General features: G+C 71.2%; 427 protein-coding genes, 1 tRNA gene and 15 pseudogenes (1 of these 443 running past the window's edge). 225 read left to right on the top strand and 218 right to left on the bottom strand.

Annotated features, from left to right (window positions below):
* The 3 genes from F7R91_RS04660 to F7R91_RS04650 all read right to left on the bottom strand — a co-directional run.
* Nucleotides 1-202: the 5' end (the start) of a substrate-binding domain-containing protein gene (locus tag F7R91_RS04660; protein WP_150944707.1), read on the bottom strand. Its footprint begins 809 nt before the window's first position; 202 of the gene's 1011 nt are visible here — the first part of the coding sequence; the start codon lies at nt 200-202; the stop codon falls past the left edge of the window.
* A 193-nt stretch (nt 203-395) separates the two neighbouring features.
* On the bottom strand, nt 396-827 hold the full coding sequence (locus F7R91_RS04655; protein ID WP_150944705.1) for an SAM-dependent methyltransferase: 432 nt from the start codon (nt 825-827) through the stop codon (nt 396-398).
* A gap of 82 nt (nt 828-909) precedes the next feature.
* The gene (locus F7R91_RS04650) at nt 910-1860 is read right to left on the bottom strand and encodes a lytic polysaccharide monooxygenase auxiliary activity family 9 protein (RefSeq protein WP_150944703.1); all 951 of its coding nucleotides are present in this window, start codon (nt 1858-1860) and stop codon (nt 910-912) included.
* Between the two features lie 351 nt (nt 1861-2211).
* On the opposite strand from F7R91_RS04650, the gene F7R91_RS04645 reads away from it, so the two are divergent.
* A complete protein-coding gene (locus F7R91_RS04645; protein ID WP_150944701.1) occupies nt 2212-4023 on the top strand; it encodes a S8 family peptidase in 1812 nt (603 codons plus the stop codon).
* A gap of 99 nt (nt 4024-4122) precedes the next feature.
* On the opposite strand, the gene F7R91_RS04635 is transcribed toward F7R91_RS04645, so the two are convergent.
* Nucleotides 4123-4977 carry an NAD(P)H-binding protein gene (locus tag F7R91_RS04635; protein WP_150944699.1) on the bottom strand — a complete coding sequence of 285 codons (855 nt, stop codon included), beginning with the start codon at nt 4975-4977 and terminating at the stop codon, nt 4123-4125.
* Nucleotides 4978-4980: 3 nt separating this feature from the next.
* Nucleotides 4981-5628, bottom strand: a complete 648-nt coding sequence (locus F7R91_RS04630) for a ScbR family autoregulator-binding transcription factor (RefSeq protein WP_150944697.1) — start codon at nt 5626-5628, stop codon at nt 4981-4983.
* 133 nt (nt 5629-5761) lie between these two features.
* Here F7R91_RS04630 and F7R91_RS04625 point away from each other — a divergent pair, with 133 nt between their 5' ends.
* The 3 genes from F7R91_RS04625 to F7R91_RS04615 all read left to right on the top strand — a co-directional run bounded on the left by F7R91_RS04625 (nt 5762) and on the right by F7R91_RS04615 (nt 8675).
* Nucleotides 5762-6739 carry a ScbA/BarX family gamma-butyrolactone biosynthesis protein gene (locus F7R91_RS04625; protein ID WP_150944695.1) on the top strand — a complete coding sequence of 326 codons (978 nt, stop codon included), beginning with the start codon at nt 5762-5764 and terminating at the stop codon, nt 6737-6739.
* 93 nt (nt 6740-6832) lie between these two features.
* Nucleotides 6833-7480: a ScbR family autoregulator-binding transcription factor gene (locus tag F7R91_RS04620; RefSeq protein ID WP_150944693.1), complete on the top strand. Its 648-nt coding sequence runs from the start codon at nt 6833-6835 to the stop codon at nt 7478-7480.
* Nucleotides 7481-7502: 22 nt separating this feature from the next.
* A complete protein-coding gene (locus F7R91_RS04615; RefSeq protein ID WP_150944691.1) occupies nt 7503-8675 on the top strand; it encodes a damage-control phosphatase ARMT1 family protein in 1173 nt (390 codons plus the stop codon).
* Nucleotides 8676-8679: 4 nt separating this feature from the next.
* Here the strand turns inward: F7R91_RS04615 and F7R91_RS04610 are convergent, their stop codons facing one another.
* Together F7R91_RS04610 and F7R91_RS04605 are read right to left on the bottom strand one after the other, a co-directional pair.
* Nucleotides 8680-9969, bottom strand: coding sequence for a cytochrome P450 (locus F7R91_RS04610; protein ID WP_150944689.1), 1290 nt, complete (start codon nt 9967-9969; stop codon nt 8680-8682).
* Nucleotides 9970-10020: 51 nt separating this feature from the next.
* A complete protein-coding gene (locus tag F7R91_RS04605) occupies nt 10021-10755 on the bottom strand; it encodes a CTP synthase C-terminal region-related (seleno)protein (protein WP_150944687.1) in 735 nt (244 codons plus the stop codon).
* An 86-nt stretch (nt 10756-10841) separates the two neighbouring features.
* Between F7R91_RS04605 and F7R91_RS04600 the strand changes: the two genes are divergently transcribed.
* The 5 genes and pseudogenes from F7R91_RS04600 (at nt 10842) to F7R91_RS04585 (ending at nt 14403) form a co-directional block, all read left to right on the top strand.
* Nucleotides 10842-11705: a LysR family transcriptional regulator gene (locus tag F7R91_RS04600; protein ID WP_150944685.1), complete on the top strand. Its 864-nt coding sequence runs from the start codon at nt 10842-10844 to the stop codon at nt 11703-11705.
* A gap of 76 nt (nt 11706-11781) precedes the next feature.
* The gene (locus F7R91_RS04595) at nt 11782-12381 is read left to right on the top strand and encodes a PDZ domain-containing protein (protein WP_150944683.1); all 600 of its coding nucleotides are present in this window, start codon (nt 11782-11784) and stop codon (nt 12379-12381) included.
* A gap of 109 nt (nt 12382-12490) precedes the next feature.
* Nucleotides 12491-13114 (top strand): LysE family translocator, encoded by a 624-nt coding sequence (locus F7R91_RS04590; protein ID WP_150944682.1) that lies wholly within the window; start codon nt 12491-12493, stop codon nt 13112-13114.
* Between the two features lie 182 nt (nt 13115-13296).
* A pseudogene (locus F7R91_RS43990) lies at nt 13297-13386 on the top strand (M24 family metallopeptidase); the annotation flags it as partial.
* 66 nt (nt 13387-13452) lie between these two features.
* Nucleotides 13453-14403 (top strand): aminoglycoside phosphotransferase family protein, encoded by a 951-nt coding sequence (locus tag F7R91_RS04585; protein ID WP_150944679.1) that lies wholly within the window; start codon nt 13453-13455, stop codon nt 14401-14403.
* A 442-nt stretch (nt 14404-14845) separates the two neighbouring features.
* Here the strand turns inward: F7R91_RS04585 and treZ are convergent, their stop codons facing one another.
* Complete coding sequence (gene treZ, locus F7R91_RS04580; protein WP_150944677.1) at nt 14846-16591, bottom strand: malto-oligosyltrehalose trehalohydrolase; 1746 nt, start codon at nt 16589-16591, stop codon at nt 14846-14848.
* A gap of 173 nt (nt 16592-16764) precedes the next feature.
* On the opposite strand from treZ, the gene F7R91_RS04575 reads away from it, so the two are divergent.
* The 3 genes from F7R91_RS04575 to F7R91_RS04565 all read left to right on the top strand — a co-directional run bounded on the left by F7R91_RS04575 (nt 16765) and on the right by F7R91_RS04565 (nt 19260).
* The gene (locus F7R91_RS04575) at nt 16765-17316 is read left to right on the top strand and encodes a DUF1707 and FHA domain-containing protein (protein ID WP_150944675.1); all 552 of its coding nucleotides are present in this window, start codon (nt 16765-16767) and stop codon (nt 17314-17316) included.
* A 163-nt stretch (nt 17317-17479) separates the two neighbouring features.
* On the top strand, nt 17480-18844 hold the full coding sequence (locus F7R91_RS04570; RefSeq protein ID WP_150944673.1) for a M14 family zinc carboxypeptidase: 1365 nt from the start codon (nt 17480-17482) through the stop codon (nt 18842-18844).
* Nucleotides 18841-19260, top strand: a complete 420-nt coding sequence (locus F7R91_RS04565; RefSeq protein ID WP_150944672.1) for an SSI family serine proteinase inhibitor — start codon at nt 18841-18843, stop codon at nt 19258-19260. Before F7R91_RS04570 ends, F7R91_RS04565 begins: the two co-directional genes overlap by 4 nt.
* A 53-nt stretch (nt 19261-19313) precedes the next feature.
* Here the strand turns inward: F7R91_RS04565 and F7R91_RS04560 are convergent, their stop codons facing one another.
* The 3 genes from F7R91_RS04560 to glgX all read right to left on the bottom strand — a co-directional run bounded on the left by F7R91_RS04560 (nt 19314) and on the right by glgX (nt 25224).
* Entirely contained in the window at nt 19314-20564 is a 1251-nt protein-coding gene (locus tag F7R91_RS04560) for a M14 family zinc carboxypeptidase (RefSeq protein WP_150944670.1), read from the bottom strand.
* 101 nt (nt 20565-20665) lie between these two features.
* A complete protein-coding gene (gene treY / locus F7R91_RS04555) occupies nt 20666-23059 on the bottom strand; it encodes a malto-oligosyltrehalose synthase (protein ID WP_150944668.1) in 2394 nt (797 codons plus the stop codon).
* 47 nt (nt 23060-23106) lie between these two features.
* Complete coding sequence (gene glgX, locus F7R91_RS04550; protein WP_150944666.1) at nt 23107-25224, bottom strand: glycogen debranching protein GlgX; 2118 nt, start codon at nt 25222-25224, stop codon at nt 23107-23109.
* 196 nt (nt 25225-25420) lie between these two features.
* Between glgX and F7R91_RS04540 the strand changes: the two genes are divergently transcribed.
* The 4 genes from F7R91_RS04540 to F7R91_RS04525 all read left to right on the top strand — a co-directional run bounded on the left by F7R91_RS04540 (nt 25421) and on the right by F7R91_RS04525 (nt 29787).
* Complete coding sequence (locus F7R91_RS04540; RefSeq protein ID WP_150944664.1) at nt 25421-26233, top strand: Tat pathway signal sequence domain protein; 813 nt, start codon at nt 25421-25423, stop codon at nt 26231-26233.
* Nucleotides 26234-26291: 58 nt separating this feature from the next.
* Nucleotides 26292-27608 carry a copper amine oxidase gene (locus F7R91_RS04535; RefSeq protein WP_150944663.1) on the top strand — a complete coding sequence of 439 codons (1317 nt, stop codon included), beginning with the start codon at nt 26292-26294 and terminating at the stop codon, nt 27606-27608.
* 103 nt (nt 27609-27711) lie between these two features.
* Nucleotides 27712-28950 (top strand): SAV2148 family HEPN domain-containing protein, encoded by a 1239-nt coding sequence (locus F7R91_RS04530; RefSeq protein ID WP_150944864.1) that lies wholly within the window; start codon nt 27712-27714, stop codon nt 28948-28950.
* A gap of 114 nt (nt 28951-29064) precedes the next feature.
* Nucleotides 29065-29787 carry a 3'-5' exonuclease gene (locus F7R91_RS04525; RefSeq protein ID WP_150944661.1) on the top strand — a complete coding sequence of 241 codons (723 nt, stop codon included), beginning with the start codon at nt 29065-29067 and terminating at the stop codon, nt 29785-29787.
* 119 nt (nt 29788-29906) lie between these two features.
* Here F7R91_RS04525 and F7R91_RS04520 read toward each other — a convergent pair whose 3' ends face one another.
* Together F7R91_RS04520 and F7R91_RS04515 are read right to left on the bottom strand one after the other, a co-directional pair.
* Nucleotides 29907-30770, bottom strand: a complete 864-nt coding sequence (locus F7R91_RS04520) for a phosphotransferase enzyme family protein (protein WP_150944659.1) — start codon at nt 30768-30770, stop codon at nt 29907-29909.
* A 186-nt stretch (nt 30771-30956) separates the two neighbouring features.
* Nucleotides 30957-33218 carry an MMPL family transporter gene (locus tag F7R91_RS04515; RefSeq protein ID WP_150944657.1) on the bottom strand — a complete coding sequence of 754 codons (2262 nt, stop codon included), beginning with the start codon at nt 33216-33218 and terminating at the stop codon, nt 30957-30959.
* A gap of 269 nt (nt 33219-33487) precedes the next feature.
* On the opposite strand from F7R91_RS04515, the gene F7R91_RS04510 reads away from it, so the two are divergent.
* A complete protein-coding gene (locus F7R91_RS04510) occupies nt 33488-34036 on the top strand; it encodes a DUF1697 domain-containing protein (RefSeq protein ID WP_150944655.1) in 549 nt (182 codons plus the stop codon).
* An 85-nt stretch (nt 34037-34121) separates the two neighbouring features.
* Complete coding sequence (locus tag F7R91_RS04505) at nt 34122-34718, top strand: TIGR03086 family metal-binding protein (RefSeq protein ID WP_150944653.1); 597 nt, start codon at nt 34122-34124, stop codon at nt 34716-34718.
* A 34-nt stretch (nt 34719-34752) separates the two neighbouring features.
* Here F7R91_RS04505 and F7R91_RS04500 read toward each other — a convergent pair whose 3' ends face one another.
* From F7R91_RS04500 to F7R91_RS04430, 15 genes are all read right to left on the bottom strand, one after another.
* A complete protein-coding gene (locus F7R91_RS04500) occupies nt 34753-35493 on the bottom strand; it encodes a sirohydrochlorin chelatase (RefSeq protein ID WP_150944652.1) in 741 nt (246 codons plus the stop codon).
* 6 nt (nt 35494-35499) lie between these two features.
* Complete coding sequence (locus tag F7R91_RS04495; protein WP_150944650.1) at nt 35500-36411, bottom strand: ABC transporter permease; 912 nt, start codon at nt 36409-36411, stop codon at nt 35500-35502.
* Complete coding sequence (locus F7R91_RS04490; protein ID WP_150944648.1) at nt 36398-37186, bottom strand: ABC transporter ATP-binding protein; 789 nt, start codon at nt 37184-37186, stop codon at nt 36398-36400. The genes F7R91_RS04495 and F7R91_RS04490 overlap by 14 nt, the downstream gene beginning before the upstream one ends.
* 36 nt (nt 37187-37222) lie before the next feature.
* Nucleotides 37223-38344 carry an aliphatic sulfonate ABC transporter substrate-binding protein gene (locus F7R91_RS04485; protein WP_150944646.1) on the bottom strand — a complete coding sequence of 374 codons (1122 nt, stop codon included), beginning with the start codon at nt 38342-38344 and terminating at the stop codon, nt 37223-37225.
* Between the two features lie 223 nt (nt 38345-38567).
* The gene (locus F7R91_RS04475; protein ID WP_150944644.1) at nt 38568-39902 is read right to left on the bottom strand and encodes a sulfate adenylyltransferase subunit 1; all 1335 of its coding nucleotides are present in this window, start codon (nt 39900-39902) and stop codon (nt 38568-38570) included.
* A 2-nt stretch (nt 39903-39904) separates the two neighbouring features.
* The gene (gene cysD, locus F7R91_RS04470; RefSeq protein ID WP_150944642.1) at nt 39905-40846 is read right to left on the bottom strand and encodes a sulfate adenylyltransferase subunit CysD; all 942 of its coding nucleotides are present in this window, start codon (nt 40844-40846) and stop codon (nt 39905-39907) included.
* Entirely contained in the window at nt 40843-41427 is a 585-nt protein-coding gene (gene cysC, locus F7R91_RS04465) for an adenylyl-sulfate kinase (RefSeq protein ID WP_150944640.1), read from the bottom strand. The genes cysD and cysC overlap by 4 nt, the downstream gene beginning before the upstream one ends.
* A complete protein-coding gene (locus tag F7R91_RS04460) occupies nt 41424-42134 on the bottom strand; it encodes a phosphoadenylyl-sulfate reductase (protein WP_150944638.1) in 711 nt (236 codons plus the stop codon). The genes cysC and F7R91_RS04460 overlap by 4 nt, the downstream gene beginning before the upstream one ends.
* Nucleotides 42131-42310, bottom strand: a complete 180-nt coding sequence (locus tag F7R91_RS04455) for a hypothetical protein (RefSeq protein ID WP_150944636.1) — start codon at nt 42308-42310, stop codon at nt 42131-42133. The genes F7R91_RS04460 and F7R91_RS04455 overlap by 4 nt, the downstream gene beginning before the upstream one ends.
* Nucleotides 42307-44004 carry a nitrite/sulfite reductase gene (locus F7R91_RS04450; protein WP_150944633.1) on the bottom strand — a complete coding sequence of 566 codons (1698 nt, stop codon included), beginning with the start codon at nt 44002-44004 and terminating at the stop codon, nt 42307-42309. The genes F7R91_RS04455 and F7R91_RS04450 overlap by 4 nt, the downstream gene beginning before the upstream one ends.
* A 138-nt stretch (nt 44005-44142) precedes the next feature.
* The gene (locus F7R91_RS43985) at nt 44143-44226 is read right to left on the bottom strand and encodes a putative leader peptide (RefSeq protein ID WP_309486338.1); all 84 of its coding nucleotides are present in this window, start codon (nt 44224-44226) and stop codon (nt 44143-44145) included.
* 127 nt (nt 44227-44353) lie between these two features.
* A complete protein-coding gene (locus F7R91_RS04445; protein ID WP_150944631.1) occupies nt 44354-44926 on the bottom strand; it encodes a GNAT family N-acetyltransferase in 573 nt (190 codons plus the stop codon).
* Between the two features lie 54 nt (nt 44927-44980).
* Nucleotides 44981-46276, bottom strand: coding sequence for a hypothetical protein (locus F7R91_RS04440; protein ID WP_150944629.1), 1296 nt, complete (start codon nt 46274-46276; stop codon nt 44981-44983).
* Between the two features lie 151 nt (nt 46277-46427).
* Nucleotides 46428-47720: a GAF domain-containing protein gene (locus tag F7R91_RS04435; protein WP_150944627.1), complete on the bottom strand. Its 1293-nt coding sequence runs from the start codon at nt 47718-47720 to the stop codon at nt 46428-46430.
* 262 nt (nt 47721-47982) lie between these two features.
* Nucleotides 47983-49617, bottom strand: coding sequence for an acyl-CoA dehydrogenase family protein (locus F7R91_RS04430; protein ID WP_150944625.1), 1635 nt, complete (start codon nt 49615-49617; stop codon nt 47983-47985).
* A gap of 118 nt (nt 49618-49735) precedes the next feature.
* On the opposite strand from F7R91_RS04430, the gene F7R91_RS04425 reads away from it, so the two are divergent.
* Complete coding sequence (locus F7R91_RS04425; RefSeq protein ID WP_225320519.1) at nt 49736-51121, top strand: YhjD/YihY/BrkB family envelope integrity protein; 1386 nt, start codon at nt 49736-49738, stop codon at nt 51119-51121.
* Nucleotides 51122-51324: 203 nt separating this feature from the next.
* Here F7R91_RS04425 and F7R91_RS04420 read toward each other — a convergent pair whose 3' ends face one another.
* The gene (locus tag F7R91_RS04420) at nt 51325-52161 is read right to left on the bottom strand and encodes an NmrA family NAD(P)-binding protein (protein ID WP_150944623.1); all 837 of its coding nucleotides are present in this window, start codon (nt 52159-52161) and stop codon (nt 51325-51327) included.
* Between the two features lie 117 nt (nt 52162-52278).
* On the opposite strand from F7R91_RS04420, the gene F7R91_RS04415 reads away from it, so the two are divergent.
* Nucleotides 52279-53256, top strand: a complete 978-nt coding sequence (locus F7R91_RS04415) for an AraC family transcriptional regulator (RefSeq protein WP_191971351.1) — start codon at nt 52279-52281, stop codon at nt 53254-53256.
* Nucleotides 53257-53285: 29 nt separating this feature from the next.
* Nucleotides 53286-53972, top strand: a pseudogene (locus tag F7R91_RS04410) (helix-turn-helix domain-containing protein); the annotation flags it as partial.
* Here the strand turns inward: F7R91_RS04410 and F7R91_RS04405 are convergent.
* The 4 genes from F7R91_RS04405 to F7R91_RS04390 form a co-directional block, all read right to left on the bottom strand.
* Nucleotides 53958-54410: a VOC family protein gene (locus tag F7R91_RS04405; RefSeq protein ID WP_150944621.1), complete on the bottom strand. Its 453-nt coding sequence runs from the start codon at nt 54408-54410 to the stop codon at nt 53958-53960. The pseudogene F7R91_RS04410 and the gene F7R91_RS04405 sit on opposite strands and share 15 nt — an antisense overlap.
* 10 nt (nt 54411-54420) lie before the next feature.
* On the bottom strand, nt 54421-55053 hold the full coding sequence (locus tag F7R91_RS04400) for a VOC family protein (protein WP_150944619.1): 633 nt from the start codon (nt 55051-55053) through the stop codon (nt 54421-54423).
* A gap of 153 nt (nt 55054-55206) precedes the next feature.
* The gene (locus tag F7R91_RS04395; RefSeq protein ID WP_150944617.1) at nt 55207-56799 is read right to left on the bottom strand and encodes a GGDEF domain-containing protein; all 1593 of its coding nucleotides are present in this window, start codon (nt 56797-56799) and stop codon (nt 55207-55209) included.
* 33 nt (nt 56800-56832) lie between these two features.
* A complete protein-coding gene (locus F7R91_RS04390; protein WP_150944615.1) occupies nt 56833-59613 on the bottom strand; it encodes a hybrid sensor histidine kinase/response regulator in 2781 nt (926 codons plus the stop codon).
* A gap of 365 nt (nt 59614-59978) precedes the next feature.
* Between F7R91_RS04390 and F7R91_RS04385 the strand changes: the two genes are divergently transcribed.
* Entirely contained in the window at nt 59979-61592 is a 1614-nt protein-coding gene (locus F7R91_RS04385; protein ID WP_191971339.1) for a carboxylesterase/lipase family protein, read from the top strand.
* Nucleotides 61593-61631: 39 nt separating this feature from the next.
* Here the strand turns inward: F7R91_RS04385 and mmuM are convergent, their stop codons facing one another.
* From mmuM to F7R91_RS04360, 5 genes are all read right to left on the bottom strand, one after another.
* Nucleotides 61632-62552 (bottom strand): homocysteine S-methyltransferase, encoded by a 921-nt coding sequence (gene mmuM, locus F7R91_RS04380; protein ID WP_150944613.1) that lies wholly within the window; start codon nt 62550-62552, stop codon nt 61632-61634.
* Between the two features lie 37 nt (nt 62553-62589).
* Nucleotides 62590-64245 carry a caspase family protein gene (locus F7R91_RS04375; protein WP_150944611.1) on the bottom strand — a complete coding sequence of 552 codons (1656 nt, stop codon included), beginning with the start codon at nt 64243-64245 and terminating at the stop codon, nt 62590-62592.
* Between the two features lie 2 nt (nt 64246-64247).
* Nucleotides 64248-64658, bottom strand: coding sequence for an effector-associated constant component EACC1 (locus tag F7R91_RS04370; protein ID WP_150944608.1), 411 nt, complete (start codon nt 64656-64658; stop codon nt 64248-64250).
* 293 nt (nt 64659-64951) lie between these two features.
* Nucleotides 64952-65290 (bottom strand): VOC family protein, encoded by a 339-nt coding sequence (locus F7R91_RS04365; RefSeq protein ID WP_150944606.1) that lies wholly within the window; start codon nt 65288-65290, stop codon nt 64952-64954.
* A 167-nt stretch (nt 65291-65457) separates the two neighbouring features.
* The gene (locus F7R91_RS04360) at nt 65458-66354 is read right to left on the bottom strand and encodes a PIG-L deacetylase family protein (protein ID WP_150944604.1); all 897 of its coding nucleotides are present in this window, start codon (nt 66352-66354) and stop codon (nt 65458-65460) included.
* 321 nt (nt 66355-66675) lie between these two features.
* Between F7R91_RS04360 and F7R91_RS04355 the strand changes: the two genes are divergently transcribed.
* The 3 genes from F7R91_RS04355 (at nt 66676) to F7R91_RS04340 (ending at nt 70685) form a co-directional block, all read left to right on the top strand.
* Nucleotides 66676-69168 (top strand): ATP-binding protein, encoded by a 2493-nt coding sequence (locus tag F7R91_RS04355; protein ID WP_150944602.1) that lies wholly within the window; start codon nt 66676-66678, stop codon nt 69166-69168.
* A 158-nt stretch (nt 69169-69326) separates the two neighbouring features.
* Entirely contained in the window at nt 69327-69695 is a 369-nt protein-coding gene (locus F7R91_RS04345; protein ID WP_150944600.1) for a VOC family protein, read from the top strand.
* Between the two features lie 141 nt (nt 69696-69836).
* On the top strand, nt 69837-70685 hold the full coding sequence (locus tag F7R91_RS04340; RefSeq protein WP_150944598.1) for a DUF817 domain-containing protein: 849 nt from the start codon (nt 69837-69839) through the stop codon (nt 70683-70685).
* Here the strand turns inward: F7R91_RS04340 and F7R91_RS04335 are convergent.
* Nucleotides 70599-70850, bottom strand: coding sequence for a DUF397 domain-containing protein (locus tag F7R91_RS04335; RefSeq protein ID WP_150944596.1), 252 nt, complete (start codon nt 70848-70850; stop codon nt 70599-70601). The two genes, F7R91_RS04340 and F7R91_RS04335, sit on opposite strands and share 87 nt — an antisense overlap.
* Nucleotides 70847-71692, bottom strand: coding sequence for a helix-turn-helix domain-containing protein (locus F7R91_RS04330; RefSeq protein ID WP_191971338.1), 846 nt, complete (start codon nt 71690-71692; stop codon nt 70847-70849). Before F7R91_RS04330 ends, F7R91_RS04335 begins: the two co-directional genes overlap by 4 nt.
* 113 nt (nt 71693-71805) lie before the next feature.
* Between F7R91_RS04330 and F7R91_RS04325 the strand changes: the two genes are divergently transcribed.
* The 4 genes from F7R91_RS04325 to F7R91_RS04310 all read left to right on the top strand — a co-directional run bounded on the left by F7R91_RS04325 (nt 71806) and on the right by F7R91_RS04310 (nt 75674).
* Complete coding sequence (locus F7R91_RS04325; RefSeq protein ID WP_150944595.1) at nt 71806-72273, top strand: ATP-binding protein; 468 nt, start codon at nt 71806-71808, stop codon at nt 72271-72273.
* A gap of 214 nt (nt 72274-72487) precedes the next feature.
* A complete protein-coding gene (locus F7R91_RS04320) occupies nt 72488-74203 on the top strand; it encodes a PHP domain-containing protein (RefSeq protein WP_150944592.1) in 1716 nt (571 codons plus the stop codon).
* 93 nt (nt 74204-74296) lie between these two features.
* Nucleotides 74297-74473, top strand: a complete 177-nt coding sequence (locus tag F7R91_RS04315; RefSeq protein WP_408056003.1) for a hypothetical protein — start codon at nt 74297-74299, stop codon at nt 74471-74473.
* Nucleotides 74474-74561: 88 nt separating this feature from the next.
* Nucleotides 74562-75674: an FAD-dependent monooxygenase gene (locus tag F7R91_RS04310; RefSeq protein WP_191971337.1), complete on the top strand. Its 1113-nt coding sequence runs from the start codon at nt 74562-74564 to the stop codon at nt 75672-75674.
* A gap of 69 nt (nt 75675-75743) precedes the next feature.
* Here the strand turns inward: F7R91_RS04310 and F7R91_RS04305 are convergent, their stop codons facing one another.
* Together F7R91_RS04305 and F7R91_RS04300 are read right to left on the bottom strand one after the other, a co-directional pair.
* Nucleotides 75744-75929, bottom strand: a complete 186-nt coding sequence (locus F7R91_RS04305; RefSeq protein ID WP_150944589.1) for a hypothetical protein — start codon at nt 75927-75929, stop codon at nt 75744-75746.
* Nucleotides 75926-76219: a hypothetical protein gene (locus tag F7R91_RS04300; protein ID WP_150944587.1), complete on the bottom strand. Its 294-nt coding sequence runs from the start codon at nt 76217-76219 to the stop codon at nt 75926-75928. The genes F7R91_RS04305 and F7R91_RS04300 overlap by 4 nt, the downstream gene beginning before the upstream one ends.
* 231 nt (nt 76220-76450) lie before the next feature.
* On the opposite strand from F7R91_RS04300, the gene F7R91_RS04295 reads away from it, so the two are divergent.
* A complete protein-coding gene (locus tag F7R91_RS04295) occupies nt 76451-77302 on the top strand; it encodes a hypothetical protein (RefSeq protein WP_225320518.1) in 852 nt (283 codons plus the stop codon).
* 230 nt (nt 77303-77532) lie between these two features.
* Here F7R91_RS04295 and F7R91_RS41845 read toward each other — a convergent pair whose 3' ends face one another.
* Nucleotides 77533-78066 carry a sigma-70 family RNA polymerase sigma factor gene (locus F7R91_RS41845; protein WP_191971336.1) on the bottom strand — a complete coding sequence of 178 codons (534 nt, stop codon included), beginning with the start codon at nt 78064-78066 and terminating at the stop codon, nt 77533-77535.
* On the opposite strand from F7R91_RS41845, the gene F7R91_RS42500 reads away from it, so the two are divergent.
* Nucleotides 78025-78753, top strand: coding sequence for a hypothetical protein (locus F7R91_RS42500; protein ID WP_225320517.1), 729 nt, complete (start codon nt 78025-78027; stop codon nt 78751-78753). The two genes, F7R91_RS41845 and F7R91_RS42500, sit on opposite strands and share 42 nt — an antisense overlap.
* A complete protein-coding gene (locus F7R91_RS44205) occupies nt 78648-79427 on the top strand; it encodes a tetratricopeptide repeat protein (RefSeq protein WP_408056007.1) in 780 nt (259 codons plus the stop codon). The genes F7R91_RS42500 and F7R91_RS44205 overlap by 106 nt, the downstream gene beginning before the upstream one ends.
* A 106-nt stretch (nt 79428-79533) precedes the next feature.
* On the opposite strand, the gene F7R91_RS04275 is transcribed toward F7R91_RS44205, so the two are convergent.
* The 5 genes from F7R91_RS04275 to F7R91_RS04255 all read right to left on the bottom strand — a co-directional run bounded on the left by F7R91_RS04275 (nt 79534) and on the right by F7R91_RS04255 (nt 84813).
* On the bottom strand, nt 79534-80208 hold the full coding sequence (locus tag F7R91_RS04275) for a hypothetical protein (RefSeq protein ID WP_225320516.1): 675 nt from the start codon (nt 80206-80208) through the stop codon (nt 79534-79536).
* A gap of 222 nt (nt 80209-80430) precedes the next feature.
* Nucleotides 80431-81267, bottom strand: coding sequence for a carbohydrate ABC transporter permease (locus tag F7R91_RS04270; RefSeq protein WP_150944581.1), 837 nt, complete (start codon nt 81265-81267; stop codon nt 80431-80433).
* Nucleotides 81264-82256, bottom strand: a complete 993-nt coding sequence (locus F7R91_RS04265) for a carbohydrate ABC transporter permease (RefSeq protein WP_150944579.1) — start codon at nt 82254-82256, stop codon at nt 81264-81266. Before F7R91_RS04265 ends, F7R91_RS04270 begins: the two co-directional genes overlap by 4 nt.
* 2 nt (nt 82257-82258) lie before the next feature.
* A complete protein-coding gene (locus F7R91_RS04260; RefSeq protein ID WP_150944578.1) occupies nt 82259-83560 on the bottom strand; it encodes an ABC transporter substrate-binding protein in 1302 nt (433 codons plus the stop codon).
* Nucleotides 83561-83571: 11 nt separating this feature from the next.
* Nucleotides 83572-84813 (bottom strand): aminotransferase class V-fold PLP-dependent enzyme, encoded by a 1242-nt coding sequence (locus F7R91_RS04255; protein WP_150944576.1) that lies wholly within the window; start codon nt 84811-84813, stop codon nt 83572-83574.
* Between the two features lie 229 nt (nt 84814-85042).
* On the opposite strand from F7R91_RS04255, the gene F7R91_RS04250 reads away from it, so the two are divergent.
* On the top strand, nt 85043-85744 hold the full coding sequence (locus F7R91_RS04250) for a FadR/GntR family transcriptional regulator (RefSeq protein ID WP_150944574.1): 702 nt from the start codon (nt 85043-85045) through the stop codon (nt 85742-85744).
* A 66-nt stretch (nt 85745-85810) separates the two neighbouring features.
* On the opposite strand, the gene F7R91_RS04245 is transcribed toward F7R91_RS04250, so the two are convergent.
* Together F7R91_RS04245 and F7R91_RS04240 are read right to left on the bottom strand one after the other, a co-directional pair.
* Entirely contained in the window at nt 85811-86269 is a 459-nt protein-coding gene (locus tag F7R91_RS04245) for a Fur family transcriptional regulator (RefSeq protein WP_225320515.1), read from the bottom strand.
* Nucleotide 86270: 1 nt separating this feature from the next.
* Nucleotides 86271-86654, bottom strand: coding sequence for an ATP-binding protein (locus tag F7R91_RS04240; protein ID WP_150944572.1), 384 nt, complete (start codon nt 86652-86654; stop codon nt 86271-86273).
* Between the two features lie 384 nt (nt 86655-87038).
* Here F7R91_RS04240 and F7R91_RS04235 point away from each other — a divergent pair, with 384 nt between their 5' ends.
* Complete coding sequence (locus tag F7R91_RS04235; protein WP_150944570.1) at nt 87039-88358, top strand: radical SAM protein; 1320 nt, start codon at nt 87039-87041, stop codon at nt 88356-88358.
* Between the two features lie 279 nt (nt 88359-88637).
* On the top strand, nt 88638-90122 hold the full coding sequence (locus tag F7R91_RS04230; RefSeq protein WP_150944568.1) for a cellulose-binding domain-containing protein: 1485 nt from the start codon (nt 88638-88640) through the stop codon (nt 90120-90122).
* Between the two features lie 16 nt (nt 90123-90138).
* Here F7R91_RS04230 and F7R91_RS04225 read toward each other — a convergent pair whose 3' ends face one another.
* Nucleotides 90139-91047 (bottom strand): universal stress protein, encoded by a 909-nt coding sequence (locus tag F7R91_RS04225; RefSeq protein ID WP_150944565.1) that lies wholly within the window; start codon nt 91045-91047, stop codon nt 90139-90141.
* Nucleotides 91048-91196: 149 nt separating this feature from the next.
* On the bottom strand, nt 91197-93893 hold the full coding sequence (locus tag F7R91_RS04220; RefSeq protein WP_150944564.1) for a bifunctional acetate--CoA ligase family protein/GNAT family N-acetyltransferase: 2697 nt from the start codon (nt 93891-93893) through the stop codon (nt 91197-91199).
* 378 nt (nt 93894-94271) lie between these two features.
* Here F7R91_RS04220 and rsgA point away from each other — a divergent pair, with 378 nt between their 5' ends.
* From rsgA to F7R91_RS04205, 3 genes are all read left to right on the top strand, one after another.
* Entirely contained in the window at nt 94272-95363 is a 1092-nt protein-coding gene (gene rsgA, locus F7R91_RS04215; RefSeq protein ID WP_150944561.1) for a ribosome small subunit-dependent GTPase A, read from the top strand.
* Nucleotides 95364-95551: 188 nt separating this feature from the next.
* Entirely contained in the window at nt 95552-96955 is a 1404-nt protein-coding gene (locus F7R91_RS04210; RefSeq protein ID WP_150944560.1) for a bifunctional transcriptional activator/DNA repair enzyme AdaA, read from the top strand.
* A 95-nt stretch (nt 96956-97050) separates the two neighbouring features.
* Nucleotides 97051-97530, top strand: a complete 480-nt coding sequence (locus F7R91_RS04205; RefSeq protein ID WP_191971350.1) for a methylated-DNA--[protein]-cysteine S-methyltransferase — start codon at nt 97051-97053, stop codon at nt 97528-97530.
* Here the strand turns inward: F7R91_RS04205 and F7R91_RS04200 are convergent.
* On the bottom strand, nt 97527-97913 hold the full coding sequence (locus F7R91_RS04200; RefSeq protein ID WP_150944556.1) for a PPOX class F420-dependent oxidoreductase: 387 nt from the start codon (nt 97911-97913) through the stop codon (nt 97527-97529). The genes F7R91_RS04205 and F7R91_RS04200 overlap by 4 nt on opposite strands.
* Nucleotides 97914-97975: 62 nt before the next feature.
* Nucleotides 97976-98467 (bottom strand): DUF456 domain-containing protein, encoded by a 492-nt coding sequence (locus F7R91_RS04195; RefSeq protein ID WP_150944554.1) that lies wholly within the window; start codon nt 98465-98467, stop codon nt 97976-97978.
* Between the two features lie 190 nt (nt 98468-98657).
* Between F7R91_RS04195 and F7R91_RS04190 the strand changes: the two genes are divergently transcribed.
* The 3 genes from F7R91_RS04190 to F7R91_RS04180 all read left to right on the top strand — a co-directional run bounded on the left by F7R91_RS04190 (nt 98658) and on the right by F7R91_RS04180 (nt 102764).
* The gene (locus F7R91_RS04190; RefSeq protein ID WP_150944552.1) at nt 98658-100211 is read left to right on the top strand and encodes a protein phosphatase 2C domain-containing protein; all 1554 of its coding nucleotides are present in this window, start codon (nt 98658-98660) and stop codon (nt 100209-100211) included.
* A gap of 62 nt (nt 100212-100273) precedes the next feature.
* Nucleotides 100274-102016: a pyruvate dehydrogenase gene (locus tag F7R91_RS04185; RefSeq protein WP_150944550.1), complete on the top strand. Its 1743-nt coding sequence runs from the start codon at nt 100274-100276 to the stop codon at nt 102014-102016.
* Nucleotides 102017-102365: 349 nt separating this feature from the next.
* A complete protein-coding gene (locus F7R91_RS04180) occupies nt 102366-102764 on the top strand; it encodes an ATP-binding protein (RefSeq protein ID WP_408056006.1) in 399 nt (132 codons plus the stop codon).
* A gap of 74 nt (nt 102765-102838) precedes the next feature.
* Here the strand turns inward: F7R91_RS04180 and F7R91_RS04175 are convergent, their stop codons facing one another.
* Complete coding sequence (locus F7R91_RS04175) at nt 102839-103882, bottom strand: DUF2637 domain-containing protein (protein WP_150944548.1); 1044 nt, start codon at nt 103880-103882, stop codon at nt 102839-102841.
* 560 nt (nt 103883-104442) lie between these two features.
* Between F7R91_RS04175 and F7R91_RS04170 the strand changes: the two genes are divergently transcribed.
* Nucleotides 104443-105150, top strand: coding sequence for a GntR family transcriptional regulator (locus F7R91_RS04170; RefSeq protein WP_150944546.1), 708 nt, complete (start codon nt 104443-104445; stop codon nt 105148-105150).
* A 377-nt stretch (nt 105151-105527) separates the two neighbouring features.
* Here the strand turns inward: F7R91_RS04170 and F7R91_RS04165 are convergent, their stop codons facing one another.
* Complete coding sequence (locus tag F7R91_RS04165) at nt 105528-106298, bottom strand: hypothetical protein (RefSeq protein WP_150944543.1); 771 nt, start codon at nt 106296-106298, stop codon at nt 105528-105530.
* Nucleotides 106299-106452: 154 nt separating this feature from the next.
* The gene (locus tag F7R91_RS04160; protein WP_150944849.1) at nt 106453-108126 is read right to left on the bottom strand and encodes a PucR family transcriptional regulator; all 1674 of its coding nucleotides are present in this window, start codon (nt 108124-108126) and stop codon (nt 106453-106455) included.
* Nucleotides 108127-108448: 322 nt separating this feature from the next.
* On the opposite strand from F7R91_RS04160, the gene F7R91_RS04150 reads away from it, so the two are divergent.
* The 5 genes from F7R91_RS04150 (at nt 108449) to F7R91_RS04130 (ending at nt 115300) form a co-directional block, all read left to right on the top strand.
* Nucleotides 108449-109339, top strand: a complete 891-nt coding sequence (locus tag F7R91_RS04150) for an FAD binding domain-containing protein (RefSeq protein ID WP_150944540.1) — start codon at nt 108449-108451, stop codon at nt 109337-109339.
* Complete coding sequence (locus tag F7R91_RS04145; protein WP_150944538.1) at nt 109339-109929, top strand: (2Fe-2S)-binding protein; 591 nt, start codon at nt 109339-109341, stop codon at nt 109927-109929. Before F7R91_RS04150 ends, F7R91_RS04145 begins: the two co-directional genes overlap by 1 nt.
* Before the next feature lie 2 nt (nt 109930-109931).
* Nucleotides 109932-112328, top strand: coding sequence for a xanthine dehydrogenase family protein molybdopterin-binding subunit (locus F7R91_RS04140; protein WP_150944536.1), 2397 nt, complete (start codon nt 109932-109934; stop codon nt 112326-112328).
* A 177-nt stretch (nt 112329-112505) separates the two neighbouring features.
* The gene (locus F7R91_RS04135) at nt 112506-113963 is read left to right on the top strand and encodes an NCS2 family permease (protein WP_150944534.1); all 1458 of its coding nucleotides are present in this window, start codon (nt 112506-112508) and stop codon (nt 113961-113963) included.
* A 185-nt stretch (nt 113964-114148) separates the two neighbouring features.
* A complete protein-coding gene (locus tag F7R91_RS04130; RefSeq protein WP_150944532.1) occupies nt 114149-115300 on the top strand; it encodes an XdhC family protein in 1152 nt (383 codons plus the stop codon).
* Here the strand turns inward: F7R91_RS04130 and F7R91_RS04125 are convergent.
* The 3 genes from F7R91_RS04125 to F7R91_RS04115 all read right to left on the bottom strand — a co-directional run bounded on the left by F7R91_RS04125 (nt 115297) and on the right by F7R91_RS04115 (nt 117720).
* Nucleotides 115297-116040: a hypothetical protein gene (locus F7R91_RS04125; RefSeq protein WP_150944529.1), complete on the bottom strand. Its 744-nt coding sequence runs from the start codon at nt 116038-116040 to the stop codon at nt 115297-115299. The genes F7R91_RS04130 and F7R91_RS04125 overlap by 4 nt on opposite strands.
* A gap of 486 nt (nt 116041-116526) precedes the next feature.
* Nucleotides 116527-116970, bottom strand: a complete 444-nt coding sequence (locus F7R91_RS04120; RefSeq protein ID WP_150944527.1) for an SRPBCC family protein — start codon at nt 116968-116970, stop codon at nt 116527-116529.
* Nucleotides 116971-117147: 177 nt separating this feature from the next.
* Nucleotides 117148-117720 (bottom strand): histidine phosphatase family protein, encoded by a 573-nt coding sequence (locus F7R91_RS04115; protein ID WP_150944525.1) that lies wholly within the window; start codon nt 117718-117720, stop codon nt 117148-117150.
* A 292-nt stretch (nt 117721-118012) separates the two neighbouring features.
* Between F7R91_RS04115 and F7R91_RS04110 the strand changes: the two genes are divergently transcribed.
* The 5 genes from F7R91_RS04110 (at nt 118013) to F7R91_RS04090 (ending at nt 126037) form a co-directional block, all read left to right on the top strand.
* Complete coding sequence (locus F7R91_RS04110) at nt 118013-118234, top strand: CbtB domain-containing protein (RefSeq protein ID WP_150944524.1); 222 nt, start codon at nt 118013-118015, stop codon at nt 118232-118234.
* 22 nt (nt 118235-118256) lie between these two features.
* Nucleotides 118257-119024, top strand: coding sequence for a CbtA family protein (locus F7R91_RS04105; RefSeq protein ID WP_150944521.1), 768 nt, complete (start codon nt 118257-118259; stop codon nt 119022-119024).
* Nucleotides 119025-119189: 165 nt separating this feature from the next.
* Nucleotides 119190-121304 (top strand): GAF domain-containing SpoIIE family protein phosphatase, encoded by a 2115-nt coding sequence (locus F7R91_RS04100; protein ID WP_150944519.1) that lies wholly within the window; start codon nt 119190-119192, stop codon nt 121302-121304.
* A 162-nt stretch (nt 121305-121466) separates the two neighbouring features.
* Complete coding sequence (locus F7R91_RS04095) at nt 121467-123590, top strand: SpoIIE family protein phosphatase (protein ID WP_150944517.1); 2124 nt, start codon at nt 121467-121469, stop codon at nt 123588-123590.
* A 2-nt stretch (nt 123591-123592) separates the two neighbouring features.
* Nucleotides 123593-126037, top strand: coding sequence for a SpoIIE family protein phosphatase (locus F7R91_RS04090; RefSeq protein ID WP_150944515.1), 2445 nt, complete (start codon nt 123593-123595; stop codon nt 126035-126037).
* Between the two features lie 2 nt (nt 126038-126039).
* Here F7R91_RS04090 and F7R91_RS04085 read toward each other — a convergent pair whose 3' ends face one another.
* The 4 genes and pseudogenes from F7R91_RS04085 to F7R91_RS42490 all read right to left on the bottom strand — a co-directional run.
* On the bottom strand, nt 126040-127335 hold the full coding sequence (locus tag F7R91_RS04085; protein WP_150944847.1) for a chloride channel protein: 1296 nt from the start codon (nt 127333-127335) through the stop codon (nt 126040-126042).
* A gap of 197 nt (nt 127336-127532) precedes the next feature.
* On the bottom strand, nt 127533-128531 hold the full coding sequence (locus F7R91_RS04080) for an asparaginase (RefSeq protein ID WP_150944513.1): 999 nt from the start codon (nt 128529-128531) through the stop codon (nt 127533-127535).
* 216 nt (nt 128532-128747) lie between these two features.
* Complete coding sequence (locus F7R91_RS04075) at nt 128748-129110, bottom strand: VOC family protein (RefSeq protein ID WP_225320514.1); 363 nt, start codon at nt 129108-129110, stop codon at nt 128748-128750.
* A 33-nt stretch (nt 129111-129143) separates the two neighbouring features.
* A pseudogene (locus tag F7R91_RS42490) lies at nt 129144-129365 on the bottom strand (hypothetical protein); the annotation flags it as partial.
* A gap of 246 nt (nt 129366-129611) precedes the next feature.
* Between F7R91_RS42490 and F7R91_RS04065 the strand changes: the two are divergent.
* Nucleotides 129612-130985, top strand: a complete 1374-nt coding sequence (locus tag F7R91_RS04065) for a TrkH family potassium uptake protein (RefSeq protein WP_150944511.1) — start codon at nt 129612-129614, stop codon at nt 130983-130985.
* Nucleotides 130978-131703: a potassium channel family protein gene (locus F7R91_RS04060; protein WP_191971334.1), complete on the top strand. Its 726-nt coding sequence runs from the start codon at nt 130978-130980 to the stop codon at nt 131701-131703. The genes F7R91_RS04065 and F7R91_RS04060 overlap by 8 nt, the downstream gene beginning before the upstream one ends.
* Before the next feature lie 603 nt (nt 131704-132306).
* Here F7R91_RS04060 and F7R91_RS04050 read toward each other — a convergent pair.
* Both F7R91_RS04050 and kdpF (F7R91_RS04045) read right to left on the bottom strand, forming a co-directional pair.
* Nucleotides 132307-134871 (bottom strand): sensor histidine kinase, encoded by a 2565-nt coding sequence (locus tag F7R91_RS04050; RefSeq protein ID WP_150944510.1) that lies wholly within the window; start codon nt 134869-134871, stop codon nt 132307-132309.
* Nucleotides 134872-135111: 240 nt separating this feature from the next.
* A complete protein-coding gene (gene kdpF / locus F7R91_RS04045) occupies nt 135112-135201 on the bottom strand; it encodes a K(+)-transporting ATPase subunit F (RefSeq protein WP_150944508.1) in 90 nt (29 codons plus the stop codon).
* A 430-nt stretch (nt 135202-135631) separates the two neighbouring features.
* Between kdpF (F7R91_RS04045) and F7R91_RS04040 the strand changes: the two are divergent.
* The 6 genes and pseudogenes from F7R91_RS04040 to F7R91_RS04020 form a co-directional block, all read left to right on the top strand.
* Nucleotides 135632-135924, top strand: a pseudogene (locus F7R91_RS04040) (site-2 protease family protein); the annotation flags it as partial.
* Nucleotides 135898-136086, top strand: coding sequence for a hypothetical protein (locus tag F7R91_RS41840; protein ID WP_191971355.1), 189 nt, complete (start codon nt 135898-135900; stop codon nt 136084-136086). The pseudogene F7R91_RS04040 and the gene F7R91_RS41840, both read left to right, overlap by 27 nt.
* 119 nt (nt 136087-136205) lie before the next feature.
* Nucleotides 136206-136721 carry a hypothetical protein gene (locus F7R91_RS04035; RefSeq protein WP_150944506.1) on the top strand — a complete coding sequence of 172 codons (516 nt, stop codon included), beginning with the start codon at nt 136206-136208 and terminating at the stop codon, nt 136719-136721.
* Between the two features lie 105 nt (nt 136722-136826).
* The gene (locus F7R91_RS04030; RefSeq protein ID WP_150944504.1) at nt 136827-138260 is read left to right on the top strand and encodes a flotillin family protein; all 1434 of its coding nucleotides are present in this window, start codon (nt 136827-136829) and stop codon (nt 138258-138260) included.
* Nucleotides 138261-138353: 93 nt separating this feature from the next.
* Nucleotides 138354-138713, top strand: coding sequence for a hypothetical protein (locus tag F7R91_RS04025; RefSeq protein ID WP_150944502.1), 360 nt, complete (start codon nt 138354-138356; stop codon nt 138711-138713).
* 76 nt (nt 138714-138789) lie between these two features.
* A complete protein-coding gene (locus tag F7R91_RS04020; RefSeq protein WP_150944500.1) occupies nt 138790-140106 on the top strand; it encodes a hypothetical protein in 1317 nt (438 codons plus the stop codon).
* Nucleotides 140107-140171: 65 nt separating this feature from the next.
* On the opposite strand, the gene F7R91_RS04015 is transcribed toward F7R91_RS04020, so the two are convergent.
* The 6 genes from F7R91_RS04015 to kdpF (F7R91_RS03990) form a co-directional block, all read right to left on the bottom strand.
* A complete protein-coding gene (locus F7R91_RS04015; protein WP_225320513.1) occupies nt 140172-140504 on the bottom strand; it encodes a hypothetical protein in 333 nt (110 codons plus the stop codon).
* 68 nt (nt 140505-140572) lie between these two features.
* A complete protein-coding gene (locus F7R91_RS04010; protein WP_150944497.1) occupies nt 140573-141256 on the bottom strand; it encodes a response regulator in 684 nt (227 codons plus the stop codon).
* Between the two features lie 118 nt (nt 141257-141374).
* A complete protein-coding gene (gene kdpC, locus F7R91_RS04005; RefSeq protein WP_150944495.1) occupies nt 141375-141986 on the bottom strand; it encodes a potassium-transporting ATPase subunit KdpC in 612 nt (203 codons plus the stop codon).
* Between the two features lie 6 nt (nt 141987-141992).
* Nucleotides 141993-144131, bottom strand: coding sequence for a potassium-transporting ATPase subunit KdpB (gene kdpB / locus F7R91_RS04000; RefSeq protein WP_150944494.1), 2139 nt, complete (start codon nt 144129-144131; stop codon nt 141993-141995).
* Entirely contained in the window at nt 144128-145792 is a 1665-nt protein-coding gene (gene kdpA, locus F7R91_RS03995; protein ID WP_150944492.1) for a potassium-transporting ATPase subunit KdpA, read from the bottom strand. Before kdpA ends, kdpB begins: the two co-directional genes overlap by 4 nt.
* Nucleotides 145793-145800: 8 nt before the next feature.
* On the bottom strand, nt 145801-145890 hold the full coding sequence (gene kdpF / locus F7R91_RS03990) for a K(+)-transporting ATPase subunit F (RefSeq protein ID WP_150944489.1): 90 nt from the start codon (nt 145888-145890) through the stop codon (nt 145801-145803).
* Nucleotides 145891-146362: 472 nt separating this feature from the next.
* On the opposite strand from kdpF (F7R91_RS03990), the pseudogene F7R91_RS03980 reads away from it, so the two are divergent.
* Both F7R91_RS03980 and F7R91_RS03975 read left to right on the top strand, forming a co-directional pair.
* A pseudogene (locus F7R91_RS03980) lies at nt 146363-146761 on the top strand (DNA-binding protein); the annotation flags it as partial.
* Nucleotides 146762-146937: 176 nt separating this feature from the next.
* Nucleotides 146938-147414: a CBS domain-containing protein gene (locus tag F7R91_RS03975; protein ID WP_150944485.1), complete on the top strand. Its 477-nt coding sequence runs from the start codon at nt 146938-146940 to the stop codon at nt 147412-147414.
* A gap of 27 nt (nt 147415-147441) precedes the next feature.
* Here the strand turns inward: F7R91_RS03975 and F7R91_RS03970 are convergent, their stop codons facing one another.
* The 5 genes and pseudogenes from F7R91_RS03970 to F7R91_RS03950 all read right to left on the bottom strand — a co-directional run bounded on the left by F7R91_RS03970 (nt 147442) and on the right by F7R91_RS03950 (nt 149840).
* On the bottom strand, nt 147442-147999 hold the full coding sequence (locus F7R91_RS03970; RefSeq protein WP_225320512.1) for a hypothetical protein: 558 nt from the start codon (nt 147997-147999) through the stop codon (nt 147442-147444).
* A 232-nt stretch (nt 148000-148231) separates the two neighbouring features.
* Nucleotides 148232-148555: a hypothetical protein gene (locus tag F7R91_RS03965; protein ID WP_150944484.1), complete on the bottom strand. Its 324-nt coding sequence runs from the start codon at nt 148553-148555 to the stop codon at nt 148232-148234.
* A 31-nt stretch (nt 148556-148586) separates the two neighbouring features.
* Nucleotides 148587-148748: a hypothetical protein gene (locus tag F7R91_RS41835; RefSeq protein ID WP_191971333.1), complete on the bottom strand. Its 162-nt coding sequence runs from the start codon at nt 148746-148748 to the stop codon at nt 148587-148589.
* A 69-nt stretch (nt 148749-148817) separates the two neighbouring features.
* Nucleotides 148818-149106 (bottom strand): annotated as a pseudogene (locus F7R91_RS42475) (AAA family ATPase); the annotation flags it as partial.
* 302 nt (nt 149107-149408) lie between these two features.
* The gene (locus tag F7R91_RS03950; RefSeq protein ID WP_150944480.1) at nt 149409-149840 is read right to left on the bottom strand and encodes a hypothetical protein; all 432 of its coding nucleotides are present in this window, start codon (nt 149838-149840) and stop codon (nt 149409-149411) included.
* A gap of 493 nt (nt 149841-150333) precedes the next feature.
* Between F7R91_RS03950 and F7R91_RS03945 the strand changes: the two genes are divergently transcribed.
* The 3 genes from F7R91_RS03945 to F7R91_RS03935 all read left to right on the top strand — a co-directional run bounded on the left by F7R91_RS03945 (nt 150334) and on the right by F7R91_RS03935 (nt 154170).
* Entirely contained in the window at nt 150334-152223 is a 1890-nt protein-coding gene (locus F7R91_RS03945) for an NAD-binding protein (protein WP_191971349.1), read from the top strand.
* Nucleotides 152224-152592: 369 nt separating this feature from the next.
* The gene (locus tag F7R91_RS03940; protein ID WP_150944477.1) at nt 152593-153030 is read left to right on the top strand and encodes an NfeD family protein; all 438 of its coding nucleotides are present in this window, start codon (nt 152593-152595) and stop codon (nt 153028-153030) included.
* Between the two features lie 30 nt (nt 153031-153060).
* Nucleotides 153061-154170: an SPFH domain-containing protein gene (locus tag F7R91_RS03935; RefSeq protein WP_150944475.1), complete on the top strand. Its 1110-nt coding sequence runs from the start codon at nt 153061-153063 to the stop codon at nt 154168-154170.
* Nucleotides 154171-154357: 187 nt separating this feature from the next.
* Here F7R91_RS03935 and F7R91_RS03930 read toward each other — a convergent pair whose 3' ends face one another.
* Nucleotides 154358-155011 carry a hypothetical protein gene (locus tag F7R91_RS03930; RefSeq protein WP_150944473.1) on the bottom strand — a complete coding sequence of 218 codons (654 nt, stop codon included), beginning with the start codon at nt 155009-155011 and terminating at the stop codon, nt 154358-154360.
* Nucleotides 155012-155604: 593 nt separating this feature from the next.
* Between F7R91_RS03930 and F7R91_RS03925 the strand changes: the two genes are divergently transcribed.
* A complete protein-coding gene (locus F7R91_RS03925) occupies nt 155605-157119 on the top strand; it encodes a potassium/proton antiporter (protein WP_150944470.1) in 1515 nt (504 codons plus the stop codon).
* Between the two features lie 376 nt (nt 157120-157495).
* Complete coding sequence (locus F7R91_RS03920) at nt 157496-158557, top strand: PucR family transcriptional regulator (RefSeq protein ID WP_225320511.1); 1062 nt, start codon at nt 157496-157498, stop codon at nt 158555-158557.
* A gap of 366 nt (nt 158558-158923) precedes the next feature.
* On the opposite strand, the gene F7R91_RS44200 is transcribed toward F7R91_RS03920, so the two are convergent.
* Genes F7R91_RS44200 through F7R91_RS03895 form a run of 5 tightly spaced genes read right to left on the bottom strand, consistent with a single transcriptional unit; the run spans nt 158924 to nt 162906 of the window.
* Complete coding sequence (locus F7R91_RS44200) at nt 158924-159514, bottom strand: GNAT family N-acetyltransferase (protein WP_191971332.1); 591 nt, start codon at nt 159512-159514, stop codon at nt 158924-158926.
* Between the two features lie 51 nt (nt 159515-159565).
* Nucleotides 159566-159865: a hypothetical protein gene (locus F7R91_RS03910; protein WP_150944468.1), complete on the bottom strand. Its 300-nt coding sequence runs from the start codon at nt 159863-159865 to the stop codon at nt 159566-159568.
* A gap of 59 nt (nt 159866-159924) precedes the next feature.
* Nucleotides 159925-161223, bottom strand: coding sequence for an ArsB/NhaD family transporter (locus F7R91_RS03905; RefSeq protein ID WP_150944466.1), 1299 nt, complete (start codon nt 161221-161223; stop codon nt 159925-159927).
* Nucleotides 161220-161678 carry a CBS domain-containing protein gene (locus F7R91_RS03900; protein WP_150944463.1) on the bottom strand — a complete coding sequence of 153 codons (459 nt, stop codon included), beginning with the start codon at nt 161676-161678 and terminating at the stop codon, nt 161220-161222. The genes F7R91_RS03905 and F7R91_RS03900 overlap by 4 nt, the downstream gene beginning before the upstream one ends.
* Complete coding sequence (locus F7R91_RS03895) at nt 161665-162906, bottom strand: cation:proton antiporter (RefSeq protein WP_150944461.1); 1242 nt, start codon at nt 162904-162906, stop codon at nt 161665-161667. Before F7R91_RS03895 ends, F7R91_RS03900 begins: the two co-directional genes overlap by 14 nt.
* A gap of 324 nt (nt 162907-163230) precedes the next feature.
* On the opposite strand from F7R91_RS03895, the gene F7R91_RS03890 reads away from it, so the two are divergent.
* On the top strand, nt 163231-163566 hold the full coding sequence (locus F7R91_RS03890; RefSeq protein ID WP_150944459.1) for a hypothetical protein: 336 nt from the start codon (nt 163231-163233) through the stop codon (nt 163564-163566).
* A gap of 76 nt (nt 163567-163642) precedes the next feature.
* On the opposite strand, the gene F7R91_RS03885 is transcribed toward F7R91_RS03890, so the two are convergent.
* Nucleotides 163643-163822 (bottom strand): hypothetical protein, encoded by a 180-nt coding sequence (locus F7R91_RS03885; RefSeq protein WP_150944458.1) that lies wholly within the window; start codon nt 163820-163822, stop codon nt 163643-163645.
* A 435-nt stretch (nt 163823-164257) separates the two neighbouring features.
* Here F7R91_RS03885 and F7R91_RS03880 point away from each other — a divergent pair, with 435 nt between their 5' ends.
* A complete protein-coding gene (locus tag F7R91_RS03880; protein WP_225320510.1) occupies nt 164258-164626 on the top strand; it encodes a hypothetical protein in 369 nt (122 codons plus the stop codon).
* Nucleotides 164627-164926: 300 nt separating this feature from the next.
* On the opposite strand, the gene F7R91_RS03875 is transcribed toward F7R91_RS03880, so the two are convergent.
* The gene (locus tag F7R91_RS03875) at nt 164927-166084 is read right to left on the bottom strand and encodes a magnesium and cobalt transport protein CorA (protein WP_150944456.1); all 1158 of its coding nucleotides are present in this window, start codon (nt 166082-166084) and stop codon (nt 164927-164929) included.
* A 103-nt stretch (nt 166085-166187) separates the two neighbouring features.
* Nucleotides 166188-167387, bottom strand: a complete 1200-nt coding sequence (locus tag F7R91_RS03870; RefSeq protein WP_150944454.1) for a serine/threonine-protein kinase — start codon at nt 167385-167387, stop codon at nt 166188-166190.
* 225 nt (nt 167388-167612) lie between these two features.
* Between F7R91_RS03870 and F7R91_RS03865 the strand changes: the two genes are divergently transcribed.
* Nucleotides 167613-168725, top strand: a complete 1113-nt coding sequence (locus F7R91_RS03865) for a winged helix DNA-binding domain-containing protein (protein ID WP_150944452.1) — start codon at nt 167613-167615, stop codon at nt 168723-168725.
* Nucleotides 168726-168840: 115 nt separating this feature from the next.
* Here F7R91_RS03865 and F7R91_RS03860 read toward each other — a convergent pair whose 3' ends face one another.
* The 3 genes from F7R91_RS03860 to F7R91_RS03850 all read right to left on the bottom strand — a co-directional run bounded on the left by F7R91_RS03860 (nt 168841) and on the right by F7R91_RS03850 (nt 173668).
* Nucleotides 168841-169632, bottom strand: a complete 792-nt coding sequence (locus F7R91_RS03860) for a S1 family peptidase (protein WP_150944451.1) — start codon at nt 169630-169632, stop codon at nt 168841-168843.
* A gap of 200 nt (nt 169633-169832) precedes the next feature.
* Nucleotides 169833-172652, bottom strand: coding sequence for an AAA family ATPase (locus F7R91_RS03855; RefSeq protein ID WP_150944449.1), 2820 nt, complete (start codon nt 172650-172652; stop codon nt 169833-169835).
* Nucleotides 172653-172837: 185 nt separating this feature from the next.
* Nucleotides 172838-173668 carry a response regulator transcription factor gene (locus F7R91_RS03850; protein ID WP_150944835.1) on the bottom strand — a complete coding sequence of 277 codons (831 nt, stop codon included), beginning with the start codon at nt 173666-173668 and terminating at the stop codon, nt 172838-172840.
* 181 nt (nt 173669-173849) lie between these two features.
* Here F7R91_RS03850 and F7R91_RS03845 point away from each other — a divergent pair, with 181 nt between their 5' ends.
* The gene (locus F7R91_RS03845) at nt 173850-175520 is read left to right on the top strand and encodes an AMP-binding protein (RefSeq protein ID WP_150944446.1); all 1671 of its coding nucleotides are present in this window, start codon (nt 173850-173852) and stop codon (nt 175518-175520) included.
* Nucleotides 175517-177127 carry an AMP-binding protein gene (locus F7R91_RS03840; protein ID WP_150944444.1) on the top strand — a complete coding sequence of 537 codons (1611 nt, stop codon included), beginning with the start codon at nt 175517-175519 and terminating at the stop codon, nt 177125-177127. The genes F7R91_RS03845 and F7R91_RS03840 overlap by 4 nt, the downstream gene beginning before the upstream one ends.
* A gap of 17 nt (nt 177128-177144) precedes the next feature.
* Here F7R91_RS03840 and F7R91_RS03835 read toward each other — a convergent pair whose 3' ends face one another.
* Nucleotides 177145-177864: a hypothetical protein gene (locus tag F7R91_RS03835; protein WP_150944442.1), complete on the bottom strand. Its 720-nt coding sequence runs from the start codon at nt 177862-177864 to the stop codon at nt 177145-177147.
* A 201-nt stretch (nt 177865-178065) separates the two neighbouring features.
* Between F7R91_RS03835 and gcl the strand changes: the two genes are divergently transcribed.
* On the top strand, nt 178066-179850 hold the full coding sequence (gene gcl / locus F7R91_RS03830) for a glyoxylate carboligase (protein ID WP_150944440.1): 1785 nt from the start codon (nt 178066-178068) through the stop codon (nt 179848-179850).
* Between the two features lie 81 nt (nt 179851-179931).
* Here gcl and F7R91_RS03825 read toward each other — a convergent pair whose 3' ends face one another.
* The 15 genes from F7R91_RS03825 to F7R91_RS03755 form a co-directional block, all read right to left on the bottom strand.
* Nucleotides 179932-180168: a hypothetical protein gene (locus F7R91_RS03825; protein WP_150944438.1), complete on the bottom strand. Its 237-nt coding sequence runs from the start codon at nt 180166-180168 to the stop codon at nt 179932-179934.
* Nucleotides 180169-180479: 311 nt separating this feature from the next.
* On the bottom strand, nt 180480-181421 hold the full coding sequence (locus F7R91_RS03820) for a 2-hydroxy-3-oxopropionate reductase (protein WP_150944436.1): 942 nt from the start codon (nt 181419-181421) through the stop codon (nt 180480-180482).
* 25 nt (nt 181422-181446) lie between these two features.
* Nucleotides 181447-182286, bottom strand: a complete 840-nt coding sequence (locus tag F7R91_RS03815; protein WP_150944434.1) for a TIM barrel protein — start codon at nt 182284-182286, stop codon at nt 181447-181449.
* Between the two features lie 164 nt (nt 182287-182450).
* The gene (locus tag F7R91_RS03810; RefSeq protein ID WP_150944432.1) at nt 182451-183185 is read right to left on the bottom strand and encodes a hypothetical protein; all 735 of its coding nucleotides are present in this window, start codon (nt 183183-183185) and stop codon (nt 182451-182453) included.
* Nucleotides 183186-183212: 27 nt separating this feature from the next.
* The gene (locus F7R91_RS03805) at nt 183213-183704 is read right to left on the bottom strand and encodes a hypothetical protein (RefSeq protein WP_150944833.1); all 492 of its coding nucleotides are present in this window, start codon (nt 183702-183704) and stop codon (nt 183213-183215) included.
* A complete protein-coding gene (locus F7R91_RS03800; protein WP_150944430.1) occupies nt 183701-184978 on the bottom strand; it encodes an MCE family protein in 1278 nt (425 codons plus the stop codon). Before F7R91_RS03800 ends, F7R91_RS03805 begins: the two co-directional genes overlap by 4 nt.
* Nucleotides 184975-186246 (bottom strand): MCE family protein, encoded by a 1272-nt coding sequence (locus F7R91_RS03795; protein WP_150944428.1) that lies wholly within the window; start codon nt 186244-186246, stop codon nt 184975-184977. Before F7R91_RS03795 ends, F7R91_RS03800 begins: the two co-directional genes overlap by 4 nt.
* Nucleotides 186243-187367 carry an MCE family protein gene (locus F7R91_RS03790; RefSeq protein WP_225320509.1) on the bottom strand — a complete coding sequence of 375 codons (1125 nt, stop codon included), beginning with the start codon at nt 187365-187367 and terminating at the stop codon, nt 186243-186245. Before F7R91_RS03790 ends, F7R91_RS03795 begins: the two co-directional genes overlap by 4 nt.
* Nucleotides 187364-188431 carry an MCE family protein gene (locus F7R91_RS03785; protein WP_191971330.1) on the bottom strand — a complete coding sequence of 356 codons (1068 nt, stop codon included), beginning with the start codon at nt 188429-188431 and terminating at the stop codon, nt 187364-187366. Before F7R91_RS03785 ends, F7R91_RS03790 begins: the two co-directional genes overlap by 4 nt.
* Nucleotides 188428-189450 (bottom strand): MCE family protein, encoded by a 1023-nt coding sequence (locus tag F7R91_RS03780; protein WP_150944426.1) that lies wholly within the window; start codon nt 189448-189450, stop codon nt 188428-188430. Before F7R91_RS03780 ends, F7R91_RS03785 begins: the two co-directional genes overlap by 4 nt.
* Nucleotides 189447-190682 (bottom strand): MCE family protein, encoded by a 1236-nt coding sequence (locus F7R91_RS03775; RefSeq protein WP_150944424.1) that lies wholly within the window; start codon nt 190680-190682, stop codon nt 189447-189449. Before F7R91_RS03775 ends, F7R91_RS03780 begins: the two co-directional genes overlap by 4 nt.
* 5 nt (nt 190683-190687) lie before the next feature.
* Nucleotides 190688-191491, bottom strand: coding sequence for an MlaE family ABC transporter permease (locus tag F7R91_RS03770; protein WP_150944423.1), 804 nt, complete (start codon nt 191489-191491; stop codon nt 190688-190690).
* 3 nt (nt 191492-191494) lie between these two features.
* Nucleotides 191495-192265 carry an MlaE family ABC transporter permease gene (locus F7R91_RS03765; protein WP_150944421.1) on the bottom strand — a complete coding sequence of 257 codons (771 nt, stop codon included), beginning with the start codon at nt 192263-192265 and terminating at the stop codon, nt 191495-191497.
* The gene (locus F7R91_RS03760; protein ID WP_150944419.1) at nt 192262-193191 is read right to left on the bottom strand and encodes an ABC transporter ATP-binding protein; all 930 of its coding nucleotides are present in this window, start codon (nt 193189-193191) and stop codon (nt 192262-192264) included. The genes F7R91_RS03765 and F7R91_RS03760 overlap by 4 nt, the downstream gene beginning before the upstream one ends.
* A 107-nt stretch (nt 193192-193298) precedes the next feature.
* The gene (locus F7R91_RS03755) at nt 193299-194375 is read right to left on the bottom strand and encodes a sigma-70 family RNA polymerase sigma factor (protein ID WP_150944417.1); all 1077 of its coding nucleotides are present in this window, start codon (nt 194373-194375) and stop codon (nt 193299-193301) included.
* 413 nt (nt 194376-194788) lie between these two features.
* Between F7R91_RS03755 and F7R91_RS03750 the strand changes: the two genes are divergently transcribed.
* The 6 genes from F7R91_RS03750 (at nt 194789) to F7R91_RS03725 (ending at nt 198774) form a co-directional block, all read left to right on the top strand.
* Complete coding sequence (locus F7R91_RS03750) at nt 194789-195040, top strand: hypothetical protein (protein ID WP_150944415.1); 252 nt, start codon at nt 194789-194791, stop codon at nt 195038-195040.
* Nucleotides 195037-195405, top strand: a complete 369-nt coding sequence (locus tag F7R91_RS03745; protein WP_150944413.1) for a helix-turn-helix domain-containing protein — start codon at nt 195037-195039, stop codon at nt 195403-195405. The genes F7R91_RS03750 and F7R91_RS03745 overlap by 4 nt, the downstream gene beginning before the upstream one ends.
* 132 nt (nt 195406-195537) lie before the next feature.
* Nucleotides 195538-196056, top strand: coding sequence for a 2-oxo-4-hydroxy-4-carboxy-5-ureidoimidazoline decarboxylase (gene uraD / locus F7R91_RS03740; RefSeq protein ID WP_150944410.1), 519 nt, complete (start codon nt 195538-195540; stop codon nt 196054-196056).
* The gene (uraH, locus tag F7R91_RS03735) at nt 196053-196457 is read left to right on the top strand and encodes a hydroxyisourate hydrolase (protein WP_150944408.1); all 405 of its coding nucleotides are present in this window, start codon (nt 196053-196055) and stop codon (nt 196455-196457) included. The genes uraD and uraH overlap by 4 nt, the downstream gene beginning before the upstream one ends.
* Before the next feature lie 5 nt (nt 196458-196462).
* A complete protein-coding gene (pucL, locus tag F7R91_RS03730) occupies nt 196463-197365 on the top strand; it encodes a factor-independent urate hydroxylase (RefSeq protein ID WP_150944406.1) in 903 nt (300 codons plus the stop codon).
* Nucleotides 197366-197403: 38 nt separating this feature from the next.
* Nucleotides 197404-198774: an 8-oxoguanine deaminase gene (locus tag F7R91_RS03725; protein WP_150944404.1), complete on the top strand. Its 1371-nt coding sequence runs from the start codon at nt 197404-197406 to the stop codon at nt 198772-198774.
* Nucleotides 198775-199040: 266 nt separating this feature from the next.
* Here F7R91_RS03725 and F7R91_RS03720 read toward each other — a convergent pair whose 3' ends face one another.
* On the bottom strand, nt 199041-199838 hold the full coding sequence (locus F7R91_RS03720; RefSeq protein ID WP_150944402.1) for an AraC family transcriptional regulator: 798 nt from the start codon (nt 199836-199838) through the stop codon (nt 199041-199043).
* Between the two features lie 96 nt (nt 199839-199934).
* Between F7R91_RS03720 and F7R91_RS03715 the strand changes: the two genes are divergently transcribed.
* On the top strand, nt 199935-200783 hold the full coding sequence (locus F7R91_RS03715; protein WP_150944400.1) for an NAD(P)H-binding protein: 849 nt from the start codon (nt 199935-199937) through the stop codon (nt 200781-200783).
* Nucleotides 200784-200860: 77 nt separating this feature from the next.
* Here F7R91_RS03715 and F7R91_RS03710 read toward each other — a convergent pair whose 3' ends face one another.
* From F7R91_RS03710 to F7R91_RS03700, 3 genes are all read right to left on the bottom strand, one after another.
* Nucleotides 200861-201283 carry an acyl-CoA thioesterase gene (locus F7R91_RS03710; protein WP_150944399.1) on the bottom strand — a complete coding sequence of 141 codons (423 nt, stop codon included), beginning with the start codon at nt 201281-201283 and terminating at the stop codon, nt 200861-200863.
* Between the two features lie 65 nt (nt 201284-201348).
* On the bottom strand, nt 201349-201978 hold the full coding sequence (locus F7R91_RS03705) for a hypothetical protein (protein WP_150944397.1): 630 nt from the start codon (nt 201976-201978) through the stop codon (nt 201349-201351).
* A gap of 506 nt (nt 201979-202484) precedes the next feature.
* The gene (locus tag F7R91_RS03700) at nt 202485-203084 is read right to left on the bottom strand and encodes a histidine phosphatase family protein (RefSeq protein ID WP_150944395.1); all 600 of its coding nucleotides are present in this window, start codon (nt 203082-203084) and stop codon (nt 202485-202487) included.
* A gap of 368 nt (nt 203085-203452) precedes the next feature.
* Between F7R91_RS03700 and F7R91_RS03695 the strand changes: the two genes are divergently transcribed.
* A complete protein-coding gene (locus F7R91_RS03695) occupies nt 203453-203767 on the top strand; it encodes a hypothetical protein (protein ID WP_150944393.1) in 315 nt (104 codons plus the stop codon).
* Here the strand turns inward: F7R91_RS03695 and F7R91_RS03690 are convergent.
* Entirely contained in the window at nt 203755-204963 is a 1209-nt protein-coding gene (locus tag F7R91_RS03690) for a pyridoxal phosphate-dependent aminotransferase (protein ID WP_150944391.1), read from the bottom strand. The two genes, F7R91_RS03695 and F7R91_RS03690, sit on opposite strands and share 13 nt — an antisense overlap.
* Before the next feature lie 87 nt (nt 204964-205050).
* On the opposite strand from F7R91_RS03690, the gene F7R91_RS03685 reads away from it, so the two are divergent.
* The gene (locus tag F7R91_RS03685) at nt 205051-205677 is read left to right on the top strand and encodes a winged helix-turn-helix transcriptional regulator (protein WP_150944389.1); all 627 of its coding nucleotides are present in this window, start codon (nt 205051-205053) and stop codon (nt 205675-205677) included.
* A gap of 61 nt (nt 205678-205738) precedes the next feature.
* Here the strand turns inward: F7R91_RS03685 and F7R91_RS03680 are convergent, their stop codons facing one another.
* The 3 genes from F7R91_RS03680 to F7R91_RS03670 are packed head-to-tail and all read right to left on the bottom strand — an operon-like array spanning nt 205739 to nt 209379.
* Entirely contained in the window at nt 205739-206545 is an 807-nt protein-coding gene (locus F7R91_RS03680; protein WP_150944387.1) for a hypothetical protein, read from the bottom strand.
* The gene (locus F7R91_RS03675) at nt 206545-207810 is read right to left on the bottom strand and encodes a VWA domain-containing protein (RefSeq protein ID WP_150944385.1); all 1266 of its coding nucleotides are present in this window, start codon (nt 207808-207810) and stop codon (nt 206545-206547) included. Before F7R91_RS03675 ends, F7R91_RS03680 begins: the two co-directional genes overlap by 1 nt.
* Before the next feature lie 57 nt (nt 207811-207867).
* Nucleotides 207868-209379, bottom strand: coding sequence for an IucA/IucC family protein (locus tag F7R91_RS03670; RefSeq protein WP_150944383.1), 1512 nt, complete (start codon nt 209377-209379; stop codon nt 207868-207870).
* A gap of 92 nt (nt 209380-209471) precedes the next feature.
* On the opposite strand from F7R91_RS03670, the gene F7R91_RS03665 reads away from it, so the two are divergent.
* The 3 genes from F7R91_RS03665 to F7R91_RS03655 are packed head-to-tail and all read left to right on the top strand — an operon-like array spanning nt 209472 to nt 212221.
* Nucleotides 209472-210998, top strand: coding sequence for an IucA/IucC family protein (locus F7R91_RS03665; protein ID WP_150944381.1), 1527 nt, complete (start codon nt 209472-209474; stop codon nt 210996-210998).
* A 42-nt stretch (nt 210999-211040) separates the two neighbouring features.
* Nucleotides 211041-211949, top strand: coding sequence for a HipA family kinase (locus F7R91_RS03660; RefSeq protein WP_150944379.1), 909 nt, complete (start codon nt 211041-211043; stop codon nt 211947-211949).
* A complete protein-coding gene (locus tag F7R91_RS03655) occupies nt 211946-212221 on the top strand; it encodes a SelT/SelW/SelH family protein (RefSeq protein WP_150944377.1) in 276 nt (91 codons plus the stop codon). The genes F7R91_RS03660 and F7R91_RS03655 overlap by 4 nt, the downstream gene beginning before the upstream one ends.
* Nucleotides 212222-212228: 7 nt before the next feature.
* On the opposite strand, the gene aceB is transcribed toward F7R91_RS03655, so the two are convergent.
* Nucleotides 212229-213863: a malate synthase A gene (gene aceB / locus F7R91_RS03650; RefSeq protein WP_150944375.1), complete on the bottom strand. Its 1635-nt coding sequence runs from the start codon at nt 213861-213863 to the stop codon at nt 212229-212231.
* A 128-nt stretch (nt 213864-213991) separates the two neighbouring features.
* The gene (locus F7R91_RS03645; protein WP_150944373.1) at nt 213992-214591 is read right to left on the bottom strand and encodes a nucleotidyltransferase family protein; all 600 of its coding nucleotides are present in this window, start codon (nt 214589-214591) and stop codon (nt 213992-213994) included.
* 250 nt (nt 214592-214841) lie between these two features.
* Here F7R91_RS03645 and F7R91_RS03640 point away from each other — a divergent pair, with 250 nt between their 5' ends.
* On the top strand, nt 214842-215129 hold the full coding sequence (locus F7R91_RS03640; RefSeq protein WP_150944371.1) for a DUF5955 family protein: 288 nt from the start codon (nt 214842-214844) through the stop codon (nt 215127-215129).
* A gap of 20 nt (nt 215130-215149) precedes the next feature.
* Here F7R91_RS03640 and F7R91_RS03635 read toward each other — a convergent pair whose 3' ends face one another.
* Nucleotides 215150-215458 carry an antibiotic biosynthesis monooxygenase family protein gene (locus tag F7R91_RS03635; protein ID WP_150944369.1) on the bottom strand — a complete coding sequence of 103 codons (309 nt, stop codon included), beginning with the start codon at nt 215456-215458 and terminating at the stop codon, nt 215150-215152.
* 84 nt (nt 215459-215542) lie between these two features.
* Nucleotides 215543-216337, bottom strand: a complete 795-nt coding sequence (locus F7R91_RS03630; protein ID WP_150944367.1) for an IclR family transcriptional regulator — start codon at nt 216335-216337, stop codon at nt 215543-215545.
* A gap of 230 nt (nt 216338-216567) precedes the next feature.
* Between F7R91_RS03630 and allB the strand changes: the two genes are divergently transcribed.
* The 3 genes from allB to F7R91_RS03615 all read left to right on the top strand — a co-directional run bounded on the left by allB (nt 216568) and on the right by F7R91_RS03615 (nt 219810).
* A complete protein-coding gene (gene allB / locus F7R91_RS03625) occupies nt 216568-217905 on the top strand; it encodes an allantoinase AllB (RefSeq protein ID WP_150944365.1) in 1338 nt (445 codons plus the stop codon).
* Between the two features lie 52 nt (nt 217906-217957).
* Complete coding sequence (gene alc, locus F7R91_RS03620) at nt 217958-219073, top strand: allantoicase (RefSeq protein WP_150944363.1); 1116 nt, start codon at nt 217958-217960, stop codon at nt 219071-219073.
* Between the two features lie 110 nt (nt 219074-219183).
* Nucleotides 219184-219810, top strand: coding sequence for a dihydrofolate reductase family protein (locus F7R91_RS03615; RefSeq protein WP_150944361.1), 627 nt, complete (start codon nt 219184-219186; stop codon nt 219808-219810).
* A gap of 27 nt (nt 219811-219837) precedes the next feature.
* Here the strand turns inward: F7R91_RS03615 and F7R91_RS03610 are convergent, their stop codons facing one another.
* On the bottom strand, nt 219838-220278 hold the full coding sequence (locus tag F7R91_RS03610; RefSeq protein WP_331000528.1) for a CBS domain-containing protein: 441 nt from the start codon (nt 220276-220278) through the stop codon (nt 219838-219840).
* The gene (locus tag F7R91_RS43980; protein WP_331000527.1) at nt 220278-220505 is read right to left on the bottom strand and encodes a CBS domain-containing protein; all 228 of its coding nucleotides are present in this window, start codon (nt 220503-220505) and stop codon (nt 220278-220280) included. The genes F7R91_RS03610 and F7R91_RS43980 overlap by 1 nt, the downstream gene beginning before the upstream one ends.
* Between F7R91_RS43980 and F7R91_RS03605 the strand changes: the two are divergent.
* From F7R91_RS03605 to F7R91_RS03585, 6 genes and pseudogenes are all read left to right on the top strand, one after another.
* A pseudogene (locus F7R91_RS03605) lies at nt 220501-220842 on the top strand (sensor histidine kinase); the annotation flags it as partial. The gene F7R91_RS43980 and the pseudogene F7R91_RS03605 overlap by 5 nt on opposite strands.
* Nucleotides 220839-221397 (top strand): annotated as a pseudogene (locus F7R91_RS03600) (LuxR C-terminal-related transcriptional regulator). The pseudogenes F7R91_RS03605 and F7R91_RS03600, both read left to right, overlap by 4 nt.
* 70 nt (nt 221398-221467) lie before the next feature.
* A complete protein-coding gene (locus F7R91_RS03595; RefSeq protein WP_150944359.1) occupies nt 221468-221893 on the top strand; it encodes a hypothetical protein in 426 nt (141 codons plus the stop codon).
* Between the two features lie 163 nt (nt 221894-222056).
* Nucleotides 222057-222239, top strand: coding sequence for a hypothetical protein (locus tag F7R91_RS03590; RefSeq protein WP_150944357.1), 183 nt, complete (start codon nt 222057-222059; stop codon nt 222237-222239).
* A gap of 5 nt (nt 222240-222244) precedes the next feature.
* On the top strand, nt 222245-222394 hold the full coding sequence (locus tag F7R91_RS41825) for a hypothetical protein (protein WP_191971353.1): 150 nt from the start codon (nt 222245-222247) through the stop codon (nt 222392-222394).
* Nucleotides 222395-222450: 56 nt separating this feature from the next.
* Entirely contained in the window at nt 222451-222867 is a 417-nt protein-coding gene (locus F7R91_RS03585) for an ATP-binding protein (protein WP_191971328.1), read from the top strand.
* 107 nt (nt 222868-222974) lie between these two features.
* Here F7R91_RS03585 and F7R91_RS03580 read toward each other — a convergent pair whose 3' ends face one another.
* The 5 genes from F7R91_RS03580 to F7R91_RS03560 form a co-directional block, all read right to left on the bottom strand.
* Nucleotides 222975-223379 (bottom strand): DUF302 domain-containing protein, encoded by a 405-nt coding sequence (locus F7R91_RS03580; protein WP_150944825.1) that lies wholly within the window; start codon nt 223377-223379, stop codon nt 222975-222977.
* An 83-nt stretch (nt 223380-223462) separates the two neighbouring features.
* The gene (locus F7R91_RS03575) at nt 223463-223750 is read right to left on the bottom strand and encodes a metal-sensitive transcriptional regulator (protein ID WP_150944355.1); all 288 of its coding nucleotides are present in this window, start codon (nt 223748-223750) and stop codon (nt 223463-223465) included.
* A gap of 68 nt (nt 223751-223818) precedes the next feature.
* Nucleotides 223819-224190 (bottom strand): thioredoxin, encoded by a 372-nt coding sequence (trxA, locus tag F7R91_RS03570; protein WP_150944354.1) that lies wholly within the window; start codon nt 224188-224190, stop codon nt 223819-223821.
* Nucleotides 224191-224235: 45 nt separating this feature from the next.
* On the bottom strand, nt 224236-225930 hold the full coding sequence (locus tag F7R91_RS03565; protein ID WP_150944352.1) for an aminotransferase class V-fold PLP-dependent enzyme: 1695 nt from the start codon (nt 225928-225930) through the stop codon (nt 224236-224238).
* Nucleotides 225927-226379 (bottom strand): OsmC family protein, encoded by a 453-nt coding sequence (locus F7R91_RS03560; protein WP_150944350.1) that lies wholly within the window; start codon nt 226377-226379, stop codon nt 225927-225929. Before F7R91_RS03560 ends, F7R91_RS03565 begins: the two co-directional genes overlap by 4 nt.
* 276 nt (nt 226380-226655) lie before the next feature.
* Between F7R91_RS03560 and sqr the strand changes: the two genes are divergently transcribed.
* Genes sqr through F7R91_RS03545 form a run of 3 tightly spaced genes read left to right on the top strand, consistent with a single transcriptional unit; the run spans nt 226656 to nt 228736 of the window.
* Nucleotides 226656-227897, top strand: a complete 1242-nt coding sequence (gene sqr, locus F7R91_RS03555; protein ID WP_150944348.1) for a type III sulfide quinone reductase, selenoprotein subtype — start codon at nt 226656-226658, stop codon at nt 227895-227897.
* A gap of 33 nt (nt 227898-227930) precedes the next feature.
* Nucleotides 227931-228248, top strand: coding sequence for a TusE/DsrC/DsvC family sulfur relay protein (locus F7R91_RS03550; protein ID WP_150944346.1), 318 nt, complete (start codon nt 227931-227933; stop codon nt 228246-228248).
* Between the two features lie 14 nt (nt 228249-228262).
* Nucleotides 228263-228736, top strand: coding sequence for a DsrE/DsrF/DrsH-like family protein (locus F7R91_RS03545; protein ID WP_150944344.1), 474 nt, complete (start codon nt 228263-228265; stop codon nt 228734-228736).
* A gap of 46 nt (nt 228737-228782) precedes the next feature.
* Here the strand turns inward: F7R91_RS03545 and F7R91_RS03540 are convergent, their stop codons facing one another.
* From F7R91_RS03540 to F7R91_RS03510, 7 genes are all read right to left on the bottom strand, one after another.
* Nucleotides 228783-230267 carry a hydrogenase large subunit gene (locus tag F7R91_RS03540; protein WP_150944343.1) on the bottom strand — a complete coding sequence of 495 codons (1485 nt, stop codon included), beginning with the start codon at nt 230265-230267 and terminating at the stop codon, nt 228783-228785.
* A gap of 4 nt (nt 230268-230271) precedes the next feature.
* Nucleotides 230272-231840 (bottom strand): proton-conducting transporter transmembrane domain-containing protein, encoded by a 1569-nt coding sequence (locus tag F7R91_RS03535; RefSeq protein WP_150944341.1) that lies wholly within the window; start codon nt 231838-231840, stop codon nt 230272-230274.
* Complete coding sequence (locus F7R91_RS03530; RefSeq protein ID WP_150944339.1) at nt 231840-232559, bottom strand: hypothetical protein; 720 nt, start codon at nt 232557-232559, stop codon at nt 231840-231842. Before F7R91_RS03530 ends, F7R91_RS03535 begins: the two co-directional genes overlap by 1 nt.
* Entirely contained in the window at nt 232556-233512 is a 957-nt protein-coding gene (locus F7R91_RS03525) for a respiratory chain complex I subunit 1 family protein (protein WP_150944337.1), read from the bottom strand. The genes F7R91_RS03530 and F7R91_RS03525 overlap by 4 nt, the downstream gene beginning before the upstream one ends.
* A gap of 10 nt (nt 233513-233522) precedes the next feature.
* Nucleotides 233523-235556: a proton-conducting transporter transmembrane domain-containing protein gene (locus F7R91_RS03520; RefSeq protein ID WP_150944335.1), complete on the bottom strand. Its 2034-nt coding sequence runs from the start codon at nt 235554-235556 to the stop codon at nt 233523-233525.
* Nucleotides 235553-236035 carry an NADH-quinone oxidoreductase subunit B family protein gene (locus F7R91_RS03515; RefSeq protein WP_150944333.1) on the bottom strand — a complete coding sequence of 161 codons (483 nt, stop codon included), beginning with the start codon at nt 236033-236035 and terminating at the stop codon, nt 235553-235555. Before F7R91_RS03515 ends, F7R91_RS03520 begins: the two co-directional genes overlap by 4 nt.
* Before the next feature lie 186 nt (nt 236036-236221).
* The gene (locus tag F7R91_RS03510) at nt 236222-236572 is read right to left on the bottom strand and encodes an ArsR/SmtB family transcription factor (RefSeq protein ID WP_150944331.1); all 351 of its coding nucleotides are present in this window, start codon (nt 236570-236572) and stop codon (nt 236222-236224) included.
* 464 nt (nt 236573-237036) lie between these two features.
* On the opposite strand from F7R91_RS03510, the gene F7R91_RS03500 reads away from it, so the two are divergent.
* Nucleotides 237037-237831, top strand: a complete 795-nt coding sequence (locus F7R91_RS03500; RefSeq protein ID WP_150944327.1) for a 2-phosphosulfolactate phosphatase — start codon at nt 237037-237039, stop codon at nt 237829-237831.
* Between the two features lie 52 nt (nt 237832-237883).
* Here F7R91_RS03500 and F7R91_RS03495 read toward each other — a convergent pair whose 3' ends face one another.
* From F7R91_RS03495 to F7R91_RS03470, 6 genes and pseudogenes are all read right to left on the bottom strand, one after another.
* Nucleotides 237884-238279, bottom strand: a complete 396-nt coding sequence (locus tag F7R91_RS03495; protein ID WP_150944325.1) for an STAS domain-containing protein — start codon at nt 238277-238279, stop codon at nt 237884-237886.
* 36 nt (nt 238280-238315) lie between these two features.
* On the bottom strand, nt 238316-238732 hold the full coding sequence (locus tag F7R91_RS03490; protein WP_150944822.1) for an ATP-binding protein: 417 nt from the start codon (nt 238730-238732) through the stop codon (nt 238316-238318).
* A complete protein-coding gene (locus F7R91_RS03485) occupies nt 238732-239139 on the bottom strand; it encodes a pyridoxamine 5'-phosphate oxidase family protein (RefSeq protein WP_150944324.1) in 408 nt (135 codons plus the stop codon). Before F7R91_RS03485 ends, F7R91_RS03490 begins: the two co-directional genes overlap by 1 nt.
* 44 nt (nt 239140-239183) lie before the next feature.
* A pseudogene (locus tag F7R91_RS03480) lies at nt 239184-239474 on the bottom strand (sodium-independent anion transporter); the annotation flags it as partial.
* 289 nt (nt 239475-239763) lie between these two features.
* The gene (locus F7R91_RS03475) at nt 239764-241161 is read right to left on the bottom strand and encodes an FAD-binding oxidoreductase (protein WP_150944322.1); all 1398 of its coding nucleotides are present in this window, start codon (nt 241159-241161) and stop codon (nt 239764-239766) included.
* A gap of 225 nt (nt 241162-241386) precedes the next feature.
* Complete coding sequence (locus F7R91_RS03470; RefSeq protein ID WP_150944320.1) at nt 241387-241587, bottom strand: hypothetical protein; 201 nt, start codon at nt 241585-241587, stop codon at nt 241387-241389.
* Nucleotides 241588-241767: 180 nt separating this feature from the next.
* Here F7R91_RS03470 and F7R91_RS03465 point away from each other — a divergent pair, with 180 nt between their 5' ends.
* The 3 genes from F7R91_RS03465 to F7R91_RS03455 all read left to right on the top strand — a co-directional run bounded on the left by F7R91_RS03465 (nt 241768) and on the right by F7R91_RS03455 (nt 245192).
* On the top strand, nt 241768-243030 hold the full coding sequence (locus F7R91_RS03465; protein ID WP_225320508.1) for a sensor histidine kinase: 1263 nt from the start codon (nt 241768-241770) through the stop codon (nt 243028-243030).
* A gap of 59 nt (nt 243031-243089) precedes the next feature.
* Entirely contained in the window at nt 243090-243770 is a 681-nt protein-coding gene (locus tag F7R91_RS03460; protein ID WP_150944318.1) for a response regulator, read from the top strand.
* Nucleotides 243771-244007: 237 nt separating this feature from the next.
* Entirely contained in the window at nt 244008-245192 is a 1185-nt protein-coding gene (locus F7R91_RS03455) for a cytochrome P450 family protein (RefSeq protein ID WP_150944316.1), read from the top strand.
* Between the two features lie 58 nt (nt 245193-245250).
* On the opposite strand, the gene F7R91_RS03450 is transcribed toward F7R91_RS03455, so the two are convergent.
* Nucleotides 245251-246273, bottom strand: a complete 1023-nt coding sequence (locus F7R91_RS03450) for a Gfo/Idh/MocA family protein (RefSeq protein ID WP_150944314.1) — start codon at nt 246271-246273, stop codon at nt 245251-245253.
* A gap of 130 nt (nt 246274-246403) precedes the next feature.
* On the opposite strand from F7R91_RS03450, the gene F7R91_RS03445 reads away from it, so the two are divergent.
* The 11 genes and pseudogenes from F7R91_RS03445 (at nt 246404) to F7R91_RS03400 (ending at nt 258854) form a co-directional block, all read left to right on the top strand.
* Nucleotides 246404-247141, top strand: coding sequence for a GntR family transcriptional regulator (locus tag F7R91_RS03445; protein WP_150944818.1), 738 nt, complete (start codon nt 246404-246406; stop codon nt 247139-247141).
* 191 nt (nt 247142-247332) lie between these two features.
* The gene (locus F7R91_RS03440) at nt 247333-248481 is read left to right on the top strand and encodes an ROK family glucokinase (RefSeq protein WP_150944312.1); all 1149 of its coding nucleotides are present in this window, start codon (nt 247333-247335) and stop codon (nt 248479-248481) included.
* Nucleotides 248478-249059 carry a sugar kinase gene (locus tag F7R91_RS03435; protein ID WP_150944310.1) on the top strand — a complete coding sequence of 194 codons (582 nt, stop codon included), beginning with the start codon at nt 248478-248480 and terminating at the stop codon, nt 249057-249059. The genes F7R91_RS03440 and F7R91_RS03435 overlap by 4 nt, the downstream gene beginning before the upstream one ends.
* Nucleotides 249060-249184: 125 nt before the next feature.
* Nucleotides 249185-252034 (top strand): DEAD/DEAH box helicase, encoded by a 2850-nt coding sequence (locus F7R91_RS03430; protein WP_150944308.1) that lies wholly within the window; start codon nt 249185-249187, stop codon nt 252032-252034.
* A gap of 518 nt (nt 252035-252552) precedes the next feature.
* Nucleotides 252553-254436 carry an SWIM zinc finger family protein gene (locus tag F7R91_RS03425; RefSeq protein ID WP_408056002.1) on the top strand — a complete coding sequence of 628 codons (1884 nt, stop codon included), beginning with the start codon at nt 252553-252555 and terminating at the stop codon, nt 254434-254436.
* Between the two features lie 114 nt (nt 254437-254550).
* Entirely contained in the window at nt 254551-254673 is a 123-nt protein-coding gene (locus tag F7R91_RS43770; RefSeq protein WP_269144737.1) for a hypothetical protein, read from the top strand.
* A gap of 382 nt (nt 254674-255055) precedes the next feature.
* Nucleotides 255056-255544 carry a GNAT family N-acetyltransferase gene (locus F7R91_RS03420; protein WP_191971326.1) on the top strand — a complete coding sequence of 163 codons (489 nt, stop codon included), beginning with the start codon at nt 255056-255058 and terminating at the stop codon, nt 255542-255544.
* Between the two features lie 449 nt (nt 255545-255993).
* A complete protein-coding gene (locus F7R91_RS03415; RefSeq protein ID WP_006136369.1) occupies nt 255994-256197 on the top strand; it encodes a cold-shock protein in 204 nt (67 codons plus the stop codon).
* A gap of 343 nt (nt 256198-256540) precedes the next feature.
* The gene (locus F7R91_RS03410) at nt 256541-258034 is read left to right on the top strand and encodes a DEAD/DEAH box helicase (protein ID WP_150944304.1); all 1494 of its coding nucleotides are present in this window, start codon (nt 256541-256543) and stop codon (nt 258032-258034) included.
* 46 nt (nt 258035-258080) lie between these two features.
* Nucleotides 258081-258481: pseudogene (locus F7R91_RS43765) on the top strand (CBS domain-containing protein).
* A 49-nt stretch (nt 258482-258530) separates the two neighbouring features.
* Nucleotides 258531-258854, top strand: coding sequence for an SCO5918 family protein (locus F7R91_RS03400; RefSeq protein WP_150944302.1), 324 nt, complete (start codon nt 258531-258533; stop codon nt 258852-258854).
* Nucleotides 258855-258946: 92 nt separating this feature from the next.
* On the opposite strand, the pseudogene F7R91_RS42470 reads toward F7R91_RS03400, so the two are convergent.
* Nucleotides 258947-259270 (bottom strand): annotated as a pseudogene (locus F7R91_RS42470) (hypothetical protein).
* A 1013-nt stretch (nt 259271-260283) separates the two neighbouring features.
* Here F7R91_RS42470 and F7R91_RS03390 point away from each other — a divergent pair.
* Nucleotides 260284-260622: a helix-turn-helix domain-containing protein gene (locus tag F7R91_RS03390; RefSeq protein ID WP_150944300.1), complete on the top strand. Its 339-nt coding sequence runs from the start codon at nt 260284-260286 to the stop codon at nt 260620-260622.
* Nucleotides 260623-260866: 244 nt separating this feature from the next.
* Nucleotides 260867-261070: a cold-shock protein gene (locus F7R91_RS03385; protein WP_123545149.1), complete on the top strand. Its 204-nt coding sequence runs from the start codon at nt 260867-260869 to the stop codon at nt 261068-261070.
* 362 nt (nt 261071-261432) lie between these two features.
* Here F7R91_RS03385 and F7R91_RS03380 read toward each other — a convergent pair whose 3' ends face one another.
* Both F7R91_RS03380 and F7R91_RS03375 read right to left on the bottom strand, forming a co-directional pair.
* Nucleotides 261433-261906 carry a hypothetical protein gene (locus tag F7R91_RS03380; protein ID WP_225320507.1) on the bottom strand — a complete coding sequence of 158 codons (474 nt, stop codon included), beginning with the start codon at nt 261904-261906 and terminating at the stop codon, nt 261433-261435.
* Between the two features lie 617 nt (nt 261907-262523).
* On the bottom strand, nt 262524-264209 hold the full coding sequence (locus tag F7R91_RS03375; RefSeq protein WP_150944298.1) for a ribonuclease J: 1686 nt from the start codon (nt 264207-264209) through the stop codon (nt 262524-262526).
* Between the two features lie 364 nt (nt 264210-264573).
* On the opposite strand from F7R91_RS03375, the gene F7R91_RS42465 reads away from it, so the two are divergent.
* Genes F7R91_RS42465 through F7R91_RS03355 form a run of 4 tightly spaced genes read left to right on the top strand, consistent with a single transcriptional unit; the run spans nt 264574 to nt 267850 of the window.
* A complete protein-coding gene (locus F7R91_RS42465; protein WP_225320506.1) occupies nt 264574-265056 on the top strand; it encodes a tyrosine-type recombinase/integrase in 483 nt (160 codons plus the stop codon).
* Nucleotides 265035-266357, top strand: a complete 1323-nt coding sequence (pcaDC, locus tag F7R91_RS03365; RefSeq protein WP_150944296.1) for a bifunctional 3-oxoadipate enol-lactonase/4-carboxymuconolactone decarboxylase PcaDC — start codon at nt 265035-265037, stop codon at nt 266355-266357. Before F7R91_RS42465 ends, pcaDC begins: the two co-directional genes overlap by 22 nt.
* A 34-nt stretch (nt 266358-266391) precedes the next feature.
* The gene (locus F7R91_RS03360; RefSeq protein ID WP_150944294.1) at nt 266392-267027 is read left to right on the top strand and encodes an MBL fold metallo-hydrolase; all 636 of its coding nucleotides are present in this window, start codon (nt 266392-266394) and stop codon (nt 267025-267027) included.
* A gap of 43 nt (nt 267028-267070) precedes the next feature.
* Nucleotides 267071-267850 carry an exodeoxyribonuclease III gene (locus F7R91_RS03355; protein WP_150944292.1) on the top strand — a complete coding sequence of 260 codons (780 nt, stop codon included), beginning with the start codon at nt 267071-267073 and terminating at the stop codon, nt 267848-267850.
* Nucleotides 267851-267925: 75 nt separating this feature from the next.
* On the opposite strand, the gene F7R91_RS03350 is transcribed toward F7R91_RS03355, so the two are convergent.
* Entirely contained in the window at nt 267926-269803 is a 1878-nt protein-coding gene (locus tag F7R91_RS03350; RefSeq protein ID WP_408056001.1) for an SGNH/GDSL hydrolase family protein, read from the bottom strand.
* A 217-nt stretch (nt 269804-270020) separates the two neighbouring features.
* On the opposite strand from F7R91_RS03350, the gene F7R91_RS03345 reads away from it, so the two are divergent.
* Together F7R91_RS03345 and F7R91_RS03340 are read left to right on the top strand one after the other, a co-directional pair.
* Nucleotides 270021-270428 (top strand): DUF6278 family protein, encoded by a 408-nt coding sequence (locus tag F7R91_RS03345; RefSeq protein WP_150944290.1) that lies wholly within the window; start codon nt 270021-270023, stop codon nt 270426-270428.
* A 155-nt stretch (nt 270429-270583) separates the two neighbouring features.
* Nucleotides 270584-271327 (top strand): amino acid ABC transporter ATP-binding protein, encoded by a 744-nt coding sequence (locus F7R91_RS03340; RefSeq protein WP_150944288.1) that lies wholly within the window; start codon nt 270584-270586, stop codon nt 271325-271327.
* Nucleotides 271328-271474: 147 nt separating this feature from the next.
* Here F7R91_RS03340 and F7R91_RS03335 read toward each other — a convergent pair whose 3' ends face one another.
* On the bottom strand, nt 271475-273043 hold the full coding sequence (locus F7R91_RS03335; protein ID WP_150944286.1) for a CocE/NonD family hydrolase: 1569 nt from the start codon (nt 273041-273043) through the stop codon (nt 271475-271477).
* 116 nt (nt 273044-273159) lie between these two features.
* Nucleotides 273160-273918, bottom strand: a complete 759-nt coding sequence (locus F7R91_RS03330; RefSeq protein WP_191971325.1) for a hypothetical protein — start codon at nt 273916-273918, stop codon at nt 273160-273162.
* A gap of 139 nt (nt 273919-274057) precedes the next feature.
* Between F7R91_RS03330 and ggt the strand changes: the two genes are divergently transcribed.
* Complete coding sequence (ggt, locus tag F7R91_RS03325; RefSeq protein ID WP_191971324.1) at nt 274058-275857, top strand: gamma-glutamyltransferase; 1800 nt, start codon at nt 274058-274060, stop codon at nt 275855-275857.
* Here the strand turns inward: ggt and F7R91_RS03320 are convergent, their stop codons facing one another.
* Both F7R91_RS03320 and map read right to left on the bottom strand, forming a co-directional pair.
* Nucleotides 275858-278404 (bottom strand): ATP-dependent Clp protease ATP-binding subunit, encoded by a 2547-nt coding sequence (locus tag F7R91_RS03320; protein ID WP_150944284.1) that lies wholly within the window; start codon nt 278402-278404, stop codon nt 275858-275860.
* A gap of 445 nt (nt 278405-278849) precedes the next feature.
* Nucleotides 278850-279635: a type I methionyl aminopeptidase gene (gene map, locus F7R91_RS03315; RefSeq protein ID WP_150944282.1), complete on the bottom strand. Its 786-nt coding sequence runs from the start codon at nt 279633-279635 to the stop codon at nt 278850-278852.
* A 32-nt stretch (nt 279636-279667) separates the two neighbouring features.
* On the opposite strand from map, the gene F7R91_RS03310 reads away from it, so the two are divergent.
* From F7R91_RS03310 to F7R91_RS03270, 9 genes are all read left to right on the top strand, one after another.
* Nucleotides 279668-279919 (top strand): helix-turn-helix domain-containing protein, encoded by a 252-nt coding sequence (locus tag F7R91_RS03310; RefSeq protein ID WP_150944280.1) that lies wholly within the window; start codon nt 279668-279670, stop codon nt 279917-279919.
* 136 nt (nt 279920-280055) lie between these two features.
* On the top strand, nt 280056-282041 hold the full coding sequence (locus tag F7R91_RS03305; protein ID WP_150944279.1) for a hypothetical protein: 1986 nt from the start codon (nt 280056-280058) through the stop codon (nt 282039-282041).
* Between the two features lie 722 nt (nt 282042-282763).
* The gene (locus F7R91_RS03300) at nt 282764-283606 is read left to right on the top strand and encodes a nitrilase-related carbon-nitrogen hydrolase (RefSeq protein WP_150944277.1); all 843 of its coding nucleotides are present in this window, start codon (nt 282764-282766) and stop codon (nt 283604-283606) included.
* Complete coding sequence (locus F7R91_RS03295; protein WP_150944275.1) at nt 283603-284886, top strand: aspartate aminotransferase family protein; 1284 nt, start codon at nt 283603-283605, stop codon at nt 284884-284886. The genes F7R91_RS03300 and F7R91_RS03295 overlap by 4 nt, the downstream gene beginning before the upstream one ends.
* A 25-nt stretch (nt 284887-284911) precedes the next feature.
* On the top strand, nt 284912-286486 hold the full coding sequence (locus tag F7R91_RS03290) for a PucR family transcriptional regulator (protein WP_150944273.1): 1575 nt from the start codon (nt 284912-284914) through the stop codon (nt 286484-286486).
* A gap of 216 nt (nt 286487-286702) precedes the next feature.
* Nucleotides 286703-287545 carry a nitrilase-related carbon-nitrogen hydrolase gene (locus tag F7R91_RS03285; protein WP_150944271.1) on the top strand — a complete coding sequence of 281 codons (843 nt, stop codon included), beginning with the start codon at nt 286703-286705 and terminating at the stop codon, nt 287543-287545.
* 93 nt (nt 287546-287638) lie between these two features.
* Nucleotides 287639-289042 carry a dihydropyrimidinase gene (gene hydA / locus F7R91_RS03280; protein WP_150944269.1) on the top strand — a complete coding sequence of 468 codons (1404 nt, stop codon included), beginning with the start codon at nt 287639-287641 and terminating at the stop codon, nt 289040-289042.
* A gap of 11 nt (nt 289043-289053) precedes the next feature.
* On the top strand, nt 289054-290076 hold the full coding sequence (locus F7R91_RS03275) for a TIGR03842 family LLM class F420-dependent oxidoreductase (RefSeq protein WP_150944267.1): 1023 nt from the start codon (nt 289054-289056) through the stop codon (nt 290074-290076).
* Nucleotides 290077-290248: 172 nt separating this feature from the next.
* Entirely contained in the window at nt 290249-291772 is a 1524-nt protein-coding gene (locus tag F7R91_RS03270; RefSeq protein ID WP_191971323.1) for an NCS1 family nucleobase:cation symporter-1, read from the top strand.
* 22 nt (nt 291773-291794) lie between these two features.
* Here the strand turns inward: F7R91_RS03270 and F7R91_RS03265 are convergent, their stop codons facing one another.
* Nucleotides 291795-292463: a hypothetical protein gene (locus F7R91_RS03265; RefSeq protein WP_150944263.1), complete on the bottom strand. Its 669-nt coding sequence runs from the start codon at nt 292461-292463 to the stop codon at nt 291795-291797.
* Between the two features lie 559 nt (nt 292464-293022).
* Between F7R91_RS03265 and F7R91_RS03255 the strand changes: the two genes are divergently transcribed.
* The 3 genes from F7R91_RS03255 to F7R91_RS03245 all read left to right on the top strand — a co-directional run bounded on the left by F7R91_RS03255 (nt 293023) and on the right by F7R91_RS03245 (nt 297357).
* The gene (locus F7R91_RS03255; RefSeq protein ID WP_191971322.1) at nt 293023-294849 is read left to right on the top strand and encodes a gamma-glutamyltransferase family protein; all 1827 of its coding nucleotides are present in this window, start codon (nt 293023-293025) and stop codon (nt 294847-294849) included.
* 156 nt (nt 294850-295005) lie between these two features.
* Complete coding sequence (locus tag F7R91_RS03250; RefSeq protein WP_150944261.1) at nt 295006-295848, top strand: inositol monophosphatase family protein; 843 nt, start codon at nt 295006-295008, stop codon at nt 295846-295848.
* Between the two features lie 99 nt (nt 295849-295947).
* Nucleotides 295948-297357: a phytoene desaturase family protein gene (locus F7R91_RS03245; protein WP_150944259.1), complete on the top strand. Its 1410-nt coding sequence runs from the start codon at nt 295948-295950 to the stop codon at nt 297355-297357.
* An 88-nt stretch (nt 297358-297445) separates the two neighbouring features.
* On the opposite strand, the gene F7R91_RS03240 is transcribed toward F7R91_RS03245, so the two are convergent.
* A complete protein-coding gene (locus tag F7R91_RS03240; RefSeq protein ID WP_150944806.1) occupies nt 297446-298561 on the bottom strand; it encodes a serine hydrolase domain-containing protein in 1116 nt (371 codons plus the stop codon).
* 249 nt (nt 298562-298810) lie between these two features.
* On the opposite strand from F7R91_RS03240, the gene F7R91_RS03235 reads away from it, so the two are divergent.
* On the top strand, nt 298811-299320 hold the full coding sequence (locus F7R91_RS03235; protein WP_150944257.1) for an O-acetyl-ADP-ribose deacetylase: 510 nt from the start codon (nt 298811-298813) through the stop codon (nt 299318-299320).
* Between the two features lie 146 nt (nt 299321-299466).
* Complete coding sequence (locus tag F7R91_RS03230; protein WP_150944255.1) at nt 299467-300381, top strand: hypothetical protein; 915 nt, start codon at nt 299467-299469, stop codon at nt 300379-300381.
* A 46-nt stretch (nt 300382-300427) separates the two neighbouring features.
* Here F7R91_RS03230 and F7R91_RS03225 read toward each other — a convergent pair.
* A pseudogene (locus tag F7R91_RS03225) lies at nt 300428-300802 on the bottom strand (VOC family protein); the annotation flags it as partial.
* Nucleotides 300803-300974: 172 nt separating this feature from the next.
* Here F7R91_RS03225 and F7R91_RS03220 point away from each other — a divergent pair.
* The 4 genes from F7R91_RS03220 (at nt 300975) to F7R91_RS03205 (ending at nt 304949) form a co-directional block, all read left to right on the top strand.
* Nucleotides 300975-302315, top strand: a complete 1341-nt coding sequence (locus tag F7R91_RS03220; RefSeq protein ID WP_150944252.1) for a hypothetical protein — start codon at nt 300975-300977, stop codon at nt 302313-302315.
* A 103-nt stretch (nt 302316-302418) separates the two neighbouring features.
* Nucleotides 302419-303903: an AlkA N-terminal domain-containing protein gene (locus F7R91_RS03215; RefSeq protein ID WP_331000526.1), complete on the top strand. Its 1485-nt coding sequence runs from the start codon at nt 302419-302421 to the stop codon at nt 303901-303903.
* 9 nt (nt 303904-303912) lie between these two features.
* Nucleotides 303913-304407, top strand: a complete 495-nt coding sequence (locus F7R91_RS03210; RefSeq protein ID WP_150944250.1) for a methylated-DNA--[protein]-cysteine S-methyltransferase — start codon at nt 303913-303915, stop codon at nt 304405-304407.
* Between the two features lie 62 nt (nt 304408-304469).
* Entirely contained in the window at nt 304470-304949 is a 480-nt protein-coding gene (locus F7R91_RS03205) for a hypothetical protein (RefSeq protein ID WP_150944248.1), read from the top strand.
* Nucleotides 304950-304970: 21 nt separating this feature from the next.
* Here the strand turns inward: F7R91_RS03205 and F7R91_RS03200 are convergent, their stop codons facing one another.
* Nucleotides 304971-305705, bottom strand: coding sequence for an SIR2 family NAD-dependent protein deacylase (locus tag F7R91_RS03200; RefSeq protein ID WP_150944237.1), 735 nt, complete (start codon nt 305703-305705; stop codon nt 304971-304973).
* 106 nt (nt 305706-305811) lie between these two features.
* Here F7R91_RS03200 and F7R91_RS03195 point away from each other — a divergent pair, with 106 nt between their 5' ends.
* A complete protein-coding gene (locus F7R91_RS03195; RefSeq protein WP_150944236.1) occupies nt 305812-306189 on the top strand; it encodes a VOC family protein in 378 nt (125 codons plus the stop codon).
* An 11-nt stretch (nt 306190-306200) separates the two neighbouring features.
* On the opposite strand, the gene F7R91_RS03190 is transcribed toward F7R91_RS03195, so the two are convergent.
* The 3 genes from F7R91_RS03190 to F7R91_RS03175 form a co-directional block, all read right to left on the bottom strand.
* Nucleotides 306201-306821, bottom strand: coding sequence for a dihydrofolate reductase family protein (locus F7R91_RS03190; RefSeq protein ID WP_150944234.1), 621 nt, complete (start codon nt 306819-306821; stop codon nt 306201-306203).
* A gap of 50 nt (nt 306822-306871) precedes the next feature.
* The gene (locus tag F7R91_RS03185; protein ID WP_150944232.1) at nt 306872-307366 is read right to left on the bottom strand and encodes an NUDIX domain-containing protein; all 495 of its coding nucleotides are present in this window, start codon (nt 307364-307366) and stop codon (nt 306872-306874) included.
* A gap of 148 nt (nt 307367-307514) precedes the next feature.
* Entirely contained in the window at nt 307515-308594 is a 1080-nt protein-coding gene (locus F7R91_RS03175) for an ADP-ribosylglycohydrolase family protein (protein WP_150944230.1), read from the bottom strand.
* 235 nt (nt 308595-308829) lie between these two features.
* Here F7R91_RS03175 and F7R91_RS03170 point away from each other — a divergent pair, with 235 nt between their 5' ends.
* Nucleotides 308830-309948, top strand: coding sequence for a glycerate kinase (locus tag F7R91_RS03170; RefSeq protein WP_150944803.1), 1119 nt, complete (start codon nt 308830-308832; stop codon nt 309946-309948).
* A gap of 174 nt (nt 309949-310122) precedes the next feature.
* Here the strand turns inward: F7R91_RS03170 and pssA are convergent, their stop codons facing one another.
* The 9 genes from pssA to F7R91_RS03125 all read right to left on the bottom strand — a co-directional run bounded on the left by pssA (nt 310123) and on the right by F7R91_RS03125 (nt 321076).
* Complete coding sequence (gene pssA / locus F7R91_RS03165; protein WP_150944800.1) at nt 310123-310941, bottom strand: CDP-diacylglycerol--serine O-phosphatidyltransferase; 819 nt, start codon at nt 310939-310941, stop codon at nt 310123-310125.
* A 25-nt stretch (nt 310942-310966) separates the two neighbouring features.
* Nucleotides 310967-311623 carry a phosphatidylserine decarboxylase gene (locus F7R91_RS03160; protein ID WP_150944227.1) on the bottom strand — a complete coding sequence of 219 codons (657 nt, stop codon included), beginning with the start codon at nt 311621-311623 and terminating at the stop codon, nt 310967-310969.
* A 170-nt stretch (nt 311624-311793) separates the two neighbouring features.
* Nucleotides 311794-312999 (bottom strand): acyl-CoA dehydrogenase family protein, encoded by a 1206-nt coding sequence (locus F7R91_RS03155; protein WP_150944225.1) that lies wholly within the window; start codon nt 312997-312999, stop codon nt 311794-311796.
* Nucleotides 313000-313001: 2 nt separating this feature from the next.
* Complete coding sequence (locus F7R91_RS03150) at nt 313002-313526, bottom strand: MaoC family dehydratase (RefSeq protein WP_093719644.1); 525 nt, start codon at nt 313524-313526, stop codon at nt 313002-313004.
* A 15-nt stretch (nt 313527-313541) separates the two neighbouring features.
* Nucleotides 313542-314504: an HpcH/HpaI aldolase/citrate lyase family protein gene (locus F7R91_RS03145; RefSeq protein ID WP_150944223.1), complete on the bottom strand. Its 963-nt coding sequence runs from the start codon at nt 314502-314504 to the stop codon at nt 313542-313544.
* Nucleotides 314501-316549: a protein meaA gene (locus tag F7R91_RS03140; protein ID WP_150944221.1), complete on the bottom strand. Its 2049-nt coding sequence runs from the start codon at nt 316547-316549 to the stop codon at nt 314501-314503. Before F7R91_RS03140 ends, F7R91_RS03145 begins: the two co-directional genes overlap by 4 nt.
* A gap of 9 nt (nt 316550-316558) precedes the next feature.
* Nucleotides 316559-317896: a crotonyl-CoA carboxylase/reductase gene (gene ccrA, locus F7R91_RS03135; protein WP_191971348.1), complete on the bottom strand. Its 1338-nt coding sequence runs from the start codon at nt 317894-317896 to the stop codon at nt 316559-316561.
* Between the two features lie 428 nt (nt 317897-318324).
* Nucleotides 318325-319134 carry a TetR family transcriptional regulator gene (locus tag F7R91_RS03130; RefSeq protein ID WP_191971321.1) on the bottom strand — a complete coding sequence of 270 codons (810 nt, stop codon included), beginning with the start codon at nt 319132-319134 and terminating at the stop codon, nt 318325-318327.
* Nucleotides 319135-319270: 136 nt separating this feature from the next.
* Nucleotides 319271-321076, bottom strand: a complete 1806-nt coding sequence (locus F7R91_RS03125; protein WP_150944214.1) for a 3-hydroxyacyl-CoA dehydrogenase family protein — start codon at nt 321074-321076, stop codon at nt 319271-319273.
* A gap of 369 nt (nt 321077-321445) precedes the next feature.
* Between F7R91_RS03125 and F7R91_RS03120 the strand changes: the two genes are divergently transcribed.
* Nucleotides 321446-322021 (top strand): adenylosuccinate lyase, encoded by a 576-nt coding sequence (locus tag F7R91_RS03120; protein WP_150944212.1) that lies wholly within the window; start codon nt 321446-321448, stop codon nt 322019-322021.
* Between the two features lie 64 nt (nt 322022-322085).
* On the opposite strand, the gene F7R91_RS03115 is transcribed toward F7R91_RS03120, so the two are convergent.
* The 3 genes from F7R91_RS03115 to F7R91_RS03105 all read right to left on the bottom strand — a co-directional run bounded on the left by F7R91_RS03115 (nt 322086) and on the right by F7R91_RS03105 (nt 325303).
* Nucleotides 322086-322484, bottom strand: a complete 399-nt coding sequence (locus F7R91_RS03115; protein ID WP_150944210.1) for a RidA family protein — start codon at nt 322482-322484, stop codon at nt 322086-322088.
* Nucleotides 322485-322540: 56 nt separating this feature from the next.
* Nucleotides 322541-324118, bottom strand: a complete 1578-nt coding sequence (locus F7R91_RS03110; RefSeq protein ID WP_150944208.1) for an alpha/beta hydrolase — start codon at nt 324116-324118, stop codon at nt 322541-322543.
* A gap of 147 nt (nt 324119-324265) precedes the next feature.
* Nucleotides 324266-325303 (bottom strand): Rv2578c family radical SAM protein, encoded by a 1038-nt coding sequence (locus F7R91_RS03105; RefSeq protein WP_150944206.1) that lies wholly within the window; start codon nt 325301-325303, stop codon nt 324266-324268.
* 177 nt (nt 325304-325480) lie between these two features.
* Here F7R91_RS03105 and F7R91_RS03100 point away from each other — a divergent pair, with 177 nt between their 5' ends.
* The 10 genes from F7R91_RS03100 to F7R91_RS03055 all read left to right on the top strand — a co-directional run bounded on the left by F7R91_RS03100 (nt 325481) and on the right by F7R91_RS03055 (nt 338344).
* Nucleotides 325481-325924, top strand: a complete 444-nt coding sequence (locus F7R91_RS03100; protein WP_150944204.1) for an SRPBCC family protein — start codon at nt 325481-325483, stop codon at nt 325922-325924.
* A gap of 151 nt (nt 325925-326075) precedes the next feature.
* Nucleotides 326076-328466, top strand: coding sequence for an MFS transporter (locus tag F7R91_RS03095; RefSeq protein ID WP_150944203.1), 2391 nt, complete (start codon nt 326076-326078; stop codon nt 328464-328466).
* Nucleotides 328467-328612: 146 nt separating this feature from the next.
* A complete protein-coding gene (locus tag F7R91_RS03090; RefSeq protein ID WP_150944202.1) occupies nt 328613-331078 on the top strand; it encodes an ATP-binding SpoIIE family protein phosphatase in 2466 nt (821 codons plus the stop codon).
* A 152-nt stretch (nt 331079-331230) separates the two neighbouring features.
* Nucleotides 331231-331956 carry a class I SAM-dependent methyltransferase gene (locus tag F7R91_RS03085; protein WP_150944199.1) on the top strand — a complete coding sequence of 242 codons (726 nt, stop codon included), beginning with the start codon at nt 331231-331233 and terminating at the stop codon, nt 331954-331956.
* Between the two features lie 461 nt (nt 331957-332417).
* On the top strand, nt 332418-333251 hold the full coding sequence (locus F7R91_RS03080) for a M55 family metallopeptidase (RefSeq protein WP_150944197.1): 834 nt from the start codon (nt 332418-332420) through the stop codon (nt 333249-333251).
* Complete coding sequence (locus tag F7R91_RS03075) at nt 333244-334548, top strand: M20/M25/M40 family metallo-hydrolase (RefSeq protein ID WP_150944195.1); 1305 nt, start codon at nt 333244-333246, stop codon at nt 334546-334548. The genes F7R91_RS03080 and F7R91_RS03075 overlap by 8 nt, the downstream gene beginning before the upstream one ends.
* Nucleotides 334549-334564: 16 nt before the next feature.
* A complete protein-coding gene (locus F7R91_RS03070) occupies nt 334565-336517 on the top strand; it encodes a prolyl oligopeptidase family serine peptidase (RefSeq protein WP_150944192.1) in 1953 nt (650 codons plus the stop codon).
* Nucleotides 336514-337437, top strand: a complete 924-nt coding sequence (locus F7R91_RS03065; RefSeq protein WP_150944190.1) for a S66 peptidase family protein — start codon at nt 336514-336516, stop codon at nt 337435-337437. Before F7R91_RS03070 ends, F7R91_RS03065 begins: the two co-directional genes overlap by 4 nt.
* A gap of 81 nt (nt 337438-337518) precedes the next feature.
* A complete protein-coding gene (locus F7R91_RS03060; RefSeq protein WP_150944188.1) occupies nt 337519-337761 on the top strand; it encodes a lipopolysaccharide assembly protein LapA domain-containing protein in 243 nt (80 codons plus the stop codon).
* 19 nt (nt 337762-337780) lie between these two features.
* Entirely contained in the window at nt 337781-338344 is a 564-nt protein-coding gene (locus F7R91_RS03055) for a GNAT family N-acetyltransferase (RefSeq protein WP_150944186.1), read from the top strand.
* A gap of 17 nt (nt 338345-338361) precedes the next feature.
* Here F7R91_RS03055 and F7R91_RS03050 read toward each other — a convergent pair whose 3' ends face one another.
* Nucleotides 338362-338709, bottom strand: a complete 348-nt coding sequence (locus tag F7R91_RS03050; RefSeq protein ID WP_150944184.1) for a VOC family protein — start codon at nt 338707-338709, stop codon at nt 338362-338364.
* Between the two features lie 165 nt (nt 338710-338874).
* Here F7R91_RS03050 and F7R91_RS03045 point away from each other — a divergent pair, with 165 nt between their 5' ends.
* From F7R91_RS03045 to F7R91_RS02980, 14 genes are all read left to right on the top strand, one after another.
* Nucleotides 338875-339411: a phage holin family protein gene (locus F7R91_RS03045; protein WP_150944182.1), complete on the top strand. Its 537-nt coding sequence runs from the start codon at nt 338875-338877 to the stop codon at nt 339409-339411.
* A gap of 94 nt (nt 339412-339505) precedes the next feature.
* A complete protein-coding gene (locus F7R91_RS03040; RefSeq protein ID WP_150944179.1) occupies nt 339506-341281 on the top strand; it encodes an NAD(P)/FAD-dependent oxidoreductase in 1776 nt (591 codons plus the stop codon).
* Nucleotides 341278-343125, top strand: a complete 1848-nt coding sequence (locus F7R91_RS03035; protein WP_150944178.1) for a transketolase — start codon at nt 341278-341280, stop codon at nt 343123-343125. Before F7R91_RS03040 ends, F7R91_RS03035 begins: the two co-directional genes overlap by 4 nt.
* Nucleotides 343122-344045 carry a non-homologous end-joining DNA ligase gene (gene ligD / locus F7R91_RS03030; protein ID WP_225320505.1) on the top strand — a complete coding sequence of 308 codons (924 nt, stop codon included), beginning with the start codon at nt 343122-343124 and terminating at the stop codon, nt 344043-344045. The genes F7R91_RS03035 and ligD overlap by 4 nt, the downstream gene beginning before the upstream one ends.
* Nucleotides 344046-344107: 62 nt before the next feature.
* Nucleotides 344108-344470, top strand: coding sequence for a gas vesicle protein GvpO (locus tag F7R91_RS03025; protein WP_150944175.1), 363 nt, complete (start codon nt 344108-344110; stop codon nt 344468-344470).
* A gap of 58 nt (nt 344471-344528) precedes the next feature.
* Complete coding sequence (locus F7R91_RS03020; protein WP_150944173.1) at nt 344529-344966, top strand: gas vesicle structural protein GvpA; 438 nt, start codon at nt 344529-344531, stop codon at nt 344964-344966.
* On the top strand, nt 344963-345733 hold the full coding sequence (locus tag F7R91_RS03015) for a GvpL/GvpF family gas vesicle protein (protein ID WP_150944171.1): 771 nt from the start codon (nt 344963-344965) through the stop codon (nt 345731-345733). The genes F7R91_RS03020 and F7R91_RS03015 overlap by 4 nt, the downstream gene beginning before the upstream one ends.
* Before the next feature lie 4 nt (nt 345734-345737).
* Complete coding sequence (locus tag F7R91_RS03010) at nt 345738-346001, top strand: gas vesicle protein GvpG (RefSeq protein ID WP_150944169.1); 264 nt, start codon at nt 345738-345740, stop codon at nt 345999-346001.
* A complete protein-coding gene (locus tag F7R91_RS03005; RefSeq protein WP_150944167.1) occupies nt 345998-346678 on the top strand; it encodes a DNA primase in 681 nt (226 codons plus the stop codon). The genes F7R91_RS03010 and F7R91_RS03005 overlap by 4 nt, the downstream gene beginning before the upstream one ends.
* Nucleotides 346675-347769, top strand: coding sequence for an SRPBCC family protein (locus F7R91_RS03000; RefSeq protein WP_150944165.1), 1095 nt, complete (start codon nt 346675-346677; stop codon nt 347767-347769). Before F7R91_RS03005 ends, F7R91_RS03000 begins: the two co-directional genes overlap by 4 nt.
* Entirely contained in the window at nt 347766-348140 is a 375-nt protein-coding gene (locus F7R91_RS02995) for a gas vesicle protein (protein ID WP_150944163.1), read from the top strand. Before F7R91_RS03000 ends, F7R91_RS02995 begins: the two co-directional genes overlap by 4 nt.
* Nucleotides 348140-348913, top strand: a complete 774-nt coding sequence (locus tag F7R91_RS02990) for a GvpL/GvpF family gas vesicle protein (protein WP_150944161.1) — start codon at nt 348140-348142, stop codon at nt 348911-348913. The genes F7R91_RS02995 and F7R91_RS02990 overlap by 1 nt, the downstream gene beginning before the upstream one ends.
* Complete coding sequence (locus F7R91_RS02985) at nt 348910-349092, top strand: gas vesicle protein (RefSeq protein WP_150944159.1); 183 nt, start codon at nt 348910-348912, stop codon at nt 349090-349092. The genes F7R91_RS02990 and F7R91_RS02985 overlap by 4 nt, the downstream gene beginning before the upstream one ends.
* Before the next feature lies 1 nt (nt 349093).
* On the top strand, nt 349094-349378 hold the full coding sequence (locus F7R91_RS02980; protein WP_150944158.1) for a gas vesicle protein K: 285 nt from the start codon (nt 349094-349096) through the stop codon (nt 349376-349378).
* Between the two features lie 31 nt (nt 349379-349409).
* On the opposite strand, the gene F7R91_RS02975 is transcribed toward F7R91_RS02980, so the two are convergent.
* The 3 genes from F7R91_RS02975 to F7R91_RS02965 all read right to left on the bottom strand — a co-directional run bounded on the left by F7R91_RS02975 (nt 349410) and on the right by F7R91_RS02965 (nt 352103).
* Entirely contained in the window at nt 349410-349580 is a 171-nt protein-coding gene (locus F7R91_RS02975; protein ID WP_150944156.1) for a hydrophobic protein, read from the bottom strand.
* A 42-nt stretch (nt 349581-349622) separates the two neighbouring features.
* Nucleotides 349623-350444 carry a class I SAM-dependent methyltransferase gene (locus F7R91_RS02970; protein WP_150944154.1) on the bottom strand — a complete coding sequence of 274 codons (822 nt, stop codon included), beginning with the start codon at nt 350442-350444 and terminating at the stop codon, nt 349623-349625.
* A 165-nt stretch (nt 350445-350609) separates the two neighbouring features.
* Nucleotides 350610-352103 (bottom strand): bifunctional phosphatase PAP2/diacylglycerol kinase family protein, encoded by a 1494-nt coding sequence (locus tag F7R91_RS02965; RefSeq protein ID WP_150944152.1) that lies wholly within the window; start codon nt 352101-352103, stop codon nt 350610-350612.
* 119 nt (nt 352104-352222) lie between these two features.
* Here F7R91_RS02965 and F7R91_RS02960 point away from each other — a divergent pair, with 119 nt between their 5' ends.
* The gene (locus tag F7R91_RS02960; RefSeq protein ID WP_150944150.1) at nt 352223-353842 is read left to right on the top strand and encodes an ABC-F family ATP-binding cassette domain-containing protein; all 1620 of its coding nucleotides are present in this window, start codon (nt 352223-352225) and stop codon (nt 353840-353842) included.
* Between the two features lie 67 nt (nt 353843-353909).
* On the opposite strand, the gene F7R91_RS02955 is transcribed toward F7R91_RS02960, so the two are convergent.
* The gene (locus F7R91_RS02955) at nt 353910-355016 is read right to left on the bottom strand and encodes a baeRF2 domain-containing protein (RefSeq protein WP_150944147.1); all 1107 of its coding nucleotides are present in this window, start codon (nt 355014-355016) and stop codon (nt 353910-353912) included.
* Between the two features lie 57 nt (nt 355017-355073).
* Between F7R91_RS02955 and F7R91_RS02950 the strand changes: the two genes are divergently transcribed.
* Nucleotides 355074-355352 (top strand): DUF6158 family protein, encoded by a 279-nt coding sequence (locus tag F7R91_RS02950; protein ID WP_150944145.1) that lies wholly within the window; start codon nt 355074-355076, stop codon nt 355350-355352.
* A 30-nt stretch (nt 355353-355382) separates the two neighbouring features.
* Here the strand turns inward: F7R91_RS02950 and F7R91_RS02945 are convergent, their stop codons facing one another.
* The 3 genes from F7R91_RS02945 to F7R91_RS02935 are packed head-to-tail and all read right to left on the bottom strand — an operon-like array spanning nt 355383 to nt 356838.
* Nucleotides 355383-355955 carry a type 1 glutamine amidotransferase domain-containing protein gene (locus F7R91_RS02945; RefSeq protein WP_150944143.1) on the bottom strand — a complete coding sequence of 191 codons (573 nt, stop codon included), beginning with the start codon at nt 355953-355955 and terminating at the stop codon, nt 355383-355385.
* Nucleotides 355956-355984: 29 nt separating this feature from the next.
* Nucleotides 355985-356446, bottom strand: coding sequence for a CBS domain-containing protein (locus F7R91_RS02940; protein ID WP_191971320.1), 462 nt, complete (start codon nt 356444-356446; stop codon nt 355985-355987).
* Nucleotides 356443-356838, bottom strand: a complete 396-nt coding sequence (locus F7R91_RS02935; RefSeq protein WP_150944142.1) for a DUF2795 domain-containing protein — start codon at nt 356836-356838, stop codon at nt 356443-356445. Before F7R91_RS02935 ends, F7R91_RS02940 begins: the two co-directional genes overlap by 4 nt.
* A 127-nt stretch (nt 356839-356965) precedes the next feature.
* On the opposite strand from F7R91_RS02935, the gene F7R91_RS43760 reads away from it, so the two are divergent.
* From F7R91_RS43760 to F7R91_RS02920, 4 genes are all read left to right on the top strand, one after another.
* Complete coding sequence (locus F7R91_RS43760; protein WP_269144736.1) at nt 356966-357100, top strand: hypothetical protein; 135 nt, start codon at nt 356966-356968, stop codon at nt 357098-357100.
* Nucleotides 357101-357254: 154 nt separating this feature from the next.
* A complete protein-coding gene (locus tag F7R91_RS02930; RefSeq protein WP_150944140.1) occupies nt 357255-357938 on the top strand; it encodes a hypothetical protein in 684 nt (227 codons plus the stop codon).
* Nucleotides 357939-358047: 109 nt separating this feature from the next.
* The gene (locus F7R91_RS02925) at nt 358048-359295 is read left to right on the top strand and encodes an aminotransferase class I/II-fold pyridoxal phosphate-dependent enzyme (RefSeq protein WP_150944138.1); all 1248 of its coding nucleotides are present in this window, start codon (nt 358048-358050) and stop codon (nt 359293-359295) included.
* The gene (locus F7R91_RS02920) at nt 359292-360374 is read left to right on the top strand and encodes an MBL fold metallo-hydrolase (protein ID WP_150944136.1); all 1083 of its coding nucleotides are present in this window, start codon (nt 359292-359294) and stop codon (nt 360372-360374) included. The genes F7R91_RS02925 and F7R91_RS02920 overlap by 4 nt, the downstream gene beginning before the upstream one ends.
* 62 nt (nt 360375-360436) lie before the next feature.
* Here F7R91_RS02920 and F7R91_RS02915 read toward each other — a convergent pair whose 3' ends face one another.
* Both F7R91_RS02915 and F7R91_RS02910 read right to left on the bottom strand, forming a co-directional pair.
* Nucleotides 360437-361063, bottom strand: coding sequence for a DedA family protein (locus F7R91_RS02915; protein WP_150944134.1), 627 nt, complete (start codon nt 361061-361063; stop codon nt 360437-360439).
* Complete coding sequence (locus tag F7R91_RS02910; protein WP_191971319.1) at nt 361060-361833, bottom strand: MBL fold metallo-hydrolase; 774 nt, start codon at nt 361831-361833, stop codon at nt 361060-361062. Before F7R91_RS02910 ends, F7R91_RS02915 begins: the two co-directional genes overlap by 4 nt.
* An 83-nt stretch (nt 361834-361916) precedes the next feature.
* Here F7R91_RS02910 and F7R91_RS02905 point away from each other — a divergent pair, with 83 nt between their 5' ends.
* The 4 genes from F7R91_RS02905 to dnaK all read left to right on the top strand — a co-directional run bounded on the left by F7R91_RS02905 (nt 361917) and on the right by dnaK (nt 367134).
* Complete coding sequence (locus F7R91_RS02905) at nt 361917-362354, top strand: hypothetical protein (RefSeq protein WP_150944132.1); 438 nt, start codon at nt 361917-361919, stop codon at nt 362352-362354.
* 145 nt (nt 362355-362499) lie between these two features.
* Entirely contained in the window at nt 362500-364566 is a 2067-nt protein-coding gene (locus tag F7R91_RS02900) for a phage holin family protein (RefSeq protein WP_150944130.1), read from the top strand.
* A 107-nt stretch (nt 364567-364673) separates the two neighbouring features.
* Nucleotides 364674-365099, top strand: coding sequence for an OsmC family protein (locus tag F7R91_RS02895; protein WP_150944128.1), 426 nt, complete (start codon nt 364674-364676; stop codon nt 365097-365099).
* Nucleotides 365100-365253: 154 nt separating this feature from the next.
* Nucleotides 365254-367134 carry a molecular chaperone DnaK gene (dnaK, locus tag F7R91_RS02890; RefSeq protein WP_150944126.1) on the top strand — a complete coding sequence of 627 codons (1881 nt, stop codon included), beginning with the start codon at nt 365254-365256 and terminating at the stop codon, nt 367132-367134.
* Here dnaK and narJ (F7R91_RS02885) read toward each other — a convergent pair.
* From narJ (F7R91_RS02885) to F7R91_RS02875, 3 genes are all read right to left on the bottom strand, one after another.
* Entirely contained in the window at nt 367131-367637 is a 507-nt protein-coding gene (gene narJ, locus F7R91_RS02885; protein ID WP_150944124.1) for a nitrate reductase molybdenum cofactor assembly chaperone, read from the bottom strand. The two genes, dnaK and narJ (F7R91_RS02885), sit on opposite strands and share 4 nt — an antisense overlap.
* 101 nt (nt 367638-367738) lie before the next feature.
* Nucleotides 367739-368554 (bottom strand): SAM-dependent methyltransferase, encoded by an 816-nt coding sequence (locus F7R91_RS02880; RefSeq protein WP_150944122.1) that lies wholly within the window; start codon nt 368552-368554, stop codon nt 367739-367741.
* Nucleotides 368555-368615: 61 nt separating this feature from the next.
* Entirely contained in the window at nt 368616-369479 is an 864-nt protein-coding gene (locus F7R91_RS02875; protein ID WP_150944120.1) for a helix-turn-helix domain-containing protein, read from the bottom strand.
* 241 nt (nt 369480-369720) lie between these two features.
* Here F7R91_RS02875 and F7R91_RS02870 point away from each other — a divergent pair, with 241 nt between their 5' ends.
* Entirely contained in the window at nt 369721-370146 is a 426-nt protein-coding gene (locus F7R91_RS02870) for a hypothetical protein (RefSeq protein ID WP_150944118.1), read from the top strand.
* Here F7R91_RS02870 and F7R91_RS02865 read toward each other — a convergent pair.
* Complete coding sequence (locus F7R91_RS02865; RefSeq protein ID WP_150944116.1) at nt 370128-370964, bottom strand: helix-turn-helix domain-containing protein; 837 nt, start codon at nt 370962-370964, stop codon at nt 370128-370130. The two genes, F7R91_RS02870 and F7R91_RS02865, sit on opposite strands and share 19 nt — an antisense overlap.
* 220 nt (nt 370965-371184) lie before the next feature.
* Here F7R91_RS02865 and F7R91_RS02860 point away from each other — a divergent pair, with 220 nt between their 5' ends.
* Together F7R91_RS02860 and F7R91_RS02855 are read left to right on the top strand one after the other, a co-directional pair.
* Nucleotides 371185-371490 (top strand): 4a-hydroxytetrahydrobiopterin dehydratase, encoded by a 306-nt coding sequence (locus F7R91_RS02860; protein WP_150944114.1) that lies wholly within the window; start codon nt 371185-371187, stop codon nt 371488-371490.
* A 3-nt stretch (nt 371491-371493) separates the two neighbouring features.
* Nucleotides 371494-372243 carry a class I SAM-dependent methyltransferase gene (locus tag F7R91_RS02855; protein WP_150944112.1) on the top strand — a complete coding sequence of 250 codons (750 nt, stop codon included), beginning with the start codon at nt 371494-371496 and terminating at the stop codon, nt 372241-372243.
* A gap of 77 nt (nt 372244-372320) precedes the next feature.
* Here F7R91_RS02855 and F7R91_RS02850 read toward each other — a convergent pair whose 3' ends face one another.
* The gene (locus F7R91_RS02850) at nt 372321-372809 is read right to left on the bottom strand and encodes a hypothetical protein (RefSeq protein ID WP_150944110.1); all 489 of its coding nucleotides are present in this window, start codon (nt 372807-372809) and stop codon (nt 372321-372323) included.
* A gap of 39 nt (nt 372810-372848) precedes the next feature.
* On the opposite strand from F7R91_RS02850, the gene F7R91_RS02845 reads away from it, so the two are divergent.
* Together F7R91_RS02845 and F7R91_RS02840 are read left to right on the top strand one after the other, a co-directional pair.
* A complete protein-coding gene (locus F7R91_RS02845; RefSeq protein ID WP_150944109.1) occupies nt 372849-373808 on the top strand; it encodes a helix-turn-helix transcriptional regulator in 960 nt (319 codons plus the stop codon).
* 158 nt (nt 373809-373966) lie between these two features.
* Nucleotides 373967-374848 carry a class I SAM-dependent methyltransferase gene (locus F7R91_RS02840; RefSeq protein WP_150944793.1) on the top strand — a complete coding sequence of 294 codons (882 nt, stop codon included), beginning with the start codon at nt 373967-373969 and terminating at the stop codon, nt 374846-374848.
* 8 nt (nt 374849-374856) lie between these two features.
* On the opposite strand, the gene F7R91_RS02835 is transcribed toward F7R91_RS02840, so the two are convergent.
* Nucleotides 374857-375327 (bottom strand): hypothetical protein, encoded by a 471-nt coding sequence (locus tag F7R91_RS02835; protein WP_150944107.1) that lies wholly within the window; start codon nt 375325-375327, stop codon nt 374857-374859.
* 14 nt (nt 375328-375341) lie between these two features.
* On the opposite strand from F7R91_RS02835, the pseudogene F7R91_RS02830 reads away from it, so the two are divergent.
* Together F7R91_RS02830 and F7R91_RS02825 are read left to right on the top strand one after the other, a co-directional pair.
* Nucleotides 375342-375938, top strand: a pseudogene (locus tag F7R91_RS02830) (SDR family oxidoreductase); the annotation flags it as partial.
* 161 nt (nt 375939-376099) lie between these two features.
* On the top strand, nt 376100-376711 hold the full coding sequence (locus F7R91_RS02825; protein WP_150944103.1) for a hypothetical protein: 612 nt from the start codon (nt 376100-376102) through the stop codon (nt 376709-376711).
* A gap of 89 nt (nt 376712-376800) precedes the next feature.
* Here the strand turns inward: F7R91_RS02825 and F7R91_RS02820 are convergent, their stop codons facing one another.
* The 3 genes from F7R91_RS02820 to F7R91_RS02810 form a co-directional block, all read right to left on the bottom strand.
* Nucleotides 376801-377637 (bottom strand): aldo/keto reductase, encoded by an 837-nt coding sequence (locus F7R91_RS02820; protein ID WP_150944101.1) that lies wholly within the window; start codon nt 377635-377637, stop codon nt 376801-376803.
* Nucleotides 377638-377740: 103 nt separating this feature from the next.
* Nucleotides 377741-379567: an AMP-dependent synthetase/ligase gene (locus F7R91_RS02815; RefSeq protein ID WP_150944099.1), complete on the bottom strand. Its 1827-nt coding sequence runs from the start codon at nt 379565-379567 to the stop codon at nt 377741-377743.
* A gap of 247 nt (nt 379568-379814) precedes the next feature.
* Nucleotides 379815-380693 carry a LysR substrate-binding domain-containing protein gene (locus F7R91_RS02810; RefSeq protein WP_150944097.1) on the bottom strand — a complete coding sequence of 293 codons (879 nt, stop codon included), beginning with the start codon at nt 380691-380693 and terminating at the stop codon, nt 379815-379817.
* Between the two features lie 159 nt (nt 380694-380852).
* Here F7R91_RS02810 and F7R91_RS02805 point away from each other — a divergent pair, with 159 nt between their 5' ends.
* Nucleotides 380853-381866, top strand: coding sequence for a bile acid:sodium symporter family protein (locus F7R91_RS02805; protein WP_191971346.1), 1014 nt, complete (start codon nt 380853-380855; stop codon nt 381864-381866).
* On the opposite strand, the gene F7R91_RS02800 is transcribed toward F7R91_RS02805, so the two are convergent.
* Nucleotides 381802-383043: a DUF4185 domain-containing protein gene (locus tag F7R91_RS02800; RefSeq protein WP_150944093.1), complete on the bottom strand. Its 1242-nt coding sequence runs from the start codon at nt 383041-383043 to the stop codon at nt 381802-381804. The genes F7R91_RS02805 and F7R91_RS02800 overlap by 65 nt on opposite strands.
* A gap of 232 nt (nt 383044-383275) precedes the next feature.
* Here F7R91_RS02800 and F7R91_RS02795 point away from each other — a divergent pair, with 232 nt between their 5' ends.
* Nucleotides 383276-383821 (top strand): isochorismatase family protein, encoded by a 546-nt coding sequence (locus tag F7R91_RS02795; RefSeq protein WP_150944091.1) that lies wholly within the window; start codon nt 383276-383278, stop codon nt 383819-383821.
* Between the two features lie 52 nt (nt 383822-383873).
* Here F7R91_RS02795 and fdhD read toward each other — a convergent pair whose 3' ends face one another.
* Nucleotides 383874-384722: a formate dehydrogenase accessory sulfurtransferase FdhD gene (fdhD, locus tag F7R91_RS02790; RefSeq protein WP_150944089.1), complete on the bottom strand. Its 849-nt coding sequence runs from the start codon at nt 384720-384722 to the stop codon at nt 383874-383876.
* Nucleotides 384723-384742: 20 nt separating this feature from the next.
* A pseudogene (locus F7R91_RS44195) lies at nt 384743-384835 on the bottom strand (2Fe-2S iron-sulfur cluster-binding protein); the annotation flags it as partial.
* Between the two features lie 114 nt (nt 384836-384949).
* Between F7R91_RS44195 and F7R91_RS02780 the strand changes: the two are divergent.
* The 5 genes from F7R91_RS02780 to F7R91_RS02765 all read left to right on the top strand — a co-directional run bounded on the left by F7R91_RS02780 (nt 384950) and on the right by F7R91_RS02765 (nt 388884).
* Nucleotides 384950-385897 carry a beta-ketoacyl-ACP synthase III gene (locus F7R91_RS02780; RefSeq protein WP_150944085.1) on the top strand — a complete coding sequence of 316 codons (948 nt, stop codon included), beginning with the start codon at nt 384950-384952 and terminating at the stop codon, nt 385895-385897.
* A gap of 132 nt (nt 385898-386029) precedes the next feature.
* On the top strand, nt 386030-386707 hold the full coding sequence (locus F7R91_RS02775; RefSeq protein ID WP_150944082.1) for a GntR family transcriptional regulator: 678 nt from the start codon (nt 386030-386032) through the stop codon (nt 386705-386707).
* A gap of 156 nt (nt 386708-386863) precedes the next feature.
* Nucleotides 386864-388405, top strand: a complete 1542-nt coding sequence (locus F7R91_RS02770; RefSeq protein WP_150944080.1) for an aldehyde dehydrogenase family protein — start codon at nt 386864-386866, stop codon at nt 388403-388405.
* Nucleotides 388406-388491: 86 nt separating this feature from the next.
* A complete protein-coding gene (locus F7R91_RS41815; protein ID WP_191971318.1) occupies nt 388492-388659 on the top strand; it encodes a hypothetical protein in 168 nt (55 codons plus the stop codon).
* Between the two features lie 137 nt (nt 388660-388796).
* Nucleotides 388797-388884, top strand: a tRNA-Leu gene (locus F7R91_RS02765).
* Between the two features lie 94 nt (nt 388885-388978).
* On the opposite strand, the pseudogene F7R91_RS02760 reads toward F7R91_RS02765, so the two are convergent.
* From F7R91_RS02760 to F7R91_RS02700, 11 genes and pseudogenes are all read right to left on the bottom strand, one after another.
* Nucleotides 388979-389465: pseudogene (locus F7R91_RS02760) on the bottom strand (hypothetical protein).
* Between the two features lie 99 nt (nt 389466-389564).
* The gene (locus F7R91_RS02755) at nt 389565-389798 is read right to left on the bottom strand and encodes a DUF397 domain-containing protein (protein WP_150944078.1); all 234 of its coding nucleotides are present in this window, start codon (nt 389796-389798) and stop codon (nt 389565-389567) included.
* A 548-nt stretch (nt 389799-390346) separates the two neighbouring features.
* Nucleotides 390347-391177 carry a helix-turn-helix domain-containing protein gene (locus F7R91_RS02745; protein WP_150944073.1) on the bottom strand — a complete coding sequence of 277 codons (831 nt, stop codon included), beginning with the start codon at nt 391175-391177 and terminating at the stop codon, nt 390347-390349.
* Entirely contained in the window at nt 391174-391695 is a 522-nt protein-coding gene (locus F7R91_RS02740; RefSeq protein ID WP_150944071.1) for a DUF6879 family protein, read from the bottom strand. The genes F7R91_RS02745 and F7R91_RS02740 overlap by 4 nt, the downstream gene beginning before the upstream one ends.
* Nucleotides 391679-391888 carry a hypothetical protein gene (locus tag F7R91_RS02735; RefSeq protein ID WP_150944069.1) on the bottom strand — a complete coding sequence of 70 codons (210 nt, stop codon included), beginning with the start codon at nt 391886-391888 and terminating at the stop codon, nt 391679-391681. The genes F7R91_RS02740 and F7R91_RS02735 overlap by 17 nt, the downstream gene beginning before the upstream one ends.
* A gap of 295 nt (nt 391889-392183) precedes the next feature.
* On the bottom strand, nt 392184-393188 hold the full coding sequence (locus tag F7R91_RS02730; RefSeq protein WP_150944067.1) for a YVTN family beta-propeller repeat protein: 1005 nt from the start codon (nt 393186-393188) through the stop codon (nt 392184-392186).
* A 249-nt stretch (nt 393189-393437) separates the two neighbouring features.
* Nucleotides 393438-393629 carry a hypothetical protein gene (locus F7R91_RS02725; RefSeq protein ID WP_150944064.1) on the bottom strand — a complete coding sequence of 64 codons (192 nt, stop codon included), beginning with the start codon at nt 393627-393629 and terminating at the stop codon, nt 393438-393440.
* A 63-nt stretch (nt 393630-393692) separates the two neighbouring features.
* On the bottom strand, nt 393693-394829 hold the full coding sequence (locus F7R91_RS02720) for a sensor histidine kinase (RefSeq protein WP_150944062.1): 1137 nt from the start codon (nt 394827-394829) through the stop codon (nt 393693-393695).
* A complete protein-coding gene (locus F7R91_RS02715) occupies nt 394829-395545 on the bottom strand; it encodes a response regulator transcription factor (RefSeq protein WP_150944060.1) in 717 nt (238 codons plus the stop codon). Before F7R91_RS02715 ends, F7R91_RS02720 begins: the two co-directional genes overlap by 1 nt.
* A 337-nt stretch (nt 395546-395882) precedes the next feature.
* Complete coding sequence (locus F7R91_RS02705) at nt 395883-396530, bottom strand: TetR/AcrR family transcriptional regulator (protein WP_150944056.1); 648 nt, start codon at nt 396528-396530, stop codon at nt 395883-395885.
* A gap of 347 nt (nt 396531-396877) precedes the next feature.
* The gene (locus tag F7R91_RS02700) at nt 396878-397747 is read right to left on the bottom strand and encodes an ABC-2 family transporter permease (RefSeq protein ID WP_150944053.1); all 870 of its coding nucleotides are present in this window, start codon (nt 397745-397747) and stop codon (nt 396878-396880) included.
* 361 nt (nt 397748-398108) lie between these two features.
* Between F7R91_RS02700 and F7R91_RS02695 the strand changes: the two genes are divergently transcribed.
* The 6 genes from F7R91_RS02695 (at nt 398109) to F7R91_RS02670 (ending at nt 401924) form a co-directional block, all read left to right on the top strand.
* The gene (locus tag F7R91_RS02695) at nt 398109-398453 is read left to right on the top strand and encodes a hypothetical protein (protein ID WP_150944051.1); all 345 of its coding nucleotides are present in this window, start codon (nt 398109-398111) and stop codon (nt 398451-398453) included.
* A gap of 168 nt (nt 398454-398621) precedes the next feature.
* The gene (locus tag F7R91_RS02690; RefSeq protein ID WP_150944049.1) at nt 398622-399131 is read left to right on the top strand and encodes a hypothetical protein; all 510 of its coding nucleotides are present in this window, start codon (nt 398622-398624) and stop codon (nt 399129-399131) included.
* A gap of 95 nt (nt 399132-399226) precedes the next feature.
* Nucleotides 399227-400837 (top strand): multicopper oxidase family protein, encoded by a 1611-nt coding sequence (locus F7R91_RS02685; protein WP_150944047.1) that lies wholly within the window; start codon nt 399227-399229, stop codon nt 400835-400837.
* Nucleotides 400838-400987: 150 nt separating this feature from the next.
* Nucleotides 400988-401272 carry a hypothetical protein gene (locus F7R91_RS02680; RefSeq protein ID WP_150944045.1) on the top strand — a complete coding sequence of 95 codons (285 nt, stop codon included), beginning with the start codon at nt 400988-400990 and terminating at the stop codon, nt 401270-401272.
* 101 nt (nt 401273-401373) lie between these two features.
* Nucleotides 401374-401580, top strand: coding sequence for a hypothetical protein (locus tag F7R91_RS02675; protein ID WP_225320504.1), 207 nt, complete (start codon nt 401374-401376; stop codon nt 401578-401580).
* 5 nt (nt 401581-401585) lie between these two features.
* Nucleotides 401586-401924, top strand: coding sequence for an ArsR/SmtB family transcription factor (locus tag F7R91_RS02670; protein WP_150944043.1), 339 nt, complete (start codon nt 401586-401588; stop codon nt 401922-401924).
* Nucleotides 401925-402319: 395 nt separating this feature from the next.
* Here F7R91_RS02670 and F7R91_RS02665 read toward each other — a convergent pair whose 3' ends face one another.
* From F7R91_RS02665 to F7R91_RS02640, 6 genes are all read right to left on the bottom strand, one after another.
* The gene (locus F7R91_RS02665) at nt 402320-402733 is read right to left on the bottom strand and encodes an STAS domain-containing protein (protein ID WP_150944041.1); all 414 of its coding nucleotides are present in this window, start codon (nt 402731-402733) and stop codon (nt 402320-402322) included.
* Nucleotides 402734-402738: 5 nt separating this feature from the next.
* Nucleotides 402739-402924: a hypothetical protein gene (locus F7R91_RS02660; RefSeq protein WP_150944040.1), complete on the bottom strand. Its 186-nt coding sequence runs from the start codon at nt 402922-402924 to the stop codon at nt 402739-402741.
* The gene (locus F7R91_RS02655; RefSeq protein WP_150944038.1) at nt 402924-403331 is read right to left on the bottom strand and encodes a pyridoxamine 5'-phosphate oxidase family protein; all 408 of its coding nucleotides are present in this window, start codon (nt 403329-403331) and stop codon (nt 402924-402926) included. The genes F7R91_RS02660 and F7R91_RS02655 overlap by 1 nt, the downstream gene beginning before the upstream one ends.
* Complete coding sequence (locus F7R91_RS02650; protein WP_150944035.1) at nt 403328-405058, bottom strand: SulP family inorganic anion transporter; 1731 nt, start codon at nt 405056-405058, stop codon at nt 403328-403330. Before F7R91_RS02650 ends, F7R91_RS02655 begins: the two co-directional genes overlap by 4 nt.
* Entirely contained in the window at nt 405055-405396 is a 342-nt protein-coding gene (locus F7R91_RS02645; protein ID WP_150944033.1) for an ArsR/SmtB family transcription factor, read from the bottom strand. The genes F7R91_RS02650 and F7R91_RS02645 overlap by 4 nt, the downstream gene beginning before the upstream one ends.
* 178 nt (nt 405397-405574) lie before the next feature.
* Complete coding sequence (locus F7R91_RS02640) at nt 405575-405934, bottom strand: zinc ribbon domain-containing protein YjdM (RefSeq protein WP_150944031.1); 360 nt, start codon at nt 405932-405934, stop codon at nt 405575-405577.
* Nucleotides 405935-406040: 106 nt separating this feature from the next.
* Here F7R91_RS02640 and F7R91_RS02635 point away from each other — a divergent pair, with 106 nt between their 5' ends.
* Nucleotides 406041-406805, top strand: coding sequence for an ankyrin repeat domain-containing protein (locus tag F7R91_RS02635; RefSeq protein WP_456243063.1), 765 nt, complete (start codon nt 406041-406043; stop codon nt 406803-406805).
* 209 nt (nt 406806-407014) lie between these two features.
* Here the strand turns inward: F7R91_RS02635 and F7R91_RS02630 are convergent, their stop codons facing one another.
* From F7R91_RS02630 to F7R91_RS02610, 5 genes are all read right to left on the bottom strand, one after another.
* Nucleotides 407015-407389: a hypothetical protein gene (locus F7R91_RS02630; protein ID WP_150944029.1), complete on the bottom strand. Its 375-nt coding sequence runs from the start codon at nt 407387-407389 to the stop codon at nt 407015-407017.
* Between the two features lie 227 nt (nt 407390-407616).
* Entirely contained in the window at nt 407617-407826 is a 210-nt protein-coding gene (locus tag F7R91_RS02625) for a hypothetical protein (protein WP_150944026.1), read from the bottom strand.
* 56 nt (nt 407827-407882) lie between these two features.
* Complete coding sequence (locus tag F7R91_RS02620) at nt 407883-408512, bottom strand: CBS domain-containing protein (protein WP_150944024.1); 630 nt, start codon at nt 408510-408512, stop codon at nt 407883-407885.
* Between the two features lie 65 nt (nt 408513-408577).
* Nucleotides 408578-410200 carry an ABC transporter permease gene (locus tag F7R91_RS02615; protein ID WP_150944022.1) on the bottom strand — a complete coding sequence of 541 codons (1623 nt, stop codon included), beginning with the start codon at nt 410198-410200 and terminating at the stop codon, nt 408578-408580.
* The gene (locus F7R91_RS02610) at nt 410175-411128 is read right to left on the bottom strand and encodes an ABC transporter ATP-binding protein (protein ID WP_150944020.1); all 954 of its coding nucleotides are present in this window, start codon (nt 411126-411128) and stop codon (nt 410175-410177) included. Before F7R91_RS02610 ends, F7R91_RS02615 begins: the two co-directional genes overlap by 26 nt.
* Nucleotides 411129-411454: 326 nt before the next feature.
* On the opposite strand from F7R91_RS02610, the gene F7R91_RS02605 reads away from it, so the two are divergent.
* The 6 genes from F7R91_RS02605 (at nt 411455) to F7R91_RS02585 (ending at nt 418383) form a co-directional block, all read left to right on the top strand.
* The gene (locus F7R91_RS02605) at nt 411455-412879 is read left to right on the top strand and encodes an APC family permease (protein WP_230989782.1); all 1425 of its coding nucleotides are present in this window, start codon (nt 411455-411457) and stop codon (nt 412877-412879) included.
* Nucleotides 412880-413827: 948 nt separating this feature from the next.
* Nucleotides 413828-415042 carry an arginine deiminase gene (locus tag F7R91_RS02600; protein ID WP_150944016.1) on the top strand — a complete coding sequence of 405 codons (1215 nt, stop codon included), beginning with the start codon at nt 413828-413830 and terminating at the stop codon, nt 415040-415042.
* Nucleotides 415043-415063: 21 nt separating this feature from the next.
* Nucleotides 415064-416065, top strand: coding sequence for an ornithine carbamoyltransferase (gene argF / locus F7R91_RS41810; RefSeq protein WP_191971317.1), 1002 nt, complete (start codon nt 415064-415066; stop codon nt 416063-416065).
* Nucleotides 416066-416068: 3 nt separating this feature from the next.
* On the top strand, nt 416069-416992 hold the full coding sequence (locus F7R91_RS41805) for a carbamate kinase (protein ID WP_161069088.1): 924 nt from the start codon (nt 416069-416071) through the stop codon (nt 416990-416992).
* A gap of 133 nt (nt 416993-417125) precedes the next feature.
* Nucleotides 417126-417857: a CBS domain-containing protein gene (locus tag F7R91_RS02590; RefSeq protein ID WP_150944014.1), complete on the top strand. Its 732-nt coding sequence runs from the start codon at nt 417126-417128 to the stop codon at nt 417855-417857.
* 16 nt (nt 417858-417873) lie between these two features.
* Complete coding sequence (locus tag F7R91_RS02585; protein WP_150944012.1) at nt 417874-418383, top strand: flavodoxin domain-containing protein; 510 nt, start codon at nt 417874-417876, stop codon at nt 418381-418383.
* A gap of 59 nt (nt 418384-418442) precedes the next feature.
* On the opposite strand, the gene F7R91_RS02580 is transcribed toward F7R91_RS02585, so the two are convergent.
* Entirely contained in the window at nt 418443-419021 is a 579-nt protein-coding gene (locus F7R91_RS02580; RefSeq protein ID WP_150944010.1) for an Rv1733c family protein, read from the bottom strand.
* Between the two features lie 171 nt (nt 419022-419192).
* Between F7R91_RS02580 and F7R91_RS02575 the strand changes: the two genes are divergently transcribed.
* From F7R91_RS02575 to F7R91_RS02565, 3 genes are all read left to right on the top strand, one after another.
* Nucleotides 419193-420263 (top strand): zinc-dependent alcohol dehydrogenase family protein, encoded by a 1071-nt coding sequence (locus F7R91_RS02575; protein ID WP_150944789.1) that lies wholly within the window; start codon nt 419193-419195, stop codon nt 420261-420263.
* 70 nt (nt 420264-420333) lie between these two features.
* The gene (locus tag F7R91_RS02570; protein WP_150944007.1) at nt 420334-421017 is read left to right on the top strand and encodes a helix-turn-helix domain-containing protein; all 684 of its coding nucleotides are present in this window, start codon (nt 420334-420336) and stop codon (nt 421015-421017) included.
* Nucleotides 421018-421075: 58 nt separating this feature from the next.
* Nucleotides 421076-422065, top strand: coding sequence for an Acg family FMN-binding oxidoreductase (locus F7R91_RS02565; protein ID WP_150944005.1), 990 nt, complete (start codon nt 421076-421078; stop codon nt 422063-422065).
* Between the two features lie 281 nt (nt 422066-422346).
* On the opposite strand, the gene F7R91_RS02560 is transcribed toward F7R91_RS02565, so the two are convergent.
* Entirely contained in the window at nt 422347-423243 is an 897-nt protein-coding gene (locus tag F7R91_RS02560; protein WP_150944003.1) for a universal stress protein, read from the bottom strand.
* 201 nt (nt 423244-423444) lie between these two features.
* Between F7R91_RS02560 and F7R91_RS02555 the strand changes: the two genes are divergently transcribed.
* A complete protein-coding gene (locus F7R91_RS02555) occupies nt 423445-424434 on the top strand; it encodes an Acg family FMN-binding oxidoreductase (protein ID WP_150944002.1) in 990 nt (329 codons plus the stop codon).
* On the opposite strand, the gene F7R91_RS02550 is transcribed toward F7R91_RS02555, so the two are convergent.
* Entirely contained in the window at nt 424409-424831 is a 423-nt protein-coding gene (locus F7R91_RS02550; RefSeq protein WP_150944001.1) for a pyridoxamine 5'-phosphate oxidase family protein, read from the bottom strand. The genes F7R91_RS02555 and F7R91_RS02550 overlap by 26 nt on opposite strands.
* Before the next feature lie 123 nt (nt 424832-424954).
* On the opposite strand from F7R91_RS02550, the gene F7R91_RS02545 reads away from it, so the two are divergent.
* From F7R91_RS02545 to narI, 5 genes are all read left to right on the top strand, one after another.
* Nucleotides 424955-426184 carry an MFS transporter gene (locus tag F7R91_RS02545; protein ID WP_150944000.1) on the top strand — a complete coding sequence of 410 codons (1230 nt, stop codon included), beginning with the start codon at nt 424955-424957 and terminating at the stop codon, nt 426182-426184.
* 208 nt (nt 426185-426392) lie between these two features.
* Nucleotides 426393-430070 carry a nitrate reductase subunit alpha gene (locus tag F7R91_RS02540; protein WP_150944787.1) on the top strand — a complete coding sequence of 1226 codons (3678 nt, stop codon included), beginning with the start codon at nt 426393-426395 and terminating at the stop codon, nt 430068-430070.
* On the top strand, nt 430070-431767 hold the full coding sequence (narH, locus tag F7R91_RS02535; protein ID WP_150943999.1) for a nitrate reductase subunit beta: 1698 nt from the start codon (nt 430070-430072) through the stop codon (nt 431765-431767). Before F7R91_RS02540 ends, narH begins: the two co-directional genes overlap by 1 nt.
* Nucleotides 431764-432411 (top strand): nitrate reductase molybdenum cofactor assembly chaperone, encoded by a 648-nt coding sequence (gene narJ, locus F7R91_RS02530; protein ID WP_150943998.1) that lies wholly within the window; start codon nt 431764-431766, stop codon nt 432409-432411. The genes narH and narJ (F7R91_RS02530) overlap by 4 nt, the downstream gene beginning before the upstream one ends.
* Nucleotides 432408-433166, top strand: coding sequence for a respiratory nitrate reductase subunit gamma (gene narI, locus F7R91_RS02525; RefSeq protein WP_150943997.1), 759 nt, complete (start codon nt 432408-432410; stop codon nt 433164-433166). Before narJ (F7R91_RS02530) ends, narI begins: the two co-directional genes overlap by 4 nt.
* A 26-nt stretch (nt 433167-433192) precedes the next feature.
* Here the strand turns inward: narI and F7R91_RS02520 are convergent, their stop codons facing one another.
* The 3 genes from F7R91_RS02520 to ppdK are packed head-to-tail and all read right to left on the bottom strand — an operon-like array spanning nt 433193 to nt 436937.
* Nucleotides 433193-433573 carry a hypothetical protein gene (locus F7R91_RS02520; RefSeq protein WP_150943996.1) on the bottom strand — a complete coding sequence of 127 codons (381 nt, stop codon included), beginning with the start codon at nt 433571-433573 and terminating at the stop codon, nt 433193-433195.
* Nucleotides 433574-433576: 3 nt separating this feature from the next.
* Nucleotides 433577-434206, bottom strand: a complete 630-nt coding sequence (locus F7R91_RS02515; protein WP_225320502.1) for a CBS domain-containing protein — start codon at nt 434204-434206, stop codon at nt 433577-433579.
* Between the two features lie 34 nt (nt 434207-434240).
* Nucleotides 434241-436937, bottom strand: coding sequence for a pyruvate, phosphate dikinase (ppdK, locus tag F7R91_RS02510; RefSeq protein ID WP_150943995.1), 2697 nt, complete (start codon nt 436935-436937; stop codon nt 434241-434243).
* Between the two features lie 245 nt (nt 436938-437182).
* On the opposite strand from ppdK, the gene F7R91_RS02505 reads away from it, so the two are divergent.
* The 11 genes from F7R91_RS02505 (at nt 437183) to fusA (ending at nt 451020) form a co-directional block, all read left to right on the top strand.
* Nucleotides 437183-437875 carry a response regulator gene (locus tag F7R91_RS02505; RefSeq protein ID WP_150943994.1) on the top strand — a complete coding sequence of 231 codons (693 nt, stop codon included), beginning with the start codon at nt 437183-437185 and terminating at the stop codon, nt 437873-437875.
* A 131-nt stretch (nt 437876-438006) separates the two neighbouring features.
* Complete coding sequence (gap, locus tag F7R91_RS02500; protein ID WP_150943992.1) at nt 438007-439035, top strand: type I glyceraldehyde-3-phosphate dehydrogenase; 1029 nt, start codon at nt 438007-438009, stop codon at nt 439033-439035.
* 60 nt (nt 439036-439095) lie between these two features.
* Nucleotides 439096-440121: a zinc-dependent alcohol dehydrogenase gene (locus tag F7R91_RS02495; RefSeq protein WP_150943990.1), complete on the top strand. Its 1026-nt coding sequence runs from the start codon at nt 439096-439098 to the stop codon at nt 440119-440121.
* Between the two features lie 122 nt (nt 440122-440243).
* Entirely contained in the window at nt 440244-440753 is a 510-nt protein-coding gene (locus F7R91_RS02490; RefSeq protein ID WP_150943988.1) for a hypothetical protein, read from the top strand.
* A gap of 175 nt (nt 440754-440928) precedes the next feature.
* Nucleotides 440929-442623: an aa3-type cytochrome oxidase subunit I gene (gene ctaD, locus F7R91_RS02485; protein ID WP_150944784.1), complete on the top strand. Its 1695-nt coding sequence runs from the start codon at nt 440929-440931 to the stop codon at nt 442621-442623.
* 7 nt (nt 442624-442630) lie between these two features.
* A complete protein-coding gene (locus F7R91_RS02480; RefSeq protein ID WP_225320500.1) occupies nt 442631-443188 on the top strand; it encodes a hypothetical protein in 558 nt (185 codons plus the stop codon).
* 756 nt (nt 443189-443944) lie between these two features.
* A complete protein-coding gene (locus tag F7R91_RS02470) occupies nt 443945-444142 on the top strand; it encodes a hypothetical protein (protein WP_150943984.1) in 198 nt (65 codons plus the stop codon).
* Nucleotides 444143-444278: 136 nt separating this feature from the next.
* Complete coding sequence (locus tag F7R91_RS02465; RefSeq protein WP_150943982.1) at nt 444279-445154, top strand: universal stress protein; 876 nt, start codon at nt 444279-444281, stop codon at nt 445152-445154.
* Nucleotides 445155-445193: 39 nt separating this feature from the next.
* A complete protein-coding gene (locus F7R91_RS02460) occupies nt 445194-447563 on the top strand; it encodes a glycoside hydrolase family 65 protein (protein ID WP_150943980.1) in 2370 nt (789 codons plus the stop codon).
* A 124-nt stretch (nt 447564-447687) separates the two neighbouring features.
* A complete protein-coding gene (locus F7R91_RS02455) occupies nt 447688-448587 on the top strand; it encodes a universal stress protein (RefSeq protein ID WP_150943978.1) in 900 nt (299 codons plus the stop codon).
* 390 nt (nt 448588-448977) lie between these two features.
* Complete coding sequence (gene fusA / locus F7R91_RS02450; RefSeq protein WP_150943976.1) at nt 448978-451020, top strand: elongation factor G; 2043 nt, start codon at nt 448978-448980, stop codon at nt 451018-451020.
* A gap of 91 nt (nt 451021-451111) precedes the next feature.
* Here fusA and F7R91_RS02445 read toward each other — a convergent pair whose 3' ends face one another.
* The 3 genes from F7R91_RS02445 to F7R91_RS02435 form a co-directional block, all read right to left on the bottom strand.
* On the bottom strand, nt 451112-451468 hold the full coding sequence (locus tag F7R91_RS02445) for a PRC-barrel domain-containing protein (RefSeq protein ID WP_150943974.1): 357 nt from the start codon (nt 451466-451468) through the stop codon (nt 451112-451114).
* Between the two features lie 152 nt (nt 451469-451620).
* The gene (locus F7R91_RS02440; RefSeq protein WP_150943972.1) at nt 451621-452577 is read right to left on the bottom strand and encodes an ATP-binding protein; all 957 of its coding nucleotides are present in this window, start codon (nt 452575-452577) and stop codon (nt 451621-451623) included.
* A gap of 107 nt (nt 452578-452684) precedes the next feature.
* Nucleotides 452685-453467: a CDP-alcohol phosphatidyltransferase family protein gene (locus F7R91_RS02435; RefSeq protein WP_150944782.1), complete on the bottom strand. Its 783-nt coding sequence runs from the start codon at nt 453465-453467 to the stop codon at nt 452685-452687.
* A gap of 108 nt (nt 453468-453575) precedes the next feature.
* On the opposite strand from F7R91_RS02435, the gene F7R91_RS02430 reads away from it, so the two are divergent.
* On the top strand, nt 453576-454559 hold the full coding sequence (locus tag F7R91_RS02430; RefSeq protein ID WP_150943970.1) for a zinc-dependent alcohol dehydrogenase: 984 nt from the start codon (nt 453576-453578) through the stop codon (nt 454557-454559).
* Nucleotides 454560-454724: the final 165 nt, after the last annotated feature.

The following is a 454724-nucleotide window of genomic DNA, read 5'->3' as shown; positions in this document are numbered from 1 at the left end:
CCCAGAAGGCGTCCCCGCGTCCGCCGTGGGTGACCAGGGCGACTTTCAGCCGGTTGGCGCCCGCCTTGCCGCCGGAGTCGGTGCCCGAATCCGTCGACCCGGTGGAGAAGGAACAGCCGGTGATCAGCAGACACAGGGCGGCCGCGAGAGCCGCGATGCGGGCGAGGCCGGGGGAGGCGTGCGGCGGGGCAGGAGTGGTCATGACGGTGCGGCACCTCGCTGTGCGGCCGAGCCGGAGGAACGGGGAGAGCACGGCCGGACAGCACGAGGGGGTGCGAAGACCGGGCGACTCTCGCTGGCCCGGAGCCAATCGTGTGTGACCGCCGGTAGTCAAGTGAGCGGCCACCTGGAGTGAGTTGTCGCTGCCGCATTGTGATGATCTCCGTGGTCGCGGGTCAGCCGGGTGTGCGGGCCACCGCCCCGTACATGGCGATGTCCTCGTCCCGTATCTCCGTGCTGTCCGTGCCCTCCGGACGCCACCTGTGGACCTGCACGATGCCCGGCTCGACGAGTTCGAGGCCCTCGAAGAACTGCCCGGCCTCGGCGAGGGTGCGCAGCCGCATGGGCATGCCAGGGGAGGTCGGGATGCCCGTGCCGATGTCGAGGAACTGACGTGTCCCCGCCTCTTCGGCGAGGTGGCGCACCGCGCGGTTCATGAAGTCGCGGTTGGCCCGCATATGGACCGGCAGGGCGGGCCACGCGCGGACCATGGCGTCGCCCGCCTGCTGGTCGGCGGGGTAGTAGTCCTTTCCGCCGAGGATGTAGTCGTAGATGCGGGCGGAGTGGGCGCTCTCGATGTCGATCTCTCTGGCGGCGTCTGAGTCCATGCCCCACGCATGCCACCCTCAACTGGGTTCTAACCGTGGGTGGTTGAACGTCGTATGAGATGCAAGATGCCGGAGTTGAGCTCTAGCGCCGTCGCAGCCGCAGGGCCAGGGCGGTGCCGCCGGTCAGGAGCAGTACCGCTGCGGCGCCCCCCGCCAGCAGCGGGGCCGAGGCGCCGTCCGTGGACGGTTCGGCGTTCGCGGCGACCGGTGTGCTGCCGGACGCCTGGCCGGCCTGGGCGCCCGCGTCCGCCGGGGCTTCGGCCGGGCTCGCGGAAGCCTTGCGGCTTCCGGAAGCGTTCGGCGAAGGGTCGTCATCCGTACGGTCCTTGCCGCCGGCCGGCGCGGCGGAGGCGGCCGGAGCCGAGGAGGAGGCTTCGCCGGCACCGCTCGCCGCCCCCGGGAACACCACGTCGGAACACGAGTAGTAGGTGTCCGGCGTGCTGCTGTTCTGCCAGATCGTGTACAGCACATGCCGCCCGGTCCGGTCGGCGGGCAGTTTCGCCCGGATGCCGTAGGCGCCGTCCGTCAGTGCCGGGTCCTTCACCTCCGCGAACGGCTTCTCGGGCAGGTCGGACCACTTCAGCGGCTTGGCCGGGTCGTAGCCGGCCTTGGTGAGATAGAGCCGGAACGTGCCGGTGTGCGGGATCGTCGAGACATACCTCATCGTCAGCGTCCCGCCGGGAGTGAGACGAGTCGACGGCCAGTCCGCGCGGGCGAGGTCGAGGCCCTTGTAGGCGGGCAGGCCGCCACTGCACAGCTTGCCGTCGGGGATCGTCTGCCGGTCCCGGCCGTTCACGTCGGCGATCCGCAGATTGTCCCAGGCCGTGAAGGGCGCCCCGTTCGCGGCGACGGCCGCCCGGCACGCCGAGGAGCGGGACGGGCTCCCACCCTCGGGGGAGCAGCCGAAGACCCGGCTGACCGGGTCCGTCGGCGCGCCGTGCGCATGGACCGGCCCCGCCGCCCACACTGTGAGCAGGAGCGGGGTGAGGGCGGTGGCCGCCAGGGCGGTGCGGTGTGCGGTCATCCGGAGCATCCGGAACGTCTCCTCGGCCGGCGCGGGAACGGTCTGCTCCCCTGAGGTACGGGAAACCGGCCCGCCGCGTTCACTCCCGGACAGGGGGCCTCATAGGGGTCGATTGCCGGTCAACTGGCCGGTATCAAGGGGGTGTTTCCAGCCGGATCAAGGGTTTCCCCCGTATCCCCGTGGCCGACGCCTTGCCTATCGTTCGAGCTCAGCTGACCCACAGGTAACCCCGGACGGGTCGGCGTACGCGCCTGGCCGGCCGCAGCACCGCTTTTCGGTTCAGATCCCCCGCCGCTTCGAGGACGAAGCGATCGATCGCCACTCCGCCATGCCCGGAGTACGGCCACGAAAGGCAATCCCTTGCGTACCTCCCCTCCCTCTCCTTCCTCCAGACGGAAGCTGATATCCGCCGCCGCGGTCTCCGCGGCCCTGCTGACGGCCGGGACCGCCACGGTCGCCGCCGCCCAGGAACCTGCCGGCCAGGAGTCCGCCGTCCCCGCGGCGCTGACCGAGGCCGCGCCCGGTGCCCCCGCCGAGCGCCTCATCGTCGGCTACAAGTCCGGTGCCGCCGAGGCCACTTCGAACAAGGCCGCCGCGGCCGACGCCGCCGCCAAGGGCAAGGAGGCCGGCGAGGACGTCGACTTCCGGCGCCGCCTCGGCACCGGTGCCGCCCTCGTCGACCTGGGCGCCGAGCCCACCCGCGGCGCAGTCGCCGACGTCATCGCCGAGTTCACGGCGGACCCGCAGGTCGCCTATGTCGTACCGGACCGCCTCAACCAGCCGAAGGCCGACCCGAACGACACCGAGTACAGCAAGCAGTGGGACCTTTTCGAGGCCACCGGGGGCATGCGGGTCCCCGGCGCCTGGAACGTCTCCACCGGCTCGGGCGTCACCGTCGCCGTCATCGACACCGGCTATGTCGCCCACAGCGACCTCGCCGCGAACATCGTCGGCGGCTACGACTTCATCGCCGACACCGCCGTATCGGTGGACGGCAACGGCCGTGACAGCAACCCGGCCGACCCGGGCGACTGGTACAACGCCAACGAGTGCGGCTCGGGCATCCCGGCCAGCAGTTCCTCCTGGCACGGCACCCATGTGGCCGGAACCGTCGCCGCCGCGACCAACAACGGCAAGGGGGTCGCGGGCATCGCGTACGGCGCCAAGATCTCCCCCCTCCGTGTGCTCGGCAAGTGCGGCGGCTACGACTCCGACATCATCGACGCCATCACCTGGGCGTCCGGCGGCAGCGTCTCCGGCGTGCCCGCCAACACCAATGTCGCCAAGGTCATCAACATGAGCCTGGGCGGCGACGGGGCCTGCACCTCGGCGACCCAGAGCGCCATCAACGCTGCCGTGAACCGCGGTACGACCGTCGTGGTGGCCGCGGGCAACGAGAGCGACAACGTGGCGAACCACTCGCCGGGCAACTGCAACAACGTCATCTCGGTCGCCGCGACCAACCGCTCCGGCGCGAAGGCCTCGTACTCCAACTACGGCTCCCTGGTGGACATTTCGGCGCCCGGCGGCCAGACCAGCACCGGTACCGCCAACGGCATCCTGTCGACGCTGAACTCCGGCACCAAGACGCCGTCCACCGAGTCGTACGCCTACTACCAGGGCACCAGCATGGCCACCCCGCACATCGCGGGCCTGGTCGCGCTGATGAAGTCGGCGAGCCCCTCGCTGACCCCGGCCCAGATCGAGTCGGCGATCAAGTCCAACGCCCGTGCGCTGCCCGGCTCCTGCTCCGGCGGCTGCGGTGCGGGTCTGGCGGACGCGGCGAAGACGGTGCAGGCGGTGAGCGGCGGCGGCTCCACGGGGGGCACCACCTTCTCCAGCACGTCCGCGGTCTCCATCCCGGACAACAGCTCGGCGATCACCTCGTCCATCGCCGTCAGCGGCCTGAGCGGCAACGCGCCCTCGACCCTGAAGGTGGCCGTCGACATCACCCACACCTACCGTGGTGACCTGGTGATCGACCTGGTGGCGCCGGACGGCTCGACCTACCGTCTGAAGTCCTCCAGCGGCTCGGACTCCGCGGACAACGTCAACACCACCTACACGGTGGACGCTTCCAGCGAGGCCGCGAACGGCACCTGGAAGCTGAAGGTCCAGGACGTGGCCGCGCTGGACACGGGGACGCTCAACAGCTGGAAGCTGACGTTCTGAGCGAACGGTCCCCTTGAGCGGGCGGGCCCGCCGGGGGGGTTGGGGCCCCGGCCGGCCCCGCCGTCCGTACGACCGCCGCTTGCGTCCGCGCGCCCGGGTTCACGTCCGGAACACCGGCACATGGTCCCGCGCCCACTCCCGGTAGCCGCCCGCAGGACGGCCCAGCAGCTGCTCCATCGTGGGGTCCACCCGTGTCTTGGCACCTGCCCGCCCGCGCCGTGCGCTCTCCACGAGCGCGTCGGCCACCGGAGCGGGCAGACGGGCGAGCAGCCGGCGGCGGGCCTCGTCCTCGGTCAGTTCGACGAACCGCAGCGGGCGGTGCAGGACCTCACCGAGGATCTCCGTCTGCCGCACCGCGCTCACCGCCTCCGGGCCGGTGAGCGCGTGCGCCCGCCCCGCGTGCGTGTCGGGGTTCAGCAGCGCCCGCGCCGCCACCTCGGCGATGTCCCGCGGATCGACGGTCGCGTTGGCCGCCGTACCGTTCTGCGCCCGCACCACGCCCTCCTCCCTCACCGAGCGCGCCCAGCCGAGGGTGTTGGTCATGAAGGCCCGCGGGCGCAGCAGCGTCCACGACAGCCCCGAGCCGAGCAGAAGCTGTTCGTTGCCGCGCTGCCAGGTGGTGATCAGGTCTCTCGCCCCGGGATCGGTGACCGCAAGGGCCGACAGCTTCACCACATGCCGTACGCCCGCCGCCCGCGCGGCCGCCACGAAGTGCTCGTCATGGGCCTGCGTCAGCGGGTCGGCGGTGACGAGCAGGGCCGACCGTACGCCGGTCAGCGCCCGGTCCAGACTCGGGCGGTCCGCGAAGTCCCCGCCGACCACCTCGACCCGGGGGCCGGCCTGGCCGGCCGCGCGGCCGGGATCCCGGGTCAGCAGCCGGAGCGGTACCGCGCCCGCGAGGCGCCGGGTCACCAGCCGTCCGACCGTGCCGGTCGCTCCGGTCAGCAGGATCACGTCTCAGTACCCGGACAGTTCGATGTCGGCCAGGATCCGGGTGCCCCGGTCGGGCTTGCTGTCCAGGCCGAGGAGCAGACCCGGCACGGCGATGCTCGGCAGGATGTGGGACCACAGGACCGAGATCCGGTGCCCGAGGTCCTCGCGGCCGCTGAGCGCCCGTGACATCTGCTGAACGCCGGCGAACGCGCCGACCAGCAGTTCCACCGTGTCCCTGAGGACCACCGTGGGCAGCAACTCGCCCTGTTCCCTGGCCTGTTGCATGAGCGCGACCAGGAGCTCGGCCCACTGCCGGTACGGCCCCGTGTGATCGACGCCCGGCGGCGCGCACTGGTCCACGGTGAGCCGCACGCTTCCCTGCAGCAGGGAGTTGCCCACCAACCGCTGCCCGAAGACGAAGGTGATGTCGATGATCTCCTGCAGTTTGCACGGGTGCGGCGGCACGGTACCGAACGGCAGTTGCTCGTCCAGCACGGCCTGGGCGAGGGATTCCTTGGAGGGGAAGTGGAAGTACAGCGCGCCCTTGGTGACTTCGGCCCGCTCCAGGACCATCGCGATGGTGGTGGAGGCATAGCCGTGTTCGTCGAAGACCGCGCCCGCGGCCTCCAGGATCGCCTTGCGCGTCCTGATGGCGCGCTCTTGCCGTGCCATAAGAGCCCCTCCCCTGCGCCGAGTTGGGCATCATGAGTCTCATTGAAAACAAACCGTGCGCCTCGTACTCTAGCGCTCACCGGCACGGCCCCGTCGCCGTCCGTCATCGCTTTCGGGGGGCCGAGGGAGGGACATGCCTCAACTGCGGCAGCTTGCCGAGACCCCGAAGACAGACGAGACCCCGAACACGAACGAGGCCTCGACGACATACGAGACCCCGAAGGCACCCGACATCCTGAAGACCTTGACGGCCACCGTTCCCCGTCAGTTCGTGCACCGGGCGGCGGTCGCGGAGACCTTGCTCACCGGCTGGACCGGCACGGGACCCGAGCGTTTCACCGTCGTTGCCCAGTGGCCGCGGGCCCACCAGTTACACGTGTCGCCCGACCGGACGTCGTACGAACCGCTCCTGGTCGCGGAGACCGTCCGTCAGTGCGGTGCACTCCTTGCGCACACCGAGTACGACGTTCCCCTCGACCACCGGTTCGTGCTCCACGAGCTGCGGATCACCACGCGGCCCGAGCAGCTGGCCGTCGGCCCCATACCCGCCGAGCCGGTCGTCGGCATCACCGTCACCGAGGTCCGCCGGCGCGGCTCCCGCCCGGCCGCCATCCGCTACGAGGCGGACGTACGGCTCGGCGACGAGACCGTCGCGACCGGGCACATCGCCGTCTCCTGGACCAGCGAGAGCGTCTACCGGCGGCTGCGCGGCGGCCGCACCCCGGACACCGTCTCCGCACTTCCCGTCCCGCCCGGACTGCCCGCCGAGGCCGTGGACCGGGCCCTGCCCGCGGACGTCGTCCTGGCCCCGACCCGCCGCCGCGACCGCTGGCAGCTGCGCGTCGATACCACCCACCCCGTTTTCTTCGACCACCCCCTCGACCATGTGCCCGGCATGCTGCTTATGGAGGCCGCCCGCCAGGCGGTACGGGCCCGGGGCCTCGACTGCCGGCTTCCGGCGTCGTTCCACACCGTCTTCCACCAGTACGCCGAACTCGACCGTGCCACCTGGATCCAGGTCACGGACGAGGACGACGAGCACATACAAGTCGTGGGAAAACAGGGTGAGTCGATCCTGTTCAAGTGCCGCGTAGGGACCGGCGTACGGTGAGATATCGTGTACAGCGAGTAAGAAACAAACGGCATGACCCGTTCTTTTCGCTGCCAGGAGTGAGTCCGGTTCCGTCCCAGGAGTGTTCAGCCGATGGCGAGGCAGTTACGCGCCGAGCAGACCCGCGCGACGATCATCACGGCCGCCGCCGACCTGTTCGACCGGCGCGGCTACGAGTCGACAAGTCTGAGTGACATCGTCGACCACGCCCAAGTCACCAAGGGCGCCCTGTACTTCCACTTCGCGGCCAAGGAGGACCTGGCCCACGCCATCATGGAGCTCCAGGCCAGGGCCTCGCGCCGGCTGACGAGCGAGATGGACGCCAGGGACTGCTCCTCGCTCGAAGCCCTGATGCGCATCACCTTCGGCATAGCGCGGCTGTCCGTCGAGGGTCCCATCCCGCGGGCCGGACTCCGGCTGGCCACCGGCGGAGTCGAGGTGCGCCCGCCGCTCAGACACCCCTTCGCCGAATGGCTGGACATCGCCTACCGTCGGCTGCTCGGCGCGGTCAGGGAGTCCGACCTGCACCCGGACACCGACGTCGAGGCCGTCGCCCACTCCCTGGTCTGCTTCTTCGTCGGCACCCGTGTCGTGGGCCGCTCCGTCGAACCGGTCAGACGGCAACCGCGCAGACTGGCCGAGATGTGGCAGATCCTGATCCGCGGCATGGTCCCGGTGCCCCGCCGCGCCCGCTATCTGACGCTCGCCACCCAGCTGGAGCGGGAGATCAGAACCATGTGATGCCCGCGATACGGTGAGTCACATGCCCGACATCCCGTTCCCGCCCGTGATCCTCGGCAACGAACCCGGCTCGTTCCCGCACAGCGTCCTCGCCGAGCGGCATCCGGCCATCGTCCGGCAGGTGCGGGAGGCCTTCCCGTACGACCCCGGCCGGCACCGCGCGCTCGACGCACTGCTCGACAACTGCATCAAGGGCGTGATCGAGCCCCTTCCCGCCGATGCGCACGACCTCGGCCGCTGGGAGGGCTGGGGCATGCGCGAGTACACCGGCAGCTCCTGGTTCGACGTGCCCTGGCTGTGGTCCGAGAGCTACTTCTACCGGCAGCTCCTCGACACGGTCGGCTACTTCGGGCCCGGCCCCTGGCAGGGCATCGACCCCTTCCGGCCGTTCAAGCTCGCCGAACTCGACGCCCCGGAGACGGACGAGGAACTGACCGCGCTCGACACCCTCGCCGGCCGGCCCGCCGACGAGCAGGCGCGGGCCCTGCTGCACGGCTCGCTGTGGGGCAATCGCGCGGACCTCGGCTTCCGTCTCTCCACCGAGCACCCCGGCTCCCCGGCCGCCGCGCAGGGGTTGGTGGCCGACGACAGCGAGGACCTGTGGCCGCTGCTCAGCGGCGCGGGCACGCTGTGCCTGATCGCCGACAACGCCGGCCGTGAACTCATCCCGGACCTGCTCCTCATCGCCCACCTCCTCGAACACGGGTGCGTCGAGCGGGCCGTCCTGCACATCAAGCCGTACCCGTACTACGTCTCCGACGCCACGACCGCCGACGTGGTCGACGCGCTGCGCCGGCTGGCCGCGGCGCCGGGGGCGGCCGCCGCGTACGGGCAGCTCCTGTGGTCCGCGATGGCCGACGGCCGGCTCACGGTCCGGGCCCACCCCTTCTCCTGCGCCCCGCTGCCGTATGCGCGGATGCCCGCCGATCTCCGTGAGGAGTTCGCCGCGGCCGCGCTGACCGTCGTGAAGGGCGACCTCAACTACCGCCGCCTGGTGGGCGACCTACTGTGGCCCCCGACCACCCCCTTCACCGAGGCCGCCGCGTACTTCCCGGGCCCGGTCGCCGCCCTGCGCACCCTGAAGTCCGACGTCGTCACCGGCCTGGACGCCGGCACGGAGGCCGCGCTGGTCGCCGCGGAGGACCAGCGCTGGCGGACCGGGGGGACCCATGCGCTGATCCAGGTGTGCGCATAGTCGCTCAAGTCACCTGCAACGGCAGGGACTTGAGTCCATTGATGAAGTTGGACACCAGGCGTTCCGGGGGCCCGGCGGTCCGGGGCGCTGCGGGCAGCGCCCGTAGCGCCTCCCGGTGGAGCACCCGCAACTGCAGCCGGGCGAAGTGCGCGCCCAGACAGACGTGCGGCCCGCCGCCGAAGGACACGTGCGGGTTCGGCGTCCGAAACGGGTCCTGCTGGTCCGGGGCGTCGAAGACCCGCTCGTCGCGGTTGGCGGAGGCATGGAAGACGACCACCTTGTCGCCCGCGCGGATCCGTCGCCCCGCCAGCTCGGTGTCCTGGGCGGCGGTACGGCGGAAGGTCAGCACGGGCGGGTGTCTGCGCAGCAACTCCTCGACGGTCGCGGCGAGTTCGGCTCTGCCCGTGCGCAGCAGCTCGTACGTCCCCGGATGCTCGGCCAGGTCCAGCAGCCCGCCGGGGGCCGCGCTGCGCACGGTGTCGTTGCCCGCGACGGTGAGCAGGAAGAAGAACATCTCCAGCTCGGCGTCCGCGAGATCACCGTCGTGCGCGAGCGTCGTCATCACGTCGTCGGCCGGGTGGCGCCGCTTGTGCGCGGCCAGCTGTCCCGCGTAGGCGAACATGTCCCGCAGCATGGCCGGCGAGCGCGGATCGACCGGCTTTCCGGCGTTGTCCAGCACCGGCGGACCGGCCTCGTCCGGGTCCTGGTAGCCGATGACCCGCTGCGTCCACTGCAGCAGCAGCCCGCGGTCGGACTCCGGGACACCCAGCAGGTCGGTGAGGTTCAGCAGCGCGTAGTCGTCGGTCACGGCGGTGACGACATCGACCGTGCCGTCCGACTCCCGTGCTGTGCGAAGGGCCTGCCCGAACAGCGTCCGCGCCCGCTTCTCGGCGACCGCCGTGAAGCGCTCGATGCGCCCCGGAGTGAAGGCCCGGCTGACCAGCCGCCTCAACCGCCCGTGGCCCGGCGGATCCTGATTGAGCATCATGCGACGGATGAACGGCAGGTCGTCCGGATCCGGGTCCCGGATCTGTGTCGCGCCGAGGTGCGAGGAGTACGTGGCCGGGTCCTTGAGCACCCGCACCACGTCCGCGTGCCGGGTCACCGCCCAGAAACCGGGCCCCGCCGGCCAGCCCAGCACCTCCGGCTCCTCCTGCCAGGCCACCGGGTGGTGGTCGCGCAGGACGCGGTAGTCGGCGTACGGCACCCCGACGGCGTACCGGCGCGGATCGAAGACGTCGGGGACGTCGGGGCTCTCGCTCACCTCAGGGCTCTCGGTCACATCCCCAGACATACCCGGCCCGGCACCCGGACCCGACGTCACGCGAGGATCACACCGGACCCTTCACACGGACTGATGTGCGGTGCGTGACGCGTGCTCGACCGCCGCGCGCGCCAGCCCCCGGATCATCGGGTGGGGGCGCGAGCCGTCGCCGTACAGCTCCGGCTGGAAGAGCGAGGCCAGGAAGAAGGGGTGGCCCGTGAGTTCGGCCAGGCGCACCTGACCGTCGTCGTCGCGTCCCGAGAAGCGCAGGCCGTGCGCCTCAAGGGTCTCCAGATGGCGAGAGGGGCCGTAGTGGCAGGAGTAGCGCTCGACCGTCCGCTCCGAGCCGATCACGGAGTGGGCGAGCGAACCCGGCTCGACGTGGACCGTGTTCTCGTGGCCCGCCAGTGAGCAGGCCAGCGGCTCGATGAGGAAGTCGTCGGCGCCGGGGTCGTTCTCGGCGTGCGCCACATGCGTCAGCCCGCACGCGCCGCGGGCGAACTCCAGCAGCGCGTGCTGGAACCCGCCGCACGTGCCGAGGAAGGGGATGCCCTCCTCGCGCGCGGTGCGGATCGCGTTCAGGACACCCGCCTCACTGCGGTACGGGCTGCCGGGCACCACCCACACGGCGTCGAAGCCGCGCACCGCGTCCGCCGCCTCGGCGTCCTCGGACGGGATCCAGTAAGGGTCCAGGACGAGCCGGTCACGTTCGGCGAGGGCCTGGAGCAGGAGCGGGATGCGGGTGTGCGAGACGACGTTGGGGGAGCGGTCGCCGACCAGGGCGACCTCGGCGATATGGGCTGCGCTGTCCGTCATGGCTTCATCCTGGGCGCGGCGTCGGGTTCACGTCCAACGATGATTTCTGGATGCTCGATAAGCAGTACTGATGGAATCCTGGGCGCATGGATCCGCACCTGCTGCGCACGTACGTCACCGTGGCCCGCCTCGCCTCGTTCTCCGAGGCCGCGCGGGAGCTCGGGTACACCCAGTCCGCGGTGTCCCAGCAGATCGCGGCGCTCGAACAGGACCTCGGCGCGCCGCTGCTCACCCGTCGCCCCGTCGCCCCCACACAGGCCGGCGAGCGGCTCCTGGAGCACGCCGGGCCGCTGCTGCTGCGCCTGGACGCGGCCCGAGCGGACGTCGCCCGGATGGCGACGGCACCCGAACACGGCCTGACCCTCGTGAGCGCACCGACGGCGCTGGGACCGTACGTCCTCGCCGCGCTGCCGCCCACCGGCGTCACCCTGCGCGTCCTCGCCCGCGACGAGATCCCCGCCGCGGTCGCCACCGGCGCCGCAGAAGTGGGCCTGGTGGACGGCCTGGCCGCACCGAGCGACCCGCTCCGGCTCCCCGACGTGGCACCTCTGAGCACGTACGGCGTGGGCGAGGAACCGGTCTGCGCCCTGCTACCCGCCACGCACCCCCTCGCCCGCCGTGCCCGGCTGCGCCTCGGTGACCTGGCCGACGCCCGCTGGCTGGACGCCCCCGACACGGGCCTCCCCCTCGCCCAGCTCCGCGCCGCGAACGGCGGCCGGGGCTTCCGCCCGTCCCTGCGCTACGACGGCACGGACGTCCGCACGCTCACCGCCCTCGCCGCCGCGGGTCAGGGGCTGACCCTGCTGCCCCGGTCGGCAGCCACCGGAGTGCCGGGCGCGGTCGCCGTCCCGGTCACCGAACCACGTCTGGTCCATCGGACGGAACTGGTGTACGCGGGGTCGCTGTCAGGGGCGGCGGCGAGGCTGGCGGAGGCCGTGTCCCGTTCCTGACCGGGCTGTCAGTCTCACTCGTTCGTGGCTCGTGCCGGGCCGGTGCGCCGGGTAGGGCACCAGCCGGAGGCGAACCATGGAACAGACCGCGTTGCGTCCCAAGCCGATCCCCGGCCGCCAGGAGCGCGGAGGCGGCGGCTCCGGCAGGGGAACCGGCTCCGCTCCCGTCCGGCACCCGCACACCGCGCCCCGGCGCTGCAGCCGGCTCATGACCCTGCTGCTCGTTCTGCTCGCCGGGACCGTCCTGGTGCCGGCCGGGGTGGGGCTCGGGACGACGGGCGCCACGGTGATCGGCATCAGCGGGCTCGCCGAGGCGGAGCGGCAGGCGGTGGGACAGGGACCGTCCCCGGGGCGCCCCCCGGCCATACCGCACCCCGGCCCGTCGCCGTCGGCGCCCTCCCCCGCCTCCGCGCGCGTGACCCTCGGTGTGGAGGCCGTGGACGCAGCGAAGCCGGGAGCCCTGGTCGTCGGTGTCCATGTGCCCGGCTCCGGTCACACTGCGGGCCTGGTCAGGGGTGACGTACTGCTCGCCGTCGGCCGCACCCGTATCGACTCGGCCGCCGACCTCGCCCGTGCGGTCGCCGGCGCCCGATCCGGCGCCGAGATCACCCTGATGGTCCGTCATCGCAGCGGCGACTACGAGCAGTTGACGGCTGTCCCGGGCGTCAGTACCTAGCTGCCCGCCCGAGCGCCATCACCACGGCGCTGCCGGTACCGCGCTGCCGCTGGGCGTGCAAGGGGAAAACCCCTGGTCGGATCTGGCCGCTCGGGTCACGATGAGCCCCATGCTGAGCACCCTCATCGCCTTCCTCGGCGCCTGTACCCTCATTGCCGCCTCGCCCGGCCCGAGCACGGTGCTGATCATCAAGCGGTCCCTGCACAGCCGCCGGGCCGGCTTCCTGACCGTGCTCGGCAACGAGACCGGGGTCTTCGTCTGGGGCGTCGTCGCCGCGTTCGGTCTGACCGCGCTGCTGGCGGCCTCCGAGCCGGCGTACGACGTGATGCGGATCGTCGGCGCGGTCGTCCTCGTCGGCTTCGGCATCCAGGCGCTGCGGCAGGCACGCCGTGCCAAGGGGGAGTCGGAGGACGGCGGCCGGGAGGACACCGAGCCGAGCGGCTGGGCCTCCTACCGCGGGGGACTGCTGCTCAACCTCGCCAACCCCAAGGCGGCCGTCTTCGCCCTGTCCTTCCTGCCCCAGTTCGTACCCCGGGGCGCGCCCCATCTGCCGACCATGGTCGGGCTCGCCGCGCTGTGGGCGGTCTACGAGGTCGGCTACTACGGCCTGTACGTGTGGTTCGTCGACCGGCTGGGGACCGTGCTGTCCCGCTCCGGCGTGCGCCGACGTCTGGAGCAGATCTCCGGGGGCGTGCTGCTGCTCCTCGGCGTCCGGCTGGCTCTGGAGAGCTGAGCCATGGTGCAGTCCGGCTGCGCAAACCCGGCCGATCGGCTCGCGCGGCCCCCGCTGTCCGGGCAGGATGCTGCCCGTAGCCCTTTCACCGCCCGCAGCCCCCGCACCCGCCGCCCAGGGAGGCCCGGATGACCGGCAGCACGGCCGCGCCCTTCACCGTCGACGACTACCGGGCCCGCACGGAGCGCGCCGGGCGGGCGGCCCCCGACGCCGGATACGGCGAGTACTTCGTCCACCGCATCGGTCACGGCATCGGCGTCACCACGCACGAGCTGGTCATAGTGGACTGACCGAGCCCCCAGGAGCCCCTCCACCACCCGGACGACAACGGCGCGACCATGACCCAGGCACCGACACCCACCGCGGACACCGTCCGCCGACTGGTCCGTTCCCTGATCAAGGACGGTGCGGACACCGCCGGACCGGACGTCCGGCCCGTCACCCGGGGCGGCGAGCACTCCACCTGGTGGGTCGGCACCCGCCATGTGCTGCGGCTGGCCCCCGACCGCGAGGCCGCCGCCCGTCAGCGCCGCGAACTGCGTCTGCGCGACCTGATCCGCCCGCACCTTCCGGTCGCGGTGCCGACGAGCGTGGCGCACGGGGAGTGGGCGCCCGGGCTGACCTACACCCTGGACACCAAGGTGCCCGGCGGCTCGGGGGAGGACCACGACGTGTCCGCCGTCGGCGAGGCCGATCTCGCCGGGCTGCTCACGGGGCTGCGCGAGGTGCCCGCGCGGCAGGCCGAGTCGCTCGGACTCCCGCGCACCGCGCCCCGCTCCCTCGAGGCGCTGCGCCGCGCCGCCGGACGCGCCGCCGAACGCCTCGCCCGGGCCGACGAGTTCGATCCCGCCCGCCTCCAGCAGCTCACCTCACCGGCCGCGGTGCAGCTCGCCGCCCAGCCCGGCACCGCGGTCCTCGTCCACCACGGCCTCACGGGCGAGCACCTCGTGGTCAGCGCCGACGGCCGGGTGCGCGGCGTCCTGGACTGGACCGGGGCGTCCGTCGGCGACCCCGCCGAGGACATCGCCGGGCTCGCGCTCGCCGTCGGAGCCCCCGCCGCCGTCCGCGCCGCCACCCTCGCCGGCTACGGCGCCCGCCCCTGCCTTCGCGGTCTGTGGCTCGCCCGCTGCGACACCGTGCTCCGGCTCGCGGAACACCTCGACGGCCGCGACCCCGGCCCCCTGCCGCTCCTGCGCACCCGGCTACGACGCGCCTGGGAGGCGATCCTGCTGGAACGGGTGACGGAACTGAGGGACGAAGAGACGAGCGACGCGGGGGACGCGCTTTAGAGCGCCCCCCGGTGGGGCGCCGGCTGTCGGGGACGCACTCTCACCGGCTCGGTCGCGCGGAGGGTCTTCGGTGGGTGTCGGGTCGCTGAAGTGCCCGCATGGCTCGTCTCCCGCGCTCGGCGTCGCGTGCACGTGGGAGATGCGCTTTGGAGCGCGTACGCCCCCCTGGTGGGGCGCCGGGCTGTCGGGCGCGCACTCTCACCGGCTCGGTCGCGCGGAAGGCCTTCGGTGGGTGTCGGGTCGCTGAAGTGCCCGCATGGCTCGTCTCCCGCGCTCGGCGTCGGGACACGTGGGGGACTCCAGCGTGCGCGCTGCGGCGCCATGCCATCGCGCGCTCCCCGCGTCCGGCTGCGCCCCCGCGGGCAGACCCCGTGACGACGTGCGCCGGATCCGACCGGGTGGGTGACCCGTGTCTTCAGCGCGGCCCGCGGCAGCGGCGGGCTCATGCCTGGAGCAGTACCGCGCACGACTCGCCCGGTACGTGCAGGACGCCGTCCGCGGCCGGTGGGTCGACCGGCTCCCACGCGGCCAGGACCTGTGCCTCGCGTGGGCCCAGGGGGATCGCCGCCGGCCGTTCGGCGAGATTCACGACCACGCGTACGTCCCCGCGCCGGAAGGCGAGCCAGCGCTGCTCCTCGTCGTAGGCCACCTTGATGTCGGCGAGGTCGGGATCGGTCAGGTCCGGCTGCCCGTGCCGCAGGGCGACGAGCCGCCGGTACCAGGCCAGCACGCGCGCGTGGGGTTCGCGTTCCGGTTCGGACCAGTCGAGGCAGGAGCGCTCGCGGGTCGCCGGGTCCTGCGGGTCGGGCACGTCCTCCTCGGCCCATCCGTGCGCGGCGAACTCACGCCGTCTGCCTCGGCGTACGGCCTCGGCGAGCCGGGGATCGGTGTGGTCGGTGAAGAACTGCCAGGGCGTGCCCGCCGCCCACTCCTCGCCCATGAACAGCATCGGCGTGAAGGGCCCGGTCAGCGTCAGCGTGGCGGCACACGCCAGCAGTCCGGGGGAGAGCATGGCCGAAAGACGGTCGCCCTGGGCCCGGTTGCCGACCTGGTCGTGGGTCTGGCTGTAGCCGATCAGCCGGTGCGCGGCCACGGTCGCGCGGTCCAGGGGGCGTCCGTGGTGCCGGCCCCGGAAGCTCGAGTAGGTGCCGTCGTGGAAGTAGCCGCCGGTGAGCGTCTTGGCGACCGCGGCGAGCCCGGCGTGCGCGAAGTCGGCGTAATAGCCGTGGGACTCGCCGGTCAGCACCGTGTGCAGGGCGTGGTGGAAGTCGTCGTTCCACTGGGCGTGCAGCCCGAGACCGCCCTCCTGGCGGGGCGTGATGAGCCGCGGGTCGTTCAGGTCCGACTCGGCGATCAGGAAGAGCGGCCGGCCCAGCTCGGCGGCGAGCGTGTCCACGGCCGTCGACAGCTCCTCCAGGAAATGGCACGCGCGCGTGTCCGCCAGCGCGTGCACCGCGTCCAGCCGCAGCCCGTCGATCCGGTAGTCGCGCAGCCAGGCCAGCGCGCTGCCCAGGAGATACGCGCGCACCTCGTCCGAGCCGGGCGCGTCGAGGTTGACGGCCGACCCCCACGGGGTGTGGTGCGTGTCGGTGAAGTAGGGGCCGAACGCGGGCAGGTGGTTGCCGGACGGGCCCAGGTGGTTGTGCACCACGTCGAGGACCACACCGAGGCCGAACTCATGGGCCCGGTCGACGAAGCGTTTCAGCGCCTCGGGCCCGCCGTACGGCTCGTGCACGGCCCACAGCGAGACCCCCTCGTACCCCCAGCCGTGCCGCCCCGGGAAGGGGCACAGCGGCATCAACTGGACGTGCGTGACCCCGAGTTCGGCGAGATGCCCCAGCCGCCCGGCCGCCGCGTCCAGCGTGCCCTCGCGGGTGTACGTGCCCACGTGCAGCTCGTACAGCACCGCGCCCGGCAGCGGACGCCCCGCCCACTCGGCACGCCACGCGTAAAGCCCGTGGTCCACCACCGCGCTCAGCCCGTCCGGGCCGTCCGGCTGCCGGCGCGAACGCGGGTCGGGCAGCACCGGCCCGTCGTCCAGCGCGAAGCCGTACCGCGTGCCGTCCTGCGCCTCCGCTTCTCCTGTCCACCATCCGGCCCGTTCAGGATCGCGCTCCAACGCGCGCGTGACCCCCTCGCACTGGAGCGTTACACGGCCGGCCTGCGGTGCCCACACCTCGAACTGCACGGACGGTTCCCCTTCGTCTGCTCACCGTGATGTAGTCCGTCCATGGTGCGTCAAACGAGATCAATCTGCTTTTGAATCACCCCTTTTGCGGCGGGTGTCGCCGGATACGCGCGCGTGGCGGCCGTTTTCTCGTTTTCTGGACACGCGGGGTCCACTGACCGACAATCACGAGCGTGACGTCGTCCTTCGAGTTCAACACGTACCCCGCGCGGCTGTCCGACGCGGAGCGCGACAGGGCGCTGAAGGTGCTGCGGGACGGCGTCGCCATGGGCCGTCTGTCGCACGACACATTCGTCCGGCGGATGGAGCTGGCCCTCACCGCGCGCCGCTCGGACGAGCTCGCCGTGCTCACCGCCGACCTGCCGACCGAGAGCCGGATCTCCCGTCTGGTCTTCGGCACCGTGGAGGCGGTCTCCGGTTTCACCGTACGGCTGCGCAGGGCCTGGCAGGCCGAGCGGCTCCCCAAGCTGCTGCTGCCGCACCCCGGCAGCGGCCACGCGTTGCGCATCGGCCGCGACCCCGCCTGCGGGCTGCGGCTGAACCACGACACGGTCTCCCGGGTGCACGCCGAACTCAGCCGCCACGGCGGCATGTGGGTGCTGCGGGACCTCGGCTCGACCAACGGCACCACGGTGAACGGGCGACGGGTCACCGGTGCGGCCGTGGTCCGCGAGGGCGACCAGGTGGGCTTCGGCCGGATGTCGTTCCGGCTCTCGGCGAACTGAGGAGCACCGCTCGACGCCGCCTCTCACCTCTGGCCTGCGCTTTACTCCATGTCGCGGTAGCGGCCGGGCCAAGTCTCTTTCCGCTCGGCGGTGTTGACGTACCCGTCAAGTCGTGACTGACTGTGCCTACACCATGCACACCAGGTGAACCGACGGCACCACATTGTGGAGGTGTGCCCTGCCGCCCCTCCTCCGCTACCCGACCGTCGACGAACTCGGCGCCCGGGCGGCCGCGCTCGTCGCCCGTCACCCACGGGACGCCAGGCTGCGGCGTATCGGCACCTCCCGCGCGGGCACGCCCCTGTGGCTGCTGTCCGTGGGCCACGGCAGCCGTCAGGCCCTCGTCGTCGCCGGACCGCACGCCAACGAGCCCGTGGGCGGCGGCACCGTCCTGCGGCTGGCCGAACGGGCCCTCGCCGACCCCCGGCTCACCGTGGGCGCCGACGCCACCTGGAACCTGCTGCTCTGCCTGGACCCCGACGGCCTGCGCCGCAACGAGGGCTGGCTGCAGGGCCCGTACACCCTCGGCCGTTACTTCCGGAAATTCTTCCGTCCCGGCTTCCTCGAACAGCCCGAATGGCTGCCCGACGGCGCGGCCGCCGCCGTACTGCCGGAGACCCGGGCCCTGCTGGACCTCCAGGACGAACTGCGGCCCTTCTTCCAGTGCTCCCTGCACGGCGTCGACGTCGGCGGCGGCTTCGTCGAGCTCACCCGCGAGCTGCCCGGCCTCGCACAGCGCGTCGCCCACAGCGCGGCCCGCCTCGGCATCCCGCGCGAACTCGGCCCGTACGACACCCTGTACTGGCCCAGGCTCGGACCCGCGGTGTACCGGATCCCACCCCCGCGCGCGGGAGACCTGGCCGCGGCCATCACCGAGGCCGCCGTGGAGTCCACCTGGTTCCACCCGCACCGGTACGGCACGGTGACCGCGATCGTCGAGGCGCCCATGTGGGGCGTGGCCGCCGTGGAGGACGACTCGGCGTCCCCGGACCGGGCCGCCGTGCTGCGCACCGTCAGCCACACCCTCCGCCGTGACGCGGGCCGGCTGGAGCGGCTTCTCGCGCGGATCCGGCCCCGGCTGCTCGCCGCCCCGGACGCGGCACACCTGCTCGCACCGGTCGACGACTATTTACTGGTCTGCCCCGGACTCGCCGACGCATGGGACCCCGACGTCGCCGACGGCGCGCGCCCGCTCCCGCCGCTCGGCACCGCCCATCTGGCCGCCCTGCGCATCGCCGGGCGGCGGCTGGCTCTGAGGACGGCGGGGCTGCTGCACCAGCTCGTGACCCGCGTCGGCACCGACCCGGACGGCGCGCTGCCGGAGCTGGACGGTCTGGTCGACGAGTGGTGCGCCGACTACCACGACGGCTGCGGGGCGCGTTGGATCCCGGTCGCCCGACAAGTGGAGTACCAGTCGCGCGTGGTGCTCGCCGCCTTCGAACTCGCCGGACGGTACGCGCCCGCGTGCTCCCGTTCGGGTGAGTCGGGGTGGGGTTCCGAGGCCGCGGTGCCGATGCATCGGGAATGAAGCACACCACCACAGCGAAAGCGGTACGCGCCGGCCTGCTGGCCGCCGCCGCTCTCCTTCTCGCCGGTGCGACCCCGGCCCAGGCGACGCCCCGGGAGTCCGTCCCGGCCAACTGGCTCTATCTCACGGTCACCCAGGGCGAATCACGTTCCGCCGCCGGCCGCGGCACCCTGCTGCTGTGCCGCCCGCCGTCGGGCCACCCGCGCGCGGCGGAGGCCTGTGCGCAGGTCGACGCGGTCGACGGCGACCTCGGCGGTCTCCAGGCACGGACCGTCTTCTGCCCGATGATCTACGAGCCGGTGACGGTCCAGGCGCGCGGGAAGTGGAACGGACAGCGCGTCGCGTACACGGAGACCTTCTCCAACGCCTGCGAGATGGAGGCGCGGACCGGCGCGGTGTTCGCCCTGGACGGCTGACCGGAGCCGGCCGTGGGGGGAGCATGGTGCACGCGCGCGTGGGCGGCGGTGTCTCACACCGGCCGCACGCGCGCGTGCAGCGCCGCCGCGACGACCGTGCGGGACTGATGCTCGACCTGGTGCTCCAACGGCACCCAGCGGGCCTGGAAGCGCTCCGCGAAGGCCTCGCTCCAGGCCGCCACCAGCCGTTCCAGCCGCGGCGCGGCACGGTCGCCCGTCTCCAGCAGGACCCGCAGCAGCATCGCCGCCGCCCGCAGCGGCAGCCGGCGGGCGAACGCGTCCACGCTGCCGACATAGGCCCTCGTGTTGTCGGCCGGAGGGGTGTGGATCCAGTCCGAGGCCAGCCCCGGCACCAGCTCCAGACCCCACCGTGCGGCCCGCAGCAGCGGCCCGTCGACGCCCTCCAGACGCGGCAGCGCCTCCGCGAGCACCTGCTCCACCTGCAGCGCGTCCTCCAGCAGCCGGCCCGCCAGCCCCCGCATCGCCGCGGCCGGCGCCGGATGCGGTGCCGGGTCGTCCACCAGGTCGCTCGCCCACATCGGCACCTCGACGACCGCGGTCAGACCGCCGTAGCGGTGCACATGGTGCCAGGTGCTGTGCCGTGCGTCGTCCGGCATGCTCGGGTATGCCGCCCCCGCCCCCGGCGACGGCATCACATGCACCCCCGGCCCGGAGGCGGGCCAGCCCGCCGCGTCCGAGGCGGCCGTCTCCACCGGGATGTGCAGCGCGGCCGCGGACTTGGCGAACGACTCGGCGAGCCCGGGCACGTCCTTCGTCAACTGCACCCAGCTGCCACCCAGATCGGTCCCGTGCAGGGTGACCTGGAGGTAGGGCCGCAGCTCGTCGATGACCCCGGTCAGGGCCCGGGTCTCGGGCGGCAGCCGGTCGGGCGGCAGCACGGACGGTGACCACTCCGGCTGCTCGGGCCCCGCGGGACGGAAGAAACCGAGGTGGTAGTCGAACAGGCTGCGCGGTGCCGGGGTGACATGGAGGCTCGCGCCGTCCGGGTCCGCGCACAGCAGGAAGTGCCAGGAGGTGTCCGCCCGCAACGTCCGCTCGATCAGCACCCGTTCGGCGACCGCGAGCAGCGTCGGGCCTCCCGTCGGCTCGTTGGCGTGGGCGCCGGCGACCACCAGCACACTGCGCCGGGCGTGGCCGACGGACAGCAGATGGAGGGGTCTTCCCGCGCGTGAGACGCCCACCTGCCTCAGCATGCACTCGCCCGGCCGGTGAGCGGCCAGCGCCCGGGCGGAGGAGACGAGTTCGGTCACCGTGGGGTAGCGGAGCTCCGGCAGAAGACTCACCCCCGTCATGTCCGCCCGGCCTCGCAATCCGCAGTACCCCACGGTCTCCTTGAGGTGTCAAGCACACGTCGGGGGTGGCTCCGGGGGGCGCCCGGAGGCATTCACCGCGCACCCGTCTCCTGCTCTGCAAGCGCTTCCGGTCCGGCCTCGCCCACCCGCTCCAGCAGCACCACCGGCAGCCGCCCGAAAAGCTCCGCCACGCGCGCGTGCCCCGTGAACTCCCGCCCCGGAGCCAGGACGTCCGCCCACCGCCCCGGCGGCAGCGCAAGCCGCGTGTCCCGCCAGCCGCCCTCCTGAGCCAGCCGCAGCGACAGCCGTGTCACGGCGGTGACCACCTGCCCGGAGCGCGCGAACGCCACACAGTGGGCCGCCGCCGCACCCTCGGCGGTCAGCGGTGCGTAGGTCGCCGTGTCACCGAAGACCTCCGGCCGCCGCGCACGCAGCAGCAGCGCCGCGCGGGTGACCGCGTCCTTGTCGCCGGGATCCTCCGGGGGAAACCGCACGGGCCGCCGGTTGTCCGGGTCCACCAGCGCCAGATACTCGACCTCCGTGCCCTGGTAGACGTCCGGAACACCGGGCATCGTCAGCTGGACCAGGGCCGTCCCCAGGACGTTCGCCCGGATGTGGGGCTCCACCCTGCTTCTCAGGGCGGCCACGTGCTCACCCGGCGGTCCGCACGGCCCCTGGGTGACGAACGCCTCCACCGCGTCCTCGTACGCGGGTTCCTGCTCGGTCCAGCTGGTGTACATCCCGGCCTCGCGCACATGCTTCAGCAGCGCCGCCCGTACCCGGTCCGCATCCGCGGGACCGAGCCCGAACACGGTCTGCCAGGCCGCCCACGCCAGCTGGGCGTCCGGTACACCGTCGCCGGAGCGCGTCACCTCCGTCAGCACGTCCGCCCAGGGCTGCGGGCACTGGGTGAGCACGGTCAGCGCCGCCCGTACGTCGGCGCTGCGCTTGGTGTCGTGCGTGGTGACGGCGGTTCCGGTGGTGGGCCAGTCGCGCTGCACGCGCGCGCAGTAGGCGTGGAAGTCCTCCGGGGACACGGCCGGGCTGCCGGGGTTCCCGCCCACCTCCGTCGCCGACAGCAGCGCCACATAGCGGTAGAACGCCGTGTCCTCCACGGACTTGGCGCGCAGCGCCGACGCGGTCTGCGCGAACCGGGTCCGGAACTCCCTGTGCCCGGGTCCGTCACCCGCCCGCCCCAGCACCAGATCGCGTACGACGTCGACGACGCCGGCCTCCTCGGGCACCACGAAGGCGAGCCGGGCCTCGGCCGCCGACTCCTCGGTGACGACGGCGGCCGCGTCACCCGAGGCGTAGGGCCGGTAGACCTCCAGACGGACGAGGAGTTCCTGCAGCGCGGTGCGCAGCGCCCAGGGGGCGCGGTCGCGCAGCGCGGGTTCATGAGAGGTGGCGCACAGCCGGTCCGCCACCCGGGTCAGACGGTCGACCTCGGTGGGCAGCTCGTGGGTGAGCACCTTGTACGCCGCCCGCCGCACCGTGGCCGCCCAGTCGCCGCCCCGGTCCGTCTGCGGGGCCGCGAAGCGCCGGTACTGGCCGAGGAGTTCCCCGGCACCCGCGGGGTCCGTGAACAGCCCGTCGATGTGCCGGAGGGCGTCATAGCCCGTCGTGCCCGCGACCGGCCAGGAGGCCGGCAGGTGCTCCCCGTCCGCCAGGATCTTCTCCACGACCGTCCAGCACCCGCCGGTCGCCTCGTGCAGCCGCAGCAGATACCCGTCGGGGTCGGCGAGACCGTCGGGATGGTCGACCCGCAGTCCGGCGACGACCCCCTCGTGGAGCAGCGAGAGGATCTTGGCGTGGGTGGCCTCGAAGACCTCCGGGTCCTCGACCCGCACCCCGATGAGCTCGGAGATGCTGAAGAAGCGCCGGTAGTTCAGCTCGGTGCGGGCCAGCCGCCACCACACCGGCCGGTACCACTGTGCGTCCAGCAGCTGCGGCAGTGGCAGCTCCTCGGTGCCCTCGCGCAACGGGAACACATGGTCGTGGTAGCGCAGCACGTCCCCGTCCACCCGCAGATCGCCGATCACCGTGCCGAGCGGGTGCCCGAGCACCGGCAGCAGCACCTGGCCGCCCTGCGCCTCCCAGTCGATGTCGAACCAGCGGGCGTACGCCGACTTGGGGCCCTCCCGCAGCACCTCCCACAGGGCACGGTTGTGGCGCGGGGCCATCGCCATGTGGTTCGGCACGATGTCCACGACCAGGCCGAGACCGTGCTCGCGCGCGGTGCCCGCGAGCGCCCGCAGCCCACCCTCCCCGCCCAGCTCCTCGCGCACGCGCGCGTGGTCCACGACGTCGTAGCCGTGCGCCGAGCCCGGGACGGCCTCCAGGACGGGGGACAGGTGCAGATGCGAGACACCGAGCGAGGCCAGGTACGGCACGGCCGCGGCGGCGGCTCCGAACGGGAACTCGGGCTGCAGCTGGAGCCGGTAGGTGGCCGTGGGCGGAGCCGGACGCGGTCGCACAGGTGTCATGCAGACCTACGTACCCGCCCCGCCCTCCTTTGTGTCACCTTGCGCGGCTATACGGGCCGCTGTAGCACCGTCATGCACCGGTCCACCAGGGTCAGCCGGTCCCCGGCCTGCACCTTCGCGGCCGTGCCCGTAGGCACCCCGTCCGTGCGGGCGGTGTCGACGACGACCTCCCACTGCCGCCCGTGGTTGACCGGCACCACGAAATCCAGCGACTCGGGCGAGGCGTTGAACATCAGCAGGAAGGAGTCGTCGGCGATGCGCTCCCCGCGCGCACCGGGCTCCGAGATCGCGTTGCCGTTGAGGAACACCGACAGCGCGGACGCCTGCGCCGAGTCCCAGTCCCGCTGGGTCATCTCCTTGCCCTCAGGGGTGAACCAGGCGATGTCCGACAGCTCGTCGTGGGTGCCCTCCACGGGCCGCCCGTGGAAGAAGCGCCGGCGGCGGAAGACCGGATGGTCCCGGCGCAGCTTCACGATCGCGCGCATGAAGGCCAGCAGCTCACTGCCGGTCTCGTCGGCGTCGGGCCACCGCACCCAGGCCAGCTCGCTGTCCTGGCAGTAGGCGTTGTTGTTGCCGTGCTGCGTGCGCGCGACCTCGTCGCCGTGGCTGATCATCGGCACGCCCTGGGAGAGCATCAGCGTGGCGACGAAGTTGCGCATCTGGCGTGCCCGCAGCTCCAGCACGTCCGGGTCGTCGGTCTCACCCTCCACACCGCAGTTCCAGGACCGGTTGTGGCTCTCGCCGTCCCGGTTGTCCTCGCCGTTGGCCCGGTTGTGCTTCTGGTTGTACGACACCAGGTCGTGCAGGGTGAACCCGTCGTGACAGGTCACGAAGTTGATCGAGGCCAGGGGGCGCCGGCCGTCGTCCTGGTAGAGGTCGGAGGAGCCCGTCAGCCGGGACGCGAACTCCGCGAGCGCCCGTGGCTCGCCGCGCCACAGGTCCCGTACGGTGTCGCGGTACTTGCCGTTCCACTCGGTCCACAGCGGCGGGAAGTTGCCCACCTGGTAGCCGCCCTCGCCCACGTCCCACGGCTCGGCGATCAGCTTCACCTGGGAGACCACGGGGTCCTGCTGCACCAGGTCGAAGAACGACGACAGCCGGTCCACCTCGTGGAACTGTCTGGCCAGGGTGGCCGCGAGGTCGAAACGGAAGCCGTCGACGTGCATCTCGGTCACCCAGTACCGCAGCGAGTCCATGATCAGCTGCAGCACGTGCGGGGACCGCATGAGCAGGGAGTTTCCCGTCCCCGTGGTGTCCATGTAGTAGCGGGGATCGTCGCTGAGCCGGTAGTACTGCGGGTTGTCGATGCCCCGGAAGGACAGCGTGGGGCCCAGATGGTTGCCCTCGGCGGTGTGGTTGTAGACCACGTCGAGGATGACCTCGATCCCGGCCTCGTGCAGCGCCCGCACCGCCGACTTGAACTCCAGGACCTGCTGGCCGCGGTCGCCCCAGGAGGCGTAGGCGTTGTGCGGGGCGAAGAAACCGATCGTGTTGTAGCCCCAGTAATTGTTGAGGCCCATGTCCACCAGACGGTGATCGCTCACGAACTGGTGTACGGGCATCAGCTCCAGCGCCGTGACGCCCAGCTTGGTCAGGTGTTCGATGATCGCCGGGTGGGCGAGCGCCGCATAGGTGCCGCGCAGCTCCTCCGGCAGCCCCGGGTGGCGCATGGTGAGACCCTTCACATGGGCCTCGTAGATCACCGTGTGGTGGTACCCGGTGCGCGGCGGCCGGTCGTCGCCCCAGTCGAAGTAGGGGTTGACCACGACCGAGGTCATCGTGTGCGGCGCCGAGTCCAGGTCGTTGCGCTCGTCGGGCGCGTCGAAGTGGTAGCCGTACACCTCCTCGCCCCAGCGGACCGATCCGCTGATCGCCTTCGCGTACGGGTCGAGCAGCAGTTTCGCCGAGTTGCAGCGCAGCCCGCGCTCGGGGGCGTACGGGCCGTGCACCCGGAATCCGTACCGCTGTCCCGGCATGACGCCGGGCACGTACGCGTGCCGTACGAACGCGTCGCTCTCCCGCAGCTCCACCGCCGTCTCCGAGCCGTCGTCGTGCAGCAGACACAGCTCTACTCGGTCCGCGGCCTCGGTGAAGACCGCGAAGTTGGTGCCGGCGCCGTCGTACGTGGCACCGAGTGGATATGCCTCTCCAGGCCAGACCTGCATGGATACGACTCTTTCAGCTGTAGCGCGCGGCCGGGGTGCCTTGGTGCCGAGTCTCCCCGAAAGTGATGGAACCACCTATGACTTATGTCCCTCTTAGCGGGCGACCAGTGCATACGGCGGGCACCGCGTACGTCGTATGCCGAACCAATGGGGCAGACACGTACTCCCGGGGAGTTTGGGGGAGTAGGGGGAAGATGTGCGCAAGATAGTGCACCGCCATCTGGGCAAGGTGGTGGCCGGTGCGGCCATCGCGGTGGCCGGGACCGCCGTGATGGTCGGAGTCACCCTGCCGGGGACGGCCGGGGCCGACGAGGCGGGAGGCGCCGAGGCGGGCGGTCGGTCGGCACAGCAGGCAGGTCAGGGGCAGGACGGCGTCCGCCCGGGCGTGGTCGAGCAGGCCCCGGCCGAGGGGTCGACGGGCAAGGGCCGCGACCCGCTGACCGACGACGAGATCAAGCGCGTCGAGCAGATCGCCGTGAACCGGCAGCTGCTCGGCTCCAGCGAGGACGTCGAGGGCGAACGCGGCCCGCAGCGCCTGACCGTCGACCTCGCCGAGCCCGAGGACGGCGAGGCCGACGACCCGAACGCGCCCCGGCGCGCCGAGGTGTCCTTCTACGACTACAAGAACGACGCCCTGGTCACCAAGATCGTCGACCTGGCCACCGGGAAGGTCGTCCAGACCGGCAGCGAACATGGCGTCCAGCCGCCGATGAGCCGGGCCGAGAACGCCGAGGCCGCCGCGCTCCTGATCGCCGACCCGCTCGGCGCGGGCCTGAAGGCCGACTACAAGGACGCCACCGGCAAGGAGCTCACCTCCCCGGACCAGCTGCTGCTCAACGGCGCGGTGTACCGGGCAGCTCCGGGCGCCCAGCCCGCCGCACTCGACAAATGCGGCGAGCACCGCTGTGTGCGGCTGTTCCCGAAGGTCAAGAACGGGCCGTGGATCGACGCCAGGTCCCTCGTGATCGACCTGAGCGCCCGCAAGGTCGCCGAGCTCACCCGCGGCTGAGCAGCCGCCCTCCGTCCAGTTTTCGTACTTGCTCCTTACGCAAGGGAGTCACTTTTTCATGCGCGTGAACAGAATGAGCCGTGCCCGTCGGGGTGCGGCCGTGGGCCTTTCCCTGGCCGCGCTCGCCGCCGGCGCGACCACGGGCGCGGGACCGGCCGCCGCCCAGCCGAAGGCCGCCCCGGTCGCCGCCGACTGCAGCCCCGCCTACCGCATCGAGCAGAAGCTCGCCGGCGGCACCACCTGGCGGATGTGCTGGCGCTACGACAGCAAGGCCGGGCTCGTCCTGGAGGACATCTCCTACCAGCCCAAGGGCGAGGCCGCGCCGATCAAGGTCCTCAACAGCGGCCGGCTCGGCCAGATCCACGTCCCCTACGACGACGGAAGCGTCGAGTACGACGACCTGACGGGCTTCGGCTTCGCACAGGGGCTGATGAACCTGGCCTCGGGCGAGTGCCCCGGTGGCACCATCAAGAAGGTCAAGGTCCCGGACGCCGTCGACCCGGCGCACCCGGACGTCAACGGCCTGTGCACCACGACCCGCTCGCGCGGCCACGCCTACCGTATGCAGGGCAACAGCGCGAACAAGGTCTACCAGGCCCAGGGCAAGGACCTCCTCGTCTACACGGTCAACCAGGTCGGCTGGTACGAGTACATGACCGAGTGGCGCTTCCAGGACGACGGCACGATCACCATGAACGTCGGCGCCACCGGCAGCCTCAGCTACTACGACTACGACGCCGGTGACGGCCGCGGCTGGCCCATCGGCAAGGGCGCCCGGTCCTCCGCCACCAGCCACAGCCACAACGCCTTCTGGCGGCTCGACTTCGCCCTCGACGGCTCCACCAAGAACAAGATCGAGCAGTACGACTCGAAGGTCACGGCACAGGCCAGCGGCCAGCAGGCCCCGACCGCCAAGACCGCCCGTACCAAGGTCACCAAGGAACTGGCGGGCGACGCCAAGAGGTACCGCTGGTGGCGTGTGGTCAGCGCGACCGGCAAGAACAAGGACGGGCACGCGCGGTCCTACGAGATGGTCCCCGGGCCCACCACCAAGTACCCGGCGCGCAGCTTCACCAAGCACGACGTGTACTTCACGCAGTACAACAAGTGCGAGAAGTTCGCCAGCAACAACCCGGGCAACTGCGGTGCCGGAGCGGGCAAGTCCGTCGACAAGTGGGTCAACGGCCAGACGCTCACGCACCCGGTCGTGTGGATGAACATCGGCTTCCACCACATCGCCCGGGACGAGGACCAGCAGCCCATGCCGGTCCACTGGCAGGGATTCTCCATCGTCCCGCGCGACGTCACGGCTATGAATCCGCTCACTCCGGACGAGCTGGCGTGGCAGAACGGCAAGTGGGAACCGCGGAGTTGAGAAACGACCCTGTCCATCCGGCTGCACCGCCGACCGCTCCCGGAGTACCCTTCCTTGATCGTTGAGACGGGGAGTGCTCGGGGGAGCGGAAGGCGGTGCGCGGGTGGGCTCGGGAGGGCTGGAGTTGCCCCCTGGTGACGAGAGTCACGAGGGGAACTCCGCAGAGGTCCCGCCCGGCACGGTGTCCCTGGCGCGGCCGATGGACGCCGGCGCCATCGGGCCGGAGCTGGACTGGGACGCCGACGCCTGGCGCGAGGTGCGTACGCGCGCCCAGCGAGCCGGCCGGGCCTACATTTGGCTGAACCTCGTCGAACAGCGGCTGCGCGCCGTCGTGGCCGCCGTTCTGCGGCCCGTCTACGAACCCGTCCACGGCGACGACTGGGTCGTCGCCGCGGCCGGGCCGGCCGGCCAGGAATGGGTGCAGCGCGCGGTCGCCGTACGCGAAGTCAGCCGCCGCAAGGGCTACTTGCTCGACCCGGCCGACGACAACGTCCTCAGCTTCCTCACGCTGCCGCAGCTGCGCGAGCTGATGGTGCAGCACTGGCCGTGCTTCGAGCCCTACTTCGACGAACGCCGGGACGTCGAACTCGCCCTGGACGAGCTGGAAGTGACCCGTAACGTCGTCTCCCGCAACCGGGCGCTGTCCGAGGCCGTCCTCGGCCAGGCCGAGCGGGCCTCCGCCAGACTGCTGGAGATACTCGGCACGGGCGGTGACGTCCCCTCCGCGCGCCGGCTGCCCGTCGACGCGGTCGAGGACCTCGTCGGAGACCGGTACGCGGATGTGGTCGCCGTACACCCCGACCGGGTGCGGCTCATGCGCCAGTTCCCCGCCGAGGACCTCTTCGGCGGCGCCCGGCGGCTCGACGCCGTCGGCATCGGCCTCAACCTGCTCGTGCAGAACTTCTCCGGCCGGCGCCTGGTGCGCCTGGCCGAGTCGGGCTGCCGTGTACGGCTGCTGTTCCTGAACCCCGCCTCCAGCGCGGTCAAACGGCGCGAGCGCGAACTCGGCATCAGACGCGGCGAGTTGAGCCGGGCCGTCGAGATGAACATCCTGCACATGCGCCGGGTCCGCTCCAAGCTGCGCGACCCCGGCGCCTTCGAGATCCAGGTCTACGACGAGACACCCCGCTTCACGGCGTACCTCGTCGACGGCGACGGCTCGGACGGCATCGCCGTCGTGCAGTCCTATCTGCGGCGGTCGCGGGGCATGGAGGCGCCGGTGCTGGTTCTGCGCGGCGGGGGCAAGGTGGTCAAGCCGGGCGAAGTCGACGAGAGCGGTCTCTTCCCGACGTATCGCGAGGAGTTCGAGCTGACCTGGGCGGATTCGCGGCCGGTGTCCTGAACGGCGTGCGGCGCCACGGGAGCGACCAAGCGGAATGCGGTCCTCTGATTGTCAGTGGCGCATGGGAGGGTGGAGACCACTGGGGGAAAGCACCACCAAGAAGGGGGGCCGCCGATGGGCTGGCACCGGGAGCTGCTGATCGGCTTCGACCTGGAGACGACCGGGACCGATCCGCGTACGGCGCGTATCGTCACGGCCGCCGTCATCGAGGTCAGGGACGGGCAGCCCATAGGGCGCCGGGAGTGGCTGGCGGATCCGGGCGTGGAGATCCCGGCGGACGCGGTGGCGGTGCACGGCATCAGCAACGAACGCGCGGCCGCCGAGGGCCGGCCGGCCGACCAGGTGGCGGACGCCATCGCGGACGTCCTGGTGACGTACTGGAAGACGGGCGTTCCGGTGGTCGCCTACAACGCGGCCTTCGATCTGAGCCTGCTCTCCGCGGAACTGCGGAGGTACTCTCTGCCGTCCCTGCGCGACCGCCTCGGCGGAGTCGACCCCGCGCCCGTCATCGACCCGTACACCATCGACCGCTGGGCCGACCGGTACCGCCGAGGAAAGCGCAACCTCGAAGCGGTCTGCACGGAGTACGGCATCGCGCTCGACTCCGCCCACGACGCCTCGGCCGACGCCCTCGCCGCGGCCGGGCTGGCCCGCGCGATAGCCGCCCGCCACCCCAAGATCGCGGCCCTCGGCCCGGCGGAACTGCACCGCCGTCAGATCGAGTGGTACGCGCAGTGGGCGGCGGACTTCCAGAACTTCCTGCGCCGCAAGGGCGATCCGGAGGCGGTGGTCGACGGAACGTGGCCGCTGCGGGAGCTCGCCAACGAGCCGGCCTGAGAGCGAGCGGACCCGCGGGGGAGCGATGCACCATCCTCCCCCCGATCCGCAGGTCACGTGGCTCGACACGTGCGAACTCGAGGCGTTCGTCGCGAAGTAGGGGTCGTCGTACGGCATTCCTAGAACGGATACCACCGCACCGTCTCGTCCCCGTCCCGCAAGGACGCCACCCGCCGCTCGAACTCGGCCAGTGCCTTCGGGTTCCCCGGCGCATGCTGGGTCACCCAGGCGCAGCTCGCCGTCTCCCGGGCGCCGCGCAGCACCGAGCAGCCCTCCCACGCGCGGACGTCCCAGCCGTACGCCGAGGTGAACGCGTCGTACGCCTCGGCGGAGAGCCCGTAGCGGTCGCGGTCGAGAGCCATGACGACCAGGTCGTGCTCGCGCAGATCCGCGGAGAACGTCTCCAGATCGACCAGCACCGGCCCGTCCGGACCGACATGCACATTGCGGGGCAGCGCGTCCCCGTGGATCGGGCCCGGCGGCAGATGGGCCGTCAGTGCGGCCGCGGCCGCCGCGAAACCGTCGCGGCGCTCGCGCAGATACGCCGCGTCCCCGGGATCGATCGCCTCGCCCGCGAGCCGCAGCCAGCGCTCCACACCGCCCAGCAGGTCGCGGGAGGGCAGACCGAAGGAGGGGGAGGGCAGTGCGTGCACCCTCCGCAGCAGGACGGCCAGATCCCGCGGCTCCGCGGGCCGTACCGGATCGGGCATCCGGTGCCACACGGTCACCGGATGACCCTCGACCAGCAGTGCCTCGGGGGCCGCCGCCCGCACCGCCGGCACGCCCGCCTCCGCGAGCCACATCGCGACGTCCAGCTCACGGCGCGCCCGGTCCAGCAGTTCGGCGTCCCGGCCCACCTTCACGACCAGATCACCGGCGGCGAACACCGCGTTCTCGCCCAACGCCAGCAGCCGCGCCTCCCGCACCCGGCCGGGCAGCACCTCCGCCGCGGCCAGCACCTCCCGCGCCCGTGCCTCGTCCATCGGCCTCCTCCGCGCCCGGCCCGCCACCCACCGTTCCACGCGATCATCATCTCCGGTCACGGCCGGGGCTGCACGTACTCGGGAGCCACCTCGTCGAGCTGTCCAAGCACTGTCCAGAGGACAGACGAGAGCCCGTTGGTCCCCCCGGGAAACCAACGGGCCCTCTGTTGAAGGGGCGAATCCTCGTCAGACCCTCACCGGCTCACCCTCGTCGTCCCGCGCAGAAGGCCGCACGATCGCCTCCGACGACTCGTCGTGCGTCAGGTCCGGCATCCGGTGCAGCCACTTCGGCAGATACCAGTTGCGCTCGCCGAGCAGCGCCATCACGGCCGGGAGCAGCACGCCCCGGATGATCGTCGCGTCGATGAGCACCGCGGCCGCCAGGCCCACACCCATCTGCTTCATGGACTGCATGGACAGCGTGCCGAAGATCGCGAACACGGCGACCATGATGACCGCGGCGCTGGTGACGACACCGGCCGTGGTGACCACACCGTGCTGGATCGCGTCCTTCGTCGTACGGCCCCGCATCCGGGCCTCGCGGATCCGGGAGACCACGAACACGTGGTAGTCCATCGACAGGCCGAACAGGATCACGAAGAGGAACAGCGGCAGCCAGGTGATGATGGCGCCGACGCCCTCCGCGCCCACCACCGACGCGCCCCAGCCGTGCTGGAAGACGGCGACGAGGATGCCGTACGCCGCGCCCACCGACAGCAGGTTGAGCACGATCGAGGTGACCGCGATCGTCAGCGAGCGGAAGGACAGCAGCATCAGCAGGAAGGCGAAGACCACGACGAACGCGAACACCGGGACGACGGCTCCGGCCAACTGGTCGTTGAAGTCGTGCGAGCCGGCGACCTGTCCGGAGATCGGTGCCTGGACGCCGTCGACCTTGCCGAGCGTGGCCGGCCGTACGTCGTCGCGCAGCTTCTCCAGGCTCGCGCCCGCCTTGTCCAGGTCGGAGCCGCCGACCAGCGGGACGTAGACGAAGGCGATGTTCTGCGCGTCGTGCAGCTTGATCTCGACCGGGCCGCGCGAGGCACCCGAGCTGATCGCACGCTCCTTGAAGGCGGCGATGGCGTTCGTCACCTCGGGGGAGTTGATGTCCTTCGCCTTGACGACCACCTCGGCCGGCTCGGAGCCGCCCGGGAAGGCGTCGTTGACCCGGTTGTACGTCTGCACGATCGGCAGCGAGTCGCCGAACTCCTGGTCCAGCGTGAGGTTCTGGGTCTTCATGCCGATCGCGGGGGCCGCGATCGCCAGCAGCGCACCGGCCGCGACGAGCACGGAGACCAGGGGCCTCGCGAGCACCTGGCGCAGCACGGCGGTCCAGAAGCGGCTCTCCCCGTTGTTACGGGCGGCGCGGCGCTGCATGGCCTTGTGCAGGAACGGAATGCGGCCCTTCTCGACCCGCTCGCCCAGCAGGGACAGCAGCGCGGGCAGCACGGTCACCGATCCGACCATGGCGACCGCCACGACCATCAGCGAGGCCAGACCCATCGCCTCGAACTCGGCGAGCCCGGTGAACAGCATGCCCGCCATCGCCACGCACACCGTGACACCGGAGACGATGATCGCGCGGCCGCTGGTGGCGGCGGCGACCCTGAGGGCCGTCTGCGCGTCCCGTCCGGCCTCGCGCTCCTCGCGCTCGCGGCGCAGATAGAACAGGCAGTAGTCGACGCCGACCGCGAGGCCCACCAGGAGCATCACGGAGTTGGCGGTGTCGCTCATCGGCATCACATGGCTGACGACGCCCATCAGGCCCATCGTCGCCATGATCGCGGTGATCGCCAGCGCGACCGGGACGAGCGCCGCCACCAGCGCGCCGAAGGCGATGAGCAGAATGCCGAGGGCCACCGGCACCGCGGAGTACTCGGCCTTCTGGAAGTCGTCCCCGAACGCGTCGTCGAACGTCTTCATCATGCTGGCGCCGCCGATCTCCTCGATCCGCAGCGACTCGTGCTCCTTCTGCACCCCCTCGACGGCCTTCAGCACCGGCTCGACCCGCTCGCCCGCTGTGTCGGCCTCGCCCCGCATGTCGAACTGCACCAGCGCGCTGCGGCCGTCCTTCGAGATCGTCTGCGTGTCGTACGGCGACGTCACATCCGTGACCTTGCCGGTCCCCTCGACGGCGTCCATGACGGCGGTGACGGCGGCCTTGAACTCGGCGTCCGTCGCCCTGACCCCGGCGTCCTTCGCCTGGACCAGGACGGTCTCACCGGCCGGCTCGTCGATCCCGGCTTCCTCGATGATCTTGGCTGCGGTGTGCGTCTCGCCCTTGAGCTGGTCGCTCTCCTTGACATCGACCCGGCCCGCCGCTGAACCGAGCCCCATCGCCAGGACGACGAACAGCACCCAGATGCCGACCGCCGCCCAGCGATGCCGGGCGCTCCAGCCGCCGGCCCGGGCGGCGATGCCCCGCACCCGCGAATCTCCGTTCCCCATGACGGGCTTGCCCCCTCGTGATCGGTGACAGCCCCCTGCCGTCACCTCAGGATTCGAAGGTATGGGCGGGATAAAGCCATCTCGTCGTGCTGGCCGGTGAAGTGCTTCGGGCGCGACTCATCCCCTCGGAGGCGGCTCTCTCACCCCCGGGGAGGACAGTGGCCCCCTACATCTATCTCGGGACCTGGGGGTCGGTGATCAGGGGTGTCCGGCCCGTGGCCCCCCGCGCCCACCCTCTACAGCGGCGGCGGCCGCTCTAAGGTGAGCGGATGACGACGACGTATGCGGCCCTGCTGCGGGGGATCAACGTGGGCGGCGGCAGGAAGGTCCCGATGGCCGAGCTGCGCACGCTCATGGCGGGGCTCGGCCACGACGGCGTCCGCACCTATCTGCAGAGCGGCCAGGCCGTCTTCGCGAGCGACCACGGCGACGAGGAGTCCCTCGCCGACGAGCTCGGGCAGGCGATCGAGCAGCACTTCGGGTTCCCCGTCGACGTGATCGTGCGCGACCACGCCTATCTCAGGGCCGTCGCCGAGGACTGCCCCTTCCCGGCCGCCGATCTGGAGGCCAGGCAGCTCCACGTCACGTACTACTCCTCGCCGGTGGACGCCGAACGGTTCGCGGGGATCGACCAGGGGGCCCATCTCCCGGAGGAGTTCCGCCTGGGCGACCGTGCGCTGTACCTGTACGCGCCGAACGGCCTGGGCCGCTCCAAGCTCGCCGAACAGCTGTCCAGGCCCCGGGTCAACAAGGGCCTGATCGCCACCACCCGCAACTGGAACACGGTCCTCAAACTCGTGGAGCTGACCGCCCGCTGAAGGGCGCGCGGGTCTGTGCGAGGACGACGACGAGGCTGTCGCGTTTGTTCAAGAGTCCTCAGCGGCGTCTTCCTAGCGTGAGGACATGACCAAGGACGACCTGTACCCGTACATGACCGAATGTGCCGCCGAGGCGGCGCGCGTGGCGCGTGGCGTCACGGCGGCTCAGCTCGGCGATCCGACCCACTGCCCGGACTGGGACCTCCGCGCCCTCGTCAACCACTGGGTTCTCTACACCTCGTACGGCCTGGAGCACCGCGCCCTGCGCAAGCAGCTTCCCGAGGAGCTCACCGCGCGGGACTTCACCGCCGACCCGGACTGGGCCGCGGCGTACGCCGCCCAGCTGGACCGCGCGGTCGCGGCCTGGGCGGACCCCGCGGTGTGGGAGGGCGAGGTGGACCTCGGTACGGCGGCCCTTCCCGCCGCCGAACTCGCCTCGATGATCATCAAGGAGATGGCGGTGCACGGCTGGGACGTCGCCACGGCCACCGGCCAGGAGTACCACGTCTCGGCGGGCGCGGCCCGGCTCGTCCTCGACGTGGTCGAGACGCACGGCGACCTGTATCGCCAGTACGACGGCTTCGCCGACCCGGTCCCGGTGCCGGACGACGCGCCCGTGTTCGACCGAGCGCTGGCGTCGAGCGGCCGGAACCCGCGTCAGGGTGCCCGGGCGGGCCGCTGAGAACGATCCGTCGTCATGGGAGGCCGGGCTCCCCTCAGGCCCCCACGGCGGCGAGTGCCGGGACGCATGCCGTGTCGTACCGCTCCAGCAGCACCCGTGCCACCTCCGGTGCCGGGCCCAGCACGTCGGCGAGGACGTCCGCCCCGGCCGCGCCCCGGGCGATGCGGTCCGGGAGGAAGCCGGGGGCGAGCACATACGGGGCGACCGCGACCTTCGAGCAGCCCATGGCCCGGAGTTCGCGCACGGCGTCCTCCGTGCGGGGCAGAGCCGCGGAGGCGAACGCAGGTCGCACGGCGCACCAACCGGTGTGCCACCACTCCCGCGCGATATCGGCGATCACTGCGATCGCCTCCGGGTCCGTGGACCCCGCCGAGGCCAGCACGACCCCGGTCGAGGACTTGTCGGCGGGGGTGAGCCCCGCCTCGTACACACGCCGTTCCAGGGCGGTCAGCAGCAGCGGTGAGGGGCCGAGCACCTCCGCCTGCCGGATCCGCAGCCGCGGCGGCGCGTCCCGCAGGACCGCCGGGATGTCCGCCTTGGCATGGAACGCGCGCGTGAGCAGCAGCGGAAGGGCCACGACATCCCGCACACCCTCCGCCGCCAGCGACTCCAGCACCCCGTGCACGGACGGGATGTTGAAGTCCAGGAAGCCGGTCTCCACCCGCAGCCCCGGCCGCAGCGACCGTACCCGCCTCACCAGGGCGTCAACGGTCGCGGCATGCCGCGGATCGCGGCTGCCGTGGGCGACGACGAGAAGAACCGGCTTGTTGTGCAAGGAATCTCAGCCCTTCACCAGCAGACCGCGGCTGCGCAGCACCCACCGCTCCAGCGGACTGAAGATCAGCAGGTCGATGGCGATGCCGACGAACAGGATCAGGAAGATGGCCTCGAACACCATGGACATGGAGCTGGCGTTGCGGCCGTTCTCCAGCAGCGCGCCCAGGCCGATGCCCAGGTCCGGCGAGGAGGCGATGATCTCCGCGGCCATCAGCGAGCGCCAGGAGAAGGCCCAGCCCTGCTTCAGACCGGCCAGATAGCCGGGCAGGGCGGCCGGCATCACGATGTGCCAGGCGCCCTTCAGACCGGTCGCGCCCATCGTGCGGCCCGCCCGCAGGAACAGCGGCGGCACCTGGTCGATACCGGAGACCAGACCGTTGGCGATGGACGGGACCGCGCCGAGCAGGATCACCGCATACATCATCGAGTTGTTCAGACCCAGCCAGATCACGGCCGGCGGCACCCACGCCACCGACGGCAGCGACTGCAGTCCGGACAGGATCGGGCCGATCGCCGCACGCACGAACTTCACGCGGGCCACCAGCAGACCCAGCGGGGTGCCGATGGCGAGCGCGAACAGGAAGCCGAGCAGGCCGCGCGAGATGCTGGTCCAGATGTAGCCGAGGAGCGTGCCCTCCAGCCAGGCGTCCCTGAACTCGTTCCCCACGTCGGCCGGCGAGGGCAGCTTGGTCGGATCGTCGACGATCTTCAGCGAGATCAGCGCCTGCCAGACGACCAGCACCACGCCGACGGCGACGATCGGCGGCAGGATCTTGTTGACGAACGTCTGCCGGAACGGCGTACGGCTCGCGACCGAGGTCTCCAGCGCGTCGAGGCCCGCCTCCAGGCCGCCGGCGTCGCCGCGGTCCTTGACGGGCGCGTCCGCCGTCGGGTCGGTGGTCTCAGTGCTGGCCATGACGGCGGATCTCCCCACGCAGGACATCGGTGATCTCTAGGGACAGTTCGGCCACGGGCGCGTCCTCGATGCGGCGCGGCTGCGCCATGTCCACCCGCCACTCGCGCGCCACCCGGCCGGGCCGGGAGGACAGCAGCACCACACGCTGCGCCAGGCGCACGGCCTCGCGCACGTTGTGCGTGACGAACAGGACCGACACCCCCGTCTCCGCCCAGATCCGGGTCAGCTCGTCGTGCAGCACATCGCGGGTGATCGCGTCGAGCGCCGCGAACGGCTCGTCCATCAGCAGCAGCTGGCTGTCCTGCGCGAGCGCGCGGGCCATCGCCACGCGCTGGCGCATACCACCGGACAGTTCGTGCACCCGCTTGCCGTACGAGCCCTTCAGCCGGACCAGTTCGAGAAGCTGCTCGGCGCGGCCGCGCCGCTCGCTCTTGGGAACCCCCCTGAGCTTCAGGGCGAGTTCGATGTTCTTGCCCGCGGTCAGCCACGGGAACAGGGCGTGCTCCTGGAACATCAGGGCGGGGCGCCCGTCGGTCGTGATGGTGCCGGCGGTGGGCCTGTCGAGGCCCGCCACCAGGTTCAGCAGGGTGGACTTTCCGCAGCCCGAGGCCCCGAGGAGGGTGACGAACTCGCCCGGTGCGACATCCAGGGTGATGTCGTCGAGGACGAGCTGCTGCCCGGCGGGGCCGGGGAAGGACTTCGAGACATGCTCGATGCGCGCGGCGTGCTCCACCGCCGCGGTGCTCTCCGCGGCCTTGGCGAGGGCGGTTGCCATGGTCGTCACCTCCTGGGAACTCTCGGGATGTACGGGCTACTTGACGCCGAGCCCGGCGTCGTCGACTGTGTTCGCGCCCTCGTCCTTGAGGACCTTGTTCAGCAGCGTCAGGTCGTAGATGCCGGCCAGATCCGGGTTCTCGAGGAGACCCGCCTCGACCGCGTGCCCGGCCTCGGTGCCGAGCGTGGAGGCCAGCGGGTCGTCGGTGATCCGGATGGACTTCCACGCCGGGTCCAGCACCTCGGCCGGCAGCTCCTTGCCCGAGTCGGTCCCGAGCTGCCTGTTCGCCGCGGCCTTGGCCTCGTCCGGGTTGGCGTTGATCCACTTGTTGGTCTCCACCGAGGCCTTCAGGACCGCCTCGACGGCCTTGGGGTGCTCGGTGAGGAACTTCTGCGACACGATGATGTTCGTGATCACGAACTTCCTGTCCGGCCACAGGTCGGATTCGTCGAGGAGCACCTTGGCGCCCTCCGCGACCAGCTTGGACGCGGTCGGCTCGGGCACCCACGCGCCGTCGACGGAACCGGCCCGGTAGGCGTCCGGGGTGACCTTGTTGTCGGTGCGGACGACCGAGACGTCGCCCGTGCCGCTCTCCGCGTCGACCTTCCAGCCCTGCTCCGCGACCCAGTTGAGGAACGCCACGTCCTGCGTGTTGCCGAGCTGCGGGGTCGCGATCCGCTTGCCCTTGACGTCCTTCAGGGACTTGATCTTCTCCGGGTCGACGACGAGCTTCACGCCACCGGAGGCCGAACCGCCGATGATCCGCAGGTTCTTGCCCTCGGCCCGGGTGTAGCCGTTGATCGCCGGGGACGGGCCGATCCAGCCGATGTCGATCGAGCCGGAGTTCAACGCCTCGATCTCGGAGGGACCGGCGTTGAAGACCTGGTACCTGGCCGCCGTGGCGCCGAGCTCCTTCTGGAAGAAGCCCCTCTGGACACCGACGAGGGCGGTGGCGTGGGTCAGATTGCCGAAGTAGCCGATCTTCACGGAGTCGAGACCGTCGACCTTTTCCGCCCCGGCGGCGATCCTCTGTCCGGCCGGGACGTCGTCCGCCTTCGAGCCGTAGCCGCAGGCGGCGAGGGCCAGCAGCGGAAGAGCGGCGAGCACGGCGAGGCCGCGGCGGAGCAAGGTCGCACCGGCTGAGCGGTTGGCAGGCACGGGAGGTGTTCCTCTCGTTGGCCCGGCGGTCACGGTCTGTCAGGTCGCGGCCGGGAGGTCGGCAGGTCTTCGTCTACGGCGGTGGGGGGTGAGGGCGCGCCCGCAGTGCGCGTACGTCACCGCACACATCGCGCCACTCCGCCCTGCCCGCTGCCGAGGGCGCCGCTGCCGATGCGGCCGCCCTCCTTCGCGAACATCGAGTAGTAGTCGGTGCCGTTCATGCTCAGAAGTCCCACCCGTCGTCCTCGGCCTCGTCCTTGACGGGCTCCGGAGACGCGAACGACTCGCCGACCATGCCCGCGGTGAGCGTGGTGCCGTCGTTCGGGTCGATCAGGATGAACGAGCCGGTGCGACGGGAATCCGCGTAGGAGTCGACCGGCAGCGGCTCGGCGGTACGGATCTTCACCCGGCCGATGTCGTTGGCGACGAGCTGTCCCGGGTGCGGGTGCAGGGACAGGTCGTCGAGCGTGAGACGGGACGGGATGTCCTTCACGATCGCCTTGACGGTGCGGGTGCCGTGCCTGAGCAGCACCCGGTGGCCGACGGTCAGCGGCTGGTCGGCCACATGGCAGACGGTCGCCTCGATGTCCTGGGTGGTCGGCGGCGCGTCCTTGCTGGGCACGATCAGGTCGCCGCGCGAGATGTCGATGTCGTCCTCCAGCAGGAGGGTCACCGACTGGGTCGTCCAGGCGACGTCGACCGGCTCGCCGAGCAGGTCGATGCCGGAGATCTTCGTCGAGCGGCCGGAGGGCAGCACGGTGATCTGCTCGCCGACGCGGAAGGTGCCGGCGGCGATCTGGCCCGCGTAGCCCCGGTAGTCCGGGTGCTCGGCGGTCTGCGGCCGGATCACGTACTGCACGGGCAGACGCGCATGGCAGTGCGCCAGGTCGTGGCTGACCGGCACCGACTCCAGGTGCTCCAGGAAGGTCGGCCCGCCGTACCAGTCCATGGTCGCGGACGGCTCCACGACGTTGTCACCGGCGAGCGCCGAGATCGGGATCGCGGTGACCTCCGGGACTCCCAGCTCGGTCGCGTACGCCGTGAACTCCTCGGCGATCGCGGCGAACACGGACTCCTCGTAGCCGACGAGGTCCATCTTGTTGACGGCGAGGACGACGTGCGGGACGCGCAGCAGCGCCGCGATCGCGGCGTGCCGGCGGGTCTGCTCGACGACGCCGTTGCGGGCGTCGACCAGGATCACCGTGAGCTCTGCCGTGGAGGCACCGGTCACCATGTTCCGGGTGTACTGCACATGGCCCGGCGTGTCGGCGAGGATGAACCGGCGCCGCGCGGTGGCGAAGTAGCGGTAGGCGACATCGATGGTGATGCCCTGCTCGCGCTCGGCGCGCAGGCCGTCGGTGAGCAGCGCCAGGTCCGGGCCGTCCTGGCCGCGGCTCGCCGAGGCGCGCTCCACGGCCTCCAGCTGGTCGGTGAGGACCGACTTGGAGTCGTGCAGCAGCCGGCCCACGAGGGTGGACTTGCCGTCGTCGACGGACCCGGCGGTGGCGAACCGCAGCAGCGTGGTGGCCGAGAGTTCCTCGGTCGTGGTCGTGCTCATGGTTAGAAGTACCCCTCGCGCTTACGGTCTTCCATCGCGGCCTCGGAGAGCTTGTCGTCGGCGCGGGTGGCGCCGCGCTCGGTGAGCCGGGAGGCGGCGATCTCGGCGATCACGGCGTCCAGCGTGGTCGCGTCGGAGTCGACGGCTCCGGTGCACGACATGTCGCCCACGGTCCGGTAGCGGATGAGCCGCTTCTCGACCGTCTCGCCCTCCTTCGGCCCGCCCCACTCACCGGCGGTCAGCCACATGCCCGCCCGCCGGAACACCTCGCGCTCGTGCGCGAAGTAGATCTCGGGCAGTTCGATGCCCTCGCGGGCGATGTACTGCCAGACGTCGAGTTCGGTCCAGTTGGACAGGGGGAAGACGCGGACGTGTTCGCCGGGTGCGTGGCGGCCGTTGTAGAGGTTCCAGAGCTCGGGCCGCTGACGGCGGGGGTCCCACTGGGAGAACTCGTCGCGCAGGGAGAAGACCCGTTCCTTGGCCCGGGCCTTCTCCTCGTCGCGGCGTCCGCCGCCGAAGACGGCGTCGAACTTCTCGCCCTGGATCTTCTCGGTGAGCGGCACGGTCTGGAGGGGATTCCGTGTCCCGTCCGGGCGTTCGCGCAGCACACCGCGGTCGATGTAGTCCTGCACGGAGGCCACATGGAGGCGCAGCCCATGCTGTTCGACCGTGCGGTCGCGGTAGTCGATGACCTCGGGGAAGTTGTGCCCGGTGTCCACGTGCAGCAGGGAGAAGGGGATCGCGGCCGGGGCGAACGCCTTCAGCGCGAGGTGCAGCATGACGATGGAGTCCTTGCCGCCGGAGAACAGGATCACCGGCCGCTCGAACTCGCCCGCCACCTCACGGAAGATGTGCACCGCCTCGGACTCCAGCGCGTCCAGGTGGGAGAGGGCGTACGGGCTTCCTGTGCCCTCGCCCTCCTTGACCTTGGCGACGGTCGTCATGCCAGTCCCCTCTCGGTGAGCAGCGCGTGGACCGCGGCCGCGGACTCCTGGACGGTCTGGTGCTGCGACTCGATGCGCAGGTCGGGCGACTCGGGATCCTCGTACGGGTCGTCCACGCCCGTGAGCCCGGTCAGTTCGCCCGCCGCCTGCTTGGCGTACAGACCTTTCACATCGCGTACGGAGCACACCTCGACGGGGGTCGCGACATGCACCTCGATATACGCGGCCCCGCTCTTCTGGTGGCGCCCCCGCACGGCGTCACGGCTGTCCGTGTACGGCGCGATGACCGGAACGAGCGCCTTGACGCCGTTGCGGGCGAGCAGTTCGGCGACGAAGCCGATGCGCTGCACATTGGTGTGCCGGTCCTCGCGGCTGAAGCCGAGCCCGGCCGAGATGAACTCGCGGATCTCGTCGCCGTCGAGCACCTCGACGAGGTGGCCCTCCTCGCGCAGCCGGCCGGCCAGCTCGTACGCGATGGTGGTCTTGCCGGCACTCGGCAGACCCGTGAGCCAGACGGTGGCTCCGGTCGTCACGTGGTTCTCCTGGGTCTCGGTGTTCGCCTGAAAGGCACTCGCGGTCATCCGTGCAGCCCGCACTCGGTCTTGGCGCGGCCCGCCCAGCGGCCGGCGCGCGCGTCCTCGCCCTCCAGGACGCGGCGGGTGCAGGGCGCGCAGCCGACGGACGGGTAGCCGTCCATCAGCAGCGGGTTGGTGAGGACACCGTGTTCGGCGACGTACGCGTCCACGTCGTCCTGGGTCCAGCGGGCGATGGGGGAGACCTTGACCTTGCGGCGCTTCTCGTCCCAGCCGACGACCGGCGTGTTGGCCCGGGTCGGGGACTCGTCGCGGCGCAGACCGGTCGCCCAGGCCGCGTAGTCCTTGAGGCCCTCCTCCAGGGGCTGCACCTTGCGGAGCTTGCAGCACAGGTCGGGGTCGCGGTCATGCAACTTCGGGCCGTACTCGGCGTCCTGCTCGGCGACCGTCCGGCGCGGGGTGAGCGTGATGACGTTGACGTCCATCACGGCCTCGACCGCGTCCCGGGTGCCGATGGTCTCGGGGAAGTGGTAGCCGGTGTCGAGGAACACCACGTCCACGCCCTTCAGGACGCGGGACGCCAGGTGTGCGACCACCGCGTCCTCCATGGAGGAGGTCACGCAGAAACGCTTGCCGAAGGTGTCGACCGCCCACTGGAGGATCTCCAGGGCGGAGGCGTCCTCCAGGTCACGGCCCGCCTGCTCGGCGAGCGCCTTCAACTCCTCGTCCGTACGCTCTTCCTGAGCCGTCGTCATATCCGGTCCCCTCCGTTGTCCGTTCGCTGAACGCCCCGGGACAGCAGCCCGAGGAACTTCAGCTGGAATGCGCGGTTGCACGCCGCGCATTCCCAGGCGCCGTGACCTTGCTCGCTGGGACGCAGGTCCTCGTCACCGCAGTAGGGGCAGTAGAAGGGGGCGGCCCGCTCGCTCATGAAAGGGCCTCCTCGGAAGCGCGCGCGGCCCACGTCGCGAACCGTTCGCCGTCCTCGCGCTCCGCCTGGAAACGCTTCAGGACGCGCTCGACGTAGTCCGGCAGCTCCTCCGACGTCACCTTCAGGCCGCGCACCTTGCGGCCGAAGCCGGCCTCCAGACCGAGGGCGCCGCCCAGATGCACCTGGTAGCCCTCGACCTGCTCGCCCTGGTCGTTCAGGACCAGCTGGCCCTTGAGACCGATGTCCGCCACCTGGATACGGGCGCAGGCGTTCGGGCAGCCGTTGATGTTGATGGTGAGCGGCTCGTCGAAGTCCGGGATACGGCGCTCCAGTTCGTCGATCAGCGAGGCGCCGCGGGCCTTGGTCTCGACGATGGCGAGCTTGCAGTACTCGATGCCGGTGCAGGCCATGGTGCCGCGCCGGAACGGAGAGGGACTGGTCGTCAGGTCCAGTGCCTCCAGGGCCTCGACCAGCGACGCGACCTGCGCCTCCTCGACATCGAGCACGATCATCTTCTGCTCGACGGTGGTGCGGACCCGGCCCGAGCCGTGCGCCTCCGCCAGCTCGGCGATCTTCGTCAGGGTCGTGCCGTCCACCCGGCCCACACGCGGGGCGAACCCGACGTAGAAACGGCCGTCGTTCTGCGGGTGCACACCGACGTGGTCGCGCCAGCGCTGCACGGGCTGGGCGGGCGCGGGGCCGTCGGTGAGCTCGCGCTTGAGGTACTCGTCCTGAAGCACCTGACGGAACTTCTCCGCGCCCCAGTCGGCGACCAGGAACTTCAGACGGGCGCGCGTCCGCAGGCGCCGGTAGCCGTAGTCGCGGAAGATCGAGATGACGCCTTCGAAGACCTCGGGCACCTCGTCCAGCGGGACCCAGGCGCCGAGCCGGACGCCGATCTTCGGGTTGGTGGACAGCCCGCCGCCGACCCACAGGTCGAAACCGGGGCCGTGCTCGGGGTGGTTGACGCCGACGAAGGCGACGTCGTTGATCTCGTGCGCCACGTCGAGCAGCGGCGAGCCGGAGATCGCGGACTTGAACTTGCGGGGCAGGTTGGAGAACTCCTTGTTGCCGATGATCCGGCGGTGGATTTCCTCGACGGCCGGAGTGCCGTCGACGATCTCGTCCGCGGCGATACCGGCCACGGGTGAGCCGAGGATCACACGGGGCGTGTCACCGCAGGCCTCGGTGGTGGACAGGCCGACCGCCTCCAGGCGGTTCCAGATCTCGGGCACGTCCTCGATCCGGATCCAGTGGTACTGGACGTTCTGCCGGTCGGTGAGGTCCGCGGTGCCGCGCGCGAACTCCTGCGAGATCTCGCCGATGACCCGCAGCTGCTGCGTCGTCAGCCGCCCGCCGTCGATACGGACCCGCAGCATGAAGTACTCGTCGTCCAGCTCCTCCGGCTCCAGGATCGCGGTCTTGCCGCCGTCGATCCCGGGCTTGCGCTGGGTGTAGAGCCCCCACCAGCGCATGCGGCCGCGCAGGTCGTTGGGGTCGATGGAGTCGAAGCCGCGCTTGGAGTAGATCGTCTCAATGCGTGTCCGCACATTGAGACCGTCGTCGTCCTTCTTGAACTGCTCGTTGCCGTTGAGCGGGGTGAAGTGCCCCGCGGCCCACTGACCCTCACCACGGTGACGGCTCACCTTGCGGCGGGGAGTCGCGGCGGCAGGGTTCTGCGGGGTGGCGGCCATGGTTCTACGTCCTTCGGGACAGGCGGGAATGCGGCTCTTACCTGCGCGTACGGGCGCGTGGGAGTACGGGCGCGGCATTGCGCAGGAGGGCGAAAGCGGGGGATGTCGGCGGTGCTGGTCCAGTGGCCGAGGGCCAGGTCAGCTCGCCGGACAGATGGCGCTGGACATGCGGCCGAGGTCGACGTGCCGCCGACTCACCAAGGCAATTCCAGTTCCAGACATGACGGAAGCGTGTCACGGCAATCTGGACTCAGTCCAGCTTCGTCCATCATGCGGACATCCTTGTCCCGAAGTGTGGGACGAGGGTGGCGTCGGTCACAAACGGCACGCGGTGGCTTGTCCGTGCAGGTCAGGCAGGGTAGGCGCCCGGCCAGGGACCCGGCGCGACAACGTCCCGCTCCTCCTCGACCTTGGTGTCGAAGAGCCTGAAGCCACGGCGCAGATAGTTGTCCATCGCATGCTCCCCGTCCAGGCTGCAGGTGTGCAGCCACACCCGCTTGGTCGCCGCCAGCCCGGGCCAGCGGTCCGCGAGATCCCAGGCGCGGGCGGCGCCGTACGACAGCAGATGGCCGCCGATCCGCCGCCCGCGGAAGGCGGGGATCAGCCCGAAGTAGACGATTTCCACGACCCCGTCGTCCTGCGGATCCAGTTCCACATACCCCGCGGGTGTGCCCTGGTCGTAGGCGACCCAGGTCTCCACGCCGGGCCGGCCCAGGTGCTCCTGCCAGCGCGCGTAAGTCCAGCCGAGCCGGTCGATCCAGCGGATGTCCCCGCCCACCGAGGCGTACAGGAAGCGGCTGAACTCGGGGGAGGGCACCGCGGCGCGGACGATCCGCACATCGCCCTCCGGGCCGGCGGCGGGGAGGAGGTCGGTCGGGGCGGTCTGTTCCAGGGACCAGGTGGTCACAGGGATGCGGCTCATGCCGGCCAGGGAATCACGCCGCCGAAGGGTCTGTCGATCGCCGCCCGGCCGACCTCAGTCCAGTGACCCGCCCACCGAGTCCAGTGGCAGCGCGAACAGGACCCGTCCCGACTGGGACCAGAGCTCGCCGGTCTCCTCCCAGTAGGAGAGCGACTCGGTGCGCGGGCTCCAGCAGCGGTGGTGCGTCTCGTCCGAACCGCACTGCGTGGCCTTCGCGCCGTCGGTGTTCTGCCGCCACAGGGTGCCGTGACCGTCCTGTTCGTCGGACGCGCCGCCCACATACCAGTCGGAGCGGTACGACAGCACACCCCTGATCTCGGAGGCCTTCGTCTCGAAGGCCTCGGCCGCGCGCGCCGATCCCGCGGTGTCGGTGTCGAGGAGGCCGGAGCGGTCGTCCTGAGGGCTGAGGGAGTAGCGCCACAGTCGCGCGTGCCGGTCGCTGCCCTCGGAGACCCACTGGCCCGCGACCAGACTGTCGGGCGCCGTGCTGCGGTCGAGCGAGACGCCGTCGAGACGTGGCCCCCTTGCGTCACCGGCCGGCCGGTACGAGCCGACGGCGGGCAGTACGTACCGGTAGCCGTGCGCCGACCAGCCCTCGCGTACCCGTCCGACCGCGTCGGCGTCCACCGTGGCGCGCTGGACGCGGTCCATGTCGTACACATACAGGGAGTTGCGGTCCCCGCTGTCCGTGGTGACCAGCAACTTGTCCTGGTACCAGACCATGCCGGACACATGTGAGGCCAGCGCACGGTAGGTGCGTCCGCCGTCGACCGGGACGACGAGGAGCACCCAGGTGTAGCTGAGACGGCCCGGGTCGTTCGCGTCGACGAAGGCGACCTTGGCCAGGTCCTGGCCCGCCGCCGAGCGGGCCTGGTGGCTCCAGCCGGAGAGGATCACACGGTTCTCCCCCCACACGCCGTCGTCGTCGGCGTCCCCGGAGGTGGTGACCGCGCCGGGCTGCCAGGCGTGGGTGTCCGCGGCGTTCCAGCAGTAGGCGCGCGTGGCCGCCGGCTCCACGGGCAGCGAGGTGCGCTCCCCGGCCGTGCAGTCGGCCGCGTCGCGCAGGCTGTCGTCGGCGTCGGCGAGGACGGCGCCGACCCCGACGGGCCGGCCCATCGCCGAGCTGAGGCGGTCGAGGGAGGTCTGCGGCACCAGGTGCTCCCGCAGCCGCAGTGCGTCGGTCGCGTCGGACGAGGTGAGCGGCTTCAGCGCCCCGGGATTGTCCCCGACGGTGGCCTGTGAGGCGCTGATCATGGTGGCGGCGGCGGTCAGTGCGAGGGCGGTTCCTGCCAGGGCGGCCCGCAGTGCCCTGCCCCGCCTGCGTCGGCGATGTCTGCCACGATGCTTCATTCGTCCTCCCGAGGCGGGTCAACTGCGCCTGGTGATCCATACGTTGACCAGGGAGCAGGTGGGGTTGACCCGTACGAGGGATGCTACGGCAGTCGGACACCGTCGGGGACGAAGACCCAGCAAATATGCGAAAGACGCACTCCGGGACCGCTCAGGACGTTCCCCCGGCCGCCCGTTCGCCCGCCACCGCCGAAGCGGCCGAGTGCGGCAGCAGGTCCCGGGGGTCGTCGGGGAGGAGCACCTCGACCTCCGCGGCCTCGCAGAAACGATACGGCCGGTGTTCCAGAAAGCCCCCGAGATACCGCCGTACCCGTGACATCTCGGCGCGCACCGTCACCGTACGGTTCGGGTCGCCGAACAGGTCCTCGGCCAGGCCCGCGGCACTTCGGCCGGTGCGGTGCAGGGCCAGCAGATAGAGCAACTCGGCGTGCCGGGGACTCAGTTCGCGGCTCCAGGAACCCGCCCAGCCCGACACCGTCACCGACCAGCGGCGCGGCTGCGCCAGGTCCAGCACGATCCGTGTGGCCTCCGGTGGCACCGGCTCCTCGGTGACCCGGACCAGCCAGCCGCCTCCGAGCGGCTCCACCGCGCACAGCCCGAGCGGCGGCAGCCACCGGCGGCCCGCCGACAGCGACTTGGGCAGCGCGATGCGGTCGGTGTACGGCATACCGTTCACCGCCGCCGTCCAGCCGTCCCGGTCCACCACCACGGCCCGGCTGCTGCCGAGCCGGGCCAGGACCGGCGCCGCGGTGGCCCGCAGTTGCTCCAGCGAGCACAGATGCAGCTCCCGCAGCCGCGCCTCGGCCAGCTTGGCGACCGAGTCGACCCAGGCGAGCGTCGCCGGGTGCATCGTCTCCAGCGGCCCGCTCACATCCACCACACCGAGCAGTCGGCCGTCCCGCGGATCCGTGACGGGGGCGCCGGCGCAGGTCCAGGTGGCGTGCGTCCGCACGAAGTGCTCGGAGGCGAAGACCTGTACGGGCCGGCGCTCCACCGCGGTCGTGCCCACCCCGTTGGTCCCCACGACCTCCTCCCGCCAGTCGGCGCCGGGTTCAAAACCGAGGCCGTCGGCCTTGCGCAGCACCGGCGGGTCGCCCTCGCGCCACAGCACCCGGCCCTCCTCGTCGGCGACCACCATGATGTGGTGGGCGACGTCCGCGACCGACAGCAGCCCCTCCCGCAGCACCGGCAGGACATGCCGCAGCGTCGTGGTCTCCCGGCGCCGCTGCACCTCCGCGCGGGACAGCAGGCCGGATCTGACGTCGTGGTCGGGATCGACGCCGCGGCGCAGCATCCGGTCCCAGGACTGCTCGATCACCGGGCGCGGCGCGAGCGGGGCGCGCTGTCCGGCCAGCCGGGCGGAACGGACCTCGCTCAGCACCTGCGCGGCGCGCGCCGAGTCCACGGCGGCGAGCTGCGTCACGTCCGTCGGCGAGAGTGCCACTGATCCTCCCCTGGGTGGAACCCGGGTCGTGCGGTCCGTCCTGATGGCTCGTCTCATGGTGCCGCTCGCCCCGGGGCGGGGGGATCCAGTCCGCACACAGAGCCCGACAAGTTGCAACCCCTTGCAACCCTGGTGGTCCGCGGCGCAGTGTCTGAAACTTGAACGACGCCGTCCCGAGCGGCGTTCGGGGCCTCGAACAGGCCTGGGAGCGGGGGTGGTGCCGTGTCGGCGCAGCACCACCCCCGCTCCGTGTTCCCGCAGGTCAGGATGTTGGCCTCGCCCGTTCCAGCACGGCGGCCAGATCCAGGCTCGACGGCAGCGTCCCAAAGGCCGCGCCCCCGTCGCCGCCCAGCCGCGAGGCGCAGAAAGCGTCTGCTACCTGGGGCGGCGCGAACCGGACGAGCAGCGAGCCCTGAAGCACCAGGGCAAGCCTTTCGGCCAGCCGCCTGGCGCGTCCTTCGACGCCGTCGAGGTCGGCGAGCTCGGTCAGCAGGTTCTTGATCGCCCCGTCGAGACGGTGATCGGCGCCACGGGCCATGCCCACCTCCTGGAGGTAGGCGTTCAGCGCCTGCGGCTCCCGTTGCAGCGCCCGCAGCACATCGAGGGCCTGGACGTTCCCGGCCCCCTCCCAGATCGAGTTGAGCGGCGACTCGCGCACCAGCCGGGGCATGCCCGACTCCTCCACATACCCGTTGCCGCCCAGGCACTCGGCGGCCTCGACCGTCACCGGCGTACACCGCTTGGTCACCCAGTACTTGGCGGCCGGCACCGCGATCCGCAGCAGTGCCCGCTCCTGTTCGCCGCCGTCGTCGCAGGCGGCCGCGAGCCGCAGCGCGAGCGTGGTCGCCGCCTCGGACTCCAGCGCGAGGTCCGCCAGCACATTGCGCATCAGCGGCTGGTCGGCCAGCTTCCCGCCGAACGCCTCACGGTGGGTGCAGTGGTGGACCGCCTGTGCGACGGCCTGCCGCATCAGGCCCGCCGAGCCGAGCACACAGTCCAGCCGGGTCGCGGCCACCATGTCGATGATGGTGCGCACGCCGCGCCCCTCCGCGCCGACCCGGCGCGCCCACGTCCCGTCGAACTCGACCTCGCCGGAGGCGTTGGACCGGTTGCCCAGCTTGTCCTTGAGCCGCTGGAGGAGGAAGACGTTGCGGGCGCCGTCCTCCAGCACACGCGGGACCAGGAAGCAGGTCAGTCCCTCCGGTGCCTGCGCCAGCACCAGGAACCCGTCGGACATCGGCGCCGAGCAGAACCACTTGTGCCCGGTCAGCTCGTACGTCCCGTCCTCGGCCAGCGGCCGCGCGGACGTCGTGTTCGCCCGTACGTCGCTGCCGCCCTGCTTCTCCGTCATGCCCATCCCGAACAGCACACCGGCCTTCCGGGCGGCGGGCCGCAGCCCACGGTCGTAGACCATCGAGGTCAGCCGGGGCTCCCACACGGCCGCGAGGCCCGGGTCGGTACGCAGGGCGGGTACCGCCGCATGCGTCATGGACAGCGGGCAGCAGTTTCCGGCGTCGACCTGCGTCCACAGCACAAACGCGGCCGCGCGCCGCACATGTCCTGCGGGCCGTCCCCAGGCCGCGGTCAGGCCCGCGGAGACTCCCTTGCCGAGCAGCCGGTGCCAGGCCGGATGGAAGTCGACCTCGTCGACACGGTGGCCATAGCGGTCGTGCGTGTGCAGTCTCGGCGGGTTCTGCTCCGCCTGCGCCCCCCATTCCTGGACCTGGGCGGAACCGCAGGTCCGGCCCAGCGCCGACAGCTCGCCGCGCACCTCGTCGAGCAGGTCCGGGGCGGTGTGCCGGTCCACTGCCGCCGCCAGGGCGCGGTCGGTGGCGAAGACGTCGTGTCCGGACAGCGGCGGGGGCTGATTGGTCACGATGTGCGTGCTGCGTGCCATGTCTGCGAACCTACCCGCCATGGAGCCGGACACCACAGGGACGAGGCATACGGAGGCCGCCTCACGGCCCGTCCCACCGGGGATGAGTGCCGACAGGCGCGACGGATACCGTTAGGACGTGCAGCCGGCAAGTGAATCCTCCGAGCGGCCCTCCGGCCGCCTCCATCGCGCGCGTGCCCTCTACCGGAACGTGTCGAAGCGCAGGACCGTCTGGCTGCTGCTCAAGGACACCGTCAACTCGTGCATGGAGTACCGCATCCTGGGCCTCGCGGCCGAGGCCGCGTTCTTCACGCTGCTGTCCGTGCCGCCGCTGCTGCTGAGCCTGATCGGCCTGCTCGGCTACGTCGACGACTGGACCGGCACCGACACCATCAGCAGTCTGGAGGCCAACCTCCTGGAGGCCTCGCGCACGGTCCTGTCCGACAAGGGCGTCAGCGAGATCGCACAGCCGATCCTGGACGACGTGATGAAGGGCGGCCGCCCCGACGTCATCTCCATCGGCTTCCTGTTCGCCCTGTGGTCCGGGTCGCGCGCGGTGAACGTCTTCATCGACACGATCACCGTCATGTACGGCCTCGACGGCGTCCGGGGCATCGTCAGGACCCGGCTGGTGGCGTTCCTGCTGTTCACCGCGGCGCTGCTGATCGGCTCGGTCGCGCTGCCGCTGATGGTCGCGGGCCCGGACGCGGTGGTGCGGATCGTGCCGTGGTCGGGGACGGTGGTCCAGGTCCTGTACTGGCCCGTGGTGATCATCCTCTCCGTCGCGTTCCTGACTACCCTGTACCACGTGTCCGTGCCCGTGCGCTCACCCTGGATCGAGGACGTCCCCGGCGCTCTGGTCGCGCTCGGCATGTGGGTGCTCGGCAGCTTCCTCCTCCGTATCTATCTGCAGAACACCATCGAGGGCGCGACGATCTACGGCTCGCTGGCCGCCGCCGTCGCCGTGCTCCTGTGGATCGGTGTGTCCGCGTTCGCCGTGCTCGTCGGGGCCGCGGTCAACGCCGCCATCGACCGGGTCTGGCCGGCCGCCGCCACGGCCGCGGCCCGCGCCGCCAACGAGCGGCTGCGGGAGGCACAGGTCGCCGAGTACGTGGCGCGCGCGGCCGCGCACCGCGAGGCCGACCCCGAGGACCCGGACATGCCCTCCGAGTTCCCGGAGCGCTGGTCCCGCTTCCTGCCGCCGGAGGACGTGACGTCACGGCTGCGGACCCATGTGAAGAGCACGCATCCCCCTCATCCGCACAAGCCCGAGGGCTCGCACCCGCACCAGCACGAGAGCTCGTGCCCGAAGGAGCCGGAGGATCCGTACCCCCGCGATCGGGAGGGTCCGTACCCCCGCGATCGGGAGGGCCCGTACCTCCGCGATCGGGAGGACCCGTGCCCCCGCGATCCGGAGAGCCCGTATCCGCCGCACGAGCCCGAGGGCCCGTACTCGCACGAGGCCCACGGCTCGTACCCGCACAAGCCGGAGGGTTCGTACTCGCACAAGCCCGACGGCCCATAGACGCCCGAGCCGGACGGCTCGCAGACGGCTGAGCCGGGGGGCTCACGGACGCCCGGCCCGGAAGCCTCAGAGACGCCGAGCCGGACGGCTCACGGGCGCCTGAGCCGGAGGGCTCACAGGCCCCCGGACCGGAAGCCTCAGAGACGCCCGAGTCGGAAGTCTCACCGACGCCCGAGCCGGGCGGCTCACCGTCGTCGGTCCGGTCACGGCTTCCATGTGCCCGCTGCCGCCGCCTCCCTCGCGAAGTCCGCGAAGTCGCGCGGCTCGCGGCCCAGCACCTGGCGCACCCCGTCCGACAGATGGGCGTTCCGCCCGTCGAGCAGCTGTTCGAACGCCTCGACCAGCGGCTCCACCTCCTCCGCGGGCACTCCGAAGCCGGTCAGGGTCTCTCCGTACCGGCGCGCCGACACGGCCCGGTACGTCAGCTCGCGCCCCGCCGCCCCGGCGATCTCCGCGACGGCCTCCCCGAACGTCAGTAGCCTCGGCCCCGAGACGGCCACCGCCCGTCCCACGTACCGGTCGCCGTCCGTCAGCGCGGCCACCACCACGTCCGCGATGTCCCGCACATCGATGAACGGCTCAGGCACCTCACCGCCCGGGAACACCAGCTGTCCGCTCTGCCGCAGCTCCGCCACCAGCGGCCCCTCACTGAAGTTCTGCGCGAACCACGCGGACTGTACGACCGTCCAGTCGGCGCCCGACCCGCGCAGGGCCTCCTCGGCCGCACGCGCGCCCTCCTGCCCCCGGGACGACAGCAGCACCAGCCGCCGCACGCCGAGCCCGACCGCCTCGTGGGAGAGCAGCCCGACCGCCCGGGCGGCGTTCGGGGCGCCGATGTCCGAGGGGTGGACCAGATACGCGGCATCCGCGCCGCGCAGTACGTCCGCCCAGGTCGACCGGTCCTCCCAGTCGAAGCCGTGCGCCCGCGAGGCCGCCCGCACGGTGAGCCCGGCCGCCTGCGCGGCCTGCGCCACCCGGCTCCCCGTACGGCCCGAGGCACCCGTCACCACCACTGTCATGTTCCGTGTGTTCTCTGCCATGCGGACCAGTCAACTGCCGTGCGCCGTACGGTCCCATCGTCGAACCGCTCATTCCCATGCGCGCGCGTCTACCCTGGCCCCATGGACGGCCCCATGGACGCTCCCCCACGCTCGGACATGCTCACGCGGGGAGACCCCCTCGCAGGCCTGCTGGAGGGACCGCGGGCGCGGGGCGCCTTCATGATCCGTGCGTGCTTCGACCCGCCGTGGTCCGTGCGCATCGAGGACCGCGCGCCGCTGACGGTGATGCTGATGGTCCGCGGCGACGCCTGGATCACACCGGACACGGGGGAGCCGCTCCGGCTGCGGGCCGGCGACCTCGCCATCGCCCGCGGCCCCGACCCCTACACCTGCGCCGACGACCCCGACACCGCCCCGCAGGCGCTGATCCTGCCCGGCGAACGGTGCGCCTACCCGGACGGCCGGCCGCTCAACGGATCCATGGACCTGGGCGTGCGCACCTGGGGCGACCGGCCCGACGGCTCCACCTTGCTGCTGATCGGGACGTATCTGATGCAGGGCGAGATCAGCGGCCGGCTGCTGGACGCGCTGCCGCCGCTGCTCTCCCTCACCTCCGATGTGTGGGAGTGCCCGCTCACCCCGCTCCTCATGGAGGAGATCGTGCGCGACGAACCCGGCCAGGAGGTCGTCCTGGACCGCCTCCTCGACCTGCTGGTCATCGCCGCGCTGCGGGCCTGGTTCTCCCGCCCGGAGGCGGCGGCCCCGGCCTGGTACCGGGCGATGGCGGACCCGGTGGTGGGCCGTGTGCTGCGCCTGCTCCAGGACGACCCGGCCCACCCCTGGACGGTCGCCACGCTCGCCGCCAAGGCCGGAGTCTCCCGCGCCGCCCTCGCCCGCCGCTTCACGGACCTCGTCGGTGAGCCCCCGATGACGTATCTGACCGGTTGGCGTCTGGCCCTCGCCGCCGACCGCCTGCGGGACAGCGGCGACACGCTCGACGCCATCGCCCGCCACGTCGGCTACGGCAGCGCGTTCGCCCTGTCCAACGCCTTCAAGAGGGTGTACGGCGTCAGCCCCCAGGACCATCGCACCCGGGCGGAGGCGGCCAGGGTGGGGGTCGGTGCCGACGGGTAGGGGCGAGGCGGCGCCGTAGCCTTTTCCCCATGTACGCGGAGCGGGCGTCCAGGGTGACCGGTGCCGTCGTGTGGAGCCGGACCCTCGACGGGGATCCCGTCGTCCGGCCCGTTCTGCCGGACGGTTGCATGGATCTGCTGTGGAGCGAGGGCCGGCTGCTCGTCGCCGGTCCGGACACGCATGCCTACGTTCCCGGAGGCGGGCTCAGGCGTTGGGCGGGCGTCCGCTTCCACCCCGGCACCGCGCCCGCGATCATCGGCGTTCCGGCGTACGAACTGCGGGATCGGCGCGTGGAGTTGACCGATCTGTGGCCCGCCGCGGAGGTACGGCGCCTGCAGAGCCGTATCACCGCCGCCGCCGACCCCGTGGCGGCCCTCGAAGACATCGCGCTGGCGCGCGCGGCGGCCGCGGGCCCGCCCGACCCCCTGCTGACCCGGCTCGTCGCGGCGCTCGACGCGGGCCGCCCGGTGGCCGCGACCGCCGACCGACTCGGCCTCGGCGCACGCCAGTTGCACCGCCGTTCCCTCGCCGCCTTCGGGTACGGCCCCAAGACGCTCGCCCGCATCCTCAGGCTCCAGCGGGCCCTCGCGCTGGCCCGGTCGGGCATCCCGTTCGCGCAGACCGCGGCCCGCTGCGGATTCGCCGACCAGGCGCATCTCGCGCGGGACGTGAAGGAGTTGACGAGCATGCCGCTCGGGCGCCTACTGAGCCTCGGCCGGCCGGGCGAACAGATCGACCCCGTTGCCGTCCGGGTCGTGGAGCACCGCGTACCGCTGTCCCCAGAAGGCATCCCAGGGCTTGAGCTCCCCGTGGTGCCCGGCGCCCACCAACGCCTCGTACACGGCGTCGACTTCGGCCGGACTCCCGCACAACAGGGCCAGTGAGGCCCGGCCCCCGCCGGACGGTGCCCGCCACCCGGGGTGGAAGGACCGGACGGTCTCCTCGGTGTCCAGCAGCAGCCTGGTCCCGCCCGGCAGCTCGGCCTCGACATGCGGCTGCTCCTCGGCACCCTCGGGAAACACGAACCCGAGCCGGCGGTAGAAGGCGACGGAGGCGGCCATGTCCGAGACGACAAGGCCGATGGCATCGAATCGTGGAGTCATGGGCCCACGGTAGGCAGCATCCGGGCGAGCGGTCTTGAAGGAATCGGACATGCCCCGCCGCTCAGCCGAAGGTCACCGGCCCCAGCGGGGTGTCCACCGTGAACGACAGTCCCACCGGGCCCGCCGTGAGCGTGAGGTCGGTGCCGACGGCGTGCAGCAGGGGGCGGATCTCGTCCGGTTCGGGGGCTGTCCCGGACAGCGCCAGCAGGGGAGTGACGGGCAGGCCGGAGGCGGACGGGTGCAGGGAGGTGCCCCAGTCGATGAGGAACGGCACCAGGCCGGAGGGGTGTGCGGTGTCGCCGTCGGTCAGGCGCCACTCCAGCAGGGTGCCGTCGGGTCTGCGGCGGCGCATCGGGTGCACGGGGCCGGGGTCGTAGCCCAGGGCGCGGGCGGCCGCGACCGCCGCGTCCAGGTCGGGCGGGCTGATCGCCCAGGTCACCGTCCGCGGCAGGGCAAGGTCGTCGACGCCGAAGGGACGCGGCACCCCGGGCGCGGACTGCTCCGGGTCCGGGCCGAGGATCTCCAGGTAGCTGCTCCCGCCCAGGGACACCAGATGGTTCCGGGTGCCGAGACCGACATGGGTGCCGCCGGGGGCCGGGGCCACACCGGTGCGACGCGTGAAGTCGGCGACCGTCGCCGCGAGATCGGGCGTGGCCAGGACGAGATGGTCCAGATGCGCGGGAATGGCGTTCATCGGTGTCGAGGCTACGCAGACCGGACCCCGCGACGGAACAGCCGTGCCGCGATGGGTCCCCCCCCCGCGAGCTTGCTCGGGCGTGAGGGGAGCGTGTGCCAGGACTCGCGCCCCGGCACGATCCGGAAGACGGAGCTGGCGACGTAGCGCCGGTCAAGGGGGCCGCCGGGTCCGTCGGGCGAGCTGCGCCGTGGTGGAGGCGGACTCCTTCGCGGATTCGAAGAACGCGACCTGGTTCTTGCCCGCGGTCTTGGCCCGGTAGAGGGCCGCGTCGGCGTCCCGCAGGGCCTCCGTGGGCGGCGTCGGCTCGGCGACGCTCCGTGCTCCGATGCTGGTGCTCAGGCGGACCGTATGACCGCGGGCGAGGGTGAACGGGTCGGTGAAGGAGTCCAGGATGCGCAGGGCGTAGTCGCGCAGCGTGATCACGTCCACGCCTTCCACCAGAAGCGCGAACTCGTCCCCGCCGAGCCTGGCCACGATGTCCTGCTCGCGGACCCTGCTCATCAGCCGCTGTGCGACGTCGACCAGCAGTTCGTCGCCCACCGGGTGCCCCAGCGTGTCGTTGACGTCCTTGAAGCCGTCGAGGTCGAGCAGCAGCAGCCCGGCGGCGGACGTGCCGGAACACCGGGCCAGAGCGGACTCCAGACGCTCGTTCAGCAGCGCCCGGTTGGCCAGACCCGTCAACGGGTCATGGGTGGCCTGATAGCTCAGCTGCTTCTGCAGCTCTTCCTGCTCCCGCAGCGAGTTGGCGAGGGCGTGGGCCTGTGTGCGTGCCTCGGCGGCCCTGCCCTGTGCGTACCGGGCCAGGAACGCGATGCGCAGCACCAGCAGCAGCGACAGGCTCGCCATCATCCCGACGATCACCGTCACGTTCACCGGCCGGTCCCGGATGCCGCCGGCATTGACCAGCACGATCAACGGCCCCATCAGGGTCAGCGCGATCAGGATCGTCAGCCGGCTCCGGGACAGCCGCTCCTGGTCCCTCGCCACCCGGGTCGGCCGGGCCACCGACGAGTGCAGCGCCGCCGCCCCCAGCAGCAGGGAGGAGACCATCCACCCCACCTCGGGCACGTCCTCCGGGATTGTGGTCCCAGTGGCCAGCGTGCCGTAGTAGAGACCGTCCGCGGCCAGCAGGATCACCAGCCAGCCGAGGCACAGCAGGAACGACGCCGTGTGCGTGCCGGTGGTGAGCATCAGCCGCGCGGCCATGGACAGCAGCACCAGATCGGTCACGGGATAGGCGATCGTCACCGCGAGCGGCCAGGCGGACAGCTCGCTGCGCAGATACGGCGCGATGATGAACGCCCACGTCAGGGTGCCGAACCCCAGTGTGACGATGCCGGCGTCCAGCAGCCCGGCCCAGTGCAGCCGGCCCGACTGCTGTCTGGCCAGGGTCACCAGACCCGCGGTGAACAGCACATAGGTGCCCAGGTAGAGCATGTCGGCCACGCCCGGGAACGGAACCTCGACGTCGTGGGCCTGGTAGAGGCCCCAGATCAGGTCCGCCGCCGCGAAGGGCGCCATGGCCGCCGCGAACAGACACCACGGAAGGGCCGACGGCGGTCTGTTCCTGGCCACGCCCGCCAGCACCGCGAAGACGACCGAACCGGAAATCATGACCGGCAGCATGTAACGCGCTGTGGCGGAGGTGAGCAGGTAGAGAACGATCATCGCCGTCCCGGCCGCCACATACGCCCAGGCCGCCGCGTTACGGCGGGAGGGCAACCGGACGTCAACGGTGCGCACGGCCCTCCTTCCCCGCTCCGGCCGGGGACGCGGTCAGTCCTCGTCCCGTCCGCGGCCGGGTGGGCGGGAGCGGAGCGTCTCGATGGTGCGGCAGGTGCGGTCCAGTTCGGCCTGGAGGCGGGGAGCGGTCTCGGCCAGCTGGGTGGGGGCACCGCCCCGGGCGGCCTGTTCGAGGTCCTGGCAGCAGTCCGCGAGGCTCTGGGCTCCGATGTTCCCGGCGGCGCCCTTGAGACTGTGCGCCTTCTCCGCGATCTCCGAGGAGTCGTGGCGGTCCAGGGCGTGGAACAGGGCGCTGGTCAGTTCGGGGGCCCGGGTGAGGAAGTGGTCCACCAGCCGGTCCACCAGGTCGTTCTCGGCCGGCGTACCGCTGCCCCGCAGTTCGTCCAGCCGCTGCTCGATGGAGATGCGCAGGTCGTCCTCGTCCGCGGCCGGACCGGCGGGATGGGCCCAGCGGACGAGCGCGTGTTCCAGTTCCTCGGCCGAGACCGGTTTGGAGATGTAGTCGTCCATGCCCGCGGCCAGACAGCGGTCCCGGTCCTCGGCCAGGGCGTCGGCGGTCATGGCGATCACGGGCACATGGCGGCCGCTGTTCCGTTCCCGGCGGCGCAGCTCCCGGGTGGCGCTGTAGCCGTCCATCCGGGGCATGTGGCAGTCCATCAGCACGGCCTGATACGGGTGTTCCCCGAGCAGCTGCAGTGCCTGGAGGCCGTCGGCGGCGACGTCCGCGCTGTAGCCGAGGCGGGTGAGGATGCCCTGCGCCACCATCTGGTTGATGTCGTTGTCCTCCACCAGCAGCAGATGCCCGCGGTGGGCCGGCGGGCGCTCGGCAGGCGCGGGCGTGGCGGCGGCCGCCGGCGACCGGTGCGTGACGATTTCGGTCAGGGCGTCCATGAGCTGGGACTGCTGGACGGGCTTGGCCAGACTGCGGGCGATACCGGCCGCGGTCAGTTCGGCGGCGGGCAGCGGCGGTCCGGACGTCAGCAACACGAGGGGCACCCTGCCGAGCTTCTGGTCGGTGGTGATCCGCCGGGCGAGTTCCAGGCCGTCCATGTCCGGCATCTGCATGTCCAGCAGCGCCAGGTCGAACAGACGGCCGGCGGCCGCCGCCTCGTGGAGGGCCACCAGGGCCTGGGGGCCGCCGGCGACCGTGGTGGTGTGCATGTGCCATCTGCGCAGCTGGGTGTCGAGGATCAGCCGGTTGGTGTCGTTGTCGTCGACGATCAGCGCCCGCAGCCCGCGCAGCACGACGGGCTGGGCGGCCTCCTGCGGTGGCTGCGGGGTGTCGGGGGTGCGCACCGGCACGGTGAACCAGAAGGTGCTGCCCTCGCCGGACCGGCTGTTGACGCCGATGGAGCCGCCCATCGCCTCGGTGAGCCTGCGGCAGATGGCCAGACCCAGCCCGGTGCCGCCGTAGCGGCGGGTGGTGGAGGCGTCCGCCTGGGAGAAGGCGTCGAACATCCGCTTCTGATCGGCCTCGGCGATGCCGATACCCGTGTCGGTGACCTCGAAGTGCAGCCATGGCGCGCTCTGCGCGGAGGGCTGGGCGGACGCGGGCCGCACCCGGATGACGACCTCGCCGCTCTCGGTGAACTTGACCGCGTTGGACGCCAGGTTGAGCAGGATCTGCCGCAGCCGGCCCGAGTCCCCGAGCACCATCGCCGGCAGCTGGGGATGGAAGTCGCTGAGCAGCTCCAGGCCCCGTGCCTGTGCTGTCTGCGCCACCAGCGCGATGACCTCCTCCACCATCAGCTGGGGGCTGAAGGCGACCTCTTCCAGCTCGAGCTTGCCCGCCTCCAGCTTGGAGAAGTCCAGGATGTCGTTGATCAGCGACAGCAGCGCCGAGCCGGCGGACTGGATGCCCTCCGCGTAGCGGCGCTGTTCGGGGTCCAGCTCGGTGCCCAGCAGCAGGTTGCTCAGCCCGATGACACCGTTCATCGGGGTACGGATCTCGTGGCTCATCGACGCCACGAACTGCGACTTCGCCTGGGACGCGGCGATCGCCTGGTCACGGGCCTGAGCCAGCGCCACCTCGGTCTGCTTGCGTTCGGTGATGTCACGAAGGAAGGCGTTGAAGCAGCGCGCCTTCGCCGACTTCAGCCGCCACACCGCCAGTTCGACCGGAATCTCGTGGCCGTCGCGGTGCAGGGCGCTCAGCTCGATCCGGCGGCCCAGCACATGCGACTCCCCGCCGGACAGCACCCGTGCCAGACCCGCCAGGTGCGCGGAGCGGTACCGCTCGGGAATGAGTGTGTCCGCCAGCGGACGGCCCATCACCTCACGATGGCTGTACCCGAACAGCCGCTCGGCGCTCTGGTTCCAGTCGATGACCAGGCCGTCCTCGTCGATGGAGACGAAGGCGTCCCGGGCGGTGTCGATGACGGAGCGTGCCTGCTCCTGCAGCAGCCGCAGCGCTTCCTCCCTGCGCCGCTGGCCCTCTGCCTCGCGCAGAAACCCGCGCACCTCCTGCGGCTCGCCGGCGGCGTCCCGTACCACCCAGCAGGTGTCCTCGACCCACATCCAGTGTCCGTCGGCATGCCGCAGCCGCAGACAGACCACCACCCGGCCGTCGCGGCGCAGATCCCGCTCCGCCCACTCGAATTCCTCCGCGTCGCCCGGATGCACCCAGGACTCGGCCGACGTCCCCACGATCTGCTCGACCGGTCTGCCGAGCAGCAGCGCTCCCGCCGCGGAGACCTCCAGATAGACGCCGTCGACCGTCCTGCGGAAGACCATGTCCGGGGAGTTCTTCTCCAGCAGCCGAAACCGTTCCTCGTCATCGGCTGCGTACTGCCGCGGCGGGTCTGAGGGCGCCATGAATCCGCCTCCACATGATCATGCCCGGCCACAAGGCGGGCCGGGACCAGCGGACATCTCCAGCGAAGAATGAACCACTGAAGATCGCAAATCGGGCCGCGTGCGCAAAGGGCTCCTCGGACCGCCCGACAAGGGGCAACGGCCCAGTGCGCCCCCTCTGCGCAATCCGGGCAAGGTCCGAACGGCGTACCCGATGGGTCACCGTGTGCCGCACCGGCCTCGGCCGCGCCGTCAACAACCGGGCTTCGGCATGCCGATGTACGCCAAACAGCCGCAAAGCCCCGCTTCTGCACCGGAATACCCGGCCGCGATGTGGTGCTCTGTTGTTCACGGTGCACGAGCGCGGCGAGGAGGCTGGTGGTCGTATGACGGCGGTCCAGGCAGATCCCGTGGTGAGAACACCGTACGGGGCCGTTCGCGGCCGGTACGAGCAGGGCCTCGCGGTGTTCCGGGGCATCCCCTACGCGGCGCCCCCCTTCGGCCCGCGCCGGTTCCGGCCGCCCGCGCCGCCCGAGCCCTGGGACGGTGTGCGCGACGCGGGCGCCTTCGGGCCGACACCGCCGAAACCGCCGTACTCGGAGGCCTTCGCACGCTATCTGTCCGACCCGGTCGTGCCGGGCGACGACTGCCTCAATCTCAACGTGTGGACTCCGGAGCCGGGCCCTGGCGCCCGGCTCCCGGTTCTGGTGTGGCTGCACGGCGGCGCCCTGACCCGCGGGTCCTCGGCCGTTCCCGTGTACGACGGCCGGCCCTTCGCCCGCGACGGCGTGGTCTTCGTGTCCTTCAACTACCGGCTGGGCATCGAGGGCTACGGCCTCTTCCCGGACGCCCCCGCCAACCCCGGTCTCCGCGACCAGATCGCCGCGCTGGCGTGGGTGCACGAGTCGATCGAGGCCTTCGGCGGCGACCCCGGGCGGGTGACGGTCGGCGGGCAGTCCGCCGGGGCGATCAGCATCGGGTCGCTGCTCGCCGCCCCGCAGGCCCGGGGCCTGGTCCGCCGGGCGATCCTCCAGAGCGGGTCGCCCGAGGCCTCGGACCGCGACAAGGTACGGCGGATGGTGCGCCGTATGGCGACCCGGCTGAAGGTGCCCGCCACCGCCGCGGCCTTCGCCGAGGTCGACCGTGAGCTGTTGCTGCGTACCCAGGCCGAGGTGAGCCGGCTCAGCAGCCCGGTGGTCGGCGGGCCGGCCTTCGGGATCGTCGTCGACGGCGACGTCGTCCCGCGCGACCCCCTGCAGGCCCTGACGGACGAGGACGCCGCCCCGGGGATCGACCTCCTGCTCGGCTGGACCCGCGACGAGTACCGCCTGTGGCTGGTCCCGGGCGGGCTGCTGGAACGTGTCGACCGGCTCGGGGCGGTCGCCCTGGCCGGTGCCATGGCTCGCTGCCACTGCGGCCCCGAGGTGCCCCGCGGCTATCGCGCCCTGCACCCGGAGGCCGGCACCGCGGAGATCGTCGGCCAGATGGTCACCGACCATCTGCTCCGCCTCCCGCTGCACCGCCTCGCCGACGCCCGCCCCGGCACCTCGTACGTCTACGAGTTCGCCTGGCCCTCCAACCTCCCCGACCTCGGCGCCTGCCACGCCCTGGAGCTCGGCTTCGTGTTCGACACCGGTGACGTGCCCGAGTCGGCCAGGCTCGCCGGGGAGGGGGCCCCGCAGGAGCTGGCCGACGCGATGCACGGGGCGTGGGTACGGTTCGCGGTCGACGGCGACCCGGGCTGGCGGCGCTGGGACGCCTCACATCCCGTACAGATCTTCGGCGACGGTGGACCGTATACGGCATACGGTCCACGAGATCCAGAGCTGGCGGTGTGGACCGTCGACAAGGCCGTCCGTGAGGCCGACGACGGACCAGAGGGAGACACACCGAAGCCGGTCAACGGCGCGGACACGGCCGCCCGGACCGCGGAACTGCGGTCGGTCGTACGACGGCTGCGGCTGCCCGGCGGGGTCCACCGCAGCCAGGGCCTGCCCTGACCGGCCACCCGGGCCAACACGGCCGGCGGAGCGTCGGGGTCACGCCGCCCTCAGCGTGCCCACGACGGACGTGATCGCCTCCGGGCCGACCCGGCAGCAGCCCCCGATCAGCCGGGCCCCGGACTCCCGCCAGCCGCGCACCTGCTCCGGCGCGAAGGTGGAGCGGCCGGCCCAGGCCCGCGCCTCGGCGTCCCAGGTCTCGCCGCTGTTCGGGTAGACGACGACCGGCTTGCCGGTGACGCGGGCGGCGATCTCGATCGCCCTGTCCACGTCCTCGGGGGCGCAGCAGTTCACCCCCACCGCGATCACCTCCTCCACATCGGCGGCCAGGGCGAAGGCCTCCTCCAGGGGCTGCCCGGCCCGGGTGCGGTCACCGGCGGCGCTGAACGACAGCCAGGCCGGCACCCCGAGTCCGCTCACCGCGCACAGCAGCGCCTCGGCCTCGTCGGCGTCGGGGACCGTCTCCAGCGCCAGGACGTCGGGCCCGGCCGCGGCCAGCACCTCCAGGCGCGGCCGGTGGAAGCGTTCGAGCTCGGCCACGCTCAGGCCGTACCGGCCCCGGTACTCGGAGCCGTCCGCGAGCATCGCCCCGTACGGGCCGACCGAGGCCGCCGTCCACAGGGGCCGCGTGATGCCCTTCGCCCCGGCCTGCCGGGCCGCCTCGCGGGCCAGTTCCACGCTCAGGGCGAGGAGTTCGGCCGCCCGCTCCCGGCCGATCCCGCGCCTTGCGAAGCCCTCGAAGGTGGCCTGGTAGCTGGAGGTGATCGCTACGTCCGCGCCCGCTTCGAAGTAGGCGAGATGGGCCTCGGTGATCGCCTCGGGCCGTTCGGCGAGCAGCCGGGCCGACCACAGCTCGTCGCCCAGGTCGTGCCCGGCGGACTCCAGCTGATTGGACATGCCCCCGTCGAGGACGACCGTCCCCGCGGAGAGGGCTTCGGCGAGGCCGAGGGTGCGGCACATGCTGTCGACGGTAGTCGAGTCGGCAGGTCACAGCGGATCAGCGAACCGATTCCGTCTGATTCAGGTACGCACGCAACACGATCGGCAAGACGGCAACGGGCAGCCAGAGCCAGAGATATTCGCCGTGCGCGACAGGGGGAGAGAAGCTCCAGAACGCGATCTCATGCTGCAGCATCACGGCCGTCCAGCCGCCCGCAAGCCCCAACGCCACCTCGGCGGGCCGGACGAGGAGTGCGGCAATCGGTGTCCCGGCCGCGAGGACGCCGGTGAGCACCCACATCAACACCACGCTCCACCCGAGCGGAGTGAAGTTCAGCCGGGCCGAGACGTACAGGCCGGCCACCGCCAGTGTCAGAGCCGTGGCAAACGCGGGCATGCCCCATCGCACCGGACGCTGCAGCCGCAACGGCGGCCCCGTACGAGCGATGGCGAAGGCCACGGCGGACAGGACGAGTCCCAGGAGTACGAAGCCGGCGATTTCGACCTCGCGGTCCCAGGAGGAGAGCTGTGAGGAGGGAAATGCGTTGGGGTACGAGAGCCGGAACGGAACGCTCGCTGCCAGGTAGACGCCGTACACCAGGAGGGCTGCGGCGCCGGACCATGCGAATCTGCTGCGCAGGACGCACAGCCGCCATATGACCACAGCGGTCAGCAGATGGAACAACGGCACCGTGAGATCGCTGAGCTTCATGGTTTCGTCCGCCGGAGAACGGAGCCACTCCTCGACGCTCGTCACGACGCGATAGTCGTCCACGGCCAGACCGAAGACCGAGTGGGCCAGTGACGGAAGCCCCCACAGGAACATCGCCGGCAGGAACAGTCGTCCCGCAACCCGCAGGAGGCGGGAGTCGCCACCTCGCATGTCGCGTTCGGCCGACGCAACCGGCCCGGCCAGGTCTCGAAGGACGACTGGCCGGTCGCCGGCCGTCGCCGCAAGGACCGTTGCCGACCTCGCACCCACGGCGGGGTTCCGGCTCAGCGCGAGCAGGTCGACGGTCCCCGTACCACGCCGTCGGGGAAGGGGCAGGCCGCGGACCGTCGCGGTGTGCAGGAGCTGGCGGTAGATGTCGCCGTACGTGAGGAACTCCGGCCCGGCGGGTATCCCGGTGCGCAGCAGGCGCAACAGTTCGCCGGTGAAGGCCGTGTGGGAGGAGCCCACGGGGGCGAGTGCCACGGCGTTCATCGGGGTCGCCGCCAGGACGTAGGTGCCCTCGATGCCGACCTGGCCGAGGATGGTTTCCTCCTCGCCGGCCATGTCCTGGACGGCACGTCCGCTGAAGCAGCAGTCGAGGATGACGACGCGGTTGGCGGCCGGACAGTCGGTGAGCACGTCGCGCAGCAGGTCGAACGGCAGCGCGCTGACCTTCAGTTCGTCCGGGACGGTCTCCCCGAGACCCAGATAGAGCTCGTTGCGCGGTCCGGTCTGGCCGTGACCGGCGAAGTACACGAGAAAGGTGTCCTCTGCGGCAGCGGAGTACTGCCGCAGGATGCGGAAGAGCGTGCGGGGATCGCTCGGGTCCGGCACGACCACGCACCGCTCGGCGGGCAGTCCCCCGAGGGCCGGATCGGTCAGGATGTCGCCGAGGTCCTGGAGGTTGTTGCCGACGGCGGGCAGGTCCGGCAGCTGGTCGGAGCGATAGGTGCCGGTACCGATGAGTACCGCGTAGGACCGCTGGGGATCGGGCAGTCGCACGGCTACCGTCCTTGGCCGTCACCTGCGGCACCGGGCGGTACGCCTTCCGGCGCGGGCCGCTCCTGGAGCGCGAGTCTCAACAGCCGCTCTGCTTCCGCCGCATGAGCCGACGTCACCGTGACGCTGCGCCCGTCCCCGGTCGTCAGACTGACCGTGGTCGGTGAATTGCCCTGTGCGCGCCGTTGGTTCAGCCACAACGACAGCGACTGGCCCAGCAGACCGGCAAGCGTCCCGATGGTGCCGGTGACCGCGCTCTCGACGACCAGTTCGCCGAGGGAGCCCATGGTCCCCACCCGTGCGGGGGGCGTGTCGTGCCGGACGCGGCCGCGCAGTGCGGGCTCCTGCCGTAACCAGTCCAACAACGATTCCTCGGCGGCCGCGTCCCCGCGCACCGCAATGCGGATTTCGTGCACCCGGCTCCCCCAGCAGACCGGCACGGCGCGTCCTCATGGGCACCCGTACGCCTCACGTGTGGTGCCAAGAGTGCCACGAAGCGTCGCGTGCGGGGAGCCACTTGACGATAGTCGGGGGCCGTGCCGGGAGAGTACGGTCACCCACCTGGGGGAACCCGCAACCATGAGGCGCCGTCCAGCCGTTGGGCCGCCCCGGGGGTCACGCCCCGCTGATCGATCTGCGTTCCGGATGAGCCCCTGGGGCGTCCCGACCGGAACCGGGGCGCCCCAGGTCCGACAGCCCTTCCCGGCTCTCAGCCGGCCACGCAGAACTCGTTGCCTTCCGGGTCCCGTAGGACGGTCCAGGTCAGGGGCCCGGCGGAGTGTTCCCCGACGACACTGGCACCCAGCTCCACCAGTCGGTCCACCTCGGTGGGCCGGTCCTCGGTGTGGAAGTCGACATGGACCCGGTTCTTCACCTGCCTGGGCTCGGGAACGTGCTGGAAACCGAGCACCAGGGGCTGCGCCCCGACGATGACGAACTCACCGCCGAAGTCCTGGGCGATCTCTGTGTCCAGGACCTCGGCCCACCAGGCGGCAAGTTTGCGGGGCTCGGCACAGTCGACGGTGATCATCTTTGCATCCAGGCTCATATCGCTCACCCTAGCCGCCGGCGGGAGCGGGTCAGGTAAGTCGCCGTCCCCTCTTCGCCGACTGCCGGCTGTGCCCCTTCGTGTCCCCTTCTGGCCGGCCGCTGACCGGCCGCGGTGACCTGAGAAGGCACCGCGGCGGATCACATGTCATCGAACACCGTGACGGGTCACATCTTTCCCGGCCGGTAGTTCGACGGCAGGGTGTAGATGAACTCGCGGGGGTCGCCGTGCGCCGGCTCCAGCTTCTCGTAGGCGCTGTGGTAGCCGAGGGCGTAGAAGTTCCGGTCCGGGTTCCAGGTGTTGTAGCAGTAGATCGAGTTCCGCTTGCGGGTCATGTGAGCGGAGGGGATGTTCAGAACGTAGGACGCACCCCTGGCGCGCTCCCCGTACGGGCGGTCGTAGGCGTAGATGTGGTTGAAGCGGACGTCCCTGATCGTGCCGTCGTTCATCAGGCGGTAGGCCGCGTCGCTGCACGCCTTGTGCGTGGGCGTCACGTCCAGCCAGCCTGCCGCGAACTTGTGCGAGGCCCCGGGGTACTTCCTCGCGAGCGACTTCACCTTCGCCGTGACCGCGTCCACGAACTTGCCGTACGTCGACGGGTCGTGCGCGCTGTCGGGGAGGTCGAAGTTGATGACCTTGTCCACGCCGATCGCCTTCGCCGAGGCCATGAACTCGGCCGTCCGCGCGGGCACGATCATGCTGGCGCCGTCGGTGGGCCAGTTCAGGTCGTGCCAGTGGTTCGGCGCCGCGCACCGCTCACGCAGCAGTTCGCAGGCTCCGACGTTCATCCGCCGGGCCAGGCCGTCGTTCTCCCCGCGGCTGACGAGCACGAGGTAGACCGGGCGGCCCGCCGCCTTGTGCTCCAGGATCGAACCGGCCATGCCGATGGCCTCGTCGTCCTGGTGCGGAGAGTAGAAGATGGCGGGAGCGGCGGCTGCGGAGGCACGGGAGGCGCCCAGGGAGCCCTGCGCCGCCACGGCGGCCGCGGTCAGCGCCCCGGCCGCCAGCACGTGCCGCCGGGACATACCCTCGGCAGTACGGTTCTTGTGCGTGCTCGTGCTCACGTGTGTTCCCCTCAATGGTCTGTTCGCTCCCCGCCGTACGGTGGCGGGCACCCGGTCCGGTGCCCGTGACAACTGCCCGTACGCGGGGCGGTCAGGCGGCGAGGCGGCAGCCGCGAGCCCGTCGGGCACGCGCACCCGACGGACCTCCTGTCTGGATTCCCCTGCTCATTCCCCCGCTCAAGGCGCCGCGTCGCCGGGCCACAAGTCGACCACGGCCGACGATGCCGTTCCAGGCGGTTCCACCGGCAGGAATGTCGACCGGCATACTTCTGCCGGAAGCAGCTCACCAGGCTGATCCATGCCGACCGGGGGAGCCGAATCATGGCCGCGGACACGGGCACGACCGACACCGAGGGCCTGGGCGACGGCGGCGATCCCGACGCCGGTGTCGGGTCCGGCCCCACCACCGGGACGTTCGCCGGGCTCCTCCTGGAACTGCGCGCGCGGGCCGGGCTCAGCCAGGAGGAGCTCGCCCACGCCTCGGGGGTGAGCGTTCGCGCCCTCGCCGACCTGGAGCGCGCCCGGACCCGCGGCCCGCAGCGCCGCACCGTGCAGGCCCTCGCGGACGGGCTCGGCCTGGACCCCGCCGGCGCCGCCGCGCTGGAGGCCGCGGCCCGCCCGGGCCGACCCCGCCCCCGGCCCCGTACGCATCCCGCGCAGTCCGCCCCAACGACCGGCCCCGGCACTCCCCTTGACGACGCCTCGGGCGCCACCTCACCCCCACCCCCACCCTCACCCACAGCCGCAAGCGTGACCGCGCCTGCGTCCGCTCCCGTCCACCATCCCTTGGCTCTCCCCCGCGACCTCGGTGACTTCACCGCCCGCGGCCCAGCCCTCGACGCGCTGCGCGCCCTCGCCGAAGGGCTCGATCCGGTGCGGCCGCCGGTCAGTGTGATGACGGGTCAGCCCGGGCTCGGGAAGACCTCCTTAGCCGTACACGCCGCACACCGGCTGGCCCCGTACTTCCCGGACGGGCAGTACGCCCTCGACCTGCGCGGCATGGACCCGGAGCCGGTGACTCCCCGGGAGGCGCTGGGCCGGCTGCTGCGGGCGCTCGGCGTCCCCGACCGGTCCGTGCCCGCCGGCACGCAGGACCGGGCGGGGCTGTTGCGCTCGGTGCTGGCGGACCGCCGGGTGCTGCTCCTGCTGGACAACGCCGTGCACGAGGAGCAGGTCCACCCGCTGCTCCCCGGCACGGGCCACACCCTCACCCTGGTCACCAGCCGGCACAGCCTGGCCGGGCTCTCGGCGGTGCACCGTACGCACCTGCCCCCGCTGCGCCGGGAGGAGGCGGTGGAACTGCTGACCCGGATCCTCGGTCCGGAGCGGGTACGCGCCGAGGCACAGGCAGCCCGTGACCTCGCGGACCTCTGCGGGTGCCTGCCGCTCGCCGTCCGGATCGCCGGGCAGCGGCTGGCCGCCCGCCCCGGCGAGCGGCTCGGGAAGCTGGCCGCCCGGCTGGCGGCCGAGGGGCAGCGGCTGGACGGCCTGCAGGCCGGCGGGCTGAAGGTGCGAGCGGCCTTCGCGCTGTCGTACGAGCGTCTGAAGCCGGAGTCGAGACGGTTGTTCCGCCGGGCGGCCCTGGCCGCCGCTCCCGGTTTCGGCCCCGAGACCCTCGGGCTGCTGGCGGACCTGCCGACGGCCGCGGCCGCCGCGGGCGCGGAGGAACTGGTGGACGCGGGACTGTTCCAGCCCGATCCGCGCGCCGAACGCTACCGGTTCCACGACCTGTTGAGGCTGTTCGCCGCGGAACGGCTGGCCGCGGAGGACGGCTCCGGGCGCCGGGCCGCAGCGCTGGACCGGACCGCGGACTGGTTGCTCGGCCGGGCCACCGCCGCTGCCCTGCGCTTCGACGCCGACCGGCACGAGGAGACACCCGGTACGGATCCCGACCCGGCCACCGCACCCGTCGGGCGGGCGGCAGCCCGCGTCTGGCTGGAGGCGGAGCGCGACCAATGGCTGGCCGCGCTGCGAAGGGCCGCGGAAACCGGACGGCACCGGCAGGTCATCGACACGGCCCGGGCCATGCACTGGTTCTCCGACCTCACCCAGCACTGGGAGGAGTGGGCGGAGGTCTTCCGGCTGGCCGTGGAGTCGGCCCGCGCCCTGGGCAGCCGGCAGGACGAGGCCGTACAGCTCAACTTCCTGGCCTGGGCGCACAGTCTCTGCCTGCACGACCACGCCGGTGCCCTGGCCGTCGCCGACGAGGCGCTGGCGGTGGCGCGCGAGCTCGGCGACGGCCTCCAGACCGGCTGGGCCCTCGGATACGGTGCGGCGGCCCTGCACCGTATCGGCAGGACCGAGGAGTCCCTCGCCCGGTTCCGGGAGGCGGCCGCGCGCCTGCGCGCCGAATCCTGCGGGCAGGCCCGCCTGGCCGAACTGACCGTGCTGAACGCCATGGGGCACAACCTGCGCCAGTACGGACACGCCGAGGAGGCTCTCGCCATCCACCGGCGCATCGAGGCGGTCTGCCTCGCCGGGATACCGGGGCAGCCCGATCTCGTCGAGATGTACCTGGCCAGCGCCCGCCAGCAGATAGGCAACGACCTCGCGGCCCTGGGCCGCCCCGCCGAAGCGGAGGCACCCCTGCGGCAGGCCCTGGCCTACTTCGAGTCCGCGCGGATGACGGCCTGGACCGAACCGGCCCGCCTGGACCTCGGCATCGTCCTGCGCACCCTGGCCCGCGACCCGGAAGCCCGGCGCGTCCTGGCCACCGCCCAGGCCGCCCTCGCCGCCATGAACAGCCCCCGCCAGGCCGAAGCCGCCGCCGAACTCGGCTTCCTGGAGGAAGGCGGGCACCGCCCGGCGAGTTGATCAGGTCTGCTGTCGACTTGAGCCGGTCGCCGGTCGCCGGTCGCCGGTCGACAGTCGCCAGTGGTCAGTCGCCGGTCGCCGGGCTGAGTGGCCGCCGGTGGCGGAAAGGTTTCCCCGCGCGTTGCCCCGTTTCTCGACCGTGCACAACAATCCCGCGCATGACCTCCGCCATCCGTCATGTGACGATCGACTGCGCCGACGCCTACGCCCTCGGCAGCTTCTGGTCCCAGGCCCTCGGCCGGCCCCTGCACGAGGAGGACCAGCCGGGCGACCCGGAGGCGCTGATCGAGGCCGCCGGCCTGCTGTTCGTCACCGTGCCGGAGGCCAAGACCACCAAGAACCGCCTGCATCTGGACCTTCAGCCGCAGGATCGCACCCGTGACGAGGAGGTCGAGCGTCTGCTCGCACTCGGCGCCCGCCTGATCGACGACCGCCGCAACCCGGACGGCACGGGCTGGGCGGTACTGGCCGACCCGGAGGGCAACGAGTTCTGCGTGGAGCGCAGCGCGGGCGAGCGGCGGGACTGAGCTCTCCGGTACGCACGGTTCGGCACCCCGCACAAGGCGATCCGCCGGGTCGCGGACCTAGGGTATCCAGGGACAAAGCTGGTACCCACAGGTTGGCGTGCCGCTGCAACCGTTGTCGCTGCCGGATCGATCTAGAGGGACATGCACACGATCACGCGGGGAGCGGGCGTCTTCATCCGGCAGTTGGCGTGGTTCGGGTGGCTGCAGGCACGCAGCTGCGCGTTCGCGGTCGCGCTGCTCGGCGGCATGGCAGCGTCCACTCTCCTCCCGCCGCTGCCGGTGGCTCGCTATGACCTGTTGCTTGTATACGGGATTCTGCTCACCGGCGTCGGTCGCCTGCTGGGATGGGAAAGCCGACGGGAGGTGGCCGTTGTGGCCGTCTGTCACATCCTGGGGCTCGCCTTCGAACTCGTGAAAGTGCACGTCGGTTCGTGGACCTATCCCGAGCCGGCCCTCACCAAGGTCGCCGGTGTGCCGCTGTACGGCGGTTTCATGTACGCCGCTGTCGGCAGTTACGTCTGCCGCGCCTGGCGGCTGCTCGACCTCACCCTCACCGGCTACCGGGCGCGCGGCACCGCCGTGCTGGCCGTCCTCCTGTATGTGAACTTCCTCAGCCACCACTGGCTGCCCGACCTGCGCTGGCTGCTGGGCGGTCTGCTGCTGGTGGTGACCACGGGGTCGTGGGTCCACTTCGTGATCGGTGAACGGCGGTACCGGTTGCCGCTGGCGGTGTCCTTCGCGCTGATCGGTTTCTTCCTGTGGCTGGCCGAGAACATCGCCACGTATCTCGGGGCCTGGAGCTACCCGTACCAACTCCACGGCTGGGAACCGGTGTCGGTGTCCAAGTGGGTTTCCTGGGCGCTGCTGATCAGCATCACCTTCGTCATCTGCGGAAGGCTGGACTCAGGCGTGGCCACGAGCCGCGAACTCGACGAACTCCGTCCAGGTGGTGGGAGAGAGGGCGAGCTGAGGGCCGGTCGTGTTCTTTGAGTCGCGGACGTGGATGGTGGTGGGGCAGGTGGCTACCTCGATGCAGTCGCCGGAACTGCCGCTGCTGTACGTCGACTTGCGCCAGGTCAGGGCCACTTCGATGCAGTCGCCGTCACCGCTGCTGCTGTAGCTGCTTTTGAACCATGCCAGTTCGGTGGTGCTCATAGCGCTCCTCGCATCCGCTCCAGCAGGCTCCGGGAGTCTCTCGGGGGAAGAGCCTGTGAGCGCAGTTTCGCATAGCGCATGTGCAGCACACTGATTGATTTCGGGCTGACGATGAACTGACCGCTAAGCTGCGCCTCGCAATACGCGAACCACTCGTTCTCCGGGGTCTCCAACAACTGGATGGGGCCCGCGACTCCCGCGTGGACGCCGCGCTCCATCGGCATCACCTGGAGTTCTACGTGGCGCGGTTCCGTGATCTCCAAGATGTGCTCGATCTGCCCACGCATGACCTCTGCCCCGCCGGTCTCCCGTCGTAGAACGTGCTCTTCGATGATGAAGCTGAAAGCCGTGTGGGGCCGTTCCTCGAACAGGGACTGGCGTTGCATCCGAGCCGTGATCTTGGCTTCGACTTCCGAGTCTGTGAGAGTCGGCACGCGCTCCCGGAAGAGGGTCAGCGCGTGACCCTCTGTCTGCAACAGCCCCGGCACCAGCCGGTTCTCGTACGTATACAGACTGATCGCCTGCTCCTCCAGCTCCGCCCACTGCCGGAACCAGGACGCCAGCCTCTTCTCCCGGCTGACGTGCTTGTATGCCGCCCTCAGCGCGCCGAACGCGTCCAGGACCTGTTCCGCGCGCTCGACGAAGACGCGCGGTGGGAAGCGGCGGCCCTGTTCGATGGAGGCGACCGTGCCCGGCTGGTACTGGACCAGGGGCGCGTACTCCTCCTGCGTGTAGCCGGCCCGCTTGCGGAAAGCCTTGTGCACGGCCCCGAACGACTTCAGAGTGTCGGAGGGCTCCGGCTCGTTCGTGTGGTGCTCGATGCTGAGGGTGCTGTCGGCCATAGGAATCATGGTCACGGAATGTGACGCACACTGTCCACTCCGTAACTCGTACAACTCGCAGCGTACGAGTTTCGCAGCTGGGCTACTCCCTTGTCTCCCGGGACCGTTGACCCATGCAAGGAGACACTCGGGTCCAACCCCCCACCGCTGTCAGCACCTTCACCCAGCTGTTCAGTGCGACCCCGCGTGGCGCGCGTCTCGCACGCAGGCTCGTCACCAACCGGATGGACGTGTGGGGGTACGCCTACGGCTGCGACGCGAACGAGACCGTCACCCTCGTCGTCGCGGAGCTCGCCGCGAACGCCGTACGGCACGGGCGGGTGCGGGGGCGCAGCTTCCGCGTACGGCTGGTGCTGTGCGGGGACGTCGTGCGCGTGGAGGTGCTGGACGCGCGCGTGGACCGGCTGCCCGTGCGCGCGTCGGAGCCGGACGAGGGCGGACGCGGGCTGCTGCTGGTGGAGGCGCTGTCGCGGGAATGGGGTGTGGACCTCCGCCCGGACGGGATGCACAAGACCGTCTGGGCGGAGGTCCCGCTGTCTGCGGCGTGCTTCATTGCTCAGGGGTCGCGTCAACCAGTGTGACGTCAAAGGGGAGTTGGGGAAGCAGTGCGCGACGAGCCGAGCTGCCGTGTCCGGGGCATCCGGTGCTCACTCCCCGGCTGATCCCTGTTCACCTTCCGCCTCGATCCTCCACACGCGGCGCTGTGGCGCAGACAGAAGACAGCGGCTGAAGACAGCGGCAGAAAGCAGCGACAGAAGGCAGTCGCGGACGGCAGCGGCATCCAGGAGGCGGATCATGGGGCACGGTCACCACCACGGACATGGCCAACAGCACGACCACGAGCACGACCACGGGACGGCCTCCGCGCTGCCCGCCGCCTTCGACACCTCCGTGCCCGACGAGGACCTGACCCCCGAGCAGCAGTCGCGCCGCTCGCTGCTGCGCCGCGCGGGGCTCCTCGGCGCGGGCGTGGCCGCCGGGAGCGTCCTCGGCCAGACCGCGGCGTCCCCGGCGTACGCCGCCACCACCGCCACCACCGGCGGCCGCCGCACGGGCGGCTTTCTCTGGCTGGCCGGTGACCACCACATCCACACGCAGTACAGCAGCGACGGCAAGTACCGCGTCGTCGACCAGGTCCGCCAGGGCGCCCGGCACGGCATGGACTGGCTGGTCATCACCGACCACGGCAGCGCGACCCACGCCAAGATCGGCGTGGGCAAGGTCAACCCGGACATCAAGGAGGCCCGGGCCGCATACGAGGACACCCTCGTCTTCCAGGGCCTGGAGTGGAACATCCCCGGCGCCGAGCACGGCACCGTCTTCGTCCACCCGGGCCGGGGCGAGGTCTCCGTCCTCAAGCAGTTCGAGACCGACTACGACGGCAGCGTGAAGAACGCCTCCGACTCCACGCCCGCCAACGAGGCCCTCGCCGTCGCCGGACTCGCGTTCCTCGACGAACAGGTCCGCCGCCGCAAGGTCAAGGACGCCCTGATGCTCGCCAACCACCCGGCGCGGCGCGGTGTCGACTCCCCGCACGAGATCCGTGCCTGGCGGGATGCGACCGACCCGGGCCGCCAGATCGCCGTCGGCTTCGAGGGCGCGCCCGGCCACCAGGCCTCCGGCCTGCCCGCGCCCCTCGGCCCCGCCCGCGCCCGCGGCTTCTACGACAACAACCCCGGCGCCAACTCCTTCGCCGGCTACCCGCTGGAGAGCTACCGCACCTGGGGCGGCTTCGACTGGATGACCGCCACCGTCGGCGGCCTGTGGGACAGCCTCCTCGCCGAGGGCAAGCCCTGGTGGATCACCGCCAACTCCGACTCCCACCAGGTCTACGCCGACACCGCGGTGCGCGGCCCGGGCGGCGACTTCAACGCCAACGGCAGGTACGAGGACCCGGTCTACGGCGGCCGGATCGACACCACCCAGGGCGACTACTGGCCCGGCCAGTACAGCCGTACGCACGTCGGTGCCGACGGTTTCTCGTACGCCGCCGTCATGGACGGCATCCGCGCCGGCCGCATCTGGGTCGACCACGGCCGGCTGATCAGCGGCCTCGACGTCCGTGTCGCCGGCGGCAGCCGCTGGGCCACGCTCGGCGGCGCCCTGCACGTCAAGAACGGCACGAACGTCACGCTCACCGTGGACGTGGCGCTCGCGGGCGGTGCCAACTGGGCGGGCTTCGTGCCGAAGCTGGCCCGGGTGGACGTCATCCAGGGCGATGTGACCGGCCCGGTCGCGGACAAGGACACGTTCACCGCGCCGACGGCCAAGGTCGTGAAGTCGTACGAGATCGACAAGTCCACCGGCATGGTCCGGCTCACCTACGACCTCGGCCGCGTCGACCGCCCGCTGTACGTCCGTCTGCGCGGCACCGACGGCAACCGGTCCGGCGTCGGCCCGATGGGCGCGGCGGTCGACCCGGCGGGTCCGGCCATCGACGTCGTCGGCGACGCCGACCCGTGGCGTGACCTGTGGTTCTACTCCAACCCGGTGTGGGTCCTGCCGTCGTGACACCGTACGTCCTCACGGTGGACGCCGGGATCCGGGACCTGCGCACGGCCGACCACCTTCGCGGAGCTGCTCGCCCGCTCCGCGATCGGCCGGGTGACCGTCCTCGGCTCACCGGGCCGACCCGGCCCGCACACCCGCCTGGTGACCGGACACCATGTCCGCCCGCAGTGGCAGAACGGCGAACTCGTCCTGGCCGCCATGCCCGCCGCGGGCGGCACACTCGTCCCCTTCGAGGTCCCGTATCCGACACCGTGCTGCGCGGACCACTGAAGCGGGCCGGTGGATCGCGGACGTGAACCCCGCCGTCGACCAGGCCGTAGTGCGGAACGTAACTCCAAAAGCCGTACGGGAGATCCGCATGTCCAGTCACCTTGAAGTCCTTGTGGTCGGAGCCGGTATCGCAGGCCTGGCGAGCGCCATCGCGCTCGGCCGCGAGGGAATGCACGTCGACGTCATCGAACGCTCCCCCGAGAGCCGAACCGCGGGAGCCGGGCTCTTCCTGCCCGGGAACAGCGTCCGCGCGCTGACCGCACTGGGGCTGGGCAAGCACCTCAGCGCGCTGGGCGCGCCCGTGCCCGGCCAGCGGCTGATGGACCACCGGGGCAGGGCGCTGGCCGACATCGACATGGCCGACCTGTGGCGGGGAACCGCCGGCTGCGTGGGCATCACCCGAGGCGACCTCCACGCCGCCTTGCAGGACATCGTGCCGGTGCCCGTCCGCCACGGTGTCACCGTGGATTCGCTCAAGCACTCCGACGACGGTGTGCAGGTGGAGTTCAGCGATGGCGGCAGCGCCCGGTACGACGTGGTGGTGGGAGCGGACGGCATACGGTCGAGCCTGCGAGAACTGGTCGATCCCGCGGCCGCTGCCCGCTACCTCGGGCAGGCCAGCTGGCGCTTCCTGACCGGCGACGCCGCCGACATCGACCGGTGGACCGTGTGGCTGGGTCCGGGGACGGCCTTCCTCGCCTACCCCGTCTCCGGGGGCCGGGTGTGCTGTTACGCCGACGTGGCGGCCCCCTCACCCGAGGACCCGACCACTGCCGCCGGCCTTGCCCGCCTCTTCTCCGGCTATGACCAGCGCGTACGCGACCTGCTGGCCACACCCGACGCCCACGAGGCCTACTTCTCACCGGTGGAGGAGGTCAGGTGCGAGACATGGGCGCGCGGACGCGTCGTACTGGTCGGGGACGCGGCCCACGCCAGTTCGCCCAACATGGCTCAGGGAGTCGCCATGGCCGTCGAGGACGCTCAGGTTCTCGCCGAGGTACTGGCCGGCGGGGGCGACACCGAGGAACTCCTGCGCCGGTACGTCCAGCGCAGGCTTCCGCGCACCCGGTGGGTGCAACGGCAGACCCGTCGGCGCGACCGCACCAGGTCCCTGCCCCCCGCCGTGCGCAACCTGGCGTTCCGCCACGGCGCCAAGGCCTTGTTCGAGCGCGGCTACGCTCCGCTGCGCGACCTGCCGTGAAGCCGACCCGCTGGGCGCCGTGTCCCAGCCGACGGCCAACCTGCGGTGGACGGTCGCACAGGCGTTTCTTCAGCGGCCATCGCACGGGTCGTCGTCCGCAGGCATCGGCTTGGTGTCGGCCGCCAGACAAGAGGAGTACACCCGCGGCGGCGTGGGCCGCGGCTCCGGTTCCGACGTGGCACCCACGGCGATGATCACCCCGGCACCGACGAGGGCCAGCCCTGCCATCGCGACGAGCCGGCTACCGCGGCTCACCGATCGCCCCCGAAGTGATTGCGGAGCTCATCGCGGCAGTCGTCCTCGGTGCCGACCTGGACTCGCGAGAAGGCCACCACTCCGTCTCCCTTGCCTTCCTGCTTGGCCTTGGCCAGCTGCCTCTCGATGTCCGCGATGTACTCGGCGCACTCGGCGCTGACGGTTTCCTGGGGCTGTGGGTCCGGGCCCGATGAGGCGTTGAGTTCGGCGGTGGCGGCGAGGCCGGCCGCGCACAGCACGGCCCACGCGGCAACCCACGTGCGGCGGCTCATCCGTATCGGCTTGGGCATCCAGCCAGCCTACGAGTGCCGAGGCGGACTGTCGCCGAATCGCGGTCTGGCACCTTGGCCCGCGATCGACCCGTCGTCCAACCGCCCACCGAAGGCGGCGGTCAGCACCTTCGGGTCGGCGACCGATTTGTCGGAATTGCGTAAGGGGTCCCAGGCGTCGCCCCGGATGATCTAGAGTTCCCGCGGCGGGCAGCCCGCCCGCCGTGCGGACACTCGACTCAGGGGTGGGGATTGACCACTTCAATATTGGCTGCTGCTCCGCAGCGGCGCAGACCCTCGGCTGCGCGATACACCGCCGCCGCGGCGGCGGCCGCAGGCATGGCGCTGGTGGGCGTGGGGCTCACGGCGCCGGCCGCGCACGCGGCCGACAGTGACATCTCGTTCTCGAACGTCGTGTTCAACAACGGCAAGCCCATCGTCGTCGGCATCAGCGCCGAGGTCGAGGCCCCGTTGACGTACACGGTGAAGAGCAACGTGACCCTCGACAGCTGGTGGGTCAACGCGTACCGGGGCACCTACGGGACCAACGAGTACAACCTCGCGGTCTTCACGACCCGGTGGGGCTGCAGCCAATCCTCCGCGGGCGGCTACACCTACCGCGACTGCGACGAGACGATGACCATCGACCCCGACAACATGCCGGGCGGCAATGGCAACAAGCTCGTCAACAGTGACGCCACCGACTGGAAGTCCGTCGGCACAGCCATCAAGAAGGGCGGCGGTTACGACACCGACCTGCTCTCCGCGACGGTCCGCCTCCAGCGTGCCTCGCGCATCCAGAACATGAACGCCTCCCCGGAGCCCGTCACCAAGGGCACGCCCATCACTGTCACCGGCACCGTGCAGCGCGCCAACTGGAGTCTGCACCGCTACGACAATTACGGCGGCCGACTGGTGAAACTGCAGTTCAAGCCCGCCGGTTCCAGCACCTACACCACGGTCAAGTCGGTAACCGCCAGTAGTACCGGCTATCTGAAGACCACGGTAACCGCCTCCCAGGACGGCACCTGGCGCTGGCGCTACAGCGGCAACACCACGACCGGCGCCAGCAACTCCTCCACTGACTACGTAGACGTGAACTAAGTCGAGGGTGGCGGCAGCCCATCCGGCGACTGGGGTCAGGGCGCGCCCGAGGAACGTCTGCCGCTGCACTCCTGACCGACGGCGCCCGCGACCGGCGTACGGCGGAAGTCGGCCGTACGTCGGCAGTCGGCCGTACGCCGGCAGCGGTCCGGCCCCCACTGCCCACTGCCCGCGGCCGACTGCGGACTGTCGACCGCCCACCGCGCCGGCGGCCCGGACGCCGGCACTCTTTACCGGCGCGCGTGGAATCCCTGGGACGTCAAGACGTGGCGCAGCGCCTTCAACGCATGGCTGGTACGGGACTTCACCGTGCCGATCGGGATGCTCAACACCGCCGCGGTGTCCTCAACACTGTGATCGAGGTAGTACCGGTGCACCAGCACCTCGCGGTGGTACGGGGCCAGCTCCGCCATCGCCTCCCTCAACACGTACGCCGTGACCATGCGTTCGCCGACATCGGGAACTCCCTCGACGTCCAGGTCCACGTCGGACGCACTCAACTCGAACGGACGCGTGCGACGGGCCCGGAGACCATCGATGGCCAGCCGCCGTACGACGGTGAAGAGCCAGGGCCGCGCAAGTCCTTGGGTCGATATGAGTCGTTCCGCCTGCCGCCAGGCCCGCAACAGAGCTTCCTGTACGAGGTCCTCGGCACTGTGGACGTCGCCCAAGGTGAGCGTCGTGGCGAAGCGCAGCAGGGCTGCTTCCTCCGTCCTGCTGAGGTGGCCGCCGAGCCGTCGGCTGTCGACGAGATCATCGAACACTGCGACCGGCTGCCGTTTGCCCTGTCCATCGCGGCGGCTCGGGCCCTGTCCCGCTCGGCCTTCCCGCTGGCAACCTTCGCCGGTGAACTCGCCGACGGTCACCGCGGTCTGGACGCCTTCAGTGACACTGACGCGGCGGTCGACGTACGGGCCGTTTTCTTGTCCTCGTACCACGCCCTCACCCCTGCCGCCGCGCGGCTGTTCCGGCTGATCGCCCTGCATCCGGGCCCGGACACCTCGTCGGCCGCCGCCGCGAGCCTCGCGGGCCTCACCGTCCCCCACACCCATCACCTGCTGACCGAACTGACCCAAGCGCACCTCGTGGACGAACGGGCACCCGGCCGGTACGCCGCCCACGACCTGCTGCGCACCTACGCCGGCGAGCTGGCCCATTCCGCCGACGCGCCGGAGGAGCACCACGCCGCCCGGGCCCGCGTCCTCGATCACTATCTGCACTCTGCCCACCGCGCAGGCCGGGCTTACTCTCCCGACCGGCAGGCGATCGTGCCGCCCGACCCCTCCCGGGGCGTCCGGGCCGAGGAATTCGCCTCGGAACCGGGGCACTCCAGCCGGGCCGCGGCCTGGTTCGACGCCGAACGGGCGGTCCTGATGGCGGCCATCGGCACGGCAGCCGCGCACGGGGTCGACACCCACACCTGGCAGCTCGCCTGGACCGTCGGACACTAGCGGCAGAGCGTCTCGGTGATCCCTGTGCCCAGGCACACGTCCACCGGAGTCTGGCACGGGCCGCGACCAAGCTGGGCCGGACCGAAGAGGCGCGCCGGCGCATGGAGCGTGCGGTGGAGCTGTTCACCGCGGCCGGTGAGGTCACCGCCTGCGCAGACAGCCATCGCCAGCTGAGCTGGGTGGCCGAGCGGCACGGCGACCTGGAGGCAGCGCTCTCCCATGCCCAGCAGGCTCTCGCTCTCCAGCGGGCTGCCGGCCACAGCGCGCGCACCGCCGCAGCGCTCAACGCCGTCGGCTGGTGCCACACCCTGCTCGGGCAGCACCAGCAGGCGCTCGACCACTGCCGTGACGCTCTGACGACACACGGGCACCGGGACGGGCGGGATCCTCGACGGCTGATCCGGAGCAGACACTCGGTCCGCCAGGGGTGTCGAAGAAGAGCTTTCCGATCACTGCCGCGTTGTCACGGTAGGGCGTCTTCTCGGCCGCCGCGGGTACCGCTGCGGGCTCCGGGTCCGAGACTCCGGCATCCTCACCCACGTTGTTCGCCACCGGGTTGTCGATGCTCTCCGCCTCCGCCATCCGGTCCGGTGTCCACAGTCCGGGGACGACCGGGTTGGAGAAGGCGGGCAACTGACGCTGAGCCTGCGTGCAGTTGGCCACCAGGAGCATGACCAGAACCGTGAGACCGGCGCCTACCCATCGCGACCGGCGTGACGAGTGCATCGGGGGTACCTCTCTCGCCGACGCATTGGCCCCCACCTCAGCCAAGGGCACGTTTCAGCCGAGGAAGCGAACGGACTTCACCGTGCCGAATCCGATACCGGAGAGATCCTGGACGTTCCCATTGACGATCCGGACGTTGCCCGTGCAGTTGGCTCCGTCCCAGATCTTGAGGGCGCCGCCGGCCTGGAGCGAGCCGGAGAAGCGGACGTTCCGGCAGCCGGGACCTGCCACTCCCTGGGAGGGGTCGGCGAAGTTCGGACCTTGGAAGAAGGTGGCGCTGCTCGCGGGCGAGGCCTTCGGACCGGGGTCGGAACCGGCATCGGCACCAGCATCGGAACCGCTATCGGCACCGGCCTGTCCGTCGCCGGCCTTCTCGCCGTCCGGCTTGACGCCGAACCAAGTGCCGCCCACGCCCTGGCCGTTGGTGTCCCCGGACTTCGTGTCCTTGTTGAACAGGTAGACGGGCCAGCCGCCGAGGGTGACCTGGAAGGCACCGTCGCGCTCGATGAAGCCGATCGCCGACTTGTCGATCCCGTCGAGGAAGACCTTCCCGCCACGCGCGACCAGATACGGCGGCCAGGTGGTCGCGCACTCCCCGCTGCAGTTGGACTTCGACGGATCTGCCGTGTCCTTGTCGAACCGATACAGAGTGAAGCCGGCCCCATTGACCACGACCGGATCCAGTTGTCCGGCGCGTCCGGCCGACAGCTGCACCCACTTGCGGGCCACCGGCTTCTTCGCCGCCACAGCGGGTGCCGCGTCGGGTGCAAAGTCACCGGTCTTTGCAGGCGCGTTGTTCTGCTTCGCCGTGCCGTTCTGGAAGGACAGTTCACTTCCCCCGGATACGGATGACGATGCGCCGGCTCCCGCGTCGGTGGCGTCATTTCCACCGCAGGCGGACAGCAGTCCGTGACCACGGGGGCACGCACGGCCGGTGCCGTACGTCAGTGCTCAGCCCTTCACCGCTCCGGACGTCAGGCCCTGGACGATGTGCCTGCTGGCGACGGCGAACAGCACCATCGTGGGCAGGATGGTGAGCACGGCCGCCGCCGACATCGAGCCCCAGTCGATGTTGAAGCTGGAAATGAAGCCGTTCAGGGCCGTGGGGACGGTCTTGTTGCTGTCGCTGTTCATCAGCGTCACCGACAGGAAGAGCTCGTTCCAGCAGTTGACGAAGTTGAAGATGAACGCGGCCACGATCCCTGGACGCATCACCGGCAGCAGCACCCGGAACAGTGCCCCGAACCGGGACAGCCCGTCGATCATGGCGGCCTCCTCCAGCGCGTCCGGGATGTTCTCGAAGAAGCCGCGCAGCATCACCGTGCAGAAGGGGATGCACACGGCGATGTAGACGAGGATCAGTCCGAGGCGGTTGTCGACCAGCTTCAGGTCGGTCATCAGCAGGTAGAGCGGTCCCAGCGCGATGAACGACGGGATCATCTGGGTGACCAGGGCGGCCATCAGCAGGGCCGACTTGGTGCGGAACTCGAAGCGGGCCAGCACATACGCCGACAGCATCGAGATCGCCGTGGCGGCCGCGCCCGCCACCACCGCGACCACGAGGCTGTTGGTGAGGTAGGTCCCGAAGTCGGCCGTGCCGAACAGGCCACTGTAGTTCTCCAGCGAGAAGTGTTCGGGCCAGTAGGCGATCGGGAAGCGGAAGATGTCGCCGGGTGCCTTGAGCGAGGTGACGGTGATCCAGTAGAGCGGAAAGACGGTGAAGAGCAACCACACCCCGAGGAAGGTGAACCGGACGGCCCGGCCGCCCGCGGTCTCCTTGCCGATCACGGCCTCGCCCCTTTCTTCTCTCGTTTCTTCTCTCCCGTGGCCAGGAGGAAGAACACGGCGAACACCAGCAGCGCGGCCATCACGAGGAGGCCGAGCGCGGAGGCCCTGCCGTAGTCGCCCTGCTGCGTGATCTTGATCATCCAGGTGGTCACGATGTGTGTCTCGTTGTTCGGCCCACCGGCGGTCATCCCGAAGATCAGGTCGGGGAAGTTGAAGATCCAGATCACCCGGAGCAGCACGGTCAGTGCCAGTGTGGTCCGGATGTAGGGGACGGTGATCCGGAAGAGCGTGCGCACCTTGCCGGCTCCGTCCAGTGCCGCCGCCTCGTACAACTCGTCGGGGATCGACTGGAGGGCGGCCAGGATCATGATCGCGAAGAAGGTGACGCCGTACCAGACGTTGGCGATCAGCACCGCCGCCATCGCCGTGTCGGGATCCGCCAGCCAGGCGATCGGCTCGTCGATCAGACCGGCCTTCTGCAGCAGGTCGTTGACGACGCCGAACTCGCTGTTGAACAGCCACCGGAAGAGAATGCCGATGAGGAAACCGGAGATCGCCCAGGGAAAGAAGATCAGCGCCTGGTACAGGCCGCGGAAGCGGAAGCGGCGGCGCAGCCACAGGGCCAGAGCGAAGCCGATCACCAGCTGAGGGACGATCGAACCGATCACCCAGACCGCGGTGTTGCCCAGCACGGTGCCCCAGGCGGGGTCGGCGAAGACGTCGCGGAAGTTCTTCAGGCCGACCCAGGACGTGTCGGTCAGGTCGGTCAGCTTCCAGTTGCGGAAGGCCATGTGACCGCCCGCGAGCATCGGGTAGTACGTGAAGACCGCCACGAAGACGGCGGCCGGCGCCATGTAGGCGGCGATCTGCAGGCCGCGCCGAGAGGTGAACTCCCGCCTGCGGCCCCGCCCTCGGGGGGCGCCTCCCCTGCGGGAGGCGCTGCCCGTGCCAGGCGTGGCCGCCTTCGTCGGTGTGGACGCGACGGACATGCCTACTGCTCCTGCTGCCACTTCTCGGTCCAGTACGCGTCCCAGCCCGCCAGCAGCTCCTTGGGCTTCGTCTTGCCGAGGATCATCTTCTGGACGTCCGTGTCGGCCTTCTGCTGCCACTCGGTCCACCACGCCACGCCGCGCGGCTGGGTCACCACCAGGTACTTCTCCGGGTGCTCGGTCATGGTGACGTAGCTGGCCCACGGGCCGGTCCGGTAGAAGGGGTCGCCGGTGGCCGACTTGAGGATCGGCACGAGGCTGTTCTTCTTGGTGAAGTTCGTCGACGCCTCGCCCTGGGAGAGGAACTCGACCAGGTCCACGGCCGCCTCCTTGTGCCCGCTGCCCTTCGCCACGCCCCACCCGGCCGTCGCCAGCGGCTGGACGGTCTTGCCTCCCGGCCCGGCCACCAGGGGAGCGGTGCTCCACTGACGCGTCGAGATCGCCTTGGACTGCGAGACGGTGGCGATCACCTCGGGGTCCTGCAGCAGAAAGGCCGTGGACCCGTTGGAGAAGGCCTCGACCATCTCCGGATAGCCCCATGCGACGGAGGACTTGGGGGACGCCTGCTCGAACAGCTGCAGATAGGTCGCCAGGGCGTCCTCCGCCTCGGGCGCGGAGAAGATCGTACGGCCGCTCCTGAGTCTGTAGCCGTTGGCCGGGTCGACCTGGTCGGCGACGTACGCCTCGATGACGGCGGTGGCGTTGCTGTGGGCGTTGGCGCCGCCGCGGAAGGCATAGCCATAGCGCCGTGTGGCCGGTTGGTTGATCGCTGACGCCTGCTGCAGCAGTTCCTCCCAGGTGGCGGGCGGCTTGCTGAAGCCGGCCTTCTTGATCAGGTCGGTGCGGTAGAAGAGGCTCAGACCGTAGAAGCCGTACGGGATGAAGTACGTGCGGCCCTTGGCGTCCTTGGAGGCGTTGACGGCGTTCTCCGTCAACGCCTGCCAGCCCTTCCAGCCATCGAGGTCCTTGTTCATGTCGTAGAGCCAGCCATTGTTCGACCAGGGCCCCACGGTGATGTCCCGTACCTCCAGGACGTCGACGCCGCTGCCGGACTGGAGCATCTGCTGGAGCTTCTGGTCGGCCTGCTCGGTGGGCGGGGAGATGAGGTTGACCTTGACCTTGGGGTGCTGCCGCTCGAAGTCGGCTATCAGATCCTTCAGCAGGTCGGTACGGGCGGGGTTCGTCAGGCTCTCCACCATGTTGAGCGTGACCGTTCCGCTCGCGTCGGGGCTCATGGTGGAACAGCCGGCCAGGATCGTCGCGGCGGCCGTACCGAGCGCGAGAGCTGCCGTCCTTCGTCTCATCGTGCTTCTTCTCATGGTGCTGACCTCTTCCCTGGGGTTTCTCGGGCCCACTGGCCGAGGACGGGGACGCATTCCTCGGCGAAGTACTCGTAGTCGGCGGTGGTGTTGTAGACGTGGGCGGACAGGCGCAGATAGCCGACGCCGGCGAAGCTGGTGAAGGCCGCCTCCACGTCCAGTTCACGGGCCACGCGGTCACGCAGGGCGTCGGCCTCGATCCGGTCGGCCGCCAGGCCTTCGGGCAGTCGCACCAGGCGCATACCGGGCACGGGCATCCCGACGTCAACTCGGCTGTCCGCACCGGTCAGTTCCCCGAGGGCGGCACCGATCACCTCCGCGCCGTAGCCGGCCAGGTCGTCCATGTAGCGCCGGGCGGCGGACCAGCCCCAGGTGTCCTCGACGAAGGCGAGGGCCGCCGGAGCGGCCAGGTAGGCGGTGGCGTCGACCGTGCCCTGCTGGTCGAATCGGTCGGGGTAGGGATCCCCGGCGCCCCACGAGTCGATCAGCGGGCACAGACCGTCACGCAGTGGGCCGTGGGCGACGAGGACCGCGGTGCCGCGCGGGGCACAGCCCCATTTGTGCAGGTTGCCGGTCCAGAAGTCGTACGTCGCGTCGGCGAGCGGGGTTTCGACGAGTCCGGGCGCGTGAGCGCCGTCGACGAGCACCGGGATGCCGCGCCGGCGCGCCTCCGCGCCGATCCGTTCCACCGGCAGCCGGCGCGCGGTCGCCGAGGTGATCTGGTCGACGACGACGAGGTCGGTGGCCTCGCCGAGCTCGCCGGCCACGGCCTCGTATGCCTGGTCCTCGTCCGCATCCAGCGGCACCCGCGCGGTACGGACCCGGCCGCCCCAGCGACGTGCCAGCCGCTCGGCGCCCATCGTGACGGCACCGTAGCCGTGGTCGGTGACGACGATCTCCCCGCCACGACGGCGGGGGAGAGCGGCGTAGACGACGCTCGCACCTGCGCTGGCGTTCGGCACCAGGGCAAGGTCGTCGGCGGAGACGTGCAGGAAGGCGGCGAGCTCGACACGGGTGCCCGCGAGCCGCCCCGGCAGCGCCGGGAACCACACCACGGGCGAGCGTTCCATCTCCGCACGCAGCATGTCCTGCCGCTGCTGAGCCACCAGCGGAACCGCCCCGAAGGACCCGTGGTTCAGGTGTTTGAGGGCCGGATCCAGCGACCACGCCCGCTCGGCGGGCCTGCCGTCGGCCAGCAGCAGGGGGCGCGGCGCGGTGTTGACCTCGGTCTCGCTCACATGACTCCACATCTGGGCAGGACAGGCTCCATGGAACGTCGGACCGCTCCTGAGTCGTATGATGAATCGGCATCCTGCACGGCTTCCTCCTCGGACACAAGGGGTCTTACAGTGAAAGTCATCAGATGACTTTCGGGCGATGCGTGCGGGGCATCTGCTGACTCGCTACGGTGCTCGCAGGGGGCTGCCGTGTGAATCGCAGGCCCGTCAGGGGAAGAAGAGGGAACGGATGTCCGCAGTCGACAAGGCCTTCCACGGCCTACGGCACATGATCGCCACTGGACACCTGGGTCCGGGCGAGCGCATGCCGCCGGAGGGCGAACTCTGCGAGGAACTGGGCGTCTCACGGGGATCGCTGCGCGAAGCGGTACGGATGCTCGCCGCCCTGGGCGTCGTCGAGCCGCGGCACGGCTCGGGCACCTACGTCTCCCAGCTCAGGCCCGAGGACGTCATCGGAAGCCTCTCCCTGACCCTCGAACTCCTCCCGCTGTCCGGCCTGTTGGAGGTCTACGAGATCCGGCGCGTCCTGGAGGCCCATGTCGCCGCCCAGGCGGCGGCCCGCGGTACGCCGGAGACCGTGCGTACGCTCTTCGCCCTGATCGAGGACATGGAGGCCACGGACGACCCCGCCAAAGCCTCCGAACTCGACCACCGCTTCCACGCGGAAATCGCCCGCGTCGGCGGCAACCCCACCCTGGCCTCCCTGCTGGCGGTCTTCCGCGCCCGCTCCCGCAAGTACCAGGTCTTCACCCTGCCCGAAGGCCCCCAGCTGCGCAGCAAGAGCGACGACGACCACCGCGTCCTGGCCACCGCCATCGCCGACCGCGACCCCGTCGCCGCGGCCGGTGCGGCACAGGCGCACGTCGCTCAGACGGAGCGGTGGCTGCGCGCGTTCATGCCACCGGTCGAGGAGGCCGACGCCCCGGACTGACCGTCGACGGCAGGCGCACCTGCCGGTGTCCGGACCGCAGGCACCTGCTTCCGGCAGGAGAGGGCGTCAGGGTGCCTGAGCGTCCGTCCGGCAGTCGGGGCACAGGCCCCAGAACGTCACTGCGGCCTCTTGTGTGTCGTACTCCTCCGGCAGCTGCGGGTCCATGCAAGGGGCCGTTCCCAACGCGCACACCACATCACGGATGGTGCCGCAGCGGCGGCACACGAAGTGGTGGTGATTGTCGTGGCGCTCGGTCTCGTAACGGGCCGGGTGACCGGGGATCAGCGTGCAGCGAACGAGACCGGCGTCCGTGAGGGCGCGCAGCACGTTGTAGGTGGCCTGCAGGGACAGCCGGCCGGTGACCCGCTGGGCGCGCTCGCGCAGGGCATCGGCGTCAAGGTGGCCGGCCGACTCCTGGACAGCCACGAGGACGGCCATGCGCGGGGCGGTCACCCGCAGGTCTGCCGTGCGCAGCCGTGCCGCGGCCAGCGCCATGGGCTCCTCGGCGTCGGTCGCGATCGTCATGTCACCCCGGCCTTCCAGTCGTCCCTGCGCCTCGGCCCCAGCCGAGCGGGTCAGTGTCCACGGAGAGCTCGAACCACACGCTCTTGCCCACGGGCCGCTGCTCCCAGCCCCAGCGTGCGGCCAGCATGTCCACGAGCACGAGTCCGCGGCCGGTCTCCTCCTCGGGGCCGGCGTCGGTCGGGCGCGGAATGGCCCGAGAGCCGTCGGAGACCAGACAGCGCACATCGGGCACGCCCTCGAGTGTGAGGCCCAGTGGGCCGACGGCATGCCGCAGCGCATTGGACACCAACTCGCTGACCAGCAGTTCGGTGGTCGGGACGAGACCGCTCAGGTCCCATCGGGCCAGTACGTCGCGTATGGCCGACCTCGCTTGGGCGCATGCCATGGGGGACCAGGGCAACATCCAGGGCCCGGCCACGAACGCTTGCACGTTCCTCACAGTCACCGGAGCGTCGGAGATCATTGCGCGGTACATGAGGCACACCTTCGAGAGGTGAATCCAGTCGGTTCCCACCGTACATCTATTCTGGAATCGGTCAAGTATATGGATGGCATCCTTTTTCATGACTCAGTCCAGTCGGGGTCGTCAGATGGCCTCTCGGCTGCCCCGCCCTCATCGTCGTGAACCAATCCGGACACGAGTCAGAGCGCCGGCCTGCGGCAGTTGCCGAGGCCCCAACACGCGGTCGCGAGGGGGACCCGGCGCCGGTCACGCGGGCCCGGGGGCATACCGTGAGGAGTCGTACGCCTGACCCTGGAGGAGATACGGATGGGCAGCCGCACCGCGCTGGTCGAGGATCTGATGGAGCGGTTCCCGCATGTGCCGCGGGAAGCCGTCTTCAAGGAGGACCTGCTCCGTGGCGGGGTTGCCTTCGACCCGTCGGCCCTGAGCGACAACGAGCAGGGCGAGGTGAAGCCGAAGTCGTACTTCATCTTCTCCTTCGACCACGGCACCCTCCCCGAGCTCGGTGAGGCGGCGCTCAGGCGCCCGCCGGAGGAGATCATTCTCACCGGCGGCCCGTACGACCTGCGGCGGACCGTCGTCTCCGTCCGCGTGAACCCCGCCTCGCCGTACCGTGTGGCCGCCGACGAGGACGGCATGCTCGGGCTCTACCTCGACGGGAAGCGGATCTCCGACGTCGGCGTGCCCCCCATGCCCGAGTACTACCGGCACACCCTCGCCAACGGGAAGTCCGTCATGGAGGTCGCCCCCACCATCCAGTGGGGCTACCTGATCTACCTCACCGTCTTCCGGGTCTGCCAGTACTTCGGCGCCAAGGAGGAGTGCCAGTACTGCGACATCAACCACAACTGGCGACAGCACAAGGCCGCCGGTCGACCGTATACAGGAGTCAAGGACGTCGAGGAGGTCCTCGAAGCCCTGGAGATCATCGACCGGTACGACACCGCGAAGGCGTCCACCGCCTACACCCTCACCGGCGGCGCCATCACCAAGACGGTCGCCGGGCGCGACGAGGCCGACTTCTACGGCCAGTACGCCAAGGCCATCGAGGAGCGCTTCCCGGGCCGCTGGATCGGCAAGGTCGTCGCACAGGCGCTGCCCAAGGACGACGTCCAGCGCTTCAAGGACTACGGCGTGCAGATCTACCACCCCAACTACGAGGTGTGGGACCGCCGTCTGTTCGAGCTGTACTGCCCGGGCAAGGAGCGTTACGTCGGCCGTGACGAGTGGCACCGGCGCATCCTCGACTCGGCCGACGTGTTCGGCGCCCGCAATGTGATCCCCAACTTCGTGGCGGGCGTGGAGATGGCCGAGCCCTTCGGCTTCACCTCGGTCGACGAGGCGATCGCGTCGACCACCGAGGGCCTGCGCTTCTTCATGTCGCACGGCATCACGCCCCGCTTCACCACCTGGTGCCCCGAGCCCACCACCCCGCTCGGCAAGGCCAACCCCCAGGGCGCGCCGCTGGAGTACCACATCCGGCTGCTGGAGGCCTATCGCGCCACCATGGACGACTTCGGTCTGTCCTCGCCTCCCGGCTACGGCCCGCCCGGCCCCGGCCGTGCCGTCTTCTCCGTCAGCTCCTTCATGGACAGCCTCCCGGCACAGGAGCCGGCCGAGGTGTGATCCCGAGCCGGTAACGATGCCGGTACGAACTCACCTCTGAGTGGACCGGCATCGATACTTCTTGGCGTTCCCCTCGTGCAATTCTCGTAGCACCATCGGAGTCGTGCATTCCGGCCGGCGGGCCGCCCAAGTGGTGGCTCGTCAAGGCCGGTACAGCATGTGAACATGCCGCTTGTCAGTTGTGCGGAGACCGTGAAAGGCTCGTGGCCTGCCGCGAGGTTTCCCCCAACTCCATTGCCGATATGGCGAGTTGACTTCGCTTGTGGATGCAGGAGACTCATGCCCGACCTGCCGACCCCCCAGGACGCCGCCGAGGCCGCGCTGTTCTCCGAGTGCTGGGACGCCGTGCTCTCCTACGCCGATCTGTGCACGGCCGGCTCCGCCGCCGCCCCACAGCTGGCCACCGAGGCGTTCGCCCTCGGTATGCGCGAGGCCCGTGAGACCGTCCCCTCCCGCGGCGCAGGCCGCCGCCCGGCCCGACTGCCCATGATCCCCCTGCTGCTGACCGCCGTACGTACCACGGCGGCCCTCTGGGAGGACCGGGGCGAGGGACACCGGCTCGACCCCGAACTGCGGCTGTGGCTCCACTCGGACAAGGCCGCGCGCTACACCGGACCGCCGTTGCAGCGCCCGATCGCCCTGCGCGGTCTGCGCGACCTCCAGGAACCGGACGCCGCGCTGCTGTGGCTGACCGAGGTCGAGGCGCTGCCGCTGCCCGTCGTCGCCCGCCGGCTCGGCCACGACCCCGCCACCGTGGCCGACGAACTCACGCAGGTGCGCGGCCTGTTCCGGGACCGCTGCCACCGCAGCCACCTCGACACACCGATGGACGCGCAGTGCCGCAGCTACGCCCGGCTGCTCGACGCCGTCACCCGGTCACCCGCCGCCGACACCCCGCCGGACCTCTCCGGCCACCTGGCCCGCTGTGTGGACTGCGCGGAGGCGGCGGCCTGTCTGCGGCTGCACGCAGGCGGACTGCCCGGGGCCCTCGCCGGCGGCGTGATCGGCTGGGGCGGGCTCGCCTATCTGGAGCGGCGCCGCCGGGCCGCCGACGTCCGCCTCGGCGCCGGACGCCCGGAACCGGCCGACGCACCGGGCGGGGAGCCGCACTCCGGGGCGCACAGGACGCGTGTCCTGCGCAACGGCCTCCTGGTGGCGGCCGTCCTGGTCTCCCTGCTGGCGCTCGCCGTCTCGTTGATGCCCTTCGGCGGCGAGGGCACCGGAGCCGCGGCCCCCGTCGACCCGGCCGACCGCCAGCCGGTGGCCGACCCGCGCGTGTCCGTGCCGTCCGTCGACCCGCTGCCCTCCAACTCGCCGACGTCGTCCCCGGAACCCGCGCCGAGCGCTTCCTCTACGTCCGGCCCTCCGCCCCAGGGGAAGAACTCCGACCCCGAACCCCAGGGCTCGGCCACCGGCGGCGCCGCCCCGGAGCCCACCGAGAGCGAACAGTCCACCTGCGAGGTCCGGTACCAGCTCGTCAACCAGTGGCCCGACGGCTTCCAGGCCACCGTCACCTTCACCACCGCCCAGGCCCTCGACGACTGGCGGGTCGCCTGGGCCTTCCGGGACGGCCAGCAGGTCAGCCAGATGTGGGACGCGCGCTTCACCCAGAACGACGACCGTGTCGTAGCCACCGCCACCGACTACAACCAGGCCGTTCCCGCGGACGGTTCGCTCTCCTTCGGCTTCCTGGCGACCTGGCAGGGCAAGAACTCCCCGGCGTACGACTTCGAATTGAACGGGCACAGCTGCACCAAGGCCTGACGCCCCAGAAGGCGGCTCACCCGTGCGGGGCCCAGTCGTGCGACACGACCGCAACCGGGCACCGCACATGGTGCAGCACCGCGTGGGCGACCGGGCCGATGTGCGCGCCGAGCCTGGCCCGGCGGATCCTGCGGCCGACGGCCAGCAGTCCGGCGTCGCGCGAGACGTGCAGCAACTGCTCCGCCGGACTGCCTTCCCGCACCACCTCACAGACCTCCACCGAGGGATACTTCTCCCGCCACGGCCCGAGCGCGGAGGCCAGCGCCCGCTCAGCGGCCGCCCCGACCGCGTTGCGCGCCCTCGACTCCAGCGCAGCGGGCACGTACGGCAGCTGCCAGGCGTGCACCACCCGCAGCGGAGCCTTGCGCAAGGCCGCGCTCTCGAAGGCGAACGCGAGCAGTTCGTCGCTGGGACGTGCCGGGTCGACGCCCACCACGACATCGCGGTACGGCGTGCGCGCCGACCGCAGGCCCTCCGCGTCCGGCACATGCTCGTCCTCGACTCGCTGCCCGGCCCGTACCAGGACGACGGGGGGCACCGCGCGGGCGACCGTCGCCAGCGCCACCGACCCCGCCATGAACCCGCCGATGCCGCCGAACGCCCGGCTGCCCAGCACCAGCAGCTCGGCTTCGTCGCCCGCCGCGACCAGGGCCTCCACCGCGGGCCGGGTCACCTGCTCGGCGCTCATATGGACCTGCGGCCGGCGTTCGTCGAGCCGGTCCAGGGCGCCGCGCAGAATCCGCCGCGCCCTAAGGCGTGGCGCCGCGAGCTCGGGAAGTTCCGGCTCGTCGGGCGCCATACCGCCCTCCCACGCGTGCAGCAGGCGCAGCGGCAGTCCGCGCCGCAGTGCCTCCCCGGCCGCCCATTCCGCGGCGGCGAGGCTCTCGGGCGAACCGTCCAGTCCTACGACAACAGGGCGAAGCACGGCCGACACCTCCCCGGATCGGTGATCGCACACGCGGGCACGGGACCCCTGCACCACCAGCGTCCCCGCGTGGGCACCCGCATCAGAAGGGACCGTTGTGACCTACCTCCAGGGCCTAACGGCCCTGCGCCGCCCGGCACCCCACCGGCTCAGCGGAGCCTGCGCAGATAGGGGTCGTGGGCGTCGCGCGGCAGCAGCCGGACGCGGGCGTCGAGCGCGGTGACACGGTCGCGAAGGGCGAGGACCGGGTTGAGGTCGGCCTCCGCGAGCTGCGGCAGGTCGCTCGCCATGCGGGACAGACGCAGCAGGACCTGTTCCAGGCCCGCCAGATCCACCGGTCCCGGTGCGTCGAGTCCGAAGAGCAGAGGCGCGCACCGCGGTGCGGTGATCAGGTCGTGCACATCGTGGTCGGTGAGCGGGGCGAGCCGTGCGGCCTGGTCGGCGAGCACCTCGCTGGCCGTGCCGCCGAGCCCGAACAGCACCAGCGGCCCGAACACCTCGTCCTGCACCACGCCCGCGAACAGTTCGATGCCGCGTGGGGCGAGCGGCTGCACCACCGCACCGGTCATCACATGGCCGAAGCGGAGCTCGAAATCCCGGTACGCGGCACGGACCTGGGCGTCGCCGCGCAGATCGAGACGGACGGCGTGCTCGGTCGTCTTGTGGATCAGCCCCGGCCAGTGCGCCTTGAGCACGACCTGTCCGCCGGGCCCCTTGAGGCGATCGGCGGCCAGCACGGCCTCGTCCTCGCTCTCCGCCCAGGCCCACGGCACCTGGGGTATCTCGTAGCAGCCGAGGAGTTCGGCGCACGTGCGCGGGTCGAGCCAGCCGCCGTCCGGGTGGTGCTCCAGATGGGCGGCGACCACCGCGCGGGCGCGGTCGGTGTCGACGTCGTCCAGCTCGGGGACGGTGCCGGGCGGCCGGGCCAGCCACCGGGCCCGCTCGGCGGCGTGCGCGAGGGCACGGGCGGCGGCCTGCGGATCGGCGTACGCGGGGATCTGGCCGGTGTCGGTCGGCAGCAGCCGTACGGGGGTCTCCTGGTCGAGGAGGATCGCGGCCGTCGTACGGGAGCGGCGGTCCGGGGCATGCGTGAGGGACCGGACGAGGACGTCGCCGGTCGCCGCGGCGACCGCGGTGGGCACCAGCGCGACCAGGACGGCGTCGACGGCGTCGTCGGCGGCCAGCCGGTCCAGGCAGGCGCGCAGCTGCTCCTCGGACACGGCGGCGGTGGTGTCGACGGGGTTGCCGGCGGTGGCGGCCCGGGGCAGTACCCGGAGCAGGTCGTCCACCAGCTGCGGCGGCAGCGCCGGCAGGGTCAGCCCGGCCTCCGCGCATGCGTCGGCGGCGAGCACACCCGCGCCGCCCGCGTTCGTGACCACCGCGACGCGGCTGCCCGGGGGCAGCGGCTGGGCATGCAACAGGGCCGCCGCCTCCAGGAGTTCGGGGACGGTGCGGGTGGCGGTGATCCCGGCCTGGGTGAACAGCGCCCGCCGGGTCATGGTCGTGGTGGCGGCCGCCGCGGTGTGCGAGGCGGCCGCACGCCGGCCCGCCTCGGTACGGCCCGCGTCGACCGTCAGGATCGGCATACGGCGGGTGACACGGCGGGCGGTGCGGGAGAAGGCACGCGGGTTGCCGAAGGACTCCAGGTGCAGCAGGGCCAGACCGGTGCGTCCGTCCGACTCCCACCACTGCAGCAGGTCGTTGCCGCTGACGTCGTACTTGTCGCCGAGCGAGACGAAGCTGGAGACGCCGATGCCGAGCCGTTCCAGCCCGCCGAGCAGGGCGATGCCTACGCCGCCGCACTGCACGGCCACTCCGGCCGTGCCCGGTTCGGGATGGGCGGCGGCGAAGGTGGCGTCCAGCCGCACCGCCTCCTCGGTATTGGCCAGACCCAGGCAGTTGGGGCCGACCAGGCGCATGTCGTGGTTGCGGCAGGCTGCCAGCAGCGCCGTGGCCTGCGAGGCGTCGAGCCCGCCGGAGACCACCAGCAGGGCCCGCACACCGAGCGTTCCGCACTCCTTGGCCGCCTCGGCGACCTCCGCGGCGGGTACGGCGATCACCGCGAGGTCCGGCACCAGCGGCAGCGCGGCGAGTGACGGGTAGGCGTGCACCCCGCAGATCGTCGCGGCCTTCGGGTTGACCGCGAACAGCCGGCCCGGAAACCTGCCGGTGCGCAGATTGCGCAGCACCGCCCGGCCGACCGAGCCCGGACTGCGGCCCGCCCCGACGACCACCACCGACTCCGGCCGCAGCAGCGGCGTCAGACTCGCCACGTCCGCGGCCCGCCCGCGCCCCTCGACGGACACGCGGTAGTCCTCCGTGTCGTCGAGCGGGATCAGACAGTGGACCTCCGGCCCGTCGAACTGCCGTACGGCGCGCAGGCCCAGGTCGGCGAAGACCTTGAGCACGTCGTGGTTGTCGGCGAGGGCGTCCGCGGTGAACGTCCTGATGCCGCGGGCGCGGGCGGCGGAGACCAGATGCTCCAGCAGCAGCGTGCCCACCCCGCGGCGGTGCCGGCCGTCGCTCACGGCGAGCGCGATCTCGGCGCTGTCGCCGCTCGCCCGCGCGTCCTTCTGGTACTCGGCGATGCCGATGATCCGCCCCCCGTGCTCGGCGACGAGGGCGTGATAGCCGGAGTCCGCGGGCCGGGTCACCCGGGCGGCGGCCAGCTCGGCGGAGCGCCGGCTGAGGGTGAAGAACCGCCGGCGCAGGTTCGCGTCCGACATTCCGGTGTACAGCCGCAGCACGGCGTCGTGGTCGCCCGGCCCGGCCGGCCGTACGCACACGGTCGTGCCGTCGACGAGCAGCGCGTGCACCCGGTCGCCGGATACGGGGATGGCGGACATCGCATGCCCTTTCGTCGGCCGATGACCTCCTCATCGTCCGGCCCGGCGGCCGGTGCGCGGATGGGCCGGACGGGGCACCGCGGGGGCCGGACGGTCCCGTCGCGGACCCGGCCCGCGGGAGAGCGGAAAACGGGTGGTGTCCTGCCGACGGGTGTCCCTATCCTGAGCGGACTTCGAGCGGTGGCCGTTGGCTGCCGCCGTCAGTCGTACGGAACGGAACGGGAGGTGTGACCGATGGCTGTCGTCGTGATGGGCGCTGCCCGCATCCAGAAGTTCATCAAGTCCACCTCCGTGGCCTCCGGCTGACATCTCGTCACCTTCTCGACACCTTCCGCGCCGTGCGCGCGATGCCGGGGCCGCCCTTGTGAAGGGTTTCCCTTGACTTCCACCTCAGCTTTCTCGGCTCTCGCTCCCTACGGCTGGGACGAGGCCTGGGCGGACGAGTTCGCCCCCCACGAGCCCGAAGGGCTGCTGCCCGGACGCGTCGTCCGGGTCGACCGCGGGCAGTGCGACGTGATCACCGCCGACGGGGTCGTGCGGGCCGACACCGCGTTCGTCACCCCGCACGACCCGCTGCGGGTCGTGTGCACCGGCGACTGGGTCGCCCTCGAACCCGGCGGGAACCCGCGCTACGTACGGACGTGTCTGCCACGCCGAACCGCCTTCGTGCGCTCCACCTCCTCCAAGCGGTCCGAGGGGCAGATCCTCGCCGCCAACGTCGACCACGCGATCGTCGCCGTGTCGCTGGCCGTCGAACTCGACCTCGGCCGCATCGAACGGTTCCTCGCCCTAGCCTGGGAGTCCGGGGCGCAGCCCGTCGTCGTCCTCACCAAAGCCGACCTCGTGCCGGACGCCGTCACGCTCGGGCATCTCGTGCAGGACGTGGAGACGTCCGCGCCCGGGGTGCCGGTCCTGCCGGTCAGCGCCCTGGACGGCGACGGGCTCGAGGTGTTCCTCGCCGTCGTCTCCGGCGGTACGTCCGTACTGCTCGGTCAGTCCGGAGCGGGCAAGTCGACGCTCGCGAACGCGCTGCTCGGCGAGGACGTGATGGATGTCCGGGCCACACGGGACGTGGACGGGAAGGGACGCCACACCACCACCACGCGCAACCTGCTCGCTCTGCCCGGCGGCGGAGTGCTGATCGACACGCCCGGGCTCAGGGGCGTCGGGCTCTGGGACGCCGGGAGCGGCGTCGGGCAGGTCTTCTCCGAGATCGAGGATCTGGCGGCGGACTGCCGTTTCCACGACTGCGCGCACGATGCGGAGCCGGGGTGCGCGGTGCTGGCCGCGATCGACTCCGGTGAGCTGCCCGAGCGGCGGCTGGACAGCTATCGCAAGCTGCTGCGGGAGAATCAGCGGATCGTCGCGAAGACGGATGCGAGGCTTCGCGCCGAGATCCGCAGGGACTGGAAGCGGAAGGGGGCGGAGGGCCGGGCGGCGATGGAGGCGAAGCGGGGGCGCTGGCGCTGAGTCACCGGCACTGGTGACACCGGCACCGGTGTCATCCGGCACCGGTGTCACCTCCCTGGGGCTGCCGCCCCCGGCCCCCGCTCCGGCCTGAACGGCCTCCTCCTCGAACGCCGGACGGGCTGGTGGTCATCTGCACGTCCGATTTCCGCCAGCGGCACGCCCGCCCGAGGCGGAAACTGGAACGCGTGATGGACGAGGACACCAGGTACGAGACGGTGCGGAGCAGAGACGCCCGGTTCGACGGCGAGTTCTTCTTCGCCGTCCGGACCACCGGGATCTACTGCCGACCCAGCTGCCCGGCGATGACGCCGAAACGGCACAACGTACGGTTCTTCGCGACGGCCGCCGCCGCGCAGGGCTCGGGTTTCCGGGCCTGCCGACGGTGCCGGCCGGACGCCGTACCGGGGTCGGCGGACTGGAACGTACGGGCCGACGTCGTGGGGCGGGCCATGCGGCTGATCGGCGACGGCGTGGTCGACCGCGAGGGCGTGGCCGGCCTCGCCGCACGGCTGGGCTACAGCGCCCGGCAGGTCCAGCGGCAGCTCACCGCCGAGCTGGGCGCCGGCCCCGTCGCCCTGGCCCGGGCCCAGCGGGCGCACACCGCGCGCGTCCTGCTCCAGACCACCGACCTGGCGGTCACCGGGATCGCCTTCGCGTCGGGGTTCGCCAGCGTGCGGCAGTTCAACGACACGGTCCGTGCGGTGTACGCCGCGACACCGAGCGAGCTGCGGGCCACCGCGCCCCGCGGCGGCCGGACCTCGCGGCGTGCGGTCACCCCGGCCGCCGGGATCCCGTTGCGGCTCGCACACCGGGGGCAGTACCAGGCCGGCGCCGTCTTCGACCTGCTGGCCCACGAGGCCGTGCCCGGCGTGGAGGAGGTGAGCGGGCCGCCCGGGCGGCGCACCTACCGTCGTACGATGCGGCTGCCCCACGGGACCGGCATCGTCGCCGTCGACGAGCGGCCCGGCGCCCCGAGGGCGGTGCCCGGCGCCGCCCACCCCGGCGGCTGGCTGGACGCCCGCCTCCAGCTCACCGACCCCCGCGATCTGACCACCGCCGTCGGACGGCTGCGGCGGCTGTTCGACCTCGACGCCGATCCGTACGCCGTCGACGAGCGGCTCGGCGCCGACACACGGCTCGCCCCACTGGTCGCCGCCCGGCCCGGACTGCGCTCGCCCGGTGCCGCCGATCCCGAGGAACTGGCCGTGCGTGCGCTGGCCGGCCCGGCCGAGGCCGAGCGGCTGGTCCGGCGGTACGGCAAGGTGCTGGACGCCCCCAGCGGCAGCCTCACCCATGTCTTCCCCGAACCGGCCGTCCTCGCCGAGGCAGAGCCGGACGGTCCTCCGGGCGCGCTCACCGGCGCCCTCGCCGACGGTGTCGTACGGCTGGACCCGGGCGCCGACCGGGACGACGCGGAGCACGCGCTGCTCGCGCTGCCCGGCATGGACGCCCGTACGGCCGCCGCCGTCCGCACCCGTGCCCTCGGCGACCCGGACGTCGCCCCGCCCGGCGTGGACGTCCCCGACAGCTGGCGCCCCTGGCGCTCCTATGCCGTGCAACACCTGCGTGCAGCAGGGGAGTTGGAGTGGTGATGACAGGCATGACGGACATGACGGGCGTGACAGATGGGACGGGCATGACAGACGGGACAGGCATGAGAGACGTGACCGAAGTGACCGGCCGGACCATGACGTACTGGACGAGCATCGACAGCCCACTCGGCCCGCTCCTCCTCACCGCCGACCCGGCGGGCGCCCTGACCTCGCTGTCCGTGCCCGGCCAGAAGGGCGGCCGCAGCGTCCAGGACGGCTGGCGGCACGACCCCGGACCCTTCCGCGCGGCAGGGGAACAGCTCGCCGCCTACTTCGCCGGTGAACTCAAGGAGTTCCGGCTGACGTTGCGGGCCGCGGGCACGGAGTTCCGCGAGCGGGTGTGGGGCGCGCTCGACTCCGTTCCCTACGGCGGCACCACGACGTACGGCGAGATCGCGGCCAGGATCGGTGCCCCCAGGGCCGTCGTACGGGCCGTGGGCGGCGCGATCGGCGCCAACCCGCTGCTGATCCTCCGCCCGTGCCACCGGGTGATCGGCGCCGACGGTTCCCTGACCGGGTACGCGGGCGGACTGGAACGCAAGACCACGCTGCTGACGCTGGAAGGCGCTCTCTAACCCGCGTTCTCCGGGCGGGCCTCCAGCCCCCAGCTGTGGATCCGCCGCGGGTGGATGCGGATGACCTCCTCGCTGAAGTGCGGGCCCAGCTCGTGCGGGCCGACGAGGAGTTCCGCCTCGCCCCGGATGTCGACGCCGCGTACCCGCCACGGCCGCAGACTGACGATGTCGTCCACGACCAGGGCGACCTTGGGGTTCTTCTGCAGATTGCGCCACTTCTTGGTGCGGCCCATCGCGAGGCCGCCCACCAGGATGGTCCCGTCGTCCTGCGGGAAGAAGCCGACGGGGTTCGCCTGCGGCTGCCCGTGGGCGTCGACGGTGGCCAGTCGCCCCAGCCGCTGCGACCTGAGGTACGCGCGCTCGGCCGCGCTGAATTCGGTCATGACGGCCAGCCAAACACGCCTCGCCGGCGGGCGCATCGGATGCTCGCCCTAGGCCCGAGGCCCTACGCCCCGGACCCCCAGAACACCGCCCCCATCCACGCCCCCATGATCAGCAGGCAGGTGAACAGTTCCGCCAGCACGCTGGAGCCGCCCGAGTGCATCGCGGTCCGGGTGGCGGCGACCGCCTCGCGGTGGCGGCCGAGCCGGAGGCGTTCGGAGAGGTAGACGCCGCCGATGAACCCGGGGATGGCGCCGAGCACCGGTATGAGGAAGAAGCCGAGGAGCGCCCCGACCCCCGCGTACACCGCCATCCGGGGCGTCGCGCCGCTCATGCGCAGCCGCCGGGGAGGCAGCGCCCAGCGCACCACCTGGGAGAGGAACAGCGCGACGGTCGCGCCCACCAGGACCCACCACGCGACCGGCTGCGGATCCTTCAGCGCCCACCACAGAACCGCGGCCCACACGAGCCACGACCCCGGCAGCCCGGGCACCAGTACTCCGCACAGGCCGAGCAGGAGGACCAGGCCGACCAGCACGAGGTCCCACACTCCCATCTGACCAGAGTGCCGGAGTACCGGAGAAAGTGCAGGTCAGCCAGGTCACACGGGTCGTTCCGGGCCACCGGCCCCCGCTCTCGCACGGGTCGGCCCCACCCTGGCCGGCACACCGTCCCGCGCGGAATGGCGAGCGGGATTTTCCGGATGCCCCGTTTTCAACCGGCCCGTGCGGTGGACAATTGGGGGCATGAGCCAGCAGGGGGGAAGTCCCACGGGTCATGAGGACGACTGGTGGGGGCAGCTGTACGACGACTCCATCGAGGACACCGGGCCCACGGCCGCGCCCGATTCACTCGACGACCGCTACGCCTCGGCCGTCGGGGCGATGGACGAGGCGTCCGCGGCCGACGCGCCGCGCGGCACGGAGTCCGCGCCACGGCGCGCCCCGTGGGAGCCTCCTCCCGCCGCACCCCCGGTCCAGGCGACCTTCCCGCCGGGACCGGTCCCGCCGGGATTCGCCGGACGGGCGCCCCGGGGACGGACGGCGTCCGCGACCGGCGACGGTCCGTCCACGCAGACGCCGCTCACCCCGGTCCCCGCCTCCCCGATGCCCCCCGACACACCGCCGCCCCCCGCCGCGCCCGCGCGGACGGACACCGTGGTCGTCCGCGACGCCGGAGCCGACTCCCGCCGCGACGCCATCGCCGACGCCGTGGAGGCCGCGGAAGCCGGCCCCGCCGCACAGGGGCGTCCGCCGGGCACCGCTCCCGCCCGCATGCTCTCCGGCGAGGCAGTCCGCACGGCCACCCAGGTGGACCTCCCCACGCTCCCGCCGCCGCCCTCCGGCTACGTCGGCTCCGGGCCGCCCACCTACGACGCCGAGCCAACTGCTCTCCCGCCCGCCGACCCCGACGACCTGGACGACCTGGTCGCGGACACGGTGCTCGACGGCGCCCGGTACGGGGCGTCCACGCTGCGGGCCGCCTCCGTACGCGGTGACTCGGCGAGGTTCCGGGGCGAGCCGCGACGCGACTCCCTGCTCACCGCCCGCTTCGGCGCGGGCGACCAGGCGCTGGTCCTGGTCGCGATGGCGACCGGGGCGCGGGCCACGCCGGGCGCCCACCGGGCCGCCGCCGAGGCGTGTCAGTGGATCGGCCGGGCCGTGGGCCGCAGCCATGCCCGGCTCGCCGAGGACATCAGGGCCGGCCGCCGCGGCGAACTGAAGTCGGGACTGCACCGCCTCACCGACCGCAGCCTCGGCAGACTCCGCGCCGGCGCCGCCGAACGGGGCATCGACCCGGAGGAGTACGCGGCCACCCTGCGCTGCCTCCTCCTGCCCGCCGACCCCGGCTGCCGTACCCGTGTGTTCTTCGGTGTCGGCACCGGCGGACTCTTCCGGCTGCGCGACGGAGAGTGGCAGGACATCGAGCCGCGGGTCACCGACGTCACCGGCGACCCGGTCGTCGGCTTCGGCTCACTGCCCGCCGAGACGCCCGAGGGCGACCGGCTCACCATGGACCTGGGCATCCCGACGCCCCCGAGCCCGTACGAACCCGCCCCCGAGCCGCCCCGCGAACCCTTCCGCTTCCGCGCCTCCATCGCCCGTCCGGGTGACACGCTCCTGATGTGCACGGACGGCCTGGCCGAGCCCCTGCGCGGCGAGCCCGAGCTGTGCGGCTACCTGACCGGCCGGTGGTCCGGACACGCTCCGCCCGGGCTCGCCGCCTACCTCGCCGACGTCCAGGTCAGGGTCAAGGGGTACGCGGACGACCGTACGGCCGCCGCCGTGTGGGAGGCGTGACGGCGCTCGCTGTGGATTGATGGAACCGGAGGGATCCTCGGAGACCGAAGGGGTACGCCGTCATGGCCAAGCAGAGTGTCGCGGAACAGTTCGTCGACATCCTCGTCCGCGCCGGGGTCAAGCGCCTCTACGGTGTCGTCGGCGACAGCCTCAACCCCGTGGTGGACGCCGTCCGCCGCAACGCCGCCATCGACTGGGTGCACGTCCGCCACGAGGAGACCGCCGCCTTCGCCGCCGGCGCCGAGGCGCAGATCACCGGCAGGCTCACGGCCTGCGCCGGCTCCTGCGGGCCCGGCAACCTCCATCTCGTCAACGGCCTGTACGACGCCCACCGCTCGATGGCGCCAGTCCTCGCCCTCGCCTCCCACATTCCCTCCGGCGAGATCGGCCTCGGCTACTTCCAGGAGACCCACCCCGACCGGCTGTTCGCCGAGTGCAGCCACTACAGCGAACTGATCTCCAGCCCGAAGCAGATGCCGCGGCTGCTCCAGACCGCCATCCAGCACGCCGTCGGCCGCAGCGGCGTCAGCGTCGTCTCCCTGCCCGGCGACATCGCCGACCAACCCGCCCCCGACAAGCCCGTCGAGACCGCCCTCGTCACCTCCCGCCCCACCGTCCGCCCCGGCGACGCCGAGATCGACAGACTCGTCGAGATGATCGACGAGGCCGGCAAGGTCACCCTGTTCTGTGGCAGCGGAACGGCGGGCGCGCACGCGGAGGTCATGGAGCTCGCCGAGAAGATCAAGTCGCCTGTGGGGCATGCGCTGCGGGGGAAGGAGTGGATCCAGTACGACAACAAGTTCGACGTCGGCATGAGCGGTCTGCTCGGCTACGGCGCCGCCTACGAGGCCACCCATGAGTGCGATCTGCTGATCCTGCTCGGCACCGACTTCCCGTACAACGCCTTCCTGCCCGACGACGTCGGGATCGCCCAGGTCGACGTCCGGCCCGAACACCTGGGCCGCCGCTCCAAGCTGGACCTCGCCGTGTGGGGCGATGTGAAGGAGACGCTGCGCTGTCTCCTTCCGCGCGTGAAGCCCAAGGAGGACCGGCGCTTCCTCGACAAGATGCTCAAGAAACACGCGGACGCGCTGGAAGGGGTCGTCAAGGCGTACACCCGCAAGGTCGACAAGCATGTGCCGATCCATCCCGAGTACGTGGCCTCCGTGCTCGACGAACTCGCCGACGAGGACGCGGTCTTCACGGTCGACACCGGAATGTGCAACGTATGGGCCGCCCGCTACATCTCGCCCAACGGCCGCCGCCGCGTCATCGGTTCCTTCTCCCACGGCTCGATGGCGAACGCGCTGCCGATGGCGATCGGCGCCCAGTTCACCGATCGCGGCCGCCAGGTCGTGTCAATGTCCGGCGACGGCGGATTCTCCATGCTGATGGGCGACTTCCTCACCCTCGTCCAGCACGACCTGCCGGTAAAGGTCGTCCTCTTCAACAACTCCTCCCTGAGCATGGTGGAGTTGGAGATGCTGGTCGCGGGACTGCCCTCCTACGGCACCACGAACAAGAACCCCGACTTCGCCGCCGTGGCCCGCGCCTGCGGTGCCCACGGCATCCGCGTCGAGAAGCCCAGACAGCTCGCCGGGGCGCTGAAGGAAGCGTTCCGGCACAAGGGTCCGGCCCTCGTCGACGTCGCTACCGACCCCAACGCCCTCTCCATCCCACCGAAGATCAGCGCCGAGATGGTGACCGGCTTCGCCCTGTCCGCGTCGAAGATCGTGCTGGACGGCGGGGTGGGCCGGATGCTCCAGATGGCCCGCTCCAACCTGCGCAATGTGCCGCGGCCTTAGTCCGACCGGAGACCGAGGCCAGGCTGAAGGACCGGCCGTCAACAAGCTGTACTGACGGTCTGTACTGACGGTCCGTCGAACCGGCGGCGGATTCCGGCCAGTTTCGCCGCTCCATTCGTGCATCAGCCGTCCAAGACCGCCGCACCCGTGGCCGAACACCTGGTCGTTGATGATTCGACATGACTGGCCCGTGCCCCACGGGGCATGGATCCCGTGAACGTGTTCGAGCAGGAGGGGCATCGACATCGGCACGCGGGCGGGGGTCATGAAGAGGCAGGTGCGAGGAGGCGGTCCCACGACAGTCGGGGCCTTCTCGGTGGAGATGGTGGAGGACGAGGCCGCGAGCCCCATGGAACGGGCGCCGGCACCGCAGCTCAGGCGCAGACTCGGGCGGGCGGACCTGCGGGCGGTGCCCGAGGCACGCAAGGCCCTGCGTGAGCTGTTACGGACCTGGGGGAGGCCCGGACGATCGGAGACAGCGGAACTGCTCACCAGCGAACTCGTCACCAACGCACTCGTCCACACCGACCATGACGCCGTGCTGACCGCCACCGTGGGGCCCCGTGGACTCCGGGTGGAGGTACGGGACTTCGTGCCCCGCAGACCCAGACTGCGCGTACCGAACGCCGACGACAGTACGCACGGCAGGGGCCTCGTCCTGGTGCAGTCCCTGGCGGACTCGTGGGGCGTGCGGACCCACGGGGTCGGAAAGGCGGTGTGGTTCGAGCTCGATGCCGGATTGGCTTGAAACGGGAAGGGGCGTGACCCTTGTGGGTCACGCCCCTTCCCGTGGTCCCGGCGCCCGGTGACCGCCTGAGACTTCTAGCCGAACTGCTGCTCCAGGTCCTTGAGTTTGCGCTCCAGGGAGTCCAGACGCGGCAGGGCCATGGTGTCGTCCTCCGCGGTGAGGTCGACCGTGTGCGACTCAGAACTCTTGCGGACCGGCTGCAGGGAGGGCCGTGACCGGGCGGGCAGTTCGGGCGTTGATATGGCGGGCTCCGCAGAGACCGTGGCGGTGGCCCGCTCCAGGGTGGCCTGAGCCTCCAGCTCGCGTCCGCCGGCCCGGCCGATGAAGCCGCGGTGGCCCCGGCTGATCGCCTTGAGCTGGGCCCGCTCGACCCGCTCCTGCTCGCGGCGCCGCTGCCGGGCCGCGTCCTTCTGGCGCTGGTCCTCGCGGACCTCGTCCACCGCCTCGTCCAGGCTGCGCACGCCTTCCAGAAGCATCAGCGACCAGGCCCTGTAGGTCTCACGGGGGGCCCGCAGCCAGCGGACTATACGGATCTGGGGCAGCGGACGCGGCACCAGGCCCTGCTCGCGCAGGGCGGCCCGGCGGGTCTGCTTCAGCGCGCGGTCGAAGAGGACGGCCGCGGAGAGGGACATGCCGGCGAAGAAGTGCGGGGCGCCCGCGTGGCCGAGGCCCCTGGGCGCGTGCACCCAGTTGAACCAGGCCGCGGCGCCCGCGAACGTCCACACGAGGATCCGGGAGCCGAGCGCCGCGTCACCGTGGCTTGCCTCGCGCACCGCGAGCACGGAGCAGAACATGGCCGCGCCGTCCAGGCCGAACGGCACGAGGTACTCCCAGCCGCCGGAGAGGCCGAGATTCTGTTCGCCGAAGCCGACCAGGCCGTGGAAGGAGAGCGCGGCGGCCACGGCCGCACAGCAGAACAGAAGGACGTAGGAGGCCGTGCCGTAGATGGCCTCCTTGCGCCTGCGGCGCTCCTCGCTGCGCTCCCACGAGTCGTCCGCGCTCGCGTCCTTCCCCGAGGAGCGCTTACCGCGCGCCAGCACCGCAACCGCCGCCAGCATGCCCAGGAGCAGTACGGCGCCCGGAAGCAGCCAGTTCAGCGATATGTCGGTCAGTCTCATCTGGGGTCCCTTGCATTGGGATAGGGCGTAACGCCCGCCATAGTGGCCCAATCCCACCGGCCCTCAGGGGGTTTCGGGGCAAGAGGCCGCCAAGGAAGTGCAAGGGGATGCCCAGGGCAGCGTTCTGCTCGAACTGCCGCTTGAGGGGCGGGAGTTGAGTTCGAATAAGACTACCCGGACGGATGGTTCCACGGAAAGTTCCCGCGGCAAGTGAGGAAGTTGTGAATCAGCTGTAACCGGCGGGCGATTGGTTCGCGGGCGATCCTACGGGAGGCGCGCGCCGGGGCGGGGCGGGATGCGGGACGAAGGCGCTTGTGAACGCATGACGAAAAGGCAAGCCTTGCCTTACCAGAAGTCGCCCGGGTTTGAACTACCGGCTTCTCCGCCTAAGGTGCTTGACGGACGAGTAACAACCAGCCGTAATGACCCCAAGTACCGACACGTCCGGAGGAGGACCCGTGAAACAGGGCGCGCAGGGCTCCTCCGGGACGGGGATTCCGGGGCTTGCCGATCTTCCCTCGGGCGCCGTCCGGGTTCCGCAGCAGGTGCGGGCCTAGGACGTGGACCGGGAACGATGTGCCCCGCAGGGCGCCGCACGCGGCGAGCACACGCACAGTGAGCAGCCCATTCCACGGCCCCGCGCCGTCGTCCAGCGGCCCTCCGTGCGCGGCCAGATCCTCGACGCCCTGCGCACCGCCCTGGTCGCGGGCGAGCTGACACCGGGCGGGGTCTACTCGGCCCCCGCCCTCGGCGACCGCTTCGGCGTCTCCGCGACGCCCGTCCGTGAGGCGATGCAGCAGCTCGCCCTGGAGGGCGCGGTCGAGGTGGTCCCCAACCGGGGGTTCCGGGTGATCGAGCGCGGAGCGCGGGAGCTGGCGGAGCTGGCCGAGGTCCGCGCGCTGATCGAGGTCCCGGTGATGCTCCGGCTGGCCCGCACGGTGCCGGCCGAGCGCTGGGCGGAACTACGGCCGCTCGCCGACGCGACCGTGCGCGCCGCGTCCTCCGGCTGCCGTGCGACGTACGCCGAGTCCGACCGGGCCTTCCACCGGGCGGCGCTGGAGCTGTCCGGCAACGAACAGCTCGTCCACATCGCCGGGGACCTGCACCGGCGGGCACAGTGGCCCCTGATGGGCGGGCCAGCGCCGCACGGCCGCGCCGAGCTGCTGGCGGACGCGGCGGAACACACGGCTCTGCTGGACGCGCTGATCGCCCGGGACGTGGACGTGGTGCGCTCGCTGGTGGCGGAGCATTTCGCGGGCGCGAGCTGAGCAGGGCGGCGCCGCTGCCGGGTCCGGGGGGTCGGTCGCGCGGCCCGGCACCGACCGGGCGCGGCCTGCGCCCACCTGCGCCGCCCCTGGCGGCACGACTGCCTGGAGCTTGATGGTTCGCTCGGCGGCGTGCCTGATGGCGGGGTTCCGGTGTCGGGGGTGGGTCGCGCCCGCCCTGCGCGCCGCCTGCACCTGTGGCCCCCCGACGGCGACTGCCCCGAGCTTGGTGGTCCGCTCAGCGGCGGGTCGGGGCGGCCTGACGGCAGGGCGCCGCTGCCGGGGCCGCCAGGGCGCCGTCAGTCTCGGCTTCGCTCGGGGGACCCCCGTTCGCCCCAGCGGCAACGGCTGCCCGCCGCTTGACGGCCGGCCCGGGGCGGTTACGCCGTCGCCGCCGGTGGGGCCAGCTGTCTGGCCAGCCATGTCGGGACGCCGCCCAGCAGCCGGAACAGGCGGCGAGCCTCCTCCCGCAGCCGTGAGGCCTCCGGCTCGCTCTCCGCGTCGGCCAGGGAGGCCAGCGCGGGCGCCGTACCCACGAGGTAGCCCAACTCCTCCCGGATCCGCAGGGATTCGGTGAACCCGTGCCGCGCCTCCGCCAGCTCGCCGTCCCGCAGGGCGAGTCCGGCCAGGTGCCGCCAGGTGAACGAGAGCAGCAGCGGGTCGTCGTGTGCGGTGGCCCCCGCGTGGGCGCGGCGGTACGCCGCCCGTGCCGCCTGCGGTGAGCGCGCGAGGTTCTCCGCGAGCAGCCCGCGCCGGAAGTCCAGCAGTGCCCGCGCCGGCGCCCCCGGAGGGATCAGCGCCGCCGCCCGCCCGAGCGCGGCCCGCGCCTCGTCGGCCCGGTCCCGTACCCCGTGCAGGGTGGCCGCGTAGGCAAGCTGCCCGCGTTCACAAGCGGCCGCGCCCCGCTCGTCGTCCCCGTGGGCCAGGGCCTCCGCCGTGCGCAGCGCGTCCTCGGCCTCCTCCCAGCCCTGCTCGGTGTACAGACACCGCTCCACGAGCAGACCGGCCCGCTGCAGCGCCGCGGCGGCGGTCACCGGCTGGAGCAGGTCCGCCGCGTCGGCCCAGCAGGCGCGCGAGCGCAGCCGCCATACCGCGGTCTGGAGTGGATCGTCACCGGTCGTTCCGTTACCAGACATGGCGGTATACGCCACCTTGCCCTCCCCGAGCACGCCATCGAGCTGTTGAGTGGTGGCGGCATCTCAGCACGATTCCAGGGCCCCGGCCAAGGGGGTGGGTGAAGTATTTCACAAAGTCGAGGGACGCTGACCGGATTCGGTACCCGCCCGGCCCCCTGACGGTGTGACCTCAGCTCATCCGCAACGCCAGGAAGAAATCGAGCTTGTCCTCCAGCCGGGACAGGTCACGGCTCGTCAACTGCTCGATCCGCCCGATCCGGTAGCGCAGCGTGTTGACGTGCAGATGCAGCCGGCTCGCGCAGCGGGTCCAGGAGCCGTCGCAGTCCAGGAACGCCTCCAGCGTCGGAATCAGCTCCGCGCGGTGACGGCGGTCGTAGTCCCGCAGCGGGTCGAGCAGCCGGGCCGTGAAGGCGCGGCGGACGTCGTCGGGGACGAACGGCAGCAGCAGGACGTGCGAGGCCAGCTCCTGGTGCCCCGCCGCGCACACCCGGCCGGGCCGCGCCGCCGCCACCCGCCGCGCGTGCCGTGCCTCCTCCAGGGCCCCGCGCAGCCCCTCCGCCGAGTGCACGGCCGCGCTGACGCCGAGCGTGACCCGGCCGTCGTCGTCCAGACCGGCCGCCAGCGGGTCCCGTACGGACTCCAGGAGCGCCTCGGCGAGGATTCCCTCCTCGGAGCCGTCGTGCTCGCTCGACACCGCGGGCAGCGGTACGAGCGCGACGGCCTCGTCGCTCATATGGGCCACGGCGATGCGGTCCGAATGCTCGGGGCCGGCGGCCAGCGGGTCGACGAGGATCTCCTCAAGGAGCGACTGGGCGACCGGGCCGCCCTCGATTCCGGCGTCGTCCCACTCGACCCCGGCCACGACCACCTGCCAGTGCGGGGCCGCCCCGAGCCCGGGCAGCAGCACCGGCGCGGCGACCCGCAGCCGCGCCGCGATCTCGGCGGGCGCGGCACCCGCCTGCACCAGCTCGAACACCTCCTGCGCGAGCCGCCGCCGCACCGTGCGCGCCGCGTCCCGCCGGTCCCGCTCGACCGCGATCAGCTGGGTGACGCCCTGGAGCAGGTCGAGCCGCTCCTCGGGCCAGTCCCCGGCGTCCGCCTCGACGGCCAGCAGCCAGTCGGAGAGCACGGTCTCGCGCACGTCCCGGGCGGCCTGCGGCGAGCGGCCGTTGCTGCGGACCGGGAAGAGGGAGTACGTGGTGGAGCCGAGCGGCAGCCGGTGCGGTCCGCGCCGGCCCGTGCGGGCGGCCGCCAGCTGCTCGGCCGCGAGCTTCGCGCACACGTCGGCGGGCAGCGCGGGCCCCCCGACCTTCGGGCCCGCGATCAGCCGCCCGGTCGGCGAGAGCACCCAGGCCCGCAGGTCCAGGTCGGAGCCGAGCAGGTCGAGGACCACGTCCGGGCCGCCGCCCGCGGGGCCCGAGGTCATCATCCGGCGATGCCGGTCCACGACGGCCGCGAGGTCGCCGGCCCGCTCCCCGGAGACCTGCCGTACGACATGCTCGGTGATCGTTGCGAACGCAACCGACTCGTGCACGGCGAACAGCGGCAACCGGTGCCGGGCACAGGCCACGACCAGGTCCTCCGGGATGTCGCCGAGCTCTGCCTCACCGGCCGCGAGAGCGATCACCCCGGCCGCCACCAGGATCCGTACGAACGGCTCGGAGTCCGCGGCGTCCCGGCGCCAGGCCAGGCCCGTGAGCACCAGTTCCCCGCCCGACAGATACCGGCTGGGGTCCTTGAGGTCGGTGGTCATCACGCCGCGTACGGTGCGGTCGAGTTCGTCCTCGCCGCCGAGCAGCCGCAGGCCCAGCGCATCGGTGTCCAGCAGTGCGCGCAGCCGCATTTCGTCGCCGCCGTTCTGTGTCTCGAAATCTACGATGGATCGTGAGGACACACCGTGTCCCGGCTGTGTCCCTGGTCACGCGGCTGTGTCGCGCGTTTCCACAGGAAAACGGGGAGGTTACTGAGGACCTCCATTCATACGAATCTACAAGATGCCCGCCCTGGCCAGCCAACTCCTTCATGGTTTCCGTGACTGACCCCGTCGGAGCACACCGCTGTGTACTGACCCCACTCCGCGTGAACACCACATGAACGAGCCTGGCCCGCCGCACACGAACTGGCTCGATCCGTACGACCCCACGAGACGAAGAAGAGAGCCGGTCATGGACTTCCTTCGCCCCGCCAGCTGGGAGGAGGCGCTCGCCGCGAAGGCAGCGCATCCGACCGCTGTGCCGATTGCGGGTGGCACCGATGTGATGGTCGAGATCAACTTCGACCACCGGCGGCCCGAGTTTCTGCTCGACCTGAACCGCATCGGCGACCTCTGTGAATGGGAGGTCGGCGAGGACAGTGTGCGGCTCGGGGCCTCCGTCCCGTACACCGGGATCATGGAGAACCTGCGCGGTGAGCTGCCGGGCCTGGCCCTCGCCTCGCACACCGTCGCCTCCCCGCAGATCCGCAACCGCGGCGGCGTCGGCGGCAACCTCGGCACCGCCTCCCCGGCCGGTGACGCCCACCCGGCCCTGCTGGCGGCCGGCGCCGAGGTCGAGGCCGAGTCGGTGCGCGGCTCCCGGCTGATCCCGATCGACGAGTTCTACACCGGCGTGAAGCGCAACGCGCTCGCCGCGGACGAGCTCATCAGGGCCGTACACATCAAGAAGGCGGACGGCCCGCAGCAGTTCTCCAAGGTCGGCACCCGCAACGCCATGGTCATCGCGGTGTGCGCCTTCGGCCTCGCCCTGCACCCCGAGACCCGTACGGTCCGCACCGGCATCGGCTCGGCCGCGCCGACCCCCGTCCGGGCGAAGGCCGCCGAGGAGTTCCTGAACGCGGCGCTCGACGAGGGCGGCTTCTGGGACAACGGAAAGATCATCACCCCGTCGGTCGCCCAGCAGTTCGCCGAGCTGTGCTCCGCCGCCTGCAATCCGATCGACGACGTCCGGGGCACGGCGAGCTACCGCCGCCACGCGGTGGGGGTCATGGCCCGCCGCACGCTGACCTGGAGCTGGGAGTCGTACCGCGGCACCGCCGCTCGCACGGAGGGAGCCGCCTGATGCGCGTCAACTTCACTGTCAACGGACGTCCGCAGCAAGCCGACGACGTGTGGGAGGGCGAGTCCCTGCTGTACGTGCTGCGGGAGCGCCTCGGCCTGCCGGGCTCGAAGAACGCCTGCGAGCAGGGCGAGTGCGGGTCGTGCACGGTCCGCCTGGACGGGGTGCCGGTGTGCTCGTGTCTGGTTGCGGCGGGCCAGGTGGAGGGCCGCGAGGTCGTCACCGTCGAGGGGCTCGCGGACTTCGCCAGGCAGCGTGCCGAAGGATGCGGTACGGGCGCCTGCGGTACGTCGTTGCAGGACGCCCAGCTGTGGGAGGCGCGCCCGTCCCACCGTGCCTCCGACTCCCAGACCGGCGAGGGCACCGAACTCTCCCCGATCCAGCAGGCGTTCATCGACGCCGGCGCCGTCCAGTGCGGCTTCTGCACCCCGGGTCTGCTCGTCGCAGCCGACGAGATGCTGGAGAACAACCCGAACCCGACCGACGCGGACATCCGCGAGGCGCTGTCGGGGAACCTGTGCCGCTGCACCGGCTACGAGAAGATCATGGACGCGGTCCGCCTCGCGGCCGCCCGGCAGGGAGAGGCGGTCTGACGATGCCGGAGAACGGCGCTCCCCTCGGCACTCCCACCAAGGTCACCCAGGGCACCCCGACCAAGGGCGGCATCGGCGAGTCCACGCTCCGCCCGGACGGAGTCCTCAAGGTCACCGGCGAGTTCGCGTACTCGTCCGACATGTGGCACGAGGACATGCTCTGGGGCCAGATCCTGCGCTCCACGGTCGCCCACGCGGAGATCGTGTCCATCGACACCGGCGAGGCCTTGGCCACGCCGGGCGTCTACGCCGTCATGACGTACGACGACCTGCCGACCGACGTGAAGAACTACGGCCTGGAGATCCGGGACACCCCGGTCCTCGCCCACGGCAAGGTCCGCCACCACGGCGAGCCGGTCGCCATCGTCGCCGCCGACCATCCGGAGACCGCGCGCCGCGCCGCCGCGAAGATCAAGGTCGAGTACCGCGAACTGCCGGTCATCACCGACGAGGCGTCCGCGACCGCCCCGGACGCGGTCCTCGTCCACGAGAACCGCACCGACCACCACATCGGCCACGTCCCGCACCCGAACATCGTGCACCGCCAGCCGATCGTCCGCGGCGACGCCGACGAGGCAGCGAAGAGGGCCGACTTCGTCGTCAAGGGCGAGTACACCTTCGGCATGCAGGACCAGGCGTTCCTCGGCCCCGAGTCCGGTCTCGCCGTACCCGCCGAGGACGGCGGCGTCGACCTCTACATCGCCACCCAGTGGCTGCACTCCGACCTGCGCCAGATCGCGCCCGTGCTCGGTCTGCCCGAGGACAAGGTCCGTATGACACTGTCCGGCGTCGGCGGCGCGTTCGGCGGCCGCGAGGACCTGTCGATGCAGATCCACGCCTGTCTGCTGGCGCTGCGCACCGGCAAGCCGGTGAAGATCGTCTACAACCGCTTCGAGTCCTTCTTCGGACACGTCCACCGCCACCCCGCGAAGCTGTACTACGAGCACGGCGCCACCCGCGACGGCAAGCTGACCCACGTCAAGTGCCGCATCGTCCTGGACGGCGGCGCGTACGCCTCCGCGTCCCCCGCGGTCGTCGGCAACGCCTCCTCGCTCGGCATCGGCCCGTACGTCGTCGACGACGTCGACATCGAGGCCATCGCCCTCTACACCAACAACCCGCCCTGCGGCGCCATGCGCGGCTTCGGCGCGGTCCAGGCGTGCTTCGCCTACGAGGCCCAGATGGACAAGCTCGCCGACGAGGTGGGCATGGACCGGGTGGAGTTCCGCCGGCTCAACGCGATGACCCAGGGCACGCTCCTGCCGACCGGGCAGCCGGTCGACTCCCCGGCCCCGGTCGCCGAACTCCTGCGCCGCGTCAAGGCGATGCCGATGCCGCCGGAGCGCCAGTGGGAGAGCAGCGAGGGCGCGGACGTACGGCAGCTGCCCGGCGGTCTGTCCAACACCACGCACGGCGAGGGCGTCGTACGCGGTGTCGGCTACGCGGTCGGCATCAAGAACGTCGGCTTCTCCGAGGGCTTCGACGACTACTCGACCGCGCGCGTCCGTATGGAGGTCGTCGGCGGTGAGCCGGTGGCCGTCGTGCACACCGCGATGGCGGAGGTCGGCCAGGGCGGCGTCACCGTCCACGCGCAGATCGCCCGCACCGAGCTGGGCGTCACCCAGGTGACCATCCACCCGGCCGACACCCAGGTGGGCAGCGCCGGTTCGACGTCCGCGTCGCGTCAGACGTACGTCACCGGAGGCGCCGTCAAGAACGCCTGCGAGCTGGTCCGGGAGAAGGTCCTGGAGATGGGCCGCCGCAGGTTCGGTACCTACCACCCGGCCTGGGCCACGGCCGAACTCCTCCTGGAGGGCGGCAAGGTCGTCACCGACGGCGGCGAGGTCCTCGCCGGTCTGGCCGACGTCCTCGAAGGCGAGGCCGTCGAGGTCGAGGCCGAGTGGCGGCACCGTCCGACGGAGCCGTTCGACCTGCGCACCGGCCAGGGCAACGGACACGTCCAGTACTCCTTCGCCGCGCACCGCGCCGTCGTCGAGGTGGACACCGAACTCGGCCTGGTGAAGGTCATCGAACTGGCCTGCGCCCAGGACGTCGGAAAGGCGCTCAACCCGCTGTCCGTCGTCGGCCAGATCCAGGGCGGTACGACCCAGGGGCTCGGCGTGGCGGTCATGGAGGAGATCATCGTCGACCCGGTCACGGCGAAGGTGAAGAACCCCTCCTTCACGGACTACCTGATCCCCACCATCCTCGACACGCCGACCATCCCGGTCGACGTCCTCGAACTCGCCGACGACCACGCGCCGTACGGACTGCGCGGCGTCGGCGAAGCCCCAACGCTGTCTTCGACTCCGGCCGTGCTTGCGGCGATCCGCAACGCCACGGGCCTGGAGCTGAACAGGACGCCGGTACGCCCCGAACACCTCACGGGAACCGCGTAGCGCCGACTGCCGTTGCCGGGCAACCGCTCACCCACGCCCACCCCGGCGCCGGCCAGCATCACCGCAGTACCACCGTTCGTCTCGGGCCGTCCCCCGGGTCGTGCACACCTCCCCAAATCCCGCACGTAGCCGGAGGCAACACGCGGGTGCCCCTATGAACCTTGGGAGCAGGCCCACATGACCCACCAGTCACTGGAGCCCAGGACCACAGCCGACGACGCGGGAGAAGGAACCCGCGTCCCGGCCGGCAGATCCTGGCTCGACCGGTACTTTCACATATCCCTGAGAGGCTCCTCGGTCGCGCGCGAAGTGCGCGGCGGCGTCACCACCTTCATGGCGATGGCGTACATCCTCCTCCTCAACCCCCTGATCCTGTCCGGCAAGGACGCGGCAGGGGACACACTCGGCCGGCAGGCCCTGATCACCGCGACCGCGTTCGCGGCCGCCCTCAGCACGCTGCTGATGGGCTTCTTCGGCAAGGTGCCGCTCGCCCTCGCCGCCGGCCTCTCCGTCTCCGGAGTCCTCGCCTCCCAGGTCGCCCCGCAGATGACCTGGCCGCAGGCGATGGGCATGTGCGTGATGTACGGCGTGGTCATCATGCTGCTCGTTGCCACCGGCCTGCGCGAGATGATCATGAACGCGATCCCGCTCGCGCTCAAGCACGCGATCACCATGGGCATCGGCCTGTTCATCGCCCTGATCGGCCTGGTGAAGGCCGGCTTCGTGCACCAGGGCAAGGCGACCCCGGTCACCCTCGGCCCCACCGGCGAACTGGCCGGCTGGCCGGTCCTGCTCTTCGCCGTCACCCTCCTCGTGATCTTCATGCTGCAGGCACGCGGCATCCCCGGCGCGATCCTGATCGGCATCGTGGGCGGCACCCTGATCGCCGTGGTCCTCAACGCACTTGACGTCATCGACCCCAAGCAGTGGGCGAGCGGCGCACCGGAACTGCCCGGCAGCGCGGTCTCCATGCCGGACTTCTCGATCTTCGGCCATGTCGAGTTCGGCGGCTGGAGCGAGGTCGGCGCGATGACGGTCGGCATGATCGTGTTCACACTCGTGCTGGCCGGCTTCTTCGACGCGATGGCGACGATCATCGGCGTCGGCACGGAGGCCAAGCTGGCCGACGAGCAGGGCCGGATGCCGGGCCTGTCCAAGGCGCTGTTCATCGACGGCGCGGGCGGCGCGATCGGCGGTGTCGCGGGCGCCTCCGGCCAGACGGTGTTCGTCGAGTCGGCGACCGGTGTCGGCGAGGGAGCCCGTACGGGCCTGTCCTCGGTCGTCACGGGTCTGTTCTTCGCGGCCTGTCTGTTCTTCACCCCGCTGACGGCGATCGTCCCCGGCGAGGTCGCGGCGGCCGCCCTGGTGGTCATCGGCGCCATGATGATGATGAACGCGCGGCACGTCGACTGGGCCGACCGGGCCACCGCGATCCCGGTCTTCCTGACCGTCGTCATCATGCCGTTCACCTACTCGATCACCGCGGGCGTCGCGGCCGGCGTCATCTCGTACGCCGCCATCAAGACCGCTCAGGGCAAGGTCCGGGAGATCGGCGCGTTCATGTGGGGCCTGACAGGCATCTTCCTGGTCTATTTCGCCCTCAATCCCATTGAGAGCTGGCTGGGCGTGCACTAGGCGCTCCGCTGGAAATGCCGCGATACGTCGTCGGCCGTCTGCGGCGCCGTCGTGGCTGGTCGCGCAGTTCCCCGCGCCCCTTCAGGGCGCTGCCCAACCGTGGCGGACTTCGCCCGACCTGCTCAGCGGGAACGGTCACGGCCGCCGACCGCCCTTCACACAACCGCTGTTGAGGAGACCGAGAGATGCTGGACATCGCCGAGGAGCTCGACCGGTGGGTCGAGCAGGGACGCGACTTCGCCGTGGCCACCGTGGTGGCCGTCGGCGGCAGCGCGCCCCGCCTGCCCGGAGCCGCCCTCGCGGTGGACGCCGACGGCACGGCGATCGGCTCGGTCTCCGGCGGTTGTGTGGAGGGGGCGGTCTACGACCTGTGCCAACAGGCCCTGCAGGACGGTCTTCCGGTCCTGGAGCGCTTCGGCTACAGCGACGAGGACGCCTTCGCCGTCGGGCTGACCTGTGGCGGCGTCATCGACATCCTCGTCACACCGGTACGGGCCGGCGATCTGGTCCGTCCGGTGGTCGCGTCCGCGCTGTCCGCCGCCTCCCGCGGGGAGGCGGCGGCGGTTGCACGGGTCGTGTCGGGCCCCGCGCACCTCATGGGCCGGGCGCTCCTCGTCCACGCCGACGGCTCGTACGAGGGCGGGTTCGCCGCCCACCCCGAACTGGACCGCACGGTCGCTGCCGAGGCGGCGGCCTTCCTGGACACCGGCCGTACCGGCACCCTGGAGATCGGCGAGCAGGGCTCGCGCTGCGGGGCCCCGCTCACGGTCCTGGTGGAGTCCTCGGTCCCTCCGCCCCGGATGATCGTCTTCGGCGCGATCGACTTCGCGTCGGCGCTGGTCCGCGTCGGCAAGTTCCTCGGCCACCACGTGACGGTGTGCGACGCCCGCCCGGTGTTCGCCACCCGCCCCCGCTTCCCGGAGGCCGACGAGGTCGTCGTCGAGTGGCCGCACCGGTATCTGGAGCGGACGTCCGTGGACGCCCGTACGGTCCTGTGCGTGCTCACCCACGACGCCAAGTTCGACGTACCCCTGCTCCGTCTGGCGCTGCGGCTGCCGGTGGCGTACATCGGTGCGATGGGCTCCCGCCGGACCCATCTGGACCGCACCGAGCGCCTGCGCGAAGCCGGCGTGACGGAGCTGGAGCTGACGCGGCTGAGGTCCCCCATCGGCCTCGACCTCGGCGCCCGTACGCCCGAGGAGACGGCGCTGTCGATCGCCTCCGAGATCGTCGCCGACCGACGCGGGGGCAGCGGCGTCTCACTGACCGGCGCGCACACCCCGATCCACCACGACATGAGTTCGGGGGAGGCGGGGCGGATCGGGTCGGTGGCCTAGGCCCTGTCGTCAAATGCCCGCCTGCCTGCCGCCCCAGGGTCGTCCTCCAGAGCCCTCCTGACGGCCATGGAGGCGTCGCGGACGGCTGTCAGCAACTCGTCCAAGGCGTCCGCGAGCTTCAGACGTGACTGATCCACCTCGCGCGTCGGAGCCTGCCCGGCCCACATCCGCTGCAGACCGCCGCGCAGGTCGGTCGCCCGGTCCGCCACCGTGCGCAGCAGACCGACGACCTGGGTGACGCGACTCCGGGCCGCCTCGGGAGTGCTCCACTCTCTGCGCAGGTCGGTCCTGAAGGACAGCGCGCGCGTCTTGACGGACTCCACGGCCTCCCCCCTGACCCCATTGGCGCGCATCCGGGCCAGCTGCTCGCTCGGACGCTCGAAGGTCGACCAGATCTCCTCCAGAAGCACGAGGGTCGGGTCATGAGCGGGCGCCGCCGAGGCCTCTTCCGGCCTGTCGGCCGGTCTCTCGGCGGGCCTGTCGGCCGGTCCCTCGGCGGCCCTGTCGGCCGGCCTCACCGCGCCCGGAGCCTGCGCCGGAGCGGCCCCGTTCACCTGGGCGCGGGCAGCACCCGACGACGGGGCCGCGACGGCCTCGGAGAGCGTACGAGGGCGAAGTAGCGTTGCCCGGACGGGCCGGTCCGTCCCCATCGCCTCCAGATACGCCCAGCACGCCCGCGCCGCCAGCCGGAAGAACCACCAGCGGTCCCGGTCCGAGAAGCCCTCGCGCTGGATGAACATCAGGGAGCAGGCCTGGAGCGCCAGGTGCCACTGGTGGAGCCACGCGTCGTCGAGGTGACGGGCCGCGCCCCAGCCGAGCGCGGCCTCACGAACCTCCGGGAGCGGTCCAGGACGTCCTGTTCGGCTACGGTTACGCGCCCCGCCGGGCGTTGCTCTGGCTCCTGCTGCTGGCGGCCGCGGGGTCCCTGTGGTTCTGGAACCACCCACCGGGCCCGGCCGGCCCGGACGCCCGCCGCGCCTGGGACCCCGTCCTGTACAGCTTCGGCCTCCTCGTCCCGGTCGCGAGCCTCGGCTACCGCGGGGCGTGGACCCGACGGGCTTCGGCAAGGCGGTGGCGGTCTTCCTGACCGTCTCCGGCTGGATCCTCGCCACCGCGGTCGTCGCGGGAGCCCGCCGGATCCTCGGCCGCGGCTGACGACCGCGGGAGCGGATCCGGTGCGCCATGTGCCTTCGGCGGTACGCTCGCACCCTGTTCGGCGATCCTTCTCACGCGCCTCTCAGCAACCGATTCACCGCCCGCCCGAACACATACCCCGCCGCCCCTCGCACCACAGGATCCGCGAAGGCCGGCAGCAGGCGGACTCGCAGGTCCTCTCGCCACAGGACCCGTGTGCGGCCCCCCGGGCCGGGGCGTACCTCGATTTCGGCCCAGCCTCTGATGACCCGGCCCCGCTTCTCCAGGCGGCACAGGCCGGGGCCGTCGTCGGCCGTCGGGGGGTGCCAGAGCGTGATCTCCATCGGGTCGTCGAAGGAGAGCGGGCCGATTCCCGTGCGGGCGACGAAGACCGTGCCCTCGCGCGTCGGCGGGGATGTGACCAGGGTGACGCGGGTCAGCGGGACCACCTCGCCGTGGCGGGGCCACTGTGTGAGACGGCGCCACGCCTCGTCCAGGGAGAGCGGGACCGTGCGTTCGAGGAGGATGTCGACCACGCGACGATCTTAGGGAATCCGGCCTGCTCGTCGGCCGGTTCGTGGACGGGTCACACAGTTGGCCCAACGCCCGGGTCGCGCCCGCTGTGACGCGGGCTGGGTCGTCGCCACGAGGGCGAGAAGCGCGGCGGTGGCGCACAATGCTCCGGCCTACGGTTCGGCCCGGACAGAGCCCGCCTACTCCTGCCCGAGCGGCTGCCCGACGCGGAGGTTCCAGCGCCCGGAGCGGCCGCTGAACTCGGTTGCCGTCAGGGGCGGTACGTCGATGCGCCAGAACGCCGACTCCGGCGCCCCGAGCGCCCGTACGCCCGCGGCCCGTACGACCTCGGGGTCCACGACCGCGACGGTGCGGCCCGCCGGCCGCGCGGCCGAGTCCAGCCAGACGGCGATCCGGTCGCAGAAGTCCCGGACCGACTCCCCGCCGTGCGGCGCGGACGCCGGGTCCGCCAGCCACAGGGCGACGGCCTCGGGCTCCCGCGCGCTCACCTCCGCCAGCGTCGCGCCCCGCCAGCGGCCCACGTCCAGACCCGTCAACTCCGGTACCACCACGGCGTCCAGTCCGAGCGCCCCGGCTGTCTCACGGCACCGTACCGTGGGGGAGACGCAGCCCCGGTCCGCCGCCCGCACGGCCCCGGCCGCGGTCCGCGCGAGCCGCAGTCCGGCCGCGTCGAGCGAGCAGCCGTCGTCGAACCGGGCCTCCCTGAGCGCCGCACCGATCGCGGGTGAGATCAACATCACTCGGCTCGTCATCCGTCCGTTCCCCTGCCCGACTTCCTTGCCGCCGTGGGGACTTCGGGTTCGGCGAAGCCCCTGGTGTGCACCCGTGCGCTCTTGGCCGCGCCCCCGCTTCGCGATACCTTCTCGGGCGGTGTCCACGACGGACACCGACGACGGTTCAGCGGAAGCCGGTGAGAGTCCGGCACGGTCGCGCCACTGTAATCCCGGCTCGCGCACCCAGGTGTGCGGGGCGGGCCAGTCAGACCCGCCCCCGTCGTCCTGTGCACCACCGAGACGGGACGCGAGTTCCCCAGGAGGGCCTGCCATGGCGCAGTCTGTCGCTCAGCCGACCACCAACCCCACCGCCGTACCCGCCAAGCTGCCGATCGGCGCGATCGTCCCCTGGGCGGTCTTCTTCGGCATCCTGATGCTGGTCCTGCTCTACTTCGTCGGCGCCGAGCAGGGCGCCACCTCCGTCGTCGCGGGCGAGGACGTCCACGAGTGGGTGCACGACGCACGCCACCTGCTCGGCTTCCCCTGCCACTGACAGCGACGAGGAACGTCCAGCCATGAACTCCGCAACCGTCAGAAACCTGTTGGTGCGTGGCATGCTCGCGGGTCTCGCCGCGGGTCTGCTCGCGCTCGTCGTCGCCTACTTCCTCGGCGAGTCGCGCGTCGACGCGGCCATCGCCTTCGAGGAGGCGCACGCCCACGAGCACGGCGGCGTGGAAGCCGTCAGCCGCACGATGCAGTCCACCGCCGGCCTGTCCACCGGTGTGCTCGTCTACGGCGTCGCGTTCGGCGGCATCGCCGCCCTCGCGTACTGCTTCGCACTGGGCCGCGTCGGCCGCTTCGGGCCGCGCGCGAGCGCGCTGCTCCTCGCGGCCGCGGGCCTGGTCGCCGTGTACGTCGTGCCGTTCCTGAAGTACCCCGCCAACCCGCCCGCCACGAGCGACCCCGAGACGATCGACCAGCGGACCACCCTGTACTTCCTGATGGTGGTGCTCAGTGTGCTGCTCGCGGTCGCCGCCGTCATCCTGGGCAAGCGCCTGGCGCCGCGCCTGGGCAACTGGAACGCGACCCTGGCCGCGGGGGCGTTCTTCGTCCTGGCCGTCGGGCTCGCGTATGCGTTCCTGCCGTCCTACAACGAGGTCCCGAAGGACTTCCCGGCCACCCTGCTGTGGCAGTTCCGGCTGGCGGCACTGGCCGTCCAGGTGACGCTGTGGACGGTGTTCGGCCTGGTCTTCGGCGTGCTGGCCGAACGGGCCCTGGCCCCTCGTACGGCAGCAGCCGGCGAGGAGGCCGCTCACCCGCGGGCCGCTGCGGTACCGCACTGAGAAACGCCCCTTCGACGGCCCCGCGGGAACCCTCCGGCGGGGCCGTCGGCCATGCCCGGGCGCCCGGGCGTGCGGGCCGGGGCCACCGGAGGGTGTGCCGACCGCCCCTTTTGGGCGTAGCGTCCCATAAGGACGAGTTCGCTTACGTCTGGTGGGAGGTGCCTCGTGACCGGCGCGGGTGGTCCGGCCGCCGACGTGGCGGAACTGGATGCCGCGTTCGCGGAGACGGTGCGCCGGACCGGCGCGTCCATCGGCGCCATGTACCTGCTCGCGCCGGACGATCAGACGCTGTGTCTGCACCTGCTGAGCGGGGTGTCGGCCGAGCTGGCCCAGCCGTGGGCGAGGGTTCCGCTGGCCGCTCACGCCCCGGTGGCCGACGCGGTCCGCGAGGACCGGATGGTGTGGGTGGGCAGCCAGGGGGAGATGGCCCGCTCCTATCCGCGCACCGCGTTGGCGCTGCCCTACCCGCTGGCCCTGGCTGCCGTGCCCGTCACCGGCGTCGGGCCGTGGGGCGCCCTCCTGCTGATGTGGCCGACCACCCGTCCGGCACACATGACCCGGCGGGAGCAGGGCCATATCGCCTCCCGTTGCCGCCTTCTGGCCCGGCTGCTGGAGGAGGCCGCCGACCGCGGCAGCCCGCCCGCCTGCGGCGACCGGCCTCGCGTCCTGTCCACGGACACCGGGCGACGGACCGCGAGCCCGGCGATGGCCGCCGCCGACTTCGTCGAGCGACTGCCCGGCGGCAGCTGTGCGCTGGACCTGGAAGGGCACATCACCTACGTCAGCTCCGGCGCCTGCGATCTGCTCGGCCGCGACGCGGGCCAGCTGCTCGGCACCGTGCCGTGGCATTCCCTGCGCTGGCTCGACGACCCCACCTACGAGGACCGCTACCGCGCCGCGGTGATCAGCCGGGAGCCCGTCGTCTTCACCGCGCGCCGCCCGCCGGACGTCTGGCTGGACTTTCACCTCTATCCCGACGCCAGCGGCATCAGCGTGCGTATCGTGCCCAGCGGCGCACAGCCCGCACAGGCGCCCCGGCAGACCGGGCACACCGCCGCCCCGGCCCGCGCGGGCCGGCTCCACCAGCTCACGCATCTGTCCGCCTGGCTCACCGAGGTCGTCGGCGTCCAGGACGTCATCGACCTGATCGCCGACCAGATCATGCCCGCGTTCGGCGCCCAGGGCCTGGTCCTGTCCACCGCCGACGCCGGCCGGCTGCGGATCGCCGGATACCGCGGCTACCCCGCCAGCACCATCGAACGCCTCGACGGCCTGAGCCTCGACACCGACTTCACCCCGGCCGGGCAGGCCCTCAGCAGCGGTATCCCCGCCTTCTTCTCCCACCCCGAGGAGATGCGCCGTATCTACCCCGAGGCGCCCCAGGTCAGCGGCAAGCGGGCCTGGGCCTTCCTGCCGCTGATCATCTCCGGCCGGCCCGTCGGCATCTGCGTCCTGTCGTACGACGAACCCCGCGAGTTCCCGGCCGAGGAACGCGCCGTCATGACCTCGCTCGCCGGCCTCATCGCCCAGGCCCTCGACCGGGCGCGGCTCTACGACACCAAGCACGAGCTCGCCCACGGCCTCCAGCAGGCGCTGCTCCCGCGCACCCTGCCCGCGGTCGCCGGCCTGCGGGTCGCCGCCCGCTATCTGCCCGCGACCCATGGCATGGAGATCGGCGGGGACTTCTACGACCTGATCAGGCTCGGCGACACCGCTGCCGCGGCCGTCATCGGCGACGTCCAGGGCCACAATGTCGCGGCGGCCGCCCTGATGGGGCAGGTCCGTACCGGCGTCCACGCCCACTCCGCCCTCGGCACCCCGCCGGACCAGGTCCTCCACCGGACCAACCGGCTCCTCACCGACTTCGGCCCCGACCTGTTCACCAGCTGCCTCTACGCCCACCTCGACTTCGCCGGCGGACGCGCCACGCTGGCGAGCGCCGGCCACCCGCCGCCGCTCCTGCGGCTGCCCGACGGTGACACCCGGCCCGTGGACGTGCCGCCCGGGCCGCTTCTGGGCATCGACCCCGACGCCGACTACCCCGTGACGGAGCTGCCGCTCACACCGGGACTGATGCTCGCCTTCTACACCGACGGGCTCGTCGAGACACCGGGAGTGGACCTCGACGACTCCATCTCCGAGCTCGCGGACCATCTCGCCCACGCCGACGACCGGGACCTGGACCTGCTCATCGACGTCCTGCTGGCGAAGACGAGCACCACCGGACAGCGCACCGACGACATCGCGCTCCTCGTGCTCCACCACGAGGCGGAGCCGTAGGGCGGAGCGGCGGCGGGCACACTTCGCCGTCCCGCGCGCCTCGGATACGCTTATGTCAGTAATGCGCCTTATCTGCGCTTTACCCGAATGTTCGGTGCCGACGCCGTTGTTGGACGAGACCGGCCGGCACAGGGCCTGCGCCCCGGGGGTTAGGTCGCTGTGGTGGACACACACGAGCCGACACATGACGCGCCGGATCTGCCCCTGCCCACGGTCGGATATGCGGGGGCGCTCCGTGATCTGCTCTGGAGGGCCGATGCACAGGGGCGCATCGTGGAGTGGTCGCGCGCCGCACAGGACCTGCTCGGCTATCCCCCCGAGCAGATGCTCGGCCGGAACGGATTCCCGCTGCTGGTCCCCGAGTCCGACCGGGAGGCGGCCGCACGGCTGGCACGGAAGGTCCGCGCGGGCCAGGCGGTGTGCGAAACGCTGCCGGTACGCCACCGTGACGGGCACCTCGTACCGATGGAGCTGTGGGTCTGCCCGGCCGCGGACCCGCAGGGCGGGGGCGGGACGGGCGTCCTGGCCGTCGCCGTGGAGACGTCCGCCGACCGGGCCGTACAGGACTCGCTCGCCGCGCTGGAGTCCCTCTTCGCCCAGTCGCCCGTCGGACTCGCCATGCTCGGCCCCGACCTGCGCTTCCTGCGGGTCAACGACGCGCTGGCGCGGATGAACGGAGTGTCCGCGGACGAACACATCGGCAGACGCCTGGCCGACGTCGCACCGGGAGTCAACGCCACGAAGCTGGAAACGATGATGCGCCAGGTCCTGGACAGCGGTGAAGCGGTGGTCGACGTCCGCCGCACCGGCCGCACCCCGGCCGATCCCGAGCACGACCGGATCTGGTCGTGCTCGTACGCTCCCCTGGTCGACAGCGCCGGCCGGCGGCTGGGACTCATCGCCTCCCTGATCGACATCACCCAGGGACAGCAGGCGCAGATCGAGGCCGAACGGGCCCGGCAGCGCTTCGCCCTGCTGGCCGACGCCGGCACACGCATCGGGACCACACTCGACCTGCACCAGACCGCCGAGGAAGTCGTCCAGGTGCTGGTGCCAAGGCTGGCCGACTCCGCCGATGTGCAGCTGCTGGCGGCGGTGCTGGAACCGGACGAGGCCGCCGGGTCCACCCACGGCGTGGTGCGCCGGGTCGCGGCCGCCTTCCCCGATCCCTCCGCGCCCACCGCGCGGCTGCAGGTGGGCGACACCCTCCAGGTCCCGATCGGCTCGGTCTACGAGCGCGTGATCGCCGACGGGCGTCCCATGAACCTCTACCAGAGCGACATCCCGGCGCTGATCACCAACCCCGGTGCCGCGCCGCTGCGCGCGTACCTCAGTGCCCAGGTCCGCTGCGCACGACTGGTCCCGCTGGTCGCCCGGGGCAAGGTGCTCGGCGCCGTGGTGGTCACACGGCTCCGCGGCCGTGAGCGGTTCGACGAGCAGGACTGCGTCCTCATCGACGAACTGGTCGCCCGGGCGGCGCTCAACATCGACAACGCGCTCATGTACACCGGCCAGCGAGCGGCGGCACTCACCCTGCAGCGCAGCCTGACCAACAGCACGCTCCCGGAGGTGACCGGCCTGGAGCTGACCGGGCGCTACCTGCCCGCCAGCGATCACGAGGTCGGCGGCGACTGGTTCGACGTCATCGCCCTCCCGCACGGCAGGACCGGCCTGGTCATCGGCGACGTCATGGGACACGGCATCCACGCGGCCGCCGTCATGGGACAGCTGCGCGCGGCGGTGCGGACACTGGCCCGGCACGAGATCCCGCCGGCCGAGATGCTGCTGTCCCTGGACGCCGCCGTGGCCGACCTCGGCGAGAACGAGATGGCCACCTGCCTCTACGCCGTCCACGACCCCTCCGTCGGCGGCTTCGTCATCGCCCGGGCCGGACATCCGCCGCCGGCGATGGTCGACGCCCGGGGACGGATCGCGTTCCTCGACGGCTCCTCGGGCACACCTCTCGGGGCGGGCGGCCGGGACTTCCGGACCGAGCGGGTCTCCCTGCTCCCCGGCGGCCTGCTGGTGCTGTACACCGACGGCCTGATCGAGGCCCGGGACAGAGACCTGGACCAGGGCATGCGGCAGCTCGCCGTGACGCTGCGCGACCTCGACCGCCCGCTGGAGGAGATCTGCGACCGCATCCTCTCCGGGCTGCTGCCCTCCACGGCCCAGGACGACGTGGCGGTGCTCCTCGCCAGAACCCGCCGGTCCAGGGCCCCGGTCGGCAGCCACCCCGAACGGCTCCGCTCGCGCGGCCCCACCCGGAAGGTGGATGGTGGGTAGCGATGGACACACCGGTGACCAGGTTCAGCGAAGGACCGGACGACCCCTTCGCCGTGCGGCACGCCGCCTCGGTGGTGCTGGACGGCAGGGGGAGGGTCGTGGGCTGGAGCGCGCGGGCCGAGGCGTTGCTCGGGTACCCGGCCGAGCAGGCTCTCGGACGCCTGTCGATCGGTTTCCTCGTCGACCCGGGCGACCACGACATGGTCATGGACGCGGTGGCGGAGTGCGTGGCCAACGACGGGTGGTTCGGGGTCCTGCCGGTACGGCACCGTGACGGCCGGCGTGTGGAGTTCGGGTGCCGGGCCCGGCCGATCACGAAGCACGACTCGTCCCGCGAATGGTTCCTCGTCGCCGCGCCCGCCGAGGAGATCGTCCAGTGGAACATCGACCGGTCCGTCCTGGACGGCCTGTTCAACCGCTCGCCGATCGGGCTGTCGGTGCACGCCCCGGATCTGAGCCTCCTCCGGGTGAACCGGGCGATCGCGGGGTTCAGCCAGGTCCCGCCCGAGCAGCACCGTGGGCTCCACACCAGGGACTTCCTGATCCAGCAGGACACCGACACGGTCGAGGGACAGCTCCGGGAGGTGCTGGAGACGGGCCGCTCCTCGATCTTCACCGAGCAGCCCGCCCGTCTGCGCCGGGACCCCGGCCATGAGCTGTTCGTGTCCATCTCGGCGTTCCGGCTCGAGGACTCCACCGGGCAGATCCTCGGGGTGACACAGACCGTCGAGGACGTGACCGACCGCTATCGGGCGCGGCGCCGGCTCGCCCTCCTCAACGAGGCAGGCGCACGCATCGGGACCACCCTCGACGTGGCCAGGACGGCGCGGGAGCTGGCCGAGGTGGCCGCACCGGAGCTCGCCGACTGCGTCTCCGTGGACCTGCTGGAGCCGGTCATGCACGGCGAGGAACCCGCGCAGGACGTGCTGGGACCCCTGCGCCGGGCGGCGGTCCGCACCCCTCTGCCGAACGACGCGGACGTGATGTATCCCGTGGGCCGCGTCATCCACCTCCCGCCGGACAGCCTTCAGGCCCGGTGCCTGGCCGAGCGGCGTCCCGTCCTCGACGCGCACCTCCAGGAGCCCGCCACCTTCCTCGCCATCGATCCGGACCGCGCCGAGCGGGCCCTCGCCCTGGGCGTCCACTCGCTGATGATGGTTCCGCTGGTCGCGCGGGGGCTCGTGCTCGGCCTGCTCAGCCTGTGGCGGTCACAACGGCTCGAACCCTTCGAGGAGGACGACCTGAGGGTCGCCGAGGAGTTCGCCTCCCGTGCCGCCGTGTGCATCGACAACGCCCGCCGCTACACCCAGCAGCACCAGGCGGCCCTCACCCTCCAGCACAGCCTGCTCCCGCACGAGATGCCGGGGCACCCGGCGGTCGAGGTCGCCCACCGCTACCTCCCGGCCGACGCCGCCTCCGGCGTCGGCGGAGACTGGTTCGACGTCATCCCGCTCTCGGGGCTCCGTGTGGCCCTCGTGGTCGGGGACGTGGTCGGCCACGGTATCCACGCGGCGGCGACCATGGGCCGCCTGCGCACCGCCGTACACACCCTGGCCCATCTCGATCTCACCCCGGACGAGGTCCTCTCCCACCTCGACGATCTCGTGGACCGGCTGTCCGAGGAGCAGGAGCCGACCGACGGACAGGCACCCCAAGTCGTGGGCGCCACCTGCCTGTACGCCGTCTACGACCCTGTCTCCCAGCAGTGTGTGCTGGCCCGCGCGGGCCACCCGCCGCCCGCCGTGGTGAGCCCGGCCGGAGAGGTCCGGGTGCCCGACATCCCGGCGGGTCCGCCCCTCGGGCTGGGCGGGCTGCCGTTCGAGGCCGCCGAGCTGCCCCTGCCCGAAGGCAGTCTGCTGGCGCTGTACACCGACGGTCTGATCCGGGCCCGTAAGCGGGACGCCGAGGAGAGCCTGGCGGATCTGTGCGAGGCCCTGGCCGTCCCCGCCCGCTCGCTGGAGGAGACCTGCGACGTCGTGGAGGGCGCGCTGCTGCGCGATCGCGCCCCCGACCAGGCCGCCGACGACGTGGCGCTGCTCATCGCCCGGACCGGCGTCCTCGCGGCGGAGAACGTCGTCACCTGGGAACTGCCCGTGGAGGCCACGGCCGCCGCCGGGGCGCGTTCGCTGACGGCGGCCCAGCTGGCCGCGTGGGGGCTGGAGGAGATGGGCTTCACCACCGAGCTGATCGTCAGCGAGCTGGTCACCAACGCCTACCGGTACGGCGGCGGGCCGATCACCCTGCGGTTCATCCGCGACCACCACCTCATCTGCGAGGTGTCCGACACCAGCAGCACCTCGCCGCACCTGCGCAGAGCCCGTACGACGGACGAGGGCGGACGCGGCCTGTTCCTGGTGGCACAGCTCACCGAGCGGTGGGGCACCCGGTACTCCCGCGACGGCAAGACGATCTGGACCGAACAGCTGCTGTCCGACGCGCCGAAGTGATCTCAGCCGTCCCGGGGGGACGCGCGGCGGGCCGGCTCGGCGAACGCGGGAATCCCCGGGCCCTGCGGCAACAGCTGGGCCAGCACGAAGGACATGACCGCCGCCAGCACCACCAGCGCCACCGTCTCCACATTGCCCAGCAGCACGACGACGAGGACCACGCTGCTGACGGGCAGCCGCAGGGCCGCCGTCACCGACGCCGCCATGCCCGCCGCCATCGCCGGCACCAGGCCGAAGCCGGGCAGCGGCGCCAGCAGGGCGCCTGCCGCCCCGCCCAGGAACAGAGCGGGGAAGACGGGACCGCCTCGCAGGCTGCCCAGACACAGCGTGTACGCGATGCCCTTGAAGGCCAGCACCGCGACGAGGGCGCTCACCGGCCAGGCATCCGCGTCCTGGGCCAGCTCGCCCAGAGTGGCCTCCCCGGACAGGGCGACCTCGGCCGGTGAACGGCCGGTGCCGACCGTGTAGAGGGCGATGCAGCCGGCCGCCCCGAGCGCGCACAGGGTCGTGTTCCGTACCGTCCAGGACGTCACGAAGCCGGCCACGAACCGTCCGCCCACGAAGACCCAGTGGATCAGGAACGCGATGGCGGGCGCCATCACCAGCACCCACAGGACGTCCCCCACATCGAGCGGCGGCGGCTCGGGCAGGCCGATGTCCAGACTTCCGGTCTGCAGACCGGTCCAGTGGACGAACGTGGTGAACACCAGATCCCCCACGCCGCTGGACAGCAGCACGGGCAGCATCACCGCGAACAGCTGCGGCCCGCCCACGCCGGCCACTTCCATCAGCAGTACGGCGCCCACCACCGGGTTCCCGAAGAGCGCCGAGATGGCCGCGGCGGAGCCGGCCGCGCCGAGCAGCCCGGCCGACCCCGGGGTCTGCGGCGCCCGCACCAGGCTCGCGAAGAGGAGGGCCAGTCCGCCGCCCAGGGCGATCAGCGGCGCCTCGGGGCCGAGCACGGCGCCCAGCGGCAGACCGACCATGGCGGCGATGACGACACCGAGCAACGCGTTCTTCGTGATCCCGCCCGAGTGCAGGCCGCCCGCCGGAATGTGCCCGCCGCGTCCGGGCAGCCGCGCGACGACCAGGCCGACGACCACTCCGGCCACCAGCAGCAGGGGGAACGCCCACCACCAGGGGGCCTGTTTCCAGCCCAGATCCTTGGGCCAGTCCGTCCAGAGCAGCTGCTCCAGTCTGTGGAGCGCCGCAAGGAACCAGAACGCGATCAGGGCCACGGGAATGCCGATCAGCCCGCAGAAGATCAGCGCCTTGAGGTACTCGGGCCGGCGCAGCATGGCCCGCAGCTGGTCGGCTTCCTGGGGCTGAGTCCCGGACGCGGACCGCGCGGCTTCCGACTTCGTCCCGGCGATGGGGTCCTCCTGGGCTCGGCGGCTCGACGGGCGATTCACCCCATAACGGCACGAGATTAACCGGCTTGTCATCGGCGGCCCGCCGCCACGCCGCCATCTCCGCCAGGACGCCGATACGCGGCTCAGTACGCGTGGCCGGCGAACGTCGCGGCGATCAGCTCGCGGTCCGCGCCGTGCGCCAGCAGCCCATGGAGCAGCAGGCGTGCCCGGTACGGGCCGAGGTCGCCGGCCGGGACCAGCCCACGGCCGATCAGATCCTTCTCGGAGCCGGGATAGCCGTATGTCCCGGTCAGGACAGGGCCGTTGCCGATGCGCGAGGAGAGGACGACGGGGACCCGCGCGGAGAACCGTTCCAGACCCTCGACGAGCCGCAGCGGCACATGACCGACACCGAAGGCGGCGACGACGAGCCCGTCGCAGCGGCCCTCCCACGCTGCAAGCAGCTCGCCGTCGTCGCCGAGACCGACCGTGTACAGGCCCACGCGCACATCCCGCCGTCGCGGCGGCGCCAGGGCGGCGGGCCGGCGGGGCAGGGCGGAGGTCAGCCGTACGCGGTTCTCGGCGATCCGGCCGAGGGGCCCGGCGCCCGGTGAGGTGAAGGCGGCGGGGCTGGTGGTGTGGGACTTGCGGACGTGGCGGGCCGCGTGGATCTCGTCGTTGAGGACGACCACCACACCGGCGCCGCGCAGGCGCGGGTCGGCCGCCGTGAGAACGGCCGCGTGGAGGTTGGCGGGTCCGTCGGGGCCGGGCATGGTGGGGTTGCGCATGGCGCCGGTGACGACGACCGGCTGCTCATGGCCGTGCCGCAGGTCGAGGGCGAACGCCGTCTCCTCGATGGTGTCGGTGCCCTGCGTGATCACGATGCCGTCGACCCCGCCGGCGGCGAGGGCCGCGTCGATCGCCGCGCCGAGCTCCGTGAGGTCGTCGAAGGTGAGCCAGGCACCGGGCACCCGGCGGACGTCGTGCACCCGCAGCTCGATGCCGTGGCCTTCCAGGCCGGGGACGGCGGCGAGCAGGTCCCGGGCGGAGAGGGCCGGGGCGACCCCGGCGGTCGCGGGATCGGCGGTCATGGCGATCGTGCCGCCCAGCGAGTAGACGGCCACGGTTCTCGTCGCGTTCATTCCTGCCCCACCTTCCGACCGAGTTCGGCACGAACAGGTCGCGCCCGACGGAGATCGCTCGTGCAGGCTATCGGTGGCGGGCGGCAGGGCCGGGGTGGACCGGGCTCGGGCGGGAGGGGTGGGGAGATCCCACCCGGCGCGCGATCATCGCGTCACTGCCCTGTTCCCGGCGGGCGGCTGAGGGCACCGATCGGCCCCGGTGCCAGCTCTCATCCCTCAGTCGTCCCGATGTCCGGCGATGTTGAGGACATTGCCGTCGGGCGCGCGGACGAAGAACCGGCGCAGGCCCCACGGTTCGTCGGTGAGCGGGTGCACGATCTCGTATCCGCGCCGGCGGGCCTCGGCGTAGGCCTCGTCGACGGCCGTGCCGACGCGGACCGAGACGACCGGCAGCTCGGGCGCGCTCGCGTCGTGGGTCAGGAGCTGGATGTCGGCCCGCCCGTCGGGTGTCTGATAGCGGGCGACCCAGCCCAGATCGAAGCCTTCGACGCTCAGGCCGAGGTAGTCGGTGTAGAACGCGCGGGCGGCCGCGAGGTCCGGGACGTGGAGGTTGGCGGTGATGCGGGTGGGTTCCATCATGACTCCTTGCCGACGGCGTCGGCTCAGAGCCGGTCACGCCGCTCGAAGTTGACGTACAGGCTGGTGCAGACGACCGCCATCAGGACGATCGCACAGGCAGTGGTGTCGCCCGACACTGTGAGCGCCGGGGCGGGTTCGGGTGCGGAAGGTGCGGCGGTAGGTGTCCGGCGGGACGCCGACCGTCCGGGCGAAGTGGCGGCGCAGGGTGGTGGCGGTGCCCATGCCGGTGGCCGTCGCGATGGTGTCGACGGTGTCGGGAGGTGCAGAAGCGAACCAGGCGTGCTCCGTGAGTGGAGTCGGGCGACTCCCAGAGCCAGTCCCGCCGCCTGAAAATCACATGCGGATGGCGACATCCGGCGCCGGACGGGCTGCCCGAGGAGTCGGAGCTCACGCTCTTCTGCCCCGTTACACCGAGGCGGAGCTCGGCTAGGGTAGCCCGCTGGATCTTGACCGGGTGCTGATGGATCCTTGACGGAACGTTGGCAGGCAGGAAGGCCGGGAGTGGCTGGGCGCGCGGGGCGGGTGTGGCAGTCGCTGTTGGCGGCGCATCCCGCTCGTACGGTGGTCATGGGCTTCGCTGCCGTGATCCTGCTGGGGACGGTACTGCTGATGCTGCCCGTCGCCGCCGAGGACGGCCGGAGCGCCAACGTGGTGACGGCGTTGTTCACTTCCACTTCGGCGGTGTGCGTGACGGGTCTGGTGGTGGTGGACACCGGCACGTACTGGAGCGGCTTCGGCGAGGGCGTGATCCTCGTGCTGTTCCAGATCGGCGGCTTCGGCATCATGACGATGGCCTCGCTGCTGGGTCTGCTGATCTCCGGGAAACTGCGGCTGCGGATGCAGCTCACCGCGCAGGCGGAGACCAAGAGCCTGGACATCGGGGACGTGCGGAAGGTGCTGCTCGGGGTCGCCGGATGCACGCTCGCGGTGGAGCTCGCGGTGGGCGCGGTGCTCGCACTGCGGCTGCGCTTCGGCTATGGCGAGTCCATCTGGGACGCCACCTACCTGGGGTTCTTCCATGCCGTGTCGGCGTTCAACAACGCCGGGTTTGGGCTGCACGCCGACAGCCTCACGAAGTACGCGCAGGACGCGTGGATGACGCTGCCCGTCGCCGTGGCCGTGATTCTCGGAGGAATCGGTTTTCCGGTGCTGCTGGAGTTGCTGCGGCACCGCAATCGTGCCCGCACCACGGGTCGGCGTGGCTGGTCTCTGCACTTCCGGCTGACGGTGATCACCACGGCGGTGCTGCTGTTCGCCGGGACGCTGCTGACCTGTGTGCTGGAGTGGACGAACAACGACACGCTGGGCCCGTTCGACTGGGACAAGAAGATCCTCGCGGGGTTCTTCCACTCGGCGATGTCCCGTACCGCGGGGTTCAACAGTGTCGACGTCGGGGCGATGACGGATGCGACACTGCTGCTGACCTGCATGCTGATGTTCATCGGCGGCGGCAGCGCGGGCACCGCGGGCGGCATCAAGGTCAGCACCTTCGCGGTGCTGGGTGCGGCGATGCTCGCCGAGGTGCGCGGCGAGCCCACGTCCGCAGTGATGGGCCGCAGGCTCGCACCGCATGTGCTGCGGCAGGCGCTGACCGTGGCGCTGGCCGGCGTGGGCTTTGTGATGACGGCGACCCTCGCTCTGCTCGCCGTGGTCGACAAGCCCTTCGAGGAGGTGCTGTTCGAGTCGGTCTCGGCCTTCGGCACGGTGGGTCTGTCCACCGGCATCACCGGTGACCTGCCGACCGTCGGCCGACTGATCGTCATCGTGCTCATGTTCGTCGGCCGGCTCGGCCCGGTCACCCTGGTCTCGGCGCTTGCCCTGCGCGAGCGCAAGCGCCGTTACGAGCTACCCGAGGAGCGACCCGTCATTGGTTAACTACCTGCACAACCTGCGCTTGCGTCGCCGCAAGCGGCTCGCCGAGCACGCCGCCGCCTCCGGGCACGGTGACCAGCGTGTGGCCGTGATCGGTCTCGGCCGCTTCGGCAGCTCGCTGGCCCATGAGCTGATGCGGCGCGGCTGGGACGTTCTCGGTGTCGACACCGACCCGCACCTCGTCCAGCGGATCAGCGACGATCTCACCCATGCGGTGGTCGCCGACTGCACCGACCCCGAGACACTGCGCCAGCTCGGCGTGCACGAGTTCAGCAGCGCCGTGGTCGGCATCGGCACCGACATCGAGGCCAGCATCCTGATCGCCTCCAATCTGCTGGAGGCGAATGTGCCCAACATCTGGGCCAAGGCGATCAGTCGCCAGCACGGTCAGATCCTCGAACGCCTGGGCGTGCACCATGTTGTCCTGCCCGAGCACGAGATGGGCGAGCGCGTCGCCCACTTGGTCACCGGCCGGATGCTGGACTTCATCGAGTTCGACGACGACTACGCCCTGGTGAAGACCGTCGCCCCGGCCATCTCCACCGGCATACCACTCGGAGAGAGCCATGTGCGCAGCAAGTACGGGGTGACGGTCGTCGGCATCAAGCGGCCGGGCGAGGGCTTCACCTACGCGACCGCCGAGACGGTCATAGAGAAAGGGGACGTCATCGTCGTCACCGGCAAGATCCAGGATGTGGAGTCCTTCGCCGAACTCAGCTGAGTGCACCGCGAACCGCCGTATCGCTGCTGTTTGCTCGTTCGCCACGGGTCGCGCGTCCAGGGAAGCCGTGCCCGTACGGAGTTCGTTAGAGGGCGGTCGCCAGGCGCGGAACCGTCCTGGAGGCGCTGTTATGGGAGCAGCGCAGGTGACCCGGGGAAGGATGCGCTCATGGTGGAGTGGCGACCGTTGCGGGCCGCGGTCAGGCCGGTACCCGAGCCTGTCCCCACACCCTTCGTCTGGGGGGCGGCCTTCATCGGGGCGCTGCTGACGGTGGGGGCGCTCAGCGCGGCGAAGGGGCTTGCCGACCCGCTGCACGCCCTGCTGGTGCTGTGCGTCCTGGCGGCGCTGCTGGGAGTGTGCGCCCGCTTCGTCGCGGCGCTGGGCACCGCCGCGGTGTGCTGGCTGTTCCTCAACGGCTTCGCGGTGCCCCCACATGGCGAGCTTGCGTGGCAGGGGTATCCGGATGCGGGGCGGCTCGCCTTCCTGATGGTCGCGGCGCTGCTCGGTACGGTGATCGCCCGCCTCGTCAACGCCCGGGGCGCGTACCGGCGGATTACGCCAGGCGGGACCGCGACGCCGGCTCCTGAGCGGCCGCTGAGGCTGTTAGGAGGTGAAGTGGGCGGGCAGGTCGGGAGGTACCGGTGGACGGCCTGGCGTGCTCTTGAGAGTGAGGACCATGGTCATGCCGCCGCCGGGGGTGTCCTCGGCGATGAGCGTGCCGCCCATGGCCTCGGCGAAGCCGCGGGCGACCGCGAGGCCCAGGCCGACCCCGGCGCCCCGAGGAGCATCTCCGTACCGCTGGAACGGCTCGAAGATCCTCTCCTTGGCCTCGTCGGGCACGCCAGGGCCGCGGTCGACGACCCGCAGCTCGACCCGGTCGCCGAGCGCGCTGGCGGAGACCAGGACGACCTCGTTCTCCGGGCCGTACTTCACGGCGTTCTCCACGACGTTGGCGACAGTCCGCTCCAGCAGCCCGGGGTCAGCCGCGACCATCGGCAGGGTTTCGGGAATGTCCAGGGCGACGGAACCTTCGGGAACGCCGCCCAGGGCCATCGGCACCACTTCGTCCAGGTCCACGTCGCGGATCAGCGGGGCGACGGTGCCGGTCTGCAGCCGGGACATGTCCAGCAGGTTGCCCACCAGGTGGTCGAGCCGGTCGGTGCCTTCCTCGATGCTCGCCAGCAGTTCCGCCTGATCCTCTTCTGACCATTCGATGTCATCGGAGCGCAGCGAGGTGACCGCGGCCTTGATGGTGGCCAGTGGGGTCCGCAGATCATGGCTGACGGCGGCGAGCAGCGCGGTGCGGATGCGGTTGCCCTCGGCCAGCTCGCGGGCCTGTCCGGCTTCCTGCTTCAGCCGCTGGCGGTCCAGAACGACGGCGGCCTGGGCGGCGAAGGCGGCCAGCACCCGGCGGTCCTCGGCAGGCAGCACCCGCCCGGACAGGGCGAGTACGAGGTGGTCGCCGACCGGCATGTCGACGTCGGCGTCCACCGGGCGTTCGATGGGACGGGCCGTCCCGACCCTGCCCGCGCAGGTCCACGGCTCGACCTCGCCGCCCCGTTCCAGCAGCGCCACCGACTCCATCCCGAAGGTCTCCCGCACCCGCTCCAGCAGCTCCTCCAGACTGTCCTCGCCCCGCTTCACGCTGCCCGCCAGGAACGACAGGGTCTCGGACTCGGCGCGCAGCCGGGCGGCCTGGTAGGTGCGGCGGGCGGCGAGGTCCACGACCGAGGCGACCGAGACACCGACCGCGAAGAAGACGATGATGGCGAGGACGTTCGCCGGATCGTCGATGATCCAGGTGTGGGTGGGCGGGGTGAAGAAGTAGTTCAGCAGCAGCGAGCCGGCCGTGGCCGCGGCCAGCGCGGGCAGCAGCCCGCCGAGCAGTGCGGCCCCCACGGTCAGGGTCAGGAACAGCAGCACCTCGTTGGCGAAGCCGGGCCCGTCGTCGGCAGGCCGGGTGTTCCATACCGAGGTGAGCAGCAGGGTGAGCAGCACCGGGCCGACCACGCCGACCAGCCATCCGGCGGTGATTCGGGATTGGCCGAGCCGGGCGCCGCGTGCCACAGGCAATCCGCGGCCCTTGGCAGCCTCCTCGTGGGTGACGATGTGGACGTCGAGGTCCGGCCCGGACTCGCGGGCGACCGTGGCGCTGACCCCGGGCCCGAAGGCGTACTGCCAGGCGCGCCGACGGCTTACGCCGAGCACGATCTGGGTGGCGTTGACACTCCGGGCGAAGTCCAGCAGCGCTTGCGGGATGTCGTCGCCGACGACCTGGTGGAAGGTGCCGCCCAGGTCCTCGACGAGGGTGCGCTGTACGGCGAGTTCCTTGGGCGAGGCGGAGGTCAGCCCGTCGCTGCGGGAGATGTAGACGGCCAGTACCTCGCCGCCCGCGCCCTTCTCAGCCAGCCGGGCCGCTCGCCGGATCAGGGTCCGTCCTTCAGGGCCGCCGGTGAGCCCGACGACGATCCGCTCGCGGGCCTGCCAGGTGGAGCGGATGTCGTGTTCCCCGCGGTACTGCTGCAGGTACTCGTCGACCCGGTCCGCGGTCCACAGCAACGCCAGCTCCCGCAGCGCGGTCAGATTTCCCGGCCGGAAGTAGTTCGACAAGGCCGCGTCGACCTTGTCGGGCTTGTAGATGTTGCCGTGTGCCATCCGGCGGCGCAGCGCCTGCGGTGACATGTCGACCAGCTCTATCTGGTCGGCGCGACGTACCACCTCGTCCGGTACGGTCTCCCGCTGCCGCACTGTGGTGATCGACTCGACGACATCGCCGAGCGACTCCAGGTGCTGGATGTTGACGGTCGTGATGACGTCGATCCCGGCTTCCAGTAGCTCTTCGACGTCCTGACACCGCTTGGGATTCCGGGAGCCGGGCACATTGGTGTGGGCCAGCTCGTCCACCAGGGCGACGGCCGGTCGACGCTTCAGCACGGCGTCCACGTCCATCTCGGTGAACACCGCGCCCCGGTACTCCAGCTCCCGGCGCGGGATCTGCTCCAGGCCGTGCAGCATCACCTCGGTGCGCGGCCGGTCGTGGTGCTCCACGAAGGCCACTGCACAGTCGGTGCCGCGCTCCACGCGGCGGTGCGCCTCCGACAGCATCGCGTAGGTCTTGCCGACGCCAGGCGCCGCACCGAGGTAGATCCGTAGCTTGCCGCGTGCCATGGTTCAGGGTTCCGATCGTTCTGCGCTCGCCGGGCCGGTTCGGGACAGCAAGGAGATCACCTCTCGACGCTGTGTCCCGCGGCCGGCCCGGTGCTGAGGTGGCGTGGATGCGATGGGTCTGCCTCCAGTTTGCGCCGCTGCCGGGTCACGCGGACCCGCAGGTTGCCGGTAGGCGCCTCGTACGACGGTCCGCACATGCCCCGAAGCAGACGCTTCTGGTACCCACGCCCCGTGCCGTGCTCAGGACCTCTCTGGAAAGATCAGCGCGAGGACCAAATAGCCCAGCAGGGCCACGGCCACGATCAGCCCGACGATGTTCTCGGCGCTCACAGCCGACCCACCCCCCGGGCGATGAGAGCCGCCAGCGCGAACACCGCGACCGTGGCGCATACGAAGGCCACATCGGCCATCGCGAGCTCCTAGACGAGATTCGGAAGGAACAGACCTCTAGAAGTAACCCCGCCGCAACGCCGATTAGCCCGCTGTTGACACGGCTCTTACGCCCCTGGCCACTTCCTTGACGCTTTCCTAACGCGGCCGCGCCCGACTTGCAGCAGCCCGGAGGGTTCTGCGCCACCCGGTGTGTTTCGCGCAGTACCGACGGCTCCGCCGCAGTTCAGATGGAGCGACACCTCGCCCGAGACGCCCCGACCGCCGAAGAGCCTCGCTGTCGGCCGCAATCATCCATGCCCGGCGTCCGGGACCCCGGTACGGGAGACACTGTCAGTAGGGGGACCCACACCGTCCGCAGGAGATGGTGATGAACAGCTCGGTACGGATGGGACGCCTGCTCGGGGTGCCGCTGCGCCTCCACTGGACCGTGCCCCTGCTCGTGGTGCTGTTCGGGTACAGCCTGGGCAGCCGGACGCTCCCCGCCAGGGTTCCGGACCAGTCGAACGCCGCCTGCACGGTCGCCGGCCTGGCCGGGGCTCTGTTGCTGCTCGGGAGTCTGCTGGCTCATGAGGCCGCGCACGCGATCGTGGCCCGGCGAAAGGCATCCCGGTCCAGAGCATCACGCTGTGGGCGTTGGGCGGGATGACCGAGATGGGCAAGGAAGACGTGCTCGAAAAGCTCTCCCCGGGCAGTGGCATGCGCATCCTCGTCATCGACGGGCGGCGCCTGGTGGGCATCATCCCCGCACGTGACATCTCCCGAATCGTCCAACGCCATGCACTTCGCCTCGAACCTGAGTGTGTTCTGTCGGACGGGATGTGAAGAGCACGGCATCAAAGCCGTGTAAAGACTGCCGGAACAAGGCAATGTGCTTGCACTTGTCCACATGCGAACATGCGGTCAACCAGCACGAAGGCGTCGAGGAGAGGCGGTGACCGCGGATGGCCTGGTTTCTCGGTCTGGGCATCGCGGGGGTCGTACTCCTCGTGCTGTCACTCGTCTTCGACGGCATCCTTGAGGGACTCTTCGACGGTGTCGACGTGCTGGACGGCCTGTTCGACGGCTGGCTGTCGCTTCCGGTCATCGCCGGGTTCGTCTCCATGCTCGGCTTCTCCGGCGCGATCGCCATGGGCGCCACCGGGATGGGTGCCGTCGGCGCCACCGCGATCGGCGTGCCCGTCGGAGTCGGCACAGGCTGGCTCGCGTATCGACTCAGCCGTGCCCTGATGAGCGACCGGTCCGGCGCCGCCCCGCGCGACGACGACCTGATCGGTGCTTCCGGCTCCGTCGTCACAGCCATCCCGGCAGGCGGCTACGGCGAGGTACTGGTCCACCTGGCCGGACAACCCGTGAAGCTCGCGGCGAAGAGTTCCGCCCCGGTGGCGCGAGGCGCCGAGATCTGGGTGGAGGAGACGCTGTCGCAGACATCGGTCTCCGTACGCCTGGTGGAACGCTGACCGACCGCTCTGCTGTACACACCCGGCACGGAGCCGACGGTGTCTTTTCGTCCACCTGTACCCATCGATCTGCCGTCCCCTGGGAGGGCTGAGGGGGGATTCGTCATGAGCCCAGTTGTCATCGCTGTGATCGGAGTCGTCGTACTCCTTGTCCTACTCGGTCTTGTCGTGATCACCCGCTACAAGGTGGCGGGTCCGAGCGAGGCGTTCATCGTCACCGGGCGGCGGGGAAAGAAGGCCACCGATCCCGAGACGGGCCGCGTGTTCACTGACAACAGTGGGCAGAAGGTCGTGGTCGGCGGCGGCGTGTTCGTCGTGCCGTTTGTGCAGCAGAAGTTCACCCTCGACCTGTCCTCGCGGCACATCCCGGTCGCGGTGCGCGGCGCGGTCACGCTGCGGGGCGTCAAGGCCCACCTGGAGGGGGTCGCGATCGTCAAGGTCGGCGGCACGGAGGACTCGATCCGCGCGGCGGCTCAGCGGTTCCTGATGCAGCAGGACGGCATCGTCGGCTTCACCCAGGAGGTGCTGTCGGGCGCGCTGCGCGCCATCGTCGGCCGGATGTCGGTGGAGGACATCATCCGCGACCGGGCCGCGTTCGCCGGCCAGGTCGCCGAGGAGGCGGAAGCGAGCCTGTCCGGGCAGGGCCTCGTCCTGGACGCCTTCCAGATCCAGGACATCACCACCGAAGGCTCCTACCTGGAGGACCTCGGCCGCCCGGAGGCCGCCCGCGCCAAGCAGGAGGCGGACATCGCCGAGGCCGTCGCCCGCCGTGCCGCCGAGCAGGCGCGGCTGAAGGCCGAGGAGGAGATCGCGATCGCCCAGCGGACGTTCGCGCTGAAGCAGGCGGAGATCAAGGCCGAGACCGACGAGGCGGCGGCGCGTGCCGCGGCCGCGGGTCCGCTGGCCGAGGCGGCGCGGAACCAGGAGGTTTTGGCCGAGCAGGAGAAGGTTGCCGAACGCCAGGCCGCGCTGACCGACCGCGAGTTGGACACCAAGGTCCGCAAGCCCGCCGACGCCGCCCGCTACCAGGCCGAGCAGGAGGCCGAGGCCCGCCGCATCGCGCTGGTCAAGGAGGCCGAGGCGGCCGCCGAGCGGGCCCGGCTGACCGGTGAGGGCGAGAAGGCGCAGCGTGCCGCCCTCGCCGAAGCGGTCCGCATCGAGGGTGAGGCGGAGGCCGCCGCGATCGGAGCCAAGGGTGCCGCCGAGGCCGAGGCCATGCAGAAGAAGGCCGACGCCTTCGCGCAGTACGGCGACGCGGCCGTGCTGCAGATGCTGGTCGAGGTGCTGCCGCAGGTGGTCGCCAAGGCGTCCGAGCCGCTCAGCGCGGTGGACAAGATGACGGTGATCTCCACCGACGGGGCCAGCCAGCTCTCCCGTACGGTCGCCGACAACGTCGCCCAGGGCGTCGAACTTCTCAGCTCCACGACGGGAGTCGACCTCGCCGAGCTGCTGAAGGGCATCACCCAGCGCGCTGATGGCGCGCAGCCCGCGACCACGGCACCCGCCGAGGCCAACGGGAAGGTCGAGATCACCGGCTGACATAGGTACTGATCAGCGGAGCGAGCCAGGGCGGCCCTTGAGCTGCCCGGGCTTGTGCTCGCTGGGTGGTTTCCCGGAAGTGGAGTGTGAGTGGTGTTCCTGTGGCTTTGGCCGATCGGCTGGTCGGCGTTCGCCCTGCCCCTGGCGATCGCCTCATTGCGCGGCCGGGCGCCCAAGTGGGTCCGGCGCCGGACCACTCCGTGGGGCATACGCGTACGGGGCGTCGCTCTGCTGGTCATCTGGGTCGGCGGTCTGGTCGTTCCGCTGCTGCGGTGGAGTGGCTTGGACACCGAGGACGCCGCGTTTCTCGGGTTCATCGTGCAGGTCGGATTCTTGATGTTCGCGGCGGGACTGATGGGCGGCTCGCAGCTGGGGGAGTGGTTCTACCGAAGGGCTCTTCAACCGAAGGAACTTGATGAGATGCCCAGCACCGCCGGTGGGCGGCGGTGGTGAGCCCGGATCGGGTCCGGCATCGGACGACGCACATCGCCCAGGCCGTTGGGCGGATCACAGACCAGATGGAGAAGCAGTGACCGCACTGCGCAAGTCACGCTCAGGGACGGACACGGCGACCGGGATCGCGTATCCCGGGACGGCGTTCGCTCTTGCCGGGTTCCGTCGGCGCGCTTGGGCCTGGCTCGGGGGCGGCCTCGGGGCCGTCGTGGTTGGGTTGATGGTCGGTCCGCCGGCCGACGAAGCCGGAATCGGCTGGCTGAACGACATCGCCGTCTTCTGCGTCGGAGGCGGCCCGGTCACCGCCATCGTCGGCGTGGCGGCCCTCGTCAACTACCGCCGCATGCGGCGGTCCTTGTCCACCCACCCGTGGATCGCCTGCTCCGCTGTGGCCATTTCATCCCAGGGTAAACCCCGTACGGTATTGCGCCACCCGCAGACGGGTGACGTGATCCCGCTGTCGGTCCGGACGCTGCAGCCGCGATACCACCTGGCCAACCCCGACCCCGGAGGCGTGCTGTGGTGGTGCGGCGACGCGCGCACCGGCGGTGTGCTCGCGCAGCCCGGCGGCGAGCACCTGCTGTGGGCACGCCGTCCCCGAACCGAGCGGACCCGCCGCAAGGACGTGTTGACGGCGGAACGACAGGGGCTCCTGAACAGGCCGCAGCCCCGGCAGCCGCAGGCCGGCGTGGACGACCACCCCATCGAGGGCCGGGAGCCGGACCTGTCGTACGCGGCCATGGCCGAAGCGGCCCGCCGACAGGCGATCGAGGACGAGGACGGAACCGCTCCGCGCCGCGAACCCGACATCCGTGCCGTGCCCTGGTGGCGCGTGCCGGCCCTGCTGGAGATCTCGTACGTCTGGCCAGCCGTGGTCAACGCTGCTTTCGCCATCGCGATGGTGCTGACATGGTGGCTCCTGGCGAAGGACCAGGACATCCTGGTGCCGCTGATCCTCGCGGCCCTGTCCGGCATCAACGCACTCCGGTTCGGCCGCCGGATGATTACTCAGGGGATGCCCGCGGTGAAAGGCTTGGTGCAGGCCGCTCGGGCGCCCCTTCCCGTGCCCAAACGCTACGTGTTGTTGCCCGGCCTCGACGACGGACTGGTCCTGGTCCTCTTTGCCGTCCACGGAGGTCCGGAGGATCTGCCGGAAGCCGCCATGGAAGTCAACCCGCCAGGCACGCCCAGGCATCCGAGACGCGGTATACCCCCAGCGGTAGGCACGGTCGATCTGCACGGCTGGCTCGACGCCGGGCCCACCGTCGTCCCATGGATCGACGGCCGCCCCCTTTGGCCCCGGCACGAGTACGAGGAGGTGAACCTCAATGACCGGAGGGACCGTGACTACTTCACAGCCCTGGTCGGAGGTGTGGGTGCGAAGGCGACATGAGTCGGCCGGGTCCGGGGCCCCTCGTTGGTAAGGGTGAAGCCGCTGGTGAGGGTGATGGACCCCGCTCAGCGGTCGAGTACCGGCCCTGCGGTGTCGAGTGCGGCACCGACGTGGTCGGCGAGGCTTACGGCCACCAGGCGTGCCTGAAGAGGCGGTGGTACGGCGCCGGGTTCCGGCAGGAGCATGAACCGGCCGAGGTAACGGCCGCCCACCGAGGCGCGCAGCTCGATCTCCTCGCCGGGCCAGCTGTCCTTGTCCAGGTCCCAGTTGGCGCGCCCGACGGTCAGCGAGCCGTCCTGCTCCAGGCGGGGGTGCCGGCCGAGCAGCGTGCCGTGTTCGAAGCGGCAGGCGCGCAGGCCAAGGATCTCGACGAGTTGCTGCCGGACCTGGTCCACCACGGCATACGGCGAGGCACCGGCCTGAACCAGGCAGGCAATCGTGTGTGGTCAGGAGGATCGAGAGCGGGTCATGACTCGAAGCGGTAGCCCATGCCCGGCTCGGTGATGAGGTAGCGGGGGTGGGAGGGGTCCGTTTCGAGTTTTCGTCTCAACTGGGCCATATAGATCCGAAGATGGTTGGTCTTGTCGCTGTAGGTTGCCCCCCAGACCTCCTGGAGGAGTTGCTTCTGGGTGACCAGGCGGCCGGGGTTGCAGACCAGGATCTCCAGCAGGTGCCACTCGGTTGGGGTGAGCCGGATGTCGCGGCCGCCTCTGGTGGCCTTCTTGGCCAGCAGGTCGATGGTGAAATCGCTCGTCGTGACCATGGTCGTCTCGGGTGCCATCGGCAGAGCTTCGGTACGGCGGACGGCGGCCCGCAGCCGGGCCAGCAGCTCGTTCATGCTGAACGGCTTGGTGATGTAGTCGTCGGCGCCCGCGTCGAGGGCGGCGACCTTCTCGTCGGACGCCGTCCGGGCGGACAGGACCAGCACGGGCACCCGGGTCCAGCCGCGCAGCGCCTTGATCACCTCGACGCCGTCCATGTCGGGCAGGCCCAAGTCGAGCACCACCACGTCCGGCTGGCGGGCGGCGGCCGGTCGGAGCGCGGTGGCGCCGTCCGGCGCGGCATCCACTCCGTACTGGCGTGCCTGCATGTTGATCACGAGGGCTCGTACGAGCTGTGGATCGTCCTCCACCACCAGCACCCGGGTCATCGGTGTGCGGCCTTCCTGTCGTCGGTGGGGTCGGGGCCGTCAGGGCGGCGGCGGGAGCCGGTGGGGCCAGATGTTCCGGTCCGCCGACTCCCGGCCGCTGTCCCTGCTGCTAACGGCATCAGCGGTCGGCCAGTTCCTTGAGCGCGATGTTGAGTTCGAGGACGTTGACGCGCGGCTCGCCCATGAAGCCGAGAGCGCGGCCGTCGGTGTGGTCCTTGACCAGCTTCTCGACCTGGGCGACTGTCAGGCCGTTCGCCTCGGCGACCCGCTTGACCTGGATGTCCGCGTAGTCCGAGGAGATGTCAGGGTCGATGGCGGAGGCGGAGCCGGTGACCGCGTCCTTGGGCACCTCGGACTCGGGTACGCCGTTGAACTCGGCGACCTGCTTCTTCGCCGCTTTCACCATCTTCACGAGCTCGGGGTTGCCGGCGCTCAGCTGGCTGGAACCGGTGGCCAGCGCGTCGTAGTTGCTGTTGGACGGCCGCCCGTGGAACCACTTCGGGTCCGGCTTGTCGGTGCCCTTGATGTTCCAGCGCTGGCCGATCAGCCTGGAGCCGACCTCCTTGCCGTCGACCTTGACGATCGAGCCGTTCGCCTTGTCATGGAAGGCGAGTTGGCCGATGCCGGTGACCACGAGCGGGTAGATGACGCCGGTCACGACGGTGAGGACGAGCAGCATGCGCAGCGCCGCCCATGCCAGGCGTCCGGTGTTTGCCACGGAGTTGTTCATGGTCCTTCACCCGATCCCGGGGATCAACGAGATGAGCAGGTCGATGAGCTTGATGCCGATGAACGGGGCGATCAGTCCGCCCAGGCCGTAGATGCCGAGGTTGCGCCGGAGCATCCGGTCGGCGCTCATCGGCCGGTACTGCACGCCGCGCAGGGCGAGCGGCACCAGAACGATGATGATCAGCGCGTTGAAGATGACCGCGGAGAGGATTGCCGACTCCGGGCTGGCCAGGCCCATGATGTTGAGCTTGTCCAGCGACGGGTAGGCGACGGCGAACATCGCCGGGATGATCGCGAAGTACTTCGCGACGTCGTTGGCGATGGAGAACGTCGTCAACGCGCCCCGGGTGATGAGGAGTTGCTTGCCGATCTCGACGATCTCGATGAGCTTGGTCGGGTTGGAGTCGAGGTCGACCATGTTGCCGGCCTCCTTGGCGGCCGACGTACCGGTGTTCATCGCCACGCCGACGTCGGCCTGCGCGAGCGCGGGCGCGTCGTTCGTACCGTCACCGGTCATGGCGACCAGCTTGCCGCCCGCCTGTTCCCGCTTGATCAGGGCCATCTTGTCCTCGGGAGTCGCCTCCGCGAGGAAGTCGTCGACGCCCGCCTCCTCGGCGATCGCCTTGGCGGTCAGCGGGTTGTCGCCGGTGATCATGACGGTCTTGATGCCCATGCGGCGCAGTTCCTCGAACCGCTCGCGCATGCCCTCCTTGACGACGTCCTTCAGGTGGATGACACCCAGGATCCGGGCACCCCGGTCGTCCTCGACGGCGACGAGCAGCGGCGTACCGCCCGCCTCGGAGATCCGGTTGGCGGTCGTGTCCGCGTCCTCGGCAACCGTGCCGCCCTGCTCCTGGACCCAGGCGATGACCGAACCGGCCGCGCCTTTGCGGACCTTGCGCCCGTCGACGTCCACACCCGACATACGAGTCTGGGCGGTGAAGGCGATCCACTCGGCGCCGACGAGCTCCCCCTGGTGCCGCTCGCGCAGACCGTGCTTCTCCTTCGCCAGGACGACGATCGAGCGGCCCTCGGGCGTCTCGTCGGCCAGCGAGGACAGCTGGGCGGCGTCCGCGACCTCGGGCTCGGTGGTCCCGCGCACCGGCACGAACTCGGCCGCTTGGCGGTTGCCGAGCGTGATGGTGCCGGTCTTGTCGAGCAGCAGCGTCGAGACGTCACCGGCGGCCTCGACCGCGCGGCCGGACATGGCGAGTACGTTGCGCTGGACCAGGCGGTCCATGCCCGCGATGCCGATCGCGGAGAGCAGTGCGCCGATCGTGGTCGGGATCAGGCAGACCAGCAGCGCGGTGAGCACGATCATGGAGGTCTGCTTGTCGGCGCCCGCGTAGATGGCGAACGGCTTCAGCGTCACGACCGCAAGCAGGAAGACGATGGTGAGCGAGGCGAGCAGGATGTTCAGTGCGATCTCGTTCGGCGTCTTCTGCCGTGCTGCGCCCTCGACCAGGTTGATCATCCGGTCGATGAAGGTCTCGCCCGGCTTGGTCGTGATCTTGATGACGATCCGGTCGGAGAGCACCTTCGTGCCGCCGGTGACGGCGCTGCGGTCGCCGCCGGACTCGCGGATGACGGGCGCGGACTCGCCAGTGATCGCCGACTCATCGACGGAGGCGACACCCTCGACGACGTCACCGTCGCCGGGGATGGTGTCGTCGGCCTCGCACACGACCAGGTCGCCGACCTTCAACTCCGTGCCGGGCACGCGCTCTTCGGAGTCCCCGACGAGTCGGCGCGCCACGGTGTCGGTCTTGGCCTTGCGCAGCGTGTCCGCCTGGGCCCTGCCGCGGCCCTCGGCCACCGCTTCCGCCAGGTTGGCGAAGACGACGGTCAGCCACAGCCAGGCGGCGATGACCCAGCCGAACCAGTCGCCCGGGGTCTTGATCGCCAGCACGGTGGTGACCACCGAGCCGATGAGCACGACGAACATCACGGGGGACTTGACCATCACCCGCGGGCCGAGCTTGCGGAACGCGTCGGGCAGTGACTTGACGAGTTGCCTGGGGTCGAACAGGCCCGCGCCGACGCGGCCCTCGGCGGGCTTGTGCCCGGTCGGTACGTCCTGGTGCGGTGCCCGGGTCGGGGTAACCGTGGACATCGGGTCCTCTTGCTTCTTGGTGTTGATGGTCATGCCGCCAGCCCTTCGGCGAGCGGGCCCAGCGCGAGGGCCGGGAAGAACGTCAGACCGGTGACGATCATGATGGCGCCTACAAGGAGGCCGGTGAACAACGGCTTCTCCGTACGAAGCGTGCCCGCGGTGTCGGGGATCGGCTTCTGCTCGGCGAGCGAGCCGGCCAGTGCCAGCACGAACACCATCGGCAGGAACCGGCCCAGGGCCATGCACAGGCCCAGCGTCGTGTTGAAGAACTCGGTGTTGGCTCCGAATCCCGCGAACGCGGAGCCGTTGTTGTTCGAGGCCGACGTGTAGGCGTACAGGACCTCGGAGAAGCCGTGTGCCCCGATGTTGGTCATGGCGTCCTTGCCGTCGGGCAGAGCCAGCGCCACCGCGGTGCCGATCAGCACCAGCGCGGGGGTGATGAGGATGTAGCAGGCGGCCAGCTTGATCTCGCGGGTGCCGATCTTCTTGCCCAGGTACTCGGGCGTGCGGCCGACCATCAGCCCGGCGAGGAACACCGCGATGATCGCCATGATCAGCATGCCGTAGAGACCGGAACCGACACCGCCGGGCGCGATCTCGCCGAGCATCATGCCCAGCAGGAGCACACCGCCGGACAGGCCCTGGAAGGAGTCGTGGAAGGAGTTCACCGAGCCGGTCGAGGTCATCGTCGTCGACACCGCGAAGAGGGAGGACGGGCCTTCGCCGAACCGCTGCTCCTTGCCCTCCATCGAGCCGCCGGCGATCTGGGAGGCGATACCGGGGTGGGCGTACTCGATCCAGGTCACGGCGACCACGGCGAGGAACCAGATGATCCCCATGGCCGCGACGATGGCGTAGCCCTGCTTGACGTTGCCGACCATCTTGCCGAAGGTGCGCGGCAGCGAGAACGGGATCACCAGCAGCAGGAAGATCTCCAGCAGGTTGGTGAAGCCGCCCGGGTTCTCGAACGGGTGCGAACTGTTGGCGTTGAAGAAGCCACCGCCGTTCGTCCCCAGGTCCTTGATGGCCTCCTGGGAGGCGACCGCACCGGGGCTGATGGCCTGCTTGTCGCCGGTCAGCGTGGTGATGGTGTGGATGTCACCGAAGTTCTGGATGGCGCCGGCGGCGATGAGGATCACGGCGGCGACCACGGAGATCGGGATCAGGATGCGGACGATGCCGCGCACCAGGTCCGCCCAGAAGTTGCCCAGGTCCCCGGTGCGGGAGCGCGCGAAGCCGCGCACCAGCGCCACCGCCACGGCGATGCCGACAGCGGCGGACACGAAGTTCTGCACGGCCAGTCCGGCGGTCTGGGTGACGTGGCTCATCGCCACCTCACCCGAGTACGACTGCCAGTTCGTGTTCGACACGAACGACACGGCGGTGTTGAACGCCTGGTCCGGAGTGATCGGCTTGAAGCCGAGCGACAGCGGCAGCTTGTCCTGTACCCGCTGCAGCAGGTACAGGAACAGCACGCTCACCGCGGAGAAGGCCAGCACCCCGCGCAGGTAGGCGGGCCAGCGCATTTCCGTGTCGGGGTTGGCACCCACCGAGCGGTAGATCCACTTCTCGACGCGCAGGTGCTTCTTGGACGAGTAGATGGCGGCCATGTAGTCGCCGAGGGGACGGTGCACCAGGGCGAGCGCGCCGATCAGCGCGGTCACCAGGAGCACGTCAGCGAGGACGGGGCTCATGTCGCGACTCAGAACCTCTCCGGGAAGATCAGGGCGAGGACGAGATAGCCCAGCAGGGCGACGGCCACGACCAGGCCGACAACGTTCTCGGCGATCACAGCTTCGCCACCCCCTTGGCGACGAGGGCCACGAGCGCGAACACCGCGATCGTGGTGACGACGAAGGCCACGTCGGCCATCGCAAGCTCCTGAATGAGGTTCGGAAATCCGTAAGAGGATCGGACCGCAACAGGAAACCCCCCTCCCCGACCGGATTCGACCTCGCTTAACGGCTTCCATACGGCGGCGCGTACACCTTTGACGCACCCCATACGGCGACCCGCGCCGCACGGTTCTGCGCGGGGCTGAACGAGTCGTCTCTTGTTGGATCGCCGCCTCCGTTGGTGACGCGTGAAGAGACACGGAAAAGCGCTGCCGCGGGATTGCCGCTGGGGGCTATGCCCGCTGAGGTGTATGACCTCTTCATTTGCGCTATTTGTACGCATCGGGCGAAACCCTAACGGCCCCTTAACGCCCACCCGACGGTTCAGCACTCCCCAGGGCGACCCCCTCGCGGCTTACCCTCGCGCATGTGCTCAACGTGACCGGTCTGCTCAAACGTCTGGTGATCGGCCGGGCGAAGCGCAGCGAGGAACTTCACGAGACGCTGCTCCCCAAGCGGCTTGCCCTGCCGATCTTCGCGTCCGACCCCCTGTCCTCGGTGGCGTACGCGACCCAGGAGATCCTCCTGGTCCTCAGCCTCGGCGGTCTGGCCTACCTGCACTTCACGCCGTGGATCGCGGCTGCCGTCGTGATCCTGCTGACGGTGGTGGTGCTCTCGTACCGGCAGGTGGTGAGCACATACCCGAGCGGCGGTGGCTCGTACGAGGTCGTCTCCACCAACCTGGGCCCTTCGGCCGGGCTGGTGGTCGCCGCCTCGTTGCTTGTCGACTACGTCATGACGGTGGCGGTCTCGGTTGCGTCCGGTGTCGGGAGAGACACCCGGGATCACGTCGGTCCCGGCAGGGTGAACGCGGTGGGTAATCGGAGGGGCGCGATCCGTCTTATCGAGGTCGCTGCGTATGTTTCGCGTCAATGGCCTGGTCGACACCAGGAATACGTACGACGCTGAGCACAGGTTAGTTTCCTGTAGATGAGGAGCCCGCCGTGCGCGCTCGTGACCTGGCGGTCGAATACGAAACAGTGAGCGTCGACAGCGACGCCATGGACGCGGCCCGGATGATGGCCGAGCACAAGCTGCCCGGCCTGTTGGTACTCGACGAGCGGGGTGAGCCGAAGGCGATCCTGCCGGCATCCCAGATGATCAAAGTGCTGGTGCCCGCCTACGTGATCGAGGACCCCACCCTTGCCGCGGTCGTCGACGAGAAGCACGCCGACCGGCTCTGCCAGGCGCTGGCCGGCCGCCGCGTGGGGGAGTGTCTGTCCAGCACGGCGGCTCCGCCGCCGGTCGCCAACCCCGACGACACCGCGCTGGAGGTGGCCGCTCTGATGGCGCAGGTGCGCAGCCCGTTGGTGGCGGTGGCGGAGAAGGCAAAGGACGGCACCCATCTGCTCGGGGTGATCACGGCCTCTCACCTGCTGCATGAACTCCTCGGCGCCGCAGGTGCGGTGAGCCCCAAGTAGTCGCATCCCGCCCTGTGGCGCGCAGGGCTATTCCATGCCGGAGGCCCGGAGGATTCCGCGGCACAGCTCGCCGTCGATCCGCCGCCCCAACCGCTCCAGCACCGGCGTGCCGGATCGCAGGGTCCCCTGTTCCAGGGATCGGCGTGCACCTTGATCCAGTTGGTGCCACAGCAACGGGTTGGCGATCAGGACGCGTGGGTCCAGCACCAGCCGCCCGCCGGACGTATCAGTGAGAATCACCCGCTGGCTTGCGCCTTCGGATATGCGCACCGCCGCGAGGCGGTCGGTCCGCACCCAGGGGTGGGTCACGAGCCCGCGCGCGCCGAGTGCGCCGGCAGCCGCACTCACCCGCGGCGGCGTCAGGATGATCAGGAGCAGCACGGCGAGCGCGGCCCACCATCCGGCGCGCACGGCAGTGAGCCGCGCGAACCCCCAGTCGAGCAGTACCAGTGCCCCGAAGAGCAACACGCCGTAGAGCACCGCGCTGCGCAACTCCCGCGCCCAGTAACGGTCATGGACCGTCCCGACGGCATCCGCACGCGGACTGCCGCCCACCAACGCGCGCTTCTTGATGTGCCGTCCCATACGGGCCACATTAGGCACGCCACCGGTCTGTGTCTCCGGCTGTGACAAACCCGGTTTCGAACTGTCCGGTCAGCCGACGCCGCCGAAGCTCGAGTACGCCCTGCGGCCGAGCAGGGATCCGGACCAGCGGCTCAGAGGAACGCCGTTCGCCGTATGGTCGCCCTTGGCCCTGTGTGTCATCGCCTTGGCAAGTCTGTTCTCCTGACGGCGGCGCGGGGGTCTTCCCCGGCGATCACGGATCCGGTGTCTCGGCTCGGGCCCGGTTGTCCTTGACCGCGGACAGGAGGAACAGAACGGCCGCGAGGCCGTAGAAGCCGATGCCGAAGAGCATGGCGGCCATGACCACGTCGAACGAGGCTTTCGCCAGGCGGGGCACACCGTTGGCCAATGTGCCGCCGTACAAGCACAGAATTCCGTAGGCACGAAGGCGCAGACCTCCGGTGCGCCCTCGCGTCCACGGAGGAACCCAGCCCCGTAGGAGCGCGATCGCCAGCGGCAGCATCAGGGCGCTGGCCACGGCCAGAGCGATCCAGTGGTAGAGCGGATTGCCGTGCATGTCGACGCCTTCTTTCACCAGGGCCGGTCGGTCAGCCGAACAGTCCGGCACCCACGAGACAGAGGATGCCGAGCAGCAGTACGGGAAGACCGGGCCCGGGCAGGGCCCACATCACCACGCCGCAGAGAGCGAGCGCCATACCGGCGGTCGCAAGCGAGCGCGCGACTGTGCGCCTGGTGAGGGGGCTGTCCATCAGGTGACTCCAGGAAGGACGAAGGGGCGGTGACCGTGGCTGAAACGTATCGCATATGCCAGTGGCATCTCAGTGGCTCTCGCCGTCGAGTACGGGGTGGGCCGCGTGGCGGGCGTTCGGATTCGCGAGCAGGCTACGTGGGTCGGCGGCCTGGGAGATGGCCGACTCGACTGCGGCGATCCGGTCGGCCAACAGGGAGGGCGGCGACCGCGCGGGTGAGCTGGTCGTCCTCGGGGTCGCCGAGGGCCTGATCACGGACGTGCGCCGTCTTCAACTCGGCCCAGCGGGCGGCCTGTCCGGTGGCGAGCGTGCCACGCAGTTCGGCCAGCTTGAGCAGGTTGGACTCCGCGTCGGTGGTCGCAAGCAGACTCTGGCCGACGCCCGCGCCCGCAGGGCTGAGCGGCTGGCCGACTCGGCGACCCGGGTCCTGCAGACGGCCTGCTCCACCTTGCGGAACAGGCGGGAGACGGCGAACAGCACGGCGACCGTGACGAGCAGGACAGCGGCGACGGTCACGCCGATGCCCACAGTGGTGGCATCCATAGGAAATCCTTGAAGTCTGCGAAGAGGTGACGCCTCGACGGCGAGGGCGAAGCGGCTCGCTCGGCCGCGAGCAGGGGCGTCAGGAGGAGGCCGGCGGTTGGGCCGCGGGCGGTCGGTTCAGCCGCGGGCGCGGTGACTGCCGGGGTCGAACGGAGCGCCGTTCGCCAAGTCCCGTTGTCGCGGCCCAGGTTCGTGGCGGAACAGCTTGGTGAGCGGACCCGCGAGAGCATGTGCCACCGACCAGGCGGCGAGCGCGGCCAGCGCGAGCAGCACGACGCGGGCCAGGGCAGCGCCGAACCCTGTCACGCCGATCCGCTCCATCACGAGCATCCCGGCGAGGCTGACGAGCCAGCCGCTCACCGTGACGACGGAGGCGGCGACGGCGACCGGTGCTCCTCCGAACACCCTGGCCAGCGCGGGGGCGTCTGCCTCGAAGTCGCGTACGCCGACCCGGCCCAGCAGGACCAGGAACCAGAAGCAGAGCGCGACGACCAGAGCAGAGGTGAGGATGACGGTGGGGAACTGCGCGGCGGCGTCGATGGCCTCCAAGATCCCTCACCCCCAAGTCTCGCCGTAGTTTCCGGGTATCCGCGGCCGTTGCCGGGGCCGGGCACCAGGACACACCCGTTGTGTGCGCCAAAGTCATTGTGAACTGGCGCTGCTCCTCACCGCATTGCCGCATTCCGGCAGTCTTGACGACTCGTTGATGCCGGACTGCGATACCCAGGGGCCGACTGAGCCGGCCGTGACCACTCGGCTCATGCGTCATGATCAGTCCCGGTCACCGCGGCGTGCGCTTTGCTGTCGCTGTGTCGTTGATACCGGCATCGGGGGAGGGAGAAGGGGTGGGCCGACTCGTATACGGCGCCTCAGGAGATGGCCGCCGGACACTACCCGCTCGGGCGGACGGGGGTCCGTCTCGCGGACAGGGCGGACAGAGCGGACACGGCGGACAGGCGGGCACCGGGGGCCGGAGGTGCGCACCATGAGGCGCGTGCCCTCGCTTCCCGACCAGGCCCGGCACCCGGCGCTGCCGGGCCACATGGTGGTGTGCGGCGATGACGCCCTCGCCGAGCGCCTGGCCGCTGAACTGCGGGAGCTGTACCGCATGCGGGTCACTGTCGCCGTGCCGTCGCTGCCCGGTACGGTCGACACCGGGAACGGCACGGAGGGACGGGCGCGGGCAGCCGCGCTGCTCGCCCGGATGCAGGCGGTCGTCAACCGGGCCGCCGACTCGGAGACCAGACAAGGCGTCCGAGTCCTTCAGGCGCCGCTCCTCGACGATGAGACGCTGGCCGAAGCCGGTGTCGCGCGCGCCGATGCCCTCGCCCTTGTCCATGACGACGACGAGACCAACATCCGCGCCGCGCTCGCGGCCCGCCGCCTCAACCCCCGACTGCGCCTGGTCATCCGGCTCTACGACCGCAAACTCGGCCAGCACCTCGCCGACCTGCTGGACCAGGCCGCGGCGGTCGCCTCACCCGGCCTCGACCCGGCCGCTCTGGACACCTCCACCACCGTCCTCTCGGACGCCGACACCGCGGCCCCCGCCCTGGTGGCGACGGCCGTCGCGGGCACCAGCAAGGTCGTCCAGGCAGACGGCCTTCTGCTGCGGGCCGTCGAGCGCACCCCATCCGGGCGCGGCGAGGTCGCCGACCCCGGCCTGTGCACGCTCGCCCTGCTCTCCTCCACGGCCAACGACCCGGCGGGGGAGGAGGGTTCGGACGCCAGTGGCCAGGACGGACCGCTGCTGCTGCCGGACGACCGTACCGTCGCCGCTGCCGCCGGCCGTGGCACCGTCGTACTGGAGACCGTCACGCACAATGGCCCCGAGCGTGTCCCGAGCCGTGGCGTGCCGCTCGGCTCGCTCTTCTCCCACCGCCTGCGCTGGTCCCTGGCCGGGCTCGTGCTGAGCGTCCTGGGCCTGGCGGTGGCGTCCTGGCTGACCACCGGCGACCACCCTCTGCACGCCGTCTACCTCACCCTCCTCGACCTCTTCGCCATCGGCGACCCTGCCCTCGGCGATCCCATCGCCCGCCAGGTCCTCCAACTCCTGTCCGGTCTGACCGGGCTCCTCCTGCTGCCTGTGCTGCTCGCCGCCGTACTGGAAGTGCTCGGCACCTTCCGCACCGCCTCCGCACTGCGCCGTCCGCCGCGCGGCCTGTCCGGCCACGTCGTCCTGCTCGGTCTTGGCAAGGTCGGTACCCGCGTCCTGGCCCGGCTGTGCGAACTCGGCATCCCCGTGGTGTGTGTGGAGGAGGACCCCGAGGCGCGCGGCATCCCGCTCGCCCGCCGCCTGCACGTGCCCACCGTGATTGGCGACGTCACCCAGGAAGGCGTTCTGGAAGTCGCGAAGATCCACCGTGCCCATGCGCTGCTGGCCGTCACCAGCAGCGACACCACCAACCTCGAAGCCGCCCTGTACGCCCGCTCCGTAGAGCCCGGCGTACGCGTGTCGCTGCGCCTGTACGACGACGCCTTCGCCACCGCTGTCTACCGCACCCTGCGTGCCGCCCACCCCCGGGCTCTCACCCGCAGCCGCAGCGTCTCCACTCTTGCCGCACCCGCGTTCGCCGGCGCGATGATGGGCCGCCGGATCCTCGGCGCCATCCCCGTCGAGCGCAGAGTCCTCGTGTTCGCTGCCCTCGACGTGGCGGGCCATCCGCAACTGGAAGGCCGCACGGTCGCCGAGTCGTTCCGCGCTGGAGCGTGGCGCGTCCTGGCCATCGACTCCGCCGCCCCGGACGAACGCCTGCCCGACCTCGCGGCCTCACCGTCGGACGACGGTACCGAGCACCCGAGCGGCCTCCTCTGGGACCTGCACCCCGGCTACGTCCTGCGCCCGCAGGACCGCGTGGTCCTCGCCGCCACCCGCCAGGGGCTCGCCGAACTCCTCGGGACTCACCCGCGGACCCGCCCACGTGCGACGTGAGCATCGCCGCGCAGGTTGATTGCCACCGCGTACACGTCGGGGCCACCGCACCACCGAGCAGCGGCCTTGCTAGTACGTCCAGCTCGCCGTCGTCGATCCATCTGCGGGCGGATCGGCCGGCCGGGGAACAACCTCGGCAAGGCGCCCCGTCTGCACGTGCTGCGGGCCGAGGTGGCCTCCCGGGGCCAACCCGGCCCTTGATCGTCTTCACAAGCGTTCATGATCACGGTAAACGTTCGGCTGCCCGCTGGTATCCCCGCCGATCAGGGCAAACCCTCTTAACGATCGAGAACCACGGCTGCCGTGTCTGTCTGCCCGGAGTTCCGGGAGGTAGCTTGGTGGACAAGGCCCCTAAGGGAGGGCGATTCGATGCCGTGGTACGTATGGCTGCTCGCCGCCGCGGCGCTGGGTGCCGCGGAGTTCTTCACCCTGACCCTGGTCTTCGGATTGCTGGCGGGCGCCGCGTTGGTTGCCGCCGTAGTCGCTGGTGTGGGCATCGGCCTTCTCGGCCAGCTCGTGGCCCTCGCAGCAGCAGCGGCAGCGGGCCTCTTCCTCGTCCGTCCTGTCGCGCTGCGGCATATGGCACAGCAACCCCTCACACGCGAGGGCAGTGATGCGCTGATCGGCAGGCGGGCCGAGGTCATGCAGGAGGTCACCGCGACCCGCGGCCTGATCAAACTCTGCGGCGAAGAGTGGTCCGCCCGCGCCCTCGACGAGAGCCTTGTGATCCCGGTGGGAGCGCTGGTGGATGTCATGGAGATCGAAGGCGCCACGGCCATCGTCTATCCCCGCGAACTCCTTCCATGAACGGCTGAACACATAGCAACGGAGGCACCTGTGGATCCAGTTGTCGTCCTCACTCTGGTGGCGGCCATCGTCGTCGTTTTCCTCGTGGCCTCTGCTGTTCGGATCGTCCCGCAGGCGCGCCGCTACAACATCGAGCGGTTCGGCCGGTATCGCCGGACGCTGCAACCCGGCCTGAACTTGGTTCTGCCGGTGGCGGACCGCGTCAACACCAAGCTCGATGTGCGCGAGCAGGTCTATTCGTCCGACCCCAGGCCGGTGATCACCGAGGACAACCTCGTGGTGAACATCGACACCGTGCTCTACTACCAGATCACGGACCCTCGGGCGGCGGCCTACGAGGTCGCTGATTACCTGCAGGCGATCGATCAGCTCACCGTGACCACGCTGCGGAACGTCATCGGCAGCATGGACCTGGAGGAGACGCTCACCTCGCGTGAGGAGATCAACTCCCGGCTCCGCGCCGTCCTCGACGATGCCACCGGCAAGTGGGGCATCCGGGTCAACCGCGTCGAGATCAAGGCCATCGATCCACCGGCCACCATCAAGGAGGCGATGGAGAAGCAGATGCGGGCCGAGCGTGACAAGCGCGCGGCCATCCTGCACGCGGAAGGGGAGCGGCAAGCCAAGATCCTTACCGCGGAAGGCACGAAGCAGAAGGACATCCTGGAGGCGCAGGGCACGCAACAGGCCATGATCTTGCGGGCGGACGGCGAGGCAAAGGCGGTGGAGCTCGTCTTCCAGGCCGTCCATCGCAACAACGCCGACCCGAAGGTCCTGGCCTACAAGTACCTGGAGACGCTCCCGCACTTGGCGAGCAGCGACAACAACACGTTCTGGGTGATCCCGGGGGAGCTGACCGAGGCCGTTCGGACCGTCACCAGTGCGTTCGGTGATCAGGCGACGGCGGGTCCTCCCAAACCAGCGCAGACTGAGGAAGCAGCCACCGCCGACGCTGACGGGACGTCGCACGAAAGCCGGATTCCGGAGCTCGATGCAGGTTCGACGGTTTCGCTCGACGCTGCGACGGCTGCTGACGAGGCCGAGAAGGAGGCCGCCGCCGCGGTGAGCGACGCCAAGGCGGAGGCCGAGGCTGCGATGTCGCCCCAGGTGCCGCGCCGGGGGCAGACGTCCGGCGATTGAGCCCATCTCGGCTGTCGCCAGGGACTGCCGTGAGGCTTCCAGAGCTCTCGGGCAGCCCGTCTGGCTGTTCTTCGCGGGTCTTTGGGCGCTGGGCCTGTCACTCGCCCGGCGCCGGTACGGGAAGTACAGCCGGATTCTGCGGGCTGCCGGAATTGAGCGGCCTTCGAGCCCATCGCGCACGTGAGGTTCACGGCAGCGCACAGAATCGCGCAGCCGTAGCACAGAACCGCCCCGTACCGAGGAGTGGCAGGGGGCGGCCCACATGCTGGGCAATGAGGTCAGACCAGCTTGACGGACTCCCGCTCGTCCTCGGGATGCACGCCGCCCACGGCCGCCCGTGCCTCCCGGCTCCGGACGAAGTCAAGGAAGGAGCTGAGCTCGCGCCTGACGACGGGGGCCAGTAGGTAGAGGCCGAGCACTTGAAGACCGACAGCAGGAAGAGCGCCGAGTCGGCCAGGCTGACCATCGAGTCGAGGGAGAGCAGGTAGCCCGCAAGGGCTAACACGCTCCAGATGATCTTGAAGGTGATCTCGCTGGTCGCGCTCTCGCCGTCCATCCGCCCGTCGTGGTCCTCCTCGCTCTCGCCGAAGACCGGCAGCAGGGTGTCGCGGACCGCGCGGAGTGCGTACGCACCGCCGTAGACCGCGTGCTGCCACACGAAGCCGGTGTCCAGCGGCACCGAGCGCAGGGCCTGTCCCGCCTCCCAGGGGAGGGGACCGTCCGCCCTCACCGCGTACACCCGGTCACGTACCGAGACGGCCGGGATCTTCTGCGGGCTGAACAGCTCAACCGCAAGCCAGTAGCCCACGATCCCGGACCGCCGAACCGGCTCGTCCGCCATACCCCGCCCAGGCCCGTCAGATCGGTGTCCCGCTACCTCCGACACCCTACGCAACTGCCCGGCGGCGGAACGAGACCGATCGGTGCCCCGTCTGCGGACATCTTTGGGCTTCACAGCCCAGCCGAACGGCCCGCATGCCGTTGCCCACAGCAACCAGTCCTCGGCAGGGGTTGCACCCCGCTGTGGCGGGAGACGCCGCCGCACCGCGTTACCGTGACGTGCCTGCTATGTCCTGATCGTCAGCACTGCCGTCGCGGTCGTGTTCCGTGCAGGGCTTGTCGGCGTGGTGCGCATCGAGCGGCTGCCAGAGAGGAGGGGCCCGTGAGTTGCGGAAACCGCGGGGGATCGAGCACGGGTGCCGTGCATGGCACGGGAGACGAGAGACCTCGACCCGGTTCGCGCTGGAACAAGCCAGTGCACCTGCGGCCTCTCGTTGTCCGGGGCACGGCCGAGTCATGGCGGCGGTCCTGGTTCCGGCGGACGCGACCAGGTCCGGGATCGCTCGGCAGCGGGCGCCCCGTTCGTACGGCAGTCGTCCGCCACCACAGCTCAGCAAGGTGCCGGCGGGACAATCCGGACGTGGGGGCGGCCCTGTGACATTGCAGGACCTCTACCTGACCCTGCTCGTCGGTGGCACCGTTCTCCTCGCCAGCATCGCCGCCGCCCGCACCGCCCATCGCGTCGGCCTCCCCAGCCTGCTGCTGTTCCTGGCCGTCGGTGTCATCGTCGGCGAGGACGTGATCGGCCTCCACTTCGACGACGCCCAGCTGGCGCAGGCCCTGGGAACGGCGGCCCTGGCCGTCATCCTCGTCGAGGGCGGTCTGACTTCGGAGTGGGCCGACGTACGGCGCCTGCTGCTGCCGGCCGGCGTGCTGGCCACTGCGGGGGTGGCCGTCTCCGTACTGGTCACCGCGTCCGGCGCGCACTGGTTGCTGGGCATGAACTGGCACCTGTCGCTGCTGCTCGGCGCGATCGTGTCGTCGACCGACGCCGCCGCGGTGTTCGCCGTGCTGAGGTCCCTGCCGCTGCCGCAGAAGGTCGCCGGGTTGCTGGAGGCCGAGTCCGGCTTCAACGACGCGCCAGCCGTCATCCTGGTCTTGGTCCTGAGTACGGCCGACGTGCCCGGTCCGGCACACATCGCCGGGCAAGTCGTCTACGAGCTGGTGGTCGGCGGTGTGCTCGGGCTGGCGATCGGGCGCCTGGGTGCCGCCGCCCTGCGGCATATCGCGCTGCCCGCCACCGGCCTGTACCCGCTGGCCATCGTCGGGTTCGGCATCGTTGCCTTCGCCGCCGCCGGAGCCGCGCACGCCAGCGGCTACCTCGCCGCCTACCTGGCCGGACTCGTCCTGGGCAACGCCCAGTTGCCGCACCGAGCCGCCACCCGTTCCTTCGCCGAAGGCGTGGGCTGGCTCGCCCAGATCGGCCTATTCGTCATGCTCGGCCTGCTGGTGGACCCCAGCGAACTGCCCGCCGCGATCGGCCCGGCCGTAGCCGTCGGCCTGGTCCTGCTCCTGGCCGCCCGGCCTCTATCCGTTCTGGCCTGCCTGCTGCCCTTCCGCATCCCCTGGCGCGAGCAGGGCTTCATCTCCTGGGCGGGACTGCGCGGCGCCGTACCGATCGTGCTCGCCACCTTCCCCATCGTCGAAGGTCTCAGCGGCGCCCGGGACCTGCTGAACATCGTGTTCGTCCTAGTCGTCATCTTCACCATCGTCCAAGGCCCCAGCCTGCCCGTCGCCGCCCGGTTGCTGCGCCTGACCAGGCCGGGCGCTCTGCGCGAGATCCAGGTGGAGACCGCCCCACTGGACGTGCTGGACGCCGACCTGCTCACCGTGAGCATTCCCGCCGGATCACGCCTGCACGGCGTCGCCATCTTCGAACTGCGCCTGCCGCCGCCGACCGCGGTCACCCTCATCGTCCGCGATGGCGCCACCACCGTCCCCGGCCCCGACACCGTGCTGCGTGCGGGCGACGAACTCCTCCTGATCACCACCCCCAAGGTGCGGCAGGCCGCCGAACGCCGGCTGCGCGCAGTCGGCCGACGCGGCAAGCTCGCCCGCTGGCTCGGCGAGCACGGCGACCCGGAGACCAGCCGACTGACGGGTTCCTGACGACCGGGAACACCAAGGAGAACGCCCGGAACCCGGCAACCGAACCAGCAGCCAGAATCCGGTGACCACGATGAGCGAGACGGTGAGCGCGACTGCGGGAAGTCGACGACGGCGTCGGCGATCTCCAGGACCTGCCTCACCCGATCCCTAGGCGGCCGGGGAGGACTGGCGCCGGATTTCCGTGGTCCGGCATCGACTCGCCAGTGCTCCTGTCAAGAGCTGCATGGCAACGAAACCGCCCATTCTGGATTGAGCGACACCGGCAATCTTGATGTGCTCTTCATGCCGGGCTCTCTCACTGGCCGGGGGGTCTGCCACTCTTGTCCGGCGTGCGTTAGGAATACGCCAGCAGTGCGTCAAGAACAGAGGAGGCCGGGTGACCGGGCGTGAGGTACCCGACGAGTATCTGGAGAGGTATGCCCAGATACTGGCCGAGGCGTGCGTGACAGGCCGCCGCCTCACGCGGGACGAGCTGGAGTCGCTGCGCACTCGGGGAGAGCGCGCCGCCGAAGCCGGCCTCGGACTGCGGGGCCTCGTCCGCCGGCATCTGTCCGTGACCCGGGAGAGCTGGCCCACCCTCTCCTCCACGGAAGCCGATCGCGTGCTCGCCGTCGTCGAGCAGGCGATCGACGCCTTCGCCGAAGGTCATGAACGGGCGCAGAGGCTGGCCGTACGGCAGGAGGAAGGCGTACGGCGAGAGTTCATCGACGACCTGCTCTACGGCCGTAGCGACCTCGGGCGCCTGGCCGAGCGGGCCGAACGCTTCGGGCTGCTCCTCTCCCGAGCCCATGCGGTCGCCGTCGCCCAGGGCAGCAAGCCGGTGGAGGACATGCATCCGGCGACCCGGCAGGTGGAGAGCGCTGTGATCAGCAGATTCGGTGAGCGGCGCATCCTGCTCACCACCAAGGACGGGCGGCTGGTCTGTATCGCCCCCGGAGAACAGGACGAGGTCCTGGCGTTCTTCGCCAAACAGGCGTATGCCGCCACCGATGGAGGCCAGGTCGCCATCGGGCGCCCTCACCCGGGCGCTGGTGGAGTTGTCCACTCTTACGAAGAGGCCCTCAACGCCCTCGATTTGGCCGATCGGCTGCACATTGACGAACCGGTGCTGCGCGCCGCCGACCTCCTCGTCTATCCGGTACTGACCCGCGACCGGCAGGCCATGGCCGACCTCGTGCGCAATACGCTGGGCCCCCTGCAGTCCGCGCGCGGCGGCGCCCGGCCGCTCGTCGACACCCTCACCGCGTACTTCGACTCGGGGTGCGTCGCGGCCGAGGCGGCCCGCCGCCTGAGCCTGAGCGTGCGCGCCTTCACCTACCGCCTGGAGCGCATCCACAAGCTCACCGGCGCCAACCCGGCCGACTCCGTCCACCGTTACACCCTGCAGACCGCGGTGATCGGCGCCCGGCTCCTGGGCTGGCCGGACAACGAGGTGTGACCTGGCGTCCTGCATTGCGTCGCCCGCCATCCTGTGGGGACTCCACCAGTACCCAGCCTTGCGTTCCTCGCGCAGCGAGTGCACCCCGGCGTGGTCGTCATCGGCTGGTCGACGGTGCGCGCGTATGTGGTTGCCGAGTTACGGAAGGCAGTTAGGCACGAATGTGCCGAGAACGGTCCGTGACCCGGAGATGATGAAGCCGCAGCATCGGTGCATGGCTCATGGCAAACGGAGGGTGTGTCGATGCTCGTGGTGATCCTCTGAGCGGTCTTGCCGTGCTCATGGCCTGGGCGATCGGAGTTCTCGTCCGGCGGGAACGCCGACGGCTCGGCGCTGGCCCGGACACGCATCGGATTGAGATGGCCGCTACCCGGAGCATCCGTGACACGCGGCGCCGCGCTCGAGCCCTCCACCATCTCGGCGGGGCGGCGGGGATCGGCCGCCTCGACGACCGAGACGTGAGGCACTGACGACAGCGAGCCGACGGAGGCCAGCCGAAACGCAGACTCGAAGATCGCCCTCCCCAGCAGGACTCGCAGCCCTGACCGACTCGTCACGGGACCGGGTCCAGCCGGGTGACCAGTGATTCAGCACCCGTTGCCACCATCGCCGGAGCGATCCCATGAGGTGGCAGCACAAGGGGCCGTCGTGGTCCAGCGCGACAGAGGTCTCGTGGGTCATTGCCAGGAACAAGGCCCGTCCGTCCCGGGACTGCAATGTGGTGCTCCACCTGTAGCCGGGGCGAGGCGCGAGCAAGGAATGAACGAGCTCGCGTCCCAGTCCCTGTCGTTGCCAGTCGTCGCAGACCCAGATGTCCAGGATCCGCCCCGTACGGCACGTCGGGCAGGCACGGAAACGCAGGCGCCCAATGACGCGACCATCATCGTTGAGCAGGACGACCTCAGTTGGTGCCCTCGCAGCGGCGGCAGGCTCGTTCGCCCGCGAAGTCGGACCCACCCGGATCACCTCTCCCAGAGTGAGGCACGCGCAGCCGCGCGATCCGCCGATTCAATGACGTCCACCGTTCCGGTTCTCCGTCTTGTCCGCTTCCGGCCCGGTGGACAGGTGGACGACGTGGGCGACGAGTGCCCCGGCCAGCACGGCCCACGCCACGGAAGCGATCCCGGCCGCCCGCCAGCCGCCGACGCAGAGAAGCACCGCCGCGGTGGCTCCCGCTGTCATCGGATGGCGGCGGGCAAGGAAGCACCACTGCCGGCGTGCGCTTCCCGGGTGGCGCATCTCCACCAGCGCGGTTCGGATGACCAGCATGGCGGCGACGGTCACGGGCGCCACCAGCGATGTTTCCATGCGCAGACCTCCTTCCGGACCAGACGGCCGTTCTCGCGGTGGCTCCGCCAGACGACCGTTCAGGCGAGCGCGAAGTAGCGCAGCCACACGTAGCCGAGGGCGATGGCCACGGTGGCGGCGGTGACGACCAGGCCGTACTTGGTGAACTGCCAGAAGGAGATGGGCTGGCGGTTGCGTTCGGCGATGCCGAGCACTACGACGTTGGCGCTGGCGCCGATGGCGGTGGCGTTGCCGCCCAGGTCGGCACCGAGGGCGAGGGCCCACCACATGACGTGGTCGCTGCCGCCGCCCATGTTCTGGACGAGGTCGCTGGTGATGGGGGCCATCGTGGCGACGTACGGAATGTTGTCGACGATGCCGGAGAGGATGGCGGAGGCGCCCAACAGCGTCATGGACCCGCCGAGTTCGTTGTCACCGATCGCGTCGGCCAGTTGCTTGGAGATCTCACCGATCACGCCAGTCTCGATCAGACCGCCGATCATGATGAACAGGCCAGCGAAGAAGGCCAACGTGGGCCACTCCACCTCCTTCAGCACATCACCGGTCTCCGCCGAGGAGACGGCGATGAGCAGTCCGGCACCCAGGAGGGCGACAACGCTGGGTTCGTAGTGCAGTACCGGGTGCAGGACGAAGCCCGTCACGACCAGCGCGAGCACGATCAGGCCCTGGACGAGGAGCCGGGGATCGCGAATGGCCTCGCGTTCCTCCAGCGCCATGATCTCGGCGGCGCGGTCCTCGTCGTAGATGAAGGACTTGCGGAACATCACCCGGCACATCAGGACGAGGACGACGAGCAGGACCGCCGAGATCGGGGCGAGGTGTACCAGAAAGTCGTTGAACGTGAGGCCGGCGCGGCTGGCGATGATGATGTTGGGCGGGTCGCCGACCAGGGTCGCGGTGCCGCCGATGTTCGAGGCCATCACCTCGGCGATAAGGAAGGGGGCGGCCGGGAGAGCCAGGCGCTCGCACACGAGCAGCGTGACGGGCGCGATGAGCAGCACGGTCGTTACGTTGTCCAGCAGCGCCGACGCCACCGCCGTGATCACGACGAGCATGGCCATGACCCGGAAGGGTTTGGCCCGTGCCCGCTTCACGGACCAGATCGCCAGGTACTCGAACATGCCGGTCTTCTTAAGCACACCGACGATCATCATCATGCCCAGCAGCAGGAAGATGACATTCCAGTCGACGCCACTGTGCTCGGAGTAGAAGGCCGACTTGTCGTCGGTCGCCCCGATCGCCAGCATGAGGGCCGCGCCGCCCAGCGCCACGGCGACGCGGTGGATCTTCTCGCTGATGATCAGGGCGTACGCGCCGACGAAGACGACGATGGCTGCCCAGCTGTGCCAGTCGTTCACGATCCTCCGATGATGTGCTCCAACAGCGCGGTCGCAGTGACCGCGCCGATCAACGTGGCCTTGTCACTGTTGCGTTCGACGACCGCAACGATCGGGGTGTCCTTGCGGGCCATCAGCGCGGCGATCTGCGAAGGCGGAGCGTCCGGGCCGACAACCGCAGGTGTGATACGGCCGCGCGGCAGCCAATCGGTCACCGATCGTCCGGCCATTCCCTCCCTGGCCTCCTCGTCGAAGTGAACGTCGACCACGGTGGTGGGAATCGGCCCTTCCCGCATGTACCAGGGCAGCAGGGCGCCGATGACGCGAGCTGACGGCACGACTGCGTACGGATGGTCGTCTCGGTCGAGGACCAGCAGTGCGGGCAACCGTTCCTGTATGAGCAGGCGGGCCGCGTCGAGCGCGTCGGCGTCTGCCGACACGGTGGGGTAAGGGCCGGCCAGATCACGTGCGCGCATCGGCGGGGGTTTCCTTCGGCTGTGCGTCGGTGTCCTCGCGCCCGGCCGGGATGCCGGCCAGCTCATCGACGTCGAAGGCGCGGGCGATCGGCACGTCCGTCGAGCTGTGCGCGATGATCGAGAAGGCGATGGACACCGCTATCAGCGTGAACGCCTCCTCCGCCTGCGGGATGCCGGACTGCAGCACCAGTAGTCCGTAGACCACCGAGGCGAAGCCCTTCGGGCCGAACCAGGCCGCCACCAGCTTCTCCTTGCGGGAGAGGCTGGTGCCGATCAGCGACAGCAGCAGCGAAGCCGGCCGGATCAGCACGATCGCCAGGATCACCGCCACGTAGCCCCCGAACGACAGGTCGCCGAACAGCTGGGGGGTCAGCAGCGCGCCGAACACCAAGAGCGCCGCGAACTTCGCCAGCTCCGCCAGCGCCTCGCCCAGTGGTTCGAAGGACTCCTTCGCCTCCGGGGACACGTGCACCAGCGTCGCGCCCGCCGAGAACGCCGCAAGGTACGGGTTGGCGTGGGTGAGGTGGCACACCGCGTACAGGATGATCCCGGTCGCCAGCGGCAGCAGCGGCTGCAGCTTCGGCTCGGCGCCCAGCAGGCGGAAGCGCACCAGCGCGTTGACGAGCAGCGGCAGCGCGACACCGAAGACGAGGCCGAGCAGCAGTTCCAGGACGATCTTCCCCGGCGATGCCTCAGCGCTGTCGGACGTGGGACCCGCGGCTGCGATCAGGATGAGCACCACCGGCAGGGCGAGCCCGTCGTTGATGCCGCTCTCCACGTTCAGCAACTGCCGCAGCTTCGCCGGCACTTCCCTGCGCCCGACGATGGCCGAGGCGAACACCGGGTCGGTCGGCGCCAGGACCGCTCCGACCAGGAACGAGGTCGTCCAGTCCAGGCCCACCAGGAAGTGCGTGATCAGGGCCATGAAGACGAACGCCAGCGGCATGCCCAGACCGAGGGCACGGGCGGGGTTCTTCCAGTTGGCCCGCAGCTTGGGGAGCGACACGTGCATGCCGTCGGTGAACAGCACCGCGAACAGCGCCAGATCGGCCGTCACGGAGACGATCTCGCTGTCCGGCGTGATGTGGATCAGTCCGAGGAACCCGTCGCTGACCAGGGCTCCGCCGACCAGGAAGAGGAAGGAGGTGGACAGCACCGTCCGTGCCGCCAGACCTGACAACAGCACCGCCACCAGCAGCGCGGCACCGAACACCGCTACGAGCACCATGACGGACCCCAGATCGAAGAGAGATTGATCCCTTACTCGCCGACCAGGCTTCCCGGCACACCGGGGGGGAACCCTACCTGCCCTTGACGCGTTTTTGACAGATCATTGATAGGCACAATGGACTCCGTGACGTTGCCGGAACCCGGCAATGGTGACGACAGAGATGGAGCCGACGCCACAGATCCCGATCGGCTCAACCGCCGGCCGCCCAGGCGGCGGGTGCGGCGACCTGCGCCTACGCTGATCCTCAGGTGCGCCGGGAAGCCTGGTCGGCAGTCGGCCGCCCTCTGCCCTGGAGCCCCGGATCCCAGACCCTTCTCCGGCATGGCAACGGGGGCTTCCGACCGGCTGCCGCAGTTGCCCGTTCCGCTCGCGGTGACGGTGGTCATCATCGGCGCCTTCGGGCTGTGGATGGCGTGGCGGCCTTCCGGGCTGCTTCGCAGGGAGTGGGCTGAGGGCACCGGCCTCCGGCGCGCCGCCGTTGCCGTAGTCACCGCGGCGCTCGTCGGCTTCCCGGCCACGTCGGCACTCGGCCACCAGACGGCGATGCTGGCCAGTTGGCTGGTCGGAGGGCTCGCGGGTCTGATTCTCCTGCTGAGCGGCCGCACTGCTCCCCACCCTGGTCCAGGTCCCGCTCAGGGGCAGGACCGGCCTGTCTGAGCATGTTGCTGCTTCGTGCTTGTTGCTGAGTTCCCCTGTAAGTTCCCTGACGCGCGCCATGTGTCGTGCCCTGCTGTCACTCCTCGTACTGCTTGCGCCAGTTCTCGATCTGCGCCGGTAGCTCGCGGGCCATGAAGGTGTAGAAGTCCTGCATTTCACGGAGCCGGCGCGCGGTGGACGTGCTGGCTTCCGTGGCGTCGATGCCTTCCTGGGCCGCATGGAGCATGATGTTCAGCATGTTGTTCTGCTGAGACATGAGAGTGGCCCAGGCGCCACATGCAGGATCAGCTCACGAACCGGCCGCTGTCCAGCTCGGCCGGATCGCTTCAGGCGAGCGCTACGGGCGCCCTCGCCGCGGCCTGTGCGGTCTCGGTCGTACTGGGTGGCGGTCAGGCCGTTCACTCTCTTCTGGCCCGGCGGCGTCTGCGGCAGTGGGCCAAAGCCTGGGCAGAGGCTGACGCTCGGTGGGGCGGAAAGAGCGTGTGACCGCGGCCCGATGCCAGCGCCCTGCGCACACTCGCGGAGAGCGGTAGCTCAGCGATGCCGACCAGACCGGCGACAACCGGCTCGGGATCATGACACGATGCTTGGATGGCGCGGCTCTCCGTTTGCGGCAGAAGCGCGGGGGCCGGTCCTGGAGCGCCGGGAAGTCTGGTCGGCACAGTGCCTGAACGCGACGAGGGAGCAGGCTGTGTCCGCGATCCAGAGCGCCTTGCGCCGTGCGATGAGTGTCGATGGGGTACTGGGCGCCGCGATCGTCGACTACATCAGTCGCATGCCGCTCGGCACCATCGGCAACCCGGCAGGTCTCGACCTTGAGGAAGCTGCTCAGAGAGACACCGATGTCGTACGCGTGAACCTCTCCGCACTCGCTCAGCTGGGGTACGAGCCCAGGCGGGTGGAGGACTTCCTGATCACTCTGGACACCGAGTACCACCTTCTGCGTCCCCTCGCTCGCAGGGCTCACGACGGGCTGTTCATCTACCTGGTCTTGGACCGCGACCTGGCGGATCTGGACACGGCCCGCAAAGAACTCGTACGGATCGAGGAGCTGCTGTGAGTGGCTGCATAGCAGAAACGATTCCTCGGAGCCCACGAGAAGGAGGGGTGCAGCATCGCTGCGCCCCTCCTTGGCATTCTGCGACCCGGTGAAATTCATACTCTGGGTGATGATCGGTGCTCCCGGTGACTGGGGCTGCGGGAAGGTGGATCGAGGCCGGCGCTCCCAGTGGGGGAGGGGAGCGGTGAAGCGGAGCGCGTTTGATTCTCCCCAGATTCTCCCCAGCGCTCTCAGGGGCGTTTGAGGCGTCCGCGATCGGGGGTCTCCGACCTGTGGAGTGGCTGCTCGCCCAGTGGTTACTCAGAGCCAATCACGCCGCTTGAAGATGATGTACAAACTGGTACAAACCGCAGCCATCAGGGCGATTGCAAAGGGGTATCCGAATACCCAGTGCAACTCCGGCATGTGCTCGAAGTTCATGCCGTAGACCGTTCCGACCAGCGTCGGAGCGAACAGGATGGCCGCCCAGGAGGAAATCTTCTTGATCTCCTCGTTCTGCTGGAACCCGGCCTCCGCCAGCGCCCGCATCTCCGCGTTCTGCTGCTGGGTGACCAGGGTCGCGTTCACCGTCAGGATGTCCGTCAGGGCCTGGCGGAAGCTGTCGACGCGTTCGCTGGTGTGGGTGACGTGGTCGGCGACGTCCCGCAGATGGCGCTGGAGCTCCTCGTCCGTGCCGTACTTGGAGAAGCCGGCGATCAGGCCGTGCAGCATACCGACCAGGGGGCGGGTGGCGCGCTGGAACTCGACCATCTCGCGGGAGAGTTCGTAGATACGGCGGGACACCTCCGGGTCGCCGCGGAAGACCTCGGTCTCGATCTCGTCGATGTCGTTCTGGACTCCCACGACCACCGGCACATAGCCGTCGACCACCGCGTCCAGGATCGCGTACAGCACCGCCTCCGGGCCGAGCTTCAGCAGTTCCGGCGTCTCCTCCATCCGGCGGCGGACCGCCGACAGGTCCGGGGCCGCGCCGTGCCGGACCGTGATGACGAAGTCGGGGCCCACGAACACATGCAGCTCGGCGAAGTCGACCTCCTCCGGCGCATCGAGATAGCGGGCGGCACGCAGGACGACGAACAGCGTGTCGCCGTAGCGCTCCAGCTTCGGCCGCTGATGTGCCTCCATCGCGTCCTCGACGGCCAGCGGATGCAGGTCGAACTCCGCAGCCAGGGACAGCAGTTCACTCTCCGTGGGGCGGGCCAGGCCGATCCACGCCATACCGGAGTGCTGCTCGCGCAGCTCGCGGAAGGTGTCGGCGAGGGTGGCGGGGGTGGAGACGCGTACACCGTCCCGGTACAGCGCCGCCTGGACGATGCTCGCCGGCTCCGTGTCCACGGCTTGCGGCTCGCCATGTGCCGAGGGGTGCGCGTCCGGCGGCTCGCACGGCGGGGGCGGGGTGCGCCGCCAGGCAGACATGAGGTGATTCCTCGGGGCCGGTCGTCCGCGTCGCTCGGGCATCGTGGCTGCCTCTCCAGGGTCGAGCCAGCGTCTGCGTGATCACGGAGCAGGATATACGGGGGCACAGCGGGCCGCTCCGGCGCGTCAGGAGCCCGGCACCGGCTCAGTCGTCGAAATGGCCGCCCCTGCCGTGCCTGCCCTTCCCGTCCTTCCCCTCGTTGTCCTGGTCGCCTCCGTCGCCCTGGTCGCCCTCGTGATCCTCCGCCGACGGCGCCGTGGTGGGCAGGGCGGCCGACGGCGCTGCGGTGCCGGGGGTCTCGACGGGCACGGACGTGACGGCCGGCGAGGGGCTGTCGTCGCCCGCATTCAGCGAGGCGCCGATGGCCGCGGCCGCGCCGAACAGGGCGACGGCCGCGGCGCCCAGCAGGGCCTTCGAGCCCGGCCGGCGCCGGCCGCGGGGGCGGGAGCCGACCGCGTCCGCAGCGGCGGCCCACGGGGGAGCGGGCGGAGCGCCGGGCGGGGCGGGCAGCACGGCGGTCGCGTCCGTCTCCGTCGGGGGCTGCGCCCGCTCCTGCCCCGAGAGCCGGTCGGCCGTCTGCTCGGCGCTCGGCCGGTCCGCCGGATCCTTGGCCAGCAGATGCAGCACGTAGTCGGAGAGCGGCTGCGGTATCCCGGGGTGCAGCCGGGCGGGCGGGACCGGGGTGGCTTCGACGTGCTGCTGCACCACGGCCGTGGCGGTGGCGCCCTGGAACGGAGCCTGTCCGGTGAGGAGTTGGTACAGCACGCAGCCGAGCGAGTAGACGTCGGAGGCGGGCTGGGCCGGGCGCCCCAGGGCGCGCTCCGGAGCCAGATAGTCGGCAGAGCCGACGATCTTGCCGGTGGCGGTCAGGGCGCCGGCGGCATCGCCGGCGAACCGGGCGATCCCGAAGTCGGTGATCTTCGCGACACGGTCGGTCGTGAGCATCACGTTGGCCGGCTTGATGTCCCGGTGGATCACCCCCTGACGGTGGGCGGCGGACAGCCCCGCGGCCACCTGTGCCGCGATGGAGGCCGCTTCCCACGGGTCCAGGGTGCCGCGCAGGGAACGCTCCTGGGCCAGGCTCCAGCCGTCGACGAGCTCCATGACCAGGTACAGCTGTCCCTGGTGGGAGCCGAAGTCGTACACGCTCACCACCCCGGGGTGGTTGAGGCGGGCCGCGGTCTGCGCCTCCAGGCGAAAGCGCGCGACGTCCGTCGTCTCCTCCGCCCGCAGGATCTTGACCGCGACGGGACGTCCGAGGACCTGGTCGGTGGCTCGCCACACCTCACCCACCGCCCCGCGCCCGAGTGGCTCCTCCAGCTGGTAGCGGTCCGCCAGCGCCATGTGTGCACCCACCCCGAATCACGACGACACCTGAAACACCCGGACCCGACTTATCACCATTGATGATTGTTTGGGTACGGCGTGCCCAGGTTACCGAGGGGAGAGCGGGTACCCACGGGACCCCTTGGGCCACTCCGTAGAGCGCACCGACCGACCGTGGTGTCACACCCCGTGGACGGCTGTTGCGGACAGAGGGCGTCCGCAAGCCTCGCTAGCGTGGCCCGTATGACGAAGACGACCGCGACCGCGCCCGTACTCGGCACCCGCGCCCTGAACCGCGCGACCCTCGACCGGCAGCTACTCCTGCGCCGCGCGCCCCTGTCCGCCGGGGAGGCCGTGCACCACCTGCTCGGGCTTCAGGCGCAGAACGTCAAGCCGCCGTACTACGCGCTCGCCGCCCGTCTCGACGGCTTCACCCCCGAGGAGCTGTCCGGGCTGATGGCCGAGCGTGAGGTCGTCCGTATCGTCACCATGCGCTCGACCATCCACACCCACACCGCCGACGACTGCCTCACCCTGCGCCCCCTGGTGCAGGCCGCACGGGACCGCGAACTCACCAACTTCCGCAAGGGACTTCAGGGCGTCGACCTGGACCGGCTCGCCGTACTCGCCCGGGACCTGGTGGAGTCCGAGCCGCGCACCATGAAGGAACTGCGCGAGGCGCTGCTCACGACCTGGCCGGACGCCGACCCGCAGGCCCTCGCCATCGCCGCCCGCTGCCGGCTCCCGCTCGTCCAGGTCACCCCGCGCGGACTGTGGGGCAGGAGCGGCCGGGTCGCCCTCACCACCGCCGAGCACTGGCTGGGCCGCCCCGCCGAGCCCGCCCCGGCACCCGACGCGACCGTGCTGCGCTACCTCGCCGCGTTCGGCCCGGCGTCCGTCAAGGACATGCAGACCTGGGCGGGCCTGACCCGGCTGCGCGACGCCTTCGAACGTCTCCGCCCGCACCTGGTCACCTTCCGGGACGAGCACGGGGTCGAGCTGTTCGACCTCCCCGACGCGCCCCGCCCCGATCCCGGCACACCGGCCCCGCCGCGCTTCCTCCCCGAGTTCGACAACCTCCTGCTGTCCCACGCCGACCGCACCCGTGTCGTACCGCCCGAGTACTGGGGCCGCGCCTGGCAGGGCAACCAGGCCTACTGCACGCTCCTCGTCGACGGGTTCCTCGCCGGTGTGTGGAAGCTGGACGAGACGCAGGGCGCCCTCGTCGTCGAGCCCTTCGGCCGCCTCACCATGGCCCAGCGGGACGACGTCGCCACGGAGGGGGAGCGGATGCTCGCGGTCATGCACCCGGGGACGGGGTACGACATCCGGTTCGGCACGGTCGTACGCCAGTGAGGGCGGTCGTACGACGGGGACATGGAGAGGGGGGGGGGGGGGGGGGGCGCGCGGGGCCCCCCCCCCCCCCGCCCCCTGGTATGTCACCTGAGGGGTACTCAGGAGAACTGCTGGGTCACGAGTTGACCTGCGTGGTCACCTGGCCGGAGAAGGTGGTCAGCCGGGTGTACACACCCGGGTAACCCGCCTCCGCGCAGCCCTCGCCCCAGGAAGTGATCCCTGCCAGGACGCCCCCGATGAGCAGGGGACCGCCGCTGTCGCCCTGGCAGGTGTCTACGCCGCCGGAGGAGTATCCGGCGCACACCATGTCGCTCGCGACGTAGTCGGAGCCGTACGAGCTGCGGCAGCCCGCGTCGGACACGACCGGGACGGTCGCGGTCCGCAGCTGGTTGGAGGTGCTGCCGCCCGAGGAGGTGGTGCCCCAGCCGAGGATGCGGGCGGTGGTGCCGGCCGCGTACACGCCCGTCTGGGAGGAGGAGACGTACGACGCCGGGGTGTACGGCATCGACGTCGACAGCGTCAGCACCGCCACGTCGTCGCCGTCCGAGGCATCGGTGTAGCTCGGGTGGATCCAGATCTTGCTGACCCTGCTGACCGTGCCGTCGGTGCCGTTGAGGTAGGTGCGGCCGCCGACGACGCGGACGCTGCCGGTGGTCTCGCCGACCATGCAGTGGGCGGCCGTGACCACCTTCCTCGCGGACACCAGGGTGCCGCCGCAGAACTGGCTCTGCGAGGCGTCCGTGATCTGCATCATGAACGGGTACGCGGTCGTCGTGGTCGTCGTACCGCCGACGATGGGCTGAGGGGCGGCCGTGGCGGTGGGGGCGCCGAGCAGCGCGCCGGCGGCGGCAGCGGCGGTCGCCGCGACGACGGCGGCGGTCTGTCTGGCGCGGTTGAGCCCGAACATGAGTCTCCTCAGTGGGGTTGCCGGTGGGGGGTCGCACGGGTGGGTCGAGCACGGGGGTCGCGGGACCGACCCCCGTATGCCCGGGCGAGCGGCACGCCCTCACGGTAGAACCCGGCACACCCTCCTCCCAATGAGGGAACCCCCTAAGGGAGTTGGGCAGGGTTAACCCTCGGTCGGACCCCAGTAAAGCCGTCCGGGCCTCACTTGGAGTGGCGCCCCGCCGCCAGTCGGACGATGTCCACCCGCGAGCGGATCCCCAGCTTGCGGTAGACCCGGGTGAGCGTCGCCTCGACCGTCTTGACGCTGATGAACAACCGCCCGGCTATCTCCCGGTTGGTGGCGCCTTCCATGACGAGCGCAGCGACCTGACGCTCCATCGAAGCGAGGCCCTCCAGCGCGTCGAGCGCGGGGGCGGGGGCGGGCACCGGCACATGCCGCGGCGGCTCGGCGACGGCGGCCGCCTCGACCTGACGCAGCCACGGCAGCGCGCGGCAGCGCCGGAACAGCCGCGCGGCCTCGTCGTACGCCGTCGGCCCGGGGCGGCGGGGGGTGCGCAGCGAGGCCAGCGCGAACGCGGCCCGCGCCTCCTCCAGGCCGTATCCCAGCTTGGCGAGCCGGTCCTGAGCGGACGTCAGCTGGGCGAGGGCGGCCTCGTGTTCGCCGCGCGCCGCCCGCACCAGCGCCTCGGCCCGGTCGAGTACGGCCAGCACGCTCGCGCGGTCCAGCCGCCGCGCGTGCTCCCGCGTCACGTCGATGACGTCCTGCGCCTCGCCGGTCTCGCCGACCCTGACCAGAGCCTCGGCGAGGTCGCCGTGCCAGCGGCCGCGCGCCGGGTCGGTGATGCCGAGTCCGTGCTCCAGCTCGCGGACCCGGCGCAGCGACCGGACCGTCCCCGCGGCATCCCCGGCGACCAACTGGGCGTGCCCGAGGGCGGCCAGGGCACGCGAGGCGTACATCTGGTCGCCGTCCTCCTCGGCGTGCTCCACCGCCTCCCGGGCGAGCGCCAGGGCACGGTCCACGTCCCCGCCCGCGGCCTCCGCGAACGAGGTCAGCAACGCGGAGGCCACCGTGCCGATGCCGGTGTCGCGGGCCAGCCGCAGGCTCTCGCGGGCCAGGTCGAGGGCCCGGCCGCAGTGCCCGGAGCGCAGCTCGGTCTCGGCGAGCAGACGCAGGAAGTGCACCTCGCTCTCCACCACGCCGCGCCGCCGCACCTCGCGCAGCAGCGCGGTGACGGTGCTGCGGGCCTCGGTCAGCTGGTCGCTCATGATCAGCCAGCGGTAGCGGGTCGAGCCCGGGCCGTTGTGGTGGCAGGCCACCTCGGGGTCCTGGGGCCCCTTCAGCGCGCGTTTGATGGTGGCGGGGGCGTCCGGGTGGCCCATCAGGGTCTCGGTCTGGGCCTGGAAGGCGAGCGCCAGGAGCTCGGTGCGCCGGTCACCGGCCCGGGCGGCCAGCTCCGCCGCGTGCGCGGCCTGTTCCCGGCCCTCCGCGAAGTCGCCCTCCACGACCAGGCCCCGCCAGGCCAGCTGGTAGTGGACCAGGGCGAGCAGCCGCGGGTCGTCGCCCGCGTCGGCCAGCGCCTGCGGGAAGACGGCGTCGACCTCGCCGAGGGCCTGACCGGCCGCCTCGATCACGACCATCCAGGCCCGCACCCGGTCGGCGGGCACGGTGGCCCGGGTCAGGACGTCGCGGGCGATGTCCCGGGCGAGGTCCACCTCGCCCGAGGTGATGGCGTCCTCGGCGGCCTCCAGCCGCCGCTCGTCGGGGGACGGCCGGCTGTCCGCCGGGGTGTGCCGGGCCGCGAGCAGCCCCATCGACGCGGCCACCGACGGCGCGCCGCGGTCGCGGGCCAGTGTCGCCGCCTCGGCGAGCCGGGCCGCCACATCGGGGTCGGTGCCGGTGGTGGCCAGGGCCAGATGCCGGGCCCGCTCGATCGGGTCGGATGCCGCCGTGGACAGCGCGGCGTGCGCGGCCCGCCGGTCCTGTGCGGATGCCTCCGCGTACAGCGCGGCCGAGATCAGCGGGTGCGCGAACCGTACGGCCGTCCCCTCCGGCTCCGTCGCCAGCAGCCCGAGCTCGGCCGCCTGTCCCGTCTCGGCGTCGGCGTTCTCCCGGCCGGCCGCGTGCAGCAGGGCCAGGGTGGGCCGGGCGCCCGCACTGGCCACGAGCAGGGTGCGGCGGGCCTCGTACGACAGCATCTCCAGCCGGTTCAGCACCAGGGCGCGCAGCGAGGTGGGCACCGGCAGCGGCTCGCCCGGCCGGGGCGGGGTCGGGCTCTCGGCCAGCGCGCGGCCCAGTTCGAGCGCGAACAGCGGGTTTCCGCCGCTGGTGCGGTGGATGTCGCGGACCGTGGACCGCGGCAGGCCGGTGTAGCCGCGGTGGTCGAGCAGCGCGGAGACCTGGGCCCGGGAGAGCGGGCCGAGCCGGACCGCCGCGGTGTCGGGCGGGGACGCGCTCAGATGACGGTCGTACTCCTGGCCCTCGGTCCGCACCGCGCACAGCATCTGCACCGGGGTGTCGCCGAGCCGGCGGGCGGCGAAGCCGAGGAGCTCCGCGCTGGCGGGATCAAGCCACTGGAGGTCGTCGGCGACGATCAGGACGGGGCCCCGGGCGGCGAGCGCGCGCAGCGCGGACAGCACGGCCAGGCGCAGCGCGAGCCCGTCACGCTGGAGGGAGGACTCGCCACGGCCGGTCAGCGCCGATTCCAGGGCGGTGCGCTGGGCCGCGGGCAGCTGGTCGGCCACCTCGCCGACGACCAGTCCGAGGAGGTCGGCCAGGGCCAGGAAGGGGAGATGGGATTCCGACTCGGTCGCCGAGCAGCGCAACACGGTCCGTGCCGAGTCGGCGTATTCTGCGGCCAATGACCGCAGGACGGTGGACTTTCCTATTCCGGCGGGGCCGTGCAGGAGCACGCTGCCGCCGCGCCCGAGCTGCTCACGCGCCGCAGTGAACAGCTCCTCGTGTCCGATGACCAGCTCGGGGCGGCATCTCGCAGGCTCCTGGAAGTCCCGTCGCACGGTCACCGCTCCCCTCCTGCTGTCTCGTAAGGCACAAATTCTAGGCAACATCGCTTTGAAATTCGGACGGACGACGTGGTGAGGGATATAACAGCACTGACGGCACAGCGCAATTCAAAGCGCGTCTGGATGAATAGGTGCTCATCTCCGGGTGGTGCCGAACCTGGGCGAGGGGTCGGAAACCAGCCAAGTCACGGCAATACCCCCGCCCGGCGTGCGGCGACCACGGCCTCTCCCCGGGTACGGGCGCCGAGCTTGCGCATCGCCGACCTGAGGTAGCCCTTGACCGTCTCGGCCCTGAGCCCCAGCCGCTCCGCGGCGATCGCGTTGGTCGCCCCCGCGGCGACGCACGCCAGCACATCCAGCTCGCGGGGCGCGAGGGCCACCCCGGCCTGGGGCGATGCCCCCGGGGCCAGCAGCTCACAGGCGTCCAGCAGCTCGGCCCGCAGGGCCGCGTCGGTGATACGGGGCGCCAGCGCCCGCAGCGCCGCATGCGCCTCCCGGACCATCTCCCACGCGGACCCCGCCGCTGGACCGGGGGCCTGCTCCGCCCGCGTGGCGGCCAGCACGGCCCGCACCTCCTCCCCGACGACCAGCGCCTGCTCCACGTCCCGCGCCGCCTGCACCGCCGCGGTCAGGGTGCGGTCGCCCAGCGGCTGGGGCGTGCGCAGGGCGCCGTACAGCACGCCCCGCACCCGACGCCGTACGACCACCGGCACCGCCAGCACCGAGCGCAGTCCTTCGGTGGCGACGGCGGTGTCGTACTCATGGCTGATCTGCCGTGAGGACGAGTAGTCCGTCACGGCGCACGGGCGGGCCAGGGCCACCGCCCTGCCGCCCAGGCCGTTTCCCGAGGTCACGGTGAGCGAGCTCAGGGCGGGGGTGGCGGTGCCGATGAGTTCGCTGATGCGCATCTGCTGCCGCCCGCCCTCCACCAGGCCGCCGAACGCGACCGGGAGCCCGGTCGTGCGCCGCAGCCGCAGCAGCGCACCGCGTATCTCCACCGCCCCGGCGGCTCCGATCGGGTCTGCTGCCACGTGGTCGCCCTTCGTCCGCGGGTTCCCTGCGATGAGGGCCCCGTTCGGGGTGCCTCCCCGAGCGCACACCCCCGTTCGGGGGTAGTGAGACCTGCATCACGGATTACACGATGACGGAGAGCCGCCCGGCAATGGTCTGGGACCCAACGGCCGAACAGGAGGACGGATGACTTCGGCGACGGAGCTCTTCCGCGGTGCGCGGGATTTCCTGCTGGCGCACCGCGAGGACTACGCCACGGCCTACGAGGGCTTCTCCTGGCCCCGCCCGCTCCACTTCAACTGGGCGCTCGACTGGTTCGACGTCATCGCGGACGGCAACCAGCGGACCGCGCTGCACATCGTCGAGGAGGACGGCACCGAAACCGTCCGGTCCTTCGCCGAGATGGCCGACCGCTCCGACCGGGTCGCGAACTGGCTGCGCGAGCGGGGCGTGGGCGCAGAGGACCGCGTCCTCGTCATGCTCGGCAACCAGGCCGAGTTGTGGGAGACGGCCCTGGCCGCGATGAAGCTGCGCGCCGTCGTCATCCCGGCCACCCCGCTGCTCGGCCCCGCGGACCTGCGCGACCGGGTCGAGCGGGGCCGTGTCCGGCATGTGCTCGTGCGGGCCGAGGACACCGGCAAGTTCGACGAGGTGCCCGGCGCGTACACGCGGATCGCGGTCGGCGGGGCGCCGGAGGGCTGGCGGCCGTACGAGGACGCGTACGCCGCCCCGCCCGGCTTCTCCCCCGACGGGCCGACCCTCGCCGACGACCCGCTGATGCTGTACTTCACCTCCGGCACCACGGCCCGCCCCAAGCTCGTCGAGCACACCCATGTGTCGTACCCGGTCGGGCATCTGGCCACCATGTACTGGATCGGGCTCAGGCCCGGCGATGTGCACCTGAACATCTCCTCGCCCGGCTGGGCCAAGCACGCCTGGTCCAATCTGTTCGCGCCGTGGAACGCGGAGGCGACCGTCTTCCTCCACAACTACACGCGCTTCGACGCGGCCCGGCTGATGGCGGAGATGGACCGCGCCTCAGTGAGCACGTTCTGCGCGCCGCCGACGGTGTGGCGCATGCTCATCCAGGCCGATCTGACCCAGCTGCGCACCCCGCCCCGCGAGGCCGTGGCCGCCGGTGAGCCGCTCAACCCCGAGGTCATCGAGCAGGTCCGCCGGGCCTGGGGTGTGACCATCCGCGACGGCTTCGGGCAGACCGAGACCGCGGTCCAGGTCTCCAACAGCCCCGGCCAGCCGTTGAAGACCGGCTCCATGGGGCGGCCGAGTCCGGGCTACCGCGTCGAACTCCTCGATCCGGTCTCCGGCGCGCCCGGTGCCGACGAGGGCGAGATCGCGCTCGACCTGTCCGCGCGGCCGGTGGGCCTGATGACGGGCTACCACGGCGACGCGGACCGTACGGCGGAGGCGATGGGCGGCGGCTACTACCGCACCGGTGACATCGGCTCCCGGGACGCCGACGGCTACATCACCTACGTCGGCCGCGCCGACGACGTCTTCAAGGCCTCCGACTACAAGATCTCCCCATTCGAGCTGGAGAGCGCGCTGCTGGAGCACGAGGCGGTGGCGGAGGCGGCCGTCGTGCCCGCGCCGGACGAGCTGCGGCTCGCGGTGCCCAAGGCGTACGTCGTCCTCGCCGAGGGCCGGGAGCCCGGACCCGACATGGCGAAGGTGCTGTTCGAGCACTCCCGGGAGGTGCTCGCCCCGTACAAGCGCATCCGCCGCCTGGAGTTCGCCCCGCTGCCCAAGACCGTGTCCGGCAAGATCCGCCGGATCGAGCTGCGCGAGGCCACGGCCACGGGCTCGGCCGACGAGTACCGCGAGGAGGACTTCCGGTGACCGGACTGTCGTACACGCACGGGACGGACGGGACGCCGCTGCTCGGTGACACCGTCGGCGCCAACCTGGACCGGGGGATCGCCGCGCACCCCGGCCGCGAGGCCCTGGTGGACGTGCCCTCCGGGCGCCGCTGGACGTACGCCGAGTTCGGCGCCGCGGTCGACGAGGTGGCGCGCGGACTGCTGGCGACAGGGGTGACGACGGGCGACCGGGTCGGGATCTGGGCGGTCAACTGCCCCGAGTGGGTTCTCGTCCAGTACGCCACCGCCCGCATCGGCGCGATCATGGTGAACATCAACCCGGCCTACCGGGCGCACGAGCTGGAGTACGTGCTGAAGCAGGCCGGCATCTCGGTGCTGATCGCCTCCCTCGCGCACAAGTCGAGCGACTACCGGGCGCTGGTGGACCAAGTGCGGGGCGGCTGCCCCGAGTTGCGGGAGACCGTGTACATCGGCGACCCGTCCTGGGACGCGCTGACCGCGGGCGCGGCGTCCGTGCCGCGCGGACAACTGGACGCCATCGCCGCCGGGTTGAGCTGCGACGACCCTGTCAACATCCAGTACACCTCGGGCACCACCGGCTTCCCCAAGGGCGCCACGCTCTCCCACCACAACATCCTCAACAACGGCTACTGGGTGGGCCGTACGATCGGCTACACCGAGCAGGACCGGGTGTGCCTGCCGGTGCCCTTCTACCACTGCTTCGGCATGGTGATGGGAAACCTGGGGGCCACGTCCCACGGCGCGTGCATCGTCATCCCGGCCGCGTCCTTCGAGCCGAAGGCCACCCTTCAGGCGGTCCAGCAGGAGCGGTGCACCTCCCTGTACGGCGTCCCGACCATGTTCATCGCGGAGCTGAACCTTCCCGACTTCGCCGCGTACGACCTGACCTCCCTGCGCACCGGCATCATGGCCGGCTCGCCCTGCCCGGTCGAGGTGATGAAACGGGTGGTCGCCGAGATGCACATGGAGGAGGTCTCCATCTGCTACGGCATGACCGAGACCTCCCCGGTCTCCCTGCAGACGCGGATGGACGACGACCTGGAGCACCGTACGGGGACGGTCGGGCGGGTGCTGCCGCACATCGAGGTCAAGGTCGTCGACCCGGCGAGCGGAGTGACCCGGCCGCGCGGCACCGCGGGCGAGCTGTGCACCCGTGGCTACAGCGTGATGCTCGGCTACTGGAACGAGCCCCAGAAGACCGCCGAGGCCGTGGACGCCGGCCGCTGGATGCACACCGGCGACCTGGCCGTGATGCGCGGGGACGGTTACGTCGAGATCGTCGGCCGTATCAAGGACATGATCATCCGGGGCGGGGAGAACATCTACCCGCGCGAGATCGAGGAGTTCCTGTACGGCCACCCGAAGATCGCGGACGTCCAGGTGGTGGGCGTGCCGCACGAGCGGTACGGCGAGGAGGTCCTCGCCTGCGTGATCCCCCGCGACCCGGCCGATCCGCCGACCATGGCGGACCTGCGCTCCTTCTGCCAGGAACAGGTGGCGCACTACAAGATCCCCAGCAGACTGCAGATCCTGGACTCCTTCCCGATGACGGTGTCCGGCAAGGTCCGCAAGATCGAACTGCGACAGCGGTACGCGGGCGGTTAGAGCCGTAATCCGGGACATCAGCCGCCCGTCGCGTCGGCGCCCCTGGCGTCGAGGTCGTCGGCCAGGGTGTTGACAGGGCGGGGTGTGCCCGTGCGATCGAGGACGAACAGCGGGACGCCCACGGTGTCGGCCCGGGCTCGGGCCTCGTCGGTGTATCCGGCGAGGGAGAAGCAGACGCAGTCCGCGGAGTCCGTCATGGCCGTGAGCCACAGGCACTCCACGTCCCGCACGGACGCCGGGCGCACCGCCGGGTCCACCAGGGCCAGCAGGCCGCGGGCGGCCAGGCCGATGCCGGACGGGGGCCGCTGGTCGGCGCGCCGGACGTCCCGGTAGCCGAGCCATCTCAGGTACACGGCGACGGCCGTGACCGCGTCGCGGGCGGTGCGGATCGTCACGGGCCGGAAGGCCCGGCGCGGGTGCGGGGGCGTGCGCTCCGGCGAGCCGCCGGCCCCGGCGGCCTGAGGCTGCGCGGGCACCACCGCGACCCGCAGCACCGTCCCGCAGGGGCAGCCCAGTTCCGGCCGGGGCCACTGGCTCCGGCGCCCGCAGGCGGCACAGCGCACGGCGACCCATTCCTCGTCCCACGCCCGGTGCGTGACGACCGCCGGCGCGGTACGGCGATCCAGCCGCGGGGTCACGGGGGCGCCGCACGCACAGGGATACGAGGGTGCCGCATAGACATGCTCGCGCCGACAGGTCGGGCAGCGCACCGACACGCTCTCGGACATGGCCCCCATCGTCCTCCAACCGGACCCCGCTTGTCCGTCCGTTGGCGGCGTTCGTCGGCCTCTTGACGGCCTTGACCCACACACCTACATTGCTTCCAGATAGTAGAAGTTGGTTTCCATAATGTGGAAATAGATCAGCATCCGGGAACCGGAAGAGCTCACCGCGGGGCGCGACGGGAGTGCATCCGACAGCCGAGGCAGGAGTACTCGATGGCTCGTATGACCGCTGCCCGCGCGGCAGTTGAGATCCTCAGGCGCGAGGGCGTCACCGACGCGTTCGGTGTCCCCGGCGCGGCGATCAACCCCTTCTATGCGGCGCTCAAGGCCTCCGGCGGTATCCGCCACACGCTCGCCCGGCATGTCGAGGGTGCCTCGCACATGGCGGAGGGCTACACCCGCACCCACGCCGGCAACATCGGCGTCTGCATCGGCACGTCCGGTCCCGCCGGCACGGACATGATCACCGGTCTGTACTCCGCCACCGGTGACTCCATACCGATCCTGTGCATCACCGGCCAGGCTCCGACCGCCGTGATCCACAAAGAGGATTTCCAGGCCGTCGACATCGCCTCGATCGCCAAGCCGGTGACCAAGATGGCCGTCACCGTCCTGGAGGCCGCGCAGGTCCCCGGCGTCTTCCAGCAGGCCTTCCATCTGATGCGCTCCGGCCGTCCGGGGCCGGTCCTCATCGACCTGCCGATCGACGTCCAGCTCACCGAGATCGAGTTCGACCCGGAGACGTACGAGCCCCTCCCGGTCTACAAGCCCGCCGCGACCCGCGCCCAGATCGAGAAGGCGATCGGGATGCTGAACGCGTCCGAGCGTCCGCTGATCGTCGCCGGCGGCGGTGTCATCAACGCCGACGCCGCCGAACTCCTCGTCGAGTTCGCCGAGTTGACCGGCACCCCGGTCGTCCCGACCCTCATGGGCTGGGGCATCGTCCCCGACGACCACGAGCTGAACGCCGGCATGGCCGGCTTGCAGACCTCGCACCGCTACGGCAACGCGACCTTCCTGGAGTCCGACTTCGTCCTCGGCATCGGCAACCGCTGGGCCAACCGCCACACCGGCAGGCTCGACGTCTACACGGCGGGCCGTACGTTCGTCCACGTCGACATCGAGCCCACCCAGATCGGCAAGATCTTCGCGCCGGACTACGGCATCGCCTCCGACGCCAAGGCCGCGCTGGCCCTCTTCGTCGAGGTGGCACGGGAGTTGAAGGCGGCCGGCCGGCTGCCCGACCGGTCCGCATGGGCGGCCGCCGCGCAGGAGCGCAGGGCAACACTCCAGCGCCGTACGCACTTCGACGACGTCCCGATCAAGCCGCAGCGGGTCTACGAGGAGATGAACAAGGCCTTCGGGCCGGAGACCCGCTATGTCTCCACCATCGGTCTCTCGCAGATCGCCGGCGCCCAGATGCTGCACGTCCACCGGCCGCGCCACTGGATCAACTGCGGCCAGGCGGGCCCGCTCGGCTGGACGATCCCGGCCGCGCTGGGTGTCGCGAAGGCCGACCCGGAGGCGTCCGTCGTCGCCCTTTCCGGCGATTACGACTTCCAGTTCATGATCGAGGAGCTGGCGGTCGGGGCGCAGCACAAGATCCCGTACGTCCACGTCCTCGTCAACAACTCCTATCTGGGCCTGATCCGCCAGGCGCAACGGGCGTTCGACATCGACTTCCAGGTCAATCTGGAGTTCGAGAACATCAACTCCCCGGAGCTGGGCGTCTACGGCGTCGACCATGTGAAGGTCGCCGAGGGCCTCGGCTGCAAGGCGATCCGGGTGACGGACCCGAACGAACTCGGCGCGGCCTTCGAGCAGGCCAAGAAGCTCGCGGCCGAGCACCAGGTGCCGGTCGTCGTCGAGGCGATCCTGGAGCGCGTCACCAATATCTCCATGTCGACCACCAACGACATCGGCAATGTCGTCGAGTTCGAGGAGATCGCCACGGAGCCCGGCCATGCGCCGACCTCGATCAGGTCACTGAAGGTCTGACGCCCGCATCGGCGAGGGGGCGGCCCGCCCGGAGGGACGGGGCCGCCCCCTCGCCTTTCTGTCCGCCCGTGATCAAGCGGGTCACTCCTCGTGGTGCTCGGACAGCCCCGGCCAGTCGTCCGGGCCGCCGCCCTGCCACTCGACGACATCGCTCTCCGCCACGTCCGTCACATACAGATCGGCAAGCCGCAGGATCTCGCCGACGTCGTCCAGATGCGAGGCGATCCCCAGCGTTTCGTCACCCTCGGTGACCCGCCGTGAGCCGTCCAGGGCGGGAGGGTGCACCACGACATGCGGATGCTCCGTTGGATGTGTCATGCCTTCAGACTCCTGCGGGCGGGGCGGATCCGCACCCCCAAAGACACCGACGCGCCGGACACGGAATCCTCCGTGTCCGGCGCGTGTGGCGGGGACCGTGGCGGTCGCGACGGACCGGCGCCCGCTTCCCTCAGGTCGAAGAAGCGGCTCCGGAACCTTCACCACCGCACTGGCTCGCATTGCCGCCGCGGTCCTCGCCGTGCCCGCGTCCGCACGTGCACGGCGGTGCGGGCCGATGGGTCCGGGCGGCGCCGCCGCCTGGGCGCGACAGGACAAGTGTCGGCGGCGGCGTCGCCCGGAGTCTCGGGATGTCAGGGGCGGGCGCCCGACAGGCGTTCCACGCCTCGCAGCAGGGCCGAGTGGTCGAGGCCGCCGTCGCCCTGCGCGCGCAGGGACGCGACCAGCTGGGCGACCACGGAACCCACCGGCAGGGCGGCGCCGACGCTGCGGGCGGCATCCGTGACGATCCCCATGTCCTTGTGGTGCAGGTCGATGCGGAAGCCCGGCTTGAAGTCGCGGCCGAGGAAGTTGTCCTTCTTGCGGGTCAGCACCGTGGAGCCGGCGAGGCCGCCGCCCAGGACGTCGAGCGCCGCCTCGAGGTCCACACCGGACTTCTCCAGGAAGACCACGGCCTCGGCGCAGGCCTGGATGTTCACGGCGACGATCAGCTGGTTGGCGGCCTTCACGGTCTGTCCGGAGCCGTGCGGCCCGCACAGCACGATGGTCCTGCCGAGCGCCTCGAAGACCGGTTCCGCCTCGTCGAAGTCGGCCTGCTCGCCGCCGACCATGATGGACAGCACGGCCTCGATCGCACCGGCCTCGCCGCCGGACACGGGCGCGTCCAGGACGCGGATGCCTTTGTCCCGGGCGGCCTTGGCCAGGTCGATCGAGGTCTGCGGGGTGATCGAGGACATGTCGATCAGCAGCGCGCCGGAGCGCGCGTTCTCGAGGATGCCCTCCGGGCCGTACGAGATCGCCTCGACCTGCGGGGACGCGGGCACCATCGTGATGATCACGTCGGCGTCCCGCACAGCCTCGGCGATCGAACCCGCCGCGGTGCCGCCGGCGGCGGCCAGGCGGTCCAGCTTGTCCTGCTCCAGGGTGAAGCCGGTGACGTCGTAACCGGCTTTGATCAGGTTCTCGGACATGGGGGAGCCCATGATGCCGAGGCCGATCCAGGCAATCGCCGGCCGGGTCGGGCGGGAAGAAGCTGCGCGGGTCGGGTGGGAAGAAGCTGCGCGTGCGTTGCTCATAGGGGGTGCCTCTCGGTACAGGGGGTCAGCGGGGCAGCCAGTCGAAGGCCTCGGCGCTCGGACGGTCGCCCGGCTTGTACTCCAGGCCCACCGGGCCCTCGTAACCGGCCTTGCGGAGCTGGTCGAGGAGGTCCTCCAGCGGGAGCGTCCCCGTGCCCGGCGCCCCGCGGCCCGGGTTGTCGGCGATCTGAACGTGACCGGCCCGGTCCGCGTACCGCTCGATCACCGCCGGCAGGTCCTCGCCGTTCATGGACAGGTGGTACAGGTCCATCAGGAAGCGGGCGTTGCCGAGGCCGGTGGCCTGGTTGACCTTGTCGACGATGCCGACGGCGGCGGGGGCCGACACCAGCGGGTAGAGCGGTGACTCGGGCCGGTTCAGGGCCTCGATCAGCAGGACCGCCCCGATCCGGTCGGCCGCCCGGGCCGCGAGGACCAGGTTCCGCAGCGCGAGCGCGTCCTGCTCGGCCGGGTCCACCCCGTCGACGCGATTGCCGTACAGGGCGTTGAGGGCCGTGCAGCCGAGCGACCGTGCGAAGTCCGCCGCCACGTCGATGTTGGCGCGGAACCGCTCCGACTCCTCGCCGGGGATCGACAGGGCGCCACGGTCCGGGCCCGGGAGACGGCCCGCGTAGAAGTTCAGGCCCGTGAGCTGTACGCCCGCGTCCTCGATCGCCGTCTTCAGGGCGTCGAGCTCGGACCGCTCGGGGGCGGGGGAGTCGACCCAGGGCCACCACAGCTCGACCGCGGTGAAGCCGGCCGTGGCGGCGGCCGCGGGGCGTTCCAGGAGCGGGAGTTCCGTGAAGAGGATCGACAGGTTGACGGTGAAGCGCTGGTCTGCGGCTGTGCTCGATTCAAAACCTGGCATCGGGGCGGCGCTCCCTTCCCTGCTGCTCGATTCCGGTATTCCGTATTGCGGAAGTTTTTTTCTGCGTAATGGAAGATTGCCTGTGGAGGGGGAGGACTGTCAAGAGCGCCCACGAAAAAGCGCCCCCGCGCAAAGGGCGCGGGGGCGCGAACGGACGGGCGGGTTCACAGCGCGTCGACGGCGCTCACCTTCCATCCCTCCGAGGTGCGGGCCATCGTCAGCCGCACCCGGTTCAGATCCAGCCGGGACCCGGAGACCTGGGTGCTCTCGGTGATCTGGTTGACGAAGAGCAGCACGATCACCTTGTCCGCGGAGGCCGACACGACGGAGCCCGTGGCGACCGTCGCCCTCACCACCCCGTGGTACTTCCTGGCGGTCGGTCCGACCACGCTCGTCGTGGTCTTGCGGTACTGGTCGCGGAAGTCCCCGGTCAGATGGGTGCGGCCCCGGACGAAGTCGCGGTCCAGATGCCGGTAGTCGTACGACAGCACGACCGGCGCCGCCTTCCGCGCGGCCGCGAGCGCCTGAGCCCGGGCGTCGTCCGTCGCCCGTCCCTCCCGGTACTGCCACCCGAGGACGCCGGCCGCGATCAGCCCCGCGAGGAGCAGGACGCCCACGACGGCGGTGAGCAGCTTCCGCCGACGGGGCTGCGCGGGCTCCTTCGGCACGCTCTCCTCGAACGACTCCGGTGACGGCTCGGGCGGGTCGTCCCAGCCGTCCTTCGGGGCGTCGACGAGCACGGTGCGGCCCGTCAGCCGCGCCGCCTGCTCGTCCGTGGCCGCCGGACCCCCTTCGGGCCGGCCGCGCTCCACGCGCCGCGCCGCCGCACGGGCGGCAGCGGTCATGGTGCTCCGGGCGGCGGATCCCGCTCCGCGGCTCCGGGTGGTCGCCTTCGTCATGCTCGTACTCCTCCCTGCTGGTGCGCGTCAGCCGACGAACTCGACGTCGGAGGTCAGCCAGCGGCCGTCCCGGTGCACCAGATCGAGCCGCAGCCGGTAGGTGCGCGCCTCCCCTTCGGGCACGGCGATGTTGGTCACCTCGCTGTCGGCGACGACCAGGACGCGGGCCGAGTGCTCGTCGTACCGGACGATGCCCGCCTCCAGGACCTGTCCCTGGGACACGGACTTGTTCTCGGCGACGAGCTCGGTCAACTGCTCGGTCTGCGCGGCGAACTGCTTCTTGAAATCGCCGGTCGCGCCCTTGAGCACGTTCGCGCTGTCCTCGCCGTAGCGCCGGTAGTCGAGCGAGGTGAAGTTCAGAGCCGACTGGCGGGCCGCGGCCAGGATGTCCTGACGGCGCTGCCCGGCCTCGTGCTGCTCGTAGAGCCCCAGACTCAGCCAGAGCGTCAGCGCAGTGGTGAGGACGGTCGCCACGACGAGCCCCACCGACCCGGCCCGGCCCGTGAGGGCCCTGTTCATGCCATCGGTCCGACGAGCAGCCATTGCCACGACTCCTTTCCGAATACGGCCTGTTGGCCGCCCGTCGAGCCGATCTCGACGGGTCTTCCGTCCGGGCCGGAGGCGGCGCCGGTCTCCGGGTCGTACGGCGTGATGAACGCCGCCTGGTGCGCGCCGCCGGAAGTGGCCGTCGCGCCGGGGGCGTTCTGGGCGCCCCGCACGGACGTCTTGCTCCCGCGCGGGGCGGTGCAGCGCGCGTCGGTGTTGGCCTCGCGCGCGGTGGTGTCCGCCGGGTCGCGCCGAGCCGTGCCGTACCCCTGGGTGCACGCCGGCGGGTCGTCGGCGTTCACCACCAGGCCGAAGTGGGTGGTGCCGTCGCCGGGGACGACGGTGTGGCTGCCCGCGACCAGCACCGGGAAGGTGACCAGCGCCTGCTCCACGCCGGGCAGCCGGGCGAGGGTGACCCGGCCGCCGCTGATCAGGTTGGCCAGCAGGACCGACAGCCCCGGCCCCGTCGACTTGAGCAGCGAGTTCACCTGCTGCCCGGCCACCGTGGCGTTGCCGATCAGCTTGCGCAGGTCGCCGTCGCTCGACTTCAACTGCGCGGTGAGCGCCGCCAGATCGCGGGCGAACGACTTGATGGAGGAGCCCTGGTCGGCCTGTGTCTTGAGGACCTTCCGCGAGTCCTCGATCAGCGAGACCGTCTCGGGCAGCGACTCGGACGCCGACTCGACGAGCGTGTTGCCCGAGTCCACCAGGCGGCCAAGGCTTGGCCCGGTGCCGGAGAAGGCCTTGCCCAACTCGTCGACGGTGACCCGCAGATCGTCCTTGCCGACCGAGTTCACCAGCCGGTCCAGACTGAGGACCAGATCCGTCGTGGGCAGCGGAACCCGGGTGCTGCCGCGCGCGATCGCGCTGCCGTCGAGGAGGTACGGGCCGTGGGACGTCCGCGGCTGAAGATCGACGTACTGCTCGCCGACCGCCGAACGGTTCGCCACCACCGCCAGGGTGTCGGCCGGGATGCGCGGCGCCCCGTCGTCGATGTCGAGGGCGACCGTGACACCGTCGGCGCCGGCCAGCCGCAGTGCGCCGACGCGGCCGACCGGCACCCCGCGGTAGGTGACCTCGGCGCCGGGGAAGATGCCCCCGGAGTCGGCGAAGTCCGCGTGCACGGTGTAGCCGCGGTCGAGGACGTCGTCCACCAGGCCGGTGTACTCGGCGCCGACGTACGACACCCCGACGGCGGTGATCGCCGCGAAGGCGAGCAGCTGGATCTTGACCGTACGGGTGATCACGGCTGGACCCCCTTCAGCATCAGCTCCGCGAGCGCGAGGTCGATGCCCTCCGGCACGCCGGACTCGGCGGTGTAGCCGCTCTTGCACACCGGCGGGCACAGCAGGTCGCCGCCGTCCGGGGCAGCCGACGGCGTCGAGGGGGAGGGCAGGCCCGGTGTGCTCGGCAGCGCGGTGGGCGTGGGGATGCCCGGCAGATCGGGGAGCTCGGGTACCTCGGGAAGGCCGGGCTTCCCGGAGTCCTCGTCGCCCCGGCTGTCGCCGGGCTTGTCCGTCAGGTTGCCGTAGATGCCGGCCAGATCCAGGTCGGCGGTGATGTGGAGGTTGACGTAATCCCCCTTGATCGCGTCGACGGCATTGCGCGGGAACGGGTAAGTGGTCAGCAGCTCAAGGGAGTCGGGCAGGTCGCTGCCCGCCTTGTTCAGCTGCTGGAGGATCGGCCGCAGCTGCTGGAGGTCGGCGACCGTGTCGTCGTGCGAGGCGTTGACGACCTTGGTGCCCGTCCTGCCCAGCTTCGACAGCGCGGTGAGCATCCTGGTCAGATCGCGCCGCTGGTCCGCGAGGACCTTCAGTGCGGGCGGCATGGTGTCCACGGCCTCGGCGATCGTCTCCTTCTCCTTTCCGAGCCGTTCGGCGAGCCGGTCCACCGCCGTGAGGGCACGGATGATGTCGCCCCGCTGGTCGTCCAGACCGCCGATGAACGTGTCGAGCTCCTTCAGTAGCGATCTGACCCGGTCCTCCCGGCCGTTCAGGGCGTGGTTCAGCTCCACGGTGATCGTCTTGAGCTGGGCCACACCACCGCCGTTGAGCAGCGCGGACAGCGCCGACAGCACCTCCTCGATCTCCGGGTTGCGGCCGCTGCGGGAGAGCGGGATCCGGTCGCCGTCGCCGAGCCGGCCCACGGGGGCGGTGCCGGCCGGGGCGGAGAGCGCCACGTACTTCTCGCCGAGCATGCTGGTCTGCCGCAGTTCGGCGACCGCGTTGCCGGGCAGCTTCACCGAGTCGGCGACCCGCAGCCGTACCCGCGCGTGCCAGCCGTCCAGCTCCACCTTCTCCACGGCTCCGACGGTGACGTTGTCGACCTTCACCGCCGACTGCGGCACCAGGTCGAGGACGTCGCGGAACTCGACGGTGACGTGGTACGCGTGACCGTCCGCGGCGGCGCCACCGGGCAGTGGGACGTCGTACCAGCCCTTGAACTCGCAGCCGCACAGCAGCAGCGAACCGGCCGCCGCCCAGGCCATCGCCCCACCCTTGCGCAGTACGTTCATGCGCTCGCCCCCAGGATCCCGCCGAGCGTCCGGTCGACCGTGCCCGTCACCGCGGGGCCCTCGGGCACCTCGGGCAGGGAGTCGAAGAGTTTCCTCAGCTCCTTGCAGTCGGGGTTCCTGCCGCCCTCGTCGCCGGTGGTCCTCAGCACGGAGCACAGCAGCGAGGCCGGATCCTGTGCCTGGTCCGCGTTGTTGCGGGTGTCGAGGGTGCCCGCGGCCGGGTTGTAGGCGTTGTCGAGGTTCGACATACCGGTCGGAGCGACCTCCAACAGCTCTGCCAGCGCGGCCCGTTGGGTGACGAGCACCCTGGTCACCTTGCTGAGGCCCCGCACATTCGAGGTCAGCGACTTCTTGTTGTTCCTCACGAAGGCGGACACATCGCCGAGCGCCGTCCCCAGGTTCTTGAGCGCGGCCGCGAGATCCTTGCGCTCGCCCGCGAGCTGCCCCGCGACCGCGGCGAGAGTGGAGTTGAACGACCGCACGCTCTTGTCGTCGGCGGCCAGCGCCGCCGTGAACACCTGGAGGTTCCGCACCGTGCCGAACAGGTCGGTGCGGCCGTCGGACAGCGTGGTGACGGCCTCGGAGAGGTCCTCCACCGTCCGGTGGAGCTTCCCGCCCTGGCCGTCCAGGTTGTCGGCGCTCACCCCGAGCAGCCGGGACAGCGAGCCGTTCCTGTTGGCGCCCTCGGGGCCGAGCGCCTCGGCCGTGGTGTGCAGGCTGTCGAAGATCCGGTCCAGCTCGACCGGTACGGCCGTACGCGACGCGGGGATGACGCCCCCGTCCCGCATCGCCGGACCGCCCCGGTACACCGGCAGCAGCTGCACATAACGGTCGCTGACCACCGAGGAGTTGATGATCGCGGCCTTGGCGTCCGCCGGGACCCTGTGGCCCGCGTCGTACGACAGCTCCACCCGCACCCGGTCGCCCTCCGGGGTGATCTTCCCGACCTCGCCGATCCGGACGCCGAGGACGCGCACGTCCGAGCCGGGGTAGATGCCGACCGTGCGCGGGAAGTACGCGGTCACCCGCACGGCCTCGGAACGCGGCCACAGCACATGCGTGAGCGCGGCGGCAAGGGCGAGCGCGACGAGCACGGCCAGGCGTCTGTTCAGCTTCCTCACCGTGCGCCTCCCGTACGCGGCGCCACCGGGGCGGCGACCAGGTTCTGGACGTAGGAGTCGAACCAGCGGCCGTTGCCGAGGGTGTTGGTGAACAGCCGCACATACGGTGCGAGCAGCTGCACGCTCCGGTCGAGACTGGACTGGTTCCGTTCGAGCATCCGCACCACGCCGTTCAGGCCCTTGAGTGCGGGCCCGATCTCCTTCTCGTTGTCCTCGACCAGACCGGAGAGCTCGATGCCGAGCGCGGCGGAGCTCTTCAGCAGTGTGTGGATCGCCTCGCGTCGTCTGCTGATCTCCCGGAACAGCTTGTCGCCGTCCTTGACCAGAGCGGTGAAGTCCTCGGAGCGCTCGGCGAGCACGCCCGTGACCCCGTTGGCGTGATCGAGGAGCTCGCCGAGGGCCCGGTCGCGAGAGGCCACCGTCCGGGAGATCTTCGACAGGCCCTCGATGGACGCCCGTACCTCCGCGGGCGAGTCCTGGAAGGTGCTGGAGATGGTGTCCAGGGCCGTTGCCAGCCGGTCGGTGTCCACCTCCTCCGTCGTGGTGGTGAGATCGCTGAACGCCTGCACGACGTCGTACGCCGCGACCGTGCGCCTCAGCGGGATCTCGCTGCCCGGCCTCAGCTGCCCCGGCCCCTCGGGGCTCAGCGCGAGGAACTTGGCGCCGAGGATCGTCCTGACCCGGATCGACGCGCCGGTCCCGGTGCCGAGCCGTGGATCGCCCTTGATCTTGAAGGTGACCTTGACATGGTCGCCGTCCAGGGCGACCTCCTCGACCTTGCCGACCTTCACCCCGGCGATCCGCACCTCGTCACCGGGCTTGAGACCACCCGCCTCGGAGAAGGCGGCGCTGTAGGTCTCGCCGTCACCGATCAGCGGCAGACTGTCGGCGTTGAACGCGGCCACGGTCAGCAGCGCGAGCGTGCTGAGACCGACCGCTCCGATCACCACCGGGTTCCGCTCACGGAACGGGGCCGGCCGAGGGCGGCGGATCCGTATGCGGGGCAGCCTCGGCGGGTCGATGCGGACCTTCATCAGCGGTTCCGGGCGGTTCCTCCCGCTCATGAGCCGCACCTCGCCCTCGCCACATGCATCTCCGGGGTGAGCACCTGCTTCGTCTTCGGCAGCACGATCCGGCCGTCGAAGTCACAGAGGTAGAAGTTGAACCACGAGCCGTAGGACGCCGTCCCCGTCAACTCGGTGAGCTTGTTCGGCAGCCGCTTCAGCACGCCCTCCACGGTCTTCTCGTTCTTGTTCAGCGTTCCGGTGAGACCGGTCAGCTCGGCGATGTCGTCCTTCAGCGGGGGCCGCGCGTCCTTCAGGAGCCCCGATGTGGCCTCCGTCAGGTCGCCGATGCTCACCAGCGACTCGCCGATGGGTCTGCGGTCGGCGGACAGCCCCGAGATCACCCGGCGCAGCTGCCGGAGCAGCCCGGAGAAACGGCCGCCGCGCCGGTCCAGTGCCTTCAGTACGGTGTTGAGGTTGTCGATCACCGAGCCGATCAGCCGGTCGCGGCCGGCCAGCGTCGTGGTGAGCGACGCCGTGTGCGCGAGCAGGCTGTTGACGGTGCCGCCCTCGCCCTGGAGCGTCCGGATGATCTCGGTGGCGAGCTGGTTGACGTCCTTGGGGCTGAGCGCGGCGAACAGCGGTTTGAAGCCGTTCAGCAGCGCGTTGAGGTCCAGCGCCGGCTGGGTCCGCGACAGCGGGATCGTGGCGCCGGGCTTCATCCGGGTGCCGTCGCCCGTCCCCTCGGTGAGCGCGACGTAGCGCTGCCCGACCAGGTTCCGGTAGCGGATGACCGCGCCCGTGCCGGTGAACAGCGGCCGGTCCGTGGTGACCGTGAAGGTGACCTCGGCCAGCGTCCGGTCCTTGATCCGGATGCCCTCGACCTCGCCGACCCGCACCCCGGCCACCCGGATGTCGTCGCCGTTCTCCAGCCCGGTGACGTCGCTGAACACCGCGTGGTAGGTGCGGTCGGGGGTGAGGGAGAGGTTGACGATGGTGGCGGCGAGCAGGGCCGTCGCCAGGATCGTCACCAGGGCGAACAGGCTGAACTTGACGAGCGGAGCGGCGGTCTGCCTCATGCGACGCTCACCGCCGTTCCGCGCGCCATCGGCCCGAACAGCAGGGTCGCGACCGGTGGCACCTCGTCGGCGGGCACGCCCATGACCGGGGCCACCAAAGACCCGACGGCGCGCTGTTCGGCCCGGGTCGCGGAGACGCCGAGCGGACCGGGTGAACTCCCTTTCCTGGAACCGTCGTCGAGTTGGGCCCCCGGCGCGGGGACCGGCGGGTGGGGCAGGCCACGGCAGTCGGGCCCCGACCGCTCGCCGTAGCGCGGGTACTCCCCGGGTTCGTACGCCCCCCGCTGCTGGACCACCTCAAGGGTGATGTGCATCCTGCCGCCCCGGAACGCCTGCTCGGAGGCCTTCTCCTGACGGACCAGACCGTCCAGAAGGCAGGGGTACTCGGGGGAGTAGCGGGCGAAGAGCTCCAGCGTGGGGCGGGAGACCCGGCCGAGGGTGATCAGCCGGTCGCCGTTCGCCTCGAGGAAGTCGTCGGCGGTGCCCGCGACCCCGGACGTCGTGGTGAGCGCGGACGCGAGCCGGTCGCGCTGCTCGACCAGGGTGCGGCTGGTGGTGACGGTGTTGCGCAGGATGGCCAGCAGGTCCGGCGCCGCCTCCTCGTACACCTCGGCGACCTCGGCGAGGCGCGCGAAGTCCTCGGTGAGGGACGGCAGATGAGGATTGAGCCGGTGCAGATAGTCCTCCACGCGCGTGAGGTTGCCGCCGATCCGGTCGCCGCGCCCTTCGAGGGCGGTCGCGAACGCGGAGAGCGTGGCGTTGAGCTTGCCGGGCTGCACGCTCCGCAGCAGCGGCAGCAGGTCGTTCATCAGCTGCTGCAGCTCGATGCCGACGCGGGTGCGGTCCTGGGTGATGACGTCCCCGGCCCGGATCGGGCGGGCCGAGGACCGTGCGGGTGGGACCAGGTCGACGTACTTCTCCCCGAACAGCGTCTTGGGCAACAGCCGCGCGTGCACATCGGACGGGATGTGCGCGACGTACCGCGGCTTGAGCGCGATGTCGAGCGTCGCCTTCCTCCCGTCGGCGTGCACCTCGCGCACCTCGCCGACCAGCAGACCGCGCAGCTTGACGTCGGCCCGCGGATCGAGCTGGCTGCCGAGGCTGTCGGCCTCCAGCGTGATCCGCACGACCGGGGTGAACACCTGCCGGTACACGGCGACCGACAGGGCCAGCAGCAGGGCGAGCACGGCGAGGAACACCACCCCGTACAACCGCAGTCTCAGCACCCTCACCCGGCTCACCCCGCAATCCGTACGGTCGTGTTGGCGCCCCAGATGGCCAACGACAGGAAGAAATCGAGAACGTTGATCGCCACGATCGAGGTCCGCACGGCGCGGCCCACCGCGACGCCGACGCCCGCCGGGCCGCCGCTCGCGTAGTAGCCGTAGAAGCAGTGCACCAGGATGATCAGGACGGCGAAGACGAGGACCTTCCCGAAGGACCACAGCACGTCCACCGGCGGCAGATACTGCTGGAAGTAGTGGTCGTAGGTGCCCGCCGACTGCCCGTAGTAGCCGGTGGTGATGGTGCGGGCGGCGAGGTACGAGGACAGCAGCCCGATCACGTACAGCGGGACGACGGCGACGAATCCGGCGATCATCCGGGTGGTCACCAGGAACGGCAGCGAGGGCACACCCATCACCTCGAGCGCGTCGGTCTCCTCGCTGATCCGCATCGCACCGAGCTGGGCGGTGAATCCCGCGCCCACGGTCGCCGACAGCGCGAGCCCGGCCACCAGCGGGGCGATCTCCCGGGTGTTGAAGTAGGCCGACAGGAACGCCACGAAGTTGGAGGTGCCGAGCTGGTTGAGCGCGGCGTACCCCTGAAGGCCCACCTCGGTGCCGGTGAAGAACGACAGGAAGGCGATGACGCCGACCGTGCCGCCCACGACGGCGAGGGCGCCGCGGCCGAAGCTCACCTCGGCGAGCAGCCGCAGGATCTCCTTCTTGTAGCGGCGCACGGTACGGCCGGTCCAGGCCAGCGAGCGTCCGTAGAAGGAGAGCTGGGTGCCCAGCTCCTCCAGACGGTTCAACAGCGCCATGCCTCAGCCCCTCTGCGGAACGACTTGGAAGTACACGGCGGTCATCACGAAGTTCGTCACGAACAGCACCATGAAGGTGATCACCACCGACTGGTTCACGGCGTCGCCCACGCCCTTCGGCCCGCCTTTCGCCGTAAGTCCCTTGTAGGAGGCGACGATCGCCGCGATCGCCCCGAACACCAGCGCCTTGATCTCCGCCGCCCACAGATCGGACAGCTGGGCGAGCGTGGTGAAGGAGGCGAGATAGGCGCCCGGAGTGCCGTTCTGCAGGACGACGTTGAAGAAATAGCCGCCCGCGACGCCGACCACCGACACCAGTCCGTTGAGCAGCACGGCCACCACCATCGACGCCAGCACCCGGGGCACCACGAGCCGGTGGATCGGGTCGATACCGAGGACCTGCATCGCGTCGATCTCCTCGCGGATCTTCCGCGCCCCGAGGTCCGCGCAGATCGCCGTGCCGCCGGCGCCCGCGATCAGCAGCGCGGTGACGATCGGCGAGGCCTCCCGCAGCACCGCGAGCACCGAGGCGGCCCCGGAGAAGGACTGCGCGCCCAGCTGCCGGGTCAGGCTGCCGATCTGCAGCGCGATGACCGCGCCGAACGGGATGGACACCAGCGCCGTCGGCAGGATGGTGACGCTCGCGATGAACCAGGCCTGCTGGATGAACTCCCGTGCCTGGAAGGGCCGGCGGGGCAGCGTCCGCAGGACGTCCAGGGCCATCGCGAAGAGGTGGCCCGACTGTCTCAGCGCTCCGGTCGGTGACAGGCTCATACGTCCGCCACCTCCCTGCGGCGCAGCTCCGCCTCCCGCCGTGCGATCGCCTCCCAGCGGGGCGGGCGGGTGATGCCCGGCCCCGGCAGCAGACGGGGCGTCGGCGCCTGGACGGGCGCCCGGTCGGCGAGCTGGGCGAGCTCCTGCTCGACCTGCGCCGCGTCCTTCTCCTCCGCCATGCCGATCGGGCCCTGCATCCGGCCGTTCAGAAACTGCCGTACGACCGGCTCGTCGCTGGTCAGCAGCCGTTCCCGGGGCCCGAACATGACCAGCTCGCGACGGAACAGCAGCCCGATGTTGTCCGGCACCTGGCGGGCCGAGGCGATGTCGTGCGTGACGATCAGGAAGGTCGCGTCGATCTGGGCATTGAGGTCGACGATCAGCTGGTTGAGATAGGCGACGCGCACCGGGTCGAGACCCGAGTCGGGCTCGTCGAAGAGGATGATCTCCGGGTCGAGGACCAGGGCCCGGGCGAGACCGGCCCGCTTGCGCATGCCGCCGGAGATCTCGCCGGGCAGCTTTCTCTCGGATCCGATCAGCCCGACCATGTCCATCTTGTCCAGCACGATGCGCCGGATCTCGCTCTCGGACCTGCGGGTGTGCTCGCGCAGCGGGAAGGCGATGTTGTCGTACAGGTTCATCGAGCCGAACAGCGCGCCGTCCTGGAACAGCACGCCGAACTGCTTCCGCACCTCGTACAGCTCGTGCTCACGGAGCTTCGTGATGTCCCGGCCCGCCACCCGTACCGAGCCCCGGTCCGGCTTGAGCAGCCCGACGAGCGTCTTGAGGAACACCGACTTGCCCGTGCCCGAGGGGCCGAGCATGACCGACACCTCTCCCGCGGGCAGGGTCAGCGAGACGTCCTGCCAGATGACCTGGTGACCGAAGGACTTGGTCAGCCCTTCCACACAGATCTCGACACCCATCCGGTCCACCTTTCGGCCCGTGGAGCAGCTCCGACATCTGCTCTACGGGGAGGGGCGGGGTGTCCGTCGCTCTGGTCGCGGATTTTTTTCGAGCGGGTCTACGGGGCCTACGGAAGCGTGCTGGGGGTGGGAGCGGGGAGCGAGGCGGAAGGTACGGCGGGGACGTCCGGCGCGTCTGTCGGATCCGGCACCCCGGTCACGTCCGGTACATCCGGCACGTCCGTCAGATCCGTCGGGTCGGGCAGAGCCTTCGACGGGTCGGGCAGACCCGTGACCTCCGGCAGTCCGGGCACATCGGGCACCCGCGGGACGTCCGGAGCCGGCACCGGAGGCAGCGCCGGGATCGAGACGTCCGGCAGCGGTGGCACGGACAGGGGCAGCAGGGATCCGTCGTCGCGTGACCCGGGCGTCGCCGAGGCGGCCACCGTCGCAGCGGAGCGGTCCGTGGTGCGAGGGGCGGGGACCGCCTCGCCGGTGCCGTCGGTGCGGAGCGCCTCCGTGCCGCGCGAGGTGGACGGCCGCGGCGCCGGGTCGTTCCCGCCCGCGTCGAGCGCGTACGGCAGCACGAATCCGGCCACTGCCAGGGTCGCCGCCGTCGAGGCGGCCGCCACGGCCTGCGCCTTGCCCACGGGGCGGGGGCGCCCCCGCCCGAGGAGGAACAGCGCGAACCCGAGCGTCGCGGCCAGCGAGTTCCTGAGCGTCCGCCGGGCCCTGGCCAGCAGCGACTCGACGGTCCGGTAGCTCAGCCCCATCCGGACGGCGACCTGGCCGACGTCGAGGTCCTCCGACTTCAGCCGGAGCGCCTCGGCCTGGCGGGCGGGCAGCTCCCCGCTGCGCACGGCCAGCCACCTCGCCTCGGCCCGGTCGCACACGGCCTCCTCGACCGGCACCGGACCGGGCGCGATCAGCGTCGGACTGGTGCGGACCTCGGCCTCGCGGTTGACCTGCCGATAGCGGTCCACGCACAGCCGCATGGTCACCGTCGTCAGCCAGGCCGCCAGCCGCTCGTCGTCCAGGTCGGGGCGCTCGGCGGCCCGCAGCATCGCCTCGTGCACCGCGTCCTCGGCGTCCTCAAGGCTCATCGACCTGCGCCGGGCCACCTTGAGCAACTGCTCACGGTGGCTCCACATGCGCTGCCAACGCTCGTCGGCCGCGTCCATGTCCGCGGGCCTGTCCGTAGCCATGAGGGCCCCTTCGCGCTCACCCGCCGGTCTCGTGCTGTCCGGCGGGTGGCGAGATTACCCCCCGGTAGCCGCGGTTGTGGAGGGGGTGGAGGCCATCGACTTCCCGCTGTGACGGGTCAGCCGCCGCTGGTCAGCGGTCCGTCGCCGGGCAGCAGCACGGGGACGGCGGGTCCGTCGCCCTGATGTCGTGCGGGTGAGGGCTGCCCGCACATCCGTGCAGACGCCCGGCGCCTGCACGCTCGGCGCCTGCACGGCGGGCGCCTGGCATCCGGGCGCGGAGGCCCGTGCCGGGGACGGCGCCCGTCGCCCATGACACGGTCGGCACCGTCATCGCCGCCGCCGCGAGCGCCGTACCCGGATCTCCTGCCGATGAGGGCTGCCCGCACCTTGGTGCAGCGGGTTAGGTTGTGCGCGTGCGATTGAGAGTGGAGTTCACGACCGAGCCCTTCGATCTCGACGAGGCGCCCGCGCATGCGCGGGCGGCCCGCCGTGTCGTCGAGACGGCCGACCTGGACGCGGTGGACGTCGGGCCGTTCGGCAACACGGCGGAGGGCGGTGCCGACGCCGTGCTCACCGCCGTGGACGCGATGCTGCGCAGGACGCTGGAGGCCGGCGCGACCCGGATCACGCTCCAGGTCAATGTGATCGCGGAGGCCGACCGGTGACCGGCGCCGGGGACGGGCCCTTCATCGCGGCCGTGAAACCACTGGTCGACTCCATGGGCGGGGAGATGATCCCGCCCGACGAGGCCGGCCCCGAGGACGTCGTGCTCGCCTGGGAGGGCGCCGACGTCGTCGCCGTACGCCTGCCGCAGCTCGCGGACTCGCTCGACCACATCCTGGCCGCCATGGAGCGCCGGCAGGGCAAGCCGCTCGCCGACCTGGACCGCAAGGCCAAGCAGGAGGTCGTACGGATACTGGAGGCGCGCGGCGCCTTCTCCGTGCGGCACGGAGTGGAGACCGTGGCCGGCGCACTCGGGGTGAGCCGCTTCACCGTCTACAACTACCTCAACCGGGACAAACAGGGCTGACGGAGCCGGAGGGGCGTCGCGGGATGTGCCACGTCCGAATTTTCAACAAAGTGTTGACGTGATGCGGTGAGGGGGCGTTAGCTGACCGCAGTCCGTTCAGCACGAGGGCCGTACGCGGCCACGGAGGCTCCGGTGACTTCGACTTCCACGCCCCCGGGCCTGGCCCGGTTCAACGACCTGGAGGAGCACACGGCCCTCGCCGTCCTCCACGAGGCGTGCGCCTCCACGGCCTGGGGAAAGCGGCTGATCGCCGCCCGCCCCTACGCCACCGCGGACGACCTGTACGCCGCGAGCGACGCCGCGACGGCGACGCTGACCGCCGAGGACCTGGCGGAGGCGATGGCCGGGCACCCGCCGATCGGCCGCCCCAGGTCCGGCGACCCGGCCTCGGCCCGCGAACAGCGCGGCATGGCCGGCGCCTCCGACGAGCTCAAGGCGGAGATGCTCGAACTCAACCTGGCCTACCAGGAGAAGTTCGGCCATGTCTTCCTCATCTGCGCCACCGGCCGGACCGGCGAGCAGATGCGCGACGCGGCGAAGGAACGGATCGGCAACTCGCCGGAGCAGGAGCGGGAGACCGTCCGCACCGAGCTGGGCAGGATCAACCGTATCCGGCTGGCCCGACTCGTCGAAGAGGACGCCCGACCATGAGCACCAGCACCACCGCATCCGTGTCCACCCACATCCTGGACACCAGCATCGGCCGCCCCGCCCAGGGCGTCGCGGTCCAGCTCTCCGCCCGCACCGGACCGGGGGCGGACTGGCAGGCGCTCGGCGGCACGGCGACCGACGCGGACGGACGGTGCAAGGACCTTCCGGCGCTGCCGGAGGGGACGACCCATGTACGGCTCGACTTCGCCGTCGAGGCCTACTTCGAGAATGTCGTGAAGAAGCAAGCCGATGCGCAGCAGGACGCCCCCGCGAACCGGGACAGCGGTGCCGGTGTGTTCTTCCCGGAGGTGGCGATCACGTTCGCCGTCGTACCGGGCGAGCACTACCACGTGCCGCTGCTGCTCAACCCGTTCGGCTACTCCGTTTACCGAGGGAGCTAGCGCACATGCCCATCCTGGGACAGAACCAGTACGGCAAGGCCGAGAACCGAGTCGTCAAGATCACGCGGGACGGCGCCACCCATCACATCAAGGACCTGAACGTGTCCGTGTCGCTCTCCGGCGACATGGACGAGGTCCACTACTCCGGCTCCAACGCCAATGTCCTGCCGACCGACACCACCAAGAACACGGTGTACGCGTTCGCCAAGGAGCACGGCATCGAGTCCGCCGAGCAGTTCGGCATCCACCTCGCCCGTCACTTCGTGACCTCCCAGCCAGCCATCCACCGGGCCCGTATCCGGATCGAGGAGTACGCCTGGGAGCGGATCGAGCACTCCGGTGAGGGCGCGCACTCCTTCGTCCGCCAGGGCCGGGAGACCCGGCTGACGCAGATCACCTACGACGGCTCCGCCTGGGAGGTCGTCTCCGGGCTCAAGGACCTCGTCGTGATGAACTCGACCGACTCCGAGTTCTGGGGCTACGTCAAGGACAAGTACACGACGCTCCCCGAGGCCCACGACCGCATCCTCGCCACCCAGGTCTCCGCCCGCTGGCGCTTCAACTGGTCCGGCGACGAGCAGCAGATGCCCGACTGGGAGAAGTCCTACGAGCAGGTGCGCAAGCACATGCTCCAGGCCTTCGCCGAGACCTACTCGCTGTCGCTCCAGCAGACCCTCTACCGGATGGGCGCGCGGATCATCGACAACCGGAGCGAGATCGACGAGGTCCGCTTCTCGCTCCCCAACAAGCACCATTTCCTGGTCGACCTGGAGCCCTTCGGGCTGAAGAACGCCACCGCCGACGGAGCTGTGTACTTCGCGGCCGACCGCCCCTACGGACTGATCGAGGCGACCGTCCTGCGGGACGGCCGGGAGGCGAAGATCCCGGCGGACCTCACCAACCTCTGACGCGGACACGGAAAGGAACGGAAAGGAGAGGACGAACGATGGCACAGCGCATCGTCATCGAGAACTGTTCGATCGCGACCGTGGACGCCGACGACACCGAGTACGCCACCGGACATCTCGTCATCGCAGGCAACCGCATCGAGTCGCTCGGCGCGGGCCGGGCCCCCGAGGGCCTGGAGAACGTCGGGCGCCGTATCGACGCCTCCGGCCACCTCGTGACTCCCGGCCTGGTCAACACCCACCACCACTACTACCAGTGGATCACCCGGGGTCTGGCCACCGACCACAACCTGTTCGACTGGCTCGTCGCGCTGTACCCGACCTGGGCGCGCATCGACGAGAAGATGGTGTACTCGGCCGCGCAGGGCTCGCTCGCGATGATGGCCCGCGGCGGCGTCACCACCGCCATGGACCACCACTACGTCTTCCCGAAGGGCTCGGGCGACCTGTCCGGCGCCATCATCCGCGCCGCCCGCGAGATGGGCGTCCGCTTCACCCTCGCCCGCGGCTCCATGGACCGCAGCGAGAAGGACGGCGGACTGCCGCCGGACTTCGCCGTCGAGACCCTCGACGGCGCCCTGGCCGCCACCGAGGCGACCATCGACGAGCACCACGACGCCTCCTTCGACGCGATGACCCAGGTGGCCGTCGCCCCCTGCTCCCCCTTCTCCGTCTCCACCGAACTGCTCCGGCAGGGCGCCGAACTGGCCCGCCGCAAGGGCGTACGGCTGCACACCCACGGCTCGGAGACCGTGGAGGAGGAGAAGTTCTGCCACGAACTGTTCGGCATGGGCCCGACCGACTACTTCGAGTCCACCGGCTGGCTCGGCGAGGACGTGTGGATGGCCCACTGCGTCCATATGAACGACTCCGACATCGCCGCCTTCGCCCGGACGCGGACAGGGGTCGCCCACTGCCCGTCCTCCAACGCCCGGCTCGCCGCCGGCATCGCCCGGGTCCCCGACATGCTCGCCGCCGGCGTCCCCGTCGGTCTCGGCGTCGACGGCACGGCGTCCAACGAGTCCGGCGAACTCCACACCGAACTGCGCAACGCCCTGCTCATCAACCGCCTCGGCGCCCACCGCGAGGCCGCCCTGAACGCCCGTCAGGCGCTCCGGCTGGGTACATACGGCGGCGCCCAGGTCCTCGGCCGTGCCCCGCAGACCGGCTCCCTGGAGCCGGGCAAGCTCGCCGACCTGGTGCTGTGGAGGCTGGACACCCTCGCCCACGCCTCCATCGCCGACCCGGTGACCGCGCTGGTCTTCGGCGCGGCGGCCCCGGTCACGGCCTCCTTCGTCGGCGGCCGCCAGATCGTGGAGAACGGCCGGCTGCTGCACGCCGACGAGGACGCCATCGCCCGCTCGACCCGGGAGGAGGCACGGCGGCTGGCGCGGCTCGCCGCCCGGTGAACTCCGCAGTGCCGTACGGCACTTGATCTGCGGCACTTGAACTCCGGCCGGGAGGGACGGCTCCCGGCCGGGCGTCCGTGGACCCGAGCGGGTCCACGGCGGCCGCCTCCGGGGCGCGCGTGAAGGCGCGCGCCCCGGTACGGTCCCCGTCCCCGACCCCCGCAAAGGGTTCCCCGGTCCCGCACGACCGACCTCCCTGAAACCCACGTCTTGATTGCGGGCAACTCGGCCTGCTCTACGGCGTCGTCGAGGGCATGCCGGGAGAGTCAGGGGCGGCCGGGAGCCTGGCAGGGCGTGGCCCGCGGCAGCCGGCCCGTGAAGTACGACCGGGGCGGGACGCCCATCAGGGTGCGGAAGTCCGACGTCATGTGCGACTGGTCGTAGTAGCCGGTGGCCGCGGCCAGATCGGCCCAGGCGACGTGCGCGGCATGACTCAGGACCGTCCGGACCCGGTCGACGCGGGCGAAGTGCTTGGGGGACAGGCCGACCCCCTCGGCGAAAAGGTTGCGCAACTGCCGCTCGCTGACCGCGAGTTCCCGCGCCACCTCGCCCACCTGGCCGGGGACGCGGCCGGCGCCGGACGACAGCGCGTCCACACCGGCGCGGAGCAGTGCGGTGCGCGGGCCGTCGGCGGCGGTGGCGAGTCTCCCGGGCAGTACGTCCGCCAAGTGGGCCACGGCCTCGCCGGGATCGAGCCACCTGAGTTCACGGGTCAGCCGGCGGGCGGCGGCGCCGGGCAGATCGTCCAGCGGCACCGCACGGCCCACGAGGTCGACCGCCGGCACGCCGAGCAGTGGGCGCGCGGTGCCGGGCGTCAGCCGCACCTCGACGCAGGAGGCGAATCGCTTGCCCCGGTGGTACGAGGCGCGGACGCGCGGGCCGACGACCAGGGTGCTGCGGCGGCCGTCGGCACCGACCCGGACCACCACCTTGGTGAGGGCGTCCGGGAGATGGACGTACGGCTCCGCAGACTCCTCGCCCACCGACACGGACCCGATGCCCGCGACCCAGGGGCGCAGCGCCTCGGGAGTGGCCAGGACCTGTCGGGACACGGTGTTCGTCACCCCTCCACCGTAAGCGCGCGGCGCGGCTGTCCGGGCCGGTGAACCGTGCCGGATTTTCCAAGAGTTGGGGGCCGTCCGCCGTCCATCGTGGTGGACATGATCCTCGTGACGGGTGCCACGGGCACCATCGGCAGTGAAGTGGTACGACAGCTTGCGGCGCGCGGCGAGAAGGTGCGCGCCCTGACCCGGGACCCGGCGGGCGCCCGCCTGCCCTCGGGCGTGGACACCATGCGCGGCCATCCCCGCGACCGGGCCGCAGTCGAGGGGGCGATGGCGGGAGCCGAAGCCGCCTTCCTGGTCGGGGTGTTCGGCCCGGACGACGCCGAGTACGACCGGGGCCTGGTCGAGGCGGCGCGGGCGGCGGGCGTACGGCGGATCGTGAAGCTCTCCACGATCGGTACCGGTGACCCACGGCTCGGCGTGTTCGGAACCTGGCACCTCCCCGGGGAGGAGGCCGTCCGGGCGAGCGGCCTGGAGTGGACGGTTCTGCGCCCGTCCTCCTTCGCCTCCAACACGCTGGCCTGGGCGCAGGCCGTCCGGGAGGGCAGGCCCGCGCCCCATCTGATGAGCGACGGCAGGCAGGGCGTCGTCGATCCGCGCGACGTGTCCGAGGCCGCGGCGGCCGCGCTGGGGGACCCGCGTCACTCGGGGCGCACGTACACCCTGACCGGCCCCGAGAAGCTCAGGGCCAGTGAACAGGCAGCGATCCTCGGTGAGATCCTCGGCAGACAGGTGGAGCTGACCGACCTGACTCCGGAGCAGCGCCGGGAGCAGCTGCTCGGCGCCGGTCTCGGCGAGACCTACGCGGACAGCCTCGTGGCGGGTGCCCGGTTCATCGAGGAGGGCGGCAACGCCGTCGTCACCGAGGACGTACGGGAGGTACTGGGACGCCCCGCGCGGACGTACCGGGAGTGGGCCCAGGACCACAAGGAGACGTTCGCGTAGCCGCGAGCGGGGCGCGGGCGGCCGGCCAGTCGCGGGCGCCACTCGGTCGCGCGCGCCGGGCGGCTTTCCGCGGCAACCTAGAGCCCGAACAGGCTCGGGTCCGCCGCCAGTTCCTTGAAGCGCTCCCGCGGGTCCGCGACCAGCCGTCGCTCGGTGAGGTCCAGCAGCCCGCCGACGGCCGTGATCTCGGCCGCCACCGTGCCGTCGGTCTTGCGTATCGTCTGCTCGATCCGGAACGTCTTGCCCTCGCCCCACTCGAAGACGCACGACACCTCGACCTCGTCGCCCGCCAGCAGCTCGCGCCGGTAGCGGATGGTCGTCTCCAGAGCCACCGGGCCGACCCCTCTGGCCTGGAGACCGGCCTGGGTGATGCCGGCCGCCTGCAGCAACGACCAGCGGGCGTGCTCCGCGTAGTTGAGGTACACGCTCTGGTTGAGATGGCCCTGTACATCCGTCTCGTACCCGCGGACGGTCACCGGGACGGTGAACGGTTCGATCACGGCTTTTCCTTCTTGTCGTGGACGTTCTTGTCGTGGACGCAGCGGTCGGTCGATCTTGGCATGTCTCACACCCGTCGGGGGGAGGCCAGCAGATAGCGAGCACGCGTACGGGGGTCGGTGTGCTCGCCGGTCTGCCAGCCGGACCGCTCCAGCGTGGCCGCGCAGGCCTGCAACGCCCCGGAGTCCGGTCCCTGCACGGCGACGGCCTCCGGCTGCGGCGTCGCGCGCACCCGGTAGCCCTCGGTGTCCCGGTCGGCGGGACGGTGGCCGGCCGCCTCCAGGGCGAGCGCGGCGGCCTGCACCAGATGCGTGCGTTCCCAGCCGCAGGGCCGGTCCGTCGCCCCGTCGGGATTCGTCATCCGGCGCAGCTCCAGCAGGCCCTGCCAGGCGCTGTGCACCTCGCGGATGCGGGAGGGGTCCGCTGCGGGCAGGCCCTCCTCGCCGCCGACCCGTGCGGTGAACACGCCGGCCGTGCTCGGCCCGGGGGCCTCGGGCGCGGGCGGTTCCGGCTCGGCGTCCCGTATGCGATGCCCGGCCGGCGTCAGGAAGTGGTCGTGCGGCGGCCGAGGGTGCCGGAAGGCGAGCCCCCGCTGCACCAGGGCCGCGAGCTGCGACTCCGAGCCCTTCAGGCGCCCGGTGACCGGGTCGGCGGCGTCGATGACACGCCGCTGCGCGGCGGTAGGCGGTCGTGTCACGGCGTGCTCCTCCCCGGTGAACAGCCTGCTCCAAGGGCTGGTCGGAGTGACGCGATCAGCCCATTCGAAGAGTACGACGGGGGTCTGACATTCACCGGCGGCAAGGGGGCGACGCCGGAACCGCGCACCGCGTACCGCACACTGTGCGACTGGGGCGCCGACCGGTCGTCGGTCGTGGCTGCGGCGGTGTCGATCGGGTGTCGGTTGTGGGTGCGGTGGCGTTGGCCGGGTGTCGGTCGCGCCGACTCCGGTGCCGGCCGGGTGTCGGTCGCGGCTGCGGCGGCGCCGGGCGGGTGTCGATCGCGCCGACAGCGGCGTCGACCGGATGCCGATCGCGCCGACTCCGGCATCGGCCGGGTGTCGGTCGTGGCTGTGGCGGCGCTGGCTGGGTGTCGTTCGGGCCGCCTACGGCGTCGGCCGGGTGTCGACCGCGCCGATTACGGCGTAGTCCGGATGTTCAACCCCGCCGCCCACGGCGCCAGCCGAATGTTCCCGCCCCCGGCCAACTACGGCACCGGCCGAATGTTCCACCCCGCGATCACCGGCCGCGCATGCTCCGTGCCGAGTCGGCACAGTGTCCCCGTCGCCAGCTGGAACAGGGCCCCCGCCGACGGGGGCAGCCCGAGTCGGCGTGCGGTCAGGACGCGCAGGAAGTGGCCGTGCGCGACCAGGACGACGACACCCTCGGCGTTGGCGAGCGCGGCGTCCGCCTCGGCCAGCACCCGGTCGGCGCGCTCCCCGACCTGTTCCGGAGTCTCCCCGGGATGCTCGGGCGGCCCGGGCGCGACGCCGTCCCGGAAGAGGAACCATCCCGGCCGGTCGCGCTGGATCTCGGCGGTCGTGACGCCCTCGTACCCGCCGTAGTCCCATTCGCGCAGGTCCGGGTCGACCCGCACGTCGTGCAGGCCGATCAGCTCCGCGGTCTCCCGCGCCCGCTGCATCGGGCTGACGAACGCGGCCCCGATCCGGTGCGAGCGGAGCAGCGGCACCAGCCGCCGCGCCTCCTCCCGGCCGTCCTCGGTCAGCGGGACGTCCGTCGAGCCGGTGTGCCGCCCGGACCGGGACCACTCGGTCTCACCGTGTCGGACGAGCAAGAGATCACCCACGTCCGCGCCCTTCCCGCTCGTCTCCCAGCACGGTGTCACACGGTCGAGGCGGCCCGCGAACGGACTGCGCCAGTCGCCTTAACGCCCGATCCGGCTCCCGTGGTGGCCCGTGGCGGCCCGGTGTGACGTTCTCGATCGGGCGCCGTCCGGGTCACCGTTGCCGATGCGCACGCCGGCCGAACGGCTCGTCCTTCACGCTGTCTGACGGCCGAGGTGACCCGCGCGTCGACGACCGAGGTGGAGATCCTTCCGCGTGCCGACGGCAGCCCCGGGCGTCCGTCGGCGGCGGCCCGGTCCCCGCCCTGCATGTCTCCATCGGCCACACGGCCGGCCATGGCGCGGCGGCCGTCGCACCCGACGCGGTCGGAGTGGACCTGTGCGAGACGGTCTCGGCCGCCACCGTGTACCGGGCCGCGGACCATGTCCTGGTCCCCGAGGAGCGGCCGGTCGTCACCGATCGGCCCGATCTCCTGACGGCGGCATGGGTGTTGAAGGAGCCGCCGTCAAGGCCGACCGCCGCAGCCTGCTCGGCGAGGCGCCGCGCCCGCATCGTCGCCCTGACGCGGCCCGTCCTCGACGGCCGCCGTCGGGCCATGGTCCGGCACGCCGGCACCGCGATGCCCGCCCTGGTCCTCGCACCCCGGGCCGCCCCGGGGACAGGAGCCGCCCGCTACTGCCGATAGCCGCTCAGGAACCGCCCGATCCGCCCGATCGCCGCCTCCAGATCGTCCGCGTGGGGGAGGGTGAGGATGCGGAAGTGGTCGGAGGCCGGCCAGTTGAAGCCGGTGCCCTGGACGACCTGGATCTTCTCGCGCAGCAGCAGGTCCAGGACGAACTTCTCGTCGTCGTGGATCCTGTGCACCTTGGGGTCGAGGCGCGGGAACGCGTACAGCGCGCCTTTCGGCTTGACGCAGGAGACCCCGGGGATCTCGTTGAGCTTCTCCCAGGCCACGGCGCGCTGTTCGTGCAGGCGGCCGCCGGGGGCGGTCAGCTCGGCGATGGACTGCCGGCCGCCGAGCGCGGCCTGGATGGCGTACTGGGCGGGCGCGTTGGCGCACAGCCGCATGGAGGCCAGCATGGTCAGGCCCTCCAGATAGTTGCGCGCGTGCTGTCTGGGGCCGGTGACGACCAGCCAGCCCGAGCGGAAACCGGCGACCCGGTAGGTCTTCGACAGGCCGCAGAAGGTCAGGACCACCAGGTCGGGGGCGAGCGCGGCGGCCGAGTGGTGCACGGCGTCGTCGTAGAGGATCTGGTCGTAGATCTCGTCGGCGAAGACCATCAGGCCGTGCCGGCGGGCGAGGTCGAGGATGCCCTCGACGATCTCCTTCGGGTAGACGGCGCCGGTGGGGTTGTTGGGGTTGATGATGACGACGGCCTTGGTGCGGTCGGTGATCTTCGCCGCCATGTCGTCCAGGTCCGGGTACCAGTCGGCCTGCTCGTCGCAGAGGTAGTGCACGGCCTTGCCGCCGGCGAGCGTGGTGACGGCCGTCCAGAGGGGGAAGTCCGGGGCGGGGATGAGGATTTCGTCGCCGTCCTCGATCAGCGCCTGTACGGCCATCGAGACCAGCTCGGAGACGCCGTTGCCGAGGAAGACGTCGTCGACGCCGACGTCCAGGCCCCGGTCCTGGTAGCGCTGCGCGACGGCCCGGCGGGCGGAGAGGATGCCGCGCGAGTCCGTGTAGCCGTGCGCCTGCGGCAGCATCCGGATCATGTCCTGGAGGATCTCCTCCGGCGCCTCGAAGCCGAAGAGGGCGGGGTTGCCGGTGTTCAGGCGCAGCACGCTGTGGCCCGCCTCCTCCAGCGCGTTGGCGTGCTCGATCACCGGGCCGCGGATCTCGTAACAGACCTCGCTGAGCTTGCTCGACTGCCGGAACTCCATGCGCTCTCGCCCCTCCGGTATGTGGTGTTGCTTGGTTTTACCAAGTATGAGCTTGGAAAGTCCAACAACATGTCTAGACTGCGTCGCATGTCACCTCGCCGAAGTTACGACCAGTACTGCTCCGCCGCCCGCGCCCTAGACGTCGTCGGTGACCGCTGGACCCTGCTGATCGTCCGGGAGCTGCTCGCCGGTCCCCGTCGCTACACGGACCTGCACGCCGACCTGCCGGGAGTCAGCACGGACGTGCTCGCCTCACGGCTGAAGGACATGGAGCGCGACGGGCTGACGACCCGGCGCAGGCTGCCGCCGCCCGGCGCGGCGTACGTGTACGAACTCACCCGGCGCGGCCGTGAGTTGCTGCCGGTGCTGCAGGCGCTGGGTGCGTGGGGAGCGCCCGAACTGGGCGAGCGCCGGCCCACGGACGCCGTGCGCGCCCACTGGTTCGCGCTGCCCGTGCTGCGGGAGCTGGAGGGCGAGGGCGTGGTCGAAGTCCGGCTGGAGGAGGGGGACTTCCATCTCCATGTGAGGGCCTTGGACGGACCCGTGTACGGCGACGGCCCCGCGCCCCGCGACCCCGACGCCCGGCTCGTCCTGGACGCCGGGACCTGCGAGGCCGTCGCCCGGGGAGAGTTGAGCCTCGCGGACGCGGTGCGGGACGGCCGTATCGAGGTGACCGGCGACGGCACACTCGCCAAGGCGCTGCGGGAGGGGTGACACAGCAGAGGCCCGCCGGACCGAAGCGCGGCGGGCCTCTTGACGGGCCGTCAGTGCAGGGTCAGGCGCCAGGTGGCACCCGTGACGGCCGGCCCGGCCCGCGCGTCAGCGCGTATCCGCCGATGCCCGCGAGCGCGGCCAGCACACCGCCCATCGCGGTCCACAGCCAGCGGTCGGACCACCAGCCGGAGGCCCAGCCGTCGTCCGGCTCGATGCTGGACAGCACCGCAGTTGCGGAGTCCGAACCGTCGTCGTCGGACGCCGACTTGACCGCGATCCCCGGCACCAGCGGCTCCGCCAGCGAGCCGTCCACCGCGGCCGAACCGCCGATGTCCTCGGAGCCGACCCGGACTTCGGCGCCGACCGTCAGACCCAGGTCGGATGTCGGGACGTTCACGACCGTCAGCCGGATGTAGTACGTCCCGGGCAGCGGGTCGTTGGCCCACGGCTCCGACCAGGCGCGGACGGTGCGGAGCGTGCAGGCCAGCTCCACGGTGGCCGTGCCCTGCGCGGCCGTGCGGGTCTGCGCCCCGTACTGGCAGGCCTGGCGGCGGCGCAGACCGTCGTACACGTCGATCTGCCAGGTCTCGGCGGCGTGCGACTCCGGCAGCTTCACCGTCGCCCTGACGGTGGGCCGCTGGGCGGCGTCCGCGGGGAACGACCAGTACAGGTAGTCGCCGGTGGACCCGCTCGCCGTCGCCCGCTGCCCCTGCTCGATCTCCGTCGCCGTACGGAACGAGGTGCCCGCCTCGGTCGGCGCCGCGGCGTCGTCGGACGCGCTCGGCGAGGGCGAGGAGTCGGCCGCCGCGGGGCCCGTTGCCAGCCCGAGCGCCAGCAGCGCAGCGCTCAGCACACGTGTGACACGCATCAGTTGGTCCTCCATACCGCGACCCGCCAGCGCGAGAGCCAGCCCCAGAGAACACCGGCGAGGAAGCCGGTGAGGATCAGCGCGCCGAGCAGCCACCAGCCGCGCCCGAGGCCGAAGGAGGCCACGTCACTCGCCGCGGACGGACTGTCCACGACGTCGACCGTCAGCTCCAGCGGCATGCCCGGAGTGGTCTTCACTCCGGCCGCCGCCGAGAAGGAGTTGGTGACCTGAAGGCACACGGTCTCCGCAGGGGCGCTGTCGTCGTCGCTCTCCGCCTTCGGGTACCGCAGCCCCGTGGAGACCACGTCCGTACGGCCGTTGCCCGCCGCCTCGCCGCGCACGATCTCCCGGCCCTGCACCGTGACCGCCCGCAGCAGCACGCCGTGGTCCGGGTTCACGGCCCGGTCGGCCGCGACGCTCACCGAGGCGCGCACCTCCTGACCCGGCTCGACGTCCACGCGGTACCAGCGCTGCTGCCCGAACTCCTCGCGGTCGGTGTACAGACCGGACTTCAGCGCCGGCGCGTTCGTGCAGTTTGTCGCGCCCTCGGTGGCCACGGGCGTCACCACCGGATCGGCCGCCCGGTCCACCAGCTGGTTGACCCGGTCGGTGAGTTCGTCGGTGTGCTCGACCGAGGTGTACGTGCCACCGGTCGCCTCGGCGATACAGCTGAGCTGCTTGCGCATCTTGGCGTTCGGGACCAGCCCGAGGGTGTCGATCGTGAGACCGATGCCCTTCGCCGCTATCTCGCGGGCCACCTCGCACGGGTCGAGCGGGGCGCAGGTGTCCTCGCCGTCGCTGATCAGCACGATCCGCTTGGAGCCGTCGCTGCCCTTGAAGTCGTCTGCCGCCTTCAGCAGCGCCGGGCCGATCGGTGTCCAGCCGGTGGGCGAGAGGGTCGCCACCGCCGTCTTGGCCTCGGTGCGGTCCAGCGGGCCGACCGGATAGAGCTGCGCGGTGTCCTTGCAGCCCGTCTTCTGGTCGTCGCCCGGGTAGTTCGCGCCGAGCGTGCGGATACCGAGCTCGACCTCCTCGGGCGTCGCGTCGAGTACCTCGTTGAACGCCTGCTTCGCCGCCGCCATCCGCGACCCGCCGTCGATGTCCCGGGCCCGCATGGAGCCGCTGACGTCGAGGACGAGGTCCACCTGGGGCGCGGGCTCACCCTTGGGTTCACCGGCCGCCGCCGGGGCCGGGAAGGCGATCCCGGCTGTCAGGGCGGCGAGCAGGGCGCACACTCCCGCCGCCAGCCGTTGTCTTGTGATCATCGGCGGATCCTAGTGATCGCAGGTGTCGTCCTCCAAAACAGGGCGTCACAGGAGGCGTCACAGCAGCGGACCGGGCAGCTCGGCCCACTGGTCCCCGGACGTCCCCCGCGACAGCCGCATCAGCGTCAACGCCTTGGCAGGCAGCGGCTCTTCGAGCAGCACGACCAGGTCCGGGGTGCGCGGCAGGTCCCGTACGGCGATCTCCAGGGCCGTCCGCAGCGCCGCCGCCGAACCCGCCGTACCGGCGAGGGCGCCCGCCACCAGGGAGCCGAACAGCTTGCGCCGCAGGGTGGTTTCGTCGTCCGTGACGAGCCGTCCGCTCAGCTCGGGGACCGGCACACCGTGCCGGGACAGCCGGGCCGGGCTGATACGGATGTCGGCCAGGTCACGGTAGACCAGGCGCAACGGGGCACCCGTCGGGGACAGCACCACGAGGAGGTTCTGGCCATGCGCCTCCAGGGCCACGCCCAGGTCCAGCAGACGCAGTCCGACGGTGAGGGCGAGGCGTGTGAAACCGGCAAGCCAGGAGGGGGATTCGGGCAGTCCGGTGGTGGCGAGCGCGGCCACCGGCACGACCCGCTCACCCCGCTCCGTGCTCGCGTACGTCTGCGGCGACTCGCGCACGACGGCCGCCAGGTCGGCGGAACCGGACGTGACGGCGCCCAGCGTGCGCGTCACCTGCAGGAGGTCGTCCGTGCGGCCGGCGAGGTCCTGCGCGAACGCCGACAGGGTCGCGGACACCGTGATCGAGTAGACCGAGATGTCCCGCACCGACGAGGTCAGCCGGGTGCTCAGCGCGGTCTTGACATGCGGCCCGCCGGGCAGCGCGAGGGTGCGCAGGGACATCAGCGGGTGAGCGGTGAGCGCCGGCTGGCACGGCCGCTTGAGCACATGCTCCGCCTGCCAGGGATGCACCGGGATCAGCAGCCGATCCCCGTCCCGCATCCCGTCCGGCCACTCACCCGTCACCAGGCACTCCTGCGCCCGGACCGGCACCAGGCCCAGCCCGACGAGCGGTCCGTGCTCGGGCCCGTACGCCAGCTGCTCGGCCACCGAGAAGCCGGGCCGAGAACGGCAGTTGGGGTGGAAGGGATGCCCGTCGACCACCCGCCGCTCCCACTCCCAGTCGCTCACCGGCCACTCGTCCGAGAGGGGCCCGCCGCCGGGCGGCTGCCCGGCCCGGGACAGCGCCAACGAGGCGACGCTGTGGCCGAGTTCCGCCGCGAAACCCGACCCGTGCGGCACGGCGAGCTCGGTCATCAGCCGCGCGGGATCGCCGTACGGCACCTCGTCCAGCCGCAGGACCGTGACATACGCGGAGGTGGCGTACGGGTCCGCACGCGGGCCGTGCAGACGGCGGCCGTCCGAAAGACGCACGATGAGCCCGTCCCGGTCCGCCGCACGGCCCGCGACCCACGGCAGCGGTTCATGGGCGAGCGCCCGCCACAGCCGGGTCAGCACGGCCGCCCGGGCACCGGGCAGCTCGGCCGCGTACCGCGCCACGAGGCCGGGGCGCAGCGCTGCCAGCTCCTCGGCGACCTCGGCCTCCGCGGTGGGGGAATGGTGCACGGTCGGGCTCCCTCGGGTACGGGTACGGCGTCACAGCGCCGGTTGGGACAGACATACTGATCGTCTCCGCCATCACGGACCGTAGGGAACGAGTGGATCGCGTGGATCTCATCCCCCCGCCCGCTGCGGGCGACGCCGCCGCGCCGCACGACGACGTCGCGGCCCGCGCCGACGCCTGCGCGACAGCGCCCCTGCTCAACTGCCTGCTGCGCGAGGTGGCCGAGCCGCTGCCGGACGCCGGTGAGCGGCGGGTGTACCGGCTGCCCGGCGGCCGTCTGCTGCGGGTACGCGGTGAGCGGCGGCCCGGCGAGCCCGAGGTGCTCGCGGACGGCCGCTGGCGGCGGGTCGGCCACACCGAACTGGTCAAACTCGTCGCCGAGGAACTGCGCCGGCACACCGGTCTGTCCAACCATGAACTGCCCACCGAGATGATCGACAGCCGGGACGCGGTGGCCGCGCTGCTCGCCGCCCGCGCGCGGGCGACCCCGCCCGACGACCCCTACCTGCGCTCCGAGCAGTCCCTCCTCACCGGCCACCCCCACCACCCCGCCCCCAAGGCCCGCGGCGGCGGCCCCGTGGCGGGCTGGCTGCCGTACGCACCCGAGGCGCACGCCCGCTTCCCGCTGGTGCTGCTCGGGGTGCGCGAGGACACGGTCGTCGAGGAGGGCGACACCTGTGCCCTCGACACCCTCGGCGAGGCCCCGCCGGGCTACCGGCTGCTGCCCGCGCACCCCTGGCAGCTCGACCTGGCCGGCCGGGACCTCGCCCCTGCCTTCGCCGACGGCCGGCTGATCCGGCTCGGCACGACACCGTTCCCGCTCTGGCCGACGGCCGCGATACGCACCCTGTACGAGCCCGGGCGCGACCTGTTCCTGAAGTTCAGCCTCGATGTGCGCATCACCAACGACATCCGCCGTCTGTGGCGCCACGACCTGCAAAGACTCCGCCGCACCGACGCCGCGGCCGCCTCCGCCCTCGCGGCCTTCCCGGGCCCCGCCGCCTGGCTCGGCGACCGCGGCTACCGCACCGCCGGTTTCGCCTTCGAGGAACTCGCCGTCCTCGTCCGGGACGGGTTCCGGGGCCACCTGCTGCCCGGCGCCACTCCGCTTCTCGCGGCGGGCCTGGTGGAGGGCTTCGAGGGCAGCCCGCCGGACCGGAGCATCGATCCCGCGGCCTGGTGGGAGGCGTATCTGGCGCAGGTCGTGCCGCCCGCCCTCGCGGCCTTCGCCGGCCACGGCGTCGTACTCGAAGCGCATCTGCAGAACACGCTGGTCGCCGTCGACGCCGACGGCCTGCCGGTGCAGGCGCTGTTCCGGGACGCCGAGGGCGTGAAACTGCTGGGGGAGGTGGAGCGGGCCGCAGGCTGGGAACGGCTGGTGTACTGCCTGGTCGTCAACCACCTCGGCGAGCTCGCCGCCGCCCTCGCCGAACGCCACCCCGGGTTCGCCCCCTGGCCCGCCGTCCGCCGCGAGCTGGCCCGCCGCGACCTCCCCGAGACCGCCGCCCTCCTCGCCTCGCCCACCCTCCCCGGCAAGACGAACCTGCTGCTGCGCTGGACCGGCGCGGACGGCGCCGCCGCCCGCTATCTGCCGCTGCCGAACCCACTGGCCGCCCCGTAATTGCCGGTCGTCACCCCGAGCCCCTGCCTTACCCTGGCCGGTGTGCTGCGCGATGTGACCGCCGTTATATACGTGACCCCGCTGAGGTCGGGCGGCTCCGTGCCGGGAGTCGTCGAGGCCGACGACCTGGGCACGTACGTCGTGAAGTTCACCGGCTCCGCGCAGGGCCGCAAAGCGCTGGTCGCAGAGGTGATCGTCGGCGAGCTGGCCCGGGCCCTCGGGCTGCGCTTCCCCGAGCTGGTCCTCGTGCACTTCGACCCGTCGATCGCCGAGCACGAGCCGCACCAGGAGGTGCGTGACCTGCACGGCGCGAGCGCGGGACTCAATCTCGGCATGGACTACCTGCCGGGTGCCGTGGACTTCACCCCGGAGGTCGCCCAGACCTTCCGCGTGGACCCGCTGGAGGCCGGCAGGATCGTCTGGCTGGACGCCCTGACCGTGAACGTCGACCGCACCGTCCACAGCTCCAACCTGATGGTCTGGCCGGCCTTCGGCGTCGCGGTCCCGCGCCTGTGGCTGATCGACCACGGGGCCGCTCTCGTCTTCCACCACCGCTGGGAAGCGTCCGATCCCGTGAAGGCGTACGACTTCCGCCATCACGCCCTCGGCCACTACGCGCCCGATGTGCGGGCGGCCGACGCGGAGCTGGCGCCGCGGGTGACGCTCGATCTGCTGCGGGAGGTCACGGCGGCCGTGCCGGACGCCTGGCTGGCGGACGAGCCGGGGACGCCACAGGACATCCGGAACGCGTATGTGGACCACCTCCACGCGCGCGTGCGGGCGTCCGCCGCCTGGCTCCCCATGGACTTCCCCACCCGGGAGGAACTAGCCGCCGAGGAGGCCCTCCGGGCGGCGCGCACCCGGCAAGGCCGCCCGAACTGGCTCAAATGGGTCCCGGACCTGCACGGCAGACCGGCGGTGGAACAGGATGGGGCGGTGCACCTGGGATGAGTGACGTCCGGCGCGTGGAGATCGAGTACTGCACCCAGTGCCGCTGGCTGCCCCGCGCGGCGTGGCTGGCCCAGGAGCTGCTGACGACCTTCGAGGCAGAGCTGACGGAGCTGTCCCTGAAGCCGGGCAAGGGCGGGGTGTTCGTCGTCCGGGTGAACGACGAGGTGGTCTGGGACCGCCGCGAGCAGGGCTTCCCGGAACCGACGGCCGTCAAGCAGGCCGTACGCGACCGAGTGGCCCCGGGGAAGTCCCTGGGCCACTCGGACGGATGAGGGGTGTTCAGCCCTCGAGCTGCTCGTACGCCGGCAGCGTCAGGAAGTCCGCGTAGTCCTCGTCGAGGGCGACCCGGAGCAGCAGATCGTGGGCCTGCTGCCAGTGGCCCGCGGCGAAGGCCTCCTCGCCGATCTCGGCGCGGATGTTCCGCAGTTCCTCGGCGGCCACCTTGCGGGCCAGCTCCGGTGTCGCCTTCACCGTCGTCCCCGCGTGCTCGAACTCGACGCCCGCGTTGATCCACTGCCAGATCTGCGAGCGGGAGATCTCGGCGGTGGCCGCGTCCTCCATGAGGTTGAAGATGGCGACGGCGCCGAGACCCCGCAGCCATGCCTCGATGTAGCGGAGGCCGACCTGCACGGCGTTGACCAGACCGCCGTACGTCGGCCTGGCGGCCAGCGAGTCGACGGCGATCAGGTCGGCGGCCTTGACGTCGACGTCCTCACGCAGCCGGTCCTTCTGGTTCGGCCGGTCGCCGAGGACCTTGTCGAAGGACTCCATGGCGATCGGGACCAGGTCGGGGTGGGCGACCCAGGAGCCGTCGAAACCGTCGCCCGCCTCGCGGTCCTTGTCCGCCTTGACCTTCTCGAAGGCGACCTTGTTGACCTCCTCGTCGCGGCGGGAGGGGATGAAGGCCGCCATGCCGCCGATCGCGTGCGCGCCGCGCTTGTGGCAGGTGCGGACGAGGAGTTCGGTGTACGCCCGCATGAACGGCGCCGTCATCGTGACCGCGTTGCGGTCCGGCAGGACGAACCTGGGGCCGCCGTCACGGAAGTTCTTGATGATGGAGAACAGGTAGTCCCAGCGGCCGGCGTTCAACCCGGAGGCGTGGTCGCGGAGTTCGTAGAGGATCTCCTCCATCTCGTACGCCGCCGTGATCGTCTCGATGAGGACGGTGGCGCGGATCGTGCCCTGCGGGATGCCGAGGTAGTCCTGCGCGAAGACGAAGACGTCGTTCCACAGGCGGGCCTCCAGGTGTGACTCCGTCTTGGGGAGGTAGAAGTACGGTCCCTTGCCGAGGTCGAGCAGACGCTGGGCGTTGTGGAGGAAGTACAGCCCGAAGTCGACGAAGGCGCCGGGGATCTGCGTGCCGTCGGCGTCGACGAGGTGACGCTCATTCAGGTGCCAGCCGCGCGGGCGCATGACGACGGTGGCGAGCTCGTCGTCCGGGCGCAGTGCGTACGACTTTCCGGAGTCCGGGTCCGTGAAGTCGATGGTCCGGGTGTAGGCGTCGATCAGACTGAGCTGGCCCTGGACGACGTTCTCCCAGGTCGGCGCCGAGGCGTCCTCGAAGTCGGCGAGCCACACCTTCGCGCCCGAGTTGAGGGCGTTGATGGTCATCTTGCGGTCGGTGGGGCCGGTGATCTCGACCCGGCGGTCGTTGAGGGCCTCGGGTGCCGGGGCCACCTTCCAGGAGTCGTCCGCGCGGATCGCGGCGGTCTCCGGGAGGAAGTCGAGCGCGGAGGTCCGGGCGATCTCGGCGCGGCGCTGAGTGCGGCGGGCGAGGAGTTCGTCACGCCGGGGCGTGAAGCGGCGGTGCAGCTCGGCCACGAAGACGAGGGCCGCTTCGGTGAGGACCTCCTCCTGCCGGGGCACGGGCTCGGCGTCGACGATGGCCAGCGGGGACGGCGCTGGTACGGACATGAGCTGTCACTTCCTTCGGGCGAACTACGTACGATGCCGTGGCACCGGGTGCCAGTGGATACTAGTTTCCTCATGATGGAAGTTCAATGATTTGTTGATGTCGAGACTCTCCGGGCCGAGAGACCAGGTCACTCCAGACGGGGCAAGTCGGCGACGGTGTCGATGTCGTACGGCCGCGCCACGTCCCCGCACTCCACGAGTGCCATCGCCTCCTCGTGCTCCTTCAGATAGCCGCGTGCCCCCCGGTCCCCGGTCGCCGTCGCGGCGATGCCCGCCCAGTGGGCCGCGCCGAACAGGACGGGATGACCGCGAACTCCCTCGTAGGCGGCCGAGACCAGCGACGACTCGTCCCGGTATGCGGCGAGCACCCGGGCCACCGCCTCCGGGCCGATGCCGGGCTGGTCGACCAGGAACACCAGCGCGGCCCGCGCGCCCGTACCGGAGAGCGAGCCGAGCCCGGCACGCAGCGAGCTGCCCATGCCCTGCTCCCACTCCGGGTTGTCCACCAGCACGCATCCGCCGAGCTCCGCGCGTTCCCGTACGACGGCCGCCTGCGCCCCCAGGACCACATGGACACGGGTGCAGCCGCCCGCGCGCAGGACGCCGGCCGCGTGTTCGACCAGCGGCCTTCCCCGGTGTTCGAGCAGCGCTTTGGGTCGTCCGCCGAGCCGCCGGCCGCCGCCCGCGGCCAGGAGCACTCCGGCGACCTGGTGTTCGTTGCGCGTCATGCGTCCTGCATACCTGACGCACGGGGGAGTGCCGGGTTTCGGTGGGCTGAATTTCCGTCCCGGCGGTGGCGCACGGGGTGCCGGGTGGCGTTTACTGGCCCGCGTCCCTCAGGTGCCCGACCAGCGTCGTGGGGGGTCTGCGACGGGAGCGCGCTGCAGTGCCCGGTGGTACTCGGCGGCGGAGGGCGGTAGGTGTACACAAGGGCGGGCTGGGGGGAGAGCTGTGTTGCGGAGCTTGGGGCAGAGGCCAGTGACCGGCAGCGACGAGGATCCGAGAGTGGCGGAACTGCGGACCGCGGTGTCCCGGCTCCGCCGCGAACTCGCCGCGCATCCGGCCGAGTTCCCGGACCGCGCCATCGCCGAGGACGAGCTTGCCGCCCTGGCCGCGATGGCCGCGCACGGCATCCCGGAGATCCCGCGGCTGCGCAGTTCCCTGCTGCTGATCGCGGGCGCGATCGGCTCCGTCAGCGCACTGACGAGGGGGCTCACGCAGGTGCGCGACGCGGTGGAGCTGTTCGGCGAGCCGCCGCGCCGCTGAGGCGCCGCCGGTGCCGGGACTCAGATCTCGCAGGCCAGCTCGTACCCGCCGCTCTGCATGTCCTCGCACAGGTCGTAGACGTCACTGAAGCGCTCGGTGAACTCGGGCGAGCCCTGCCAGGTGCGCATCGAGTCGAGGTCCTGCCAGGCGGCGAAGGACACGAAGGTGTTCGGGTTTCTGAGGTCCCGGATCAGACGGGCGCCGAGGAACCCCTTGTGCGCCCCTTTGGTCCAGGTGAGGAAGTCGCGCCAGCGGTCGATGAACTCCTCGGCGTTTCCCTCTTTGACCTGCCATCTTCCCGAGGACCAGTGCTTGTTCTCCTGGAGCATGACGGACACCTCGTTCCGCTGGGGGTCCCCCCGCTCTCAGGCTAGGCCCGGCCCTCCGCCCCCGCTCCCGGAGGCGGTCGGGCCCTACGCCGCCGGCCCCGTGCTGGTCAGTGCCTGCGAGAGTTCCGCCGCCACCTGCTGGAGCACCGGCACGATACGGTCCGTCGCCGACTCCGTGACCCGGCCCGCCGGGCCGGAGATCGAGATGGCCGCCGCGGTGGGGGAGTCGGGCACCGACACCGCGAGGCACCGCACGCCGATCTCCTGCTCGTTGTCGTCGACCGCGTACCCGCTGTGCCGTACGTCCTCCAGGGCCGCGAGGAAGCCCTCGGGCGTGGTGATCGTCTTCTCCGTCGCGGCCGGCATCCCCGTACGGGCGAGCAGGGCGCGCACCTCGTCGTCCGGGGTGTTCGCGAGCAGGGCCTTGCCCACGCCCGTGGAGTGCGGCAGCACGCGCCGGCCGACCTCGGTGAACATGCGCATCGAGTGCTTGGACGGCACCTGCGCCACGTACACGATCTCGTCCCCGTCCAGCAGCGCCATGTTCGCCGTCTCGCCGGTCTCCTCGACCAGGCGGGCGAGGTAGGGGCGGGCCCAGGTGCCGAGCAGCTTGGACGCCGACTCGCCGAGCCGGATCAGCCGGGGGCCGAGCGCGTAGCGGCGGTTGGGCTGCTGGCGGACGTACCCGCAGACGACGAGCGTCCGCATGAGGCGGTGGATGGTGGGCAGTGGCAGCCCGCTGCTCGCGGAGAGCTCGCTCAGTCCGACCTCGCCGCCCGCGTCCGCCATCCGTTCGAGCAGGTCGAAGGCGCGCTCGAGGGACTGGACGCCGCCGGCGGACTTGGCGGAGCCGGAGGTGCTGGCGCTGGACGTCGGCACGGCGCGTTCCTTTCGGGCGGGCGGAGGGCAGCAGCCTACCCGTCGGTCGGTTGACTCCCTGCTGGTGCACAGCTACGTTCTGTTTGTCGGAAGTCTAATTCCGCTCTGTGGAAACGTCCAGAGTGTGCGCATCGAGCGCACCCTGGGGAGTGTGCCTCTTGACGGTCGGGGGGCGGGAGGGAAGACTCCTTCAACAGAACGTTGAATTCTGTGGGGCGGAAGGGGCTCGGGTGTCCGACGCTGAACTGGTGCTGCGCTCGACGCGTGTCATCACGCCCGAGGGGACGCGCGCCGCGTCCGTCGCGGTGACCGGGGGAGCGATCACCGCCGTACTGCCGTACGACGCACCGCTGCCCGAGGGTGCCCGGCTGGAGGACCTCGGCGGCGACGTTCTGCTGCCCGGCCTGGTCGACACCCATGTGCACGTCAACGACCCCGGCCGCACCGAGTGGGAGGGCTTCTGGACCGCCACCCGCGCGGCGGCCGCCGGCGGCATCACCACGCTCGTCGACATGCCCCTCAACTCCCTCCCGCCCACCACGACGGTCGGCCACCTCCGGACGAAGCAGGCCGTCGCCGCCGGCAAGGCTCACATCGACGTCGGCTTCTGGGGCGGTGCGCTGCCGGACAACGTGAAGGACCTGCGCCCGCTGCACGAGGCCGGAGTCTTCGGCTTCAAGGCGTTCCTGTCGCCGTCCGGCGTGGACGAGTTCCCGCACCTCGACCAGGAACAGCTGACCCTTTCACTGGCCGAGATCGCCTCCTTCGGCGGCCTGCTGATCGTGCACGCCGAGAACCCGCACCGCCTCGAAGCCGCCCCGCAGCGGGGCGGCCCGCGATACGCCGACTTCCTCGCCTCCCGCCCGCGCGACGCCGAGGACACCGCGATCGCCGAGCTCGTCGCCCAGGCGAAGCGCCTCGACGCGCGCGTGCACGTCCTCCATCTCTCCTCGTCCGACGCGCTGCCGCTGATCGCCGCCGCCAAGGCGGAGGGTGTCCGGATCACGGTGGAGACCTGCCCGCACTATCTGACCCTGAGGGCCGAGGAAGTCCCGGACGGCGCCAGCGAGTTCAAGTGCTGTCCGCCCATCCGCGAGGCCGTCAACCAGGACCTGCTGTGGCAGGCGCTGGCCGACGGCACCATCGACTGCGTGGTCACCGACCACTCGCCGTCGACGGCCGATCTGAAGACGGACGACTTCGCCACCGCATGGGGCGGTATCTCCGGCCTCCAGCTGAGCCTGGCGGCGGTGTGGACCGAGGCGCGCGGACGGGGCCACGGGCTGGAGGACGTCATCCGGTGGATGTCCGCCCGTACGGCCGCCCTCGTGGGCCTCGACCGGAAGGGCGCCATCGAGGCCGGCCGCGACGCCGACTTCGCCGTCCTCGCGCCCGACGAGACGTTCACCGTGGACCCGGCGGCACTCCAGCACCGCAACCGGGTGACGGCGTACGCCGGCAGGACCCTGTACGGCATCGTGAAGTCCACCTGGCTGCGCGGCGAACGCATCCTGGCGGACGGCGAGTTCACCCAACCGAAGGGCCGGCTCCTCACCCGTACCCCCTGATTCCCGCCCCGCACCCGCGGCGGCCGACTCCCGAAAGGCAGACCTGATCACCGTGACGGCGACCGACAGCTTCACCGGCGACGCGAACCCCTACGGAGGCGGTGACCCGTACGCGGACTACCGCACCGCCGACTTCCCCTTCACCCGGTACGCCGACCTCGCCGACCGGCGGCTCGGCGCCTCCGTCATCGCCGCCAACGACGAGTTCTTCGCCCAGCGGGAGAACCTGCTGGTGCCCGAACGCGCCGAGTTCGACCCCGAGCACTTCGGGCACAAGGGCAAGATCATGGACGGCTGGGAGACCCGGCGCCGCCGCGGTGCCTCCGCCGAGCACCCCTGGCCGGCCGCCGAGGACCACGACTGGGCGCTGGTCCGCCTCGGCGCGCCCGGTGTGATCCGCGGGATCGTCGTGGACACGGCCCACTTCCGCGGCAACTACCCGCAGGCGGTGTCCGTCGAGGGCACCTCGGTGCCCGGCACCCCGTCGCCCGCGGAACTCCTCGGGGACGATGTGAAGTGGACGACGCTGGTCCCGCGCACACCGGTGGGCGGCCACGCGGCGAACGGTTTCTCCGTGGCGGTGGAGCAACGCTTCACCCATCTGCGCGTCAACCAGCACCCCGACGGCGGCATCGCGCGGCTGCGCGTGTACGGCGAGGTCGCCGCGGACCCGGAGTGGCTGGCGGTGCTCGGCACCTTCGACGTGGTCGCCCTGGAGCACGGCGGCCGTGTCGAGGACGCCTCCGACCTCTTCTACTCGCCGGCCACCAACACCATCCAGCCCGGCCGCTCCCGCACGATGGACGACGGCTGGGAGACCCGCCGCCGCCGTGACCGGGGCAACGACTGGATCCGGTACCGGCTGGCCGCCCAGTCCCTGATCCGCGCGATCGAGATCGACACGGCCTGCCTCAAGGGCAACAGCGCCGGGTGGGCGTCGGTCTCCGTCAAGGACGGCGAGGCCGCCGCATGGACGGAGATCCTTCCGCGCACCCGCCTCCAGCCCGACACCAACCACCGCTTCGTGCTCCCCGCCCCCGCGGTGGGCACACACGCACGCGTGGACATCTTCCCGGACGGCGGAATCTCCCGGCTGCGGCTGCACGGCTCGCTGACCGAGGACGGCGCGAGCAGCCTGGCGGCCCGGCACCAGGAACTGGGCGGCTGAGGCCGGGGCCGACCAGCCCGTCCGGCGTTCGACGCCCACCGATGAGTTGCGGGTGCCGCCGGGGTCTGAACTGATGACAGCAGACCCGTCCCCGGAAGGCAGGCACCCTCATGGGCAAGCTCGTGCTCACCACCTTCGTCACCCTCGACGGCGTCTACCAGGCCCCGGGCGGCCCGCGGGAGGACACCCGTGACGGCTTCGAGCAGGGCGGCTGGGTCGTCCCGTACGGCGACGAGGACTTCGGCCGGTTCATCACCGAGGTCTTCGACCGCGTCGGCGCCTTCCTCCTGGGCCGCTTCACGTACGAGATCTTCGCCTCGTACTGGCCGAAGATCACCGATCCCGGCGACCCGGTCGCCTCGAAACTGAACTCCCTGCCGAAGTACGTCGTCTCCTCGACCCTCACCGACCCGGAATGGGCCGGCACCACCGTGATCGGCGGCGACCTCGCCAAGGAGGTCACCGCCCTCAAGGAGCGCACCGACGGCGAACTCCAGGTGCACGGCAGCGGCGCCCTCGCGCAGTCCCTGCTGGCCCTGGACCTCGTCGACACGGTCCATCTGCTGACGTTCCCGGTCGTGCTGGGCGCCGGGCGCCGCCTGTTCGAGGTGGGCGCCGTACCGACCGCCTTCCGGCACACCGGCGGCCGGATCACCGCGGCGGGCGTCTCCATCCAGTCGTACGACCCGGCCGGACGCCCGGAGTACGGGTCGTACGAGCTCCCCGAGGACGCCTGAGCCGCCCGTCAACTGTCGTGGATCTGCTCAGAGTTGGCGCAGCCATTCGTCCGCCACACCGTGCGGGGCTTGCTCGTTGAGCCGCACCTGCGCGTCGTTGAGGCGGAAGGTGAGTCGGTTGTCGACGGCAACCACGCCGTCGATCTGGCGGGTCGCGCTGACGGCGATCTCGATTTCGGTGCGGCACTCGAGCTGTCCGGCCAGGGTCACCACGCCGTCCTGCACCGTGATGTCGACGGCATGCGGGAGCAAGGACAAGGTCCGGACGAGGACTTCGTCGATGATGTCGTGGCGTATGTCGTGGTCCGTCCGCAGGAATATCTGCAGGAGGTCGTGGCGGGTGACGATACCCACGAGCCGTTGTTCATCGTCCACCACCGGCAGGCGCTCGACGTGATGCCTGGCCATGGCGCGGGCGGCCTCCGCGATGCCGGCGTCGGCGCCGACCGTGACGACGGGACGGGACATCAACTGCCCTGCGGTCCGAGCTCGGGCCTTGGCCCTGCGCTGTCGTGAGGTGGAGCTGATGCGGGGCCAGTGGAAGCGGCGGGGAGGACCATAGGGGTCGTCGGCCTCGACCTGACGGCCAGAAGATCCGTTTCGGAGATGACGCCGACGACCCTCTCGTGGGCGTCGACGACGGGAAGGCCGCTGATGCGGTGCTGGTGGAGGAGGTGGGCGACGACCGCGCACATCACCCCCGGCCTGCCACCGCTCGACCCGGCCACCGAACTCGTCCTCTACCGCATTGCCCAGGAAGGGCTCACCAACACCGCACGCCACGCCCGTGCCACACGGGTCGAAGTCCACCTGCGCGCTCTGCCGGACGCCCGGGTGGCACTCCTGGTCCGCGACAACGGCCGGGGAATCGGGGCAGCGCCCGAAGGCGCCGGCATCAGCGGGATGCGGGAACGCGCCCTCCTCATCGGCGCCGACCTCTCCATCGGCCAAGGCCCGCAGGGCGGGACCGAGATACGCCTGCACGTCACCGGCAGCACAGCAGACCACCGCCTCCAGGAGACCGTGCGATGACTGCCCCGGCCCGCGTCCTGCTCGCCGACGACCACGCCCTGGTCCGCGGTGGCGTCCGCCTCATCCTGGATGCCGAGCCTGCCCCGCCGGACCGGTCTGCAGGCCGCCCGTGAACTCTCCCGCATCCGCCCCGGCCTGCGCATCCTGATGCTGACGATGTACGACAACGAGCAGTACTTCTTCGAAGCGCTCAAGGCGGGAGCCTCCGGCTACGTTCCGAAGTCCGTCGCCGACCGGGACCTCGTCGAAGCCTGCCGTGCCGCCCTGCGGGACGAACCCTTCATCTACCCCGGCGCCGAGTCCACCCTCATCCGCACCTACCTCGATCGCGTCAGAACCGGCGACCGGCTGCCCGCGCGGCCCATCACCGAACGCGAAGAGGAAATCCTCAAACTCGTCGCCGAAGGACACACGTCCAAGGAGATCGCCTCCCTCCTCGTGATCAGCGTCAAGACGGTCGAACGCCATCGCGCCAACCTCCTCCAGAAACTCGGCCTGCGCGACCGCCTGGAACTCACCCGCTACGCAATCCGAGTCGGCCTCATCGAGCCGTAGGTCTTCTGTCCGGGGAGGTTGGTCGACGGTCCGGTGGGAGAATCCGCAAGGACCGGAAGGAGCCGTTGGCATGATCGAGTGGGAGTCTCTCAGTTCCGGCGCGAGGCCCGTCCCCCGTCGGGTCGCCACCCCCTTGGTATGGGCCGCGGCCTTCGGCGGGGCCCTGGTGGTCGTCGCACTCCTCAACTCGCTCGTGGGTACTGATCGGCCCGAACTCGCCCTGACAGCACTGTCGTTGCTGTCGGCCCTGCTGAGCCTCGGGGCACGCTTCACCGCGGCCCCGGGTACGGCTGTCCTGTGCTGGCTGATGCTCAACGGCTTCGCGGTCCCGCCCGCGGGCGTTCTCACGTGGGCTGGCAGCCGTGACATGTTCTGGCTCACCTGCCTGTGTGCGGCCGCCCTTGGTGGCACCGTGCTGGCGCGGCTCGTCCATGCCCGCGCCGCCTACCGCCGCATCACGATGGCAGAGCCGGACGACACACCCCGCGGCTCCTGACCGAGGCCGGAAGACACATCACGTGCATTCCCGCCAAGACGGCTCCGCCGCCGACAGCCAGGTGCCGCGGCGTCTGCCGTGGCTCCTCGCCTCCTACAATTGAAGAGTTCTTCAATTGGCTAGTTGCCGTGTTCCCTAGAAGATCCATCGTCCGGAGGTCCCCATGAGCGAGGTCGCCAACGCGCTGCTGGCGCGCGTCCGCGCGGCGCGGGCCGGTCTGACGGCGGCCTTGAAGGCCGCTGACGCGTATGAGGTGGCTGTGGCGCAGGACGAGCTGGACGACGCGGTGCGGCTGGCGCGGCGGCATGGGCTCGACGTCGAGGCGACGGGGACGGCAGAGGGGTGATCGGCATGCCGATGCCGCTGTACGAGGCGAAGGCGGAGTTGGCCGGCGACGACATCGTCGAACTGCTCGGCGCGGCCCGCCGGATCCTGTCGGCGCTGCCGGCCGGGCGGCAGGACCTGCTCTACGAACCGCACCGTACGAAATCAGCGCTGTGACCGGCGGAGCCCGCCGGTTCCGGATGCCCTGGCACCGCGGTCGACCGGCCGCGCACATGGAGCATGTTCCGCCTCCGGTGCGGCGGCACGTCGCCTCGGTGCGCGTGGGTCCGGATGCCGTACGCGAGGCCCGGGAGGCGGTGGCCGGGCACTTCGCCGAGGCCGGTATCGCCCCCGAGTCCGCCTTTGCGGACGCGGTGCTGCTCGTGGTCAGCGAGCTGGTCACCAACGTGCTGCGGCACGCCCCGCGCTCGCCGCTGACGGACGTGGGGATGACCGTCTCGGGCGACCAACTGGTGGTCAGCGTCGCGGACGCCGAGCCGCGTCTGCCGGATCTCACCCTGGAGGGCATGGGCGCCGGGCTGAGGATGGTGGCCGAGCTGGCCTCCGACTACGACGGGGACCTGAGTGCCGAGCCGGCTGTGGACCACGAGGGCAAGGTCGTCCTCGTCCGGTTCGAGATCCCCTTGTAAGTACGCACGGCAGGACGCAGGAAGGGAAGGGACTCGGTGAGCGGCGAAGCGGGGCCGGGATGCGGAGAGCCAGAGCTTCCGCCGCGGCGACCGCATACGGCGCGCCGTCAGCCGGTCGTGTCGGCCGACGCGAGGGCGGCGAGGGCGGCGTCCAGGCGCTGGGTGGCCTCCTCGGCGACCGGGCGCAGGGCGTCGAGTTCGGTGAGGGCGACCATCGTGTTCGGGTCGAGGGCCTGTACGGCGGTGCGGTCGCCGTCGCGGCGGACGACCACATTGCACGGCAGCAGCAGGCCGATGGTGCGGTCGGTCTCCAGGGCGCGGTGGGCGAGGGGTGGGTTGCAGGCGCCGAGGATGACGTAGTCCTCCATGTCGTGGTCGAGCTTGGCCTTGAGGGTGGCGGTGACGTCGATCTCGGTGAGGATGCCGAAGCCCTGTGCGGCGAGCGCGTCGCGGGTGCGGGCCACGGCGGTGGCGAAGTCGGTGGCGAGGTGGACGGTGCGGTCGTAGCGCATGGCGGTGGTCTGCCCTTCTGATCGGCTCGCGTGGCGCTGGGCGGGTGTCCGGTCGCGTGCGAGGTGCAGGCCGCGAGACATGATCACGCCAGGGACAGGAACAGCTTCTCCAGGCGGGCGCGCATCGCCTCCGGGTCCTCGCCGTTCTTTCGGCCGGACTCGAGGTCGGTCACGCACTGCTGCAGGCCCGTCGCGATGATCGCGAAACCGGCGCGGTCCAGCGCGCGTGAGGCGGCGGCGAGCTGTGTGACGACGTCCGCGCAGTCGCGCCCCTCCTCGATCATCCGGATCACGCCGGAGATCTGACCCTGTGCCCGGCGCAGCCGGTTCAGCACGGCCTTCAGGTCCGCACCCTCAAGCTCCAGTTCCACGATCACTCCTCGGAAAATACCCCTAGGGGTACTGTACGTCCCGGTTCGGGACGGGGTGCCCCGATCCCTCAGTTCGCTCCCGTCGAGCCCGCTGCGGCCTTCCGGCGTACGTCCTCCATGTCGACGGCCCGGATCTTGCCGATGAGCTCCTCCAGCGCCTGCGGGGGCAGGGCGCCGGACTGGGCGTACAGGACGGTCCGGTCGCGGACGGCCATCAGTGTGGGGATGGACGAGATCCGGAAGGCGCCTGCGATTTCGGGCTGTGCCTCGGTGTCGACCTTGCCGAAGACGATGTCCGGGTGGCGCTCGGCCGCCTTCTCGTAGACGGGGCCGAACATGCGGCACGGTCCGCACCAGGCCGCCCAGAAGTCGATCAGCATGATCTCCGAACCGGTGACGGTCTCCTCGAAGTTGTCCTTGGTCAGTTCGACGGTCGGCATGGGTTCCCTTCTCCTCTCGTATACCCGGTGGGGTATCTGCAGGGTTCAACCGGCGCCGGGCCGTTCTTGTTCCAGGCACACGGGAGGCAGTGGGAACCAGCGCATGCGCTCGAAGTCGGCCGGCAGCCCGGTGGGGCCGTCGTCGAGGCGGTCGGGACGAGCGGCCAGCACCTCGCGGGCGCGGTCGAGTTGACCGGTCAGCGCCTCCTCGCCCAGCCGGCGGTGGCGGGGCGCCGGGGCGGTGATCCGCCCCTCGGCCGTGTACTGCACGTCGGTCAGCCGCAGCGGTGGCTCGGCGGGACCGTGGCGGTGGTGCCACTGTCCGGTGTGCGGGTCGAAGCGGTAGTCGGGCAGAAGCCGGTGGCCCTGCCGGGCGATGAGGTCGACGGCGTCGATGAGATAGTCGCGGACGGTGTCGCTGATGAAGTAGTTGAAGTTGACGCGGATCCAGCCGGGCTTGATGCCGTCGCAGCCGTGCACGACCTCGTCGAGCAGGGCGTGGGAGGTTGCGGCGTCGATGGCCAGCAGGCGGTGGCCGTAGGGACCCGCGCAGGAGCAGCCGCCCCGGGCCTGGATGCCGAAGAGGTCGTTGAGCAGGGCCACGACGTAGTTGTGGTGCAGATAGGCGTGCTCGCCGTGGCGGATGCGGAAGGAGACGATGGACAGGCGGCGGGCGTGGTGGTTGCCGAGGATCTCGATGCCGGGGTTGTGGTCCCAGTCCGTGAGCACCCGCCGCCAGTGGCGTTCCTCGGCGGCCTGGATGGTGTCGGTGCCGACGGCCTGTTTGAGGGCGAAGGCGAGCCCGGCCCGGATGGATTCGACGATCGCCGGGGTGCCGCCCTCCTCGCGGGCGACCGGGTCGTCGAGGTAGCGGTGGCCGAGGGGATCGACGAAGGCGACCGTGCCGCCGCCGGGCGCGGTGGGCACCGGGTTGTGCACCAGCTCGCGCCGTACGACGAGCACGCCCGGGCTCTGCGGGCCGCCGACGAACTTGTGCGGGGAGAGGAACAGCGCGTCCTTGTGGTCCCCGGCGCCCGGAGCGCTCGGGGCCGTCCGGATCGGGATGTACGGTGCCGCCGCCGCGTAGTCCCAGAAGGACAGGGCGCCGTACGCGTGCAGCAGACGGGCGATGCGGTCGGTGTCGGTCAGGATGCCGGTGACGTTGGAGGCGGCGGAGAAGCTGCCGATGCGCAGCGGCCGGTCGGCGTACCGCCGTAGTCCCGCTTCGAGCCGGGCGAGGTCGATGTGGCCGTCTGGATCCTCGTCGATCACCACGACGTCGGCGACGGACTCGCGCCAGGGCAGCTCGTTGGAGTGGTGCTCGTAGGGGCCCACGAACACCACCGGCCGCTCGTCCGGCGGCGGCCGGTCCGGGCGGCGCAGCTGAAGGATGCCGACCAGCTTGTTGACCGCGGAGGTGGCCCCCGAACCGCAGAAGATCACCAGATCGTCCTCGGTGCCGCCGACCGCGTCGCGGATGATCCGGCGGGCGTCCTCGCGCAGCAGGGTCGTCTGCAACCCGGTGCTGGAGCTCTCCGTGTGGGTGTTGCCGTAGCGCGGCAGCACCTGCTCGCGGACGAAGTCCTCGACGAAGTCCAGGGAGCGGCCGGAGGCGGTGTAGTCGGCGTAGACGATCCGCTTGGGGCCGTAGGGCCCGTCCAGGACCTCGTCGTCCCCGATCAGGCCGCCGCGGATCCGTTCCAGCAAGGCCGGCGCGGTCGGCGCCGAGGTCGTACTCATGGCTCCAGCTCGATGTCGATCTCGGGTGGCCGGCGGAGGGTGTTGTGGACCGTGCAGTGCGAGGCGACGGCCAGCAGAGCCGCCCGGCGCTGCTCGGGCAGCTCCGGCGGCGGGACGATCACGAGGCGCAGGGAGGCGACACGCGCCGGGCGGTCGGTGGCCATGACGAACTCCGTACGGACGCGCAGTCCGGCGCGGGGCAGGCCGTGCCGGTGGAGGTAGCGACCCGCGTAGAACGCCACACAGGTGGCCAGGGAGGCCGCGAACAGCTCGGTGGGGGTGGGTGCGGTGTCCGTGCCGCCCGCCTCGGTGGGCTGGTCGACCTGGAGGCGGTGTCCGCGGACGTCCACTGTGTAGGCGTCCTGGTCGACGTGGGTGACCTCCAGACGATGCACGTCCATGGACGGGGGACGGTTCGGCTTGAGGGTCTGCGGTGTGCTGCCGGTCATGGCCGGGCCCTTCTCGCTGGTGTCGGCTGCTCCGGAATCCAGTCGACCGCAGCGTGCGGGGGCGGGGTGAGGGGCCGACGGGGTGCGCCGGGGACCGTTCGGCCCTCGTGTCTGGTCTCCCGATGATATACCCTGCCGGGTATTTTATCAGGGCGTTCATGGCGGGCCCATGGGTCCCGGGGCCGGTGGGCCCGGTCGAAGACATACCCGGGTGGGTACCTGGGTGGGGACCAGCGGCCCCTGCCCGGCGGTCATCTCCCGTACGACAGTGGGGACATGGGCAAACACATCGTGATTCTCGGCGGCGGCACCGCCGGCACCATGACGGCCAACCGCCTGCGTCGCACGTACGACCGGCACGAGTGCCGGATCACGGTCGTCGACCAGGACGACGACCACCTGTACCAGCCCGGCCTGCTGTTCGTGCCGTTCGGGCTCGCCCAGCCGCACCATCTCGTGCGGTCCCGTCCCCGGCAGTTGGACGCGGCCGTCGACTACAAGCAGGCGCGGATCGAGCGGGTCGACCTGGACGCACGGGTCGTGCACCTCGCCGGTGGCATCCGGCTGACGTACGACGTCCTCGTGGTCGCCACGGGAGCGACGCTGCTGCCGGAGGAGACCGAGGGGCTGACCGGTCCCGGCTGGGGCGAGAAGGTCTTCACCTTCTACGACCTGCCTGGCGCCGTCTATCTGCACCACGCGCTGGAGCGCTTCGACGGCGGCCGCGTGGTGATCGACGTGGCGGATCTGCCGGTCAAGTGCCCCGTGGCGCCACTGGAGTTCGCCTTCCTCGCCGACTGGTACTTCCAGCGGTGCGGTATCCGCGACAAGGTCCACCTCACCTATGTCACCCCGCTGGACGGGGCGTTCACCAAGCCGGTGGCGGCGAAGGCGCTGGGCGGGCTGCTCAAGGACAAGGGCGTCGAACTGGTCACCGAGTTCACGCTCGGCGAGGTCGACGGTGTCGGGGGCCGGCTGGTGTCGTACGACGAGCGCGAGGTGCCCTTCGATCTGGCGGTCGTCGTGCCCCTGCACGGCGGCGCGGAGTACGTGGGCCGTTCCGAGGGCCTGGGTGATGAGCTCGGCTTCGTCCCCGTCGACCCGCACAGCCTCCAGCATCCTGATCGTCCCGAGGTGTTCGCGATCGGGGACGCCGCGGGCCTGTCCGCGTCCAAGGCCGGTTCGGTGGCGCACTTCGAGGGCGAGGTGCTGGTGCACAACATCGGCCGCTTCCTGGACGGCAAGCCGCTGGACGCCTCCTTCGACGGGCACGCCAACTGCTTTGTGGAGACCGGCTTCCACAAGGCGCTGCTCATCGACTTCAACTACGCCACCGAGCCACTGCCCGGCCACTTCCCGACCGCGGTGGGCCTGCCGCTGCTGAAGGAGTCGCACGCCAACCACCTCGGCAAGCTCGCCTTCGAGTGGCTGTACTGGCACAGCCTGCTGCCCGGCCGAGGTTTGCCCGGCATCGGCTCGGCGATGCCCGAGCACGGCAAGCACCACGTGTCCGACTGAGTGCACGTGTCCGCCCAGGGGAGAGGACCCGCCATGCCCACCGCCACCTATGCCGGCACCGCCGTCCCCGTCGACGACGAAGGCTTCTTCACCGACCCCGGCCGGTGGACCGAGCCGATGGCCGAGCAACTCGCCCGCGAGCAGGGGATCGGTGAACTGACCGACCGGCACTGGACGGTCATCCGCTTCCTGCGCGCGCAGTACGCGGCCCAGGGCACCGGCCCCACCGTCCGGGTGCTGGGCAAGACCTCCGGCGTCAGCGTCAAGGAGCTCTACCAGCTGTTTCCCAAGGGACCGGCGAAGACCGCCGCGAAGATCGCCGGCATTCCCAAGCCCCGCGGCTGCATCTGAGGAGCGTGTCCGTCATGGCCGACACCGTCACGATCGAGAAGGTCTCGATCATCGTCTCCAAGGGGTCCCTGGAAGGGATCTACCCCGCCCTGATCATGGCCAACGGCGCCCGCGCCGAGGGGATCGAGGCCGAGTTGTTCTTCACCTTCTTCGGCCTGGACGCGATCACGAAGAAGCGCTGGGAGCACATCAAGCTGGCCACCGTCGGCAACCCGGGCCTGCACCTGCCGACGCTGCTGGGCGGCATTCCGGGCGTCCCGGATCTGATCACCCGCGCCATGGAACGCAAGATGGACAAGCTCGGCATCCCGCCGATCCCCGAGTTCATCGAGATGATCGCCGACACCGGCGCCGGCATCTACGCCTGCAAGGCGTCCGTGGACCTCTTCGAGCTCGACAAGGACGACCTCGTCGAGCAGGTCCAGGGGATCATCACGGTCGGGGAGTTCTACGAGCACGCGGCCGGCGGTCAGATCATCTACACGTGAGCCGACCGGCACCGGATCCGGCCTGCGCCATGGGGTGCGGGAGACGCTACAGGTCGTTGCCCGCGTAGGAGAGGTTGAAGCTCTTGTTGGTCAGGGGGAAGTCCGGAACGATCGTGTCCGCCAACGCCACCGGCAGGGCAGGCCAGTTGAAGAAGGACGGGTCGACGGGCTTGACCCGGGTCAGGGTGCCGTCGGGGGCGAGTTCGACGCGGGTGGCCATGGAGCCGCGCCAGCCCTCCACGAGGCCCACCCCGGTGCGGGGGCCCGCTCCGGACGTCGGCGCAGGCGCCAGCACGGCCATGGGGGCCGACAGCCCCTCCGCGAAGTGCTTGATCAGGGCCAGCGACACGTCGATCTCCTCCGCGCGGACCAGGAAGCGGGCCAGAACGTCGCCGGTGTCGTGGACGGGAACGGTGAGTCCGGCCTCGTCGTACGGCGTGAAGGGGTGAGCGATGCGGGCATCGTCCGCCAGACCGCTGGCCCGGGCCACGTAGCCGAGGCAGCCGATGGTGCGGGCAGCATCGGTGCGCAGGATCGCGGTCCCGGTGAAGCGGTCGTGGACGGTGGAGTGGCCGAGAGCGAGGTCGGTGATCTCCCGGATGTCCTCGCCGACCGCCTTCAGCCAGGCTCGATCGGGCAACGCGTGCAGGGCCGCGCCGCCGGGGACGACGCCGCCGCGCAGCAGCCGGTGCCCGGTGACTTCGGCGTTGAGGCGCAGGAGTTGTTCGCGCACCCGCTGCGCGTGGGCGTTGAGGATGCCGTGGCCGACGTCGTTGCACAGCATGCCGAGATCGGCGACGTGGTTGTGGAGGCGCTCCAGTTCGAGGAGCATCGCGCGGGCGCGCTGCGCCTCGGTGGGTACTTCGGTGCCGTTGGCCTCCTCGACGGCAAGACAGTAGGCGAGGGCGTGGCCGACGGCGGTGTCGCCGCTGATGCGTTCGGCGAGCGGGAGCCCTGCGGCGATCGAGCGGCCGTGGAAGAGTTTCTCGATGCCCTTGTGGACGAACCACAGGCGAGCCTTGAGTTTGAGGATGGTCTCGCCGACGACGGAGAAGCGGAAGTGGCCGGGTTCGATCAGGCCGGCGTGTACCGGGCCGACCGGGATCTCGTACACGCCGTCCCCTTCGACCTCCAGGAAGGGATACGGCCCCTCCTGCTCGCCGAAGGGCGGCGGTGGTCCGGCGTCGGGGCGCATCGGGTACCAGCCGCGCGGCCAGTGGAAGTGCCGTACGAGACGGCGGGGCAGCGGGTGGTCGAGGGGGACGATGCCGAAGAGGTCGCGCATCTCGCGCTCGAACCGGCCTGCGGGGAACGAGAGATGGGCGAGCGTGGGGACCTCGGGCCGGCCGGGGTCGAGGCGGACGTGGAGTTCGGTTCGGGTGTCGGGCGGGCCGGCCACGAACAGATACACCACGCGCGGGCCGGACTCGTCGTGGTGAGCGGCGACGAGCGCGAGCCGGTGGCCGCCGGTCAGCAGTTCCGCGGCTCGCAGCGGGAGTTCGGTGACGTCGATGTCGTACGTGGTGCGCATCGCTTCAGCCTCCGATCGCCCGGGTGGCGGCGTGCAGCAGGTCGGTGAGCGGGCCGGTGGTCACGCCCAGGGCGGCGCAGGCGGCCAGGCCCAGTGCCAGGGGCCAGAGGGCGGAGGGGTTCTCCTCGGTCGGTGCACCCGGCCCCAGCAGCATCCGGGCGGTTCGGGCGGCGAGTGCGGCGAAGGCGATCAGCACGAGCAGCAGGGCCACTGCGGTGACCCAGCCGAGGCGCTGTCCGGCGGCGAAGCCGGCCCGGGCGATGCCCAGTTCGGAGGCGAAGAGGCTGAAGGGCGGGAAGGCCATCAGCGCCACGACTGCGCCTGCGAATGCTCCCGCGAGCAAAGGGGCCCGGGCGAGGAGGCCACGGACGCGTCCGATGCGCGTGGTGCCGACGATCTGCAGGATCCGGCCGGAGGCGCAGAACGCGACCGACTTGGCCAGCCCGTGCCCGGCGATGTGGAGCAGCGCGGCGGACAGGGCGAGCGGGCTGCCGATCGCCGCGGCCAGGGCGATCAGGCTCATGTGCTCCATGGACGAATAGGCGAGCATGCGTTTGTAGTCGCGCTGGGCGAGCAGCAGCCCGGCGGCGAGCGCGAGGGTGAGCAGGGCGATCCCGGCCAGCAGGACGCGGGTGAAGCCGGGGCCGAGCGCGGCGTCGGCGATGACCCGGTAGCGCAGGACGGCGGCGAAGGCGACCGACAGCAGCACCCCGGACATCAGCGCGGACACCGGCGCGGGGGCCTGACTGTGGGCGTCGGGCAGCCAGGCGTGCAGCGGGACGAGGCCGGCCTTGGCGCCGAAGCCGAGGACGACGAGGGTGATCCCGAGCCGGGTGACCGCCGGGTCGAGGCGGTCGGCGCGGGCGACGAGGGTGGGCCAGTCCAGTGCCCACGCCTCGCCGATGCCGGCCTGCCGGGCCGCGTAGTAGATCAGCACGGTGCCGAGGAAGGCGAGCGCGATGCCGGCCGAGCAGATCACCACGTACTTCCAGGCGGCTTCCACGGAGGTGCGGGTGTGGCGGTGGCCGACGAGGAAGGCGGTGACGATCGTGGTGGCCTCGACGGCGACCCACAGCACGCCGAGGTCGGCCGTCACCACGGCCAGACACATGGCGGCCAGGAACGCCTGGACCAGGGCGTGGTAGCGCCACACGGTCCCGGCGTCCGCCCGCCCGGCGGCCCGTTCACCCGACAGGTACGCCGGTGCCGAGCCGCAGGCGACCACGGCGACGGCGCCGACGACCAGGAGCATCCAGGCGGTCAGCGCGTCTGCGCGCAGCAGCCCGGAGTACGCCGTGCGCGGGCCGTCGTCGACGACGGCCGCCGCCAAGAGACTCCCGCAGAGCAGGATCACGACGGGCGAGAGGAGACCGGCCCAGTCCGCCGGACGCCGCGCGGGGGCTTCCTGGACGGCGGGAGCCTCGGCGACCAGGACCGGTCCCTTCGCGGTGACCGGCGCCGGAACAGGGGCGGGACGTCGGGTACGCAGCCCGGTCAGTGCGTACGCCGCGGCGATCACCAGGGGTGTGGCGGCGGGTGCGGTCAGCAGCAGGGCGGAAGCGGTGGGACTCATCAGTCGTGCAGCTCCCGCAGGTCGTCGATGTCGGTGGTGCCGAACGCCTCCCGCATGCGGGTGGTGAGGATCTGCAGCACCAGGACCGCCAGCAGTACGTCGAAGGACACGCCGAGTTCGACGATCAGCGGCACTCCGGAGGTGGCCAGGAACGCGGTGGCGGTGATGCCGTTGTCCAGCAGCAGGAAGCCGACCACCTGGGCGAGCGCCCGTCTGCGGGTGACCAGGACGAAGAAGCCGATCAGGACCACGGCCAGACCGACGGGCAGGGCGCGGGTGGCCGGCGTCGGGTTCAGCTCGGTCAGAGGCCGGGCGGCCGCATAGGCGAGCAGGGTCAGGAGGGCCGCGGTGAGCAGCGAGGCGGTGATGTTGATCAGAGGCTGTGTCTCGCGCACCTCCTCGCTGTGCGCGCGTTGTCGTCCGGTGATCCTCCGGGGCGCCTCAGCCGGCTCGGCGGCGGTGAGCGCGGCCAGGGCCCGCCGGATCAGGTACGGCAGGACACCGGCCCGCAGCACCCCGATACCGATCCCCACGGCCACCAGGTCCCAGCGTTCCTCGTGCGCGCCGAGCAGGACGGCGATCGCAGCAAGCGCGATGCCCTGCAGGCCGAAGACCCGTACGATCGCGGCCAGTTCGCGCTGCCACAGCACGATCACGGCCGCCAGCAGGAAGGCGCCGCAGGCCAGGTCGAGGAGTTGCGTGTACAGGCCGTTGCTCATGACGCTCCGCTCAGGAAGTACGAGGCGGTCACCGCGAGCAGCGCCAGCAGGAAGGAACCGGCGAGCAGTTCGGGCACCCTGAACAGCCGCACCTTGGCGCAGAACACCTCGGCAGCCGCCAGCACCGCGCCCAGCACAGCGACTTTCGCCGCGAACAGCACCAGGGCCACGGCCAGGGCGGCCCAGGAGACGTCGGTGGCGATACCCCAGGGAACGAACAGCGACGACAGCAGCCCGAGCAGCAGGGTGAGCCGCATCTGGCTGCCGAGTTCGACCAGCGCCAGGTCCGGGCCGGCGTACTCCAGCACCATCGCCTCGTGGATCATCGTCAGTTCGAGGTGGGTGGAGGGGTTGTCGACCGGGATCCGTCCGGTCTCCGCGAGGACCGCGACGGCGAGCGCGGCCGTGGCGAGCAGACCCGCCGGGGAGGCCAGGCGGGCCGGTTCGTCGACGGCGCCGTCGACGATGGCCGGGAGGTTGGTCGTGCCCGACGGTATCGACAGGGCGAACACCGACAGCAGGATCGTCGGCTCCACCAGTGCCGCCACCGTCATCTCCCGGGAGGCGCCCATCCCGCCGAAAGCGGTGCCGCTGTCCAGCCCGGCCAGCGCCAGCGCCAGGGTGCCGAGCGCGATCAGCGCCACCACGACGATGAGGTCCGCGTGCGTGCTGACCGGAGTGTCGGTCGACAGCAGCGGTACGAGCCCGGCGGTGACCACGGTGGTGGCCACCAGCAGGGCGGGGGCCACCCGGAAGGCCGGCCCGGTCCCGACGGGGGTGATCGGTTCCTTGCGCAGGAGCTTGCGGGCGTCCCGCCAGGGCTGCAGCACCCCGGCCCCGGCGCGGCCCTCCAGGCGTGCGCGCACCTGCCGCATCCACCCGGTCAGCAGCGGCGCCCCGGCGCCGACCACGACGATCTGGCCGACGACGGCCGCGTATCCGACAGCACTCATCTGTTCGCTCTCACCAGCCCACCGCCAACGCCAACAGCAGGACGACCAGGCCGACGAAGCCGTAGCCGAGATAGAGGTGCACGCTGCCGCCCGCCAGCCGCCGGGCCGCCTGCCCGGTACCGGCCAGCGCCCGCAGCACCGGCTCGTACAGGCGGTGCTCGATCCGGTCGGGCACCCGGCGCTGGAACCGCACCCGCTCCACCAGATACGTCGATTCGCGCACCGGCGTGACGTTCACGTCCTGCTCGGGCGCGAGGATGTCGTCGAAGACCCGCTGCAGCGGCTCCGCGAACGAGGTCGCCGTGTAGGCCATGCGCGGGGTCGGCGGCCCGCCGCCGCAGTCCCACAGCCGGGCGTTCGCCCGGCGCCGGCGGCGTCGGTACAGGCGGGGCAGCCCCGCGGCCAGCATGAGCGCGGCGGTCAGGGCGGCGACCAGCCACAGCGGCGACAAGGACGCGGAGATGTCCGCGAGCCGTACGTTCAGCCCGCCGCCCGACACCGCGCCGCTGCCCGGCAGCCCCGTCGCGGCCACGGCCCGGTCCAGGCCGTCACCCAGCAGCCCGGGCACCAGCGCCAGGGCCCCGCACGCCGCGGCGAGCAGGCCCATCCCGGCGAGCATCAGCGGTGGCGACTCCTTGGCCGCGCTCGCCTGGCGGCTGCGCGGTCGGGCGAAGAACCCCACCCCGAGTGCCTTCACGAACACGGCCGCGGCGATGCCGGCCGACAGCGCGATCAGGGCCACCGACAGGGGCAGTACGACCGCCACCGCGACGCCCGGAACCTGCAGTCCGTGGATGAGGGACTGCAGCAGCAGCCACTCGCTGATGAACCCGTTGCCCGGTGGGAGGGCCACCGCCCCGAGGGCGGCGAGCGCGAACAGCCCGGCGGTGGCCGGCATGGGCGCGCGCAGCCCGCCCAGCCGGTCGAGGTCGCGCAGACCCGTGGCGCGCAGCACCGAGCCGGCGGCACAGAACAGCAGGGCCTTGAACGCCGCGTGGTTGACCACGTGCAGCAGGGCCGCCGCCAGTGCCAGTGCGGCCAGCGGCCGGTCGTCGTAGGCGGCGAACAGTCCGGATGCCCCGACCCCGATCAGGACCAGGCCCATGTTCTCGCTGGTCGAATAGGCCAGCAGCCGTTTGAGGTCGGAGGCCATCGCCGCCTGCAGGATGCCGTGCACCGCGCTGGCTCCGCCGATCGTCATCAGGCCCAGCCACCACCATGCCGGTCCGCCGCCGAGCAGGTCGAGACCGGTGCGGACAAGACCGTAGATGCCCAGGTTGACCATGGCGGCGCTCATCAGCGCCGAGACGGGGCTGGGCGCTTCGGGGTGGGCGCGGGGCAGCCAGGCGTGCAGCGGCACCGCGCCCGCCTTCGACGTGAACCCTGCCGCAATCAGCACAAACACCAGCCCGCGCACCGTCGGAGACACGGCGTGTGCGCCCGCCCGCAGCGCGGCGAAGGTCTCCCCGCCCGCCTCGGCGGCGAACACCGCGAGCCCGATGAGCAGCAGCACCAGCCCGAGATGCGTCATCACCGCGTACCAGACACCGGCCTGGCGCACCGACGCCCGCTCCCTGTGCTCGGCGAGCACCAGCAGCAGTGAGGCGAGCGCCATCAGCTCCCACAGCACCAGGAACGTCGACACCGACGCCGCTACGGGTACGAGGACCAGGGTGAGCGCAAAGAGCGGCAGCACCGCCTGCGCCGTCCGCGAGCCGAGCCCGTGCGGGCCGTGCCCGCCCGCGTAGCCGATGCCGTACACCGCCACCGCGGCGACGACGGCCCCCGCCACGGCCATGAACAGGCCCGCCAGCGCATCCACCGCCAGATACGTCCCGGCCAGCGGCAGCACCCCGGGGAGTGTGTCCGCCCAGCGGTCGCCTCCCAGTGCAGCCACACCCGCCGCGCCACCGGCCACCCCCACCCCGGCCGTCAGCACGCCGACGACCGGGACCCGCGGTCGCTGCGGCAGCACGAGACCGGCCGCCGCACCCGCGCCGCCCACTGCGGTGGCCGTCGCGAGGGCGGCCGGGATCACGCTCACCGTCCGGTCACTCTCCGCAGAGCGGCCACGATCTCTCCTGGCTCCGGCGGGCACCCGGGCACAGCGAGGTCCACCGGTACGACATCGGCGACTGCGCCCTCGACGCCGTACCCGCCCGCGAATTCCCCGCAGTCGACCGCGCAGTCTCCCACCGCCACCACCAGCCGGGGCTCGCCCATCGCGGCGACCGTGCGCCGCAGCGGCTCGGCCATGTTCCGTGTCACCGGCCCGGTCACCAGCGCCACGTCCGCATGCCGTGGCGAGGCCACCAAGCGCGCCCCATAGCGCTCGGCGTCGTACACCGGGTTGAAGGCGGCGGCGATCTCGATCTCGCAGCCGTTGCAGGAGCCGGCGTCCACGCAGCGCACCTGGACCGAGCCACCGAACTCCCGTGCCCGCGGCGGGGCTTCGCCCTCAGGCCGCGGCGGGGCGGGCTCGGCCACCCGCCCGGTGCCGCGGATCTTGCGCAACAGGCCCATGAACCCCTCCCGGAGACGGTGAGGACGTGTCGTAGCTGACCAACGGGTCATCGTGCGACCGGAGTCACGACGCTTTTCTTACGCTTTGCCACTTATTGACGTAATTGAGCGGAGAGGGCGGCCGCCTCCCGGTACTGCAGAGCGCTGTCCAACTCTCGGGAGACGGCCGCCGTTCGGGGGCCGTCGCTACGACGGCGGTTTTCCCTTGCTCTGCGTGGCCTGCAGATCGGCCAGCAGCTCGGCCTGCCCGGCGAGCAGACCGGACAGGATGGTCCGCGCCACCCGCAGCAGCTCCGCGACCTGTGGGCTGGTCAGCGAGTAGTACACGGTCGAGCCCTCCTTACGGGTCTTGACCAGATTCGCCCGCCGCAGCACGGCCAGCTGCTGGGACAGATGTGCGGGCTCGATGCCCACCTCGGGCAGCATCTCCGCGACCGCGTGCTCGCGCTCGCTCAGCAGCTCCAGGACCCGGATACGGGCCGGGTGGCCGAGTGTCTTGAAGAACTCGGCCTTCAGTTGGTACAGCGGCGTACTCATCGTGCCGCCCTCTCCCCGACACAACAGCACGGCCCCAGGGGCCGGAGCTCGGCGCATCGCATCCACCCACTCGTCAAGAACATGCGGCCCATCCTCGCCTGCGGCACCGGCCATGCCGAACCCGCGGGTGAGAACCCGAGCCGCCGAATCCAGCGGTGATGATCTAAAGAATTGCTAACATTAGCAATTACTGAGGTCCTGTGAGGAGGTTTGCGTGCGGAGGTTTGCGTGAGAATCACCCCGTTGCGCGGCACCGGCATTGTCTGGTTCACATGCCCCGCCTGCCGTCTCAAGTGCCGCCCCACCGCCGTGGGCCCGGACGGCGGCTGCCCGCGCTGCGGCCATGCCCGCATGCTCAGGCTGTTCCTCGGGGGCCGTCCCGCCCAGCCGGACACGAGCATCGACCGGGCATCCGGAACGCACCGGAACTGATCCGCGTACGGCACTCGAACCGGGAGAGCACGATGGCAGCCTGGGACGCCCAGTCCGGCAGCGGGATCCGTTTCGAGTGGGGCCCTGCCGGTGCGAGCCGTCTCGCCTCGGAGGTCGCCTGTCTGGTCGCCGTCGACGTGCTGTCGTTCACCACGGCGGTGAGCGTCGCCGTCGGCAAGGGCATCCGGGTGCTGCCCTTCTGGTGGCCGGCCGGAGCCGCGCCCGAGGTCGAGCGGACCGGTGCCGCGAAGGCCGCAGCGGTCTACGCCCGGCAATCGGGCGCCCGGTTGGCGGTCGACCGCCATGCCGTCACGCCCGCCTCCCCTTGGTCCCTTTCCCCGGCACATCTGAGGGTGGCGCCGTTCGTCGCCCGCCTGGTGCTGCCGTCACCGAACGGCGCATCCATCGCCGCCGCCACACCGCCGGGTGTGCAACTGGTCGCCGCTTGTCTGCGGAACACCACCGCGGTCGGCAGCTGGCTCACCTCCCGGGGCTACGGCACCCCACAGCGTCCCGTCGCGGTGATCGCCGCAGGCGAGCAGTGGCCGGACGGCGGCCTGCGCCCCGCCCTGGAGGACCTGCTCGGTGCGGGCGCCGTCATCTCCGACCTGTACGCCCAGGGTGCGGGTCCGCTCTCCGCGGAGGCCGCCGCAGCGAAGGGGAGCTATGAAGGCACCGCCGACATCGCCGGCGCGGTCGCCCTCAGCGCCTCCGGCCGCCGCCTGGCCGGAGGCGGATTCGTCGAGGACGTGGCGATCGCCGCCGAGGAGGATGCCTGCACCGTCGTGCCGGTGCGGAACGGTGACGGCGCATTCGCCTCCGGCTGAAGCGGGACAGAGGCCACGCGCCGAGCGGCACCGCCTCGCTGTCGGTCGAGGGTCAGGTGGGCCAGCCGTCGGTGCGCCATGCCTGCTGCCCCTCCTCGGGAGCCGACGGGCGCCGGGCGTGGGCGGCGAGGGCGGCGGCCAGGTCGCAGTGGACGGGGATGTCCGGGCAGTCACCGGGCGGGACGAGCGAGCCGTCGGCGGGGATGGCGGCGAGTTCCAGGCTACGGCCGGTCCCGGCGAGGCGGCGTGCGGCCTCGCTGATGGCCTGCTGGCCCTCCGCGGACCAGCTGCGCAGCTCGGTCAGGTCGAGGATGACCGGTCCGGTGCCCCGGGCGACGACCCAGCCGACCGCGCCACCGAAGCGACGGACCGCCGCGGGGCCGAGGTATCCGGCGACGGAGAGGATGCCGAGATCCTGCTCGACGGTGTAGCGCCACTCGATGGTCATGGAGGGTGAACTTCCTTGCGGTGCGGCCCGTTGAGGTCAAAGGGGGAGAGTGATCCAGATGTTCTTGCCGTCGGCGTCGCCCTGCACGGCCGCGGTGCCGCCGAGTTGCCGGGTCAGCTCCATGACCGTGCCAAGACCGCCACCGGTGCCGGTCATGGCCTGGTGCAGCGGCGGCTGGTGGGGGTGGCGGTCGTGGACGGCGAAGGCCAGGCGGCTTCCGCTCGCCGCGTACGTCACGACGATCTGCGGGGAACACTCGGCGGCGTGCCGGACGCTGTTGGTCACCAGCTCACTGAGGATCAGCAGCGCCGCGTCCACGACGGACCGGTGCAGACCTATCCCCCACTCGACCAGCGCCCGTTCGGCGGTCTCGCGGGCGAGGCGGACGGCTGACGGCTCGTTGGGCAGGGTGAGCACGTGCCGATGGGGAAGGACATCGAGAGCGGGGGCCATCATGTCTCCAGGCGAGCGAGGCGGAAGCCGGTAACCGACTTGGGGTGCAGGCGCAGCACGGAGTCGTGCGGGCCGTGTGTCCAGCCGGCGAGGGTGCGCCGGTAGTGGGCGGCCTCGTCAGGGTCGGCGATCACCTCGGCGGGGCCGGAGAGGGTCACCGTCCAGCCTGTGCCGGCGACGACCCTGATCTCGTCCACCTGGTACGTGACCGCCTCGGGTACGACGGCCGCGGAGACAGGCGCCCGGACGATCAGATGCCCGCACTCCCACACATGCCGGGCAGGCCGTACGAGGGTCTGCCCCCGCAGCGGGTACACCAGCCGCCCGAGGCTGCTGCCCTCCACCAGCCACAGCGCCTCCGCACCGGAGACCTCGGCCATCCGCAGGGCCGCGGGGGGAAGGCTCATCGCACAGCCTCCTCACGCACTGCAGGGGACGATGCGGGGTTCGCGTACTGCAGGTACGTGCCGGCCCGCAGCGCGGCCGGCGCCACGAGCATGACGCCCGCCATCACCCCGACGGTCGGTACGCCGGTCGGCCCGTACGCGCCGACGATCGGCACCAGCACCACGAGAGCGAAAAAGAAGACGCCGAAGCCGAGCGCGAGCGGCAGGGCCACGATCGCCACAGTCGGTCCGGCGAGCAGGTCGCGCCGGGGGGCGCGTCGCGTGTCCGCCAGGTCGGCGCGGGTGGGCAGGAGTGCGGTGAGCCGGGCCGTCGCCCGGCTGATCGCCGAGGTCATCGCGCAGCGACCTCGGCTTTCCGCACCGCATTCCCCAGCATCCTGAAGAACTCGGCCTTGGCCTGGTACAGCGGAACGGACACGGCTCCTCGGCTTCCCCTACCCACACTCCCGCCCGTGCGGGCGGCCACGACTGTGCTGCGCCCGCGGCTACCGGTGGAGCGGGCACAGCAACCTCAGCATGTATGGACTTGCGAAATTTTGCAATTCATACATCGAAGGAGATCGCCGCCAGGACTCTCCGGCTCAAGGGACACGAAGGCCGTTTCGGCTACGAAGCCGCCCGCATTCACCCTGCCGATGGCGGGATGTTCTGGTTGGCGCGGAAGAAGTTGTCCGGGTCGTAGGTGCGCTTGATCGAGGCCAGTTGGTCATAGTGGCCGCGGTAGGTGGTCCGCACGCGCTCCGGACCTTCCTGTTCGCCCAGGAAGTTGATGTAGGAGCCGCCCATGGAGTGCGGGTGGAGGTCGTTCCAGTAGTCGACACACCATTGCCGGATCCGATCGGCGTTGGCGGGGCCGGGGTCGATTCCGGCGATCACGCCGGACCAGACGGCGTCGCGGTAGGCCCAGGCCGTGTCGTCGGCATTCACCCGGTGGGCCGCTGCGTCCACCGGATACAGATGCATCGTCGACAGATCGGTGGGGAGCTTCTCCCCGTACCGTTGGTGCACCTCGATCGCGTCGTCGGAGATGCCGTCGAAGAAGTCTCCGCGCCAGTACCACTGCAGTCCCTTGGGGATCAGCTCGTCGAACATGGTCTGCAGGCCGGGGTAGGGCATGGGGGTGGCGAAGTGGAAGGCGGGCGGGGCCGGTTCGTTCACGGCGACCAGCACGTCTTCGAGGCGGTTGGCGTTCAGGTCGCCTGTGTAGCACCACACCACAGCGCACATCTTCTGCCCGTGGATGGGCTCGGGGAACGGCGGACCGGGCGGCACGACCAGCACGGCGAAGAAGCCGTTGAGGTCCTCCTCCGCGGCCGGCAGGAACTCCCGGTACCAGCGCAGCACCTCGCGGGTGCGGTCGACGGGCCACACCGTCACCGCGACCCCGACCGTGTGCACCGGGTGCAGCCGGAAGGTGAACGAGGTGACCACACCGAAGTTCCCTCCGCCGCCCCGCAGCGCCCAGAACAGGTCCGGGTACTCCTTCTCCGACGTGGTGACGAATCGTCCGTCGGCGAGAACGACATCGGCGGCCAGCAGATTGTCGATGGTGAGCCCGTACTTGCGGGTCAGGTGGCCGTGTCCGCCGCCGAGGGTCAGGCCGCCCACGCCCGTGGTCGACATGATTCCGGCCGGCACACCGAGGCCGAAGGCGTGGGTCGCGTGGTCCACGTCTCCCAGCTGGCTGCCTCCGCCCACCTGCGCGCTGCTCGTCGCCGGGTCCACGCGCACCCAGCGCATGGGCGACAGATCGAGTACGAGTCCACCGTCCACCAGGCACAGACCCGGCCCGCTGTGGCCGCCGCCGCGCACCGCGAGCTCCATCCCGTTGTCCTGGGCGAAAGCGATCGTGGACTTCACATCCGCGGCGTCGACGCACTGCGCGATGGCAGCGGGACGCCGGTCGATCATGGCGTTGTAGACGCTGCGGGCCTCGTCGTAGCCCGCATCCTGGGGAGCGAGCACGGGTCCTCGCAGTGCCTCACGCAGGCTGTCAAGATTCGCTCCATTGAAACCGCCCATGACTGAACACCCCTGTGAGAAGAATGGGTACGCTCGCGGACGGACAGGAACGCGCGACGTCCGAGCGGGCACCCGGGCGTGGGTGTAGAGAAATCCGCTCGCGCTTCAGATCGATGCCGCAGGGCATGGCCCACCTTCAGTCTCGTTCCGGTCACCATCCCCCGCAATTCGGACGGCAGTCCCCAGCAAGGTCGATGCCGACTCCTCCCACCGCGGCGCGCGCCGCTACGGCTGCTGAGCCGAGTTGCCGGCGGCGAACAGCGCGAGCCCGGCCACGATCAGGACGACGCTCGCGTAGATCTCGTAGCCGTCGAGGAAGCCCAGCCGTTGCACGACACCGATGTGCCAGTCGGTGAACTCGTGCACCAGGCCCAGCGCGCCCTGCAGCAGGGCGATGAAACCGAGTATCTCCAGCAGTTGCTTCATACATCGGACCCTCGCACCGCGGACCCCCCACGCACATCGGCCACGGGGCGAGGCCCGTGTGACGCAAGCACGTGATCCTTCCGGCGGGAGTCCACCGAAAGTCTCCGCTGCCGCGACTTTGGTCGGCGAGCGGGCCCGGGGGGAGGTGGCGCGGGCTCCGGCTGCGTAGATTTGCCGATCGTGAGTGGACAGCAGACGGCCCAGCTCCCGCCGGTGCCGGCACATGAACCGAAGCTGCGCAGATGGCTGTTGCCGTCCGCCGTCGTGGACGCGCTCGACCTCGACGCCAAGCGGTCCGGGCGACGGCCGCGGCGCACCGCGCGCGACTGGATCGTCGACTTCACCTGCTTCTTCCTGGCCGTCGGCATCGGCCTGGCCGCGGCCGACTCCCTCTCCGACGAGCGCGGGCTCTCGCCCGTCCTCGCCGATGTCGACCAGATCCTCGGCGCCCTGGCCTGCGCCGCGGTCTGGCTGCGCCGCCGCTGGCCGGTCGGCCTCGCCGTCGCGATGATCCCGGTGGGATTCGTCTCGAGCACCGCCGGCGGCGCGGCCATGGTCGTCCTGTTCACCCTCGCCGTCCACCGGCCCTTCCGGTACGTGGCCTGGATCGGCGGCATCTCCCTCGCGCAGATGCCGCTCTTCTACTGGCTGCGCCCGGAGCCGGACCTGCCGTACCTGGCCTCCGTCGCCCTCACCGTGCTGTTCACCCTCACGGTCATCGGCTGGGGCATGCTCGCCCGCTCCAAACGGCAGCTCATGCTGAGCCTGCGCGACCGTGCCCGGCGCGCCGAGACGGAGGCGCGCCTGCGCGCCGAGCAGGCTCAGCGGCTCGCCCGTGAGGCCATCGCCCGGGAGATGCACGATGTGCTCGCCCACCGGCTGACGCTGCTGAGCGTGCACGCGGGCGCCCTGGAGTTCCGGCCGGACGCGTCCCGCGAGGAGGTCGCCCGGGCGGCCGGTGTCATCCGCGAGAGCGCGCACGAGGCCCTCCAGGACCTGCGGGAGATCATCGGAGTCCTGCGGGCCGGCGAGCCCGACGACGCCGGCCGCCCCCAGCCCACGCTGGCCGCCCTGGACGCGCTGGCCGCCGAGTCCCGCGAGGCCGGCATGAAGGTCACCCTCGACAACCGCGTGACCGAGCCCGCCGCCGTGCCCGCCTCCGTCGGCCGCACCGCCTACCGCATCGCCCAGGAGGGCCTCACCAACGTCCGCAAGCACGCCCCCGGCACGGAGGTCACGGTCTCGGTCACCGGCGCACGGGGCGACGGGCTCGTCGTCATGGTCCACAACCCTGCGCCCGACGGCCCCGTCCCGCCCGTCCCCGGCTCCGGCCAGGGCCTGATCGGCCTGACGGAACGGGCGACGCTCGCCGGTGGCCGGCTGGCACACGGGCCGGACGGGGACGGGGGGTTCCGGGTACGGGCGTGGCTGCCGTGGGGGTGAGCGGGCCCCGTCCCGCGTCCGGTCAACTCGCGCACCGCAACCGTGATTACGTAAGGACCATGACTGCGATCAGACTGCTCCTCGTCGACGACGATCCGCTGGTGAGGGCCGGCCTGTCCCTGATGCTGGGCGGGGCCGAGGACATCGAGGTCGTCGGCGAGGCCGCCGACGGCGCCGAGGTCGAGGCGCTCGTGGACCGCGCCGAGCCACACGTCGTCCTCATGGACATCCGCATGCCGTCGGTGGACGGCCTCACCGCCACCAAGTTGCTGCGCGGCCGCCCGGACGCCCCGCAGGTCGTGGTCCTCACCACCTTCCACGCGGACGAGCAGGTACTGCGCGCCCTGCGCGCGGGCGCCGCCGGATTCGTTCTCAAGGACACCCCGCCCGCCGAGATCCTCGACGCGGTGCGCCGGGTCGCGGCCGGCGACCCCGTTCTGTCGCCCGCCGTCACCCGCCGCCTGATGGACCACGCGGCCGGCACCGCCGCCGACACCCGCCGCACCCGCGCGCAGGAGCGCATCGCCGCCCTCAACGACCGTGAACGCGAAGTCGCCGTCGCGGTCGGCCGGGGCCTGTCCAACGCGGAGATCGCCGGCGAGCTCTTCATGAGCGTCGCCACCGTCAAGACCCACGTCTCCCGCATCCTCGCCAAGCTCGACCTCAACAACCGCGTCCAGATCGCCCTGTTGGCGTACGACGCGGGACTTCTGGAGGAACTGGAGGGGGACACCCCCTAGGTGTATTGCCCCTGCGGCGGATCAGGTCGCGGGAAAGCGGCGGCACCTGATCGGCGCAGGGTCCGCCCCTGGACCTGCGTCGGAAGTGCGGGGAGCGCATGCCAGGGCCCGTGTCTGCGGCCTCGATCCGCCGGACGGGCACTCGCCGCGGACCGTACGCGTTGTACGGGCAGCGGGAGTTGTGGGGACGGGGCGGTCCGGGAGGGCATCGGCAGCGGCATGGGAAAAGGGGAGGCCATGACGGAAGTGATCGATCTGGGGGAGTTCGGCGACGGGTTCCGCCGCGACCCGCACACCGTGTACGCACGCCTGCGTGAACGCGGCCCGGTGCACCGCGTGCGGCTGCCCGGCGGAGAGGCACACCACGAGGCATGGCTCGTCGTCGGGTACGAGGCGGCGCGCGCGGCGCTCGCCGATCCGCGGCTGTCCAAGGACGGCAGCAAGATCGGGACGACATTCCTCGACGAGGAGCTGATCGGCCCCTATCTGCTGATGGCCGACCCGCCCCGGCACACCCGGCTGCGCCGGCTCGTCTCGCGTGCGTTCACCATGCGCCGGATGGAGGAGCTGCGGCCCAGGATCCAGGAGATCACCGACGGCCTCCTCGACGCGATGCTGCCGCACGGCGGCGTCGACCTGGTGGACTCGTTCGCCCACCCCTTGCCGCTCACCGTGATCTGCGAGCTGCTCGGTGTACCGGAGATCGACCGCGCGGCGTTCCGCAAGCTGTCGACGGAGGCGGTCGCGCCGACCAGTTCGCAGAGCGAGTACGACGCCTTCGCGCAACTCGCCGAGTACTTCACCGAGCTGATCGAGGACAAGCGCTGGGCCGGGCCGAGCGGAGACCTCCTCAGCGATCTCATCCGCACCACCGCCGAGGACGGCGACCGGCTCTCGCCGCAGGAACTGCGCGGCATGGCCTTCATCCTGCTCATCGCGGGCCACGAGACCACCGTCAACCTGATCACCAGCGGCGTCCACGCCCTGCTCACTCATCCGGACCAATTCGCCGCCCTGCGCGCCGACATGACCCTCGTCGACGACGCGGTCGAGGAGATGCTGCGCTACGAGGGACCGGTGGAGAACGCGACGTTCCGGTACGCCGCCGAGCCCCTGGAGATCGGCGGCACCCGCGTCGAGAAGGGCGAGTCGGTGATGATCGGCCTCACCGCGGCCGACCGTGACGCGGGCCGCTACGAGGACCCGGACCGCTTCGACATCCACCGCGACACCCGCGGCCACGTCGCCTTCGGCCACGGCATCCACTACTGCATCGGCGCCCCACTGGCCCGCCTCGAAGCCCGCACGGCGATACGCACCCTGCTGGAGCGCGCCCCCGGACTCACCCTGGACGGCCCTCCCGGCGACTGGCTCCCGGGGATGCTGATGCGGGGGCTGCGCAGCCTGCCGGTGCGGTGGTAGGCCGCGGCCCACCCCGACTCCACGGGCTTCGAGCAGGGGAGGGGCGGGGCCGGCCCCTTCACACGGACGTCGCGCCGACTCCGCCCGGAAGCTCCGCCGGCCGCACAACTCTGCGCTCGCGGCGGGACACATCGCAGGCCTCCGCGATCCGCAGGGCCTGCAAGGCCTCGCGCCCGTCGCAGGGGTTGGCCCGCTCACCGTGCAGCACGTCGACGAACGCGATCAGCTCCGCCTCGTACGCGGGGCCGAAGCGCTCCAGGAACCCGGTCCACGGCTTGTCCGCGGCCGGTGGCCCGGTCGGCTCGGTGGAGGCGATCGGCGTACGGTCGTCCAGGCCGACCACGACCTGGTCCAGCTCCCCGGCCAGCTCCATGCGCACGTCGTAGCCCGCGCCGTTGAGCCGTGTCGCCGTAGCCGTGACCAGCGTGCCGTCGTCGAGCGTGAGAACCGCCGCGGCCGTGTCGATGTCGTCCGCCTCACGGAACATCGCGGGCCCGGCGTCGGACCCGGCCGCGTACACATCGACGACCTCGCGCCCGGTCACCCAGCGCACGGCGTCGAAGTCATGGATCAGGGTGTCCCGGTAGAGCCCGCCGGACTGCGGCAGATACGCGGCGGGCGGTGGCGCCTGGTCCGAGGTCATGGCCCGGACGGTGTGCAGCCGCCCGAGCCGTCCCGAGCGGACCGCCTCCCGCGCGCCCGCATAGCCGGCGTCGAAGCGGCGCTGGAAGCCCATCTGAAGAACCGTTCCGGCTGCTTCGACCTCGGCGATGGCCTGCAAGGTACCGGGCAGGTCGAGCGCGATCGGCTTCTCACAGAAGACGGGCAGCCCGGCGCGCGCCGCCCGGCCGATCAGTTCGGCATGCGCCGAGGTCGCCGTCGTGATCACCACGGCGTCCACGCCCCACTTGAAGATCTCGTCCACGCCCGGAGCCGCCGTCTCCCCCAGACGATGGGCGAGTGCCTGGGCCCGCGCGGGATCAGCGTCCGTGAGGATCAGGGAGCCGACCTCCCGGTGACGGCTGAGGGTCCTCGCATGGATGGTGCCGATCCGGCCCATACCGATGACTCCGATGCGCATGGGACCAAAGTGAGGTCGGACCCGGCGTGCTGTCAATCCGTATGTCCGGACAATCGAACTACACAACTTCCCGTCAACCATTCACACAGCTACGCTCGGGGCCGTGCCGAAACCAGAAGTGGACCCGACCGTGACCCTCGAGCTCAGTGTGGACCGCAGCAGCCCGGTGCCGCTGTACTTCCAGCTGTCCCAGCAGCTCGAGGCCGCGATCGAGCACGGACAGCTGACCCCCGGAAGCCTGCTGGGCAACGAGATCGAGCTCGCAGGCCGCCTCGGTCTGTCACGGCCCACCGTCCGTCAGGCCATCCAGTCGCTCGTCGACAAGGGCCTGCTCGTACGCCGTCGCGGCGTCGGCACCCAGGTGGTGCACAGCCAGGTCAAGCGCCCGCTGGAGCTCAGCAGCCTCTACGACGACCTGGAGGCGGCCGGCCAGCGCCCCGCGACCAAGGTCCTCGTCAACACGCTCGTCCCGGCCACCGCGGAGGTCGCCGCCGCGCTCGGGCTGTCCGAGGGCGGCGACGTACACCGGGTCGAGCGGCTGCGGCTCGCGCACGGCGAGCCGATGGCGTACCTCTGCAACCACCTGCCGCCCGGTCTGCTCGACCTGGGCACCGCACAGCTGGAGACCACCGGCCTGTACCGCATGATGCGCTCCGCGGGGATCACCCTGCACAGCGCCCGCCAGTCCATCGGCGCCCGGGGAGCCACCGCCGAGGAGGCCGAGCGCCTGGGCGAACAGGAGGGCGCCCCGCTGCTCACCATGCAGCGCACAACCTTCGACGACACGGGAAGAGCGGTCGAGTACGGCGACCACACCTACCGCCCGTCGCGCTACGCGTTCGAATTCCAACTGCTGGTACGCCCCTGAGACGGTTCGGGGGACCTCGTCGCAATGTCAGGACAATGAGGCACCAGGGTTGGCGAGGGGAAACCGCCCCCACCCCAGGGGCGCGGGGAACTGCGCGACCGGCCCCCACGGCGCCGCACCCGGCACATGTCCCGACGCCCCTCCGCTCCCCACACCGCACCCACCCCGCCGGTGAGGCAGAATCAAGCCCGATGAGCACCTACGGCAACTTCAGCGCCCCCATCGGCTCCCGCCGCGCGCCGGCGCTCCGCACGGTCGGCACCAGGGAGCGCCGCTCGCACCTGACCGCCCCCCGCGTGCCCACGGTCGGCATCGACATCGGCGGCACGAAGGTGATGGCGGGCGTCGTCGACGCCGACGGCAACATCCTGGAGAAGGTCCGTACGGAGACCCCGGACAAGTCCAAGAGCCCCAAGGTCGTCGAGGACACCATCGTCGAGCTGGTCCTCGACCTGTCCGACCGGCACGACGTGCACGCCGTCGGCATCGGCGCGGCCGGCTGGGTCGACGCCGACCGCAACCGGGTCCTGTTCGCCCCCCATCTGTCGTGGCGCAACGAGCCGCTCAGGGACCGCCTCTCCGGCCGTCTGTCGGTTCCCGTACTGGTGGACAACGACGCGAACACCGCCGCCTGGGCCGAGTGGCGCTTCGGCGCCGGCCGCGGCGAGGACCACCTCGTCATGATCACGCTGGGCACCGGCATCGGCGGCGCGATACTGGAGGACGGGCAGGTCAAGCGCGGGAAGTACGGCGTCGCCGGAGAGTTCGGCCATATGCAGGTCGTGCCCGGCGGTCACCGCTGCCCGTGCGGCAACCGCGGCTGCTGGGAGCAGTACAGCTCCGGCAACGCGCTGGTCAGAGAGGCGCGCGAACTGGCCGCGGCCGACTCCCCGGTGGCGTACGGGATCATCGAGCGCGTCAAGGGCAGCATCGGCGACATCACCGGCCCGGTGATCACCGAGCTGGCCCGCGAGGGCGACGCGATGTGCATCGAGCTGCTCCAGGACATCGGCCAGTGGCTCGGCGTCGGCATCGCCAACCTGGCCGCAGCCCTCGACCCGTCGTGCTTCGTGATCGGCGGCGGGGTCAGCGCGGCCGACGATCTGCTGATCGGCCCCGCGCGGGACGCCTTCAAGCGCCATCTCACCGGCCGCGGCTACCGGCCCGAGGCCCGCATCACCCGCGCCCAGCTCGGCCCCGAGGCCGGCATGGTCGGCGCCGCGGACCTCGCCCGGCTCGTCGCCCGCCGCTTCCGGCGCGCCAAGCGGCGCCGGGTGGAACGCACCGAACGCTACGAGCGGTACGCACAGGCCCGCCGCGCCTTCCGGGAGTCACTGTGACGGCATCGCTGCCGCGCCAGGCGGCACCCGCGGACGAGCCGCCCCGGCCCCCCGAGGACCGCCGGCACATGATCCGCCGCAGGGCGATCACCCTGCTCATCATCGGGCTGCTCATCGGCGTCCCGGCCGGCTATCTGGTGATCTCCGCCAACCAGAGCCGCAACAGCGGCAAGGACAAGGAGGCGAAGTACTCCGCGACCAGCCTCGCGGCGGGCTATCCGTCCAAGGTCCAGCGCCGCCTCTACCAGGTGCCGGTCCCGCACCCGGCCGACTCCGTCGCCTACTACGAGACCAACAACTGGAAGACCAGCCGCCTCTACGTCGAGTTCCGCACCACCAACGCGGGCCTGGACGCCTTTCTGAACGGCGTCGGCGTGGGCCGGGAGGACCTGAAGAAGGGCGACATCACCATCAGCGCCCGCGACCAGCACATCAGCGGCTGGAAGTTCACGGGCCCGGGGCCGTGGTGGGGTCTCGTGCACGCGCAGAAGAACCCGGCGCCCACCCAGGACATCGTGGTCAACCTGGCGAACCCGGACTTCCCGATGGTGTACGTCGTCTCGCGCACGGTTCCCTGACCAGGGGGCCCGGGACGGGCCGTCGGAGCCGACCACCGGAACCCGAGTATCAGCATCAATGTCAGACCCCGCCCGTAGAGTCGAAGACGACTGATTCGACTGACGGGCGGGAGGTGGCAGAGCGTATGAGCGACACGGCGGTGGCGGTGCCGGACGGCGTCCGGGATCCCGTTCCCGTGCGGCTCGCGGCCGTCTTCCTGCCCGCACCCCTGCCGCGTGAGGGACGCGTCGCCTTCTGGGACCCCGAAGGCGGCCCCCTGCCCGGCGACAGCACCGGGCACACGGAGCTCACCGTCGTACGACGGCACGGCGCGGGCGTCCGGCGCAGGCCCGCCCCCGCACTGTCGCTCCGGCTCGACGAGGCGCTGCCCCTGCTCGTGCACGCCCGCCGCCATCCCGCCGCCCACCCCGCCACCGCCTGCTGGGGCGCGGCCGCACTGCACGCGCTGCGGCTCGCCGCGCGCGGCCGGCTGCTGCCCGGCCTGACCCCCACCGGCCACGACGCCTGGCGGGCCGGCCCCCTCGACCCGGACGACATCGCACACCTGCGCGCGGTCGCGGCCGCCCTGCCGTACGAGGGGCACGCGGTCCCGCTGCCCGGTCCCGGACCGCTCAGGCTGCCCGAGCCGGAAGCGCTGATGCGTTCCTTCCTGGACGCCGTCGCGGACACCCTGCCCCGCACCCCCGCCGCCCCGTTCGCCTCCGGGAAGCCCTTCGCGGACAGCCCCCCGCAGCACCTGCCCGGCGCCCACGACTGGGCCGCCGAGGTCGCCGCCGGCATGGACGCGGGCGTACGCATCTCGCTCCGTCTGGACCTCTCGGCGTACGAACTGTTCGACCGCGACGACGACGCGGGCGTGCGCAGCGCGGGCGCGGCGATCGTCCAGGTCCACAGCCTCGCCGACCCCACCCTCGTGACCGACGCGGCCGCCCTGTGGGCGGGCGGGGCGGACGCCGCCTTCGGCCCACGCGCCCGCGTGGACGCGGCGCTAGCGGTGCGGCGTGCGGCCCGCGTGTGGCCGCCGCTCCACCGGCTCGCCGAACAGGACGTACCCGACGTCCTGGCCCTGTCCGACGAAGAACTGGGCGACCTGCTCGGCATGGCGGCGACGCGGCTCGCGGCGGCCGGGGTCGCCGTGCACTGGCCCCGGGACCTGGCCCAGGACCTGACCGCGGCCGCGGTCGTACGATCCGCGCCCGGCTCGGCGACCGACGGCACCGGCTTCTTCGAGAGCGAGGAACTCCTCCAGTTCCGCTGGCAGCTGGCGCTCGGCGGCGACCCGCTCAGCGAGGCCGAGATGGACGAGCTCGCCGAGGCGCACCGCCCGGTCGTCCGCCTGCGGGACCAGTGGGTGCTCGTCGACCCTGCCCTCGTCCGCAAGGCCCGCAAGCGTGAACTCGGCCTGCTCGACCCGGTCGACGCGCTGTCCGTCGCCCTCACCGGCAGCGCGGAGGTCGACGGCGAGACGGTTCAGGCGGTGCCGGTCGGCGCGCTCGCCGCCCTCCGCGACCGCCTCACGGCCGGTGTCCGCCCCGCCGAGCCGCCGCCCGGCCTGCACGCCACCCTCCGCGACTACCAACTCCGCGGTCTGGCCTGGCTGGACCTCATGACCTCGCTCGGCCTCGGCGGCTGCCTCGCCGACGACATGGGCCTCGGCAAGACGATCACCGTCATCGCGCTGCATCTGCGCCGCGCACGCCACGAACCGACCCTGGTGGTCTGCCCCGCCTCGCTGCTGGGCAACTGGCAGCGGGAGATCACCCGCTTTGCGCCCGGAGTTCCCGTCCGCCGCTTCCACGGCCCGGACCGCACTCTGGACGACGTGGCCGGCGGCTTCGTCCTCACCACGTACGGCACAATGCGGTCGGCGTCGGCCACACTGGCCCAGCACACCTGGGGCATGCTCGTCGCCGACGAAGCACAGCACGTGAAGAACCCGTACTCCGCGACGGCCAAGGCGCTGCGCACGATCCCGTCCCCCGCGCGCGTGGCCCTCACCGGCACACCGGTGGAGAACAACCTCTCCGAACTCTGGGCGCTGCTGGACTGGACGACACCGGGCCTGCTCGGACCGCTGAAGTCCTTCCGCGCCCGGCACGCGCGCGCGGTGGAGAACGGCGAGAACGCCGACCGGGGGGAGGCGGTGGCCCGGCTGGCCCGACTGGTCCGCCCCTTCCTGCTGCGCCGCAAGAAGTCCGACCCCGGCATCGTTCCGGAACTGCCGCCCAAGACGGAGACCGACCACCCGGTCCCGCTCACCCGCGAACAGGCCGCGCTCTACGAGGCGGTGGTCCGCGAGTCCCTGCTCGCCATCGAGACGGCGGAGGGCATCGCCCGCCGGGGCCTGGTGCTGAAGCTCCTGACCTCCCTGAAACAGGTCTGCGACCACCCCGCGCTGTATCTGAAGGAGGAACACGGTCCGGGCACCGGCGACCGGCTGGCCGCACGCTCGGGCAAACTGGCCCTGCTGGACGAGCTCTTGGACACGCTTCTCTCCGAGGACGGCTCGGCACTGGTCTTCACGCAGTACGTCGGGATGGCCCGCCTGATCGGCTCCCACCTGGCCGCCCGTGCGGTCCCCGTGGACCTCCTGCACGGCGGCACCCCGGTTCCCGAACGGGAGCGCATGGTCGACCGCTTCCAGAGCGGCTCGACACCGGTACTGGTCCTCTCCCTGAAGGCGGCCGGCACAGGACTGAACCTCACCCGCGCGGGCCATGTCATCCACTTCGACCGCTGGTGGAACCCGGCCGTCGAGGAACAGGCCACCGACCGCGCCTACCGCATCGGCCAGACCCAGCCCGTCCAGGTCCACCGCCTCATCACGGAGGGCACGGTGGAGGACCGCATCGCAGACATGCTGGAATCCAAGCGCGCCCTGGCCGACGCGATCCTAGGCTCCGGCGAGGCGGCCCTGACCGAACTGACGGACCGTGAACTGACCGACCTGGTCTCCCTGCGGAGGACGACATAATGCCCGGCCCGGCCGACGAGGCCCGCGAAGCCCTGCGGGCGGCGCGAAGGAGGGGGAGCGGCAAGGCGGGCGATCCGGCACCCGCCGCCCACGGCCCTGGGGAATCGGCCCGGCCAGAATCCGTTGACCGACCGGACGTGGCTCATGAGCGGGACGCGAGGGGGGCAGCCGCGGCTGATCAGGGCCAGGCCCCGTATCCCACAGGACGGGGGAGCACCACGCCGGAGCCGGCTTCCGGTCGGGACGTGGGCAGGGAGGACCCCGCTTCCCAGCCAGAGTTGAGCGGGGAGCGGTCCCCGAGACCCACGGACCAAGTAAGCGCCACGCCAGATGCGGCTTCCCGTCGGAACGCGGTGCGGGAGCAGTCCCCGCGACTGACGGGGCGCGCGGGCGCCCCGCCGGACCCGGCTTCCGGTCGGAACGCGGGCAGGGAGGACCCCGCTCTCCAGCGGGACGCAGGGCGGGCGGACCCGGCCTCCCAGGGGGACGCGGGACAGTCCCCGGAGCTGACTGAGCCCGTGGGCGTCCCGCCGGTCTCGGCTCCCGCTCAGGACTCGGCAGGGGAGCGGCACGTAAAGCCCGGTGAGGGCCGTACCGCCCGGCCCGGTGACGTTGCCCGTGAGGCTCTGCGGCAGGCACTCTCCGCTCGGCGGGAGGCGGCTTCGGGCGCGGACGCGGCGGCGGACTCGGCCCTGGACGCTTCAGGCGGCGTCTCTTCGGCGGGAGGGGACCGGCCGGACGACGCGGCGGAGTCCGCCCCGGCCACTCCCGGTGCCGAAACTGCTCGGCGCGGCGGGCGCCCCGCCGACCTCGTGCGTGAGGCCCTGCGGGCGGCGCGGGGCGGCGCCGACGCGGGCGCCGAGGCTGCACCCAAGGCGCCTCGCCCGGAGCCCGACCCCGCCGCGGCCCGGGCCCGGAGCCGTACGCGCGGCCGTGTCACCGACATAAGGACGCATGCCGTACGGGAGTTGCTCGGCGACGCGTTCCGGATGCCTGACCTGGCTGCCGAGCCGGAGGAAGAGCACCGCACGGGCGCCCTCTCCGGCAACTCGGCGCGGCAAGCAGACGACGGGAGTTCGCCCGCCCGGGCGCCGGCCGCCCCCCGCGTTCCCCGCTCCATGGCCGCCCCCGGCCGGGACACCGAACTGCGCCGCACCTTCCCCGCGTTCCCGCCCAGGCCGTCGGACGACGCCCGCTTCGCCGAGACCTGGTGGGGCAACGCCTGGCTCACCGCGCTCGAAGAAGGCGCGCTGGACGCCAAGCGGCTGGCGCGCGGCCGCGGTTACGCCCAGCAGGGCCACGTGGACGCCATCATGGTGACGCCCGGACTCGTGCTCGCCTACGTGCGGGGGAGCCGCCCCCGGCCGTACCGTGTGCAGGTACGGCTGCGCACGCTCGACGACACCGACTGGGAGCGGTTCCTGGACGCCGCCGCGGAGCGGCCCGGGCACATCGCCGCGCTCCTCGACAAGGAGATGCCCGAGACCCTGGCCGACTGCGGAGTGCCGCTGCTGCCCGGCCCGGGCGAGCTCGAACCGCGTTGCAGCTGCCCCGACTTCGGTCACCCCTGCAAGCACGCCGCCGCCCTCTGCTACCAGACGGCACGTCTGCTCGACGCGGACCCCTTCGTCCTGCTCCTGCTGCGCGGCCGTGGCGAACGCGACCTGCTGGACGCGTTGTCCCGCCGCAACGCCGCCCGCGCGGCCCGCGCCGCCCAGGAGCGGGAACCCGCCCCGCTCCCCGGAGTACGGGCCACCGACGCCCTCGCCCCCCGCCGGCTTCCGCCCCTCCCGGCCCCCTTGCCCCTGCCCCCGCACCCCGAGCAGCCCCCGGTGTATCCCGCGGCCCCGGGCGGCCCCGACCCCTTCGCGCTGGACCAGTTGGCGACGGACGCGGCGGCCCGCGCGCACGCCCTGCTCGCCACCGGCCGCGACCCGGTGGCCGAGCTGACGCTGTGGCAGGACGCGGTACGGCTCGCTGCGGCCCGCCCCGGCTCAGGACTCACCGCAGGCACCCGCGCCCTCTACTCCTCGCTGGCCTCCGCCGCCGGCCGCACCCCGGCCGAGCTGGCGCGCGCGGTCGCCGCCTGGCGCCAGGGGGGCCTGGAGGGACTCACCGTCCTCGACGAACCCTGGGACCCACCCGCCGGGCGCTTCGACCGCGCCCGCCCGCTCCTCCTCGCCGCCGACCTCCCCGCCTTCCGCCCCTGGCGCAACCACCTCACCCACCCGAACGGCCAGGTCCAACTCCGCTTCGGCCGCGACGGCTTGTGGTACGCCTACGAATCCGAGCCGACCCGCGACGACTGGTGGCCCCGCGGCACCCCCGACCTGGACCCGGTAGGCGCCCTGACAGGCCTGGGCACACCCCTGCCGGACCTCGACGCCCCGAGCAACCCCTGATCCGCATCACATCCGCCCGCTCACATCGCGGGGACCGCCTCTGGGCCCCAACGCGACAGTCCGCCCCACCCACGCCAACCGTCCCCAAGCCCTGATTCCACCGCCCACCCACCCATGACAGCCGTCCCCTCGGGTGAGACGACGACCTCTGCCCTCCAATACCGCCTCGACGGCCTGGAAGGCGCCCTGGTCCTCATCCTGGGCCCCTTGCTGGGCACCACCTGGCACATGTCGTAGAAGCCGTCCGTGGGCGTCCACTTGGTCCAGGGTGAGCGCGTAAGTCCAGGTCAGAGCCTTGTGACATGAGTGCGTCCGCAGGGTTGGTGACCCGCATGTGATCGCTCGTGACACGTGAGGACCCCGTCGGCCGGCTTCGGCGGGGGCCTGCGTAGACGGGGGCGCGGCCTGGCGAGGCTTCCGAGTGGGTGGTGTCTCGCCTGGTGCCGGCTCCTCCGCAGCGGTTTGGGCGTCCAGCTGCTGCTGGCGGGCGACCTGTTCCGCGGCAATGACGTGGTCGATCAGGGCCTGGGCGAGTGGTTCCCGGGAGCGGTGCAGGAACGCCTGCCCGAGCAGCCGACCCGCCGCACGAAGGCACTCTACGGTGCGAAATACTCTCCCGATGAGTTCACGCACTTCCCCGATCGGCCAGCCGATCACGATACGGAGGGCCGTCGCGCGCGATGCCAAACGGCTCACGCGGCTCGTGCGTGGCTCAGGCGCCTACGAGGGTAAGTACGCAGCCGCAGTCGCGGGCTACCGGGTCGGTCCTGATTACATCGAGGCCCACCGCGCCTTCGTGGCCGTCGGCGCCGACGAGCAGGGAGGCCGGGTCCTCGGGTTCTACTCGCTCGTCCTCGCTCCACCGGAGCTCGACCTGCTGTTCGTCGCCGACGCAGTGCAAGGACGGGGTATTGGACGGCTGCTCGTGGCGCACATGCAATCCGAGGCCCGCGCCGCCAAGCTCGACCGTGTCAAGGTCGTGTCGCATCTTCCCGCCGAGGACTTCTACCAACGCGTTGGTGCGGTGCGGACGGGGACCGCGCTCGCGAACCCGCCGGCCGTGCCGTGGGACCGTCCCGAATTCGAGTTTCGCATTCCTTCGGAATGACGCGGTGTGCCGGTTCGCAGGGCACCGGCTTCGCCTGCATGGCGCGCTCCGTGTGTGCCGTCGTCTCCTTCGAAGGCGTCTCCCGGACAGCCGCTTACGTCGTCGCCCCCCTGGGGGTCAGGGTTGCACTTTGTGAGACCGCTCTTCCTGAAACGTAGCACTCCGAGTGGATCAATATCTGTGCTTGCGAAGTGAGGCTTTGGCGGACCGCGTAGTGAGAGTTTTTGTCGCACTGAGTGGAGCGGAATTGCGTAATGTGCACGGGCCGTTCCAGTGTGCTACTGTCGATCTCGGTTGCAGTCGTGGTTCCCGAAACTTCGAGTGCCCCACCCAGTTCTGTCGGTTGGGCGCTTCTGTATTTCCGGTCATTTCCGGGCGGGGTAATCATTGCGGCGACACGGCGTCCGCGCAGTGCGGATCCCGATGTACTGCCCCGAAGGAGATATGACATGGCTACTGGTACCGTGAAGTGGTTCAACGCGGAAAAGGGCTTCGGCTTCATCGAGCAGGACGGCGGCGGCGCCGACGTGTTCGCCCACTACTCGAACATTGCCGCGCAGGGCTTCCGTGAGCTGCTCGAAGGCCAGAAGGTAACTTTCGACATCGCGCAGGGCCAGAAGGGCCCGACGGCCGAGAACATCGTTCCGGCCTGACGCTGACGCACATTTTGTAGCTGGGGCCCGCATCCTTCGGGGTGCGGGCCCCAGTTGCACGCATCTCCCGCAGCGGTGTCACCTGCGGGACGACTCGGAGGAATCCGCAGTCTCACCACGCGCGGCTCCTCTTTCAGTGATGCAGGAGCGTCCTGAAGAGCTGCGCCGCAGCCGACGCCCGGATCTTACGTCCCCATCGTGTCACCCATTTCAGCACCTGTACCCCCGGGTATTTCCGCCGGCCCAAATCTGTTTTCTTGCCACCGGTCCATACTTGTAATTCTCCATGCCGCTCATTGCTGCGGGAATTCCTTGATATGCGCCACATCGAGGAAGGTTCCGCATGAATCGCACACGCACGAACGATCGCTTCGACCGCTCCCGTCACGGCAGAGCCGCAGCCGGAAAGGGCGGCAGTCGCACGGGCTCGCAGGCACCGCGCCGTTCCGGCGGCCCTGCCCGTTCCGGCGGTTACGGCCGCCGGCCAGCCACAGTGCAAGGTGAGTTCGCGCTGCCCAGGACGATCACCCCCGCGCTGCCCCCCGTTGAGGGCTTCGCCGAACTCGACATGCCCGAGCACCTGCTGACCGAACTCGGCAAGCAGGGTGTGACCGCCCCGTTCCCGATCCAGGGAGCGACGCTGCCGAACTCCCTGGCGGGCCGTGACGTACTGGGCCGCGGGCGCACCGGTTCCGGCAAGACCCTCGCCTTCGGCCTCGCCCTGCTCGCCCGTACCGCTGGACAGCGTGCTGAACCCCGCCAGCCGCTTGGGCTGGTCCTCGTACCGACGCGTGAGCTGGCGCAGCAGGTGACCGACGCGCTCACACCGTACGCCCGTTCCGTCAGGCTGCGGCTGGCCACGGTGGTGGGCGGGATGTCGATCGGTCGGCAGGCCGGCGCGCTGCGCGGCGGGGCCGAGGTCGTCGTCGCGACGCCCGGACGGCTCAAGGACCTCATCGACCGTGGCGACTGCAGGCTGAACCACGTGAGCATCACGGTGCTGGACGAGGCCGACCAGATGGCCGACATGGGTTTCATGCCGCAGGTCACCGCGCTGCTCGACCAGGTGCGTCCGGAGGGGCAGCGGATGCTGTTCTCCGCCACCTTGGACCGTAACGTCGACCTGCTGGTTCGCCGCTATCTGACCGACCCCGTCGTGCATTCGGTCGACCCGTCGGCCGGCACGGTCACGACGATGGAGCACCACGTCCTGCACGTCCATGGCGCCGACAAGCACGCCGCCACGACCGAGATCGCCGCCCGCGACGGCCGCGTGATCATGTTCCTGGACACCAAGCACGCCGTCGACCGGCTGACCCAGGACCTGCTCAACAGCGGTGTACGCGCCGCCGCGCTGCATGGCGGCAAGTCGCAGCCGCAACGCACCCGCACGCTGGCGCAGTTCAAGACGGGGCACGTCACCGTGCTGGTGGCAACCAATGTCGCGGCGCGCGGCATCCACGTCGACAACCTCGACCTGGTCGTCAACGTCGATCCGCCGACCGACCACAAGGACTACCTCCACCGCAGCGGCCGCACCGCCCGCGCCGGCGAGTCCGGCAGCGTCGTCACCCTCGTCACACCGAACCAGCGCCGCGGCATGGTCCGCCTCATGTCGGACGCCGGAATCCGGCCGCAGACCACCCAGATCCGCTTGGGAGACGAGGCCCTGAGCCGGATCACCGGGGCCCAGGCCCCGTCCGGCATCCCGGTCGTCATCACCGCACCGGTGGTCGAACGCCCCAAGCGCAGCGCCTCCTCCCGAGGCCGACGCCGCCCTTCCTCGGCGACCCGGCGCGCCCCCGTTCGCCGGCCCGTCCTCGACGCGGTGGCCTAGAACCTTCGTGATCGGAAAGTTGACCCATCTCTGCAGGAGGCACCCTTTGACGCTGATTCAGATGCAGCCCCTCTCGGCGGACGCCAACCCCGTGCACAGGACGGCGGTGGAGCTCATGGACGCAGCCGGACCGCAGGTCTGTGACGACATGAGCGTCGAGGTGGCGCTGGCCGTCATGGCCGCCGCACGCACGGGTCGACTGGTCGTCTGCGACCAGGACGACCAGCGCATCGGCCTGGTGACCCGAACCGACCTCACCGCCGTCCGCGACAGCGGCGCTCACACGGACCGGGTCCGCCTGCGCGACATCCTCGGCGACCACGGATCGTCCACCTCACCCGTGACCGCGATGGCGAAGCCAAGCACGCGATGCGCTCCCGTCGGCTCGGTGCTCTGCGAGTCGTAGACGAGCAAGGCAGCGCCCCGGGCATCCTCGCCACCCGCTGAAGCGCCTCGCCCATGATCGGACCGTTCTTCCCTCTCCCTGTGAGGCCACATGCGCTGCGTCATCGCCCGCTTCCCCTTCGAGCTCACCAAGGGCGGAGTGCTGGAATCGATGAAGGGCATCAAGCCCGAACCGGTCACCGGAGAATCGGTGATCATCGGCCGCCGCCACTACCCCGTCAAGCAAGTCGGCCAAGTCATCACCCGCCAGGACCGCCGTGACTTCAGCGCCGCCGAAGTCCTCCGGGCCATGACTCAGCTCGGCTTCACCTGCCGCGCCCTCCCCAAGGCCGCGCCTCTGGGCATCCCCGGCTCGCTGCAGCACGCCTCCGCGATGCTCGGCACCCCCCCGCTCCGTGACGGTCTGACCGGGTAAACAGACACGAGCCGACATCTGACCAGCAGTGTGGGCCCGACGGTACGCGGGTCGGGCCCACACTGCGTGCAGCGGGTTCCCGTCGCCGTCGCTCAGTGGTCGGAATAGCTGAAGTCGCCCCCGGTCCAGGCGCTGACGTTCTCGATCGCAACCCGGTACATCCCACCCGTCTCCGGGCTCCCCAGGGTGCCCGCCAGGACCCGGGGCGACATGGAAGTGCAGACGCGTGGGCGGCCCGTCCTTCTTCGCGGGGGAGTCGAAGACGGCGGCGAACTCGCCCAAGCGGGCGGAATCCGTCAGCACATCAGACACCCTCTGCCTCCGCGTGGCTGCGAGAACCAGTCGACCGGTGATGACAGTGCCACTGGTGACCACGGTCAGGGACTCTGATTGCTCTGGTCGGACTGCTCGATCATCCCGGGATCGTCGAGGGCGGCGCAGCCCCTCGTGCCGCGCCCGTCAACGGCCGGCCTGCGAGGCGTCGCGGCTGGAAGCGTCCGTCCCGGGCGGTGGTGTTCTTCGCGAGACACAGTGTTGGCCGGTGCCCGCCGACGGTAGTCGCGGCGCAGTCGGCGACGTCAGGCTCAGCCCGACTGCTGCGCGGCGGTGGGTGACGGTGAGCGCTGGACTGAGCCTCGGAGCTGCTTGAACCACCCATGGACCGGTCGAGGCGGATTACCTCATCTTCGAGCGCGCGAAAATCTATACCAGTCGGAGTAGACATTGGGTGGCGGTGTGGTTATGGTTTCTCTCGTAGCCGAGATCGAGAGAGGCCCGGCAGAGATGAACTGCCGGGCAGCAGTAACGCAGTTGTAGTTCGCAGGACGGTTGGGTGGTGGAGTTCCGAAGCCAAGGCGGTTGCAGGACGGTGACGGGACCGACGGCCGGACCGGGTGGCCCGCAGTGATCAGGGGCCACCATGAGCAGTACCGCAGTCGCAGTACCCGTAAATGAAGGATCGCAGTACCCAGCAGTGAAGTCAGTGAGCAGTACCTCGGTGAAGGCGTCGGCTGCGGGCGCGCGCACCGGGAGGTTCGGCAGTGGGGTTCCAAGCCGGAGCAGACGCAGGACGGGCGACGGGGCTGGCTGCCGAAGAGTGGCTCTGTTCGAGGCCACCAGCAGTTTGCGGTATCAGCAGTTCGCAGTTTCCGTCAGTGAGTAGTTGATCAAGAGGGAAGAACGGAGGATCCGAGCGCCATCAGGATCGCCCGGGCGGAAGTCTTGGACCCGGGTACCGCAGGACATCGATAGTGAGGTGGTCTCCGGTCAAGCAACCGCGATCCCCGCGCCCCCGACAGCGTCTCGGTCGGGTCTGCGGAAACAGAGGGCCGGTGCAGTATCAGGGCCGGCAGATGGTGTAGTAGTTCCTTCGGGGCCCTGGTGCCACTACGGCGCCAGGGCCCCTCAACGCGTTCCACAGAGAGGTGCAATGACAGCAGACGACACGTTCGGCCGTCTCGACGACGACGATTACCCCGCGTACACGATGGGCCGGGCCGCCGAGTTGCTCGGCACCACCCCTGCCTTCCTCCGCGCCCTCGGCGAAGCCCGCCTGATCACCCCCCTGCGCTCCGAAGGCGGCCACCGCCGCTACTCCCGCTACCAACTGCGTATCGCCGCCCGCGCCCGGGAACTCGTCGATCGGGGCACCCCCATCGAGGCTGCCTGCCGGATCGTCATCCTCGAAGACCAGCTCGAGGAAGCCCAGCGCATCAACGCCGAATATCGCCGCGCCGCCGAATCAGTGAACCCGACGGCAGCAGAATGAGATGAGCGTGCTCGTCAGAGCCGGCGGGCATCGCACGCACGGTCTCGGTGTGCGGCGTGATCCTTTCCTATGGTGACGTGGTGTGTGGGCGTGTAACGTCTGTGTCAGCTGTCGTGGTTCGGAATTCCCTCTTGCCCACGCCTTTGGTGTGGGCGTTTTGCTGTGCTGTGCCGCAGGGACCAGGGCGATCACCTCCGTCTGCCACATGGAGTGGGAGGCGTTCATCGACTGGAAGGCATAGGACATGGCAACGGGAACTGTGAAGTGGTTCAACGCGGAGAAGGGCTTCGGCTTCATCGCCCAGGACGGCGGCGGCCCGGATGTCTTCGCGCACTACTCCGCGATCAACTCCACCGGCTTTCGTGAGCTTCAGGAGGGCCAGGCTGTGACGTTCGACGTCACCCAGGGCCAGAAGGGTCCGCAGGCCGAGAACATCAACCCGGCCTGACCTCGCAGACCTGCCCGAGGGATCGCGCACGCCGCGTCCGGGGGCCGCCGCCCATGCGGGCCGAGCCGCCCACCTGGACGAAGGCGCCCGCTCTCGTGCCGGGCCGGCGCAGGATCAGGGGCCGCGCAGCCATTGCTCCGCGGCCCCTGCTGTTGCGGCGCGAAGGGCCGGCGCGACCGGGGTCCGGAACCCCTGGACTCAGTCGCTGCAGGCGTCGTCGGGCTCGTGGGGCGCATGCCCTGCGCGGCTGTTCGTGCAGCTTGGAGAGGCAGACGGTCAGGCGCCCGCCCAGGCGTCGACGAAAGCTTGCCGTCCAGCCGGATCGTCCCATCTGCGCTCCGCATGCAGAACGCGCCAGGGGGTCAGTTCCAGACACCGGAGCCACAACTCCCCGATGACCTGTGACCTGAGTCGGGCAAATGGTCGGACTCGGTGAAGGCTTGACCGATCACCTCCCCTGCCGTGACGCGCTGGGGCGGTGTCATCTGATCAACGGCCGAGAGGATCTGCCGGGCCAGGGCGGTTCCTTCTCCTGCCGGAGAACGCGGCACCAGAGCTTTGATGTTGACGGGTAGCAGGTAAGCGGTGCCCGAAGACCTCCACAGGTCCGACCAGAAGCGTTCTCCTGCTGCGGTGAGGGCAGGCAGGGCGGCCAGCAGCCCGAGAAGATGGTCGGTGGCCGCATAGCCATCACAGTGGGCGGCTGCGACGACTGCGATGCCGGCGACGCCCTCCACATCGAGATGGGCGGCTTCGAGACGCGAAGCCAGACCCAATTGATGTTCCAACCGGTGTGCCAGGGCAGCGGATACGTGGGGGCGGACCTCAGGAAGCATCGGCGATCCTTGCGCGTGGGCGAGCGGAGATGCCCGTTCGTAAGCCCTGATCGTTCCCATGACCAGCCGTTCTGCTCGGCTTCGGCAGGCCCCATTGGTGGTAGCGTCAACGGGGCTGGAGCTCACACGGGGGCGAACCGGCCCGGGTCGGCCGACGTGACTCTGGGGTTCTGGACCGACCTCCCGTCATGTGCCCGGGTGAGATTTCCTAGCATGACCGCATGGTCGTCAGTGACACCCAGGAGCCCGGGGGAGGACGAGAAGCCCCGGCCTGCGCCTGGGCCGCCGCCGCAGGCGCCTGCCCCGGTGACGCGGTCGCCTGGGGCAGAGAACACCGTTTCACCTGTCCGAGAGCCCGCTGAAGCGGGCTGTCGGAGAACTTCCCGAGTCATCGCCCAGGAACGGTCCGCCCCGTCCGCCGGGCGGAGGCATCGGCGAGGTTGGTTCCGGTGTCGGCGTCCCGCTGGGATTGGCCGACACTTGGGATGTGTTCCCGATGACTCATCATGTTGAGTGCGTTGCCACCCCGGCCGCTGGGGTGGCTGCTGACTCCCGTGCCGGCCTCGATGCCGGCGGGGCCGCGACCGGAACCGGGGACTGTGCTGACGGGCTGCGGCTCAGGCGTCGATGATGACGGGGATGATGAGGGGCTTGCGGCGATAGGTGCGGAACGCCCAGTTCGCCACGGCGCGGGCGACGAGTTGTTCGAGTTGGCGCGCGTCCCCGACGCCTTCCTCGGCCGCGGTGGCCAAAGTCTTCTCGATGACGGGGATGACCGGCTCGAAGGTGGCGTCGTCGTGGACGAAGCCCCTGGCCAGGAAGTCGGGGGCCTCGGCGAGGGCGCCGGTGTCCGCGTCGACGATCGCCACCACCGTGACCACGCCTTCGGCCGCGAGGGTGAGGCGGTCCTTGAGGGACGCTTCGGTGGCGCCGCCGACTTCCATGCCGTCCACGTAGACGTTGCCGGCGGGGACCTTGCCGGTGATGGATGCGCGCCCGTCGACGAGGTCGACGACGACGCCGTCCTCGGCGATGACGACCCGTTCGGGGTCGACACCGGTACGGATGGCTAGGTCGCCGTTGGCCCGCAGGTGGCGCCATTCGCCGTGTACGGGCATGACGTTGCGGGGTTTGACGATGTTGTAGCAGTAGACGAGTTCGCCGGCGCTGGCGTGCCCGGAGACGTGCACCTTGGCGTTGCCCTTGTGGACCACGTGGGCGCCCCACCGGGTGAGTCCGTTGATCACCCGGTAGATGGCGTTCTCGTTGCCGGGGATGAGGGAGCTGGCGAGCAGGACGGTGTCGCCCTTGCCGATGCGGATCATGTGGTCGCGGTTGGCCATCCGTGACAGCGCGGCCATCGGTTCGCCCTGGGAGCCGGTGCACACCAGAGTGATCTTGTGGTCCGGGAGCTTCTCCAGCTCCTTGGTGCTCACGACCAGACCGGAGGGGACCTTCAGATAGCCCAGGTCACGGGCGATGCCCATGTTGCGGACCATCGACCGGCCGACGAAGGCGACCTTGCGGCCGTGCTGGTGGGCGGCGTCCAGGACCTGCTGGATGCGGTGCACGTGGCTGGCGAAACTGGAGACGATGACCCGGCGCGGCGCGGTGCGCATCACCTGCTCGATCGCCGGGTTCAGCTCTCGCTCGGAGGTGGTGAACCCGGGTACTTCGGCGTTGGTGGAGTCGGTGAGGAACAGGTCCACGCCTTCTTCGCCGAGGCGGGCGAAGGCCCGCAGATCGGTGATGCGGTCGTCGAGAGGGAACTGGTCCATCTTGAAGTCGCCGGTGTGCAGCACCATCCCGGCCCGGGTGCGGATCGCGACCGCGAGGCTGTCGGGGATGGAGTGGTTGACCGCCACGAACTCGCAGTCGAAGGGCCCGAAGCCGCGCCGGTCGCCCTCCCGCACCCGCACCGTGCGCGGCCGGATGCCGTGCTCCTTGAGCTTGGCCTCCAGGAACGCCAGCGTCAGCTTGGAGCCGACGACGGGAATGTCGGACCGCTCGCGCAGCAGGTACGGCACGCCGCCGATGTGGTCCTCGTGACCGTGGGTGAGGACCACGGCCACGATGTCGTCCAGCCGGTCCCGGACCGAGGTGAAGTCCGGCAGGATCACGTCCACGCCGGGCTGGGTCTCCTCTGGGAACAGCACGCCGCAGTCGACGACGAGCAGTTTGCCCGCGTGCTCGAAGACGGTCATGTTGCGGCCGATCTCCCCCAGGCCGCCCAGGGCGATGACCCGCAGCCCTCCTTCGGGAAGGGGCGGGGCGGCTTTCAGCTCGGGGTGCGGATGACTCATACCCCTGACGGTACCCGGAGAGCGGGACAGGGTGATCCATTGCCTGTGTGATCCAACGAGCGCTCGATACGGCCCGCTGCCATGAAGACGTACCGGCGCTCAGGTTGCGGCATCCGTCTCATCTGCCCGCTGCCCCGGCGAGACAAGAGGGCAGCGGCGCCCGCAGCGGCCGGCGCGGGTGCCGGAGTGGCTTCAGGGGGCGCGGGCGGTGAGTACCCCGCCCATGAAGGTCCCCTCGTAGCGTGGAGTCCTTGATACCAGGGGAAGTTGAGGTTCATGGGGTCCAAGCAACAGACTGTGGCATGCGCTGGGCCGACGTCGACCTGGAAAGGGCCATGCTGACCATTGCCAACACCCGGACGTGATGGGGAACAAGACCGTGGTGGAGAAGGACACGAAGTCACTTGCAGGGGAGCGGGAGCTTCCCCTGCCCGATCTGGTCAAAGTGGCGCTGACGCGTTTCCACGCCATGCAGATGGCTGAGAGGCGGGCGGCCGGGGAGCGGTACGAAGCCAGCGGGTACATCGTCGTGGACGAACTCGGCGGGGTGCTCAACGGACGGCAGCTGCGGGAACCGGCGTACAAGGTCATGACTGAGAACGCGCTGCGGCGAGTCCGCTTGTACGACGCTCGCGCGAGTTGTTTCACCTATCTCGCGAACAACGGGGTGCCGCCCCACCTCCTTGCCCGGTGGGCGGGGCACTCCAAGGTAGAGACGACGCAGCGCTGGTACGTGAAGCCCGATGTGGAGGATTTGCGTCCGGCGGCGGATGCGTGGGGAGGTTTGGCCAGTGGTGCTGCCTCCGCTCATGAGGAGAATGTGAGATGTGGGAGCGTGGGCGGGTGAGCGAGAAGAACGTCGAAACTCTGCAATACCGCTTTGACGGGCCAGAAGACGCCCCGGTCCTGGTCATGGGGACCTCCCTCGGCGCTACATGGCACATGTGGGACCGTCAGGTTCCCGAGCTGGCGAAGCAGTGGCGGGTCTTTCGGTTCGATCTGCCGGGGCACGGCGGTGCGCCCGCGTACCCGGCGGGTTCCGTCGGGGACCTCGCCCTGCGGCTGCTCGCCACCCTCGACGGGCTCGGGGTGCAGCACTTCGGCTATGCCGGCTGTGCGCTCGGCGGTGCGATCGGGATCGAGCTGGCCCTGCGTCACCCGGACCGTGTCGGCTCCCTCGCGCTGATCGCCGCCTCGCCCCGTTTCGGTACCGCCGACGAGTTCCGGCAGCGCGGGGTGATCGTGCGGACGAACGGGCTCGACCCCATCGCCCGGACCTCGCCCGAACGCTGGTTCACCGGCGGGTTCGCCGCCGCGCAGCCCGCGATCACCGAGTGGGCCGTGCAGATGGTGCGCACCACCGACCCCGGGTGTTACATCGCTGCCTGCGAGGCACTCGCGGCGTTCGACGTACGGCCCGAACTCGGCCGTGTCGGTGTGCCGACCCTGGTCCTCGTCGGTTCGGACGACCAGGTCACCGGACCGGCCGAGGCCCGTACCCTCGTCGCCGGCATCCCGGACGCCCGGCTCGCCGTCGTCCCCGGCGCCTCCCATCTGGTGCCGGTCGAGCAGCCCGCCGCCGTCACCGACCTGCTGGTCCGGCACTTCTCGACCGCCTGGCAGCCCGCCTTCGACTCGACCACCGGGCAGCTTGCCGCCATCCCGGCTCCGCAGGTCAAGCCGGTCCTGGCCGCGCCGCCGCCGCAGCCCGTGCCCATCGCCGAGATCGCCCCGGCCGTGATGGTGGAGCCGCAGGTCGTGGGGCGCCCCGACCCGTACGACGCCGGGATCAAGGTGCGCCGCGAGGTTCTCGGTGATGCGCATGTGGACCGGGCGCTGGCCCAGGCGGACGAGTTCTCGGGGGACTTCCAGGAGTTCATCACCCGCTATGCCTGGGGTGAGATCTGGGACCGGCCCGGCCTCGACCGCCGCACCCGCAGCTGCATCACCCTCACCGCCCTCGTCGCGGGCGGCCACCTGGAGGAACTCGCCTTCCACATCCGGGCGGCCCTGCGCAACGGACTGACCCCGGGGGAGATAAAGGAAGTGCTGCTGCAGACGGCGGTCTACTGCGGCGTACCGGCGGCGAACAGCGCGTTCAGGGTGGCCCAGCAGGTCATCCGCGAGGAGACGACCCCGGAGGAGTGAGCCGCGCTGGGGGACTCGGGGGGAGGATGGATCCATGAAGCTCACCAAGAAGACGCACGCGTGTGTGCGCCTCGAGAAGGACGGCCGGACGCTCGTCCTCGACCCCGGCGGATTCAGTGAGGCGGACGCCGCGGTCGGCGCGGAGGCGATCCTGGTCACGCACGAGCACCCCGACCACTTCAACGAGGAGCGGCTGCGGGCCGCGCTGGAGGCCGATCCGGCCGCGCGGATCTGGACGCTGAAGGCGGTCGCGGAGAAGATCTCGGCGGCGTTCCCGGGCCGCGTGCACACCGTCGGCCACGGCGACACCTTCTCCGCCGCCGGCTTCGACATCCAGGTCCACGGCGAACTGCATGCGGTGATCCACCCGGACATCCCGCGGATCACCAACGTCGGCTACCTCGTCGACGGCGGACGCCTCTTCCACCCCGGCGACGCGCTCACGGTCCCCGACCACGCCGTCGAGACGCTGATGCTCCCGGTGATGGCCCCGTGGAACAAGATCTCCGAGGTCATCGACTACGTCCGCGAGGTCGGGCCCCAGCGCGCCTACGACATCCACGACGCCCTGCTGACCGACCTCGCCCGCCCGATCTACGACAACCAGATCGGCGCGCTGGGCGGCACGGAACACCTGCGGCTGACACCGGGAGCCTCGGCGGAGATCTGAGGGTCCGGCCGCGTTGTCGGACCCGCCGGGTAGGTTGTGGGGCATGCGCATTGCCACCTGGAACGTGAACTCGATCACCGCCCGCCTCCCGAGGCTGCTCGCCTGGCTGGAGAGCAGCGGCACGGACGTGCTGTGCCTCCAGGAAGCCAAGATCGCCGAGGACCAGTTCCCGTTCGACCAGCTGCGCGAGCTGGGCTACGAGGCGGCGGTCCACGCGACCGGCCGGTGGAACGGCGTGGCGGTGCTCTCCCGCGTGGGCATCGAGGACGTGGTCAAGGGCCTGCCCGGCGACCCGGGGTTCGAGGGCTCCCAGGAGCCCCGGGCGCTCTCCGCGACCTGCGGCCCGGTCCGCGTCTGGTCGGTGTATGTGCCGAACGGCCGCGAGGTGGACCACCCCCACTACGCGTACAAGCTCCAGTGGTTCGAGGCCCTGAAGGCGGCCGTCGCCGGTGACGCGGCGGGCGGCCGTCCGTTCGCGGTGATGGGCGACTACAACGTGGCACCGACGGACGACGACGTCTACGACGTGGCCGCCTTCGAAGGACTCACCCACGTCACGCCCGCCGAGCGCGCCGCCCTGGCCGCCCTGCGTGAGGCCGGGCTGTCGGACGTGGTCCCGCGGCCGCTCAAGTACGAGCACGCGTTCACGTACTGGGACTACCGCCAGCTCTGCTTCCCCAAGAACCGCGGCATGCGGATCGACCTGGTCTACGGCAACGAGCCGTTCGCCAAGGCGGTCACGGACGCGTATGTCGACCGCGAGGAGCGCAAGGGCAAGGGCGCCTCGGACCACGCGCCGGTCGTGGTCGACCTGGACGTGTAGGCGACGCGTCCGGCAACGACGCGTTTGGTCAGGCGACGCGTTCGGTCAAATGACGCGCGGTCTGGCGACGGACGGTCAGGGCGCGAGCAGCCGCAGATCCACCGACTCCGCGACAGCCGCCAGCCCGGCGTCCCCCGGGTGCAGATGGTCCCCGCTGTCGTACGCGGGCAGAAGGCGCGCGGGGCGATCCGGGTCGCGTACGACACCGTCGAAGTCGAGGACGCCGTCGAACACACCGGCGTCCCGGATCCAGACGTTGACGGCGACCCGCTCCGCGTCGGCGGCGGCCGTGCACCGGGCCTCGCCCTCGCACGGCACGATCGTCGCCGCCAGCATCCGCAGCCCCCGCTCGTGCCCCCGCCCGGCCATCTCCCGTAGACCCGCGATGACCTGCTCGGCCGTCGCTCCCCATCGCACGTCGTTGACGCCCTGGAACAGGACCGCCGTACGCGCCGACGTCTGCGCGAGCACGTCCCGGTCGAACCGGTGCGTCGCACTCACCCCGGACGGGCTCGCGAAGACCCCGTCGCCGGGATACACATCGGCGGCCACACGGTTTCCCGAGATGCCCTGGTTGAGCACGCCATAGTGCGGGACCTCTTGCTGGCGCAGCAGACGTGTGGCCAGCACATCGGGCCACCGCCGGTTCGCATCCCCCGTGGACGCGGTGCCGTCGGTGATCGAGTCCCCGAGCAGCACCACGGACCCCGGCCCGCCGGCCACGTCCACCCCGGTCAGCAGCGGCCAGCTGGTCAGGACCGAGGTGTACGCCGCCGGGCCGTCCTGCGTCGTATGGTCGCCCGGCTCGCTCACATACGACCGCTGCACCGCGAGCCGGTGCACGGGAGCCTCGGCGACCGTTCCCGGCAGATGGAAACTCACCAGCAGATTCGCGTCCTCGGGCACCTCGAAGTCGAGCGGATCGCTGAACACCTGTGCTCCCGCCGGAATCTCGACGGCCGTCGCTCCCTCGAAGGACAGCGGCACCGGAGCTCCCCGCGCCGCCGCCCCCTCCGCCTGTCTCGCCACGGTGGCCGCCCCGATCCGCACCGGCGCCGCCGCGAACGTGTTGTCGAACCGCAGTCGCACCCGTGGCCCGCCCGCCGAGGTGTGCACCACGAGCCGCAGTGTCCGGTCCGTCCAGGGCCCCACGGGCTGACGACCGGACGTCGCGGCGGCCCACGTCCCCGTCCAGCCGCGCCCCGCCGCCCGCACCGACAGCGCGAACACATGCAGCGCGGCCGCGCGGGGCAGCCGTACCGAGGCGACCTCGCGACCCGGCTCCAGCGGCAAGGTCACCACGTACAGCCGTGCTGTCAGGGGCAGTTGGCCGCCCGGGGTATTGACGTGCGGCAGAGCCACCGTCTTCGTGGCCGACGGGCCCGTGCGCCAGTCGGGGGCGGTCAGCCGGTACGAGGAGCTGGTGCCGTCTTCGTACGAGACCGACCCCGAACCTCTCACCTCGGCGGTGCATGGCTCCGCCGCCGGGGCGCTCCGGCCGGTGTCGGGAGTCCGACTGTGCTCAGCCCTTCGGGCCTTTGCGCGCTCGGACTTCCGACACCGGCGCGCCCCTGCGGCGCCACCACCGCCCGTGCCCGCCACCAGGAAGGCCAGCGCGTCGCCCGAGCCGTCGACGCGCACCTCCTGACCGGCGGCCCGTACGTTGTCCGGTTCGCCCGGCTGCCACCGCGGCAAGGTCAGCCGGGCCCCCTGCACGGTGAGAGCCCGCCCGGGAGTCCAGCCCGCGGCCGTGAGGTCCTGTGCGGAGAGCGAGGCGCCGAAGCCGTCGAAGTCCGCCTCGCCCGGCCGTGCGTCGTCGCTGACCGCCCTGTTGTCGAAGAGCTGTTCCAGCGGGAGCGGCAGCGGCAGCGGTCCGGGTCGGTCGGCGGCGTGTGCCGGACCGGCCGCGGTGAGCAGCGCGAGGGCCAGGAGGACGAGCGTGGAACTCCGCACACACCGGCGCACCCTCGGCTCCTCCCATGTCACGCCCGATCACAACCGCTCTCTATCGATCTCTGCTGTTCTCAATGAGACAAAAGACGCATCGAGAAGCTAAAGAGGCGCAAGTGACTCGTCAACGAGCCATGCGCGAACTCGGCGCGAAATGGACCGGAATCGACGGCCCGCGCGCCTGTGGTGCACAGGGCGGGGCGAGTGACAGGCTGGGTGTATGAAGATCCCTTTTCTGGGCCACCGGCGTGAGGAACCCCCGGCCCGCGACCCCGAGGGCATCGCCGGGCTGCTCGCCGAGTGTGAGTTGCTGCGCTCCCAGGCGTCCCAGGAGGGCGTCCAACTCGACGACTCGGCCGCCTCGTTGGAGGCGCTGGACCAACTGGTGCCGCGCTGGCGGGACGACGAGGAGGTGCTGCCCTGGCTCGGCAACGACGCCGGCCTCTACCTCGGGACGGTCATCGTGCGTACCGTTTCCGGGGCCGCCTGGGAGATCCGGTCCGACGGTCAGCCCGTGATCCGGCTCGCCTCCGGCCGTGAGTTCGATGTCGTGGCCTCGGGTCAGGAGTGGGCCGCCAGTGGTGTCCCCGAACTCTCGCAGCAGTACGCCGAAGTCGCCGAGGAATGACGGCGGTGGCCCCGCGCGCCCGTCATAAACTCTTTGCCAATATTTCACCGTAAATACGGCTAATGCCCGAAAAGTGCGTGTCGTCCCATAAGTTCGATCTTGCCATCGATAGGTTGCGGCAACCACGACACAGCTGAGAGTGAGTAGGGCTGGGCATGGTCGTCGATCCTTTGATCGAGCTGCTGGACGTCAACAAGTACTTTGGTGAGCTGCATGTCCTGGAGGACATCAACCTCACCGTCGGCAAGGGGGAGGTGGTCGTGGTCATCGGCCCCTCGGGGTCCGGAAAGTCGACCCTGTGCAGGGCGATCAACCGGCTGGAGCCCATCCAGTCCGGCACCATCAAACTCGACGGGCAGCCGCTCCCGGAGGAGGGCAAGGCACTCGCCAGGCTGCGCGCCGACGTCGGCATGGTCTTCCAGTCCTTCAACCTCTTCGCCCACAAGACGGTTCTGCAGAACGTCTCGCTGGGGCAGGTCAAAGTCCGTAAACGCAAGAAGGAGGAGGCCGATCAGCGCTCCCGCGAACTCCTCGGCCGGGTGGGTCTCGCCGACCAGGCGCCCAAGTTCCCGGCGCAGCTCTCCGGCGGCCAGCAGCAGCGTGTGGCCATCGTGCGTGCCCTCGCCATGGAACCGAAGGTCATGCTCTTCGACGAGCCGACCTCGGCCCTCGACCCGGAGATGATCAACGAGGTTCTGGAGGTCATGCGGCAACTGGCCCGTGACGGCATGACCATGGTCGTCGTCACCCACGAGATGGGCTTCGCGCGCTCGGCCGCCAACCGTGTGGTGTTCATGGCCGACGGCCGTATCGTCGAGGACCGCACGCCCGAGGAGTTCTTCACCGACCCGCACAGCGACCGCGCCAAGGACTTCCTCTCCAAGATCCTCAAGCACTGAACGCCTCGACTACGATATGCCGTTCATCCCTGTGTGCCGGTGATCTCGCCGACCGAGGTCGCGGCGGTGGCGCCGGCCGGACCGGGGACGCTGCTGCCGGGCGGGCAGGAGCAGAAGGGCACGTGCTCGCCCGGCAGCAGCCGGAGATCACTGCTCGCTCAGCGGAACCGACACGTACGACGGGTCGTTCGCCGGCGAGGAGAAGGTCAGCTGCGCGCCGGACGGGTTGTGCTCGATGTAGAGCGGGTCGACCGTGTCGACGACCAGGGCGAGCCGGTGTCCTGCCGGGACGTCGTAGGCCGTGGAGAACAGCTCCAGGTCGACGCCGAACGGCCGGCCGGGCGTACGCCCGTGGAAGGTGTACGGCGCGTTGCTGACCAGCTTGCCGAGGCCGAGCGGGCCCACGTCGTAGAGGTATGCGACGAGGGTGCCGCTCTCCTTGGTCGGAGTGAGGGTGGTGTGCAACATCGCGGTGCCGCGCACCTGTTGGGCGGTGGCGGACTTCTCGGACTGCCACACGGCCGCCCAGCGGCGGGGGAGCAGGGGGATCGACGCGATCGGGGGAATCTTGGCGACCTGGTCCAGGATGCTGGACAGGAAGACGACTCCGCCGTCCGCTCCGGAGTCGATGTTGGTGTGGATGGTGGTCGTGCCCGCGAGGGCGATCTTCTTGCGTGTCGCGCCGACCGACTTCCAGTCCGGATAGCCCTCGTAGGCCCCCGTGGAGCGGGACTTGAGCCGGACCGGCTGCTCGCGGTCGATGCCGTTGTCCTCGCCCTTGAGGTAGTGCCCGAACCAGCGCCCGGCGTCGGTCCATACGTCGTTGGGCAGCCCGAACAGGCCGGTTATCTCGGCGGTCCCGTGGTCGCCGGGCCGGAACTCCAGTCGCTTCGGGCCGGTCAGCTTCTCGTAGAAGTCCCCGAACTGGTTGGGCGGGAAGACCGTGTCGCCCCAGGCGTTGGCGAGCATCAGCGCCGTGCCGTTCTGGTTGAGCTGGTCGACGTAGGTCCCAGCGGAACGTTTCTTCCCCCAGTCGATGATCTCCTGTTCCTTCGACAGGTTGGAGGCGTAGAAGTCGTTGAAGATCTGCCGGACTTCTTCGCTCTGGCGGCCGGTGACCCGGCCCGCGCCGTCCAGGAGCGCGGCGGCCTGAAGGTGCTGGGTGCGGCTGGAGTAGATCGAGCCGATCAGGTCCGACCAGCCGCTCAGCGCGGCGACGGCCTTGACCCGCTTGTCGTGTGCGGCGGCGAGCAGACTGATGCCGGCGCCGTAGGAGACGCCCGCCATGCCGATGTGCCCCTCGTCGGCAGGGGTGTTGGCGATGGCCCAGTCGATGACCTTGGACGCGTCGGCTATGTCCGGCGGGCCCGCCACTTCTATCTCGCCGCCCGACTGCCAGAACCCCCGTACGTTGTACGTGACCACGACATAGCCGGAGTCCGCGAGCTTCTGTGCCTGGGCCAGGTACTCGATCTGCGGCAGGCCCCAGCTCGTGGGGAGCACGAGCAGCGGGTAGCGGCGGGTGCCGTCCGCGCCCGCGGGTGTGACGACGTTCGCCTTGAGGACCGTACCGCCGTCGCCCTTGATGTCGACGAAGCGGACGCTGTTCGAGGCGGCTTGGGCGGTGGGGGCGAGTCCGAGGGCGCTTCCCGCGATCAGGGTCGCGGAGACGGCGCCCACGGCGGTCGTACGCAGGGCCTTGCGGTGGTGTCCCACGGATCACTCCTCACTCGTTTCCGTGCAAAGTGACCCGACGGTAACCTTGACCGCTTACCGGAGGTAACCCGTCAGTAAGTTACGTGCGAGTAAAGAATATTGACGTGTGTGAAGATTCAGGAGGCGCGGTGTGCACTACGGGAAACGGCGGGCGTCGGCAGGGGTGTCTGTGCCGCGCGCGTCACATCCGCCACGAGCTCGACGACATCCGGTCCGTACGCCTGGGAGTTGACGACCTTCAGCAGAAGGACGAACGGAGTGTTGCCGTGCTTGCGGGCCAACCGCTCGTGGTTGCGGGCCAGATAGCGGGTCGCGGCCTGATTGGTGATCGCGCGCTGGCCGCAGAACAGGAAGACGGGCCGGGACGGGCCGGACTCTCCGGCCGTGAGCCGTGCCAGCAGCACGTACTCGGTCAGGCCGGGCTCCAGGCGGTAGCGCTCGCTGCCGACCTGGAACGCCAGCCGGTCCGGCCCCGGTTCGGGGTCGGTGTTCACGCGCACCCCGGGCAGCATGGCATGCATATGGGCCGCCATACGCCGGTTGGACCCCGGGCCGCCGACGCAGAACTCCGTCCGCTCGCCGAAACCCTGCCGGGCCGCGTCCTGCGTGATCACCTCGGCATGCGCGCCGCAGTCCTTGATGAGCGCGGCGAGCTCCAGGAGGGCGAACACGTCGTAGCGGTGCACGGCGAGATCGGGGCTGCTCGCGTCGCGGTTGACGACAAGCAGTGACTCGGAGTTGTCGGGCAGCCCGAAGAAGGCCTGCTGACGGCGGAGCTTCCGCTTCCACATGTAGGTGCGGGCCAGCCAGCCGAGCAGGGCACTGATGCCGGCCGCCGCCACGCCCAGGACGATATTGCGCAGGTCGTCGTTCATGGGCGCGCATGGTAGCGGGCCAACGCAAACCCGTGTTCGAGATGGTCTGTCCGTCCGGATTTGCGCCCTGTCTCGCGTGCTCCTGACGGGGCCCTGGTGATGGCATAGGCTGCGCGGACGTCTCTTCCTGGAGGTGCGCATGCGTCGTCCTGTCGCGCGGAAGCTGTCGTTACTGGCGGTCTCGGCCGCCGTGGTGTCGGTCGGGGCGGCGGCGCCGCCCGCAGCCCGGAGCACAGCCCCCGAGAAGGTGCCCGTGGCGGTCGGCCGCGGCGGCGCGGTCGCCAGCGTCGACGCGGACGCCTCCGCCGCCGGGATCGAGGTCCTCAAGAAGGGCGGCAACGCCGTCGACGCCGCCGTCGCCACCGCCGCCGCCCTCGGTGTCACCGAGCCCTACTCCTCCGGCATCGGCGGAGGCGGCTACTTCGTCTACTACGACGCCAGGTCCCGCACCGTGCACACCATCGACGGCCGCGAGACCGCGCCCCTGACCGCCGGCTCCGGGCTGTTCGTGGAGAACGGCACACCGCTCGCCTTCGCCGACGCCGTCAGCAGCGGCCTGAGCGTCGGCACCCCGGGCACGCCCGCCACCTGGCAGAAGGCACTGGACGAGTGGGGCAGCAAGCGGCTCGGCAGCGTCCTCGGACCCGCCGAGCGGATCGCCCGCGAGGGCTTCACCGTCGATGACACCTTCCGCTCCCAGACCGCCGCCAACGAGACCCGCTTCCGCTACTTCCCGGACACGGCGGAGCTGTTCCTGCCGGGCGGGCAGCTTCCCGTCGTCGGCTCCACCTTCAAGAACCCCGATCTCGCCCGCACCTATGCGGAACTGGGCAAAAAGGGCGTCGGTGCGCTCTACCGGGGAGGCATCGGCGACGACATCGTCGACACGGTCAACAACCCGCCGGTGGACCCGGCCTCGGGCTGGAACGCCCGCCCGGGCAAGCTGTCCGAGAAGGACCTGGCCGCCTACCGCGCCAAGCTCCAGGCGCCCACCAGAACCTCGTACCGCGACCTCGAAGTCCACTCCATCGCGCCCTCCTCCTCCGGCGGCACGACCGTCGGCGAGGCCCTCAACATCCTGGAGAACACCGACCTTTCCAAGGCGAGCGAGGTCCGGTACCTGCACCGCTTCATCGAGGCGAGCCGGATCGCGTTCGCGGACCGGGGGCGCTGGCTCGGCGATCCCGCCTTCGAGGACGTACCGGCCAGGGAACTGCTGTCCCAGAAGTACGCCGACTCGCGGGCCTGCCTCATCAAGGACGACGCGGTGCTCACCAGCCCTCTCGCGCCCGGCGACCCGCGCGACCCGGCGGCCTGCGCCGTCGGCGGCACGGCGGCCCCGACGACGTACGAGGGTGAGAACACCACGCATCTGACGACCGCCGACAAATGGGGCAACGTCGTCGCCTACACGCTCACCATCGAGCAGACGGGCGGCAGCGGCATCACCGTCCCCGGCCGCGGGTTCATCCTGAACAACGAGCTGACGGACTTCTCCTTCGCCCCCGCCAACCCGGCCGTCCACGACCCGAACCTGCCGGGTCCCGGCAAACGCCCACGGTCCTCGATCTCGCCGACGATCGTGCTGGACCGGCACGGCAAGCCCGTGGTGGCGCTCGGTTCGCCCGGCGGCTCGACCATCATCACCACCGTGCTGCAGACGCTCACCGGGTTCCTCGACCGGGGTCTGCCGCTCGTCGACGCGATCGCCGCGCCGCGCGCCAGCCAGCGCAACACGGCCCAGACCGATCTCGAACCCGCCCTCTACGGCAGCGACCTGCAGAAACAGCTGGAGGCCATCGGGCACTCCTTCCGGCTGAATCCCGAGATCGGCGCGGCGACCGGGGTGCAGCGGCTACCGAACGGGACATGGCTGGCCGCCGCCGAGAAGGTACGGCGCGGCGGCGGCTCGGCGATGGTCGTGCACCCGACGGGCTGATCACCCCGGGGCGGGCGTCGCGTCCTCCGTGTCCGTGCGGAAGGCGAGGCGCCCGTCCTCGACGGTCACCGTCACCCGGCCGCCCTCCTTGATACGGCCGTCCAGGAGCAGCCGGGAGAGCTGGTTGTCGACCTCCCGCTGGATGGTGCGGCGCAGCGGCCGGGCGCCGTACTCGGGCTGGTAGCCCCGCTCGGCGAGCCAGCCCGTGGCCGCGTCGGTGAACTCGACCGTGATGCCCTGCGCCTGCACCAGCCGCCGGGTCCTCTCCAGCAGCAGGGCGGTGATCTGCCGCAGCTGGTCACCGCTGAGCTGGCGGAACACGACGATCTCGTCGATGCGGTTGAGGAACTCCGGCCGGAAGTGCTCACGCAGCGGCCGCAGGATCTGCTCGCGCCGTGCCTCCTCGTCGGCCTCGGCGCCGCCCGCCCCGAAGCCGATGCCGGCGCTGCGCCGGGTGATCGCCTCGGAGCCGAGGTTGCTGGTCATCACGATGACGGTGTTGGTGAAGTCCACCGTGCGGCCCTGGGCGTCGGTCAGCCGCCCGTCGTCGAGGACCTGGAGCAGGATGTTGAAGACGTCCGGGTGCGCCTTCTCCACCTCGTCGAGCAGCAGCAGCGAGTACGGGTGCCGCCGCACCACCTCGGTGAGCTGGCCCGCCTCCTCGTGGCCGACATAGCCGGGCGGGGCGCCCACCAGACGGCTGACGGTGTGCCGTTCCTGGTACTCGCTCATGTCCAGGCGGACCATGCGCTCCTCGCTGCCGAACAGCGCCTCGGCGAGCGCGCGGGCCAGTTCGGTCTTGCCCACGCCGGTCGGCCCCAGGAAGAGGAAGCTGCCGATGGGCCGGTCGGGGCTGGCGAGCCCGGCCCGGGAGCGCAGCACCGCGTCCGCGACCACACGGACCGCCTCGTCCTGCCCCACGACCCGCTGGTGCAGATGTTCCTCCAGGCCGAGCAGCCGGTCCTTCTCCTCCTCGGTGAGGCTGCTGACCGGGACACCGGTCAGCCGGGACACCACCTCGGCGATCGCCTCGGCGGTCACCTCCAGATGCTGGCCCTCGTCGGCCTCGTCCTCGTGGGTGGCCTCGGTGATCTGCTTCCGCAGCTCCGTGATGCGGTCGCGCAGCCGGGTGGCCTGCTCGTAGCGCTCGTCCGCGACCGCCTGGTCCTTGTCCCGGGTCAGCTGCTCGGCCTCGCGCTCCATGGCCCGTACGTCCGTGCCCTTGGTCCGGGCCCGCAGCCGCACCCGGGCGCCCGCCTGGTCGATCAGGTCGATGGCCTTGTCCGGCAGCCGGCGGTCGGTGAGATAGCGGTCGGACAGCTCGACGGCGGCCACCAGCGCCTCGTCGGTGTAGCGGACCTGGTGGTGGGCCTCGTAGCGGTCGCGCAGTCCGCGCAGGATCTCCATCGCGTCCGCGATGGTGGGCTCCGGCACCAGGATCGGCTGGAAGCGGCGGGCGAGTGCCGCGTCCTTCTCGATCCGGCGGAACTCCTCCAGCGTGGTGGCGCCCACGATGTGCAGCTCGCCGCGGGCCAGGGCCGGCTTGAGGATGTTCGCGGCGTCCATCGAGGTGGCCTCGCCGCCTCCGCCCGCGCCGACGACGGTGTGCAGTTCGTCGATGAAGACGATCAACTGGTCGGAGTGGGAGCGGATCTCGCCCACGATGTTGTTCAGCCGCTCCTCGAAGTCGCCCCGGAAGCGGGTGCCCGCGACCACGCCCGTCAGGTCCAGGGCGACCACCCGCCGCCCGGTGAGCACGTCGGGCACATCACCGTCCGCGATCCGCTGGGCGAGTCCCTCGACGATCGCGGTCTTGCCGACACCCGCGTCGCCGATCAGCACCGGGTTGTTCTTGCCGCGGCGCGAGAGCACCTCGATGGTCTGCTCGATCTCCTCCTCCCGCCCGATCACCGGGTCGATACGGCCCTGCCGCGCCAGTTCGGTCAGATCGCGCCCGTACTTGTCGAGGGTGGGCGTGCCCGTGGCGCGGGGCCGTTCGGCGCGGGGCGGAGCCAGGTCAGGTGCCGCCTCGGGCGGCAGGCCGGAGGGTCCGAAGCGGGCCGCGTTGAGGATGTGCCCGGCCGCCGAGTCGGGGTTCGCGGCCAGCGCGCTGAGGACGTGCTCGGGGCCGATGTACCCGGCGCCGCTGGCCCGTGCCAGGTCATGGGCGTCCAGCAGAGCGCGTTTGACGGCCGGGGTCAGGGACAGCGCGGTGGGCGGCGGGGCCTGCTCCGGGCTGTGCTGGACGGGGCCGGAGCGCTGGTCGATCTCCGACGCGAGCGTGTCGGGGTCGGCGCCGGCCCGGCTGAGCAGACTCCGGGTCGGCTCGGAGGCGAGCGCGGCGCGCAGCAGATGCTGGGTCTCCAGGTCCCGGCTGCCGTGCTGGGCGGCGTACTGGGCGGCGCCGCGGACGAGTTCCCTGGCCGGCTGGCTCAGCAGCCGGCCCATGTCGATCTGGCGGGGGCCGGGGCGCGGGCCGCCGAAGTAGCGGGCGAGGAATTCTCCGAAGGGGTCGTAGCCCTCTGGGCCGTTGAAGCCGCTGGTCATGGCGTTCCCATCCGGCGTCCCGGTGGGGTGCCGCCCCGTCCGGGCGAAGCCGGGAACTCGGGGGCGGCCCGGGACGCGTGCTGATCGACGTCGTGCCGGTGCGGACGCGGGTGCCCGGACGTGTACCGGGTTACACCTGTGGCTCGTCCTCGGCCAGGTTGCCCGTGCGGGGGCGGGCCCGGTGTACTCGATCTCGTCCAGCACGAGGCCCGAGGCCAGCCGCAGCGGGCGCTCGGCAGTGCGCAGGCCGCCCTGGCGCTCGTAGAACACGATCGCACGATCGTTGCCCCGCAGCACCTCCAGGAAGACGTCCGGCCCGGATACGCGGCAGCCGCCCACGCGAAGCCGCGGCGCAGCAGCCGGCGGCCGACGCCGCCGGGGTCGCAGGGATCCGCCCCGCCCCGCGTCTGCGGCACGATCCGTCGGACACGACCTGGCGCGGCACTCAGCTTGTACGGGTGTCCTGTCGGGCCGTGAGGATGCGCGGCCCCGACTCGGTGATCGCCACCGTGTGTTCGGCATGGGCCGCCCGGGAGCCGTCGTCGGTGCGCAGGGTCCAGCCGTCGGGGGCCGCGTGGAAGCCGTCGGTGCCGCCGCCGACCAGCATGGGCTCGATCGCCAGCACCATGCCGTGCCGCAGCGGCAGCCCACGCCCCGGGCGCCCCTCGTTGGGGACCGAGGGATCCTCGTGCATACGGCGGCCGATGCCGTGTCCGCCGAAGCCGTCCGGGATGCCGTAGCCGCCCGCGCGGCAGACCGAGCCGACGGCATGCGCGATGTCGCCGATCCGGTTGCCGACCACGGCCGCCTCGATGCCGGCGGCGAGCGCCCGCTCGGCGGCCTCGATCAGCCGCAGATCGGCGGGGCGCGGCTCGCCCACGACGAAGCTGATCGCCGAGTCACCCACCCAGCCGTCGAGTTCGGCGCCGCAGTCCACGGAGACGAGGTCGCCGTCGCGCAGCCGGTAGCCGCCCGGGATGCCGTGCACGATCGCGTCGTTCACGGAGGCGCAGATGACCGCGGGGAACGGGGTGGGGGCGAACGAGGGCCGGTAGCCGAGGAAGGGCGAGGTGGCGCCGGCCGCGCGCAGTACGTCGTGCGCGATCACGTCCAGCTCCAGCAGGGACATGCCCACGTCGGCGGCCTGTCGTACGGCCGTCAGGGCGCGGCCGACCACCTGGCCCGCCTCGTACATGGCATCGATCGATGTGTCCGTCTTCAGCTCCACCATGCCAATTACTATACCGGTATTAGAATGACGGCATGGTGCGCACCCCACTGACCCCCGAAGAACGCGAACGCGGCGAGCGGCTCGGGCGGCTGCTCCGCGAGGCCCGCGGCGGCCGCAGCATGACGGAGGTCGCGGCGAGCGCCGGCATCTCCGCCGAGACCCTGCGGAAGATCGAGACCGGGCGTGCGCCGACCCCGGCCTTCTTCACCGTGGCCGCGTTGGCCCGGGCCCTCGGTCTGTCCATGGACGAACTGGCCGGGCGGTGCGTGCTCGCGGGGGTCTGACGCGCTCGCCCTCAAGGAGCAGGACCGGCGCATGAGCGGTCACCGCAGTCCCATTGAAAACTGTCCGTAGCCTCCCTGTAACACGGCTGGTGTTGCCTACGGAAGCGGAGTGCTCCGGTCTGGCAGGAGTTGGGCGATGGCAGTGGATCAACTCCCGGTTCCAGTACGGGAGTTCGCGAACTACCTGGACGGTCTGCTGGCGCAGGTGGATCAGCGCGGCGGATGGTGCGCGGTCTTCTGGCAGCGCGACCCCGACGGCATGCAGGCGTGCCTCGACGGACGTGAAGTGCCGCCGTGGGACGTGGTGGAGTCCGTTCTCCATGATCTCGCCGCCGAGTACGGCCCCGCGGCCGCCGCCGAGGAGACGGACCGGGCCCGGGCCCTGCACGCCGCCGCGCTCGCCGCGTACGACGCCCGGCCCGGCGGCCGGGACGCCCTCGGCGACCGGTACGACGTGATGCTCCGCGAGCAGCGCTACGCCGCCGACCGGCAGACGGAACTGGGCCGACTGCTCGCCTCCGCCACCACCCGGGAAGCGGCCGACGCCATCCGCCTCGACCTGGCCTGGGCCAGCGACGACCACCAGCGCGCGACGCAGCGCTGCGCCGAACTCCGGGGCCGCATGGAGGAGCTGGGCCGACGGGGGGCGGTCGCGCCCCCCGCGGGCCGGGGCGGCGGGCACAATCCGTCCGGCACACCGTCCGGCACGCAGGGCGCGGGGTTCGCGCGGGGCGGGGATCGGTCCGTGCGGGACGGGTCCAATCGGCGGCTGGATGACGGTTTCGGGGCGGGTGGATCGCCTTTCGGCGGGCGTGGCGCGGATGATGCCGGGTTCTCGTTCGGCGGGGGTGGCGGGGCGCAGCGCCCCGACGACGGGTTTGAGTCAGGCGGTTCGCCTTCCGGCGGACGCGGCGGACATGGCGGGCAGAATGCCGGGTTCCTGCGGGGCGGAGGTGACTCCGTGGGGCGGCTGGATGACGGTTTCGGGGCGGGTGGTGCGCCTTCGGGCGGTCGTGACCCGCAGGATGCCGGGTTCCGGCAAGGCGGGGTTCGCCCCGCGCAGCGTCCCGGTGACCGTGCCGCGCCTCCTGGCGCAGGCGGCTCGCAGGATGCCGGGTTCCCGCGGGGCGGGGGAGACCAGCGCGCCACCGGGTTCCCGGGCATGCCGCAGCAGCGCGGCGCGCCGGAGGCGGGTCGGGGCGAGGGGCAGCGGGACGGTGTCCGCGCCGGTGACCCGCACGATTCCCGAGGCCGGTCCGGCCTCTCGGGCACCGCCGCCGAAGGCGTCACCGGCGGCCATGCCCAGCCTGCCCCCTCATCTGAACCCGTCCCCTCACCTGAACCCACCGCCCCCTCACCTGAGCCCGCCCCCGCTCCCCAACAGAAACAGAAGAAGCGTCGCCGTGGCGGTGCCCGGTTCGCGGGGATGACCGAGGAAGAGGCCGCCCCCGCCGTCGTACCGCCCGGGGCCGCATCTGCCGTGCCCGCGCCGCCCGTCACCACCGGTCGCACCCCGCGCGGGGCGCGTTTCGCCGGGGCCGCCGAGGCGGACGACCGGCCGCAGCCGCAGCCGCAGGCTGAGCCGGTGGACACGGCGGCACGGCGGGAGACCGTCGGCACCGTCGAGACGCTCGTCCGGCTGCGCGCCGAGGGCCGGAGCGGTGAGGCGCACGTACTGCTGGCGGAGGCCGCGTACTGGCCCGCCGCCCGCTTCCCGCTGCTCGCCGCCGAGATGCAGCGGGCCGGGCTGGGCGCCGACTGGGCGACCCTGCTGTGGGAGACGGCCTCGCTGCCCGCCGCCCGGCTCGTCGCCGCGGCCGACGCGCTCACTGAGGCGGGGCTCGGTGCCGACGGGGAGCAGATCCTGCGGCAGGGCGTGGCACGGCCCGCCGCGGAGATCGGGCAGGCGGTACGGACGCTGGCCGCCGAGGGGCGCCGCCGCGAGATCCGGGCCCTGCTCGATGCGTACGTCCGCGTTCGCACCCCGGAGGAGGCGGCCCGCAGCGCCGCACCGGACCCACAGACACTCGTCCCACTCCTGCTGGACGCCGCCGGCCGGGTCTCACAGGAATGCCACTGGGACCTCCTCCATGCCCTCCGGGTGGCAGGCTTCACCGCGTGATCCGGGGCCACCCCTGCCCTGCGGGAGACCAGCCGCCGCACGACGGGTGTCGCGCAGTGCCCGGACCCGCTCGGCGCGCCCCACAGGCGCCATGCCCACCCCACCGGCCGCCGTGCGGCAGCGGCGCGCAGGGCCCGGCGCTGCTGTGCCCGCGCGCGTCGCCACCGGCCACAGCCTGCCGGGGGCGCGATTCGCCGCCCCGAGGCTCGCGCCCCGCTCGGCGGGAGCCGGTGCCTTGCCCCCGCCAACGGCCACCCGCCAGGTTTCATCGCCTGCCCGGTGCCACCCCTGCCCTGCGGGAACCCCACCGGCCGCCGCGCAGCCGTGTTGCGCAGGGCCGGGGCTGGTGTGCGCGCGGCGTCGCCACCTGCCGCACCCCGCCCGGGGGCGCTTCGCCGCCGTGATGCACGCGCCCCCCTCGGCGCACCCCACCGGCGCCATGCCCACCCCACCGGCCGCCTCCGGGTGCTGGGCCTCATCGCAGCCCGGAGCCACCCCTGCCTGCGCCAACCCGACCCACCGTGTCAACGCCGCGGCAGCGATGCCCGCCCCCGCCCCGAGCCTGATCGGCCCCTCGCTCACCCACCGGAGTGTGAAACGTGATCGACTCCGCGGGTTGACGACAATGGTCTTGGCAAGGCTCTCCCAGAGGCTTACGTTCGTGCCTCTACGGTCACTTCTACGGGCGTAGAGGCTCTGGGGTCCCGTCGAAGGAGCAGCTCATGGCCAACGTCGTACGCGCCGCTCTGGTCCAGGCCACCTGGACCGGCGACACCGAGTCCATGGTCGCGAAACACGAGGAGCACGCCCGCGAGGCGGCCCGGCAGGGTGCGAAGATCATCGGATTCCAGGAAGTGTTCAACTCCCCGTACTTCTGTCAGGTCCAGGAGCCTGAGCACTACCGCTGGGCCGAGCCGGTCCCCGGCGGACCGACGACGCGTCGTATGCAGGAGCTCGCGCGCGAGACCGGCATGGTGGTCGTCGTCCCGGTCTTCGAGGTCGAACAGTCCGGCTTCTACTACAACACCGCCGCGGTGATCGACGCCGACGGCACCGTCCTCGGCAAGTACCGCAAGCACCACATCCCGCAGGTCAAGGGCTTCTGGGAGAAGTACTACTTCAAACCGGGCAACGTCGGCTGGCCCGTCTTCGACACGGCCGTCGGCAAGGTCGGCGTCTACATCTGCTACGACCGTCACTTCCCGGAGGGCTGGCGGCAACTCGGCCTGAACGGCGCCCAGCTGGTCTACAACCCGTCCGCCACGCACCGCGGACTCTCCTCCTACCTCTGGCGCCTGGAACAGCCCGCGGCCGCCGTCGCCAACGAGTACTTCGTCGCCGCGATCAACCGCGTCGGCGTCGAGGAGTACGGCGACAACGACTTCTACGGGACGAGCTACTTCGTCGACCCGCGCGGCCAGTTCGTCGGCGACGTCGCCAGCGACAAGACCGAGGAACTCCTCGTCCGCGACCTCGACTTCGACCTCATCGAGGACGTACGCCGGCAGTGGGCCTTCTACCGTGACCGCCGTCCCGACGCCTACGAAGGGCTGGTGCAGCCGTGAGCGACCTGTACGCACGCCATCGCAAGGTCCTGCCCGACTGGCTCGCCCTCTACTACGCGGACCCGCTGGAGATCACCCACGGCGAGGGCCGCCACGTCTGGGACGCCGAGGGCAACAGGTACCTCGACTTCTTCGGCGGCATCCTCACCACGATGACCGCGCACGCGCTGCCCGAGGTGACGAAGGCGGTGAGCGAGCAGGCCGGGCGGATCATCCACACCTCCACCCTCTATCTCAACCGGCCGATGGTCGAACTCGCCGAGCGCATCGCCCAGTTGAGCGGCATCCCGGACGCGCGCGTCTTCTTCACCACGTCCGGCACCGAGGCCAACGACACGGCCCTGCTGCTGGCGACGACGTACCGCCGCAGCAACACCGTCCTGGCGATGCGCAACAGCTACCACGGCCGCTCCTTCAGCGCGGTCGGCATCACCGGCAACCGCGGCTGGTCGCCGACCTCGCTGTCCCCGCTGCAGACCCTGTACGTCCACGGCGGCGTCCGCACCCGCGGCCCGTACGCCTCGCTCGGCGACGACGAGTTCATCGCGGCCTGCGTCGACGACCTGGAGGACCTGCTCGGCCACACCCGCCCGCCCGCGGCCCTGATCGCCGAGCCGATCCAGGGCGTCGGCGGTTTCACCTCACCCCCGGACGGTCTGTACGCGGCCTTCCGCCAGGTGCTGAAGGAGCGCGGCATCCTGTGGATCGCCGACGAGGTGCAGACCGGCTGGGGCCGCACCGGCGACCACTTCTGGGGCTGGCAGGCGCACGCGCAGAACGGTCCGCCGGACATGCTCACCTTCGCCAAGGGCATCGGCAACGGCATGTCCATCGGCGGGGTCGTCGCCCGCGCCGAGATCATGAACTGCCTGGACGCCAACAGCATCTCGACGTTCGGCGGCACCCAGATCACCATGGCGGCGGGCCTGGCGAACATCGCGTACCTGCTGGAACACGACCTCCAGGGCAACGCCCGGCGCGTCGGCGGACTGCTCATCGAGCGGCTGCGGGCCGTCGCCGCGCAGGTTCCCGGCGTACGGGAGGTGCGCGGCCGGGGTCTGATGATCGGCGTCGAGCTGGTCAGACCGGGCACCCACGAGGCCGACCCGCAGGCCGCGTCCGCCGTGCTGGAGGCGGCCCGCGCCGACGGGCTGCTCCTCGGCAAGGGCGGCGGCCACAACACCAGCGCCCTGCGCATCGCCCCGCCGCTGACCCTCACCGTGGCGGAGGCCGAGGAGGGCGCCGCGATCCTCGAACGCGCGCTGCGGGGCATCCAGTAGCAGCGAACCGAGCAAGGGATCAGGCATGACCACCACCCTCCATATCTGGGAGCGACAGGAGCCGACCCTGTCGGTCCGTCAGGTCCTCACGATGGAACGGGTGCTCGCCGGGGAGCCCGAGGTGGTGGCCGGCGCGAGCCAGCTCGACCGGCCCGTGCGCTGGGTGCACGTAGCCGAGGCCCCCGACGTCGGCGTGATGCTCAGCGGCGGCGAGATGGTCCTCACCACCGGTGTGCTGCTCGCCGGCGACGAGGGCGCGCAGGCCGAGTACGTCCAGTCGCTGCACCGCGCGGAGGCCGCGGCGCTCGTCCTCGGCCTCGGCCGGGCCTTCCCCTCCCCGCCCGATGTGATGCGCCGGGCGGCCGAGCGCTGCGGGCTGCCGATGGTCGTACTGCACCGGCCGTTCCCCTTCGCCGAGCTGACGGAGGAGGTCCAGTCCCGGCTGGTGCGGCGGAAGTTCGCGGCGGTCAGCCTCTCCGAGTCGGTACGGACGGCGCTCACCGGTCTCATCACCGCGGGCGCCCCGCTGCAACGGCTGCTCGACGAGGTCGCCCAGCACAGCGCCTGCCCGGTCGTCGTCACCAACCTCGCCCACCGTGTCCTCGCCACGGCGGGGGAGCGGTCGGCGGTCGACGACGTGCTGCGCGACTGGGAGCGCATCGCCCGCCAGGCCGGGGGCAGCGAGGGCGACGGCTGGATCCGCGCCGAGCTCGGGGGACGGGGCGAGCGCTGGGGGCAGATCATGCTGTGCGGCCACCGCGGCGACACCGCCACCGGACGCCTGCTCGCCGACCGCGCCGCCGAGGCCCTCGTCCTGCACCGCATGCTCGGCGGCACCTCGGCGCACACCTGGGAGGAGCAGTCCGCGCAGGGCCTGCTGACCGACCTGGTCTCCGGGGTCGTACCGGCGCGGCAGTTGCTGCCCCGGGCGCGGGCCGCCGGACTGCCGGTCAACCGGCGCACCTTTGTGCCGCTGGTCGTGCGGGACGGCGAGACGGACCGGCTGGACCGGGTGCTGCGCATGCTGGGCCTTTCCGGACTCGTCGCCGAGCTGGCCGACGGAGCGACCGCCGTGCTGCTCAGCCTCGCCCGCGACCAGGACGCCCCGGCGCTCACCGCGCACTTCGCGGCCCGGCTGCGCTCGGAGTCGGGCTCGCCGGGGACCGTGGTGGCGGCGGCCGACCCGCGCACCGCCTGGGACGACGTACCCGCCGGACTGCGTGAGGCGCAGCACGTGGCGGACGCCGTGGCCGACTCCTCGGCCGCCCTGGACCTCCCGGCCGTCGTCCGCCTCAAGGACGTCCACCTGCGCGGACTGATCCGGCTGCTGCGCGACGACCCGTATGTGCAGGCCTTCGCGGAGCGGGAACTGGACGGGCTGCTCTGCGGGGCCGGCGAGGACCTGCTCGCCGTGCTGCGGACCTATCTCGCCACGGGCCGCAACAAGTCCCGCACGGCCCAGCTCCACCATGTCTCCCGGCCCGCGCTCTACCGCCGGCTGGAGGCGATACAGACGCGGCTGGGTGTGGACCTCGACGACTTCGAACAGGCCGCCTCGGTGCACATAGCGCTCCTCGCGCACGACGCGCAACAGGCGTGACCCCGCGCGGCACACAATGCGGCACGCGATGCCGCGAAACAGCGGCGAAAACACAGAACGACCTGGGAAAACGGCGGTGAAACATGGGCTCACGACAGGGTGACACCGTGACACGCCGTATGCCTTCAGACGTGACACCGTGCAACTCAAAGCCTGCTTTCGGACTTCCTAGGCTCCTGGGGCGAGCCCCAGCACACCGAGTGACCGGAGGTCCCGATGAGCACAGTGATCCGTGCCGCCCTCTTCCAGACCGCATGGACGGGCGACAAGGAGTCGATGATCCAGGTGCACGAGCAGGCGGCCCGGGACGCGGCCGCGCAAGGTGCTCAAGTCCTGTGCTTCCAGGAGCTGTTCTACGGACCCTACTTCTGCCAGGTCCAGGACAAGGCGTTCTACGAGTACGCCGAGCGGATCCCGGACGGCCCGATCATCAAGCGGTTCCAGGCGCTCGCCAGGGAGTTGGGCATCGTTCTCGTGCTGCCGATGTACGAGGAGGAGCAGCCCGGCGTCCTCTACAACACGGCCGCGGTGATCGACGCGGACGGCTCCTATCTCGGCAAGTACCGCAAGCACCACATTCCGCAGGTGCCCGGCTTCTGGGAGAAGTTCTACTTCCGCCCGGGCAACAGCGGCTGGCCGGTCTTCGACACCAAGGCCGGCCGGATCGGTGTCTACATCTGCTACGACCGTCACTTCCCGGAGGGCTGGCGCGCTCTGGGCCTCCAGGGCGCCGAGATCGTCTTCAACCCGTCGGCCACCTCGCGCGGTCTGTCCGCGTATCTGTGGCAGCTGGAGCAGCCGGCCGCGGCCGCCGCCAACGAGTACTTCGTGGGTGCGATCAACCGGGTCGGTGTCGAGGACCTCGGCGACAACGACTTCTACGGGACGTCCTACTTCGTCGACCCGGAGGCGCAGTTCGTCGGGGAGGTGGCGAGCGACAAGGAGACCGAACTCGTCGTCCGCGACCTGGATCTCGCCAAGCTGCGCGAGGTGCGCGACCGCTGGCAGTTCTACCGCGACCGCCGCCCCGACGCGTACTCCCCGCTGACCGCACCGTAAGCACGGGGAACCGCGAGAGCAAGCACGGGGAACCGCGAGAGCAGCCACACAACGACCCGCACTTCCGACCGCAACCGAGCGGAGCGTGACCGCATGAGCAGCCGTACCGTCATCCGCGGTGGCCTCGTCATCACCGCGTCCGACGAGATCCACGCCGACGTCCTCATCGAGGACGGCCGTATCGCGGCACTGGCCGCGAGCGGCACCCCGGCCGCCGAGGCATGGACGGCCGAGCGGACCATGGACGCCACCGGGAAGTACGTCATCCCGGGCGGCGTCGACGCCCACACCCACATGGAGCTGCCGTTCGGCGGCACCTTCGCCTCCGACACCTTCGAGACCGGCACCCGGGCCGCCGCCTGGGGCGGTACCACCACGATCGTCGACTTCGCCGTGCAGAGCGTCGGCCACACCCTGCGCGAGGGCGTGGACGCCTGGCACGCCAAGGCCGAGGGCAACTGTGCGATCGACTACGGCTTCCACATGATCGTCTCCGATGTCAACGAGGACACCCTCAAGGAGATGGATCTGCTGGTCGAGGAGGGCGTCTCCTCGTTCAAGCAGTTCATGGCCTACCCCGGCGTCTTCTACAGCGACGACGGCCAGATCCTGCGCGCCATGCAGCGCTCCGCCGAGAACGGCGGCCTGATCATGATGCACGCCGAGAACGGCATCGCGATCGACGTGCTGGTGGAACAGGCGCTGGCCCGCGGGGAGACGGACCCGAGGTACCACGGCGAGGTCCGCAAGGCCCTCCTGGAGGCCGAGGCCACCCACCGCGCCATCCGGCTCGCGCAGGTCGCCGGAGCGCCGCTGTACGTCGTGCACGTCTCGGCGATGGAGGCGGTCGCCGAGCTGGCCCGGGCGCGCGACGAGGGGCTGAACGTCTTCGGCGAGACATGCCCGCAGTACCTCTTCCTGTCCACCGACAACCTGGCCGAGCCGGACTTCGAAGGCGCGAAGTACGTGTGCTCGACGCCCCTGCGGCCCAAGGAGCACCAGGCCAAGCTGTGGCAGGGGCTGCGTACCAACGACCTCCAGGTCGTCTCCACCGACCACTGCCCCTTCTGCTTCGTCGGCCAGAAGGAACTCGGCCGCGGCGACTTCTCCAAGATCCCCAACGGTCTGCCGGGCGTCGAGAACCGTATGGACCTGCTCCACCAGGCCGTCGTCGACGGGCACATCTCGCGCCGCCGCTGGATCGAGATCGCCTGCGCGACCCCGGCCCGTATGTTCGGCATGTACCCGAAGAAGGGCACCATCGCGCCCGGCGCCGACGCCGACGTCGTCATCTACGACCCGCACGCCGAGCAGACCCTGTCCGCCGAGACGCACCACATGAACGTCGACTACTCGGCGTACGAGGGCAAGCGCCTGACCGGCCGCGTCGAGACGGTCCTCTCACGCGGCGAGCTCGTCATCACCGAGCGGGAGTACACCGGACACGCGGGTCACGGTGTCTACACCCCGCGCTCCACCTGTCAGTACCTCACCTAGGAGTGGCGCACATGGACTTCGGACTCGTCCTGCAGACCGACCCGCCGGCCTCGAAGGTCATCAGCCTGATGAAGCGCGCCGAGCGCAACGGCTTCACCTACGGCTGGACCTTCGACTCGGCCGTGCTGTGGCAGGAACCGTTCGTGATCTACAGTCAGATCCTCTCCAGCACCAGCAAGCTGACGGTCGGCCCCATGGTCACCAACCCGGGCACCCGCACCTGGGAGGTCACCGCCTCCACCTTCGCCACCCTCAACGACATGTTCGGCAACCGCACGGTGTGCGGGATCGGCCGCGGCGACTCCGCGATGCGGGTGGCGGGCCGCAAGCCCAACACCCTGGCCCGCATCAGCGAGGCGATGAAGGTCATCCGGGCGCTGGGGAGCGGCGAAGAGGCCGACCTCGGCGGCGGTACGGTCATCAGATTCCCGTGGATCAAGCCCGGCGCCGAACTCCCCGTATGGATGGCGGCGTACGGCCCCAAGGCGCTGAAGATGGCCGGTGAGGAGGCCGACGGGTTCATCCTCCAGCTCGCCGACCTGTACCTCACCGAGTACATGGTCAAGGCGGTGAAGGACGCCGCGGTCGCCGCCGGGCGTGACCCGTCCGAGGTGAAGATCTGCGTCGCCGCACCCGCCTACGTCACCGAGGACGACTCGCCCGAGGCGCTCGCCCATGCGCGGGAACAGTGCCGGTGGTTCGGCGGAATGGTGGGCAACCATGTGGCCGACCTGGTCGCGAAGTACGGCGAGCACTCCGCCGCCGTACCCGAGGAACTCACCGACTACATCAAGGCCCGCGAGGGGTACGACTACTCCCACCACGGGCGCGCCGACAACCCCGACACCGCGTTCGTGCCGGACGAGATCGTCGACCGGTTCTGCATCGTCGGCCCCGTCGGGAAGCACATCGAGAAGCTGCACGCGCTGCGCGAGCTGGGAGTGGACCAGTTCGCCGTCTACGACATGCACGACGCCCAGGAGGCCACCATCGACGCGTACGGGTCGACGGTGATCCCGGCGGTCAACGGCTGACCGGACCCGTAGCCCTGACCCGTCCCCGTAGGTCCCCCACCTGATCTCCCCCTTTCCGCTCTCCCGGGAAGGGGGCCAGGGCGCTCCGCGTTGTTTTTCCCCCAGGGCGCACCCCCCATCGGCACCACCCGCACGGCCTTTCCCGACCCACCTCCCCTTGATTGGCCTGCCCATGACCGATACCGCTCCCACGGCCATACCGCCGTCCGCCCAAGTCACCCTCGCCGACGGCCGGGTCGAACTCGCCCCGGGCGCCGCCCCGAGCGGCCCCTACGCCAACGAGGACCTGCTGCCGGTCCCGGTGGAGAGGCGCACCTGGACCACGTACAACTTCACCGCGCTGTGGGTCGGCATGGCCCACAACACGGCCTCCTGGACCCTCGCCTCCGGTCTGATCGCCGTCGGCATGGACTGGAAGCAGGCGGTGCTCACCATCGCCCTGGCCAATGTGATCGTGCTGGTGCCGATGCTGCTCACCGGGCACGCCGGACCCAAGTACGGCATCCCCTTCCCGGTCTTCGCGCGCGCCTCCTTCGGCGTCCGCGGCGCCAACCTGCCCGCCGTCGTCCGGGCGCTGGTGGCGTGCGGCTGGTTCGGCATCCAGACCTGGATCGGCGGCGAGGCGATCTACTTCCTCGCCGGCAAGCTGATCGGCGACAGCTGGGCGAACGCCGCGCACATCGGCGGCCACGCCTGGACCATGTGGCTGTCGTTCGCGCTGTTCTGGGTGCTCCAGGTCGCGATCATCTACCGGGGTATGGACACGATCCGCCGGTTCGAGAACTGGGCGGCGCCCTTCGTGCTCGTCGGCGCGTTCGTGATGCTGATCTGGATGAGCAACAAGGCGGGCGGCTTCGGCCCGCTGCTCGACCAGCCCTCGCAACTCGGCTGGGGCTCCGACTTCTGGAAGCTGTTCTGGCCCTCCCTCATGGGCATGATCGGCTTCTGGTCGACCCTGTCCCTGAACATCCCGGACTTCACCCGCTACGGCAAGAGCCAGCGGGCCCAGACATGGGGACAGGCACTGGGCCTGCCGACCACCATGACCCTGTTCGCGTTCCTGTCGGTGCTCGTCACCTCCGGTTCGCAGGCGGTCTACGGCGAGACGATCTGGGACCCGGTCCAGCTGGCCGCCAAGACGGACAGCGTCGTCGGCCTGCTGTTCGCGCTGGTCACCGTGCTGGTGGCGACCCTGTCCGTGAATGTCGCCGCCAACCTGGTCTCGCCGGCCTTCGACTTCTCCAACGTCGCGCCCCGGAAGATCAGTTTCCGGGCCGGAGCGCTCGCCACCTGCGTCATCGGCGTGCTCATCTTCCCGTGGAAGCTGTACTCCGACCCGCAGGGCTACATCTTCACCTGGCTCGGCCTGGTCGGCGGTCTGCTCGGCACGGTCGCCGGCATCCTGATCGCCGACTACTGGATCCTGCGCCGCGGCAGGCTCGACCTCACCGACCTGTACCGCACGGGCGGCCGCTACTGGTACGAAGGCGGCTGGAACTGGCGGGCCGTCGTCGCCTTCCTGGCCGGCGGCGTCCTCGCCGTCGGCGGCGCCGACTTCCACCCGCTGGTCGACGGCCGGCCCGTCCCCGCACTGGCGCCGCTCGCCGACTACGGCTGGGCGGTCGGACTCGGCACCTCGATGCTGCTGTACGTGGTGCTGATGCTGGCGCGCGGACGGGACCGTCTGGAGGCGTGAACCCGGCGGCGGAGGAGGGCGGTCAGGACTTCTGACCGCCCTCCAGCCCCGCCGCCGCTTCCTTGGCGGCTTTGATGGCGCCCTTGTTGATCTCGTCCGTACCGGGCGCCTTCTTCGACTCGAAGTCACTGCCGTTGTACGTGACGATCACCAGCGCGTTGGACACCTGCGCGAGGACCACGCCCTCGCGTGTCTCCTGCTTGTCCTCGGTGGTGAGGTTCACGACGGAGTAGCCCGCGTCGCCGAGACCGGGGACCGTCCCTCCGCCGTTTTTCTCCGCGATGCGTGCCTTGTACGACTTCTGTGCCTCTTCGTCCGAGTCCATGAGCTCGAAGGAGACGTCGAGCCAGCGGTAGTCGTACCCCTTGAGAGCGTTCCAGGAGCAGGTGCGGCGCACCTTCGTGTCCGTCGAGGGGATCTCCTTGCCGGCCGTCTTGGCGCCCGGCACAAGGGACTTGACGGTCTTCTCGGACAGGGTGCCGCACGGGGCGGGCGCGGCGGCGTACGCCTTCGAGGCCGCCGACGTCGACGGCGCGGAGGGGGACTGGGTGGCCGTCTTCCCGTCCGCCTTGTCCTCGGCGGCCGGGGTCGCGGCCAGCGGACCGGACGACAGCGCCCAGCCCGCCGCGGCGAGCACGACGACCGGGGACAGGCGCGCGGTGAGGCTGATCGGCAGAGGTAGGGAACGCACGGCGCACTTCTCGTGGGGGATGGTGCGGAGGAGTCCACACTGCGGACAGGAACGCCAGTGTCACACGAGACCCGGTGAGACGAAAGTGTCAACTCGCTCCGTGCTCGCGTGGTAACTGTGGCTGGAGATCGACGGGTTGTGTGTCCCGTTATGTCCGTGCGGCGGGCGGTGAACTGACCGAGTCGCACGGGGTGGTGCGGCCGGGCGGGCCTGAACACCCGCACCCCGTGCGTCAGTCGGGCGAGCCGTGGAGGTGCGTGCGGGCGGACTCCGCGATCAGGCGGTCGTTCTTCAGGACGTCGGTCGCCGCTGCCCGGTGACGAGCGTGATCAGGAACAGGTTCACCGAGAGCTTCATCAACAACATGGTCATAGGAGCCCCTCCTACGACCACGGTCATAGGGTGGACTCAGCCGAGCGGACCGTCCGCGCCCTGGCGACCGCGTCCCGGGAACTCGGCCCTCTCCTCGACGCCGCGGTCGCCGCGGTCGGCACGGCGGAGGACTGACGGCCGTTCCCGCCGCGTACCGGAGCACGGCCTGGAAGAAAGGCGAGAGTTGGTGTTCACCACCCGACCCACCCTCCAGGGCACCTTCGGCATGGTGTCCGCCACCCACTGGCTGGCCGCGCAGTCGGCGATGGCCGTGCTGGAGAACGGCGGCAACGCCTACGACGCGGCCGTGGCGGGCGCCTTCGTGCTGCACGTCGTCGAGCCGCACCTCAACGGGCCGGCCGGCGAGGTGCCGATCCTGCTCGCCCCTGCGGGCGGCGAGGTCCGGGTCCTGTGCGGTCAGGGCGTCGCTCCGGCCGGGGCGACGGTCGCCCACTACCGGGACCTCGGCCTGGACCTCGTCCCCGGCACCGGTCCGCTCGCCGCCGCCGTGCCGGGCGCCTTCGACGCCTGGATGCTCCTGCTGCGCGACCACGGCACGAAGCCGCTCGCCGAGGTCCTCTCGTACGCCATCGGATACGCGGAGCACGGGCACGCGCCCGTGGAGCGCGTCGGCGAGACCGTGGAGTCCGTCCGGGAGCTGTTCGAGACCGAGTGGACCTCGTCGGCGGAGGTGTACCTGCCCGGCGGACGACCTCCCCGGCCCGGCGAGCCGTTCCGCAACCCCGCGCTCGCCGCCACCTGGAACCGACTGCTCGCCGAGGCCGCCCGCGCGGGGGACCGGGAGGCGCAGATCGAGGCGGCACGGGAGGCGTGGCGCAGCGGGTTCATCGCCGAGGCCCTCGTACGGCAGGCGCACCGGCCCACCCCGGACACCAGCGGCGAGCGCCACTCCGGCACGCTGACGACCGAGGACCTCGCCGCCTGGTCCGCGACCTACGAGACCCCGGCGACGTACGACTGGAACGGCTGGACCCTGTGCAAGGCCGGACCCTGGAGCCAGGGCCCGGTCCTGCTCCAGCAGCTCGCGCTGCTCCCGCCCGAGCTGCCCCCGTACGGTTCCGCCGATTACGTCCACCTGCTGATCGAGGGCTGCAAGCTCGCCATAGCCGACCGGGAGGCCTGGTACGGGGACGCGGCCGAGGTGCCGCTGGACGAGCTGCTGTCGGTGCCGTACAACACGGCCCGGCGGCAGCTCCTCGGTGACCGGGCATCGTACGAGCTGCGGCCCGGCAGTCCGGGCGGGCGCACTCCGCGGCTGTGCGCCCACGCGCGCGTGGAGGCGGGTGACGAGCCCGGCTCGAACTGGCCGGGCGCCGGCGAGCCGACCGTGGCCGTGCACGGGGCGTCCCGCACACCCGGCGCACCTCACGTCGCCGCGGACGGAGCGACCCGCGGCGACACCTGCCACCTCGACGTCGTCGACCGCTGGGGCAACATGGTCGCGGCCACGCCCAGCGGCGGCTGGCTCCAGTCCAACCCCGTCGTGCCCGAACTGGGCTTCCCGCTCGGCACCCGGCTTCAGACGACCTGGCTGGAGGAGGGCCTGCCGAACTCCCTCACCCCGGGCCGCCGGCCGCGCACCACCCTCACGCCCTCGATCGCGCTGCGCGACGGGCTCCCCGTCCTGGCGTTCGGCACACCCGGCGGGGACCAGCAGGACCAGTGGCAGCTTCATTTCTTCCTGGCGGTGGCGCTGCGGGACGAGGTGCGCGGCGGCCCGGACCTCCAAGGCGCCGTCGACGCCCCGAACTGGCACAACGACGGCTTCCCCGGCTCGTTCCATCCGCGCGGCATGCGCCCGGGCAGCGTCACCGTCGAGTCCCGCATGGACCCCGGCGTCGTAGCGGAGCTGCGGCGGCGCGGGCACGACGTGACCGTGGGTGACGCCTGGTCGGAGGGCCGGCTGTGCGCGGTCGCCCGCGACCCGCGGACCGGGATCCTGTCGGCGGCGGCGAATCCCCGGGGCATGCAGGGGTATGCGGTCGGACGCTGAGGCCCGGCCCAGGGGCGGGGCCGGGCGGGGCCGCCGGTAACGGGTGGTTACGTCCCTATGTAGGTGCTGATGTCCCGCACCGGGTGTTCATCCCGATTCCACCGCGAGTACACGGGCCGGGTGGGGATTGTCAGTGGCGCGTGCTCTCATGGAGACATGATCGAAGAAACGGAAACCATCGACGAGTTTCTCGCGCGCCACTCGGCCGACGTGGAGGAAGCGGTCCGCAAGGCCGCCGCGGCCGAGATCCTGCCCCGGTTCCGCCGGCTCGCCGACCACGAGATCGACCAGAAGTCCGGCCCGCACGACCTGGTGACGGACGCCGACCGCAACGCCGAGCAGTACCTCACCGAGGCCCTCGGCGCCCTTCTGCCCGGCTCGGTCGTGGTCGGCGAGGAGGCGGTGCACACCAACCCGGTGGTCTACGAAGCCATACAGGGCGACGCACCCGTCTGGATCGTCGACCCGGTCGACGGAACGCGGCAGTTCGTGCACGGCGACCCCGGGTTCTGCACTCTCGTCGCGCTCGCGCAGGGCGGAGACGTGCTCGCCTCGTGGACGTACGCGCCCGCGAGCGACCAACTCGCCACGGCGATACGGGGCCAGGGCGCGTTCCTCGACGGTGAGCGGCTGTACTCCGGCGCGCCCGAGCCCGTCCGGGACCTCCAAGTGGCCACGTCCCACCCGGACTACACGACCGACGAGCAGAAGCGCGCCCTGCTGGGCCTGTGGACGGACGGTGTGGCACCGCGCGCGTGCGGTTCGGCGGGCCTGGAGTATCTGGCCGTCGCCCGCGGCGAGTTGGACGCCACGGCCTTCTCCTGGGAGGCAGCCTGGGACCACGCGGCGGGCCTGCTCCTCGTCGAGGAGGCGGGCGGCGCCCACCTGACCCGCACGGGCGAGCCGTTCCGCATCAGGGGCGGCAACCAACTGCCGTTCACGGCGGCGCGCGACGCGGCCACGGCCCGCCGCGTCGCTGAGCTGCTGAGCGCGTCGTAGCCACTCCCGCCGACCGCCCGACCCCCGGTCCGTCGGTCCCGCGGCATATCCTGATCCTCAGAGGCCATCGGCTGACGAAGGGGTCCGAAGGTGCCGTCGATGCTCGATGCGGTCGTGGTGGGTGCGGGGCCGAACGGGCTGACCGCTGCCGTGGAGCTGGCCCGCCGCGGCTTCTCCGTGGCCGTCTTCGAAGCCCGGGACACCGTGGGCGGGGGAGCGTGCACCGAGGAGCTCACCCTCCCCGGCTTCCGCCACGACCCGTGCTCCGCGGCGCACCCTCTCGGCATCAACTCGCCCGCCTTCCGTGCCCTGCCCCTGGAGCGCTACGGCCTTCAGTGGCTGCACCCCGACCTGCCCATGGCCCACCCCTTCCCCGACGGCACCGCCGCCGTGCTGTCGCGCTCGGTCGCGGAGACGGCCGCCTCCCTCGGGCCGCGCGACGCGGGGGCGTACCGCAGGCTGGTCGAGCCCTTCCTGCCCAAGTGGGACACCCTGGCCCGCGACTTCATGTCGCTGCCGCTGACCGCGCTGCCCCGCGACCCGGTCACCCTCGCCCGCTTCGGCCTCGTGGGACTGCCGCCGTCGACCTGGCTGATGCGCCGCTTCCGGGACGAGCGGGCCAAGGCCCTGTTCGCCGGTCTGGTCGCCCATGTGATGGCCCCGCTCACCGGCTTCGCCACCGGCGCCGTCGGCCTGGTCTTCGCCCTGGCCGCGCACGCCCGGGGCTGGCCGGTGGCCCGCGGCGGCTCCCAGTCGATCTCCGACGCCCTCGCCGCCCTTCTGAAGGACCTCGGGGGCGCAATCCACACCGACTACGAGGTCAAACGCCTCGACGACCTGCCGCCCGCGCGCGCGTACGTCTTCGACACCTCGCCGACCGCGCTGGCGAGGATCGCGGACCTCGGCAACTACTACGCGGGCTACCGCTACGGCCCCGGCGTCTTCAAGGTCGACTACGCGCTCGACGGCCCGGTGCCGTGGACCGCGAAGGAGGCACGCGTGGCCGGCACCGTGCAGATCGGCGCGGACAGCGCCGAGATCGGCACCGCTCTGCGCGCCGCGTCCCGGGAGGGCCGTGCGCCCGACAGACCGTTCATGATCACCGTGCAGCCGGGCGTGGTCGACCCCACCCGCGCCCCCGCCGGCAAGCAGGTCTTCTGGGCGTACGGGCATGTCCCGAGCGGCTGGACCGGCGACCTCACGGACGCCATCGAACGCCAACTGGAGCGCTTCGCCCCGGGTTTCCGCGACCGCGTCCTCGCCCGCGCGACCGCGGGACCGCCCGAACTCGCCGCCCGCAACGCCAACTACATCGGCGGCGACATCGGCTCCGGCGCGGTCTCCGGACTCCAGATCCTGCTGCGCCCCAAGCTGTCCCTGTTCCCGTACGGCACGTCGCACCCGGCGGTCTTCATCTGCTCGTCGGCCACGCCGCCCGGCCCCGGCGTCCACGGCATGTCGGGACACAACGCGGCCAAGGCCGTGTGGCGGCGGCTGCGGCAGATGTGATCCGGCCCAAGACGCGGAGCTGAGAGCGGGAGCGGGCAGCCTGTGCAGGCCCAGACTGCCCATAGCGCAGAGACTGGCCGTTGCGCAGTCAGTTCAGGCCGCTGTAGGCGGCCATCACGATCTCCATGCCGCGGTTGTCATCCTGCCGGTCCCGGTCGATCATCTGGTTCATGACATAGGCCACCGTCATGCGTGAGCCGGGATCGCTCGCGACCAGCGAGCCGCCCCAGCCGCCCCAGCCGAAGGTGTTGCCGAACTTACCGAAGCCCACCGTCCAGGACATGGGCGTCCGCAGGACGCGGTCGTTGCCGCGGAACACCTCCTGCCACGCGGGCTCGCACCCCTCGGGGGACAGCAGTCGCACGCCGCCGACCGAGCCCCCGTTTGCCAGTACCGACTGGACAAGGGCGACAGACCGAGCGTTGCCGAAGCCGTTCACCGCAGGGATCTGCGCTCGGCGCCAGGCCACGGAGTTGGCGTCCTTGACCCGGATCGCGACGCCGGTGTTCTCCCGAGGTGCGCCATCCGGTCCGGGCGGTGCGCTGGCGGCGTACTCATCGGTCAGTGACGGCGGCGGGATGAGCGGTGCGACGCGGTGGTCGTGATCGGCAGAGAGCCCGATGTGGAAGTCCGCGCCCAGCGGTTCGGCCACTTCGTCGGCGAAGAACTCGCCGAGGCTGCGGCCGGTGATCCTGCGGACGATCTCACCAACGAGGAACCCGAAGGTGAGCGCGTGATAGCCGGCAGCCGTTCCGGGTTCCCATACGGGCGCCTGCGCGGCCAGCCCCGCTGTCACGCTCTCCCAGTCGTAGAGCTCCTCGGGCGCCGTCGGCCCGGTCAGGTCCGGCAGCCCCGCTGTGTGCGACAGCACGTGCCGTACCAGAACGCTCTCCTTGCCGGCCGCGGCGAACTCGGGCCAATAAGCGGCGACCGGGGCGGACAGATCGAGCTCGCCCCGGTCGGCCAGAATCAGCGCGCACAGCGCGGTCATGTTCTTGGTCGTCGAGTTCACGCCCGTGATGGTGTCGCGATCCCAGCCGGCGGAACGGTCCGCATCGGCGTACCCGCCCCAGATGTCGACCACCGGCTCGCCATCAAGGTAGACGGCCGCCGAGGCGCCCACGTCGTCCTTGCCGAGCAAAGCTGCAAGCGCCTCACGAACAGCGGCGAACCGCGGATCGCATGATCCATCAATACCCGTCATGGGCGGAAGCCTCAGGCCTCGCCGCCACACCGGTCAACCGAATTACGGGCGATGGCATCGCGGCCGAACTCGCCCGGGCCCGCGACAGGTTGACGGGGCTCGGCCTCAAGGGGACCCCTCGTGAAGCGCCGACGGTGAAGCCCGGAGCGTGGGCCGCCCGATGGGCCGCGCCGGCCTGGACCCGCCGCCCGGCCCCGCCCCCGTCCGTGGTGCGAAAACTCGCCCCCGTCCGTGGTGTAAGAAACGGACATGACCACCATCACGCTCGTCCAGGGCGACATCACGCGCGAAAGTGTCGACGCGATCGTCAACGCGGCGAACTCCTCCCTCCTCGGCGGCGGAGGCGTCGACGGCGCGATCCACCGCCGGGGCGGCCCCGCGATCCTGGAGGACTGCCGCAGGCTTCGTGCCGCCCACTACGGGAAGGGCCTGCCCACCGGCCAGGCGGTCGCCACCACCGCGGGCGAACTGGACGCGCGGTGGGTGATCCACACGGTGGGTCCGCGGTTCAGCCCCCAGGAGGACCGGTCGCAGCTGCTGGCCTCCTGCTACCGGGAGTCGCTGCGGGTCGCGGACGAGCTGGGCGCCCGCACGGTCGCGTTCCCTGCCGTCTCGGCGGGGATCTACGGGTGGCCGATGGACGACGCCGCGCGGATCGCGGTGGAAACGGTCCGGGCCACGAAGACGGACGTCGAGGAGATCAGGTTCGTCCTGCTCGACGAGCGGGCGTACGAGGCGTTCGCCGCGCAGGTCCGCTGAATCCTGTCCATGGGGGCGCGGGTTCTGTCCCGCCGGCCGTGCCGGGGCTTGACTGTATGCTTGACTGTATACCCCCCAGGGGTATGGTGAATCTGAACGGAGGGCCCCGACACCAGGCCGGAGGCCCGTTTGCTCAGGAGACGGTCATGCACGCTGGACTCAAGATCACCGCCTTCGCCGCGGCGCTGGCCGCGACGTTCGGCACCGCCTACGGCGTGGGTCAGAGCCTCGGCCCGCCGGCCGCGGACACCCCGCCCGCACCCCACGACAGCCACGGGAAGGACTCCCCGGCACACGCCGAGCGAGGCGGCCACACAGGACACGAAGCGACCCCGGCGGGGGGACTGCAGATCTCCGAGAACGGCTACACCCTCGACCTGGAAACCCCTCGCGTCAGCGCGGGGCAACGCGCCGACCTGCGCTTCGCCATACGGGACGGGAACGGTCGCGCCGTCACCGCCTACCAGCGCGAACACGACAAGGAACTGCACCTCATCGTCGCCTCACGCGACCTCGTCACCTACCGCCATCTGCATCCCGCCCGCGCCGCCGACGGCACCTGGAGCACCCCCGTCGCGCTGCCCCGCGCGGGCGGCTACCGCGTCTTCGCCGACTTCACCCCGGCGAGGAAGGGGGCCGGGAACCTCACCCTCGGCGCGGACCTGGCGGCCTCGGGCCCGTACGAGCCGAGGAGCCTGCCGCGGCCCGCCGTCACCGCCCGGACCGACGGCTACGACGTCCGGCGGGCCGGACGGCTGCGCCCGGGCGCAGCCGAGGAGCTCCGGCTGACGGTCTCCAGGAACGGCAGGCCCGTCAGCGACCTCCAGCCCTACCTGGGCGCGTACGGGCATCTGGTGGCCCTGCGCTCCGGCGACCTCGCCTACCTCCACGTCCACCCGAACGGCGAACCCGGCGACGGCACGACCAGGCCCGGCCCGGACATCTCGTTCACGGCCACGGCGCCGAGCGACGGCACGTACCGCCTCTTCCTCGACTTCAAGCACGGGGGAGAGGTCCATACGGCGGCCTTCACGGTGCGGACCGGAAGCCACGGTCACTGAGCAGGGTGAGGCGGGGTCAGGCGGGGTCAGGCGGGGTCAGGCGGGGTCAGGCGGGGTCAGGCCCCTTCGGTGGCTGATGCAGCCCGAACGCGGAGCCCTGGTCGTCGCGGCACAGCTTGAACCGGCCGAACCGGCGGACCGACTCCTCGTCCTCCTCCCCTTCCTCGCCGAGCTCCTCGACCGTCCCGCCCAGCTCGCGCACCTTCGCGAGAGCCGTGTCCAGGTCGTCGACGCGGAAGAACAGATACGGTGAGGCGCCGGCGTCGCCCCCGTGCAGACCGCCAGGCAGGCCGTCGGTGGTGATGGCGAAGCCGCGGCCGGTCGGGCCGGCGTCGAGGGTCCAGCCGAACAGGGCACCGTAGAAGGCGCGCCCGCGCTCGGGGTCGGCCACTCCGAGTTCGAAGAAGCTCGGTTCGCCTGCCGTGTCCTACCTCCTGACCCGCCGCTGCGTCCATCGTGCTGCCGAACCGGCGCCGCCGCAGCCCTGCCGCACCCTCGTGGTCACCCGAACGGTGCCGCAGCGTTCGCCGCCCTTCCGCACACGGGATGTCCTGTCCTTTACCGGGAGATACCGGTCGAGGAGGGAGAACCCAGTGGCGGACAGTGAAGGCGCCAAGGACGCCTCCGGCGAGGACGCCACACGGGCGGAGCTGGAGCAGCTGCGGGCGCGCGTGGCGCAGCTGGAGGCGGGCGGTGCCGAGCGTGCGCCGCGGCACAGGGTGCGGTCGTTCTTCGCCGCCGTACTGATCATCATCGGCTGTGTTCTCGCGCCTCTGGCCGCCGTCGCCGCCTGGACCGCGAACATCGTCGGCGACACGGACCGGTACGTGGACACCGTCGCGCCCCTCGCCTCCGACCCGGACATCCAGAACGCGGTCGCCAACCGGGTCACCGATGTCGTGGCGGACAAGCTCGACCTGACCGCCCTGCTGCAGGGCGCGGCCCCCGCCAACCGTCCGCTGCTGGAAAAGGCGCTCGGCAAACTGGGCGACTCGCTGGAGAGCGCCGTCAAGAGCTTCGTGCACGACAAGACGCAGGAGATCGTCGCGTCCGACGCCTTCGAGAAGATCTGGACCGACGCCAACCGCCGCGTCCACGCCGCCGTCGACGAAGCCCTGACGGGCAGCGCCGACAGCGCCGTGAAACTGAACCAGAACACGGTCACCATCGACCTCGCCCCGGTGATCGAGCAGGTCAAGCAGCGACTCGTCGACAGCGGTATGACGGTCGCCGCGAACATCCCCGACATCCACACCAACTTCACCGTCGTCCAGGGAAAGGACGTCGGCAGGCTCAAGACGGCCTTCCGGCTGCTCCAGCTCGCCGGATTCTGGCTCCCCGTGCTCGCCGTGCTCCTGGTCGCCGGAGGCGTCCTTCTCTCCACCCACCGCCGCCGGACCCTGATCACCGCCGCGCTGTGCTTCGCCTTCGCCACCGCGCTCCTCAACGTCGGCCTGATCGTCTTCCGGGACGTCTACCTCGGCAACCTGCCGGAGAACATCTCGCAGCCCGCGGCCGAGTCGGTGTACGACACGTTGACGCGCTTCCTCCGCGGCTCGGTACGGACGGTGGTGACCCTCGGCATCGTCGTCGCCCTCGCCGCCTGGATGACCGGACCGGGACGTGTGCCTCGCGTCGGACGGCAGATGTGGCACGCGGGCATCGGCGCCACCCGCGGGGCCGCCGACCGGGCCGGACTGCGCACCGGACCCGTCGGGCCGTTCGTGCAGCACCGCCGCGCATGGATCACCTGGATCCTGGTCGGCGGGTTCATCCTGTGGTTCATCCTGTGGCCCTACCCGACCGGCTGGGTCGTCACCGGTCTGGCGCTCGGCCTGCTGTTCGCGCTCGCGGTGGTCGACTTCGTGGCGGAGGACGAGGACACCGCGAAGCCGGCGGAGCCGGGCACGCCGGAGCCGTCGGGCACGAGCTGAGCCCCCGGGCGTCGGAGGAGGCGATCCCGCGGGGCCCTGGCCACACAAGGTTGATGTCGGATTCTCGCCAGCCCCCGCCCGCCCCGTGTCCGATGCTGGACGCATGCGGAACGGGATGTACACCGACCGGGAGCGCTGTGTGCGCGCCGTCCAGTCCAAGGACGCACGCTTCGACGGATGGTTCTTCACGGCCGTCCTGACGACCCGCATCTACTGCCGGCCCAGCTGCCCCGTCGTACCGCCCAAGCCCGGGAACATGACCTTCTACCCGAGCGCGGCGGCCTGCCAGCAGGCCGGCTTCCGGGCCTGCAAGCGGTGCCGGCCCGACACGAGCCCCGGCTCCCCGGAGTGGAACCAGCGCGCCGACCTCGTGGCCCGTGCCATGCGGCTGATCGCGGACGGTGTGGTCGACCGCAAGGGCGTCCCCGGCCTCGCCGCCCGCCTCGGCTACAGCACCCGGCAGATCGAACGCCAGCTGCTCGCCGAGCTGGGCGCGGGCCCGCTCGCCCTCGCCCGAGCGCAACGCGCCCAGACCGCGCGGATCCTCATCGAGACGACCCCGCTGCCGATGGCGGACATCGCCTTCGCCGCCGGTTTCTCCGCGATCCGCACGTTCAACGACACCGTCCGCGAGGTCTTCGCCCTCTCGCCGAGCGAACTGCGCGCGAGGACACCGAAGCGGAGGACCGCGGGCAGCGCCCCCGGCGTCCTGTCCCTCCGCCTCCCCTTCCGCGCCCCCCTCAATCCGGACAACCTCTTCGGACACCTCGCCGCGACCGCCGTCCCGGGTGTGGAGGAATGGCGGGACGGCGCCTACCGGCGCACGCTCCGACTGCCGTACGGGCACGGCATCGTGGCACTCACCCCGCAGCCCGACCACATCGCCTGCCGCCTCACGCTCAGCGATCTGCGCGACCTGACCGTTGCGATCAGCCGCTGCCGCCGCATGCTCGATCTGGACGCGGACCCGGTCGCGGTCGACGACCAGCTGCGCACGGATCCCGTCCTCGCCCCGCTGGTCGACAAGGCACCGGGCCGCCGTGTCCCGCGTACCGTCGACGAGGCGGAGTTCGCCGTACGGGCCGTACTCGGCCAGCAGGTCTCCACGGCCGCCGCCCGCACGCACGCGGCCCGTCTGGTCACCGCGCACGGTCAGACGGTGGACGACCCCGAGGGCGGCCTCACGCACCTCTTCCCCTCGACCGAAGCACTCGCCGCGCTGGACCCCACCGCACTGGCGATGCCCCGCACCCGCCGCACCACCTTCACCACACTCATCGGCCAACTGGCCGAGGGGACACTCCACTTGGGTGTGGAGGGCGACTGGACGCAGACCCGATCCCAACTGCTCGCCCTGCCCGGCTTCGGCCCCTGGACGGTCGACGTCATCGCGATGCGCGCCCTCGGCGACCCCGACGCCTTCCTCCCCACCGACCTCGGAATCCGGCGTGCCGCCCAGGAGTTGGGCCTCCCGTCGACCCCGGCGGCGCTCACGTCCCACGCGGCGGCCTGGCGCCCCTGGCGGGCGTACGCGGTCCAGTACCTGTGGGCGACCGACAGCCACCCGATCAACTTCCTCCCGGTGTAAGGACGTTCCGTGAAGCAGCACACGGTGATCGACAGCCCGTACGGCCCCCTGACGCTCGTAGCCGACGAGGGCGTCCTGTGCGGCCTCTACATGGCCGGTCAGCGCCACCGCCCCCCGGAGGAATCCTTCGGCGAGCGCGACGAGGTTCCTTTCGCGGAGGCGACGGACCAGTTGACGGCCTATTTCGCAGGCGAGCTGACGGAATTCACCCTCGACCTGACCCTGTCGTCCGGCACTCCGTTCCAGCAGAGCGTCTGGCGCCGGCTGCTCTCCATCCCGTACGGCGAGACCCGCTCCTACGGCCAACTGGCCGACGCCCTCGGCAATCCCGCCGCCTCCCGCGCAGTCGGACTGGCGAACGGCCGGAACCCGATCGGCATCATCGTGCCCTGCCACCGCGTGGTCGGCGCCGACGGCAGCCTGACGGGCTACGGCGGCGGACTGGACCGCAAGCGGCGCCTGCTGGACTTCGAACGGGGAGAGGCGCGAGCGGCACTCTTCTAGGCGCGGCCCGCGAGCCCGCTACGATCCGTTCTCGGCCATGGCAAACGCCGGAGAGGGCACGGATGAACGGCTGGGCGGGACCCGGACGCCGGGGAGTGCTCGCGCTGGGCGCGGCAACGGTGCTCGCGGCATGCACACCGACCGCGAAGGGCGCGGACGGCGACAAGGTCCGCACGGACCTGAAGCCCCTGGAACGCCGCTTCACCGCCCTGGGCCCGATGTCCGACGCGCACTGGCTCGGTACGGCACTGGGCACCGACTCCCGCGTCCCGGGCCCCACCGACGTCCGCGTGGTGGGAACAGCCCAACTGAAAGCAGGCGCGGTCGCCGCCATCCTCCGAACTCGGGACTTCCAGCACGAGCCCCCGAGCGGGATCCCGGCCCAACTGACCAAATACCTCCCCAAGAACGCCAAGTGGGTCCACAGCCCCGCCTTCGACGACGAACTGACGGGCGGAACGTACCCGGGCACGTTCCACCTCGACCCCGACACGGACAGGGTCTACTTCGACACAACAAATCCGACAACGCCCACCCACTGACCCGGTCTGTCGGGGGTGGGATCAGTCGCTCTCGGCGCCCACCCTGCGCAGCAGGGTCGGCAGGGCCGTGCCGATGGGCTCGTGGATCACCTCGTCGGCGAGTTCGTCGTACGGTGTCGGCTCGGCGTTGACGATGATCAGGCGGGCGCCGTGGTCCGCGGCGACGCCGGCGAGCCCGGCCGCGGGCTGGACCTGCAGGCTGCTGCCGACGGCGATGAACACCTGGCAGGCCTTGGTGATGGCGACCGCCTCGCCGAGGACCACGGGGTCGAGCCGCTCGCCGAACATCACCGTCGCCGACTTCAGGACTCCGCCGCACTCCAGGCACGGCGGGTCCTCCTCGCCGGCCTCCACCCGGGCGAGGGTGTCCTCCATCGGGCCTCGGGCGTGACACTTCGTGCATACGACACTCCGTGCGGTGCCGTGCAGTTCGAGCACCTTGCGGGCGGGCATCCCGGCGAGCTGGTGCAGCCCGTCCACGTTCTGTGTGATCACCCGCACCGGGACCCCGGACTTCTCCAGTTCGGCGACCGCCCGGTGCGCGGCGTTCGGCTCGGCCTTCAGCGTCCGGTTCTTCCGCCGCATCTGCCAGGAGCGGCGTCTGATCTCGGGGTCGCCCATGTAGTACTCGTAGGTCACGAGCTTCTCGGCCTCCGGATTCCGCCGCCAGAGTCCGTTCGGGCCGCGGTAATCAGGGATGCCGGAATCCGTGGAGATACCTGCACCACTGAGGATGGCGACGAGTGGCCTGTTCATGGGCCGAGACTAGGACGCCTGCCTGCTCGGAGCGAGTGGAATTCGATGCGGTCCCTCGCCCCGCCGTGACTCCGGCGAGCACGACGGTCTCCGTACACTGACGGGCATGGCATGCCGCATCAGTGAGCTGGTCATCGACTGCGCCGACCCCGACCGGCTCGCCGCGTTCTGGAGCGACGTCCTCGGCTACGTCGAACTCGGCCGGGAGGACGACGGAAGCATCGAGATCGGGCCGCCCGACGCCGGCTTCGGCGGCCCGCAACCCATCCTCGTCCTCAGCCCCAGCAGCGACCCGCGGACCGGGAAGCTCCGACTGCACATCGACATCAACGCCACCGACCGCGACCAGGATGCCGAGCTGGAGCGGCTGCTCGCTCTCGGCGCCAGGCCCGCCGACGTCGGCCAGAGCGGAACCGAGAACTGGCACGTCCTGGCCGACCCGGAAGGCAACGAATTCTGCCTCCTGCACGCCCGGCTCCCGTAACGCCCTCCGGCTCAGGACAGCACGCGATAGGTGGCGTGCGTGACCCTGCTCGCCGACCGCGACCTGACTTGCTCCAGTTTCAGCGGGGGGACGCCCTCGAACAGCCGCGTGCCGGCGCCGAGCGTGAGCGGCACGAGATGCAGCCGCAGCTCGTCGATCAGGCCGGCGGCGAGGTACTGGTTGACGGTGGTCGCGCCGCCCTGGATCGCGACGTCGCCGTCGCCGGCCGCCTCGTGTGCCCGTGCCAGTGCCGACTCGATTCCGTCGGTGACGAAGTAGTACGTGGTGCCGCCGTCCATCGGCTGTGGCTCGCGCGCGTAGTGGGTGAGCACGAACACCGGGGCGTGGAACGGCGGATCGTCGCCCCACCAGCCGTTCCACTGCCGGTCCCACTCGCCACGCACGGGGCCGAACATGTTGCGCCCCATGACGAATGCCTTGGCGGCGGTCATCCGGTCGACCTCGGCCCGGTTCTCGTCGGGATTCTCGAACATCCAGGCGTGCAGCTTGTCGCCCCAGCCGTCGCCGCCGTCGTCGCCGAACGGGCGTTCCTCGGTCTGATTGAGCCCGGCCGAGTACCCGTCGGCCGAGATCGTGATGTCGCAGATCACCCTGCCCATTCGTTCGGTCATCGCTCTCTCCTCCTCGTGGCGGCCTCCGTCGCCTGCGCGGTGATTCGGCGTCAGCCGACCTGGTGGCCGTTCTCCAGCTCCGCCGTGCCCGTGCCCTCGGTCAGGACATCGAGCGCGGCCAGGACACGGCGGCCCAGCGCGCCGGGGAGGTACCCGGTGAGCTCCTCGCGCGCCACGAGCCGCCAGGACAGCAGCTCCGCCTCCTGCAGCCGGATCGCCTTGAGGTCGTCCTCGCCGAGGACTCCGCCGTCGTACAGATACGCCACCAGCGGCGGCCGCGCCGTCCCGTGCACCCAGTCCACCGCGAGCAGCCGGCCGAGCTCCCGGTCGAGCCCGATCTCCTCGGCGGTCTCGCGGCGCGCGCCCTGGCGCGGGGTCTCGCCCTCGTCGGACTCGATGGTGCCACCCGGAAGCGCCCAGCCCTCCCGGTAGTTGGGCTCGACGAGCAGCACCCGGTCGCCGGCGTCACGGAAGAGCGCGGCGGCCCCGGCGAGGACGCGGGGCAGACCCGCGATGTACGTGGCGAAGTCTTCGGTGGTGGTCATCCAGGAAGCGTAACCAGCGCAGGGGGGCCCACCGGGCGCCCGTACTCGCTCATGAAGCACCGGCTCATGAAGCACCGGCTCATGAAGCACCGGCTCATGAAGCACCGGCTCATGAAGCACCGGCTCATGAAGCCTCGCCCTCCTGCCGTCACACAGCCTCCCCGTCCGACTCCACCAGGCGCACCGTCCGCTCCGCCAGCTCGCTGATCCGCATCCCGTCGAAGCCGAACACCGCGCTGCGCACCGTGTCCTCCAGGGGGTCCTTCCACTGGGCCGGGATGGCGTCCGCGCCCGTCAGTACGCCGGTCACCGAGCCCGCGGTCGCGCCGTTGGAGTCGGTGTCCAGGCCGCCGCGAACGGTGAGCGTGATGGTCCGGGTGAAGTCGCCGTCGCCGTACAGAAGCCCGGCGGTGAGCACCGCGGCGTTCGGGACCGTGTGGATCCAGCCGAGCCCCACGGTCTCCTCGGCCATCGTCGTGAGCGTGTCCTCCCAGGTCATCCGGGTGTCGTGGAGGGAGACGACCCGGCGCACGGTGCGGGCGAGGCGGCTGCTCGCCGGGATGACGGTCAGCGCCTCGTCGACCGCGTGCCGGACCGTCGGCGCCTCGAAGGCCGCCGAGATCAGCGCCGCCGCCCACATCGCGCCGTACACGCCGTTGCCGGTGTGGGACAGGACCGCGTCCCGGCGGGCGAGGGAGGCGGCGCGGCGCGGGACGCCCGGGCACGTCCAGCCGTAGATGTCGGCACGGATCAGGGCGCCGATCCATTCCTGGTACGGGTTGTCGTAGGTGGCCGTCAGCGGTGGCTTGAGGCCGTTGGCGAGGTTCCGGTACGCCGCCCGCTCCGCCGTGAAGGTCTGCAGATACGGCAGCCGCAGCAGCCACAGATCGCCCACCTGCTCCGTGCTGAAGCCGAAGCCATGGGTCTCCAGGAGGTCGAGGCCGAGGATGGCGTAGTCGACGTCGTCGTCGCGGCAGCTGCCGTGGATACGGCCGCGCACGCACTGGCGCCATTCGGGGCGCAGCTCGAAGCCGTCGTCGCCGACCGGTTCGGGAAGGTAGTCGGTGAGGGGCAGGGCGGCGGCCTGCCGCAGGTACTGGTCGATACGGTCCCGCGTCCACAGGTCGCCCTGCTCGACCGGCTTGCCGAGCATGTTGCCCGCGATCCGGCCCAGCCAGCCCCCGAGGACGCGGTCGGCGAGCTCTGGCTCAATGCCCACAGGGGTCATAGCTCCGGTTTACCCGATTTCCGGGACGCCCGCGCCGGTTCCGGACGGGGGCGCAAAGGGAGCAGTCAGGGTTGTACCAGGGCGCGGTCGGGGCATGACGACGGGGGCGCGCTCCGGTTAGGGTCGCATCGGCGCGACTGGCCCTGACCATGCGTGAGGGCCCGGAGAGCAAGGGGAATGCAAGGTGGCGGACGCTGCAGTGAACGGACCATCGAAGGCCCGGTCGGCACATCGGGTGCTCATCGCCGCGGACAAGTTCAAGGGCTCGCTGACGGCGGTGCAGGTCGCCGAGCGGGTGACGGCGGGGCTGCGCCGGGTCGTCCCGGACGTCGGGGTCGAGGCGCTGCCCGTGGCCGACGGCGGCGACGGAACGGTGGACGCTGCGGTCGCGGCGGGTTTCGAGCGGCGGGAGGTACGGGTCACCGGGCCCGTCGGCGACGAGGTGACGGCCGCGTTCGCGCTGCGCGGCGGGACGGCGGTCGTGGAGATGGCGGAGGCGAGCGGGCTGCAGCGGCTGCCCGGGGGCGTCTTCGCCCCGCTGACGGCATCGACGTACGGCTCCGGAGAACTGCTGCGGGCCGCGCTGGACGCGGGAGCCCGGACGATCGTGTTCGGGGTCGGCGGCAGCGCGACCACGGACGGCGGAGCCGGGATGCTGTCCGCGCTGGGGGCACGGTTCCTCGACGCGGAGGGGGAGCCGGTGGCGCCGGGCGGCGGCGGCCTCGCCGATCTGGCCTCGGCCGATCTGTCGGGCGTGGACCCGCGGCTCGGCTCGGTCGAGTTCATCCTCGCGAGTGATGTCGACAATCCGCTGACCGGACCGAAGGGCGCACCCGCGGTGTACGGCCCGCAGAAGGGCGCGGTACCGGAGGACGTGGAGGCGCTGGACGCGGCGCTCGGCAAATTTGTGGTGGTGCTGGAGGAGACGGTCGGGCCGAAGGCCGCCGAGTACGCCGCCTCGCCGGGCGCGGGCGCGGCGGGCGGCATCGGGTTCGCTGCTCTGCTCCTCGGCGCCCGGTTCCGCCCCGGCATCGAGGTGATGCTGGAGGTGCTGGGCTTCGCACCCGCTCTGGAAGTGGCGACGCTGGTGATCACCGGCGAGGGCTCCCTGGACGAGCAGACGCTCCACGGCAAGGCCCCGGCCGGCGTCGCGGCCGCGGCGCGCGCGGCGGACAAGGAGGTCGTCGCGGTGTGCGGCCGGCTCGCCCTGCCGCCCCAGGAGCTGGGCCGGGCCGGTATCCGGCGGGCCTACCCGCTGACGGAGGCCGAGCCGGACATGGCGAAGTGCATCGCGGACGCGGGACCGATCCTGGAACGGGTGGCGGAACAGATCGCCCGCGACTTCCTTCAATGACCGGTCCGCCGGCAACGGGGCGGGGCTCGGCCCGAGCAACGCGGCAGTGTCCCGACCCGATCGGAAACGCCCTACGAACCCGCAGCCGGGCAACAATGCCCCAGGCCCTGAGTGAACAGACGTAGGGCCCCCGAGCCGAGTGGCTCGGGGGCCCTACCCCAGGTCGTGCAACCGCTACGGCAGCTGTGCCGTTCGTGCCTCGCGCCTGTTGTCGCGGAAGTTGTTCACCCGGCGGGCCGTGGCGAACAGCGGGATCACCGCGCCCATGACCAGTTGGAGGGCGCAGCCCGTCTGGAGGAGCAGCTGGCCGCTCGGGGCGTCGAACGCCCACGCCGCCAGCAGGCCCATGGACAGGACGATCCAGGAGAGCATCGCCACGGCGAGCCGTCCCCGGGGCTTGGGGTACTCGACGCGGCTCACCATCAGCCAGGCCGTGCCCAGGATCGCCAGCAGCGTCGCCACGAAGGGCAGCTCGAGGAGCACGATCGACACCACGGTCAGCGCGCCGAACGGCGACGGCATGCCCTGGAACGTGCCGTCCTTGACCGTCACGCACGAGAAGCGGGCCAGACGCAGCACCACGGCCAGGAGCACCACGATCGCCCCCACCGCCGCCACGCGCTGGTGCGCGTCGTCCGCGACCATGCCGTAGACCAGGACGAAGTACGCCGGGGCCAGGCCGAAGCTGATCAGGTCGGAGAGGTTGTCCAGCTCCGCTCCCATGGGGGAGGAGCGCAGCTTGCGCGCCACGAGCCCGTCGAACAGGTCGAAGACCGCCGCGCACAGCATCAGGATGACCGCCGTGGCCGCGCTGTGGCGGGCCATGCCGGACTCCTGGCTGCCCGTGAGGTGCGGGATGAGGATGCCGGTGGTGGTGAAGTACACCGCCATGAAGCCGCATGTGGCGTTGCCGAGCGTCAGGGTGTCCGCTATCGACAGGCGGAGCGACAGCGGCATCTCCTCCTCGTCGTCCACCTCGTCGGCCTCGGGCACCCAGCCCGTTTGCTGTGTCTGCGGATCAATCACGGTCAATGCGAGTCACCCCAGCCACGGTCTTCTGGCCGACCTCGACCGCGACGTCCACGCCCTCCGGCAGGTAGATGTCGACGCGTGAGCCGAACCGGATCAGCCCGATCCGGTCACCCTGCTCGACCTTGGTGCCCTGGGGCACGTAGGGGACGATACGGCGGGCGACCGCACCGGCGATCTGGATCATCTCGATGTCGCCGAGCTCGGTGTCGAAGTGCCAGACTACGCGCTCGTTGTTCTCGCTCTCCTTGTTGAACGCCGGAACGAACCCGCCGGGGATGTGCTCGACGGACGTGACCGTTCCGGAGAGGGGGGCGCGGTTGACGTGCACGTTGAGCGGGCTCATGAAGATCGCGACGCGGGTGCGTCCGTCCTTCCACGGCATGATGCTCTGCACCACACCGTCGGCGGGCGAGATGACCCGGCCCGGGGCGATCTCGCGCTCGGGGTCGCGGAAGAACCACAGCATGCCCGCCGCGAGCGCGGTGGCGGGCACGGCCACGGCCTTGGCGGCGCCGGAGCGGCGTGCGCGGGCCAGGCTGAGGGCTGCGGTGGCGACGGTCGGGAGAAGCCACGGCGATGCTCCACGCGCAAGGCGTACGCCGACCAGGCTGTCGCGAAGTGCAGGGGTTTGGCTGTGGGGCATGGATGACCTTCGTAGCGGACGATGCCGCGCTGCAATGGGGGACGGCGGCTTTCCCGGGATGGTACCGGTCGCGGGCCACAACTGGGCAAGCCGGGAAGCCGAGTCGGAGGCCGAAGAGTGTTGACGGGGTGTGATCTTCTTCTCCAAGAAAACACCCCGTAACCGAACTTTCAGCCCTGGAACCGATACTCTTCGAGCAACCTGCGACCGATGATCATTTTCTGGATCTCGGCGGTACCTTCGCCGATCAGCAGCATCGGAGCCTCACGGTAGAGGCGCTCGATCTCGTACTCCTTGGAGAAGCCGTAGCCGCCGTGGATCCGGAAGGCGTCCTCCACGACCTCCTTGCAGTACTCGGAGGCGAGGTACTTCGCCATCCCAGCCTCGAGGTCGTTTCGTTCCCCGGAGTCCTTTTTGCGAGCCGCGTTCACCATCATGGCATGCGCCGCCTCGACCTTGGTAGCCATCTCCGCCAGCTTGAACTGGATGGCCTGGTGCTGGGCGATCGGCTTGCCGAAAGTGTGACGCTGCTGGGCGTACTGGACGCCGAGCTCGAACGCACGCTGAGCGACGCCACAGCCACGCGCCGCCACGTTGACGCGGCCGACTTCCACGCCGTCCATCATGTGGTAAAAACCTCGGCCGGTGACGCCCCCGAGCACGCGATCGGCCGGAATCCGCAGGCCATCCATGATGAGCTCGGTGGTGTCGACGCCCTTGTAGCCCATCTTGTCGATCTTCCCCGGGATGGTGAGGCCGGGGCGGACCTCTCCGAAGCCGGGCTCCTTCTCGACGAGGAAGGTCGTCATCGACTTGTGGGGCGCGGTGCCCTCAGGGTGTCCTTCGTCACTTCGCACCAGAACGGCGACCAGAGAGGACGTGCCGCCGTTCGTGAGCCACATCTTCTGGCCGTTGAGGACGTACTCGTCGCCGTCCTTGACGGCCTTCGACGTGATGGCCGACACATCGGAGCCCAGGGCCGGCTCCGACATCGAGAAGGCGCCGCGGATGTCGCCGGCGGCCATCCTCGGCAGGAAGTGGTCCTTCTGCTCCTGCGTGCCGTGCTGCTTGAGCATGTACGCCACGATGAAGTGCGTGTTGATGATGCCGGACACCGACATCCAGCCGCGGGCGATCTCCTCCACGCACAGCGCGTAGGTCAGGAGCGACTCGCCCAGGCCCCCGTACTCCTCGGGGATCATCAGGCCGAACAGGCCGAGTTCCTTCAGGCCGTCGACGATCGCTTGCGGGTACTCGTCGCGGTGCTCCAGCTCGGTCGCGACCGGGATGATCTCCTTGTCCACGAAGTCGCGGACGGTGGAGAGGATCTCCTGCTGGATGTCCGTCAGACCGGCGGTCTGGGCGAGGCGCGCCATCTCTACTTCTCCGTCTTTTCCGAAGGGGCGTTCAGCTCCGGGCGGCCGGGCTGCTCGCCGCCGCGCTCCTTGATGTAGGTCTCGGTGGGGACCATGACCTTGCGGCGGAACACGCACACCAGGGTGCCGTCCTGCTTGTAGCCCTTGGTCTCGACGTAGACGATGCCGCGGTCGTTCTTCGACTTGGACGGCCACTTGTCGAGCACGGTCGTCTCGCCGTAGATCGTGTCGCCGTGGAAGGTCGGCGCCACGTGCTTGAGCGACTCGATCTCCAGGTTGGCGATCGCCTTGCCGGAGATGTCCGGCACGGACATGCCGAGGAGCAGCGAGTAGATGTAGTTCCCGACGACGACGTTCTTGCCGAAGTCCGTCGTCTTCTCCGCATAGTTGGTGTCCATGTGGAGCGGGTGGTGGTTCATGGTGAGGAGACAGAACAGGTGGTCGTCGTACTCCGTGACCGTCTTGCCCGGCCAGTGCTTGTACGTCGCCCCGACCTCGAACTCCTCGTAGGTGCGTCCGAACTGCATCGCGCTCAGGGCTCCTTAGCTGACGGGGGTCTCGAACTTGCTGGTCCGCTGCATGCCGGCGGCGCGGCCCTTGCCGGAGATGACCAGCGCCATCTTGCGGCTGGCCTCGTCGATCATCTCGTCGCCGAGCATCGCCGAGCCCTTCTTGCCGCCCGCCTCGGACGTGTAGTAGTCGTACGCGTCCAGGATCAGCTCGGCGTGGTCGTAGTCCTCCTGGGAGGGCGAGAAGATCTCGTTGGACGCCTCGACCTGGCCCGGGTGCAGCACCCACTTGCCGTCGAAACCGAGGGCCGCGGCGCGCTGAGCCACCGCGCGGTAGCCGTCGATGTTGCGGATCTGCAGGTAGGGGCCGTCGATCGCCTGGAGGTTGTTGGCGCGCGCGGCCATCAGGATCTTCATCAGGATGTAGTGATAGGCGTCCGCCGGGTAGCCGGGCGGCTGCTCGCCCACGACCAGCGACTTCATGTTGATCGACGCCATGAAGTCGGCCGGGCCGAAGATGATCGTCTCGACGCGCTGGGAGGCCGTCGCGATCGCGTTGACGTTGTTGAGGCCCTGCGCGTTCTCGATCTGCGCCTCGATGCCGATCTTGCCGACCTCGAAGCCCATCGTCTTCTCGATCTGCGTCAGCAGCAGGTCCAGGGCGACGATCTGCTCGGCGTTCTGCACCTTCGGCAGCATGATGCAGTCGAGGTTCGGGCCCGCGCCCTCGACGACCGTGACGACATCGCGGTACGTCCACTCGGTCGTCCAGTCGTTGACGCGCACGACGCGCGTCTTGCCCGTCCAGTCGCCCTCGTTGAGGAACTTGACGATGGTGTGCCGCGCCTCGGGCTTGGCGAGCGGCGCGCACGCGTCCTCGAGGTCCAGGAAGACCTGGTCGGCGGGGAGGCCCTGGGCCTTCTCCAGGAAGCGCGGGTTCGAGCCCGGTACCGCCAGGCAGGAACGCCGGGGGCGAAGGCGGTTGACCGTGGTCATGCGGGGACCTCCAGGGGGTCGAGCTTGTTCGCTTTCCGGATCTCGTCGACGATGCGGCCGATGATTCCGGTGATGTCGAAGTCCTTCGGGGTGAAGACCGCGGCCACTCCGGCGGCCCGGAGCTGTTCGGCGTCACCATTCGGGATGATGCCACCGGCGATCACCGGTATATCTGTGGCACCGGCCACACGCAGCCGCTCCAGCACGTCCGGCACCAGCTGGGCGTGCGAGCCGGAGAGGATGGACAGGCCGACCGCGTGCACGTCCTCGGCGAGGGCCGCGTCCACGATCTGCTCGGGCGTCAGGCGTATGCCCTGGTAGACCACCTCGAACCCGGCGTCACGGGCCCGCACGGCGATCTGCTCGGCGCCGTTGGAGTGCCCGTCCAGGCCCGGCTTGCCGACCAGGAAGCGCAGCTTGCCGGAGCCCAGGTCGCGGGCGGTGGCATCCACCTTGGCGCGCACCTCGGCGAGGGCCGAGCCCTGCTCGGCGGGGACGGCCACCGGCGCCGACGAGACGCCCGTCGGGGCGCGGAACTCGCCGAACACCTCCCGCAGCGCGCCGGCCCATTCGCCGGTGGTCACCCCGGCGCGGGCGCACTCCAGGGTGGCCTCCATGAGGTTGCCGGTGCCCTTAGCGGCCTCCTTCAGCCGCTCCAGCGCCTTGCACGGACGCGGGTGGTTGAAGGGCGGCTGGTAGCGGGTGTCGCGCCAGTGTCCGATCGCCTCGACGACCCGGGCCTCGACCGCCGGGTCGACCGTCTGGATCGCGGTGTCCAGGTCCGCGGTCAGCGGGTTGGGCTCGGTCGTCTCGAAGATGTTGACGCCGACGATCTTCTCCTGCCCGGACTCGATACGCCCCCGGCGCTCGGCGTGCGAGGCGACGAGCTGCGACTTGAGGTAGCCGGACTCGACGGCGGCCATCGCGCCGCCCATCTCCTGGATCCGGTCGATCTCGGCGAGGGAGTCCTCGACCAGCTGGGCCACCTTCGCCTCGATGACGTGCGAGCCCTCGAAGATGTCCTCGTAGTCCAGCAGGTCGCTCTCGTGCGCCAGCACCTGCTGGATGCGCAGGGACCACTGCTGGTCCCAGGGGCGGGGCAGGCCGAGGGCCTCGTTCCAGGCCGGAAGCTGGACGGCACGCGCGCGTGCGTCCTTGGAGAGGGTCACGGCCAGCATCTCCAGGACGATCCGCTGGACGTTGTTCTCCGGCTGCGCCTCGGTCAGACCGAGGGAGTTGACCTGGACGCCGTACCGGAACCGGCGCTGCTTGGGGTTCTCGATGCCGTACCGCTCGCGGGTGATCTTGTCCCAGATCCGCCCGAAGGCCCGCATCTTGCACATCTCCTCGACGAAGCGGACGCCCGCGTTCACGAAGAAGGAGATGCGGGCGACCACGTCGCCCATGCGCTCCTGCGGCACCTGGCCGGAGTCGCGCACGGCGTCGAGGACGGCGATCGCGGTGGACATCGCGTACGCGATCTCCTGCACCGGCGTGGCCCCGGCCTCCTGCAGGTGGTAGCTGCAGATGTTGATCGGGTTCCACTTCGGGATGTGGGAGACCGTGTACGCGATCATGTCCGTCGTCAGCCGGAGCGAGGGTCCCGGCGGGAACACATGCGTGCCCCGCGACAGGTACTCCTTGACGATGTCGTTCTGGGTCGTGCCCTGGAGCTTGGTGATGTCCGCGCCCTGCTCCTCCGCGACGACCTGGTAGAGCGCCAGCAGCCACATGGCGGTGGCGTTGATGGTCATCGAGGTGTTCATCTGCTCCAGGGGGATGTCCTGGAACAGCCGGCGCATGTCACCGAGGTGCGAGACCGGGACCCCGACCCGGCCGACCTCGCCGCGGGCGAGGATGTGATCGGGGTCGTAGCCGGTCTGCGTCGGCAGGTCGAACGCCACCGACAGGCCGGTCTGGCCCTTGGCGAGGTTGCGCCGGTACAGCTCGTTGGACGCCTCGGCCGTGGAGTGACCGGCGTAGGTGCGCATCAACCACGGCCGGTCCCTTTCCCTTTGCGCCTGCGGCGACTGACGCTCACTCATGGACGCCTCTCAGATGTTGCGGAAGCGGTTGATGGCGTCGATGTGCCGGGCGCGCATCTCCTCGTCGCGCACGCCCAGGCCCTCCTCGGGGGCGAGGCACAGGACGCCGACCTTGCCCTGGTGGAGATTGCGGTGCACGTCGTACGCGGCCTGCCCGGTGTCCTCCAGGGAGTAGACCTTGGAGAGGGTCGGGTGGATCTTGCCCTTCGCGATGAGGCGGTTGGCCTCCCAGGCCTCACGGTAGTTGGCGAAGTGCGAGCCGATGATCCGCTTCAGGGACATCCACAGGTAGCGGTTGTCGTACTCGTGGTTGTACCCCGAGGTGGAGGCGCAGGTGACGATGGTGCCGCCCTTGCGGGTGACGTAGACGGAGGCGCCGAAGGTCTCCCGGCCCGGGTGCTCGAAGACGATGTCGACGTCCTCGCCGCCGGTCAGCTCGCGGATGCGCTTGCCGAAGCGCTTCCACTCCTTCGGGTCCTGGGTGTTCTCGTCCTTCCAGAACTTGTAGCCCTCGGCGTTGCGGTCGATGATCGCCTCGGCGCCCATCGAGCGGCAGATGTCCGCCTTCTGGTCGCTGGAGACGACACAGATCGGGTTGGCGCCGCCGGCCAGCGCGAACTGCGTGGCGTACGAGCCGAGTCCGCCGCTCGCGCCCCAGATCAGGACGTTGTCGCCCTGCTTCATGCCGGCGCCGTTGCGGGAGACCAGCTGCCGGTACGCGGTGGAGTTGACCAGACCGGGAGCGGCTGCCTCCTCCCAGCTGAGGTGACCCGGCTTGGGCATCAGCTGGTTGGACTTGACGAGCGCGATCTCGGCGAGGCCGCCGAAGTTGGTCTCGAAGCCCCAGATGCGCTGCTCGGGGTCGAGCATCGTGTCGTTGTGGCCGTCGCTGGACTCCAGCTCGACGGACAGGCAGTGCGCGACGACCTCGTCACCGGGCTTCCAGGCGTTGACGCCCGGCCCGGTGCGCAGCACGACGCCCGCGAGGTCGGAGCCGATGATGTGGTACGGCAGGTCGTGCCGCTTGGTGAGCTCGGAGAGCTTGCCGTAGCGCTCCAGGAAGCCGAAGGTCGGCAGCGGCTCGAAGATCGAGGTCCACACCGAGTTGTAGTTGACCGAGGAGGCCATCACGGCCACCAGGGCCTCGCCCGGGCCGAGCTCGGGCAGCGCCACCTCGTCGAGGTGGGTCGACTTGCGCGGGTCCTTGTCGCGGGTCTCCAGGCCCGCGAACATCTCCGTCTCGTCCTTGTGCACGGTGATCGCGCGATACGACTCGGGGAGCGGCAGAGCGGCGAAGTCGGCCGGAGTCGAGTCCGGCGACTGGATCGCGTCCAGGATGTCCTTCACGGTCACGGTGTTGCCTCCGGCGAATGGCGTCTTGAGGGGAGACGCTGAGGGTTACGTCGGTGCTGCTGAGAGGGTGTGTGTTGCCGTCGGTTCGGCTGGGGTGGAGCTTCGGCAGCGCTTTGTGGCGCGGGAGGTTGCCTGTGACGCAGGCGTCCGGGCGCGCGAGCCATCGGCTTGCGGGGACAGCCGGCGTACGCATGGTCTCTGCACGCCGGCCGCCCGGACTCCTTCAACGTATGACACCGCGTGTCACCCCGCAAGGCACTGAGTGCCAGAACTTGCTCTCAGGTGAAATCTTTACGTAACACATGAGCGATGATCGATCGAACGGGCTCTGAAAGTTGCCTGAAAAGGTGCTCTGACATGCCAAAACGGCCACCCCGTGGGGTGGCCGTCATCACAGTCGGAAAGAGGTCGCGGAAGGGGTGTCAGCGGACCTTGAGCGCCTCCTCGATGGTCCGCATGACCTCATCGAGCGGTGCGTCGGTACGAGCGACCGTCACCAGGACCTCGCCCTGGGTGGAGGCCGTCGCGGCGGCCGGCTGAGGGGCCGTGCCGCGCCCGGCGCCGATCCCCGTCCCGAAGGTCTTGCGGACGATCGCGAAGGCGTGGTCCAGCTGGGCCTCCACGTCTCCCTGGCCGCCCGCCCGCAGCCAGCGCCGCAGCACATGGTTGTGGGCGGTGACCACCGCGGACGCGGCGACCTCGGCCAGCAGAGGGTCGTCGTTGGCGTCGTCGTCATGGGCGTGCTCGTCGAAGTGGCCGAGGAGGTAACGGGTGAAGAGGCGCTCGTAGCGGGCCACCGATGCGATCTCCGCCTCGCGCAGGGTGGGCACCTCGCGCGTGAGCTTGTAGCGGGCGACCGAGATCTCCGGGCGGGCCGCGTACATCCGCATGACTTCCTTGATGCCGCGGCACACCGTGTCGAGCGGATGCTCGTGCGCGGGAGCCGCGTTGAGCACCGCCTCGGCGCGGATCAGTGTGTCGTCGTGGTCCGGGAAGATCGCCTCTTCCTTGGAGCGGAAGTGGCGGAAGAAGGTGCGGCGGGCGACCCCGGCCGCGGCCGCGATCTCGTCGACGGTGGTCGCCTCGTACCCCTTGGTCGCGAACAGCTCCATCGCGGCGGCCGCCAGTTCTCGGCGCATCTTGAGCCGCTGGGCGGCAGCGCGACTGCCTGCGGCACTTTCCGGCGCGTCGGGCGTAGCTGGTGTACGGGAGGACTTGGCGGGCTGGGACATGCCCCGAACGTACTGCATGTGTGCAGCTCGATGCGCAGGTCCGGGGTTTCCCCCGCCCTCGACGGGCGGGGGACCACCGGCCGGGTCGAGCAGTCCGCCCCAGTCCGCCTCCGTTCGGAACCAGTCGCCGACGCTGTCAGCGGCGGGCATATTCGCGGAAGCCGCGGCCCGTCTTGCGGCCGAGGCAGCCCGCGGCCACCAGGTGCTCCAGGAGCGGCGCCGGAGCAAGGCCAGGGTCGCGGAACTCGCGGTGCAGCACCTTCTCGATGGCCAGGGAGACATCCAGACCGACCACGTCGAGGAGCTCGAACGGGCCCATCGGGTAGCCGCCGCCCAGCTTCATCGCCGCGTCGATGTCGTCGAGGGACGCGTAGTGCTCCTGGACCATCTTGATCGCGTTGTTGAGGTACGGGAACAGCAGCGCGTTCACGATGAAGCCCGCCCGGTCACCGCACTCGACCGCATGCTTCTTGATCTTGACGCAGACCTCGCGCACCGTCGAATGGACGTCGTCACCGGTCAGCACGGTACGGACGACCTCGACCAGCTTCATCGCCGGCGCCGGGTTGAAGAAGTGCATGCCGATCACGTCCTGCGGACGCGACGTGGCACGGGCGCAGGCGATGACGGGCAGCGACGAGGTCGTGGTGGCGAGCACCGCCCCCGGCTTGCAGACCTTGTCCAGCGTCGCGAACAGCTGCTGCTTGATCTCCAGGTCCTCGGCGACGGCCTCCACGGCCAGGTCGACCTCGGCGAAGGAGTCGTACGAGCCGGCCGGAGTGATCCGCTCAAGTGTCTGGGCGGCGGCCTCGGCGGTCATCCGGCCCTTGTCGACAGAACGCGAAAGCGACTTGCCGATACGGGCCTTGGCGGCCTGCGCCTTCTCCTCGCTGCGGGCGGCGAGGACGACCTCGTAGCCGGCCTTGGCGAAGACCTCGGCGATGCCGGACGCCATGGTGCCGGAGCCCGCGACACCGACGGAGCGGACGGTGCGGCCGGGGATGTCGAGCCCGCCGGACAGCGGCGTCAGTGCGTCCGGGACGACGGTCGCGCCGCCGGGAGCCTCGTAGGTGTAGAAGCCCCGGCCCGACTTACGGCCGGTCAGACCGGCCTCGCTGAGCTGCTTCAGGATCGGGGCGGGCGCGTGCAGCCGGTCGCGGGACTCGGCGTACATGGCGTCGAGGACCGTGCGCGCGGTGTCGATGCCGATCAGGTCGAGCAGGGCGAGGGGGCCCATGGGCAGTCCGCAGCCGAGCCGCATCGCGGCGTCGATGTCCTCGCGGGAGGCGTACTTCGCCTCGTACATCGCGGCCGCCTGGTTGAGGTAGCCGAACAGGAGCCCGTCCGCGACGAATCCGGGCCGGTCGCCCACCGCGACCGGCTCCTTGCCGAGTTCGACGGCGAGGTCGGTGACCGCGGCGACGGCCGCGGGCGCGGTCAGCACCGAGGAGACCACCTCGACGAGCTTCATCGCCGGGGCCGGGTTGAAGAAGTGCAGGCCGAGCACGCGCTCCGGACGGGCCGAGTCGGCCGCGAGCCGGGTGACGGACAGGGCGTTGGTGCCGGTCGCCAGGATCGTCTCGGGCCGCACGACCTCGTCGAGGGCACGGAAGATCTGGTGCTTGGTCTCGTACGACTCCGGAGCCACCTCGATGACGAGGTCGGCTTCGGCCGCGGCACTCAGGTCGGTGGAGGTGCGGACCCGGGCCAGGACGTCGGTGCGCTCCTGGTCGGTGAGCCGGCCGCGCTCCACGGCGCGGGCGGTCGCGGCCTCCAGCGTGGCGACGGCCTTGGCGGTCGCGGCCTCGCTGATGTCGATGCCGACGACCTCGCGGCCGGCCTTGGCGAGGACTTCGGCGATGCCGGTGCCCATGGTGCCGAGGCCGACGACGGCAATGGTCTTGAACGGGGACAGAGGGGTGTCGGACAGGGGAGTGGCCATCGCGGGACTCCAGAAAAGAGGGTGACGACTGGAAGCGCGCCCGGGTGCGCCGTCGGGCGCACCGGGTGCGGAAAGGAGTGCGGGTGTTTGCCGGGCTGCCATGCGCACACGCCCGGTGCCGTGGCCCGGGCGTGCACACGCCCGGAGAACGGCGGATTCGACCGGCCCTGTCCCGGAGCCGGGTCGTACTGCGGTACGCGATGTACCGAACCGACCAGCACTCGCGGCGGCTGCGTCACCAGGCCGCTGCAAGCAAGTGCGAGGGGGTGCCTCGCTCGTATGAGCTTAACCTGCGGGTAACGAGCGCGCCAGCCCCGGAATTTGTGATGTACATCCCGTCCGGCGGGCGACCCGCCTAATCTCGGCTTCATGGACGAAGAGTTGCGATCACTCACGGAGCGCTTACGGCAGGAGTCGGGCGGAGCAGCCGTGTACGACCGGCTCGTGGCGACCGGGGACCGGGACGAACTGGCCGGGGTGCTCACCGAGCCCGGGCAGCCGCTGTGGGCCCGGGAGCTGGCCGCGTTCCGGCTCGGGCTCGCGGGGGACCGGCGGGCCTTCGAAGCGCTCGTCCTGCTGCTCAACCACCGTGATCCGCAGCGCTGCGCCTCCGCCGCGTACGCCCTGGCCCGGCTGGCGGACCCGCGCACGGCGCGGGCCGCGGCCGCGCTCGCCACCAACGAACTGCGCGTCGCCTATGCCCTGCACCCGGTCCGGCTGCTGGTCCAGATGCGCGCCCCCGAGTCCGTGCCCGCACTGATCACCACCCTGCAGCGGCGGCTGCGCCCCCACGACCCCTACCGGCGGGTGGCCCTCGCCTGCGTGGAGGGACTCGGCACACTGGGCGACCCCCGCGCCAGACCCGTACTGGACGAGGCCCTGGCCCACCCGGCACTCGCGCAGGCTGCGGTACGTGCGCTGGCGCGGATTCCCGGGCAGGGGTGACCGGAAGCCCCCTGCCGGAAACCGGAGAGATCCCGCTCGGTGTCCACCGCCCCGCCCGGCCCCGTTATCCGGGCAGCACCGCGAACGCCTCGACCTCCAGCAGGGACTCCGGGCGGATCAGGGAGGTGACCTGGACCGCCGAGGCGGCCGGGAGGCGGGTGTCGGGTATGTGGTCGGCCCGGGCGGCGCGGATCGCGGGCATGTGGGTCATGTCCGTGACGAAATAGGTGAGTTTGACGACGTCGTCGAAGGTTGCGCCCGCGGCGGCCAGGTAGCGGCGGAGGTTCTCGAAGACCTGGCGTGCGTGGGCCTCCGGGTCGCGCTTGCCGACGATCCTGGCGTCCTCGTCCAGGGCGAGCCGGCCGGCGACCGCGACGAAGCGGCCGGTGCCGATGACGCCATGGCTGTACTGGGTGGCGGGGGCGACCCCGTCGGGGGCGGGAATCCTGGTCGGCTCGCTCATGCGTCCATGGTGGACCATGGGTCCGACACCGCCCCCGACGGAGGGTCAGGCCCTGCTCAGCCGCGGAAGCCGAGCAGCCCGTGCAGCGTGGCACCGTGGGACGGCGTCGCCGTCGCCGTCGGGCTCAGCGGCTTGGGATCGGGCAGCGCCGGGCACACGGCGTCGGCCTTGCGGAGGCCGCGCGGCACCGTGCCGTCGGTCAGGTACGCCGACAGGTAGTTGTCCAGGCACGCGTTCCCGCTGAGCGTGATGCCGTGGTTCCCGCCGCCCTGCTCGACCACCAGGCTGGAACGGCCGAGCAGCCGGTGGACCGTCGCGCCGCCCACATACGGGGTGGCCGCGTCGTCGGTCGCCTGGAAGAGCAGCACGGGCGGCAGCTTGCCGTTGACGACGCTCCTCGGCTTCAGCGACTCGGTCGGCCAGAACGCGCACGGCGCGTTGTACCAGGCGTTGTTCCAGGCCATGAACGGTGCCTTCGCGTACACCCGCCAGTTGTCCTTGCGCCACTGCTTCCAGTCGCGCGGCCAGGCGGCGTCACGGCACTGCACCGAGGTGTAGATGCTGTAGCCGTTGTCCCCGGAGGGGTCGATCGCGGCGAAGTTCTCGTACGCCTCGACCAGCGGGTCGGCGTTCTTGTCGTTCACATAGGCCGCGAACGCCTCGGCGAGGTAGGGCCAGTAGCCGTTGTAGTAGCCGCCCGGGATGAAGGTGTCCTCCAGTTCGGAGGCGCCGACCTTCCCGCCGGCCGGGTTCTTGGCGAGCGCCGCCCGCATCGCGTACCACTTGGCCTCGATCTTGGCCGGGTCGGTGCCGAGCTTGTACGTCGCGTCGTACTTGGCGATCCAGGCCATGAGCGCCTGGTGGCGGTCGTTGAAGGCGTAGTCCTGGGAGAGATTGTCGTCGTACCACACACCGGTGGGGTCGACAATGGAGTCCAGGACCATGCGCCGTACCCGCTCCGGGTAGAGCTTGGCGTAGACCGCGCCGAGGTAGGTGCCGTACGAGTAGCCGAAGTAGTTGATCTTCTTCGCGCCCACCGCCCCGCGGATCGCGTCCATGTCCCGTACGGCGCTGACCGTGTTGATGTACGGCAGCACGCTCGCGTACTTCTTGCCGCAGGCGTCGGCGAAGGACTTCGCGCGCGTGAGGTTGGCGTTCTCGATGGCGCGCGTGCTCGGAACGGAGTCCGGGCGGACGGGGTCGAAGTAGCCCGGCTTGCAGTCCAGGGCGGGCTTGCTCGCGCCCACCCCGCGCGGGTCGAAGCCGATGACGTCGTACTGCGCCGCGACCGCCTTGGGCAGCGAGGAGGCGACGAACCCGGCGAGCGTCAGACCGCTGCCGCCGGGACCGCCGGGGTTGACCAGCAGCGGGCCCTGGTACTTCTCTGCGGTGTGCGGGACACGGGACAGCGCGAGGGTGATCTTCCTCCCCTGCGGATTCGCGTGGTCGAGCGGCACCTTGAGCGAGGCGCACTGGAGCGTCGGATAGTCGGCGGTGCCGCACTTCTTCCAGCTGAGCTGTGCGGCCTGAGCGATGTCCGGGCTCTGCGTGGTGCTCGCGCCGGCGGGAACGGCCGTGAAGGTTCCGGCCACGACAACGGCGGCACCGCACAGCACGGCTACGCGTTTTCTCATGGAGTCCTCCCAGGACGGAGGGAAGTTCGGACCGCAAGTGCCACGGTCCTCGCCGCATCGTCCCGGAAAGAGCACGCGGAAGAGCGCGTTCTGCCAATACTTGACCCAATTGGGCCGAGGGATGTGTTCAGATGATCTGATTCACCGTCAGATCAGTGTGAGCTGGGTCGGTTCGGACATGTCCGTCTCCACCGGATCGGGTTCCCGGAACCGGCGCGGCATGCCCGCGCGCGTGGGACCGATGCCGTACTCCTGGGCCAGTTCGTGCACCTGACGGGTGATCCGGCGCTGGTACCACTTCGGTGCGTAGGACCCGTCGGCGTACAGCCGCTCGTAGCGGCGCACCAGATGCGGGTGGTGGTGGGTCAGCCAGGCCATGAACCACTCGCGGGCTCCCGGGCGGAGATGCAGCACCAGCGGGGTGACGGAGGTGGCCCCGGCCGCCGCGATCGCCCGTACGGTGGCCCGCAGTTGGGAGGGCTGGTCGCTCAGGAACGGGATCACCGGTGCCATCAGGACCCCGCAGCCGATGCCGTGCTCGCCCAGGGTGCGTACGACGTCCAGGCGGCGTTCCGGCGCGGGTGTGCCCGGTTCGACGGTGCGCCACAGTGCGGTGTCGGTGAAGCCGACCGAGACGGAGATGCCGACGTCCGTCACGGCGGCCGCCTGCTTCAGCAGGTCGAGATCGCGCAGGATCAGAGTGCCCTTGGTCAGGATCGAGAACGGGTTCGCGTGGTCGCGCAGGGCGCCGATGATGCCCGGCATCAGCCGGTACCGGCCCTCCGCGCGCTGGTAGCAGTCGACGTTCGTACCCATCGCGATGTGCTCGCCGAGCCAGCGGCGCGAGCCGAGCTGGCGGCGCAGCAGCTCGGGCGCGTTCACCTTGACCACGATCTGGCTGTCGAAGCCGAGCCCCGTGTCGAGGTCCAGATAGCTGTGGGTCTTGCGGGCGAAACAGTAGACACACGCGTGCGTGCAGCCGCGGTAGGGGTTCACCGTCCACTCGAAGGGCATGCGCGAGGCGCCGGGCACTTTGTTGATGATCGACCGGGCACGGATCTCGTGAAACGTGATGCCCGCGAACTCCGGCGTGTCGAACGTGCGGGTGGTCACCGTGTCCGCGCCGAACAGCGCGGCGTCGGCCGGACGGCCGGCCGACTCCACTGTGAGGTTCTCCCAGCGCATGACGCCTCCTCGGTAGCACTGCCCACAGAATAGAACACATGTTCCCTTGATCGTGCGACTTCGTTTTCCGAGGTTCCTGATCGCCGGACGATCGCTTCCGGCACCCCGATTTGGGCGCCCGGGGACCGGGGTGGTTGGCTTGCTCCCGTCCGAGAACTCAGGCCCTGGAGGAAGTCGATGGCGCAGGTCGAGGCCACTACGGAGCGGGTTGTCGCCGCTGACGCGGAGAAGGTGTTCGACGCCCTCGCCGATTACGCCGGCACGCGCTCGAAGCTGCTGTCCGAGCACTTCAGCGAGTACGAGGTGCGCGAGGGCGGCGACGGCGAGGGCACCGTCGTCCACTGGAAGCTCCAGGCCACCAGCAAGCGGGTGCGCGACTGCCTCCTGGAGGTCAGCGAGCCCACCGACGGCGAGCTCGTCGAGAAGGACCGCAACTCCTCGATGGTCACCACGTGGCGGGTCACCCCGGCCGGCGAGGGCAGGTCGCGTGTCGTCGTGACCACCGTCTGGAAGGGTGCGGGCGGCATCGGCGGCTTCTTCGAGAAGACCTTCGCGCCCAAGGGGCTCGGCCGGATCTACGACGCGGTGCTCGCCCGGCTCGCCGCCGAGGTGGAGAAGTAGCACCGACCGCCGGGTTCAGCGGGGGCCGGGCCGTCTCACCGGTTCGAGTGGATCTCCCCTCCGGCCGGTAGCGCGCCGTAACGTGCCGCGCCTGTTCGTGGTTGTCGCCCATGGCGGGAATTGCGTGACGGGCGCGGTGAGGGAGCGGGACGTGGGCGGGACGACTCTGACGCAGGACGAGCCTGTCGCGGCGCCGCCCGGGGCTCCCGTCCCGGCGCCGGCCAAGGGCGTCCCGCTCGGGCCGCGGCGGGTGCGCCTGGTCTTCTTCGCGCTGATGCTCGCGCTGCTCCTCGCCGCCCTGGAGCAGATGATCGTCGCCACCGCGCTCCCGAAGATCGTCGGCGAGCTGCACGGCCTGGACAGGATGTCCTGGGCGATCACCGCCTATCTGCTCACGGCGACCGTCGGACTGCCCGTCTACGGCAAGCTCGGCGACCTCGTCGGTCGCAAGGGCGTCTTCCAGTTCGCGATCGTCGTCTTCGTGGTCGGCTCCGCGCTCGCCGGCCGGGCGCGGAGCATGGACCAGCTGATCGCCTTCCGCGCGGTCCAGGGTGTCGGCGCGGGCGGACTCATGACCGGCGTGCAGGCGATCGTCGCCGACATCGTGCCGCCCCGGCAGCGCGGGCGTTTCATGGGCCTGATCGGCGCCGCCTTCGGCCTCGCGTCCGTCGCGGGCCCCCTGCTGGGCGGGTACTTCACGGACCACCTCGGCTGGCGCTGGTGCTTCTACTTCAACGTGCCCTTCGGTCTTGTCACGCTGGCCGTCGTCACCGTCGTACTGAAGCTCCCCAAGCCCGCGGCGAGGCCACGCTTCGACGTCCTCGGCGCGCTGCTGCTGGCCGCGGCCTCCACCAGTCTGGTGCTGCTGACCAGTTGGGGCGGCACCGAGTACGCCTGGAACTCGCCCGTCGTCCTCGGTCTCGGCGCGGGGGCGGCCGCCGCCGTCGTCCTGTTCCTCCTCGCCGAGCGCTTCGCGGCCGAACCCCTCATCCCGCTCAGGCTGTTCAGGGACTCCGTCTTCAACGTCACCGGCCTGGTGGGCCTGGTGACGGGTGTGGCCCTGTACGGCGCCGCCAGCTATCTGCCGACCTACCTGCAGATGGTCGACGGGGCCTCGGCCACCGAGTCCGGCCTGCTGATGCTGCCCATGATGGCCGGCATCGTCGGCGCCTCGATCGTCTCGGGACAGCTCATCAGCCACACCGGCCGCTACAAGATCTACCCGGTTCTCGGCGGCGCGCTCTCCGCCGTCGGCATGTGGCTGCTGTCCCGCCTCGCATCAGACACGCCCCGGCTGCAGGTCGGCATCTGGATGGCCGTCCTCGGCGCGGGCATCGGCCTGGTGATGCCCGTCCTGATCCTCGCCGTGCAGAACTCCGTGCGCCCCGCCGACCTGGGGACCGCCACCAGCGCCAACAACTACTTCCGGCAGATCGGCGGCAGCGTCGGCGCGGCGGTCTTCGGCACGCTCTTCGCCGACCGGCTCACCGACGCACTGGAAGAACACCTCCCCGCGCACGCGGGCGCCCGGCTTCCCGACCCCGACGCCCTCACTCCGCAATTGGTCCACGCGCTGCCCCCCGAGCTGCGCGACGCCTGCATCCGGGCCTATGCAGACGCGATGCCGGGGATCTTCCTCTATCTCGTACCGGTGCTCGTCCTCGGCCTGCTTCTGGCCTGCTTCCTCAAGGAGAAACCCCTCGCGGCGCACGACGCCCCCGCCCGAAAGCCCAGGAAGGCGCGGGCGAATGCCCGGATCCCGCAGGCCCGTTCGCCGTACGACGCCGGAGCCCCCGTCCGTGGCACCGTGCTGCACCCCGACGGAACCGCCGTGCCCCGTGCGGCGCTCACCCTGGTCGACGGCGCCGGACAGCAGATCGGACGGGGCGCGAGCGCCGAGGACGGGCGCTACACGCTGTCGACGCCGGGATCGGGGGCGTACCTGCTGATCGCCGCCGCGGGAGGGCACCATCCGCAGGCCGTATCGGTGACCGTCGGCGAGCGGCCCGTCGAACTGGACGTCGTCCTCGGCGGTGCCGGGCGCCTTGCCGGGAGCGTGCTGACCGCCGACGGCACACCGGTGCGGGACGCCACGGTCACCCTCACCGACGCCCACGGCGAGGTCGTGGCCGGCACCCGCAGCGGACGCGAGGGCGGCTACGTCATCACCGAACTGGTGGCCGGCGAGTACGTCCTCGCCGCCTGCGCGCCCGCCCTCCGCCCGGCCGCGCTTCCCGTCACCGTCCAGGCCGCGCGGGAGACCCGCCAGGACGTCGAACTCGCCCGTGGAGCCGTGCTGCGCGGCACCGTGCGCGCCGGCGGCGGGCGCCCCGTCGAGGACGCACGGGTCACGCTGCTGGACCTGGCGGGCAACGTCGTCGACACGCACACCACCGACGCGGACGGAATCTTCCGGTTCGCCGACCTGCCCTGTGGCGAATACACGGTCATCGCCTCGGGTTACCCGCCGGTCGCCACGGTGCTCCACGTCGCGGGAGCCGGACGGACGGCACGCGATCTCCAGCTCGGGCACGAGGAGTGAACGGGGCCACGCGCGCGGGCTCGCGCGCCGGTGCGCGCCCCCTGTGACCAATTCACGCATTGCCGCACAAGAGTCGCGGCGGGAGCCGTACGGTGGTGACGGCGGCACAGATCTTTGCGGAGCCGTGGGGATAGGGGGCCTGGGCCATGGACCGTGGCACCGAGAGGGACGTACCTCCCAGCCGCGGAGCTGGGAACGACGCGGCGACGGAACGCACCGCGGCGGGCCGTGTCCCCCTGGCCGTGGTCGTGGTGGACCGCGACGGCCTGGTGTCCCACTGGAGCCGGGGCGCACGCCGTCTGTTCGGCGTCGCCAAGGAATTGGCGCTCGGGCGCCCGGCCGTCGACCTGCTGCCCGTCTCGGGGGCGCTGCCCGAGGACCCCGACCACGCGGACCCGTACAGGTCGTACGCGGCGTACGACGGACTCGGACCGGACCTGGAGTCGTCCCTCGACGGCAGGCTGTCCTACCCGGCCGCGGGCCGCGCCCGCCTCACCGTGCCCGAACGCGGCCGGGTGGACGTCCTGTGGTGGGCGTACCCGCTGGTGGGCCCCGGGCCGGAGCGGCTGCTGGTGCTGGCCGCGGACGCGGAGCGAATCCGCCCCCTGGACCCCGGCGACGAGGTCGCCTTCGAGCGGATCGCGCCCGCCTTCGCGCTGCACACCGACTTCCCCGGCGCCGAGGAACTGGCCCGCCGCCTCCCCGAGATCCTGCCCAGCATGAGCGTCGGGGACAGTGCGCGCATCGTCGCCCAGATCCTCGAACTCGGCTATCCGGTCCTGGAGTTCAGCCAGAACGACCGGGTGCCCGTCACCCCCGACTGGGGCGTGCCCCGGCGGGCCGAGCGCAGGGCACGCCGGGAGCGGGCCGCCCGGGCGCTGGCCGAGGGCCGGCCGATGCCGCGGGACCTCGCCGACGAGGGCGAGGACCTCGAGTACACCGCCGTGCGCGAGCGCCTGGAGTTCCTCAACGAGGTCAGCGGCCGCATCGGCACCTCGCTCGATCTGGCGAAGACCATCGTCGAGGTCAGCAAGGCCGTCGTCCCGCGCTTCACCGACGTCGCCGGCACCTATCTGCGCGAACAGGTCGTCGCCGGCGAGGGGTTCGGGGACGGAGTACCGGACACGACCACGATGTGGCACCGGGTCGCCGTGGAGCACACGGACGAACCCGGGCGCTGGGACGACGTCATCCCGGTCGGCGAGGCCATGCCGTTCCCGGCGCACACCCCGTTCTTCCAGTGCATGACCACCGGCGAGCCGGTCCTCGTGCCGCGCATCGACGAACAGCTGGGGCACGCCATCGCCTCGCAGTTCGACAAGCGCGACATCAGGCCCCTCATCACCGGCCGTTCCATGCTGGTCGTGCCCCTGAAAGCACGCCATGTGGTGCTCGGCTTCATGATCCTGCTGCGGCATCCCGAGCGCGTCGAGTTCAACGACATGGACCGGGTCACCGGTGCCGAACTCGCCGCCCGCGTGGGCCTCGTGCTCGACAACGCGCGCATGTACACCTACCAGGAGAGCGTCGCCGAGACCCTCCAGGACAGCATGCTGCCGCACATCCCGCCGCGGATGGCGGGCTGCGACATCGCCACCCGCTATCTGCCCGGCACGCTCCTCGGCCGCGTCGGCGGCGACTGGTTCGACTCCGTCAAGCTGCCCGGCGCCCGCACGGCGCTCGTCGTCGGCGACGTCATGGGCCACGGCCTCAACTCGGCCGCGATGATGGGCCAGTTGCGTACGGCCGTACAGACCATGGCCGCCCTCGACCTGCCGCCCGCCCAGCTGCTGCGCAACCTGGACGACCTCGCCCAGCGGCTCGGCGACACCTATCTGGCGACCTGCCTGTACGCCGTGTACGACCCGATCGCGGGTGAACTGCACCTCGCCAACGCGGGCCACATCCCGCCCGTCCTGGTCCGCGCCGAGGACGGTCGCAGCGAACTGCTCGACCTGCCCACGGGCGCGCCCATCGGCGTCGGCGGGGTGCCCTTCGAGTCGGTACGCGTGCGTGTGGCACCCGGCGACAGGCTGGTCATGTGCACCGACGGCCTGGTGGAGGTGCGCGGCGAGGACATCGGCGTGGGCCTGGCGACGCTGTGCGAGTCCGCCGCCCATCCGGCCGCGTCCATGGACGACGCCTGCGACACCATCATCCGCGCCCTCAACACGCGCGGCGGCCGCAAGGACGACGTGGCGCTGCTGATGGCCCGGCTGAGCGGCATCGAGCCCGACGACGTGGCCGAGTGGCGGCTGGCCCCCGATCCGACCGAGGTCGGCCGGGCCCGCGCGGCGGTCCGCGAGCAACTGCACGACTGGGGCCTGGCGAGGCTGGCCGACAACGCCGCCCTGATGGTCGGCGAACTCGTCACCAACGCCGTACGGCACTCCCACAGCCGCCCCGTCGACCTGCGGCTGGTGCGCGGCGACACGCTGTTGTGCGAGGTGGATGACGACGACCATGATCTGCCGACCCTGCTCAGTGCCGGTCCCGGTGACGAGTTCGGGCGTGGGCTGCGGGTGGTGAGCACGCTGGCACGCGAGTGGGGGGCCAGTCGTACGAAGGCGGGCAAGACGGTCTGGTTCGAACTGACACTGCCGCGGCGCTGAGCCCATGGGGCGGGGGAGGCGTACGACGGCGTCCTCGCGGCGAACGAGCGGTGAAGGTGCGCGCCGCGCGCTTGTGGCCGTCACCGGGGCGCGATACACCGTACTGGCCCGTCACTTGCGACGGGCGGCGGCCGCGACCCGGGGAGTGGGGCATGAGTGTGACGAGTCGGTACCGCGAGGCCTGGGAGGGCTTCTGGCGCGAGGCTCCCGGCGGACAGGGGGCGGTCTTCTGGGACGCGGAACCGGCGCTGACCGTAGGCCTCCATCTCGCCCTGCTCGAACCGCATCTCACCGATCGCGGGCTGCCGTTGGTGGACCTCGGCTGCGGCAACGGCACCCAGACCCGCTTCCTCGCCGACCGGTTCCCGCACGTCATCGGAGCCGACCTGGCGGCTGCCGCCCTGGACCGTGCCCGGCAGGCCGATCCCGCCGGGCAGGCCTCCTACCGGCTGCTGGACGCCGCCGAGAAGAGCGAGGCACAGACGCTGCACGCCGAACTCGGTGACGCCAACGTCTATATGCGGGGCGTGCTGCACCAGGCCGATCCCGACGACCGGCAGCCCCTCGTGGACGGGCTCGCCGCGCTGGTCGGCGAGCGCGGCCGGGCCTTCCTCGTCGAACTCTCCGAGGCCGCCAAGCCCGTCCTGATGGGCCTCGCGCAGGGCCCGGCCGGCCCTCCGCCCAAGCTCGCACCGATCTTCCGGCACGGCATCGCCCCCGGCGAGGTGGCCGACGAGGCGGTCCCCCGGCATCTGCGCGCCGCGGGACTCACTGTCCTGGCGAGTGGCGAACTGCCCCTGACCACCACGGAATACGGTCCCGACGGCGCCCGCATCGAACTGCCGTCGAAGTGGCTTGTTGCGGGCCGTCCGGTGTGACGGCGGTGAAACCAAGTCAGCCGGTACCTGGACGGTACCGGCTGATCGGATCCAATGTCCTCCACGCAGGTGCCCATCGCGACAAGCCGGCCCCCGTGCATGGCCCCGGAGGGGAAACGCAAATCGGCTGACTGCCCCCGGGTCCCCCCGGGCCTCCCGGCCCTCAGGGTCCCCCCAGGTCCCCCCGGCCCTCAGGGCCCGCAGGGCGACACCGGGCCCGCCGGGCCCGCTGGACCCACTGGTGAGGCTGGGGCCACTGGACCTGCTGGACCTGCTGGACCTGCCGGTCCGCAGGGTGACACCGGGGCGACGGGCCTGCGGGATCTCAGGGTGCGACGGGTCCTGCTGGTCCACAGGGTGACACGGGAGCGACCGGGCCCGCTGGACCTGTCGGTCCGCATCCGACCGTGGAGCCCCGCTCTCGTAGCCGCCCTCCCTCTCGTCGCGTAACGTGACGGAGCATGAAGATCCTCATCAGCGCCGACATGGAGGGCGCCACAGGTGTGACCTGGCCGGCCGACGTGCTGCCCGGCACGCCCCAGTGGGAGCGGTGCCGGGCGATGTTCACCTCCGACGTCAACGCCGCGGTGCTGGGATTCTTCGACGGCGGAGCCGACGAGGTGCTCGTCAACGAGGCACACTGGACCATGCGCAATCTGCTCCTCGAACGGCTCGACGAGCGCGCACAGATGCTCACGGGCCGGCACAAGTCCCTCTCCATGGTGGAGGGCGTTCAGCACGGCGACGTGGACGGCATCGCGTTCGTCGGCTACCACGCGGGCGCCGGCGCCGAGGGCGTCCTCGCCCACACCTACCTCGCCAACTCCATCACCGGTGTCTGGCTGAACGACGTACGGGCGAGCGAGGGCCTGTTGAACGCGCACGTCGTCGCCGAGTACGGGGTGCCGGTCGTCCTGGTCACCGGTGACGACGTGGCCTGCGAGGACGCGCTCGGCTACGCCCCCGGGGCCCTGAAGGTGGCCGTCAAGGACCATGTGACGCGGTACGCGGCCGTGTGCCGTACGCCGGCCAGGACCGCCGCCGACATTCGGGCCGCGGCCAAGGAGGCGGCCGCCCTGGCCGTGCGCCACGAGCCGGTCGACGGCGGCCCGTTCACCGTCGCCGTGGAGTTCGACGCCGAGCACCTGGCGATGGCCGCGACCGTCGTCCCGGGCGTGGACCGGACCGGGGAGCGGAAAGTGGCGTACACCAGCGGCACCATGTACGAGGGGATCCGTACCTTCAAGGCGGTCACCACGATCGTCTCGGCCGCCGTGGAGGAGCAGTATGGCTGACCAGCGCGCCCTGGACGAGGTCGTCCGGTTCACCTCCGACCTCATCCGCATCGACACCACGAACCGGGGCGGCGGCGACTGCCGTGAGCGGCCCGCGGCCGAGTACGCCGCCGCACGGCTGGCCGAGGCGGGGCTGGAGCCGACGCTGCTGGAGCGCACCAAGGGCCGTACGAACGTGGTCGCCCGCATCGAGGGCACCGACCCGTCGGCCGACGCGCTGCTCGTGCACGGTCATCTGGACGTGGTGCCCGCCGAGGCTGCGGACTGGAGCGTGCACCCGTTCTCCGGGGAGGTCCGCGACGGAGTCGTCTGGGGCCGGGGCGCGGTCGACATGAAGAACATGGACGCGATGATCCTCGCCGTCGTCCGGGACTGGGCACGCAACGGCGTACGGCCCCGGCGCGACATGGTGATCGCGTTCACCGCGGACGAGGAGGCCAGCGCCGAGGACGGCTCCGGGTTCCTCGCCGACAAGCACGCCGCGCTGTTCGAGGGCTGCACCGAGGGCATCGGCGAGTCCGGGGCGTTCACGTTCCACGACGGGGGCGGCCGGGAGATCTACCCCATCGCGGCCGGCGAGCGCGGCACCGCCTGGCTCAGGCTCACCGCCCGCGGACGCGCCGGACACGGCTCCAAGGTGAACGGCGAGAACGCGGTGACCCGGCTGGCCGCCGCGATCACCCGGATCGGCGCGTACGAGTGGCCGCTCCGGCTGACCCCGACCGTGCGCGCCGCCCTCTCCGAACTCGCCGCGCTGTACGGCATCCGGACCGGCCTGGACGACGTGGACGCGCTCCTGGACAAGCTGGGGCCTGCCGCCGAGCTGGTGGAGGCGACCGTCCGCAACAGCGCCAACCCGACCATGCTGGACGCCGGTTACAAGATCAATGTGATTCCCGGGGAGGCCGTCGCCTTTGTCGACGGGCGGTATCTCCCGGGCGGGGAGGACGAGTTCCGCGCCACCCTCGACCGGCTCACCGGGCCGGACGTGGAGTGGGAGTACCACCATCGCGAGGTGGCACTCCAGGCGCCGGTGGACTCACGGACGTATGCGAGGATGCGGGCCGCGGTCGAGGAGTTCGCGTCCGAGGGACACGTGGTGCCGTACTGCATGTCCGGCGGGACGGACGCCAAGCAGTTCTCGCGGCTCGGCATCACGGGCTATGGATTCGCGCCGCTGAAGCTGCCGGAGGGCTTCGACTACCAGGCCCTCTTCCACGGAGTCGACGAGCGCGTCCCCGTCGAGGCGCTGCACTTCGGCGTCCGCGTGCTCGACCGCTTCCTGCGGACGGCCTAGGCCAGTGGGGGAGAACATGCAGACGCTGCCGTACGGTTCCTGGCCCTCGCCGCTCGACGCGGCGCTCGCCGCCGCGCATGACGGCCACCCCGAGTACGTCGGCTTCGTCGGCGACGAGGCCTGGTGGACCGAGCCGCGGCCCGCGGAGGGCGGCCGGCGCACTCTCGTACGACGACGCGGCGACGGCAGGGAGGAGTCGGTGCTGCCGGCTCCGTGGAACGTGCGCAGCCGGGTCATCGAGTACGGCGGACAGCCCTGGGCCGGAGCCATGGCCGACGGTGAACCGCTCGTGGTGTTCGTGAACTTCGCCGACCAGCGGCTGTACCGGTACCGGCCGGGGAGCGTACCGAGCCCGCTCACCCCCGTCTCCGCGGTGGGCGGCGGACTGCGCTGGGCCGAACCTCGCGTACGCCTCGCCGAGGGTGAAGTGTGGTGCGTCCTCGAGGAGTTCACCGGCGACGCACCCACCGATGTGCGCCGCGTCCTGGCCGCGGTGCCGCTGGACGGCTCGGCCGCCACGGACCGCGACGCCGTGCGTGAACTCACCGACGGACGGCACCGGTTCGTGACCGGACCCCGCATCTCGCCCGACGGGCGGCGCGTGGCCTGGCTGGCCTGGGACCATCCGCGCATGCCGTGGGACGGCACGGAGCTCGTGCTCGCCGAGGTCGCCGCCGACGGCACCCTGCGCGGGGCGCGGACCGTGGCCGGCGGCCCCGAGGAGTCGATCGCCCAGGCCGACTGGGCGTCCGACGGCTCCCTGCTGTACGCGAGCGACCGCACCGGCTGGTGGAACCTCTACCGCGACGGCGAGCCGCTGTGCCCCCGTGAGGAGGAGTTCGGCGGGCCCCTGTGGAAGCTCGGCCACCGCTGGTTCGCGCCGCTGGACAGCGGTCTGATCGCCGTCGTGCACGGCCGTGGTGCCACCGCCCTCGGGATCCTGGACCCGGAGACCGGCGAGGTCGTCGACGCGGCGGGCCCATGGACCGAGTGCGCGCCCACCCTCGCGGTGCACGGCGACCGGGTGGTGGCCGTCGGCGCCAGTCCGCGCACCGCGTACGAGGTGGTCGAGCTCGACGCCCGTACCGGCCGGGCGCGGGTGATCGGAGCCCCGCACGACGACGCGGTCGACCCCGCCCACTACCCCGAACCGCAGATACGTACCTTCACCGGTCCCGCCGGACGCGAGATCCACGCGCACATCTACCCGCCGCACAACCCCGGCTGTGTGGCGCCCGGCGACGAACTGCCCCCGTACGTCATCTGGGCGCACGGCGGTCCCACCGGGCGCGCGCCGCTCGTCCTCGACCTGGAGATCGCCTACTTCACCTCACGGGGCATCGGGGTCGCCGAGGTCAACTACGGCGGCTCGGCCGGATACGGCCGGGAGTACCGCAACCGGCTGCGCGAGCAGTGGGGGGTGGTCGACGTCGAGGACTGCGCGGCCGTCGCGCTGGCCCTCGCGAACGAGGGCACCGCCGACCGCCGCCGGCTCGCCGTGCGCGGCGGCAGCGCGGGCGGCTGGACCACCGCGGCCTCGCTCGCCACGACCGACGTCTACGCCTGCGGCACCATCATCTACCCCGTCCTCGACCTCGCCGGCTGGAGCATCGGGGGGACCCACGACTTCGAGTCCCAGTACCTGGAGACCCTGGTCGGTCCGTACACGGAGGTGCCCGGACGGTACGCGGAGCGCTCGCCCGTCGAGCACGCCGACCGGGTCACCGCACCCTTCCTGCTGCTCCAGGGCCTGGACGACGTGATCTGCCCGCCCGCACAGTGCGAGCGGTTCCTGGCCCGGATGGCGGGCCGACGGGTGCCGCACGCCTACCTCGCCTTCGAAGGGGAGGGGCACGGGTTCCGGATGGCCGAGACGATGATCCGCGCCCTGGAGTCCGAACTCTCCCTGTACGCGCAGGTCTTCGGCCTGAACCCGCGCGGCATCCCGACCTTGGAGCTCACCCGGTGAAGGACCTGCTGCGGCCGTCCCGGCTCGCCCCCGGCGCCCGGGTGGCCGTCGTCGCGCCCAGCGGGCCCGTCCCCGAGCAGCGGCTGCAGGCCGGGCTCGACGTGCTGCGCGGCTGGGACCTCGATCCGGTGCCGGGACCGCATGTCCTGGCCCGGCACCGCGACCTTCCCCATCTGGCGGGCACGGACGCGGAGCGGGCCGCCGACCTGCAGAACGCCTGGTGCGATCCGTCCGTGGACGCGGTGCTGTGCGCCCGCGGCGGCTACGGGGCGCAGCGGATCGCCGATCTGCTCGACTGGGACGCGATGCGGGCGGCCGGGCCGAAGGTGCTGGTCGGGTTCAGCGACGTCACCGCGCTGCACGAGGCGTTCGCCACCCGGCTCGGCCTGGTCACGCTGCACGGACCGATGGCGGCGGGCGTCGACTTCGTCAAGAACGCGCGGGCGCAGGCGCACCTGAGGGCCACACTGTTCGCCCCGGAGACGGTGCGCACGATCGGCTCCGGCGGCACGGCTCTGGTCCCCGGCCGGGCGCGGGGCGTCACCCTCGGCGGCTGTCTGTGCCTGCTCGCCGCGGAACTGGGCGGCCCGCACACGCGGCCCTCGGCGGGCGGAGGGCTGCTGTGCCTGGAGGACGTGGGGGAGGAGACGTACCGGCTCGACCGCTATCTCACCCAACTCCTGCGCGCCGACTGGCTGGAGGGCGTGCGCGGGGTGCTGCTCGGGTCGTGGGAGCTGTGCGAGGCGTACGACCGGGTGCGGGCGCTGCTCGTCGACCGGCTCGGCGGCCTGGGCGTACCCGTCGTCGAGGACTTCGGGTTCGGGCACTGCGAAGGGGCGTTGACGATCCCGTTCGGGGTGCGGGCGGAACTCGACGCGGACGCGGGAACCCTGACGCTGGACGAACCGGCCCTGCGCTGACGACGAGGCACCGTCACCCGTCCGGCGCAGCGGCCGCCCTGTGTGGGAGCGGGGCGGACGTGGGGCGGTCATGCTGGCTCCATGAGCCCGAAGACCTCCAGGAGCGATGGCAAGGCCGGTGCGAAGGAGTGGGCGCTGACGCCCGCCAGGGTCGGCGTGCTGCTGCTCGCCGTCCTCACCCTGATCTTCATCTTCGAGAACACCGATTCCACCGAGATCCGGCTGCTGATCCCCCTGGTGACGATGCCCCTGTGGGTGGCGCTGCTCGCCACCGCCGCCATCGGCGCGCTGTGCGGGGCCTTCTTCATGAGACGGCGCGGTTAGCGGCCTTTAGGGTGGCGGGGTGCCCCACCATGCTTCCCGGTATCTCGCCGAAGGCCCCCGCGTCGGCATACGTCACTTCACCTACGAGGACGGTGCCGAGTTCACCGCCCGGGCCCGGGAGAGCCGGGAACTGCATCAACCATGGTTGTTTCCGCCGGTCAGCGGCAGCGCCTACACCGCCTACGCCGGCCGGCTGATCGAGGATCCGACCAAGGCGGGGTTCCTGGTCTGCGAGCTGGACGGCGGCGGCATCGCCGGGTTCGTCAACATCAACAACATCGTCGAGGGCGGCCTCCAGAGCGGGGCGCTCGGGTACGGCGTCTTCGCGCATGCCGCGGGGCGCGGGCTGATGCGAGAAGCGCTGGGCCTCGTGGTCCGGTACGCGTTCGGGCCCATGGGACTGCACCGGCTGGAGATCAACGTGCAGCCCGGCAACGCCGCGTCGATCGCCCTCGCCCGCAGCTGCGGCTTCCGTCTTGAGGGTTTCTCCCCGGACATGATCTTCATCGACGGCGCCTGGCGGGACCACGAGCGCTGGGCGATCACCGTCGAGATGACCGGGCCGGCCTCGACTCGCGGGTGAGGCAGGGCGGGCGGCTCCTAGGGATTGCGGTCCACGTACTCGTACACCGCACCGTCCGGATGCAGCGCGATCAGATTGCGGCCCCCCGGGGTCGCGACCGGGCCCGCAACGACAAGGGCACCCAGCTCGCTGAGCACCTGGTGGGCCTCGTCCACGTCCTTGACGGCGATCGTCGCGGCGACCTTGCGCAGCTGCTCCAACTCGGCCTCGGGGCCGCTCATCAGCAGGAAACAGCCGACCGCGGCCACGTGGACGCCGCCGCGCTCGAAACGCAGGGCGCTGCCGCCCGCCAGCCGTTCGTAGAACGGGACCGCGGTCTCCAGGTCGTCGACGCAGACACGCAGCGTGGCTCCCAGAATCTCCATGCGCAGGAGCCTAGTTGGGGCGGCCGGGGGAGGAGATCGTTTCGGCTGCTTTCGTACGATCCCGGCGCGCCGGCCCTGTCAGGCGCGGGGCCACCGAGCCGGCGGGGCCATCGAGCCGACGGGGCCCCCGAGTTACAGGTACCCGGATGCGGGTACCCGGCGCGCATGGACCGCTTGGAACATCTGGAACACCTGGACAAGCACCTGGTCGACGAACTGGCGCAGGTGGCACGGGAGACCGTGCGCGAGGAACTGCGCGAGCAGACCCGCAGGCAGCGCCGCACCGCCCTGCTGTACGCCGGCTCCGGCGCCGTCGCCCTGTACGCGGGCGCGGCCCTCGCCCTCACCCTGGGCCTGGCGCTCGCCCTCGGCCTGCCCGACTGGGCGGCCGCGCTGATCACCGCGGTGATCCTGGGCGTCGTCGCCTACGCGCTGCGCGAGGCGGCCCGCCCGAAGGCCGCGGGCGGCGCGGGCACGCGGCAGCCCGACACGGGCCGGGAGGGGCTGGGCGGTGGTCAGGCGGCCGGCGCGCCGACGAGCGGCTCCGGGAAGCCGTATCCGCCCGTGCCGCCGGTCGCCCCCGATGGTGCAGACGGCGCGACCGCCGCGCCGGGGGCGGGCACTCCGGCGCCCGGCGCGAGCCCGGCCGCCGCGCCTCGCCCGGCCGCCCTGGACCCCGACGAGCCGCACCACAGGGCCTGACCACCACCGCGCCGGACAAGGCGCGACGTTTGGGGGCTCCGGCCAGGGGGACGCGGAAGGCTCCCGAGGTACGCGACAGCCCCGGAGGCGCACCGTGAGTCGACCCCGCATCGTGATCGTCGGTGCCGGCTTCGCCGGGTACCGGACGGCCCGGACCCTGTCCCGGCTGGTCCGCGACAAAGCCGACATCACCCTGCTGAACCCGACCGACTACTTCCTGTATCTGCCCCTGCTGCCCCAGGTCGCCGCCGGAGTCCTGGAGCCGCGCCGGGTCACCGTCTCCCTCTCGGGCACCCTGCCCCGGGCACGCCTGGTGCTCGGGGAGGCCGACGGCGTCGACCTGGAGGGGCACACCGTCCGCTACACCGGCCCCGAGGGCGACAGGGGCACCCTGCCGTACGACCGGCTCGTGCTCGCCGTCGGCAGCGTGAACAAGCTGCTTCCCATCCCCGGCGTCGCCGAGCACGCGCACGGCTTCCGGGGCCTTCCCGAGGCGCTGTACCTGCGTGACCACGTCACCCGGCAGATGGAGCTCGCGGCCGCCGCCGACGACCCGGCAAGCTGCGCCGCGCGATGCACGTTCGTGGTGGTCGGCGCCGGCTACACCGGCACCGAGGTCGCCGCGCACGGCAAGATGTACACCGACGCGCAGGTGCGCAAGCATCCCCTGCGCAGGGGCATACGGCCGCGCTGGCTGCTCCTCGACATCGCGCCCCGCGTCCTGCCCGAGCTCGACGAGCACCTCTCGCGCACCGCCGACCGTGTACTGCGGCAGCGGGGCGTGGAGGTGCGCATGGGCACCTCCGTGAAGGAGGCCACGTCGGACGGGGTCCTGCTGACCGACGGCGAGTGCGTCGACACCCGCACACTCGTCTGGTGCGTCGGGGTACGGCCGGATCCGCTCGTCGAGAGCCTCGGGCGGCCCCTGGAGCGCGGCCGGCTGATCGTCGATCCGTACCTCCAAGTGCCGGGCCAACAGGGGGTGTTCGCGTGCGGTGACGCCGCGGCCGTGCCCGATCTGAACAACCCGGGGAAGTTCACCCCGATGACCGCGCAGCACGCCTGGCGGCACGGCAGCACCGCGGCCCGCAACGTCGCCGCCTCGCTCGGCATCGGCGAGCGGCGTCCGTACCGCCACCGCGATCTGGGCTTCGTCGTGGACCTGGGCGGCACGAAGGCCGCCGCCAACCCTCTCGGCCTGCCGCTGTCCGGGCTCTTGGCCGGAGCGGTCACCCGCGGCTATCACCTCGCGGCCATGCCCGGCAACCGGGTCCGGGTCGCCGCCGACTGGCTCCTGGACTCCGTACTCCCGCGCCAGGCCGTCCAGTTGGGCCTCGTACGGTCCTGGTCGGTGCCCCTGGACACGGCCTCACCGGAACTGGCCCGGGTGCCGGGCGGTCCGGAGCCCCGCGACAAGGCTGCCACCGGCTCCGGCCCCGGGGCGGCGACGAGGGCGGACACGGCCTCCGGGGACCCCGCGCAGGAGCCGGCGAGCGGGCCGGGTGATGGGGAGGCTGCGAACCCGCGGGGCCGGGGGCCCGAGGGGAGTGGGCCGCGCTCGGAGTCTGCGGGGAGTCAGCCTGATGCTGAGCCCGCGAGGAGTGGGCCGGGCCCGGAGGCTGCGAAGAACCAGCCGGGCGGTGAACCTGCGAGGAACCAGCCGGGCGGTGAACCCGCGAGGAACCAGCCCGGTGGTGAGCCCGCGAAGAACCAGCCGGGCCCCGAGCCGGCCAAGAAGCAGCCCCGGAACCTGCCCGGGAACCAGGCCGTCGGTGAAGTCGCCGAACGCCGGGCCGGTGATCACCCCGCCCCCGGCCCCGTCAGGCGCTCCGACCCACGGTCGGGCAGCCCCGCGGAAGGAGACTCATGAACACCGCCGAACTCGTCGAACTGGGGCAGCAGTTGCGTGTGGACAGTGTGCGGGCGTCCGCCGCCGCGGGGTCCGGGCATCCGACCTCCTCGATGTCCGCCGCCGACCTCATGGCCGTACTCCTCGCCCACCACTTCCGCTACGACTTCGAGCGCCCCGCCCACCCCGCCAACGACCGCTTCGTCCTCTCCAAGGGACACGCCTCGCCCTTGCTGTACGCCGCCTTCAAGGCGGCCGGCGGCATCGACGACGACGAACTGCTGACCTTCCGCAAGCTGGGCAGCCGGCTCGAAGGGCATCCGACACCCCGGCGGCTGCCGTGGGTCGAGACGGCCACCGGCTCGCTCGGGCAGGGACTGCCGGTCGGCGTGGGCATCGCCCTGTCCGGCAAGCGGCTGGACCGCACCGGCTACCGCGTGTGGGTGCTGTGCGGAGACAGCGAGCTGGCGGAGGGCTCCGTGTGGGAGGCGGCCGAGCACGCCGGCTACGAGCACCTCGACAACCTGACCGCGATCATCGACGTCAACCGGCTCGGTCAGCGCGGCCCCACCCGGCACGGCCACGCCCTCGACGCCTACGCCCGCCGCTTCCAGGCCTTCGGCTGGCACACCGTGGAGATCGACGGGCACGACGTCGACGCGATCGACCGGGCGTACGGCGAGGCACGGTCCACCATCGGCCAGCCGACCGCGATCCTCGCCCGCACGCTCAAGGGCAAGGGTGTCGCGTCGGTGCAGGACCGCGAGGGCCTGCACGGCAAGCCGCTGCCGGACGCCGAGGAGGCGATCGCCGAGCTCGGCGGCCCGCGCGACCTGAGCGTCCGGGTGCACGAGCCGCCCGCCGCCCGCATGCTGCATGCCGTCCACGGCGGAGACCTCGAGCTGCCCCGCTTCGAGAAGGGGAACGAGGCGGCCACGCGGGACGCCTACGGGCAGGCGCTCGCCGCACTCGGCTCCGCACGCGGCGACGTCGTCGCCCTCGACGGCGAGGTCGGCGACTCCACCCGGGCCGAGCTGTTCGCCAAGGAACACCCCGACCGCTACTTCGAGTGCTACATCGCCGAGCAGCAGATGGTCGCGGCAGCGGTGGGGCTCGCGGCGCGCGGCTGGGTACCGTACGCCGCCACGTTCGCGGCCTTCCTGACCCGCGCCTACGACTTCGTGCGCATGGCGTCGGTCAGCGGCTCCGGCATCAACCTGGTCGGGTCGCACGCGGGCGTCGCCATCGGACAGGACGGGCCGAGCCAGATGGGCCTGGAGGACCTGGCGATGATGCGGGCGGTGTACGGCTCGACCGTGCTGTACCCCTGCGACGCCAACCAGACCGCCCGGCTCGTCGCCGAGATGGCCGGGCTGGAGGGCGTCCGCTATCTGCGCACCTCGCGCGGCGCGACCCCGGTGATCTACGGCCCCGACGAGCGGTTCCCGGTCGGCGGCAGCAAGGTGTTGCGGTCCTCCGCGCGGGACCGTATGACCGTCGTCGCGGCGGGCGTCACCGTGCACGAGGCGCTGACGGCAGCCGACGCGCTGGAGGGGGAGGGCATCCGGGTCCGGGTGATCGACCTGTACTCGGTCAAGCCCGTCGACCGGCACACCCTGCGGCGGGCGGCCGAGGACACCGGCTGTCTGCTGACCGTGGAGGACCATCACGAGGAGGGGGGCCTCGGGGACGCCGTCCTCGACGCGTTCACCGACGGGCGGCCCGTACCGCGGCTGGTGCGCCTTGCCGTCCGTACGATGCCGGGCTCGGCGTCCCCGGACGAGCAACTGCACGCCGCGGGCATCGACGCCGAGTCGATCGCGGCGGCCGGCAGGCTGCTGGTGGAGGAAGCGGTCGTACGGTGAGCGACGACGTGCGGACCGTGCGGGCCGGACGCCGCACGGTGGAGGTGCACCGGCCGGACAAGGTGATCTTCCCCGGTGACGGGGACACGAAGACGTACACCAAGGGCGACCTCGTGGACTACTACCGGGCCGTCGCCCCTTTCATGCTGCCCCATCTGCGCGGCCGCCCGCTGATGCTGGAGCGGTACCCGGACGGCCTCGGCGGCCCCAGGTTCATGCAGAAGAACATCCCGGACGCCTACCCGGACTGGATCAGCCGTGTCGAGGTGCCGAAGGAGGGCGGCACCGTCTGCCACACCGTGTGCGACGACAGCGCCACCCTGGTGTACCTGGCCGACCAGGCGGCGCTCACCCTGCACCGCTGGCTGTCCCGGGCCGGGCGCATCGACCGGCCCGACCGCCTGGTATTCGACCTCGACCCGGCCGGGGACGACTTCCCTGCGGTGCGCGAGGCGGCGCGGCATCTCCGGGCTTTGCTCGACGAGCTCGGCCTCCCTTCGGCGCCGATGACCACCGGCTCCCGCGGCCTGCACGTGGTGGTCCCCTTGACCGGGCGCGAGGACTTCGACGAGGTGCGCGCGTTCGCTCGTGACGTCTCCGGCATCCTCGCTGCGACCCACCCCGACGAGCTCACCACCGCCGCCCGCAAGAAGGACCGCGGTGACCGGCTCTACCTCGACGTGGGGCGCAACGCCTATGCGCAGACCGCGGTCGTGCCCTTCACCGTCCGCGCCCGGCCCGGCGCGCCCGTGGCCACCCCGATCACCTGGTCCCAGCTGGACGACCCCGGCCTCGACGCGCGCCGCTGGACCGTCGCCGACGCCGTGGAGCAAGCCCGGACCGACCCCTGGGCCGGAGCGATGAGCCGAGGGCGTGGGCTGGGTCCCGCGCGACGCAGGCTCGCCAAGATGCGCGGCTGACCCGCAGGTCCTCAGGGGTTTGGCCACCGCCCGATCGGCCACCCGAAGGGGGAGGTGGCCTCATGTCGAACACAAAGAGCACATCAGATTCGCAGACCGCACGGAATTCCCCCAGAGGAACCAAGACACGTACGGAGAAGAAAGTGGCGGACCGGCCCAGCCCCATGGAGGTGCTGCGCAATGCGCGCACACAGCTCGCGGAGCTGACGGGCCGGTCCGCCGAATCCGTGTCCTCCTTCGAGCCCACGAAGGACGGCTGGTCCCTAGAGGTCGAGGTGCTGGAGCTCGCTCGCGTGCCCGACACGATGAGCCTGATGGCGAGCTATCAGGTCGATCTTGACCCGCAGGGTCGGCTCACCGGCTACCGGCGCGTTCGCCGTTACGAACGCGGGCGCGCCGACTCACACAGGCCCGGCGGCCGCTAGGCCGCCCAACCGAGACCACACGCACTCACGAACCCACAGACAAGGAGGTGCGGTCGGCATGACCGTTGTCCCGGCACAGCAGAGCGGCGGAGGGGGCGGCAGCAGCCTGTACGACGTTCTGGAACTAGTCCTCGACAGGGGTCTCGTCATCGATGCGTTCGTGCGGGTCTCCCTGGTAGGCATAGAGATCCTGAAGATCGACGTGCGGGTCGTCGTGGCCAGCGTCGACACCTATCTGCGCTTCGCCGAGGCGTGCAACCGCCTCGACCTGGAAGCCGGCCCGGCCAAGACGCCGGGTCTGCCGGAAGTCGTCGGCGAGGTCACCGAGTCCGGCGCGCGCGGCAAGTCCAAGGGAGCGCTGTCGGGTGCCGCCGAGACCATTTCCGGCGCCTTCAGGGACGCCCGCGACGAGGGTCGGGAGCGCGAGACCGAGTCAAGGCCGCGCGCCCGTAAGTCCACGGCCTCTCGCACCCGCAAGCAGGAGGACGACGAGTGAGCACGTACGTTTACGGCATCACGGACGCTTCCCATCCTTCGCTGCCCGAGGGCATGGGTGGGGTTGGCGATCCGGCGCGTCCCGTACGCATCCTGCGGGAGGCCGGGCTGGCGGCCGTCGTCAGCGACGCCCCCGAGGGACTGCGCCCCAAGCGCAAGGACCTGCTCGCCCACCAGAACGTGCTGAGCGAGGCCGGCGCGGCGGGCTGTCTGCTGCCCATGCGGTTCGGCAGCGTCGCCCCGGACGACAGCGCGGTCACCTCGGTCCTCGCTGAGCGAGCCGAGCACTACAAGGAACGGCTGCAGGCCCTGGACGGCAGGGTCGAGTACAACGTCAAGGCCACCCATGACGAGGAGGCCGTACTGCACCGCGTGATGTCCGAGAACCCGGAGATCCGTGCCCTCACCGAGGCCAACCGGCAGGCGGGCGGCGGCACTTACCAGCAGCGGTTGCAACTCGGCGAGACGGTGGTGGCCGCGGTCAAGGCCCGGGAGGCCGAGGACGAGGTGGAGATACGGGGCGCCCTGGAACCGGCGGCCGTGGCCGTGAGCGTGGGCCCCGAGTCCACGGGCTGGATCGCCAATGTGTCGTTCCTGGTGGAACGCGACTCGGCCGAGGAGTTCCTCGCCGTGGCGGAACAGATCCGTATGGCGCATCCGCATCTCGACCTGCGGGTCAACGGGCCGCTGCCGCCGTACAGCTTCGTCGAGCCCGGCCCGGCCGAGCCCGCGAGCACCACGATCGGTGCCGGAACCGGGGAGGAGTAGGGCCATGGGACTGATCGGAGAGGTGCTGCTGCTGCCGTTCGCACCTGTGCGCGGCAGTGCCTGGGTGATCAGACAGGTGCTGCACGAGGCGGAACGGATCTACTACGACCCCGCCGCGATCCGGGCCGAACTCGCCCAGTTGGAAGAGCGGTTGGAGGCTGGCGAGATCGATGAGGAGGAGTTCGACCGGCAGGAGGACTTGCTTCTCGACCGGCTGGAGATTGCCTTGCGCGGCAGCGCGGGCACAGGTGAGGGGACTGCACGATGAACCGAGTGGGACTGGGCCTCGCGATAGGGGCCGGGTACGTCCTTGGACGTACAAAGAAGATGAAACTGGCGTTCGCCGTCGGCAGCCTGGTGGCCGGCAAGCGGATGAATCTCAGCCCGCGGATGCTTGCGGACCTGGCCCAGCAGCAGCTGCGGGACAACCCGCAGTTCAAGGAGATCGGGGACCAGCTGCGCGAGGACCTGCGCGGTGTCGGGAAAGCGGCGTCGGGGGCCATGGTCGAGCGCCAGATGGACGCGCTCGCCGACCGGCTGCACGACCGTACCGCCCAGGTCCGCGACCAGCTCGCGGGCGAGCTGCCGGAGGCGGCGGGCGTAGGCGCCGGGGCGGCCGAGGACTCGGAGGACTCCCAGGGCGAGGAGCCGGAGGAGGAGTACGAAGAGGCCGACCTCGAGGACGAGGAGCCGGAGGACGGCGAAGAGTCCGAGGAAGAGGAGCCCAAGGACGAGGAGCGCGAGCCGCGACGGAGGCGGGCCGCGAAGAAGGCGTCGGCGACGAAGGCCCCTGCCAAGAAGCCGACGGCGAAGAAGGCCCCCGCCAAGAAGTCCGCGGCGAAGAAGACCACTGCCGCCAAGACCGCAGGCAAGAAGACCACCGCGGCCCGCGGCACGGGACGCGGCACCCGGAACCGGCGCTCGAAGGGAGGCGGTGAACGATGACCGAGACCCTCGGATCGGCGCGGGAGGCCACCGCCAAGACGAACGGCAACCCGCTCACCGGCGTCGGGCGGAGCGAGGCCGCGGACCGGCTGAAGGCCGAACTTCAGGAGTATCTGTCGGCCCAGGCCCAGCGCCTGATGGTCGGCGTGGGCCGCAAGCTCGGCGAGACGACCGGCAAGCTGAACGACATCGCCGAAGGCAACAGCCCGGGCTTCGCCAAACTCGCCCTCGACGGCGGACGCAAGCTCGCCGAGGGCAAGGGCCCGCTGAGGTCCGCGCTGGAGGTCGGCGCCACCCGCGCCAAGGACAGCGTGAAGCACGCGCTCAAGAACCTCGGCGGCGGCAAGTCCAAGAACAAGGGCCGCGCGGGCAACAAGCCCACCGTTATCATCGAGCAGATCGATGTGGGCGTGCCGGTGCGCATGGCCTACGACCAGTGGACCCAGTACCAGGACTTCAGCACCTTCGCCAAGGGCGTGAAGAGCGCGAACCGCGCCGATGACACCGAGTCCGACTGGCAGCTGAAGGTCTTCTGGTCCAACCGCAGCTGGAAGGCGAAGACCACCGAGCAGGTGCCGGACGACCGGATCTCCTGGACGTCGGAGGGCGCCAAGGGCTCCACGAAGGGTGTCGTCTCCTTCCACCGGCTCGACGACAGCCTGACCCGCATCCTGCTGGTCATCGAGTACTACCCCAAGGGCCTCTTCGAGAAGACCGGCAACCTCTGGCGTGCCCAGGGCCGCCGGGCGCGTCTCGACCTCAAGAACTTCGCCCGCTTCATCATGATCAAGGGCGAGGCGGAGGAAGCCTGGCGCGGTGAGATACGTGACGGCGAAGTCGTTCTCAGCCACGAGGACGCGGTCGCCGAGGAGGAGCAGGAGGAGGAAGGGCAGGAAGAGGAAGAGGAAGAGGCGGAGGAGCCCACCGCCGAGTCCGCCGAGGAGGACGAGGAGGACGAGGAGGACGAGGAAGAGGGCCCGTATGCCGAGGAGGACGAGTACGACGAGGAGTACGACGAGGACGAGCCCGAAGAGGGAGATGAACAAGAGGAGCCTCGAGGCGAGTACACCGAGGGCGGGAGCCGACGATGACGACCATGGCCAGCAGGCTGCCCGAACCCTACGCACAGGGCAGCAGCGCGAACCTCGCCGACATTCTGGAACGGGTGCTCGACAAGGGGATCGTCATCGCGGGTGACATCCGCATCAACCTGCTCGACATCGAACTTCTCACCGTCAAGCTGCGGCTCATCGTCGCCTCCGTCGACAAGGCGAAGGAGATGGGCATCGACTGGTGGGAGGACGACCCGGCGCTCTCCTCCGGTGCCCGGCGCAAGGAACTCGCCCGCGAGAACTCCGAGTTGCGCGAACGGCTCGCCCAACTGGAGAGCGGATCCGCGCAGCGAGAGCCGCAGAGGTCGCAGAGGTCGCAGAAGTCGCCGAAGTCGCAGAAGGAGTCTTGATGACCGGACTGCGCTACGTCTACGCCGTCTGCCACCCTCTCGGCGCGCCCCTCCAGGCGGAGCTGACGGGAGTGGCGGGCGACCCGCCCCGGCTGCTGACCCACCATGGGCTGATCGCCGTGGTCAGTCATGTTCCGGAGCGGGACTTCGCGGAGCAGCCGCTCCGTGCCCATCTGGAGGACCTGGACTGGCTGACCGAGACCGCCCGGGCCCATCAGGGGGTGATCGACGCGCTGACCGTGGTCACGACCCCGCTTCCGCTCCGACTCGGCACCGTGTTCCGGGACGACAGCGGCGTCCGCGTGATGATGGAGGCGCGCGAGGACGACTTCCGGCACACCCTCGACCGGCTGGAGGGGCGGGTGGAATGGGGAGTCAAGGTGTACGTCGAATCGGAGCCGGAGGAAACCGGCGAGCCGGCGGAGAAAGCTGCTTCGGGGCGGGACTATCTCCGGCAGCGGCGCCGGTATGTCCGGGCGCACGAGGACCTGTGGCAGCAGGCCGAGGAATTCGCGAGCCGACTGCACGCCGTACTTTCCTCGCACGCCGAGGATTCCCGGCTTCATGCACCACAGAATGCGACGCTTTCCGGCATTTCCGGACAGAACGTACTCAATGCCGCCTATCTCGTGTCGCGCCACGAATCCGAGGAATTCGTGGAACTCGTGGACCGGACGAAGGACGACGTCCCGGGACTGCGTGTCGAACTCACCGGCCCCTGGGCGGCCTATTCCTTCGCAGGGGAAGAAACCGGCGAGGGGGATACGACATGACCGTCGTCGAACGCCGTGAGGTCGCCCTTGTGGATCTGCTCGACCGGCTGCTCGCCGGTGGTGTTGTCATCACGGGGGACATCACCCTGCGCATCGCGGACGTCGACCTCGTACGGATCGACCTGAACGCGCTGATCAGCTCGGTGAACGAGCAAGTGCCGTCGCCGTGGGGGAGTTGACGTGACCGAACGCCGCAACCGGCTGGACCTCGAACCGGACACCGTCGAGCGCGACCTGGTGAAACTCGTCCTGACCGTGGTGGAGTTGCTGCGCCAGCTGATGGAACGCCAGGCGCTGCGCCGGTTCGACACCGGCGATCTGAGCGAGGAGCAGGAGGAGCGGATCGGGCTCACCCTGATGCTGCTCGACGAGCGTATGACCGAGCTGCGTGAGCGCTACGGTCTGCGGCCCGAGGACCTGAATCTGGACCTCGGGCCGCTCGGACCACTGCTTCCCAGGGAATAATCTGCTTCCCAGGACAATCCCGGGACTCAATTCACCACCTGTACCAGCGGCCCCTGCCTCCGGCCGCGGTCGTGCCGCGCATCAGGAATCCCAACAACCACACGACGAGGATCGCCAGCGCAATCCACCAGAGCAGCTTTACCGCGAACCCGGCACCGAACAGAACCAGCGCCAGAAGCAATACCAACAGGATGGGAACCATAGTGTGAACCTCCTGCTTTCCGGGTGTCCCGAAATTCGGCGTTCAGGCTTCCTTGTGGCAGAGGATTTCTCCGTGCAGCACGCTGAACCAGCCGTCCTCCCGCTGTCCCCACTCCCGCCACGCCCGCGCCACGGCCCGCAGTTGGTCCTCGGTGGCATGACCGCCGTCGACGGCCCGTCGCGCATACGCCGACGCCACCGTGCGGTCCGCCCACAGCCCGCTCCACCACGCCCGCTCCTGGGCGGTCGTGAAGGTCCAGGTGGCGGAGGTGGCCGTGATGTCGGTGAGTCCCGCCCGCAGCGCCCAGGACTTCAGCCGGCGTCCCGCGTCCGGCTCGCCCCCGCCGGCGCGAGCCACCCGGTGGTACAGGTCCAGCCAGTCGTCCATCCCGGGTGACTCGGGGTACCAGGTCATGGCCGCGTAGTCCGAGTCGCGGACCGCGATCAACCCGCCCGGCCGGGTGACCCGCTTCATCTCCCGCAGCGCCTGCACGGGATCGCCGACGTGCTGGAGCACCTGGTGCGCGTGGACCACGTGGAACGTGTCGTCCGGGTGGTCCAGGGCGTGGACGTCGGCGACCGCGAAGCCGGTGTTCGTCAGGCCCCGTGCGGCGGCCGCGGCGCGTGCCTGGTCCAGGATGCCCGGCGCGTGGTCGACACCGGTGACATGGCCGTCGGGGACCAGTGCCGCCAGGTCGGCGGTGATCGTGCCCGGGCCGCAGCCGACGTCCAGGATCTTCATATGGGGTTTCAACGAGCCGAGCAGGTAGGCCGCGGAGTTGGCGGCCGTGCGCCAGGTGTGGGAGCGCAGTACCGACTCGTGGTGCCCGTGTGTGTAGACGGCGGTCTCGTGCGGCTTCGACATGGCCGGTCCCCTTCTCGTCTTCTCGTCGTACCGGCCCGCGGGGCATTCCGCTCCCGCGGGCCGGTACGCGTCACCGTACGCGCGCATGTCGCATGATGAGACCCACGTTTTGCTATATGGACTGACGGACCGTCAATTCACCGGAGCCGGCAGTCCGGCAGTCCCTCAGTTCGCGGGCAGCGGGCGATACACGCTCAGCGCCCCGGGAAGCTTCTCCAGCGTCACCTCGCCCTGGACTCCGGTGACTTCGCCGTCGTACGCGAGGAGTGTGCCCGGGGCGACACCGGCCAGGTGCAGCCGGCCCACCTGGACCGCCGCGTGGGCGGGGGAGCGGGTCAGCGGTCCCGCCACGGCGGCCGCCAGCAGCCGCAGCGCGGGCCGCCGGCCGCCGTGCACGATCCGCACGTCGAGCCGTCCGTCCGCGAGGTCGAGCCGGCGGCCGGGCGCGAGACCCATCCGGTGGTAGGTGCCGTTGCCGGCGAACAGCAGCCACAGCGGGTGGGCCCGGCCGCGGAACTCGGCCTCCAGCGGATGCCGGTCGGCGCGCAGCACCCGCAGCGCCGCCAGCACCCCGGCCGGCCAGCCGCCGATCCGGTGCGACCAGCGCTCCCGCTCGCGCACCAGCTCCGGGTACACGCCCAGGCTGCAGGTGTTGAGGAAGATGCCCCGCCGGTCGCCGCAGACGAACCGGCCCACGTCCACGCGCATGCCCTCGCCGTCCTGGACGGCCCGGCTCAGATCGCGGACGCCCTCCACCCCCAGGTCGTAGGCGAAGTGGTTCAGCGTGCCGCCCGGCAGCACCGCGAGCGGCAGACCGTGCCGCAGGGCCGTCTCGGCGGCGGCGTTGACCGTGCCGTCGCCGCCGCACACGCCGAGCACGACGGCGCGGGCGGCCGCCTTCTCCAGCTCGGCGGGCACATCGGCCGGAGCGCACTCGACGATCTCCGCCCGCGACAGACTGTCGCGCAGGGCGCGCACACGGTCGGCGCTGCCCGAGGCGGTGTTGGCGACCATCACCAGGCCCTCGCCGTCCGGCAGCGCCGGGACCTCGGCGCGCGGCCGGGCCGGCGGCACGATCTGGGCGCGGGTGGGCACCATGCCCCGTACGGCGAAGGCGGCGCCCGCGCCCAGAGCCGCCCCCGCCAGCACATCGCTCGGGAAGTGCACGCCCGTGTAGATACGGGACATCGCCACCGAGAAGGCGACCGGAGCCACCACCGCGCCCCAGGCCGGCGACTCCAGGGCGACCCCTAGGGCGAACGCGGCCGCCGACGCGGAATGACCGGACGGGAACGAAGTGGTGATCGGCTGCCGCTTCAGCTGCCGTACCAGCGGAACCGGATCGAGCACGGGCCGCGGGCGGCGCACGGTGCGTTTGCCGAGGGTGTTGATGGTCAGGGAGGCCAGACTGAGCGAGGCGATGCCGCGGGCGGCGGCCCGGCGGGCCCGCGGGGTGCGGCTGACGGTCAGGGCGGCCGCCGCCGTGAACCACAGCACCCCGTGGTTCGCGCTCCGGCTCAGCCGGGGCAGCACACGCTCGGCGCCGGGCCAGTGCTGCTCCGCGGCGAACTCGAACAGCCGGGAGTCCAGTGCCAGCAGCCGGTCGCGCAGGACATGGGGGCCGGGCGTGGGGACGGTGAGGTCGACGTCTGGGTTCATGGACACCGTGTACCCCGGGCCGCGCGGATCGTGTACCGGCCCACCCCCGCCGGGGTGACGGGCGCGGGTGGCGAAAACCCCTTGTCGGGCCTCCTGCGGCCACCTCAGACTGACTCCTCATGGGACATCTGGAAGCCGCACACCTCGAGTACTGCCTCCCCGACGGGAGGGCCCTGCTCGGCGATGTGTCCTTCCGGGTGGGCGAAGGGGCCGCCATGGCCCTCGTCGGCCCCAACGGCGCCGGCAAGACCACCCTGCTCCGGCTCATCTCCGGCGAGCTGAAACCGCACGGCGGGACCGTCACCGTCAGCGGCGGCCTCGGGGTGATGCGCCAGTTCGTGGGATCCGTACGCGACGAGACGATCGTACGGGACCTGCTCGTGTCGGTGGCGCCGCCCCGGATCCGCGAGGCCGCCCGGGACGTCGACGCGGCCGAGCACGCCATCATGACCGTCGACGACGAGGCCGCCCAGCTGCGGTACGCGCAGGCTCTCGCCGACTGGGCCGAGGTACGCGGGTACGAGGCCGAGACCCTGTGGGACATGTGCACCACGGCCGCGCTCGGCATGCCCTACGACAAGGCCCAGTGGCGCCAGGTGCGCACCCTGTCCGGCGGCGAGCAGAAACGGCTCGTCCTGGAGGCGCTGCTGCGCGGCACGGACGAGGTGCTGCTGCTCGACGAGCCCGACAACTACCTCGACGTGCCCGGCAAGCGCTGGCTGGAGGAGCGGCTGAAGGAGACCCGCAAGACGGTCCTGTTCGTCTCGCACGACCGTGAACTCCTCGCCCGAGCCGCCGAGAAGATCGTCTCCGTCGAACCCTCGCCCGCGGGCGCCGACGCCTGGGTGCACGGCGGCGGCTTCGCCACCTACCACGAGGCCCGGCGCGAACGCTTCGCCCGCTTCGAGGAACTGCGCAGGCGCTGGGACGAGAAGCACGCACAACTGAAGAAACTGGTGCTGAACCTCCGTCAGGCCGCCTCCGTCAGCCATGAGATGGCCTCCCGCTACCAGGCCGCCCAGACCCGGCTGCGCAAGTTCGAGGAGGCCGGCCCGCCGCCCGAGCCGCCGCGCGAGCAGGACATCAGGATGCGCCTGAAGGGCGGCCGTACCGGCGTAAGAGCCGTCACCTGCGAGGGACTTGAGCTCACCGGTCTGATGAAACCCTTCGACCTGGAGGTCTTCTACGGTGAACGGGTCGCCGTCCTCGGCTCCAACGGCTCGGGCAAGTCGCACTTCCTGCGCCTGCTGGCCGGCGACGACGTCGCGCACACCGGCCGGTGGAAGCTCGGCGCACGCGTCGTGCCCGGGCACTTCGCCCAGACGCACGCGCACCCCGAACTGACGGGCCGCACCCTCCTGGACATCCTCTGGCAGGAGCACTCCCAGGACCGCGGCGCCGCCATGTCCCGGCTGCGCCGCTACGAACTCACCCAACAGGCCGAGCAGAGCTTCGACCGGCTCTCGGGAGGCCAGCAGGCCCGCTTCCAGATCCTCCTGCTGGAGCTGGAGGGTGCCACGGCCCTGCTCCTCGACGAGCCGACCGACAACCTCGACCTGGAGTCCGCCGAAGCCCTCCAGGAAGGCCTGGAGGCCTTCGACGGCACCGTCCTCGCGGTCACCCACGACCGCTGGTTCGCCCGCTCCTTCGACCGCCACCTCGTCTTCGGCAGCGACGGCAGGGTCCGCGAGAGCTCCGAGCCGGTGTGGGACGAACGACGGGTGGAGCGGGCCAGGTAGATGCCTGTGTCACAGGCCTCAGGCTCTGAGGCCTGTCAGAAGCACCCCGCCGCGCCGGGCGGGCGGCTCATGTCCAGCGCAGCAGTGCGCCCATGCCGCCCACCGGCGCCTCGCCCTCGCTCGCGGGGGTCACCGAGAGCGCCGCGGCGCCCGTCGCGACCGCCGACCTGATCAGCGCGTCGTCCGCGCGCGCCGGCCAGGAGTGCTGCTCGCCGAGAACCCTGAGATCGCTGCGGCGGACCGCCAGCTGGTCCGGGTCCTCGCCGATCCACACCTCCAGGTGGGCGTCCGGGCCGTCCGGCCGGATCAGCAGCTCGTCGATACGGTGCTCACGGGCGGCCTCGACCAGCGCCGGCACGCCCTCCACCGCCCCGGCGCGCCCCTCCGCGTCCGGTTCGCGGGCCGCGAGGAACCGTTCCAGCTCCCGCTCCGCCCGCTGCCGTACATGCTCGGCGCGCGCCCGCTCCACATCGTCGTCGAGCAGCCTGCTGCCGGCGCCGTGCGGGGCGTCCACCACGAGGTCGTGCAGCCGCTTGGGCAGCCGCTCGCGCACGGCCGGCTTCTCCCGCTCCTCGCCGACCAGGATGAGCAGGTCGGCCCGTGTCTCCTCCTGGCAGACGCTGAGCGCGTCCGCGATCTCTGCGGCGTTGTGCTCCCAGGTGTTCTCCACCTTCAGCTGGAAGTGCCGCTCCGACCAGTCGGACGTGGTCGTACGGTGCACCGGCCACTGCCGGCCGGCGACCGAGCCCGCCTCCTGCCTGCCCAGCGCGCTGCGCAACTCGAACGCGGCGCCCTTGCGGTCGATGTACGCCACCACGCACACCGGGTCCTCGCCGGCCAGCTCCAGCAGCGGCGTGGTGTGCGGGAGCGGCGCCCAGAGCGCGCTGCCACGTCCCGGGGGCCGGGCCAACGGAGGATCCAGCACCACCTCGCCCGCCCGCGCGAACAGGACCCGCCCATGCGGCTCCGGGGAGTGCCGCAGCTCCTCCAGAGCGTCCCGTACGGCCAGGCACGTCTCGTCGTCGGCGCCCTGCCCGGACAGATTCCGGGACAGCGCCACGGCCGTCAGGTGCCGCTCGTGCGGGGTGTCCTCCGTGTGCCGTGACGTGTCGACGTATACGGAGGCCCAAGGGCCCGGTTGTTCGTACAGTGGATGCAGAAAGGCGAGATCCATGGCTCCCTCCCGGATGCCGCTCGGGGGCAACTCTCACCGGGCGGGTACCCGGACCGCATGGACGAACACGACGAGCGGACCACCACCATGACCGGAGTCGACGCCAGCCGGCTGGACGACCAGCAGCTCATGAAAGAGCTCGAGACCATCCACCGCACCCGCCACGACACCCTGCTCTACGGCTCGAACGACGCTCTGCGCGCCCACAACGACCGCATGGCGCAGCTGGAGGGCGAGTACCTGCGCCGCAACCCGCGCCGCCCGGTCGCCTCGGGCCGCACCCGCGAAGGGGCCCGGGAACGAGGCTGCGGGGAGTCGGCGACTCCCCGCAGCTGACCCTGGCTGCTCAGGCTGCTCAAGGGCTGCTCAGGCTTCTTGGGCCTCTTCTTGGCCCACTTCTTGGGCCTCTTCGGCGAACACGTCGAGGAACGCCTCGCAGAACGCCTTGAGGTCCTTCGGCCTGCGGCTGGTCACCAGCTTGTTCGGGCCGTGGTCGCAGACCCTCACCTCCTCGTCGACCCAGGTGCCGCCCGCGTTGCGGATGTCGGTGCGCAGACTCGGCCAGGAGGCCAGCACGCGGCCGCGTACGACGTCCGCCTCGACCAGCGTCCACGGGGCGTGGCAGATCGCCGCCACGGGACGGCCCTGCGTGAAGAAGTCCGCCACGAACGACACGGCCCTGTCGTCCATCCGCAGGAAGTCCGGATTGGCGACGCCGCCCGGCAGGACCAGCCCGCCGAAGGAGCCGGCCGAGGTATCGCCCACCACCTCGTCCACGGGGAACCTGTCCGCCTTGTCGAGGTGATGGAACGCCTGGATCTCACCGGGCTTCGTCGACACGAGCACGGGTACGTGGCCCGCGTCCTTCGCCGCCTGCCACGGGTCGGTGAGCTCGATCTGCTCGACGCCCTGGGGTGCGGTCAGGAATGCGATGCGCATGATGCGGCTTCCTTGTTCAGCTTCCTTGTTCAGCTTCCTGTTCCCTGCCGATGGCCCGGGCTTGCCTGCCGGTGGCCAGGGTCGGCGCGGCTGATGTCCGCGAGCACCGAACCGGGATCCTCCGCCTCGGCCAGATCCCCGAGGCTCACCATCCCGACCGGCAGCCCGTCCTCCACGACCGGCAGCCGGCGCACCGCATGGGCACGCATCAGCGCCACCGCGGCCGACACGGGGTCGTTCGGAGCGACCACGACCGGATCGGGTGTGCACACGGACTGTGCGCTCGCCGTCAGCGGATCGGCGCCCTCGGCGACCGCCCGCACCGTGATGTCCCGGTCGGTGAGCACGCCGACGACGTGCTGCCCCTCGGCGACCACGACATCGCCGATGTCCTGGGCACGCATCAGCTGCGCCGCCTCGACCAGAGAGGCGTCCGGGCGGACGGCGACCACGCCCGGCGTCATGACCTCTCTCACGAATTCAGCGGTCACCGTGCGCCACTCCCGCCACTCCTCCGCGTCAACGTCTCGGCCAGCTCCTGGACCGTGGCGAAGCGTTCCCTGCGCGGCAGTCGCTCCACCGCGTCGGCCAGGGCGTCGGGCGCGTGTTTGCGGCGCAGCGCACGGGCCAGTCCCGCGGCGTCCGCGGGGAACGAGCTGCGCCCCAGGAGCCGGGCCAGCTCCAGCCGGACCGCCTCCATGGACGCCCCGGAACCGCCCGGTGCCACCGGTCCGCCCGCGATCCGCGGATCGTCGTCGGCGGTCGGCTCCGGGTCGTGCCACTCCTCGGTCCGGGTGGGGTGCCCCGACCTCAGCAGCCCCTGCAGTTCGTGCTTCATCTCTTCGTCACGATGGACGCTCAGCCGGTCACTGCCTCGCTGCATGACTCCCTCCAGTACTTCGGGGTGGGCTCCGCGTACCCGGACTCGGGACGCCGACACGGAGGTTTGTCCTCCGGATGGCAGGACACCCGGCGGGCACCCCCCACCAAAGCCCTGGGGAGGACTTGCCATGACGCTGCTGACGCTGCTGGCCCTGGTTCTTCCGCTGGTGCTGCTGGGTCTGGTGCTGGCCCTGGGCCGGTACGAGGAATGGCTGCTGCCGCCGGACGACACCGACCGTCACGAACCGGCTGCGCCTGTTTGACCAAGGAGCCGCGGGCCCCTGCGGTGGTACGTCACCCGCGTGGTCGTCCCGCTAATGGGGCCCGGCCGCGGGCGGCGCGGCGGCGGGCGGGCTGTGATGGCAGCGGGGGCACGAGAGCCGTGTCCCGCAGCCGTCGGCCGAAGGAGCCCGCCCCATGCGTCGCACCGTCCGTGCCCTGTCCGTCGCCGCCCTGGCCAGTGCCGCCCTGGGCATCGCCGCCTCGGCCGCCTCCGCGGACCCGGGCGCGGAAGCCGTCCCGAGCAGCGTCTCGGTCCCCTGCGACGGCGCGGGCGCACCGCTGGCCGCGGCAGGCGAGGCCACGCCGGACGACCTCGGCGACGGCTCCGATGCCTCGCCGGACGACGTCGGTGAGCTCATCGATCCCGCTCCGGACGACCTCGGCGAGGGAACCGATGCCTCGCCGGACGACCTCGGTGAGCTCATCGATCCCACTCCGGACAATCTCGGCGAGGACCCCGGTGTCACTCCGGACGACCTCGGCGAGGACTCCGTCGTCACTCCGGACGACCTCGGCGAGGGCGTCCTCGGCACCGAGTCCTACGGTGCGCCGTACGGCGACTCGTGCGGCGGCACCGAGCAGGGCACGCCGTCGTGGGGCGTGCCCTCCGGCGGTGGCAAGGAGTGCCCGACGTCGTACGGGGGCTCGTCCGGCGAGTCCTGCGCCCCCGCGGCCGTCCAGCACGGAGTCAAGGCCGGTGACGGCGGCTCCTTCACCGGCTCGGTCCCCGCCCTCGTCGCCGGCGGAGTCCTGATCGCGGGCGCACTCGGTGGCGCCGTGCACCGGGTCTGCCGCAGGAACCCCGCCCCGCACGGCTGACCCGACGCCCTTGGGCCCTGTCACCCTGGGTACTCGGAGCCCGCGGGCACGCCCCACCCCATACGGCCCACGGAACTTACGGCGAAGCCGCCCACCTTCGGAGGTACGGATGCCGCGGACCGCCCCCCAGGGCCACGGGCCCGTACGCTACGGCCCTCCGGTCCCCGAGGACGGGCTGCCCGTGCTCCCCGCGGCGGCCGCCGTGCTCGCGGCCGCCGCGTCCCGTGCCGAGAGCGAACCGGCCGGCGGAGGGCCCGCCCTGCTGGCCGCCGCGTGCGGGTACTGGGAGCGGCGCGGCCTGCCCGCCGAGCCCGAGCGCGTGGCCGCGGCCCCGGGCGCGCCCGCCCTGCTGGTCGCCCTGACCGCCGCGCTCGGCGGAGACGTGCTGGTTCCCCGCCCCTGTGCGGCCTGGTGGGCGCCGTATGCGCGCCTGCTGGGACGGCCCGTCTTCCATGTGGCGACGCCGGTCGAGTCCGGTGGCGTGCCGGATCCGTACGCCCTCCTGGAGACCGTGCGCCGCGTGCGCGCCGAGGGCGGAGCGCCGCGGCTGCTCGTGCTGTCCGTCGCCGACGACCCCACCGCCACCGTGGCGCCGCCGGAGCTGCTGCACGAGACCGTGGAGGCCGCCGCCGGCGAAGGGCTGCACCTGGTCAGCGACGAGACCTGGCGCGACACCCTGCACGCACCGCACGACACCGTGCTGCTCAGCCCCGCCGAGATGCTGCCCGACCGGGTCACCGTGGTCACCGACCTGGCCGGTGCGCTGCTGCCGCCGGGCTGGCCCGCCGCGGCCGCCCGGTTCCCCGCGGGCGAGGCCGGCGACGGCCTCCACGCGCGTGTGCTCGACGTGCTGACCGCGCTCGGCGCCCGCGTCGCCGGACCGGTCGCCGCGGCGGCCTCGTACGCCCTCGCGGAGCCCGAGCCGGTCACCGCGCGCGTGGCCGCCGCGGTACGCCTGCACGCGCGCGTGGCCGCCGCCGCGTACCGCACCGTCGTCTCGGCGGGTGCCCTGGCCCGGCCTCCGCAGGCCGGCCGTCATCTGTACGTGGACCTGGGTCCGCTGCGGGGCGCGCTCGCCGGGCACGGCGTGGGCGACGCCCAGGAACTGGAGGACTTCCTGGCCGGCCGGCTCGGCATGCCGGCGCCCGGCGGCCACCGCTTCGGCGACGACCTCGGCGCCCTGCGCGTCCGTCTGTCCACCGGCCCGCTGCTGGGCGGCACGGACGAGGAACGCGCGGAATGCCTCAGGTCCCCCTCACCGTTGGAACTGCCACATGTGCAACGCGCGTTGAACCTTCTGGAATCGGTCTTCGACGATCTCAGCGACGACGCTCAGCGATGGGAGCATCCTCGATGACGCAGCAGTCCGAGTCGACCACCACGAGCACGAGCACCAGCACCAGCACCCAGGAAGCCGACGATCCGGCGCCCACGTCACCCCTCGCCCCCGCGTTCCCCGCCCCGTTCCCGCCCCTCGCCGAGCCCCGTCCCCTCCGGGAGCGGCGCGTATGGCCGCGCACCTTCCACGACCGGCTCACCGCCCCGCTGCCCGGCCTCAGGTCCATGGCCCGCTTCGCCCGCGAGGGCTCCGTGCGGCCGGACCGTGAAGGCCTCGCCGACATCCCGCGCCTGCCCTGCGCACCGGCCCCGCTGCCGGTGGTCGACGCGCGCACGCTCGCCGTCTCCTGGGCGGGGCACGCCAGTTGGGTGGTGCAGATAGCCGGACTGACCGTGCTGACCGATCCCGTATGGTCCCGCCGGATCCTCGGCACCCCGGCGCGCATCACCCCCGTCGGCGTCGAGTGGAGCGCGCTGCCGCACATCGATGCGGTCGTCATCAGCCACAACCACTACGACCACCTGGACGCCCCCACCCTGCGCCGGCTCCCGCGCGACACCCCGGTGCTGGTGCCGGCCGGTCTCGCCCCCTGGTTCCATCGCCGCCGGTTCACCCACGTCACCGAGCTGGACTGGTGGGAGGCGGCCGAGCTCGGCGGCGTCCGCTTCGACTTCGTCCCCGCACACCACTGGTCCAAGCGCAGCCTCACCGACACCTGCCGCACTCTGTGGGGCGGCTGGGTGCTCACCGCGCCGGACGGACAGCGCCTGTACTTCGCGGGCGACACGGGTTACGGCCACTGGTTCGCCCGCATCGGGCAGCGCTACCCCGGCATCGACCTCGCCCTGCTCCCCATCGGCGCCTACGACCCGCGCTGGTGGCTCAGCGACGTCCACTGCGATCCGGAGGAGGCGGTCCGCGCCGCGCAGGACGTCGGCGCCCGCCGGATGGCCCCCATGCACTGGGCGACGTTCGTCCTGTCGGCGGAGCCGGTGCTGGAGCCGCTCACCCGGGTCCGTGCCGCCTGGGAGAAGGCTGGCCTGGACCGCGAGGACCTGTGGGATCTGCCGGTGGGCGGCTCCCGGATCCTCACCTAGGGAGCCCCAAAGCCCCAAGGGAACGCCTGACCGACGTGTCCTACGCCCTGGCCGTTCCGCTCCTACGCCCTGGCCGTTCCGCGCAGCCGCCGCCACACGCTCGGTGCCGCGCTGATCAGCAGGGTCAGCGCGACCGCCGCGACCACGCCCTCCCACGGTTCCTCGAACAGCGAGCCGCCCAGAATCCCGATCAGCTGGTAGGTCAGGGCCCAGGCCAGACAGGCCGGCAGATCCCCGCGGGCGAAGCGGCGCAGCGGCCACCGCGCCATCAGGCAGGCCAGCATCACCGGGATGCGCCCCGCCGGCACCATCCGCGACAGCACCAGGACCGTCACCCCGTGGCCGGCGAGTTTGTCCTGCGCCTGCGTCAGCCGGTCCTCCGGGGCCCGCGCCCGGATCGCCTCCAGCCAGCGCGACCCGTTCTTCGCCCCCACCCCGCGCCGCCCCAGCCAGTACAGCGTCACATCGCCGAGGAACGCGGCCACCGAAGCGGTCACGAACACCATGGCCAGAGCGAACGGCGCCGTCTGATGGAACGCCACCACGGCCGCCGAACTCACCAGCGCCCCCGTCGGAACCACCGGCACCAGCGCCCCGATCAGCACCAGCAGGAACAGCGACGGATAGCCGATCGCCCGCTGGGTGGACTCCGGCGGCACCGTCGTCGCCGCGGCGGCCAGCACACTCACCGCGCCACCTCCAGGCGCACGCTCTCCCCGTGCCCCAGCCGGTGCACCGCCACATCGGGCGCACGCTCGGCCGCCAGGCGCACGAACTCCTCGCCCGGCGCATGGAACTCATGGGGGCGCACGGCGCCCATCCCGATCGGCCAGTACGTGCCGTAGTGCACCGGAACCGCGCTGCGCGGCGCCAGCCGGGCCAGCGCCTCGGCCGCCCGCCGCGCGTCCAGATGCTCCTTGCCGAGATACGGCCCCCACCCGCCGACCGGCAGCAGGGCCACATCGACCGGCCCGACCTCGTCCGCCATCGAGTCGAACAGCCCGGTGTCCCCGGCGAAGTAGGTGCGGGCCTCGCCCGCTATGACGTAGCCGAGCGCGGGGGAGCGGTGCCGCCCCAGCGGCAGCCGCCGCCCGTCGTGCCGGGCGGGCACGGCCCGTACGACCAGGCCGTCGACCGTGGTCTCGTCGCCGGGCGCCACCTCGATCACCCGCAGATGAGCGAGCCGGCGCAGCGCCGGCAGCGCCCGGAGCGCGCCCCGGGGCACGATCAGGCGCGTGCCCGGGGCGAGCCGCGCGAGGGAGGGTACGTGCAGATGGTCGGCGTGCAGATGGGACACGAGCGCCACGGCGGCGTGCCGGGCCCTCGGCGGCGGCAGCGCGCCCCGGCGACGGCGCAGATGGGCGAGACGGCGCACGAACAGGGGATCGGTGAGCACACGGACGTCCGAGTCCTCGACCGTGCAGGTCGCGTGCCCCCACCAGGTGATCTCCACCGGCACCTGTTTGCCTCCTTCGCGCGACTCCCCGAAGCCTACGGGCAGGAGTAGGGTCTGCGGCGCAACCCGGAGGTGAGGGGGACTCCATGGGACAACTGCGGGGTGCCTCCGGCAGGCCGGCCGCGACGCAGGTGCGGGTCACCGCGATCGCGAGTCTGACGCCGCTGGAGGAACTGGACGCCGATCCCTTCCTGGTGGACTCCCGCAGCCAGCACGCGATGTGCGCGCGCTGGGCCGCCGAGCGGGGCTACATCGTCACCCGCGAGCTGCTCGTACGCTCCCTGCGCCCCGACCACAGCGTGCTGTGGGACGGCGTCCGGCCCGGGCACGACCTGTTCGTCGCGCCGAGCCGCCGGGTGCTCGAGAGCGCGCTGTCGTCGGTCGAGGAGTTCACCGCCGAGTGCGCCCGGCGCGGAGTGCGCGTGGAGACGGTGGGGCACGCCGAGCCGTCGTACGACGCCCAGATGAAGGCCCACGTCCACCGCAGACTGTCGATGCCCACGGCGGGGTACGACGGCCGCTAGGTCCTGTCGTCGAACTCCCGTCGTCCGCCCGAAGGGCGGGCACGGCGTCAGGTCTGTCCGGGGACGCGCGGGGCCCTTTGTCCGTTGTGACAGGGTGAGTGCAGGCCCGCACCGACGACGGGCCCGGACATGAGGTGGGCTGGGCGTGGGTGGAGGGCGTTGGCGGCGGATCGCCAGCCAGATCGGGCGCAGCATCACGGTGTGGGCCGTGTCCACCGTCACCATGCTCGTGCTCGCCGGGATCCTGCCGGACTTCCAGCTCCAGTCGGCGGACGGCGACAGCGCGACCCGCATCGCCGTCACGGCCGCGTTCGGCGCCGGAGCGTTCGGCCTGCTGTCGGCCCTGGTCTGGCCGCTCCTGGTCCGGATGCTGCTGCTCGTGCCCGCCCTGGTGCTCGGGCTGCTCGTCTTCGTGCTCAACGGGTCCCTGCTGCTGATAGCCCTGCGCATCAACCCCTCCGGGCGCGGCGAGGCGGCCCCCGAGACCGCCGTCGTCGTGGCCGCCGTGATGTCCGCCGTCGCCTCCGCCACCGGCGCGGCCCTCGCCGTACGCGACGACGACGCCTACCGCCGCAGGCTCTACCGCCTCGCCGACCGCCGCCGCCGGTCCGGGCCGCCCTCCCCTGCCACTCCTGGCACGGTCTTCCTGCAACTCGACGGCGTCGGCCACGACATCCTCCTCGCGGCGGCCGCCAAGGGCGTGATGCCGACCGTGGCCGGATGGCTCGGCGACCGGCCCTCCCACCGGCTCACCCCCTGGCGCACCGACTGGTCCAGCCAGACCGGCGCCAGCCAGCTCGGCATCCTGCACGGCAGCAACCACGACATCCCCGCCTTCCGCTGGTACGAGAAGGACAGCCGCGAGGTGATGGTCTGCAACCGCCCGACGAGCGCCGCCGAACTCCAGCGCCGCGCCAGGGACCACGCCGGCCACGGCGGCCTGCTCACCGCCGACGGCGCCAGCCGCGGCAACCTCTTCAGCGGCGGCGCCGGTGAGCAGGCCCTCGTCCTGTCCATCGCCACCAAGCGGCGCAGCCGCGAGAACCGGTCCCGCGCGGGCTACTTCGCCTACTTCTCCGACCCCGCCAACGCCGTGCGCACCGCCATGTCGTTCGTCGCCGAGGTCTGCCGCGAGATGGGCCAGTCCCTCCGCGCCCGCCTGCGCAAGACCCGTCCGCGCGTGGCCCGCGGCGGCCTCTACCCCTTCGTCCGCGCCTTCGCCACCGTCGTCGAACGGGATGTCGTCGTCGCCGCGGTCATGGGCGACATGCTCGCCGGCCGCACCGCCGTCTACGCCGACCTCGTGGCGTACGACGAGGTGGCCCACCACTCCGGACCGCACAGCCGCGACGCCGAGAAGGTCCTCGAACGCCTCGACCGCGCGCTCGCGCTGATCGCCAACGTCGCCGAACACGCCCCCCGCCCCTACCGGATCGTCGTCCTGTCCGACCACGGCCAGAGCCCCGGCGAGACCTTCCGCGCCCGCTACGGCCTCACCCTCGGCGACCTCGTCCGGGCCGGCAGCGGACTGCCCGTGCCGCGCAGGGCGCAGCGCACCCACAGCGGCGCCGAGGCCCGCGCCGCCGTACGCGCGGCGCTGCGCCGGCCCGTCGAGGAGGGCGGCGAGCAGCACCGCCCCTCGCGGCGCCGCTCCGAGCCGCTCGTGCTGGCCTCCGGCAACCTCGGCCTCGTGTCCTTCCCGGACGTGCCGCACCGTATGAGCAAGGAGGAGATCGACGCCCGCCACCCCGCGCTGCTGACGACCCTCGCCAACCATCCCGGCATCGGCTTCCTCCTCGTACGCAGCGAGCAGCACGGCGGGCTGGTGCTCGGCGCGCACGGCGCGGAGATACCGCTGGACGAGCTCGACGAGAATCCCGGCCCGCTCGCCGAGTTCGGGCCCGGCGCCGCCGACGTCGTGCGCCGCACCCACTCCTTCCCGCACACGGCCGACATCATGGTCAACTCCTTCCACGACCCGGCCGACGGCGAGGTCCTCGCCTTCGAGGAGCAGATCGGCTCGCACGGCGGACTCGGCGGCGCCCAGACCAAGGCGTTCCTGCTCTCACCGGTTGCCCTCTCCGCGCCGGTCGACGACGGCGGGGAACTGGCCGGCGCCGAACACGTCCACCGCGTCCTGCACCGCTGGCTCAGCGAGTCGAACGGGCCGCAGGTCCCGCTCACGTCCGAGCAGGACCGGCGGGCCGCCTGACGATCGCCGATCGCCGCCCGTGGACCGGTCTTCCGGGTGAGCCGGGCCGGAGTGTGGTCGGATGGACGGGCAACCCGTCACCGGGACCACTTGCGAAAGGAATGACCGTGGCCACCACGCGTACCGCACACACCGTCTGGGAAGGCAACCTGCTCCAGGGCAGCGGCGTCGTCACCTTCGACTCCTCCGGCATCGGGAGTCAGCCGGTGTCGTGGCCGTCACGCGCCGAGCAGGCGAACGGCAAGACCAGCCCCGAGGAGCTGATCGCCGCCGCCCACTCCAGCTGCTTCTCCATGGCGCTGTCGCACGGCCTCGCCGGCGCCGGCACCCCGCCCACCCGTCTGGAGACCAAGGCCGACGTCACCTTCCAGCCCGGCGAGGGCATCACCGGCATCCACCTCACCGTGCGCGGTGAGGTGCCCGGCCTGGACGCCGACGCCTTCGCCTCGGCGGCCGAGGACGCCAAGAAGAACTGCCCGGTCAGCCAGGCCCTGACCGGCACCACGATCACGCTGACGGCCGAACTCGCCTGACACCGGCACGGCCCTGAGCTCTTCGGCGCCGCGTCCCGGTCCGGGGGGCGCGGCACCGTCGTTTCCGTGCGCCGACGGGGTACCCGGCATTGACAACAGCGCACTCAAGTTTTGTGCTGGATGGTGAAAACTGCCCTGGCGGAAGGGGACAGCGATGGCACGAGCGGTCGGTATCGATCTCGGGACCACGAACTCGGTGGTCGCCGTCCTGGAGGGCGGCGAACCCACCGTGGTCGCCAATGCGGAGGGGGCGAGGACCACACCGTCCGTCGTGGCCTTCGCCAAGAACGGTGAGGTGCTCGTCGGCGAGGTCGCCAAGCGGCAGGCCGTCACCAACGTCGAGCGCACGGCCCGTTCGGTCAAGCGCCACATGGGCGACGGCACCTGGCGCTTCCCGGACCAGGGCTCCGTCGACGGCACCCGCTACCGGGCCCAGGAACTGTCCGCCCGCGTGCTGCAGAAGCTCAAGCGGGACGCGGAGTCCTACCTCGGCGAGGACGTCACCGACGCGGTGATCACCGTACCGGCGTACTTCGACGACGCCCAGCGGCAGGCGACCAAGGAAGCGGGGGAGGTCGCGGGCCTGAAGGTGCTCAGGATCATCAACGAGCCGACCGCCGCCGCCCTCGCCTACGGCCTCGACCGGGGCGAGGAGCAGACCGTCCTCGTCTTCGACCTCGGCGGCGGCACCTTCGACGTCTCCCTCCTGGACATCGGCGACGGCGTCATCGAGGTCAAGGCCACCAACGGCGACACGCATCTCGGCGGCGACGACTGGGACCAGCGGATCGTCGAGTACCTCGTCAAGAAGTTCAAGGGGCAGTACGGCATCGACCTCGCGAGCGACAAGATGGCGGTCCAGCGGCTGCGCGAGGGGGCCGAGAAGGCCAAGATCGAGCTGTCCAGCTCCTCGGAGACGACGATCAACCTGCCCTACATCACCGCCTCCGCCGAGGGCCCGCTGCACCTCGACGAGAAGCTGACCCGCGCCCAGTTCCAGGAGCTCACCACCGATCTGCTCGACCGTTGCAAGACCCCCTTCCACCAGGCGGTCAAGGACGCCGGGGTGAAGCTCGCCGCGATCGACCATGTGATCCTGGTGGGCGGCTCGACCCGGATGCCCGCGGTGACCGACCTGGTCAAGGAACTCACCGGCAAGGACCCGCACAAGGGCGTCAACCCCGACGAGGTCGTGGCCGTGGGCGCCGCGCTCCAGGCGGGCGTCATCCGCGGCGACGTCAAGGACGTCCTGCTGCTCGACGTCACCCCGCTGTCCCTGGGCATCGAGACCAAGGGCGGCATCATGACGAAGCTCATCGAACGCAACACCACGATCCCCACCCGCCGCTCGGAGATCTTCACCACGGCCACCGACAACCAGCCGTCGGTGGGCATCCAGGTCTACCAGGGCGAGCGCGAGATCGCCGCCTACAACAAGAAGCTGGGCGTCTTCGACCTCACCGGTCTGCCGCCCGCCCCGCGCGGCATCCCGCAGATCGAGGTCGCCTTCGACATCGACGCCAACGGGATCATGCACGTCTCCGCGAAGGACCTCGCCACCGGCCGCGAGCAGAAGATGACCGTGACCGGCGGCTCGGCGCTGCCCAAGGACGACATCGACCGGATGATGCGGGAGGCCGAGCAGTACGCGGAGGAGGACCGCAAGCGCCGGGAGGCCGCGGAGACCAGGAACCAGGCCGAACAACTCGTCTACCAGACCGAGAAGTTCATCCGGGACAACGGCGACAGGATCCCGTCGGAGACCAAGACCGAGGTCGAGTCGGCGGCCGCGGAGCTGAAGGAACTGCTGGAACAGAACGCTGAGACGAGCGCCCTGCGGTCCGGGGTCGAGAAGCTCGCCTCGGTCAGCCAGAAGATGGGCCAGGCGATGTACGCGCAGGCCCAGACGCCCACGGAGGACACCAGCAAGGATGCCGGCCGCTCCGGCTCACCGCAGGACGAGGAGGGTGTGGTGGACGCGGAGATCGTCGACGACGAGAAGGACCAGGACGAGCGGAGGGGCGGGGCGGCCTAGGAGTCGGGGCGCTCCGGGCTACTGCATACAGTCGGCAGAGTGGCGCATACGGCATCCAGTACCGATGCATACGGTGTTCCGAGGTCGGTCAACCGGCAGCGGAGCCGCTCCAGGCCGTCACGGTGTCCGGTGAGCAGTTCGGTGTCGCCGGTACGGGCCGCGAATTCCAGCACCGCGGGCAGGAAGTCCGGCAGCTCCTCGCCGGCGAACTCCAGGCCGTGGGCCCGGTAGACGTCCTTGAGGCGGGTGGGTGAGAGGTCGCCCACCCGCCGCCCGTCCGCGTCCCGCCACCGGCTCAGATACAGGCTGTGCCGATCCGTGGACTCGAAGACCCGGATGTAGTGCGCGGCCAGTTCCCGCGGCTCGGCCGCCGCCGCATGGTCGGCGAACTCCCGCAGCTGCGGGGCGGCTTCACGCAACAGCGGCAGTCGGGCGCGGAAGTCCTCGTCCGGATACGTCAGGCACAGCGCGGCCGCCTGGTACAGCACCTCGAACGAGGGCATCGCGCCTCCTCCGTGTCGGTTTCATGCGCTCCCTTGCTCGCCCGTGGCTTCGAACCTAGGGCGGAGCGGGGGAGTGCACCCGTTCACGGCGGCCGTACGGGTCAGGACGTGCGGGCGACCCCCGCGTACACGGGCACGATGCCCTCCGCCTGCGCCGCCACGTCCTCGGGTCCCGGCCGCCATCCGGAGACCGGGATCACGCCGGGTCCCAGCAGCTCCAGACCGTCGAAGAAGCGGGAGAACTCGGCCAGGGAGCGCGGGTAGAAGGGCGTACCGCTGCGACGGAAGTGCTCGGCGGCCTTCTCGATGGCCTCGGGGCTCAGGTCGGGGGTGACCTGCGACAGGATCAGGTAGCTGCCCGGGGCGAGCCCGGCGACGTACCGCTCCAGCAGGCCGTACACATCGTCCCCCGCCGGATCGTCGCTCAGGTAGTGGGTGAGCGCGACCAGGGACAGCGCCACCGGCTGCTTGAAGTCCAGGGACTCGCCGGCCAGCCGCAGGATGGTGCCGGGGTCGCGGACATCGGCGTGCACATAGGTCGTCAGGCCCTCGGCGGTACCGTGCAACAGCGCCTCCGCATGCCTGAGCACGATCGGGTCGTTGTCCGCGTACACGACCTTCGCCGCCGGGTCCACGTCCTGCGCCACCTGGTGCAGATTGGGCTCGGTGGGGATGCCGGTGCCGATGTCCAGGAACTGGCGTATCCCGGCCTCGGCGGCCGCGCGCACGGCCCGGTGCATGAAGCGGCGGTTGGCGCGCGCCCCGCGCACCACGGTGCCGTCCACGGCCAGGATCCGGCGCGCCAGCTCCTCGTCCACCGGGTAGTTGTCCTTGCCGCCCAGCCACCAGTCGTACACCCGGGCCGGATGCGGCCGGCTGGTGTCGATACGGGTGGGCGCGGCGTCGGATCCGGTCATTCGGTGTGATCTCCTCGGGCTTCGGGACACAGAGAGTGGGACACAGCGGGGTGGTGCCGGTTCAGAAGTCCGCGCGGCGCTCGCGCAGAAGGTTCTTCGTGTGCTCGGCCGACGCGGCGTGCGCCGACATGTGGTCCAGGACCTCCAGGTGCGCGGCGACCTCCTGGCGGGAGTCCAGATACAGGGCGCCGGTCAGGTACTCGGTGAAGACCATGTCGGGCAGCTCCGGCTCGGCGAAACGGAACAGGGAGAACGGCGCGTACGTTCCCGGATGCGGGCCGGTCCTGAACTCGGCGACCTGCAGCGTGACCCGGTCGCGCTCGGCGAACTCCAGGAGTTTGTCCAACTGGTCACGCATCACCTCGCCGCGGCCGCTCACCGGGCGCCGCAGCACCGTCTCGTCCATGATCATCCATAGATGGGGCGGGTCCGGGCGCTCCAGCAGCCGCTGGCGGGCCATGCGCAGCGACACATGGCGCTCGATCGCCTCCGGTCCGGTCTGCCCGATGGTCCCGGCCTGCATCACCGCACGCGCGTAGTCCTCGGTCTGCAGCAGCCCGGGCACGAAGTGCGGCTCGTACGACCGGATGATCCGCGCGGCGCCCTCCAGACTCACATACAGGCTGAACCAGTCGGGCAGCACGTCATGGAACCGCTGCCACCAGCCCGGCTGATTCGCCTCCTCGGCCAGCGCGACGAACGCGGCCGTCTCCTCGACGGTGACACCGTACGTCTCCAGCAGCACCTGCACATACGGGATCTTCAGCGCGACCTCGGCCATCTCCATCCGCCGTACGGTCGCCGGGGCCACCCGCAGCACACGAGCGGCCTCCTCACGCTTCAGGCCGGCCGCCTCACGCAACTCCTGAAGGCGCCTTCCGAGCACCACCTGGCCCACGGTGGGCGCGGCCCGCCGCTCACTCACGCCACGCCTCCCCATACGCGCCGAAGTACGCGAGCAGTGTGTCATGTTCCGCTTCCGGTCTCACGGGGTCGGCGGTGAGGAACGTGCCGGGCGAGGCGGCCGGCGGGCATTACCTCACGGGTAATCGACCGGGCCCGGCCGCGGGAGGGATCGTGGTGACACCGGGTTCCGGGGCGGCGCACTCCGCTCCGGGACCCGGGCCCCGCAGCCCCAACCCGACCCCGACGGAGGGTGATTCGCCATGTCCGCGACCCAGCTGTCCGCGCTCGCCCGGACCACCGACCCGCACACCGCCCTGCGTCGCTTCCTCGCCCTGGACGCGGTGGTGACCGGCGCGAACGGCCTCGCCTATCTCGCCGCCTCCGGAACGCTGGGCCGTTTCCTCGGCGTCGGCTCCGGACTGCTGCTCGAACTCGGCATACTGCTCACGGTGTACGCGGCGGCCGTCGGCCTGCTCGCCGCCCGCGCCCGCCCCGCCGCCCTGCCGGTACGGGCCGTGGTCGAGGCCAACCTCGCCTGGGCGGCGCTGAGTTGCGTCGCGCTCGGGCTGTGGCTGTCGCCTACCACCGCCGGTGCGGTGTGGACGGTGCTCCAGGCGCTCACCGTCGCCGGGTTCGCCCTGCTCCAGTACGCCGCCCTGACGGCACGTCAGGGCATGAGTGAGTGAAGGTACTTGACCGTCGCCGGGTCGGCCGGGAGCAGCGTCTCGACGGCCAGCTCGGCGACGGTCACGTCCATGGGCGTATTGAAGGTGGAGATGGAGGAGATGAACGACAGCGTCCGGCCCTCGTGCTCGATCCGCATCGGCAGCGCGAAGTACGCGACGGGACCCTCAGGCGGGGTGTCGTCGTCCGCCTCCGGCAGCGGATACGCGGCCACCTCCTCGTACAGCTCCCGCAGCGCCTTCGAGCGGTGCAGGGCGATCTGCCGTTCCATCTGGGCGAGCAGATGGCCGCGCCACTCCCGAAGATTGCGGATGCGCGGTGCCAGGCCCTGCGGGTGCAGGGTCAGCCGCATCGCGTTCAGCGGGGGCTCGAGAAGGTGTTCCGGGATGCCGTCCAGGAGCATCATGACGCCCCGGTTCGCGGCCACCACCCGGTACGTGGCGTCCACCACCAGCGCCGGGTAGGGCTCGTAGCCCTGGATCAGCCGCTCCATGCCCTCGCGCAGGGTGTCCAGCGCGGGGTCCTCCAGCGGGGTCTCCGGGTAGTGCGGGGCGTAACCGGCCGCCAGCAGCAGCGCGTTGCGCTCCCGCACCGGGACGTCCAGGTGCTCGGCCAGCCGCAGCACCATCTCCTCGCTCGGCCGGGAGCGGCCCGTCTCGATGAAGCTGATGTGCCGGGCCGAGGAGTCCGCCCGCAGCGCCAGTTCCAGCTGGCTGACCCGCCGCTGCTCCCGCCAGGCCCGCAGCAGCGGCCCGACACCCTGACCGGCGGTGGCGGCGGGGGCGGCGGAGGCGGCGGTACCGGGTGCGGCAGTCGTCATACGTACGACCGTAGACGAGGCGGCCGCGCGACGACGAGCCCGGAGCGGTCCCGAGCAGCCGCGGCCGGCGACCGGGCCGTCGGCCGTTCGGCCCACGGAGTGTCGCCGCCTCGGCCGAATGTGTTCGCACCTGACCAGCGGGAACCCTTCTGACCAGGGCCGCAGCGGGAGAGCTGTGGCAGTCTGAAGGCCCCCCCGCAACGCAGGAAGGAGCGCGGCCATGCCCGTCGAACCGCTGTCGCAGAAGGAGATCGAGGACCGGCTCGCCGAACTGCCCGGCTGGTCGCTCGACGGCGACCGCCTCACCCGCTCCTACCGGCTCGCCTCGCACTTCGCCGCGACCGCGATGGTCGTCCACATCGCCCAGGTCCAGGACAAGCTGAACCACCACTCCGACCTCACCCTCGGCTACAACACGGTCTCCCTGAGCGTGAACACGCACAGCGTGGGCGGCGCGGTGACGGAGATGGACTTCAAGCTCGCCCATCGGGTGGAAGAGCTCGCCGCCGGCCACGGAGCCAAGTGACAGGTGCTCGACTACGACAAGGAAGCCGACGCATACGACACCACCCGCGGCGGTGAACCCCGCGCCGCCGCGGCCGCGGACGCCGTCCTCGGCCTGATACCCGCCGGCGCCGGCCGGCTCCTCGACGCCGGCTGCGGCACCGGTATCGTGACCCGGCGGCTCACGGCCGCCCGGCCCGGCCTGAACGTGACGGGCGCCGACCTGACGTACGGGATGGCCCGCACGGCCGCCGTACGGCTGCCCGGCGCGATCGTCCTGGCCGACGGCCGCCGTCTGCCGTTCCCCGACGAGACCTTCGACGCCGTCACCAGCGTATGGCTGCTGCATCTGCTCGACGAGGACCACGACGTCCGGGCCGTGATCGCCGAGTGCGCCCGGCTGCTGCGCCCCGGCGGCGTGTACGTCACCACCGTCGACAAGGCCGCCGCGCACGACGTGGGCAGCGACATCGACCGGGTCCTCGCCCCGCGCCCGCGCAGACCCGCCCGGGACGCCGCGGAACGCGTGGAGACACACGCGGCCGGATGCGGCCTGGCCCCGGCCGGGCAGGCCCGCTTCCCGGGCCACGGTCAGGGCCGCAGCCCCCGCAGCACGGTCGCCGACCTGCGGCGCGGCTGGTTCACCCAGCTGCCGCCCGGCGGCCCGCTCGCCGAACGCTTCGCCGCCGAACTGGCGACGCTCCCGGACCAGGACCGGCCGCGCTCCGATCCCGTCTTCAGCGTCCGCGCGTTCAGGAAGCCGCCGTCCCCCTGAAGTCCCCCCCGCACGTCCTTGCCGTCGTGCGTGTCGCCTGCCGTGGAAAACGCCGCGACCGTTCTCGAAGCGGAGGATCATGGGCGGGAACAGCCGCGGTCTCCGGTTGTTCCGTCGGGCAGGGAGTCGTTCAAGTAGGCCTCGATGTCAGGGACTTCGGGCGTCAGGATGTGCCGTACCCAGGCGTCCCGTTCGTGCAGGACGGGCGGCAGTTCCCAGACGCAGCCGATCCACGGCAGGTCCGGGGTGATGAAGTGGGTGGGGTCGCGGTCCGGGCAGCCCAGCACCGGCTGGCCCGCCGATGCGCCCCGGAAGTGCAGGACGTTGTCCCACGCCCAGCTGTACGCGTTCAGGTAGGCGCCGTCGTCGCCCCGGTGCAGCACCACGAAGGTCGCCGGGGGAGTACCGTCCGGCTCCGGCAGCAGCTTCGGCAGCATCGCGTACGCCGCCTTCTCCACCTCGGGCGCGATGCCCGCCGGGTCCGCGGTGACGTGGTAGCGCTTGATCCGCCGCCCCGCCACCTCGATCGGCGGCGGGACGGTGAGCAGTTTCTCCGTGAAGGCCATGACGCGACGCTAGGACCGCTTCACTGACATCCTGTGTCAGTGAAGTCCAGCCGACTCGTCTCCATCCTCCTGCTGCTGCAGACCCACCACCGGATGACCGCCGCCCAGCTGGCCGAGCAGCTGGAGGTGTCGGTCCGCACGGTCTACCGGGACATGGAGGCGCTGAGCGCCGCGGGGGTCCCGCTGTACGGCGACGCCGGCCATGACGGCGGCTACCGCCTCCTCGACGGCTTCCGCACCCGTCTGACCGGCCTGACCTCGGGTGAGGCCGAGGCCCTCTTCCTGGCCGGAGCTCCCGGTGCCGCTGCCGAGCTGGGCCTCGGTCCGGTCCTGGCCGCGGCCCAGCTCAAGGTGCGTGCCGCGCTTCCGGCCGAACTGCGCTCGCACGCCGACCGGATCAGCGGGCGCTTCCACCTCGACGCGCCCGGCTGGTATGTCGAGGCCGACGAGGCGCCGTACTTGTCGACGGTCGCCGACGCCGTATGGAACGACCGGATTCTGTATGCGATATATCGTCGCTGGCGTGAACCGACCGACGTGGAGCGCCGTCTGGAGCCGTACGGGCTCGTGCTGAAAGCGGGCCGGTGGTACGTGGTCGCGGGCCCCGGCCCGCGCACCTACCGGGTCGACCAGATCCTCGAACTCACCGTGTCGGACGAAAAGTTCACCCGGCCCGACGACTTCGATCTGGCCGGGTACTGGGCGGCGTACCAGCGCGGCTTCCACCAACGCCTGTACCGGGGCGAAGCGCTGGTCCGGCTGGCGCCGGGCGCGCGGCTCACCGGGCCGGTGAAGACCGACGGACCCGCACAGGACGATGGATGGATCCTCGCCACGGTCCCGATCGAATCCGTCGAGCACGCGGCGGGTGAATTCCTGCGGCTCGGCACGGACGTGGAGGTTCTTGAACCACCCGAGTTGCGCGAGAGGATCGCGCGGACCGTCGCCGACCTGGCCGAAAGGTACGGCAACTCCCGTGACGATGGCGGCGACTGCTGAGACGGATGCCGTCTTCCAGCCGTATACCGTCGACGATCATCTAGCCGGTCTCCCGTCGTCCGGACGCAGCCGGCTTTTTGCCGTCCCGGCAACACGAGTGGCCCGTGTCCGGTGCGTCGCAGCACCCTGGCGGCATCCCGGACGAGAGGGTGACCACCATGGGCCACCAGCACCACAACCACCCCGACCACCACGACACAGACATCGACTGGGCCGAGATGGCCCCCCTCCTCGTGGCGCAGGCAGAGCTGTTCACGCCCCTGTACGAGCGGGCACTGTCCTGGCTGGGCACGGAGGTGACCGAGCCGGGGCTGATCGTCGACGCGGGCAGCGGTCCCGGAGTCGTCTCCTGTCTGTTCGCCGAGACGTTCCCCGGAGCCCGGGTCCTCGCGGTCGACGGCTCCGAGCCGCTCCTCGACCTGGCCCGGGAGCGGGCCGCCCGGCTCGGCTTCGACGACCGCTTCGGCACCTTGGCCGGCGAACTCCCCGGCATCCTCGACGACTTGGACTACCCCGCCGACCTGCTGTGGGCAGGCCGCAGCCTGCACCACCTCGGCGACCAGCGCGCGGCTCTCACCGCTTTCGCCGCCCGGCTGGCTCCCGGCGGGACGCTGGCCCTGATGGAGGGCGGCCTGCCCGCGCGGTTCCTGCCCCGGGACATCGGATTCGGTCGGCCCGGGCTGCAGGCGCGGCTCGACGTACTGGAGTCGGAGTGGTTCACGCAGATGCGGGCCGAGCTCCCGGGATCGGAGTCCGAGACCGAGGACTGGCTGGCCCTGCTGGCCGCCGCGGGCCTGACGCACACCCGGACCCGCAGCTTCCTGCTGGACCTGCACGCCCCCGCGTCCGACCGGGCCCGCGCCTATGTCGCCGCGTCCCTGTCCCGGCTGCGCGAGGCCTTCGGCGACGCCCTCGACACCGACGACCGCGCCACCCTCGACCGTCTCCTCGACCCGGACGACAAGGCAAGCGTGCACCACCGGCCCGACGTCTTCGTCCTCGCCGCCCACACGGTGCACACGGCCGTCCGCACGCCCTGAGGCGCGGCTCAGCACCGGCCCGGCCGCGCGTACACGGTGATCCGCGCCCCCTGGGCATGCCGGGTGCCGTACACCCCGAAGTGCGCGGCGAGCACTCGCCGTTTGACGTCCTCCCGGACGGTCCGGTCGAGGGGCCGGCCGGCGGGGTCGCCCACCGCGACGATTCGTGCCGTCGCCAGCATGCGGGAGCGGATGACGGCGGCGGGCACCTCCGTGCCGTACAGCGTGTGCGAGCCGACGGGGCTCCGGTCGAGGGCGAGATCGCGCAGCCCGCGGAGGGAGTCCGGGTTGTGCAGGGACCATACGCGGCGTCGCGACGGCATGAAGAGGACACCGTCCCCGGCCCGGCCCGCCGCGCGGACGGCCGCCGCGACCGCGGTGACGTCGTCGGTACGGCTCTGCGGGGTGCGCAGTTGCAAGGTGACGGGCAGCAGAGCGAGTACGGCGCCCACGGCGACGACCACCCCGAGGGTCCGCACCCGGCCACCGGTGGCGGCAGCAGGGGCGGCTGCGTGCCTTCGCCGAGGAACTCGGCGAGCCCGAGGGGTTGTTGACGCTCGTCGGGAACGCGTCCGACTACGACGATGTGCGGTCGGCTGTCAACCGTACGCTCAAGGAATACGGTCGATTGGATACAGTCGTCGCCAACGCCGGCTTCGCCACCCATGACTCGGTCGCCGACGGCGAACCCGCCGGGTGGACCGAGATGGTGCTGACCAACGTCCTCGGCCCCGCACTGCTGATCCGCGCATCCGTCGACGCGCTCAAGGAGAGCCGTGGGCGGATCGTGCTGGTCGGCAGCGTCGCCGGGTTCGTGCCCACGCCGGGCAACCTCTACGGGGCCACGAAGTGGGCGGTCACCGGACTCGCCGAGAACACCCGCCGCCAGGTCACCGAGTGGGGCATCGGTGTGACCCTGATCGCGCCCGGCCGGGTGGAGACGCCCTTCTGGGACTCCAGCGGCGGCCTGCCGCCCGGCCGTCTGCTCACCGCCGACCAGATCGCCGACTCGGTCGTGTGGGCCGTCCGCCGGCCCGCCGGAGTCGACGTCAATACCGTGGTCGTACGACCCCAAGGGCAGCCCAACTGAGATCCTGCACCGCGCTGACCGTGCTCTCCCATGCCGTCAGCTTCTATTAGGAAAGTTTCCTTACTTTTGCGGATTGCGGCCGCGCGGCCAGGGGAGAACACTGGATCTGGACGTACCCGGCTATTCCGGATATTCGCCCGGCTGTTGGGAGGCGAGACGTCATGTTCGTACGCACCGTGTATGCGACCGGTGATCCAGCGAAGATCGACACGGCAATCAAGGCGCTGAACGTGCAGGGGCGGGACCTTCTGGAGGATCGCCCGGGGTATCGCGGCGCCGGCATCTTCGTCGACCGGGAGCTGGGCAAACTTCTCGCGGTGAGCTGGTGGGACTCGGAGGAGGCCAGGCGGAACAGCGACGAGGTGCTGCGCGAACGGCGCGCGTCGCTCTATGAGCCGTTCGCGGCGAGCACGGCGGTCGACAACTACGAGGCGGTGGTCTTCCATCAGGTCCGGCAGCCGCAGGCGGGCGGCGGACTGCGGGTCAGCAGGCTGGAGTTCGACCCCCTGGACACGGATCTGCTCGCCGACACGTTCCGGGCGACGGTCGTTCCCCGGATCGAAGCCCTTCCGGGGCTGGCCAGAACGTCGCTGCTCGTCGACCGGCAGCGCGGGCGCGGCCTGGTCGGCGCCCTGTTCACCGATCGCAAATCGATGGCGGCGGCCCGCGGGGCGCAGGCGGCCGCCCGGCACGAGGGCGCGGCCAAGGCCCATGTGACCGTGACCGGACTGGAGGAGTTCGAGGTCGTCTTCTCGGACGTCCGCGGCGACTGAGACGCCTCGTACGGCAGGACCACCGGAAGGGACGCTCCGCCTCCGCCCCGCCGACACGGCGGGGCGGACCGCCGTACAGGAAACTCTTGTCAGCCCATGTGGAAGGCGGCCGGGTCCGGGCCGAGGCGCCGCTCCTCGTTCAGCGCGCTGATCGCCGCCAGGTCCTCGGCGTCCAGGCTGAAGTCGAAGACCTCGATGTTCTCCTTGATCCGGGACGGCGTCACGGACTTCGGGATCACGATGTTGCCGAGCTGCAGATGCCATCGCAGCATGACCTGGGCCGGGGAACGGCCGTGCTTCTGGGCGATGGCCACGATCGCCGGAACCTCCAGCAGGCCCTTGCCGGAGCCGAGCGGCGACCAGGCCTCGGTCGCGATGCCCTGCTCGGCGTGGTACTCACGGGCCGCGAGCTGCTGAAGGCGCGGGTGCAGTTCTATCTGGTTGACCGCCGGGATCACCGATGTCTCGCCGATCAGGCGTTCCAGGTGCTCCGGAAGGAAGTTGGAGACACCGATCGCACGGGCACGGCCGTCGGCGAGCAGCTTCTCGAACGCCTTGTACGTGTCGACGTACTTGTCCTTGGACGGCACCGGCCAGTGGATCAGGTACAGATCGACGTACTCCAGGCCGAGCTTGTCCAGGGATGCGTCGAAGGCGCGCAGCGTGGAGTCGTAACCCTGGTCGCTGTTCCAGAGCTTGGTGGTGACGAAGATGTCCTCGCGGGGGATGCCGGACGCGGCGACGGCCTTGCCGGTGCCCTCTTCATTGCCGTAGATCGCCGCTGTGTCGATGCTGCGGTACCCGGTCTCCAGCGCGGTGGCGACCGCCCGCTCCGCCTCGTCGTCCGGCACCTGCCAGACGCCGAAGCCCAGCTGGGGCATCTCGACGCCGTTGTTGAGGATGATCGGGGGGACCTTGCTGCTCACGAGCTCTTGATCCTTACGGTTGCTGTCAGGTGGTACTGCACATCGTCAACGATCACGAGCCCCGATGCATTCCTGACCGCGGAATCCACCGATACGGATTCGGTCAGGCTCGGTACAGCGCCTCGACCTCGTTGGCGTAGGCGTTCTCGATCGCCTTGCGCTTGAGCTTCAGCGACGGTGTGAGCAGTCCGTGCTCCTCCGTGAACGGCTGGGCCAGAATACGGAAGGTGCGGATCGACTCGGCCTGGGAGACAAGGGTGTTGGCGGCGACCACCGCGCGTCTGACCTCCGCCTCCAGATCCGCGTCGCGCACCAGATCGGCCTGCTCCATCCGCGGTTTGCCGCGCATCGCCAGCCAGTGCTCGACGGCCTCCTGGTCGAGGGTGACGAGCGCGGCGATGTACGGGCGGTCGTTGCCGACGACGATGCACTGCGCGACCAGCGGATGGTCACGGACGCGCTCCTCCAGCACTCCGGGCGACACGCTCTTGCCGCCCGAGGTGACCAGGATCTCCTTCTTGCGGCCGGTGATGGTGAGGAAGCCGTCCTCGTCGAGGGAGCCCAGGTCGCCGGTGGCGAGCCAGCCGTCGTGCAGGGTCGCGTCGGTGGCCTTCTGGTTGTTGAGGTAGCCCTGGAAGACGTTGTCGCCGTGCAGCCAGATCTCGCCGTCGTCCGCGATATGGACGGTCACGCCCGGGATGGGCCTGCCGACCGTGCCGTAGCGGGTGCGCTCGGGCGGGTTGGCGGTCGCTGCCGCCGTCGACTCGGTGAGACCGTATCCCTCGTAGATGTGCACGCCCGCGCCCGCGAAGAACAGGCCGAGGCGCCGGTCCATCGCCGAGCCGCCCGACATCGCGTGCCGCACCCGGCCGCCCATCGCGGCCCGCAGCTTGGCGTAGACGAGTTTCTCGAAGAGCTGGTGCTGCACCCGCAGACCCGCCGACGGTCCGGGACCGATGCCCCAGGCCTTCGCCTCCATCGCCTCCGCGTAGTTCACCGCGACCTCGACGGCCTTCTCGAACGGCCCCGATTTGCCCTCTTTCTCGGCCTTGCGGCGGGCCGCGCTGAAGACCTTCTCGAAGATGTACGGCACCGCGAGGAAGAACGTCGGCCGGAAGGCGGCCAGATCGGGCAGCAGGGCCGCCGCGTTCAGCTGCGGCTGATGGCCGAAACGGACCTTGCCGCGGATCGCCGCAACCTGCACCATCCGCCCGAAGACATGCGCGAGCGGCAGGAACAGCAGGGTCGCCGCCTCGTCGCCCTTCTTGGAGTGGAACACCGGCTCCCAGCGCTCGATGACCGTGTCCGACTCGAACATGAAGTTGCCGTGCGTGATGACACAGCCCTTCGGGCGGCCCGTGGTGCCCGAGGTGTAGATGACCGTCGCGGTCGAGTCCGGGGTGACCGCCTGCCGGTGCCGGTGCACCACCTCGTCGTCCAGGGTGGCGCCTGCGTCGTACAGGTCCTGCACGGCGCCGGCATCGAGCTGCCACAGCTGGTGCAGCCGGGGCAGCCGGTCGATGACGGTGGCGATCGTCATCGCGTGGTCCTCGTGCTCCACGATCGCGGCCGTGCACTCGGAGTCGTACAGCATCCAGAAGCACTGCTCGGCGGAGGAGGTGGGGTAGATCGGCACCACCTGGGCACCGATCGTCCACAGCGCGAAGTCGAAGAGCGTCCACTCGTAGCGGGTGCGGGACATGAGCGCGACGCGGTCGCCGAAACGGATGCCCTGCGCCAGCAGGCCCTTGGCGAGCGAAAGCACCTCGTCGCGGAACTCGGCGGCCGTCACATCCCGCCACCGGCCCAGCGCGTCCTTGCGGCCGAGCGCGATGTGCAGCGGGTCGTCCTGGGCATGCTCGAAGACGACGTCGGCCAGGCCGCCCACCGGCGGTGGCAACGCCAACGGAGGGTTGGTGAACTCGTGCAAACCCCGCTCCCCGCTCCTCTTCCCCCTTGACTGGGTGACGCTCCGGACAGCGCCGTGAAAGCTACCCCACCCGGCGACGGGGCGGGAGGGGGTCCGAAACCGAACGGTGCTCTCGTATGCGCTGGTCAGTGCCGGAAAATGCGCTCACATGGGGAAGGGTCGGACAGAAAACTGACGGTTGAGTAAGTTTCGGGACGGTAATCTCCACGGAATCTGTACGAGCCGGACGCGACCGTATGCGCCCCAGTCAGCCGGCGGTGCGCCGGCGCCGTTGCAGGCGGTCGCCGCCCGCCAGGATCGCCGCCGCGAGCGCGTCCGCGGCGCTCTGGGCGGAGGTGCGGCGGGCGCTGTGCACCAGCACGAAGTCCACCCGGCCGAGCTCGGGCAGCCCTGAGCGGTCGGGCACCCGCACCAGGCCCGGAGGGACGAGACCCCGCGAGTGGGCCATCACGCCCAGGCCGGCGCGGGCCGCCGCGATCAGGCCGTTCAGACTCCCGCTCGTGCACACGATCCGCCACGGACGGCCCTGCCGCTCCAGCGCCTGCAGGGCCAGCGCGCGCGTGATGCCCGGCGGCGGATAGACGATCAGCGGCACCGGCCGGTCCGGGTCCAGGCGCAGCCGCTCCGCACCGATCCACACCAGCCGGTCGTGCCAGACCAGCTCCCCGCGCGGGTCCTCGGAGCGCCGCTTGGCCAGCACCAGATCCAGCTTCCCGGCCGCCAGCTGCTCGTGCAGCGTGCCCGAGAGCTCGACCGTCAGCTCCAGGTCGACCTCCGGATGGTCATGACGGAAACCCTCCAGGATCTCCGGGAGCCGGGTCAGCACGAAGTCCTCCGAGGCGCCGAAGCGCAGCCGCCCGCCCACCCGCGTCCCCGTGAAGAACGCCGACGCCTGCTCGTGCACCTCCAGGATCCGGCGCGCGAAGCCCAGCATCGCCTCACCGTCCTCCGTCAGCTCCACGGAGTGCGTGTCCCGCGCGAACAGCTGCCGCCCGGTGGCGTCCTCCAGACGCCGCACATGCTGGCTGACGGTCGACTGGCGCAGCCCGAGCCGCGCGGCGGCCTGCGTGAAGCTCAGCGTCTGCGCCACCGCGAGGAACGTACGCAGCTGGGTCGGGTCGTACACACCTCCAGGCTAGCGCGGCCATCGTGAACCGTGATGACAGTGAGAGTGGTGAGCCGGATTCCCGATCGCGGGCAGGGGGAGCAGGATGGAGAAGGGCCCGCCGGCCCCGTACCGACGAGCGTGTGGAGCACCGTGAACCGCCTGCGATGGCCGAGCTGGATGCCGGTCGACCCGTACATCGTGCTGCTGCTCGGGACGGTGGGCCTCGCGGCGCTGCTCCCCGCGAGCGGGACGGGCGCGGACGTCGCCTCCGGCGCCTCCAAGGCCGCCATCGCCTTCCTCTTCTTCCTCTACGGCGCCCGCCTCTCCACCCGTGAGGCGCTCGACGGTCTCAAGCACTGGCGGCTCCACACGGTCGTCCTGGCCTGCACGTTCGTCGTCTTCCCGCTGCTCGGGCTGGCCGCCCGCGGACTGGTCCCCGCACTGCTGACCCAGCCCCTTTACCAGGGCCTGCTCTTCCTCACCCTCGTCCCCTCCACCATCCAGTCGGCGATCGCGTTCACCTCCATCGCCCGCGGCAACGTGCCCGCCGCGATCTGCGCCGGCTCCTTCTCCTCGCTCGTCGGCATCGTCCTGACCCCGCTGCTCGCCGCGGTGCTGCTCGGCCGCGACGTCGGCGGGTTCTCGGCCGACTCGCTCGTCGGGATCGTGCTGCAACTGCTTGTGCCGTTCCTCGCCGGACAGGTGCTGCGGCCCTGGATCGGCGGCTTCATCACCCGCCACAAAAAATCCCTCGGTCTCGTCGACCGCGGCTCGATACTCCTCGTCGTCTACACCGCGTTCAGCGAGGGCATGGTCCAGGGCATCTGGCATCGGGTGAGCCCCCTGCGGCTGGCCGGCCTGATGGCCGTCGAGGCCGTCCTGCTCGCCGTGATGCTCGCCCTGACCTGGTACGGCAGCAAGGCGCTCCGCTTCAGCAGGGAGGACCGGATCGCGATCCAGTTCGCCGGCTCCAAGAAGTCCCTCGCCGCGGGGCTGCCCATGGCGAGTGTCCTGTTCGGCGCGCACGCCTCGCTCGCCGTGCTGCCGCTGATGCTCTTCCACCAGATGCAGCTGATGGTGTGCGCGGTGATCGCCAAACGCCGCTCGCACGATCCTCGCGAGGACGTCACCGCTCAGCCGCCGGCCGGAGGGTCACGAACCGCGGCCGGTACAGGGACACGTTCCGGTTGAGCTGCGCCGCGCCGCCGCCCGGCGGCTGGCCCGACTCCAGCAGGTTGACGTCGTAGCTGAGGACCAATCGCCCGCCGCGGCTCAGTTCCGGATGGACCTGCGGGTTGTACGCGGCGACCTGGCCCAGCGGCAGCGAGGGGGAGAAGTTCTTCGTCGGCCCGTGCCACGGCCCGGTGGGGGAACAGGCCCAGTACGAGGTCATGGTCGTCAGCCCCTCGGCCCCGGCCGCCATCGTGAACAGCATGTACGTTCCGCCCGTGCGCGCCACCGAGAACGCGCTGCCCACCCCGGTGCGCTGCCCGTCCCCGAGCACCGCGCGTGGGCGTGCACCGGGCGCCCACCGGGAGCCGTTCCAGTACTCCCAGGCCGCCGGTTCGCCGAGCCTGCCGTCCGGCACCCGCGCCACATAGGCCGACGAGACCGGCCGCGAGGCCGCCTGGCCGTCGTCGCCGCCGAACACGTACGTCCACCCCTCCTTCTCGACCAGCGTGGTGCCGAACAGCACGCGCCGGGAGGGATCCGGGACGAGCTGCTGGTCGAGCACCTTGACGACCGACTCGACGCGCAGATCGGGCAGCGAGAGCGTGGCGACCTCGGTGGCGGTGGGCATCCCGTAGATCCAGGGGACCGGGGCGGCCGTCCGCACCCACAGCAGTACGCGTACGACCTGCTCGGACGAGCCTGGGGAGCGGGGCTCGACCCGGGCCGCCACCGGCCAGCGCCACTGGCCCGGGGCCGGATCGGCGAAGAGGGGGGAGGGAAGCGTGTACTGCAGGCGCCCGTCGTCCATCACCACGGCCGAGTTGCGCACCAGCGGGGCGGTCGCGTCCCGCCAGGCGTAGGACTCGCCGACCGGATTGGGCGGGTTGTGCACCTGGCCCAGGTAGGTGTCCGAGAACAGCCACAGCAGGCGGCCGTCCGGCAGCCGTACCGAGTGGGTGCCGTCGCCGCCGGTCCAGTCGTCGGTGCGGGTCGCGTCGTCGCCGTAGCGGGCGAACTCGGCGGTGAGGGGGTGGTCGGTCGACCACGAGGCGGCCGTATGCGGTATACAGTCGGCGCCATTCTGGCGGTCGTCGCCGTCCGGTCGGCCCGTGAGCAGCACGGCTCCGAGAACCAGGGCCAGCAGCAGCCCGACCCCGGCTCCCGTCCGCTGTCGTGCTCGTGCGTCGGCGGGCACGGTCCGCGACGTTACTGGCTGCCGCTCACCCGGTCCATGGGCGAGCCGGGGAACAGGGATGACGAAGCCCCGCCGCCCGCGACGAGCTCCTCGCCCCTCTGCTCTCTGTCGACGGGCGAGTGTCAACAGTTCACGCGCCTCTGCTCTCTGTCGACGGGCGAATGTCGACAGATCACAGGCCTGTTGATCCGGATTTCCGGCACGGAGAGCTGATGGCGGCTAACGTTCCGTCATGACCGCACCGGACACTTCCGAGCCCAGACCCGCCCTCGATCCCGCGCGTTGCGCCCTCGTGCTCGTCGATCTGATGGACCGCATCGTCGCCCTGCCCCTGGAGCCCCGGAAGGGAAGCGACGTCCTCGTCACGGCCGAGGAGCTGGCGAGGGCGTTCCGCTCGGCCGGCGCGCTCGTCGTCCTCATCCGGGTCGAGCGCCGCGGTGTCGCCGAACAGCCGCCCGGCAGCGGCCTGGCCGCAGGTCTGGCCCGGGACGGCGACCTGGAGATCGTGAAGCGCACCATCGGCGGCTTCCAGGGCACGGGTCTGGACGACCGGCTGCGCGAACACGGCGTCACCACCCTGGTGTTCGGGGGCATCGCCACCAACCTCGGCGTGGAGTCCACCGCCCGCGCGGCCGGCGACCTCGGCTACGAGCTCGTCTTCGTCGAGGACGCCATGACCGCGTTCACCGCCGCCGAGCACGAGGCGTCGGTGACGCTGGACTTTCCGCGGCTGGGGTCCGTGGTGCGGGCCGCGGAGGTGCGCTTCACGGCGGGGTGAGCCGCCGGTGCCGTACCGGATCCGCCTGGTCCGCCCGGTGGCTCGGGCCCGGTCAGCCCTGGGTGGCAGTGGCCGGCACGGCGATGCGGTCCTCGCCCGCGTACACGTTCATGGAACTGCCCCGCAGGAATCCCACCAGCGTCAAACCCGTCTCCGCGGCCAGGTCCACCGCGAGCGACGAGGGCGCCGAGACCGCCGCCAGCACCGGGATGCCCGCCATCACGGCCTTCTGCGCCAGCTCGAAGGAGGCCCGGCCGGACACCAGCAGGATCGTCCTCGACAGTGGCAGGGCGCCGTTCTGCAGGGCGCGGCCGATCAGCTTGTCGACGGCGTTGTGCCGGCCCACGTCCTCCCGCACGTCGAGCAGTTCTCCGTCCTCGCCGAACAGCGCCGCCGCATGCAGCCCTCCGGTCCGGTCGAAGACGCGCTGGGACGCGCGCAGCCGGTCCGGGAGACTCGCGAGCAGGTCCGGGTCGAGACGGAGCGGAGGATTGTCCGTGATGGGCCAGCGGGCGTTCGTACGGACCGCGTCGAGACTCGCCTTGCCGCACAGGCCGCAGGACGAGGTCGTGTACACGTTCCGTTCCAGGGTGATCTCCGGGATCGCCACGCCCGGAGCCGTCTTCACATCCACGACGTTGTATGTGTTCGAGCCGTCGACCGTGGCGCCCGCACAGTAGACGATGTTCAGTAGATCGGATGCAGTCGCCAGGACACCCTCACTCACCAGAAACCCGGCGGCGAGCGCGAAGTCGTCGCCGGGCGTACGCATCGTGATGGCGAGCGGCTTGCCGTTCAGCCTGATCTCCAGGGGCTCCTCGGCGACGAGCGTGTCCGGCCTGCTGGACACCACGCCGTCGCGGATGCGGAGCACCTTGCGTCGTTCCGTGACTCGTCCCATGTCCTCATCAGCCCCGGTTCTGAACGTGCCTTGACGATCTCATTGTCCTGCACGTGCGAAGTGAGGTGGCGGCCCGCTCCGCAGCAGGCGCACACCGTGGTCGTCCCGGCCTGACCGAAGCCGACAACCCCGGCACCCGATTCCTGTGGCTTCACCTGCCGCCGTACCCGTGAGTCACTGATCAGACTGGTGGATCCCGTACCCAAGGCAACGAGGGGGACCACCCGATGAACGGCTCGCGGATCACCGCCGTCGGCCACTACCAGCCCGCGAAGGTGCTCACGAACGAGGACCTGGCGGCGCTGGTCGACACCAGCGACGAGTGGATCACGTCCCGGGTGGGCATCCGGACACGGCACATCGCCGGGCCCGACGAGCCGGTCGACGAGCTGGCCGCCCACGCGGCCGCCAAGGCGCTCGCCGCGGCCGGTCTGACGTCGGCCGACATCGACCTGGTGCTGGTCGCCACCTCCACCGCCGTGGACCGCTCCCCGAACATGGCCGCCCGGGTCGCCGCCCGGCTCGGCATTCCGTCGCCCGCCGCGATGGACGTCAACGTCGTCTGCGCCGGATTCACCCATGCCCTGGCCACCGCCGACCACACCGTCCGCGCGGGCGCCGCGACACGTGCCCTCGTCATCGGCGCCGAGAAGATGTCCGAGGTGACGGACTGGACCGACCGTACGACCTGTGTGCTTGTCGGCGACGGGGCGGGGGCCGCCGTCGTGGAGGCCTGCGCCGCCGGCGAGGAGCCCGGGATCGGGCCCGTGCTGTGGGGTTCGGTGCCCGAGATGGGTCACGCGGTGCGCATCGAGGGGCAGCCCGCGCGGTTCGCGCAGGAAGGGCAGAGCGTCTACCGGTGGGCGACCACACGGCTGCCCCCGCTCGCCCGCGAGGCGTGCGAGCGGGCGGGGCTCGCCCCCGCGGACCTCGCCGCGGTCGTGCTGCATCAGGCCAACCTGCGCATCATCGAGCCGCTGGCCCACAAGATCGGCGCGGTCAACGCCGTGGTCGCGCGCGATGTCACCCGATCGGGCAACACGTCCGCGGCGAGCATTCCGCTGGCCTTCTCCAAGCTGGTGGAGCAGGGCGACATCTCGACCGGGGATCCGGTGCTGCTCTTCGGCTTCGGCGGCAATCTGTCGTACGCCGGGCAGGTCGTCCGCTGCCCCTGAGTGCGGTGTGCCGCGGCCCCCGGCAGTGGTGTGATGAGGTCAATTCCTCGCCCGCCGCGGTCACTTGTCCACCGTAGTCTGTAGACGAAAGACAATCGACGGTGGTTGTCCGACCGCAGGAGGGGGACAGTGATGTTGTCGACAGGACTGCCGCAAGGGACGGTGCCCAAGCTCGAACGCCCCGGCCCGCTGCGCGAGCGCGTCTACGAGGCACTGCTCGAACTCATCACCACCCGCACACTGCAGCCCGGCCAGCATCTCGTCGAGAGCGAACTCGCCGGCCATCTCGGCGTCTCCCGGCAACCGGTACGCGAGGCGCTCCAGCGGCTGAACACCGAGGGCTGGGTCGATCTGCGGCCCGCCCAGGGCGCGTTCGTGCACGAGCCCACGGAGGAGGAGGCCGACCAGCTCCTCAGCGTCCGTACCCTCCTGGAGGCCGAGGCGGCCCGGCTCGCCGCGGCGAAGGCGACCAGCGCCGCCATCGACGCCCTCAACGAAATCCTCGGGCAGGGGCTCCTGGCCGTGGCTTCCGACGACGTGGACGCCGCGGTCGCCCTCAATGCCCGCTTCCACGCGAAGGTCATGGAACTCGCCAGCAACGCGGTTCTCGCCGAACTCGCGGCGCAGGTGGACCGGCGGGTGCGCTGGTACTACACGCCGGTCGCGCGGCAGCGCGGACATCAGTCGTGGATCGAGCACCGGGACCTGATCGGGGCGATCGCGGACCGGGACCAGCAGGCCGCCGCACGGCTGATGCGGGAGCACACCGAGCAGACCCGGCGCTCGTACCACGCCCGCGAGAAGTCCTGACGCACCCGGTCCGACCGGTGCGGGACAGCTGAAAGCCCGCCGTGACGTCACTCATAGTCAGCGACTCTTCACTATCGGGCGTCGCCACATCCAGCTAGCGTCGTACACAGCCATGCATCACCGCCCCCGACTGTGCACCGAGAGCGGAGCACCCCGATGGCAACCACCCTCACCCTCAAATCAGGCACGTCCTGGACCGACGCCTGGCGGCGCTGTCTCGACGTCGCACCCGAGGCCTTCCGGGACGACCGCGTCCTCAACCTCTGGAAAGCCCACTGGCAGGCCGACGGACGGGCCCTGCCCGCCACCAGCCCGGTCGACGGCAGCCCCGTCGCGGGCCCGCCGCGCCTGGACCGGGCGACCGCCCGGCAGGCGGTCCGCGCATCCCTCGACCAGCACCGCGCCTGGCGGCACGTCCCCCTCCCGGAACGGCGCGCCCGCGTCGCGGCCACCCTCGACGCCCTCACCGAACACCGCGAACTTCTCTCCCTCCTGCTCGTCTGGGAGATCGGCAAGCCCTGGCGGCTGGCGCAGGCGGACGTCGACCGGGCCATCGACGGTGTGCGCTGGTACGTCGACGGCATCGAACCGATGCTCGCCGGCCGGGCCCCGCTGGACGGCCCGGTGTCCAACATCGCGAGCTGGAACTACCCGATGAGCGTGCTCGTTCACGCCATGCTGGTCCAGGCACTGGCGGGCAACGCGGTCATCGCCAAGACCCCGACCGACGGCGGCGTCGCCTGTCTGACCCTGGCCTCGGCGCTCGCCGCCCGCGAGGGGATTCCCGTCACCCTTGTGAGCGGCAGCGGGGGCGAGCTGTCGGAGGCGCTGGTGCGGGCGCCCGAGATCGGCTGCGTCTCCTTCGTCGGCGGCCGCGACACCGGCGCCGCGGTGGCCACGGCCGTCGCCGACCTCGGCAAACGGCATGTCCTCGAACAGGAGGGCCTCAACACCTGGGGCATCTGGAACTACTCGGACTGGGACGCTCTCACGGCGGTCGTTCCCAAGCTGTTCGACTACGGCAAGCAGCGCTGCACGGCGTATCCGCGCTTTGTCGTCCAACGTGAGCTGTTCGACGAGTTCCTGGCGGCGTACCTCCCGGCGGTGCGCACGCTCGAGGTCGGCCACCCGCTGGCCGTCGAGCGGCAGGACGACCCGTACCCGCAGCTGGACTTCGGTCCGGTGATCAACGCGGCCAAGGCCAAGGAACTGAACGACCAGGTCGCCGAGGCGATCGACCGCGGCGCCGTGCCGCTGCACCGCGGCAAGCTGTCCGACGCGCGTTTCCTGCCCGGCCAGGACACGGCGGCGTACGTCCAGCCGGTCACCCTGCTCAACCCGCCGCCGTCCTCCCCGCTGCACCACGCGGAGCCCTTCGGTCCGGTGGACACCATCGTCCTGGTCGACACGGAGGCGGAGCTGCTGGCCGCCATGAACGCGTCCAACGGCGCGCTGGTGGCCACGCTGTCCACGGACGACAGGGCGACCTTCGACCGGCTCGCCCCGCAGATACGCGCGTTCAAGGTCGGGCACGGCAGGCCGCGCTCCCGGGGCGACCGCGACGAGCTGTTCGGCGGGTTCGGCGCGTCCTGGCGGGGCGCGTTCGTCGGCGGCGAACTGCTCGTACGGGCCGTCACACAAGGCCCGGCGGGGGAGCGGCTGCCCGGGAATTTCCCGGACTACCACCTCATGCCGTGACGGCCGGCGGGTGGCGCCCCACGTCGTGGGCGCCACCCGGCGTGATCCGGCGGGATCATGCCCCGTCACGGTCTCGTCATGGGTCAGTGATCGGCGGACCGCTGACACCCGCGGACGCGGACCGTCTGCACCGAGCCGAACAGGCGCGCCGCGCCGCGGAGCACCGTTTTCCCGCCCCGCCGTACGAGACGACCGCGGCGTCTCTCGTACGGGCCCAGCAGACGCCGGCCGCGGACGAACGCGTCACGGAATGAGCGCGCGAGGGCGTGAGCGAAGGGGCGCCGGAGGTGCGGCGTCGGGCGCGGATATGCAGGTGAAGGGCACTCCGAAACCTTGGTATTGTTGTCCGTGTCGCCGCGGGGAACACCCCCTGCAAGGCGGCAGACACCTGGTCCGGGTGGCGGAATGGCAGACGCGCTAGCTTGAGGTGCTAGTGCCCTTTATCGGGCGTGGGGGTTCAAGTCCCCCCTCGGACACCAACCCACCAACCCCCAACCCCAACCAACCAACGACCAGCAGAAGCCCCAGTTCACTGGGGTTTTTCTGTTTCTCGGACTGTGGCAGTTGTTTCGACTACGCGATGGGGCAGGCCAGCTCAGGGTGCGAGCGGTTCGGGGAGCACGTCAGCACGGCCAGCGACAGATATGAGGCGCGTTCGAGGTAGAAGCCGTAGGACACGTCAGCGCCCGAGTGCAGTCGCTCGGCAGCGGCGTTGACCAGATGAGCCAGGCGTGCGGGGTCCCGGTCCGTCTGCGATGCGAACCAGGGCGTGTGCTCGGCCAGCCGTTCAGCGAGCCAGGACGCCGCTTCCTTGGCTTCCTCCCAGGTTCCCCCGGACCAGGGAGCGGGGCTTGATGAGCCAGTACGCCGTTTCAAGCGGAGGGAGATCGGCAGTGGGGAACTCCGCGACCACTTCCCGGTAGCGCTTGAGCAGCCGCTCTGCCTGCACGTCCTGATCGGAGAGCGGCGCCGGCGGAGGGTCAGGGTGCGGTGGTCTTCGTAGAGCCTCGTTGTCGAAGCGCTCTTTGGGGCCGGTCCACACATAGCCGTGGTGGTGCACCTGTCGTTCCCGTTCCGTGGTGTCGGTCGGAGGGCGAGGGCCAACCGGCCCGATCCTGTGGAGGGGTGGACCGGAGCCGGTTGGAGCGAGGCCGGAGGATCAGGCGCTCAGGCCGAAGCGCGCGGGGTCGATCCCGGCCGCGCCCAGCTCCCCCGTGGTGAACCGCAGCGGCTGCGCGTCGGGCCGCTTGCTGTCGCCCACTGCCCAGGCGTCGTCACCGATCCGGGCCAGGGTCACGCACGACTCGCCGTCCGGGTGGGTGTTTCCTCCGCACGCCTTCACGAACGAGGCCCCGCCGAGGTCGAGCCCGTACAGGTCGGTTCCGTTCTGCATCTCTGCACCTTCCTGCTCAACTGATCACGGTCATGGCTGACCGCCGCCGCCCATGCCGGGCGGGAGTTCAAGGGAGGGGGTCGGGCTTCAGCGGTTGGAACGCTTGCCGGACCGGGCGCACTGGGCGCACCGGCACGGCGGCCATGCCCCAGTCATGAGTGGGGGGAGATCATCCGTACCGAATACAGCCCGTTCAGATCCCCAGGTCCGCCCGGAGTCGCGGGACACCCGAAGTGTCATCAAAGGACGGTCAGCGAAGAGTCGCGCGTACGCGTTCTCGCTCACGAGCTGTGCGCCTCGGCCCGGTGCCGACGCAATTCCACATGGGCGTCAGAAACCCCGCTGTAGTCACCTTCGGACCGAGCGCTCTCCCGACGCGCACAGAAGTCGAGACATTCGCTGCACCCCGGCACTGCGCCCGGTTCCGAGGGCAATTCCATCAACGCGTTCTCTTTGGGCTTTGGCGTGCACGTCATCCGGCTCATGACTCACCATGGTCGACCAGACGCGGAGCGGCTTCTAGCACTATTCCCGATCTGGACTCAAGATCACCGGTAAGCCTCTGCCCATTGCTGAAGCAGAATCCTTGACTCATCACCGAACTGGGCGTGACCTTCGAACAGTGCGAACACGGCTAGGTACTCGGAAACGTCACGGGTATCTCGAAAGACCATGCGACCCGTGAAGTTCTCCACCGTGGCAAGCCAGCCGTCGTACACCGTGAATGTGTTCATTGGTCCGCGTGGCATGACTGTCCCAGTCGGGATGACACCGATACGGATGTTGGGCAGGTGGGACAGTGATATAAGACGGTCGATCTGCATCGCCATGGCTGGGGCCGGAACAATGGCCCACCTAGCGGCCTGCTCGGTAAGGAGAAACGTAAAGGACTTGGACGTGTCGTAGAGAACCGTCTGACGTTCCAGTTTGCGGGCCACTGTCTTGGAGGGATCGCCAGGGGTGTGGCTCAGGCTAGCCCGAATGAACTCTGGAGTTGCCAGCAAGCCCGTGATCATCGACGGCAGGAAGTAGCGAAGCTCGCTCGCCTCAGCTTCAAGCGAAGCCAATTCCGTCTGGCGCTTCTCCATGCCGCGACGCCATGATGAGCGCTTGTCCTGCCACTCGGTGTTCGCGATGCGCGCGAGAGCCTTGATCTCCGCGACTATTTCGGGTGGAGGATCAAGCGCTTGAAGAATCCGCTCAACGTCTACGAGCTTGGGCGTCTTCTTACCTGTCTCAAACTTACTGATCTGACTTTGAGACATGTTGCAACGCCGAGCGAGCCGGTCCCCTGTGAGACCGGCCCGCTTGCGTAGCTCGCGGAGCTTTTCTGCCAGGTCGGTTCTGGACTGACCCAGCTCTTCAGGCTCGAATGTCACCTGGATTCTTTCACGTACTCGACAAACGGCACAGAGTAGGCAAGGGCGATGCGTTTCCACTCCAGGTAGGGGGTGATATCGCCTGTGAATAGTTCTCGATTGATCTGTGTGCCGTCCGGCCGAAAGTTCAGGTGGACGATTCTTGAATCGTCGAACATCCACCAATCAGTACCCGATAGGGGAAGCCCGTAGTCATTCTGAGTTACATCCAGCACTCGGATGTCCTCGCCAGCGTTGATATTGCCGGGAATTCCCCAAGCGAACTGGTACCGCTGGTAGTCCGTCAGTGGCTGCCGAACGATCCGCACTCGGCCGATGACGCGCCCCGATGCCGCGAAACCCCTTACACGCTCGTGCCAACGCGCGTTGTGGTCCACGGGTTTCGGTTCCCCCCGAAGGAAACGAGCAACGCTCTCAGCCTCCTTGGGCATTGTGTAGGTGGGTTGGGCCTCGAAGCGCCAGGCGTCACGCTCGTACGCGTCGAACGTCCTGCGCCACTCGTCACCATCCAAGAGCACGTACAGCCTCCCTCAGTACCGCCTCCGGGATCTCCACCAGGGCCTCACCCTCGGGCGCGTGGAAGGCGTTTGACAGGTTCCCCTGGACCACGATGGAGCCACTGGCCGTGCGGTAGACGTTCGGGCAGTCGTCGTCGTCACAGTTGGGCCCGTTGAAGCTGCCCGTCAGTCGCGTCAGTTCGCGGCGCGCCATGGTGCCCCCTCTTCGTTTTGGCCCCGGCTGGGCCCCTGTCCGACGACGCTACGGAGCACACCGTGCCCCGTCCATGCCGACTCTGAAATATTCCTGATGTGGCATAAAGGATCTCGTAGCGTGCTGTCTGGGATGAGGTTGGCCACGTCACCAACGCACGGCCAACAGCGGCCAGGAACAGGCAGAAACGTCAACGAACGGTGGCCGCCAGCACGGCGCGCGGCCCTCACCGGGCTCCGGTGGGGACCGCGTCCGAACGCGCCGGCCCGCATCAAGGTCGGCGCAGGCCTCAGTCTCAGTGAGCGTGCCCCTCGCCCCCGTGGGACGACCCGCTCTCCGGCATGGCTGCTTGGGGCAGAGACACCGTGGTCTCGGGGTTTTCCGGCACGACTGGGGACCGCGACGTGAAGGAGATTCCGTTGGGGGCGTCACCGACCGGAACGCGGGCGACAACCTTCAGCTCAGCAAGGTCCAGCACGGCTACGTCGTCCTGGTAGACGTTGGTGATGAAGGCGTGCCTGCTTGCTGTGTCGATGGTGATGCCGTGCGGGCCCTTGCCCACGGTCGGCCTGGCCACCACGGTGAACGTCGCCGTGTCGATGATCGAGACCGTCCTGCCCGGTTTCGCCTCGGTACCCTGATTGGCGACCAGGAGGTAGCGGCCGTCAGGGCTCGCGTAGATCTGGGCCGGGGCGGGGCCGGAGGGAATCTTGGCCACGACCGTACGCTTGGCGACATCGATCTTCGCGACCGCGTTCTCGCCTCCGAGTGTGACGTAGGCGAATCGACCGTCAGGCTGGAAGGCAACCTGTATCGGGGTGGCGCCCACCGGGATGCTCGCCACCTGGCGGTCCTTGGCGGTGTCGAGCACGCTGACGGTGCCTGCAGCGGTGTTGGCGGTGTAGACCCACCGTCCGTCGGGGCTGGGCCGCATCCCGTGCGGGCCCTTGTCCACGGTGATCGTTCCGTTGCGGGAGAGCGACTTGGTGCCGAAGACGGAGACAGAGCCGTTTCCGGTACTGGACACGTAGGCCTGTGTGCCGTTCGTGCCCAAGATGACGTGGGCGGGCATGTCACCGGTTGCGGCCGTGCCGAGGAGCGAGTAGCGGGAGCCGTCCAGCTTCACCACCTGGTTCGTCGCCCCGCTGACCGCCCATACGGTGCGGCCGTCAGGGGCGGCCTGCACGTTGTGGGGACCGGGGATTCCCTTCACCGTGGCGGTCACCCGGTTCGTCGAGGCGTCGATCGCGGTCAGACTGCCCCCGTTCTCGTTGGCCACCCAGACGGTTCCGGTCACCATGCCCCGGTGTGCGGCAGCCAGTTCGGCCTGAGGTGGTCGGTCGGGCGTCTGCGACCGATCCGGGAGAACCAGGAGGACAGTGGCGGCTGACAGGCCGATGGCTGCTGTTGTCAGGGCGATGCGTGATTTCTTCACTGGGTGACCTCTCAAGGGTGTGGCGGTAGAGCGATTGCCGTTACGGCACTTGGGTCGAAAGTCAGGTCGTGACCTTGCGCCCGTCGAGGGGGAGCTTGGTGGCAGCGGGCAGACTCATGTCCCGCGCGCTGCGCCCTGCTTCCGGCGGGCTGCCTCGGCCGTACTGACGGCGCGGTCGCCCCGCCCGACCAGGGCCGAGGCGGGCTTCGACGAGCCTGAGCCGTTCGCCCGCAGGCCGGTTCCGAGTCCGGCTCCCGCGACCGGGACGACGGCGATCAGTGCGGCAGGCCGGCGGGGCATGACCATCGTTTGCTCATTCTGTGTTCCTCCCATGAGCTCCGATGGTTCAGGCCGATCATGACGATTCCGTCAAGGTCCGACGTTGCTTCCCTGAAGGTCCGGGCGGGCACTCGCTGCTGGAAGGCTGATGCGGAACACGGCACCCCTGCCCGGTCCCTCGCTGCTCGCGGACACGGTGCCGCCGTGCGCGTGGACCAGGGCGCGGGCGACGGCCAGGCCGATGCCTGAGCCGCCGTGCTCGCGGTCGCGGCCGGTGTCGGCCCGGTAGAACCGTTCGAAGATGTGCGGGAGGTGTTCCGCGGCGATGCCCTCACCGGTGTCGGCGACGCGGATCACGACACCCGCGCGGGCGGGTTCGGCGGCGACGGTGACCGTCCCACCCGCCGGCGTGTGACGCAGGGCGTTGGTCAGCAGGTTGACCAGCACCTGGACCAGCCGGTCCCGGTCCGCGTCGACCGCGGGCGTCCCAGGCGTGACCATGACACGCAGGTCCACACCCTTGGTCTGGAAGCCCGGGCGGACGGCGTCCGCGGCCGCGTCGGCCAGCCGGGCCGCCGGGATGACGGCTCGGACGAGGGTGAGCCGGTGTTCCTCGGCTCGGGAGACCAGCGAGATGTCCTCGACCAGCCGGTGCAGCCTGGTCGTCTGTGCGCCAAGAACATCCAGGGTGTGTGCGTCGAGCGTGCGCACCCCGTCGGCGAGGCCCTCCAGGTACGCCTCGATGGTCGCGAGCGGGGTGCGCAGTTCGTGGGCGACGTCGCCGAGCAGTCGGCGCCGGGTGCGCTCGGTGTTCTCCAGGGCGTCGGCCATGGTGTTGAAGGCGCTCGTGAGGGTCTCGAACTCCGGGCCGAGTCGCGTCGGTCCCAGACGCGCGGTGTAGTCACCGGCGGTGACGCGGTCCGCCGCGTCGGCAAGATCATGGATGGGACGGGAAAGCCGTCGTGTGAGGAGTACGGCGGCGACGACGGCGGCGGCCAGGAACGCCGCGATGCCGATGCCCAGGGAGATGCCGCCCGCGGCCAGGAACGCATCCTCCAGATGCCGGGACAGATGGGGGGTCACCGCCCCCACCGCGCTGCGCAGGTGGCCCCTGAGCAGTGGCGGGCCGACGGTGAAGGCCACGACGGAAAGAGTGGCCAGGCCGGCGAGCACCACGAGCAGCTGGGCCATCAGCAGCCGCGCCGTGAGTCCGGGGCGCCGGGCCATCAGCCGGTTCCCATCCGGTAGCCCACTCCGCGCACCGTGAGCACGAAGCGGGAGGCGGCCGGGTCGTCGCCGAGCTTGCGCCGCAGTCGTGCGACGTGGACGTCCACGATGTGCTCGTCACCGCCCCACTCCGGCCCCCAGACCCGCTCGATCAGCTGCCGTCGGCTGAACGCCAGACGCGGACGGGACGACAACGCCTCCAGCAGGTCGAACTCCAGCCGGGTCAACGCGACCGGGCGGCCGGCGACGGTGACTTCCCGCGCCTCCGGGTCGACGGCCAGGTCACCGAAGCGGCGCACCATCTCCTGCCCCGGCACGGGTTGCCCGACCCGCGGCCGGCGCAGCATCGCCTTGACCCGGGCGACCAGTTCCCGGGGACTGAACGGCTTGGTCAGATAGTCGTCGGCACCCACGGACAGGCCCACGAGCTTGTCGACCTCGTCCGCACGAGCGGTCAGCATGATCACGTACGCGTCGGTGAAGACGCGGAGCTGTCGGCACACCTCCACCCCGTCGATGCCCGGCATCATCACATCCAGCACCACCACGTCGGGTTCCGCGGACCGCGCCGAGGCCAGGGCGTCCGCGCCGGTGCGTACGACGTCCACGGCGAACCCCTCCCGGCAGAGGTAGTCGCCGACCAGGCGGCCCAACTCCACCTCGTCGTCGACCACCAGGGCACGCCGGGCGGCCGGTGCGACAGGGCCGTCGGTCATCCTTCGTCCTCCTTTCCCTTGACCTCCAGGTTCCCTGGCGCGGGGAAACCCCTCACGGGTACTAAGGGCCTGAACACGGGGGCCGAACGGCCCGGCCTCACGGCAGGCTGGGGTACTCCGTGCGGTATTCCGTGCGGTCATCCGCGTTGCCGACGGGCCGAGGCGGCATCTCATGCGGCTGTCAGCTGTCAGCTGTCAGCTGTCAGCTGTCGACTGTCGGCCGTGAGCTGTCGACTGTCAGCCTGTCGGTAGATGGCGCAGAACTGGAATGTGCGTGTGCTGGGCGTGTCGCCGTGCTCGTCGTGGCGTTCCACTAGCCCCCGACGCCGACGGATCGCTAGCTGCCCCGGGGGCGGTAGTGGTCCAGGAACATGTCGACGCCGCTGGTGACGAGACGGTCGGTCAGGTCCTCCTCGATGTGGGTGCCGTAGGAGCTGAAGACCATGTGGGGGAAGACCAGGAGCCCGTAGAACTGGATGATCGCCACTTGCAGATCGGGGATCTGCAGTCGGCCTTGTTCGGCGAGGGCGCGCAGGGCTCCTGCGACCGCGGGGTGGTGGCCCTCCGTGCCGTGGTGTTTCCAGGCAGAGCCCAGCTCGGGAAAGCGGTGGAGCTCGGCGGCGACGAGGTTGCGCAGGGCGGTGACCTCGTGGTTGGTGCGGACGGCGTGGACCCAGGTGCGGGCCGCGTCGACGAGGGCGGCCCGCAGGTCCTCGGCCTCGGCCAGGCCTTCCAGTGCAGCTGACGACTCCCCGGCGAGCGGTTCGTCGAGTGCGCTCGTGATGACCGCTGTGAACAGGGCTTCCTTGCTGCCGAAGTGGTTGTAGACGGTCACCTTGGACACGCCTGCCTCGGCGGCGATGGTGTCCATTCCGACGCCGAAGCCCTCCCGCAGGAACAGCTCGCGGGCGGCCCGCACGATGGCCTGCCGCTTGAGCTCCGCGCGGGGCCCGCTCGGGGGTTGTTTGACGCTGTCCACGCTCATGGCCTCGACCCTAGCACTCATCTGAACTGTACGGTTGAGTTCACATGAACTGAACAGTATGGTTCAGTTAGCTCGCTCGCCGAAGCCGCCCACAACACGTTCGAGCGGGGCTCGGTGGGTGGCTTCACCGACGCGTTCACCGTGTGCGCCGTGGCCGCTGCTGCCGGCGCGGGGGTGGCCCTCGGCCTCGTACCGCAAGGCAAACCACAGTCGAGCGGCGGTCCGCACGTGCACTGATCAGGGCTGGTCACCGGCCGAGCGCGCCACCAGCCCTCAACGGTCCCCCGGTGTGCCGGGAGCCGTCACCGCTCAACGGCGAGACAGCTCCCGGTCGCCGACACCTCTGCTCAGTGGGCGTGCCCGTCCTCCGCGTGGCCGACTGCTCCTCCGCCCGTTCCACTTCCAGTGTCTTCGGGGCCGGGCGAGGCAGCGGGCGCTTCTGTTCCGGTGTCCTCGGTGTGGCCGTCCTCCGTGTGGCCGTCGTGCGTCTTCGCCGTCTCCGAGTCGTCGGTGGCCGGCTCGCCGTGGCTGTGGCCGCCGCCTCCGGACTCCGCGGCCATGTCGGCGGCGATGCCGCGCAGCCCGAAAAACGCGACAGCGGCGGTGACCAGCACCAGCAGCCCGGTCGGGCCGATGATGCTGCGCCAGCGCGTGGCGTCGTGGCGCAGGACGTACGCCACGAAGGACAGCGTCAGCCCGAACGGGATCAGCATCGCCGCCCGCTCGGGGAAGTCCTCGAAGTGCTGCAGCCCGCCGCTGAGCATGCCGATGCCGAACGACAGCGCCAGTGAGGCCAGCACGATCGCGACCACTTTGGACGCGCTGGGCCGCTGCCGTTTGAGGACGAACTCGTTGAGCACGGTCGCAAAGAGGAAGACGCCCGCGCCGACCAGCGCGATCATCGTGTACCGGTCAGGGTCCAGGGGATGGTGGACCACCGCGCCACTGATCAGACCCGCCCCCACGAACGTTGCGGCATACCCCAGATAGTCACCGATCACCGGTGTCCGCTTCTGCGCACGCCGACGCGCCCGGCGGCCACCGGTCGCAGGAGCGGTTTCCGACCCCGAGGTCCGACGGGAGGTGGGCTCCGAATCCGGCGAGTGGGGCTGATGCCCGGGGTGCTGCTGGTACTGCTGGTACTGCTGCGGGTGGGGCGGGCGTACATGCGGCTGGGCGGGCGTGCCGACACGGTCGACGAGGTAGGGCTGGGTCACGAATCGAGGCCTTTCGCAGGCGGGCCGGGCATGCGACAGGGCAGGCCGGTCCGCCGGGGCGTGCAGGGCAGGTATGCGTCGGATCAGCGGCAGGAGTGCCGGGTTCTTCGCTCGGCCCGGACCTCGGTGGTGCGGGTCTTCGGACGGGGCCCCGCTTCGTCGTACGACGTCGTATGGCGTCGTACGACGATGGCCATGGCCTGCGCGACATGACGGCGGCCTAGATCCGCAGAACGGCCAACTGCGCGATGTCGACGCCTTGCGAATGTCTCGGACGGGGTGGCTGGTACAGGCTGGACCACACGGCCTGAATACGCCGCATACGCCGCCTGGGCTGTAGGAACACGGCCACGCGGCGCCTGTGGAAACGCCGACCGCCTACTGCCAGCAGGGCGCAGCAGCCGATGACGGCAGCGCACAGGCCGAGGTCCGCCGCGTCCAGGGTGCCGTGATGGCCGTGCTCGTCGGATGCCGTCGCGAGGGGCGGAGCCGCCCCTTCATTCTCTGCGGTCGGCTCCGGATGAACGGCGTGGGCGTGAGCGACGGTTCCCAGTTCGGGGCCCGTTTCGGTGCTGCCCGCGTGGGCGAGGAGGTGCATCAGGCCGAGAGCGAGGAGCAGCAGGAGGAGCAGTCGACCGACCGCCCCTCGCCCTGCACTTGCTCCGTTGCTCATACGCTCCGTCATCTCGCCGTGGCGCCGCCCTGACGCCTCCGCAACCGTCGGGGCGCATCAGAGTACCCGTGACCGATGACCGGGCGGCAAGCGGTGCGTGACCGAAACGGCTCAGCGGACCGATGCGGCTGCTCCGGGAGCGCCACTTACCCCCTCCGGGTATATTGGCGACAGTCGTCCCACGGAATCTCAGAGGAAGCGATGACCGCACCGGAAGCCTGGGCCCCGCGGACCCGCGCCTCGCGCGGCGCCGTCCGCTGGGCGGGCGCTGCAGTCGTCGCCCTGCTCGCGGCACTTGCCGTACTGATGCACCACGAGACGGCCGACGCGGCGATCGGCCGGACGTCTGGGTCCGCCGCGCATGTGATGACGCCCGGCATGGTGATGGCGGACGGCCATGCCGCACCGGCGACCACCGTGTCCGGGCCCGCGCACGGGCACGGGCACGGACACACCGCCGGGCAGGCCGCAGAGCCGCGGGCGGCCGCCGCACCGGCGACGAGCAGCCCCCATGGCCCGGCCTGCTCCGGCATGGCCATGCAGCACTGCTCGACCGCGAGCCTCGAGGTCATCAAACTCGCAGCTCCGTCCCAGACCCCCGTGCCGTGGCGTCTCGCCGCGTACGGAGCCGTCGCCACAGGGCCGAAGGCCGCCGGGACCGTGGACCGGGCGCCCCCGGACCTGTCCGTTCTCTCTCAGTTGCGCATCTAGGCCGTGCCCAACGGCTTCCTCGCGCCCTTTTGTCATGCCGAGAGCCGTCCCAGCACGCCAACTCCCGTATGCGCATACTGAGATCGAGGAACCCCATGAACAGCATCAATCGCCGTTCCGTCCTGCTCGCCGGGCTCGGCGTCGCGGGCGCCGGCGCGCTCGCGGCCTGCAGTAACGGCTCCAGTACGACGCCTGCCCTGGTCAATCCGTCCGGCCCGGCCGTCGCCGCGGCCGAGAAGAAGCGGAAGGGAACCGGCAGGACACAGAAGGTGACCCTGACCGCCGCGCCCGCCGTGCTCGACCTCGGCGGCGGGGTCACGGCCAAGAGCTGGGCCTTCAGCGGACATGCCCCGGGCAAGGAGGTCCGCCTGTCCGTCGGCGACACGCTGGCGGCAGAACTCTCCAACCAGCTGCCGGCAAAGGCCGCGACGTCCATCCACTGGCACGGGATCGCCCTGCGCAACGACATGGACGGCGTGCCCCCGGTCACGCAGCAGACGGTACGGGCGGGAGCCACCATCACGTACCGCTTCATCACCGACGCCCCCGGTACCTACTTCTTCCACCCCCACGTCGGCGCCCAGCTCGACCGGGGCCTGTACGCGCCGCTGATCGTCGAGGACCCCGGGGAGCCGCTCTCGTACGACGACGAATGGGTCGTCGTCCTGGACGACTGGGTCGACGGAGTCACCGGCACACCCGACGAGGTCCTCGCCGAGCTTCGGCAGGGCATGGGCGGGATGGACATGGGCGGCGACTCCGGCTCCAGTGGCCACGAGGGCCATGACATGGGCGACATGGAGGGCATGGACATGGGGGAGGACTCCTCGGACCCGTCCGCCCCGTCCTCGTCCGACGGGATGTCCATGAGGTTCATGATGATGGGCGCCGAGAGCGAGCTGCTCGGCGGCGACGCGGGAGACGTGAGGTACCCGTACCACCTGGTCAACGGCCGTGTGCCCGCCGACCCCGCCGTCTACCGGGGCAAGCCCGGCCGCCGGGTCCGGCTGCGCATCGTCAACGCGGGCGGCGACACGGCGTACCGGGTGGCGCTCGGCGGGCACAAGCTGACCCTCACCCACACCGACGGGTTCCCCGTCGAGCACCAGCAGGCCGACGCCCTGCTGATCGGCATGGGGGAGCGGTACGACGTACTTGTCACCCTCGGCGACGGTGTCTTCCCGCTCGTCGCGCTGGCCGAGGGCAAGGACGCCACCGGAATGGCCCTGGTGCGTACGGGATCCGGCGGCGCGCCGAAGGCGACCGTCCTCCCGAAGGAACTGAACGGCAGGATCCTCACGGCATCCCAGCTGCGCGCCACCGACGACGTCCGCCTGACGTCCAAGAAGGTGGACCGGGTGCACCGTGTCGAGCTGACCGGCGGCATGGACAAGTACAACTGGGCCATCAACGGCAAGGCCTTCGACATGGCCGACCCGGCCGCGAATCCGCTCACGATCGAGGAAGGACAGCGGGTCCGGCTGGACTTCGTCAACACCACCCAGATGTGGCACCCGATGCACCTGCACGGCCACACCTACCAGCTCGGGGACACGGGCCCGCGCAAGGACACCGCCATCGTGCTGCCCAAGAAGAAGCTGTCCGTCGTCTTCGACGCCGACAACCCCGGACAGTGGATGCTGCACTGCCACAACGCGTACCACGCAGAGGTCGGCATGATGGCCCTGGTCGCCTACCGGACCTGACGTCACTGTCCTCTGCCTGTCCTCTGTCGTGCCGCGCACGGTTCTCGCGCATACGGCAGGCCGCTGGGGCCTTCCGTGGAGGCTGGCCGGAGGGCGCTTCGGAGCAGAGAATGGTGCTGTTGCCCGCTCGCCGACTGGGCGGTGGTCGGATTGACGCAGCAGTACCTCATCGGCGAGGCGTCCGTGCTCCTGGCAGAGTTGGAGGCATCCGGCACTGAGCCGGACGCGACGCGTGAACTCGCGCGGTTGCGCCGCGAGGCGGAGACGGGTCCGGTCAGCAGGCTCGGACCGGTGGCTCTGCGCGCGCTGGAGCTCACGGACGAACTGTGCCGGGAGTCGCTGCGCCGGGGTGACGCCCTCGCATTCGCCCGCCAGTGCGCCTGCGGGGCCGAACTGCGCGAGTTCTGCCTCTGCGCGCAACTGGCCGACCCATGACCCCCACCCCCGCGGTCGCCCTCGGCGGGGTGCGCCCCGAGGTGCTGCCACACGGCTACAATTGAAGAGTTCTTCAATTGGTAAGTTGCTGTGATCAATAGATGGTCCAGGGTGTGGAGGTCGGGGTGGGCACAGTCGTCGAGGCGCTGCTGGCACGAGTTCAAGCGGCCAGGTTCGGCCTCGCATCCGCCTTGGAGGCCGAGGACCCGTACGTGGTGGCGGTGGCGCAGGACGAGCTGGACGACGCGGTGCGGCTGGCCCGCAGGCACGGGCTCGACGTCAAGGCGGCCGGGGCGGGCGAGGAGTGATCGGTATGCCGGTTCCGCTGTACGAGGCGAAGGCGGAGTTCTTCCGCATGCTCGGGCATCCGGTGCGTATAAGGGTGCTGGAGCTGCTGCAGGACGGGCCGAAGCCCGTCCGTGACCTGCTGGCCGCCATCGAGGTCGAGCCGTCGAACCTGTCGCAGCAGCTGGCGGTGCTGCGCCGCTCTGGGATCGTCACCGCCACCCGGACCGGCTCGACGGTGGTGTACGAGCTGGCCGGCGGGGACGTGGCCGAACTCCTGGCCGCCGCGCGCCGGATCCTGTCGGGTCTGCTGGTGGGCCGCCAGGAGCTGCTCGAGGAACTGCGTGCCTCGGAGCCGACGCAGTGATTGCCGGGCGCCCGATCCGGTCCTCTCGGTACCGGTTGGAAGAGAGGTTCGAGTGAGAATCATTCCGCTGCATGGCGCGGGCGTCGCCTGGTTCAAGTGCCCCGCATGCCGCCTCAAGTGCCGGCCCACGGCCGTCGGCCCGGACGGACAGTGCCCGAGGTGCGGGCACCCCACCATGCTGAAACTGTCCTTCGGTGGCCGGACAAGGCCGGACGCCGGCCGACGCTGACTCGCAACGGCGGGCAGTTCCTTGGTCGCTGCCTGTCTGCGCACCATCACCGCGGTCGGCAGCCGGCTCACCGCCCGCGGCTACGGCACTCCAGAGCATCCGGCAACACTGTCGTTCCCGTACGGGACCCCGACGGCGCCTTCGCACCCGGGTGATCCCGCTGCCCTCACTCGCCCGCGTCGTCTCCGCTCGGCCATCCCGTGGTCCGCCACTCGTGACGGCCCTCCGGAAGCCCGCCGCGCCGGGTGCCGTGTCCCGCGAGTGCGGCGGCCAGGTCGGGGTGCACGGGGATGGGCGGGCAGTCGCCGCCGGGGACGAGGGACCCGTCGGCGGGAATCGCGGCCAGCTCCAAGCTGCGGCCTCCTTCGGCGAGGCGGCGCGCGGCCTCGATGATCGCCAACTGTCCTTCGGCCGACCAGCCGCGCAGTCCGGTCAGGTCGACGACGACCGGACCGGCCCCCCGTCCCACCACCCAGCCGATGGCACCGGTGAAGCGGCGAACAGCGTCAGGGCCCAGGTACCCGGAGACGGACAGGATGCCGAGATCCTGCTCCACGGTGTAGCGCCACTCGATGGTCATGGTCATCAACTTCCTTGCACGGTCGGCCTGTCAGGTCGGAGTGGGAGGGTGATCCGGATGCTCCTGCCCTTGCCGTCGGCGTTGCCCTGGACGACCGCCGTGCCACCCGGGCCGAGAGTGAGCGGTGCGGACGGCGTCGCGGGCGACGTCAGCACATGCCGGTGAGGCAGCGCCTCGAGCAGGGTGCTCATCACGGCTCCGCGCGGGAGTGGCGGAACCCGCTCACGGTCTGGGGATGAAGGCGCAGCACAGTGTCGTGGGGACCATGGCTCCAGCCGACAAGGGTGCGCCGATAGTGGGCGGCCTCGTCGGGATCGGTGATCACATCGGTCGGCCCGGCGACGGTGACGCTCCAGCCGGTGCCCGTCGCCCCGCGGAACTCGTCCACGTGGTAGGCCGCGGTAGCGGGAACCGCGGCGGCAGGGGCGGGCGTACGCACCACCAGCCGGCCGAGCTCCCAGACGTGCCGGCCGGGCCGGACGACGGTCACCTCCCGCTGCGTGTACACCAGCCGCCCCTGTGCGCTGCCCTCGAGCAACCACAGGGCCTCGGCGCCGGAGACCTCAACCATGCGCAGCGATACGGGCGGAGTATTCATCCGACGGTTTCCTCTGCTCCCTCGCTGATGCGGTGGGGCCGGGAGAGGGCAGGCGGCAGGAGACCGGCGCGCTCCAGGTAGGCATGGGCGCCCTGGATCGCCTCCGGTGTGGTGGCGTACTCACGTCCGTCCAGGCGCAGCAACTCCAGCGCGCCGACCGAGTCCAGGACCTGGCGCTGGTCGAGGCGTATGCCGGACGTCATCACCACGATGCCGCGCCGGTTGAGCTTCTCCACCACGTCCTTCAGGACGAGGGCGCCGGTGGCGTCGATGGTGGTCACCCGGGACATGCGCAGAATGACGACGCGTACGTCGGCGACCTCGGCCAGCTCGAGGAGGAAGCGGTGGGCGGCGGCGAAGAACAGCGGTCCGTCGATGCGGTACGCGACGATGTGCTCGGCGAGCAGCGCGTGCTCCTCCGCGCTGTGGTCGCCGGGGTCGAGAGGAACCTGGTCCAGACGGGCCTGCTTGGCCACCGCGCGCAGAGCGAGGGTGCCCGCGACCATCAGGCCGATGATCACTGCGTACACGAGGTCGAACACAAGGGTCGCGACGGCGGTGAGGACGAGAATCAACGCGTCGGAGCGGGTTGCCTTGGCCATGGCCCGGAGCGAGCCGACCTCGACCATGCGGACCGCGGTGGCCAGCAGTACCCCCGCGAGCGCGGCGAGCGGGATCTTCGAGACGAGGGGGGCGGCCGCGAAGACGATTCCCGCGAGGACCACGGCGTGGGCGAGGGCAGCCAGCCGGGACCCGGCGCCGGTACGGACGTTGACCGCGGTACGGGCGATCGCGCCGGTCGCGGGCACACCACCGAACAGCGGCGCGGCGATGTTGGCCAACCCCTGGCCGAACAGCTCACGGTCCGGGTCATGCTTCTGGCCCACCGTCATGCCATCGGCGACCGAGGCCGACAGCAGGGACTCCAGGGCTGCCAGCGTCGCCACCGCGACCGCCGGGGCGAGCAAGGAGCCCAGCGCTCCCGGGTCCACGAAGGACAGGGACGGGGCGGGCAGACCGGACGGCAGGTCCCCGATCGACTTCGCCGCGTCCGTGCCGGCCACCTGCGCCACGACGGTGGCCGCGATCACCGCGAGGATGGAGAAGGGGATCGCGGGCCGCCGGCGGGCCCCGATGAGCATGACGGCGGCGACCGCGAGCGCGAAGGCGACGGCGGTCCAGTTCGGGTTCTTCGCGAACTCCTCCAGGGCGTGCCAGGTCACGACGAGGACACGTTCCCCCTCGGGCTTGGGCACCCCCAGGGCGTTCGGGACCTGCTGCAGTCCGATCACGCAGGCGATGCCGAGCGTGAAGCCCTCGACGACCGGGGCAGGCACGTACTGCATGTACTTCCCGGCTCTCAGCAGGGCGAGCGCGACAAGCAAAACGCCCGCCGTCAGCCCCACCGTGAGCACTCCGGAAGGTCCGTGTTCGGCGACGATCGGAACCAGTACGACCGTCATCGCGCCCGTCGGCCCGGACACCTGCACATTGGAGCCGCCGAACACCGCGGCCAGCGCACCGGCGACGACCGCGGTCGCCAGTCCCGCCTCCGCGCCCAGCCCGGAGGAGACGCCGAAACCGAGCGCGAGCGGCAGCGCGACGATCGCCACCGTGAGGCCGGCGAGCAGGTTCCGGCGTGGTGCGCGGCGTATCTCCGCCAGATCCGTACGGCCGGGCAGCAGGGCGGTGAGCCGGGCCCCGACGGGGCCGAGCGAGACCTTCATCGCGCGGCGACCTCGCCTTCCCGCAGCTCGGCCAGCAGCTCGTTCTTCCCCGCCAGCATCTCGGTCAGGATGCGGCGTGCGGCCCCCATCAGGTCGGCGACGTCCCCGCCGGCCAGTTCGTAGACCACCGTCGAGCCTTCGCGCTCGGAGCTGACGATGCCCGAGCGGCGCAGCACCGCGAGCTGCTGGGAGAGGCTGGAGGGTTCCACCTCTATCTCGGCCAGCAGATCACGTACCGGCATAGGCCTGTCCTGCAGCAGTTCAAGCACTCGTATCCGGACGGGATGCCCCAGCATGCGGAAGAACTCGGCCTTGGCCTGGTAGAGCGGAACGGACACGACTCCTCGGTTTCCCGGACAGCGCCCCACCCGGGGCAAGCGAAGGCTGTGCCCGCGGCTACCTGCGGGCACAGTCAATCCAGCATCTAACCAATTGCGAAATTTTGCAATTCTGCATGCGGCTGCTGCCCGGGGAGCGTTCACGGACGGGAGCGGGCCGGGAAAGAGGCGGTGGCTGTCAGGCCTTCTTGACCACGCTGGACTTGAGCTGCATCGCTCCGAAGCCCTCGATCTTGCAGTCGATGTCGTGGCCGTCGACCCCGTCGACCAGCCGGATGCTGCGCACCTTGGTTCCGGCCTTGATCCCCGAGGGGCTCCCCTTGACCTTGAGCGCCTTGACGACGACCACGCTGTCGCCGTCCCGCAGCACGTTGCCGACGGCGTCCTTGACGACGCGCTCCCCGGCGGTGCCCTCACCCTCGGCACTGCTCTCGGCGGGAACCCATTCGTGGCCGCACTCCGGGCACACCACCAGGGCGTTCATCTCGTAGGTGTACTCGCACGAGCACTTCGGGCAGGGAGGAAGATTCTCGATCATCCAACCAGCGTATCCGGCCTCGGCCTCCCTCCCCGACCGGTGTGAGAAGGCCCGGTCCGTCCCGCCGGCACCCGGGGTGGATCATCCAGGCCCGTGAGAACGTAGGTTGCGGCTTGCTGCCCTCCGCCTCCCATCGCCCGAGAGGTATCGACGTGGACACTCCCGAACATGGCATGGCGGCCGAGCTGGTCCTTGCCGTCCACGCCGGCGACATCGACGCCGTCCAGCGCATCGCCGCCCACGCGCCCGAGCTCGTCGCGGGGCCCCTGGGTGGTCCATTCAAGACCCGCACCGCGCTCCACGTCGTGGCCGACTGGCCCGGCTACTTTCCAACGGTCCCCGCATCGTCCCGCTGCTGGTGGCTGCCGGTGCGGACCCCAACGCCCACGGCCCCGGCGGCGAGAGCCCGCTGCACTGGGCGGCCGGCAGCGACGATGCCGATGTCGCTGCCGCTCTGATCGACAGCGGCGCCGACCTCGAAGCGCCCCACGGCTCCATCGGTACACCGCTCGACAACGCCGTCGGCTACGCCTGCTGGCACGTCGCGGCCCTTCTCGCTGCCCGTGGTGCCCGGGTCGACAAGCTGTGGCACGCCGCCGCACTCGGCCTGCTGGACCGTCTCCAGCAGCTGATCGACACCGCCGAACCCACCTCGGACGAGGTGTCCCAAGCGTTCTGGCATGCCTGCTGCGCCGGACAGCGGCGCGCCGCCGAACACCTCCTTGTTCTCGGCGCGGACCTGAACCGGGTGCCCGACCACGCGGAGGGCACCCCGCTCGATGCCGCCAGGGGCCGCAGCACCCGCCGAGACAACGTGATCGGCTGGCTGGATGAACTGGGCGCCCGCTCGGCCCCTGCCGGCCAGGGCTGACACCTCCGCGAGGCTGCGCGGGAGGTACCGGGACCGGCCTCCGTGCGCGGCGGCGCCCCGAAGGCGCCGCCGCGGAATGCGCCCTGCGCCGGCAGATCGTTCTCGGCCGGAGCCGCGTCGCCCGTATCCATGAGTTGCGATCATCTACATGTAGCGACTTGAAGAATTCTTCAAGTCATGACCACAGGTCGGCGCGGATCTGGGGCGGCCTAGACCTCGAGGTGCTCCTCCACCTTCTTGAGCTGATGACGGGCCATCGCGAGGTTCGAACGGGCCTTGTCGAGCACGAGGTAGAGGAACAGACCGTTGCCATTGAGGCCGGTGACCGGTCGGATGAGGTGGTACTGCTTCTCCAGCGTGATCAGGATGTCCTCGATCGCACCCTTGAGCCCCAGGTGTTCCATGGTGCGGACTTCGGCGCGGATGACATCCGTGTTCCCAGCTGCCGCGATCGTCAGGTCCAGGCCCTTACCTCCGCCAAGGGTGCCAAGGGCCATGCCGCTGGTGTAGTCGACGACCGCCGCCCCCAGCGCCCCCTCGACCCCCGCCATCATCTCCTTCAACGACACTTCCACACTCGCCATCCAAGCCTCCTCCGGTTGTGTGCCGCGGCGGGTCACCGGTTCCGGGCCCGCCCTCGTGGCCGCACCGTAGGCAGGTGGACCCAGCGCCAGGGGCGTCTCTTTGCAGGTGACACACAATGACTGAAAGGCAGTTCATGAAGACCGTCCGGTGACCAGGATTGACGGGGCGGAGCGGGCCGGCGCTGTCGGCCCGATCGACGCGGCCGGAAAGGGTCGTCGGAGGAGGCCTACTGGGCATGCTGTCGCTTGCGACAGTCCTCGGCTGCGCCGGGTAGGCCCGCATCGTCGTACAGCACTGCTGCCTGGCCCAGAACGGTGCGCGCTGTTGCGGTGTCGCCTCGTGCGTGTGCCGTCTCGGCACGTACGCACAGAGCGTTGGCCTGGCCGAGCAAGTCGCCGCCCCTGCGGGCCAGCGCGACGGCTGCCGCGGTGCTCACCACGTTCACCCTGGACCGTGCGGGGTGACCCGGTCGTACTCCCTCGTCCCTGCTGTTCAGGGCGCCAGCTGCGACCGCCGCGATCCGCCCGCCCCGGGTGCCCCGGCGGTGTCGTCCGTACGGTGATCCAGTTCGGCGGAGACGTCGACGACTCCGTCCACGCCACGGCACAGGCGTACGACGACGGGCACGAGGGACTTGCGTTCGACCGTGCCGGTCAGCGCGACCCGGCCGTCGATCACATGGACGGATATCGCGGACGGCGCGATGCCGAGCGTGCGCACGAGGACCTCCCGGGAGATCTCCTCCCTGATGTCCCGGTCCGAGCGCAGGAACACCCGGAGCAGGTCGGCGCGGCTGATCACGCCGACCAGCCGCCCGGCCTCGTCGACGACCGGCAGCCGCTTGACGCGGTGACGCTCCATGGCCTGGGCTGCTTCCACCATCGTCCACTGCGGGCGCGCGGTCACCGCAGGGCTGTTCATGAGGCCTTCGGCGGTCGCCGCCTCCTTGTGCAGCAGGTCCGCCTCGGACACCACGCCCACGGGACGCTCGTCGTCGTCCACGACCGGTACGGCCGTGATGTCGTGTTCGGTGAGGAGCTTGGCGATCTCCTTGAAGCCGGTGTCCCTTTGTACGTGTACGACCGATGTCGTCATCAGGTCGCTCACCATCCGGTGTCGCATGGCTGCCGCCTCCTTCGGCCGATGTGCTCGTAGCGCTCTTTCGCTGCGCTCTTTCGTTGTGGCTCTCACGCCGGCAGGGCGAGGTCCCGGTGCCGGAACGACACCGTGCCCAGTGCGACGAGGAGCAGGGAGACCGCGGTCAGGGCGGTGAGCGGAGCGGCCGTGATCGCGGTCGCCGGTGCCTTGGCCACGTGCGTGAACGCCGACAGGTTCTGTGCCCACTGCGGTGCGTCGAGGGTGGGGCCGAACAGGGGACCCAGCAGGACCGAGGCGAGGAGCACCGACCAGGAGACGGGCACCGCCCACCGCGGCAGCAGTCCCACGGCCGCCACCACACAGCCGCTGACGACCATGATCCCCGGAAGCTGGGCCAGGACGGCCCCGGCCAGGGCCCCGAGGCGGCCGGGGGTGTCGCCCAGCACCTGACCGGCCGCCAGCCCCGTGCTCAGCGCGAAGAGCAGGAGCAGTACGGCCGCCGTGAGCCAGGTCGTGAGCACCTGGCCCAGCGTCCAGCGCCGCCTGCCCACCGCCGTGGCGAGCACGGACTCCAGCGGGCCCTCGGTCTCTTCGGCACGCAGCCGCAGCAGGAGCTGGACCGTGCAGACGGCGACGGCCATGCCCGCCATCGACACGAGCGAGGTGAGGTAGGCGTCGACGATCTCGTCCGTGCCGCCCATGCGCCGGTACCACTCACGGGCCGAGCCCCCAAGGTCCTCGACCGAGCTGCTCACGGCGCCGAAGACCAGGCCGAACGCGAGGATTCCGACCGCCCACCCGCGCACCGCGCCCCGCTGCAGGCGCCGTATCAGACCCAGCGGACCGAGCAGCCCCGGCCGGGCATGCGCCGGACCGCGCCGCTCCCGGATCAGGCCCCGTCCGAAGTCCCGCCGCCCCGCGAGCGCGCCCGCGACGCCCAGGAGGGCGACGAACGCTGCCACGGACGGGGCGAGCGGCCACCACTGGTCACCGCCGAACGGCCTCATCTGCTGTCCCCACCCGATCGGCGACAGCCACGACGGCCAGGCGCTGACCACGCGCAGTCCGCTGCCGTCCACGCTGCCGAGCAGGTTGCCGGCTCCGCTGAACAGGAAGGAGAGCCCGAGGGCCGCCGCGGCGAGTCCGTTCGCGCCGCGGGAACTCGACGAGAGCTGAGCGGTGACCGCGGCGACGCCCGTGAAGACCAGGCCCACGGCGGCGATCGCGGCCCCGGCGGTGAACGAGCCGGCTGCGGGCAGCCCGGCCGCCGTCATCCCCAGGCCCAGGAAGACCGCGAGCAGCACGTCGGCGCAGACCGTGACCAGCACGGCCGCAGCCAGAGTGCCGAACCGCCCCACCACGGCCGCGCCGACCAGTTCGGCGCGCCCGGTCGCCTCGCTGCGCCGGGTGTGCCGTACCACGGCGAAGACGCTCATCAACGCGGCCAGGATCGCCAGCGTGGCAAAGCTGCGGATCATCGCGTAGCCGCCGACCGTGGGACCCGAGGCCAGGCCGAGCATGCGCAGGGCCGGGTTGCCCGCCATGAACTCCGTTTCGTCGATGACATCCTGCTCGGTCCTCAGGGCCGCGACGGTCATCGCGGCGAAGGAGGCCATCAGGGCGGAGAGGCCGAGGATCCAGACGGGGAGGGCGACGCGGTCGCGCCGGAGCGCGAGCCGCGCGAGTTCACGGGTGCCGGTCAGCGTGCTCATGGCGCACCTCCCGGCTTGTCGCCGTCGCCCTGTCGCCGTCGCCGACGGCTGCGGCGTCGTAGTGACGCAGGAAGATCTCTTCGAGCGTGGGCGGGGCACTGGTCAGCGTCCGGATGTCGAACTCCACCAAGTGGCGCAGCACTCCGTTCAGCCGGTCCGGTTCGACGCTGAACCGGGCCCGGTTGCCGGCCACGCTGACGTCGTGTGTCCCGGGCAGTTCCAGGGGGCCGACGGGTTTGCGGGTCTCGACCTCGACGGTCGTACGGGACAGATGGCGCAGTTCGCCGAAGGTTCCCGACTCGGCGGTGCGGCCGGCCCGGATGATGGTCACGCGGTCGCACAACGCCTCCACCTCGGCCAGGATGTGGCTGGACAGCAGCACCGTGCGGCCGGCCTCCCGCAGTTCCCGCACGACGTCCTGGAAGACGGCCTCCATCAGCGGGTCGAGGCCGGAGCTCGGTTCGTCCAGGAGATACAGCTCGACGTCGGACGCGAGGGCGGCCACCAGCGCGACCTTCTGCCGGTTGCCCTTGGAGTAGGCGCGGCACTTCTTGCCCGGGTCCAGCTGGAACCGCTCCAGCAGCACGGCACGGCGCCCGGTGTCGAGGCCGCCGCGCAGGGCGCCGAGCAGGTCGATCACCTCGCCCCCGGTGAGGTTCGGCCACAGGTTCACCTCGCCCGGCACATAGGCCAGACGGCGGTGCAGGGCGACGGCGTCCCGCCACGGGTCCCCGCCCAGGAGGCTCACCGAGCCGCCGTCAGGGCGCAGCAGTCCCAGCAGGATCCGGATGGTGGTCGTCTTGCCGGCGCCGTTCGGCCCCAGGAAGCCGTGCACCTCGCCCGCCCGGACCCTCAGGTCGAGCCGGTCCAGGGCCCGCGCCGGGCCGAACTCCTTCACCAGGCCCGAAACGGAGATCGCCGTGCTCATGTTCCGTCACCCCCATCGCGTGCCGTCCTGCGACCGGTGGCGGCCGACCGACGGCCGCGACCCGGCCTCACTTCGAGCACACCCCATGCCACCGGCGTGGGACAGGGGCCGACCGGGCATCCGGCACGGGACCAATGGGTCCGCTGGGGGACCTGTGGCCGCTCACCGTGACGGTCGGCCTCCACGAGGATCGGATGCCGGGTCCCCCTCCGCAGGCCACCGCCCGCGAGACCCGCACAAGGAGTACGGTCATGTCCAAGACAACTGGGGGCGGTGCAGGGCCGGCTCCCGAAGCGGCACTCGGCCTACCGGCCGCGTCCGCCCTCGTGATCGGCAGCATCATCGGCACGGGAGTCTTCGCCCTCCCGTCCGCGCTCGCGCCCTACGGGCCGATCGCGCTCGTCGCCTTCGTCGCCGTCACACTCGGCGCGCTGGCGCTGGCGCTGACCTACGGGTCGCTGGCGAAGCGGATTCCGGCGAGCGGCGGTCCGTACGTGTACGCCCGCGAGGCCTTCGGCGAGTTCGCCGGGTTCCTCAACGCCTGGTCGTACTGGATCACCGCGTGGGCCGGGAACGCCGCGATCGTGGTGGCGTGGGTCGGCTATGTCGAGGTGTTCGTCAACACCGGGCACAAGACCGGGATCTCGGTGCTGATCGCGCTCGTCGGGCTGTGGATCCCCGCCGCGATCAACCTCTCCGGGGTGCGCAACTCCGGCGCGTTCCAGGTGATCACGACGGTGCTGAAGTTCGTACCGCTGGTCTTCATGGCCACCGTCGGACTGCTGTTCATCGACCCGGACAACTTCGGCTCCTTCAACGCGAGCGGTCAGTCCGCGCTGGGCGCGATCTCGGCAGCCGCGGCCATCGCCCTGTTCAGCTACCTCGGCCTGGAGGCCGCCTCCGTCGTCGCCGGCCGGGTCCGCGAGCCGGGGCGCAACGTGCCGCGGGCCACCGTGTACGGCACCCTCGCCTGCGCCGTCATCTATCTGCTGGGCACCCTCGCGGTCTTCGGCACGGTCTCGCACGGCGACCTCGGCGCGTCCACGGCGCCGTTCACCGACGCGGCGAACAACATCTTCGGCGGGACCTGGGCGGGCGACGCCGTCGCCGTGGCGGCCATCGTCTCCGGCCTCGGCGCCCTCAACGGCTGGACCATGCTCTGTGCGGAGATGCCGTACGCCGCCGCGCGCGACGGACTCTTCCCCGCGGCGTTCGCCAAGCTGCGCGGTCAGAACGGCGTTCCCGCGTTCGGCATCATCGCCTCGACCGTGCTGGCCTCGCTGATCACGGTCTTCAGCTACACACGGTTCGAGGACGTCTTCACCAAGATCGTGCTGCTGAGCGTGCTGACCGCTGTCATCCCCTATCTGTTCTCCGCCGCCGCCCAGCTGTACTGGCTGCTCGTGCGCGGCCGGGAGAGCCTTGCGCCGCGGCGGCTGGTCCGGGATGTCACGGTGGCCGTGCTCGCGATGGTCTTCTCGTACTGGTCGATCCAGGGCAGCGGGTACCAGACCGTCTACTACGGGCTGTTCGTGCTGCTGCTCGGCCTGCCGGTGTATGTGTGGCTGAAGCGTGAGGGCGGGGAGTACGGCGAGTTCGTCGAGCCCCGGTCACCGCGGCCCGAGGCCGAGGCCGCGGTCCCCGACCCGCAGGCTCCGGAGATGCCGCCGCCGGCCAGGCGGGCGGTGCCCAGGCCGCGTACGGGACACGGTGTGGACTTCCGGCTGATGACCCTTCGTCATCACACGTAGGGGTGAGGGCCGGCTCCACCGGGTGCGGGTTGCTCCGCAGGGTGTGGCGGGGGTGCGTGCCGCGGCTGTGGGTCGGCTCCGCCGGGTGTGGTGGGGCGGTCGGCTCCGCCGGGTGCGGGCCGGCTCCGCCGGGTGCGGTGCGGGGGTCGGCTCCGCCCGGTGCAGTGACGGGTCCGTGTCGCGGATGCGGGTCCGCTCTGCCGGGTGGGGTGTGGGGCGCGTGTCGCGGCTGCGGGTCGGCTCTGCCGGGTGTGGTGCAGGGCCCGTGCCTGTGGTGCAGGGCCCGTGCCGCGGACGCGTGATGGGCCCTACCGCGGCTGGTGGGGCGCCCGCGCTGCGACTGCGCAGGGCTCCCGCCGCGACTGGGGTGACGCCCCGCCGGACCGGCGTCCCGCCACGACAAACGGGACGACGAGCCGCACCGAGGTGGCGACGAGCCGCACCGATGTGGGGGCGAGCCGCACCGATGTGGGGGCGAGCCACCACCGAGGTGATGACGAAGCCGCCACCGATGTGGGGACGAGCCCCAGCCGAGGTGATAGCTGGCCATCACCGACGTGAATGACCCGCCGCCGACGACGGCGGCGAGCCGCCACCTACGTGACCCGCCGCAACCGATGGGGTTCCGCCGCCACCCATATCCGCCACCGACCTGACAACCCGCCACACGGACCTGACAACCCGCGACCGACCTGACGACCGGCCACCGGCGACGTGGCCCCGCCACCACCCACGGGGCCATCAACCACCACCGGTCTCACGACCGGCCACCGTCCGGACGCCCGCCGCCAGCGACTTGGCCCCGCCACCACCCACGTGGCGATCAACCGTCACCGACCTGATGACCCGCCACCGACCTCACGCCCCGCCGCCACCAACAACGCGCTGCCACCAACAAACCGCCGCCACCCATCAACCAACCCCCGCCAGACCATCGAGGAAGCCACCATGACCAACTTTCACGTCGACTCCGAAGTAGGCCGGCTCCGGCAGGTCATCCTGCACCGGCCCGGGCTCGAGCTCTCTCGGCTCACGCCCCGCAACGTCGATGCCCTGCTCTTCGACGACATCCTGTGGGCCAAACGCGCCCGGGAGGAGCACGACGCCTTTGCTCAGGTCCTCAGGGACCACGGCGCCCGGGTGCACTACTTCGCCGACCTGCTGGCGCAGACACTGGAGGTTCCCGAGGCCCGTGTCTGGCTGCTGGACCGGGTCGTCAGCACCGCCACCGTCGGGCCGGCTCTCGTGGACCCCGTCCGTGAGCTGTGCGCCGACCTGGACGGTGAGACCCTCGCCGGGTACCTGATCGGTGGCCTGCTGAAGAGCGATCTGCCGCTCACCGCCCCGCACAGCCTGGTGTGGAACGCGCTGGACGCCGACGACTTCGCCCTCCCCCCGCTGCCCAACCACCTCTTCCCGCGCGACAATTCCTGCTGGATGTACGACCGGCTGTCGGTCAACCCGATGGCCAAGCCCGCCCGGCGCCGCGAGAGCCTGCACGCCGAGGCCATCTACCGGTTCCACCCGATGTTCGCCGGCGCCGCACCCGAGCCGATCCTCGGCGGGCCGGTGGGCACCCTGGAAGGCGGCGACGTCCATGTCCTCGGCAACGGCGCCGTCATGGTCGGCATGGGAGAGCGGACCACCGCCCAGGGCGTGGAGAACCTGGCCGCCCGGCTCTTCGCCTCCGGCACGGCCCGCCGGCTGATCGCGATCCAGCTGCCCGCCCTGCGTGCCTACATGCATCTCGACACCGTCCTGACCATGGTCGACCGGGACGCCTTCGTCATCTATCCGGGGCTCGCGGACTCCATGCGCTCATGGACGCTCACCGCCACCGACGCGTACGACACCGGCTTCGACGTCACCGCGAACTCCGATCTGGCGACCGCCCTCGCCGAGACGCTCGACCTGGACAAGGTGCGGATGCTGTCCGCGCCCCAGGACGTCCGGGGCGCCGAGCGCGAGCAGTGGGACGACGGCAGCAACTTCCTCGCGCTCGCCCCCGGCGTCGTCGTCGGCTACGAGCGCAACACCACCACCAACACCTATCTCCGCAAGCAGGGCATCGAGGTCGTCACCGTCGCCGGAGCGGAACTCGGCCGCGGCCGCGGCGGCCCGCGCTGCATGAGCTGCCCCATCGAACGTGACGCCGCCGACTGACCCGGCAAGGGGGGACCCACCATGACCGTCGATCTCCGAGGCCGCTCCTACCTGAGCGAACTCGACTTCACCGCCGCCGAGATACACCATCTGCTCGACCTGGCCGCCGACCTCAAGGCGGCCAGGCGCGCCGGCACCGAACAGCCCCGGCTGACCGGCAGGCATCTCGCGCTGATCTTCGAGAAGACCTCCACCCGCACCCGGTGCGCCTTCGAGGCCGCCGCCGCCGACCAGGGTGCCGCGACCACCTACCTCGGCCCCGGCGACGCCCACATCGGCGCCAAGGAGTCCGTCGCCGACACGGCCCGCGTCCTCGGCCGCATGTTCGACGCCATCGAGTACCGCGGCTCCGCCCAGTCCATCGTTTCCGAACTCGCCGCCCACTCCGGGGTCCCCGTCTACAACGGGCTGACCGACGCCGCGCACCCCACACAGAGCCTGTGCGACGTCCTCACCATGCGGGAGCACAGCCGCAAGCCGCTCACCGAGATCAGCTACTGCTATCTCGGCGACGCCCGCAACAACATGGGCAACTCCCTGCTCTCGATGGGCGCCCTGCTCGGCATGGACGTACGCATCGCCGCGCCCGCCCGGCTGTGGCCCGAGCCCGGGCTGGTCGCCGCCTGCCGGGCGCTCGCCGAGCGCAGCGGGGCACGGATCACCCTCACCGAGGACCTCGTGCCCGCCATTCGCGGCGCCGACTTCCTGCACACCGACGTCTGGGTGTCCATGGGCGAGCCCGCCGACACCTGGCGGGAACGCATCGAACTGCTGCTTCCCTACCAGGTCAACGCCAAGACGCTCGCGCTCACCGGCAACCCCGGCGTCAAGTTCATGCACTGTCTGCCGGCGCTGCACGACCACGGCACCCGTCTCGGCAGGGACCTGCTCGACACCTACGGCATCGACGGTCTGGAGGTCACCGACGAGGTCTTCCGCTCGCCCGCCTCCGTCGTCTTCGACCAGGCGGAGAACCGGCTGCACACCATCAAGGCCGTACTCGTCGCCACCCTGGAGGACTGAACCGTGCGCATCGTCATCGCCCTCGGCGGCAACGCCCTGCTGCGCCGCGGCGAGCGCCCCGACGCGGCCGTGCAGCAGGCGAACATCGACCGGGTGGCCACCGCCGTCGCCGCCCTCTCCCAGGACCACGAGGTCGTCATCACCCACGGCAACGGCCCGCAGATCGGCCTGCTCGCCATGGAGAGCGCGTCCGACCCGGTCCTGTCCGCCCCGTATCCGCTGGACCTGCTCGGCGCCCAGACCGAGGGCATGATCGGATCGCTGCTGGTGCGGGCCCTGCACGACGCCCTGCCCGGGCGCAGGGTCGCGGCGCTGGTCACCCACACCGTCGTACGGCGCGACGACCCGGCCTTCGCCCGGCCGACGAAATTCGTCGGGCAGGTGTATCCACGGGACGTGGCCCGCTCGCTCGCGCGACGGCGCGGCTGGCACATCGCGCAGGACACGACCGGCTGGCGCCGGGTCGTCGCCTCCCCGTCGCCCGAGGAGATCGTGGAGACCGAGACCATCCAGGACCTGCTCGCCCTCGGCGTACTGGTCGTCTGCGCGGGCGGGGGAGGGGTGCCGGTCACCACCGACGAGGACACCGGCGCCCTGCACGGAGCGGAGGCGGTCGTCGACAAGGACCTCACCGCGGCTCTGCTCGCCGAGGACATCAAGGCCGACTTCCTGCTGATCCTCACCGACGTCCCGAACGTCTACGCCCACTACGGCACCCCGTACCAGGAGCCCCTCCTCGACGCCACGCCCGCCCAGCTGCGCCGCGGCGGCTTCCCCGAGGGCTCGATGGGGCCCAAGACGGAGGCCGCCGCCCGGTTCGTCGAGCGCACCGGGGGACTGGCCGCGATCGGTGCCCTCGACGCGGCGTACGACATCGTCCACGGCAGATCGGGGACGCTCGTCCGGCCCGGTCTCGACCTGCGCTGACCCAAGGCCCGTGACCGCGGGGCCGTTCAGGCACGACGCAGGGCCGACCGGCCCCCCACCCGCACCCGGACAGCCCATGGGAACTCCCTTCGATCCGCTGGAGGATCGAAGTGTCGAGAGGGGAGGAACGGTCATGAAGCACAACAAGGTCGGCTCCGTGATGACGAAGGACGTCGTCCGCGCCGCGTACGGCACCCCGTTCAAGGAGGTCACGCGGCTGCTCTCCGAGCACAACATCTCCGGACTGCCCGTGGTCGACGAGGACGAGAAGGTCATCGGCGTCATCTCCCAGACGGATCTGATCGCCCGGCAGGCCGCGACCCCGGACCCCTACGAGCCCGAGCGCCGCTTCCGCTTCGCCGGACTGACGCGTGGTGCCCGCAGGAAGGCCGCGAAGGCCACCGCCCGCACCGCGGGGCAGTTGATGACCGAGCCGCCCATCACCGTGCGCGCCGAAGAGACCATCGTCGAGGCCGCCCGCGTCATGGCCCGGCGGCAGGTGGAGCGTCTGCCCGTGCTGGACGAGACCGGGCGCCTCGTCGGCATCGTCACCCGGCGCGATCTCCTCCAGGTCTTCCTGCGGCCCGACGAGCGGATCCGCCGGGAGGTGATCGACGAGGTGCTGGTGCGGGCACTGTGGCTGGTGCCCAGCACGGTGGAGGTCTCCGTGACGGAGGGCGTGGTCACGCTCAGCGGCCCCATGGAGCGCAAGAGCGAGACGGCCATCGCCGTTTCCATGACGCGTCAGATCGACGGTGTGGTCGCCGTGGTCGACAAGCTCAGCTACCGGCTGGACGACTCGCACCTGCGGCCCGACGAGCCGGCTCTGCACGGCGTCGCCGACGACTGGCTGCGCAGAATGTGAGAGGAGGCGGACCGCCATGCCCGGCAGCGTGTTGGTCGCCTATGGGACAACGAACGGCTCGACCGCGCAGATCGCCGAGGCCGTGACCGAGGTGCTGCGCAAGGCGGGGCTCACCGCCGAGGCGCGGCCCGCCGGAACGGTGGCGAGCGTGGAGTCGTACGACGCCGTCGTGGTCGGCGGTGGACTGTATGCGGGCCGCTGGCACAAGGACGCCCGCCGGTTCGTCCGCCGCCAGGGCCGCGAACTGGCCCGGCGCCCGCTGTGGTTCTTCAGCAGCGGACCGCTCGACGCCACGGCGTCGGAGCGGGACATCCCGCCCGTGCCCGGTGTGAAGAAGGCCATGGCACGGCTCGGTGTCAGGGAGCACGTCACCTTCGGGGGCTGCCTCGAAGAGGGCGCGAAGGGGTGGGTCGCGAGGATGATCGTCCGCAATGGAAAGGGCGGGGACTTCCGCGACTTCACCGCGATCGAGGAGTGGGCGGCCCGTGTCGCCGCCGACGTTCAGGAGGAACCGGAAAGGAGGTGAGCTGACTGGACCGGGATCAGGCATCCGACTGCCGCCGCGAGTGCGAGGAGCTCGCGGCGTCAGCCTGTCTTGTGGCCCCACTCGGGACCGACGAGGTCCCACTCCCTGCCCCACCGGTCGAGACGCCGCCGGTCGAGCCGCCACCGCGCGACGGCTCCCGCGCCCACGACCAGGCCGGAGCAGGCGCCCGCGGCGGCGGCGCCGAGCAGGGCCGCCTCCATGGCCGCCTCCGTGGCACTCGGCGGCTCGGCGGCGAGCTCGCCCCGGCTGTCCGTCCAGACGGTGATCCTCGATCCCGCCTTCTGCCCGGGGTCCACCAGTGTCCTGCGGGTGTGGGAGGCACCGTCGGCGTCCGTCCACCGGACCTTCCCCACCACCTGGCCTCCCGTCCCCTCGACCGCCGCGGTGGGCCGCCGGGCGTCGGTGACGAGCACGGCCCGGACGGCGTGCCGCTCGGCGCGCTGTGCCTCGAACACCCCGTCGGCGGCGTGCGCCGTGACCACACCGGTGAGCGTGCCTCCCACCACGACGGCCGCCCAGGTGCCGACCAGGACCCAGGCCTCGACGACATCGTCGCGCCGCCGCAGCGGGTTCTTCCGCCACCGCCACAGCCTCTTCCGGGTCCGCCTGGCGTCCATCGTTCAGCACCTCCCTCTCATCATGGCACTCACACAGCGTGACAGCCGGGGGAAGGGACGGGGCAGGGGCCGGGCAGTGGCCCTTGAGGGCCGACCGGCCCATGCGGAACCCGGCGGCTGGGGACAAGCTGGAACCTGGGGGCAATCCCGGCAGGAAGGGTGAGCGTCGTCATGAAGGGCTACGTCTTCCACGGTCCCGGGCAGTCCGCCTGGGAGGACGTTCCGGACCCCGGCATCCAGGACGCCACCGACGCCATCGTGCGCGTCGACGCCGTCACCATCTGCGGAACCGACCTGCACATCCTGAAGGGCGATGTGCCCGAGGTGCGCTCCGGCACTGTGCTGGGGCACGAGGCGGTCGGCGAGATCGTCGAGATCGGCGCGGACGTGCGCACCGTACGGCCCGGCGACCGGGTGCTGGTCTCCTGCATCACCGCCTGCGGCCGCTGCCACTACTGCCGCGAGAGGGCGTACGGCCAGTGCCGCGGCGGCGGGGGCTGGATCCTCGGCCATCTGATCGACGGCACACAGGCCGAATACGTCCGTGTGCCCCACGCCGACCTGTCCGTGTACGTGCTGCCCGGCGCGGTGGAGAGCAAGGACGCCGTACTGCTGGCGGACATCTTCCCCACCGCCTACGAGGTGGGCGTGCTCAACGGGCGGGTGCGGCCCGGGGACACCGTCGCCGTCGTCGGCGCCGGTCCCATCGGGCTCGCGGCCATCGCGACGGCCCACCTGTTCGCGCCCGAGCGGATCGTCGCCGTCGACCTCGCCGCCCCGCGGCTGGAGGCGGCCAAGCGGCTCGGCGCCGACGCGGTGGCCGACGCCCGCGAGGAGCCCGAGCAACTGATCGCCGACCTCACCGACGGGCTGGGCGCAGACGTGGTCGTCGAAGCGGTCGGCGTGCCGGAGAGCTTCGAGATGTGCACGCGCATGGTGCGGCCCGGCGGGCACGTGGCCAATGTCGGCGTCCACGGCCGGCCCGCGACCCTGCACCTCGAAGACCTGTGGATCAAGAACGTGACCATCACCACCGGCCTCGTCGACACCTACTCCACCCCCACACTGCTGCGGATGGCCGCGGCCGGCCGGCTGCCCACCTCGGCGCTGGTCACCCATGTCCTCCCACTGGAGCACATGGAGGAGGCGTACGACGTCTTCGCCCGGGCCGCCGACACCGGCGCGCTCAAGGTGGTGCTCGGCGGGCCGCAGCACGATGTCGTGGCCGTGCGGGCGGCCTGACGGCCGTATCCGTGCGGGCGACTGACGGAGCATCAGCCGTAGGAGCGGCTGACGAAGGGAGCGAGGTGCCATGAACGAACCGGCACCCCCGAACGGGCCGAACACCTCCGATGGGCCGCCGCTGGGCGACCTCGGACGCCGGCTCGCCCAGCGGCGCACGGACCTCGGCCTGACCCGTCGGGAGACGGCCGCCCGGGCCGGCATGGCCCCCAGCTATCTGCGGCACCTGGAGGAGCATCCCTCCGCCGCGCCGGACGCGAGCGTGCTGCGCAGGCTGGCGGGAGCCCTGGAGACCACGGTGACGGCGCTCGCCGGCGGTGACGCCGATCTGCCGCCCGGGCAGGGGCGGGCGGGCCGGCATCCCCGGTTCACCGAGCTCGGTGTGCGGGAGTGCCGGGCGCTGCTGGCGTCGCACGGCGTGGGACGGCTGGCGGTGTCGACCGCCTCCGGTCCGGTCGTCGTCCCCGTCAACTACAGCGTCGTCGACGGGGCGGTCGTCTTCAGGACCGCGCCCGGCGCGACACCGTCCCAGGCGCTCGACTGCCAGGTCGCCTTCGAGGTCGACCGGGTCGACGACACCCTCAGTCAGGGCTGGAGCGTGCTGCTGCGCGGGCGCGCCCGGGCCGTGACCGACCCCGACGCCGTGCGCCTTCTCGAGGAGCATGCGTACAGCTCGCCGTGGGCCGGAGGGGAACGCGACCTGTGGCTGCGTATCGATCCCGTCGTCCTCACCGGGCGGCGGATCGCCGTGTGACCGGGGCCGTTGCGCGCCCCGCCGTTGTCGTCCCCGTCCCTTCGGAGGTTTCAGTTCCATGCCGGTGCCACCGCTCGACCTCACGTCCGTCACGGCGCTGGTCGCCGACGCGACCACGGCTCCGTCGATGCACAACGCACAGCCCTGGCGCTTCCTGTTCCTGAGCGACAGCGGGACCGTCCAGCTCCGTGCCGACCTGGAGCGCGGCATGCCCGGAACCGACCCCGACAACCGGGCGTTGCATCTGGGGTGCGGTGCGGCACTGCTCAACCTCCGTGTCGCGGCGGTCCACGGGGGCCGGCAGCCGGACGTCCGGCTGCTGCCCGACGCCGCCGACCCGACGCTGCTCGCCGACGTCCGCCTCACCGAGCCCGCCGAGGCCGGCTCCGACGCCCTGGCCCGGCTGTATCCGGCGATCCGCCGACGGCACACCAGCCGGTGGCCGTTCGAGGACACCGAGATCCCCGAGGACCTGAGGGCCTCCCTGGTCGAAGCCGCGCGTCTGGAAGGCGCCCAGCTGCTCTTCCCCTCCGCCTGGCACATGGGGGAGTTGCAGGAACTGGTGCATGACGCCGAGGGCCGCGACGCTGTGGACATCGCCCGCCAGGAGGACATGGCCCGCTGGACACGCCTCGGAGAAGACGCGGACACGGCGACGGAGGGTGTTCCCGAGTACGCCTTCGGTCCCCGGGTGCGGCAGGGCGATGCGCCGGTACGGGACTTCGCCGGCCGCAGCGTGGTGGCCGGCCGGGGTTCGGCGGCCTTCGAACGGCACCCGCACCTCGCCCTGCTGGGGACCGCGCAGGACCGCCTACGGGACTGGCTCACCGCCGGCCAGGCCATGGAACGGGTGCTGCTCCTGGCCACACTGGGCGGCCTGGCCACGTCCCTGACGTCGCACGCCCTGGAGTGGCCCGACCTGCGCCGCCTGGCCCGGGACCCGCGCTCCGCGATGAGCCACGTCCAGATGGTGCTGCGCCTGGGCTACGGCCCCCACGGCCCGGCAACACCACGCCGCCCGGTGAGCGACGTCCTGGACGTCGCGTAGCACGGCCCCTCGGCACCCTCGGGATCGAGGCCTCACGGATGTCGCCCGGTGCAGCTGCCCGGCGCTTCTCAGCGGTTGCGGCACCCCCGCGACGGGTGCGCCGTCGACACCCCGCGGCCCTGGCGTGCTCTCTGTGGTGCGGTGCCACCGCGACCGGTGCCTCAGCGACACCTTGCGGGCCGGTCGCCCTGCGCTGCTGCCCGGTGTCCTGTCGGGGGTTGCGGCACCCCCGCGACGGGTGCGCCGGCGACGCCTCGAGGGCCGGCGGCCCCCGCGTGGTCTCAGTGGTGCGGTATCACCGCGACCGGTGCCGTTGCGTGGTGGAGTACCGCGTGGGTGACCGGGCCGATGCGCGGCCCCAGCGGTGTGTGGCGGATGCGGCGGCCGACGACGACCAGCGACGCCTCTCGGGCCGTGTCGACCAGATGGTCGCCCGCGTTGCCGATCGCGGTCTGCTCGACGACCTCGACGCCGGGAAACTTCTCGCGCCAGGGCGCCAGGATCCCCTCGACGGCGCTCGCCTCCCGGCGGGCCAGGTTCTCGTCGGGTGCCTGGCCGGGAGCGAGGCCCTGGGCGACGTAGGGCGGCAGGCTCCAGCCGTGCACCACGCGCAGCCGCGCCGCACGACGGGACGCGGCCTCGAACGCGAACGCGATGACCGTGTCGTCGGGGTGCTCGTGGTCCAGGCCCAGGACGACGTCCCGGTACGGTGTCGCGTCCGACGGGCGGCCGTCCGCGTCCGGCTGGTGCTCGTCCTCGACGCGCACCCCGGAACGGACGAGGACGACGGGCCGCTCGGTCCGCGCGAGGAGCGCCAGCCCGACCGAGCCGACCAGGAAACCGACGGCGGTGCCCAGACCCCGGGACCCGATGACCAGCGGCTCGGCGTCCGTGGCGGCCGTCAGCAGCGCCGTCACGGGCGGCTGCGGGATCTGCTCCGAGGTGACGTCCAGGTCCGGATGGGGGTCCTGCAGCCGCTCGGCCGCCTGCCTCAGCACGCGCCCGCCCCAGTGCCGGTGCGCCGCGTCGTCGGGCACCGGCAGGGTGTAGGGCTGCCAGTCCCACGCATGCACCAGATGCAGGGGGAGGCCCCGCAGTTCCGCCTCCCGCGCGGCCCAGTCCGCCGCGGCCAGGCTTTCGGGCGAGCCGTCCACGGCGACGGTCACGGTACGGGCCATGACTGGACCTCCAAAGTGGTCGATGGGGCGCCCGATGCGGCCCATTGACACCGTGTCAGCCGTGGCGGCGCGGAAGCAGGGCCGAGTGGCCCGCCCCTGGGTGACGTACGGGCCGCCATGAGGGGCCGGTCAACCCTCCCCCGAAGGGGGACGGCGGCGCAGGGTGGCCGTACGAGGGGAACGTCGCGCGAAGGAGCCGTCATGCAGAGCCGTGCCGTCGACGTCACCGCCGTGGAGACCCTGCTGTCCGCGGCCGTGGCGGCGCCTTCGATCCACAACACCCAGCCCTGGCGCTTCGGCCTCGACCCGGATCGCCGGACGATCGAGGTTCGCGCCGACCGCCGGCGCGCGCTGCCGACGGCCGATCCGGACCGGCGTGCGCAGCATGTGTCGGTGGGCGCGGCCGTCTTCAACCTCCGTGTGGCCGCGGCGTATCTGGGCTGGAATCCGGCCGTACGGCTGTTCCCCGCCGTGGACGACCCCGACCTGCTGGCCACGGTCCGCCTCGGTGTGCTCGCCGCGGGCGGGCCGCCGTCCCTGAGCGGCCTGTACGAGGCGGTCGCACGCCGCCACACCAGCCGTATGCCCTTCACCGGACGCCCGGTACCGGAGCCCATCGTGTCGGAGATGGTCGCCGCCGCCCGCACCGAGGGCGCGCATCTGTTCGTTCCCGACATCCTCGGGACCCGGCGTCTGCTGCGCCTGACCCAGGCGGCCGAGGCCCGCACCGCCGGCCATCCCGAACGCGCGGGCGAGGCACGCATCTGGGTCACGGGCCCGGGGAAGGCCGCCCCCTACGGCATTCCCGTGGCAGCACTGGGGCCCCGGGACGTGTCCGGGCGGATGCCGATGCGGGACTTCGCCGGGCCGCTGCCCGTGCCGCGCCTGCCCGCGCTGCGCTTCGAACGGCATGCGCAGGTGGCCCTGTTGTGGACGTCGTGGGACAACCGCGAGGACTGGCTGCGGGCCGGCCAGGCCCTTGAGCGCGTGCTGCTGACGGCGACGGCGCACCGGGTGCGCACCTCGATGCTGCACCAGGCGATGGAGTGGCCGGACCTGCGGGCCGCGATGGCCGGCACCAGGCCGCGGTGCCACCCGCAGTTGCTGATCCGGTTCGGCTACGGCCCCGAGGGCGGGCGCACACCGCGTGCGTCCGTGCCGCCGTTCACCCCTGGCCGGGGGTGCCCGTGATCTCGCGTCCGGTGACCATCTCGGCCTCGATCCGGATGAAGACCGCGTCCCGCACGGGCATCCAGGACCGCGGACCGGTCCGTGACAGGCGCTCGTGCTCGACGGGATCGGTGATCACCTGGGCCCGTCCGGTGACGACGACGCTCCAGCCGGACTCGGTGGCCGCATGGATCTCGTCGGCCTCGAAGGCGACCACGACACCGTCGACGGCGCGCACGAGGTCCGAGCCGGCCGAGGTGCGCAGCAGGACGGACGCGTCCATGTCGAGGGAGAAGTTGACCGGGAGCACCGCGGGCAGCGCCTGCCGCGTGTACACGACACGGCCGACCGGCACCTTGGCCAGCAGGCGCAGGCACTCCTGACGGTCGAGTGCGCGAAAGGCGTTGTTCTGGGACATCGGTCCATCGTCACCCAGGACGGAGGAAGGGCATAGGGCCGGTCGGCCCTGTTCGGTGTGCCCAGGCGCGGTCAGTGGCACACAGAGACACTGGGACGGGTGAGAGGGAAGGGAACGGGCAGCATGGTCCAGCCGTCGAAGAGCGAGAGTCCCGCACCGGGTGCTCCCGTGCCCGGCCGGGCCTGGCTGATGCTGGCGCTGGCCACCGTCGGTTTCGCCGTGAACTTCTGGGCGTGGGCGCTGCTGAGCCCGCTCGGCCCGCGGTTCAAGGAAAACCTCGATCTGACCTCTTTCGAGCAGTCGCTGCTCGTGGCGGTGCCCGTCGTGGTCGGCTCCCTGGGCCGGATCCCGGTAGGCGCGCTGACCGACCGCTTCGGCGGACGGGTGATGTTCCCGATCGTGTCGGCGGCCACCATCGTGCCGGTGCTCTACCTGGGTCTCGCCGGGCACGACTCGCTCGCCGCGCTGCTGGTCGGCGGGTTCTTCCTCGGAATCGGCGGTACCGCGTTCGCCGTCGGCGTGCCGTTCGTCAGCGCCTGGTTCCCGCCCGAGCGGCGGGGTCTGGCGATCGGTGTCTTCGGCATGGGCATGGGCGGCACCGCGATCAGCGCCCTGACCACCGTGAAGCTGGTCGACGCGGGCAGCATGTCCACCCCCTTCGTGATCACCGCGGCGGTGCTCGCGGTCTACGCCGTCGTGGCCGCCTTGGTGCTGCGTGACGCGCCCGGCCGTACGGTGCCCACCGAGCCGCTGACCCGCCGCCTGGCCGCGACCCTGCGCCTGGGCGTCACCTGGCAGGCGTCCGCGCTCTACGCGGTGGCCTTCGGCGGCTACGTCGCCTTCTCCGTCTACCTGCCGACCTACCTCAGGACCGCCTACGGCCTCACCCAGGCCGACGCCGCCAACCGGATGGCCGGGTTCGTGCTGCTCGCGGTCGCGATGCGCCCGGTGGGCGGCTGGCTGTCGGACCGTGTGGGCCCGGTACGGGTGCTGGCCGGTGCTCTGGCGGTGGTCGTGGCCGGAGCGCTGGTGCAGTCGCCGACCCCGTCCCTGGCACCCGTGGGCACGATCGCGTTCCTCGCGATGGCCGCCGCGCTCGGCGCGGGCAGCGGCGCGACCTTCGCCCTGGTGGCCCTGCTGGCCCCGGCGAACAAGGTCGGCTCGGTCACCGGTGTCGTCGGCGCCGCGGGCGGACTCGGCGGCTTCGTCCCGCCGCTGGTCATGGGCTCGCTGTACGGCGCGTACGGCTCCTACGCGCTCGGCCTGGTGCTGCTTGCCGTGGTCGCCGCGGCGGCGCTGGTCTTCACCTGCACGGGCGTACGGCACGCGCTCGCCCGCCGGACGACATCCTGACCCGGCACGCCCCGCCACAGGCTCCGGCGCGGCGCCTGCCGCGCCTCGCGGGAGCCCGCCGATTGTGGTGTTGCTGTTGACGATCCTCAGGACACCGGTCGTAGAGTCGAATTCGGCCGAAACCGATCACGACTCGACGGGCCCGCACGCCCGGGGGCGGAGTGGAACGGTGAGCACGGAGACCAGCCCGGAACGGGCCGGGACAGGTATGGACGGCGAACTCGCGCAGGCGCTGGTGCGCAGCCGCCGGTTCTTCACCCGGGCGGAGGTCTCCGAGGACCTTCGCACCCTGCACAGGACCGGCGGACGCCAGGCGGACGAGTTCTACCGGGACCGCTGGTCGCACGACAAGGTGGTGCGCTCCACCCACGGGGTGAACTGCACCGGCTCGTGCTCGTGGAAGGTGTACGTCAAGGACGGCATCATCACCTGGGAGTCCCAGCAGACCGACTATCCCTCGGTCGGCCCGGACCGTCCCGAGTACGAACCGCGCGGCTGCCCGCGAGGGGCGGCGTTCTCCTGGTACACCTACTCGCCGACCCGGGTCCGCTACCCGTACGTGCGCGGTGTGCTGCTGCAGATGTACCGGGAGGCGAAGGCCCGCCTGGGCGACCCGGTGGCGGCCTGGGCGGACATCGTCTCCGACCCGGAGCGCGCCCGCCGCTACAAGGCCTCGCGCGGCAAGGGCGGCCTGGTGCGGGCGAGCTGGGACGAGGCCGTGGAGCTGGTCGCCGCCGCGCATGTGCACACCATCGAGAAGTACGGGCCGGACCGGCTGGCCGGGTTCTCGCCGATCCCCGCGATGTCGATGGTCTCGCACGCGGCGGGCGCCCGCTTCTACTCCCTGCTCGGCGGGGTGATGCTCTCGTTCTACGACTGGTACGCCGACCTGCCGGTGGCCTCCCCCCAGGTGTTCGGCGACCAGACCGACGTACCCGAGTCGGGCGACTGGTGGGACGCCGGCTATCTGATCATGTGGGGCTCCAATCTGCCGGTGACCCGCACCCCGGACGCGCACTGGATGGCCGAGGCCCGCTACCGGGGCCAGAAGGTCGTGGCGGTCTCCCCGGACTACGCGGACAACGTGAAGTTCGCCGACGAGTGGCTCGCGGCCCAGCCAGGCACCGACGGCGCCCTCGCCATGGCGATGGGGCACGTGATCCTCAAGGAGTTCTTCGTCGACCGGCCCAGGCCGTACTTCACCGACTACGTCAAGCGCTACACCGACCTGCCCTTCCTGGTCACCCTGGAGGAGCGCGAGCCCGGCACGTACGCACCCGGCAAGTTCCTGACCGCCGCAGACCTCGGTGGCGAGCAGGCGTCGGCCGAGCACGCTCAGTTCCGTACGGTCCTGCTGGATTCGGCCACCGGGCGGCCGGTCGTGCCGAACGGCACGCTCGGCGACCGCTACGGCGCGTCCGGCGCCGGGAAGTGGAACCTCGACCTCGGCGACACCGACCCGTTGCTGTCCGCCGAGGGCGGCGACGAGGCGCCGGTCGCCGTGGGGCTGCCCCGCTTCGACGCCCCCGACGGCACCGCGGACCGGCTCAGCCGCGGCGTCCCCGTGCGCCGGGTCGCCGGGCGCCTGGTGACCACGGTGTACGACCTGCTGCTCGCCCAGTACGGAGTGGGCCGGGACGGCCTGCCCGGCCGGTGGCCCGCGTCGTACGAGGACGCGGACGAGCCGTACACGCCCGCCTGGCAGGCGGCGATCACCGGGGTGGACGCCGACCGGGCGGCCCGGATCGCCCGGGAGTTCGCGGCCAACGCCGAGGAGTCCCGCGGGCGTTCGATGATTCTCATGGGGGCGGGCACCAACCACTGGTTCCACTCCGACACCATCTACCGGGCCTTCCTCACCCTGACCACGCTCACCGGCTGCCAGGGCGTCAACGGCGGCGGCTGGGGGCACTACGTAGGCCAGGAGAAGGTCCGCCCGATCACGGGCTACTCGGCGATCGCGACCGCCGCCGACTGGAACCGGCCGCCCCGGCTGATGATCCAGACCGCGTACTGGTACCTGCACAGCGACCAGTTCCGCTACGACCCCTTCTCGGCCGACACCCTCGCGGCGGCCGGAGCGGGCGGACCGTTCGCCGGGAAGAGCACCGCGGACGTCATCGCCGCCTCGGCGCGGATGGGCTGGATGCCCTCCTACCCGACCTTCGACCGCAACCCGCTCGACCTCGCCGACGAGGCCGACGCCGCGGGCCGCCCGGCCGCCGAGCACATCGTGGACGAACTCAAGGCGGGGCGGCTGCGGTTCGCCGGCGAGGACCCGGACGCCCCCGAGAACTTCCCGCGCGTGCTGACCGTGTGGCGGGCCAATCTGCTGGGCTCGTCGGCGAAGGGCAACGAGTACTTCCTCAAGCACCTGCTCGGCACCGACTCCTCCGTCCGCGCCGAGGAGGCACCGCCCGAGGCCAGGCCGCGGGACGTGGCGTGGCGCGAGGAGGCCCCGGCCGGCAAGCTCGACCTGCTGCTGACCCTGGACTTCCGGATGACCAGCACGACCGTCTACTCCGACGTCGTGCTGCCCGCCGCCACCTGGTACGAGAAACACGACCTGTCCAGCACGGACATGCACCCCTTCGTGCACGCCTTCAACCCGGCGATCGCCCCGCCCTGGCAGACCCGCACCGACTGGGACGCCTTCCACACGCTCGCCAAGGAGTTCAGCCGCCAGGCCGCCGGCCGCCTGGGCGTCCGCACGGACGTCGTCGCCGCCCCGCTGCTCCACGACACCCCCGACGAACTGGCCAACCCGCACGGCACGGTGCGCGACTGGAAGGCGGGGGAGTGCGAGCCGGTCCCCGGTCGCACCATGCCGAAACTGGTGACGGTGGAGCGCGACTACGGCGCCGTCGCCGACAAGATGGCCGCCCTCGGCCCGCTGCTGGACACCCTGGGCGCGACCACCAAGGGCATCACCTTCAAGGTCGACCGCGAGCTGGAATACCTGCGGCACAAGAACGGCACCGTGCGCGGCGGAGCGGCCGAAGGGCGGCCGTTGCTCGCCCGGGACGTGCACGCCTGCGAGGCGATCCTCGCCCTGTCCGGCACCACCAACGGACACCTCGCCACGCAGGGCTTCCACACCCTCGAAGCCCGCACCGGCACCCGCCTCGCGGACCTCGCGGCCGAGCACGAGGGCAAACAGATCACCTTCGCCGACACCCAGGCCGCGCCGGTCCCCGTCATCACCTCCCCGGAGTGGTCCGGCTCGGAGACCGGCGGACGCCGCTACTCCCCGTTCACCGTCAACGTCGAGCGCCTCAAGCCCTGGCACACGCTCACCGGCCGCCAGCACTTCTACCTCGACCACGACTGGATGACCGCCCTCGGCGAACAACTGCCCGTCTACCGGCCCCCGTTGAACATGACCGCCCTGTTCGACGAGCCCCGGATCGGAGAGACCGGCGAACTCGGCGTGACGGTCCGGTACTTGACCCCGCACAACAAGTGGTCCATCCACTCCGAGTACCAGGACAACCTGTTCATGCTGTCGCTGTCCCGGGGCGGCCCGACGATCTGGATGAGCACCCAGGACGCGGCGAAGATCGGCGTCCACGACAACGACTGGGTCGAGGCGGTCAACCGCAACGGCGTGGTCGCCGCCCGCGCGATCGTCTCGCACCGCATGCCGGAGGGCACCGTCTACATGCACCACGCCCAGGACCGGCTGATCGACGTGCCCCGCACCGAGACCTCGGGCCGGCGCGGCGGCATCCACAACTCCCTGACCCGTCTGCTGATCAAACCCAGCCACCTCATCGGCGGCTACGCCCAGCTGTCGTTCGCCTTCAACTACCTGGGCCCGACCGGCAACCAGCGCGACGAGGTGACGGTGATCCGCCGCCGCAGCAACCAGGAGGTGACGTACTGATGCCCCGCGGTGAAGCGGCCATCGGACGCGTGATGGCCCAGATGGCGATGGTGATGAACCTCGACAAGTGCATCGGCTGCCACACCTGCTCGGTCACCTGCAAACAGGCGTGGACCAACCGCACCGGCGTCGAGTACGTGTGGTTCAACAACGTCGAGACCCGGCCCGGCCAGGGCTACCCCCGCCGCTACGAGGACCAGGACACCTGGCGGGGCGGCTGGGAACTCAACAAGCGCGGACGCCTCGCGCTCAAGGCCGGCGGGCGGTTCAAGAAGCTGATCACGATCTTCTCCAACCCCGTACTGCCGTCCATCGACGACTACTACGAGCCCTGGACGTACGACTACGAGACCCTGACCAACGCCCCGCTCCAGGAGCACACCCCCGTCGCCCGCCCCAAGTCCCTGATCAGCGGCAAGGACATGAAGATCGCCTGGTCGGCGAACTGGGACGACAGCCTCGGCGGCTCCTCCGACCACGGGGACAAGGACGTCCTCCTCAATCAGGTCTCCGAGAAGATCAAGCTCGAGTTCGAGCAGACCTTCATGTTCTATCTGCCGCGGATCTGCGAGCACTGCCTCAACCCGTCCTGCGCGGCCTCCTGCCCGTCGGGCGCGATCTACAAGCGCGCCGAGGACGGCATCGTCCTCGTCGACCAGGACCGCTGCCGCGGCTGGCGGATGTGCGTGACCGGATGCCCGTACAAGAAGGTCTACTTCAACCACCGCACCGGCAAGGCGGAGAAGTGCACCTTCTGCTTCCCCCGCGTCGAGGTCGGCCTGCCCACCGTCTGCTCGGAGACCTGCGTCGGCCGGCTGCGCTACATCGGCCTCGTGCTCTACGACGCCGACCGCGTCCTCGAAGCCGCCTCCACCCCGGACGAGACCGGCCTGTACGAGGCCCAGCGGAAGGTGTTCCTCGACCCGTACGATCCGGAGGTCGTCGCCGCGGCGGAGCGGGCGGACATCCCCAGGGACTGGATCGAGGCCGCCCAGCGCTCCCCGATCCACGCCCTGATCAACACCTACAAGGTCGCCCTGCCGCTGCACCCGGAGTACCGCACCCTGCCCATGGTCTGGTACATCCCCCCGCTGTCCCCGGTGGTCGACGCCGTACGCGACACCGGTCAGGACGCCGAGGACCACCGCAACCTCTTCGCCGCCGTCGACGCCCTGCGCATCCCCGTCGACTATCTCGCCCAGCTCTTCACCGCCGGGGACCCGGTCCCCGTCGACGCGGTACTGCACCGGCTGGCCGCCATGCGCGCGTACATGCGCGACATCAACCTCGGCCGCGAGCCGAACGACACCATCCCCCGGACCGTCGGCATGACCGGCGAGCAGCTCTACGACATGTACCGGCTGCTGGCGCTGGCCAAGTACGACGAGCGGTACGTGATCCCGCCCGCGCACGCCGAACAGGCCCACGAGCTGGAGGAACTGGCCACCGAGTGCGCCCTGGACTACGAGGGCGGCCCCGGCATGGGCGGCTCCGGCCCGTTCGGCGAGACTTCGGGCGGCGCCGCGCCGATCGCCGTGGAGAACTACCGCGCCCTGCGGGACCGGCAGACCTCCGACACACCCGCCACCCCCACCGACAAGGCCACCCGCGTCAACCTCCTCAACTGGGACGGCAAGGGGCGGCCGCCCGGCCTCTTCCCACCGGGGGAGGACGAGGAGAAGGGCGCCGGATCATGAGGCGGAGCACCGGCCACGCCCGTGACGCCCTGGCCTGGCAGACCCAGTCCCTGCTGCTGGCCTACCCCGACGAACGGCTCCCGGAGCATCTCGCCCTCGCCCTGCGGGTCGCCGCCGGCCAGCCGAAGGCGGTCGCCCGCCCCCTGCAGCGCTTCGCCGAACACGCCGGCCGCACCCCGCTGCCGGAGCTGGCCGCCGACTACGTCGCCACCTTCGACCACCGCAAACGCTGCTGCCCCTACCTGACGTACTACGCGCACGGCGACACCAGGAAACGGGGCGTCGCCCTGCTGCGGCTCAAGCAGACCTACGCCAGGGCCGGCTGGCGCCTCGGCGACGACGAACTGCCCGACCACCTCGCCGTCGTCCTCGAGTTCGCCGCCACCGACCCGGCCGCCGGTGCGCGCCTGCTCACCGAACACCGCGCGGGCCTGGAACTGCTGCGGCTGGCCCTCAGCGACACCGACTCGCCCTGGGCCGCGGTCCTGGAGTCCGTCTCCGCCACCCTGCCCGCCCTGGCCGGCGACGAGCGCGAGGCCGTGATGCGCCTCGCCGCCGAGGGACCGCCCGAGGAACAGGTCGGCCTCGCCCCCTTCACCCCCTCCTCCTTCATGCCCGAACCGTCGCCCGGAGGCCCCCGATGACAACCCTGCTGGCCGCCGACGAGACCGGCACCGGAGCCATCCTGCTGTGGGTCGTCCTGCCGTACGTCGTGCTCGCGGTCTTCGTCCTCGGCCATGTCTGGCGCTACCGCTACGACAAGTTCGGCTGGACCACCCGCTCCTCCCAGCTGTACGAACGGCGGCTGCTGCGTATCGGCAGCCCGCTGTTCCACTTCGGCATCCTCGTGGTGCTCCTCGGCCACATCGGCGGCCTGCTCATCCCGGAGAGCTGGACCGAGGCGGCCGGGATCAGCGAGGACGCCTACCATGTGTCCGCCGTCGTCCTCGGCACGATCGCGGGCATCGCCACCGTCGGCGGGCTGGCCATCCTCATCTACCGGCGCCGCACCGTCGGCCCGGTCTTCTCGGCCACCACCCGCAACGACAAGGCCATGTACGTCTCCCTGACGGTGACCATCGGCCTCGGCCTGGCCGCCACCGTCGCCGCGAACATCGTCGGCGGCGGCTACAACTACCGCGAGACCATCTCCCCCTGGTTCCGCTCCATCTTCTACTTCCAGCCCGACCCCGACCTCATGAGCGAGTCCCCGGTGCTGTTCCAGCTCCACGCGATCAGCGCCCTGCTGCTGTTCGCGTTCTGGCCCTTCACCCGCCTCGTCCACATGCTCACCGCGCCGCTGGGTTATCTGACCCGCCCGTACATCGTCTACCGCAGCCGCGACACCCGTCTCGGCGCACGGCCACCGCGCCGCGGCTGGGAACGCACCGGCGTGTGACGCGGCGGGCTCAGCTCGCGGCGCGCTCAGAACACTGAGCCCGGCCAGGTGCAGGCCACGGCGACGATCACGCCCACGTCCAGCAGCACGCCCACGCTGAGCCACGGGTCGAACCAGACCCCCTTGAGGAGGAGCCCGCAGGCCGCGGCCACCAGCGCCGCGGTGGGCCACCAGCCGCTGCCCGCCAGCACTCCGGCGCCGGCGACGCCGTAGACGAGAGCCGTGTACCAGGCGAGCGCCAGCGCCCAGGCCCTGGCCGGCGCGGGGGCGACATGGGCCGCGGCCAGCGCCCAGGAGTGTCCCGGGTCGAACGCGGCCGGGTTGCCGGGCTGCTGCGGTGCCGTCCAGACGCCGGGGTGCAGCAGCCCGTGCACGATCAGGAACGCCGCCACAAGTACGGTGATCATGGTTCAGCTCCTCCCTCCGGCCGAGGAGACGTGCCCGGCCGGTGAGATGTCGTCGACGCGGAACGTCAGACTGTTGACCACACCGATGACCGCCTCCACCTGCCATGTCGACCGGACCGCCAGCGGGATGTCGCTGCGCAGCTCCACCCGGCCGTCCAGCGTGACCATGCCGTCCCGCACGGACACGAAGACCGCGCCCGGCGGCAGGCGCAGCACGCCGGTGAGGATGTCGTCGATCACCTGCCGGCGGATCTCCTCGTCCGTACGGAGAAAGATCCGCAGCAGGTCACGGCGGGTGGCGATGCCGATGAGACGGTCCTCCTCGTCCACCACGGGCAGCCGCTCGATGGCATGACGCTCCATCATCCGCGCGGCGTCCGCGACGTCCTGTTCCGGGTGGATGGTGATCGCGGGCGTCGACATCAGCTCCGCCGCCGTGGTGGCGCGTGCCGCGTGTCCGCGCATCAGATCGCTCCCGGAGACCACCCCGAGCACCTTGTCGTCGTGGTCGACGACCGGCAGCCCGCTGATCCGGTGCCGGTCCAGCAGCCGGACCACCTCCTTGAACGGTGTCGCCCGCTGTGCCTGGACGACCTCGCGGGTCATCACCTCGCCGACGGTCCGGGTCTTCACGGCATCCTCCTCCTTCGCGGCTTCCGGGGGCTGTTCACCGGCTGTCGCTCGTCTCGGTCCCGTACAGCGCGGCCCGGCCGGCCTCCAGCCGGGCGACGGGGATCCGGAACGGCGAGCACGAGACGTAGTCCAGTCCCGCCGTGTGGAAGAAGTGAACGGAGTCGGGGTCGCCGCCGTGCTCCCCGCAGACCCCGATCTTCAGGCCGGGCCGGGCGGCACGTCCTTCGTCGACGGCGATCCGCACCAGACGGCCGACACCGTCGCGGTCGAGCGTCTCGAACGGGGAGGTGGCGAAGATGCCCTTGTCGAGGTAGGCGGAGAAGAAGGCGGCCTCGACGTCGTCGCGGGAGAAGCCCCAGGTGGTCTGGGTCAGGTCGTTGGTGCCGAAGGAGAAGAACTCCGCCTGCTCGGCGATCTTGCCGGCCGTGAGCGCGGCCCGGGGCAGCTCGATCATCGTGCCGACCGGGCAGCTCACGGCGACGCCGGTCTCCTCGGAGACCTCGGCCAGGACCCGTTCCACCTCCTCGCGTTCGATCCGCAGTTCCTCCACGGCGCCGACCAGCGGCACCATGATCTCCGCCTTGGGGGAGCCGCCGGCCCGGATGCGCTGCACGACCGCCTCGGCGATGGCGCGCACCTGCATGGCGACCAGACCGGGCACCACCAGCCCGAGACGCACCCCGCGCAGGCCGAGCATCGGGTTCTCCTCGTGCATACGGCCGACGGCGTCGAGCAGCTCCGTGTCATGCGGGTCGGGCCGTTCGCCGCGGGCCTCCGCGGTCGCGATGCGGACGGCGAGTCCGGTGCGGTCGGGCAGGAACTCGTGCAGCGGCGGGTCGAGCAGCCGGATGGTGACCGGCAGCCCGTCCATCGCCGCGAGGATGCCGGCGAAGTCCTCGCGCTGCAGCGGCAGCAGGGCGTCCAGGGCCTGGGCTCGGGCGGTCTCGTCGTGGGCGAGGATCATCTGCTCGACCAGCTTGCGGCGCTCGCCGAGGAACATGTGCTCGGTGCGGCACAGGCCGATGCCCTGCGCTCCGAAGCGGCGGGCGCGGGCGGCGTCCTCGGGTGTGTCGGCGTTGGCCCGCACCTGAAGCCGCCGTACGCCGTCGGCGTGCCGCAGGGCACGGGCGACCGCGTCGACCACGCCGGGCGCGTCCTCGCCCTGCTCGCCGGTCTCCAGATGGCGCATGACCGCGGAGTCGACCAGCGGGGCCGCGCCCGGGTACACGGCGCCGGCGGAGCCGTCCACCGAGATGACGATGCCCTCCTCCACGACGGTGCCGTCACGGGTGGTGAAGCGACGGGCCACGGGGTCCACGGTGAGCTCCTCGGCGCCGCAGACACACACCTTGCCCATGCCGCGGGCGACCACGGCCGCGTGGCTGGTCTTGCCGCCGCGGCTGGTGAGCACGGCCTGCGCGGCGACCATGCCGGGCAGATCGTCGGGGGTGGTCTCCTGCCGGACCAGGACGACCTGCTCGCCGGCCTCGGCACGGCGCACCGCCTCCGCGGAGTCGAACACCGCGGCGCCGACGGCCGCCCCCGGAGAGGCCGGCAGCCCGTGCGCGAGCGCCCGGCCGGTCGCGGAGGTGTCGAAGCGCGGAAACATCAGCCGGGCCAGCCCGTCCCCGCTCAGCCGGGCGAGGCTCTCGTCCGGGGTGATGAGTCCTTCGTCCGTCAGCTGCGCGGCGATGGTGAAGGCGGCCTCGGCGGTGCGCTTGCCCACCCGGGTCTGCAGCATCCACAGCCGGCCGCGCTCGATGGTGAACTCGATGTCGCACAGGTCCCGGTAGTGGTTCTCCAGGATCCTCATATGGGCGAGCAGCTGCCGGTAGGAGACCGGATCGAGACGCTCCAGGTCGGTCAGCGGCACGGTGTTGCGGATGCCGGCGACGACGTCCTCGCCCTGCGCGTTGGACAGGTAGTCGCCGTACAGACCGGGCCGCCCGGTGGCCGGGTCGCGGGTGAAGGCGACTCCGCTGCCGGAGTCGGGGCCGAGGTTGCCGAACACCATGCGCTGCACGGTGACCGCGGTGCCCAGGTCGTCGGGGATGTGCTCGCGCCGCCGGTACAGCCGGGCGCGTTCACCGTTCCAGGACCGGAACACGGCGAGCACCGCCCGGCGCAGCTGCTCGGTCGGGGACTGCGGGAAGTGCGCGCCGGTCACGTCGAGGATGATGTCTTTGTAGGTCTCCACGAGCTCGGCGAGGTCGCCCGCGTCCAGGTGCAGGTCGTCGCGGACGCCGCGCAGTTCCTTCAGCCGCGCCATCGCGTTCTCGAACAGCGTCCCGTCGACGCCCATGACCGTACTGCCGAACATCTGTACGAGACGCCGGTAGGAGTCCCAGGCGAAGCGTTCACTGCCGGAGACCTTGGCCAGGCCCAGCACGGAGGCGTCGCTCAGGCCGATGTCGAGGACGGTCTCCATCATGCCGGGCATGGAGAAGCGTGCCCCGGACCGGACGGACAGCAGCAGCGGGTCGTCGGGCTGTCCCAGCAGCCGCCCCGCACCGTCCTCGAGGGCCGTCAGATGCCGGGCGATCTCCCGGGACATCCCCTCCGGTTCGGCGCCGCCGGTCAGGAACGCCCGGCAGGCCTCGGTGCTGACGACGAACCCGGGCGGCACCGGCAGGCCCAGCCGGGTCATCTCGGCCAGGTTCGCTCCCTTGCCGCCGAGCAGGCCGGCCATGTCGCGGCCGCCCTCCGTGAAGTCGTACACGTAACGGACCATGACGGTGCGCTCCTCCGCTGGGACCGGGGCATGGTGGACTGGTCACTTCCAGCGTGGTGCCGGGACCGGAAGCACGGCAGGTACCGGCGGTCCCGTCCCGCGGACCGGTCGGCCCTGGCCGGGGTGGAATGGGGGCCGTTGGTCCCTGGCCGTTCGGCCCGGGCGCGGGGCATGATCTTGGTGGGTAGGAGCGCCGTCGTTTGCGTGGCCGGGCGGCGGTGCGCGATGTGTGAGGGAGTTGTGGGATGGCGGACGTGGAGCGGACGGGCGGCGGTGACCCGATCCGGGTCTTCCTGCTGGACGATCACGAGGTGGTGCGGCGGGGGGTGCATGACCTGCTGGACGACGAGCCGGACATCACGGTGGTCGGTGAGGCGGGGACGGCGGAGCAGGCGCTGGTGCGGGTGCCGGCGTTGCGTCCGCAGGTGGCGGTGCTGGATGTGCGGCTGCCGGACGGGGACGGGGTGAGTGTGTGCCGGGAGCTGCGGTCGCGGATGCCGGAGCTGGCGTGTCTGATGCTGACGTCGTTCGATGACGAGGAGGCGTTGCTGGACTCGATCATGGCGGGGGCGTCGGGGTATGTGCTGAAGCAGATCCAGGGGTCGGATCTGGTGTCGGCGGTGCGGACGGTGGCGGCGGGGCAGTCGTTGCTGGATCCGAGTGCGACGGCGAAGCTGATGGCGCGGCTGCGGGGTGAGCAGGAGAAGGAGCCGGAGCCTGATGCGTTGCCGGGGCTGACGGAGCGGGAGCGGGAGATCCTGGCGCTGATCGGTGAGGGGCTGACCAACCGGCAGATCGGGCAGCGGTTGTATCTGGCGGAGAAGACGGTGAAGAACCACATCTCGCGGCTGCTGGCGAAGCTGGGGGTGGAGCGGCGCATCCAGGCCGCGGTGATCGCCACCCAGGTCCAGGACCGGCTCCGGCAGGAAGGACACTGACGCCGGGGCGGGCCACGGGACGTTCGGCCCGCGGCCCGCCCCCTTACGGCCCAAGCTCAGCCCCTCCCCGGCCGACAGGCTTGAGGCGCGGCCCGGAGACCACCGGGCACCGACCCGGGAGGACGACGGACATGAGCGTGCGCGTGGGCATCAACGGCTTCGGCCGCATCGGCCGCAACTACCTGCGCTGTGTTCTGGAGCGCGCCGAGACCGCGACCGGCACCCCCGTCGAGGTCGTGGCGGTCAACGACCTCACGTCTCCGGCCACGCTGGCCCATCTGCTGGCACACGACTCGACCTACGGGCGTCTGCACCGCACCGTCGAACACGACGACACCTCGATCACCGTCGACGGGCACCGTGTCGCCGTGACCGCCGAACGCGACCCGGCCGCCCTGGACTGGGCCGGCCTCGGCGTCGGCATCGTCATCGAGTCCACCGGCCGCTTCCGCACCCGCGAGGCCGCCGGGCAGCACCTGAACGGCGGCGCCCAGAAGGTGCTGCTGTCCGTGCCGGGCAAGGACGTCGACGCCACCGTCGTGATGGGTGTCAACGAGGACACCTACGACCCGGAGCGGCACGACGTCGTCTCCAACGCCTCCTGCACCACCAACTGCGTGGCGCCCATGGTCAAGGTGCTCGACGAGCACTTCGGCCTGGTCAAGGGGCTGATGACCACCATCCACGGCTACACCAACGACCAGGTGGTACTGGACGGTCCGCACAAGGACCTCCGGCGCGGCCGCAGCGCCGCCGTCAACATCATTCCCACCAGCACCGGTGCCGCGCGCGCCGTCGGGCTCGTCCTGCCCGAGCTGGCCGGCACCCTGGACGGCATCGCCGTACGCGTGCCCGTCGAGGACGGCTCGCTGACCGACCTGAGCATCGTCCTGGAGCGGTCCGTGACCGCCGACGAGGTCAACGCCGCCTTCCGGGAGGCCGCCGACGGCCCCCTCAAGGGCGTTCTGCGGGTCTCGGACGCCCCGATCGTCTCCCGCGACATCGTCGGCGACCCCGCCTCCTGCGTCCTGGACGCCCCGCTCACCCAGGCCCATGGCGACCTGGTCAAGGTGTTCGGCTGGTACGACAACGAATGGGGCTACACCAACCGGCTGCTCGACCTCACCGAGTACGTGGCCGCCCGGCTGCCGCGCGGCTGACCGCCGCCCGCCGACCGGCCAACACACACCGGAACACCTCCGGTTGAGGAGAGGAAGCACATGAAGGCAGCAGTCGTCACCGACCTCGGAAAGCCCCTGGAGATCCGGGACCTGCCCGTCCCCGAGCCCGGCCCCGGCCAGGTGCTCGTCCGCATGGAGGCCTCCGGCCTCTGCCACACCGACATCCACGCGGCCCACGGCGACTGGCCGGTCAAGCCGCAGCCGCCGTTCATCCCCGGCCACGAGGGCGTCGGACCGGTCACCGCCGTGGGCGCGGGCGTCTCCTCCGACCTGGTCGGCAAGCGGGTCGCCGTCCCGTGGCTCGGCTCGTCCTGCGGCACCTGCCGCTACTGCGTCTCCGGATGGGAGACCCTCTGCGAGAGCCAGGTCAACTCCGGCTACTCCGTGGACGGTTGCTACGCAGAGTACGCCGTCGCCGACGCGGGCGCGGTCGTCCAAGTGCCCGACGGCGTGTCCTCGTTCGAGGCGGCGCCGCTGACCTGCGCGGGCGTCACCACGTACAAGGCGATCAAGGTCGCCCGTGTGGTCCCGGCCGAACGGGTAGCCGTCTTCGGCATCGGCGGCCTCGGGCACCTGGCCGTCCAGTACGCGCGTCTGGTGGGCGGACTCGTCACCGCCGTCGACCTCGAAGCCGACAAGCTGGAACTGGCGGGCCGGCTCGGCGCGGACCAGCTCGTCGACGCCCGCACCCACGACCCGGTCGAGGAGATCAAGGAAGCCGGGGGCGCGGACGTGGCCGTCGTGCTCGCCGCCGCGCCCAAGGCGTTCGAGCAGGCCTACCGGTCGCTGAACCGGGGCGGACGCCTGGTGATGGTCGGGCTTCCGGCCGACAATGCGGCGATCGACGTACCGATCTTCGAGACGGTGCTGTTCGGGATCTCCGTCATCGGCTCCATCGTCGGCACCCGCCAGGACCTGGCCGAGGTGTTCGCGCTGCACGCGGCCGGACGCACCGAGGTGATCGCCGAACCGCGGCGCCTGGAGCAGGTCAACGAGTCCTTCGACGAGGTCCTCGGCGGACGGGCGGAAGCACGGCTGGTGTTCGACTTCCAGTCCTCCCGATGAGCCCCTCCGGGGGACCGTTCGGCCCTACCGCACGACGCCCACGCCTCGGTTCACTGCCTTCGCGTACTCGTTCAGGGCAGGAGGACAGGCATGCTGGGGAAGACGACCGCCCGGGTGGCGCGGTGATCGTCGCGGTGGGGCACGCGGATCTGACCGCGGCGACGCTGGAGTTGGTGGAGGCCGAACTGCTCGGCCGCCTCGGGCGCTTCACGGAGGGCGCCGCTGGTCTCGTACGCGCCGGGGCCGGGCTGCCCGTCGTGTTCGGGCGGGCGGTGCGCGCGGCGGGACGCAGGCTCGTGGTGCTGCTGCCGACCGAGCGCTCGGTGCCCGCCGTCCTGCCCGAACCCGACCGGTCGGGAGCGGCGGAACTGCTGCTGCTGGCCGAGCAGGTCCGGCTGCTGGGCTTCGATCCCGCCGACCGAGCCGCCTGCATCGGCGCCGACGAGCGTCTCGTCGCCGGAAGCCTGAAGGTGCTCGCGGTCTGGGACGGCTCGCCCTCCGACGGCCGGGACGCCACCGCCCATCTCGTGGCCTACGCCCGGTCGCGCGGCATCCCGGTCGAGGTGGTGTGGCCCCGCGGCGCCACGCGGGAGACACGTGTGCCGGGACCCCACTGGCAGACGCAGCTCTGAAACAGGGACCTTCGGCCCTGGGCGGTCAGGGACTGTTCGGCCCTAGGGGCCCGGGTCCCCGCCCGTGATCATGAGGGCTGCCGGGAAGGGCCGGCTCCCCCGCACTGTCCGGCCCTCCCGGTGTTTCCCGATCCGTGCCAGAGCTGGAGGTCACGTCCCGGTGGACGTCAAGAGGGTGCAGGGCCGCACACAGAGTCCAGGAGATGCCGGGACCGTCCGGCCCGGGGCCGCCGGGACCGTATCAGGGCCTCCTGCCGTGCGACCGCGGACCAGAGGGGTCGTGATCGATTGGCTGACGACGACCGATCACAAGAAGATCGGGACGATGTACCTGGTGTCGGCGTTCGCGTTCTTCCTCGTGGGCGGCGCGCTGGCGCTGGTGATGCGGGCCGAGCTCGCCCGGCCCGGCCTGCAGATCGTCTCGAACGAGCAGTTCAACCAGGCGTTCACCATGCACGGCTCGATCATGCTGCTGCTGTTCGCGATGCCGCTGTTCACCGGCTTCGCCAACTGGCTGATGCCGCTGCAGATCGGCGCCCCCGACGTCGCCTTCCCCCGGCTGAACATGCTGGCCTACTGGCTGTTCCTGTTCGGCTCCCTCATAGCCGCCGGCGGCTTCCTCACCCCGCAGGGCGCCGCGGACTTCGGCTGGTTCCTGTACGCCCCGCTGTCCGACTCCGTGCACTCACCGGGCATCGGCGCCGACATGTGGATCATGGGCGTCGCGCTCTCCGGGTTCGGATCGATCCTGGGCGCGGTCAACTTCATCACCACCATCATCTGTATGCGCGCGCCCGGCATGACCATGTTCCGCATGCCGGTCTTCACCTGGAACGTGCTGCTGACCGGCGTACTGATCCTGATCGTCTTCCCCGTGCTCGCCGCCGCGCTGTTCGCCCTCGAATGCGACCGCAAGTTCGGCAGCCACATCTTCGACGCCGCGAACGGCGGAGCGCTGCTGTGGCAGCACCTGTTCTGGTTCTTCGGCCACCCCGAGGTCTACGTCCTGGCGCTGCCGTTCTTCGGCATCATCAGCGAGGTCATACCCGTCTTCGCACGCAAGCCGATGTTCGGCTACATGGGCCTGGTCGCCGCCACCATCGCCATCGCCGGCCTGTCCGTCACCGTGTGGGCCCACCACATGTACGTCACCGGCGGTGTCCTGCTGCCGTTCTTCGCCTTCATGACGTTCCTGATCGCGGTGCCCACCGGCGTGAAGTTCTTCAACTGGATCGGCACCATGTGGAAGGGCTCGCTGAGCTTCGAGACGCCCATGCTGTGGGCGACCGGCTTCCTGGTGACCTTCACCTTCGGCGGGCTCACGGGCGTGATCCTGGCCGCGCCGCCGCTGGACTTCCACGTCTCGGACTCGTACTTCGTCGTGGCGCACTTCCACTACACGCTCTTCGGGACCGTCGTGTACGCGATGTTCGCCGGGTTCCACTTCTGGTGGCCGAAGTTCACCGGGAAGATGCTGGACGAACGCCTTGGGAAGATCACCTTCTGGACGCTGACGGTCGGCTTCCATCTCACCTTCCTCGTCCAGCACTGGCTCGGCGCCGAGGGCATGCCGCGCCGCTACGCCGACTACCTCGCCGCCGACGGCTTCACCGCGCTCAACACCCTCTCCACGATCGGGTCCTTCCTGCTCGGTCTGTCGCTCCTGCCGTTCCTCTACAACGTCTGGAAGACGGCGAAGTACGGCAAGCGCGTCGACGTCGACGACCCCTGGGGCTACGGCCGTTCGCTCGAATGGGCCACCTCCTGCCCGCCGCCGCGCCACAACTTCGCCCGCCTGCCGCGCATCCGCTCCGAGTCCCCGGCGTTCGATGTGCACCACCCCGAGCTCGCCGCACTCGAGGCGCGGTGAGCGGGCCGTGTCCCATGCCGTCCCCGCGCTCGGCGCCGCGCTGCTGACCGCCGCCGGCAGCGTCTGGTACCTCCCCGCCCTCGCCGATCTGCGCGCGGGCGCAGACCGGCCGCTGTCGCGCCGCTTCGCGGCGGCGGCCTGCCTCGGCGGCTGGACGACGGTCGCGGCGGTCGCCCTGCTCCTGCTCGTCGTCGAGACGTGGGCGGCGCCCGCCACCGTGGCTGCCGCGGGCACCTCGTTCTCGGGGTGCCTGCGGATCCGGGCCGGCGTCCAGCACGGGCGCGAGGACCGCGAGACCGCCCGCCAATGGGCCGCACTGCGCCACGAGGCACCCCGGGCCGCGACCACCGCCCACGGCGTGTTCGCGACCCTGCTCGCCCTCGGCCTCCTCGCCGGCACGGCCACCGCGACCGTCCTGCTGACGGCAGGAATCGAGAACCGTGAGGACGGCGTGCGGGCGGTCGCCGCCTCGGCGGGCGTGGTCGCGGTGTTCCTCACGGTTGCGCTGACGCGTCTGTATCGCACGCGGCGCAGTATGTCGGGTGATCCGCGGTCGCGGTGGTGAGGAGCCGGGCGCCGGCACCGGCAAGGCAGGGGCGGCCGGGCCCGGCGTAGCCACCGTGGCCATGCGGGCGGCCGGGGTCGAGAACGGCGAGGCGGCGTGCGGGCGGTCGTCCCGTTCGGCACCGATCCGCTCGTGCGCCCGGCGTGCGCCGGTGCCCGCAGCCGGGTCTCTCGCGGCGCAGCCTCGCCGGGCCGTCCGTGGCCACCGCGGTGGGCGCCCGAGCCCGCACCTGAAAGCCGTCCGGTCACCTTCCGGGGCGGCCGTGCTGCGGCTGCCGCCGACCGCCCTCCATGGGCCGCACGGTCTCGGCGCGGCCGTCGAGCCGGTCACGGGGGCTGGACCCGTCGACCGGCCACCTGGTGGTGTGCACCGCCGACGTCGCCGGCACCCCGATCGGCGAGGGCCCCGCCGAGCAGGTGGGGGGCGTGATCGCCCGTCGGCGGGCCGTGGCCGCACAGGTGAGGACGGGAAGGACCCCATCCGCTTCTCGCGGATCCTGATTGCGCGGTGCGCGGCCCCGGCCGCTTCTCCGCGTCTCTCTGCCGGATCCTTCCCGTCCCTCTCAGCACACCACGTCAGCCGCGAAGCGGCCAGGGCCGTTCGGCCTTCGATCCGCGCGGACCGCCGGCGACGGCGGTCCCGGGCACAGGGACCGTTGCCCGCCCGCACTGGGGCCGTTCGGCTCATGTGCCGCTGCCCGCAAGGGAGTTGGCTGGAAGGGACAGGAGCTATGCCGACCCGAGGGGAGTGGGGACAGTGGGTACGAGTCTGACGCCGGAGCTCTGGGAACGGTTCGCCGTCCTGCTGGTCGCGGCGATGGGCGTGACATTCGTCCTCACCGCGGTGTTCGACGCGCTGGCCGTCCGGCTGCTGCGCCGCCGCGTGCAGGGCCCGCCGCCACAGGCACCCCGGCGGTCCGAGACGGCGGAGCACCACGCGTCCGCGCGCTGCTGAGGGAGCCGGTCGTCCGGGCCGAGCGTCCCCCGGCGAGGGCCGAACCGCCCCTGCCGCCGCCCGGCCGACGGTGCGACGGTGACGGTAGAGGCTTCGGCTGCACGGCTGTGCAGCCCGGCGAAAGGCGGTGAGGAGCATGGAACTGCCCCTGGTCGTAGGCGTCGACGGATCGGACGCGAGCCTCCTTGCGGTCGACTGGGCGGTGGACGAGGCCGCCCGGCTCGGTCTGCCGCTGCGGATCGTGCACGGCTCCCTGTGGGAGCGCTACGAGGGTCCCGTCCGTCCGGGCAACCTGGAGCGTCCCGCCGATCAGGTGTCGGCTCAGAACATCGTCGGCACCGCCGCGGAGCGCGCCCGGCTGCGCAACCCCGAAGTGAAGGTCGTCGCCGAACTGGTCCCCGAGGACGCGGTGTCCACGCTGCTGCTCGAGGGCAACAACGCCGCCGCCCTGGTGACCGGATCGCGCGGCCGGGGTGAGCTGAAGGGCATGCTCCTCGGCTCGGTCGGCCTGGCCGTCGCGGCCCGGGCCCACTGCCCGGTGATCGTGGTCCGCGGCGACAAGGCGGGCCTCGCCGGCACCCATGAGCGCATCCTCCTCGGCGCCGGAGAACCCGAGACCTGCGGTGCGGCGGTACGGTTCGCCTTCCGCGAGGCCGAGGCACGCGGCTGCGTCCTGGACGTCGTACGGGCCTGGCGCTGCCCCGCGCACGAGACCACCGACCACCCCCTGCTCGCCGGGGAACCGGCGCGCTACCACGAGGAGCGGGCGTCCGCCCTGCTCGACACGCTGCTCCATGACGCCATGGCGGACCACCCGGACGTGCATGTGCGCCGTGTCACAGTGGAAGGACCGGCCCGCAGGGTACTCCTGAACCGGTCGGCCGCCGCCGATCTGCTGATCGTCGGCGCCCGGCGCCGGCACGGCCATTCCGGCCTCCAGCTGGGCCGGGTGGGGCACACGCTGCTGCACCACGCGGAATGCCCGGTGGCGATCGTGCCGCACCACATGTGACCGTGTCCCGGTACCACTCGGGAGAGGAGCAGCACCGCGGTGACGGCCTGGACCTGGGAGTACGAGGGCTACGATCCCGCCGACGAGCGTCTGCGGGAATCACTGTGCACGCTGGGCAACGGCTACCTGGCGACCCGAGGGGCGCTGCCGGAGTGCACCGCCGACGACGTGCACTACCCCGGCACGTATGTGGCCGGCTGCTACAACCGGCTCACCTCGCGGGTCGCCGGACGCCGGGTCGAGAACGAGGACATGGTCAACCTCCCGAACTGGCTGCCGCTGCGCTTCCGCCTCCACGGGCGGCAGTGGCTCACCCCGGACACGGCGACGGTCGCAGAGCACCGGCTGATCCTCCATCCGACCTCGGGCCTGCTGGAGCGCCGCACCCGCTACACGCTCGGCAAGGGCCGCGCCCTGTCGGTGCGCCAGCAGCGTCTGGTGCACATGGCCGACCCTCATCTCGCCGCCCTGCGCACCGAGTTCACGGCCGAGGGCTTCTCCGGCGAACTCGAGGTCGAGGCCACGCTCGACGGCGGGGTCACCAACGCCGGCGTGGCCCGCTACCGCGACCTGGACGGCCACCACCTCACCCATGTGCACACCGGCGCCGCCGTCCCCGACACCGTGTGGCTGCGCTGCCGCACCCGTACCTCGGACATCCGGGTCGGCATGGCGGCCCGGCTGACCGCGGACGCCGCGGTGCTGACCTCGACCACACCGCCGTACGCCACCCAACGGGTGCATCTGCACCTGGAGGACGGCAGCACCGCGGTCGTCGACAAGACGGTCGCCGTGCAGACCTCCCACGACCCGGCGATCAGCGACCCGCTCGCCGCCGCGGTCGACCGGGTGGGCGCGGCCCCCGCCTTCGACCAGCTGCTCGCCTCGCATCTGACCGCCTGGGAGCAGCTCTGGCGCCGGGCCGCCCTCGACGTCCCCGGCGAGGCGGGCAGCATCCTGCGCCTGCACCTGTTCCATGTGCTGCAGACCCTCTCGCCGCACACCGCCGACCTCGACGTCGGCGTACCGGCCCGGGGACTGCACGGCGAGGCCTATCGCGGCCATGTCTTCTGGGACGAGCTGTTCGTCCTGCCGTATCTGAACCTGCACTTCCCCGAGACGTCCCGGGCCCTGCTCCGCTACCGTCACCGGCGACTGGAGCAGGCCTGCTCCGCGGCGCGCGCCGCCGGCCGACGCGGCGCGATGTATCCGTGGCAGAGCGGCAGCGACGGCCGCGAGGAGACACAAGAGCTGCATCTCAACCCGCGTTCGGGGCGCTGGCTGCCCGACCACTCGCGGCTCCAGCACCATGTCGGGTCGGCCGTCGCGTACAACGTCTGGCAGTACTGCGAGGCCAGCGGCGACACCGAGTTCCTGCACACCAAGGGTGCGGAGATGCTGCTGCAGATCTCCCGCTTCTGGGCGGACTCGGCCACCTACGACGAGCGCCTGCGTCGGCACCGCATCCGGGGCGTCGTCGGCCCGGACGAGTACCACGAGGCCTATCCCGACGCCAAGGAGCCCGGCCTCGACGACAACGCCTACACCAATGTGACCGCGGCCTGGGTGCTCACCCGCACCCTGGAGCTGCTGCGCACCCTCCCCGAGCCCGGGCGGCGCGAACTCGTCGAGCGCACCGGCCTCGACGACGGCGAACTCACCCGCTGGGAGGACGTCTCGCGCACCCTCCATGTGCCCTACCACGACGGCCTCATCAGCCAGTTCGACGGATACGGCGATCTCGCCGAGCTCGACTGGGACGGCTACCGGCGCCAGTACGGCGACATCCGGCGCCTCGACCGGATCCTGGAGGCGGAGGGCGACACCGTCAACCGCTACCAGGCGTCCAAGCAGGCCGACGTACTGATGCTCGGCTATCTCTTCTCACCGGCCGAACTGCGCGGCCTCTTCCGCAGGCTGGGCCACCGGCTCGACGACGACATCTGGCGGCGCACCGTCGACTACTACATGCACCGCACCAGCCACGGCTCCACCCTCAGCGGCCTGGTCCACGGCTGGGTCCTCGCCCGGGCCCGGCGCGCCGAGGCGTGGGCGTTCTGCCAGGAGGCCCTCCGGGGCGACATCGCCGACGTGCAGGGCGGCACCACCGCCGAGGGCATCCACCTGGGCGCCATGGCCGGCACCCTCGACCTCGTCCAGCGCGGGCTGACCGGCCTGGAGACCCGGGACGGGGCCCTGTGGCTCCACCCCGTACCGCTGCCGGAGCTGTCCTCGTACGGGTTCGCCATCCGCTACCAGGGGCACTGGGGAGTACGGCTGCGGCTGGAGCGCGAACAGCTGGAGATTGCGGTGCCGTCGTCCGACCTGGCCCCGATCGACGTCAGGCTGCCGGACCGCGAGGTCTCCTTGCAGCCCGGGGAGACCTACCGGCTGCTGCTCCCGGACTGACCGGCGGGCGGGCCGGCCGCATGGGCCGGTCGGTCCCCGGCGAGGGCCCGGCGGCCCCTCCCGGCAAGGCCGTCACCGCGCAACTCTGGTAGTGGGCAAGGATCTTCTTCTGGAGGTGTGCGTCATGCTTGCGCCCGTCGTCGCCGGTGTGGATGGATCCGCCGAGAGTCTGGCCGCCGCAGAGTGGGCCGCGAGGGAGGCCGTGCGCCGGGAGCGCCCGCTGCGGCTGGTGCACGCGTGGAACTGGCATCCCCGGCAGGGGGACGGCGAGACCGCCAACGCCGCCCAGCGCCATCTGGCGCGGCGTGTCCTGCGCCAGGCGGAGCAGCGTGTCCTCGAAGCGTGCCCGGGGGTGCGCCTCCAGGACGAACAGGTCGAGGGCCCGGCGACACAGGCCCTGCTGCGCGCGGCCCGGCAGGCCGAACTGCTGGTCGTGGGCTCCCGCGGGCTGAGCGGCTTCACCGGGTTCCTGGTGGGCTCGGTCGCCCTCGGCGTCGTCGCACGGGCGACCCGCCCCGTCGTCCTCGTGCGGGCCGGGGAGGAGGCGGCGGACGAGCACCTGCCGGCGGACGACCACGGCGCGTCCACCAGCACGGGCTACCGGGACGTGGTCCTCGGCATCGACCTCGGCGCCCCCTGCGACGAGGTGATCGAGTTCGCCTTCGAGGCCGCCCGGCTCAGGCGCGCCCGGCTGCGTGTCGTGCACGCCTGGCAGGCGCCCTCCGCGCTGGGGCTCGGCCCCGGTGACCTCGCGCTGGTGCAGGAGCCGTACCGGGCCGAGGAGTGGGAGGGCTTCCTGTCCGCCGTGCTCCAGGTGTGGCACGACAAGTACCCCGAGGTGGAGGTCGTGCAGTCCGTGACCGAGGGCAAGGCGCAGACCGCGTTGCTCAGGGCCGCCGTCGGGGCGAGCCTGCTGGTCGTCGGCCACCGGCTGACCGAGCGGCCGGGCCGGCGCACGGGCCCGGTCACCCACGCCGCCATCCATCACGTCGACTGCCCGGTCGCGGTCGTACCCCACGAGTGAGATCACGAGCGGGATACGGAGCGGAGCCGCGGCGGAAATAATCCCGTGCCCCGCGCCCTGTGCCTTCCCTACACTCACCACACAGTCTGCGCCGCCGCCTCAGCACGGCGGCGCAGGCCGTTGATGATCCGTCAGACGAGTGAGGGGAGCCCGGCCGTGTGCGACCGCACCGCTGTCGTCGTTCCCCCGTCCCGGTACGAGGTGATCCTCGTGTCCTCCTCCGTCCGGTGCCCGCTGCGCGGCCGGTACCGGATGCCCGCGACGAACGTCTGACGCCGACGCGCTCCCCGAGCCGGTGCCTCGACACCGGTCCCACGTATGCCCGTTGACGGTCCGTCATCGTCCGGGAATCGCGCTGCCCTTTCCCGAACGACCGAAAGGCCATGGGCCGTGCGCACCAACCCGAACCCCCTGACCGCTGTCCGCAACCTGGGCATCCTCGCCCACGTCGACGCCGGCAAGACCACCGTCACCGAGCGGATCCTCTACGCCACCGGCACCACGCACCGGCGCGGCGAGGTCCACGACGGCACGACCGTCACCGACTTCGACCCGCAGGAGCGCGACCGCGGGATCACCATCTTCGCGGCGGCGGTCAGCTGCGCCTGGAACGGTCACCGGATCAACCTGATCGACACGCCGGGCCATGTCGACTTCGCCGACGAGGTGGAGCGCTCGCTGCGCGTGCTCGACGGCGCGGTCGCGGTGTTCGACGCCGTCGCAGGGGTCGAGCCGCAGAGCGAGTCCGTGTGGCGGCAGGCCGACCGGCACGGCGTACCGAGGATCGCGTTCGTCAACAAGCTCGACCGCGCGGGCGCCGACCTGGACACGGCCGTCGCCTCCATCCGGGAGCGGCTGCATCCGGCCCCGCTGGTCGTGCAGGTGCCCATCGGGAGCGAGAGCGGGTTCACGGGCGTCGTCGACCTGCTGCGTCTGCGCGCGCTGACCTGGGCCGACGGAAGCGACACCGCGCAGGAAGGTCCCGTACCGGAGGAACTGCGCGAGGAGGCGAAGCGGCGTCGGCGGATCCTGGAGGAGGCGGTCGCGGAGCTCCATCCGGCCGCGCTGGAGGAGTTCTGCGAGCGCTCCACGCTCGCACCGCAGACCCTCGCTTCGGCGCTGCGGGACCTCACCCGCAGCGGCGACGGCGTGGTGGTGCTGTGCGGCTCCGCCTACCGCAACCGCGGGATCGAGCCGCTGCTCGACGCCGCCGTGGCCTACCTGCCGTCCCCGCTCGACGTGCCCGCGGTCCGCGGCATGCACGACGGGGCGGAGCAGGAGCGGCCGGCCGACCCGGAGGCGCCCTTCGCGGCACTGGCGTTCAAGGTGAACGCGACGGCCACGGGACGGCTGACGTATCTGCGGATCTATTCGGGAACGCTGGAGAAGGGAGACACCGTGCGGGACGCGGACACGCGGCGCACCGAGCGGATCGGCCGGATCCTGCGGGTGCAGGCCGACCGGCACGCCCAGCTGGAGCGGGCGGTGGCCGGCGACATCGTGGCCGTGGCCGGGCTGAAGTCGGCCCGCGCGGGCTCCACGTTGTGCGCGCCCGACGCTCCGCTCGTCCTCGAACCGCCGGGTGTCGCCGAGCCGGTCGTCTCGATGGCGGTCGAGGCTCGCGGACGGGCCGACGGCGACCGGCTGGTCACGGCGCTGGCGCGGCTGGCGGAGGAGGATCCGTCGCTGGTCGTGCGGACCGACCCGGAGACCGGTCAGACGGTGCTGTCGGGCATGGGCGAACTGCATCTGGAGGTCGCGGTGGAGAAGCTGCGCCGGGCCCACGGCCTGCAGGTCAACGTCGGCCGGCCCCGGGTGACCTACCGGGAGACCGTCGGCCGCGGAGTGTCCGGCCTGGTCTACCGGCATGTCAAACAGGACGGCGGGGCAGGGCAGTTCGCCCATGTCGTCCTCGATGTGGAGCCGCTGGACGGCGAGTTCGAGTTCCGCTCGACCGTCGTCGGCGGGCGGGTGCCGCAGGAGTACGTCCGCGCGGTGGAGGCCGGCTGCCGGGACGCCCTCGCCGACGGGCCGCTCGGCGGTCATCCGGTGACCGGACTACGGGTCACCCTGACCGACGGCGCAACCCATGTGAAGGACTCCTCGGACACGGCCTTCCGTACGGCGGGCCGGCTGGGCCTGCGGGAAGCGCTGCGCACCTGCGCGATGATCCTGCTGGAACCGGTCGCGGAGGTCACGGTCACGGTGCCGGAGGAGGCGGTCGGCGGGGTCCTCGGCGACCTCGCGGCCAGGCGCGGCCGCGTCACCGGCTCGTCCGCCCGGCCCGGTGCGACGGCCGTGACCGCGACCGTGCCACTGGCCGAACTCTTCGGCTACGCAACCCGGTTGCGCAGCCGCACCCAGGGCCGCGGCACATTCACGGCCCGCCCTTCGGGCTATGCGCCGGCACCGGTGAGTACGCCGGTGAGGTGAGTGTCGGCGCGAGGGCGGTCCCGCCTTTCGGTGGCGGGGCCGCCCGAGCGCGACAAAGGCCACATCGGCCACGAAGGGCGGCGAGGAAGGATCAACGGCGTGCGAGTTTGCGCTCGCCGCCGATGCCCCGCTTGTACTGCAGGCCGTAGTGCCGGAAGATCGTTTCCTCCTGCTCGGCGGGCAGGACGTCGTCCGTCCCGATGGAAGGAGCCTTCCGGACCTCCCCCTTGGCGTGGGAGACCCTGACATAGCCGGGCCCGAGGACGGCCTCGTCGAGCGGGACGAAGACCAGCCGCTGGCGGGTGGGCAGCCCGGTCCGGATCGTGGCCACGGCCGGTTCGTCCGTGGCCGTGTCCACATAGACCGCTTCGAGCATGCCGATCTTGCGCCCCTTCGGGTCGACCACCTCATGGTTGCGCCACTCGCGGATGTCGGCTGAACGGATCATGCCTGCTCCCTGTCTGCGCGCGCCGCCGGTGCCGTCGCGTTGCGGTCTGTGAGAGCGCACCGGCCCACTTGTCATCGTATGACCGGAAGTCCCCGCCGTCGTTCCAGGCGTGAGGGAGGGACGCGCGGACGGTGTCCACGAAGTCCGTCGGTTCAGTTCAGCGCGGCCGGACCCGGGACGAAGTCCGGGTCCACCTGGCCGACCAGGTTCCGGCCCGTCGCCGCGTCCGCCCATGCCCGGGCGTTGCGGAGGTGGAAGTCGACGGCGTGGCGGTGGAGTGCCGGCCAGTCCTTGGGGTGGGCGTCGACCGCCTCTCGCATGATGGTCAGGGCGCTGAGGTTCTGGGGCTCCAGGGCCTCCAAGTCGGGCTCGGCCCGGCCCTGTTCGGCCGAGCGCACCCAGGGGGAGTGGTCCAGATGGGTGAGGAGGTCGTCGCCGACGTGCTCCTTGAGGAAGAGCAGATCGTCCTCGCCGGTCACCTTGTTGCCGATCACGGCGATGCGGATCCCGAACTCCCGTGCGTGGTCCCGGTACTGGCGGTACACCGAGACACCCCTGAGCGTCGGCTCGGTCACCAGGAACGTCAGGTCGAACCGCGCGAACAGGCCGGAGGCGAAGGCGTCCGCGCCGGCGGTCATGTCGACCACCACGTACTCGCCGGGACCGTCGACCAGATGGCCGAGGTAGAGCTCCACCGCACCGAGCTTGGAGTGGTAGCAGGCCACCCCCAGGTCGCTCTCCCCGAACTCGCCCGTCACCATCAGCGGTACGCCGCCCACGCGCCGGACGTGCCGCGCGTGCACCTCGTCGTCGCCGAGCAGACGCAGCAGACGTGAGCCGTGTCCGGGCGGGGTGGTCTTGATCATTGCCTCGGCGGACGGGATGCGCGGGTTGGTGCCGCGGAGGAAGTCCTTGAGCTCCGTCAGATGTGCGCCCAGGGGAGGCGCCTCGGAGCCGTCCGCGTCGGGGGCCAGCGCTTCGGCCAGGTGCTGGTTGATGTCGCCGTCGATGGCGAGCACCTGCGCGCCGGAGCGCGCCAACCGGCGGGAGAACAGTGCCGACAGCGTGGTCTTGCCGCTGCCGCCCTTGCCGACGAACGCGACACGCACTACCGCTCCGCCCCTTCCACCTTCTTGAAAATGAATGTCATGTGGGAAGGTTGGCGGGCGGTCGTGATCTCTGTCAAATCAAGGGGTGCACTTGCGTGTGTCCCGGGTCAGGACGCCATCCTCTCGGGCTCCCGCACCAGCTTCAGCTCCAGCACCTCCGCCACCAGCGCCTCCTCCGCCCGGAACGTCCGCCACAGCCACAGGATGTCGCGGCCGAACGACCAGACCAGCGCGGCCAGCGCCACCGCGACGACGGCGAAGGTCCCCGCGTACGGCAGAAGGCCCGAGCCGGCCAGCAGAAGCAGAACGCCCTGCATCGCGGCCACCGTCTTGCGGGCCGTGCTCGGCGGCAGCGGGGCGTTCAGCCAGGGCAGGGCACGGGCCGCGGCGACGAAGACGTAGCGCATGCCGCCGATCAGCAGGACCCACGGGCCCAGAGTCATGGACACGTACACGCTCAGCACCAGGATGAGGAACGCGTCGACCTCCATGTCGAAGCGTGCGCCCAGCGGCGTCGACGTACCGGTGGCGCGGGCGACCTTGCCGTCGACGCCGTCGAGGATCAGGGCCACGGCCGTCAGGCCCACGAACAGCGTCACCGGCGGCGAGCTCTCGAAGGAGTCGGCGACCAGCGCCGTCACCCCGCCAACCAGCGTCGCGCGGCCGAGGGTCACCCGGTTGGCCGGGCCGAAGGAGCGCGGCCGGGTCCGGTGCAGTGCCCTGGAGAGCACCGCCCAGGTGGCGATGGCGAAGGCGAGGCCGCTCAGCCAGCCCGCCGGCCCCATGCCGATCGCCGTACCGAGCAGGGCCAGCAACAGGATCTGAACGCCCGCTCCCACAGCGGTCTCCTGCTGGACCAGCCTTGCGTCGTAAGTGTTGTTCAGGGCCACCGCACATTCCTCCGGCCAGGTGACAGAGTCGATCAAGGCCGCGTACTGTGCGCGACCTGTGCACACCTCGGTACGTGAACAACTTCCCGAACGTTCAGGAGGATGCCGATGAACCGCACCGCACGCGCGTTCTGGCTCGCCTCGCCCGGTCAGGGCGAGATCCGTGACGTCGCCCTGACCGACCCCGGCGAGGACGAGGTCCTCGTCCGCACGCTCTGGTCCGGGGTCAGCCGCGGCACGGAGACCCTCGTCTTCAGCGGCGGGGTACCCGGGAGCCAGCACGCGGCCATGCGGGCGCCGTTCCAGGAGGGCGAGTTCCCCGCCCCGGTGAAGTACGGCTACCTCAATGTCGGAGTGGTGGAGGAGGGGCCGGAGCGTCTGGTGGGACAGACCGTGTTCTGCCTCTACCCGCACCAGACCCGTTACGTCGTTCCGGCGAGCGCCGTGACACCCCTGCCGGCCGGCCTGCCCGCCGAACGAGCCGTCCTCGCCGGCACGGTCGAGACCGCCGTGAACGCCCTGTGGGACGCGGCGCCCCTGGTCGGCGACCGGATCGCGGTGGTCGGCGGCGGCATGGTCGGCTGCTCGGTGGCCGCGCTGCTGGCCCGCTTCCCGGGCGTCCGCGTCCAGCTGGTCGACGCCGACCCCGCACGCGCCAAGACCGCCGAGGCCCTCGGCGTCGGCTTCGCCGCCCCGGAGGACGCCCTCGGCGAGTGCGACCTAGTCGTCCACGCCAGCGCCACCGAACAGGGACTCACCCGCTCCCTGGAACTGCTCACCGCCGAGGGCACGGTTCTCGAACTGAGCTGGTACGGCGACCGCCGGATCGGCCTCCCGCTGGGCGAGGCCTTCCACTCCCGCCGGCTCGTCATCCGCAGCAGCCAGGTCGGCACCGTCTCCCCGGCCCGCCGCTCCAGCCGCACCTACGCAGACCGGCTCGCCCTCGCCCTCGACCTGCTCGCCGACCCGGCGCTCGACGCCCTCGTCACCGGAGAGTGCGCCTTCGAGGAACTGCCCGACGTGCTGCCGCGCCTCGCTTCCGGCGAGATCCCCGCGCTGTGCCACCGGGTTCGGTACGACACCACCGGCTGACCCACCCGTCACACCCGTTCAGTCCGGAACGACACGACCGCCTAATGGGACTTGCCGGGGCGTAGAGACTCGGTGCCGTAGCCGCCAGCAGGTGAGCACTTTCATCGCCTGAAGCACGTGACTTCTGAGGTCAGACCGTGCCCCTGCTGGTCGGCCGGGAGGCCA

Origin of the sequence: Streptomyces luteolifulvus (genome assembly GCF_008806595.1) — a bacterium.
In the GTDB taxonomy this organism is placed as follows: Bacteria; Actinomycetota; Actinomycetes; order Streptomycetales; family Streptomycetaceae; genus Streptomyces; species Streptomyces luteolifulvus.
The sequence above is the reverse complement of the archived record's forward strand: the minus strand, read 5'-3'. Positions and strand labels throughout refer to the sequence as shown.

Coding starts and splice junctions, on each gene's coding strand:
- F7R91_RS03460 (WP_150944318.1), top strand. CDS start 243,090: ATGACTGCGATCAGACTGCTCCTCGTCGACGACGATCCGCTGGTGAGG.
- aceB (WP_150944375.1), bottom strand. CDS start 213,863: ATGTCCGTACCAGCGCCGTCCCCGCTGGCCATCGTCGACGCCGAGCCC.
- F7R91_RS03545 (WP_150944344.1), top strand. CDS start 228,263: ATGGCCGACACCGTCACGATCGAGAAGGTCTCGATCATCGTCTCCAAG.
- F7R91_RS02930 (WP_150944140.1), top strand. CDS start 357,255: ATGCGTCGCACCGTCCGTGCCCTGTCCGTCGCCGCCCTGGCCAGTGCC.
- F7R91_RS02905 (WP_150944132.1), top strand. CDS start 361,917: ATGGGACAACTGCGGGGTGCCTCCGGCAGGCCGGCCGCGACGCAGGTG.
- F7R91_RS03125 (WP_150944214.1), bottom strand. CDS start 321,076: ATGGCCACTCCCCTGTCCGACACCCCTCTGTCCCCGTTCAAGACCATT.
- F7R91_RS41835 (WP_191971333.1), bottom strand. CDS start 148,748: ATGGACAGCCCCCTCACCAGGCGCACAGTCGCGCGCTCGCTTGCGACC.
- F7R91_RS04105 (WP_150944521.1), top strand. CDS start 118,257: ATGAACTCCGCAACCGTCAGAAACCTGTTGGTGCGTGGCATGCTCGCG.
- F7R91_RS02770 (WP_150944080.1), top strand. CDS start 386,864: ATGGCAACCACCCTCACCCTCAAATCAGGCACGTCCTGGACCGACGCC.
- F7R91_RS02445 (WP_150943974.1), bottom strand. CDS start 451,468: ATGATCCGTTCAGCCGACATCCGCGAGTGGCGCAACCATGAGGTGGTC.
- F7R91_RS02570 (WP_150944007.1), top strand. CDS start 420,334: ATGAACGAACCGGCACCCCCGAACGGGCCGAACACCTCCGATGGGCCG.
- F7R91_RS03105 (WP_150944206.1), bottom strand. CDS start 325,303: ATGCGCTGGGAGAACCTCACAGTGGAGTCGGCCGGCCGTCCGGCCGAC.
- F7R91_RS03060 (WP_150944188.1), top strand. CDS start 337,519: ATGAGCCCGAAGACCTCCAGGAGCGATGGCAAGGCCGGTGCGAAGGAG.
- F7R91_RS03865 (WP_150944452.1), top strand. CDS start 167,613: ATGACGAAGACGACCGCGACCGCGCCCGTACTCGGCACCCGCGCCCTG.
- F7R91_RS04625 (WP_150944695.1), top strand. CDS start 5,762: ATGCCTCAACTGCGGCAGCTTGCCGAGACCCCGAAGACAGACGAGACC.
- F7R91_RS03780 (WP_150944426.1), bottom strand. CDS start 189,450: ATGAGGCAGACCGCCGCTCCGCTCGTCAAGTTCAGCCTGTTCGCCCTG.
- kdpA (WP_150944492.1), bottom strand. CDS start 145,792: ATGAGCCCCGTCCTCGCTGACGTGCTCCTGGTGACCGCGCTGATCGGC.
- F7R91_RS41825 (WP_191971353.1), top strand. CDS start 222,245: ATGCCGATGCCGCTGTACGAGGCGAAGGCGGAGTTGGCCGGCGACGAC.
- F7R91_RS03795 (WP_150944428.1), bottom strand. CDS start 186,246: ATGAACGTACTGCGCAAGGGTGGGGCGATGGCCTGGGCGGCGGCCGGT.
- F7R91_RS04420 (WP_150944623.1), bottom strand. CDS start 52,161: ATGGCAGAGAACACACGGAACATGACAGTGGTGGTGACGGGTGCCTCG.
- F7R91_RS04130 (WP_150944532.1), top strand. CDS start 114,149: ATGCTGGACATCGCCGAGGAGCTCGACCGGTGGGTCGAGCAGGGACGC.
- F7R91_RS04195 (WP_150944554.1), bottom strand. CDS start 98,467: ATGGGAGTGTGGGACCTCGTGCTGGTCGGCCTGGTCCTCCTGCTCGGC.
- F7R91_RS02455 (WP_150943978.1), top strand. CDS start 447,688: ATGCTTGCGCCCGTCGTCGCCGGTGTGGATGGATCCGCCGAGAGTCTG.
- F7R91_RS03250 (WP_150944261.1), top strand. CDS start 295,006: ATGATCGAAGAAACGGAAACCATCGACGAGTTTCTCGCGCGCCACTCG.
- F7R91_RS03770 (WP_150944423.1), bottom strand. CDS start 191,491: ATGGCGCTGTTGAACCGTCTGGAGGAGCTGGGCACCCAGCTCTCCTTC.
- F7R91_RS03080 (WP_150944197.1), top strand. CDS start 332,418: ATGAAGATCCTCATCAGCGCCGACATGGAGGGCGCCACAGGTGTGACC.
- F7R91_RS04495 (WP_150944650.1), bottom strand. CDS start 36,411: ATGGCCAGCACTGAGACCACCGACCCGACGGCGGACGCGCCCGTCAAG.
- F7R91_RS02655 (WP_150944038.1), bottom strand. CDS start 403,331: ATGAATACTCCGCCCGTATCGCTGCGCATGGTTGAGGTCTCCGGCGCC.
- F7R91_RS02995 (WP_150944163.1), top strand. CDS start 347,766: ATGACGACCATGGCCAGCAGGCTGCCCGAACCCTACGCACAGGGCAGC.
- F7R91_RS03910 (WP_150944468.1), bottom strand. CDS start 159,865: ATGGAAACATCGCTGGTGGCGCCCGTGACCGTCGCCGCCATGCTGGTC.
- F7R91_RS04145 (WP_150944538.1), top strand. CDS start 109,339: ATGCGCGTCAACTTCACTGTCAACGGACGTCCGCAGCAAGCCGACGAC.
- F7R91_RS04415 (WP_191971351.1), top strand. CDS start 52,279: ATGCTCACGCGGGGAGACCCCCTCGCAGGCCTGCTGGAGGGACCGCGG.
- F7R91_RS04610 (WP_150944689.1), bottom strand. CDS start 9,969: ATGTCTGGGGATGTGACCGAGAGCCCTGAGGTGAGCGAGAGCCCCGAC.
- F7R91_RS02975 (WP_150944156.1), bottom strand. CDS start 349,580: ATGGTTCCCATCCTGTTGGTATTGCTTCTGGCGCTGGTTCTGTTCGGT.
- F7R91_RS03655 (WP_150944377.1), top strand. CDS start 211,946: ATGAGTGACGTCCGGCGCGTGGAGATCGAGTACTGCACCCAGTGCCGC.
- F7R91_RS04140 (WP_150944536.1), top strand. CDS start 109,932: ATGCCGGAGAACGGCGCTCCCCTCGGCACTCCCACCAAGGTCACCCAG.
- F7R91_RS02955 (WP_150944147.1), bottom strand. CDS start 355,016: ATGGATCTCGCCTTTCTGCATCCACTGTACGAACAACCGGGCCCTTGG.
- F7R91_RS04300 (WP_150944587.1), bottom strand. CDS start 76,219: ATGCCCAAGCCGATACGGATGAGCCGCCGCACGTGGGTTGCCGCGTGG.
- F7R91_RS03500 (WP_150944327.1), top strand. CDS start 237,037: ATGGCAGCCTGGGACGCCCAGTCCGGCAGCGGGATCCGTTTCGAGTGG.
- F7R91_RS04535 (WP_150944663.1), top strand. CDS start 26,292: ATGCGCGTGAACAGAATGAGCCGTGCCCGTCGGGGTGCGGCCGTGGGC.
- F7R91_RS43760 (WP_269144736.1), top strand. CDS start 356,966: ATGACGCTGCTGACGCTGCTGGCCCTGGTTCTTCCGCTGGTGCTGCTG.
- F7R91_RS03035 (WP_150944178.1), top strand. CDS start 341,278: ATGAACACCGCCGAACTCGTCGAACTGGGGCAGCAGTTGCGTGTGGAC.
- F7R91_RS03005 (WP_150944167.1), top strand. CDS start 345,998: ATGAACCGAGTGGGACTGGGCCTCGCGATAGGGGCCGGGTACGTCCTT.
- narJ (WP_150944124.1), bottom strand. CDS start 367,637: ATGCCCTCGTTCGAGGTGCTGTACCAGGCGGCCGCGCTGTGCCTGACG.
- F7R91_RS03190 (WP_150944234.1), bottom strand. CDS start 306,821: ATGACCGAACGAATGGGCAGGGTGATCTGCGACATCACGATCTCGGCC.
- F7R91_RS02960 (WP_150944150.1), top strand. CDS start 352,223: ATGGGACATCTGGAAGCCGCACACCTCGAGTACTGCCTCCCCGACGGG.
- F7R91_RS03235 (WP_150944257.1), top strand. CDS start 298,811: ATGACCACCATCACGCTCGTCCAGGGCGACATCACGCGCGAAAGTGTC.
- F7R91_RS03320 (WP_150944284.1), bottom strand. CDS start 278,404: ATGACCAGCGGCTTCAACGGCCCAGAGGGCTACGACCCCTTCGGAGAA.
- F7R91_RS04620 (WP_150944693.1), top strand. CDS start 6,833: ATGGCGAGGCAGTTACGCGCCGAGCAGACCCGCGCGACGATCATCACG.
- F7R91_RS03085 (WP_150944199.1), top strand. CDS start 331,231: ATGAGTGTGACGAGTCGGTACCGCGAGGCCTGGGAGGGCTTCTGGCGC.
- F7R91_RS04085 (WP_150944847.1), bottom strand. CDS start 127,335: ATGCTGCGCCGGCCCGAGTACCTCAAGGCGCTGATCTTCTGCGGGCTG.
- trxA (WP_150944354.1), bottom strand. CDS start 224,190: ATGCCGACCGTCGAACTGACCAAGGACAACTTCGAGGAGACCGTCACC.
- F7R91_RS02705 (WP_150944056.1), bottom strand. CDS start 396,530: ATGAGCGTGGACAGCGTCAAACAACCCCCGAGCGGGCCCCGCGCGGAG.
- pucL (WP_150944406.1), top strand. CDS start 196,463: ATGCCCATCCTGGGACAGAACCAGTACGGCAAGGCCGAGAACCGAGTC.
- F7R91_RS02985 (WP_150944159.1), top strand. CDS start 348,910: ATGACCGTCGTCGAACGCCGTGAGGTCGCCCTTGTGGATCTGCTCGAC.
- F7R91_RS04035 (WP_150944506.1), top strand. CDS start 136,206: ATGGCCTGGTTTCTCGGTCTGGGCATCGCGGGGGTCGTACTCCTCGTG.
- F7R91_RS03360 (WP_150944294.1), top strand. CDS start 266,392: ATGAAGCTCACCAAGAAGACGCACGCGTGTGTGCGCCTCGAGAAGGAC.
- F7R91_RS04050 (WP_150944510.1), bottom strand. CDS start 134,871: ATGGCACGCGGCAAGCTACGGATCTACCTCGGTGCGGCGCCTGGCGTC.
- F7R91_RS03785 (WP_191971330.1), bottom strand. CDS start 188,431: ATGAGCGGGAGGAACCGCCCGGAACCGCTGATGAAGGTCCGCATCGAC.
- F7R91_RS03645 (WP_150944373.1), bottom strand. CDS start 214,591: ATGACGCGCAACGAACACCAGGTCGCCGGAGTGCTCCTGGCCGCGGGC.
- F7R91_RS02735 (WP_150944069.1), bottom strand. CDS start 391,888: ATGGCGCGCCGCGAACTGACGCGACTGACGGGCAGCTTCAACGGGCCC.
- F7R91_RS03020 (WP_150944173.1), top strand. CDS start 344,529: ATGACCGTTGTCCCGGCACAGCAGAGCGGCGGAGGGGGCGGCAGCAGC.
- F7R91_RS04210 (WP_150944560.1), top strand. CDS start 95,552: ATGGACGAGGACACCAGGTACGAGACGGTGCGGAGCAGAGACGCCCGG.
- F7R91_RS03090 (WP_150944202.1), top strand. CDS start 328,613: ATGGACCGTGGCACCGAGAGGGACGTACCTCCCAGCCGCGGAGCTGGG.
- F7R91_RS03050 (WP_150944184.1), bottom strand. CDS start 338,709: ATGGAGATTCTGGGAGCCACGCTGCGTGTCTGCGTCGACGACCTGGAG.
- F7R91_RS03355 (WP_150944292.1), top strand. CDS start 267,071: ATGCGCATTGCCACCTGGAACGTGAACTCGATCACCGCCCGCCTCCCG.
- F7R91_RS04115 (WP_150944525.1), bottom strand. CDS start 117,720: ATGACGAGCCGAGTGATGTTGATCTCACCCGCGATCGGTGCGGCGCTC.
- F7R91_RS04125 (WP_150944529.1), bottom strand. CDS start 116,040: ATGTTCATCCAGCGCGAGGGCTTCTCGGACCGGGACCGCTGGTGGTTC.
- F7R91_RS02795 (WP_150944091.1), top strand. CDS start 383,276: ATGACCGCACCGGACACTTCCGAGCCCAGACCCGCCCTCGATCCCGCG.
- F7R91_RS03100 (WP_150944204.1), top strand. CDS start 325,481: ATGGCGCAGGTCGAGGCCACTACGGAGCGGGTTGTCGCCGCTGACGCG.
- F7R91_RS04525 (WP_150944661.1), top strand. CDS start 29,065: ATGGGCTGGCACCGGGAGCTGCTGATCGGCTTCGACCTGGAGACGACC.
- F7R91_RS04455 (WP_150944636.1), bottom strand. CDS start 42,310: ATGAGCGAGCGGGCCGCCCCCTTCTACTGCCCCTACTGCGGTGACGAG.
- F7R91_RS03490 (WP_150944822.1), bottom strand. CDS start 238,732: ATGGCCCCCGCTCTCGATGTCCTTCCCCATCGGCACGTGCTCACCCTG.
- F7R91_RS03330 (WP_191971325.1), bottom strand. CDS start 273,918: ATGAACGACGACCTGCGCAATATCGTCCTGGGCGTGGCGGCGGCCGGC.
- F7R91_RS03685 (WP_150944389.1), top strand. CDS start 205,051: ATGTCACCTCGCCGAAGTTACGACCAGTACTGCTCCGCCGCCCGCGCC.
- F7R91_RS02465 (WP_150943982.1), top strand. CDS start 444,279: ATGGAACTGCCCCTGGTCGTAGGCGTCGACGGATCGGACGCGAGCCTC.
- F7R91_RS03845 (WP_150944446.1), top strand. CDS start 173,850: ATGACTTCGGCGACGGAGCTCTTCCGCGGTGCGCGGGATTTCCTGCTG.
- F7R91_RS02610 (WP_150944020.1), bottom strand. CDS start 411,128: ATGAGCACGGCGATCTCCGTTTCGGGCCTGGTGAAGGAGTTCGGCCCG.
- F7R91_RS02495 (WP_150943990.1), top strand. CDS start 439,096: ATGAAGGCAGCAGTCGTCACCGACCTCGGAAAGCCCCTGGAGATCCGG.
- F7R91_RS03155 (WP_150944225.1), bottom strand. CDS start 312,999: ATGGCGCGCCTCGCCCAGACCGCCGGTCTGACGGACATCCAGCAGGAG.
- F7R91_RS04585 (WP_150944679.1), top strand. CDS start 13,453: ATGACCCAGGCACCGACACCCACCGCGGACACCGTCCGCCGACTGGTC.
- F7R91_RS03025 (WP_150944175.1), top strand. CDS start 344,108: ATGTCGAACACAAAGAGCACATCAGATTCGCAGACCGCACGGAATTCC.
- F7R91_RS03965 (WP_150944484.1), bottom strand. CDS start 148,555: ATGCACGGCAATCCGCTCTACCACTGGATCGCTCTGGCCGTGGCCAGC.
- F7R91_RS04340 (WP_150944598.1), top strand. CDS start 69,837: ATGCACACGATCACGCGGGGAGCGGGCGTCTTCATCCGGCAGTTGGCG.
- F7R91_RS03815 (WP_150944434.1), bottom strand. CDS start 182,286: ATGCCAGGTTTTGAATCGAGCACAGCCGCAGACCAGCGCTTCACCGTC.
- F7R91_RS03070 (WP_150944192.1), top strand. CDS start 334,565: ATGCAGACGCTGCCGTACGGTTCCTGGCCCTCGCCGCTCGACGCGGCG.
- cysD (WP_150944642.1), bottom strand. CDS start 40,846: ATGACGACCGTCGCCAAGGTCAAGGAGGGCGAGGGCACAGGAAGCCCG.
- F7R91_RS02630 (WP_150944029.1), bottom strand. CDS start 407,389: ATGGCGAGTGTGGAAGTGTCGTTGAAGGAGATGATGGCGGGGGTCGAG.
- F7R91_RS04345 (WP_150944600.1), top strand. CDS start 69,327: ATGACCTCCGCCATCCGTCATGTGACGATCGACTGCGCCGACGCCTAC.
- narJ (WP_150943998.1), top strand. CDS start 431,764: ATGAGGCGGAGCACCGGCCACGCCCGTGACGCCCTGGCCTGGCAGACC.
- F7R91_RS03580 (WP_150944825.1), bottom strand. CDS start 223,379: ATGCGCTACGACCGCACCGTCCACCTCGCCACCGACTTCGCCACCGCC.
- F7R91_RS03455 (WP_150944316.1), top strand. CDS start 244,008: ATGACGGAAGTGATCGATCTGGGGGAGTTCGGCGACGGGTTCCGCCGC.
- F7R91_RS04605 (WP_150944687.1), bottom strand. CDS start 10,755: ATGACGGACAGCGCAGCCCATATCGCCGAGGTCGCCCTGGTCGGCGAC.
- F7R91_RS03595 (WP_150944359.1), top strand. CDS start 221,468: ATGATCGAGTGGGAGTCTCTCAGTTCCGGCGCGAGGCCCGTCCCCCGT.
- kdpB (WP_150944494.1), bottom strand. CDS start 144,131: ATGACCATCAACACCAAGAAGCAAGAGGACCCGATGTCCACGGTTACC.
- F7R91_RS04325 (WP_150944595.1), top strand. CDS start 71,806: ATGCAAGGAGACACTCGGGTCCAACCCCCCACCGCTGTCAGCACCTTC.
- F7R91_RS03515 (WP_150944333.1), bottom strand. CDS start 236,035: ATGGGCCTGTTGCGCAAGATCCGCGGCACCGGGCGGGTGGCCGAGCCC.
- F7R91_RS03285 (WP_150944271.1), top strand. CDS start 286,703: ATGAGCACAGTGATCCGTGCCGCCCTCTTCCAGACCGCATGGACGGGC.
- F7R91_RS02550 (WP_150944001.1), bottom strand. CDS start 424,831: ATGTCCCAGAACAACGCCTTTCGCGCACTCGACCGTCAGGAGTGCCTG.
- F7R91_RS03565 (WP_150944352.1), bottom strand. CDS start 225,930: ATGAGTACGACCTCGGCGCCGACCGCGCCGGCCTTGCTGGAACGGATC.
- F7R91_RS04135 (WP_150944534.1), top strand. CDS start 112,506: ATGACCCACCAGTCACTGGAGCCCAGGACCACAGCCGACGACGCGGGA.
- F7R91_RS02545 (WP_150944000.1), top strand. CDS start 424,955: ATGGTCCAGCCGTCGAAGAGCGAGAGTCCCGCACCGGGTGCTCCCGTG.
- F7R91_RS03510 (WP_150944331.1), bottom strand. CDS start 236,572: ATGAGTACGCCGCTGTACCAACTGAAGGCCGAGTTCTTCAAGACACTC.
- gcl (WP_150944440.1), top strand. CDS start 178,066: ATGGCTCGTATGACCGCTGCCCGCGCGGCAGTTGAGATCCTCAGGCGC.
- F7R91_RS04200 (WP_150944556.1), bottom strand. CDS start 97,913: ATGACCGAATTCAGCGCGGCCGAGCGCGCGTACCTCAGGTCGCAGCGG.
- F7R91_RS02730 (WP_150944067.1), bottom strand. CDS start 393,188: ATGGTGACCGGAACCGTCTGGGTGGCCAACGAGAACGGGGGCAGTCTG.
- F7R91_RS04240 (WP_150944572.1), bottom strand. CDS start 86,654: ATGGCATGCGCCCAAGCGAGGTCGGCCATACGCGACGTACTGGCCCGA.
- F7R91_RS03675 (WP_150944385.1), bottom strand. CDS start 207,810: ATGATCACAAGACAACGGCTGGCGGCGGGAGTGTGCGCCCTGCTCGCC.
- F7R91_RS04450 (WP_150944633.1), bottom strand. CDS start 44,004: ATGGCCGCCACCCCGCAGAACCCTGCCGCCGCGACTCCCCGCCGCAAG.
- F7R91_RS02560 (WP_150944003.1), bottom strand. CDS start 423,243: ATGGCCCGTACCGTGACCGTCGCCGTGGACGGCTCGCCCGAAAGCCTG.
- F7R91_RS02990 (WP_150944161.1), top strand. CDS start 348,140: ATGACCGGACTGCGCTACGTCTACGCCGTCTGCCACCCTCTCGGCGCG.
- F7R91_RS04330 (WP_191971338.1), bottom strand. CDS start 71,692: ATGGCCGACAGCACCCTCAGCATCGAGCACCACACGAACGAGCCGGAG.
- F7R91_RS03870 (WP_150944454.1), bottom strand. CDS start 167,387: ATGGCGCTGGCGGACCGCTACCAGCTGGAGGAGCCACTCGGGCGCGGG.
- F7R91_RS03860 (WP_150944451.1), bottom strand. CDS start 169,632: ATGTTCGGGCTCAACCGCGCCAGACAGACCGCCGCCGTCGTCGCGGCG.
- F7R91_RS02805 (WP_191971346.1), top strand. CDS start 380,853: ATGCCGGTCGACCCGTACATCGTGCTGCTGCTCGGGACGGTGGGCCTC.
- F7R91_RS03195 (WP_150944236.1), top strand. CDS start 305,812: ATGGCATGCCGCATCAGTGAGCTGGTCATCGACTGCGCCGACCCCGAC.
- F7R91_RS02660 (WP_150944040.1), bottom strand. CDS start 402,924: ATGAGCACCCTGCTCGAGGCGCTGCCTCACCGGCATGTGCTGACGTCG.
- F7R91_RS03810 (WP_150944432.1), bottom strand. CDS start 183,185: ATGACGAAGGCGACCACCCGGAGCCGCGGAGCGGGATCCGCCGCCCGG.
- F7R91_RS02555 (WP_150944002.1), top strand. CDS start 423,445: ATGCAGAGCCGTGCCGTCGACGTCACCGCCGTGGAGACCCTGCTGTCC.
- F7R91_RS04010 (WP_150944497.1), bottom strand. CDS start 141,256: ATGACCCGGGTGCTGGTGGTGGAGGACGATCCACAGCTCGTACGAGCC.
- F7R91_RS04650 (WP_150944703.1), bottom strand. CDS start 1,860: ATGCTCCGGATGACCGCACACCGCACCGCCCTGGCGGCCACCGCCCTC.
- mmuM (WP_150944613.1), bottom strand. CDS start 62,552: ATGTGCCGCACCCTCGGCCTCGCCGAAGCCCTCTCCGCGGGGACGGTC.
- F7R91_RS02950 (WP_150944145.1), top strand. CDS start 355,074: ATGGACGAACACGACGAGCGGACCACCACCATGACCGGAGTCGACGCC.
- F7R91_RS03310 (WP_150944280.1), top strand. CDS start 279,668: ATGGTGCGCACCCCACTGACCCCCGAAGAACGCGAACGCGGCGAGCGG.
- F7R91_RS04265 (WP_150944579.1), bottom strand. CDS start 82,256: ATGTCCGTCGCGTCCACACCGACGAAGGCGGCCACGCCTGGCACGGGC.
- F7R91_RS02565 (WP_150944005.1), top strand. CDS start 421,076: ATGCCGGTGCCACCGCTCGACCTCACGTCCGTCACGGCGCTGGTCGCC.
- F7R91_RS03825 (WP_150944438.1), bottom strand. CDS start 180,168: ATGACACATCCAACGGAGCATCCGCATGTCGTGGTGCACCCTCCCGCC.
- F7R91_RS04440 (WP_150944629.1), bottom strand. CDS start 46,276: ATGAAGCATCGTGGCAGACATCGCCGACGCAGGCGGGGCAGGGCACTG.
- F7R91_RS03420 (WP_191971326.1), top strand. CDS start 255,056: ATGAGTTCACGCACTTCCCCGATCGGCCAGCCGATCACGATACGGAGG.
- F7R91_RS03120 (WP_150944212.1), top strand. CDS start 321,446: ATGGACGAAGAGTTGCGATCACTCACGGAGCGCTTACGGCAGGAGTCG.
- F7R91_RS02600 (WP_150944016.1), top strand. CDS start 413,828: ATGACCAACTTTCACGTCGACTCCGAAGTAGGCCGGCTCCGGCAGGTC.
- F7R91_RS03900 (WP_150944463.1), bottom strand. CDS start 161,678: ATGCGCGCACGTGATCTGGCCGGCCCTTACCCCACCGTGTCGGCAGAC.
- F7R91_RS03175 (WP_150944230.1), bottom strand. CDS start 308,594: ATGACCCCTGTGGGCATTGAGCCAGAGCTCGCCGACCGCGTCCTCGGG.
- F7R91_RS03495 (WP_150944325.1), bottom strand. CDS start 238,279: ATGACCATCGAGTGGCGCTACACCGTCGAGCAGGATCTCGGCATCCTC.
- F7R91_RS02865 (WP_150944116.1), bottom strand. CDS start 370,964: ATGACGACTGCCGCACCCGGTACCGCCGCCTCCGCCGCCCCCGCCGCC.
- F7R91_RS04110 (WP_150944524.1), top strand. CDS start 118,013: ATGGCGCAGTCTGTCGCTCAGCCGACCACCAACCCCACCGCCGTACCC.
- F7R91_RS03485 (WP_150944324.1), bottom strand. CDS start 239,139: ATGAGCCTTCCCCCCGCGGCCCTGCGGATGGCCGAGGTCTCCGGTGCG.
- kdpC (WP_150944495.1), bottom strand. CDS start 141,986: ATGAACAACTCCGTGGCAAACACCGGACGCCTGGCATGGGCGGCGCTG.
- F7R91_RS04310 (WP_191971337.1), top strand. CDS start 74,562: ATGTCCAGTCACCTTGAAGTCCTTGTGGTCGGAGCCGGTATCGCAGGC.
- F7R91_RS04385 (WP_191971339.1), top strand. CDS start 59,979: ATGACGGCGGTCCAGGCAGATCCCGTGGTGAGAACACCGTACGGGGCC.
- F7R91_RS03725 (WP_150944404.1), top strand. CDS start 197,404: ATGGCACAGCGCATCGTCATCGAGAACTGTTCGATCGCGACCGTGGAC.
- F7R91_RS03410 (WP_150944304.1), top strand. CDS start 256,541: ATGAATCGCACACGCACGAACGATCGCTTCGACCGCTCCCGTCACGGC.
- F7R91_RS04445 (WP_150944631.1), bottom strand. CDS start 44,926: ATGAGCCGCATCCCTGTGACCACCTGGTCCCTGGAACAGACCGCCCCG.
- F7R91_RS02505 (WP_150943994.1), top strand. CDS start 437,183: ATGGCGGACGTGGAGCGGACGGGCGGCGGTGACCCGATCCGGGTCTTC.
- F7R91_RS02665 (WP_150944041.1), bottom strand. CDS start 402,733: ATGACCATCGAGTGGCGCTACACCGTGGAGCAGGATCTCGGCATCCTG.
- F7R91_RS04320 (WP_150944592.1), top strand. CDS start 72,488: ATGGGGCACGGTCACCACCACGGACATGGCCAACAGCACGACCACGAG.
- F7R91_RS04590 (WP_150944682.1), top strand. CDS start 12,491: ATGCTGAGCACCCTCATCGCCTTCCTCGGCGCCTGTACCCTCATTGCC.
- F7R91_RS03305 (WP_150944279.1), top strand. CDS start 280,056: ATGGCAGTGGATCAACTCCCGGTTCCAGTACGGGAGTTCGCGAACTAC.
- F7R91_RS02575 (WP_150944789.1), top strand. CDS start 419,193: ATGAAGGGCTACGTCTTCCACGGTCCCGGGCAGTCCGCCTGGGAGGAC.
- F7R91_RS03890 (WP_150944459.1), top strand. CDS start 163,231: ATGGCAACGGGGGCTTCCGACCGGCTGCCGCAGTTGCCCGTTCCGCTC.
- F7R91_RS04430 (WP_150944625.1), bottom strand. CDS start 49,617: ATGGCACGCAGCACGCACATCGTGACCAATCAGCCCCCGCCGCTGTCC.
- narI (WP_150943997.1), top strand. CDS start 432,408: ATGACAACCCTGCTGGCCGCCGACGAGACCGGCACCGGAGCCATCCTG.
- F7R91_RS04150 (WP_150944540.1), top strand. CDS start 108,449: ATGGACTTCCTTCGCCCCGCCAGCTGGGAGGAGGCGCTCGCCGCGAAG.
- F7R91_RS04520 (WP_150944659.1), bottom strand. CDS start 30,770: ATGGACGAGGCACGGGCGCGGGAGGTGCTGGCCGCGGCGGAGGTGCTG.
- F7R91_RS42465 (WP_225320506.1), top strand. CDS start 264,574: ATGGGGAACAAGACCGTGGTGGAGAAGGACACGAAGTCACTTGCAGGG.
- F7R91_RS03805 (WP_150944833.1), bottom strand. CDS start 183,704: ATGAACAGGGCCCTCACGGGCCGGGCCGGGTCGGTGGGGCTCGTCGTG.
- F7R91_RS04175 (WP_150944548.1), bottom strand. CDS start 103,882: ATGAGACTGACCGACATATCGCTGAACTGGCTGCTTCCGGGCGCCGTA.
- F7R91_RS03525 (WP_150944337.1), bottom strand. CDS start 233,512: ATGAGTGCTGTCGGATACGCGGCCGTCGTCGGCCAGATCGTCGTGGTC.
- F7R91_RS03540 (WP_150944343.1), bottom strand. CDS start 230,267: ATGCGCACCACGTACGACATCGACGTCACCGAACTCCCGCTGCGAGCC.
- F7R91_RS04205 (WP_191971350.1), top strand. CDS start 97,051: ATGACGTACTGGACGAGCATCGACAGCCCACTCGGCCCGCTCCTCCTC.
- F7R91_RS04090 (WP_150944515.1), top strand. CDS start 123,593: ATGGACACACCGGTGACCAGGTTCAGCGAAGGACCGGACGACCCCTTC.
- F7R91_RS03075 (WP_150944195.1), top strand. CDS start 333,244: ATGGCTGACCAGCGCGCCCTGGACGAGGTCGTCCGGTTCACCTCCGAC.
- F7R91_RS03145 (WP_150944223.1), bottom strand. CDS start 314,504: ATGACCACGGTCAACCGCCTTCGCCCCCGGCGTTCCTGCCTGGCGGTA.
- F7R91_RS03940 (WP_150944477.1), top strand. CDS start 152,593: ATGCCGTGGTACGTATGGCTGCTCGCCGCCGCGGCGCTGGGTGCCGCG.
- F7R91_RS02590 (WP_150944014.1), top strand. CDS start 417,126: ATGAAGCACAACAAGGTCGGCTCCGTGATGACGAAGGACGTCGTCCGC.
- F7R91_RS03300 (WP_150944277.1), top strand. CDS start 282,764: ATGGCCAACGTCGTACGCGCCGCTCTGGTCCAGGCCACCTGGACCGGC.
- F7R91_RS03755 (WP_150944417.1), bottom strand. CDS start 194,375: ATGGCTACGGACAGGCCCGCGGACATGGACGCGGCCGACGAGCGTTGG.
- F7R91_RS03185 (WP_150944232.1), bottom strand. CDS start 307,366: ATGACCACCACCGAAGACTTCGCCACGTACATCGCGGGTCTGCCCCGC.
- F7R91_RS04600 (WP_150944685.1), top strand. CDS start 10,842: ATGGATCCGCACCTGCTGCGCACGTACGTCACCGTGGCCCGCCTCGCC.
- F7R91_RS04355 (WP_150944602.1), top strand. CDS start 66,676: ATGGCCGCGGACACGGGCACGACCGACACCGAGGGCCTGGGCGACGGC.
- F7R91_RS03535 (WP_150944341.1), bottom strand. CDS start 231,840: ATGAGTCCCACCGCTTCCGCCCTGCTGCTGACCGCACCCGCCGCCACA.
- ppdK (WP_150943995.1), bottom strand. CDS start 436,937: ATGGTCCGTTACGTGTACGACTTCACGGAGGGCGGCCGCGACATGGCC.
- F7R91_RS04220 (WP_150944564.1), bottom strand. CDS start 93,893: ATGTCCGCCATCCCCGTATCCGGCGACCGGGTGCACGCGCTGCTCGTC.
- F7R91_RS03045 (WP_150944182.1), top strand. CDS start 338,875: ATGGACCGCTTGGAACATCTGGAACACCTGGACAAGCACCTGGTCGAC.
- cysC (WP_150944640.1), bottom strand. CDS start 41,427: ATGACCGCGAGTGCCTTTCAGGCGAACACCGAGACCCAGGAGAACCAC.
- F7R91_RS04510 (WP_150944655.1), top strand. CDS start 33,488: ATGACGACGACGTATGCGGCCCTGCTGCGGGGGATCAACGTGGGCGGC.
- F7R91_RS43985 (WP_309486338.1), bottom strand. CDS start 44,226: ATGTCTGGAACTGGAATTGCCTTGGTGAGTCGGCGGCACGTCGACCTC.
- F7R91_RS02430 (WP_150943970.1), top strand. CDS start 453,576: ATGAACCGCACCGCACGCGCGTTCTGGCTCGCCTCGCCCGGTCAGGGC.
- F7R91_RS04405 (WP_150944621.1), bottom strand. CDS start 54,410: ATGTCCGATTCCTTCAAGACCGCTCGCCCGGATGCTGCCTACCGTGGG.
- narH (WP_150943999.1), top strand. CDS start 430,070: ATGCCCCGCGGTGAAGCGGCCATCGGACGCGTGATGGCCCAGATGGCG.
- dnaK (WP_150944126.1), top strand. CDS start 365,254: ATGGCACGAGCGGTCGGTATCGATCTCGGGACCACGAACTCGGTGGTC.
- F7R91_RS04230 (WP_150944568.1), top strand. CDS start 88,638: ATGCCCGACCTGCCGACCCCCCAGGACGCCGCCGAGGCCGCGCTGTTC.
- F7R91_RS03205 (WP_150944248.1), top strand. CDS start 304,470: ATGAACGGCTGGGCGGGACCCGGACGCCGGGGAGTGCTCGCGCTGGGC.
- F7R91_RS02755 (WP_150944078.1), bottom strand. CDS start 389,798: ATGCAGAACGGAACCGACCTGTACGGGCTCGACCTCGGCGGGGCCTCG.
- fdhD (WP_150944089.1), bottom strand. CDS start 384,722: ATGGGACGAGTCACGGAACGACGCAAGGTGCTCCGCATCCGCGACGGC.
- F7R91_RS03160 (WP_150944227.1), bottom strand. CDS start 311,623: ATGCCCCACAGCCAAACCCCTGCACTTCGCGACAGCCTGGTCGGCGTA.
- F7R91_RS03200 (WP_150944237.1), bottom strand. CDS start 305,705: ATGAACAGGCCACTCGTCGCCATCCTCAGTGGTGCAGGTATCTCCACG.
- F7R91_RS04250 (WP_150944574.1), top strand. CDS start 85,043: ATGTCCGCAGTCGACAAGGCCTTCCACGGCCTACGGCACATGATCGCC.
- F7R91_RS03590 (WP_150944357.1), top strand. CDS start 222,057: ATGAGCGAGGTCGCCAACGCGCTGCTGGCGCGCGTCCGCGCGGCGCGG.
- sqr (WP_150944348.1), top strand. CDS start 226,656: ATGGGCAAACACATCGTGATTCTCGGCGGCGGCACCGCCGGCACCATG.
- F7R91_RS04630 (WP_150944697.1), bottom strand. CDS start 5,628: ATGGCACGGCAAGAGCGCGCCATCAGGACGCGCAAGGCGATCCTGGAG.
- F7R91_RS03885 (WP_150944458.1), bottom strand. CDS start 163,822: ATGTCTCAGCAGAACAACATGCTGAACATCATGCTCCATGCGGCCCAG.
- F7R91_RS04515 (WP_150944657.1), bottom strand. CDS start 33,218: ATGGGGAACGGAGATTCGCGGGTGCGGGGCATCGCCGCCCGGGCCGGC.
- F7R91_RS02640 (WP_150944031.1), bottom strand. CDS start 405,934: ATGATCGAGAATCTTCCTCCCTGCCCGAAGTGCTCGTGCGAGTACACC.
- F7R91_RS02725 (WP_150944064.1), bottom strand. CDS start 393,629: ATGGTCATGCCCCGCCGGCCTGCCGCACTGATCGCCGTCGTCCCGGTC.
- F7R91_RS03475 (WP_150944322.1), bottom strand. CDS start 241,161: ATGGGCGGTTTCAATGGAGCGAATCTTGACAGCCTGCGTGAGGCACTG.
- F7R91_RS04180 (WP_408056006.1), top strand. CDS start 102,366: ATGGAACGGGCGCCGGCACCGCAGCTCAGGCGCAGACTCGGGCGGGCG.
- F7R91_RS03680 (WP_150944387.1), bottom strand. CDS start 206,545: ATGCGTGTCACACGTGTGCTGAGCGCTGCGCTGCTGGCGCTCGGGCTG.
- F7R91_RS02840 (WP_150944793.1), top strand. CDS start 373,967: ATGGGCCACCAGCACCACAACCACCCCGACCACCACGACACAGACATC.
- F7R91_RS04075 (WP_225320514.1), bottom strand. CDS start 129,110: ATGATGGAACCCACCCGCATCACCGCCAACCTCCACGTCCCGGACCTC.
- F7R91_RS03440 (WP_150944312.1), top strand. CDS start 247,333: ATGAGCACCTACGGCAACTTCAGCGCCCCCATCGGCTCCCGCCGCGCG.
- F7R91_RS03340 (WP_150944288.1), top strand. CDS start 270,584: ATGGTCGTCGATCCTTTGATCGAGCTGCTGGACGTCAACAAGTACTTT.
- F7R91_RS02870 (WP_150944118.1), top strand. CDS start 369,721: ATGTCCGCGACCCAGCTGTCCGCGCTCGCCCGGACCACCGACCCGCAC.
- F7R91_RS03345 (WP_150944290.1), top strand. CDS start 270,021: ATGAAGATCCCTTTTCTGGGCCACCGGCGTGAGGAACCCCCGGCCCGC.
- F7R91_RS03110 (WP_150944208.1), bottom strand. CDS start 324,118: ATGAGAAAACGCGTAGCCGTGCTGTGCGGTGCCGCCGTTGTCGTGGCC.
- F7R91_RS03615 (WP_150944361.1), top strand. CDS start 219,184: ATGGGCAAGCTCGTGCTCACCACCTTCGTCACCCTCGACGGCGTCTAC.
- F7R91_RS03115 (WP_150944210.1), bottom strand. CDS start 322,484: ATGAGCGAGCCGACCAGGATTCCCGCCCCCGACGGGGTCGCCCCCGCC.
- F7R91_RS04080 (WP_150944513.1), bottom strand. CDS start 128,531: ATGAACGCGACGAGAACCGTGGCCGTCTACTCGCTGGGCGGCACGATC.
- F7R91_RS03385 (WP_123545149.1), top strand. CDS start 260,867: ATGGCAACGGGAACTGTGAAGTGGTTCAACGCGGAGAAGGGCTTCGGC.
- F7R91_RS03150 (WP_093719644.1), bottom strand. CDS start 313,526: ATGCAGTTCGGACGCACCTACGAGGAGTTCGAGGTCGGGGCGACGTAC.
- F7R91_RS03400 (WP_150944302.1), top strand. CDS start 258,531: ATGCGCTGCGTCATCGCCCGCTTCCCCTTCGAGCTCACCAAGGGCGGA.
- F7R91_RS02920 (WP_150944136.1), top strand. CDS start 359,292: ATGACGCAGCAGTCCGAGTCGACCACCACGAGCACGAGCACCAGCACC.
- F7R91_RS03970 (WP_225320512.1), bottom strand. CDS start 147,999: ATGGGACGGCACATCAAGAAGCGCGCGTTGGTGGGCGGCAGTCCGCGT.
- F7R91_RS03765 (WP_150944421.1), bottom strand. CDS start 192,265: ATGAGCCTGTCACCGACCGGAGCGCTGAGACAGTCGGGCCACCTCTTC.
- F7R91_RS04475 (WP_150944644.1), bottom strand. CDS start 39,902: ATGAGCACGACCACGACCGAGGAACTCTCGGCCACCACGCTGCTGCGG.
- F7R91_RS03415 (WP_006136369.1), top strand. CDS start 255,994: ATGGCTACTGGTACCGTGAAGTGGTTCAACGCGGAAAAGGGCTTCGGC.
- F7R91_RS02690 (WP_150944049.1), top strand. CDS start 398,622: ATGACCGCACCGGAAGCCTGGGCCCCGCGGACCCGCGCCTCGCGCGGC.
- map (WP_150944282.1), bottom strand. CDS start 279,635: ATGGTGGAGCTGAAGACGGACACATCGATCGATGCCATGTACGAGGCG.
- F7R91_RS03275 (WP_150944267.1), top strand. CDS start 289,054: ATGGACTTCGGACTCGTCCTGCAGACCGACCCGCCGGCCTCGAAGGTC.
- F7R91_RS02945 (WP_150944143.1), bottom strand. CDS start 355,955: ATGCGCATCGCATTCCTGACCGCACCCCAGGGCGTCGAGCAGATCGAG.
- F7R91_RS03715 (WP_150944400.1), top strand. CDS start 199,935: ATGATCCTCGTGACGGGTGCCACGGGCACCATCGGCAGTGAAGTGGTA.
- F7R91_RS03560 (WP_150944350.1), bottom strand. CDS start 226,379: ATGACCGGCAGCACACCGCAGACCCTCAAGCCGAACCGTCCCCCGTCC.
- F7R91_RS02780 (WP_150944085.1), top strand. CDS start 384,950: ATGAACGGCTCGCGGATCACCGCCGTCGGCCACTACCAGCCCGCGAAG.
- F7R91_RS03760 (WP_150944419.1), bottom strand. CDS start 193,191: ATGGGTGTCGAGATCTGTGTGGAAGGGCTGACCAAGTCCTTCGGTCAC.
- F7R91_RS43980 (WP_331000527.1), bottom strand. CDS start 220,505: ATGTGCGCGGTCGTCGCCCACCTCCTCCACCAGCACCGCATCAGCGGC.
- F7R91_RS02685 (WP_150944047.1), top strand. CDS start 399,227: ATGAACAGCATCAATCGCCGTTCCGTCCTGCTCGCCGGGCTCGGCGTC.
- F7R91_RS03945 (WP_191971349.1), top strand. CDS start 150,334: ATGGTGGTGTGCGGCGATGACGCCCTCGCCGAGCGCCTGGCCGCTGAA.
- F7R91_RS02620 (WP_150944024.1), bottom strand. CDS start 408,512: ATGCGACACCGGATGGTGAGCGACCTGATGACGACATCGGTCGTACAC.
- F7R91_RS03635 (WP_150944369.1), bottom strand. CDS start 215,458: ATGCTCCAGGAGAACAAGCACTGGTCCTCGGGAAGATGGCAGGTCAAA.
- F7R91_RS03585 (WP_191971328.1), top strand. CDS start 222,451: ATGGAGCATGTTCCGCCTCCGGTGCGGCGGCACGTCGCCTCGGTGCGC.
- F7R91_RS03820 (WP_150944436.1), bottom strand. CDS start 181,421: ATGAGCAACGCACGCGCAGCTTCTTCCCACCCGACCCGCGCAGCTTCT.
- hydA (WP_150944269.1), top strand. CDS start 287,639: ATGAGCAGCCGTACCGTCATCCGCGGTGGCCTCGTCATCACCGCGTCC.
- F7R91_RS03430 (WP_150944308.1), top strand. CDS start 249,185: ATGAGCGACACGGCGGTGGCGGTGCCGGACGGCGTCCGGGATCCCGTT.
- F7R91_RS03875 (WP_150944456.1), bottom strand. CDS start 166,084: ATGCCCGAGCGACGCGGACGACCGGCCCCGAGGAATCACCTCATGTCT.
- F7R91_RS03270 (WP_191971323.1), top strand. CDS start 290,249: ATGACCGATACCGCTCCCACGGCCATACCGCCGTCCGCCCAAGTCACC.
- gap (WP_150943992.1), top strand. CDS start 438,007: ATGAGCGTGCGCGTGGGCATCAACGGCTTCGGCCGCATCGGCCGCAAC.
- F7R91_RS02825 (WP_150944103.1), top strand. CDS start 376,100: ATGTTCGTACGCACCGTGTATGCGACCGGTGATCCAGCGAAGATCGAC.
- F7R91_RS02935 (WP_150944142.1), bottom strand. CDS start 356,838: ATGCAGCGAGGCAGTGACCGGCTGAGCGTCCATCGTGACGAAGAGATG.
- F7R91_RS02965 (WP_150944152.1), bottom strand. CDS start 352,103: ATGAACCCAGACGTCGACCTCACCGTCCCCACGCCCGGCCCCCATGTC.
- F7R91_RS04160 (WP_150944849.1), bottom strand. CDS start 108,126: ATGCGGCTGCGCGCACTGCTGGACACCGATGCGCTGGGCCTGCGGCTG.
- F7R91_RS02520 (WP_150943996.1), bottom strand. CDS start 433,573: ATGATCACCGTACTTGTGGCGGCGTTCCTGATCGTGCACGGGCTGCTG.
- F7R91_RS02540 (WP_150944787.1), top strand. CDS start 426,393: ATGGACGGCGAACTCGCGCAGGCGCTGGTGCGCAGCCGCCGGTTCTTC.
- F7R91_RS03450 (WP_150944314.1), bottom strand. CDS start 246,273: ATGCGCATCGGAGTCATCGGTATGGGCCGGATCGGCACCATCCATGCG.
- F7R91_RS03550 (WP_150944346.1), top strand. CDS start 227,931: ATGCCCACCGCCACCTATGCCGGCACCGCCGTCCCCGTCGACGACGAA.
- F7R91_RS04565 (WP_150944672.1), top strand. CDS start 18,841: ATGAAGCACACCACCACAGCGAAAGCGGTACGCGCCGGCCTGCTGGCC.
- F7R91_RS02615 (WP_150944022.1), bottom strand. CDS start 410,200: ATGAGCACGCTGACCGGCACCCGTGAACTCGCGCGGCTCGCGCTCCGG.
- F7R91_RS03245 (WP_150944259.1), top strand. CDS start 295,948: ATGCTCGATGCGGTCGTGGTGGGTGCGGGGCCGAACGGGCTGACCGCT.
- F7R91_RS03470 (WP_150944320.1), bottom strand. CDS start 241,587: ATGAAGCAACTGCTGGAGATACTCGGTTTCATCGCCCTGCTGCAGGGC.
- F7R91_RS03240 (WP_150944806.1), bottom strand. CDS start 298,561: ATGACGGGTATTGATGGATCATGCGATCCGCGGTTCGCCGCTGTTCGT.
- F7R91_RS03000 (WP_150944165.1), top strand. CDS start 346,675: ATGACCGAGACCCTCGGATCGGCGCGGGAGGCCACCGCCAAGACGAAC.
- F7R91_RS04030 (WP_150944504.1), top strand. CDS start 136,827: ATGAGCCCAGTTGTCATCGCTGTGATCGGAGTCGTCGTACTCCTTGTC.
- F7R91_RS02580 (WP_150944010.1), bottom strand. CDS start 419,021: ATGGACGCCAGGCGGACCCGGAAGAGGCTGTGGCGGTGGCGGAAGAAC.
- F7R91_RS02715 (WP_150944060.1), bottom strand. CDS start 395,545: ATGACCGACGGCCCTGTCGCACCGGCCGCCCGGCGTGCCCTGGTGGTC.
- F7R91_RS03895 (WP_150944461.1), bottom strand. CDS start 162,906: ATGGTGCTCGTAGCGGTGTTCGGTGCCGCGCTGCTGGTGGCGGTGCTG.
- F7R91_RS04490 (WP_150944648.1), bottom strand. CDS start 37,186: ATGGCAACCGCCCTCGCCAAGGCCGCGGAGAGCACCGCGGCGGTGGAG.
- F7R91_RS04460 (WP_150944638.1), bottom strand. CDS start 42,134: ATGACGACGGCTCAGGAAGAGCGTACGGACGAGGAGTTGAAGGCGCTC.
- F7R91_RS04245 (WP_225320515.1), bottom strand. CDS start 86,269: ATGACGATCGCGACCGACGCCGAGGAGCCCATGGCGCTGGCCGCGGCA.
- F7R91_RS04595 (WP_150944683.1), top strand. CDS start 11,782: ATGGAACAGACCGCGTTGCGTCCCAAGCCGATCCCCGGCCGCCAGGAG.
- F7R91_RS04235 (WP_150944570.1), top strand. CDS start 87,039: ATGGGCAGCCGCACCGCGCTGGTCGAGGATCTGATGGAGCGGTTCCCG.
- F7R91_RS04390 (WP_150944615.1), bottom strand. CDS start 59,613: ATGGCGCCCTCAGACCCGCCGCGGCAGTACGCAGCCGATGACGAGGAA.
- F7R91_RS02720 (WP_150944062.1), bottom strand. CDS start 394,829: ATGGCCCGGCGCCCCGGACTCACGGCGCGGCTGCTGATGGCCCAGCTG.
- F7R91_RS04655 (WP_150944705.1), bottom strand. CDS start 827: ATGGACTCAGACGCCGCCAGAGAGATCGACATCGAGAGCGCCCACTCC.
- F7R91_RS03010 (WP_150944169.1), top strand. CDS start 345,738: ATGGGACTGATCGGAGAGGTGCTGCTGCTGCCGTTCGCACCTGTGCGC.
- ggt (WP_191971324.1), top strand. CDS start 274,058: ATGCGTCGTCCTGTCGCGCGGAAGCTGTCGTTACTGGCGGTCTCGGCC.
- F7R91_RS03140 (WP_150944221.1), bottom strand. CDS start 316,549: ATGAGTGAGCGTCAGTCGCCGCAGGCGCAAAGGGAAAGGGACCGGCCG.
- F7R91_RS03230 (WP_150944255.1), top strand. CDS start 299,467: ATGCACGCTGGACTCAAGATCACCGCCTTCGCCGCGGCGCTGGCCGCG.
- F7R91_RS03130 (WP_191971321.1), bottom strand. CDS start 319,134: ATGTCCCAGCCCGCCAAGTCCTCCCGTACACCAGCTACGCCCGACGCG.
- F7R91_RS03390 (WP_150944300.1), top strand. CDS start 260,284: ATGACAGCAGACGACACGTTCGGCCGTCTCGACGACGACGATTACCCC.
- F7R91_RS03835 (WP_150944442.1), bottom strand. CDS start 177,864: ATGGGGGCCATGTCCGAGAGCGTGTCGGTGCGCTGCCCGACCTGTCGG.
- F7R91_RS03530 (WP_150944339.1), bottom strand. CDS start 232,559: ATGAGCAACGGCCTGTACACGCAACTCCTCGACCTGGCCTGCGGCGCC.
- F7R91_RS43770 (WP_269144737.1), top strand. CDS start 254,551: ATGACAGCCGTCCCCTCGGGTGAGACGACGACCTCTGCCCTCCAATAC.
- F7R91_RS03930 (WP_150944473.1), bottom strand. CDS start 155,011: ATGGCGGACGAGCCGGTTCGGCGGTCCGGGATCGTGGGCTACTGGCTT.
- F7R91_RS02670 (WP_150944043.1), top strand. CDS start 401,586: ATGCCGGTTCCGCTGTACGAGGCGAAGGCGGAGTTCTTCCGCATGCTC.
- F7R91_RS04365 (WP_150944606.1), bottom strand. CDS start 65,290: ATGAGCCTGGATGCAAAGATGATCACCGTCGACTGTGCCGAGCCCCGC.
- F7R91_RS04615 (WP_150944691.1), top strand. CDS start 7,503: ATGCCCGACATCCCGTTCCCGCCCGTGATCCTCGGCAACGAACCCGGC.
- argF (WP_191971317.1), top strand. CDS start 415,064: ATGACCGTCGATCTCCGAGGCCGCTCCTACCTGAGCGAACTCGACTTC.
- F7R91_RS02970 (WP_150944154.1), bottom strand. CDS start 350,444: ATGTCGAAGCCGCACGAGACCGCCGTCTACACACACGGGCACCACGAG.
- F7R91_RS03290 (WP_150944273.1), top strand. CDS start 284,912: ATGACCACCACCCTCCATATCTGGGAGCGACAGGAGCCGACCCTGTCG.
- F7R91_RS02925 (WP_150944138.1), top strand. CDS start 358,048: ATGCCGCGGACCGCCCCCCAGGGCCACGGGCCCGTACGCTACGGCCCT.
- F7R91_RS02650 (WP_150944035.1), bottom strand. CDS start 405,058: ATGAAGGTCTCGCTCGGCCCCGTCGGGGCCCGGCTCACCGCCCTGCTG.
- F7R91_RS04400 (WP_150944619.1), bottom strand. CDS start 55,053: ATGAACGCCATTCCCGCGCATCTGGACCATCTCGTCCTGGCCACGCCC.
- F7R91_RS03610 (WP_331000528.1), bottom strand. CDS start 220,278: ATGTCCCGTCCCGTCGTCACGGTCGGCGCCGACGCCGGCATCGCGGAG.
- F7R91_RS02850 (WP_150944110.1), bottom strand. CDS start 372,809: ATGGCCTTCACGGAGAAACTGCTCACCGTCCCGCCGCCGATCGAGGTG.
- F7R91_RS03380 (WP_225320507.1), bottom strand. CDS start 261,906: ATGCTTCCTGAGGTCCGCCCCCACGTATCCGCTGCCCTGGCACACCGG.
- uraH (WP_150944408.1), top strand. CDS start 196,053: ATGAGCACCAGCACCACCGCATCCGTGTCCACCCACATCCTGGACACC.
- F7R91_RS02585 (WP_150944012.1), top strand. CDS start 417,874: ATGCCCGGCAGCGTGTTGGTCGCCTATGGGACAACGAACGGCTCGACC.
- pcaDC (WP_150944296.1), top strand. CDS start 265,035: ATGTGGGAGCGTGGGCGGGTGAGCGAGAAGAACGTCGAAACTCTGCAA.
- F7R91_RS02675 (WP_225320504.1), top strand. CDS start 401,374: ATGGTCCAGGGTGTGGAGGTCGGGGTGGGCACAGTCGTCGAGGCGCTG.
- F7R91_RS02880 (WP_150944122.1), bottom strand. CDS start 368,554: ATGACCGGATCCGACGCCGCGCCCACCCGTATCGACACCAGCCGGCCG.
- F7R91_RS04335 (WP_150944596.1), bottom strand. CDS start 70,850: ATGAGCACCACCGAACTGGCATGGTTCAAAAGCAGCTACAGCAGCAGC.
- F7R91_RS03375 (WP_150944298.1), bottom strand. CDS start 264,209: ATGAGTCATCCGCACCCCGAGCTGAAAGCCGCCCCGCCCCTTCCCGAA.
- F7R91_RS02775 (WP_150944082.1), top strand. CDS start 386,030: ATGTTGTCGACAGGACTGCCGCAAGGGACGGTGCCCAAGCTCGAACGC.
- glgX (WP_150944666.1), bottom strand. CDS start 25,224: ATGCAGGTCTGGCCTGGAGAGGCATATCCACTCGGTGCCACGTACGAC.
- treY (WP_150944668.1), bottom strand. CDS start 23,059: ATGACACCTGTGCGACCGCGTCCGGCTCCGCCCACGGCCACCTACCGG.
- F7R91_RS02860 (WP_150944114.1), top strand. CDS start 371,185: ATGCCCGTCGAACCGCTGTCGCAGAAGGAGATCGAGGACCGGCTCGCC.
- F7R91_RS04260 (WP_150944578.1), bottom strand. CDS start 83,560: ATGAGACGAAGGACGGCAGCTCTCGCGCTCGGTACGGCCGCCGCGACG.
- F7R91_RS03690 (WP_150944391.1), bottom strand. CDS start 204,963: ATGGAGTTCCGGCAGTCGAGCAAGCTCAGCGAGGTCTGTTACGAGATC.
- F7R91_RS04190 (WP_150944552.1), top strand. CDS start 98,658: ATGAGCCAGCAGGGGGGAAGTCCCACGGGTCATGAGGACGACTGGTGG.
- F7R91_RS04505 (WP_150944653.1), top strand. CDS start 34,122: ATGACCAAGGACGACCTGTACCCGTACATGACCGAATGTGCCGCCGAG.
- F7R91_RS03215 (WP_331000526.1), top strand. CDS start 302,419: ATGCGGAACGGGATGTACACCGACCGGGAGCGCTGTGTGCGCGCCGTC.
- F7R91_RS04185 (WP_150944550.1), top strand. CDS start 100,274: ATGGCCAAGCAGAGTGTCGCGGAACAGTTCGTCGACATCCTCGTCCGC.